Genomic DNA, 454,854 nt, shown 5'->3' with positions numbered 1-454,854 from the left:
GCCAGCACGTAGTCGCGGCCGCGCAGCGAGAGGGTCTGGGCGCGCAGCACCCGGGCGGCGGCGGCCCAGCCGGTGATCACCAGCACCACGGCCAGGGTCCACCAGCCGCGCTGTTCGCGCGGGACGAATCCGGCGATGACGATGACCAGCGGCAGCCCCGGGATGACCAGCATGACGTTGGAGAACAGCGAGAAGCCCTCGTCCACCACGCCCCCGAGGTAGGCGCCGATGACGCCGAACAGCGCGGAGAGCACGGTGGCGCCGATGCCCACCGCCAGGCCGATCTGGAGCGAGCCGCGGGTGGCGTGGGCCAGCTGGGACAGGACGTCCTGGCCGGTCTGGGTGGTGCCCAGCCAGTGGTCGGCGCCGGGTGGGGTGCGGCCCATGTTGTCGATGGCGTCGGGGTCGCCGAGCAGCAGCGGGCCGACGATGCCGAAGATCCCGATGGCCCCGACCAGGCCGAGGCCGATGCCCAGCCGCGCGGACCAGCTGGGCAGCAGGGCACGCCAGCCGCTGCGGGCGGGGGTGGCCGCCGGTACCGGGGTGGTGGTGGTCGCCATGTCCGCTCCTTCCTTCTCAGGTGGTCACGCGGGTGCGCGGGTCGATGAAGCCGTACAGCAGGTCCACGACCAGATTGGCGGCGAGCACCGCGACCGTGATGACCAGGAAGATGCCCTGCATGAGGGCATAGTCGCTGTTCTCGACGGCCTGCAGCAGCTTGGAGCCGATGCCCGGATAGGAGAAGACCTGTTCGGTGATGATCGAGCCGGAGACCACGAAGCCCAGGGAGATGGCGAATCCGGCGAAGGAGGGCAGCACGGCGTTGCGGGCGGCGTACCGGGTCATGATGCGGCGGTCGCGCAGGCCCTTGGCGTGTGCGGTGAGGATGTAGTCCTCGGAGCCGGTGGCCACCATCATGTTGCGCATCCCCAGCAGCCAGCCGCCGACCGAGGAGATCACGATGGTGAGGGCCGGCAGGGTGCCGTGGTAGATGGCCGAGCCGATGAAGTCCGCGTTCCAGCCGGTGGGGAGGTAGGTGTCGTAGCCGCCGAACAGCGGGAACCACTGGAGGGAGGAGGAGAAGATCAGGACGAGGATGAGCGCGAGCCAGAAGTAGGGGACGGCGGCCAGTACGGTGGTGGCCGGGACGAGTGAGTCCAGCCAGCTGCCGCGCCGCCACCCGGCGAGGGTGCCCAGGGTGACGCCCAGCGCGAAGGAGATCAGGGTGGCGATGCCGACCAGCACGATGGTCCAGGGCAGGGACTGGCCGATGACCTCGGTGACCTGGGCCGGGAAGGCGCTGACCGATACCCCCAGGTCGCCGCGCAGGACGTTGCCGAGGTAGGCCGCGTACTGCCGCCACAGGGGTTCGCCGGTGTCGGTGCCCAGCAGCAGTTCGTAGGATCTGCGGGCCGACGGGTCCACCGTGCCGCCGCGCTGGGCGAGTTTGGCCAGCAGGGTGTCGACGGGGTTGCCGGGCATGAGCCGCGGGATGAAGAAGTTCAGGGTCAGCGCCGCCCACAGGGCGACGAGGTAGAAACCGAGTTTGCGGGCGTAGTACCTCACCGTGTGCCGCCAATCCCCTGGAGTGGTGGGCTCACTCGCCGCCGGCCGGCTTGAGGTTGAGGTAGATCTGCGAGTTGTCGGGGCGCTGCCACACGGCGGGGAAGGCGTACAGATCGTCCTCGGAGGGCCAGCCGGTGAACTTGCGGGCGTTGTACTCGCTGGTGGTGCCGCCGATCAGCACCGGGATGTAAGGCATGTCGGCCTCCAGACGGGTCTGGATGGTGTCGAAGTGCGGCTGCCGGGCGGCGGTGTCCTCGGGGTCGATCTGCTGGAGCGCGTCGAGGGCGGCGTTCACCTCGGGGTTGTCGTAGCGGGCGAAGTTGGGGTTGGCGACCTCGCCGGCCGGGGCGGTGTTGTCGCCGTGGAAGAAGTAGTTGTAGGTGTAGTACGGGTCGGGGGCGGGGCCCGGGTAGAGCGAGTCGAAGACCAGCTCGAAGTCGCCGCGGCCGCGGGCGTCCGACCACTCGTTCCAGGAGGACTGCTGGACGGTCAGCTCGATGCCGGCCGCCTTCAGTTGCTGGGTCATGGTGTCGGCGGCGGTGATGACGTCGGTCCAGCCGGAGACGACCCGCACCGACAGGGAGAGCTTCTCGCCGTCCTTGGCGTAGATGCCGTCGCCGCCCTTGGCCCAGCCGGCGCCGGTCAGCACCTGTTCGGCGCGGGCGGTGTCCGGCTCCATGGGGGCGATGCGGTCGGTCAGTCCGTCGCTGATGACGGCGTCGTCGCGGCCGGGCAGGGCGAAGCCGGGCGAGATCTCGGCGGCGGTGTCCTGGTAGGCGAGGGTGTTGATCTGGGTGCGGTCGATCGCGTGGTAGATGGCGTGGCGCACGGCGGGGTCGGTCTGCGGTCCGCTGCAGCCCAGCGCGGTGTCGGAGCAGGTGAACAGCGCGATCTGGAAGATGTGGGCGGTGATGCCCTCGTACCCGGGGTAGTTCTTCTCGATGTTGTGGATGTCGGGGACGGGGCCGGTCTGGAAGTCGATCTGCCCGGCGGCCAGGGCGTCGGCGCCGGCCTGGTTGCCCGACAGGGAGACGAAGCGGATGTTCTTCACCGCCGGCTCGCCGCCCCAGTAGGTGGGATTGGCCGACAGGGTGAAGGCCTGGGGCTTGAAGTCGCCCAGGACGAACGGGCCGGTGCCGACGGGTTCCTGGACGGTGTTCTGCGCCGGGTCCTCGAAGGCCCCCCAGATGTGTTCGGGGACGATCCACAGCTTGCCGAGCACGCTCGGTGCCTCCAGGTAGGCGGGCTGCGGGTAGCGCACCACGAGGTGGGTGTCGTCGATGACCTCGCTCTCGCCCTCGAAGCCGATGGCGTTCATGGTCTGGTTCGCGCGGACCATGTCGAAGGTGAAGGCGACGTCGTGGGCGGTGAAGGGCTCGCCGTCGGACCAGGTGACGTTCTCACGGGTGGTGATGGAGAGTTCGGTGCCGCTGTCGTTCCAGGAGAACTCGGTGGCCAGGCGTGGTGTGGGTTCGCCGTCGCGTGCGACGTTGTAGAAGAACAGCGGCTCGAAGATGTTGCCCGGGCCCTCGATCATGGTGGGGGCGTAGGGGTTGAAGTTGCGCTGGTAGTCGCCCGCCTGGCCGGTGTAGGCGACCAGGGTGTCCGCCGGGCCCGAATTGCCTCCGCCGCCCCCGCCGTTGCCGCCCGATCCGCAGCCGGCGGCGAGCATGGCCACCGCGGCCGCTCCGACAACCGCTGTACGGGAACGGCGCCACCTCGCGTGCTGGGTCATCTTCGATCCTCTCGGCCTTGCCCCGCCGTTGGGGCGCTGGGGGCCTGGACACGTCGCCCGGGTGGGTAGGATTGTTCAGTCGCCGAATTAAGGAAGTCAACCCTCCGGCACGACGAACATCCGCTGCGGAAGGGCACATACACTCGGCACCGCGCAGCGCAGGGAGGACTCCAGTGAGCGGACCGGCCGGGGCCACCCCGCACGCCAGCAGCAGGGCGGCCGTACTCGATGTGATCCGGGCCGCCGGAACGATCAGCCGGGTCGGCCTGGTGAAGGCCACGGGTTTCACCGGGGCCACGATCTCCACCGTGGTGCGCCGGCTCATCGACGACGGTCTGGTGGTGGAGACCGGGCACGCCGAGTCCACCGGTGGCAAGCGGCGGGTGCTGCTCCAGCTGAACCTCTCCTCGCGGTACGCGGTGGGGGTGCACCTGGACCACGACGGGATCACCTATGTGCTCACCGACCTGGGCGGCTCCGTGGTGGCGCGGATGTCCCGGGCGGGCGTCGGCGTGGAGGATCCGCGGGCGGTGGTGGAGCGGATGGCCACCGAGAGCGCGGCGCTGATCGAGGGCGCGGGCGTGGAGCGCTCGCGGGTGCTGGGGCTCGGGCTGGTGGCGCCCGGTCCGCTGAACCAGGCGCACGGACTGCGGCTGCTGCGGCCGGCGATCCGGCACTGGGGCGACTTCGCGATGGGCCCGGAGCTGGAGCGGGCCACCGGGCTGCCGGTGGTGCTGGACAACGACGCCACCGCCGCCGCGCTGGGCGAGCACTGGTCGGGGCAGGCGGGCGGCGGGGCATTCGCCGCGCTCTACATGGGCACCGGGATCGGTGCCGGGCTGATGCTGGGCGGGGTCGCCTACCGGGGGCCGAGCGGCAACGCCGGGGAGATCGGGCACATTCCGCTGGCCGCCGACGGGCCGGAGTGCTGGTGCGGGGCGCGGGGGTGCACGGAGGCGCTGGCCGGCCCGGGGGCGGTGGTCGAGGCGGCGCGCGCGGACGCCGTACTGGCCCGTTCGGCCGGGCTGACCGGCGGCGGGCGTGGGCGGCGCACCGCGGATTTCGCGGCCGTGACCCGGGCGGCGCACCGCGGCGACCCGGGGGCGCGGGCGCTGCTGGAGCGTTCGGCCCGCTATCTGGCGCTGGCGGCGCGGACCCTGGCCAACATCGTGGACCTGGATGAGCTGGTGCTCACGGGCCCCGGCCTCGCGATCGCGGGCTCGATCTATCTTCCCGTGGTGCGGGAGGAGTTGGAGAGGTCGTTCTTCTCCAGGGCGAGCCATCCGGTGACGGTCCGGCTCTCCCGGGTGGCGGCCACCGCGCCCGCCATAGGGGCCGCCGCGATGATGCTCCAGTCCGAACTGGTGCCGCTGCGCGAGGGGATGCGGCTGCCGGAGAACCTGGCCGCGGCGGCCGAGCCGGACCCGCCGGCCCGGGCGAGCACGACGCCGTAGGAACGGGCCACCCGACCGCCTCACCGCACTGATCATCCGTCAAGCGATCAGTGATCGGTTGCAATATCAACATTATTTCCGCACGCAAAGCTTGGGGTATTGCCCCACGGCACGTGCTCACCTGCGTACTTCCCCTCCACGAACGGGTTAATTCCCGGGCGTTTTTACATGGGTCCTACATCTCGCGGGGACACCCTTCCTCGTCCAGACAATCACCGTCGCAAAGACGGTCCCCATGAAGTGGAGGCCGGGGTGGAGAACTCCGACACGGTCACAACGTGTCCGTTCGACTTCGCCGAGGGCCTGGAGTTCGACCCGTTGCTGCGCCAGCTGATGACCGAGGCGCCCATCTCGCGGATCAAGATGGCGTACGGGCAGGGCGAGGCCTGGCTGGTGACCCGGTACGAGGATGTGCGCACCGTTACCACCGACCGCAGGTTCAGCCGGGCCGCCGTCATCGGCCGGGACTTCCCGCGAATGACCCCCAACCCGATCGTGCAGTCGGAATCCATCAATCTGCTCGACCCGCCGCAGAGCAGCCGGCTGCGCCGGCTGGTCGCCCAGGCGTTCACCAACCCCAAGATCGAGGCCATGCGGCCGGCCACCCAGCGCATCGTCGACTCGCTGCTGGACACCATGGCCGAGCACGGCCCGCCCGCCGACCTGGTGAAGCATCTGTCCAACGAACTGCCGATGACCACCATCTGCGAGGTCCTCGACATCCCCCAGGAGGACCGCGCGGAGTTGCGGCGCTGCGCCATCGCCATGATGGCGATCGGGTCCACCACCAAGGAGGCCGCGATCGCGGCCAAGGCGCACCTGCGCTCCTACTTCCAGGAGCTGACGGTCGCCCGGCGCGCCAACCCGGGTGATGACCTCATCAGCAACCTGGCCACGGCGCGGGACGGGGGCGAGGTCCTCGACGAGAAGGAACTCGGCGTCATGGCCATGGTCCTGATGATGACCGGCCACGACACCAGCACCTACCAGCTGTCCAACATCACCTACACCCTGCTCACCCACCACGAGCAGCGCGCCAAACTCCAGGCCAGGCCCGAGCTGTTGTCCACGGCCATGGAGGAACTGCTGCGCTACATCCCGTTCCGCAAGGGCGTCGGGATCCCGCGCATCGCCACCGAGGACGTCGAGGTCGGCGGCGTGCTGATCAAGGCGAACGAGACCGTCCATGTCTCGTACCTGGCGGCCAACCGGGACACCAAGCGGTTCGACCGGCCCGATGTCCTGGACGTGGAGCGCCCGCCGACCCCCCACATGACCTTCGGGTGGGGCGCCCACCACTGCATCGGCTCCCCGCTGGCGATCATGGAACTCCAGGTCGCCATCGGTACCCTGCTGCGCCGGTTCCCTGAGCTGCGGCTGGCCGTGCCCACCGAGGACGTGCGCTGGAACACCGAGTCCATCTGGCGCTATCCGCACGAACTCCCTGTCGCCTGGTGACAGGGCCCACCACCATCACCACGAACCAGCCATCGATGCCGCGGCGATCCGTCGAGAGCGCGCCACGGCATGGGAGGGGATCATGGCAACGCTCTGCAAGCCATCCATCGCGGTACCCGATCACGTCATCACCATGGAGGACACCCTCGAACTGGCGCGCACGCTGCACGCCGGCCACGAACAACTCCCCCTGGTGCTGCGCCTGATCGCCAACACCGGAGTACAGACCCGGCACCTCGTCCAGCCGATCGAGGAGACGCTCAAGCACCCCGGGTTCGAGTCCCGCAACAAGGTCTACGAGGCCGAGGCGAAGGCCCGGGTGCCCGAGGTCGTCCGCGGTGCCCTGGCGAACGCCGAACTCGAGGCACAGGACATCGACATGATCGTCTATGTCTCCTGCACCGGCTTCATGATGCCGTCCATGACGGCCTATCTCATCAACACGATGGGTTTCCGCGACGACACCCGGCAGCTGCCCATCGCCCAGCTGGGCTGCGCGGCCGGCGGCGCGGCCATCAACCGGGCCCACGACTTCTGCCTGGCATACCCCGGCTCCAACGTGCTGATCGTGGCCTGCGAGTTCTGCTCGCTGTGCTACCAGCCGGTGGACATCGGGGTCGGTTCGCTGCTGTCCAACGGCCTGTTCGGGGACGCGGTGGCGGCGGCCGTGGTGCGCGGCGACGGCGGCACCGGGATGGGCCTGGAGCGCAACGGCTCGCACCTGGTGCCGCAGACCGAGGACTGGATCTCGTACGCGGTCCGGGGCACCGGATTCCACTTCCAGCTCGACAAGCGGGTCCCGGGCACGATGAGCATGCTGGCCCCGGCCCTGCGCACGCTCTCCGAGCGGCACGAATGGGACGTCACCGGGCTCGACTTCTACATCGTGCACGCCGGCGGTCCCCGGATCCTGAACGACCTGAGTCAGTACCTGGGGCTGGATCAGGAGACGTTCGCGCACAGCAGGACCACCCTGACCGAGCGCGGCAACATCGCCTCCTGTGTCGTCTTCGACGCCCTCAACCGGCTGTTCGAGGAGGGCAAGGTGGCCGAGGGCGCCCGGGGGCTGATCGCCGGGTTCGGCCCCGGGATCACCGCCGAGATGGCACTGGGCGCCTGGCGTGACCCGGCGCAGGTCCCGGCGCACCGGCTGCACGCGGCGGTGCCGCAGGGCCGGACCGCCCAGGCCCAGGAGCGGGCGGCCGCGGTCTGAGGAAGGACCGCGGCGCACCGGCCGGGCCCCGGAAACGGGGTCCGGCCGGTGACGGCCGCGCGGGCTTCGCTCAGGCCGGGTTCCCGGTGGCCGCGAAGAAGCGCTCCACCACGATGTCCGTGTGGGTCGGGAAGGCCAGCACGGCGGGCTCCCACAGCACCAGCCACTCCGTGGCCTCGGCGGTGGGCGCGGACGGCGGCAGCGTCGCCAGCGGGCGGTCGGGCAGTATCCCGAAGAGGTTGACCGTCCCCCGGGCGCTGAGCGCCCCGTACAAGGTGATGTCCTCGGCCCGCGCCCGCAGTCCGGTCTCCTCGTACAACTCCCGCACGGCCGCCTGCTGCCACGTCTCACCGGTCTCCACATAGCCGCCGGGCAGCGCCAGTTCGCCACGGGCCGGCTCGATGTCGCGGCGCACCACGATCAGTCCGCGCCGTCCGTCCGCGCCGGCGACCGGTTGCAGGGTGATGGCGACCGGGAGCGGGTTCGCCCAGCTGGTCTCACCACAGCCGGGGCAGTCCCTGGGCCAGCCGGCGTCGGGGGCGAAGCGCGTCCCGCAGAAGGGGCAGTGCGTCACCTTCCGGTGCAAGGTGTAGGTCATCGCGCTGCTCCCGCCCCTTCGTCCACGGCCGGTGCGCCCCCTGCCGGACCGGGTCGCACCCCCTGACCCTAGCAACGCCACGGCCTTCCGAGATCATCCGCGCACCCCCCGGTTCCGGGGGCGGGTCAGCGGCGCAGCACCCGGCGCTGCGCGGACTCCAGCGGGCCGTGCCGGAAGTACCGCAGCCACAGCCGGGCGCCGGCGACCAGCAGCGCGCACACCGCCGCCCACAGGCCCATCACCCACCAGGGTCCGTGGTCCGCCAGGCGGGTGGCCAGGCCCAGCCCGACGCCGTAACAGGCAAGCGCGCACAGCACGTTCTGAGCCACGTAGCAGGACAGTGCGGTGCGTCCGACCGCGCTCAGGCTCACCGCGAGCGCTCCGGGCGCGCGGCCGGTACGGCGGTCGAGCAGGACCCCGATCAGCCCCAGGTAGCCCAGGGCCACCACGGGGGCCGCGACATAGCGGCCGAGGAAGAACAGGTCCTCGCAGGCCGGGCCGGTGAGCAGGGTCAGCGGGATGCCGGTGCCCAGGCCCCAGCGCATCAGCCGGCGGCGCAGCAGCCGGCCCGCCGCGTCGGGTGCGAAGGCTCCGGCGCGGTACAGCCGTACCCCCAGCAGGAAGAGGAACAGCAGCAGCCCGAAGGAGAGCACCGGTTCCAGCCGCAGGGCGAGGGCGTTCTCCAGCCGGAAGGCGATCTGCTCGGGGTAACCGCCGTCCGCGTACAGGGCGATCACCCGCTCGGAGGGGCCGCCGCCCGTGGCGCCGGGCGCGGTGAGCAGGGCGAGGGTCAGCAGCGAGATCAGCGTCAGGTGCGCGATGCCCGCCCAGCGCCCCACCCGGTGCCGGGCCGCCGCCGTGCGGGTGAGCAGCCAGGCCACCAGCAGGGAGACCACCGCGTATCCCATGAGCACGTCCCAGGCGAAGACCAGGACGAAGTGCGCCAGGCCCTCGGCGAACAGGAACAGGGCCCGCCTGGGGTAGCGGCCGGGCCAGGGCTCGCCGCGGCGCCGGGCGGCGTCGAACTGGATGGCGAGCCCGACGCCGAACAGGAGGGTGAGCAGCGCCAGGAACTTGCCGTCCGCCGCCAGCCGGAAGGCGGCCTCGGCCAGATGGGCGGCGCTCGGGTCGGTGAACACCGGGGGCAGGGCCGCGCCGCCGGTCAGGACGGACCATTCGGCGCCCGGAGCGGCGAAGATCCACACATTGGTCATCAGGGTGCCGAGGATGGCCACCCCGCGCAGCACGTCCAGCAGCGGCAGCCGCCGCGGTGCCTCACCGGGTGCGGTGCCGCCCCCTGCGGCCGGCGGCACGGCCGGCCGCGTGGTCTCCGTCATGGTCCGAACTCCCCGCTCACAATGGTCCGTCGTGACCATCGTCGGCGGCGTGAACGGGGTGTTCCGTCGTCCGGGAAGCCGAGATCCGGCTACATCCTTCGACGGACCCGGCCCCCGCCGCACGGCGGGGGCCAGGGGGGAAGGAGCGCGGGTCAGGCGGTGTGCAGGGTCAGCCCGTAGGCGGACAGGATCGGCCTGATGGGGTAGAAGACGGACGAGCCGCCGCTGGAGCAGTTGCCCGCGGCGCCGGAGGTCACCCCCTGGGCCTGGTCACCGCTGATGAACGAGCCGCCGGAGTCACCGCCCTCGGCACAGGCGGTGGAGTTGGTCATCCCGTACACCACATTGCCGTTGCCGTAGTTCACGGTCACGTTCTTGGCACCGATGGTGCCGCAGCGCCAGCCGGTGGTGGAGCCGGAGCGGCAGACGGAGGCTCCGGTGGGGGCCTCGTTGGAGCCGCGCACCAGGGCGTCGGAGACGGTGCCCCAGCCGAGGACGACCGGGACGGTCCACCAGCCGTGGCCGGTACGGACCCAGGCGTGGTCGCCGCCGGGCCACGAGCGGCCGGCGAAGTTGCCCATCAGGCTGTTGTCCCAGCCGTAGACGGCGGCCGAGCCCGATCCGCAGTGGCCGGCGGTGATGAAGCCGCCGTGCACCGAGAAGCCGACGGAACAGCGGACGTTGCCGGTGTAGTACGGGTCGCCGCCGACCACGCCGGCGGCGGAGGTGGTGTACGCCTCCTCGACGGTGCGCACGGTCAGCGGTATGGACTGGACGGCTTCGGCCTCGGCGAGGAACTCGGCGACCTGGTCGGTGTTCTCGGAGCCGGCCACCACATCGACACCGATGCCGTTGTCCTGGACGTCGGCGTACCAGCTGGAGACGCCGGCCGGGGCCTCCAGCTCGTCGAGGGCGGCGAGGGCGGCGTCGAGCGCCTCCTGGCTGTGGGTGACGCGTTCGGTGGCGGCGCCGGTGGATTCCACCGCGCTCTCGGCGGCGGCGCTGGTGACGGCGACGACCAGGGTGCCGGTCGCGGCGTCGATCCAGCTGCCGGCGTAGGCGTCGCCGGCCGCTTCCTGGGCCTTCTCGTCGGTGGCCATGGCCTCGGCCTCGGTCGCCAGCCGGTCGACGGCCTGCTCCGGGGTGAGCCCGAGGTCGCGCTGGAGCGCCTCGATGAGGGCGGGTTCGGCGACGGGTTCGCCGCCGGGGGCCGGGGTGGAGGAGTCGGCCGCCACGGCGGCGCCGCCGACACCGGCGGTCAGGACCATCAGGGCCGCCGCGCCCAGGGTGAAGGAACGGGTGCGTCTCATTGCAGGGCTCCTTGGACGTGCTCTACCGAAGTGGGGCGGTACAGGGCAACGAAGCGATGCAGTGTGAGAGCGCTCTCACTCACGCGCAGGACATTAGACCCACACCTTGAGCATGTCCAGACCAATCACGGGGCGGTGCTCACCGGGGAACCCAGCAGTGCCAGAAGGTCGTTGACCGCTGCCCGGCCGGCCCGGTTGGCGCCGATGGTGGAGGCGGAGGGCCCGTACCCGACCAGATGGAGCCGAGGATCGCGCACCACCCTCGTCCCCTCCAGCCGGATGCCGCCGCCGCTCTCGCGCAGCCGCAGCGGGGCGAGATGGTCCAGCGCGGCCCGGAACCCGGTGGCCCACACGATGACATCGGCGGGCCAGTGCGCGCCGTCCGCCCAGCGCACCCCCTCGGGCGTGAGCCGTTCGAACATCGGGTGGCGGCGCAGCACCCCGGAGGCGCGGGCCGCGCGCATGGCCTCGTTCATCGGCAGGCCGGTCACCGAGACCACGCTGCGCGGCGGCAGGCCCTCCCGTACCCGCTCCTCGACCATGGCGACGGCCTCGCGGCCCTGCACCTCGCCGAAGGTGTCCTCGCGGAAGATCGGCGGGCGGCGGGTCACCCACCGGGTGTCGGCGGCGACCGCGGCGATCTCCAGCAGGTGCTGGACGGCGGAGGTGCCACCGCCGACCACCACCACCCGCTGCCCGGCGAAGGGCGCGGGGCCGGGGTACTGGGCGGTGTGCAGCTGGCGGCCGGCGAAGTCGGCCATGCCCGGGATCCGGGGCCAGAACGGGCGGTCCCAGGTGCCGGTGGCGTTGATCAGGGCGCGGGTGCGCCAGGTGCCGGAGGGACTGTCCACCCGCAGCGCCCCCGCGCCGTCGTCGTGGACGGCGGTGACGTCCACCGGGCGCAGGACCGGCAGCTCGAAGGCGCGCTCGTACGCGGTGAAGTACTCCCCGATCACCTCGGCGGACGGCCGGTCCGGGTCGGCTCCGGTCAGTTCCATGCCGGGCAGGGCGTGCATGCCGTGCACCCGGCCGTAGGTGAGGGTGGGCCAGCGGAACTGCCAGGCGCCGCCGGGGCGCGGGGAGTGATCGAGAACCACGTACTCGGAGCCGGGGGCGAATCCCCGGCGCCGCAGATGGTAGGCGGCCGCCAGTCCCGCCTGGCCCGCCCCGACGACCACAACCGCCATCTCGTTCATGCTTCATCCAACACCGGGAGGGTGCCGGGGCTTCCCGCAGGGGTTTCACTGGGGGGATGGAGTGCGTGTTCTGCCACATCGTGCGGGGCGAGGCCGCCGCCCATCTCGTGTACGAGGACCGGGCGGTGGTCGCGTTCCTGGACGCCAGACCGCTGTTCGAGGGCCATGTGCTGGTGGTGCCGCGCGAGCATCTGCCGACGCTGACGGATCTGCCGCCGCAGCTGCTGGGCCCGTACTACGCGGTGGTGCGACGGCTGGCGGGCGCGGTGCAGACGGCGATGGGCGCCGAGGGCTCCTTCGTGGCGGCGAACAACCGGGTGAGCCAGTCGGTGCCGCACTTCCACACCCATGTGGTGCCGCGGCGCCGCAAGGACGGGCTGCGGGGGTTCTTCTGGCCGCGCGGGCGGTACCCGGACGCGGCGCGCGCCGCGGAGGTGGCGCGGCGGGTACGGGAGGTGGTCAGTGCGGATGGTGCGGGGTGAGGATGTCGTCGAGCTCGTAGCCCACCGGCTCCTCCAGCTGGGCGTACCCGCAGTCGGCCGGGTCACGGTCGGGCCGCCAGCGCAGGAAGTGCGCGGTGTGCCGGAACCGGTCCCCCTGCATGTGGTCGTACCGCACCTCGCACACCCGCTCGGGCCGCAGCGGCAGCCAGCTGAGGTCCTTGGTGCCGGTCCAGCGGCTGGGGGCACCGGGCATCCGGGCGTGCTCGTGGGCCGCGCCGTCCGCCCAGTCGGCCCACGGATGGCCCTCGGCGGAGTCCATCAGCAGCGGGGTCAGCTCGGTCATCAGCTCGGCGCGGCGCCGGGCGGTGAACGAGGCGCACACCCCGACGTGCTGGAGGCGGCCGGTGGTGTCGTACAGGCCGAGCAGCAGGGAGCCGACGCCCTCACCGCTCTTGTGGCGGCGCACCCCGGCGACGACGCAGTCCGCGGTGCGCTCGTGCTTGACCTTCACCATGACGCGTTCGCCCGGCCGGTAGGTGAGGTCCAGGGGCTTGGCGACGACGCCGTCCAGGCCGGCGCCCTCGTAGCGTTCGTACCACTGCCGGGCCAGGTCGATGTCGCGGGTGGCGGGAGCGATGAAGACGGGCCGGTGGGTGTGGCGCAGCGCGTCGGTGAGCGCGGTGCGGCGTTCGGCGAGCGGGGTGTCCAGGAGGGAGTCGGAGCCGAGGGCCAGGAGGTCGAAGGCGACGAAGGAGGCGGGGGTGCGTTCGGCCAGCGTCCGGACCCGGGAGTCGGCCGGGTGGATGCGTTCCAGCAGGGCGTCGAAGTCGAGCCGGCCGCCACGGGCGATGACGATCTCGCCGTCGACCACGCAGCGCTCGGGCAGGGCGGCGCGCAGTCCTTGTTCGAGTTCGGGGAAGTAGCGGGTGAGCGGCTTGCCGGTGCGGGAGCCGATCTCCAGCTCGGCGCCGTCGCGGAAGACGATGGCGCGGAAGCCGTCCCACTTGGCCTCGTAGTGCATGCCGGCGGGGATCTTCGCGGCGGGCTTGGCGAGCATGGGGCTGACGGGGGGCATCACCGGAAGGTCCATGGTCGGATTGTGCGTCCGGCGGCGGCGCGGCGCCCGTCGGCGGGCGCACGGCGGCGGGCGGGCTTAGCGTGGCCGCATGGGCAAGGCCATGGAGCTCACGGTCGGTGACCGGACGGTGCGGTTGTCCAACCCGGACAAGGTGTACTTCCCCGAGCGCGGATTCACCAAGCTGGACGTCGCCCGGTACTACCTCGCCGTGGGGGAAGGGGCACTGCGGGCGCTGCGGGACCGGCCGACGACGCTGGAACGGTACCCGGACGGGGTGGAGGGCGAGTCCTTCTACCAGAAACGGGCGCCGAAGAACCTGCCCGAGTGGATCCCGACCGGGCGGATCTCCTTCCCCAGCGGGCGGCACGCGGACGAGATCGCCCCCGGCGAGCAGGCGGCGGTGGTGTGGGCGGCGAATCTGGGGGCGCTGACCTTCCATCCCTGGCCGGTGCGGCGCGGGGACACCGAGCATCCGGACGAACTGCGGATCGACCTCGATCCGCAGCCGGGCACCGACTACGCGGACGCGGTCCGCACCGCGCTCCAGCTGCGGGAGCTGCTGGAGGAATGGGGTCTGGTGGGGTGGCCGAAGACCTCGGGCGGGCGAGGGATGCACGTGTTCGTACCGATCGCGCCCGAGTGGACGTTTCCGCAGGTGCGGCGGGCGGCGATCGCCATCGGCCGGGAGCTGGAGCGGCGCGATCCGCAGCGGGTCACCACGGCCTGGTGGAAGGAGGAGCGGGGGGAACGCATCTTCGTGGACTACAACCAGATGGCGCGGGACCGGACCATCGCCAGCGCCTACTCGGTACGTCCGCGCCCGCATGCCCCGGTCTCGGCGCCGCTGCGCTGGGAGGAGGTGCCGGACGCCCGGCCCCGGGACTTCGACCTGGCGACGATGCCCGTGCGCTTCGCCGAGGTCGGTGATGTGCACGCGGACATGGAGCGGCGGCCGTGCCGGCTGGAGACGGTGCTGGAGATGGCGGCACGTGACGAGCGGGACCACGGTCTGGGCGATCTGCCGTATCCGCCGGAGCATCCCAAGGTGAAGGGCGAGCCCAAGCGGGTGCAGCCCAGCCGGGCCCGCAAGGACGGGTCGCCGTGACCTGAGGCGCGGGGTGGGGGGTGGGGTGACTGCCGCCCTGGGCGTGCGTGCGGCGATCCGGCTGGATCGGTCCGGTCAGGCGCCGGGGCCGGGTGGTCCGGGTGGTCCGGGCGGGCCGTCGTACGGGGCGGGTGCGGTGGCGACGATGGTCCGTACGGCCTCGCCCAGCTGGGCGGCCGACAGGTCCGCGCGGGCGGAGAGCCGCAGCCGCGAGACGCCGTCGGGGACCGAGGGCGGCCGGAAACAGGCCACCGCCACAGCGGCACGGCGGCAGTCCGCCGCCCAGCGCACCGCCGCTTCGGGCGAGGGGGCCCGTACCGACACCACCGCCGCGTCGGGGCGGGCGGCGCTCAGGCCGGCCGCCGTCAGCCGCCGGTGCAGGGCGCGGGCCGCGTCCCGGGCGCCGGCCGGGCGCCACGGCTCGCGGCGCAGCAGCCGCAGCGCGCCCAGTGCGGCACCGGCGGCGGCCGGGGCCAGGCCCGTGTCGAAGATGAAGGTACGGGCCGTGTTGAGCAGGTGGTCGATCACCGCGGCCGGCCCCAGCACGGCACCGCCCTGCGACCCCAGCGCCTTGGAGAGGGTGACCGTCACCACCACGTCCGGCGCTCCCGCCAGGCCCGCCGGTGCAGCCGCTCCCCGGCCGCCCTCCCCCAGCACACCGAAGCCGTGCGCGTCATCCAGCACCAGGGCGGCGCCGTGCGCGCGGGCGGCGTCCGCCAGCCCGGACAGCGGGGCGGCGTTGCCGTCCACCGAGAAGACGGTGTCGCTGACCGCCAGCGCCCGGCGCAGCGCCGGCTCCCGGTCCGCCAGGGCCTTGGCCACTGCCGGGGGGTCGGCGTGCGCGGCCACCGCGATCCGTGACCGGGAGAGCCGGCAACCGTCGATCAGCGAGGCGTGGTTGGCCGCGTCGGAGACGATCAGCGCCTCCCGGCCGCCCAGCGCGGTGAGCGCCGCCAGATTGGCCACGTACCCGCTGGAGAACACCAGGGCGCGTTCGAAGCCGGTGAACGCGGCGAGCTCCTCCTCCAGTTCGGTGTGCAGCGCGGTGCTGCCGCTGACCAGCCGGGAACCGGTGGCGCCCGCGCCCCAGCGGGTCGCCGCGGCGATGGCCGCCGCGACGACCTCGGGATGCCGGGCCAGGCCGAGATAGTCGTTGCCCGCGAGGTCCAACAACCCGTCCGCGCCGCCGGCCTCCGCCGCCGCGCGCGGCCGCAGTTCCCGCACCAGCCCTGCCCGCCGCAGCCGTTCGCGCTCCGCGCCGATCCAGTCGAACGGCCCCCCGGCCCCTCCGGTCACCGCCACCACCCCCGCACTCGTACCCACACGCGTCCGCCAACCCATCGACGCTATCCGGCGATGACGCTCCGCAGGGGTGTGGTGACCGGACACAGTCGGCTCGGCTGCTGTGTACCTTTCCGCCTTTGCCACGCCCCCACCCGTGCCCGAGGATCGGTTCATGGATCTGCTGAGCACCCTGGTGGACAAGGGCCTGCGCCTGGAACCACCCACCCGCGCCGAAGCGTTGGCCGTACTGGCGACCTCCGACGACGAACTGCTCGACGTGGTGGCCGCCGCGGGGAAGGTGCGCCGCGCGTGGTTCGGGCGGCGGGTGAAGCTCAACTACCTGGTGAACCTGAAGTCCGGGCTGTGCCCCGAGGACTGCTCCTACTGCTCCCAGCGGCTGGGCTCGCAGGCCGGGATCCTCAAGTACACCTGGCTCAAACCGGATGAGGCTCTCGCCGCGGCGAACGCCGGGGTCGCGGGCGGCGCGCGCCGGGTGTGCCTGGTCGCCAGCGGGCGCGGCCCCACCGACCGGGACGTGGAGCGGGTCTCCGAGACCATCGCGGCGATCCGGGACGAGCACGGCGCCGGGGTGGAGGTGTGCGCCTGTCTCGGGCTGCTCTCACCGGGGCAGGCGGCGCGGCTGCGCACGGCGGGGGCCGACGCGTACAACCACAATCTCAACACCTCCGAGGCCACCTACGAGGACATCTGCACGACGCACGACTACGCCGACCGGGCCGACACGGTGCGGCAGGCGCGGGAGGGCGGCCTGTCGCCGTGCTCCGGTCTGATCGCGGGCATGGGCGAGAGCGACGAGGACCTGGTGGACGTGGCGTTCGCGCTGCGCGAGCTGGACGTGGACTCGGTGCCGGTGAACTTCCTGATCCCCTTCGAGGGCACGCCGCTCGCGGGGCAGTGGGATCTGACGCCGCAGCGGGCGCTGCGCATCCTGGCGATGGTCCGGTTCGTCTGCCAGAACACGGAGGTTCGGGTCGCGGGCGGGCGGGAGGTGCACCTGCGGACGCTTCAGCCACTGGCGCTGCACGTCGCGAACTCGATCTTCCTAGGCGACTACCTCACCAGCGAGGGGCAGCCGGGCCGGGCCGATCTGGAGATGATCGCCGACGCGGGCTTCGAGGTGGAGGGGGCCGTGGCGGAGCCCCCGGCCGGGGACGGCACGGCTGGGGACGGTACGGCCGGGGACGGCACGGCCAGGGCGAACACCGCTCGCGAGAGTGCGGAGGTGCCGGTCGCGGTGCGCCGCAGGGGCGCGGGTACCGAGCTGCCGCCCAATGCCTGAGACCGGCGGGACAGCGTGGTCCGAGCAGGCGGAGGAGGCGGCACGGCTGCTCGCGCTGGACCGCCGGCATGTCTGGCATCCCTACGGCCCGATGCCCGGCCGCGCCGAGCCGCTGCTGGTGGAATCGGCGCGGGGGGTGCGGCTGCGGCTGGCCGGCCCGGTGCCGGCGGGCGGACACCGGGAGCTGATCGACGGAATGTCCTCGTGGTGGTCGGCCGTGCACGGCTACCGCCACCCGGTCCTGGACGCCGCCGCCCGGGAGCAGTTGGGGCGGATGAGCCATGTGATGTTCGGCGGGCTGACGCACGGGCCCGCCGTCCGGCTCGCGGCGCGGCTGGTGGAGATCTCCCCCGGCCCGCTGGAGCATGTGTTCCTCGCCGACTCGGGCTCCGTGTCGGTCGAGGTCGCGCTGAAGATGTGCCTGCAGTACTGGCGTTCGCTGGGGCGGCCGGAGAAGCGGCGGCTGCTGACCTGGCGGGGCGGCTACCACGGGGACACCTGGCACGCCATGTCCGTGTGCGACCCCGAGGGCGGCATGCACGAGCTGTGGTCGGGGGCGCTGCCGGGACAGGTGTTCGCGCCCCCGCCGCCGGCCGGGTTCGCGGCCGGGCCGAGCGAGGAGTACGTGCGCGAGCTGCGGTCGCTGATCGCCCGGCACGCCGGTGAACTGGCGGCGGTGGTGGTCGAGCCGGTGGTGCAGGGGGCGGGCGGGATGCGGTTCCACTCCCCCGCGTATCTGCGGGTGCTGCGGGAAGCCTGCGACACGTACGGTGTGCTGCTGGTCTTCGACGAGATCGCCACCGGATTCGGCCGCACGGGGCAGCTGTTCGCGGCGGATCATGCCGGAGTGGCACCCGATGTGATGTGTGTGGGCAAGGCGCTGACCGGCGGCTACCTGACGCTGGCGGCGACCTTGTGCACGGGGCGGGTGGCCGGGGGCATCTCGCGCGGGGCGGTGCCGGTGCTCGCGCACGGTCCGACGTTCATGGGGAGCCCGCTGGCCTGCGCGGTCGCCGACGCGTCGATCGGGCTGCTGCTCGACCAGGACTGGCGGGGCGAGGTCCGCCGGATCGAGGCCGGGCTGCGCGCGGGTCTCGCGGCGGCGGCCGGGGTGCCCGGGGTGCGGGAGGTACGGGTGCTGGGGGCGATCGGGGTGATCCAGCTGGATCACGAGGTCGACCTCGCGGCGGCGACGGCCGCCGCGGTGCGGGCCGGGGTGTGGCTGCGGCCGTTCCGGGACCTCGTCTACACCATGCCGCCCTACATCACCGGCGACGCGGACCTGGAACGGATCTGCGCGGCGGCGGTGGCCGCGGCCCGGGCCGGATAGGGGTCCACGACGATGCGGAACGGAGCGTGCGGGATGTCGGGGAAGGTACTGGTCGTCACCGGGACGGGAACCGGTGTGGGCAAGACGGTGGTGACGGCGGCGCTGGCCGCCCGGGCGCTGGCGCGCGGCGAGCGGGTGGCCGTGCTCAAGCCGGCCCAGACCGGCGTGGCGGACGGGGAGCCGGGGGACGCGGCCGAAGTGGCGCGGCTCGCGGGCCCGGTGACGACCTGTGAACTGGCCCGTTACCCGGACCCGCTGGCACCCGCCACGGCGGCCCGGCTGGCGGGGCTGCCGCCGGTACGGCCGGCGGAGGTCGCCAAGGCCGCACTCGACCTGGCGGCCGGCCATGATCTGGTTCTGGTGGAAGGCGCGGGCGGGCTGCTGGTGCGCTTCGACGACATGGGCGCCACCCTGGCCGACGCGGCGGCGCTGCTGGAGGCCCCGGTGGTGGTGGTCACCACGGCCGGCCTGGGCACGCTCAACGACGCCGCGCTGACCACGGAGGCGCTCCGTACCCGGGGCCTGGCCTGCCACGGCCTGATCATCGGCGCCTGGCCCGCCACCCCCGACCTGGCCTCCCGCTGCAACCTCACCGACCTCCCGGCGGTGTGCGGCGGCGCACCGGTGCTGGCCCGCATCCCCTCGGACGCCGCTTCCCTCCCACCCCAGAAGTTCCGCCGGGCGGCACCACGATGGCTCGGCGACGCGTGAGCGTCAGCGCCCATCTTCCTTGCCGTGACGCCGGATCGATCCCGCTCGCCGCCCGGCTCCGGGCAGATACGCACTGTGATAGAACACAGAACATCCGAAGATCTTTCCGGAAACTCTTGTCTGCGCGGGGTCACGCCGCTTAGCATCTCGCCACTGGTCGAATCGATTCGACGAATCGATTCGAACTCAAGGCGAGGGCGGACTCCGTGAGGAGCGGGATGGCAACGATCAAGGATGTCGCCGAGCGGGCGGGGGTGGCCCCCAGCACCGTCTCCTACGTGCTGAGCGGGTCGCGCAAGATCTCCGAGGAGACGCAGAACGCGGTACGCGCCGCCATCCGTGACCTCGGGTACCACCCGCGCGCCAGCGCCCGCGCGCTGCGCAGCGCGCGCAGCGACGTACTCGTGCTGGCGGTCCCCCGCGAAACGGGCAAGTACCGGGCGATGGACGGCCGTTTCGCCATCGAGTTCAGCGACGCCGCCCGTGGCCACGGCTACGACGTCCTGATGATGACCGACCAGGACGGGGTCGGCGGGCTCAGCCGGATCGCCCGCAGTGGGCTGGCCGACGCGGCCGTGCTGATGGCCGTCCAGGTGCAGGACCCGCGCGTCGCCGCGCTGCGCGCGCTGAACTTCCCCACCGCCCTGCTCGGTCACGGCAGTGAGCAGGACGAGACCGACGTCCCGTGGGTGGACCTCGACTGGGAGGCGGCGGTGGCCCTGGCGGTACGGGAGACGGCCGCCGCCGGGCACCGGCGGATCGTGTTCCTGTCCTCCGCCGACCACGAGATCGAGGCCCGCCGCGGTTACGCCATGCACGGCCTGGACGGCGCCCGCGCCGCCGCCGCGCAGACCGGGGCCGACGTACGGATCGTGCCCTCCAGCGGTGACCCCGACGTGCTGGCCAAGCGGCTGCGCGAGGTGCTGCTGACCGATCCGGCGCAGCGGCCCACCGCCCTGGTGGTGCAGCATCTGATCCTGCTGCCCGAACTGCTGCGGGAGCTGGCCGCACTCGGCCTGGACGGGCCGGGCGCGCTGAGCGTCGTGCTGGTCGGCACGCTGCCGGACGAACCGGCGCTGGCCGGCTTTCCCCGGATCGAACTGCCGGTGGGCCGGATGTCGGCCGCCGTCGCCGAACTGGCCGTGGCGGCGATCGCCGCCCGTGGCGCGGGCGCCGTGCCGGCCCCGGACGGCTCGCACCAGCTCATCACCCCGGTGATGGCCGAGGGGGCGACGATCCCGCCTCCCTGAGCGCACTGCCGGCCCACCGGCCGGCCCGCCCTCTTTCCTTCTCAACGCCGCGAATGGAAATGACCACATGACCACATGCCGCAGACGGCGGATACCCGTCTCCGCGCTCGCCCTCACCCTGGCGGGCGCGACCGTGGCCGGCGGGCTCACGGCCTGTGCAGCGCAGCCCGACCCCGGCACGGTCACGGTGCTCAACTCCGCCACCGACGCCAAGGAGCACACGGCCAACCAGGCCTTCTTCGACACCTGCGCCGAGCCGCTGGGGCTGAAGGTCAAGCAGATCAGCGTGCCGGCCGACCAGGTCGCCACCAAGGCGCTGCGCATGGCCTCCTCCGACTCCCTGCCCGACATCCTCGAACTCGACGGCTCGGAGCTGGCCCAGTTCGCCGAGACGGATGGTCTGCGCCCGCTGGCGGAGACCGGTTTCGACGCCGAGGGCTTCTCGGACAGCGCCGTCTCCCTGGGCTCCTACGACGGGACGCAGTACGGGGTGGCCAGGTCGGTGAACTCCCTGGCACTGATCTACAACACCACGATGCTCGCGGACGCCGGGCTCGAACCACCCACCACCTGGGAGGAGCTGCGGGCGACCGCCGCCGCGCTCACCCAGGGCAACACCTACGGCATGGCGTTCAGCGCCAGCCCCAACGCGGACGGTGTCTACCAGTTCCTGCCGTTCTTCTGGTCGGCCGGCGGCGACGAGGCGCACCTGGCCGAGGGCACCGGGGGCCAGGAGGCACTCCAGTTGTGGAAGGACCTGGTGGACGACGGGTCGGCCTCCCGTTCCGTCGTCAACTGGAACCAGCAGGACGTGAACGACCAGTTCGTCTCGGGCCGCACCGCGATGATGGTGAACGGGCCCTGGCAGGTGCCGGTGCTCAGCGCGCAGGACTCGGTGGAGTGGGCGGTGGCCTCCATCCCGGTGCCGCAGGCCGGGCAGGACCCGGTGCCGCCGATCGGCGGCACGGTGATGACGGTGCCCAAGAACAGTGACACCGACCGCGAGCGCAACGCCGGGGCGATCCTCAACTGCCTCAACTCCGAGCAGAACCAGCTGGGCTGGGGCGAGCGCGTGAACAATGTGCCCACCCGGGCGGATGCCGCCCAGGCGTACCGGGAGCAGAATCCGGAGCTGGCGCCGTTCGCCGATCTGGTGGCCACCGCCCGTTCGCGCACCGCCGAGGTCGGCACCCGCTGGCCGATGGTGGGCGACGCGCTCGCCGGCGCGTTCCAGTCGGTGCTGACCGGGCGTTCCTCGCCCGCGCAGGCCCTTGAGCGCGCCGCGCAGCAGGCCGGGGAGTGAGGACGCGATGACGACGACCGTGACCCCCGAACGTACGCCGGAGCCCGCGCCGGCCCCCGCCCCCGCCGGGCACCGCTCCTCCGCCCGGCGCCGCCGGGTGTACCAGTGGCTGTTCGTGGCCCCGGCGGTGCTCTATCTGCTGGCCTTCTTCGGCTTCCCGCTGGTGCGCAACATCCTGATGAGCTTTCAGGAGTACACGCCCACCACCTACTTCACCGGTGAGGCCCCCTTCAACGGCCTCGACAACTGGCGCGCGGTCTTCTCCAACGAGCTGTTCGGCGACGCGCTGTGGCAGACCGTGCTGTTCACCGTCGGTTCGCTGGTCGGGCAGTTCACGATCGGCCTCGCCCTGGCGGTGTTCTTCACCCGGCGCTTCCCGCTGTCGGGGGCGGTGCGCGCGGTGCTGCTGCTGCCGTGGCTGGTGCCGATGGTGGTCTCCGCCGTGGTGTGGCGGCGGATCATGGACGAGGACCACGGGGTCCTCAACAGCTTCCTGGAGACGCTGGGGCTGTCCGGCGGCGGCGTGCCGTGGCTGTCCAGCCCGAGCGTGGCCCTGCTGTCGGCGGTGCTGGTCAACATCTGGATCGGCATCCCGTTCAACATGGTGATCCTGTACGGGGGTCTGCAGGAGATCCCGCGCGAGGTGCACGAGGCGGCGGCGCTGGACGGCGCCGGTCCGTGGCGGACCTTCCGCAGCGTCACCCTGCCGATGCTGCGCCCGGTGGTGACGGTGGTCCTGGTGCTGGGGTTCATGTCGACGGTCAAGGTGCTGGATCTGATCCTGGCCCTGACCGGCGGCGGCCCGGCCGATTCCACCCAGACGCTGGGCACGATGACGTACCAGTTGTCCTTCCTTCAGCTCGACTTCGGTCAGGGCGCCGTGGTGGGCAACGTCCTCATTCTGATCAGCGCCGTGTTCGCGGTCCTGTATCTGCGGGTCAACCGGGCCAACGCCGGCCGGGGGAAGTGATCGACGATGACGACGATGACGAAGTCCACCCGGAGAAGCCGCCTCTCCACGGTCCTGGCGCTACTGATCCTGGCCGTGATGCTCTTCCCGGTGTACTGGATGATCTCCACGGCGCTGCAGCCGCACTCCAGCATCGCCTCCACCGCTCTGGTGCCGACCTCGCCGAGCCTGGAGAACTTCCGGGCGGCCTTCGAGACGCAGGGCGGTTCGCTGCTGACCTCCCTGGTGGTGTCGCTGGGCGCGGTGGTGGTGTGTCTGGCGCTGGCCGCGCCGGCGGCGTACGGCTTGGCGCAGTTCGGGTTGCGCGGCAGCCGCGGCATCGTGTTCGGGACGCTGATCACCCAGATGGTGCCGGGCATCGTGGTGGCGAACGCCCTGTACAGCGCGTACGCCGAGCTGGGCCTGGTCAACTCGTACGCGGGGCTGATCCTGGCGGACGCCTCGCTGGGGCTGCCGTTCGCGATCGTGCTGCTGCGCGCGTTCATGGTGTCGATCCCGTCCGAGGTGATCGAGGCGGCGATGGTGGACGGCGCGAACCGGTTCACGGCGTTCGTGCGCATCGTGCTGCCGATGAGCCGCAACGCGCTGATCACCGCCGGGCTGTTCGCCTTCCTCTTCGCCTGGGCCGATTTCATCTTCGCGCTGACGCTGAACACCACCGACGACGTGAAGCCGGTGACGCTGGGCATCTATCAGTTCATCGGCGCCCATGTCAGTGACTGGGGAGCGGTGATGGCCACCTCCGTGCTCTCGGCGATTCCGGCCGCGATCCTGCTGGTGGTGGCGCAGAAGTACATCGCCGCCGGGATCTCCGGCGGGTCGATCAAGTGAGCCCTCTCCCGCGCCCAGTTCCCTCCCCGTCCGCCCACTTCGTCCAAGGGATGCCTGAATCATGACTGCCACCCCTGAATTCCCCGCGTTCCCGCCCGGGTTCTTCTTCGGTGCGGCCACCGCCAGCTACCAGATCGAGGGCGCCCACGACGTGGGCGGCCGTGGCCCGTCCATCTGGGACACCTACGCCCGCACACCGGGCAGGGTGGCAGGCGGTGACACCGGGGACGTGGCCTGCGACCACTACCACCGCTACAAGGAGGACGTGGCGCTGCTGAAGGAGCTGGGGGTGGACAGCTACCGCTTCTCCGTCGCGTGGCCCCGGATCCAGCCCACCGGCAGCGGCAAGGCCAACAGCGAGGGCCTGGACTTCTACGACCGGCTGGTGGACGAGCTGCTGGCCGCCGGCATCTCCCCCGCCGCCACGCTCTACCACTGGGATCTGCCGCAGGCACTGGAGGACCAGGGCGGCTGGCGGGTGCGCGAGACGGCGGAGCGGTTCGCCGACTACACGGCGCTGGTGGCCGAGCGGCTCGGGGACCGGGTGCCGCGCTGGATCACCCTCAACGAGCCGTTCTGCAGCGCATTCGTGGGGTACGCGATCGGCCGGCACGCGCCCGGCGCCCGTGAGGGGCGCGGCGCGCTGGCGGCGGCCCACCATCTGCTGGTGGGGCACGGCCTGGCCGTCCGGGCGCTGCGCGCGGCGGGCGCCACCGAGGTCGGCATCACCCTCAACCCGGACCGGCTGCTGCCGGCCTCGGAGTCGGAGGCGGACGCCGGGGCGGTGCGCCGTGCCGAGACGCTGCACAACGAGGTGTGGTTCGACCCGCTGTTCGCCGGCCGCTACCCGCTGCACGAGGCGGAGACCTGGGGCGAACTGGCCGACGGCGCCGAGGAGTACCGGCGCGAGGACGACCTGATCACCATCGGCGCTCCGCTGGACTTCACCGGCATCAACTACTACCGGCCGATCACGGTGACCGACGCGCCCCACCAGGACCCGGACCCGGCCACCCGTACCGCCGCCGACATCCGGGTCGCCGAGACCTGGCGCGACGACGTGCGGCACACCACCATGGGCTGGCCGGTGGTCCCGCACACCTTCACCGATCTGCTGGTGGACCTGCAACGGCGCTACCCTGGGCTGCCGCCGCTGATCATCACCGAGAACGGCTCGGCCGAGGCCGATGTGGTCTCCCCCGACGGCCAGGTGCACGACGCCGACCGGGTGTCCTACCTGGCGGGGCATCTGGCGGCCGTGGCCGACGCCGTGTCCGCGGGCGTGGACGTCCGCGGCTACTACGTCTGGTCCCTGCTCGACAACTTCGAGTGGGCCTACGGCTACGACCAGCGATTCGGCATCGTCCGGGTGGACTACGCCACCCTGGAGCGACTGCCCAAGGACAGCTACCGCTGGTACCAGGGGCTGATCGCCGCACACCGTGCCACCAGCACGCGGTAACCGTCGCACGGCAGCACCGTACGAGCAGCATTCGCATCCCGAGGAGCAGGAGAAGCAGTGAAGTTCACCGATGGCTACTGGCTGACGCGAGAGGGCGTGAAGCTGTCCTACGCCACGGAGGTCGGGGATGCCGTGGTCGCGGACGGCAGATTCACCCTCTACGCCCCGGTGCGGCACGTGGAGCGCCGCGGCCACACGCTCAACAGCGCGCTGGTGACGGTGGAGTGCTCCTCGCCCGCCGAGGGGGTGATCTCGGTGCGCTCCACCCATCACGCCGGGGCGGTCGAGCGCGGCCCCGAGTTCGCGCTGCTTCCGGACCCGGCGGACGCGCCGGGGAAGGTCACCCGGGACGGCTCGGTCCTCGAACTGTCCAGCGGTTCTCTCGCGTTGCGGGTGGACACCGAGGGGCCCTGGCGCCTGGACTTCCTGGCGGACGGCACGGTGCTGACCTCCGCCGAGAAGCGCGGGACCGGCTTCGCGGTCACCGACAACGGCCAACACCACGCGCTGGGGCAGCTGTCGCTGGGCATCGGCGAGCTGGTGTACGGGCTGGGCGAGCGGTTCACTCCGTTCACCAAGAACGGCCAGACCGTGGACATCTGGCAGGCCGACGGCGGCACCGCCAGCGAGCAGGCGTACAAGAACATCCCGTTCTATCTCACCAACCGCGGCTACGGCGTCTTCGTGCGGCACCCGGGCAAGGTGTCCTACGAGATCGCCTCGGAGTCGGTGGGCCAGGTCCAGTTCAGCGTGGAGGACCAGTCCATCGAGTACCTGGTGATCCACGGGCCCACGCCCAAGGAGATCCTGGACCGCTTCACGGCGCTGACGGGCCGTCCGGCGCTGCCGCCGGCCTGGTCGTTCGGCCTGTGGCTGTCGACGTCGTTCACCACCGACTACGACGAGGCGACCGTCAACCGCTTCGTGTCCGGTATGGCCGAGCGCGAGATCCCGCTGAGCGTCTTCCACTTCGACTGCTTCTGGATGAAGGAGTACCAGTGGTGCGACTTCACCTGGGACCCGGACGTCTTCCCGGACCCGGAGGGGATGCTGCGAAGGCTCAAGGACGACCGCGGGCTGCGGATCTGCGTGTGGATCAACCCGTACATCGGGCAGAAGTCGCCGCTGTTCGCCGAGGCCAAGGCGCTGGGCCATCTGGTGCGCAAGGCGAACGGCGACGTGTGGCAGTGGGACCTGTGGCAGGCCGGCATGGGCCTGGTGGACTTCACCAGCCCCGCGGCGCGCACCTGGTACCAGGACAAGCTGCGCACGCTCCTGGGGCAGGGCGTGGACTGCTTCAAGACGGACTTCGGGGAGCGCGTCCCCACCGATGTGGTGTGGCACGACGGTTCCGAGCCGCAGCGGATGCACAACTACTACACGCAGCTGTACAACGAGGCGGTCTTCGAGGTGCTGACCGAGGCGCGCGGTGAGGGCGAGGCGGTGCTGTTCGCGCGCTCGGCGACGGCGGGCGGGCAGCAGTTCCCGGTGCACTGGGGCGGCGACTGCGAGTCGACGTTCACGGCGATGGCGGAGTCGCTGCGCGGCGGTCTGTCGCTGGGGCTGTCCGGCTTCGGGTTCTGGAGCCACGACATCGGCGGCTTCGAGGGCACCCCGACGCCCGAGGTCTTCAAGCGCTGGGTGCAGTTCGGACTGCTGTCCTCGCACAGCCGGCTGCACGGCTCCAACTCCTACCGCGTCCCGTGGGACTACGACGAGGAGGCGGTGACGGTCACCCGGGACTTCACCCGGCTCAAGCACCGGCTGATGCCGTACCTGTTCGAGGCGGGGGTGCGGGCCCGGCAGCACGGTACGCCGGTGATGCGGGCGATGGTGCTGGAGTTCCCGCACGATCCGGCCACCCACACCCTTGACCGGCAGTACATGCTCGGCGGGGATCTGCTGGTGGCGCCGGTGCTGTCGGCCGGCGGCGAGGTCGAGTACTACGTACCGGCCGGGACCTGGACACATCTGCTGAGCGGGGAGCAGATCCAGGGTCCGGGCTGGCGGCGGGACCACTTCGGCTTCGACTCCCTGCCGCTGCTGGCCCGGCCCGGCTCGGTGATCCCGCTCGGTGACGCGGAGCGCGCCGCCGAAGGGGTGGAGTACGACTGGGCGGACGGGGTGACGCTGCGGGTGCACGCCCCGGCGGACGGTGTGGAGACGGTGACGGCGCTGCCGGCGCCCGACGGCTCCACGGCGGTCACCTTCCGCACCCGGCGGGACGGCGACGCGGTGACGGTCACCGCCGAGGCGGCCCAGGGCGCGGCGCTCGGCCCCTGGCAGGTGCAGCTGGCGGGCCCCGACGGCTACGCCGCCCCGGTCGCCGCCGGCGCGGGCAGCTCCTCGCTGACGGTGCGCACGGCCGTCTGACGCGGTCCACGGAGCCCCGCGACCTGCCCGCAGGTCGCGGGGCTCCGTGGTGTGTGGGCGGGCCGCGAGCGGGCACCCGGGGGCGGATCGTCCGTCGCGGGGAGGGCTGACCCGAGGAGGGATCCGGTGAGTGCGAAGACCGAGGCGCTGGCGCGGGCCGTGGTGGAGGAGTGCGGCCAGACGTACGCGGAGCAGGCCGGCATCCGGCTGAAGGACACACCGGCGCCGCTGTACCAGGTGCTGGTGCTGTCGCATCTGCTGTCCGCGCGGATCAAGGCCGATGTGGCGGTGGCCGCCGCCCGGGCGCTGTTCGACGCCGGGATGCGCACGCCGCGCGCCATGGCGGACGCCACCTGGCAGCAGCGGGTCGACGCGCTGGGGGTGGGGCACTACCGCCGCTACGACGAGCGGACCGCCACCCAGCTGGGGGACGGAGCCCGGTTGCTGCTGGACCGGTACGGCGGGGATCTGCGGCGGCTGCGCGAGGAGCCCGGGGATGTCGGCGAACGGCTCCAGGAGTTTCCCGGCATCGGCCCGCTGGGGGCGACCATCTTCCTGCGGGAGGTACAGGGCGTGTGGCCCCGGTACGCGCCCTACATCGACGGCAAGGCGCTGGACGGGGCGCAGCGGGTGGGGCTGCCGCGTTCGCCGCGCGCGCTGAACCGGCTGGTGGGGCAGCGGGAGCTGCCGCGGCTGACGGCGGGGCTGGTGCGGGTCGCGCTCAACAAGGGCCTGGCCGAGGATGTACGTTCTCTGGCGCGCAACTGACAGTGCGCGCCGTGCGGTGGGTTTTCACGCTCATCCATCCGGGGACCCACAGCGGGGCATGCATGCCACGGCGCGCGGGAGGACGGATGAGCGGGATCGATGCGGGCGAGCTGGACACGCTGTGGGCGGAGTTCCGTGGCGTGGTGAACATGACCTCGCACGAGCTCTCGGCCTGGCTGCGCACGGCCGGCGGTGATCCGGGGCGGACCCACGGGCGCGGAGTCCTGGCCATTTTGCGCAAGCGCCGGATCGATCTGACGGCGGAGGACGTGCGGCTGATGCGCGAGGTGCTGGCCACCGTGCGGTCGGCCACCGCGACCGGGGGCGCGGGTGCCGGGGTGGGCGAGCGACGCTACCGGCTGATGTCGCTGGGGCACGACCCGCTGCGCTGACCGGCCGCCGCCACGGCCGCCAGACCGCGCGGGACGTCCGGGCGCAGCAGCCAGTGCGGGTCCGGCTCGCCCCGCACCTGGTGGCGGATGCCCGACAGCCGTGCGCCGCCCGGCAGTTCGCGTAACGCCGCGAGGTTCTCGGCGATGGCCGGGTCGCACAGGTCACTCCAGCCGACCACCCCGGCCACCGGGGCGCCGTCCACCTGCCCGGCGGCCAGGGCCAGCAGTTCGGGGGTTTCCTCGGGGACCGTGACGGTCTGCACCAGCACGGTGCCCACCACGTCGGCCGCACGGGCCGGCGGCGCCAGGTCGGCCAGGGAGAAGTCGCGGCGGATCGGGGCGAGTTCCGGTTCGGCGAGCCATTCCTGATCACGGACGGCGAGGTCCCACACATGGTGATGCGCGTCGATGACGTTCACCGCCGCTCCTCTGCCCCGGCCGGGACCGGAGCGTGCGGGGGCAGCAGCCCCTCGGCGCGCAGTTCCTCCCACAGTCCGTCCGGGACCGGATGCCCGGACATCGCCACCGCGTCCCGCACCTCGGCAGCCGACCGCGCGCCGACCAGCACACTCACCACGGCCGGGTGCCCCAGCGGGAAGCGCAGGGCGGCGGCGCGCAGCGGTACGCCGTGCCGGGCGGCGATGTCCTTGATCCGCAGGGCACGGCGCAGCAGCGGCTCGGGGGCCGGGCGGTAATCGTAGGAGGCGCCGGGGCGGGGGTCGGCGAGCAGTCCGCTGTTGAAGACCCCGCCGATGACGACGCCCACGCCACGGGCCGCGGCGGCCGGCAGCAGTTCGCTCAGCCCGTCCTGGTCCAGGAGGGTGTAGCGGCCCGCCAGCAGGACCACGTCGATGTCGGTGTCCCGTACGAAGCGGGCCGGCATCGCCGACTGGTTCATGCCGACACCGATGGCGCCGACCGTGCCCTCGGCGCGCAGCCGTTCCAGCGCGGGGTAGGCCTCGGTGAGCGCCTGGTGCTCGTGGTCGTCCGGGTCGTGCAGCAGGACCAGGTCGGCGCGGTCCAGGCCGAGACGTTCCAGGCTGGCCTCCAGGGAGCGCCGTACGCCGTCGGCCGTGAAGTCCCACTGCCTGCGGTGGGTGGCCGGGACACCGGGGAACCCGTACGCGCCGTCGTCGCCCGCCGCGGCCTTCCCCTCGTGGGGCACCAGCAGCCGGCCGACCTTGGTGGAGAGCGTCAGTTCGGCGCGGGGCCGGTGGGCCAGCGCCGCGCCGAGCCGGCGCTCGGACAGGCCGATCCCGTAGTGCGGTGCCGTGTCGAAGCCGCGGATGCCCAGTTCCCAGGCGGTGTCCACGGTCTGCCGGGCCTGTTCCCCGGACACCGGGGAGCCCAGGCCGGCCAGCGGTGCGCCGCCGAGGGAGAGTTCGCTGAAGGTGAGGCCGCCCCGCAGCCGGCGGCGGCGGAGCGTCATGAGGAACGGTCCGGCGCGTCGCCACCGCGCGGGCGCAGTCGCAGCCCGGCCATGCCCCCGTCGACGGCGAGCGCGGTGCCGGTGACGGATCCGGCGGCGGGCGAGGCCAGGTAGGCGATGGCCGCGGCCACCTCCTCGGCGCTCACCAGCCGCCCCATGGGCTGACGTGCGGTCAGCGCGGCGCGTTCGGCCTCGGGGTCCTCGGCCGCCGCGAGCAGCCGGCCGACCCAGGGAGTGTCGGCCGTACCGGGGTTGACACAGTTGACGCGGATGCCCTCGGCGATGTGGTCGGCCGCCATCGCCTGGGTGAGCGAGAGGACGGCGCCCTTGGTGGCCGAGTACAGAGCACGCTGCGGCAGCCCGGCGGTGGCGGCGATGGAGCAGGTGTTGACGACGGCGGCCCGCTCGGAGGCGCGCAGCAGCGGCAGGGCGGCACGGGTGGTGCGCACGATGCCCAGCACGTTGATGTCCCAGACCCGGTGCCACTCCTCGTCGTTGTTGTCCTCGACGGTGCCGGCCGCGCCGATGCCGGCGTTGTTTACGAGGATGTCGAGGCCGCCGAGCGCGGTGCCGGCGGCGGAGACGGCCGCGCGCACGGAGATGTCGTCGGCCACGTCCGCGCGGTAGCCGCGCAGCGGTGCGGTGGCCGGGGCGGGGTCGAGGTCCAGTACGGCGACGTCGGCGCCCCGGGCGGCGAGCAGCCGGGCGGTGGCCAGGCCGATGCCGGAGCCGCCGCCGGTGACCAGGGCGCGCAGCCCGGCGAGTTCACCGGGGGCGCTCATCGGTCCGCCCGCCGGTCGCTGCCGGTACGGGGCTGGGGGCGCGGGGCCGTGACGAGGGGCATCGGCTGCCTTCCGGATCGGCGGGTTCGGCGGTGCGGACGGCAGGGCCGCTCACCGCGTGGAAACCCTAGAAGCCGCCCGGGGGCGGCACAAGACACCGGCCGCCCCGACCCCGCGTCAGTCGCCCACCGCTCCCGTCGGCTTGGGCGCCGGGACGCCGCCCGGCCGCCGTACGGGGGCGGGTTGCCGGGCGATGGCACGCCACCACAGGTCGGGGGCGGGCGGGGCGGCCGGTTCGAAGGAGGCGCCGGGCCGGGGCACCACCGCGCGCACGCCCTGCCGTTCGCACTCGGCGAGCGTCCGCTCGGCGGGCTCGTCCCACGGATGCAGCGCCAGGTTGAACGTCCCCCAGTGGATGGGCAGCAGCACGCCTGGCTCGCCCGCCGGGCCGCTCAGATCCAGGTGCGCCCTTACCCCTTCCTCCGGGGTCATGTGGATGTCCGGCCAGTACTCCGCGCTGTAGGCGCCGATCTGCATCATCGTGGCGTCGAACGGGCCGAGTTCGGCACCGATCCGGGCGAAACCGGGGAAGTAGCCGGTGTCACCGCTGTGGAAGATCCGGTGCCGCGGCCCGGTGACCGCCCACGAAGCCCACAGGGTCAGCCCGGTGTTGCGCATCCCGCGCCCGCAGAAGTGCTGTCCCGGGGTGGCGGTCAGGGTCAGCTCGCCGGCCGTGGTGGACTCCCACCAGTCCAGTTCGGTGATCCGCTCGGCGGGCACGCCCCAGTGCTCCAGGTGGGCGCCGACCCCCAGCGGTACGGCGAAGGGGGCGCCGGTGTCGATCAGCGCCTTGACGGTGGGCATGTCCAGATGGTCGTAGTGGTCGTGGGAGATGACCACGGCGTCCAGCGGCCCGAGTTCGGCCAGCGGCAGCGGCACCGGGTGCAGCCGCCGGGGCCCGGCGAAGCCGACGGGCGAGCAGCGCTCGCCCCACACCGGGTCGAACAGCACCCGGTGCCCGTCGATCTCGGCGAGCACGGTGGCGTGGCCGAGCCAGGTCAGGCGCAGCCCCGACGCGGCGACGGGACCCGCCTCGCCGGGTGCGGGGGCGAAGGCGGGACGGGCCAGCGGGGGCGCGGCAGTGGGACGACGGCGTACCCGGTCGGCCCGGCGGGTGAAGTCCCTGGCCATCCGCAGCGGGGAGTTCGGGGTGGCGCCGACGGGCTTCTCGTTGCGGAACGCGCCGTCGCGGAACTGGGGTGAGCGCCGGATCCTGGCCAGCCGTTCGCCGGTCGGGTCGGCGCCGAAGGAGTCGGGCCGCACCCTGTTGACGACACCGGCGGACCGCGCCCCGGGGGTGGAGCGCCGGCCTGAGGATGTTGCGGACACGATGACCTCCTCGCCATACCTCCGGTCACTGTAACCGAACGGGGTGTCGAGTCCGTTGCCGTGTGTGGTCGGGCGGGGGCCGAAAAATCGATCGCCCGGCTGACTCCCCCGGTCGGGAGCGACCGTAGGGTGACGTCCATGGATCGCACCCGGGCCAGCAAGCGCCGTCTTCCGATCAACGCCGATGGCGGGTGGGCCCTCCTGCTGCTGCTCCTGTGCGGGTGGCACATCGCGGTGGATCCCGAGCTGCGGGACTCGGCGGCGGTGGTGGCGCTGGTGGTCGGGGCGATCATGTCGGCTGCGGTGGCGGTGCGCCGGCGCAGTCCGGAAAAGGTGCTGCTGCTGGCGCTGGTGGTGTGCGTGGTGCAGATCGTGCTGGGCTTCGGCCCGCTGAGCACGATGTTCGCGGTGTTCGTGGCGATAGCGACGGCCGCCAGCCACGGCGCGCCCTGGGCGGCGCGGCTGGCGCTGCTGGGCGGGCTGACGACCGCGCTGCTGGCGGGGGTGGTGACCGCGGCGAGCCAGCCCGATCCGCTGCGGATGGCGTTCGGGGTGGTGCTGTGGCTGTCGGTGCCGTTCACGCTGAGCTGGGCGCTGGGCCACCGGGCCCGGTTCCGGCGCGGCTACCGCCGGCAGCTCGCCGAACGCGCCGCCTCCCAGGCCAGCCTGGACGCCACCTGCCGGCGGGCGGCGCTGGTCACCACGCGGGTGGAGATCTGCCGCGAGATGTACGACATCACCGGACACCGGCTGGCGGGCATGGTGGTGCAGGCGGACGCCGCCGGGCGGGTGCTGGCGACATCGCCGGACCAGGCCGGGCAGGCGCTGGAGGCGATATCGGAAGCGGGCCACGCCTCGAAGCACGAGCTGCGCCAGGCGCGGGTGCTGCTGCGGCAGGGCGACTGACACCGCCGGAAAAGCCCTCCAGGAAGTACCCAGGGAGCATGGTGTGCGAGGCGGCCGGGGACAATCCGCGTGCTGCGGTCGGGCGGTGTGGGGAACACTGGGCGGATGAGCCCGGCGACCCCCCGCGGCGCGCAGGAACGGGCCCTGGCCCATGTCGCCGGGCGGGCCTTTGGCCCTCCGCTGGATCCGGGGCTGCGGGTGACCCTCACCTTCCACCCGGACCGGCTGTGCGACGGCCGGCCGATCCTGGACACCATGGCCGTGGCACCCCGGGTTCCGGCTGGAGGTGCGTGAACTCCTGCGGCATTCCGGCTATCGCGGTCCCGAGTACGTCGACCTGGGCGCACGGATCGCCGTCGGCGGCGTACTCGATCCGCACGTCGTCGCGGACGCGGCGCGGACCGGTGACCACGACCCGCAGGCGCTCAAGAAGGTGTGGCACCGCCTGGCGCGTTTCGGGGCGCCGGGCACCGCCGCCGGGCAGACGGCGCGCCCGGCACCGGCCCGGGGGGCGGTCCTCGACGGTCCGGGCGGAGCGGCAGGTCCGGCGGGCTGAGGGCCGCGCCGGTCAGGAGGGGCCGACGGCCTTGTCCGCCATGTCCTGGAGATCCGGCAGGATCTCGTGGACGGCGCTGTCGCCCGGCTGGTCGCCGATCCAGTCGATGAGCTGCTGCCGGGTGATGACCACCGTCGAGCGGTTCACGTCCTCCGCCGCCCAGACCTCGATCCTGGGTGCCTCCCCGGAGTCGACGTACAGCACCGGGTCATCGGCCGGGGAGGCGAGCAGGGTCCGGACGTGGAAGGCGGTGATCGCTGGGGCGGGTGCGTGGTCCATGTCAGCCTCCGGGGTCATGGTGCGGACTCGTAGTACTCCTTCTCCAGTACGCGCGCCTCACACCTGCCGCCGCCCCGCGCCCGCCGGTTCCCGGCTCCGCGCCCCCGGCGGTGCCGTGCTCAGCGGCGCGGCGCCCAGGCGGCCGGGCCGGTTCTGGCGGGGTCCGGGCGGTGCACGCCGCGCGGGCGGTAGCCGAGCAGGTCGGCCTGGCCGGTGAGGTCGGCGAGCAGCCAGACGATGGCCAGCCACATCTCGGTGCCCTGGAGCCCCGGGGCGCGGCCGGGTCCGCCGCCCTCCGGGGTGGGGCCGAAGCCGAATCCCTGGCCGGGGTGCCACAGTTCCAGGGTGCGGTCCAGCTGGGCCCCGGCCCAGCGCCGGATCTCCTCGGCGCGGTGCGTGCTCTGCCGCCCCGCCAGCCACAAGGGGTGGGCGACGTCCAGGACATAGCAGGCGTTGTCGCGCCCGGGGCCGAACCAGCGCGGGTCGCGGGCGTGGTCGAGCACCGTGTCGATGACCCGTTCGGGGTGCGGTACGGGGACCCCGAACTGGGCGAAGGAGCCGCGCGTCAGCCGGTAGTAGCCGTTGACGAGCTGGAGCTTCCCCTGGTCGGGGCGGGTGCCGCCCCACATGCCGGTACGGGGGTCGGCGCGGGTGAGCAGCCAGCCGAACAGCGCCTCCAGCGCGCCGGGGCCCGCCGGTTCGGTGCCCAGTGTCAGGTTCCAGTGCGCGGCGGTGGCCACCGCGTCCACCCAGCTCCCCGCGTGCCAGGCGCGTTCGTCCCAGGGCTGGTTCGCCAGGCGTTCCAGCAGCCGCGCGGCGGAGAGCCCGCCGACGGCTCGGACCGGGTGTTCGAAGGAACCGCCGAGCAGGTCGAGGGCGTAGCCCACGGACAGGATGTGGTAGAGCGCGGCACCGTCGTCGACGAAGCCGTCGGGGTCCGGCGCGGGCAGCGGGCCGCCCTTCTCCGGCACCAGTCCGGTGGCCGGGTCCTGGAGCGCGCGCAGCAGGGCGACGTGCCGTTCGGCCGGCAGCTGCGCGGGGGCGGCGTCCAGCAGCAGGTCGGCGATCTCGATCGCGTCGCAGTGCGCGCGGACGGTCGGCTCCGCGCCGGGCCGGTCGCGGTAGGCGGCGCCGTCCCAGGCGCGTTCGAGGATGCCGGGGGCCTGCGCACGGGCGGTGTCGGCGAAGCGGGTGAGCCGTTCCTCGCGGCCTCCGCCACCGGCCGCGCTCCGCCGCTTGCCGTCCCGGTCGCGGCGGTCGCGGATGAAGCGGGCGGGGTTGCCGCCGACCATGGCCCAGTCGGGGACATCCCGGGTGACCACGGCACCGGCTCCGATGACGCAGTGGTCGCCGATGGTGACCCCGTCCAGGATCACCACCTGCGAGCCGATCCACACGTCGTCGCCGATGGTGATCCCCCGGCTGGTGGTGGCCTGTTGGTGGATGCGCCGCTCCGGCGCGGTGGAGTGGTTGAAGCCCAGCAGGGAGGTGTGGGCGCCGATCCGGACCGCCTCGCCGAGGGTGACGGTGCCGCGCACGGTGGTGAAGGGGTTGAAGGTGCAGTCGGCGCCGGTGGTGAGGGTACCGGTGAGATAGGCGTGGGCGGCGACGTAGGACCCCTCCCCCAGGCGCAGCCGGTCGGGGTGGACGGCGGCGCGCGCGGAGACGTAGCAGCGCTCGCCGATCTCGGCGGTGCCCGCGGCGGTCAGCAGCCGCTGGCGCTCGCGCTGGGCGGCGCGCTGCTCCTCGGTGGCCTCGGCCTCGAAGAGCCAGGGAAGGAAGTCGAGCCGGTCGTCGTCGTGGTGGTTCATCCGGAGGGCCTCACCTGGGGCTGGGGTGCGCGGGCGTCGAAGTATGAATCGGTTCAAACGCTAGACGCGCCCCCGGGCCCCGGGCAAGGAGGTGTCCGGGACCCGGGCGCAGCCGGTGAGCGGCCCTCAGTCGCCGCTGCCGAACGCCGCGTCGAAGGAGGCGGCCGGCGGCGGGTAGTCGTACGCGCGCAGCCGGGCCAGCGCCTCGGGGGCGCCCGCGAGCCGGTCCATCCCGGCGTCCTCCCACTCCACGGAGATGGGGCCCTCGTAGCCGATGGCGCCCAGCATCCGGAAGACGTCCTCCCAGGCGACGTCACCGTGGCCCGCGGAGACGAAGTCCCAGCCGCGGCGGGGGTCACCCCACGGCAGGTGGGAGCCGAGCCGCCCGGTGCGGCCGTCGAGGCGCTTGCGGGCCTCCTTGCAGTCCACGTGGTAGATGCGGTCCCGGAAGTCGTACAGGAAGCCCGCCGGGTCCAGGTCCTGCCACACGAAGTGGCTGGGGTCGAAGTTGAGGCCGAACGCCGGGCGGTTGCCGATGGCGTCCAGGGTCTGCCGGGTGGTCCAGTAGTCGTAGGCGATCTCGCCGGGGTGCACCTCGTGGGCGAACCGCACGCCCTCGGCGTCGAAGACGTCCAGGATGGGGTTCCAGCGCTCGGCGAACTCGGCGTAGCCGCGCTCGATCATGGACGGCGGCACCGGCGGGAACATCGCGACCAGGTGCCAGATGGGCGAGCCGGTGAAACCGATGACGGTCTGTACGCCGAAGGCGGCGGCGGCCCGGGCGGTGTCGGCGATCTCGGCGGCGGCGCGCTGCCGTACGCCCTCGGCCTCGCCGTCGCCCCAGATCCGGGCGGGCAGGATGTTCTGGTGGCGTTCGTCGATGATGGCGTCGCTCACCGCCTGGCCGACCAGGTGGTTGGAGATGGCCCAGCACTTGAGGCCGTACTTGGCGAGCAGGGCGTGCCGGCCCTCCAGGTAGCCGGGCTCCTTCAGTGCGCGGTCGACCTCGAAATGGTCGCCCCAGCAGGCGAGTTCCAGTCCGTCGTAGCCGAAGTCGCGGGCCAGCGAGCAGACCTCCTCCAGGGGGAGGTCGGCCCACTGGCCGGTGAACAGGGTGAAGTCACGGGGCATGGTGGTTAACTCCTGTCGACAGGTGCGGGGGCGTACGGCGGCTCCGTCACGCCGGTGTGCGGGCGGCCCTTCCGTTCGGTCGGTCGGGTGGGTGGGTCGGGCCGGTCGGTCGGGGGTCCTTCGGTGGCCGGTCAATGGGGAGCGGGCGGGTAGCTGAAGAGGTGGTCGCTGATGAGCCGGGCGGCTCCGATGACCCCGGCGACGGGGCCGAGTTCGCCCAGCACGATGGGCAGGTTGCCGGTGGCCAGCGGCAGGGACTGCCGGTAGACCTGGGTACGGATGGCGGCCAGCAGCGTGTGGCCGAGGCCGGTCACCCCGCCGCCGATCACCACCAGCGCGGGGTTGAAGAAGCTGACCAGGGCGGCGATCACATCGCCGGTGCGCAGGCCGCCGAGCCGGATGAGTTCGAGGGCGGCGGTGTCCCCCGCGCTCGCCGCCGCGGCCACGTCCGCCGCGTCCAGCGTGCCGCGCTCCTCCAGCATGGCGGCCAGCGCCGGGGAATGCCCCGCCCTGGCGGCGGCTTCAGCATCCCCGGCCAGGGCGGCGCCGCCGAAGTACGCCTCCAGGCAGCCCCGGTTGCCGCACGGGCAGGGCCGGCCGTCCTGTTCGACCTGGATGTGGCCGATGTCCCCGGCGCTGCCGGTGGCACCACGGTGCACCCGGCCGTCCACCACGATGCCGCAGCCGATACCGGTGCCGATCTTGACGCAGATGAAGTCCCGTACGGAGTGGGCGACTCCGGCGTGCCGTTCGCCCAGCGCCATCAGGTTCACGTCGTTGTCGACCATGACCGGGCAGCCCAGTTCCTGCCCCAGGGACTCGCGGACCGGGAACCCGTCCCAGCCGGGCATGATCGGCGGGGCCACCGGCGTCCCCTCGGGATGGCGCACCGGTCCCGGCAGGCCGACCCCGGCGCCGTCGAAGGCCGCGCCGCCGGTGGCGGTGCGCAGTTCGGCGGCCAGCGCCAGCACCTGTTCGAGGACGGCCACCGGCCCGTCACGGACGTCGACGGGGCGGGTGCGGTGGGCCAGAATCTCCAACTCGGGTCCGGTCACCGCGACATCCACCGAGGTGGCGCCGAGGTCCACACCGAGGAACCGCAAGTGTGGGGTCAGCCGCACATTGTGTGAGGGACGGCCACCACGGGAGGCAGCCAGGCCGTCGGCGGCCACCAGACCGGTGGCCAGCAGCCGGTCCAGTTCCACCGCCAGCCGGGAACGGGAGAGTTCGACCCGCTCGCCCAACTGGGCCCGGGAGGCGGGACCGCTGTCGCGCAGCAGCCGCAGCAGCCGCGCCTGGTGGGCGTTGGCGGGCCGGGCCGTCATACGCTTCACGAACCCTCCCGCCGTGGTCGGCAACCGGTGTCCCGGGCGGCGGCCGGCCGCCGGGCTTCGGTGGGGAAGGTAACAGCGCGAAGCCGCGACGGGAAGAAGTTCGGCAAAGTTCGGTCCACCTTTTTCCTGTTTCTGGACAAAGTCTGGCGCGACAAGCCGCACGACCCCGGAGCGGGTCGCGCGGAACGCCTAGACTGCCCGATCCAGGAACACCCGGGCGACACACGGCCCAAGGACCCCGCCGTGCCGTCGCGCACCACCTCCGTTCACTTCTCCCCCCGGGACCGCCCCATGCGAAGCAGTACCCAGGTGCTCAAGCGGGCGGCGACCGCGTGGAAGCGAGAACCAGCCGCGCCCACGCCACGTCCGCCGCTGATCAGGGAGCTGCTGCTCCTGACCGTGCTCTATCTCGGGTACAAGTTCGGCAGACGGGCGGCCAACGGCCAGTTCAGCGAGGCGTACCAGAACGCCGAACGGGTCTGGGACCTCGAACGCGCCCTGCGCATGCCCGACGAGGCGTGGGTGCAGTCGGTGATGATGCACTTCGAGCCGGTGATCCGGTCCATCAACATCTACTACGCCACCGTCCACTTCCCGGCCACCGTCGCGTTCATCATCTGGATGTACTGGCGCCGCCCCGGCTTCTACGTGTGGATCCGCTGGGTTCTGGTGTGGCTCACCGGCGCCGGCCTGGTGCTGCATCTGCTGGTGCCGCTGGCCCCGCCCCGGCTGTACAAGGTCAGCGGACTGGTGGACACCAGCGCGGTGTTCGGGCCCTCGGTGTACGCCAGCAAGCCGGACCCCAACTCGCTGGCCAACCAGTTCGCCGCCATGCCCTCGCTGCACGTCGGCTGGTCGATCCTCATCGCCGTCGGGCTGATCGTCGCCACCCGCAGCCGCTGGCGCTGGCTGTGGCTGCTGCACCCGCTGATCACCAGCACGGCGGTGGTGGCCACCGGCCACCACTACTGGCTGGACGGCATGGTGGCCGCGTTCTTCCTCGGCGTCATCCTGCTCGTCCTGCGCCCGCCACGCGCCTCACTCGCCGCGGCGGTGCGGACGCCGCTGACCCTGTGGCGGCCCGCGGCGGAGCCGCACCGGCCACCGGGGGCCGCCCCGGTGCGGCCCGCGCCCGAACGCGAGGAATCCGCCGGCGCGGAGCCCTCCGCCGCACGGCCGGCGGATCTGGCCCACCGGGACGGCTGAGGCGGTACGCGCCGGTCCGGCGCGGGTGGTGTGCGCGGGGTCAGCCCTTGACGCACACCACCTGCTTCAGCTCGGCCACCACCTCGACCAGGTCCCGCTGGGCGTCGATGACCTGCTCGATCGGCTTGTAGGCGCCGGGGATCTCATCCACGACCCCGCTGTCCTTGCGGCACTCCACGCCCTGGGTCTGCTCGGCCAGATCGCGTGTGGTGAACCGCTTCTTCGCCTGGTTGCGGCTCATCCGCCGCCCCGCGCCGTGCGAGGCGGACTGGAAGGAGGCCGGGTTCCCGAGCCCCTTGACGATGTACGAACCGGTGCCCATCGAACCGGGGATGATCCCGAACTCGCCGCTGCCCGCCCGGATCGCTCCCTTGCGGGTCACCAGCAGGTCCACGCCGTCGTACCGTTCCTCGGCCACATAGTTGTGATGACACGAGATGGTGTCGCCGAACGTGGGCTTCGCCTTCTTGAACTCCTTGATGATCACGGTGCGCAGCAGCCCCATCATGACCTCACGGTTGCGCCGGGCGTACTCCTGCGCCCAGAACAAGTCGTGCCGGTAGGCGGCCATCTGCGGGGTGTCCGCGACGAACACCGCCAGATCGCGGTCCACGAGTCCCTGGTTGTGCGGCAGCTTCTGGGCCTGTCCGATGTGGAAGTCGGCCAGCTCCTTGCCGATATTGCGGGACCCGGAGTGCAGCATCAGCCATACCACGCCGTGGCTGTCCACGCATACTTCGATAAAATGATTTCCGCCCCCCAGCGATCCCATCTGCCGGCCCGCCCGTTCCCGCCGGAAACGGACCTGCTGGGCGATCCCGTCGAAGCGGGCCCAGAAATCGTCCCAGCCCGCCCCAGGCAGTCCGTAGATCTTTGCCGGATCCACCGGTTCCTTGTGCAGACCGAATCCGACCGGGATCGACTGTTCGATGCGCGAACGGAGTCGGGAGAGATCGCCCGGTAGATCGTTCGCGGTCAGAGAGGTCTTCACCGCCGTCATCCCGCAGCCGATGTCGACACCCACCGCGGCCGGACAGACCGCCCCGCGCATCGCGATGACCGAACCGACCGTGGCACCCTTTCCGAAGTGCACATCGGGCATCACGGCCAGACCCTCGATCCACGGAAGCGTCGCCACATTCTGGAGCTGACGCATCGCCTGGTCCTCGACGGTCGCCGGATCGGCCCACATCCGGATCGGAACACGGGCGCCCGGCACTTCGGTGTAGCTCATGATTTCCCCATTCCCCCTGGTGATCATCGGATTTCATTGTCGCGGTCTCACCCGGCACAGGGGCAACCGGTTTTACCGGCGCCGGGGCGGGGCAACCGACTCCCCTTGTGATGTCGGAGAGCGGACCTCTATGGTTGAGCCGCCACAACCGCCTTGATCAGAACGTGATCTGAGGACGCGTCACCCGATCAGCAGGCCAAGGAGGGATCCGCCCATGGCCAGTCATGGACGCCATCGCCGCTACAAGCCGAGCACGGTCTCCCGCGCATCGCTGACCGTCACGGCGGGCGGCGCCGGCCTCGCACTGCCGCTGATCAGTGCCGCGACCGCCGAGGCCGCCTCGGTGGAGACCTGGGACCGGGTCGCCGAGTGCGAGAGCAGCGGCCAGTGGGACATCGACACGGGCAACGGGTACTTCGGCGGCCTCCAGTTCCAGCAGAGCACCTGGGAGGCGTTCGGAGGCACCGCCTACGCCGCCCGCGCCGACCAGGCCACCAAGGACCAGCAGATAGCCGTCGCCGAGAAGGTCCTGGAGGGCCAGGGCCCCGGCGCCTGGCCCACCTGCTCCGAGCGGGCCGGCCTCACCCGGGGCGGGGACGCCCCGCGGATCTCCCCGGACGGCGGCGCCGGCGAGCAGGTCGCGGAGCGCGCCGAGGAGCGCGCCGAGCCCGCACCCCAGGTGCGGACCCAGGCCGCCGGCCAGGTCCGCACCGAGACCGCCGACCCGTACGAGGTGGTCAGCGGCGACACGCTCTCCGCGATCGCCCGCAGCCACGAGGTCACGGGCGGCTGGCAGTCGCTGTACGACCTCAACCGGGAGGTCATCGGCGGCAACCCCGACCTGATCTACCCCGGACAGCGGCTCTCCCTGGCCGGCGGCGGCGCCACCGAGGCCCCCGAGCGGGCCCGCGAGACCCCGCCCGAGCAGGCGGCCGAGCCGGAGCCGGCTCCCGCCCCCACTCCGGAACCGGAGCCCGAGCCGGAACCCGCGCCCGCGCCCGAGACGGCCGCGTACTCCTCCCCGGTGGACGCCTCCACCGGCACGGCGTACCGCACCACCGGCAGCCTGTGGTCCCGCGGCTACCACACCGGGGTCGACTTCCCGGTCTCCACCGGCACCTCGGTCAAGTCCGTCACGCAGGGCACGGTGGTCTCCGCAGGCTGGGGCGGCTCCTTCGGCTACGAGGTCATCGTCAAACACACGGACGGCAAATACAGCCAGTACGCGCATCTGTCACAGATCTCGGTGTCCGCGGGACAGCCGGTCAGCGGCGGACAGCAGCTGGGCCGGGCCGGCTCCACCGGCAATTCCACCGGACCGCATCTGCACTTCGAGATCCGCACCGGACAGGGCTTCGGCACGGATATCGACCCCATCGGCTATCTGCGGGGCAACGGCGTCACCCTCTGAGGCATTCCACAGGGTGCTGGTGTGCGATCGCACACCAGCACCCTGTGGAAAACGGACAGATACCCCGCTAACCACCCAGAATGAGGAAGTCACCGTTCCGTTTTCTTCCCTCCGCCGCCATCGGGTCAGTACCCTCGTCATCCCGAGGCCAATTCCGGCATATGCGGGAGACATTGGAGACGTCGATGGAACGACCCGCCTGGGCGCCGCAGGGCATCGATCTGTCCGTGCCGAGTGTTTCCCGCATGTATGACTTCTATCTCGGTGGTTCGCACAACTTCGAGGTGGACCGGATCGCCGCCCGCGCGGCGATCGAGGCGTTTCCGGGGCTCCCCAAAGTCATGCAGACCAATCGCGCCTTTATGCGGCGCGCCGTGCGGTACGCCCTGTCCGCCGGCGTGACCCAGTTCCTCGACATCGGCTCGGGGATCCCCACCTTCGGCGCCGTCCACGAGGTCGCCCGCGCGGTGGACGACCGGGCCACGGTGGTCTATGTCGACAACGACCCGGTCGCCGTCGCCCACAGCCACGCCGTGCTGGAGGGCCAGGACGGCACGGGCGTGGTCGCCGGCGACTTCCGTGACCCGGCCGCCATCCTGCGCAGCGAGCCGGTGCGCGCACTGATCGACTTCGACCGCCCGGTGGCCGTGCTGCTGGTGGCGCTGCTGCACTTCGTCGACGACGCGGACGAGCCGGCCGCGGCCGTGGCCCGGCTGCGCCGGGCCCTGGCTCCCGGGAGCCTGCTGGTGCTCAGCCACGCCTCCACCGACACCGGGCCCCGTACCGCCGAGCAGGGCGCCCGGATCGCCGAGGTCTACCGGCGCGGCGGCGCCTCCCTGACGCTGCGCTCGCGCGAGGCGATACTGCCGTTCTTCGACGGCTTCGACCTGCTGGCGCCGGGTCTGGTCGCGCTGCCCGACTGGTGCCCCGAAGAGCCGGTCGACGAGGACGATCCGGTGGTCTACACGGGCCTGGCCGGGGTGGGGCGCGCCGCGTGAGAACTCCGCAGGCCGGTCCGCCCGCCACCCCGCACGAGCCGGAACCACCCGCTGACGGCCTGCGCCGCTTCGCGCGCATCTGGTGCCGCGCCGTCTATCCGGCCACGGCCACCTCCCTCACCCGCCCCGAGTTCGAGGAACTGCTGCTCGGACTGGCCGGCACCCTGGCCGACGCGCTGCGCGCCCGGCCCTTCGACCCGGCCCGCGGCCGCGAGGTCGGCGAGGCGCTGGTCGCCGCGCACTGCACGGACCCCGACTCGCTGCCCCGGATCCTGGGGGTGCTGGACGCCTATCTGCTGCTGTACTGCGCGGATGTCGCGGACCTGCCGGCGGATGAGGCCCGTATCCGCTGCACCCGGCTCCAGCACGCCATGGCGGCCGGCTTCTCCCGGGCGCTGCAGGCCCGTACCCGGCGCGAGCAGGAGGCGCTGTCGCAGGCCGCGATCACCGCCCAGCGGGAGATCGGGGCGGCGCTGCACGAGAGCGAGACGCGCTTCCGCACAGTGTTCTCCGAGGCGGGCCTGGGCATCGGCATCGCCGACATGGACGGGAACATCCTCAACGTCAACAGCGCCCTGACCCGGATGTTCGGCGGCTCCGAGTACCACGTGCGCAGCCGTAACGTCCTGGAGCTGGGCCACCCCGACGACGCCCCCGAGGTGTGGCGGATGCAGGGTGAGCTGATGCGCGGCGAGCGTGAGCACTTCCAGGCGGAGAAGCCGTACCACCGCTCGGACGGCACCGTGCTGTGGACCAATCTGACGGTCTCCCTGCTGCGCGACTCCGAGGGCCGGCCGCAGTACATGCTGGCGATGCTGGAGGACGTCACCGAGCGCCGGCTGTTCCAGCTGCGGCTGCGGTACCAGGCCACGCACGACGCGCTGACCGATCTGCCCAACCGGGCACTGTTCTTCGAGCGGCTGGAACAGGCGCTGTCGCCGGGCGCCTCCGCCGCCCGGATCGGCCTGTGCTACCTGGACCTGGACGGTTTCAAGGCGGTCAACGACAGCCTGGGGCACGCGGTGGGCGACCAACTCCTGATCGCGGTGGCCGAACGGCTGCAGAGCCGGATCAGCGGTCCGGGCCGGCTGCTGGCGCGTATCGGTGGCGACGAGTTCGTGGCGCTGGTCATCGATCCGCCGTCGCCGGCCGCCGTCACCGAGGTGGCCGAGCGGGCGCTGGCCGCGCTGTCGGCGCCGGTGGAGGTGGCCGGCCGGGAGCTGCTGGTACGGGCCAGCATCGGCGTGGTGGAGGGCGCCACCGGCGAGCTGAGCTCCTCGGAGATGCTGCGCAGCGCGGACATCACGATGTACCGGGCGAAGGCGCAGGGCGGCAACCGGTACGCGATGGCCGACCCCGACCGGGACGCGCGGGCGATCAGCAGGCACCATCTGACCCACCATCTGCCGGCCGCGCTCAAGGGCAGCGAGTTCTTCATCGAGTACCAGCCGCTGATCACCATGAGTGACGGCTCGTTGGAGGGGGCGGAGGCGCTGGTGCGCTGGAGCCATCCGCGGCACGGGGTGCTCGGTCCTGACCGGTTCATCCCGCTGGCCGAGCACACCGGGCTGATCGTGCCGCTGGGCCGGTGGGTGCTGCGGGAGGCGGTGCGGCAGGCCTGCGAGTGGCAGGTGCGCGGCATCGGCGGGGCGCGCCCGCTGCGGGTGAACGTGAATCTGTCGCCGCGCCAGCTGCACCATCCGGAGCTGGTCGAGGACACGGTGGCGGTGCTGGAGGAGGCGGGGCTGCCGCCCAGCTCGCTGTGTCTGGAGGTGACCGAGTCCGCGATGGTCTCGGCGGACGACCAGGAGCTGAAGCCGCTGCGGCAGCTGGCGGAGCTGGGGGTGGGCATCGCGCTGGACGACTTCGGCACCGGGTACTCCAACCTGGCCAATCTGCGGTACCTGCCGGCCAGCACGCTCAAGCTGGACCGGTCCTTCACGCAGGGGCTCCAGCATCAGCCGGCCGATCCGGTGGATCTGAAGATCGTGGAGTCGATCGTCTCGCTGGCGCACACCCTTCAGCTGTCGGTGACGGTGGAGGGCGTGGAGACCCAGGCGCAGGCGCGGCAGTTGCGGGACCTGGGCTGTGATTCGGCGCAGGGCTGGTACTACGCGCGCCCCGGCCCGCCGGAGCGGCTGCCCGAGGCGGTCTGAGGGGGTCCGCCGGCCCCGCCGGGGTCGTGGCCGGCCTCAGTCCGCGCGTTCGATCACCAGGCGGTGTGGTGTGCCGCGGTGTGGCGCGGGCAGCCGCAGCGGCTGCGCGCCCGGGGTCCAGGAGCCCAGGACGGCCGGGGCGCTCGCTCCGGTGGCGGAGGGCCGGGTGCCGGGCAGGCCGTGGGCGCCGAGGAAGCCGAGCAGGGCGAACAGGTACGCCTCCTTGGCCTGGGCGGGCAGCCCGTGGTCGTCGCTGGTGCTGAGCACCGCCGGGGCGGCCGCGGCGCGGATGCGGTCCATCAGCACCGGGTTGCGGGCGCCGCCGCCGGACACGACCAGTTCGGTGAGGCGATGGGTGCGGCAGGCCGTGCCCACCAGGCGGGCGGTCAGCTCGGTGAGGGTGGCCACCAGATCGTCGCCCGCCGGGTCGCCGGGTCGCAGCACGGAGGCCGGGTAGCCGGGGTGGAAGAGCTCCTTGCCGGTGGATTTGGGGGGCGGCAGCCGGTAGTAGGGCTCGGCCAGCAGCCGTTCCAGCAGCCCGGGGTGGACCCGGCCGCGGGCGGCCCGTGCCCCGCCGGTGTCCATCCGCTCCGCTCCACCGCTGTCGGCGGTGACCACCGCGTCGATCAGGGCGTTGGCCGGCCCCAGGTCGTACGCGATCACCTGCCGCGGCGCGCCGGCCGGGCCCGGCACGGTGATGTTGGCGATTCCGCCGAGGTTGAGCGCGCCGCGCCGGGCGCCGTCACCGAGCAGCCACAGGTCGTCCAGGAGGGACACCAGCGGGGCACCCTGGCCCCCCAGGGTGAGGTCGGCGGTGCGCAGGTCGGAGAGTACGGGCAGGGAGGTGGCGCGGGCGATCCAGGCGGCGGCGCCCAGTTGCAGGGTGCCCCGGGCCCGGCCGTCGTCCACCCAGTGGTAGACGGTCTGGCCGTGCGAGGCCACCAGGTCCGCGGTGCCGCCGGTCAGCTCCGTGTCGGCACGCGCGGCCACCGCCCCGAAGAACTGGCCCAGCGCGGTGTCGAGGCGGCACACCTGGGCGAGGTCGGTGCGGGCGGGCGGCAGCACGGCGGCGATCAGGGCGCGCAGCGTGTCGGGGAACGGCTCGCTGTGCAGTCCCAGCGGGCGCAGGGCGATGGTGTGCGGGTCCAGGAAGCGCAGCCGGGCGGCGGCCACGTCCACGGCGTCGTGCGAGGTGCCGCTGAGCATGCCGAGTACGGTCTGCGGAGGGGCGGGTTCCATGGCGGTCATGGTGCCGGAAATCCGGTGCGGAGGGCACTCCGGCCGTCGGTAGGATTGACGGCAGTCGACCCGCTCAATTTCGTCACGTCCCGTGACCGATCCACCTCTCACCATTGGAGCATCCGAGGATGACCCGACACCTCATCACCAGTGCGCTGCCGTACATCAACGGGATCAAGCACCTGGGGAACATGGTCGGCTCGATGCTCCCGGCGGATGTGTACTCCCGCTATCTGCGGCAGCGGGGCCACGAGGTGCTGTACATCTGCGCCACCGACGAGCACGGCACCCCGGCGGAGCTGGCCGCCAAGACGGCGGGGCTGCCGGTGGCCGAGTTCTGTGCCCGCCAGCACGACGCGCAGAAGGCGGTGTACGACGGTTTCGGTCTGTCCTTCGACTACTTCGGCCGTACCTCCTCGGCGCAGAACATCGAGATCACCCAGCATTTCGCGCGGCAGCTGAAGGCCAACGGCTTCATCGAGGAGCGCTCCACCCGCCAGGTGTACTCGCTGGCGGACGAGCGGTTCCTGCCCGACCGCTACATCGTGGGCACCTGCCCGTTCTGCGGTTACGAGGCGGCCCGCGGCGACCAGTGCGAGAACTGCACCCGGGTGCTGGACCCCACCGATCTGCTCGACCCGCGCTCGGCGGTCTCCGGCAGCACCGAGCTGGAAATCCGTGAGACCACGCATCTGTTCCTGCTCCAGTCGAAGCTGGAGGGCGAGGTCGAGGCGTTCGTCGACGAGGCGGGCAAGGAGTGGCCGGTGCTGGCCTCCTCCATCGCCCGCAAGTGGCTGACCGAGGGGCTGCACGACCGGGCGATCACCCGTGACCTGGAGTGGGGGGTGCCGGTGCCGGCCGATGTGTGGCCGGAGCTGGCCGCCGAGGGCAAGGTCTTCTACGTCTGGTTCGACGCGCCGATCGGCTACATCGGTGCCACCAAGGAGTGGGCGGACGCGGCCGGGGACGGCGAGAGCCGCGACTGGCGCTCGTGGTGGTTCGGCACGGGTACGGGCGCGGACGAGGGCGGCTCGGTGCGGTACACCGAGTTCATGGCGAAGGACAACGTGCCCTTCCACACGGTGATGTTCCCGGCCACCGAGCTGGGCACCCGGGAGCCGTGGAAGAAGGTCGACTACGTCAAGGCGTTCAACTGGCTGACGTACTACGGCGGCAAGTTCTCCACCTCGCAGAACCGCGGCATCTTCGTCGACGACGCGCTGGAGCTGCTGCCCGCCGACTACTGGCGGTACTTCCTGATGGCGAGCGCCCCCGAGTCGGACGACGCCTCGTTCTCCTGGGAGCACTTCTCCGCGATCGTCAACAAGGACCTGGCGGACACCCTGGGCAACTTCGTCAACCGCGTGCTGACGTTCTCGCGCAAGCGGTTCGGTGACGAGGTGCCGGCCGGGCACGCGGCCGGTGAGGCCGAGGCCCGCCTGGGCGCGGAGGTGGCGCGGCTGCTGGCCGAGTACGAGGAGCACCTGGAGGCGCTCCAGTTCCGCAAGGCGACCTTCGCGCTGCGCGCCCTGTGGAGCGCGGGCAACTCCTACCTGGAGGAGAAGGCCCCCTGGCTGGAGATCAAGAGCGACCCGGAGGCGGCGGCGCTGACGCTGCGCACCGCGATGAACCTGATCCAGCTGTACGCGGTGGTCTCCGAGCCGGTCATCCCGGCCTCGGCCGCCGTGCTGCGCTCGGTGTTCGGTGTCGCGGACGCCGGTGGCTGGGTGACGCCCGAGCAGGCCACCGCCCTGGACACGATCACGGCGGGCACCGCGTTCACGGTGCCCCCGGTGCTGTTCGCCAAGATCACCGAGGACGATCTGGCGGGCTACCGGGAGCGCTTCGGCGGCGCCGAGGAGTAAGAGGGAGCGGCAGGCTTCCCGCCCGGACGCCGCCCGCCGGACCTTCCCCGGTCCGGCGGGCGGCGCCGTGCTGTACGGCGGGTCTTCGATCCGACCGGCCCGCGTCGGCGGCCAGCCGGGCGGAGCGCCGGGTCAGGGGCGTACGCCGGAGGGCTGCGGCCGGGCGTCGTCGGCCGGACGGGGGCCGCGCGCGTCGATCAGATGCTGGATGAGGGTGACCAGGACCTGGGTTCCGGAGGCGGACTGCCGGGCGTCGCACAGCACGATGGGCACCTGCGGATTGAGGTCCATGGCGGCGCGGATCTCGGGGACGGCGTACCGGTGCGCGCCGTCGAACTCGTTGACGGCGACGACGAAGCCGACGCCGCGCCGCTCGAAGAAGTCCACCGCGGGGAAGCTCTCCTCCAGGCGCCGGGTGTCGGCCAGCACCACGGCGCCCAGCGCGCCGTGGCACAGCTCGTTCCACATGAACCAGAACCGCTCCTGCCCCGGGGTGCCGAACAGGTACAGCACATGGTGGTTGTCCAGGGTGATCCGGCCGAAGTCCATGGCGACGGTGGTGGAGGTCTTGCGCTCGACGCCCTCCAGATTGTCGGTGGCGGCGCTCACCTCGGTGAGGATCTCCTCGGTGCTGAGCGGCTCGATCTCGCTGACGGCACCCACGAAGGTGGTCTTGCCGACTCCGAATCCGCCCGCGATGAGGATCTTCACCGCCGTGGGGAAGGGGTCACAGCCGTTTGCGGAGTCCATGCAGGACCGCCTCCAACAGGTCTTTGTCGGTGGGTTGATGGGGCGTCAGTTCGGGGGCCCGGGTGGTCACCGCGCCGCGTTCCAGCAGGTCGGACAGCAGCACCTTGGTGAGGGTGACGGGCAGCCGGACGTGTGCGGCGAGTTCGGCGACCGAGACGGGGCGGCGGCACAGCGCCAGCATCTGGTCGTGCTCGGGCACCGCCGGGCCGCGCACGTCGGCGCCGGTGGCCCGTACCAGCGTCATCAGATCGAGCTCCGCGGCGGGCCTGGTGCGGCCACCCGTGGCGGTGAAAGGGCGCACCAGGGCGCCCGCGTCGTCGTCGAGCCAGGGCTCCGGTCGGGGTTCTGGCATCGGGTCACTGTCCCGCCGGCTGCCGGGGCGCGGTGCCCAGGGCCGGACGCACGCTCTTGACCAGCATGGCCATCTCGTAGCCGAGGACGGCCGGATCGGCCTCCCGGGCGGCGATGACGGCCAGGCAGGCGCCGGTGCCCGCACTGGAGACGAACAGCAGCGTGTGTTCGATCTCCACGACGACCTGGCGTACCTCGCCGGGATCGCCGAAGCGGGCGCCGGCGCTGCGGGCGAGCCCGTACAGACCGGCGGCGAGGGCGGCCAGATGGTCGGCGCCGGACGATTCCAGGCCGTGGGCGGCGGTCACCAGCCCGTCGATGGACAGCAGCACGGCGCTGCGCGCGTGCGGCACCCGCTCGACGAGGCCGCTCAGCAGCCAGGGCAGATCGGTCTCCGCCGGGCCCAGGGGCACTTCGCTCACCATGGTCGTGTCGTTCTCCTCGCGGGTCACTCGTGCTCGTCGGGGTTCTCGGCGAGGCTGGTGCCGCGCCGGAAGGCGGCCATCAGGCCGGGGTCCGGGTCGGGGTCCTGCTCGGGGTCGTGCCGGCGGCCGTGGTCGTGGTCGCGTTCGGCGGCGAGCGAGGCGGCGAGCCCCGGCACGGGCGGGGTGATGTCGCGCAGTTGGGGTACCAGGTGCTGCTGGCGTCTGCGGCGCGGCAGCTGAGGCCGGACGGGGGGCGCGGTGCAGACGTTCGGCGCGGCGCGGGTGGTCACGGTGGTGGTGATCACGGGCTCGGTGGGGGTTGCCCGGTGGCGCGGCGGTCCCGGTACGAACTGGCCCTCGGACTCGTCGCCCAGCAGGTCCTCGGGGAGGACCAGGACGGCCTGGACGCCGCCGTAGATGTTGCTCTGGAGTTGGACGACGATGTCGTGGCGGCGGGCGAGGGTGGACACGACGAACAGACCGACCCGGCCGTCCTCCAGGAGTTCGGCGACGTCGAAGGGCTCGGCGCCGGCCAGCACGGCGTTCATCCGGCTCTGTTCGGCGTCGGTCATGCCCAGGCCGCGGTCCTCGACCTCGATGGCCAGGCCGGCGGTGACCCGCTGGACGCGCAGCAGGACACGGGTCTGCGGGGCGGAGTAGAGGGTGGCGTTCTCCACGAGTTCGGCGAGCAGGTGGATGACGTCGGCGACGGCGTGGCCGCGGACGGTGCCCTCGATGGGGGGCACCAGCTTGACCCGGGTGTACTGCTCGACCTCGGCGATGCACGAACGCAGCACCTCGGTGAGGGCCACCGGGCGGGTCCACTGGCGGCGGGAGACGGCGCCGCCCAGAACGGCGAGGTTCTCGGCGTGCCGGCGGATGCGGGTGGCGAGGTGGTCGATGTGGAAGAGGCCCTTGAGCAGGTCCGGGTCCTCGACCTCGTGTTCCAGCTCGTCGAGGTGTTCGAGCTGGCGGTGGACGAAGTTCTGCATCCGGCGGGCGAGATTGACGAAGACCGCGATCTTCTCGTCGGTGCCGGGGGCGGCGCCGGGGGTGAGGGTGAGCGCGTGGGCGATGGCGGCCTCGGCGGCGTGCCGGTGGGCGTCGATCTCGTGGCCGAGGTCGGCCAGGCTGTCGGCGCGCGGCCCGGAGCCCGGCCCGGTGCCGCTGGCGGCGGTGTCCCGGCGCCGGGCGGGACGGGTGGGCAGGGCGGTGAGCTCGGCGCGGTGCCGGGCCAGCCGGCGCCCCAGGGCGGCGTGCCGGGCGGCCTGGATCTTCGCCTCGCCCACCGCGGTCGCGGCGGCACCGGCGATGACGGCGCCGGCGCACAGGACGGCGGCCACCAGTAACGGGGCGGGGTGGGCGAGGCGCTGGACGGCGAGCACGGCGGCGGCGCCGAAGGCGGCCACCAGCGCGGCGGGCAGCACGGCCAGGCGCAGCAGTCGGCCCCGTGCGGGGTGGGGCCGTGGCGGGGCGGCGGGAGCGGCGAGGCCGCTTCCGGTGAGCGCCCGTTGGCTGCTGGGTTCGGGCATCGGGGTCCTTCGGATTCTCGTGGGCGGAGGATGGCCACCGCGAACGAGTGGCTCTGTGTGCCGGTGCCCACGCTAAGCGTCAACTGACCGCTGCCCGCCCCTGGTTTGAGCAATCGCCACCCCTCGCCAGCTCCCAATGAGTGAATACGCGGGGCGTGGGATTGACCCCCTGGGGGTGAAGGGTCGCTTCCCCCGCGCGCATCACGATCGGGTGGCCGGTCCTGAGCGGGGGAAACGGGCCGGGTAGAAGGGGGCGCGCGGACCGGCGTGCGCCTGCCGGAGGCCGCCTGCCGCCGGCCCCGGGCGACGGCGCGGCCCTCCGGCGCGGGGTCCGGCGGCCGGGCGCCGGGGCACCGCTCCGCAGGCCGTCGTGTCCGTCAGTCCGTCAGTCCGTCAGTCCGTCAGTCCGTCAGTCCCGAGACGCGCAGGGTGATGTTGAGACGTCCGGTCAGACCGAGCGCGGGCGGGGCCGTGCCCGGATGGGTGCGCGGGACACCGTGGTACGCCAGGCGGGACGCGGCGCCGAAGACGAACGCGTCGCCGCTGCGCAGCTCCGTGTCGACCCAGGGCCGGCCCCTGCCGTGCGGGGTTCCGAAGCGGAAGACGCAGCTGTCGCCCAGGCTCAGCGAGACCACGGGAGCGGTCGAGCGTTCGTCGCTGTCGCGGTGCATGCCCATCCGGGCCTGCGCGTCGTAGAAGTTGATGAGGGCGATGTCGTACGGGGCCCCGGCCGTCGGCAGTGCGGCCTCGGCCACCGCCCGCTCCGCGAGCCGGCCCAGCACGGCCGGGAACGGCTTCACCGGGGCGCCGTCACCGTCGACCACGGTGCGGGCGTAGCCGTAGGGGTACCAGTGCCACCCCAGGCTCAGCTGGCGTACCGACATCTCCCCGCCGCGCGGCATCCGTACGGTGCGCAGTCCGGCGGGCGGCCTCGCCCAGCGGCGGCAGTCGGCCAGCAGGGCGCGCTGCTCGCCGGGGGTCAGCCAGCCGGGCAGGTGCACGGCTCCGGGCGCGACCTCGGCCGGCGGGCGGCCGAACAGCTCGCCTTCCATCGGCCGCCGGGCCGCTACTTCTCGCGGATGACGATGAAGTCGGCCAGGTCCACGAGCTGTTCGCGTACGGTGTCCGGCATCCCGAGTCCGTCGAGGGCGCGCAGCGCGGTGTCGTGCTGGCGGCGGGCCTCGTCCGCGGTCCACTGCCGGCCGCCGGCCTCCTCGATGAGCGCGGCGCGGGCGGCGAACTCCGCCTCGTCGAAGTCCGCGAACTCCTCCTCGCTCTTCTTGGCGTCGGCGGTCAGCAGCGCGGTCAGCTGCCGGGCCGCGCCACCGTCGGCGGCCACGGCCGCGGCGACCGGCAGCGACTTCTTGCGCTGCCGCAGGTCGCTCCAGGTCTGCTTGCCGGTGGCGGCCGGGTCGCCCCAGATGCCCAGCAGGTCGTCCACGGCCTGGAAGGCGAGGCCCAGATGGTGACCGTAACGCTCCAGCGCGTCGGCGGTGGTGTCGTCCGCGCCGCCGAGCACCGCTCCGATGGAGGCGGCGCAGGCGAGCAGGGCGCCGGTCTTGTTCCCCTCCATCTCCAGGCATTCGGCGACCGAGACGAACTCCCGGTGCTCGAAGGAGATGTCCTGGGCCTGCCCGTCGATGAGCTTGCGGGAGGCGACGGCCAGCCGGCGGGCGGCACGCGCGGCGCCCTCTCCCCCGACCTCCAGCAGCACCTCGTGGGAGATGGCGAACAGCGCGTCGCCGACCAGGATGGCCTGGGCGGGGCCGTGCACCTTCCAGACGGTGTCGCGGTGCCGGCGCTGCTCGTCGCCGTCCATCAGATCGTCGTGCAGCAGGGAGAAGTTGTGCACCAGCTCGACGGCGACGGCGCCCGGCACTCCGGTCTCCGGGGCGGCCCCGGCCGCCTCCGCGGACAGCAGGGCCAGTGCGGGGCGGACCGCCTTGCCGCCGTCGCTCGCGGACTCCTGGCCGTGCGCGTCGATCCAGCCGAAGTGGTACGCGGCCACCGTGTTCATGGGCGGGGCCAGCCGGTCGACGGCGGCGCGCAGCGCGGGGGTGGTGAGGGTGCGCCCGCGTTCCAGCAGGGCGTTGACCGCGGTCTGACTCATGGGGTTCTGTTCTCCAGTACTGCGGATATCGCGGATGTGGCGGTGAGCGGGTGCCAGGCCCTCCTCGTGATGGACCCTCGCGGAGCGTTCCGCAGTGGCTCCGGCCGGCGGCCGGCGGATACCCCCCGGTGCAGCCTCGCTCGCCGGGCATCCGGCTTCGAGCGTACCTGGGGCCGGCCCGGGACCGGTCCCGCTCGCCACGAGCGGGTCACGCCGCCGCGGCGCGGGCCGCGGCCAGTCCGCTGCGCACCGCGCCCTCCATGGTGGCGGGCCAGCCGGTGGCGGTCCAGGCGCCCGCAAGGAACAGCCCGCGGGCGCCGGTGACGGCGGGCGGGCGCAGCCGGGCGGTGCCGGGGGCCGGGGCGAAGGTGGCGGTGCGTTCGCGGGTGACGAAGAAGTCGCGTACCCCGGCGCGGGCGGCGCGCGGCAGCAGCCGCTCCAGTTCGGGGAGGTACCGCTTGCGCAGCACTTTGGCGGGCAGGTCGATCTCCTCGCCGGCCGCGGACTGGGAGAGCGCGAGGTACTGCCCCGAGGTGAGCCCGGCGGGCGCGGTGCGGTCGAAGACCCACTGCACGGGGCTGTCGAGCGCGGCGAGGAAGGGGACGCCCATGACCTGCCGGTCGTACACCACGTGGATGTTGAGGATCGGGGCGTCGGTGAGGGCGAGCAGCCGGTCGGGGTCGTGCAGGGCGCCGGACGGCAGCAGGCCGTGGGCCTCGCGCTGCGGCACGGCGAGGACGACGACATCGGCGGTCAGGGTGTGCGGGGCGTCGTCGCGGCCGGTCAGCCCGGCGCGCCAGCCGCCCTGTTCGTCGCGGTGCAGGGTGCGGGCCTTGGTGGCGAGCAGCGTGCGTACCCCGGCGCGGTCCAGGGCGGCGGCGGCCAGGGTGTCGTGCAGCCGGCCCAGCGGTACCTCGGGGAGGCCGATGTCGGCGGCGCCGGGCGTGGTGAGCAGCCCGGTGCGGAAGACCTTGGCGGCCAGGGCGAGGGAGACGTCGTGGGCGCGGGCGTTGAGGGTGGCGACGCCGACGAGGTCCCACAGCGCCGCGACGGTGGCCGCGTTCTGACCGTGCCGGTGCAGCCAGTCTCCGAAGCTCTCGCCGTCCAGGGCGGGGTCGGCGGGGTCCAGGCGGCGCAGGGCGAGGGCGGCGCGGCCCACCGAGGCGCGTTCGGCGAGGCCGAGGTGCGGGTAGCGGGCGAGGCCGCCGGCCAGGTGCAGGGGCACGGGGGCGGCGGTGCGGCGCAGCCGGCCGAGCCGGCGGGTGCCCGCGTGCAGGACCGGGACCTCCATGCGGCGTTGCACCGGGGCGAGCGCGGCGCCGCCGACACGGCGCAGGAACCCCTGGTAGGCGGTGCAGCAGCGCAGGTAGACGTGCTGTCCGTTGTCGACGGTCAGCGTTCCGGCGGGGCTGTCGCGGGTGAAGGAGAAGGCGAGGCCGCCGAGCCGGGGGCGGGCCTCGGTGAGGGTGACGGTCATGCCGCGGTCGGCGAGCGCGAGCGCGGCGGTGGTGCCGGCCAGGCCGCCGCCGATGACCAGGGCGCTGGTCACGGGTGGGCCTGCCGGGCGATGCGGCGGGCGTCCATGCCGGTCAGTCCGCGGACCGCGACCAGGGCCTTCTCCGGTGCGGGCAGGGCGACCCGGCCGCGCAGGACGGCGGCGGGGTCCTCGGCGATGCGGTCCAGCAGGCGGTGGTAGATGCCGGCCATGGCGGCGACGCAGGCGCCGGAGCGGCGGTCGAGCATGGGCAGCAGCTTGAATCCCTCGGCGAACAGTTCCCTGGCACGCTCGATCTGGAAGCGGACCAGGTTGGTGAAGTCGGCGCCGTGCGGCGGCGGGTACCGGCGCAGGTCCTCGGCCGTCTCTGGGCAGGCGAACTTGCGCAGGTCCTCGGCGGGCAGGTAGACGCGGCCGTTGCCGGCGTCCTCGCGCACGTCGCGCAGGATGTTGGTGAGCTGGAGCGCCAGGCCCAGGGTGTCCGCGTACTCGGGGGCCCGGGCCGCGCCGCGTACCCCGGGGACGGTGCCGAAGACGCCGAGCGAGAGCCGGCCGATGGCGCCGGCCACGCAGCGGCAGTAGAACCGCAGGTCGTCCCAGTTCTCGTAGGTGTGACCGCGGACGTCCATCAGAACGCCGTCGATGAGTTCGTCGAGACCGCCGAGCGGGATGGGAAAGGTCCGGGCGGCGTGCGCGAGGGCGAGCGCGACCGGGTCGGTGGCGTCGTCGGGGACGCTGCCGGAGCGGACCCGCTCCAGCAGGTCGCGGCACTCCAGCAGCCGGGTCCGCTTGGTCTCCGGGTCCAGGGTGCCGTCGCCGATGTCGTCGACGCGGCGGGCGAACGCGTACAGGGCCGACAGGGCGCGGCGCTGCGCGGTGGGCAGCAGCCGGATGCCGTAGGCGAAGTTCCTCGCCTGCTGCCCGGTGATGGTCTCGCAGTAGTGGTAGGAGGCCAGTACGGCGGAGGGCAGGGGCGGGCGGTGTCTCACGCGGTCTTCACGGGTTACTACCCTCACGTCCCTCGTCGCAGTGTCGTTCCCGCCGCGTACAGCAGGCCGCTCTTGGTGGGTTTCGGCGCGGATGCCAGGACGTCGTAGCCGGCGTCGGCGATGGCCTGGGCCGCCGCCCTGCCGCCGCCGACGAATCCGGCGAGCAGCAGCCGCAGCCGCCCGTGGACGCTGCCCACCAGGGGGGCGCCCTCATCGAGCAGCCTACGTGCCCGTTCGGTCTCACAGGCGACCAGGGTGCGTACCGAGGCGCCGGCAGTGGGGGCGGCGAGGTCGGCCTCGGTGACGTGGAAGCGCCGCATGTCCTCCTGCGGGAGGTAGATGCGGTCGCGGGCGAGGTCCTCGGCGACGTCCTGGAGGTGCTCGATGAGCTGGAGTGCGGTGCAGATCGCGTCGGAGCGGCGGATGCGTTCGGGGGTGGCGGTGCCGGTGATGCCCAGGACCAGCCGGCCCACGGGGTTCGCGGAGTAGGTGCAGTAGTCGAGCAGCTGCGCGTGATCGGCGTAGCGGCTGACGCGCTGGTCGATCCGGTTGGCCTCGATGAGGTCGAGGAAGGGCCGCTCGGTGAGACCGGTGCGGCGCACGGTGGGAATGAGGGTGCGCAGCAGGGGGTGGCGGGGCGGAGGCCCGCCGTGGGCGGTGGCGAAGACGCGGTGCAGATCGGCTTCGAGGGCGTCCAGCATGGGCAGCGGCTCGTCGGCCTGCCCGGGGTCCACGCCCAGGGCGCGGGCGTCGGCGCCGCCGGGGGCGAGATCGCGGTCGCCGATGTCGTCGACGAGGCGGGCGTAGCCGTAGACCGCCATCAGGTCCTCGCGCCAGGCCCGGGGGACGAAGGCGGGGGCCACGGGGAAGTTCTCGTGCGCGGCTTTGGAGAGGACCGCGTGGGTGGCCGCGTCGGTGGCCTTGGCCGTCGTCATATCCGTCTTTCTACCGTGGGGCGCGCACGGGCACGGCCCCGGACACGCGGTCCGGGGCCGTGCCGGGACGCTACTTTCCGGTCTCTTCCTCGTAGGCCTTCATGACCTGGTCGGTGGGACCGTCCATGACGAGTTCGCCCTTCTCCAGCCACAGCACCCGGTCGCAGGTGGACCGGATGGACTTGTTGTTGTGGCTGACCAGGAAGACGGTGCCGGCCTGCTGGCGCAGTTCGCGGATGCGGGCCTCGGAGCGGCGCTGGAACTTCTTGTCGCCGGTGGCGAGCGCCTCGTCGATCATCAGGACGTCGTGGTCCTTGGCGGCGGCGATGGAGAACCGCAGCCGGGCGGCCATGCCCGAGGAGTAGGTCCGCATGGGCAGGCTGATGAAGTCGCCCTTGTCGTTGATCCCCGAGAAGTCGACGATGCCCTGGTAGCGCTCCTTGATCTGTTCGCGCGTCATGCCCATGGCGAGCCCGCCGAGCACCACGTTGCGCTCGCCGGTCAGGTCGTTCATCAGGGCGGCGTTGACGCCGAGCAGGGAGGGCTGACCGTCGGTGTAGACGTGGCCGGTCTCGGTGGGCAGCAGCCCGGCGATGGCGCGCAGCAGGGTGGACTTGCCGGAGCCGTTGGAGCCGATCAGGCCGATGGCCTCGCCCCGGTAGGCGGTGAAGGTCACTCCGCGCACGGCGTGCACCTCGCGGACCCGCGAGGAGGGCTCACGGCGGATGATGCGGCGCAGCGCGGCGGTGGCGTTGCCCTTGTTCCCGCCGCCGTAGACGCGGTAGACGATGTGCACGTCGTCGGCGATGACGGTGGGAACGCGCTCCAGCTCGTCCGCCGGGAGGGGGGTTGGGTTCTCAGCCACGGCCGTACCGCTCCTCCGCCTTCCAGAAGTACACGAAGCCGCCGATACCGAACAGCAGCGCCCAGCCGAGGGCGTACGCCCAGGTGAGGCCGGGGATGCCACTGTACTGGGGGCTGTCGATCAGGGCGTAGCGGATGAGGTCCATGTAGACCGCCGCGGGGTTGACCTCCATGACGTCGGCCACCCAGAGCGGGACCTTGTCCCCGTCCTCGATCATGGCCCGCAGCGGGAACATGACGCCCGAGGCGTACATCCAGGTGCGCAGCACGAACGGCATCAGCTGGGCCATGTCCGGGGTGTGGCTGCCGAGCCGGGCGAAGATCATGGCCAGACCGGCGTTGAAGAAGAACTGGAGGAACAGGGCCGGGAAGACCAGCAGCCAGTACCAGTTCGGGCGGTGCCCGAAACTCATCGTGATGGCCGCGAGCACGATCATCGAGTAGAGCAGCTGCTGGAGCTGCTGGAGGGAGAAGGCGATCGGAAGGGAGGCCCGGGGGAAGTGCAGGGCGCGCACCATGCCAAGATTGCCCGAGATGGACTTGACTCCCGACATGACCGAATTCTGGGTGAAGGCAAAGACGAAGACACCCGCCACCAAGAACGGCACGTAGTTGCGGGTACCCATGCCGCGGTCGACCTGCAGGATCAGCCCGAAGATCAGGAAGTACACCGCGGCGTTCAGCAGTGGCGTGGCCACCTGCCACAGCTGCCCGAGTTTCGCCTGGCTGTACTGGGCGGCGAGCTTGGCCCGGGAGAAGGCGGTGATGAAATGCCGCCGGGCCCACAGTTGCCGCACATAGGCGGGCAGGGAGGGCCTGGCGCCGCTGACGGCCAGACCGTGTCTGGCCGCCACTTCTGCCAGCGGAACGGCGCGTGGGGGCGCGCTGGCGCGCGTGGTCTCACTCAACGTTGAAACTTTCGTCCTCGCAGGGCACAGCCGTATGGGATCCGGGGGTGAGCCGGCCCCTGGATGGTCTCAGACCCGAGCTTGTCAGATGACGGGAGGTCGGCCCAGCCGGGTCAGGCGCCATACCGTACGCCACCGCATCGGCCGCCGGGACCCGGCGGGGGTACGCCAGCCCTCGGCGAATCCGCCGAACCACGCCTTGAGCGCGGCCCAGGAGGGCCGGCGCAGCAGGGTGAGCAGCATCCACACGCCCAGGTAGACCGGGATCAGGAGCAGCGGCAGATTCCGCCGGGCCAGCCAGACCCGGTTCCTGGCCACCATGCGGTGGTAGTGGGCGTGCCGGGACGGGGCGGTGGTGGGGTGGTGCAGCACCAGGTCGGCGCGGTAGTCGATCTGCCAGCCCGCGTCCAGGGCGCGCCAGGCCAGGTCGGTCTCCTCGTGCGCGTAGAAGAACTCGTCCGGCAGGCCGCCGACCTGGGCGAACACCTGGGTGCGCACGGCGTTGGCGCCGCCGAGGAAGGTGGTGACCCGCGAGGAGCGCAGCGGGTCGGAGGCGCGCAGCCGCGGTACGTGGCGGCGCTGGGTGACGCCGGTGTCCGGGTCGGCGATGCGGAAACTCACGATGCCCAGCCGCGGGTCGGCGGCGAAGGCCTCCCGTACCGCTTCGGCGGTGCCGGCGTCCGGCAGGTGCCCGTCGTCGTCCAGGAACAGCAGGATGTCCACGTCGCCGCCGCCGGGGCCGAAGGCCTCGATGCCGACGTTGCGCCCGCCGGGGATGCCCAGGTTCTCCGGGAGCTCCACGCTGCGCACGCCCTCGGGCAGCCCGGTGACGGGGGCGCCGTTGCCGACCACCACGGTCTGGACGGGGGCGCCGTCCTGGGCGGCGACCGAGTCCAGCAGCGCCCGCAGTTCCTCGGGCCGGGTTCCCATGGTGATGATCACGGCCCCGACGGTGAGCTGCGCGGTGCCCACGGCGCTCACCGCAGCCTGCTGGAGGCCAGGATGGACACCAGGTGCAGCAGCGTCTGGAGGACCGCGATGGCGGCCAGCACGGCCACGCCGAGGCGGGTGAAGAACAGGTCGCCGCGGATCAGGTCGGCGACGGCGACGGCCAGGATCAGCAGCGACGCCTCGACGCCGCCCACCAGCCGGTGGAACTTCAGCGCGGCGGCGGCCTTGCGGGCCAGTGCCAGGCCGGAGGAGCGGGGGGTGGCGGCCTCGTCCTTGACGGCGGGCAGTCCGCTGCGGGCGCGGGCGACGTCCACCAGGTCCGTCTCGGCCTTGATGAGGATGGCGCCCAGCGCGGCGACGGTGCCGATGAAGGCCCACAGCCAGTTGGCGCTTCCGCCCTCGACGCCGAAGACGTCGGCTGCCCGTACCCCGAAGCCGACCAGCAGCGCGGCCTCGGCCAGGTAGTGGCCGACCCGGTCCAGGTAGACGCCGGTGATGGAGGTCTTGGCGCGCCAGCGGGCGACCTCGCCGTCCACGCAGTCCAGCAGCAGGTACAGCTGGATGAGCAGGGCGGCCAGCAGCGCGCCCGCGATGCCCGGCACCAGCAGGACGGCGCCGGCGGCGACGCCGGCGACGACCATGAGGTACGTCAGCTGGTTGGGGGTTATCCGGGTGTTGACCAGGTGCCGGGTCCAGCGCAGCGAGATCTCCCGCATGTACAGGCGCCCGGCCCAGTGCTCTCCGCTGCGCCGGTCCTTGACCCCTTCGGGGTGCACGACCGGGCGGAGTTCAGCTACTGATGGTTTTGACATAGTCGGCGTAACGGTCCCGGATCTCGTCGGTGGTCAGGTCGAGGTGTTCGAGGATGGTGTAGCGGCCCGGCCGGGTCTGCGGAGCGAACTCCACGGCCCGGACGAATTCTTCGGTGCTGAAGCCGATCTCGTCGGGGAGGACCGGCAGCCCGTGCCGCCGCAGCACCTCGGCGATCAGGGCTCCCTCCTCGACGGCGCCGCGCAGGTGCATGGCGAAGGCGGCCCCGAGGCCCACCTGCTCGCCGTGCGGCGCGGAGCGGTGCGGGTGGAGCAGGTCCAGGGCGTGCGAGATCTCGTGGCAGGCGCCGGAGGAGGGGCGGCTGTGCCCGGCGATCGACATGGCGATGCCGGAGAGCACCAGACCCTCGGAGAGCACGGTGAGGAAGCCGTCGTCGCCGCAGCCGGCCGGGTGGCGCAGGACGGCCTGCCCGGCCTGCCGCGCCATGGCGGCGGCCAGCCCGTCGATCTGCTCGCCGGTCTCGCGGTGGGCCAGTTCCCAGTCGGCGATGGCGGAGATGTTGGACAGGGCGTCGCCGATGCCCGAGCGCACGAAGCGCGCCGGGGCGTCCCGGATGACGTCGAGGTCCACCACGATGGCGATCGGGGTGGGCACCCCGTAGGAGCCGCGCCCGGCGTCGTTGTCGAGGGTGGAGATCGGGGAGCACAGGCCGTCGTGGGCGAGGTTGGTGGCCACGGCGACCATGGGCAGCCCGACGCGCGCGGAGGCGTACTTGGCGGCGTCGATGATCTTGCCGCCGCCGAGGCCGACCACGGCGTCGTAGTGTCCGGCCTTCATGGCGTCGCCCAGCGCCACGGCGGCGTCCAGGGTGCCCCCGGCCACCTCGTACCAGTCGGCGCCCGGCAGATCGGCCTCCAGGCGCGCGCGCAGGGCGGCGCCGGAGCCGGAGCTGATGGCGACGGCGAGCCGGCCGGACGGGGAGATCCGCTGGTCGGCGAGGAGACCGGCGAGGTTGTCCAGGGCGCCGGCCCGGATGTCGACGGAGACGGGTGAGGGGATGAGGCGGGTCAGTAGTGGCATGCGATCTCCCGTCCGCGGGCGAGATCGTCGTGGTTGTCGATCTCGACCCAGCTGACCTCGCCGATCGGCGCGGTGGACAGGGTGATACCGCGGTCGGCCAGCTCCTGGTAGCCGTCCTCGTAGTACAGCTGGGGGTCGCGCTCGTAGGTGACGCGCAGGGCGTCGGCGAGGTCGGCGGCGGCCTCCGGTTCGATGAGGGTGACACCGATGTACTCGCCGGTGGCGTCCTGCGGCGGCATGAGCTTGGTGATGCGCCGCACCGCGCCCGCGGCGTCGGTGATGACCTTCATCTCCTCGTCGGCGAGCTTCTTGACCGTGTCCAGCGCCAGGATGATGTGGCGGCCGGGGGCACGGGAGGCGAGCAGCGTCTTCTCGACGGAGGCCGGGTGCACGGTGTCGCCGTTGGCGAGGATCACGCCCTCGCTGATGATGTCGCGGGCGCACCACAGGGAGTAGGCGTTGTTCCACTCCTCGGCCTTGTCGTTCTCGACCAGGGTGAGCTTGACGCCGTAGCGCCGCTCCAGGTCGGCCCTGCGCTCGTACACGGCTTCCTTGCGGTAGCCGACGACGATGGCGGCGTCGGTGAGGCCGACCTCCGCGAAGTTGGCGAGGGTGAGGTCGAGGACGGTTCTGGAGTCCGCCGTGTCGGGCGCGACCACCGGCACCAGGGCCTTGGGCAGGGTGTCGGTGTAGGGGCGCAGACGCCTTCCGGCGCCGGCGGCCAGCACGAGGCCGATCATGCGGGTTCTCCTGTCTCATCGTGTACGGCGGGTGCGGCGGAGGAGATCCAGAAACGGATGCTCTCCGCCAGCACCAGCAGCGCGAGGGCCCCCGCGAGGACCGTCAGCGCGAGGGTGAAGGTGTCGGTGCCGGTGAACGCGGCGGCTGCCGCGACCACCAGCAGGGTGCGGCCCTCGTGGCCGCCGGCCGCGCGCACCAGGGCGCGCGGGGGTGCCCCGGCGCCGCCGCGCAGCCGGTAGACGGTGTCGTAGTGGTGGTAGGCGACCGCGGCCAGCAGGCCGAAGGCGGCGGGCAGGGCGCCGGGGCTGTCGCTGCGGGCGGCGAGGATCAGCACCGCGCCGTACTCCCCCGCGCGGAACAGCGGGGGCAGCAGCCAGTCCAGCGGGCGGGTCAGTGGGGCGGCGGTGGCGCGGCCCGCGCACAGCGCGTAGAAGGCTGCCGCGCCGAGCGCGGCCCAGCCGCCGGCGACGCCGGGCAGCAGGAGTATGCCGATCAGCGCGACGGTGCCGAGCCCGGCCCACAGCGGGGCGCTCAGCGCGCCGCCGGCCCCGGGCAGGGGCAGGCGGGCGGCGGCCTCGGCGAGCGGGCCGTTGTCGGTGAGCCCGGCCAGGGCGCGGGCGGCGTCCTGGCCGCCGGTGGCCTTGCGGCGGGAGCGCAGCAGGCGGCCGGCGGTGGTGTAGCAGGCGGCGAAGCCACCGGCGGCCATCAGGACGATCAGGGTGATGCGGGGGGTGGTGAGCGCGGTGAGCACGGCGATCAGGGCCCAGCGCTCGCCGATGGGCAGCACGATCATGCGGCGGGCCCACACGGTCCAGCCGATGGAGTCCAGCCGGCCGGAGAGGGCGGCGGCGGGGCTGGAGGCGCTGCCGGAACCGGTGCCGGTGGTGGCGGCGTTGGCCTCGTTGAAGGAGAAGTCGACGATGTGGCGGCAGGTCTGGAGGATCATGGCGCCCAGCGCCAGCGCCCACACGTCCTCGCCGCCGCGGGCCGCGCCGAGGGCGAGGCCGGCGTAGTAGGCGTACTCCTTGGCGCGGTCGAAGGTGGCGTCCAGCCAGGCGCCGAGGGTGGAGTACTTGAGCGCGTAGCGGGCGAGCTGGCCGTCGGTGCAGTCCAGCACGAAGGAGAACAGCAGCAGCGCGCCGGCCGCGACGAAGCCGGCGCGGGTGCCGGTGGCGGCGCAGCCGGCCGCGATGAGCGCGGTGAACAGGGAGGCGGTGGTGACCTGGTTGGGGGTGAGGCCGCGCCGGGCGCACCAGCGGGCCAGGTAGCGGGAGTAGGGGCTGACCAGGTGGGTGGTGAAGAAGCCGTCGCGGGACTTGACGGCGGAGCGCAGCCGGACCGCTTCCTCGTCGGTGGCGGCGACGGCGGCGGCGGCCGTGGCGCGTTCGTCGTCGGTGCGGGGCACGGTGGCCGTGAGCGGGCCCAGTTCGGGGCGGTGCACGGCGCAGCCGGCCTCGGCCAGCCGCTCGGTGAGGGTGTCGACGAGGATGTCCTGGTCCTCGTCGGTGGTGCCGGCGCCGGTACCGGCGGGCACCTGGGCGCTTGTACGCTCGACGGCGGCGGCGAGGGCGCCGCGGGCCGCCGCGGTGACGGTGAGCGCGCCGGGCACGGCGGCGGCGGTGAAGCGCGGGTCGGTGAGTGCCAGGCGCAGGCTGTGCCGGTGTCCGGCGAAGCGCGGGTCGATCAGGGCGACGCGTTCACCGGGTGCGACGTCCGCGAGGACGGCGCCGAGCGCGGTGGTGCCGCCGGCCACCGTGACGGTGAATCCCAGCGCGGTCAGGTCGGCTCCGAGCACAGACCCGGGAACGGGCGGACCGGTGAGAATCGCGGTCGACAGCTGAACTCACTCCTTGAGGGGGCAGAACCCGCTTGCGTACGGGCTGCACGAGGGCAGAGATTATCCGATCGCCATCGTGCGGCAAGCATGGCGTCGTGGTCAGGAAACCCCGAGTTCATCCAAGAGGCAAAACCGGCGCCGGTGATGACACTACGCGACAGTGCGGCTACGGTACGCACGCCGTGTGGCGGGCCGGATAGGCTGGCGATCATGACCTGGCTGATCACCGGCGGAGCCGGTTACATCGGGGCACATGTGGTGCACGCCATGACCGCGGCGGGTGAGCGGGTGGTCGTGCTGGACAACTTCTCCACGGGAATGGACGACCGGCTGCCCAAGGGAGTTCCGGTGGGCCGGGGTTCGGTGCTCGACCGGCCGCTGCTGGACCGGGTGCTGTCCGATTACGAGGTCACCGGGGTGGTGCACCTGGCGGCGCGCAAGCAGCCGGGGGAATCGGTGGAGCAGCCGCTGGGCTACTACCGCGACAACGTGCACGGGCTGACGGTGCTGCTGGAGGCGGTGGTGGCGGCCGGGGTGGGGCGGTTCGTCTTCTCCTCCTCCGCGGCGGTGTACGGCACCCCGGACGTGGAGCTGGTGACGGAGGACACTCCGTGCGTGCCGGTGAACCCGTACGGGGAGACGAAGCTGGCCGGCGAGTGGCTGGTGCGGGCGGCGGGGCGGGCGCACGGCATCGCCACGGCCAATCTGCGGTATTTCAACGTGGCCGGGGCGCGCGAGCCGGCGCTGGCGGACACCGGGGAGTTCAACATCATCCCGATGTTCTTCGGACGGCTGACCCGGGGCGAGGCGCCGCTGATCTTCGGCGACGACTATCCGACGCCGGACGGCACGGGGGTGCGGGACTACGTCCATGTCGCGGATCTGGCGGACGCGCACCTGGCGGCGGCCCGGGCGCTGACCGATCCGGGGCGGGACCTGACGGTGAACATCGGCACCGGCACGGGCGCCTCGGTGCGGGAGATCGCCGATCTCGTCGCGGACGTCACGGGGCTGAGGAAGCCGGCGCCCAAGGTGGTCGACCGGCGCCCCGGGGATCCGGCGAAGGTGGTGGCGTCGGTGGCACGGGCCGAGGAAGTGCTGGGCTTCTCCGCCTCGTACTCGCTGGCCGAGATGGTGTCCTCCGCGTGGCAGGGCTGGCGGTTCCACCACCCCAAGGCGTAGGAGAAATCCGCAGGTCAGAGCACATGACAACGGTGTTCACCGTCGCGTTGCACATACCCCCCTCCCGTAGTTCACTTGGCGCGTGAAACGCCGGCGGAGAGGCGGCCCACCGGGCTGCCCCGGTCACGTTACGGAGGGTCGTTTCCATGGGAGCGGGACACAGTCACGGGGGGGCGTCCGGTCACGGGCACGGCCGGGGCACGGCCGGCACCGCGTACCGGGGACGGCTGCTGATCGCGCTGCTCATCGCGGTGGTGCTGCTGGTCGCCCAGCTGGTCGGCGCCTGGCTGACCGGGTCGCTGGCGCTGCTGGCGGACGCCGGGCACGTGGCGACGGACGGGGTGGGCATCGCGCTGGCGCTGCTGGCGATCCATGTGGCGAACCGGCCCACCAGTGAGCACCGTACGTTCGGCCTGGCCCGGGTGGAGATCCTCGCGGCGCTGGTGAACTGTGTGCTGCTGCTGGGAGTGGGCGGCTACATCCTGTACGAGGCGGTGCACCGGCTGCGGGAGCCGACCGAGGTGCCCGGCGGGCTGACGATCGTCTTCGGTGTGACGGGCCTGCTGCTGAACCTGGTGTCGCTCTCACTGCTGATGCGCGGGCAGCGGGAGTCGCTGAACGTGCGCGGCGCGTTCCTGGAGGTGCTGGCGGACACCCTGGGGTCGGTGGCGGTGGTGATCGCGGCACTGGTGATCTGGACCACCGGCTGGCAGCGGGCGGACACCATCGCCTCGCTGTTCATCGCGCTGCTGATCGTGCCCAGGACGGTGAAGCTGGCCCGGGAGGCGCTGGAGGTGCTGCTGGAGGCGGCACCCAAGGACGTGGACATCGCGGCGGTGCGGCGGCACATCATGGATCTGCCGGGGGTGACGGATCTGCACGATCTCCATGTGTGGACGATCACATCGGGCATGCCGGTGCTGTCGGCGCACGTGGTGGTGAGCCGGGAGACGCTGGACGCGGTGGGGCACGAGCGGTTGCTGCACGAGCTCCAGGGATGCCTGGGTGAGCACTTCGACGTGGAGCACTGCACGTTCCAGCTGGAACCGCACGGGCATGCGGCTCATGAGCCCCGCCTGTGCCACTGAGTCAAGGGGCTCCGGCCGCCCGGGATAACCTCGCGGGAAGCACGCGATACAGCCCGAGAAGGTGACCATGCCCGACAGCAAGGACGTAAGTGTGGATCCGATCATGCTGGAGCTGGTCGACGAGGCGGGCCGGACCATCGGCACGGCGGAGAAGCTCGCCGCCCATCAGGCGCCGGGGCAGTTGCACCGGGCGTTCTCGGTGTTCCTGTTCGATCCGGCGGGGCGGCTGCTGCTCCAGCGCCGGGCACTGGGGAAGTACCACTCCCCCGGAGTGTGGTCCAACACGTGCTGCGGGCATCCGCTGCCCGGGGAGCCGCCGTTCGTCGCGGCGGCGCGGCGCACCGCGGAGGAGCTGGGGGTCTCACCGGTGCTGCTGCGGGAGGCGGGCACGGTGCGCTACAACCACCCCGACCCGCAGTCGGGTCTGGTGGAGCAGGAGTTCAACCATCTGTTCGCCGGGGTCCTGGAGCAGGAGGTGCGGCCCGATCCCTCGGAGGTCGGTGACACCGCTTTCGTCACGCCGCAGGAGCTGGCGCGCCGGCACGAGCGGGCGCCGTTCTCGGCCTGGTTCATGACGGTGCTGGACGCGGCGCGTCCGGGGATCCGGGCGGTGACGGGGCCGGCCGCCGGCTGGTGAAACCCTGGTCAGTAGCGGTCCCAGGGCAGTTCGGCCCAGATGATCTTTCCGCCGGCGGCGGTGGCGTCCACGCCGCAGGTGCCGCCGGCCTCGTGTGTGACGATCTTCACCAGCAGCAGTCCGCGTCCGCTGGTGTGTTCGACCCTGGCCTCCAGGGCCTTGGGCCGGTACGGGTGGCCGTCCTCGACGGCGATCCGGACCCGGCCGGGGGTGAGCGCGACCTCGATGCCGATCTGCGGGGTGAGCAGGGCGGCGTGCCGTACGGCGTTGGTGACCAGCTCGGAGACGATCAGCAGCAGTGAGCCCATCCGGTCGGCGCTCAGCGGGATGTGCCGGCGGTGCAGGAGGTCGCGCACCGCGTGCCGGATCAGCGGTACGGAGGCGTCGACGGGGGCGGCGGTGAGGCGCCAGACGCCCGGATCACCGGACGCGGCGGGGGCGGTGGGGTGCGGCGCGGCACCTGATCGGCTGTCCATCTTTCCGAGTCTTGGCATGTGCCAGCGCGGCATGACCGAATGAGCGCAATTCATAGGATCCTCAGCGGATTCTGACCGCTTCTTTTCATCTCAGCTTGCTTTATGACAAAACCTGGCTGTCACTCGACCGGCCGGGCGCATCGTTGCGCAAAGACCCCAATGAAATACCCCAAAGCATCATCAAAGTGACCAAGAGCGCTTGCCATCACAATTTCGGCGACTGTTCGACGGCCAAGGGGGGCAAGGTCCCCGCGACCCATTCCCCCTGGCTTTTGGAGGGCTGCATTCATGGCTCTGCCGCAAGGCCCCCTGGAGCACCGCTATCGGGGTGAACACCCCGTACGGACCCTCGCCTACCTCTTCCGAGAGGACCGGGCCCGGCTGCTGGTCGCCGTGCTCGCGTTCGGCGTCAAGCACTCCCCGGTCTGGCTGCTGCCGCTGGTCACCGCGAACATCATCGACATCGTGGTGGAGCAGCGCCCGATCTCGGACCTGGCCACCAACATCGCTGTCCTGACGGTGGTCCTGGCCCTCAACTATCCAATGCACCTGCTGTACATCCGCTGTCTGTACGGCAGTGTCCGCCGCACCGGCACCGGGCTGCGCTCCGCCCTGTGCCGGCGGATGCAGGAGCTGTCCATCGGCTACCACTCCCGGGTCAGCGCCAGTGCGCTGCAGACCAAGGTCATCCGCGACGTGGAGAACATCGAGACCTCCGTCCAGCAGAGTTCGGACAACGGCCTGAACGCCGTCATGACGCTGGCCGGCGGGCTCGCGGTGATCGGCCTGCGGGTCCCCGCCGCGCTGCCCGCGTTCCTGATCGTGGTGCCCGCCGCCGCCCTGCTGGTCCAGCGACTGCGGGCCAGACTGCGCTCGCACAACGCGCAGTTCCGCCGCGAGGTCGAGCAACTTTCCTCCCGTGTGGGCGAGATGACCTCGCTCATCCCCGTCACCCGGGCCCACGGCCTGGAACGCACCGCGGTCGCCCGGGTGGACGGCTCACTGCGCAGCGTGCTCACCGCCGGCCTGCGCCTGGACATGCTCAACGGCCACTTCGGCGCGCTGGCCTGGATCCTGCTGCAGGCCCTGGGCATCGGCTGTCTGGCGCTGGCGGCGCTGGTCGCCTACTACGCCTGGCTGCCGATGACCCCCGGGGACGTGGTGATGCTCTCCACCTTCTTCACCACCCTCACCGCCTCCATGACCGTGCTGATGGGCCTGACCCCGATCATCACCAAAGGGCTCGAATCGGTGCGCTCGCTCGGCGAGGTGCTGGAGGACCCCGACCTGGAGGTCAACGACGGCAAGCAGCGCATCGAGAAGGTCGGCGGCCGCATCGACTTCGAGCGGGTGGGCTTCCGTTACGACACCGAGGGACAGGCGGCCGTCACCGGCTTCAGCCTGTCGGTGGCACCGGGCGAAACGATCGCCCTGGTGGGAGCCTCTGGAGCCGGCAAGTCCACCATCCTCAACCTGCTGATCGGCTTCATCCGGCCCGTCTCCGGGCGGATCACGCTGGACGGCCGGGACATGGCCACCCTGGACCTGCGCAGTTACCGGCGGTTCCTGTCGGTGGTGCCGCAGGAGTCGGTGCTCTTCGAGGGCACCATCCGGGAGAACGTCGGCTACGGCCTGGAGACGGTGGACGAGGAACAGGTGCGCCGGGCCCTGCGGGACGCCAACGCCCTGGAGTTCGTCGACCGGCTGCCCAGCGGTCTGGACACCGTGGTCGGCGAGCGCGGCGCCCGGCTCTCCGGCGGCCAGCGACAGCGTCTGGCCATCGCCCGGGCCCTCATCCGCGACCCGCGCATCCTGGTGCTGGACGAGGCCACCTCGGCACTGGACACCCGCTCCGAGGCGCTGGTGCAGGAGGCGATGAGCCGTCTGATGCGCGGCCGCACCGTGTTCGTGGTCGCCCACCGGCTGTCCACCATCCGCGGCGCCGACCGCATCGTGGTGATGGACCAGGGCAAGGTGCTGGAGATCGGCAGCCACGAGGAACTCATGCGCGGCGGCGGTGCGTACGCGCGGCTCCAGAAGAACCAGCTCGGCTAGGTCCTGTCTGACGCTCCCCAGCAGGCTCCAGGCGGCCGTGGCCGGGGCGGTGGATGGCCACCGCCCCGGCCGCCGTACGTCCGGGCGCCCCTACAGCGGTTCGCCCTCCATCAGTTCCTCCCCCTCGGCCCGCAGCCGGCGCGTGATGCCGATCTCCCGCAGGAACGGCAGATCGTGGCTGGCGACCAGCAGCGCGCCCCGGTACGCGTCGAGCGCCGCCGTCAGCCGGCGGACACTGGCCAGGTCCAGGTTGTTGGTCGGCTCGTCCAGCAACAGCAGTTGCGGGGCGGGCTCGGCCAGCAGCAGCGCGGCCAGCGAGGCACGGAACCGCTCGCCCCCGGACAGGGTGCCCGCGACCTGATCGGCCCGCCCGGCCCGGAACAGGAACCGCGCCAGCTGGGCACGGATGCGCTGCCCCGGCACCCGCGGCGCGAGACGCCGCACGTTCTCGTACACGCTGAGCTCGTCGTCCAGCACATCCAGCCGCTGCGGCAGGTAGCGCAGCGGCACATGCACCCGCGCCTCGCCCGAGAGCGGGTCCAGTTCCCCGGTGATGGTGCGCAGCAAGGTGGTCTTGCCCGATCCGTTGCCACCGGTCAGGGCGATCCGTTCGGGGCCGAGCACCTGGAGATCGGCGCGGGCGCCGTGCCGCGGCACCAGGTCGGCCAGGGTCAGCACCCGCCGCCGCGCCGGTACCTCGGTGGCCGGCAGTTCCACGCGGATCTCGGCGTCGTCCCGGACGGCGGACTCGGCCTCCTTCAGGCGTTCCCGGGCGCCCGCGAGCCGGTCCTCGTGCAGGGCCCGGGTGCGGCCCGCGGTCTGCTGGGCCTGGCGTTCGCGGCCACCCACCAGGATCTTCGGCAGGCTCCCGCTCCGCGCCGACCGGCGCCCGGCCGCTGCTCGGCGCGCCAGCTTCTCGTGCGCCTCGACGCGTTCGCGCTGCTGCCGGCGTACATCGGCCTCGGCGGCCCGCACCATCCGCTCGGCGGCCTCCTGTTCGACGGCGACCGCCGCCTCGTACGCCGACAGGGTGCCGCCGAAGCGGACCACCTCGCCGTCCCGCAGATCCGCGATCTCATCGACGCGTTCCAGGAGTTCCCGGTCGTGGCTGACCACGACCAGGACCCCGCGCCAGGCGTCGACGGCCGCGTACAGCCGTTGCCTGGCCCGCAGATCGAGGTTGTTGGTGGGCTCGTCCAGCAGCAGGACGGCGGGGCGGCGCAGCAGCAGGGCGGCCAGCCGCAGCAGCACGCTCTGGCCGCCGGAGATCTCGCCGACCGTACGGTCCAGGCCCACGTCGTGCAGGCCGAGATCGTCCAGGACGGCCCGGGTGCGTTCCTCGATGTCCCAGTCGTCGCCGACCATCGCGAAGTGCTCGGGGTCGGCGTCGCCGGACTCGATGGCGTGCAGGGCGGCACGCGTTCCCTCGATGCCCAGCACCTCGTCGACCGGGCGCGAGGTGTCCAGGGTGAGGTTCTGCGGCAGGTATCCGATGTCGCCCGCGGCGCGTACGGTGCCGGCCGCCGGGGTGAGTTCGCCCGCGATCAGCCGGAGCAGCGTGGACTTGCCGGAGCCGTTCACGCCGATCAGCCCGGTGCGGCCGGGGCCCAGCGCCAGGTCGAGGCCGTCGAAGAGGGGGGTGCCGTCGGGCCGGCCGAAGGTCAGCCCGTGGCAGGTGATGTGTGCGGTGGTGGGGGCCATGCCGGTCTCCCGGTGTTCGTCGATGAGAGGGGTCGCAGCTCATCGGGACACCGGGGCCGGTCAGGGCCGTCGATGGGTGATCGGATGCGTGGGAGGCGTGTGATAGGAGCCGCTCACTTCCGAGGTCGCACACGTGACGCGGCGCGCCGTACCGGCAGTGCTGCCGTACGGGCCGACGGGCTCACGGTGTCCCAGACCTCAGATGCGCAACGGCCTCTCCCCTCGCCGACGACAAGGCCGTCATCGAGCGTACGGGGGCCGGCGGGGGCCGGGCAACCGTATTCCCGCCGTGCTCGCGTCAGCCGTTCTTGCGGGCCGCCTGGCGGGCGAGACGGGCGGCGAGCCGCTCGTCGAACTTGCGGGCCTCGGCGTCCAGGCCGTTCATGTACATGCCCACCTCTTCCTGGGCGCGCTGTCCCTCGGGGCCCAGGCCGTCCACCTCCATGACCTTCAGGAAGCGCAGCACCGGCTGGAGCACGTCGTCGTGGTGGATGCGCATGTTGTAGATGCCACCGAGCGCCATCCGGGCAGCGGCGCGCTCGAAACCGGGGATGCCGTGGCCGGGCATCCGGAAGTTGACGACCACGTCACGCACGGCGCACATGGTGCGGTCGGGCGCCAGTTCGAAGGCGGCCCGCAGCAGGTTCCGGTAGAAGACCATGTGCAGGTTCTCGTCGGTGGCGATCCGCGACAGCATGCGGTCGCAGACCGGGTCGCCCGAGTGATGTCCGGTGTTGCGGTGCGAGATCCGGGTGGCCAGCTCCTGGAAGGCCACGTAGGACACCGAGTGCAGCATCGACTCGGGGTGGTCGAACTCGAAACCCTCGGACATGTGCTGCATCCGGAAGTTCTCCAGCTCCACCGGGTCCACGGCGCGGGTGGTGAGCAGGTAGTCCCGCATCACGATGCCGTGCCGGCCCTCCTCGGCGGTCCAGCGGTGCACCCAGGTGCCCCAGGCGCCGTCCCGGCCGAAGAGTGTGGCTATCTCGTGGTGGTAGCTGGGGAGGTTGTCCTCGGTGAGGAGGTTGACCACCAGCGCGGTGCGCCCCACGTCGGTGACCTTCGACTGCTCGGGCGCCCACGGCTCGCCGCCGAGCGGCCCGTCGAAGTTCCGTCCCTCGCTCCAGGGCACGTACTCGTGCGGCATCCAGTCCTTGGCCACGGCGAGATGGCGGTTGAGCTCCTTCTCGACGACTTCCTCCAGGGCGAAGAGCAGGCGGGCGTCGGTCCACGTGTCCTTGAGGGAGATGTGGTCGGAACTCAGTGTCACAAGGGCTCCAAGAGCGGCGGGATCAGGGGTGTACCTACGAGACCGTAGGTTACGGCACCGTAAGTTATTTCCCTCCCCGTGACAAGCTCGGTTACCATCCGTGCATATCTCATGACTTCTTGGCGCAAAAAGGGGCGAGGGCCCGGGATTCGACCTCCCGGGCCCTCGCCCTGTGCGCTGTGCCGCCGCTCCCGGTACGGGGGCCGTGCGGCGCGGGTCAGCGGCCCCGGCCGCCCCGGCCGCCGTTTCCGCCGCCGCTGCCCTTCCCGCCGCCGAGCAGCCCGGCGCGGCGCAGGGCGTCGGCCATGGCACCGTTGGCGGGCTGTGCCGCCGGCGCGGCGCCGCCGCGGCCCTGACGCGCCCCGGCACCGCCCTGCCGGCCACCCCGGCCGCGCTGCTCCCCCTGACCGCCGCGCCGGTCGCGCTGGCGCGGGGCGCCGGCGCCGTCCCGCTCGGCGCGCCCGCCACCGGCCGGCCGCTCCTCGTCCAGGCGCAGGGTCAGCGAGATCCGCTGCCGCTTCACATCCACGTCCAGGACCTTGACCCGGACGATGTCGCCCGGCTTGACCACCTCGCGGGGGTCGGAGACGAACTTGGCGGACATCGCCGAGACGTGCACCAGACCGTCCTGGTGGACGCCGACATCGACGAAGGCGCCGAAGGCGGCGACGTTGGAGACCACGCCCTCCAGCACCATGCCGGGCTCCAGGTCGCCGATCTTCTCCACGCCCTCCCTGAAACGGGCCGCGCGGAATTCGGGGCGCGGGTCGCGGCCCGGCTTCTCCAGCTCGCCCAGGATGTCGGTGACGGTGGGCAGGCCGAAGGTGTCGTCCACGTAGTCCGCGGGCCGCAGCCCGCGCAGCGCGGCGCTGTCACCGATCAGCGCGCCGACCTCCTTGCCGGTCTCGCGCACGATGCGGCGCACCACCGGATAGGCCTCGGGGTGCACCGCCGAGGCGTCCAGCGGGTCCTCGCCGTCCCGGATGCGCAGGAATCCCGCGCACTGCTCGAACGCCTTGGGGCCGAGCCGGGAGACATCCTTGAGGGCCCGGCGGCTGTGGAAGGGGCCGTTGGTGTCGCGATGGGCCACGATCAGTTTGGCGAGGGTCCCGGAGACGCCCGAGACCCGGGACAGCAGCGGCACGGAGGCGGTGTTGACGTCGACGCCGACGCCGTTCACGCAGTCCTCGACGACCGCGTCCAGGGAGCGGGAGAGCTTCACCTCGGACAGGTCGTGCTGGTACTGGCCGACACCGATGGAGCGCGGGTCGATCTTCACCAGCTCGGCGAGCGGGTCCTGGAGCCGGCGGGCGATGGAGACGGCGCCGCGCAGCGAGACATCGAGGTCGGGCAGCTCCTCCCCCGCGTAGGCGGAGGCGGAGTAGACGGAGGCGCCCGCCTCGGAGACCACCATCTTGGTCACCTTGGCCGGGGCGAGGGCGGAGATCAGTTCGCCGGCCAGCTTGTCGGTCTCGCGCGAGGCGGTGCCGTTGCCGATCGCGATGAGTTCCACGCCGTGCTCGGTGACCAGGGTGCCCAGCCGGGCCAGCGCCTCGGTCCAGTTGCGGCGCGGGGCGTGCGGGTAGACCGTGTCGGTGGCCGCGACCTTGCCGGTGGCGTCGACGACGGCGACCTTCACGCCGGTGCGCAGGCCCGGGTCCAGGCCCATGGTGGGGCGGGTGCCCGCGGGGGCGGCGAGCAGCAGGTCACGCAGGTTGGCGGCGAAGACGTCGACGGCCTCGTCCTCGGCGGCGGTGCGCAGCCGGGTGCGCAGGTCGATGCCGAGGTGCACCAGGATGCGGGTGCGCCAGGACCAGCGGACGGTCTCGGCCAGCCAGGCGTCGCCGGGGCGGCCCCGGTCACTGATGCCGAACCGGTGGGCGATGGCCCGTTCGTAGGCGCTGGGGCCGTCCTGCGCCGGTGCGGCGTCGGCGGGCTCGGGGTCGAGGGTGAGATCGAGGATCTCCTCCTTCTCGCCGCGCAGCATGGCCAGGACCCGGTGCGAGGGCAGCTTGGTGAAGGGCTCGGCGAAGTCGAAGTAGTCGGCGAACTTGGCGCCGGCCTCCTCCTTGCCCTCGCGGACCTTGGCCACCACCCGGCCGGTGGTCCACATCTTCTCGCGCAGCTCACCCAGCAGGTCGGCGTCCTCGCCGAAGCGTTCGGTGAGGATGGCGCGGGCGCCGGTGAGGGCGGCTGCGGCGTCGGGGACGCCCCTGGCCTCGTCGGTGAACGCGGCGGCGGCCACCTGCGGATCGACGGTGGGGTCGGCCAGCAGCCCGTCGGCCAGCGGTTCGAGGCCGGCCTCGCGGGCGATCTGCGCCTTGGTGCGGCGCTTGGGCTTGTAGGGCAGATAGATGTCCTCGAGCCTGGCCTTGGTCTCGGCGGCGTTGATCCGCTGCTCCAGCGCGTCGTCCAGCTTGCCCTGGCCGCGGATGGACTCCAGGATCGCCGCGCGGCGTTCCTCCAGCTCGCGCAGATAACGCAGCCGTTCCTCCAGGGCACGCAGCTGGGCGTCGTCCAGCATGCCGGTGGCCTCTTTGCGGTAGCGGGCGATGAACGGCACCGTGGAGCCGCCGTCCAGCAACCCCACCGCGGACGTCACCTGCCCCTCCCGTACGCCCAGTTCCTCGGCGATCCTGCTCTCGATGGACCTGCCCGCCACGGACTGTGTCACGTCTCACGCTCCGCTTTCCCGGCGCGCTCTGCGCCGCGCTGTGCATTGTGGCAGGCGGCGCCGACACTCGGGCCGCCTGCCACGCGCGGAGCGCTGAACCGTTTTACGGCACGGCCGCCTCGTGGGTCTTCGTCCCGTCCCGGGGTGCGCCGAGGCGCTGTTGCAGCTTCTCGCCCTCCACGTCGACGTCGGGCAGGGCCCGTTCCAGCCAGGACGGCAGCCACCAGGCGGACCGGCCGAGCAGGCCCAGGACGGCGGGCACCAGCGTCATCCGCACCACGAAGGCGTCGAAGAAGACGGCGATGGCCAGGCCGAGGCCGATCATCTTGACCATGGGTTCGGTGGAGCCGACGAACCCGGCGAAGACGCTGATCATGATGATGGCGGCGGCGGTGACGACCCGGGCCCCGTGCCGGAATCCGGTGACGACGGCCTCGCCGGGGCTCTGGCCGTGGACGTACGCCTCGCGCATCCGGGTGACCAGGAACACCTCGTAGTCCATGGCGAGTCCGAAGACCACGCCGACCAGGAAGATCGGCATCAGGCTCATCACCGGGCCGGTCTCCTCGACGCCGAACAGACCGCCCAGCCAGCCCCACTGGAAGACCGCGACGACGGCACCGAGGGCGGCCAGCACGGACAGCAGGAAGCCGAGGGCGGCCTTGAGCGGCACCAGCAGGGAGCGGAAGACGAGGATCAGCAGCAGGAAGGCGAGGCCGACGACGAGGGCCAGGTAGGGCAGCAGGGCGTCGTTGAGCTTGTCGGAGACATCGATGCCCATGGCGGTCTGGCCGGTGACCAGCAAGGTGGCGCCGGTGTCGGCGCGCAGCTGCCCCGCGCCGTCCCGGATGGCCGTCACCAGGTCCTCGGTCTCGGTGCTGAGCGGCTTGGAGGACGGGATCACGGTGAGGATGGCGGTGGAGCCGTCCTCGCTGAGCACCGGCTCGGTGACGACGGCGACATCGTCCAGACCCTCGATGGTGGCCCTGGCGCGCTCGGCGGCGGCGCCGGCGCCCCCGGCGGCGTCCTGGCCGTCGACGGCCACCATCAGGGGGCCGTTGAAGCCGGCGCCGAAGGATTCGGCGAGCAGGTCGTAGGCGCGGCGCTGGGTGGTGTCGGTGGGCTGGGTCCCGTCGTCGGGCAGGCCCAGTTCCATCTTGGTGGCGGGCAGTGCGAGGGTGCCCAGGCCGACGACGGCGACCAGGAGGACGGCGAGCGGGCGGCGCAGCACGAAGCGGGCCCAGCGGGCGCCCATGTTGGGACGCGTGGCCGCCGGGCCGGGGTCCGTTGCGCCCGTGGTGCCGGTGCCGGTGGCGTCCGGTGCCGCCGGCCGGTCGCGGGTGCGCCGGGGCAGGATGCGGTCCCCGGCGAAGCCGAGCAGCGCGGGGATCATGGTGATGGCGATGAGGACGGCGATCAGTACCGAACCGGCGGCGGCCAGACCCATCTTGGTGAGGATGGGGATGTTGACCACGGCGAGCCCGGCCAGCGCGATGATGACGGTGAGCCCGGCGAACACCACGGCGGAGCCCGCGGTGCCCAGCGCCCGTCCGGTGGCCTCCGGGTGGGAGTGGCCCTCGGCGAGTTCGGCCCGGTAGCGGGAGACGATGAACAGCGCGTAGTCGATGCCCACGGCGAGGCCGAGCATCATCGCCAGGATGGGGGTGGTGCCGTCGAGGCCGAGCGGGCCGGTGAGCGCGGTGATGGTGGCCACCGCGACGCCGACGCCGATCAGCGCGGTGAGCAGAGGCAGCCCCGCGCAGATGAGGGAGCCGAGGGTGATGACGAGGACGACGGCGGCCACGGCGACCCCGATGACCTCGGTGATGCCGGTGGCGGGGATCTGGAGGAGGGCGTCGCCGCCGATCTCCACGGTCAGCCCACCGGCCCGTCCCGCCTCGGCGGCGCCCTCCAGCGCGTCGCGGTCCGCGTCCTCCAGTTCCAGGCCCTTGACCAGGTAGGAGACCTGGGCGTACGCGGTGGTCCCGTCCTCGCTGATGGCCTGGGACTCGTACGGGTCGGCGACGTCGGCCACCAGGTCGGATCCCGAGCGCAGGTCGGCGACCAGGTCCTGGACGGCGCTCCGGTGGGTGGGGTCGGTGATCAGTTCGCCTTCGGGGGCGCGGATCACGACGCGGGCGGTGGCTCCGTCGGCGCCGGAGCCGGGGTAGCGCTCGTTCAGCAGGTCGAACGCCTGCTGTGCCTCGGTGCCGGGGATGGTGAACTCGGTCGAGCCGGGTTCGGAGTTGGTGGCGGCGCCGGCGCCCGCGAGGCCGAGCAGCACCACCCACAGCAGCACGATCCAGCGCCGCCGTACGAAGGAGAAGCGGCCCATTCTGTAGAGGAAAGTCGCCATGATGCGGGGGTCTCCTGATCAAGCATGTGGCGTGATAGGGGTTCGGTGGCGAGCGGTGCCGTCCCGGCGGCCGTCGGGACGGCCGGGTCAGGTGGGTGGGGGGAGACGGGACGTCGGGGTCGGGTCAGGGGCGGGGGTTTTCCGGCCGCAGCAGCAGGGCGGGCAGCACGACCGAGTCCAGGAAGTGCTCCAGGTAGGGGCCGTCCGCGTAGTCGTCCTCGATCAGCGGGCGGGCGAGGAGCGCGCCGAGCAGGGCGTGCACGACGTAGCCGAGGGCGGGGTTGCCGGGGTCCACCTCGCCGCGTTCCGCGCCGCGCGCCAGCGCCCGTTCCAGGACCTCGTTCTCCGGGCGGATCAGCATCTCCCGCATGGCGAGTCGCAGATCCTCGTCCTGGCGGGCGGCGTGGGTGATGGCCTGGAGCAGTTCGGTGTCCTCGCCGGCGGCCTTGCCGGTGCGGCGGGTCATCTCCCGCAGGTCGCCGCCCAGGGTGCCGGTGTCGATGTCCTCGATGTCGAACGGCTTGCCGTGTCGCAGTGCCGCGATGACCAGTTGGCCCTTGGTCCCCCACTGGCGGTAGAGGGTGGCCTTGCTGGACCGGGTGCGGGCGGCGATGGCGTCCATGGTCAGCGCTTCGTAGCCGCGCTCCCGCAGCAGTTCGAGCACGGCCTCGTACAGCTCGGCCTCGCGCTCGGGGGTGATCTTGCTGCGCGCGGTCCTGCGGGTGGACGCCTCGCCGGCCTGGCCCGTCATGCGGCCCCCAGTGGATCGAAACGGTGTCGTACACGTCAGAGCGTAGGACGCACCCCATCGAAACGCAAGCGGATCGATACGCGTCCGTTTCCATGTACATTTCAGCGACGTAACATGCCTGCATGGGACCCCACACCACCGCACCGGGAGCGCGCGCGAGCCACAAGCTGCGAACCCGGCAGGAGTTGCTGCGCAGCGGACTCGACCTGTTCCTCGACCGCGGGTACGCCCGTACGACGATCGGGGACGTCGCCCGCGAGGCGGGGGTCTCGGAGCGGACGTTCTTCCGCTACTTCGCCAGCAAGGAGGAACTCGTCCTCCATCCGGTCCAGGAGATCACCGACCACTTCCTCGCCGAGGCGGAACGGCGGCCGGAGCACGAACCACCGCTCATGGTGCTGCGGGAGGCGGGCGCCCGGGTCATGGAGATCACGGCCGGCGAGTCGCTGGAGACCGTCCTGCCGGCGCTGCGGCTGGTGTGCGTCGAGCCGGAACTGCGCGCCGCCCAGATGGTGCACTCCGCCACGGCGCACCAGCGGATGGCCGCCGTGCTCGCCCGCCGCGAGCGCACCGCCCCCGGGGATCTGCGCCCCTCCCTGCTCGTCGGCGCCTACGTGGTGGCCTCCGCGCTGGCGGCCCAGGAGTGGACGCGGCGCGGCGACGGGTCGCTCGTGGCGCTCCAGCGCGCCACCGATGACCATCTGCGGCAGATGCCCGCCGCGCTGGCCGAGCGCTGGAGCGGCTGACCGGGGCCGGCCGGCCCGGGCGGATCAGCGGGTGGCGGCGGCGCGGGCCAGGTCGTACCGCTGCTGACCCTCCTGCACCTGCGGCAGCCGCTCCTCCACCCAGCGGGCCAGACCCCACACGTGGGCGGCCGCCTCCCGGCCCAGCCCGGTGAGCGAGTAGTCCACCCGGGGCGGGATCACCGGCTGCGCCACCCGGTGCACGAACCCGTCGCGTTCCAGGGTCTGGAGGGTCTGGGCGAGCATCTTCTCGCTGATGCCGGAGATGGCCCGCCGCAGTTCACTGAAGCGCAGCGACCCCTCGTCGCGCAGCAACGCCAGTACCAGGACCCCCCAGCGGCTGGTGACGTGCTCCAGCACCGCGCGGGAGGGACAGTCGGCGGCGTTCACGTCGTACTTCCTGCTCACATCCATGCCAGTAGCTTACTTCAAAGTGGGTACTTTCCCTGAGTTAGTTACCCACCTACCGTGGGAGACGCACGCGACGTACGAGAAGAAACCATCCCCGAGGGAGTAGCGAGCATGCTGGTAGTCACGGGAGCCACCGGTCAGCTGGGACGACTGGTCATCGACGCCCTGCTGGCGTCGGTGCCGGCCGATCAGGTGGCGGCGGTGGTGCGGGACGCGGCGAAGGCGGCCGACCTGGCGGAGCGCGGGGTCCGGCTGCGGATCGCCGACTACGACGACCCGGCCACCCTGCGCGGCGCCTTCGCGGCCGGCGACCGGGTGCTGCTGATCTCCGGCAACGAGGTCGGCCGGCGGATCCCGCAGCACACCGCGGTCATCGACGCCGCCAGGGAGGCAGGAGTGGCGCTGCTGGCCTACACCGGTGTGCTCGGCGGCCCGGCGGCCGACTTCACCCTGGCCGATGACCACAAGGGCACCGAGGAGGCGATCCTCGCCTCCGGGCTGCCGTACACCTTCCTGCGCAACGGCTGGTACCACGAGAACTACACGGCCCAGCTGGGCCCGGTGCTGGAGCACGGCCAGGTGGTGTCCGCCGCGGGCGAGGGCAGGGTCGCCTCCGCCTCCCGCGCCGACTACGCCGCCGCGGCGGCCGCGGTCCTGACCGGTGAGGGCCACGCGAACACGGTGTACGAGCTGAGCGGCGACACCGCATGGAGCTTCGCCGAGTACGCCGCCGAGGTCGCCCGGCTCTCCGGCAAGGACATCACCTACAGCGCCGTCACCGCCGAGCGGCAGACCGCGAACCTGGTGGGCGCCGGGCTCCCCGAGCCGTTCGCCGCCATCCTGGTCGGCGTGGACCTGGCCATCAGGCGCGGACTGCTCGCCGCCACCCCCGGTGACCTGGCACGACTGATCGGCCGGCCCACCACGCCGATCGCCGACGCGATCGCCGAAGCGCTCCGCGGCTGAGGTCCGCGCGGCGGGCGATTCCGGTCAACTGACCGGCAGGCAGTGGCGTAAAGCCGTCCGGCGGCATTCGCCACTGCCTTCGCCACTCATCCGAGTGATATGAACTCCACATGTGCGGCTGAATTCCTTGCGGACTGCCGGGAGTCAGGGTCTGTGCGACCGGGGCAGGGTGCGAGACGGTACGCACCGCACGCGCTCACCGACACGCCCCTGAGCACATGGAGGGATCATGACGCTCGCCAGCCACAGCACCGACGCGGCCCAGCCGCTTTCCTACAGCTGGCTGCTGACGGCCAGACGATCGGACCTCGCGCACTTCCGGCGACTCGCGAAGCTGGCGATGCGCAAATGGCAGCAGGACGACGCCGTCACCGAAGTGGTGCTGCACGGAGTCACCGAACTGCTGTCCAATGTGGCCCGCCATGTACCCGATCCCCGGTGCAGGCTGGAGCTGTTCCTGGAGGACGGCGCGGTACGCGTCACCGTCCTGGACAGCTCCCCCACCCTGCCGCGGATCACCCTGCCCGACTGGACCGCCGAAGAGGGCCGCGGACTGTGGCTGCTGCGTGAGATGGCGGACAGCATCGGGTTCGAACCCACCCCCGAGGGCAAACGGGTGTGGGTCAGGATCAGCGGCCGCTGACCGCCGCGGGCCACCCCTCGGGGAGCGCCGGCCGCTCCCCGTACGCCTGAGGCGACTCCCGTGCCCGGTCGGCCAAGCCCCGGCGCCCACCCGGGTACGCCTCGGCGAACAGCAGTACCCCGGCGACGCACTGCGGCAGCCCGGCCGCGATGGCCGCGATGGCCGCGATGGCCGCGATCCGGACGATGCCGGAGCCCTGGTCACCGTGCGGGCTGACCATACGCCTCCGTGGTCACGGCTCCCCGGGCGTCAGTCGCCCCTGCCCGGCTCGGGCCGCTCGTCATCCCCGGCCCTGGTCTTCTTGCGCTCGACGCCGACGCCGCCCCAGAAGGCGAAGCCGGTGATCACCACGCGCGGTGCGCCCGGGGCGCCGGCCCGGCTGGCGTTGTGGTCGAAGCCGCCCATCAGACCGAAGCCGCGCACCTCCACCTCGATCTCGGGCGGGACGGTCACCGAGACGCCGCCCATGACGGCGATGGCCCGGACGGTGACCTCGCGCTGCTCGAAGTTCGCCTCGCGCAGGTCGAGGTTGCCGCCGCCCATGAAGGCCAGCGCGCGGAAGCGGCGCGGCATCGTCCAGGCACCGCGCCGGACGAACCCGCCGAGGACGGCGAAGGCGCCCCGGGTGGTGGCGCGGTGGCCGATCCGGGCGGCCCAGCCGGTGGCCGGTGCGGGGACGGAGGTGCCGGCGGACGCCGGGGGGTCCACGCGCTCGGGCAGATCGCGGATCAGCGGCTCCAGCTCCGCGCGGGTCCTGGCCTCGTACACGGCGGTGAGCCGCTCGTCGAACTCCTCCATGACGAGCCGGCCCTCGGCCAGCCCCCGGCGCAGGATCTCGGCGTACTGCTCCCGCTCGGCGTCGGAGGCGCGGACCTCGGGCAACTCGCTCGTCATGGCGGAAGCTTACTCATCGGAACCGGTGGTTGGGGCGGCCGCGGGACCCAGGAAACGGAATCGTCCGGCCTCCACCTCGTACTGGTACGCGGCCGGTCCGGTGCCCGCGTAATCACCCACCCGGTCGAAGGCCAGCGGGCGGGCGACCCCGTTGTAGGTGAGGATGCGCAGCCGGCGCAGCACATTGGCCCGGTTCAGGCTCTCGCCCTCCTCCAGGGTGCGCTGCATGGCGATGACCACCATGCGGGCGGCGTCGTAGCCCTCGGCGGCGTACGGTTCGGGGTCCTCGCCGAACCGGCGGCGGTGGACGGGGGCGAAGCCGCCGGCTCTGGTGTCGGAGGCGGGGTCGGTGTGGCCGGCCACGAACCGCCAGCCCTCCGCCGCCTCCCCCGCGTCGGAGAGGAAGAGGGGGTCCATGGCGGCCTCGCCGGCGATCGCGGTGCCGCTCCAGCCGGCGGCGCGCAGCGCGAGGGCGAGCCGGGCGGCGCCGTCCGGCAGACCGCCGTAGACGACGGCGTCCACGCCCTCGGCGAGCAGTTCGGCCGTGACGGGGGCGAAGTCCTCGGTGCCGGCGGGCAGGACGCGGGGCACCAGCGCGACGCGGGTGCGGTCCACGGCGCCGCTGACGGCCCGGGTGATGAGCCAGCTGTGGGTGTCGGCGGTGCGGTCGTCGACGAGACCGATCAGGGCGGGCGGGTGCTCCCCGGCGGCCAGACAGCCGGGGATGGCGAGCCCCGTGGTGCCGGTGCCGGGGCGGCCGTGCAGGAGGACGGGGTAGTCGGCACGGTGGGCGAGGTTGCCGACGGAGAGGCTGAGGACCGGCAGGGCGGCGTCCTGGTAGACGCGGGCCGCGCTGTCGGCCACGGCGTCGCCGGTGGGCCCGATGACCATCAGCACGGCGGGGTCGGCGGCCAGTTCGGCGGCGGCGCGGGCGGCGCTCGGCGGGTCGCCGACGTCGTCGTGGACGGCGAGTTCCAGCTGGAAGGGCAGGTTGCCGTGCTCGTTCAGCTCTTCCAGGGCCATGGTGATGCCCCGGTACTGGCCCCGGCCGTAGCGGGCCTGCGGGCCGGAGAGATCGACGTGCAGGCCGATGGTCCACCGCGCTCCGGCGGCTCCCGGGGTGCCGGCCCGGCCCTTGGCCCGGCGCACCAGCCATGCCCCGAAGGCGGTGCCCCGGCGACCACCAGTCCGCCCGCGGCGATCGCGATCAGCCCCCGCCGGGTGGGCGTTCCGGTGGCCGGCTCCGCGGTGGGCTCGCCACCGGCCGCGGCCGTCCCGGGTTCTGCCTGACCGGCGGCGCCGGGGCGGGGTGCGGGCGGTCCCACGAGGCCGGACCCCACGGCGTCGTACCCCCGGGAGTGCCGCCCCCGCCCCTGGCGCGGTGCCTGCCGCTCCCCGGCCGGGCCTCCGTGCGGGCCGGCGGTGTGTTCCTCCCCCACCGGCGGGTGCTGCGCGCGGGCGGCGATCTCCGCGGTCAGGGCGGGCGGCAGCCAGCCCTCGCCCTGGTTCCCGCCCAGTTCCTCGCTCAGTTCCCGTGCCACCGGACGCAGCGCCGGGTCCGGGTCGAGGCAGGCCTGGAGGACCTCCAGCAGGCTGCGGGGGACATCGGCCAGCTCGGCGGGGTCGTCGTACGGGGTCCGGCCGGTCGCCGCGTACACCAGGACCTGGCCCAGGGCGAAGATGTCGGACGCCTCGTCACCCCGCACCACGGGGCCGGCCGTGTCGGTCAGCCGGGGGCCGTCCGCCGCCAGCAGGATCTTGCCCGGGTGCAGCCCGCCGTGCGTCAGTCCAGCCGCGTGCAGGGCGCCGAGCGCGCCCGCCAGCATGCCGCCGAGCGCCCGGACGGACCGGCGGGGCAGCGGCCCGTGGGCCGCCACCGCCAGTGGCAGTGCGGGCCCCGGCTCGTAGGGGTACGCCATCCAGGTGCCGTTCTCGTCCGTGCCGCCGCCCACCACCGGTACCAGGAACGGGTGGTGGACGGCCGGTCCCCGGTAGGGGCGGCGCGGGCGGTGCAGCACCTTGAGGGCCAGCGGGGTACCGCCGACCGAGCGGGCCAGGTAGACCAGGCCCGTGCTGCCCTCCCCCAGCCGTCCCAGCAGACGGCAGCCGCCGATGCGCGGCGGGTCGGACGGTCGAAGCGGCTCCATCGGGCGCGGCCCCTTTCCTGTGTGCGGCTCAGCGCAGCGCGCTTTCCACCCTGGCCAGCATCAGTTCCTGGGCGTCGGTCACGATCCGTTCGACGGCGGCCTCGTCGTAGCCCTCGGTGCCCTTGACCGCGAGGGCCACGGTGACCGGGCCGCGCCGGGTGACGACCCACAGGTAGGGGTACGGGCCGCCGTACAGGTCGCTGGTGAACTCGCCGCCCTCGCGGATGAGATCGTCGGCGCGCAGCGGGCTGTCCGTGCCACCCGGGTCGCCCATGGACAGCAGCCCGGTGACGCGTTCGTCGGCGCGCAGTTGCTGTCCCGGGCAGCGCAGCACCTCTTCGAGGATTTTGGCCATCCGCAGGTCCGCGGCGGCCACCGAGTCGTGGACGGTCACCGAGGACATCACCCGCAGCGGGCCCGATTCCGTGGAGGTGGCGGGCAGTTCGCTGTTGCGGGTGAGGTTGGCGAGCACCTCGCCGGGCAGCGGCTCGCGGGTCCAGACGCAGTCCTGGCCGAGCACCGCCATGGTGGCGGGGTCCGCCTCGTAGGGGTCCTGGGGCAGATAGCCGGGCCCGTAGTCGTGCGGCTGTGCGGAGACCGCGCGGGCCAGGGCGAGGGCGTCGTCGTGGCCGGTGGGCAGGCGGGCGGGGTCGGGTTCCCAGTCGGGGGGCTCCTCGGTGACCGTGGTGGGGTCGGTGTGCGGTGCGGTGGCCGGGGCCGTGCCGTCGCCGGTGTCCGGGGTGCCGTGGCCGGAGCCGCAGCCCCCCAGCAGGGGGACGATGACCGCCGCCAGTGTCACGGCGCACGGTGCCGTCCTGCGGTGCCGCAATCCCTCGCCCTCCCCAGCTCGGCCGATCGGAGCGGCATCACCTTAGCGTTTCCGGGCGGCGACCGGGAGTGGCCGGATCAATGGAGTGGCCCGGGCGGGCCGGCGGCGGGAAACTGTCGCCATGGAGACGACACTGCGTGCCGAGTACGCGTTGCGGAAGGTCTATCTGGATACGGCGAGCCACGGGGTGCTGCCGGCCCGTACGGTACGCGCGCTGGAGGCGGCGGTCGCGGACATGGCGGACGGCGGGGTCGATCAGATGGCCGGGTTCGCGACGGTGGACGGGGCCAGGGAGGCGTACGCCCGGATCGCGGGCGTCGAGCCGGGCCGGGTGGCGGTCGGCGCGAGCGTGGCGGGGCATGTCGGCACGGTGGCCAGGTCGTTGCCGGCCGGTGCCGAGGTGCTGTGCGCCGAGGACGAGTTCTCCTCGGTGGTCAACCCCTTTGCCGCCCGGGGGGATCTGGTGGTGCGTGAGGTGCCGCTGGAGAAGCTCGCGGAGGCGGTGACGGCGGGGACGGCGCTGGTGGCGGTCAGCGCGGCGCAGTCGATCGACGGACGGCTGGCGGATCTGCGCGCGGTGCGGGAGGCGGCGCGCGGGTACGGGGCACGGGTCATGGTGGACGTCACGCAGGCGATGGGCTGGCTGCCGGTGTCGGCGGCGGATTTCGACTACACGGTGTGCGACACGTACAAGTGGCTGCTCGGTCCGCGCGGGGTGTCCTTCCTGACGATGCCGGCGGACGGCGGCGCTCTGGTGCCGGCCGGGGCCGGCTGGGTGTCGGCGCGGGACCCGTGGGCCACGTGCTACGGGGTGGTGCGGGACCCGGCGCCCGGAGCCCGGCGGTTCGACGACAGTTACGCCCTGCTGCCCGGGATCGGGACGGCAGCCTCGCTGTCCCTGGTGGAGGAGGTGGGGACGGCGGCGATCGCGGCGCACGACGTGGCGCTGGCGCGGCGGTTCCGGGCGGGCCTGGCCACGTTGGGGTACGAGCCGGTGCCGGGTGACGCGCCGATCGTGTCGGTGCCCGGGATCGGGGCGGCGGCCGGGGCCCTGGCGGAGCGGGGCATCCGGGTCTCCGCCCGGGGTGGCCGGCTGCGGGCGTCGTTCCATCTGTACAACACGGACGCGGATGTGGACCGGCTGCTGGAGGCGCTGCCGGCCCCGGGGCGGGCCGGGTGAGCTCCCCCGGCTAACGCTGGGAGGCGCCCCCAGGGTGCGCGGTGGCGGCCTTCAGCGCCGCCCGGCACAACTGGTCGGCGGCGCGGGTGGTTTCGGGGAGGCGGTAGCGGCGGGCCAGGTTCAGCACGTGCGCGCACGCGGTGGGGAGGGAGACGCGGTGGCCGGTGGAGACGTAGACCGGTTTGACGCCGGGCTGGGTGCGCAGGGCGCGGCCCACCTCCTCGCCGTGGAACGCCCGTTCCGTGCCGTGGGCGTCGGCCGGCCCGTCCGCTTCCTGCGGGTCCTCCGCGTCCACCAGCGGTGACCAGGCACCGCGTTCGGGGCCCGGCGGCCGGTGGCGGAAGGTGAAGGGGTTCTTGGCGACGCCGATGGCGGGCAGTCCGGTGAGCACCCCGAGGTGCGCGGCGAGGCCGAAGCGGCGGGGGTGGGCGGTGCCGTAGCCGTCGCACACGACCAGGTCGGGCGGGGTGGCCAGGCGGCCCAGGGCGTCCAGCACGGCGGGCAGTTCGCGGTAGGCGAGCAGGCCCGGCCGGTAGGGGAAGGCGACCGGCCCGGTGGCGGTCGCCCGCTCCCGTACCTCCAGCGTCCGCGCGTCCAGGGTGACGGCGGCCGCGGCGACGATGCCGCGCTCGTCGTCGTACGCCACATCCACCCCGGCGACCGTGGCGGGGGCACCGGGCGCGGGGCCGCTGTCCTCGTGGCTGACGCGCTCGCGCAGCGTCAGCTGACGGGCGATCGCCTCGTCCTCGGTGGCCGGGGTGGTGTGGTGGAGGTGCATCGTCGGTGGTGCCGCGGCTCAGCCGAGGTCGACGTTCGGGTAGAGCGGGTGCTTGGCCAGCAGGTCCGCGGAGCGCTCGCGCACCTGCTCGGCGACGCCGTCGGCCAGGGTGTGGGCGGCCTTGGAGGGCTTGCCGTTCTTGGTGGTGCCGGGGGTGGTGGCGGAGAGCACGGTGTGGATCAGCTCGGCGACCTCGTCCATGCCGTCGGTGTCCACGCCGCGGGTGGTGAGGGCGGGGGTGCCGACGCGGATGCCGGAGGTGTACCAGGCGCCGTTGGGGTCGCGCGGGATGGCGTTGCGGTTGGTGACGATGCCGGCGTCCAGCAGCGCTGCCTCGGCCTGACGGCCGGTCAGCCCGTAGCCGGAGACGTCGATGAGCGCCAGGTGATTGTCGGTGCCCCCGGTGACCAGAGCGCCGCCGCGCCGCAGCAGGCCCTGGGCCAGCGCGTCGGCGTTGTCGACGACGCGCTGGGCGTAGTCGCGGAAGGAGGGCTGCCGGGCCTCGGCGAGGGCGACGGCCTTGGCGGCCATGACGTGCGGCAGCGGGCCGCCCAGGACCATGGGGCAGCCGCGGTCGACCTGGTCGGCCAGCGGGTCGTCGCACAGCACCATGCCGCCGCGCGGGCCGCGCAGGGACTTGTGGGTGGTGGTGGTGACGATCTGGGCGTGCGGGACCGGGTCGTAGTCGCCGGTGAGGACCTTGCCGGCGACCAGGCCCGCGAAGTGCGCCATGTCGACCATGAGGGTGGCGCCGACCTCGTCGGCGATCTCGCGCATGGTGGCGAAGTTGACCCGCCGCGGGTAGGCGGAGTAGCCGGCGATGAGAATCAGCGGGCGGAATGCGCGGGCGGCCTCGCGGACGGCGGCGTAGTCCAGCAGGCCGGTGGCCGGGTCGGTGCCGTAGCTGCGCTGCTCGAACATCTTGCCGGAGATATTGGGGCGGAAGCCGTGGGTGAGGTGGCCGCCGGCGTCCAGGGACATGCCGAGCATGCGCTGGTTGCCCAGGTCGCGGCGGAGTTCGGCCCAGTCGGCCTCGGTGAGGTCGTTGACCTGGCGGGCCTGGGCGCGCTCCAGGGCGGGGGCCTCGACGCGGGCGGCGAGGACGGACCAGAAGGCGACGAGGTTGGCGTCGATGCCGGAGTGCGGCTGGACGTAGGCGTGGCGGGCGCCGAAGAGTTCGCGGGCGTGCTCGGCGGCGATCGACTCGACGGTGTCGACGTTCTTGCAGCCGGCGTAGAAGCGGCGGCCGATGGTGCCCTCGGCGTACTTGTCGCTGAACCAGTTGCCCATGGCCAGCAGGGTGGCCGGGGAGGCGTAGTTCTCCGAGGCGATGAGCTTGAGCGAGGAGCGCTGGTCGGCCAGCTCGGCGCCGATGGCGTCCGCGATGCGGGGCTCGACGCCGCGTACCGCGTCGATGGCGGCGCGGAAGGCGGTGGACTCGGTGCTGAGCTCGCCGGTGGGGTCGTTCGGGGTGGGCTGAGCGGTCATACGGGGCCTCCTGGACGGATGTCGCGATGGCCCAGGCGCACGGCTCTCCAGCATCGCGCGACGGCGAAGGCCGCTCCCCGATGGTTGGTCCCATCCCGACGCGCCAGTCACGGCCCGCAGCGAGCCTAGCACTCGCGGATCGGCGTCCGCCGGGGCACGGTGGTAGGGGTGAGAGTGCCCGTCCGTGCTCCAGGGAGGCGGTTATGTCCGGTCACATCTACCGGGTGACGGAGATCGTCGGTTCGTCGCCCGAGGGCCTGGACGCGGCGATCCGCAACGGGATCGGTCGCGCGTCCAGGACCTTGCGCCATCTCGACTGGTTCGAGGTGACCGAGGTACGCGGTCACCTCGTCGAGGGCGAGATCGAGCACTATCAGGTCGGTCTGAAGGTCGGCTTCCGGCTGGACGAGGACGACGAGGAGGAGAGCGGCGCGGGCTGAGGGCCGCGGAGCGGACCGCTCACAGGGTGCTCCGCTCTCCGCCGGCCGCCCGGCCCCGGTTCAGCGCCAGGGTCCCGGCCAGCAGGTCACCCTCCAGCAGGCTCGCGTCGGTGAGCCGGGCCACGGAGGAGTGCGCGTTCAGCACGGCCTTGGTGGTGCGCAGGGCGGTGCCCGGCCTGCGCAGCAGCGGACGGATCCAGCCGTCCACGACGCCGTCCAGCTCCGCTTCGGGCACCACCTTGTGCAGCAGGGACAGCTCGCGCGCGGTGGCGGCGTCGAAGCTCTCACCGGTGAGGATGAGCTCCCGGACGCGGGCGGCGCCGCACTCGTGGAGCAGCCGGGGCAGCGCACCGCCCCAGGCCACCGGCAGCCCGACGGCGAGTTCCGGCAGCCGGTAGCGGGTGTCCTCGGCGGCGGCCCGCAGGTCGCAGAAGACGGCGAGGGCGATGCCGGCGCCGATCACCCGGCCCTGGAGCCGGGCGATGGTGACGGCGCCGGTGGTGGCGAGGGAGTCGCACACCCGCCGGGCCTTGCCGCTGAGGGCGCGCATCGCGGTGCCGCTGGGGTCCTCGGCCATCAGGAGTTCGAACTCGTTGCGGTCGGCGCCCAGGCAGAAGTCGGCGCCGGTGGCGGAGAGCGTGAACACCCGGATCTCCGGGTGGTCGTGGATGAACTCCAGGACCGCGAGCAGTTCGTCGAGAACCGCCTCGGTCACCAGGTTGCCGTTCTCCGGCGTGTTCAGGCATGCGTGCACCACCGGGCCCTCGCGCTTGACGAGCAGGGTGGTGAAGTTGTCGGACATCCGGACTCCAGTTCGCTCAGCCGTCGACGACGTACAGCGCCCGCACCCGGCGGAAGGCGACCCGCGGCTCCCACTCCGGGGGGGCGCTGACGCGCAGGGTGGGGAAGCGCTTGATGACGCGCTCCAGCAGGAGGGTGGCCTCCAGCCGGGCGAGGCCGGCGCCGATGCAGTAGTGGATGCCGCCGCCGAAGGACAGATGGGTCAGATGACCGCCCTTGCGCCGAAGGTCGAAGGTGTCGGGGTTGTCGTTGCGCGCCGGGTCGTGGTTGGCGGAGGCGATGACGATGTGGATCAGCTGGTCGCGGGCGACGGAGACACCGGCCAGGTCCATGTCCTCGCCCGCGGCCCGGGTGGTGACGTGCACCGGGGGGTCGTAGCGCAGGGCCTCCTCGACCGCCTGGGGGACCTCGTCGGGGTTCCGGCGCAGCAGGCTGAGCTGGTCGGGGTGCTGATCGAGGGTCCAGATCATGCTGGACAGGACCGTCGAGGTCGTTTCCAGGGCGGCGATGACGATGAACATCGCGAGGTAGTAGAGGGTTTCGTCGGCCCGGTCGCGGTCGGGTTCCAATTCGTCCCAGACGCGGATCCACCGGGACAGGACGTCGTCGCCCATGGTGGCCCGCCGGTCCCTGATCAATCCCGTGAAGTATTCACGCAGACCGAGGGTGGCGGTATTGGCAATGGCGAGCTGACTGGCCGACGGAAGCAATTCCTGGGCGTACGCCTGACCATGTGTCAAGGAGACCAGCAATTCGTGGTCGGCGCGCGGAATTCCCAGCCATTCGCCGATCGCCGCCACCGGGAGCCGCTCACTCACGAGTTCCGCGAAATCGGCCTCGCCGTCGCGCATCCGTTCGGCGAGACCGTCGAGGAGCTCATCGACGATTCCGCCGAGGGGGGCGTAGAGCCGCCCGACGGTGTGCCGGTCGAAAAGATTTCCCAGTGCCCGGCGCTGCCGGGTGTGGTGGGGCGGGTTAATTCCTTGGAGTGCCTCGCCGAGTTCTCGTGAGGCGGGCGCCGACCAGCGCTTTTGATCGCCCTGGCGCGCCCGCCACTCACCGTCGAGTGCCTTCCACCTCTTGTCCCGCAATACCGCGTCACATATTTCATAGGTGGTGAGAAATTGAGCCCCCCAAGGGGTGGGGACCACGTCTCCCATTTCCCGGAATTTGGCATATATGGGATAAGGGTTGTCCTGGCCTTGCGCTGCGCGAAGTCGCGAAACCAAGGAGACCACGGACCGTGGATCGACTACTGTTCCCGATGTGACCGGCCCCACGATGACTCCCTGCATGTGCACCATCATTGACTCGGAAGAATTTCACCGGCCGCTGGGCTTGCGAACAGCCGGTCGAAATACGAAGGCCGTACTACCCGGATGCTTTGATGGTTTACACATGTCATGGGAATATGCTCATGTAACGTGCGTCACACGCGCCACCAGGCAAGGAACGAACTCCACACACTGCCCTTGCCCGGCTTGCTCATGGGAACGTTTGAGCCACCGTTCGACCCGGCTCCCGCGCCCCCGGAGGAAGCCTGCGGCCGGGTGGGCCGCACCGGGGCGAAGCGCGCCGGCAGCGAGGTGAGACCCCGCTGGAACGGGCCAGGACGCCACACCAGGGACTCCTCAGGCACCGCCAGCTCGATGTCGGGCAGCTGGTTGAGCAGTTTCTCGATCGCGGAGACCGCGATGAGCTGTGCCGGGTCCTTGGCGGGACAGGCGTGCGGTCCGGCACTCCACGCCAGGTGGGCGCGCTTGCTCAGGGTGTGCCGGGCGGAGGGCAGCGCGGGGTCGCTGTTGGCCGCGGCGAAGCTGATCAGCAGCAGCTCCCCGGCCTCCACCGGAACGCCCATCAGGTCGGTGTCCTGCACCGGGTAGTGCGGGGCGTAGTTGGCCATGGGCGGGGCGTCCCACAGCACCGCGTCCAGCGCGTCCTCCACCAGCAGGGCGCCGCCGAACTGTCCGCCCGAGTAACGGTCGTCGGAGAGGATCAGCTGGAGCCCGTTGGCGATCAGGTTGCGCTGCGGCTCCATGCCGGCGCTGATGAGCATGACCAGCTGATGGATCATCTCCTCGTCCGACAGCTGCGAGGAGTGCTCCATCAGCCAGGACACCACGTCCTCGCCGGGGTTGGCGCGCTTGGCGGCGATCAGCTCCTGAAGTGCCGCGGACAGCTCCTTGTTGGCGCTGTCCGCGTCCACCCCGCCGTCGAAGATGCCCGAGGTGCCGTAGATGAGCCGGTCACCGATCTCCGGGGAGCAGCCGAACAGCTCGTTGAAGACCAGCAGGGGCAGCATCCGGGCGTACTCGGTCAGCAGGTCGACCGTGCCGCGGTGGCTGAACTGGCTGACCAGGTAGGTGGAGACGCGCTCCACGTGCCGGCTCAGCCGGTGCGCGTCGATGCGCGCCAGGGAGTCGGTGATCGCCTGGCGCAGCCGCATGTGCTCCGCGCCGTCGGTGAACAGCGCGTTGGGCCGGTAGCCGAGCATCGGCAGCACCGGGCTGTCCTCCGCGATCCGCCCCTCCTTCAGGTCCGCCCACCGGCGGGCGTCCTTGGAGAAACGCTCGGGGTTCTGCAGCACGTGCAGGGCCGCGGCGTAGTCCGTGACCAGCGTGGCCTCGACGCCGGGGCTGAGCTCCACCGGGGCGGCCGGGCCGAACTGGCGCAGGTACGTGTAGAAGGACTGCGGGTCCGCCGCGAACTCCTCCCCGTACAGCGGGACGCTCTCGTACTCGTACTGCTCCTCGGTGGCACCTCCCTGGTGGGCCGGGCAGCCGGGCGGCGGACTGTCGTATCTGGGCTGGGGTTCCATCGATACTCCTAGCTGGAACGATTCTGCAGATAACGCACCAAAGCCACCAGCGCGTTCGCGGATGACTTCTCGTCACGTGCGTCACAGGTCACGATCGGGGTGTCGGGCAACAGGTCGAGCGCTTCCCGCAGTTCCTCGTCCGCCCGGTTCGGCTGACCGTCGAACCGGTTGATCGCGATGGCGAAGGGAATGCCGTACTTCTCGACCAGGTCCATGATCGCGAACGATTCCTGGAGGCGCTCGGGGTCCACGAGCACCAGCGCGCCCAGGGCACCCCGGCTCATGTCCTCCCACACCTGGACGAAGCGCTGCTGACCGGGTGTACCGAACAAGTACAGGACCAGCCGGTCACTGAGGGTGAGTCGGCCGAAGTCCATGGCCACCGTGGTGGTGGTCTTGCCGTGCACCCCCTTCAGATCGTCGATCTCCGCGCCCGCCTGCGTCATCGTCTCCTCGGTGCGCAGCGGGGGGATTTCGGACAGCGTTCCGATGAATGTCGTCTTGCCTACGGCGAAATGGCCGACCACCAGGATTTTTGCGGCGATCTGCACACTTTCCTGGAGGTGGACGCTGTTACCCGAAGCGTGCCTGGAGTCCATTCAGCACCTCCTGCAGAACCTGGACGTCGGTCAGATGGGCGCGCGGGATCGGGGCACGCATCATGATGCGTCCCTCTTCCGCGAGATCGGACAGCAGAACCTTGATAATGCCGACCGGCAGATCCAGATGACCGGCGATCTCGGCGACCGAAAGATAACCGCCTTCGCACAGCTCCATCACGCTGCGCTTCTCCGGGTCCAGAGGACCCTGCTGCTGGCTTCCCTCGGAGGCCGTAACCAAAGTGATCAACTCAAAGCGATCGCTTTGTGGCAGACCGCGACCATTGGTGATCACATACGGACGCACTAAATCAGCAGCCTCGGCGGGCAGCTCGTCTGGGACATCACTCATGTGGGGATACCGGAATTCTCACGGGGAGGAGTCGACAGCGCCTTGCCGAGCTGATTGACCAGCTGCTGCATCCGGAAGGTGATGTCGGCCATGTCCACCTGGGGAGACGCGGAGACCGCGAGGTAGGCGCCCTCACCGGCCGAGATCAGGAACACGAAACCGCTGTCGAACTCCACCAGGGTCTGCCGCCAGCGCATCGCGCCGTCACCGCCGAAGCCCGCCACCGTACGGCTGAGCGACTGCATGCCGCTCATCGCCGCCGCGATGGTGTCCGCGTCGTCCTTCGGGACGTCCTTGGAGCGGGCCATCAGCAGACCGTCGGCCGACACCAGCAGGGCGTGCCGGGCCTCGGGCACCTCAAGGGCGCTCTCCAGCATCCAAGAGAGATCGTGGTTCACTGCTGCTCGGGTCCTTCCGTGCTGGGAGCGGTGTTACGGCCGGCCTGAGTGCCTCGCTGGAAGGCGCCCATGATCGATGCGGTCTCTTCGCTGGAGCGCGCCGGCGTACCGGCGCCACGCGACTCGGGCGGCACGATGGACATCCCGCGGCGCCTGCGCTTGGGCAGCCCACCGGCGGTGGTCCCGGTGACCGGGGCCGGCACCTGACCGGGTGCCGGCGCTTCGGTCGCGGGCGTCGTCTCCGGCTCGGGCTCGGGCATGGTGGTAAGCAGCTCCTGGGGCAGAAGGACTACCGCACGCACACCGCCGTAGGGGGACGAGGAGTCCACGGAGACGTTGAACCCGTACCGCGCGGCGAGCACGCCGATGACCGCGAAGCCGAACTGCGGCGGGTTGCCCAGCTCGGTCACCCCGGGCGGGGTGTCCCCGGACAGCAGCCGCGCCGCCCGGTTCTTCTCCTCCTCGTTCATGCCGACGCCCGCGTCATCGATCATCACGATGACGCCCTTGGGCACCGTACGGATGTTGATCTCGATCGTGGTCTCGGGGGACGAGTAGCTCGTCGCGTTGTCCAGCAGCTCGGCCAGAGCCAGGGCCACCGGCTCCACCGCACGGCTGACCACCGCGAAGTTGCTCTGCGAGCGCACCTCCACCCGGGTGTAGTGCCGGATACGGCCCTTGGCGCTGCGCACCACGTCATAGACGGAGGCCACCGCACGGGACCGGCCCAGCCACCCGTCGCACAGCACGGCGATGGACTGCGCACGCCGGCCGAACTGCGAGTTCATGTGGTCGATCTCCAGGAGGTCCTGGAGAATGTGCAGGTCTCCGTACTTGTCCTGCACCTTGGAGATGGACAGCTGCTGCTCGTTGGCCAGACCCTGAAGGGTCCGCATGGCGGCCTTCAGAGCGGTCTTGGTGCCCTCCTCGGCGCGGCTCTCGGCCTCGGCCACGGCTTCGGCGAAGGAGCCCTCCAGCTCCGCGTGCCGGGTGGCCAGCTCATCCTTCTCTTCACGTAGCTTTGCTCTCGCTTTTCGGCCGCGATAAATCACGGTGGCGGCGAGAGGGGTTCCGGCAACCAAACCCCAGACCGCTGGATCCTGTAGTGACGTCATGAGATTCTCTTTAAGCTAGACCGCATCTATTCGCTTCCTGGCACAGTTCTTTCACAAAGAAAGAACTGGCTTCACATGTAATCCCCAATTGACCGCAACGCGGGCAGCATCGTCGATGCGGTGCGAGTCGGCCTGCCTGCGGCAGTCTTGGGGATTACCGGCGCTCGGCCGGGCGCACACCGCATAACGGCTGGTCAGGAGGCCGGTTGGACTCCACCCCTGACGGCAGGAGATGCCCTGCTGACGGCATAACGCTCCTCAGGGATGGCCCGCTCGGCTGATGTGCCTGATTGCCGTTCGCCATACGTGCCCACAGCTCGTTTGGCAAGCGCGGTGATCGTATCATCAGCAACACGGCCGTTGCTTCTCACCAGGCCATCGCACAAGTTTCCCTGACGGTCTTTCAGAAGCCCAATGGTCTCTGCCAATTGGACAACCTTGCCACGCCCCGACTAACGGCCGTTGTCCCCGACGGCGGCGGCGAGTTCCGCGGTGGTCGGCGGATTCGCCCCGGTCCTGGTGCAGTTGATCGCAGCCGCCAGCGCACACCGCGTCAGCACCTCGGCGAGCAGGGCGGGTTGACGCGGCACCGCGCCATGGCCGGCGATGGCGTCGAGCAGCGCAGCCTGGAACGTGTCCCCCGCCCCGATGGTGTCCACCACGGAGATCGACGGGGCCTGCGCGTGCACCTCGTCATCGGCGGTCAGCGCCAGCGCACCCTCGGGGCCCAGCGTCACCACCACCAGCTCCGGGCCGAGCGCCAGCAGTTCACGGGCGGCGTCGCGCGCGGAGAGCCCCGGGTACAGCCAGCCGAGATCCTCGTCACTGGCCTTCAGCACGTCCGCCGCCGCGGCCAGTCGCCCGCAGGCCGCCCGATAGGCGTCCCGGTCGGGCTGCACGGCGGGCCGCACATTGAGGTCGGCCACCACCGTGGTGCCGGCGGCGCGCTGCTCCCGGCACAGCTCCAGCACCCGGGAGGCACCCGGCTCGATGACCACCGCCAGCGAACCGGTGTGCAGCACGGCGGTGTCCGCCGGCACCTCGATGCGCCGCGGATCCCAGTCGGCGAGGAAGTCGTACCGGGCACCACCGTGCGCGTCCAGGTAGGCCAGCGCCACCATCGTCCGCTCGGAGCCGGCCGGCGCGCGGCGCACCTCCACCCCTATGCCGTCCAGATGCTCGCGCACCAGCGCCCCGGGAACGTCGTCGCCCCAGGCGGTGATCAGGGTGACCGGGCGGTCCAGCCGGTGCAGGCCGACCGCCACGTTCGCCGGGCTGCCGCCGGGAACCGCCTTCAGCTCCCGTTCGCCGGCCCGCCACAGCAGATCGACCAGTACCTCACCGACAACGGTCACCCGGCCCGCGTTCATGCGCTCGCTCCCTCCGCACCGGACAGCCGGTACATCACACCCACAACCGCACCATCATCTGTCGCGCGGCCCCGGAACAGCAAGATCAGGACCGTGTGAGGTTGGTGCCGCCGGGCGCCCGCCGCACGCCCGGGTCGTGGCGGTGGCTGTGATCCCCGACACGGCCGCGTTTCGGCCCCCCGTCCGGCTGGGAGGATCGCGACCATGACGGCCGGCTTCACCGTGGACATCACGGGCACCCAGGGCATGCGGACCGGAGAATGGGCGCAGGGCGAGGAGTTCGCCATCCTCCCCGATCGCCGGCTTCAGCAGCGGCGGGAGGAGAACGGGGGGCATCGGGTACGCCTGTACGCGCCCGACGACCCGGCGGTGGCCGGGAGCGGGGGCGGCACCGCCACGCTGGTCAAGGTGGCGGCCGGCCGCCCGCAGGTGTCGGAACCGGTCACCGTGGCCGAGGTGGAGGAGCGGACCCGCGGCGGGTACGGCACACCGCACCCCGTTCTCGTTCTGCACGATCCCGCCGGCCGGCCGACGGCCACCGTGCGGCCCGAAGAGCCCGGGGTCACCGCGCCCCGGCACTTCACGGTGACCGACGCCGAGGGCCTCCCCCTGTGCCGGATCACCCACGGCCCCTCCCGCATCGGCCGGCGCGGCTACTGGCGGATCGACTTCCCCGACGGGCGTCCGCCGCTGACCGGCCGCCGGGGCACCTGGGCGGGCTGGCTCGGCTTCGTCCTGCTGCTGCCGCTGTGGGTGATCTTCTTCATCGGCTCGGTGCTGGTCACCCTGCTGACCCTGGGCCATGTCGGCGAGATGCTGGTGTGGGGCTGCCCCAAGAACGTGGTGTGGCGCCGGGACCGCACCCTGCCCGGGCGCGGACGGGCCATGACGTTCAGTTATATGCGCACCGGCTATCGCTTCGACGCCGCGCTGCTGGAGGAGCGGATCGCCCACAGTCAGGCGGCCCTGCACTACTTCACCAAGATGCACACCGACTGAGCCGCCGCGCTCGCGCCACCGGAGGGCTTGCGGTTAGGTGGTCAGCGGGAGCCGGCCGGACGACGCACGCCGGGAGCGCGCGCCCCGTACGGCGGCAGCGGCCGTACGGGAGAACAGGGGAACCAGTGGTGGAGACCGAGACCCGCACCGAGGAGATCACCGCGCCCGACGGCGTCACCGTGGTGGCCCACAGCTGGCTCCCGCCCGGCGGCACCGGCGCCGTACGCGGCTGGGTGCAGCTGGTGCACGGAGCCGCCGAGCACGGGCTGCGCTACGACCGCTTCGCCCGCCGGCTGACCGCGCGCGGCCTGGGGGTGATCGCCTCCGACCACCGCGGGCACGGCGCGACCGCCGCGCACACCGGCGGCCTGGGGGTGGTCGGCGCCTCCGGGTGGCGGGCGGTCGTCGATGACCTGCGGCTGGTCGGCGAGCGGGCGCGCTCGCGGGTGCCCGGAGTGCCACTGGTGCTGCTCGGGCACTCCATGGGATCCCAGCTCGCCAGGGACTACGCGCAGGAGTACGGGGACGGACTCGCCGGGCTGCTGCTGACCGGGACCTTCCGCTCGCTGCCCGGATGCGATCCGCAGACGGCGCTGGATGAGCTGCACCGGCAGATCGAGCGGGAGGGGCGGGCGGCGGCGTCAACCTTCGTACCGCGGCTGTTCGGGTCGTTCAACGATCCGTATCCGTTCCGCACCGGATTCGAATGGTTGTCCCGGGACACCGCGGAGGTGGACGCCTACGTCGCCGACGAACGCTGCGGATTCCCCTTCAGCGCCGGGCTGGCGCTGGACTGGGTGGCGGGAAACCGCAAGATCAACGATCCCGCACAGCAGGCCCGGATCCCGCGCGACCTGCCCGTCCATCTCGCCGTCGGGGACCAGGACCCCTGCCACGCCCGGATGTCGCTGGTGTACGGACTGCTGGAGGACTTCCGCTACGCCGGCACCCGCGAGCTGAGCTGGCGGGCCTACCCACGGGCACGGCACGAGATCCTCAACGAGACCAACCGGGAAGAGGTCATCCGCGACCTGGTGACCGTGGTCGACCGCTGGATCTGAGACCTTCCCGGAGAGGTGGCGCGCCGGACCTGCCACCCCCTCCGTGGGGGGCGAGGAGGTGGCAAGCCCGTGCGTCACTCCCGTGTCAGCCGAAGATCACATCGCTGCACAGGTAGTACGTCTGATCCATGTGCGCGGCCCGCCAGATCGTGTAGACCATGTGCCGGCCGGTACGCCCCGGAGCGCCGGCGTCGATCGAGACCGTGACACCGCCGAGCTGCGGTTCGGTGGACGGGGTGCCCTCGCCCGGCGCGTACGAGCCGGTGGTGCGCACCAGTTCCAGATCGCTCCACTTCAGGGCCTGGGTCGCCGGGTTGAAACCCTGTTTGGTGACGTAGACCTGGAAGTACGTGGCGCCGTGCAGGGCGGCGTCGTGCACCCGCACCGTGAAGTTCGAGCTGTTGGCGATGTTGGTCGCCTGCCAGGCGCCCACGGTGTCCATGGAGCGGTAGCGGCCACCCTCGGCCTGTCCGCCGCTGCACAGCTGGCCGTCCGGGATGGCGGCCTGGTGGTTGTTGTTGACGCCGTCGCGGTACAGGCCGTTCCAGTTCCACATGGCGCTGGGGTTGTCCTGCCACGCCTGCCAGCACATGGGGTCCTGGTTGGCCATGTCCGGGTTCTGGAAGTCGTTGCCCCAGCGCTTCCAGCAGCTGTAGTTGCGGGACATCGGATCGATGGTGGAGCCGTGCGCGGCGGCGGTGTCCGCCCACGGGATGAGACACAGCAGCGCGGCGGTCGCCACCGCCAGGGCCCGTAACAGCCCGGAACGCCGTGAGTGTGCAAGGGAATGCATGCCGACCCTCCATTGATGCGGCTCATGAATGGGAGCGCTCCCAGCGTAGGGCCGGAGCCAGTGCCCGAACAGATGCCCGACCTGATCGACTCAGGCCGGTCCCGCGCCGGGCACGGGCGGGTCGGGAAAGGAGAGACGGGAGAGGAACTCCGGGGTGCGGCTGTCCGGTTCGGCGCTCGCGCACAGGCTGTCCATCACGGCCATGTAGTCCTCGACGTCGTCCCGCTTGTCGAGGTACAGCGCGCTGTTGAGCTGCTCCAGGTAGACGATGTCCGGCAGATCGGGCTCCATGAAGCGCAGGATGGTGACCGGAGCCCCGGCGGTGGCCAGACCGCCGAGGTGGAACGGCGCGATCTGGATGGTCACATTGGGCAGTTCGGCCAGCTCGCGCAGATGCTCGATCTGGGCGCGCATGGCCGCCGCACCGCCCAGCGGACGGTGCAGGGCCGCCTCGTCGACCACCGCCCACAGCTTGGGGCCGCACCTGCGGCGCAGCAGCTGCTGGCGTTCCAGGCGCAGTTCGACCCGCCGGTTGATCTGCCGCGGCGTCTCACGGGGGTGACCGAGCGCGATGCAGGCGCGTGCGTAGTCGGGGGTCTGCAGCAGCCCGGGGATGAACTGCACCTCGTAGGTGCGGATCACCGAGGCGGCCTCCTCCAGGCCGATGAGGGTCTCGAACCAGTTGGGCAGCACATCGCTGTACTTCTGCCACCAGCCCGGACTGCCGGCCTGCCGGGTGAGTTCCAGCAGTTCGGCGCGGCGCGGGGCGTCGACCACGCCGTACAGGGTGAGCAGATCGGCGACGTCCCGCTCCTTGGCGGCAACGCGGCCCAGTTCCAGCCGGCTGATCTTGGCGTGCGAGGCGCGGATCGCCCGGCCGGCCTCCTCGGGACGGATGCCGCGGTCCTCCCGCAGCCGGCGCAGCTGGGTGCCGAGCACGATGCGCAGTGCGGTGGGGCCGCCCCGCGCGTGGGAGAGCAGGTCCGTCACGGAGGAGGCGCGGCCGGGTTCTGCTGAGGCCATCTGAGTTCCCCTGAGTGGTTGAAATGTGCACCCAGTGTCGCACTGCGGGGACGCCTCGTACAGCAACGCCCGCTCCACTCAGGGGAATTTCAGCTCCGTCCGGGCCGGGCGGCTAGGCCCTTTCTGACAAATCCCGCCTGGCCCACGTCGCCTGGCACGGCACCTCGCTGCGTTGTCGAGACGCCCAAGTAGCCCACTACGAGGCCGCCCCTCCGCCTTGCGATGCTCCCCCAGCCTTCGGCCGGGAGGTGCCCCCAGCACCAGACAACGCGGGCCCGACCGGCGCCATGTGTCAGACAGGACCTAGCCCGTGACGTCGGCCAGATCGTCGAAATCGCCGTCCTTGGCGCCGTTGATGAAGGCGCTCATCTCGGCCCTGGTGTAGATGAGCGCCGGGCCCAACGGGTCACGGGAGTTGCGTACGGCCACCGCGCCGTCGGCCAACGCGGCCACCTCGACACAGTTTCCGCTCGGGTTGCTGCGGGCGCTCTTGCGCCAGACCGCTCCCTCGAGACGCTCGGCTGACATCCCGTTGGCGAACTGCGGCATAACTCCTCCTCGGTCACCGTGCCGGCCTCTGCGGGCCGGTGGTGGGCGGTCGTTCGGATCCAGACCGATTACTTCCCCCGTCGGCGCGTGTTCTTGCATCTGTTCTTGCATTCGTTCTTTCAGATGTACTTGCAGCGATACGCTCGGTTCAGTGAGGATAGACCCAGCGGAGTCGTCGCTCAGAGTCAGCTTTTGGAAACACAGTGCAGCGGAGGACCTATGCCAGCTCACTCGCCGTGGTGGACGCCCGGGGAAACACCGGGGCAGCGAGTGAGGGGGGCCCGGGGTGCGGCGGCGCTCAGCCCCGCGGCCGGGCCGGGGCTGCCCGCGCTGCCGGCGCTCGGCGGACTGCCCGCGCTGCCGCCCCCGGACGGCCGTGGCCCGATGCGTGGTTCGGACGGCGCCGAGCCGGACTCCGCCGGTTTCGCGACCTTTCCGCTGGCCGACTCGCCCACCTCCCCAGCCGCCGCGCGGGAGCTCACGCGCACGACCCTGGCCGGATGGGGGCTGACGGAGCTGGCGGACGACGCCACGGTGATCGTCTCGGAGCTGGTCACCAACGCCCTGCGGTACGGTGCGCCGCCGACCGGTTCCGCCGGTCGTCCGCTGCCGCCGGCCACCCGTGACCAACCGTTTCTGCTGAGCCTGGTGCACTGCGGCGGTTCGGTGCTGTGCGCGGTCTTCGACCCGGGCAGCGAGGTTCCGGTGGTACGGGAGCCGGACTTCTTCCAGGAGTCGGGCCGGGGACTGCACGTCCTGGAGTCACTGGCGCAGACCTGGGGCTGGACCGCGCCCAACACCCATGGCAAGGCGGTCTGGGCGCTGCTGCCCCCGCCCGTACGGCCGCCGCGGGCGCGACGGGGGCCGCCCGCCCGGCGACGGGTCGCGAGGAGACCGAGTGGAACCCGCTGACCAGGCTGTTGCTGCTGCTGGAGCTGCTGAGCGGGCCCTCCTGGCTGAAGGAGCTCAGCGCGCGGGGAGTCGAGAACTAGGACGTGTCCCGGGCCGCGCGGTGGCGTCGCCGCAGGACCGGACCGCCGGGGCGCCGAAGGCTCACGCGGTGGCCGGCTCGGCGAACGGCCACCGGCGGAATGGTCAGGGCCTGGGCACCTCGTACAGGAAGCAGCCGTACTCCACCGCCCGTATGTGCACGCGTGCGACCTGTGGGTCGGCGAAGGCCGTGTGCAGCGCCCGGTCCACGGTGGCTCGCGCGCGTCCCGGATCCTGGGGCAGCCGCACGAGTTCGCCTCCCGTGATCCACCCTGCGCCGCTGTACCGGCGCAGCACGCGCAGCGCCCCGGTCTCGGCGAACGGATGAGCGATCGCCGGGTCCGGGCCCTCGCACCGGTCGGTGTGGACGAAGACCGGCCCCACCTCGTCATACGCTCCCGGGTCGACGCCCTTCTCCGCCGCCCACCGGCGCAGCGGGGCGTAGGAGAGGAGCAAGAGGCGTTCCCCGGCGCGGGCACGGCGCAGACAGCAGCGCAGCGGCGATCCGTTCGCGTCGTGCGGGTGCGGACGGGGAACCGCTCCGGCGTCGTCGCGTGCCCGCAGGGCGTCCAGAACGTGCGCGGGGATGGCGGACGCCTGATACCTCACTGTCGTCATGCGCCCAGGCTGCCCGACCGCGGCCGCCGGCACCGGCGGGATCACGACACCGCGCTCGGCGGCCTGAGGTCGGGGCGCGACGGGCAGAATGACGGGGGCATGTCATCCATGCGACTGCCCCTCTTCCTCATTCCCCCAGGAGGCCGCCATGCGTCTGCTCCGGTACGGATCCGCCCTGTTGGCCCTGCTGACCGCGATGTCGCTGCTCATCGCGACCCCCGCCGTCGCGGCCGGCCCGACGGTACGCGGCGGCGATCGCGTGTACAGCTCGTCCGGCGGTTCCTGCGCCATCGGCTTCAACGCCCACGGCGGCGGGACCCAGCGCTACGGCCTGCTCCCGGGCGGCTGCGGCGGCGCCGTCACCACCTGGTACGCGGATTCCGCCCTCACCGTGCCGATCGGCACCACGGCGGCGAGCTCCTTCCCCGGCGGTGGCTGGGCGCTGATCCAGTACAACGCGACGGTGAACGCGCCGGGTGAGATCAGCGTCGGCGGTGCCGGGTACCCGATCACCGGGGCCGCCTCGCCCGTCGTGGGCGGGCGGGTGTGCCTGGCGACGCCCGCCTCGGGGACGAGATGCGGCACGGTCACGGCCGTCAATCTGACGGTCAATGTGGGGAGTGGGGCCTACAGCGGGGTCTTCGCCGCGAACCTCTGCGTGGAGTCCGGCACCGCGCCCGGCACGCCGTCCTTCTCCGGCAGCGCCGGGGTGGGCGTGCTGATCGGGAGCAGTGGCAACTGCGTGACGGGCGGCACCTCGTACCACCTGCCCGTCGTCCGGGCCCTGAACTCCTTCGGCCTGTCCCTGGTCTGAGGCGCGCGCCGCCACGTCGTTCAACTCTTCATGGCGCGTGCCCGTGCGGCAGGGCCGGCCAACCCCCTCCCGGCGGGCCGTGGTGGCTCGCCGGGAGGGGGCGTGGGTCGCGCGGGGACCGCCGTACGTGCCCCGGATCAGCAGTAGAGGTTGCCGCCGGTGGTGGTGCCCAGCAGCTGGCTGAAGTGGGTGAAGGTGTTGACCCGGCTCTGGACCTGGCCGGGGTTGCCGCCGTTGCACTCGATGCTGCCGTTGATGCTGCGGATCGACTCACCGAAGCCGGCGCCGCTGACGATGGCCTGGTGGCCGCTCATGTTCCCGGCACCCGACTGGGTGTTCCAGAACCACAGGGCGGTGCGCCAGGCGACGGCCGCGTCGTTCTGCACCAGCCAGGGGTTGCCGAGCAGGTCGATGCCGAGGGCGTCACCCGCGGCCTTGTAGTTGAAGTTCCAGCTCAGCTGGATGGGACCGCGACCGTAGTAGGCGGCCTGGCCGGCCGGGCAGCCGTAGGGCTGGCTCCAGTCGCAGTAGTGGGGGTAGTTGGCGGTGTTCTGCTCCACGATGTGGACCAGGCCGCCGGTCTCGTGGCTGACGTTGGCAAGGAAAGCCGCGGCCTCGCGGCGCTTGACCTCGTCGCTGCCGGTGTTGGCGAAGCCGGGGTAGGAGCTGAGCGCCGCGACCAGGCCGCTGTAGGTGTAGAAGGAGTTCCGGTTCGGGAACATCTGGTTGAACTGGGCCTCGCTCACGACGAACCCGCTCGGGTTGCCCGGGTTCCCGCCGCCGTCGCAGCTGTGCGGATGCCAGTACCAGTAGCTGATGACCGGGTCGTAGCCCGGGTTCTCGTGTTCCGCCCGGTAGTAGCTGCCGTTGTACCGGACGATGCTGCCGGCCGGGTACCAGGTGCCGGCGACCCAGTTCGTCGCCGTCTCGCAGGTGGTGCCGGCGGCCCGGACGGGAGCCGCGTTCACCGCGGGCACCAGGGTGGCCCCGAGTCCGACGGCGAGGAGGACGGTCATCAGTAACGTGACGAAGCGTTGTCTCAGCACGCGGTTTCTCCTTGGAGGAGCGACGGCGTGGCCGCGGCCACGCCGTGCCGTGGGGGTAACGGCCACACTGAAGCGCGACCGGCCCACCTCCGTCAAGGTCTAGACCAGACCGATACGCGGAGCCGTACCTTTCCGCAGCGGAGCGCCCTCCCCCCATCGTTCGCCGGGACTTCATCCGCGATTTTGGCATGAACACTTCCTTCAACGCGCGTAGCTTGCTACAAGTGCGGCAGCAGACCCGCTCGTTGGAGGCTCAGTGAGATTGACCCGATCCCTGTCGGCCGCATCCGTCATCGTCTTCGCCCTGCTGCTCGCACTGCTGGGCATCAGCCCGGCCCAGGCAGCCGGCCCGGCCTATGTGGCCCTGGGGGATTCCTATTCCTCGGGCAACGGCGCCGGAAATTACATCGATTCGAGCGGTGACTGTCACCGCAGCAACAACGCGTACCCCGCCCGCTGGGCGGCGGCCAACGCACCGTCCTCCTTCACCTTCGCGGCCTGCTCGGGGGCGGTGACCACGGATGTGATCAACAATCAGCTGGGCGGCCTCAACGCGTCCACCGGCCTGGTCAGCATCACCATCGGCGGCAATGACGCGGGCTTCGCGGACGCCATGACCACCTGTGTCACCAGCTCGGACAGCACCTGCCTCAACCGGCTGGCCACCGCCACCAACTACATCAACACCACCCTGCCCGCCCGGCTCGACGCGGTCTACAGCCAGATCAAGGCCCGCGCCCCCAACGCCCGCGTGGTCGTCCTCGGCTACCCGCGCATGTACCTGGCCTCGAACCCCTGGTACTGCCTGGGCCTGAGCAACACCAAGCGCGCGGCCATCAACACCACCGCCGACACCCTCAACTCGGTGATCTCCTCCCGGGCGACCGCCCACGGATTCCGCTTCGGCGATGTCCGCCCGACCTTCAACAACCACGAACTGTGCTCCGGGAACGACTGGCTGCACTCGCTCACCCTGCCGATATGGGAGTCGTACCACCCCACCAGCACGGGCCATCAGAGCGGCTATCTGCCGGTCCTCAACGCCAACGCCTGACCGGCCCCGCGAACGGCGGCGCCCGCCCCGCGCGTGACGCGCGGGGCGGGCGCCGCCGCGCGTTGATCAGCCCACAGTGCCGGTGACGGTCCCACCGTCACGGTCGAGGGTGTACGTCACGGTCGCGCCGCTCCAGAAGTGGAACGTCAGCAGGACCGTGGAGCCGTCCCTGACCTCGCCGAAGAACTCCGGGGTCAGCGTGATCACCCCTCCGCCGTAGCCGGGGGCGAAGGCGGCGCCGAACTCCTTGTAGGACGTCCAGTCGTGCGGCCCGGCGTTGCCGCCGTCCGCGTAGACCGCTTCCATGGTCGCCAGCCGGTCCCCGCGGAAGTCGGTGGGGATGTCCGTGCCGGAGGTGGTCCCGGTGGTGTCCGAGAGCACCGGGGGCTCGTACCGGATGATGTGCAGGTCCCAGGGAACGCCACGGGCGAACGCGACCGTAAGCACCGCGCTGACCCCGTGCGGGCGGTCCGCCGTGAGGCGGGCCAGCGTGTCCGCGGTGAGGGTGAGCCGGTCGCCCTCCACCGTGTAGTCGGTGCCCGCGACCAGCTCGTCCGTGCCGTGGCGCACCGCCGTCACCGTCGTGCCGGCCAGGGAGAGCGCGACGGTCGCGGCCTGCGGGGTCCCGGTCGCCGGGACGAAGATCTGGTCGGTGGACCCGGTGGCCGAGTCGACCGTCCAGCTGGAGCTGATCTGCCGGTACAGCGCCGGGTCGCGCCAGGTGAGCGCGGCGCGGTCGAAGTGCTGGCCGTTGTCCCACCACATGGTGGTCAGCTGCTTCTGCCGGGCGTAACCGCCCAGGAACTCGAAGAACTTGAGCTTCTCGCCCTGCTGGATGGTGTCGGTGCTCCGGTCGAAGCCGAGCAGTCCGTACTCCCCCACGATCACGGGGACGCCGCGTGCGGTGAAGGCGTCGTGCACCCGGTCGAAGGCGTCGGTCAGATCCTGCCGCGCGACCGCGTCGAAGCGGGTGCCGCCGGCGACGTTCACGCTGAACGGCCAGTAGCCGTAGAAGTGCACCGTGGCCACCAGCTGCGGATCGTCGATGGCCTCGATGGTTTCGGCCAGTTCGTCCACCCGCTCCTGCTCGGGTGAGGCGTGCAGGGTCGTCAGGACGAGGGGGCGGGTGGCGTTGGTGCCGCCCGTGTCGCGCACCCGGTCGACGAAGACGCTGTTGAGCTCGTGCAGCAGCTCCGCGTTCTGGGCGTCACCCGAACTTCCCTCGAAGAACGGCTCGTTGATGCTCTCCAGCAGCAACCGCGCCGGGGCGTCCCGCACCGCGGCGGCGATCTGGTCCCAGGTCGCGGTGAACCGCGCCAGCACGGCCTCGCGCTGTGCGGGCATCTGCATCACCCACTGCCAGGAGTCGTGATGCACGTTGAGCAGGACGTACAGATCCTCCTCCAGTGCCCAGTCGACGACCTCGGTGACCCGGGCGAGGTGGTCGGGGTCGATGGCGTACGCGGGGGCCGGGCCCTGGTGCTGGCTCCAGGTCACCGGGATCCGCACGCTGTTGAAGCCCTGCGCGCGGATGGCCCGCAACTGCTCACGGGTCACCCGGGGGTTGCCCCAGGAGGTCTCGTCGGGTCCGGTGGCATCCAGGGTGTTGCCCAGATTCCAGCCCGGCTGCATCGCGGCGACCGCGTCCGCCGCCGATTCCCGGGTCCCGGTGCCGGCCCCGGGCGCGGCCGGCGACGCTCGCTCCGTCGCAGCCGAGACCGGGCCCGCCAGTCCAAGGATCAGCATCGCCAGCGCCGTCAGTACGGCGTACCACCATGATGAACGGCTCTTCACCCTCGCACCTTCCGTTCGTTCGCTGCCTGTCCAGGACAGCGGCGGCTCGTACGGGAGAGTTATGGGAGCGCTCCCAATCGGGACTGTAACGGCTGAGTCCTCAGACGTCACCGGTGTGCGCGGCGGTAACGAGGCGGCGGACCGGGCGGGCGCGGAACGACTGGCGCCGTTCACGGCGGGCCGGGGCCGGGGCGGCAGTCCGGCGAAGGGAGCGGTGCGGCCCCGCTGTCCGCCAGGAAGAGGACATCTCTTGGCCGCTAGCCCTGCGAGGCTGGACGCCATGCCGGAACGGCCCGCCACCACGCCGCCGCCCGGCTCGCCTCCCTCCCCGTGTCCCGCGCCCCGCCCGGCCCGGCTCCCACGCAATCGAAAGGAACAGCTCCCGCCCATGACCGTTCTGGACACCCGCTCCCTCAACCGAGCCACCCTGGCGCGGCAGTTGCTGCTCGACCGCGCCGGCCTGCCGGTCCTCGACGCCGTCGCGCGACTGGGCGGACTGCAGGCGCAGGAGCCCCAGGAACCGTTCACCGGACTGTGGTCCCGGCTGCGGGGTTTCCAGCCGAAGACGCTCTCGGACCTGTTGCTGGGACGGCGCGTGGTGCGCACCCATCTGATGCGCCGCACCGTCCATCTCGTCACCGCGGACGATGTGCTGGCCTGGCGCTCCCGGCACGACGCCATGCTGCGTCAGCGGGGAATCGGCGCCTACCGTGCCGAGCTGGCGGATGTCGACCTCGATGAACTGGCCGCGGCCGGACGGGCGGTGCTCGCGGACGGCCAGCCCCGTTCGATGGCCGAGATGGCACGGGCGGTGGCGGACCGCTGGCCGCGGCCGGCCCCGCGCGCGCTGGGCGAGGTGCTGGTGGCGGCGCTCATCCCGATGGTTCAGCTGCCGCCGCGCGGGCTGTGGCGGACCCGGGCGGGGGTGCGCAATCTGCCGCTGTCGGCCTGGCTGGGCCGGGCGATCGACCCGCTGCCCGAGGACCCGTCCGATCCGGTCGGCCAGGCACTGGTGCGGCGCTACCTGGCCGCGTTCGGTCCGGCCGCCACCGCCGACCTGCGCGCCTGGAGCGGGCTGGCCGGATTGCCGGCGGCGGTCTCGGCGATCCGTGCGGAACTGGTCTCCTTCCGCGACGAGCGGGGCCGCGAGTTGCTGGACCTGCCCGACGCGCCGCGCCCCGACCCGGACACCGTGGCCCCGGTGCGGTTTCTGCCGGCGTTCGACAACGCACTGCTGGGCTACGCCGACCGGGGCCGGATCGTGGACGACGCCCATCGCGGCCTGTCGGTCAGCGGTGCCCGCGTGGTGCTGGTCGACGGCCGGGTCTCCGCGACCTGGACGGTCCGGGACGGCACGGTGCGGGTCGGACCGCTGCGCCGGTTCTCGGCGGCCGAGCGGGACGAGGTGGCGAGGGAAGGGGCGGCACTGGCGTCGTTCCTGTCCGACGGAGACAGCGACCGGGTACGGATCGGGGTGGAGCCGGCCGCCGGCGCGGCGGGGTGAGGCACCGGGAGCGCCATCGCGTCCGCGCCACGGCCGCCCGACGACCGGACGCGAGGACGTGGCCGGTTTTCCGCACCGGGCCGCGCACGACGCCGCGTGGGCCCGTCGCACCGTCGGGCTCAGCGACTGGGCGTCGGCCCGGGCCGGCGCGCCGCCGTGTCGATCTCGGCTCGGGCCGGCATGGAGGAGGTGGCACCGGTGTGCTGGACGGAGAGCGCCGCGGCGGCCGTCGCCCAGGCCAGCGCCGCAGCCATCGGCCGGCCCTCGCCGCGGGCCACGGCGAGGGCGCCGGCGAAGGTGTCCCCGGCCGCCGTGGTGTCCACCGCCCGCACCGGGGCCGCCGGTACGGTGACCGGCTCGGCGCCCCGGGCGAAGTAGAGGCTGCCGGCGGCGCCGAGGGTGATCACGACCTCCGGCACGGCGTCCAGCAGGGCACGGCCCGCCCGGTGCGGATCGCGGTGGCCGGTCAGCGCCGCCGCCTCGTGCTCGTTGGGCAGCAGCACGTCCGTGCGGGCCAGCAGTCCGTCCGGCAGTGGGACCGCCGGGGCCGGGGTGAGCAGGGTGGGCACCCCGTGTGCCCCGGCCGCCTCCGCACCGGCCAGCACGCCGGCCATGGGCAGTTCGAGCTGGAGCAGCAGGGCTCCGGCGGCGGCGATGCGGCGCTCGTCACCCGGTGTCAGCGCGGTCACCGTCGCGTTGGCGCCCGGTACGACGACGATGGAGTTGCCGCCCTCGTCGTCGACCACGATGTGCGCGGTGCCGCTGGGCCCCGGCACGGTCCGCAGGCCGGCGGTGTCCACCGAGCACCCGGCGAGCGCGTCGCGCAGCCGTGGCCCGAACGCGTCGTCCCCGACCGCGCCGATCATGGTGACCCGGCCCCCGGCCAGTGCGGCGGCGATCGCCTGGTTGGTGCCCTTGCCGCCCGGCACGGTGCGGAAGTCACGCCCCGTCATGGTCTCCCCCCTGCGCGGGGCCACGGGTACGTACGCGACGAGGTCCATGTTGGCCGAGCCGAGCACCGCGATCGCCGGCCCGCCCGGTGCCGGTCCGCCGTTCGCCATCGCGTCTGTCCCCTCGTGTGTCTGTCTCCTGGGGAGAGGCCGTGTCCGTGGCTGTCCACGATGCCAGAAGCGCCGTGGTGGTGGCGATGGTGTGCGCCGGACGGTGGGTCAGGGACCGCCTCTCCCCCTCACCTGGGCCGCTGCCCCGTCCGCTGCCGCCCGCCCGACATTCGCCTCAGAACTTTCGGTGCGTCATCCTCGCGCCACGCGCCGGAGCGCACTTCCAAATTCATCGTGCTCATGTCACGATCGAGCCCGCGGATCCGCTTCGAGGATGCCGAGGCCGCCGAGGAGGGCGCCGTGTCCATGCCGCAGCAGGGAAGCAACCCCGGGAACGGACGGTTCGGCGCACTGATCACCGCGGCGCTGCTGGCTCTCGCCGTTCTGCTGGCCTCCGCCGCGGTCGCCACCGCCGGCCGGGCCGGGCCGGCCGGCGCGGACGGCCTCCCGGGGCCCGACGGCCGCTGGGTGCACAGCTGGACGGCGATGCCGCAGCTCACCGAACCGGGCAACATGCCGCCCCCGCCGTTCACCGGCCCGGGCTCCGTCCTGGTGGACACCACCGTGCGGCAGACCGCCCGCGTCACCACCGGCGGCACGGACCTGCGGCTGCGGTTCTCCAACGCCTTCGGCGACACCCCGCTGCCGCTCACCGCCGTGACCGTCGCCCTGCCCCGGGACGGCCGGGCCGGGGTCGCCGAGATCCAGCCGGAGACCCTGCGCCGGGTGACCTTCGGCGGGCAGGCGTCCGTGACCGTACCGACCGGTGCCCAGATCGTCTCCGACCCGCTGGAGATGCCGCTGCCGGCCGGCACCAACGTCACGGTCACCACCTATCTCGCCCTCGGTCAGCCCTCCCTCGCCCTCACCTCGCACCCCGGCTCGCGCACCACCTCCCATCTGCTGAACGGTGATCACACGCGGGCAGCCGAGCTGCCCGGGGCGGTCCCCGTCAACCGCTGGTACCTGCTGAGCGGCATCGAGGTGTACGCGCCGGACGGTACGGCCGCGGTGGCCGTGCTCGGCGACTCGCTGAGCGACGGCCGCGGCTCCACCACCAACGGCAACAACCGGTGGCCCGACCAGTTGTTCGACCGTCTTCAGGAGAACGCGGACACCGGGCAGGTCGCCGTCCTCAACCAGGCGGCCGGTGGCAACCGCATCCTCCAGGACGGTCTGGGCCCCAACGCGATGGCCCGTTTCGACCGGGACATCCTGGCGCACACCGGCGTCTCCTGGCTGATCGTCTTCGAAGGCATCAACGACATCGGCAACGCGCCCGCCACTGCCGCCGACCAGCAGGCACTGGCCGACGAACTCATCGCCGCCTACCAGCAGTTCATCGTCCGGGCGCACGCCAAGGACATCCGTGTGTACGGCGCGACGCTGCTGCCGTTCGCCGGGAACACCACGTACGACGACCCGGCCGGGCACCGCGAGGCCGCCCGGCAGACCGTCAACCAGTGGATCCGCACCGGCAGCGGATTCGACGCCGTTCTCGACTTCGACCGGGTGGTGCGCGACCCCGAGCGGCCCGACCGGCTGCACCCCGCACTGCACGACGGGGACTGGCTGCACCTCAACCCGGAGGGCTACCGGCTGCTCGCCGAGGCGGTTCCCGACGACCTGTTCACCGGACCGTGACGTCCCGGCCCACGGCACCGCCCCGTACCGCCTTCCCCCACAGCAGCACCTCTTCGAGGAGGACCCCTCCGATGGCAGTGATGCGCAGGACCGTTCTTGCCGCCGCCGCAGTTCTCGCCCTGTCCACCGCCGCGGCGCTGCCCGCGCAGGCCACTGCGGGCGACCGACCCGTGGGGGTCATCGCCAACGCCGACGCCCCCGGCACCATCGAGGACAGCTACCTCGTCCTGTTCGAGGACGCGACGTTCTCGGCGGCCTCGGCCTCCGCCGAGCGGCTGGCGGACGCGTACGACGCGGACATCGTCACGACCTACGAACACGCCCTCAACGGGTACGAGATCGCGGCGAGCGAGGCCGACGCCCTGGCCCTGGCCGCCGACCCGGCGGTGCGGGAGGTCGTGCAGAACCGGGTCCTCACCAGCGACGCGACCCAGATTGGTCCGCCCTCGTGGGGCCTGGACCGGATCGATCAGCCCTCGCTGCCGCTGGACCGGACCTACCGGTACCCCGACTCGGCGGGGGCGGGCACCACCGTCTACATCATCGACACCGGTGTCCGTACCACCCACGCCGACTTCGGCGGGCGTGCCTCGTTCGGCTACGACTACTGGGGCGGCACCGCCGCCGACGGCAACGGCCACGGCACCCATGTCGCCTCCATCGCCGCCGGCTCCGTCCACGGTGTGGCCAAGGCCGCCGACGTCGTCGCCGTCAAGGTCCTCAACGACTCCGGCAGCGGCACCACCGCCTCCGTCGTCGGCGGGATTGACTGGGTCACCGGCAACCGCTCCGGACCCTCCGTCGCCAACATCTCCCTGGGCGGCGGCGCCGACGCCACCCTCGATCAGGCCGTCCGCGCCTCCGTCGCCTCCGGCATCACCTACACCGTCTCGGCCGGAGGCAGCAACAGTTCGGCGGGGAACTTCTCCCCCGCCCGCGTCGCCGAGGCCATCACCGTCGCCGCCACCCAGAGCAACGACGCCCGCGCGAGCTCCTCCAACTGGGGCCCGGCCGTGGACATCTTCGCCCCCGGCACCAGCATCACCGCCGCCTGGAACACCAGCGACACCGCGACCAACACCATCTCCGGCACTTCCATGGCGGCCCCCCACGTCGCCGGTGCCGCCGCCCTCCACCTCGCGGACCACCCCGGCGCCACCCCCGCCCAGGTCTGGGCCGCTCTCGACGCGGCGTCCGCGACCGGCGAGGTCACCCTCCCCGGCACCGGCTCCCCCAACAAGCTCCTCCAGGTCCCGTAACGCCGCGAACGCCGACGGCGGCCCCGGCCTCGGGCCGGGACCGCCGTAGGGAGCACAGGCGCTCAGAAGGGGCGCAGCTCGGCCTCCAGGTCGGCCAGTTCGCGCTCGAACCGGGCCCGGGCCGCCGCCTTCTCGGCGGCCGGCAGCCAGGACGCGTCGATGCCGGCCAGCGACATCTCCCGCAGCCGCTCCGCCGGCAGACCGATGTCCTCGGACGCGATCCGGTACTCCTCGGCCAGCGTGGTCGGGAACATCCCCGGGTCGTCGGAGGCCAGGATGATGTTGAGTCCGGCCTCCGCCATCGCGCCGATGGAGGCACGGCGCCACGGCCGCCACGAGCGCCGTGAGGTCGTGGAGATCACCGTGAACGGCACCCGCTCCTCGCGGCACCGCTCGATGACGGCCTCGTCCTCCAGCACGTAGTAGCCGTGGTCGATGCGGTCGCAGCCGAGCAGGTCCAGGCAGGTGATGGTGTTGACCGCCACCGGCGCGTGCTCCGAGGAGTGCGCCGTGCGGTGCAGCCCCGCCGCGCCCGCCAGCCGGTAGGCGTCGGCGAACCGCTCGGGCGGGCCCGCCAGTTCCAGGTTGACCAGGCCGATCCCGGCCAGGTACTCGTTCGGCCGGTCCACCACGCGGCGCACGAACTCCAGCGCCTGCTCGCCGCTGTGGCTGCGGTCGATCGAGGCGATGAGCCGCCCGGTCATGCCGAGGTCGCGCTCCGCCAGCTTGATCCCGTCCACGCAGGCGTCCACGAGTCCGTGGAAGCCGAGTGCGGCGAGGTGCGGCGGCACGTCGTCGATCTGGAGCTCCAGATGACGGGTGCCGCCGGTGTGGGCGGCGGCGAACGCCTCGTAGGTGATGCGGGTGATGTCGTCGGGCCCGCGCAGCGCGGCGCCGACCCACTCGCTCGCCTGGAAGAGGGAGTACGGGTGCTCCGGCTCGTCCGGGCCCTGCCCCTGCGGCACCGGGATCCGGGTGTCGCGGTAGAGGGCGGGGTCCGGTGGCAGCGAGTTGATGTCGCGCCAGATGGTCTCCGGCTCGTCCGGCAGCTCGATCCCGGACTGCCGGGCGAGGTCGGCGAAGGTCGCCGCGGAGACGGTGCCGATCAGGTGGCAGTGCAGATCGGCCTTGGGCATCCGGGCGACGTACTGGGCGACGCGGTCGCGGTGACCGTCATCGCCGTCCGCCGGGCGGCCGTTGTCGGGGGAGATGTCGATCATGGCTTACTTCCCCGAGACTTCCCGCGCGAAGCGGTCGACCCAGTCGGTGCGGTTCTTGGTGATCTCCTCCGGGGACAGCGTCTCGTAGCCCATGGCCACCGGGTCACCGGCGTTCTCGCCCATCAGGCCGGTGAAGGACGGGGCCGGGGTGACGTCGGGACGCACCGGGAGATCGGTGGCCAGGGACGCTTCCTGGGCCTCCTGGGAGAGCATGTAGTCGATGAAGGCGTACGCGCCCTCGGTGTTCTCGGCGCCCTCGGGGATCATCAGCCGGTTGGTCGCCATGTAGCGGCCCTCGGTCGGCGGGATCCAGCCGATCGGCTGGCCCGAGGCCACCAGCGGCGGCACGAAGCCGATGATCGTGGGGACGGCGAGGATCTCGCCCTGGGAGATCAGGTTCGAGACCTCGGTGGTCGAGGTGTAGAACTGCAGCACGTCCGGGGCCCACTCACCCATGGTGGTGAAGGCGGTCTCCACGTCGTAGGGGCCGCTGCCGTACGCCGCGCCGATGCCGGAGACGGTCAGCTGGCCGGCGGTCGCGGAGATGTCGGGGAGCGCCACCTTGCCGGCGAGGGCGGGGTCCTCGAAGATCGACCACTCGGCGGCCTCTTCGGCGCTCAGTTCGTCCGAGCGGTAGAGGATGCCGTTGAGCTGGTACGTGTAGGCGGGGCCGGCGTAGGCCTCGTCCACGGCGAACTCGTGGAGTTCGTTGAGGTTGGGCACGTCCTCGGCGTCGAAGCTCTGGAACAGGTCCTGGTCCTGGCCGAGCGCGGCGAAGGTGTCCGAGATCAGCATCACGTCGATGCCGGGGTTGCCGCCGGCCAGCTGGAGCTGGGTGAGGCGGTCGGCGTTGCTGCCACTGTCGATCTCGATCTTGGCGCCGGTGGCCCGTTCGAAGGGCTCGACGACGTTGGTCTGGAAGTCCTCCACACCGAAGGGGAAGGTGCTGACCACGATGGTGGTGCCGGCCAGCTCGCCCGAGCCGTCGCCGCCCGATCCGGAGTCGGATGAGCCGCACGCGCTGAGCGTGAGGACGGCCGATATCGTCCCGGCGGCGAGCGCGCTGCCGCGCAGCTTGGGTGTTGCCATGTCCGTGAGCCTCGCTTGTCTGCTGTACGGGGTGGGTACGGGGTGAAGGACTGTCAGGATTCGAGCGCTACGAGATGCCCCGGGGCGGCGGAGACGGTGACCCGCCCGCCGGGCAGCAGCGCCGGCAGATCCTCGGACGCGACCGTGTCGCGGCGGACCGAGGCGATGAGGGGCACCGTGGCGCCGGTGGCGTCCACCGCGTCCAGGGAAACCCGCAGTTCCACGCCACGGTAGGCGATGGAGGTGACGGTGGCGGACACCGCGGTGCCCTCACCGCTTTCGGTGTTCCCGTTCCGGGAGGGGCCGTGCACCCGCAGGAGTTCGGGGCGGACGGTGACCAGGCCGCGGCCGGGTAGTTCGAAGAAGTTCTCGTAGCCCAGGAACTCGGCCACGAACCGGTTGGCGGGGGCCGGGAAGAGGTCGTCCGGCGGGCCTTCCTGCATCACCCGGCCGCCGTTCATCACCACCATCCGGTCCGACATCTCCAGCGCCTCTTCCTGGTCGTGGGTGACCAGGACGACGGTCAGTCCCGCCTCGCCCTGGATGCGGCGGATCTCCTCGCGCATCTGCACCCGCAGCCGGGCGTCGAGGTTGGACAGCGGCTCGTCGAGCAGCAGCAGCCGGGGGCGGATGACGATGGCCCGGGCGAGCGCGACGCGCTGCTGCTGGCCTCCGGAGAGCGCCTTGGGGCGGCGGTCGGCGAGATGGCCGAGGCCCACCAGTTCCAGTGCCTCGGCGACCCGCTTGGCCCGCTCGGCGCGCGGCACCTTGCGCAGTTTGAGCCCGTAGCCGACGTTGTCGGCGACGCTCATGTGCGGGAAGAGGGCGTAGGACTGGAAGACCATGCCCAGGTCACGCTTCTCGGGCGGGGTGTTGGTGACGTCCTTGCCGCCGATGAATATCGAGCCCTCGGTCGGGGACAGGTAGCCGGCCAGCATCCGCAGCGAGGTGGTCTTGCCGCAGCCGCTGGGTCCGAGCAGGGTGGTCAGTTCCCCCTCCCGGATGGCCAGGTCCAGTGCGTCGACGGCGGTGAAATCCCCGAAGCGGCGGCTGACCGCGAGGAACTCGGCAGCGGTGGTCATCGGTTGATCCCTCCGAAGATGCGGGCGAAGCCGAGGGTGCGCTCGGCGGCGAAGGCGAGCGCCACGGTGCCCGCCAGCAGGAGCGTGGACATGGCGGCGACGATCGGCGTGTAGTTCTGCTGGACGTAGTCGAGCATCGTGACCGGCAGGGTGCGGAAGTCGCGGGACTGGAGCAGCAGCGAGATCGGCACGTTGTTGAAGGAGGTGACGAAGCTCAGCAGCGCCGCGGAGATGATGCCCGGCCGCAGCACGGGCAGCGTCACGCTCCAGAAGGTGCGCAGCGGTGAGGCGCCCAGGCCCCGGGAGGCGTCCTCCAGCGCGGGGTCGGCGAGCGCGAGCGAGGCGCCGGTGACGCGGACCGTGTAGGGCAGCAGGATCGCGGTGTGGCCGATGAGCAGCGCGTTGAAGTTGTCCATGTCCAGGTGGAGCATGAACTGCTGGTACAGCGCGAGGCCGACGACGAGTTCGGGCAGGATCAGCGGGGAGAGGAACAGGCCCTCCACCAAGGACTTGCCGGGCACCTTGCCGCGCATGACGGCCAGGGTCGCCGGGATGCCGACGGCCAGCGCGAGCACCGTGGAGATCAGCGCGAGCTGGAGGCTGGACAGGAGCGCCTGGGTGAACGGCTCGTAGGCCAGGGCCGCCTCGAACCAGCGCAGGGACAGTCCCTCGGGCGGGAAGGTCAGCGACGATCCCCCGGTGAAGGCGGTGGCGACGACGAACAGGATGGGCACGATCATCACCACGTAGCCCAGGAAGGCCAGGACCGCGGCGATGGGGCTGGAACGCTTCATCGGGTGACCGCCTTCGCCCGGGTGAGAACGGTGGACACGCCGTAGACCACGAGGACCAGCACCGTCATGATGATCGCGGTCGCGGAGGCCGCGGCCCAGTCGAGGCTGACCCCGGAGTACCGGAAGAGCTGGGTGGCCAGCATCGTCTGGCGCGAACCGCCCAGCAGGTACGGGGTGGTGTACGCGGTGACGGCGCCGGCGAAGACGAGGGTGGCGGCCATGGCGATGCCGGGCATCGACAGCGGGATGGTCACGCTCCACAGGGTCCGGATGCGCCCGGCCCCCAGGCCGCGGGCCGCCTCGTCCAGGTTCGCGTCGACCTGGGCGACGGCCGAGTAGCAGGTGATGATCGCCAGCGGCAGGAAGAGCTGGGTGAGGCCGAGCACCACGGCGATTTCGGTGTAGAGGAGTTGGGGCGCCGGGTCGGCGAGTCCCAGCCCTTCGATGGTCTGTCCGACGACTCCGTTGCGGCCGAGGACGACCAGCCAGCCGTAGGTGCGCACGACGTTGCTCAGCAGCAGCGGGAAGATCGCCAGCGCGAGCAGGACCCCGGCCCAGCGGGAGCGGGAGCGGGCGAGCAGGTAGGCGGTGGGGAAGCCCAGGGTCAGACACAAGCCGGTGACGGTGAGGCCGATCCGCAGGGTGCGCCAGATGATGGCCAGGTCGTACGGGTCGCTGAGCATCCGGCCGAGCCGGTCGAAGACTTCGCCGGTGGGAACCCTCGGTGGTGAGAGCAGCATGGTCAGGGCGGGTATCACCACGCCCCCGAGAAGCAGGACGAGCCCGGGGAGCAGCAGCACCAGCGCTATGCGGCGCGAACGGATCATGTGGTTTCTCGGTGGATTTCTCTCGGTGGTACGGGTTGGTTCTCGGCTGGCTCGGGAACAGGGGCGGGGTTCGGTCGCCTCAGTGAAGACCCAACGCAACCGGTTGTGCAACCGGTTGTGGTGACAGTAATGTCCAGCAACGGGACATCACCAGGGGCAGCCGTTAACGATACGTAAATGTTGCAGACGCCGGTGTGACTCTGTGTAATATTCATTCAGGCCACCGTGACGGTGGCGGACGCCGTAGGGGGTCGTGTGCCAACGCTGGACGATGTCGCCCGTCTGGCGGGGGTTTCGAAGTCCACCGCCTCCCGGGCCCTGGGGCGCCCCGCCCTGGTCGCCCCCGAAACGGCGGTACGGGTGCGCCAGGTCGCCGAGCGACTCGGCTTCGTACCCAATCGCGCGGCCTCCGCGCTGGCGCGCGGCCGTACCGGAGTTGTCGCCGTCGTCGTCCCGACGCTGGAGAACGCCTTCTTCCCGCCGATCGTCGGCGGCGCCCAGCAGCGTGCCGCCGAGTGCGGACTCCAGCTGACCGTGGTGGTCAACGGCCTGGAGTCCGACGCGGACGTGGCGGCACTGGCCCGGCTGTCGGCCCAGGTGGACGGCTTCCTGCTGACCGCCCCGCGCGGCTCGGACACGCAGGTGGCGGCCTCCTGCGGGTACAAACCCGCCGTCCTGATCGACCGCGAACTCGACGGCGTCCCCTCGGTGGTGGCCGACACCGCCACCGCCTTCGCCACCGTGGCCCGGCACTTCATCGACCACGGACACCGGCACATCGCCCTGGTCGGCGGCACCGACCGGTCCTGGCAGAACGGGCAGCGCATCGCGGCGGTGCGGGCCGTCACCGAGCCGACGTCCGCCGTACTGACCACGTTCGGGCCACTGCCGCCGACCTTCGCCGCCGGCACCCGCGTCGCCCCCTCGGTCGCGGCCAGCGGCGCGACCGCCGTCATCCCCTACGCCACCGCGCTGGGTCTGGGCATCGTCTTCACCCTCGGCGCCCGTGGCATCCGGATCCCCGACGAGGTCGCGGTGACGATCGAGCGCCCGGTGGCCGAGGCCCTGGGTTTCTCCGCCATCCCCTCCATCGACGTCGACGGCGCCGAACTGGGCGGCACCGCCATGGAGGTGCTGCGCGCCCACATGACGACCGACCGCGCCGTCCCTCCCCCGCCGCCCGCCCAGCTGCGGCTGCCGGTGCCGGTGGTCCTCCCGTGACGGCGGGCGGGATTTTTTTCTTCTTCCACCCGTGCAACCTCCCGGCGCCGCCTCCCGTATGACCGGGGAGGAGTGTCGGAGCGGCGGAAGGTCGGCGGGTGAGGGAAGCAGCCCGGGAACGCGAGTTCCTGGAGTTCGCCGAGGCGCGGCAGCGCCAGCTGCGGCGCAGCGCCTATCTGTTGTGCGGGGACTGGCACGAGGCGCAGGATCTGACCCAGACCACGCTGATGAAGCTGTACGCGGCCTGGGGGCGGGTGCGGCGCGATGAGAACGTGGACGCGTACGCGCGGACGATCCTGACCCGTACCTTCATCGACCAGTACCGGCGGCGGGGCCGCCGGGAGGATCCGGTGGCGGAGCTGCCGGAGTACGGCGCGGGGCAGACCCCGGGGCCCGCCCCCGAGTTGCGCCTGCTGATGCAGGAGGCCCTGATGAGTCTGCCGCCGCGCTACCGGGCGGTCCTGGTGCTGCGGTACTGGGAGGACTGGAGCGTGGAGCAGACGGCGAAGGCGCTGCGGGTGTCCCCGGGTACCGTCAAGAGCCAGAGCGCGCGAGGTCTGGGCCGGTTGCGCCGGATCATCGAGCAAGAACCGGCGAGGTGAGCGCGGAATGACAGGGAACGTGAACCGGCCGGACGGCGGCGGTGGCGCGGACGCCGGTGCCGAACTGAGCGGCGTCTTCGACATGATCATCGCGCGGGACACCGAACCGCCGCTCGGTGACCTGGCGTCGGCGGCACTGGCCGGCGGCCGACGGCTGCGCAGACGCCGCAGGGCCGCGCAGGCGGTGGGCGTGTCCGCTGCGCTGGTCCTGGCGGTGCTCGGGGTGTCCACGCTGAGCGGCTCCGCGTCAGGTCCCGCCCAGCCGGTGCTCCCCGCGCAGAGCCCCAGCCCCGAATCCACCCCCGACTCCGGTGTCGGGCCACGGCCCGAGCCCTCGGATGAGCTGGCTCCGTATCCGGAAGTGCCGGTGGACAAGGGGCCCCTGGAGCAGCCGGGGCCGTCGTGATCGCGCCAACTCCGTCTCCCGCGCCGCTCCGCCGTCCGGCGGGGCGGCGCACGTCATGATCGGGGCACCGCGGGGCACCCGGGCCGCCGCCGCACCTCCCGCCCCGTCCGCAACCGTCCGCCGATTGTGGCCGGGGAGCAGCCAACCGAAACATACCCGGTATGTCAGCCGCTACCTTCCTGGGCGACGGCGTGCCTCCCGGCGCGCCGGGCACGCCAACGGCACTGCTGTGGAGGTTCGTTGAAAGCGCGGAAGAAGAGAACGGGCGTGGTGGTCACCGCCGCGGGGACGGTCCTGGCGCTGACCGCAGGGCTCGGTGGCGCCGCCGCCACGCCCCTCGCACCGCTCGGCGGTGCCACCGGCGGCACCTCGGTGACCCTGATCACCGGTGACCGGGTGCTGCTCGACGCGGCGGGGGACATCCTGACGGTGCTGCGCGGCGAGGGACGCGAGCACATACCGGTACGCGTGACCGAGCGGGACGGCGCGACGCTGGTGATCCCCTGGGACGCACAGGCACTCATCGCCGAGGGAACGGTGGATGAGGCCCTGTTCAACCTCACCGAACTGACCCGGCAGGCGTACCGCTCCTTCGAGGGCACCCCGGTCATCGTCAGCTACACCGACGGATCACGACAGGTGGCGCGCGACGTGCGCGCGGAGGACGACGTCGAGGTGCGGGCCCGCTTCAGCACCCTGGACGCGGACGCGCTCACGGTGGCGGACGAGAGCGGTCCGTCGCTGTGGGAGACCCTGACCGATGACGGCGAGGGCATGTCCCTGGCCGCCGCCGAGGGCATCGAGACGGTCTCGCTGGACCGGGTCCGGCAGGCGAGCCTGGACCACAGCGCCGGGCAGATCGGCGCGGACCGGGCCTGGGAGGCCGGGTACGACGGCAGCGGGGTGACGATCGCCGTCCTGGACACCGGGATCGACGCGGACCACGGCGACTTCGAGGACAAGATCCTGGGCGCCGCGAACTTCACCGACGGGGACGCCGAGGACACCGTGGGACACGGCACCCATGTCGCCTCGACGGCCGCCGGGAGCGGCGAGCGCTCCGGTGGCACCTACCGCGGCATCGCGCCCGGCGCCGACCTGCTGGTCGGCAAGGTGCTCGGCGAGTACGGCGGTCTGGACTCCTGGATCCTGCAGGGCATGGAGTGGGCCGTCGAAGAGGGCGCCGACATCGTCAACATGAGCCTGGGCGGCCCGGTCTATCCGGACGACGACCCGCTGGTGGAGGCGATCGAGCGGCTGTCGGACGAGCACGGCACGCTGTTCGTCGTCGCGGCCGGCAACAGCGGCCCGAACGAGGGGACGGTGGACTCCCCCGGGGTGGCACCCGCCGCGCTGACGGTGGGCGCCGTCGACCGCCAGGACGCGATCGCCGATTTCTCCTCGGTGGGACCGGCCCCCTTTGACGCGGCCCTCAAGCCCGATCTCTCGGCGCCCGGTGTGGAGATCGCCGCCGCCTCTGCCGCCGGCAGTGAGATCGAGCTGGTCGGCACCCCGGTCACGGACGGCTACACCGCCATCTCCGGCACCTCGATGGCGACCCCGCACGTGGCGGGCGCCGCTGCGCTGCTGCTGCAGAAGAACCCGGAGTGGACCGGCGAGCAGCTCAAGGCCGCGCTGATCGCCTCGGCCGTCGACATCGACGCCGCGCCGGTCCTGACCGGAACGGGGCGGCTGGATGTGAGCCGTGCGCTGGAGCAGACGCTGACCGCCGACACCAACACCCTCAACTTCGGCTCGGTGGCCTTCCCGTACGGCGGCGCGGACCGCGTCGTCCGGGAGATCACCTACCGCAACAGCGGCACGCAGGACGTCACCCTGGAGCTGGGTGTGTCCGGCGCCGCCCCCGAGAAGCTGTTCGCGCTGGCCGAGGACTCGGTGACCGTTCCGGCCGGTGGCACCGCCACCGTCGGGGTGACCGCCGACCCCGCCGCCGTCCCGGACTCCGCGACCGGCAACCACGGCCTGGTCGTCACCGCGAGCGCCGGCGGGGAGCAGGTCCTGCGGACGGCGGGCAGTATCACGCTGGAGCCCGAGATGCTGGACGTCACGGTCGAGATCACCGGCCGGGACGGAGAACCGGCCGAGGGCGCACGGCTGTTCGTCGAGGGTGCGATGGACGGCTTCAACGTGCTGAGCGAGAACGGTGTCGCCCACGGCCGGGTGCCCGCCGGTGAGTACCTGATCGAGGTCCTTTCCCCGAGCCCCTGGGACGCGGGACCGGACGAGCTCAGCGTCGACTGGGCCCTGGCCCCCTCGGTGAGCGTGGCCGAATCCACCACACTGCAGGTGGACCTGCGGGACGCCGAGCGGCTGGACTTCACCGCGCCCGACCCCGAGGCCGAGCTGAACGAACTGGCCGGCACCTACGAACTCCCCGGGATCTCCTGGTGGATGTGGTACCTCGGCGCCCCGGCGGAGGGGGTGAGCAGCCTGTCGATCGGCGACGGGGGCAGCGACGCCTTCAGCATGGCCCTGGTGTCCCAGCACACGGGTCCCGGCGGCGAGCAGTACCACGGTTACCGATCCCTGACCGGGCAGTTCCCGACGGGGCTGGCCAACCACCCCGAGCCGTCCGACATGGCGCACGTCGCCGCGACGGCCGGCACCCGCACCGAGGGCTACGAGGGCTGGGTCGGCGCGGCGTCGCCGGAGTTCGGTCTGGGCCTCGGCGCCGACACGACGCTGCCGGCCACGGTCGATCTCCATCTCCAGTCCGGCACCCCGTGGAGCCTGTCCAGCACCGTGTTCGACGCGGAGGGCACGCCCGTCCAGAACACCTCGTACCCGGATCGGATCTTTCCGGCCGGCGAGACGTCCGAAGCGTCCCTCAACACGGGTGTGTTCGGGCCGGCCTACCCCATGGGGCACGCCTTCCTGCGGGAGGGCAACCTGCTCATGGCCGACCTCTCCCTGTTCGCGGTGGGCACCGCGTGGAGCGGCTGGGCCGACGCCGACGAGGGCCGTACCCGGGTCTACCGCGACGGCGAACTCCTGCGCGACATACCCGCCCCGCTCGCCAACCTCCTCTTCGGGGTACCGGCCGGTGAGGCGGAGTACCGGATCGTGTCCACGGCCTCGCGCGGGTACACGGACCTGTCCACCGAGGTGACGGTCGACCACACCTTCACCTCGGCGACCACCACCGCCATGGAGCCGGTCGCGGGGCCGCTGGCCGTGCGCTACACCCCCGCCCTCGCCGCGGACAACACCGCGCCGGCCGGCGAACACGGCTTCTCCGTACCGCTGTCGGTGGAGGGCGGCACGGCCGTCACCCTCACCGTGGAGACCTCGGTGGACGGCGGGCAGAACTGGACCACCGTCCATGACGGGGCCGGCGACATCGCCGCGGTCGAGGTGGACAACCCGGCGGCCGGCGGAAGCGTCTCCCTGCGCGCCACCGCGGTGGACGCGGCCGGCAACCGCACCGTCCAGACCATCACGGACGCCTATCCCACCCGCTGAACCGCACGCACGGCACAGGGCCTTCTCCCGTGGGGAGAAGGCCCGTCGTGCTCAGGGCGGCGGCCACCGGTCGGATTGCCGCCGGCGCGGTCGGCTTCCCGCGATCACGCGCGCAGCCTGGAGCGGTACCGCTCCAGGGCGCGCATGGGTGGGGTTCCTCTCTCGTGGATGCGCCGGAACACGCGGCGCGGCAACGGACGGAGTGCGTGCGGGCCGCACTGCCGCCTCCCTGAAACCCTCCGCAGCACCGGCAGGGCCACCAGCCCCGTGAGAGCCGATCGGTTGACGATCTGCAGCAGGGCGGGCCGCCGCCCCGTCCCGGTGGGGGCGACCGGGTGCTGGTCCGTCATGCGGGCTTCGCTAGGCTGGAGTTCCACCGCTGAGGGGGAATCCGATGCGCTGTGTGATAGCCGGGGGAACGGGGCAGGTCGGCCGGATTCTGGACCGGGCGCTGACCTCCGCGGGACACGAGGTCACCGTCCTCACCAGGAGCCCGGCCCGCGACCGCGAGGTGTACTGGGACGCGGTCACGACGGGCCCGTGGACCCGCGTCCTGCACGGCAGCGATGTCGTGATCAACCTGGCCGGGCGCAGCGTCAGCTGCCGCTACACCGACACCAATCTGCGCGCGATGATGGACTCCCGGGTGCGCTCGGCCGAGGTCATCGGGGAGGCGGTCGCGGCGTGCGCGCGGCCCCCCGCCGTCTGGCTCCAGATGAGCACCGCCACGGTCTATGCCCACCGGTACGACGCCCCGCACGACGAGGCCACCGGGGTGATCGGCGGCCGCGAGGACGGAGTCCCGGGGTACTGGGCGTACAGCGTGCTGATCGCCAGGAACTGGGAACGCGCCCAGGAGGCGGCCGACACCCCGCACACCCGCAAGGTCGCGCTGCGTTCGGCGATGGTGATGAGCCCGGACCGGGGCGGGGTGTTCGACTGGCTGCTGTGGATGGCGCGGCTGGGCGTGGGCGGTCCGGTGGCGGGCGGCGCCCAGTACGTCTCCTGGATCCACGACCGGGACTTCGTGCGCGCGGTGGAGTTCCTGGCCGCCCGGGAGGATCTGTCGGGGCCGGTCAATCTGGCGGCGCCCGAGCCGCTTCCGCAGCGGGAGTTCATGCGGGAGCTGCGCGGGGCCTGGGGCCGGCGGCCGGGGCTGCCGGCCACCGCGTGGATGGCGGAGCTGGGCGCGTTCGCGCTGCGCACGGACACGGAACTGCTGCTCAAGAGCCGCCGCGTGGTGCCGGGCCGGCTGCGCGAGGCCGGCTTCGACTTCCGCCATCCGCGGTGGCCCCAGGCGGCCGGCGACCTGGTGCGGCGGGTCCGGGCCGCGCGTAGGGCCTGAACCCGGGCGCCCGGCGCGCCACTCGCCCGCCGCCCGTGTCAGGGGCCGGCGCTCTCCACCTGGTACGGCGCGTACGGATGGCGGTCGGGGTCGATGGCGAGCCGTCCGGCGGCCGGCGGGCGGGCGCGCTGGGCGCAGTCGCGGCGTTCGCAGATCCGGCAGCCCAGGCCGATGGGGGTGGCCGCCGCCGGGTCGTTCACGGCGATGCCGTCGGCGTACACGAGCCGGTGGGCGTGGCGCAGTTCGCAGCCGAGCGCAACGGCGAACTCCGCGCGTGGTGCGTGGTGGCCGTATCCGCCCCGGGTGATGGTTCTGGCGACCCAGAAGTACCGTTTGCCGTCGGGCATCTCGGCGACCTGGGTGAGGGTGCGTCCGGGCGCGGAGAACGCCTCGTACACCGTCCACAGCGGGCAGGTGCCGCCGAGTCGGGAGAAGTGGAAGTCGGTGGCGGACTGCCGTTTGGAGATGTTGCCGGCGCGGTCCACGCGCAGGAACGAGAAGGGCACGCCGCGCCGTCCGGGGCGCTGGAGGGTGCTCAGCCGGTGGCAGACGGTCTCGAAGCCGACGCCGAAGCGGGCGCAGAGCAGTTCGATGTCGTAGCGCACTTCCTCGGCGGCGGCGTGGAAGGCGGTGTAGGGCATCAGGAGGGCGCCGGCGAAGTAGTTGGCCAGGCCGATGCGCGCCAGCGCCGTGGACTCCGGTGAGGTGAGGTCGGCGGCGCTGTCGGCCAGCAGGCTCAGCAGCGGGCCGTGTTCGAGCAGGGCCAGCTGGGTGGCGAGCTGGAAGGCGCGCCGCCCCTCGCTCAGCCAGGGCGACAGGAACAGCAGACCAGAGTCCGGGTCGAAGCGGCGGGCGTCGGCGGCCCGCCCGGTCGCGGCCCGCAGCACCCGGACGCCGTGCCGCCGCGCCAGCCGTTCGGTGAGCGGGTCGGCGGCGCCGCCGGGGCGCAGTCCCAGGGCCTCGGCGGTCCGTTCGGCCTCGGCGTCCAGCGGCTCGAAGTGGTTGTGGTGGGCGTAGAAGAAGTCGCGGACCTCGTCGTGCGGCTCGGCCCCCGGGCGCAGCGCGCCGCCGCCGGTGCCCGGGGCGGCGACGGCGGCCAGCGCGGCGGCCTGTTCCGCCGTGTCGCGGTAGCGGCGGTGCAGGGCGACCAGGGCGCGGGCCACCTCGGGGTGGTCGCGGGCGGCCTCGGCGATGTCCTCGGGGGCGGGCGGCGGGCCTCCGCACGCCTCGTCCGCGAGCGCGGCCCGCAGTTCGGTGGCCAACCGGTCCTCCCCGGCCGCCGAGAAGAACGCGGCGTCCACGCCGAAGACCTCGGCGATCCGCAGGAGGACGGGGGCGGTGAGCGGTCGCTGGCTCTGTTCGAGCTGGTTGGCGTAGCTGGTGGAGATGCCCAGCGCGCGGGCCATGTCGACCTGGTTCATGCCGTGCTCGCGCCGCAGCCGGCGCAGCTTGGCGTGGGCGTAGATCTTGTGGGGGTCGGGTCGGCGGGGCATGGCGGTGCCTCCTCGGCGCGCGGCAGCGGTGGCGAACATAGCATCCGCACCCTTCGCAGAATTCGCGGATTCACCCCTTCGCGCGGGACGGATTCCGCACCCGGGAGCGGTGGCACGGCGCACCCGCGGCGGGCAGGGTGCTGCGTACCGGCCCTTTGTCACAGCCGGCCCGCCCGCCCCCGCCCGAGGAGTGCCGTGATCGAGCACCGCGTCCGTGTCCACCCCAGCGCCGACCTGCTGCCGCGCGAGGACCAGCTCGCCTGGAAGCTCGCCGCCGTGGCCACCGCCACCGAGGAACCGGACGCCGACAGCGCCGCCATGGCCGTCAACCGGGTGATCGACAACGCCTCGGTCGCCGTCGCCTCGCTGCTGCGCCGCCCGGTCGCCGTCGCCCGCGCCCAGGCCACCGCACACGGCGCGGCAGCCACCGGCGCCTCGGTGTTCGGCACCGGCGCCCGGGTCTCCCCCGAGTGGGCCGCCTGGGCGAACGGCACCGCCGTGCGCGAACTCGACTTCCACGACACCTACCTCGCCGCCGACTACTCCCATCCCGGCGACAACATCCCGCCGCTGCTCGCCGTCGCCCAGCACACCGGGCGCACCGGCGCCGATCTGCTGCGCGGCGTCATCGCCGCGTACGAGATCCATGTCGCCCTGGTCAAGGGCATCTGCCTGCACGAGCACCGCATCGACCACGTGGCGCACCTGAGCGCCGCCACCGCCTGCGGTCTGGGCGCGCTGCTGCGGCTGCCGACCGCGACGGTGTACCAGGCGGTGCAGCAGGCGGTGCACACCACCACCGCCACCCGGCAGTCCCGCAAGGGCGAGATCTCCAGCTGGAAGGCGTACGCGCCGGCCTTCGCCGGCAAGGCGGCGATCGAGGCGGTGGACCGGGCGATGCGCGGCGAGCGTTCCCCCTCCCCCGTGTACGAGGGCGAGGACGGTTTCCTCGCCTGGATGCTGGACGGACCCGGCGCCGACTACACCGTCCCGCTCCCCGCGCCCGGCGAGCCGCGCCGCGCGATCCTGGAGACGTACACCAAGGAGCACTCCGCCGAGTACCAGGCGCAGGCCGTCATCGACCTGGCGCGGCGGCTGCGCGAGCGGACCGGGCCCCTGGAGCGGGTGCGCTCGGTGGTGCTGCACACCAGCCACCACACCCACCACGTGATCGGCTCCGGTGCGAACGATCCGCAGAAATACGACCCGGAGGCCAGCCGCGAGACCCTGGACCACTCGGTGCCCTACATCCTCGCCGTCGCGCTGGAGGACGGCGGCTGGCACCACGAGCGCTCCTACGCCCCCGAACGCGCCCGCCGCCCCGGGACCGTCGCACTGTGGCGCAGGATCTCCACCGTGGAGGACCCGGAGTGGACCCGCCGGTACCACGACCCGGACCCGCAGCGCCGCGCCTTCGGCGGGCGCGCGGTGATCACCCTGGAGGACGGCTCGGTGATCGAGGACGAACTCGCCGTCGCCGACGCCCATCCGGCCGGGGCCCGCCCCTTCGACCGCGCCGCGTACGCCGGCAAGTTCCGCACCCTGGCCGAAGGGATCGTGCCCCCGGCGGCCCAGGACGGTTTCCTGTCCACGGCGGAGCGGCTGGCCGAGCTGTCCCCCGGGGAGCTGGCCCAGCTGTTCCCCGCCGTCGACGAAGAATCCGTCGCCGCCTACGACGCGACGCTCCCGAAGGGCCTGTTCTGATGCTGCACACCCGCACCACCCCCGCCGGACGCCGCCGCGCGCTGCGCGACCGGCTGGCCGCACCCGACCTGCTGGTGATGCCCGGCGCCCTCAACCCGCTCTCCGCCCGCCTCATCCAGGACACCGGCTTCGAGGCCGCCTACCTCTCCGGCGCCGTCCTCGCCGCCGACCTGGGGCTGCCCGACATCGGCCTGACCACCTCCGCCGAGGTCGCGGCCCGCGCCCAGCAGACCACCCGCGTCACCGATCTGCCGGTCCTCATCGACGCCGACACCGGGTTCGGCGAACCGATGAACGCCGCCCGCACCGTCCAGCTGATGGAGGACGCGGGTCTGGCCGGGCTCCATCTGGAGGACCAGGTCAACCCCAAGCGCTGCGGCCACCTCGACGGCAAGTCGGTGGTGCCGCGCGAGGAGATGACCCGCCGCGTGCGGGCCGCGGTCGACGCCCGCCGCGATCCGGACTTCCTGCTGATGGCACGCACCGACGCCCGTGCCGTGGAGGGCCTGGCCGCCGCGATCGACCGGGCGAAGGCGTACGTGGACGCCGGGGCGGACGCGGTCTTCCCCGAGGCGCTCGCCGACGAGGGCGAGTTCGAGGCGTTCCGCAGGGCCGTCCCGGTGCCGCTGCTCGCCAACATGACCGAGTTCGGCAAGGGCCGCCCGCTGAACGCCGCCACCCTCCAGGATCTCGGCTACGACATCGCCCTGTACCCCGTCACCCTGCTGCGGCTGGCCATGGGCGCGGCGGAGGAGGGGCTGCGCACCCTGGCCGCCGAGGGAACCGTTCAGTCCCTGCTGCCGCGCATGCAGACCCGCTCGCGCCTGTACGAGCTCCTGGGCTACCGGGAGTACACGGCCTTCGACTCCGCCGTCCACGACTTCACTCTCCCGCCCGGCACCTGACGCTCCGGAGGCACCCGCCCATGACCACCCTCGCGCCCGGCATCCACCGCGGCCTCGCCGGCGTCGTCGTCGACGCCACCGGCATCTCCACGGTCATCCAGGAGTCCAACTCCCTCACCTACCGCGGCTACCCGGTCCAGGACCTGGCCGCGCGCCGTTCCTTCGAGGAGGTCGCGTACCTGCTGTGGCACGGGGAGCTGCCCGATCCGGCCCAGTTGGCCGACTTCCGCTCCCGCGAACGCGCTCTGCGCCCGCTGGACCGCACCACCGCCGAGGTGCTGGCCCGGCTGCCGGAAACCTGCCATCCCATGGACGTGCTGCGCACCGCCGTGAGCTTCTTCGGCGCCGAGGACCCGACGGAGGAGGACGGCAGCCCGGCCGCCCACCGCACCAAGTCGCTGAACCTGCTGGCGAAGCTGCCCACGGTGGTCGCGGCCGACCAGCGCCGTCGCCGGGGGCTGCCCCCGGTGCCGCCGGACCCCGCTCTCGGGTACGCGGAGAACTTCTTCCACATGTGCTTCGGCGCCGTACCGGACCCCGAGGTGGTGCGCTGCTTCGAGATCTCCCTGGTGCTGTACGCCGAACACGGCTTCAACGCCTCCACGTTCACCGCCCGGGTGGTGACCTCCACGCTCTCGGACCTGTACAGCGCGGTCACGGCCGCCATCGGCGCGCTCAAGGGCCCGCTGCACGGCGGCGCCAACGAGGCGGTGATGCACATGCTGACGGAGATCGGCGACCCCGCGCGCGCCCCGGAGTGGCTGGCCGCCGCGCTCGCGGAGAAGCGCAAGATCATGGGGTTCGGACACCGGGTCTACAAGGACGGCGACTCCCGCGTGCCGATCATGCAGCACGCGCTGGACTCTCTCGTCGCCCGTGGGGCGCACCCGGAGACCGCCCGGCTGGCCGCGCTGCACGCCGCGCTGCGGGAGGCGATGCTCGACCACAAGGGCATCCACCCGAACCTGGACTACCCGGCCGGGCTCGCCTACCACCTGATGGGGTTCGACACCCCGGTGTTCACGCCGCTGTTCGTGATGAGCCGCATCACCGGCTGGACGGCGCACATCACCGAACAGCTGGCGCACAACGCGCTGATCCGGCCGCTGGCCTCGTACACGGGGCCGGGACAGCGGGCGGTGCCGGCGGTCACCGGGTAGGCGACGGCGCCCGTCACCCGCCGGACGGCGGGGCGGGCTGCCGGGCGGCGTGCGGACCGGGGTCGGGGCCCGGGTCGGGAGTCGTGTCGGGGTCCGTGTCGGGCTGCGGTCCGCGCGGGAGCACCAGCACCGCCAGCGCGGTGACGGCGGCCAGGACCAGCCAGGGCACGGCGGGCGGCAGCCCCAGCTGGAGCAGCCCGCCGGTCGCCGAACTGCCCACCAGGACCAGCAGTCCGGAGACCGAGGACAGCGCGCCCATGTACAGGCCGAGCCGTCCCCGGGCCGCGAAGTCGGGCACCCACGCCCGGGCGGCCGGCACGATCAGCATCTGGCCCACCGTCAGCAGGACCACGAATCCGGCGGCGGGCAGCAGCCCGGCCGGACCCGTCCAGCCCGCCGGGCGGGCCACCGCCACCACCGCGAACCCGGCCGCCACCAGCAGCAGTCCGGCCGCCATCGAGCGGCGCGGATCCAGCCGGTCACCCACCAGGCGGCTGACCGGCAGCTGGGCGCAGACCACCAGCAGCGAGGAGAGCGCGAACAGCCAGGACAGCGGCGCCTGCGAGCCGGCCGCCCGCTCCACCTCCTGCGGCAGGGCGAGATACAGCTGGTTGTAGGCGAGCAGATAGCCGCCGTACGCGCAGCACAGAGCGAGGAAACGGCGGTCGCGCAGCAGGGGCGCGAACGCGCCGCCGGCCGGGGGCCGCTCCCTGCCCGGGATGTGCTGCGGCATCAGCCGCGCGTGGCCGGCCAGGACGAGGACGAAGACGGCCGCCCCGCACAGGCACGCGGTGCGGAAGTCGACGGCGAGCAGCAGCCCGCCCAGCAGCGGTCCGACGAACGCCCCCGCCTGGCCGGCCGCCGAGAACAGGGCCAGGACCCGGGTGCGCGGGCCGTGCCCCGCCGCCTCCCACTCCACGGCCTGCCGGGCCACCTCGGATTCGACGGCCGGGGAGAACAGCGCGGCGGCGAAGCCGATCAGCAGCACCGCGCCGATCACCGCCCAGGTGGCCGTCGCGTAACCGAGCCACACGAAGCCGGCGATCCGCAGCGCGCAGCCGGTCAGGACGGCGGGCCGCACGCCGTAGCGGTCCACCAGCCAGCCGCCGGCCAGGAACAGGCCCTGCTGGCTGAAGGTGCGCAGGCCCAGGACGAGGCCGACCAGCCAGCCGGCCATGCCGATCGCCGTCCCCAGGTGCGCGGCGAGGAAGGGCAGCACGGCGAAGAAACCGAGATTGAAGGCGAGTTGGGTGGCGATCAGCAGCCGCGGCAGGGGCGGCAGCCGCCGCCACACCCGCTCGCGCGGTGGGCGGGACCGCGGTCCGGGGCGGGGAGCCAGGATCCGGGCGACGAGCCGGCTCATCGCGCCACCCCTTCGGCCGGGCCCCGGGCGGCGGCCACCGCGGCGGGAGCGGCGACGGGGAAACGCGGCACGGCCGGTGTCGCCCGCCGGCGGCGCACGCCGGGCAGCCGTACCCCGCCGGCCGCCGTCACCGCGAGGGCGCCGAGCAGGGCGAGCGCGGCGGCGGGCGCCAGAACCGTCCACGGCGCGCGTTCGACGTAGGGGTGGTTCTCGGAGAGCAGCAGGCCCCACTCGGGCGAGGGCGGCTGCGCGCCGAGTCCGAGGAAGCCGAGGGCGGCGAGGCTGAGCGCGATGCCGGGCAGCCGGATCAGGGCGTGCCGGACCACCGGCGGCAGCACGGCGGGGAGCAGCACCCGGCGCAGCAGATGACCGGGGCCCGCGCCCAGCGCGCGCGAGGCGGTCACGTGCGGGGCGGCGCGTTCCTGCCGCAGCAGGGCGGAGGTGTGCGCGGCCAGCGCCGTCCAGGCGACCGCGGCCACCGCCAGCGCCGGGACCCACGGCCCGCCGCCCAGCAGCCCGGTGATCAGCAGGGCGGCCGGTACCGGCGGGACGGCGTTGACCGTGTCCACCAGCGGCCCGGACAGCCGGGGCAGCAGCCCGAGCAGCACACCGGCCAGCAGGGCGGCGGCGCTCACCGCCAGTGCGGTGCCCAGGGTGCTCAGCGCGCCGTGCGCGACCCGCGCCAGCAGGTCGCGGCCGAGCGCGTCGGTGCCGAAGGGGTGGGCCCAGGAGGGTGGCTGGAGGCGGGCGGTGGTGTCGAGCGCCAGCGGGTCGCGGGGCAGGCCGAGGCCGATCACGGCGGCGAGGGCGAGCCCGTATCCGAGGGGCGCGAAGCGTGGTTCCCGGCGGGTGGGCCGGTACGCGGAGTGCAGGGCGCCGTCGCGCAGCGCGGGTCCGATCAGCCGCTGTGCGCCGAGCCGGGCGAGCGCGGCGGCCACCGCCGCGAGGGCGACGAGGGCGAGCATGCCGGTCTGGAGCACGGGGAGGTCCTGGGCGAGGGCGGCGCGCAGGGTGAGCCGTCCGAGCCCCGGGATGTCGAAGATCTGCTCGACGGCGACGGCCCCGCCGGTCAGGCCGACGACGAACAGGCCCAGGTTGGGCAGCAGTCCGGGCACGCAGCGGCGCAGCGCGTGCCGGGCCACGGCGGCCGGCGGGATGCCGCGCGCCACGGCGGCCGGCAGCCAGGGTTCGGCGTACGCGGTGGGCAGCAGGTCGGCGAGCAGCCGCCCGAGCACCGCGCCGGCGGGCAGCCCCAGGGCGAGCGAGGGCAGGATCATCCACTGCGGGCCGTACCAGCCGAGCGCCGGCAGCCAGCCCAGTTGCACGCCGATGACGGAGGCCAGGACGGAGGCGAGCAGGAACTCGGGGAGCGCGGCGAGCACGGCCGAGCCCGTACCGCCGGGGCGCCGGGCGGCACGCCGCCGGGCGCCGTGCCACAGCGGGCGGGCGCAGATCGCCGCGACGGTGGCCAGGGCGACGGCGAGGGCGCCGGCCATCAGCAGCAGGGAGATGCCCAGGGCCTGTCCGACGGCTGGCAGGACCTCGGTGCCCGAGACCCAGGACCGGCCGGCGTCGCCGTGCGCCAGCCCGCCGAGCCAGCTGCCGAGCAGGGAGAGGGGCCCCTCGTCCAGGCCGAGGTCGTTCCGGATGGCGTCCAGCGTCTCCGGGGTGGGCTCGCGCTCGGTGGAGCGGGCCTTGAGGACGGTGAGCGCGGGGTCGGTTCGGGACAGCCACGGGAGCAGGCCGATCACGCCGATCAGGGCGGCGAGCAGCGCGAGCCGCCACAGTGCGGTGGCGGCGCGCCGCTCGGGCCGGTGGCGCGCGGTGGTCTTCACGGGTGTCAGCGCCGGGTTCCGAGGCCGACGATCTCCCGTTCGTAGGGGTCCAGGGCGACGCCGGTGACCCCGGCGGCGATGCCGGTCACGACCTTCAGATGGACGAGGGGGATCTCGGCGTCGGTGGCGAGGACGGCGGCCTCGGCGCGCAGCGCGGCGTCCTGCCGGGCGCCGGGTTCCGGCTGGGCGCGGGCCTCGTCGATGAGGGCGTCGACGTGGGCGTCGCACAGCGCGGACAGGTTGAAGCTGCCCTCGCAGGCGTAGCCGCTGGCGAGGACGGTGACCGGGTCGCCGGTGTCGAGCATGACGTTGCGGGCGAGGACGGCGGCGTCGAACGCCCCGGCCAGCAGGTCGCTCTCCAGCCGGGCGTAGGTGCGTACCTCCAGCCGTACGGTGAATCCGGCACGCTCCAGCTGCTGCTGGACCACCTGGGCGGCCTCGGGGAGTTCGGGGCGGTCGCTGTAGGTGGCGATGGTGATGCTCCGCCCGGTGGGGTCGGTGGCCCCGGCGCGGTCCGGCGGCGCGATCCGCTTGCCCTCGGCCCAGCTCAGCGCGGGCCCGAAGATGCCCTGGGCGGGCTGGGCGTAGCCCTCGTAGACGCCCTCGGCGACGGCGGTGGGGTCGATCGCCTCGCGGGCGGCGGCGCGCAGTCCGGCGTCCTCGAAGGCGCCCGCCGCGGTGTTGAGGAACAGGCTGGTGTTGCGGGCGGTGTCGACCTCGTGCGCGGTGCCCTCCTCCAGGGCGGCGATCTGGGCGACCGGTACGGCCTCGGCGATGTCGGCCTCGCCGGTGCGCAGGGCGTTGGCGCGGGCGGTGCCGTCCGAGATGTAGGTGGCGTCGATGCCGGACGCCTGCGCGCGGCCGCCCCAGTGGTCCTCGAAGCGGTCCAGGGTGGCGGCGGTGTCGCCGGTGATGGTGGTGAGTTCGAAGGGTCCGGTGGCGGTGCCGACCGGGTTGACCGTGCCGTCCTCGCCGTAGGCGGCCGGGGCGAACACGGCCAGGCTCGGGTTGGTCAGCCGCAGCGGCAGCACCGGGTCGGGCTCGGCGGTGCCGACCCTGACCTGCCGGTCGCCGACGGCTTCGGCGCTCAGTTCAACTCCGGAGATCGCCGAGGGGGCGGGGTCGGCGGCGGCGGCGCGGGTGAGGGCGGTGGCGACGGCCTGCGCGGTGACCTCGGTGCCGTCCTGGAAGGTGGCCTCGCGCAGGGTGAACAGCCAGCCGGTGCCGTCCGGTTCGGCGCTCCAGGAGGTGGCGAGCGCGGGCACGGCGGTGCCGTTGGCGTCCAGCCGGGTCAGTCCCTCGACGACGCCGAGCCGGGACAGGTCGTAGGCGTCCATGCCGTACGGGGAGTAGTTCTCGGCGGGCGGGAAGGCGAGCGCGACGCGCAGCCGGCCGCCGTCGCCCGGGCCGTCGGGGCCCGCGGCCCGGCCGCCGTCGGAGGAGGCGAAGCAGCCGGTGAGCAGGGGGACGAGCAGCAGCCCGGCTATCAGCCGCGGGCGGGGAGATCTCATGATCCTCGTTCTGTCTTCCTGAGGCGGGTCAGAGAAGGGGGAGTTCGAAGTGCACGACGTCGCTGCCGGCGCCGGGCCGTTCCACCCGCTCGTCACACACGATCTTGCCCAGGGTCTGCCACAGGGCCATCGCGCCGCACAGGTGGGCGTTCGTGTGCAGGTACACGGAACGGTAGCCGCCGTCCCGGACGGCGAAGTCGAGCAGTTCGGTCACCAGCCGCCCGGCGAGGCCGCGCCGCCGGTGCTCGGGGCGTACGTACACGCGCCGCAGCTGCGCCGTCTCGCCCGAGGGGTAGCGGTCGGCCAGCCAGCGCGGGTTGGGGGGATGCGCCGGTCCGCGGGCGTCGAGCGCGCCGGTGGCGGCGACCGTCCCGTCGTGCGTGTCCACGGCGACGAGCAGGGTGTGCCGGGGCGGGCGCAGGTAGAACGATCCCGGGTCGATGATGTCGGCGTGCCAGTGCGGCACGTATCCGGTACCGAAGTCGCGGTACACGGTGTCGAGCATCACGGCCCTGACCTCGTCGAGGTCCGCGTCCGTGGCCGTTCTGATGCGGTAATCATGCACTTGCGAATCATACGCAGAAGGGTTCCGGCGGGAACGGCCCGGCCCCGGGTCACGAGAGCCGGCCCCCGGCCGGCCCGGCGTGGCGCGGCGGCGGGCGCGCCGGGCGGTGCGAGGGTGCTGGCGACAACGGCGAGAAGTGGTGGTGGTATGCCCAAGGCGGTGCTGTTCGACGCGTACGGCGGTCCCGAGGTGCTGCGGGTGGCGGACGTAGCCGTCCCCGAGCCGGAAGGGGACCGGGTGCTGGTGCGGGTGCTGGCCGCGGCCATCAACCCGGGCGAGGCGATGATCCGGGAAGGGCTCCTGCACGACCGGTGGCCGGCGACCTTCCCCTCGGGCCAGGGCAGCGACCTGGCCGGCGTGGTGGAACGGACGGGCCCCGGGGCGCAGGGGGTGGCGACCGGCGACGAGGTCCTGGGCTATACCGACGAGCGGGCCGGCCACGCCGAGTACGTCAGCGTGCCGGCCGGGCAGCTGACCGCCAAGCCGCCGAACGTGCCCTGGGAGGTGGCGGGTTCACTGGCCATCGCCGGCAGCACGGGGTACGCGTGCGTGCGCGCCGTCGCCGCCGGTCCCGGCGACCGGGTCGCGGTGGCCGGTGCCGCCGGGGGCGTGGGCTCGATCGCCGCGCAACTGGCGCGGCACGCCGGGGCGGAGGTGATCGGCATCGCCGGCCCCGCGCACCACTCCTGGCTGAGCGGGCGTGGGATCCAGCCGATGGGCTACGGCGAAGGACTGGAGGAGCGGCTGCGCGCCGCCGGGATCGACGCGCTGATCGACACGCACGGCACCGGCTATGTGCGGCTCGCCATCGATCTGGGCGTGGCACCCGAACGCGTCAACACCGTCGCCGACTTCACCGAGGGGCCGCGGTACGGGGTGCGGATGGACGGCGCGTCCGCCGCCACGGGCGCCGGGGTCCTCGCCGAACTGGCCGCGCTGGTGGCCGACGGCGCCCTGGAGGTGCCCATCGCCGCGACCTACCCCCTGACGGAGGTGAGGGCGGCCTACGAACACCTGGCCACCGGCCACATCCAGGGCAAGATCGTCCTGCTGCCCTGACGGCCGGACCGTCCGCCGGGCGGCCGTCACCCTGTCCCTGGAGCCGCCGGGCCCCGGCGGCTCCCGGCGTGCTCAGCGGGCGAGGAACTCGATCAGGTCGGCGTTGAACCGCTCCTTGTCCCCGCGGACCATGGCGATGCCGTGCGAGCCGCCCTCGTACACCGTGAGGGTGGCGTCGTCGATCAGTTCGGCGGATTTCACGCCGGTGGCGGCGAAGGGCACCACCTGGTCGTCGTCGCCGTGCACCACGAGGGTGGGGATGTCGAACTTCTTCAGGTCCTCCGTGAAGTCCGTGTAGGCGAAGGCGTCCACACAGGCCACCCCGCCCTGGATCGTCTCGTCCATCGCCATGAGCCAGAACGCGTCCTTGTTGCCCTGCGTGACCTTGTTGCCGGGCCGGTTCGCGCCGAAGAATCCCTCGGCCGTGTCCTTCCAGAACTGCGAGCGCTCGTCCAGGATGCCCTGCTTGATCTGGTCGAAGACCTCGTCCGGTACGCCCTCGGCGTTGCCGCGCGACCGGCTCATCAGCGGGGTGATCGCGGACAGCAGGACGGCCGAGCGGATCCGGCCGGTGCCGTGCCGGCCGATGTAGCGGGCGAGTTCACCGCCGCCCATCGAGTGCGCCACCAGCGTGACGTCCCGCAGGTCAAGGCCGGTGAGCAGATCGTTCAGGTCGTCCGCGAAGGTGTCGAAGTCATAGCCGTCGAAGACGGGGGTGGAACGTCCGTGCCCGCGCCGGTCGTGCGCGAGGCCCCGGAAGCCGGCATCGGCCACCGCCTTCAGCTGGTCCTGCCAGGCGTCGCCGCTGAGCGGCCAGCCGTGGATGAAGACGACCGGCCGGCCGCTTCCCCAGTCCTTGTAGAAGATGTCGACGCCGTCGCGAGTGGTGCAGATGGGCATGGCAGTCCCTTCCAGGTGCGCGCTGCGCGCTCGGTCTCGTGGGCCACCTCCCACCGTCGGCCGCTCACCCGACCGGCGCATCCGTACCGCCCGCGCACTGCTCCATGCGGGTGACGGCGGCGACCGCGCGTGACGGAGGACCACGGCACGAGCCCGGAACACACCCGCCGGAGCGTCCTCGACCCGGCGCCGCCCGGCTGCTCCAGTGGAGACGCTTTGTTCATTTTGTCCGAACATCGGACCACGTCCGTCCCCGGCGACCCCAGGAGCCTCCCTGCCCGAGCCCTCCCGCGCCGCCGCCGACCCGGGCGACCCCCCGTCCGAGACCCTGGGACGGCCCGCCGCCCAGCCGCCCTCGCCCGCCGAGCCCACGCAGGTACGGGAGCCCCTGCCCCCAAGCCGGGCCGCGCGGCCCCATCCTGCTCCGGGACCACCACCTGCGGGAGAAGATCACCCACTTCGACCACGAGCGGATCCCCGAGCGGGTGGTGCCCGCGCGCGGCGCCGCGGCGCACGGGGTCTTCAAGGGCTACGGCACGGCCGGCCACATCACCAAGGCCGCGTTCCTCGGCAAGGACGTCAGCACCCCGGTCTTCGTCCGCTTCTCCACCGTGCTCGGCTCGCGCGGCTCCACCGACACCGTGCGCGACACCCGCGGCTTCGCGACGAAGTTCTGCACCACCGAGGGCACCTTCGACCTGGTCGGCAACAACATCCCGGTCTTCTTCATCCAGGACGCCATCAAGTTCCCCGACGTCATCCACGCCGGCAAGCCGCACCCCGACCGGGAGATCCCGCAGGCCCAGAGCGTCCACGACACCTTCTGGGACTTCGTCGCCCTGCACACCGAGGCCACCCACCACACCCTGTGGAACATGTCCGACCGCGGCATCCCCCGCTCGTACCGGATGATGGAGGGCTTCGGCATCCACACCTTCCAGCTGGTCAACGACCGGGGACGAGACGACCCTGGTGAAGTTCCACTGGAAACCGCGCCTGGGCGTGCACTCCATGGTCTGGGAGGAAGCCCCGCTGACGGGCGGGATCGACCCCGACTTCCACCGGCGCGATCTGGCCGACGCGATCGAGGCGGGCGCGTACCCCCAGTGGGAGCTGGGTGTGCAGATCTTCGCCGACACCGAGGAACAGCTCTTCGAAGGCATCGGCCTGCTGGACCCCACCCACATCGTTCCCGAGGAACTCGCCCCGGTACACCCCATCGGGCTGCTCACCCTCAACGCCAACCCGGTCAACTACTTCGCCGAGACCGAACAGGTGGCCTTCCACCCCGGGCACCTGGTGCCGGGCATCGACATCACCGACGACCCGCTGCTGGCCGGGCGGCTGTTCTCGTACCTGGCCGGGGCGGGCGAAGGGGTGTACATCGAGGTGCCCCGCGAGGTGCCGGCCTGCCGCACCGTGCGGCAGGCGGCGGCGAGCTTCGAGGACCACTTCAGCCAGCCGCGCCGGTTCTGGCTGAGCATGACCCCGGTGGAACGCGAACACATCATCGCCGCCTACACCTTCGAGCTGGGCAAGTGCTACGAGCAGGCCGTCAAGGAACGGATGCTGGGGGTGCTGGCCCGCATCGACCCGGTGCTGTGCGAACGCGTCGCCGCCGGACTCGGACTGCCCGGCCCCACGTCCCCGGCCGGACTGCCGGCGGTCCAGGCCTCCCCCGCCCTCTCCCAGCTGGGGAAGGAATGGCCGCTGGACGGCCGGGTGATCGGGATCGTCACGCACGGAAGGGACGGCCGGGCCCTCGAAGGGGTGCGGACGGTACGCCAGTCCGCGCTCGCGGCGGGACTGGTGCCGCTGGTCATCGCCGCGACGGGTGGGGTACTGGACGCGGAGAACGACCCGGTGACGGTGCGGCGGACGTTCGCCACCGCGCGCTCCGTGGAGTTCGACGCCGTCCTGCTGGCCGGCGCTGCCGCTGCCGCCGCCGTTCAGGGCCGGAGCACGACCTTGCCGGTCTCCTTGAGCTGGAACCGGTCGTACGCCTCCGGGGCCCGCTCCAGGGGGAGGTGGTGGGTGGCGAAGTCGTCCACGCCCAGCGGATCGTCCTCGCCGAGCAGCGGCAGGATCTCCGGCACCCAGTGCTTCACATTGGCCTGCCCCATCCGCAGCGTGATCTGCTTGTCGAACAGGGTGAGCATCGGCAGCGGGTCGGCCATGCCGCCGTAGAGCCCGCTCAGCGCGATGGTGCCGCCGCGCCGCACCATGTCGATGGCCAGGTAGAGCGCGGCCATCCGGTCCACGCCCGCCTTTCCCGCCATCCGCTCGGCCAGCGCGGACGGCAGCAGCCCGGCCAGTCCCTGGAGCGCGGCGCCCCCGGTCCCGCCGTGGGCCTCCATCCCGACCGCGTCGATCACCGCGTCCGGCCCGCGCCCCGCGGTGAGGTCGCGGACGGCCGCCGCGATGTCCTCGTGCACCTCCAGATCGAGGGTCTGCACCCCGCGGGCCGCGGCCCGCTCCAGGCGGTCCGGCACCAGATCGATGCCGATGACCTGACCGGCGCCCCGGAAGCGGGCGACGCGGCAGACCATGTCGCCGACGGGCCCCAGTCCCAGCACGGCGACGCTGCCGCCGGCCGGGACCGCCGCCTGCTCCACCGCCTGCCAGGCGGTCGGCAGCACATCGGAGAGATACAGGTAGCGGTCGTCCGGCACCCCGTCGGGGACCTTGACCGGGCCGTACTGCGCCTGCGGGACGCGCAGATACTCGGCCTGGGCGCCGGGCACCGACCCGTACAGCTTGGTGTAGCCGAACAGCGCGGCACCGCTGTCCTGCCCGCGTACCTGGGTGGTCTCGCACTGGGTCTGCAGTCCGCGCCGGCACATGAAGCAGGTGCCGCAGGCGATCTGGAACGGCACCACCACCCGGTCCCCGGGCGCGATGCCGGTCACTTCGGAGCCGACTTCCTCCACCACCCCCAGCGGCTCGTGGCCCAGGATGTCGCCCGGGGTCATGAACGGGCCCAGGACCTCGTAGAGGTGGAGGTCCGAGCCGCACAGCCCGGTGGAGGTGACGCGTATCAGGGCGTCGGTGGGCTGCTGCAGCACCGGGTCGGGGACCTCGTCGACCCGGACGTCGCGCTTGCCGTGCCATACGGCGGCCTTCATGGGCCAGCTCCTGTCGTCGTCGGTGCGGGGGGGCGCGGCCGACAGCCGACGGCGGGGCCCTCGCCGGGCGGGGCCACGGCCGACCGGCCGCCTGTTCGCCGGGGCCGCCCTCCTCTGTTGTGCTCCTTCCCCGTGCCCCCGGGTACCTCGCACGGCGGAGATCACACCTGCCCGTCCCACTCACCGCCGGTGACCGGAACCAGGGCGGCGAAACCGGCGGCGGGCGGGACGCACCACGGGCCGGGCCGGGACCGCTCAGTCGCGGGGCAGCAGGGAGCCCAGCGGCCCCAGGTCGAGGTTCAGGTCCTCGGGCCGCAGGCCGAAGGTGGTACGGAGCTCGCCCATCCGCTGCTCCAGCAGCATCAAGGTGGTGCCGATGCGGTCGATCTGCTCCTCGGAGAGTTCGCCCGAGTCCACCCGGCGCAGCGCCTGCCGTTCCATCAGCTGCCGCAACAGCTCCACCACGGTCAGCACCAGCGCCACCAGGTCGCGGCCCACCGAGCCCTCGTCCAGATCCATGCGGCGCTCCGGGGTCACCACGGCCCACCGTCCGCCCAGGGCGCCGGCATCCGGTCGCTGACCGAGGACAGCAGCGCGTGCAGGGACAGCCGCACCAGCGGCACCTCGGCGATCGCGATCACCACATCGCCGCTGATCACCACGCCGGTGGCCATCACCCGGTCCAGCAGGTCCACCAGCGGCACCCCGATCGGCCCGTACGGGCCCTGCTCGCCCTGCCAGGGGATCGTCTCAGAGGACGGCATCGGCGCGCTCCTCCTCGTCGCACTGGTCGAGCCGGGCGAAGGAGTACGGGACCCACGGGCCGGTCACCTCGATCCGGGCGTGCCGGGCGATCGCGGGGTCGGCCGCCAGGGTGCCGGCCAGTTCGCGCAGTTCCGCCGCCCGGTGGTGGTCGAGCAGCAGGGCGGCGTTGAGGAGTTGGCGCGGTCCGCCGCCGCCGAGAACCGGATCCTGTGGCCGCAGCCGGCGGGCGGCCACAGCGGTGCGGCGTACCGCGGCGTACACCCGCTCGGCGGTGCGCCAGGCCACCTCCTGCCGTTCCTCGCGCTCCTGCTGCCGGCCGCGTACCCGGGCGAGGTAGGCGCGGCCGTCGGCGGGGGCAGCGGCGAGCTCCGGCGCGGCCGGGGCCGGTGCGCCGGGGGCCGCGGTGACCTTGACCCCCCACTCCGTGCGGTGCCGCAGCCGGTCCAGGACCCGGACGAAGCCCCGCGCCCGCTCGGCGACGGCCGCCACGGCCCGCTCATCGCTGAGGTAGAGCGTGGCGAGGGGAAAGGGCACGACGGGCGCGGTACGGGCCACGGCGGTGATGACGGCGTGATGGTCCCGGGCGCAGCGCTCCAGCTCGGCCGGGTCGCCCAGCCGCTCGGGCAGCGTCTCGGGGGCGAAGTCGGCGGCCGGTACGTTCTGGGCGACCACCGCCAGCGGCCCGGCCGTCAGCAGGCGCACCGGCCCACCGCCCGTGTGCCCCGCGACCCCGCTCAGCACAGGGGCGGCGGAGGCGGGGCAGACCGCGAAGACGCAGACGGTGGAACCGGATTGATCGTCGGGGCGGTGCGCCGTGGGCTCGGTCATGCGGTCTCGGACTCCTTGTGCCGGTCGCGCCGGTGATCGCTGGTGGTCTCCAGTTCGCACAGCCGTTCCCGGAGCCGCTTGTTCTCGTCGTACAGGGCGTCGCGGGCGGCCCGGGAGGAGAGCGCGGGCTCGGTCTCCCACCAGTCGATGCCGGCCTTGCGCGCGGTGTCGACGGAGGAGATGAACAACCGGACGCGGATGGTCAGCAGTTCGATGTCGAGCAGGTCGATTTTGATGTCGCCCGCGATGACCACGCCCTTGTCGAGGATCCGCTCCAGGATGTCGGCGAGGTTGGCGGTGCGGGGCGGGTACGGCTCCAGCGGCTCGTACGCCTCCAGGGGCTGAAGCGTCCGGCGGGTCGAGGTCATCGGCGGCCTCGCTTCCGGCCCTTGCGCTTGCCCTTGCCCTCGTCCTCTTCTTCCTCGTCGTCCTCGCCCTCTTCGCCTTCCTCTTCTTCTTCTTCCTCGTCCTCGTCCTCCCACTCCCCTTCCGCGTCCTCGTCCTCGTTCTCCTCCTGGTCCTCCGGCTCCTCGTCCTCGGGCCCGCGGACCACCTCGCCCTCCCTGATCTCCCCGCGCCAGCCCTCGGGTTCGTCCTCGGCGGCGGCGAGCGTCACATGGCTCTGGAACCGTTTCAGATCGAGCCGCAGCCGACGGCCCTGTGCGCGCCAGATGTTGGCGGTCTTCTCGAAGAAGCCGGCCGGGGTGTACTCGACGACCACCACGATTCTGGTGAGCCGGGGCGTCAGTTCGTGGAAGGACACCACACCCCGGGTGGTGCCCTTGGAGCCCTCCGAGGTCCATTCCACGCGCTCGTCGGGCACCTGCTCCTGAGTGGTCGCCTTCCAGGTACGGGTGGACGGGCCGATCTTGGCCCGCCAGTCGCTCTCGGTGTCGTCCGAGCGCTCGACGTTCTGCACACCCTTCATGAACTTGCCGAACCCCTCGAACGAGGTCCAGTGGTTGTAGCACACGCTCAGCGGCACGCCGACGTCGACGGTTTCGATGATGAAGGTGGACTTCATCCCGTCGGCCTCGCCCTTGCCGTCCCCGCCCTCCCCCTTCTCCCCTTCGTCGCCGCCGCCCATTCCCGGGATGACCTTCTTCACCGGATCGATCGCCGCCTTCTTCACCGGTTCGACCGCCGCTTCCTTCACCAGGTTGCGGGCTCCCGAGGCGGGTGCGCCGGCGAGCCGCCCCGCCATGTGCTGCACCCGGTGGCCCGCCGCCCGGGTCAGGTGGTGGGCGCGGGCGCCGAGGTAGCCGGTGAGTTCTTCCCGCAGCCGTTCCAGGCTGCCGCTCACGCCGCCGTCGGACGTCTGCGTCGCTTCTTGGGACTTCGCCATCAGGATGCCTCCGATGCCCTGGACCGACTGCTCTTGCTCGGCGACCGCTTCTTGTCCGGCGCCTTCTTTCCGGTCCCCGCCTTGGCCTTGGGCTTCGGCTTGGACGACGGTTTCGCCTTCGGCCCGGACCCGGCGCCGGATTTCGCCTTCGGCTTCGGCTTGCGCTCCGGCTCCGGCTCCTCCTGCTCCGGCTCCTGCTCCTGCTCCTGCTCGGCCGAGACGCCCTCCAGGGCCTGGGCGCCGCGGCGCAGGGCTTCGGAGAGCGCGTCGATCCGGGCGGTGGCCGCGGCCATGACCGCGCTGCGGCCGGACTCCAGCAGATCACCCCGTACCTGATCGCTCAGCGCTCCGAACCGGGGATGCTCCCGCAGCCTGCGCCCGCCCTCCTCGGCCAGGTGCCGCGGGGTGAGCGGGAAGCGGCGGCCGATGACGTAGGTGGCGATGGCGAAGGCCACTTTGGCCTTGCGGGTACGGCCCAGCACATAGCCCCCGGCGATTCCGGCCGCCAGCGCGGCCTTGCTGTTGTCCATCGGTACTGCCGCCTTTCCTCGTACGTGGCTCAGTCGGTGACAGGGGGCGGGGAGGGGTGGTCGGGGTCCTGTCGCTGCTGGATGGCGAGCAGCAACCGCTCCTCCCCGGCCTCGAACTCCTCCTCGTCGATCTCGCCGTCCTCCAGCGCGCGGTGGAGTTCCCGCAGCCGCGCCATCAGCGGGGCCGGGTCGTACAGCTCCTCCTCGGCGGCGTCGGCGATGCGGCCGGCGAACCAGGCGGTCGCCCGGACGGGGGCCAGAGGCAGCAGCAGGATCTCGGTGAGCAGACCCATGGCGGTCAGGCCCCCGGGGTGGTGGGAGCGGAACGGGCGGACGTGGTGGCCGGATCCGGGGCCCGGCCGGCGCGGGGGCCGGCTCTGGCGCGAGGGCGTGCCCGCTCCGGCGCGGCCGGGACCCCGGTAAAGCTGAAGCAGGGCAACGGCCCGGACAACCGCAGCTCGACCTGCCCGCGATACGCGGCGGAGCAGGACTCGACGGCCGCCCGGAACTCCTCCTGCGCGTCCCGGCCGAGAAGGAAGGACATGTTGAGGACGCAACCCTCGATCTCCGGCCCGGCGGCAGTCGCCTCGGCCAGCGCCCCCACCCGTTCCAGGGTGCGGGCCGCCGCCCTGGCCGCGCGCCGGCCCAGGCCCTCCGCGATGGCCTGGCCGAGCCTGATGCTGCTCTCGTATCCCGGCCGTGCTCTGGACTCCCGGTGCAGCCGACGCACCTGGTTGTCCTCCCGCAGGAGTTCGGACAGGCCGTCCTCCAGCACGAGAGCCTTCAGGTTCATCTCGACCCGGCCGTCCAGCCGTTCCAGGAGCGCCAGTTGTTCCTGCGGCGCGTCGGCCAGCCGGGTGCGGAGGGTCTCCTCGTCCGGGGCGACGGAGCCGAACCGCATCGGGATGACGGGGCCTTCGGCCGCCAGCCCCAGCAACGTCTCCTGGTGGGCGAGCAGATCGCGGCGCCGGGCCAGCAGTCCGGCCGGGGCGGCGCTGACCACGGCGGTCAGCTGGCCCACCGGCAGGGCGCGCAGGGGTTCGGGAGGGCTGCCCACCCCCGTCGCCCCGGGCGGCAGCCGGTGTCCGGTGCGGACGATGCCGTACGCGTAGACCTGGTCCATCTCAGTCAGCCTCGCTCCGTCGTTCAGTCGCTCGGTCGTTCCATGGCTCAGTCGGCGCCCGGAATGGCGCTCTTGACCTTGTCCTTCGCCCCGCCCATCGCCTTCTTGGTCCGGCCGGCGACCCCCTTGACCTTCTTCTCGCCGGCCTCGGCGGCCTTCTTGGCACCCTTCTCGCCCGCCTTGCGGACCATGCCGCCACCGCCGCCCATGCCGCCGAACAGCTCGGGGACGGTACGGCTGCGGCTGTCCGCCTCCAGGTCCAGGCGGTTGCATGCCTCGGCGAACCGCAGATAGGTGTCGACGCTGGCGATGACGATCCTTATGTCGATCTTGACGATCTCGATTCCGACCAGTGAGACCCGCAGAAAGACATCGATGACCATGCCCCGGTCGAGAATGATGTCGATGACGTCGTAGAGCGTGCCGGTGCGGGGCACGCACGCGACATCCTCGCGATAGGTGGTCGTGGTCGTGCTCATGGGCTCTCCCTCGGTCGTCCGTTCCCGGAGCCGCTCGGCCCCGGGCTTCGCTGGGGCTAGTCGTCGGTGGCGCAGCGCCGGTAGCGGCGCACCCGCTCGTACTGCACGAGCCGGCCGTTGTGGTCGAGATCGACCTCGTAGGTGGCCATGAGACTGGTGGTGTCCGGGATGCGGGGCACCTCGATCACGTCGACGCGTACCCGCCACCCGTCCTCGAGCGGGCTGACGGCGGAGACACCGTCCACCGCGTGGCCGGTCAGGGCCGACAACCGCCGCCCGGCCCGGCGGGCCGCGCCGATGGGCCCCTTGACCGGGGCGGAGCGCTGCTTCTCAGAGTGGTGAGGCATGACCTCATCTCGCCACGGTCCGGCCTTCCGCGCACCCGCAGTTGGGCTGTTGGGAGCGCGGAGAGCGGGCCGGTCGGGTGGTGCCGGGGCGCCGTCCGGCGCGGGCGGTGCGGCGAGAGCCTTCGGGCGCGGCTGCCGGCGGTCGGGGTGCCCCGCTCGTTGCCGATCCGCGCGGTGGGCTCCGCACTGCGCCGGGACGGTGACGGTGGTGCCGGCAGCGGTCGCGGGTCCGGCGGGCGCCGGCCCGTGCGGGTGGTGCGGGCGGCGACGGTGGTACGGAGGGGGCGCCCGCCTCCGTCCTACGATGGCCGGGTACGACGGAGGTGGATCGCCGGTGGGGAGCTACACCGCACGACGCGGGGCGCGGACGGGCGCGCTCGTGTGGTGTGTGGTCCCGGACGGCCCGGAGCATCGCGTCGATCCCGATGGCGTGCTGGATCTGATGTGGTTCCGGGAGCGCTTGATCGTGGCGGGCCCCGATACCCGGAGCATGCTCGCGCGGACCCGTGCCGGTGAGGTCACCTGGGGCCTGCGGCTGGCTCCCGGTGTGGGGCACGCGCTGTTCGGGGTGCCGGCGCACGAGCTGACGGACCGGCGCGTCGTGTTGTCCGACCTGGTGAGGCTTCCGGCCTACGGGGGCCCGTCGTTCGGTGAGGACCCGGCCGGTGCGCTGGAACGGGTCTTCGTCGCCCTGTGGGAGCGGGCGGAGCCGGAGCGCCGTGGCCTGCGGAGGGCGGCCGCGCTGGACAGCGCCGCTCGCGAGGGGCTGAGCGTGCGCGAGACGGCGGAGCTGCACGGTCTGTCGGTGCGCTCGCTGCACCGGCTGAGCAACCGGCTGTTCGGTTACGGGCCGAAGACGCTCCAGGGGATTCACCGCTTTCAGCGCGGTCTCCACCTGGCGCGGGCCGGTGTTCCGCTGCGTGACGCTGCGGCGACGGCCGGCTATGCCGACCAGGCGCACTTCACCCGGGAGGCCAAACGGCTCACCGGCCGGACACCGGGCGCGCTCACCCGGGCGACGTAGCGCGTCGGCCGCGCCGCCGTCCCGCACCGCGGGGCCGCCGCACCGGAGGGCGCCGGCCCGCGTGGAGCGGCGCGAGGATGTACGGAACGGCTGACCGTGCCGCTCAACTGCCGGGCGCCGACGGGGACCGGGCGAAGGCGCCGGCCGCAGCGGCGAGGGTGGCGGTGCGGGCCGCGTGGCGGGGCAGTTGCGGGTCCAGCGGCGTACGCAGCAGCACCAGGTGGTGGTACAGCGGTGCGGTGGCGGCGATGAGCAGGCGCCGGGCGTCGGTGTCCGGCGGGAGTTCGCCGCGCCGGATGGCCCGGCCGACGACGATGTCGCAGCGCGTGTACCGGTCCTCCCAGAGCCGCCGCTGGGCCTGGGCCGCCTTCTCGGAGCGGAACGAGGCGGCGATCAGGGCCTCCATGACCGGCGGCTGTGCCGTCATGGCCGTCTGGATCTCCTGGTTCAGCGCCGTCAGGTCCTCCTCCAGCGAGCCGGTGTCCGGTGGCTGCCAGTCGTCGTCGCCCGCGGCGTCGAGCACGTCGGCGAGCAGCGCGCCCACGTCGCCCCAGCGTCGGTAGACCGTGGTGCGGTGCACGCCGGCGCGGGCGGCGACGCCGTCGGTGGTGAGCCCGTCGTAGCCGTGTTCGCCGAGCTCCGCGCGGACCGCGTCGAGCACCTGGGCACGGACCCGGGCGGTGCGGCCGCCGGGCCTGCGGCGTGGCGGTGGTGGCCGGGTCTCCGCCGGGCCCGGCGGCGTTTCCGGCGCCGCCTCCGCCGCTGGTTCCGGGTCTGGGGGTGTCGTCACGGGGCAATCCGTTTGCTCGGGGACAGCGACGTGGCACGATCTTAACGCATCAGTTGTCGCACTAACGGAGCGGTCCATGTTCTTCCGAAGCGTTCACCCGGCCGCGCGGCCCCTCACCGCCGCCTCACCCACCCACGCTCCGGAGTCCTCGTATGCCCACCCAGATCACCGCACGCTCCGTCAGCAAGTCCTTCGACGGCAGGACCGTCCTCGACTCGGTGACCTGCTCGCTCGCCCCGGGCGAGCGCACCGGGATCATCGGTGAGAACGGATCCGGCAAGAGCACGCTGCTGCGTCTGCTCGCCGGACGGGAACAGCCCGATGAGGGCGAGATCGTCGTCCGGGCCGCCGGTGGCGTCGGGTACCTCGCCCAGGACGAGCGGCCGGCCCCCCGGTCCACCGTCCAGCAGGTCATCGACCGCGCCCTGGGTGAACTGCGCGCCGTGCAGCGGCGCATGCGGCGGCTGGAAGCCTCGATGGCCGAGGGCGACACAGCGGGCCTGGCCGAGTACGGCGGCCTGCTGACGGTCTTCGAACTGCGCGGCGGCTACGAGGCCGACGCCCGCGTGGAACGTGCCCTGCACGGTCTCGGCCTGGGACTGGTCGGGCGCGACCGTACCGTGGGCACGCTGTCCGGTGGCGAACAGGTCAGGCTGCGGCTGGCGGCCGTGCTGGCCGCCGCGCCGGAGATCCTGTTGCTGGACGAGCCGACCAACCATCTCGACGAGGCGGCCCTGCGCTGGCTGGAGGACCACCTGCGTACCCGGCGCGGCAGCACCGTCGCCGTCTCCCACGACCGGGTCTTCCTCGAACGGGTGGCCACCAGCCTGCTGGAGGTGGACGCCGACCGGCATCGCGTCGTCCGGTACGGCAACGGCTACCCCGGGTACCTCGCCGAGCGGACGGCCGCCCGCCACCGCTGGGTCCAGGCGTACGACCGGTGGCGGACCGACATCGACCGGCTCCGCGAGACCGCCGCGACCACCGCACGGCAGGTGGCCCACGGCCGTCCGATGAAGGACGGCAACAAGATGGCGTACGACCGGGCGGGCGGCCGGGTGCAGCAATCGCTGGCCGGCCGGGTGCGCAACGCCGAGGAGCGGCTGCGCCGGCTGCTCGCCGACCCCGTCCCGCCGCCGCCCGAACCGCTGCTTTTCGCCCCCGCCCTGCGGACGGGGCACCGGGAGGGCGTCGTCCTCGACGCCACCGACATCGCCGTCACCGGCCGGCTCGACCGCACCCGCCTCACCCTCACGGCGGGCGAACACCTGCTGGTCACGGGGCCGAACGGGGCGGGAAAAAGCACCCTGCTGCGGGTCCTGGCCGGGGACATCGCGCCCGACGGCGGGAGCGTCACCCGCCGCGGCAGGGTCGGGTACCTGTCCCAGGACCCACGGCCCGGCGCACCGCAGGAGACCGTCCTGGCCGCCTTCGCCCGCGGCCGGGCGGGAGATGCCGACACGCACACCGAACGGCTGCTGTCACTGGGCCTGTTCGAGCGCGACCGGTTGACGGTGCCGGTCGGCCGGCTGTCCACCGGGCAGCGGCAGCGCCTCGCCCTGGCCCGGCTGCTCAGCGAGCCGTGGGATGTTCTGCTGCTCGACGAACCCACCAACCACCTCTCCCCCGGACTGGTCGAGGAGTTGGAGACCGCGCTGCGCGGTTTCGCGGGGGCCGTCGTCATCGTCAGCCACGACCGGCGGCTGCGCGGCCGCCACCGGGGCCGCCACCTGGCCCTGCGGGCGACCGCGCGGGCGGCGGTGTGAGTCACCGCCCCGCCTCTCCTCCCCCGCCGGAAGACACGTCTTCCTGCCCGGACTTCGCAAAGGAAACAGCCATGCCACCCGTCCCGCCCGTCCTGCCCGACCCGACCGTCACGCACCCGATGCCGGAACAGCCCCGGGTGGTTCTGCTGAAGCCGCTGATCACCTCGCCGCTGATCGAGGCGGGCGAATTCTCCTACTACGACGATCCCGATGACCCCACCGCCTTCGAGACCCGCAACGTGCTCTACCACTACGGCCCCGAGAAGCTGGTCATCGGCAGGTTCTGCGCGCTGGGAGCGGAGGTGCGGTTCCTCATGAACGGCGCCAACCACCGCATGGACGGGCCCTCCACGTTCCCGTTCCCCATCATGGGCGGCTCCTGGGCCGAGCACGTCGACCTCATCTCCGGACTGCCGGGACGCGGTGACACCGTGGTGGGCAACGACGTCTGGCTCGGCTACCGCACGCTGGTGATGCCCGGTGTCCGGATCGGCCACGGGGCGATCATCGCCTCCGGCTCCGTCGTCGTCGACGACGTTCCCGACTACGGCATCGTCGGCGGCAACCCCGCGCGGCTCATCCGCCGCCGGTACGCGGACGCCGACATCGACCGCCTGCTGGCCCTCGCCTGGTGGGACTGGCCGCTGCCGCATCTCACCGCACAGCTGCGCACCATCATGTCCGGGACGATCGACGACCTGGAGGCCGCGGCTCCCGCCCCCGGTCGTCCCTGAACCGCCGGAAGCCCACACCCGCACCGCACCGGCCCTCCCTCCCCTCACCCGCGAAATGAGTGCCCGCATGCCCGATCCGTCCCACCACCGGCACGGCGACCCGTTCACCCGCTGGCTCCGCGCCGACGCCGCCCCGCTGACCCACCTCGACCCGGACGCGCCGCTGGAGGACCTGGAGCCGCTGCGCGCCCTGATCGGTGACGCCCGCGTGGTCGCCATCGGCGAGAACTCCCACTTCATCCACGAGTTCACGCTCCTGCGTGAGCGCGTCCTGCGCTTCCTCACCGAACGCTGCGGATTCACCGTCCTGGCCTTCGAGTACGGCTTCAGCGAAGGGTTCCCGCTCGACGCGTGGGCGCGGGGCGAGGGAACGGAGGACGCGCTGCCCGGCCTCCTCGGCCCGTCGATCCCCGTGGGGGTCGACGCGCCGCTGCGCCGACTGCGCCGGCACAACCGCACCGCCGCACCACCGGTGCGGTTCGCCGGCATCGACATCCCCGCGGCCGGCGGCTCCCTGCTCCCCGCCCTGGCCCCGGTCGCCGACTATCTGCGCGCCGTCGATCCCGAAGCGGTGCCGCTGATCGAGGAGGCGATGCGGATCGCCGCGTCGTTCGCGGGGGGCTCCGCGGCCGACGCCGCTCCCGCGTGGGCCCGCCTGGAGGCCGCCGAACAGGACGCGCTCAGCGCGGTCCTGAACCGGCTGCTCATCCGGTTCCGTTCCGTCGAGCCGCTGTATCTCTCGCGCGGCGACCGGCGCGGCTACGACATCGCCCGGCGACGTCTCGAAGGTGCCTGCCACGGCGACCACACCTTCCGCGCCATGGCCGGGCTCTTCTCCGGTACGGGGCTGACCGCCGACACCTCGGCCCGTGACCTCTACATGGCCGAATCGCTCCTGTGGCACCTGGAGCGCGGCGCGCCGGGCACCCGGATCGTACTGGCGGCCCACAACGCCCACATCCAGAAGACACCGGTCTCCTTCGACGGCCGCCTCACGGGATTCCCGATGGGACAGCACCTGCACTCGGTCCTCGGCGAGGACTACATCGCCGTGGGCCTGACCAGCAGCACCGGACAGACCGGAGAGATGCGCCGCGACGAGCGCAGCCGGTTCGGATTCACCGTCGAGCCCACCCCGCTGGGCGCGCCCGAACCGGGAAGCGTCGAGGCGGCGTTCACGGACGCCGGGCTCGGGCTCAGCCTGGCCGATCTCCGGCGGGCGCGCCGCCCGGACATCGGCGGCGACGGCTCCGCTCCCGGCCCCGACCGCATCCGGATCCAGGGCGCCCAGCTGCACACCCCGGTTCTCGACGCGTTCGACGCCGTCCTCCACTCCCCGGTCTCCACCGTCATCGGCGGACTCGGCCTCGACGCCGTACCCGGTCCCGCGCCGGCCGACCGCACGGCCGGGGGCGGCTCCACGTAACGGGCGGCGGTGGGCCGTCGCGGGGTGCCGGGGCAGACTGGCCCCTTGGGGATATGGGTGGATCGGCCCATTCCCCAGCCCTCGACCGGGCCGCGCCCCGGGGGCCGGGGGGCGCGGGCGCCGCCCGTTCACGGCCGTTCGGAGAGATCCGCGGGCGCCCCGCGCCCGCGCCGGGAGGGGGACGGGGTCTCCGGCGTTCCGGCGCCGGTGCCGGGGCGCAGCCGCAGCACGACCGCCACCAGGACCAGGGTGAGGGCGAGCAGGCCCGCCCAGATGATCCAGCGTTCGGGCCAGACCGCGGGTGAGGAGCCGCCGAGGTCCTCGGGGTCGCGCCCGCCGTCGGTTCCCGTGACGATGACGGCCAGCAGTCCGAGCAGGGTGGCGACGACCGCGAGGCGGCCGGCCAGCCGTACGGTCACCGGCAGGGGGTGGCCGCGCAGCCGGAGGCGTTCACGGGGGCGGGCCGGGGCCAGCAGCCTCACCAGGAGGAGCCCGGCGATCGGCATCTGGAGGGCCCACACCAGGGTGCGGAACGTGCCGTCGAACCAGACGTTGGTGCCGTACAGCAGGGTGTGCCACACGCTGAGCACGTACACCACGATGACGAACCGGTGGAGCGCCACCCACATCCTGCTGCCGGTCCGGTGGCGGAGGTAGAAGGCCAGGCTCAGCGGTATGGCGAGGTAGAGGGCGAGCAGTCCCAGCAGGATGGCGACGCGGCCGGTGCCGGTGGCGTACCCGCCGGGGACGAACACGTCCACGAACGCCGTCCACAGGCTCCGGCCCGTGCCCCACCGGGTGAGGTTGTCGCGCATCTGGTCGCCGAAGAAGAACGCCGCGTGCAGGAACATCAGCCCGATCGTCGTCAGGCTGGTGGTGCGGTGCCATTTCTCGATCCGGGCCGGCGGCAGCCACCTCCAGCGCGGTCGCGGCCCGGAGCGAAGCAGTCCGAAGATCACCGTGATGTACGCCCACAGCAGTGCCGACCAGCCGAAGGCCTGGCACATCCAGTACATCCACAGCTCGTTCGGATCGTTGAGGTGCGGCATGATCACGATGGAGGGCGACGTGCCGTTGGCCACCCGCGCGTACAGCAGCCAGTAGATGAGGCCGGTGGCGATCAGCGCCAGCGAGGCGTCCGGGATCGCACCCCGCAGATCGGCTCGCAGACCGTGCCAGTCGAAGCTCCCGCGGACCCGCGGCTCGCGGGCGGGGGGCGACACCGTTTCGGAGACTTCGGTCATTCCAGGACACCGCTTTCCTGCGCCGTGACAATGTGCCGGTCCCGCTCCACCAGCGAGGGACAGTAACCGCGTTCGCCCGCGTGGGGAAGACATCCGTCCCGAGTTGGCCGATGCCCCCGGGTGGGGAACTTTCGCCGCTCCGGACCCGACGTCATGGGGGTCGGCCGGGGTGCGGTGAAAGTTCCGCAGGGATGCCGACCCGTGCCGGGCACCACCCGGACGACGCGGCACGCGGGGCGATCAGGGTGCCGGTGCGTCAGCACACCGCAGAGACCGCGAACGGCTGCCGGAGGGAACCGACGTGGTGCGGATCGCCGTCCATGAGGGTCACCCGGGGGCGTCTCACGGACACGGGCGGGCGGACGATCGACCCGGGGTCGTTGCCCGCCCCTGCCCGCCCGTCAGCCCCGGCGCAGTGCGGCGTGGCCGGCGTAGCGCGCCTCGCCGCCGAGTTCCTCCTCGATGCGGATGAGCTGGTTGTACTTCGCCGTGCGGTCGGAGCGGGAGAGCGAACCCGTCTTGATCTGACCGCAGCCGGTCGCCACCGCCAGATCCGCGATGGTGGTGTCCTCGGTCTCTCCCGAGCGGTGCGACATGACGGCCGTCCAGCCCGCCCGCTGGGCCGTGGTCACCGCGGCCAGGGCCTCCGTCAGGGAGCCGATCTGATTGACCTTGACCAGCACCGAGTTGCCGACCCCGGTGCGGATGCCCTCGCGCAGCAGCGTCTCGTTGGTGCAGAACACATCGTCGCCGGTGAGCTGACAGCGGTCACCGACACGGGCGGTCAGCTCGCGCCAGCCGTCCAGGTCGTTCTCCGCCATCGGGTCCTCGATGGACAGGATGGGATAGGCGTCGATGAGCGAGACCAGGTGGTCGGTGTGCTCGGACGGGGTGCGGCGTACGCCCTCGCCCGCGTAGTCGTACACCCCGTCACGGAAGAACTCGGAGGACGCCGGGTCCATGACCAGGCCGATGTCCGCTCCGGGGCGGTAGCCGGTGCGCTCGATGGCGGCCATCACGAAGTCGAGCGCCTCTTCTGCGGTGCGCAGCGCGGGAGCGAAGCCGCCCTCGTCGCCGACCCCCGTGGAGTGCCCGGCGGCCAGCAGATCGCGGCGCAGGGTGTGGAAGACCTCGCTTCCCATGCGGACGGCTTCGGCGAAGCTGTCCGCGCCCACCGGCACGATCATGAACTCCTGGAAATCCAGCGGATTGTCGGCGTGGGCGCCGCCGTTGACGATGTTCATCATCGGCAGCGGCAGCAGGTGCGCGTCGGGGCCGCCGAAGTAGCGGTAGAGGGGCTGATGGTGTGCCGCCGCGGCGGCCTTGGCGGTGGCGAGCGAGACGCCGAGGAGCGCGTTGGCGCCGAGCCGGGACTTCGTGGCGGTGCCGTCGAGGGCGACCAGCGCGGCGTCCAGACCCGCCTGATCCACCGCGTCCCGGCCACGTACGGCCGCCGCGATCTCGCCGTTGACGTGGGCCACCGCGCGGTCGACGCCCTTGCCGTGCCAGCGGGTGGCGTCTGCGTCGCGCAGTTCCACGGCTTCCCGGGCGCCCGTGGAGGCGCCGGAGGGGACGGCCGCGCGGCCCAGGGACCCGTCCGTCAGGACCACGTCGACCTCGACCGTGGGGTTTCCCCTGCTGTCGATGATCCGGCGGGCGGTGACGGTCTCGATGGTGGCGTCGACGGTCGCGGCTGTCTTCGCGGACATGGGAGGTCCTTCCCGTTGTCGGGTGCCGTGGCCCCGGCTGCGACGACCCTGGCGCCGGCCCGGCGAGAACAAACCCTACAGCAATGCTGTACAGCTTGGCTGTACAGGCAAACTGTGCAGTTCACGTGCACAGGCAAGGTGCTCAGCAATGCTGACCAACGGGGTAAAGTGCCCTATGCCCACCTCGGAAGCCGCCGCCCTCGCCGCCGAACTGCGTACCGCGATGGGCAAGCTCACCCGACGCGTCAAACACGAGGACCGCATCCCGCTGGGCCAGGTGGCCGTCCTCGGCGCACTCGACCGGGACGGCGCCATGACCACCAGCGACCTCGCCGCCGATCAGCGCGTACGCCCCCAGTCGATGGCCCGGGTGGTGGGACTGCTCATGGAGCAGAACCTGATCACGCGCCGGGCCCACCCCACGGACGGACGGAAGTCGCTGGTCGAGCTCTCGGACGCGGGCCGGGCGGCGCTCGAAGCGGAGCGCGGCCGGCGGGCCGGCTGGCTCGCCCAGGCCATCGAGGCCGAACTCACCGACGAGGAGCAGGCGCTGCTGGCACGGAGCGCCACCTTGCTGGAGCGGCTCGCCACCCGGCACTGACACGCGCCCTGACGGTGTGCCCGATCCGTACGGCCGCCCGAAGCGGCCCCGTACGGCTTGGCTACGCTGACCGGCACCGCACCACCACCGGGAATGAGGTGACGCACGTGCCGTCCGGCCGGGGCAGGACACGAGCCGGCGCGCTCGGCGCGCTGGGCGTGCTGCTTCCCCTGATGAGCCAGGCGGGTGCGGCCGGATTCGTGCCTTCCGGGTGCGCGCTGTGGCTCTCCGTCGTGGTGGCGTGCGGCGGGATCATGTGCGCCGCACACCGGCCACTCCCCCACGGGCAGGCACTGGCGGCGGTCGCCGGCGCTCAGGCCGCGCTCCAGGTCTGTTACGTCCTGCCGGGAGCGTGCGCTGCGGCCGGCGGGCGTGGTCCCGCCGGACTGCTCGCCCAGCTCGCGCCGCAGGGCCACGGCACCGGTGAACTGCTGGCCGGGTACCTGGTGGCGCTGGTCCTCTCCGCCCGGCTGCTGGGGGTCGCGGACGGGTTGTCGGGGCCGCTGCGCGCCGTGCTGGTCGCGGCGATCGCCGCGCTGGCCGCACGTCCGGCCGCCGTGCCCGGGCCGCTGTCCCGGCCGCGCCGTGCCGGGACCCCCACGGAGCCCCGCGTGTGGGGTACGTGCCCCGTCGTCTCGGGCCGTTCGGTTCGCGCCCCGCCGTGGGCGCCGGTGATCTCTCCCGCGCCCCGGCCGCTGCCGGGTGCCGGAACCCGCTGGGCCTGACCCGGCGGGCGACGGCGCGCGCCCGCGCGCCGTCCTTCCCGACCGAACGACCCATTCACCTCCGGAGTTCTCCGTGAAACGACAGCTGTATGCCGTGCTCGCGACCGTGGCGGCCCTCGCCGCCGCCTTCGCCGTTCTGCTGGCGCTCTCCCCCGACGACCGGCCGAAGACCGCCGATTGGTCCGGCTCCTCCTCCGCCGTGGTGCGCGAGGACAGCCACCGCCTGTCCGACCCCGCGGACAGCGAGTTGACGCTGGTGGAGTTCCTCGACTTCGAATGCGAGGCGTGCGGCGCCTACTACCCGGTCGTGGAGCGGCTGCGCGAGGAGTACGGCGACCGTGTCACCTTCGTCGCCCGGTACTTCCCGATGCCGGGACACCACAACGGGGAGACCGCCGCGCTCGCCGCCGAAGCCGCCGCCCAGCAGGGCCGGTTCGAGGACATGTACAACCGGCTGTTCACCACGCAGGCCGCCTGGGGCGAGTCCCGTGACTCGCACGCGGCGACGTTCCGCGGCTTCGCGGAGGATCTCGGTCTGGACATGGCCGCCTATGACGCCGCCGTCGCGGACCCCGCCACCGCCGAGCGGATCCAGGCCGACATCCGCGACGGCCTGGCTCTGGGTGTCCAGGGCACCCCGACGTTCTTCTTCGACGACCGCCCCATCTCACCCCCCGCCTCCTACGAGCAGTTCGTCGCCCTGATCGAGGACGAACTGAGCTGACGACCCGCCGTCCCCTCCCCCGGCGCGGCACCCCGCCGCGCCGGGGCCGGTGGCCCGGCAGCGCCAACGGGTCACTCCGTTTCCGGTGCCGGGCCCCAGGGTGCTGACGGCCGGCTTCCCGCCGTCAGCGGGGAGAACCGCTGGGCGCCCACGTACCAGGTCCTCGGAGACCGCCGCGGGCCGGCCATCGGGAGCAGGCAGGAGCGGATGGGATCCGCGAGCGGGTCGCGGCAGGTCACAGGGACAGTGTGCCCGCGAACAGGGTGAGATGCGCCAGGGCGAACACCCAGGGAACCACGCGTTCGGGGGTGCCCAACTCGGCATAGCGCCTGAACCGGCCGGGTAGCGGAGGGTTTTTGAGCACGTCCCACTCATCGGTGAAAATCCGCACCGGCAGGTGCTGCTCCAGATCGCTGATGACCTTGAGCTTCGCCGCTTTGAGGGTCCGGTAGCTGCGCAGTTGTGTCCACCAGGCCAACGAGAGGGTCACGCCGCCCGACGCCACGACCAGGGACACCCACCACGGCGACTCGGACAGCCGCGGCATTCCGAAGCCGATCAGAGTGACCAGCGCGGTCTGCAGGGAGAGATAGTACGTGTTGGCCGCGCCGCGGCGTGAGGACACCCGGTCGGCCATCTCGACCGCGAGCTTGTACAGCTCCAGAACCTCCTGCCGGTCGGCGTGCGCGGTCATCGGATCCGGCCCGCCGCTCGGGCGCGGAGACACCAGGCCCGTCCGCCCCACCGCCCCGTTCTCTCCCGCACCGTCCGCGCCGCCCGCACCCATCCGGCCCCCCATCGGTGGTGAACGTCCCGGGTGCGAAGAGTAGCCGCGCACCGGATGGGGCGCGGCCCCGCCCCCGTACACCGGGTGTTCCGCAGATCCCACACCGCACTCGCCCCCTCACCAGCCCAGCCGTCAGGGGACGTTGACCGTCACCGCGTACGGCCTCGCCGTCCACGCCCGTGACGCGACGGCCCGGCAGGTGGAGGCATACGGGTGTCCCGCCGTCTGCGGGGCCGGTACCACCACCGCTGAGGTCCTACCGCCCGACACTCGGCCGGAGGGACTTCCGCGTGCAACCCCACACCGTCATCGACGTCATGGTGATCCTCGAACGAGGCGACCGGATCCTCCTGGCCGAGCGCTCGGGCACCGGCTACGCGGACGGCATGCTCAATCTGCCCTCCGGAAAGGTCGACCCCGGCGAGAGTGTCATCGAGGCGGCGGTGCGCGAGGCGCGGGAGGAAGTCGGCATCGCCATCGATCCGGCGGCGCTGCGCACCGTGCACGTCATGCACCACCGCGGCCCCGAAGGACGGCCACGGATCGGCTGGTTCTTCGCCACGGCCCGCTGGGAGGGCGAACCGGTCAACGCGGAACCGGGGAAATGCGCCGGCATCGGCTGGCACAGGCCGGGCGAACTCCCGGCGCACACCGTCCCGTACAACGCCCACGGAATCGCTCACTACCTGACCGGGGAGAGCTTCTCGACCCACGGCTGGTGATGCGCCGCGCCGGGTGTCTCCGGCGGCCGGCTGTACCCGCTCACACCGCCCCGCAGGTCTCCGGACGGAGTTGTGGGCTTCTCCACCAGGCTCTTACGGCCCGGTCGGCGTGCCGGGCGGGGCGTCCCGCTGAAGGATCCGGCGGATCGCCTCACCCGGGTAGGGCGTCTCGCGGCTGTCCTGCTGGAAGGTGCGGATGAAGTCCCACATCACCGGGGCGAGCGGAGCGTGGCGGGTGATGATCGAGGCGGCTGCCTCCGGGATACCCGTCAGCCGCTCGCCCTCGGCGCACGCACGCACCAGCGCGTAGCGTTCGTCCCACCCGTAACCGGCTCCGTACAGGGCGGTGATCAGCCAGTACACCAGGTAGGTGGCGGTGTAGGCCCGGTCGTACGTCTGGTGCCGCGCGGGGAGGGTGGCCTCGTCGCGGGACAGCTCGAAGCGGGAGGAGAGCGCGAGGCCGTAGTCGGCGAAGTACAGGCGCCGGCCATCGGTCAGGATGTTCTGGAAGTGGGCGTCGAAGTGCACCAGTCCGCGGGCGTTCATGAACGAGACGCCGGCCCGCAGCTCGTCGTCCACCGCGACGCAGGCCCGCTCGGCGGCCTCGCCGCCCTCCCGGACGCGGTCACCGAGCCACTCGTGCAGGTTCTGCGGGATGTACTCCAGGAACAGCGTGAGGCTGGCCGTGGACTCCTGGATCCCTTCGATCCGCCGGCGGACCTCCGGTCCGCCTCCCCAGTAGGCGACGGCCCGTTCCACGTCGGCGAGTTCTTCGGGCAGTGGCCGGCCGGCCGCCGGGAGCACCCGCCAGTGGTGCATCAGGGGGAAGCCCTCGTAGTCCCCGGCGATCACCCAGTTCGTCGTCATGGTGTGGACGGCCAGTTCCCGCCAGGCCCCCATCCCCGGGCCGCCGATGCTGCCGACTCCGTACTGGAAGAAGGACGGCAGGCCGAACAGATTGGCCGTGGAGCGCACGTTCTCCGGCTGTCGCTCCAGATCGGTCAGGGGCACCTGCTTGACGAATACGGGGGTTCCGCCGATCTCCAGCAGTGCGGTCCTGCCGCCGATACCGGAACCGATCGACGGGGCGGTCTCGACCTGCTCGTGCAGGCTGCGGTCGCTGTGCAGTGCCAGTGACGTGGCGACGGCACCGTGGGCGGCGAGCCGAGCACCGCGTGACCTGTCAGCGTTTCCCACCATGCCTCCAGCCGGACCCCCATCCCGCGCGGCCACTCCGACCAACGCCCGGACCGGCCCTGTTCGCCACCCTCTCACGCCCGTATGCCGTGCGGAACCGAGCGTCACCCCTGTCCCGGGGTCTCCCGAAGCAGGGTTCCGCCCGCCCGAGCCTGTCAGAGGACTTGGCCCCTATGTCCACGGATCCACCCCGTCGGCGGGCGCGACCACGCCGGCGCCGATCGCGGCGGACCGGGGGCGGAAATTCGTACGACGTATGTTGACTCACGTCCGGCCCTCGCTATCATCCGAGACGTTTGAAGGGTCAGTCGACGTTCGACGGGTCGAACGTTCGGACGGGCCGCCGGTCTGTGTCCCCACACACGGGCCATGACAGGACGTACGCGCACCATCCGTTTTGTTCCGGTGAGGTCCCCCCACACCCCGCTGTGCCGGACACCGTGGCCAGGCGATGTTCGTGTGGGTGAGCCCACCGGCCGAGCCGACACGGAGTCTTCGATGCTTGCCTCAGTACGCCGTTCCCGCTCCCGGCCGCTCCACGCGGCCGTCGTCCTCCTGCTCGGTGTGGCTTTGGCGTTGGTCGCCGCGCCCGCCTCCGGTGAGCAGACGGACGACATCGCGCCCCAGGCCGACCCCGCGCAGCAGCAGTTACCCGACACCTTCCAGTGGTCCTCCGGCGGGCCCCTGATCTCCCCCGCGCCGAACCTCAACTCGGTCGCGGCCAAGGATCCGTCGGTGGTCCAGGACGAAGACGGAACCTGGCACGTCTTCTTCACCAGGGTCGACACCAGCGGCGACTGGGGCCTGGCCCACACGAGCTTCACCGACTGGTCACAGGCCGCGAGTGCTCCGCAGACCGACCTGGAAGCCGCTTCCGCCATCGGGCCCGGCTATCGCGCCGCGCCTCACGCGTTCTACTTCGCGCCCCACGACGAGTGGTACCTCGTCTACCAGACCGGCCTGCCGTCGTTCTCCACCACCACCGACCCCAACGACCCCACCAGTTGGTCCGCGCCGCGGAACTTCATGGACAGCGTGCCCGAGGTGGTCCGGCAGAACATCGGCAACGGCAACTGGCTCGACTTCTTCGTCATCTGCGACGACACCATGTGCTACCTGTTCTCCGCGGACGACAACGGCCACGTCTACCGGTCCGAAACCACCATGGCGGACTTCCCGAACGGCTTCGACAACACGCAGATCGTCCTGGAGGACGGCGCGTACGACCTCTTCGAGGGCGGCGCCGTCTACCGCGTCGGCGACACCGACACCTATCTGCTGATCTGGGAGGCCATCGGCCCGGACGGGCGGCGCTGGTACCGCGCCTTCACCGCCCAGGGCCTGACCGGTCAGTGGACACCGCTGGCCGACACCCAGCAGAACCCCTTCGCCAGCCGCACCAACGTCACCTTCGAATCCGGTGCCTGGACGCAGGACATCAGCCACGGCGAGCTGATCCGCGCCACCAACGACCAGACCATGACCATCGACCCCTGCGACCTCCGGCTCCTCTACCAGGGCATCGACCCCTCCGCGACCGGCGAATACTCTCAGCTCCCCTGGCGTCTGGGCCTGGCCACCAGCACCACGAACAGCTGCTGATCCGCGCACGGGGCCGGCCCGCCCGGCCCTCAGCCGCACCTCCCCCACTCTCCCCCCACCATCCCCCACACAAGGAGTCACCCATGACGATGCGACGACGCACGCTCCTGGGTCTCGGCGCCGCCGGAGCGATCGGGACGAGCGCCGCCCTGCTCGGCGCCGCACCGGTCCAGGCGCTCCCCGCCCACCGAACCCGGCAGGCACCCACGCAGGCCTTCGCCGTCGGAGTCCGGGAATACCGCTGGGCGCGCGGCGGTCGTTCGCTGTTCACCAAGGTCTTCTACCCGGCCACCGGCACCCCCGGCGGCCAGCCCGTCCCCAACGCGCCGGTCGCCGACGGGGTGTTCCCCGTCGCCGAGTTCAGCCACGGCATGGGGTGCAACTCCGACTGCTACTCCTCGCAGACCAACGGTCTGGCCGCGGCGGGCTTCATCTGCCCCGCTCCTTCCTTCTCCGACAACACCAACCTCGGGAGCGTCTACGGCGGCGAGTGGTCGAGAGACGTGTCCGAGGTGATCACCCGGACACTGGCGCTCGGCGACTCCTGGGACGACCCGATGGCCGGGCACATCGACACCGGGGCCGGAGTCGGCGTCTGCGGCCACTCCATGGGCGGCATGACCACCCAGGGACTGGTCACCGCGTGGCCGGACGATCGCATCGCCGCGGCGGTGCCGATCGCCTGTGTGGACATGGGCGACCCGACCGGCGCGGTCAGGGCCAACGTGCTGTTCATCCACGGCGACCGGGACCCGACCTGTGACTACCAATCGGCCCGCGCCGCGTACGACAAGCTGGCCGCTCCCAAGGCCTTCCTCACCCATGTGGGGGCGGACCACGGCTCCTACCTGATCCCGGACTTCCCGACCTACCCGCAGACCGAGAACACCTTCCTCGACTGGTTCCGCTGGAGCCTGTACGGCGACACCGGCGCCCGTGACCGCCTTCCGGGCGGTGCCACGGCCGATGGCACCAGGTGGGAGGCGGTACTGGGGTAGTCCGACCGTGTGTTGGCGCCTTCCCGGGGCCGGCCGCCGTCTCTTCCTCCAGCGGCGGCGGCCGGCCCCCGGGCCCCGACCCGTGTCAACAACGCCCGGGCACAGCACACTCGGTGCTTGTCCGGCGGATCCCGGCCGGCCCGCGGCGACCGGCAGACCTCAGCGCCGCAGCCGCACGGGCTCACCGGGTCCGCTGCGCCGGACCAGCCACGCCTCGGTGATGTGGGCGAACATCGCCTGGGCGGCGCCGGGCGGGTCATGGGCGGCGATGCGTTCGTAGATGCGGCGGTGGCCCTGGTTGGACGCGACACACAGGGCACGCTCGGTCTTCCCCACGTACCGGGCGGTGTTGATGGCCTGGCTCTCCAGTGAGCGCACCACGGCACGGGCGATGCGGTTCCGCGAGACCCGCATGATCGTGTCGTGGAAGGCGCGGTCGTGTTCCTCGTACGTGACGTGGTCGTCCACGAGCTCGTCCATCCCGTCGACGAGCGTGCGCAGTCGGTCGACGACCTCGTCCGTGGCGAGCTGGGCGGCGAGGTTGGCCATGTCGGACTCCAACAGGCGCCGTGTGACGACGAGGTCATCGAGGATCGTCAGGCTCTCGTCCCCTTCGACGCTGGCCCCCAGGACCAGCTCGTCGAGCATGTTCCACCGGGTCGAGGGGGTCACCACGGTGCCGGCCCCCTGACGGACGTGGACCAGACCCTTCTCCTGAAGGAGCTTCACCGCCTCGCGCACCACGGTCCGGCTGACCCCGAACGCCTCGCACAGCCCCGGCTCGGCCGGCAGGGAGGTGCCTGGCGGGTAGTCCCCCCGGACGATGCGCACCACCAACTCCGCGGTGAGCGCCCTCGCGAGGCTGGCCGGTCGGCGCACCCAGGGCGGTGGCGGCGCAGCGCCCGAAGTGGCTTGCTGTGATGCCGTCATAGTCCCTCCGGTGGCCCGCGACCAGGCGGCGCCACGAATCCCGCCGCCAGTATACGCACCACCCCTTGACGCCAAACATCATACGACTTACGTTTCCTGACCATCTGGACCGACGGGCGGGCTGCCCCGGCACCCTCCGGAGAGTGAGCGGCGATGAAGCGGCGAGCACTGTGGTCGACGGCACTGGCAGCGGCTCTGGCCCTGACCGGCTGCGGCAGCGCGGGATCGGGTTCCGCCTCCGGCTCCCGGGAGGACACGCTGGTCGTCTGGGACTGGAAGTCCGGTGACGAGGCCGCGGCCGCCTACATCGGGGAGGCGAAGGCCGACTTCGCCGAGCGACACCCGGAGGTGACCGTGGAATTCGTGGCACAGCCCTTCGACCAGTACTACACCCTGCTCGGCACGGCCATGCGGACCGGTCAAGGCCCCGATGTGATGCTCTTCAACGGTGGCGGCCAACTCCGGGAGCGGGCGGATGACCTGCTGCCCCTTGACGACTATGTGGCCCAGGACCTGCAAAGGCTGGCGGGCTGGGAGGCGTTCTCCAGGGACGGCACCGTCTACGCGGCGCCGGTGACGCTCCAGGGACACCCCATCTACTACAACAAGGCTCTCTACGAGGAGGCCGGGCTCGACCCCGACAACCCGGCCACCACGTGGGAGGAGTTCCTCGGGGACTGCCGGACCATCGCGGAGGAGACCCCGGCCAGCTGCTTCGCCCTGGGGAACAAGGAGGGCTACGGCATCCAGTTCTTCCTCTCGGCCCTGGGATCGGCCGTCCTCCCGCCACAGGAGTACGCCGACTGGATCGCCGGGAACCGGGACTGGACCTCGCCCCGGGTACACCGGATCTTCGAACTCTGGCAGGAGGTCGACGGCGCGGGCCTGAACAACGACGGAGTCAACTCCACCGCGCTGTTCAACGACTCCCTGGCCCTCTTCTCCTCCGGCAGCGCCGCCCACATCGCCGGACTCATGTCGGACGTGGGTCACTGGGAGGAGTTCGGCGAGTTCCTCGGCGAGGACAACGTCGGCGTGCTGCGCGCACCGGTCCTCACGGAGGGGGCGGTTCCCAGCCTGCCCTACGACGGCGGCATCGGGTACGCGGTCGCGGAGGGGACCCAGAACCCGGACCTCGCCGCCGACCTGGTCCGTTCCCTGACGTCCACCAACGCTCTGGCCGCCTTCCACGCCGACGCCGGGGCGATCGTCGCGGACACCACGGTGGACGTCTCCGGTGGCGGACCCGCCCTGGCCACCATCGTGCGGGAGATCGAGACCGGCAGGCCCGCCCTGCATGTCGCGCTGTCGGCCCGGACGCTGGACCTGATGGGGCGGTTGTCCCAACAGCTCCTGAGCGGGTCGGTCGGCGTCGATGACGCGCTGCGGCAGCTGGCCGACTCCGACCGGGCGGGCTGACCCCGTGCCTGTCCACGGGTCGCCGCCCCCGGCTCACCCGGCCACGGCCGGTCCGACCGGACGTCCGGGCGCCGCCGGTGCCCGCCGCGCGGCCGCGGGCAAGGGTGGGCCGCGGTACGGGACCGGTCGCCGCGCGGAACGGCTGGCGCCCTACGTCCTGCTCGCGCCGGCCATCCTGATCATCCTCGCGCTCCGGCTGTTCCCGCTGCTCCTGGGCGTCAACTTCTCCTTCACCGGCGACGGCGAGCACGACGGGCAGCCGGTCGGCCTGGACAACTACGCGGAGTTGTTGCGGGATCCGCTCTTCCGCACCGCGCTGGAGAACGTCGGGCTGCTGGTACTGCTGCTGCCGGTGGCGGTCGCGATCCCCGGCCTGCTGGCCACCTTCATCCACCTGCGCGTGCCGGGACACCGGTTCTACCGCGGCGTCTACTTCTTCCCGGCCGTGCTCTCACCGGTGATCGTCGGCGCGATCTTCAACCTCCTGCTCGCCTTCGACGGCCCCCTGAACTCCGGGCTCGGACACCTGGGCATCGGCCCGGTCGACTGGCTCGGTGATCCGGATATCGCCATGTTCACCGTCGTCGGCGTGCACATCTGGGCGACCTTCGGGATGGCGCTGGTGGTCTTCCTGGCCGGCTTCTCCACCCTGGACCCCTCACTCCAGGACGCCGCCCGCGTCGACGGGGCGTCGCTGCCGCAGCTCATCCGGCACGTGATCGTCCCGGGCCTGTCCCGCACCCTCCAGTTCGTCGTCGTCACCACGATGATCGGCATGCTGACCTCGATGTTCGGCCTGCTGTACGTGATGACGAGCGGCGGCCCCGAGGGCTCCACCTACCTGCCGGAGTACTACGTCTGGATCCAGCAGGGCCAGCTGAACCGGCCCGCGCTCGCCTCGGCCGCCTCGACCGTTCTGTTCGTCATCATGCTCGTCGTCGGCCTGGCACAGATCGCGCTGCTGCGCCGTTCGGGGAGGGAGAGCTGATGCGCGGCCCCCGTCTGGGCAGATGGCTGGTGGCCCTTCCCATGGCAGCCCTGGCCCTGGCGACGATCTACCCCCTGCTGTTCACGGGCAACGTCGCCATGAAGACCCGGCACGACTACGTCCTCGACCGGTTCTCCCCCGCACCGTCCCCCAACCTGGACAACGTCGCCGCGGCGTGGACCAACGCCGGCATGGGGCGGTACGTCGTCAACTCCCTCGCCGTCGTGACCTGCGCCGTGGTGGTGCTCCTGCTCATCGGCTCGATGGCCGGCTTCGCCCTGAGCCACCTGCGGTTCCGGGCCTCACGGGTGCTCTTCCTGGGCTGCCTCGCGGCCCTGTTCGTGCCCTTCCAGGTCATCATGGTCCCCCTGGCGCGGATCATGGCGGACGCCCGGCTCCTGGACACCTACACCGGGCTGATCCTCGCCTACGTCGCCCAGTTCCTCCCGTTCACGATCTTCTTGATGACGAGCTACTACACCACCATTCCCCGCGAGATCGTGGACGCCGCCAGGATCGACGGGAACACGCCCTACGGCGTCTACCGGCGCGTCATGCTGCCGATGGGGCGCCCGGCCCTGTTGTCGGTCGGCATCCTCAACGCCCTGTTCTGCTGGAACGACGTGCTCATCGCCCTGCTGATGATGCCCTCCGCCGAACACCGCACCCTGATGGTCGGCGTCACCTCACTGCGCGGCCAGTACGCCGACAACATTCCCGTCTTCGCCTCCGGGGTGCTGATCGCCGCGCTTCCGCTGCTCGTGCTCTACGTCTTCTTCCAGCGCCAGATCGCCGACGGCGTCACCGCCGGTTCCACGAAGGGATGACATGCGGATCACCGGGTATCGCACCCTGACGACGGTGCACAGGTGGGGCCGTCCCGTCGGGGACGCCAACGGCGTCTTCGCCGACGGCGTCGTCCCCGTCCCGATCATCCTCGTGGACACGGACGAGGGCATCACCGGCGTCGGCCTGGGATCACACGCGGAAGCGGACGTCCTCTTCGCGGCCATCGAAGGTGAGGACCCGCGCGGCGTGACCGTGCTCTACGACCGCATGCTGCGGCAGACCTTCAAAGCCGGGCACGCCGGGGCCCGGTTCGGAACCATCGGCGCCCTCGACACCGCCTTGTGGGACATCAAGGCGCAAGCGGCCGGAGAACCCCTGTGGCGGCTGCTCGGCGGCCTCGACCGGACCGTACCCGCCTACGCCTCCGGCCTCGACATCGGGCTGAGCGAGGACGAACTGGTCGCGGTCTACCAGGAGTACGCCGAGCACGGCATCCGGGCGGCCAAGATCAAGGGCGGCCTCGACCCCGACCGGGACCGGCGGCGTCTGACCCTGGTCCAGGAGGTGCTGCGCGATGCCGCACACGGCGTACGGCCCGGCCTGATGCTCGACGCGAACGAGACCTGGACCCGAAAACAGGCCGTCCGGCACGTCGCCGAGATCGAACGCACCCTGGACCTCATCTGGATCGAGGAGCCCGTCCGGCGCTGGGACGCCGAGGGCCTGGCCGCCGTCCAGCGCGGAGTCCGCGCCTCGGTGGCGAGCGGGGAGAACCTGACGGGTCTGGAACAGTACCGGCCACTTCTCGCCGCGGGCGCGCTCGACATCGTCCAGACCGCCGCGGTCCACGGGGTGACCCACTTTCTGCGGGTCGCAGCCCTGGCCCACGCCCACGACCTCCCCGTCAGCCCGATCGGCAACACCCCCATCGGGCTGCTGCACGCCGCGACGGCCATGCCCCATCACCTGGTCAGCGAGCTCCAGGACCTTCAGCCCCCGGCCGGACTCTCCCTCGACCTGCACGTGGCGGACGGCGCGTTCGTCCTCGGCGACACTCCGGGACTCGGTCTGCGCGTCGACGCGGAAACGATCGCCGCCCGCCACACACCGCACACCGCCGCGCCGGGCACCCCGCACATCAGACCGGAGCAGGCCGGACGGCGACTGCTCCCGGTGACCGGCAACCCGCCACCGCACCCCGCGCGGTCCACGCCCCCTGCTCCGGTCGTCCAGGAACCGCGCCCCGCACTCCACCCGGATCTCGACCTCCTGGTGACGCCCCGCCACGACGAAAGGACGTAAGCCGTGCCCCCACCACAGCTCTCGACCCGCCTGCGGATACCCCTCGCGGCGTGTGCCGCGGCCCTGTCCACCGCGGTGTTCACCGCCCTGCCCGTTCCCACGGCACACGCCGCGCCCACCGGCCACACCATCGTCGTCGCACCCACCGGCGCCCAGCACGCCGCCGATGGCGGCCCCGGCACCGCCGAACAGCCGCTGGCGACCCTGGCGGAGGCGCAGCACCGGGCGCGGGAGCTCGCCGCCCGGGCCGACGGCGACGTCACCGTCACGCTCCTGGACGGGACGTACCGGCTCAGTGAGCCGCTGCGGTTCGACGCCGCCGACTCCGGACGGGACGGCCACACCGTGGCGTATCGGGCCGCCGAGGGAGCGCGGCCCGTGCTGAGCGGGTCCGAGCCGGTCACCGGCTGGGAACTGGACGATCCCGCCACCGGTGTCTACCGGGCGGAGGTCGGCACGGGCTTCGACACCCGTCAGCTGTACGTCGACGGTGCCCTCGCCCAGCGTGCGCGCACCGCTCTGGCCCCGTCGGACATCAGCCTCAACGCCACCGGCTTCACCCTGGACAACCCGGACCTCGGCTATCTCGCGGACCTGCCCGACCAGCGGCGCGTCGAACTCCAGGCGATGCTGTCGTTCACCAATCGCTTCGCGCCGGTGGACAGCATCTCCGGCTCCACGGTCGTCATGCGACAGCCGGCGTGGGACAACAACACCTACGGCTACGACACGATCCAGTCGCCGTTCCGCGCGCCGACGTTCTGGCTGCTGAACTCCAAGGCGTTCCTCGACGAGCCCGGCGAGTGGTACCTGGACACCACGGGCGGGACGCTCTACTACAAGCCGCTCGCCGGGCAGGACCTGGCGAACACGCGGGTCGAACTGCCCCGCCTGGAAACCCTGGTGGAGGTCGGCGGCAGCTACGACGAACCCGCCCGCGACCTCTCCTTCGAAGGGCTCACCTTCACCGGTACCACCTGGCTGCACCCCGGTTCGCCCGACGGATACGCCAACCAGCAGACCGGCACGTTCCTCACCGGTGTCCAGGAGCACCGGCCCGCCGACGCGTTCACCTCCTGCGCGGCCGGGTGCAGGGGTTTCGAGGGAGCCCGCAACACCTGGGGGCAGGCGCCCGCCGCCGTGCAGGTGTCGGCGGCGCACGACATCCTCTTCGAGAGCAACACCTTCGTGAATCTCGGCTCGGTCGGGCTGGGCATCGGCAACGACGCCAACGCGCACGCCACCGGCGTCGGCCTCGGGGCACGGGATGTCTCCGTCATCGGCAACACGTTCACCGCCGGCGCGGGCGGCGGCATCGTGGTCGGCGGAGTGCGCCCCGACGCCCACCACCCCTCCGACGCACGCATGACCAACAGCGACATCCTCATCCGTCACAACCGTGTCTTCTCCACCGCGCTGGAGTACCTCGACCACGACGGGATCTTCGCCAGCTACGTGACCCGGCTGACCATTGAGCACAATGAGGTGTCCGACATGCCCTACACGGGCATCGGTGTCGGATTCGGCTGGGGCGCCAATGACCCCGGCGGCAACCCCGAATACCTCAACCGCGGGCTCTACGACTTCCAGCCGGTCTACGACACACCCACCACCCTGTCCGAGGTCCGCGTGGCGGGCAATCACATCAGCGACGTGATCCACACCCTGTTCGACGCCGGCTGCGTCTACACGCTGTCCGCGATGCCCGGCAGCAGCATCGAGGGGAACTTCTGCGAGAACAGCGGCCAACTCGGGCTGTACTTCGACGAAGGCTCCCGGTACATCGCCGCCACCCGCAACGTCTTCCTCAACACGGCGGGACAGTGGGCGCACGCCAACAACCAGAACGGCAACACCACCGGCGACCAGACCCTGACCGGGAACTACACGACCAACCCGGCCATCACCGGCCTGGTCACCGGCGAACGCGGCAACACCGTCGAGGGAACCGTCGTCTTCACCCCCGGCGACATCCCCGCCGAGGCCCGCGAGATCATCGCCGACGCCGGGCCCCCCGCGTCACACCGCGACGCGTCCTGAGTACCGCGTCCACCGGCTCGACCGGCCGGCCTCATGGCGGCATGGCCGGCCGAGCCGGATGACTCGCGGTCGCCCGGTCCGGCAAGATCACTTCCGTTGTCCACGTGGTTGCTCACGCGGGATCTCCCCGAGCCCTTGACGACGGCCCCGGCGAGCGATGCACTCCTGGCGACGTGGGCCGCGACCGTGTTCCCACCGCGGCCCGACGGCGCCGGATGGGTGGAGCCTACGAGCCGCAGCAACCGCCCGACGGTGTCCGGTCGTCCGAGGCGGTCGGGACGGCTGTCCCCAGGCGCACGAGCTGCGGCTGGGTGGTGGTGCAGCAGCCGCTCGCACCGGCCCTCCGGTCCGGGTCGGGGACGTCATAGAGGCCGGAGCCGCCACAGACTCCGCTCTCGGGGAGGGTGAGTTCGACGCGGTGTGCGGCTTCGGTGTCGCCGGCGAGGTGGGCGGCGATGGAGCGGACCTGTTCGTAGCCGGTCATGGCAAGGAAGGTGGGGGCGCGGCCGTAGGACTTCATGCCGGTGAGGAACAGATCATGCTCGGGGTGGGTCAGTTCCTTGACGCCGTGGGGGTAGACGGTGCCGCACGAGTGGGCGTTGGGGTCGATCAGCGGAGCGAGTGCGGTGGGGGCGGAGAGGCGTTCGTCCAGGCCGAGTCGGACTTCCGACAGGAAGGTGAGGTCGGGGCGCAGGCCGGTGAGAACGATGATGTGGTCGACGGGTTCGGTGCGGCGGCCGTCTTCGGCGATCAGGACGAGGCGGTCGTCGCTTTCGCGTTCGACGCCGATGGTGCGGAAGCCGGTGACGGCGTCGGCGTGGCCCTGTTCGACGGCGGCTTTGGCGGCCAGGCCCAGGGCGCCCCGGGCGGGGAGTTGGTCGGCGGTGCCGCCACCGAAGGTGGAGCCGGAGATGCCGCGGCGCAGGATCCATACCGCGTGGGTGCCGGTGCCCTCCTCGTCCTTGGCGAGGTCGGCCAGGCCGGCGAGGGCGGTGAAGGCGGAGGCGCCGGTACCGACGACGGCGGTGTGCTTGCGGGCGAAGCGGTGTCGCTCGGCCGGGTCGTTGAGGTCGGGGACGCGGTAGGTGATGCGGCCGGCGGCGGCCAGGGCCCGCTCCCCGATGGCTGGGTAGCCGTCGGCGCCGAGCGGGTTGGGGGTGGTGCAGGTGCCGGAGGCGTCGATCACGGCGCGGGCGGTGACGCGCTGCTCGGTGCCGTCGGCGAGGGTGAGGTGGAGGGTGAAGGGCTGGATGTCGCGGCCGGAGTCCACCACACGGTCGCGGCCGGCCCTGGCCACACCGGTCACGGTGGCGCCGTAGCGGACGCGCTCGCCGAGGGCGTCGGCCAGCGGCTGGAGATACGCCTGGGCCCATTGCGCGCCGGTGGGGTAGTCGCCCGCCTCGGGCCGGGACCAGCCGGTGGGCGCCAGCAGCTTCTCCGCGGCCGGGTCGATCAGCTCGCTCCAGGTGGAGAACAGGCGAACGTGGCCCCATGCGTGCACCGCCGCGCCGGCCCGGGGTCCGCGTTCGAGGACCAGGGGTTCGATGCCCCGCTCAAGAAGGTGGGCGGCGGCGGCAAGCCCGATGGGGCCGGCGCCGATGACGGCGACGGGCAGACCGGTGTCCGGCATGATCAGCACTCCTCACGCTTTCTGAATCGACGTTCATCGATATTTCGAGCTTGCCCCTTCACATCGACGAATGTCAACATAGACGTATGTCGAAGTCCAAGAGGGTGGAGCTCCCGGTACTGGAGCCGGAGGAGAACGCGGTGCCTTGCTGTCCGCCCATCACGGCGGGGGAGCTGTCGGTGCGGGATGCCGAGCGCATGGCGGTGATGTTCAAGGCGCTGTCCGATCCGGTGCGGCTGCGCCTGTTCTCGCGCGTGGCCTCTCATCCGGGCGGGGAGGCGTGCGTGTGTGACATCCAGGACGTGGGCGTCTCGCAGCCCACGGTCAGTCACCACCTGAAGAAGCTGCGCGAGGCGGGCCTGCTGACCTCCGATCGGCGTGGCACCTGGGTGTATTACCGGGTCGCCCCCTCGGTCGTGGCCGCGATGTCCGCGATGCTCGACCTCCGCACCACCACCTGACCCCAGCGTCCCGGGCCGGCGGGCAGCAGGCGGCGAGGCAGCGGCGCCGAAGGGCCCGCCGCTCCCCCATTCGGATGCGACGGGCTCTCGTCACGCGAGGTGATCCGCTGCTCAGGCCGTCGTTTCCCGGTCGGCACGGCGGCGCAGGGCGAGGGAGACGTAGACCAGGGCCACCAGGACGGGGACCTCGATGAGAGGGCCGACGACGCCGGCGAGGGCTTGTCCCGAGGTGACGCCGAAGGTGCCGATGGCCACCGCGATGGCGAGTTCGAAGTTGTTGCCGGCGGCGGTGAAGGCGAGGGTGGCGGTGCGGTCGTAAGGAAGACCCGCCGCCCGTCCCATGGCGTAGGACCCGAACCACATCACGGCGAAGTACGCCAGCAGCGGCAGCGCGATCCGGGCCACGTCCCACGGCTCGGAGGTGATGGCGTCGCCCTGGAGGGCGAACAGCAGCACGATGGTGAACAGCAGACCGTACAGCGCCCACGGTCCGATCCGTGGCAGCACCTTCGTCTCGTAGCGTTCCCGGCCCAGGCGTAGCTCCCCGATCCGGCGGGTGAGGAACCCGGCCAGCAACGGGATGCCGAGGAAGACCAGGACGTTCAGGGCGATCTCGCCTGCGGAGATGTCGAGGTGCTCGCCTTCGCCCAGGCCGAGCCAGCCGGGCAGGAGGTCGAGGTAGAACCAGCCCAGCAGACCGAAGGCGACCACCTGGAAGACCGAGTTCAGCGCCACCAGCACGGCGGCGGCTTCCCGGTCACCACAGGCCAGGTCGTTCCAGATGATCACCATGGCGATGCAGCGCGCGAGGCCGACGATGATCAGCCCGGTGCGGTACTCGGGCAGGTCCGGCAGGAAGATCCACGCCAGGGCGAACATCACCGCAGGGCCGATCAGCCAGTTGACGGCCAGGCTCAGGGCCATGAGTCGCCGGTCGCCGGTCACGGTGGCCAGGCTGGTGCGGTCGTAGCGGACCTTCGCCAGCACCGGGTACATCATGATCAGCAGGCCCAGGGCGATCGGCAGGGAGATCCCGCCGACCTCCAGGCCGGCCAGCGCTTCGTCCAGACCATCCACCACCCGCCCCAGCAGGAGCCCCGCCGCCATGGCCGCGAGGATCCACACCGCCAGGAAGCGGTCCAGGGTCGAGAGCTTCGCGACAATCCCGGTGGCTTCGTCCGCATCCGGGCCCGTTGTGGACGGTGTTCGGGTGGTGGTCACGGGCAGGCTCGCTTCCGCTGGTGCTCTGCGGTGTCGCGCGCGGTCGCGGCCAGGCCGGTGAACCGCCCGGCCAGGCTCTCCAGCACCTCGGGGCGCAGCTTGTAGTAAGTGAAACGGCCGCACGGCTCCGTCTCCACCACGCCGGCCTCACGCAGGACGCGCAGATGGTTGGAGAGATTCGTCTGCTTCGCCCCGGTCTCCTCCACCAGGTGTGTGGTGCACAGCGTCTCGTGCGCCAGCAAGCCCACGATCTGGAGCCGCAGCGGGTCGGCCAGCACCCGGATGAGATCAGCATCGACTGAAGTCAGCATGCACTGATACTTTCATATCAGCTCGCGCTGACACCAGTCTCGGCTGATCTCATCCATGGAGTGAAGGAACCAAGCGATGGCCCCCCAACCGACCGCACCGCTCGCCTCCGTGCTGTTCGTCTGTGTCCACAACGCCGGCCGCTCACAGATGGCCGCCGGCTTTCTCACCCACCTGGCCGGTGACCGCGTCGAGGTCAGCTCGGCGGGTTCCCTCCCCGCCGACCAGGTCAATCCCGCCGCTGTCGAGGCCATGGCCGAGGCCGGCATCGACATCTCGACCGAGTTGCCGAAGCTCCTGACGACAGAGGCCGTCAAGGCGTCCGACTACGTCATCACCATGGGATGCGGCGACGCGTGCCCCGTCTTCCCCGGCAGGACATACCTGGACTGGGCCCTGGAGGACCCGGCCGGCCAGGGAGTGGAGGCCGTCCGACCCATCCGCGACGAGATCCGCACCCGGGTCGAAGCTCTGATCGCCGCCATCGACGCCGAGCGGGAGGCATGATTGCCGGGATGCCCGAGCCGGGCGCAGTCAAGATGTCGCGCCGGCTCCGACCTGCGATAACGATGCCTCAACGGACAATCAGCGCCCCGGGCTACAGCAGCCCGTTCCTCGATGGGTACGACATCGACCCACACCGGGTCGACAAACTGACCCGCGGTGAGTCGTACATCGAAGACATCATGACCGACCGGCTGCGCCTGGTCCTCGGGAGCGGGAACTATCAGCCGTCCGCCGATCGGGCCGACCTGGCAGGCTACGACGTCGGAGTGATCACCGTCCCGACACCATTGCACGAAGGGGTGCCCGACCTCTCCTACATCGAGGCGGCCGGCGACGCGCTAGCCGCACATCTGAGGCCGGGGACCATGGTGGTACTGGAGTCCACGACCTACCCAGGCACCACCGAGGAACTGCTTGCGCCACTGTTGGAGAAGGGCTCCGGGCTGATCGCCGGTCGCGATTTCCACCTGGGATACAGCCCCGAGCGGATCGACCCGGGCAACCCGGTCTGGTGTTTGGAGAACACCCCGAAAATCGTCTCCGGGATCGACCGGGACTCGCTGCATGCGGTGAACAACTTCTACCGGCAACTGGTGGAGCGAACCGTGCCCACCTTCTCCTGCAAGGAGGCCGAGCTGGCCAAGCTGCTGGAGAACACCTTCCGGCACGTCAATATCGCACTGGTCAACGAGCTGGCAGTGTTCGCTCACGACCTGGGGATCGACATCTGGGGGGCGATTGACGCGGCGGCCACGAAGCCGTTCGGGTTCATGCGGTTCGACCCGGGTCCGGGGGTCGGTGGACACTGCTTGCCGATTGACCCGTCCTTCCTCCCCTGGCGCGTGGAACGGGCGCTCGGTCGGCCGTTCCGTTTTGTCGAGCTGGCTAACGACGTGAACAGCCACATGCCGGACTACGTGGTGCGGCGTCTCACGGAAGGGCTGAACCACCGGCGCCGACCGGTCAACGGCTCCCGGGTACTCCTGCTTGGCCTGGCATATAAGGCGAACACCGGAGATGCACGAGAAGCCCCCGCCGCTCGGATCGCCGAGCTGCTTCTCGGCCTCGGCGCGGAGGTACGCGGTGCCGACCCACTCGTGGTGGCGGACATTCCCACCGATGCACGCTTGGTTCGAGTGGACGCGACTGCGGAAGAGATGGCAACGTCCGACGTCGTGGTACTGCTCACGGACCATGCTGAATTCGACTACGAGTCGCTTCTTGAACACGCGCCGTATGTGCTCGACTGCCGAAATCGCCTGTCCGGTGCAGGTGAGAAAGTCTCGCCCCTGTAAGCGTCGGGGCACGGAGCCGTCAGGAAATCGGCGGTGCGGGGGCTCGGTAGAGGAAGCCGCGGGACGAGGGTGCCCGGAAGCTGGCCGCATCCAGCGCCGGCCGGATCGGACTGGGCAAGGTCGTCTGACGACCGAGCTCGTTCACGGGCTGGTCACTGCGCTGGTCACGACTAAGTCCTTACAACACAAAAACCCCAGGTGAACTGGGGTTCCTGCTGGTGTCCGAGGGGGGACTTGAACCCCCACGCCCATAAGAGGGCACTAGCACCTCAAGCTAGCGCGTCTGCCATTCCGCCACCCGGACGGGGTGTGTCGCTGTGACGACGACAACGATACCAAGCTCCGCCGGGTGCTCCGCACACTCTCACTGCCCGTGGCCAGGTGGTGACTTTGGTGGGATTCGGTGGGGGTCTGCGCGATGTCTTGACGGCTTACGGGTGCGATGGGTTTATGGGAGCGCTCCCAATGTTCCCGTCGTGCTCACTCTCTGGAGTCGCAGTGAGAACAGCAAGAAGCACCAGACGCAAACGCCCACTGACCGCGCTGCTGGGCGCCCTGGCCGGAATGATCGGAGTCCTCGTGCTCGGCGGCCCCGGGTCGGCCACCGCACAGGCGCAGGAGGAGCCGGCCCTCGCCACCGGGCTGCACATCAGCGACGGCCGGCTGGTCGAAGGCAACGGCAACGACTTCATCATGCGTGGCGTGAACCACGCCCACACCTGGTACCCCGGCGAGACCCAGTCGCTGGCCGATGTGAAGGCGCTGGGATCCAACACCGTACGGGTCGTGCTGTCCAACGGCTACCGGTGGTCCGAGAACAGCGCCGCCGATGTGGCCTCCGTCGTCGCCCAGTGCAAGGCCAACCGGCTCATCTGCGTGCTGGAGGTCCACGACACCACCGGATACGGGGAGGAGGCCGCGGCCGACACCCTGGACGGCGCCGCCGACTACTGGATCGGGCTCCAGAGCGTCCTCACCGGTGAAGAGGACTACGTCATCATCAACATCGGCAACGAGCCGTGGGGCAACACCGACCCCGAGGGCTGGACCGCGCCCACCATCGCCGCCGTCGAGAAGCTGCGGAACGCCGGCTTCGAGCACACGATCATGGTGGACGCGCCCAACTGGGGCCAGGACTGGCAGGGCGTGATGCGCGCCACCGCCCAGTCCGTCTACGAGGCCGACACCACCGGCAATCTGATCTTCTCGATCCACATGTACAGCGTCTACGACACGGCGCAGAAGATCACCGACTACCTGGGGTCGTTCGTCCAGGCCGGGCTGCCCCTGGTGATCGGTGAGTTCGGCGGGCCGCCGGACGAGTGGGGCGATCCGGACGAGGACGCCATGCTCGCCGCCGCCGAGCAGTACCGGCTCGGGTATCTGGCCTGGTCCTGGTCCGGCAACACCGACCCCATCCTCGACCTCGCGATCGATTTCGACCCCAGCCGGCTCAGCTCCTGGGGCGAGCGCATCTTCCACGGCCCCAACGGCATCGGCGAGACCGCCCAGGAAGCCACTGTCTTCGACGGCGAGGGCGGCGGTGAGGAGCCCCAGCCGAACGCCGGATGCGCGGTCGCCTACCGCGTCGTCGGCGAGTGGAACGGCGGGTTCCAGGGCGAGATCGTCATCCGCAACACCGGCACGGCACCCCTCGACGGGTGGACCCTGGCGTTCGTCTTTCCCAGCGGTCAGACCGTCTCCAGCATGTGGGGCGGTACCGCCACCCAGAGCGGTGGCGGGGTGAGTGTGGCACCGGCCGCCTACAACGCCGGCATCCCGGCGGGCGGGACCGTCACGGTCGGTTTCCTCGCCGACAAGGGAAGCGCCAACGCCGCCCCCACCGGTTTCACGCTCAGTGGCGCCGCCTGCACCACCGGGTGACCGTCGCGGCCGGCGGGGGCTTCGCTTCTCCCCCGCCGGCCGCCGGGCGGACGTCCGCACCGTCGAGCCGCGAATGACGGGTCGGGTACCCGTCCTTGCGCGTGTCGGGGCATGAGCCGTGGCCCGGCCGAGTACGCCGGGGGGATCCGCGCCCGGGCGGGCACCGGACGGTGGGCCCGCCCGGGCGTCGGCGCCGACCACCACGCGTACGGAGGCCGGCAAGGGGGTGTGGCGGGCCGGTTCTGGCCGATCCCTTCGCGAAGATCATCCGGCCCCGAGCCCGGTGTCAGAGTCTCCCGATGGCGTGCCGGCGGTCAGCCTCGCTTCCGCTCCGGGAGAACCACCGTGGGCATCCTGCTCATCGCCGGCCTGTGGCTCGACGGGGCCGCCACCGACCTCGCGTACGTGCACCTCGACTCGGGTCACTGGCCGATGGCCACCCGCCCCCGCGAACTCGCCCGCGTCCTGGCGGAGGCCGCCGGCTCCTCACAGTGCCGGGGCCGGGCGATCGGGCCGCTGTCGCCGGTGGTCGGCCGCCCCGGCGGAAGCTCCCCGGACCGGGCCGACCGCGTCGAACCGATGGATCCCGTCCCGGACGGCGTCCTACGGGCGGGAGCGGGCCGGGGTGGAGCCGGTCAGTCCGCCGTTTCCCGCTCGTGCGGTGCGGCGGAGGCGTCGGGCGCCCCGCCCACCACGTGCCAGGCGGTCGTGCCCCACAGGATCGCGGCCGATCCCAGGCCGGACAGGGTCAGGACCGTCGTCACCTCGGCCCCGGCGAGGGCGGTGACGCAGCCGGCGAGGCCCAGGGCGATGAGCAGGGCCCCGGTCCAGCGGTACTCGGGACGGCCGAAGGGACGGACCAGCGGGAAGAAGTGAGCCCCGACCACGACCGTGACGAGGGCCGGAATCCACTGCTGCCCGCCGGTGGCCACACAGACGGCCACGACGGCCGCGATCCCGGCCGCCTGGGCGGCGTTGGCCGTCCGGTAGGCCGGGGCGGCCCGCTCGTACGCCTCCCGGCCGCCGATGTTGTCCAGGCGGCGCACGGCGAGCACGGACAGGGCCACGACCGCGGCCAGTCCCGCGACGAGGACGGCGACCTCCCCCAGGGCGATGGCCCCCACGAGCCACCACACGGTTCCGAAGAAGAGGAGGATGACACCCGAACCGAGGGTGCCGTGCTGGGCTCGTGGCGGAAAAGAAGCGTTCATGCTGATCATTCAAGCGGACCGGCTGTCGCCCCGAACACGGCGGTCGGCCCGGGACCGCCACGCCACTCCCGCCGGCACGCCCCCGGCGGCCCGGGCCGCGCTGTGGCCGGTCAGGACATCGTGCACCCGGCGCCGTTGAGGGCGAAAGCGGCCGGGCCCGCCGCGTTGCCCGTGTGGGTGGCCTGGTAGCCGAAGCTGACGCTCGCGCCCGGGGCGATGCTGGTGTTGTGGGCCACCGGGGTGGCCGTCACGGTGCCGCCGGAGGTGGTGTAGGTGGCGTTCCAGCCCGCGGTGATGGCCTGGCCGGGGGGCAGCGAGAAGGCCAGCGACCAGCCGCTCACCGTCGTGGTGCCGGTGTTGGTGACGGTCAGCTCGGCGGTCAGCCCGGTGTTCCAGGCGTTGGTCGCGATCCCCACCCGGCAGGCGCCCGGCTGGGGGTCGGGCCCGGGGCCCGGGCCGGGGTCGCCGCCGCCCTGGTCGAGGCCGAAGAACGCGATCACCCGGGCCGCCATGCCGCCGCCGGGCACGTTGTGTCCGGTGCCCTGGAGGCTGATGGCCTCCACCGGGGCCTGGTCGCCGGTGCCGCCGTAGCGGGTGCGGTTCCAGCCGGCCTGCGGCTGATCGCTGTACGCGGGTGTCTGGCTCACTCCCAGCACCTGTGTCCACTGCTTGATCTGCTCCCCGAAGTTCGGGTAGCGCAGCACGTCGTCCGTGGTGCCGTGCCATATCTGCATGCGCGGTCGCGGCCCGGTGTAGCCGGGGTGGGCGGCCCGTACGAGGTCGCCCCACTCCTGCGGGGTACGGCTGATCTGCCCCTGTGCGCAGGCGCTGTTCCAGCCGGAGCCGTCGGTGGTGGCGAAGCAGCCGAACGGGACCCCGGCGAACGCGGCGCCCGCTTTGAAGACATCGGGGTAGACGCCCAGCAGCACGTTGGTCATCATGGCGCCGGAGGAGGCGCCGGTGACGTAGACGCGTTCCGGGTCGCCGCCGTGGGTGCGCTGCACGTGGTCGACCATCGAGCGGATGCCGACCGGGTCACTGCCGCCGTCGCGGCGCAGCGCCTGGGGTGAGGAGACGTCGAAGCACTGGCCGCTGCGGGTGGCGGACGGGTAGATGACGATGAAGCCGTGGCGGTCGGCGAGCGAGGCGAACTCGGTGCCGGAGTGGAAGGCGGGGCCGCTGCCGGTGCAGTAGTGCACGGCCACCAGGATGGCGGGGCGCTGCTGGACGGTGTCGGGCACGTACAGATGCATCCGCAGGCCGCTGGGGTTGGCGCCGAAGCCGGTCACCTCGGTGAGGGTGGCGGCGGAGGCGGGCGGTGCGGTGAGGAACATCGCCGCGAGCAGCGGCGCGAGGGCGCCGAGCAGGGTGGCGAGTACGGTGCGGGGCGGCCGTCGCCGCCGTCCCGCCGTGCGGGGCGAGGTGGTGGTCATCGGGGTCCCTTCGGCGCGAGGAGTGGGGGTACGGGGCCGGCTCGCGCGGCGGTGGAGGCTGTTGGGCCGGTTTCGGTTCGCGGAGCGGCACGTCGTGCGGATCGTGACATGCACACGCCCTTCGTGGAAGCGCTCCCACGCACATCGGTCCGATTCCGTCCACCGAACACCCGTCAACCCCCGTGCGATGCTGGGCGGATGGCGGGTGATCCCATGACGGCGGACGGGGCACGGCGGAATCCGGAACTGCGGCGGGTGGCCATGCGCCGGCAGGTGGCCGAGGCGGGATTCGTGCGGGTGGACGCGCTGGCCCGGGAGTACGGGGTCAGCATCATGACGGTGCACCGCGACCTCGACGAGCTGGCCCGGCGCGGATTCCTGCACAAGGTGCGCGGCGGCGCGACCAGCGCCCCGACCACCACCTTCCACGGCGACCTCGAACACCGGATGCAGGCCCAGGTGGACGCGAAGCTGGCGATCGCCCGCGAGGCGCTGGCCACCGAGGTCGAGTCCGGGCAGGTGGTGGCGCTGGACGACAGCACGACGTCCCTGGTGCTCGCCCGGCTGCTGCCGGAGCGCGCGCCGCTCACCGTGGTGACGCACTTCCTGCCGGTGATCCGGGCGCTGGCCGCCCAGCCGGGCATCGAACTGGTGGGTCTTGGCGGCCGGTACGACGCGGCGTACGACTCCTTCCTGGGCCAGGACACGGCGGACGCGGCGGCCGGCATCCGGCCCGATCTGCTCTTCGTGTCCACCACGGCGGTGGCGGACGGGGTGTGTTACCTCCAGTCGCTGCGCACCGCCATCACCAGGCGGGCGCTGGTGGCCTCGGCCTCCCGGACCGTCGCGCTGATCGACCACTCCAAGTTCGACCGCCGCGCGCCGCACCGGCTGGCGGCGCTGGCGGAGCTGGACCGGGTGGTGGTGGACGGCGGCACCGCGCCGCGTACGGTGCGCGAGCTGTGGGCGAGGGGCGCCCGCGTCGATGTGGTGGAGGACTGCTGAACCGGCGAACTGACAGCCCCTCAGTTCTGCTACGTCATGTGAAGTTCACCCGGTTGGTCGGCCACCAGCGACAGCGGCACGGCGGCCCCGAACTGCCCCTTTTCCGGTTCCGCACGACACGCGCCCCCAAGATCAATGTGAAAAGTTGCGAAATTCCGGGAGCGTGCGTGTAATACGCGTCACATCGGGGTCGGCCGGAATGAGGTGCGGCGGGATGGCGGTGCGGAACGAGGAAGTCGCGGTGTGCGTCGACGCCGGCACCACCGTGATCAAGGCGGTGGTCTTCGACGCCGCCGGACGGGAACTGACGGTCAGCCGGCGCGAGACCCGCGTCCACCACCCCCACCCGGGCGCGGCCGAGCAGGACATGGACGAGGTCTGGAGCGCGGTGGCCGGCGCGGTCCGAGAGGCCGTCACCGAGGTGGCGCGCCCCGTCGGGCTGCTGGCCCTCACCGCCCAGGGCGACGGCGCCTGGCTGGTGGACCACGAGCACCGCCCGGTACGGCCCGCGGTGCTGTGGAACGACGCCCGCGCCGCCGCCGTCGTCCGCCGCTGGCGCACCGAGGGCGTGCTGGAGCGGGCGTACCGCGACAACGCCTCGCTCAGCAACGCGGGCCTGCCGAACGCCATCCTGCGGGTGCTCGCCGAGCGGGAGCCGGAGTCCCTGCGCGCCGCGCACGCCGTACTGACCTGCGGCAGCTGGCTGTTCCTGCGGCTGACGGGCGTGCTGGGGCTGCACCCGTCCGAGGCGTCCGCGCCCTGGCTCGACATCCGCACCCGCGACTACTCCGACAAGCTGATCGAGTGGTACGGACTCTCCGCGCACCGTGCGCTGCTGCCGCCGCTGCTGAGCGGCGAGGAGCTGGTCGCGGAGCTGGTCACCGGGGCGGCCTGCGAGCTGGGGCTGCCCTCCGGTACGCCGGTGGTGCTCGCCCCGTACGACGTGGTCGCCACCGCCCTGGGCACCGGCACCACCGCCGCCGGGCAGGCCACGTGTGTGCTGGGCACCACCCTGTGCACCGAGGTGCTCATCCGCCGGGCGGCGCCGGAGGAGGGCGAACCCGCCGGTCTGACCCTGGACTTCGGCGTTCCGGAGCTGCTCATGCGGGCCTTCCCGACCCTGGCCGGCACCGGGGTCCTGGACTGGACGGTGGAGTTGCTCGGGCTGCGCGACCACCGTGAGCTGTCCGAACTGGCCGCCCGCGTGCCGCCGGGGGCCGAGGGGCTGCGCGTCCTGCCGTACCTCTCGCCCGCCGGTGAGCGCGCACCCTTCCTCGATCCGGCGGCCAGCGGGCTGCTGACCGGGGCACTGTTCAGCCACGGTCGCGCGCACCTGGCGCGGGCTGTCCTGGAGGGCCTGGCGCATGTCATCCGGGACTGTCTGGACGCCGCTCCGGCCCGGCCCACCGAGCTGGCGCTGTGCGGCGGCGGCGCGGCCAGCGAGCTGTGGTGCCGGCTGATCGCCGACATCACCGGGCTGCCGGCCGTCTCCTCCCGGGACAGCCAGGTCGGCGCCAAGGGCGCGCTGCTGTCCGCGCTCACCGCGCTCGGCCGCTACCCGGATCTGACCGCGGCCGCCGGTGCCCTCGTGCACACCGGCCACCGCTACGAACCCTCGCCGCGACTGCGGGAGTTCCACGACGACGAGCACCAGGAGTTCCTGGCCACCCGGGAGTTGGCCACGACGCGCTGGGGCGGATGGCGGGCCGATGGCTGAGCCGGTGTGGATCGGGGTCGACCTGGGCACCCAGAGCGTGCGGGCACTGGCCGTCGACGACGAGGGCCGTACGGTGGCCGCCGCCGCCCGACCGCTGCGCGGCCGGCGGGACGGAGCGCGGCACGAACAGGACCCGGCCTCCTGGTGGGAGCGGACGGCCGAGGCCCTCGCCGAGCTGTCGGGGTCGCTCGGCGGGCGCCCGGTGGGCGCGCTCGCCGTGTGCGCCACCTCCGGGACGGTACTGCTGACCGGGCCGGCCGGGGTGCCCCGTACCCCGGGGCTGATGTACGACGACAGCCGGGCGGGCGCACTGGCCGCCGAGGCGCAGGAGGCCGGAGCGGGCCTGTGGCAGCACCTGGGGTACCGGATGCAGCCCGCGTGGGCGCTGCCGAAGCTGCTGTGGTGGCGGGACGCCGGACTGCTGGCGGACGGCGGGGTGCGGCTGGCGCACCAGCCGGACGTGGTGGCGGCGGCGCTGGTGGGGCATCCGGTGGCCGCCGACTCCAGTCACGCGTTGAAGAGCGGCTACGACCTGCTCGGTGAGCGCTGGCCGGCGGAGGTGCTGGCGCGGCTGCGGATCGATCCGGGGCTGCTGCCGGAGGTGGTGCGGCCGGGGGCCGTGCTGGGTGAGGTGTGCCGGGCGGCGGCGGCGCGCACCGGGCTGCCGTACGGCACGCCCGTGATCGCCGGGATGACCGACGGGTGCGCGGCGCAGCTGGGTGCCGGGGCGCTGGAGGCCGGTGAGTGGAACGCGGTGCTGGGCACGACGCTGACGCTCAAGGGGGTCAGCACGGTGCTGCCGCGCGATCCGACCGGGGCGGTGTACTCGCACCGCGCGCCGTACGGGGAGCTGTGGCTGCCGGGCGGGGCCTCCAGTACGGGGGCGGGCGCGGTGCGGGAGCTGTTCCAGGGGGCCGACCTGGCGGCGCTGACCCGGGCGGCGGCGAAGGTGAACGTGGCCGGGGTGCCGGTGTGTTACCCGCTGGTGGGGCACGGTGAGCGGTTCCCGTTCGTGGCCTCCGGGGCGCGCGGATTCCTCGGGGACGGGCCGCTGGACGTCTCGACCGGGGACCGGGCGCGGGACTTCGCCGCGGTGTGCCTGGGGGTGGCGCACATCGAGCGGCTGGCGTTCGGGGTGCTGGCGGCGTCGGGGGCCGATGTGGGCGGTCCGGTGACGTTCACCGGCGGGGCGGCGCGCAACCCGTGGTGGAACCAGTTGCGCTGCGACATGCTCGGGATGCGGGTGCGGCTGCCGGCGAACCCCGAACCGGCGCTGGGCATGGCGGTGCTGGCCGCGGGCGCGGTGACCGGCGACATCCCGGCGGCGGCGCGGCGGCTGGTACGGGTGCTGCGCACGCTGGAGCCGGACCCTGACCGCAACGCCCGGCTGACCCCCGGCTACGAGCTGCTGGTCGCCGCGCTCACCGAACGCGGCTGGCTGGCGGGCTGGACCGACCGCTGATGAGGGAAGGGACGAGGAGCGTGGAGGAACCGATCCCGGTGCTGGCCGCCGGTGACGGATTCGTGCTGAACCGGCTGCTGACCGAGGCGCTGCACGCGACGGGCGGCGGCCCGTCCGCGTGGCAGGTGCGGGAGCTGGAACTGCCGTGGCCACACGTGCCGTTCGGGCCGGTCGGGGAGGTGGTGGAGGCGTCGGGCAGCGAGGACGTGCTGATCGAGGCGCTGGCGGGGGTACGGGTGTGCCTGACGCAGATGGCGCCGCTGACCCGGCGGGTGCTCCGGGCGTGCCCGGATCTGGAGCTGTTCGCGGTGTCGCGGGGCGGCCCGGTCAACGCGAACCTGGCGGCGGCGGCCGAGCACGGGGTGGCGGTGACGTTCGCGCCGGGGCGTAACGCGGCCTCGACGGCCGAGCACACCGTCGGGCTGATGCTGGCGGCGATGCGGCGGATTCCGCAGGCGCACGCCGGGGTGCTGGCGGGGCGCTGGGACAGCGCGCAGTTCGCGTACGAGGCCACGGGGCTGGAGATCGAGGGCACCACGGTGGGCCTGGTGGGGGCCGGGGCGGTCGGCGGCCGGGTGGCGGCGGCGCTCACCGCGCTGGGGGCGCGGGTGCTGGTGGCCGACCCGTACGCGGATCCGGCGGCACTGCCGGCGGGGGTGCGGCTGGTGGAGCTGCCGGAGTTGCTGGCCTCCAGCGGGGTGCTGTCGCTGCACGCGCGGCTGACGCCGGAGACGGCGGGCATGATCGGCGCAGCGGAGCTGGCGGCGCTGCCGCCCGGCGCGGTGCTGGTGAACTGTGCCAGGGGCGGGCTGCTGGACTACGCGGCGCTGGCCGGCGCGCTGCGGGAGGGGCGGCTGTTCGCGGCGGCGCTGGATGTCTACGACGAGGAGCCGCTGCCGGCCGACCATCCGCTGCGCGGGGCGCCGAATCTGGTCCTGACCCCGCATCTGGCGGGGGCGAGCCGGGCGGTCGCGCGGCGGGCGGCCCGGATGGTGGCGGCGGAGGCCGACCGCTGGCGCCGTGGCAAGCCCCTGCTGCACCGGGCGAACGGTGGTGGCTCATGAGGGGCCGGGCCGCACCGCTTCCCGGAAGGCGGCGTCCGGCCGGAGGTGAAGGCGGCGGCTCCGGTCACCGGCTGCGCGGTGCCGCGGCGCGCGGGGGTGGCGGTGACGGCCGGCGCACCGCCCCGGGGGCGGCTGCTGCTGGTGCGGCACGCGCAGACCGTGTGGCACCGGGAGAACCGGTACGCGGGGGCGCGTACCGATCCCGCGCTGACCGAGGCCGGGGAGCGGCAGACCGCGGCGCTGGCCGTGGCCGGCGTCGGTGAGGGGGTCGAGGTGGTCGTCAGTTCGCCGCTGGGGCGGGCGGTGCGGACCGCGACGCCGGCCGCCGAGGCGGTGGGTACCTCCGTCGAGCGCGAACCCGGCCTGCGGGAGGCGGATTTCGGCACGCTGGAGGGGCGGACGCGGCAGGAGGCGGACCCGGAGCTGGTGGCGCGGTTCGTGGCCGACCCGGTGGCGCATCCGTTCCCGGGAGCCGAACCGCCCGCCGAAGCCGCCGCGCGGGCCGCCGGCGCCCTGCGGTCCGTGCACGCGCGGCACCCCGGCCGCACCGTGCTCGTCGTCGCGCACAGCACCATCCTGCGGCTCGCCCTGTGCGAGCTGATCGGACTGCCGCTCTCCCACTACCGGCGGATCTTCCCCCGGGTGGAGAACGTGGCGTTCACCGAGATCGCCCTGCCCGCCGACCCCACCGGGCCCGCGGCCCTGCTCTGCCTCAACCGCACCGTCCCGTCGTGAAAGGACACACCGCCGTGCCCAGACGCCGACCGCTGACGCTCCTCACCGCCGCTCTCATAGCCCTGACCACCGCCGCCACCGGCTGCGCCGCCAACGAGGCGGCCGACGGGAAGGGCGGCGGAGGCGGGGGCGACAAGATCGCCTTCCTGATGCCGGACATCGCCTCGCCGCGCTACGAGCTGTACGACAGCCCGCTGTTCGAGGCCAGGATCAAGGAGCTGTGCGGCGACTGCGAGGTCATCTACCAGAACGCCAACGCCGACGCCTCCCGCCAGCAGCAGCAGGCCAACTCCGCGCTCGCCCAGGGGGTGAGCGCCATCGTCATCGACCCGGTCGACTCCAACGCGGCGGCCGGCATCGTCGGTACCGCCCGCGCGCAGGGCGTTCCGGTGATCGCCTACGACCGGCCGGTCCTGGGCACCGCGCCCGACTACTACATCTCCTTCGACAACGAGAGGATCGGCGAGTCCATCGGGCTCTCCCTCGTCGAGGAGCTGCGGGCCTCCGGCGCTCGGGGCGGGCTGCTCCAGGTCAACGGCTCCCCCACCGACGCCGCCGCCGGGCTCATCAAGCAGGGCATCCACAACGCGATCGACGACAGCGGCTTCGAGCTGCTGGCCGAGTACGACACCCCGGACTGGCAGCCGGCCAAGGCGCAGGAGTGGGTGGGCGGCCAGATCACCCGGTTCGGCGACGGGATCGCCGGGGTGGTGGCCGCCAACGACGGTACGGGCGGCGGGGCGATCGCCGCGTTCAAGGCGGCCGGGGTGCCGGTCCCGCCCGTCACCGGCAATGACTTCGAGGTCGCGGCGGCGCAGCGGATCGTGGCGGGCGACCAGTACAACACCATCTCCAAGCCCATCAAGATCGTGGCGGAGGCGGCGGCGGAGGTGACGTACCAGTTCATCCAGGGCGAGGTGCCGGCCGGGGAGACCACGCTCTTCGACACCCCGGCCCAGTTGTTCGAGCCCACCGTGGTGACGGTGGACAACCTCGCCGAGGTGCTGGCCGGTTCGGATCAGCTCACCGCCGCCGAGGTGTGCACCGGGCAGTACGCGGCGGCGTGCGAGGCGGCCGGCGTCACGGACGCGGGCTGAGGGGGGCGTGCCATGTCGGTGGTGCTGTCGCTGCGCGGCATCAGCAAGAACTTCGGCGCGGTGGCGGCGCTCAGCGGGGTCGACCTGGAGGTGACGGCCGGTGAGGTGGTCGCCGTCGTCGGGGACAACGGGGCGGGCAAGTCCACGCTGGTGAAGGTGCTGGCGGGGGTGCACCGCGCGGACAGCGGGACCGTCACCTTCGAGGGCGCCGAGGTGACGATCGGTTCGCCGGCCGGGGCGCACGCGCTGGGCATCGCCACCGTGTTCCAGGACCTGGCGCTGTGCGAGAACCTCGATGTGGTCGGGAATCTGTTCCTGGGCCAGGAGGTGCGGCGTTCGCGGCTGGACGAGGTGGCGATGGAGCTGCGCTCGTGGGAGCTGCTGCGGCAGTTGTCGGCGAAGATCCCGACCGTACGGGTGCCCGTGGCCTCGCTGTCGGGTGGTCAGCGGCAGACGGTGGCGATCGCGCGCTCGCTGCTCGGCGACCCCAAGGTGATCATCCTGGACGAGCCGACCGCGGCGCTCGGGGTGGCCCAGACCGCGGAGGTGCTGGCGCTGATCCGGCGGCTGCGGGACCGGGGCCTGGGCGTGATCATGATCAGTCACAACATGGCGGACGTCCGGGCGGTGGCGGACCGGGTGGCCGTGCTGCGGCTGGGCCGCAACAACGGAGTCTTCGACACCGCCGCCGTCTCCGAGCAGGACATCATCGCGGCGATCGTCGGCGCGGTGCCGGTACCGGAGGACCACCGGGGAACGCGTCAGGGGGGCCGGGACGATGAGTGAGATCAAGACCACCGCGCCGCTGGATCTGCTGGACGAGCGGCTGCGGCACGGCGGCGGCCGGCGCGAGGTGGTGCGCGCGCTGTGGGAGCGGCTGCGGGCCGGGGACGTGGGCCCGCTGCCGATCATCGCCGGGCTGGCCGTCATCTGGACGGTGTTCCAGATCCTCAACCCGGTGTTCCTCTCCAGCGCCAACCTGGTGAATCTGCTGATGGAGTCCGTCGCGGTCGGGGTGATCGCGCTCGGCGTGGTGTGTGTGCTGCTGGTGGGTCAGATCGACCTGTCGGTCGGCTCGGTCAGCGGCCTGTCCGCCGCGCTGACCGCCGTCACCTTCGTCAACTCCGGCTGGCCGCTGCCGCTCTCCCTGGCGGCGGCGATCGGGGCCGGTGCGGCGATCGGCTGGCTGTACGCGCAGCTGGTCACCCGGCTGGGAGTGCCCAGCTTCGTGGCCACGCTGGCCGGGCTGCTCAGTTTCCTGGGCGTCCAGCTGTATCTGCTGGGCAGCACCGGGGCGATCAACCTCCCCTACGAGTCGGGGCTTGTGCACTTCGCGCAGCTGGCGTTCGTCCCGGTGTGGCTGTCGTACGTGCTGGTGGTGGCGGCGGCGGTCACGCTGTTCTGCACCGGGTCGGCGCTGGCCCGCACCCGGCGGGCGGCGGGTCTGTCGGCCCGTTCCGGCGCTGTGCTGGCGCTGCGCAGCGCGCTGGTGCTGGCGGGCGGCGGCTTCGCGGTCTGGTATCTGAACCAGGGCCGGGGCGTGGGGTGGATGTTCGTCGCCTTCGTGGCGCTGGTGCTGGTGCTCAACTACGCGCTGACCCGCACCGGGTGGGGGCGTTCGGTGTTCGCGGTCGGCGGGAACGCGGAGGCGGCGCGGCGGGCCGGGATCAACGTACGGCGTACGTACACCTCGGTGTTCATGCTGTGCTCGTCGCTGGCCGCGCTGGGCGGGGTGCTGGCGGCGTCGCGCCTTGCGGCGGCGAACCAGGCCAGCGGGGCGGGCGACGTCAACCTGAACGCGATCGCGGCGGCGGTGATCGGCGGCACGTCGCTGTTCGGCGGCCGGGGCAGCGCGTTCTCGGCGCTGCTGGGGATCCTGGTCATCCAGTCGATCTCCAGCGGGCTGACGCTGCTGGACCTGGACTCCTCCTTCCGGTTCATCGTCACCGGGCTGGTGCTGGCGCTGGCGGTGGCGCTGGATTCGGCGGCGCGCCGCTCCCGGGCGGCGCACGGACGGGCCTGACGGCGGTGGGTGCGGGCGCTGGGCCGGCCCGTCGCCCGCACGCGCCGGCACCCGGCCCCCCGTGCCCCTCGCCGTTGAGGGGTCCGGGGGGCCGGGTGCCGGTGGTGCGGTGCGCAGGCGGCTCAGTCGGTCGCCGGGCGGCGCCGGCCGCGCACCTCCAGGGTGGCGGCGACCGCGAGCAGCACCACCGCGATGCCGGCCAGACCCAGCGGGGCCAGGACGCCTATCAGCCACAGCAGCCGCGCCGCCTCGGCGGCGTCGTCGGCGCGCTCGGTCACGCCCTCCGGGGTGCCCTCGATGGCCATGGTGTTGACCGGGGCGAGGGTGACCGGCTGCCCGTCGGGGCCCGCGGTCTGGGCCACGATGGTCTGCTGGAGCGAGCCGTCGAGGACCATGCCGGTCTCGGAGTCGATCCAGGCGGTGCGCTGCACGGTGGCCGCGTACGTCAGGGGTACGGGGTCGGGCAGTGCCTCCAGGGCCTCCGGCGGCGGCAGCTGGTCGGCGGGCAGTGTCTGGGCTATGCCGGCGAGCAGGTCCTTCGGGAGGGCCTGGGGCAGCCGTTCGGCGATGGCCGGGTCACCGAGCGGCCCGGCCGCGTCGATCACGTACACGTAGGCGGTGCGGCCCTCCAGGTCCTCGGTGCGGTCGTAGACCGCGGGGGCCTCGGTGGCGGTGGTCGGGTCCCAGAAGGTGTAGTCCTTCTCCTCCGGCTCCAGCGGCCAGGAGATCACCAGGCCCTGGTGCTCCTCCGCCTCGCTGCCCTCGGGCGCCGGGCTGTTCACCAGGTCGGTGCGGTCCACGGCCCAGCGGTGGGCGGTGGCCGACAGCGGGGAGCCGTCGGGGCCGTTGACGGTCACGTCGTCGGTGACCACGGCCGTGCCGCCGTCGGTGTCCACGACCTTGACGTGGCGCTCGACGGACACCGGGAGGTCGGTGAGGAAGGCGTTGGCCACGTCGCCCGCCTCCAGGGCCTCGGCGTTGAGCAGCGAGGCGGTCCCGGTGTACGCGAAGACGCTGTCGGTGTCGGAGGGCAGCTGGTGCGCCTCCGGGTACACGGCGAACCGGGTCACGGCCGATGCGGCGAGCACGACGACGGCCGTACCGGACAGAATCCAAGTGCTTCTTCGCATGGTGTGTCTCCCGAGGACAGGCGCGTACGACGATGTACGACAGCCGGAGGCGGCGGCCGGGAAACCCCCTGCGCCCACGCCCTCCGGTCAACCGCCCGGTCAACCTAGGGTTGTGGCAGTGAACCGTCAATAACTTCGGCAGTACCGGCGGGTAACAGTTGGGCACCCTGCCGGAAGCCGCACGTCGGACGGTGTCCCGGCAGCGCCGCGCAGCTGTCACAACCGCTGCCCCGCGCGGGTCATCGGGGCAGGAGCGCGGTGCGCGAGGAGTACGAGGAGAGCGGGCGATGGATCACCACGAGGCCCTGGCGGCACGGTTCGAGGAACACCGGCCCCGGCTGCGGGCCATGGCGGGCCGGATGCTGGGCTCGGCGGCCGAGGCCGAGGACGCCGTGCAGGAGGTGTGGCTGCGCGCGGCGCGGGCCGGGGACGCCGATGTCGCCAATCTGGGCGGCTGGCTGACCACCATCACCGGCCGGGTGTGCCTGAACCTGCTGCGTTCGCGCGGGACCCGGCGCGAGGAGCCGCTGCCCGAGGGGCGCGAACCGGCTCTCCCCGCGCCCCGGGAGGCGGGCGCCGATCCGGAGCGGGCGGCGCTGCTGGCCGACTCGGTGGGAGCCGCGCTGGTGGTGGTGCTGGAGACGCTGAGCCCGGCGGAGCGCCTGGCGTTCGTGCTGCACGACATGTTCGCCGTGCCCTACGAGGAGATCGCCCCGATCGTGGGGCGGGGCAAGGCGGCCACACGGCAGCTGGCGTCCCGGGCGAGGCGCCGGGTGCGCGGCGCGGGGCCGGGCACGCGGGCGCCCGGTGCGGGCACGGCGGACGCCCGGCACCGGGAGGTGGTGACGGCGTTCCTGGCCGCCGCCCGGGAGGGGGACCTGCGGGCGCTGGTGACGGTGCTGCACCCCGATGTGGTGCTGCGCTCGGACGACGGCACGGTGCTGCGCGGCGCGGAGCGGCTGGCGCGGGGGGCCTCGCGCTTCGCCCAGGAGTACGGAGGCGCGCGGCTCGCGCTGGTGGACGGCCGGCTCGGGGCACTCACCCGGGCCGAAGGCCGCTCGGTGGCGGTGGCACTCTTCACGGTCGAGGCCGGCCTGATCACGGCGATGGACACGGTCGGCGATCCGGTGCGGCTGGCCGCGATGGAACTGTCGCTGCTCGACGGCTGAGGGCCGCTCCGTACACTGCCGGGCATGGTCACACTGGAACGGCTGCACGCGGACCACGCCTCCGCGCTGCTGGCCTTCGAACGGGAGAACCGCGCCTGGTTCGCCAGGTCGGTCCCGGACCGGGGCGACGCGTACTTCGCGCAGTTCGCCGACCGGCACCGGGCGCTGCTCGCCGAGCAGGAGACCGGGGCCATCCACTTCCACGTGGTGAGGGACGGAAACGGGGAGCTGATCGGCCGCGCCAATCTGGTGGACGCGGCGGCCGGCACGGCGGAGGTCGGCTACCGGATCGGGCAGCGCGCGGCGGGCCGGGGCGTCGCCACGGCGGCGGTCGGTGAGCTGTGCCGGCTGGCGGTGAGCGCGTACGGGCTGCACACGCTCACCGCCGTCACGACGCTGGACAACGGGGCGTCGCGGGCGGTGCTGCGGCACAACGGGTTCGCGGAGGCGGGCGGGACCGAGGTCGGTGGCCGGCCCGGTGTCCGCTACCGGCGCGAGCTGTCGGCGTGACCCCGGCCGGGGGGCGGCGGGCGGCCGTACCGCGCCGACCGCCGCCCTCGCCCACGGGTCCGGATCAGGTGAGCTGACCGCGCTGGAGACCGGCGTACGCCCCGCCCCGCTCCAGCAGTTCCTCATGGGTGCCGATCTCGGCGATGCCGCCGTCGCGCATCACCACGATGCGGTCGGCGTTGCGCACCGTGGACAGCCGGTGCGCGACCACGAAGGTGGTGCGGCCCGCGACCAGCCGGCCCAGTGCCTGCTGGACGAGCGCCTCGGAGCGGGTGTCCAGCGCCGAGGTGGCCTCGTCCAGGATCAGCACCCGGGGGTTGCGGATCAGCGCGCGGGCGATGGCGAGCCGCTGCCGCTGGCCGCCCGAGAGCCGTCCGCCGCTCTCGCCGACCACGGCGTCCAGGCCGCCGGGCATCCGCTCGACGAACTCCAGGGCGTTGGCGTCGCGCAGGGCGGCCCGGACGGCGTCGTCGTCGACGTCGTCCATGCCGTAGGCGACGTTCTCGCGGATGGTGCCCTCGAACAGGATGGACTCCTGGGGCACCACGGAGACGAAGCGCCGGTAGGTGCGCAGGTCCAGGGTGTTCATGTCGGTGCCGTCCAGCAGCAGCCGGCCGCTGGTGGGCCGGATGAAGCCGATGACGAGGTTGAGCACCGTGGACTTGCCGGCCCCGGACGCGCCGACCAGGGCGATGGTCTCCCCCGGCTGGACGGACAGCGTGAAGTCGCGCACCGAGGGCCGTTCGGCCTCCTCGTAGCGGAACCCGGTGTTCTCGAATTCGATGGCGCCGCGCAGCGAGGTCATCGCGGTCTTGCCCTCGTTCTCCTCCAGCGCCGGTGCCTGGAGGACCTCACCGACCGACCGCACCGACTCCAGGCCCTTGGTGATCACGGGCGCCAGGCCCATCAAGGTGGTGGTGGAGTTGGTGAGGGTGGTGAGGAACGCGCTGAGCATCACGACGTCCCCCGCCGTCAGGTCCCACACCTCGTAGTAGGCGATGAGCGCGGAACCGGTGAGGAAGAGCACGCCCAGGGCGTTGAGGAACACCCAGGCCAGCGAGGCGAAGCGGCCGTTGAGCAGGTCGAGCCGCAATCCGGAGCGCAGCACGTTGCCCAGGGTGTGGTCCATGCGGCGCAACGCGCTGGGCTCCAGGCCGTGGGCGCGGGTGACGGAGATGAGCCGGGTCATCTCGGTGACCCGGGAGGAGAGGTTCTCGACCTCGTGCCGGAACTCCTCGTTGTGGGTGCGCAGCCGGGTCCGCAGCCGCATCACGAGGAGGGCGGCGACGGGCACCACGATGAGGAAGACGGGCAGGAACTCGGGGGTGCGGAAGCCGATGATGACCAGGCCGCCGATGAGGACGGTGATGGCGCCGAGGCCGGTGTCCGAGGACTGCTGCACCATCTGTTCGATGGTTTCGACGTCGCGGACCACCTTGGCCTGCAGCACGCCGGCGCTGACCCGGGAGTGGTAGCCGATGGACAGCTGCTGCATGCGGGTGCACAGGGCCGAGCGCAGGGCGGTGCCCACCCGGCGGATGCTGCCGTACAGCAGCCGGACGTAGAGCAGGTGCAGCGGCGGGTTGATGATCAGGATGATCATCACGACGCCGGCGCTGCTCCACAGCTGGCTGATGGGCAGGTGCTGCACGACGGTGTCGACGATGGCGGCGGTGACCAGGGGCAGCAGCCATACGGGGCTGTGCTTGATCACGAAGACGATGAGGGCTCCGGCGACCTGGGGGCGGCTGCCGCGGAAGAGATAGGCGAGGGTGCGTACGGGGTGTTCGCCACGGTAGTGGTGGTCGAGCGGCCCTTCGGGCGTTGCCATGCGGGAGGTTCCTCCGAACCAGGGCGGATCTCAGCATTCCACAGCAAGCGCAGTAAGCGCTTTCCGAGGGGACTCTACTCCTCACCGAACCGGGCCCGACAGGGCGTTCGGAGGGTGAATCGGGCGCACAGGCTCTTTGCCCCAGAGGCAAAACATTTGCCTCTGGGGCGAGATTTTGCTTGCATCGGAGCCATGAACTCCGAGCTGCCGGCGATGGCACCCCGGCTGCGCGAGCTGCGCGGCAGGGCCGGGCTGACCCTGGAGTCGGCCGCCGGCCGGGCCGGGCTCTCCCCCGCCCATCTGTCCCGGCTGGAGACCGGACAGCGCCAGCCCTCGCTGCCGGTGCTGCTGTCCCTGGCCCGGATCTACGGTACGACGGTGGCCGAGCTGCTCGGCGAGCTGCCCGCAGCCGCCGACCCCGTCGTGCGCGGCGGCCCGCAGGCCGGGCCCGGTGCCCGCGAGGCGGACGGCTGGAGGTACTGGCCGGCGGGCGGGCCCGCCCGCGCCATGCAGGCGCTGCGGGTCCGGGTGCCGTACGGCGGCGGCCAGGACGACCTCGTACGCGTGCACGCCGGCGAGGAGTGGCTGTACGTGCTCGGCGGCCGGCTGCGGCTCACCCTCGGCGAGGCGCGGCATCTGCTGGAGCCGGGCGACAGCGCGCACTTCGACTCGCTCACCCCGCACCGGATCGGCGCCGCCGATCCCGAGGGCGTGGAACTGCTGTTCGTGCACACCCTGCTGCGCAGCGGGGCCGCCCAGCTCTGCCTGGGCGGCGACGGAAGGGAGACGGTCCTGCCATGACGCCACGCGAGGAGCACGGGGAACCCGCCGAAGGCACGCCGGCGGCGGCACCCGCACCAGCCGCACCGCCCGCGCCGGCCGGAAAGCGCGCGAAGGGCGGCGAGCTGCCGCCCGGTTTCCTGCCCCGGCTGTTCCTGTACGGGGTGCTGGGCCACGTGGTGGTCGCGCTGATCTTCCTCATGGTGTGGGCGGGTTCGCGCGCCCAGTGACCCGTCCGGCATACGAACGGGGTGTCCGGTGACGGGGTGGACCGCTTAGGGTGGCGGACGCAGCTGGTTCGCCCTGCCCGCCAGGCAGACGCGTCGTAAGAGGGAACCCGGTGGGAATCCGGGACTGCCCCGCAGCGGTGAGCGGGAACGACCGCCGTCAAACGCACTGGAGCCGAAGCCCGGTTCTGGGAAGCGACGGCCACTAGGAAGCCTCGTCATCCGGCGAGCAACGCCCGCGAGTCCGAAGACCTGCCGCTGTCCGCGCGCATCCGTGCGCGGTTCCCGGTGACCCTCGAGGGTGGGTCGGCGTCACGCGTCGGGCGGCCGGCGGGCTCCGTCCCGCGCACGCCCGGGCGATCGCCCCTTCGCGCCCCCGCAGTGGTCCACCGGACACCGGAGTGACACTCGCGAAGGAGAGTTCCGTGACCGCACAGTCCGCAGCCGCGGCAGCACGGGCCACCGTGTACGGCGTACCCCGGCAGGGGCCCGACCGGGAGCTGAAGAGGGCCATCGAGGGGTACTGGAAGGGCCGCACCGACGCCGCCGCACTGCACGGTACGGCCGCCGCACTGCGCCGCGACAACTGGCGCCGGCTGGCCGAGGCCGGCGTCCACGAGGTACCCACCGGCGACTTCTCGTACTACGACCACGTCCTGGACACCGCCGTCATGGTCGGCGCCGTCCCCGCGCGGCACCGGGCCGCCGTCGCCGCCGACCCGCTGGACGGCTACTTCGCCATGGCGCGCGGCACCCAGGACGTGGCGCCGCTGGAGATGACGAAGTGGTTCGACACCAACTACCACTACCTCGTCCCCGAGCTGGGTCCTGACACCGTCTTCAGCGCCGACTCCACCACCCAGGTCGCGCAGCTGAAGGAGGCGCTGGCGCTGGGTCACACCGCGCGCCCGGTGCTGGTGGGCCCCGTCACCTTCCTGCTGCTGGCCAAGCCGGCGCCGGGGGTGGCGGACGACTTCCAGCCGCTGACGCTGCTGGACCGGCTGCTGCCGGTGTACGCGGAGGTGCTGGCCGATCTGCGGGCGGCGGGCGCCCGCTGGGTGCAGCTGGACGAGCCGGCGCTGGTCGCGGACCGGACGCCGGCCGAGCTGAACGCCACCGCCCGCGCGTACCGTCAGCTGGGTGCGCTGACCGACCGGCCGCAGCTGCTGGTCGCCTCGTACTTCGACCGGCTCGGCGAGGCGCTGCCGGTGCTGGCGAAGTCCCCGGTCGAGGGCCTCGCGCTGGACTTCACCGGCCCCGCCGCGGCGAACCTGCCGGAGCTGGCCGCCGCAGGCGGGCTGCCGGGCAAGCGCCTGGTGGCGGGCGTGGTGGACGGCCGCAATGTGTGGATCAACGATCTGGGTGCGTCGCTGAGCACCCTGGGCACGCTGCTCGGTCTCGCGGACCGGGTGGACGTGGCGGCCTCCTGCTCGCTGCTGCACGTGCCGCTGGACGCCGCGGCGGAGCGGGACATCGATCCGCAGCTGGCCCGCTGGCTGGCGTTCGCCGTGCAGAAGACCGAGGAGATCGTCACCCTGGCGCGCGGTCTGTCCGAGGGCACCGGGGCGATCACCGCCCGGCTGGCCGCCAACCGCGCCGATCTGGCCTCCCGGGCCAACTCGCCGCTGGCCCACGACCCGGCGGTGCGGGCCCGTACCGCCGCCGTGACGGAGGCCGACGCGCGCCGCTCCGCCGCCTACCCGGAGCGGGCGGCGGCGCAGCACGACCGGCTGGGGCTGCCGCTGCTGCCGGTGACGACCATCGGGTCCTTCCCGCAGACCGGGGAACTGCGCACGGCGCGCGCCGATCTGCGGGCCGGGCGCATCGACGAGACCGCCTACGAGGGCCGGATCGCGACCGAGATCCATGAGGTGATCGGTTTCCAGGAACGCGCAGGGCTGGATGTGCTGGTGCACGGCGAGCCCGAACGCAACGACATGGTGCAGTACTTCGCCGAGCAGCTGACCGGCGCGCTGACCACCCGGCACGGCTGGGTGCAGTCCTACGGCACCCGGTACGTAAGGCCGCCGATCCTGGCCGGGGACCTCTCGCGCCCGGAGCCGATGACGGTGCGCTGGACGCGGTACGCGCAGTCGCTGACCGAGCGGCCGGTGAAGGGCATGCTGACCGGTCCGGTGACGATGCTGGCCTGGTCCTTCGTGCGGGACGACCAGCCGCAGGCGGAGACCGCCCGGCAGATGGCGCTGGCGCTGCGGGACGAGGTGCAGGACCTGGAGGCGGCCGGCAGTTCGGTGATCCAGGTGGACGAGCCGGCGCTGCGCGAGACGCTGCCGCTGCGGGCCGCCGAGCGCGAGGAGTACCTGGCGTGGGCGACCGAGGCGTTCCGGCTGACGACGTCCGGGGTGCGTCCCGACACGCAGATCCACACCCACATGTGCTACGCCGAGTTCGGCGACATCCTGCGGGCGATCGACGAGCTGGACGCCGATGTGATCAGCCTGGAGGCGGCCCGTTCCCACATGCGGGTGGCCGATGAGCTGGGCGCGGCCGGCTATCCGCGGGAGGTCGGCCCGGGCGTGTACGACATCCACTCGCCGCGGGTGCCCGACGTGGCGGAGGCGGCGGCGCTGCTGCGCAAGGGGCTGTCGGCGATTCCGGCCGAGCGGCTGTGGGTCAATCCGGACTGCGGGCTGAAGACGCGGGGCTGGACGGAGGTGCGGGCGGCGCTGGAGAACCTGGTGGCGGCGGCCCGTGAGGTGCGTGAAGGGCTGCCGGTGACCGGGGCCTGACGGTGTGGCGGGCGGGGAGGGAGCGTGGGCTCCTTCCCCGCCCGCCGCGCGTTCGCGCCGCGGTAGCCCGTGGGACATGAGGTCTTGACCCAACTGTCGTGCTGGACGCGCGTAGTGCGGGCCGTGTGGTGGCAGGATCACGACAACGTCCGTCAGGCCGGCGGACGGCCCGTCCTTTGAGAGGTCTCCCCCACATGCCTCAGAGCGCACCCCCCGCACCCGTCCCCGATACCGCCTCCGGCCCCGCGCGCGGGCGTGGGCGCGGCAGGCGGATCCTGCTGCCGGCCGCGATCGCGGCGCTGACGGCGGTGTTCGTCGCGCCGCTGCCGCAGGCCACCGCGGCCGACGACGTCTACTACCGTGACGCGCTGGGCAAGAGCGGCGAGCCGCTCAAGCAGGCGCTGCACGGGATCATCAGCGCGGACACCACCAAGCTGACGTACTCCCAGGTGTGGGAGGCGCTCAAGGTCACCGACGCCGATCCGAACCGGCCCGGCAACGTGGTGCTGATATACAGCGGCATCTCCCGCAGCGCCGCCAACAACGGCGGCAACACCGGGCAGTGGAACCGCGAACACGTGTGGCCGCAGTCGCACGGCAACTTCGGCACCGCGGCCGGCCCCGGCACGGACCTGCACCATCTGCGGCCCGAGGACGTCCAGGTCAACGGCGTGCGCGGCAACAAGGACTTCGACAACGGGGGCAGCGCCGTCTCGGGCGCGCCCGGCAACTACACGGACGCCGACTCCTGGGAGCCCCGGGACGCCGTCAAGGGCGACGTGGCCCGGATGGTGTTCTACATGGCGGTGCGCTACGAGGGCGGTGACGGGTTCGCTGATCTGGAGGTCAACAACACGGCGGGGAACGGCAGCGTGCCCTACCTCGGCCGGCTGTCGGTGCTCAAGGAGTGGCACGAGCAGGACCCGCCGGACGCGAACGAGCGGCGCCGCAACGAGGTGATCTTCGAGGACTACCAGAACAACCGCAACCCGTTCATCGACCACCCGGAGTGGGTGGAGGCCATCTGGTAGCCGGGCCGGGAGCGGTGGACCGCCGGCCGCCCGGTCAGGAACCGTGGGCGTGCTCCAGGCGCTTGCCCTCGATGTCGGGGTCGGGCAGCCGGCGGAACCAGCGCGGGTGGGACCAGATGCGGCCCCCGGCGATGGCCATCACCGCGGGCACGAGCGTGAGGCGGACCACAAAGGCGTCCAGCAGCACGCCGATGGCGAAGCTGAAGCCGATGGCCTTGATGGTCGCGTCACTGGTGAACATGAAGGCGACGAAGATCGAGAACATGATGAGCGCGGCGGCGGTCACCACCCGCGCGGAGTGGGACATGCCGCGCACCACCGCGGCGCGCGCCTCGCCGGTGCGGGTGTAGTCCTCCTTGATGCGGGAGACGACGAAGACCTCGTAGTCGCTGGAGAGCCCGAAGATGATCGCCAGCATGATGATCGGGAGGAAGCTGACGGTCTCGGCGGGTTCGATGTTGAACAGGTGCTGCCCCCAGCCCCATTGGAAGACCGCGACCTGGGCGCCGAAGGCGGCCAGGATCGACAGCAGGAAGCCGAGCACCGACTTGAGCGGGACGAGGAAGGTGCGGAAGGCGAAGGTCAGCAGGAGGAACGCCAGGCCGACGACGACGATCAGGAAGACGGGCAGGGCGGAGGACAACTTGGCGGAGACATCGATGTTGGAGGCGGTGTTGCCGCCCACCAGGATGGCGGCTCCGGTGTCGCCCTCGATCGCGGCGCGGTCGCCGCGGATGCGGTGCACGAGGGAGGTGGTGGCCTCGTCGTTCGGTCCGCTGCCCGGGGTCACCTGGATGACGGAGACGTCGTTGGCCATGGTCAGCGGCTGCACGGCGGCCACGTCCGGCAGTGTGCCCAGCGCCGCCACCAGTTGATCGGTCTGGCTCTTGTCCGTGACGTGGTCGGCGACGATCAGCAGCGGGCCGTTCGCTCCCACCCCGAAGCCCTCGGTGATCAGATCGTAGGCCTGGCGCTGGGTGTTGGAGGTCGGCTGGGAGGACCCGCTCGGCAGTCCGAGCCGCATGTGGGTGGCGGGCAGCGCCAGCAGACCCAGCAGCAGCACTCCGAGGAACAGCACCGGCACCCGGTGCCGCACGATGAACGCGCCCCAGCGCGCGCCGCGATGCTCCTCGGGGGCGGTGGCGGCGGTGTGCGCGGTGCGCTCCAGACGCGCGTGCAGCCGGCGCGGGCGGCCCGGGAACCGCACGATGTGCGGCCCGGCGAAGCCGAGCATCGCCGGCAGCAGCGTCAGCGCGATCAGCATGGCGACCAGTACCGCGCCGGCCGCGCTCAGGCCCATGACGGCCAGGAACGGGATGCCGACCACCGACAGTCCGCACAGCGCGATGATCACGGTGAGCGCGGCGAAGACCACTGCGCCGCCGGCGGTGCCCACCGACAGCGCGGCCGAGTCCTGCGGGTCCATGCCGCGCAGGACGTGGTTGCGGTGCCGGTAGAGGACGAACAGCCCGTAGTCGATGCCGCAGGACAGGCCGAGCATGATGGCGACGGTGGTGGAGGCGGTGGCGACATCCACCACGGCGGCCAGGGCGGTCACCGACATGATGGTGATGAGGATGCCGAGGATCGCGGTGATGATCGGCATCCCGGCCGCGATGAGGGACCCGAAGGTGATCAGCAGGATGATCAGCGCGACGATGACCCCGACGATCTCCGGTGTCTCGGAGGGCGCGGCGTTCCAGCCGGGGAAGACGCTGCCGGAGTAGGCGACATGCACCCCGGCCGCCTGCGCCGGTTCCACCGCCTTCTTCACGTCCTCCAGCGTGGAGGCGTCCACGCTGCCGGGCTGCACGCTGTACTGCACCGACCCCAGGCCGATGGTGCCGTCCGGGGAGACGGCCCCGCCGTGGAAGGGGTCGGTGGCGACGGCGACCTGCGGCACCGCCTTGAGGTTCTGGATGGACGTCTCGATGGCGTCGCGCTGCCGGGTGTCGACGATCCGGCCGTCGCCCTCGGCGGCGAAGACCAGCTGGGTCTGTCCGCCGCTCAGCTCCGGTACGCGCTCGCTGAGCAGGTTGGTGGCGCGCTGCGACTCGGTGCCCGGGATGGTGAAGTTGTCGTTGGTCTTGCCACCGCTCGCGGTGGCGGCGCCGATCGCGACGACGGCGACGAGCAACCAGATCGCCAGGACGATCCGGCGGTGCGCGAAGGACCACCTTCCGATGCGGAACAAGAACGTGGACATGGTGTTCCTTCCGGGCCGGAGAGATCACACGCGATCATCCACGCCCGGGGACGCAGGGAACATTTGCGACACGCGGGCCGGGATGCCGGCGCGCTGTGCGGTCGCGGCCGTCGTGCGCTCGCCGCGCACACCGGTCCAGGACCCCGGTGTGCGGGCTCGATGACGGCGCCGTGGCCGGCGGTGGGGGCGTGTGCGCCCGCCGGTCAGCGGCCGGGTTCGGGGTCCGGCTGGGCCGGGGTGGCGGGCGCGGTGGGGGCCCGCTCGGTTGCGGGGCGCTCGGTCAGCGGGGTGGTGCGGGTCAGGGCCAGGACGGCGAGCAGGGCCGCGGCGTACAGACCGGCCAGCAGCTGGAATCCCAGCGTGAAGGACCCCGTGCTGTCCTTGATCGTGCCCAGCGCGGAAATGGCGGCGAAGCCCCCGGCGTTGGCGCAGAAGTTCCCGAACCCGGAGCTGAAGCCCGCCGTGCGCTGCCCCAGATAGTGGAGTCCCACACCGAACAGCGGGCCGAAGTACAGCTGGACGAACAGGGCGTTCACCCCGATCACCAGCAGCAGCGGCACCACCCCGTCCACCAGCGGCAGTACGGCCAGCGAGGCGCACAGCGCGGTCAGCGCGATGGTGATGACCAGCAGCGGGCGGCCCAGCCGGTCCGAGAGCCAGCCGCCCAGCAGATTGGACGGCGCGGTGATCAGCGCGCTGACGGCCGCGATCGCCCCCGCCCCCGACAGGGACATGTCGTGCTCGGCCACCAGATAGCTCGGCAGCCAGAAGGCCAGTCCCTGCGCGGTGGCCAGGCGGGCGAACTGGATGACGCCGATCAGCCACAGCGCCGGATGTCCGAACAGCCGCCGGATCTCCGTGAGCCGGGGGAAGGACCCGGGTTCGCGGTGCGGATCGGTGCCCACCCGGTGGTAGAGCACCGCCCACAGCACCCCGGTCGCGCCGAAGATCACGAACAGCCAGCGCCAGCCGAGCGGGCCGACCACCAGCGGGCCCAGGGTGTTCAGCAGGACGCTGGAGGCGAAGCCGCCCGCCACGTACAGGCCCATCGCCGTGGCCTTGCGGTCGGCCGGGAACTGCTCCCTGATGAGCATCATGCCCGGGGCGAAGATCAGGGAGCGGAACAGTCCCGACACCGCCTGCACCGCCAGCAGCCAGCCGTAGGGGTGGAGGACCGCGAAGGCCAGCGCCGTCGCGTTGGTGCCCACCACCCCCACGCAGAACAGCAGCTTCGGCGAGTAGCGGTCCGTCAGCCAGCCCGCGGGCACCTGCATCAGGGCGTACACGAGCGTCGCGATGGCCGCGAGCTGCCCGGCCTGCGCGAAGGACAGCCCCAGGTCCTCGCGGATGAGCGGCAGGAACAGGGCGATGCCGCCCATGCCGAGCGCCTGGCTGCTCTGCCCGAGCACGATCAGCCAGGTGTCCGCTCTGCCGCTCCCCCGTGCCATGCCGGCCCCTTGTCCGCTCGATCGCCGCCGGCGGCACGGATGCCGTGCCGCCGGCGCCCGACCCTACCGCGCGTCGTCCGCGCCGGTGCCGGGCAGCGGGGCGTGCGGATCGGCCAGCAGCCGCGCCAGCAGGTCGGCGAGATCACCTCCCCACGCCTCGATCGTGGCGGCGTCGAACAGATCCGTGGAGTACTCCAGGGTCACGGTGAGCCGGTCCGGACGAGGGGTCAGCACCACGTACAGCTCGGTCCGCGCGGTGCCGGAGACCGGCAGCGACCGTACGGTCGTGCGGACCCCGGGCAGTTCCACCGCCGGCGGTTCGGTGGTCACGACCGTGAACAGCACCGCGGGGAACGGTCCGGCCCCGTACTCCGGTGCCACCAGCCGCACCACCTCCGCCAGCGGCAGCGCCTGATGGTCCATCGCCGTGAACAGCGCGGGGCCCAGTCGCGCCACCAGATGGGCGAACGTGTCCGCCTCGGGGAGCCGGGCGCGCAGCGCCACCGCCTCGCCCAGCATGCCGAACACCTCCTCGTGCTCCCGGCGGGCCACCCGGTTGGCGCTGGACGCCGCCAGCACCACATCGGACCGGCCGCCGAGCCGGGCCAGCCACACGGCGAACGCCCCGGCCAGCACCGTGTACGGGGTGCCGCCCAGCTCCGTGGCCGTCTCCCGGATCTGGGCCGGCAGCTCGCCGTCCAGGGTGAAGGTGTGCAGCGCGCCCCGTCCCGACAGCACCGGCGGGCGCGGGCGGTCGTAGGGGAGTACGGGCCGCAGCGGCACCCCGTCCAGTTCGCCGCGCCAGAACCGCTCCAGTTCGGCGCGGCGTTCCCCGGTCACCTGCTCGGCCGCCCAGCGGGCGTACTCCGGGAAGTCGGCCGCCGGCCGCGGCAGGGTCCGGCCCGCGTACAGGGCGGACAGGTCGCGCCACAGCAGGCCCATCGACCAGCCGTCGCAGACCGCGTGGTGCAGCACCACCACCAGCAGCCAGCGGTCCGGGGCGAGGCGGCCGAGCCGGAAGCGGAACAGCGGGGCCCGCTCCAGATCGAAGGGCTGCCCGGCGGCCTCCTGGCAAAAGGCGTCGGTCTCCGCCTCGGTCAGGTCCGCCACGGGGACGTCGAAGGGAACGTCCGCCGGGAACTCGGCCCGGTCGCCGGTCAGCCGCAGCCGCAGCGCGGCGTGCCGCGCCACCAGGGCGCGCAGCGCGCCGGTCAGGGCGGCCGGGTCGAGGTCCCCGGTCAGCTCCAGGCGGTGGGCGACGTTGTAGACGGCCGGGTTGGGGTTCGCGCGGTGCCGCTGTGCCAGCCGCCGCAGCAGGGACGTCGCGGGGACCGTCTCCACCCCGCTCCGTCCTTCCTGCCCGGTCGCGGCGCCGGAGCGCGGACCGGCCTCTGTCGCGATCGGGCTCCCGGCCCCGTCCCCGGCCTCGAAGTGCGCGGCGGCGGCCCGGACCGTGGGGGCCCCGAAGAAACCGGCCATCGTGAGTGTCCGGCCGGTGCGGCCGTGCTCCTCGTTCATCCGGTGCACCAGCCGGATGGCGCTCAGCGAGTGGCCGCCGAGCTGGAAGAAGGACCGGGTGACACAGATCCCGCCCGGCAGGTCCAGCTCGTCGCACCACAGGTCGTGCAGCGACTTCTCCAGCGGAGTGCCGGGCTCCTCGACCGGCTCACCGGGATCCTCGCCCGTGCCGGTGGCCGGGGCCGGGTCGGGAAGCCGGTCCCGGTCCAGCTTGCCCGAGGCGTTGACCGGCAGCCGCTCCAGCGGCACCCAGTGGCGGGGCACCAGGTGCCCCGGCAGGGTGTCGCGGAGCGCGGCCCGCAGTGCGCCGGTGTCCGTCCCCGGCTCCGTCACCACGTACGCGACCAGTTCGGCCTCACCGCGCCGGTCGCGGCGGGCGAGCACCGCCGCCTCCCGGACTCCGGGCAGCCGGGTCAGCGCCGCCCGCGCCTCGGCCGGTTCCACCCGGAACCCGCGGATCTTCACCTGGTCATCGGTGCGCCCCAGGAAGGCGAGGGTGCCGTCCGCCTGCCAGCGGCCGAGATCCCCCGTGCGGTAGGTCCGCACGCCGTCCGGGCCGGTGGAGAAGACGGCGGCGCTCTCGTCGGGCCTGCCGTGGTAGCCGTGCGCCACCGCGGGGCCGCCGATCTCGATCTCGCCGACCGCGCCCACCGGGACCTCGGCCCCGGCGGCGTCCAGCAGCCGGATCCGCACCCCGGGGAGCGGGCGGCCGATCGGCGGCCGGTCCTCGCTCACCCGGTGCGAGGTGACGACGATCGACCCCTCGGTGGGCCCGTACTGGTTGAACAGCTCGCACTGCGGATGCGCGGCGCGGAAGCGCCGGAAGGCGGGGGTGAGTTCCAGGGGTTCCCCGGCCGAGAACAGCTCGCGCAGGGACGGCAGGCGGGGCTCCGTCTCCATCAGATAGCGCAGCGGGGTGCAGGGCATGAACATCCGCTCGACGGCGTGCTCGCGCACCGCCGCCGCGACGGCGGCCGGGTCGTGCCGTACCGCCTCGTCGATCAGGACGAGTTCGGCGCCGGCCGCCAGGGTGGTGAAGATCTCCTGCACGCTGACGTCGAAGGCGGGCGAGGTCCACTGGAGGGTGCGCAGCGCGGGGTGTGCCGCGAGATGGCCGCGTACCAGCATGGCCGGGCCGCGGTGCGGCACGATCACGCCCTTGGGGCGGCCGGTGGAGCCGGAGGTGTAGAGGCAGTAGGCCGGGTCGTCGGGGCCGGCGGGATCTGCCGGCGGCCCCGCCTGGGCACCGGCCGTGTCCAGCGTCCGCGGCATCAGCAGCACGGGCACGCCGGTCTCCGCGGCGAGGGCACCGTACTGCTCGGTGGGCAGCCCCGCGCCGCTGAGCAGCAGCGTGGGCCCGCCGTCGCGCGCGAGCTCCGCCAGGCGGGCCGCCGGCAGCGCGGGGTCGAGCGGCAGATAGGCGGCGCCGCTGCCCAGGACCGCCAGCAGCGCGGTGATCAGCTCGGGGCCGCGCGGCAGCAGCACGGCGACCCGCTCGCCGCGCCGTGCGCCCTGGGCGCGCAGCAGATGGGCGAGGGCGTGGGCACGGTCGCGCAGTTCGCGGTAGGTGAGGGTGCTCCCGTCGGCCGCCGTGCGCAGGGCGGGGGCGTCCGGGGTCCGCCCCGCCTGCCGCTCGAACAGCGCGTGCAGGGTGTCGTCCGCGCCGGGGTGGGCGGGCGGTTCCGGGGTGTGGTGGGCGAGCAGTTCGGCCCGGTCGGCGTCGGTCGGCGCGGTCAGTTCGGACAGCGGGGCGTCCGGGGTCCGCAGGACGTGCCGCAGCGTCTGCTCGACGGAGCCGATCAGCCGGCGCACGGTGCGTTCGGTGAAGAGCGCGGTGTCGTACTCGGCCATGAACCGCAACCCGTCACCGTGGTGGGTGAGGTAGAAGCTGAGGTCGAACGGCGCGCGGTCGCTGGGTACGTCCAGCAGGTCGGACGCGGTCTGCCGCTCGTACTCCACCATCACCTGGAACAGCGGGTTGCGGCCCGGGTCGCGGCGCGGGTTCAGGGCACGCACCAGGTCGTCGAAGGGCACCTCGCGGTGTTCGTAGGCGGCCGTGCTGCGGTCCCGCACCCGGTGCAGCACCGTCCCGAAGTCGGGGTCGCCGCTGAGATCGACGCGCAGCGCGACGGTGTCGAGGAAGAGTCCGACCTCGTGCGCGGCGTCCGGGGGCCGGGCGTCGACCGCCGTCCCGAGGACGAGGTCGGTGGTGCCGCTGAAGCGGCCGAGCACCGCACCGATGGCGGCGGTCATGGCCATGAACACGGTGGCGCGCCGCTCGGCGCAGTACCGGCCCAGGTCCGCCATCAGCGCGCCGTCCAGCTCGTGGCTGAGAGCGGCCCCGGCGCCGGTGCGCACCGCCGGGCGCGGGTGGTCGGTGGGCAGCGTCAGGTCGGGCACACCGGCGAGTTCACCGCGCCAGAACTCCAGGTCGGCGGCGATGTGTTCGGGCCCCGGTGGCGGCGGGACGGCGGACGGGGTGAGCGGTGGCAGGCCGGCGGGCAGCGGCCAGGAGCGCAGTTCGGCGGTGAGGTCGCGGGCGAGGACGGCCGTGGAGGCGGAGTCCACGACCAGGTGGTGGACGACGAGGAACAACAGGTGCCGGTCCGGGGCCAGGCGCAGCAGCCGGGCGGCCAGCAGCGGGCCCCGCGCGAGGTCGAGGACCTCGCCCGCGGTGCGGTCGAGCACGGCGCGCAGGGCTTCTTCCTCGGTGGCGCCGCTGTGGTCGTCCACCGGCAGCTCGATCGTGACGTGCTCGCGCACCTCCCGGTGGGGGACGCCGTCGGACTGGGGGAAGACCGTACGCAGCGCCGGCTGGCGGGCGATGACCCGCTCCAGGGCGCCCCGTACGGCGGCCGGGTCCAGGGGGCCGTCCAGGCGAATGGCCTTGGGCTCGTGGTACATGCGGGTGCCGGGCTGGAGTTGTTCCTGCACCCAGATCCGCCGCTGGGCCGGGGTCAACGCCTGGCGTCCGGTGGGGAGGGAGGTGCGCAGCCGGTCGAGCAGCGGCAGTGCGTCGAGCACCCGCTGGGGGGCCACGCCGAAGTCGACGAAGCAGGCGATCTCGTCGGCACCGGCGTCGGTCAGGGACCGGACGGTCGCGGCGGCGTCCTTCTCGTCGCCGATCAGGGCGCGGTCGGCGCAGTACCGCTCGTAGGCGCGGCCCAGCAGGAAGTCGACGTCCTCGGGGTCGGTGTTCTCCAGGTCGACCTCGACGCCGAGGCTGTTGGTGACCTGGTTGAACAGGGCGAGCGAGGAGCGCAGATAGGAGAGGAAGGGCTGGTACGCCTCGGCCCTGGCCGCCGCGGCGTCCTCGCCGAGGAAGGTGTGCACGAGTACCACGACGCGTCCGGCCGCCGGGTCCAGGCCGTGTTCGGCGCGGGTGCTCCGGTAGAGGGCGATGTTCTCGGCGAGTTGCTCGACGGTCTGCGCCATCAGGTTGGTGACGATGCCCAGGTCCTCGCGGGCGGCCCGGCGGTAGCTGTCCGGGTTGCCGACGACGGCCACGTACAGCGGCGGTTGTTCCTGGAGGGGGCGCGGGTGCAGCCGTATCTCGGTGGCCGTGCCGTCCCCGGCGGTGACCTCCACGGGGTCGCCGGACCACAGCTGCCGCACCGTCTCCAGCTGTTCGTACATCAGCTCGCGGTGCCGGCCGTAGTTCTGGGGTGCGAGCGAGAAGTCGCGGGCGTGCCAGCCGCTGGCGACGCAGATGCCGGCCCGGCCGCCGGAGATGTTGTCCACGACGGACCACTCCTCGGCGACCCGGGCCGGGTGGTGCAGCGGCAGCACGACGGAGCCGGCGTGCAGCCGTACCCGCCGGGTCCTGGCCGCGAGTGCGGCGGCGAGCACGGAGGGGTTGGGGAACAGCGCGCCGAAGGAGTCGAAGTGCCGTTCGGGGAACCACAGGGCGTGGAAGCCGTGCTGGTCGGCGAACTCACCGGCCGCCATGATGAGTTCGTACTTGTCGCGCTGCTGCTCCTCGGGATAGTCGCCGAAGAAGTACAGACTGAAATCGGGCACGCCGGCCGGTGCGGCGGTGGGTACGGGGGCGGGGGCCGGGGCCCGGGTGGTCACGGGTGCGGGGTGGCCGGGTACCGGCACCACGGGGGCCGGGGCGGTGGGTGGCGCCACGGGCTCGGGTGCGGCGGCCGGCACGGGCGGGAGCGCGGCAACGGGCTCCCGGTCGCGGGCCGCCGAGGGGGCCGGCTCGGCAGCCGGCTCGCCCGGCGCGCTGCCGGCGGAGAGCAGGTCGAGCTGGCGGGACATCAGCTCGGTCACCTGGTCCACGAGGTGACGGGTGGTGCGCAGTTGCTCGACGACCACCTCGGTGGCCGCCGTCGCGCCGGTCACCTGCGGTGCGGGGGCCGTCGGCGCCTCATCGGCGGGAGCGGCGTCCGGCGGGAGGTGTGCCCCGCCCGGCCGGTCCGGTGCGCCGGCCCCGTCGGCGGATATCGCCGCGGTCGGCGTATCCACCGCGGGTGCGGCGTCCGTGCCACTCGAAGGCGCGGACGGCGCGGGGGCCGTGGGCCACGGTGCGGTGCCACCCCGGGCCGTGATCAGGGCGGCGAGGCGTTGCGGGGTGTCCGCGTCGGAGAACAGGTCGCGTACGGGGACGCGTACGCCGTACCGCTGCGACAGTTCGGCCGTCATTCCCATGAGCGCGAGCGAGTCGGCGCCCAGGGCGAAGAAGGAGGAGTCCGGACGGACCTCCGCGGCTTCCACGCCGAGTTTGCGCGCCGTCAGCTCCGCGACCACCGCCAGCACATCGGCCTCGGCGGACGGTTCGGCCCTTACGGGCGCGAGGGCGCCGTCCGCCCGGGCGGAGTCGCTCTGCGCGGCTCCCGCCGGTCCGGGCGATCCCGGACCGTCGACCGACACCTCGGGCTCCGGTGCACGCTCCTCACTCAGGCTGTCCGATGACGGTGGCCGCCCGGCCCCCGCGCGACAGGCGGCAGCGCCGGATGCCGGGGCCGAAGATGCCGGGCCACCATGGGTCGTGGCCGCGTCGGCCGGTGCCGGGGTCCGCACCGGCGGGGTGTCGCCCGGTCCTTCGGCCCGCCACGCCGGGAAGGTCCGGGGGCGGCGCGGGGGTCCGGGGAGGGGGACGCGGGTGCCTTCGGCGGTCAGGGCCCGCCAGTTCAGTGGGTGACCCCTGCGGTACAGCTCGGCCAGCGCGGGCAGCAGTCCGGACAGCCAGCGGCTGTCCGGGACGCAGTGGCGGCCCAGGCCCGCCAGGGTGGCTCCGGGGCCGATCTCCAGGAAGTCCTGGTATCCCTCGCGGGCTGCCGTGGCCATGGCCAGGTCGAAGCGGACCGGGCGGCGGGCGTGCCGGATGAGGTGGTCCGCGTCGGGCACCCAGCCCACCGGCCGCATCTCGCCGTCCAGGCCGCTGATCAGCGGTATTCGCAGCGGAGTGAACGTGATCGTCTCGGCCCGCTCGCGGAACGCGTCCAGTGCCGCGTCCAGCGTCGCCGAGTGGAACGCCCGGTCCACCGGGAGGGCCTGCCAGCGGATGCCCTCGGCGTCCAGCAGTTCGCGTGTCCTCGCGATCGCCGGCTCCGCCCCGGACAGCACGAGGGAGCGCGGGCCGTTGACGGCCGCCACCTCCACGCCGCCCGCTTGGGCGATCCGTTCGGCGGTGGCCAGGTCGGCGCGCAGTGCCACCGCCCCTCCGGGCGGGGCCAGCCGGCGCATCAGGCTGCCGCGTTCCGTCGTCAGGTACAGCGCGTCGGCCGCGCTCAGCCCGCCGGCCGCGCACAGGGCCGCGTACTCGCCGAGGCTGTGGGCGAGCACCACGTCCGGTCGCACGCCGAGCGACGCCCACCGTTCCACCAGGGCCGTCTGCGCGGCGAACAGGAGGGGTTGCGGTGCGTCCTCGGTCACGGACAAGTAGGCCGCCAGGGCCTCCAGGGTGCCCTCCGGTGCGCCCTGGCCGGAGAAGGCGAAGGCCAGCCGGCCGGGCGCGGGTGCGGGCGAGTGGCCCGGCTCCAGGCTCTCCAGGGCGGCGATGAGTTCCTCGACGCTCTCGCCGATGACGGCCGCGCGGGCGCCGGTGTGGTGCGTCCGGCCCAGGGTCAGGGTCGTGGACACGTCCGCCGGGTCGAGACCGGGGTGCTGCCGCAGGTGGGCGGCGAGTTCCGTGGCGAGTTCGGACAGGGCGGCGGTGTCCCGTGCGGACAGGGGCAGCAGAACGGGGCGTGCCGCCGCTTCCTCGCGCGCCGGCACCGGCGGCGCCTCCTCCAGGATCACGTGGGCGTTGGTGCCGCCCACGCCCAGCGCGCTCACGCCGGCACGGCGCGGGATGCCGGGCCGGGGCTGCCAGGCCCCGCGTGCGGTGGGCAGGGTGAGCGGGCCGTCCGTCAGCGGCAGCGCGGGGTGCGGGGTGCGCAGGTGCAGTGTCGGCAGCAGGGTGCGGTGGCGCAGCATCAGGACGGTCTTGATCAGCCCCGCCAGGCCGGCGCAGGTGTCGAGATGGCCGATGCTCGACTTCACCGAGCCGACGGCGCAGAAGCCGGTGCGGTCCGTCCCCTCGCCCAGGGCGCGGGAGAGGGCCTCGAACTCGACCGGGTCGCCCAGCGCCGTACCGGTGCCGTGGGCCTCGACGTAGGAGACGGTGTCGCCGGTGATGCCGGCCGCCCGCAGGGCGTCGCGGACCACCGCCACCTGGCCCGCCACTCCGGGGGCGCTGAATCCGACCTTGCCCGAGCCGTCGTTGTTGACGGCCGAGCCGAGGATCACGGCGTGCACGGTGTCGCCGTCGGCCAGCGCCCGGTCCAGGCGCTTGAGCACCACGGCGGCGACGCCGTTGCCGCCCACCGTGCCGTCCGCCGCGGCGTCGAAGGGGCGGCAGCGGCCACTGGGCGACAGGATCGATCCGGGGTGCGAGCGGTAGCCGGTGTCCTGTGCGGTGTGGACGGCGGCGGCTCCCGCCAGTGCCATGTCCGCATCGCCGCTGAGCAGCGACTGCGCGGCGAGGTGCACGGCGACCAGGGAGGAGGAGCAGGCGGTCTGGACGCCGATGGCCGGTCCGGTGAGCCCGAGCCGGTAGGCGACGCGGGTGGCGAGGAAGTCGGGCTGGGTGCCCATCGCCCACTGCATCGCCTCCACCGGGTCACCGGCGGCGGCACCGCTCCCGGGGCCGCCCTCCTGGTGGCCGTACAGCTGCATCCCGCTGCCGGCGAACACCCCGATCCGCTGGTCGCCCTCGTCCCCGGCGTGGCCGCTGTGTTCCAGCGCCCGGCGGCAGACCTCCAGAAACAGCCGGTGGGCTGGGTGGGTGGCGCCGGCCTCGCGCGGGGCGATGCCGAAGGATTCGGCGTCGAAGTCGTCGATGCCGTCGAGCGCGCCGATGACGGGGATGCGGTCACCGTCCCGCCCGGCGAAGGTGTGGACGCTGTCGACACCCTCGTAGAGGTTGCGCCAGTAGGCGTCGGTGTCGGCGGCCCCGGGGAAGCGGGCGGCCATGCCGATGACGGCGATCCGCCGGTCGGGGGCCTCGGTGCGCTCAGCTTCGGGGGCGCTGGGGGCCGGCACCGGGCCGGAGTCCTCGGCCAGCCGGGCGCCCAGCGCCGTCACCGTGGGGTGTTCGAACAGGGCGGTCTGCGGCACGGGCCGTCCCAGTACCTCCTCCAGCCGGGCGCGCAGGCGCACCATGCGGATGGAGTCCAGGCCGAGTTCGTAGAACGGGGTGTCCTGCGCGCCCGTGACCGGCCGCCCCAGGACGGCCGCGACCTCGTCGGCGACCACGGTGCGCACGTCGGGGCCCTGGTGGGCGGGGCGCGTGGATGTCCCGGGGCCGCCGTCGGGGGCCCCGGTGGGTATCTCCGGGCCGTCGAAGGCCCCGGCCAGCAGGCGTTCCAGCAGTTCCGCCCGCCGGATCTTGCCGGCCGGGGTGCGCGGGAAGCCGGCGGCCGGCACCGGGATCACCCGGTCCGCCGTCAGCCGCAGCCGCCCGAACAGGGCGGCCCTGATCTTCTGGGCGGTCGTGGCGTCCGCGGCCGGGCCGGAACCGCCGACGAAGAACACCGCCAGGCTCTCCCCCTTGTCGCCCTCCCCCGGCACTCCGCAGGCCGCGACATCGCCGGTGCGTACCCCGTCGGCGGAGGCGGCGGCCTCCTCTACCTCCTGGGAGAGCACGTTCAGCCCGTTGAGGATGATCACGTCCTTGCGGCGACCGGTCATCACCAGCTGTCCGTCCGCCAGATAGGCCAGGTCTCCGGTCTCCAGCCAGCGTGAGCCGTCCGGGAAGGCGATGGCGTCCGCCTCCGGGGCGTTGGCGTAGCCGGGGATGACCCGTGGCGAGGAGACCTGGAGCCGGCCGATCCACCGCTCCGGCAGGACCCGGCCCGCGTCGTCCACCACCCGGATCGCCGACCTGTGCGCCGGGGCGCCGCAGGCCACGAAGGTCAGGACCTCGCTCTCGGGGGCGTCCTGCGGCGCGGGGCTGACCTCGCCCGTCAGGCTGCCGCGCAGGACGCGCTGTACGGTGCCGGGCCGGTCCAGCCGCCCGAAGGTGATGGCGGTGGTCGTCTCGGCCATGCCCCAGGCGGTCATGAGGTGTTCGGCGCGCAGCCCGAAGGGGCCGGTCGCGGTGAGGAAGCGGCGCATGACGGGCTCGGCGATCCGTTCGCCGCCGCTGAGCAGGGACCGCACCCGGCTCAGGTCCCGCGCGCGTGCCCCGCCGGGCGCCGCCAGCGCCTCGGTGACGAGGGAGAAGCCGAAGGCGGGGGCCCAACTGTGGGTGGCCCGGTGGGTTTCGAGGAGATCGAGCCAGCGCAGCGGATCTGCCAGCACCAGATCCGTTGGCGCGTGCACGTTGGTCGTCCCGGTGAAGACGGCGAGCACGTGGTAGAGGAGGAAGGCGCCGCTGTGGTCCACGGGCAGCCAGTTGACGGTGGTGTCGTCCGGGCCGAGGTCCAGGATCCGGCGGCTGCTCGCGGCGAACACGGCGAGGCCGTGGTGGGTGAGCTGTGCCGCCTTGGGGGCTCCGGTGCTGCCCGAGGAGAGCATCAGCACGGCGATGTCCGCGCCGTCCGGCACGACGATGTCGGCATCGGCATCGAGGTCGAGGGCTTCGGGTCCCGTGGCGCAGTCCTCGGCGGCCACGGCCCGCAGGGCGGGGTCCGTACGGCTCAGACCGGCCGCTCCGCTCCGGTCGGTGAGCACCAGCGGAGCGTCCAGCAGGTCACAGACCTGGCGCAGCCGGTTCAGGGCCGGGGCGCCGGCCTCGGCGCGGTCGGCGATCGCCACCGGCCGGGCGCCGCCGAGCACACAGGCCCAGAACGCCGGGAAGAACGCGTCGAGCGGCAGTCCGCACAGCACGACCGGATCGCCGGGGCGCACTCCGTGTTCGCGCAGTCCGTTCAGCAGGCGCCGGGCTCGCAGTAACAATTCGGGATAGGTCTGGAAGGTGCTGCTCGTCCCGTCCGGGGTCACGGTGATGACACCGGCGTCGGGGGCTCGCCGGGCCGCGCGCTGTAGCGCCCGCACCAGGTCCGGTGCGTCGTCCTCGGTGAACTCCAGTTCGGGACCCAGGTATTGGGCGTCCCGTCGTGCGACGTTCATGTGCGTCCTTACGTTCCTGGATCACCACACACCCCGGCCGCGTCGGCCGCTCCGTGATCGGCGCGTGGTTGTTCCTGCATGATCCAGCACATCGGAGCGCAGATAAAGGTCTGGTCAAATCCGTGGTGGGCGGCCTATTCTGGCGGAGATTCCGTCTTTCGGGGGATCCATAACTTCATGCGTTGACGACCGAGGGAAGCCGGTGCGAATCCGGCACTGACCTGCAACCGTGTGCGACGTTCCGCGTCGCGAGTCGGATCACTCGGCTCGCCGGCGTGAACACCCGCTTCTCACTGTCACGGTCCGCAGCGTGGAGCCCTCAGCCCGTCCCGGCTGGTAGGCCCCTGCCGCTTTCGTCACCGAATGCGCGCCAGGGGTCTTCTCGTGCGGGCGGATGCCGGGCCCCGCCACGCACCGCGCCGGTCCGATGGAAAGGCATCCGATGCCCGTCGCCCGCGTCCGGGGCCACGCCCGCGCCCGAGCACGTGTCATGGCCGCCTGCCTGCTGTTCGGCCTGCTGGCCGCGCTGGGCGGGCCGGCCGGTACGGCGGCGGCAGCGGCCCCGGCCGGCCGGGTCGCGCTGGCCGGCACCCCCGGGTTCTGCCCGGACAGCAGTGGCGTCTCCGTGGTGGTCGACTACCAGGGGCTGGGCGGCGGCCGGATCGTGCGCTGTGCCCCCGGGCCGCAGGCGGACGGTCTCGCGGCGCTGCGCAACGCCGGCTTCGAGGTCGGCGGCACCACCCGCTGGGGCGACGCGTTCATCTGCCGTATCAACGGCCGGCCGGGCGCCGACAGCGAGAGCTGCGTGGACACCCCGCCCGCCACCGCGTACTGGTCGTACTGGCACGCGCCCAATGGCGGCGCGTGGACGTACAGCCAGCGCGGCGCCACCTACCGCACGCCGCCCGAGGGCAGCATCGAGGGCTGGTCGTTCGCGCTGACCGATGACGAGGACGAGATGGCGTCGCCGCCCGGCGTCGCCCCGCAGCGCCCGGCCGACAACGGCAGCGGGGGTGACGGCGGGGGCAGTGGCTCCCCCGGCGGGGGCGCGGGCGGCGGAGGCGCCGCCTCGGGCGGCAGCCCGTCCGGCGGCTCCGGGACGCCCGGCGGCTCGGGCGGCTCGGGCGGCTCGACCGACGGCGGGTCCGGGGGCGACGCCTCCGGCGGCTCGGCCACCGGCGGCCAGGACGGCACCGCCGCGGGCGCCCCCGGCGGTGAGCCCCCGCAGGACGCTCCCGATGGCGACGCGCCGGACGCCGAGGACCCCGACGCCCCGGACGCCGAGCAGGAGGACAAGGACACGGACGCGGACCGGGACGGGGACGAGGCGGCTGGCGAGGACCCCGCCGCCGAGGAGACCGACCCCGCTCCCGCCCCCACCGAGGCGGCCGGGTGGAGCGGTCAGGACGACGCCCACGACCCCTCCGCCACCGCCGGCTCCGGCGGCCCGTCCGCCGGCACCCTCGCCGCCATCGGCCTGGCCACCGCCCTGGCCGCCGGCGCGGGACTCACCGCCTGGCGCCGCCGCCTGGCCGCGAACGCCCCCACCGGCTCCACCACCCCCACCAGCACCACGGATACGGCCACCGACCAGTGATCACCCCTCTCCCCCGCGCCCTGCACCCCGGCGCCTGGTGGCTGTGGGCGCTCGGCCTCGCCGTCGCCGCCAGCCGCACCACCAACCCGGTGCTGCTCCTGCTGGTCATCGCCGTCGCCGGCTACGTCGTCGTCAGCCGCCGCACCGACGCGCCCTGGGCGCTGTCCTTCCGGATGTACCTGCTGTTCGGTGCCTTCATCGTCGTGATGCGGGTGCTGTTCCGCATCGTCTTCGGCGGCGGCCAGGGCTCCACCATCCTTTTCACGCTCCCCGAGATCCCGCTCCCCGAGGCCGCGGCCGGCATCAGGCTGCTGGGACCGGTCGCCGCCGAGCAACTCCTGGGCGGGGTGTACGACGGCCTCCAGCTCGCCGCCATGGTGATCTGCGTCGGCGCCGCCAACGCCCTCGCCAACCCCAAACGGCTGCTCAAGTCCCTGCCCGGCGCGCTGTACGAGATCGGCACCTCCGTCGTGGTCGCCCTCACCGTCGCCCCGCAGCTGATCGAGAGCGTGCAGCGGGTGCGCCGCGCCCGCCGGCTGCGCGGCGCCTCCGGCAAGGGGCGCGGCGCCCTGCGCGGCATCCTCATCCCCGTTCTCGAAGACGCGCTGAGCCGCTCCCTCGCCCTCGCCGCCGCCATGGCTTCCCGGGGATACGGGCGGCTGGGCGCCACCGCGCCCCGGGCCAGGCTGCTCACCGGACTGCTGGTCATCGGCGGTCTGCTGGGCGTGTGCGCCGGCCTGTACGGGACGCTCGACCCCTCCGCCTCCCGGCTGCTGGGGCTGCCACTGCTGCTGGGCGGCCTCGCGCTCGCCGTGACCGGTTTCCTCCTCGGCGGACGCCGGGTGCGGCGCAGCAGCTACCGGCCCGACCGGTGGCGCACCGGCGAACTCCTGGCCGCCGGCTCCGGACTCACCGCCGGTGCGCTCATGTACGTGAGCACCCGGGTGGACCCGGCCAATCTCTATCCCTCGCTCTCCCCGCTGAGCTGGCCCGAGGTGGCCGCGCTGCCGGCCGTCGCCGTCCTGGTGGGGCTGCTGCCCGCCTTCCTCACGCCCCCGCCCCCGTTCCCGACTCCGTCCACACCCCCGCAGCAGGCCGCCGCACCGCAGGACGCGGCGGTCCGTGAGGAGAAGACCCGCGCATGATCACGTTCGACTCGGTGAGTTTCCGCTACGACGGCGCCGCCCGTCCCACCCTGGCCGGGGTCGATCTGCGCGTCGAGGAGGGCGAGCTGTGCCTGATCGCCGGGCGTACCGGCTCGGGGAAGTCCACCCTGCTGGGGGCCGTCAACGGCCTGGTCCCCCGGTTCACCGGCGGTGAACTGCGCGGCCGGGTGACGGTCGCCGGGCAGAGCACGCAGTCCCGGCCGCCGCAGGAGTTCGCGCATCTGGTGGGCGTGGTGGGCCAGGACCCGCTGGCCGGGTTCGTCACCGACACCGTCGAGGAGGAACTCGCCTACGGCATGGAGCAGCTGGCGATCGGCCCGGACACGATGCGCAAGCGGGTCGAGGAGACCCTGGACCTGCTGGGCATCGCGGAGCTGCGGCACCGCCCGCTGCGTACCCTCTCCGGCGGCCAGCAGCAGCGGGTGGCGATCGGCGCGGTACTCACCGCGCACCCCTCCGTCCTGGTGCTGGACGAGCCGACCTCCGCGCTGGACCCGACCGCGGCCGAGGACGTGCTGTCGGCGATCCTGCGGCTGGTGCACGATCTGGGCACCACGGTGGTGATCGCCGAGCACCGCATGGAGCGCGTGCTCCAGTACGCGGACCGGCTGCTGTACCTGCCGGGGGACGGCAGCGTACGGTCCGGGACGCCCGCCGAGCTGATCGCGGAGTCCGACATCGCCCCGCCGATCGTTCATCTGGGCCGTATCGCCGGCTGGGACCCACTGCCGCTGTCGGTGCGCGACGCCCGCCGGCACGCCGCCGGGCTGCGCGAGCGCCTCGCGGGGCTGCGGCCTGCGCGGCCGCGCGCGGTGGGCGGCGGCGCGGTCGCGCTGACGGCGCGGAAGGTCACCGTGACCTACGGGGAGCACATCGCGGTGCGCGAGGTGGACCTGGAGGCACGGGGCGGGGAGATCATCGCGCTGATGGGCCGCAACGGCTCCGGCAAGTCCTCGCTGCTGTGGGCGTTGCAGGGTTCGGGCCCGCGCCGTTCCGGCGAGGTCGCGGTGGCGGCGCGGGGCACGGACCCGGGTGAGGTCTCGGCGCGGGAGGCACGGGCACTGGTGGGCCTGGTGCCGCAGACGGCGGCCGATCTGCTGTACCTGCAGACGGTGGACGGCGAGTGCGCGCAGGCCGACGCCGAGTCGCAGGCGGAGCCGGGCACCTGCCGCGCGCTGCTCGACCTGCTGACTCCCGGCATCCCCGGGGAGCGGCATCCACGGGACCTGTCCGAGGGGCAGCGGCTCGCGCTGGTGCTGGCGGTGCAGTTGACGGCGGCGCCGGACGTGGTGCTGCTGGACGAGCCGACCCGGGGCCTGGACTACCACGCCAAGCGGCACTTCGGGCGGGTGGTGCGGGAGCTGGCCGAACAGGGCCGGGCGGTGATGATCGCCACCCATGACGTGGAGTTCGTGGCCGCCACGGCGGACCGGGTGACGGTGATGGCGGAGGGCGAGATCGTCGCGGACGGCCCGACGGCCGACGTGATCTGTTCCTCCCCGTCGTTCGCGCCCCAGGTGGCGAAGATCCTCAAGCCGCAGCCGTGGCTGACGCCCGACCAGGTGGCGCGGGCGCTCGCGCCGGTCACGAGCGGGGAGGCCACCCGATGAGCGGGGCACGGCCGGTCCCGGGGCGCGGCGGCGACGGCACGCGGCCGGGCAAGGACGTGGCCGGCGGCGCGGGCAGCGCCGGAGACGCCGGGGCCCCCCGTACGGTCACGCGTGCCACCGCACTGCGGGTCGGCCCCCGGGCCGCCGTCGTCCTCGCGCTGGCCTCGGTGATCGGGCTCGGCATGTTCTGCTGGCCGCTGCTGATGCCGCCGCAGCCCCAGGCGGTGGCACACGCCGGGCAGGCCCCGCTCATGTTCGTGCTGCTGCTGCCGGTGATCCTGGCCGTCGTCCTCGCGGAGATCTCCGAGGGCGGCATCGACCCCAAGACGCTCGCGCTGCTGGGGGTACTGGCCGCCGTCAACGCCGCGCTGCGCCCGCTGGGCGCCGGCACCGCCGGGATCGAGACGGTGTTCTTCCTGCTGATCCTCGCCGGGCGGGTCTTCGGCCCCGGTTTCGGCTACGCGCTGGGCGCCATCTCGCTGTTCGCCTCCGCGCTGCTGACCGCCGGGGTCGGCCCGTGGCTGCCGTTCCAGATGATGGCCGCCGGCTGGGTGGGCCTGGGCGCCGGGCTGCTGCCGCGCCGGCTGACCGGGCGGGCGGAGATCGCACTGCTGGCCGGGTACGGGGTGGTGGCGGCGTACGTCTTCGGCTTCCTGATGAATCTGTGGTTCTGGCCGTTCGCGCTGGGCGACGGCACCCAGCTCTCCTTCGACCCGGAGGCCGGCCCGCTGGAGAACCTGCACACCTTCTTCCTCTACACCCTGGCCACCTCCACCTTCGGCTGGGACACCGGCCGGGCGGTGACCAACGCGATCGCGCTGTGCGTGCTGGGTCCCGCCGTCCTGGCCACCCTGCGCCGCGCAGCGCGCCGCGCCGCCTTCGACGTTCCCGTCACCTTCGCCTCTTCGACCGATCAAGGAGCCATGACCCGATGACGACCCTGCGCAGACGCGCGGCAGCCGTGCTGCCCGCCGCGCTGATAGCGACCGCGCTGGCGCTGCCCGGCGCCACGGCCCGCGCCGACGAGACGCCGCAGCAGCTGCTGTCCCCGGCCGAGGCCGCCGCCACCTGGGCGGTCGGCAAGCTCACCGATGACACCCACGCGTCCGCCGACCACGGGCTGACCGCCGACATCGTGATGGGCCTGGCCGCGACCGGCACCGCCGGCAGCACCGCCGAGCGGGCCACCGACTGGCTGGCGGCGAACGCCGGCGACTACATCCACCGGGGCAACCCGGACGCCGTCAACGCGGGCGGCACCGCCAAGCTGGCGCTGGTCGCGGCGATCGAGCACCGCGACCTGTCCGACTTCGGCGGCCACGACCTGGCGGGGCTGCTGCTGGACCGCGTGCAGGACACCGGCCGGTTCTCGGACGCCGGGCCCGCCGGAGACATGTCCAACCAGTTCACCCAGTCCCTGGGGGTGCTGGCGCTGGCCCGCACGGCCGAGGGCGCCCCGGAGAGCACCGTGGAGTTCCTGGCCTCCACGCGCTGCGCGGACGGCGGCTATCCGCTGTCGCTGCGCCGCAATCCGGACCGTTGCACCTCGGACACCGACAGCACCGGCATGGCGGTGCAGGCGCTGCTCGCGGTGGATCGTACGGCGGACGCCGCGCCCGGCCTGGACTGGCTGGAGGCCCAGCAGCAGGAGAACGGCGGCTGGGGCTACAACGCGGCCAGCGCCGCCAACTCCAACTCCACCGCACTCGCCGTCCAGGCGCTGGCGGGCGGCGGCCGGGACGCCGCCGCCGAGCGCGGCACGGCCTGGCTGCGCGGTGTGCAGGTGGGCTGCTCGGCCGTCGCGGCCGACCGGGGCGCGGTCGGCTACATGGAGCCGGTGGCCGACGGCATGGCGCTGCGCGCGACCGCCCAGGTGATCCCGGCGCTGGCGGGGGTGGCGCTGGGCGACATCGACGGCGCGGGCGGCGCGGCGGAGACGGCGCCCATCGCCTGCGGCCCCGGTGAGGGCGGTGACGGTGGCGGCGACAGCACGGTCGGCGGCGCGGGCGGCGCGGCGGACGGTGGTGCGGACGCCGGCGGCGCGGATGTGACCGCGGGCGGCGCCGACGGGGGTGCGGACGGCGGCCTGGACGGTGGCTCGGAGGGCGGTGCCGACTCCGGTACGGACACCGGGGGTTCGGGCGACGACGCGACGGGCGGCACCTCGGACGGCGATACCGGTGACCAGGGCGCCAACGGCGGCCCTGGCGACATCGACGGTTCCGACACCTCGGGCACCGCCACCTCCGGCACCGCCGGCGGCGGGGCGTCCGGCGGGCTGACCCCGGACGGCGGGCTGGCGAACACCGGCGCGAACCCGGTGCCGCTGGTGGCCGCCGCCGCCATGCTGCTGGCCGCCGGCTCGGGCGTGTACCTCCTCGCCCGGCAGCGGCGGCGCGGCGGGCTCCGCCCCTGATGCCTTCTTCCGCACGTCCCGTACGTTCCGTTCGAGTTCGAGGGAGAACCATGTTCCGTACCGCCACCGCCACCGTCACCGCCACCGCCGCCGCCGTGCTGGCCCTGGTGGGCGCGGCTCCGGCCCCGGCCACCGGCACCGTCGCCGCCGCCGCCGATCCGGTGACCGTGCAGCTGACCGTCACCGGCCCGGCCGGCACGGTCTTCTCCGACGAGGTGACCACCACCGGACACACCGTCACCCCGCTGACCGGCGGGGCGCACCTGTGCGACGGCACCAACCTGGGCGCCAACCCGGAGCCGGGTGCCACCCCGACCGCCGCGCTGGACGACGCCGCCCAGCAGAACGGCTTCAGCTGGGACGGTGTGTGGTACGCCTCGTTCGACGACTACCTGGTCACCCAGATCGACGGGATCACGCAGACCGCCGACGAGTTCTGGCTGATCTCGGTGAACGGCACGGCGACCCCGGTCGGCGGCTGCCAGTTCCTGGTGTCGGACGGCGACGAGGTGGCGTTCACCTGGACCGAGATCGACTGATCCGGAGCCACCGCCGGGGCCCGGTACCTCCACCGGGCCCCGGCACCCTCCCGCCGGCCCGCGCTCAGCGCGCCGTGTGCGGGCGTGAGGCGAACAGCTGCCCGCCGGTGGCCAGTTCCAGCCGGACGGTGACAGCGGGGCGGCGGAAGGGACCGCCGCCGGCCGGGACCCGCACGGTGAACGCCGGCCACTGGTCCGCGTTCCGCTCCGGCCCGACCGCCCGGGGCGCGGGGTCCCCGGGGCGCGGCGGGGCCAGTTCGACGGCCATCGTGCGCGGCGGGTCGTCCCCGACCGTGACCCGCAGCCGCAGTTCGTCGGGGTGTACCCCGAAGACTCCGACCCGCCCGCGCACCACGAACTCCCGGCGCGAATCGGGGTCCCGGGCGCCCTCGGCGAGCAGCAGCTGGCTCTCCGGGGTGAAGTAGATCCCGCCGGAGTCGATGGCGAGATGGCCGCTCTTGGTCATGTACGGGGTGACCAGCCGCAGGTGCCCCTCTCCGTCGCTCAGGGGTCGTACCCGCCACAGCTGTTCGGTGGTCAGCCCGGTGACGGCCCGCAGCCGGGTCTCCCGGGTGACGCCGGGGGCGGTCAGCCGCAGGTGCAGGTCCCACACGCCGGGTGGCAGCGGGCTGCCGCCGTCGGCGGTCAGCGGGTCCACCTCCGCCGTGAAGCCGACCTCGGCGGGTGCGCCGTGCGCGGGCGCGGCGTCCAGATCGGTCCGCGGCACGTGGGCCCGCCGGGTGGGCACCAGCACCTGGAGCCCGGACTGGCGCGAGCGCAGGATGAGCTGCGGCTCGGCGTCCTCGCCCGGCACGCTGTCGATCCAGCCGGCTCCGGTCCAGCGCAGGGCCTCCCCGTCCCAGCGCTGGTCCGTGATCATGCCCTGCGCGGCGAGGCCGCGTACGCCGCCGCCGACGTCGAGGGCGAACTTGCCGCCCTTGGTGCGGTACGGGACGACGGAGTCGCCCCCGGCGGCCCGGACGCGGCCGGCGGGCATCACCCACTGGCCGGGGCGGCCGGCCGGTGCGCCGAGCCGTACCTCGCGGCGGACGCCCTGGATGTCGACGACGGCCCACAGGTCCCACACCCCGTGCTCGGGCGGTACGCCGTCGGCCGCCGTCCCCGGGTCGAGTTCGGCCTCCCAGCCGGCGAGAGCGAAGTCGTAGCGGCCCTGCTTGCCGTGCTCCTCGGTGAGATGCGGGGTGGCGGTGTGCCGGGTGGGGAGGTCGTACACGCGCCGGCCGTCGCGGCTGCGCAGTTGCAGGCGGGTGCGGACGTCGCGGGTGGAGACGGCGTCGATGCGGGCGTGACCGCTGACGGTCAGGATGTCGCCGTCCCAGCGCGCGCCGGTGACTGCGTGCCGGGCCTTGAGCCGGTCGGTCATCTCGAACAGTTCGTCGGGGATTTTGGCGGCCGGGTCGCGGAAGAACGGGTAGGGGCGGAAGACCCGGCCGTCCTCGACGATCTCGGGGTCCTGGCTGTGCTCCTCGAACCGGGCGAGGACTTCGAGCTGTGCGTAGCGGCCTTCGAGGAAGCAGTACAGCCGCAGCCAGGTGAGGGCGGGGAGATGCGGGATCATCTCCGGTTCCCAGTAGGTGTCGCACACCTGGCGCACGTAGCGGTAGGTGTCGTCGCGGAAGGCACCGGCGAACTTCTCGGAGGCCGCGACGGGCAGCAGGACCTTGCCCATGATCTGCCGGAAGTGCCGGGCGAGCAGCCGGCGGCGGTTGTCCGTGTCGGCGACGCGCTCGGCGATCAGGTCCATCACCCGCTTGACGGGCTCCACCGATTGCCAGGCGCTTCTGTCGCGCAGGGTCAGATGCTGGCCGTCCTCGCGGCGCCGCGCGTAGTAGCAGTCGTAGTCGCCGACCACGGATATGACGTGGGCGGCGAGCATGGCCTCGGTGCAGAACATCTGGTCCTCGCCCAGCCACAGGTCGACCGGGAAGCGGATTCCGTGGTCGTTGAGCAGGCTGCGCCGGAAGAGCTTCTGCGGGTTGAGGGAGCGGTAGACGTCGGACGTGTAGAGGTCGGCGCGGGCGGCGTGTTTGAAGGCGAGGACGGACACCTCGCGCCCGCCCAGGCCGGCCATCCGGCCGAGCACCACATCGCTGCTGTTCTCCTCGGCCATGCCCACCATGCGTTCCAGTGCCTCGTCGCCGAGCACATCGTCGGCGTCGGCGATGAAGACGTAGCGGCCCCGGGCCTCGTCGATGGCGAGGTTGCGCGGACCGCTGGGACCGCCGGAGTTCTCCTGGTGAATGACGCGCAGGTGGGGAAGACGGGTGGTCCAGCGGTCGAGTTCGGCGCCGCTGTCGTCGGTGGAGCCGTCGTCGACGGTGATGATCTCCATCCGCTGGGCGCCGATGGTCTGCCGTTCCAGGGATTCCAGCGCCTCGGTGAGATACGGCATGCCGTTGTAGACGGCCATCACCACCGTCACCACGGGTGAGGGCGACGGTTTTTCCGCATCGGTCTTCTTCTGTGTCGCGTGGAGCATCGCGGCTTCCTCCCGACCGGGAAGTCGTGGGTGAACAACTGACCCGGGCTGGAGGAGAGATGGGGTGTTCGCGGGTGCACGGCCGAAGCCGGACCACGGCCCCGGTCCCCGGCTCCGGCCTGGGGCGGGCGGCGGGCTTCGCCGCGGTTCGGTGGGGGCCGGCGGGCCATGCGTTCCAGAACCAAACATTAACAGATAGTCAGCATACTGCGTATTTTTCGCGCCCTCCTCATGGCCTTCTCGTGCGCATCACGTGTACACCGGGGCACGATGCGGGTACCGACGGTCCCTCGTGTGTCTGCCCTTGACAGTCGGGCCGGGCGGCGGGATAGACACCGCATGAAGCGGGAGCGAGGGACCACGGACACCGACGTGGCCGTCATCGGGGCCGGCCTCGCCGGTCTGGTGGCCGCCACCGAACTGACGGCGGCCGGCCACGACGTACGGGTCGTCGAGGCCAGGTCCCGGGTCGGCGGCCGGCTCGCCGGACTGCGGCTGGGCGGGGTGAACGTCGAACTGGGCGGCACCTTCATCGGCCCGGCACAACAGCGGGTGACCGCCCTCGCCCGCCGACTGGGCGTCAGCACCACGCCCACGTACGACAGCGGCCGTCATGTGCTGCTGCGACGCGGGCAGTTGCGCTCCTACACCGGCACCATCCCCCGGCTGCCGCCCCTCGCGCTGCTCGATCTCGACCGGGTGATGCGGCACTTCGAGCGGCTGGCGCGTAGCGTGCCACTCGGCGAGCCGTGGCGCGCGCCGCGCGCGGACCGGCTGGACGCGCATACCCTCGGCTCCTGGCTGCGGGCCGTGCGCGCCAGCGCGACCACCCGCGCGATGCTCGCCCTGGTGGCCCGCACCACCTGGGGCTGCGAGCCGGGCGAGGTCTCCCTGCTGCACGCCCTGCACTACGTGCGCGGCTGCGGCGGCCTGCGGCCGATGCTGGACGTGTCCGGCGGCGCACAACAGGAACACTTCACCACCGGCGCGCACACCCTCGCCGAGCGGCTGGCGGACACCCTGGGCGACCGGCTGCTGCTGGACGCGCCGGTCACCGAAGTGGCCTGGGAGAGGAGCGGGGACGGCGCGGTGCTGCGCCTCGCGGACGGCCGTGGCGCGCTCCGCGCCCGCCGGGTGATCGTCGCCGTCCCGCCGGCCCTGCGGCACGCCATCACGTTCAGCCCGCCGTTGCCGCCGCCGTACGCGCAACTCGCCCAGCGCTGGCCGCAGGGCGTGCTCGGCAAGGCGTACGGGGTGTACGAGAGGCCGTTCTGGCGGGACGCCGGCCGCTCCGGGCAGGCGCTGTCGGACAGCGGCCCGGTGTTCATCACCTTCGACGTGAGCCCGGCGCCGCAGGGGCCCGGGGTGCTGCTCGGCTTCATCGGCGGCGACTACGCGCGGGCCTTCGACGCGCTGCCCACCGAGGGCCGGCGGCGGGCCGCCCTGGCCTCCTTCGGCGCGCTGTTCGGTCCGCGCGCCACCCGGCCGCTCGCGTACGCCGATCACTCCTGGGGCGGTGAGCGGTTCAGCGGCGGCGGACCCACCGCCGCCGTACCGCCCGGCGCCTGGAGCGCGTACGGGCCGTGGCTGGCCCGCCCGGTGGGCCCACTGCACTGGGCCGGCACGGAGACGGCGGATCGCTGGTCGGGTTTCATGGAGGGCGCGGTCCGCTCGGGCGAACGCGCGGCGGCCGAGGTACGGCGGGAACGGGCAGAGCCGGCGCGGACACTGTGATCCGGAGCCGGTCGGCTCCGCCCTCCCCTCACCCTTCCCGGCCGGTCCTCAGCTCACTTCTTCCGGTGCTTCCCGGTCGGCGGCGGAGGAGGTATCTGCTCCCCCTGGTTGCCGTTCGTCGGCCTCCCCGTGCCGAGCTCTGGCTCTGGCTCTGGCTCTGGCTTCGCATGCTTTCCCATGTATGACCCCCAGTTTGTACGCGTTGCCACCACCATGGTGACGCGCCGCCACACGCTCCGGAAGGCGGCGCTCCCCAGCGCATTACCGGGCGTACGCGCCCCATAGGGTGATGCCATGACGAGCGTATCCCCCACCTCACCCGTCACGGCCGACGACCTGGAACTGATCGTCCGGCTCGCGATCCGCACCCTCGGCGAGGCGCCGGACGACGCGTGGGGGCGCACGGCGGGAGAGCTGGACTGGGACTGCTGGGAGACCGCCGAGCATCTCGCCGACGACTTCTTCGCCTACGCCGTCCAACTCGGCCCGGCCGCCCCGCCGCAGAACCACTATGTGCCCTTCGCCGCCCGGCAGACCCGCCCCGGCGCCCCCCACCAGAGCATCTACGCGGACCGCGCGGCCGGGCCCGCCGGGCTGCTCCAGGTCCTGGAGGCGTCCGGCGCGCTGCTGGTCGCCATGGTGCGCACCGCCGACCCGGGGCTGCGCGCGTACCACCCGATGGGCCTCGCCGACCCCGAGGGCTGGGCCGCGATGGGCCTCGTGGAGGCGCTGGCGCACACCCACGATCTCGCCGCGGGGCTCGGCCTGGACTGGCGGCCGCCGGCCGGGGTCTGCGCGCGCGCACTGCACCGGCTGTTCCCCGACGCACCGCGCGACACCGACCCGTGGCCGACCCTGCTGTGGGCCACCGGCCGCGGCACCCTGCCCGGACGACCCCGGCGCACCGAGTGGCGCTGGCACGCGGCGCCTGCCGACTGAGCACACATCGGCCGGCCGAACGGAGCACCTGATCGGTCATGACCCCGGCGCTGCCCTGTGGCAGGCCGTGGCCGGGGATATCGGTCCGTGCTCAGCCGGTCGGGCCTCGCAGCGCGCCGGGATGGCGCAGGGCCGCTCCGGGTACGGCGGTCATGCCGAAGCGCGCGTAGTACGGCAACAGGGGTGCGTCACACAGGAGATCCACCGAGTAGAACTCTTGCGTTCCCGCCAGGACGCGGCGCGTCAGTTCGGTTCCGATCCCCTGGCCCTGGTAGGCGGGCAGGACCTCCAGCCACGGGATGGAGGCTGTCAGGACACCATCACTGATCATGTTGACGAAGCCGGCGGCCCGGCCCGCCGCGTCGTCGATCGCCACCACCGCGCGGAAGCTCCCGCGCAGGACGGCGAGGTGCTGCGCGGGCGAGGGGGAGCGCGGCCAGCCGACGAAGAAGCCCGACAGCATGTGCTCGTCGACCTCGGCGATGTCATCGGTGTAGCGGATCACGCCCAACCCCCGGGGAACGGCCCAAACGATCACGGCAGACCCTACGTGTCCCAGCCGGGCGGATCCGCTTGTACAGCGCGTCCTTCGCCTCGTCGCTGTCGTTCGGGCCCTTGGTTTCCTGCCGCCAGTCCTGGAGATCGCACCACCTCAGCCCGTTGTCGCCGATCGGCCGGTCGTAGAGGATGACCTCGTCCCTGTTCATCGTCTGCGGAGCGTCATCGTCGATCAGCTCGATCAGACGCAGATCCGGCTTCGCCGACCCGAGGATGAGATTCCGGAGCTCGCGGCCCCGCACACCGGCTGACGGCACCACCTTGAACACCGGGCAGCCGCCCTCGGTCCCCACCTCGCGCGTCTCCGCCGAGGTAGCCCGCAGATGCCGCTGGAAGACCCCCACCAGCTTCCGCTGCGCGGGCTCCTCCGGCAGCACCTTGGGGGTCGACCATCCCCTCCAGGAACGCGGCGAACCGGGCATGGCCCGCATCGAAGACCCCGGGGAGCTCGAAGAGCTCCGCCGTGGACCAGTCGTCGTTGCGGAACACGTGCTGCTTGATCCGCTCGACCACCTCATACGTCACGGGGCCGCGCAGCAGGCCCCACATTGGTTCGCCAATGTCCAGGGGCCACAACTCCTGCAGAAGCCCCATGAACCGATCGCTTTGGCGGACGAGGTCGGTGAGGTCGATCTCCTTGGCCATCTCGCGCCGCACCCAGGTCTCCACACGGACCGGCCGCTGTGACCAGAACAGGTCCTGACCTCCTTCCGCCGGGTGGCAGGGACTGGGTGGTGGGCGAGGATGCGTGCGGCGACGTCGCGAAGCTGGTGGTCCGGCAGCACGGCGAAGGCGGGACCGCTGACGAGATGTCCGCTCCGCTCGCCCGCTACCTGCGCCCCTGAGGGCAGGGGGCCCTACGGGCGACTGGCCGTGGTGACCTGGTTGCCCGGCGGTCCGGACATCGTGGTGGAGATCGACTTCGCCCCTGTCCCGGCCTCTGTCCCGGCCTCCGCGCAGAAGCTGGCCTTCTCCCGCGACGCCGGGGAGTACCCGCTGTGGGTCCGCTGCGGAAAGGGCGGCATCAAGAAGATCGGCGGCGTTATGGCCCTCGACATCCGCGATGCCGGACGAGGCGTGCGTGAGGCCGGCTCCTGAGCCGACGGCCCGCACTTACGGGCGGAGGTCACGCCTTGGTGAGGACGAAGAACAGGAAGCACAGGAACCTGCCCGACTCCTTCTGTTCGAAGACTTCGGGGAACCGTTCGCGGGTGCCGGGTCCCGGGGCCGGTTCGCTGAGGACCTCGATCCGGAAGCCGGCCGCGGTGAACGCGTCGGTGATCGCGTGCAACGGCCGGTCCCAGAAGGTCATCAGGTGCTTGGTGCCGTCGAGTTCCCACCACTGGGAGGTGGAGCGGATCGCGAAGTAGTCGGTTCCGGGCGGTGCCGTCACATGCTGGACGAAGGGGTGGTGGACGGACCCGATGAGGCGCCCGCCCGGCTTCAGCACGCGCCGCAGTTCGGCCAGGGCCGTCGTCCAGTCCTCCAGGTAGTGCAGGACGAGGGAAGCGACGACGTCGTCGAACTCGGCGTCGGCGAAGGGCAGCGGGCCGCCCAGTTCGGCGCGTTCCAGGACCACGCCCTCGCCCAGCCGCCGCCTGGCCAGCTCCAGCATCCCGGCGCTGGAGTCGAAGCCGGCGACGACGGCGCCCCGCTCGCGCAGATCCGCGGCCACGGGGCCGGCGCCGCAGCCGGCGTCGAGGATCCGGCGGCCCGCCACGTCGCCGGCCAGGTCCACGATCGCGGGGCGCGCATAGTAGGCGTTGAGGAGGCTGGTCTCGTTCCCGGCCGCGTACGCCTCGGCGAAACTGTCGTAGTCGTTCACCTTCTCCCCGGGCCCCGGAGGGGCCTCGACAGGACTGACCCAGGACGCCATCTGCCGGTTCGGTGGGACATCCGCCTGCTCTGCGGGGCTCTCGGGAGGGGCGGTTCCGCCGGTCGTTCCGGGATGGTTCGGCATGGTTGACCTCATTCGTTCGGGCCACGGTGGGCGTGGCGGGAGATCCGCGGATCCCCCGGCTGCGAAGGGCACAGCGAAACCCTGAACGAGTGATTGGGTTTTGTCAATCACTTGTGGTCCGACCTTCACCGGGCTGCCCGCTCTTCAGTACGCTGCTGGTCATGACCGAACGCCGGCCGGCGACCGACGCGGAGGCGAAGGCACTCGCCTCCGCCCTCCGCCTGCGCATCCTGCGCATCTGCGTGCGGAAGCCGCACACGAACAAGGAGATCTCGGCGATCCTCGGCCGCGACCCGGCCAGCGTGCTGCACCACACCAGAACGCTGGTCCGCACCGGATTCCTGGAGGCGCAGGAAGAACGGCGCGGCGCGCGCGGCGCACGAGAGATCCCGTATCTGACGACGTACAAGAGCTGGCACCTCGAAGCGCCCGCGCTGGACCGGTCGATGCTCGACGCGTTCCTGGAGGAACTCGCCCTCGTCCCCGAGGCCCAGGCCGAGGGCACCAGGATGGCGCTGCGCCTGCCACCGCCGCAGATGGAGGAGTTCCGCACCCGGCTCAAGGATCTGCTGGACGAGTTCGCCGCCCGCCCGGACGACCCGGCCGCGCCGGCCTGGTCGCTCTTCATGGTGCTGCACTCCGACCCGAACCGGCCCTGACGACGGCGTTCGGCAGCTACCCCCCAGCGCAACGAGCCGACCATCAGATGGCTACACGATCCGCCGGGCAAGCACCCAAGGCCCGTCGCCCCCACACCAGTCGGCGGTCTCGCCGGTCCCGGAGTGCTCGGCACTCCGGGACCGGCGACATCCATGGCAATTCCGGGACCTTGTGGTGGCGGTCGGTGACCAGCAGCCGGTGCATCGGCAGGACGTCCAGGTACTCCGCGCGCACGTGGAAGCTGTGGGCGAGCAGGACAGCGGAGACGGCTCCGGTCAGCACGGTCGCCGAGGTCAGCAGCCGCAAACCGGCCCTCGATCCGTCGTAGACGCGGCGGTTCAGTTCGCCGTGGAATGACCAGCTGACAGCGACCCCGTCCTTCTCCGGTGCCAGGCTGCCACCGCCTCCTCGTCCGGCCTCCTCCTTCGCGGAGTCGCTGTCGAACGGGCGTAGCCCGCAGCTTTCCAGGACGTCCCAGACCGCCCGGGTGCCGCCCCGAACCGACGCCGCCGTGGCGCCACGGGTTCGTGGCGCCACGGCGGGGTCTTCGGACCTCGTGCGGTCAGCGCTTGAGGTCGGTGATCGTCCAGCGCTGGTTGGCACCGGAGTTGGGTGTCCACACCGTGACCGGCGCGCCCTCGTGGGTGGCCTGGCCGCCCACCTCCAGCAGCCGGCCGGTGGCCGCGTTCACCAGGGTGTACGTGCCGTCGCCGGTCGTCGACAGGATCCAGCGGGCCCCCTCGTCGGGACGGCCCCGGTCCTTCTCCAGCACCGCGGCCCCGTCCCGTACCGCCAGCCGCTGGTTGCCCGAGCGGGTACCGAGCGTGTACTGCTGCCGGTTGTCGTGGCCCTTGGTGTACGGGCTCAGGGTCCAGATCTGGTCCCGGTCGCCGGCCACGGCCGTGCTGATCACGGCCCCGGTGCCGTCGTCCGCCACGGTCAGCGCCCGGCCACTCTGCACCCCGGTGAGCTGGTACGTGTGGCCCGGCTGGACCAGCGCGGCGTCCTTGGCGACGCCCGAGACCCCGTCGATCAGGAAAGTGGTCACCGACTCGGCCGGCACGGTCAGCACGGCGCGGCCGTCCCGTACCCGCACCGCGTCGCCGGTGACCAGTGCGCCGTCCGCGCTGGTCACCACCGGGGTGACGGTGGCGTCGCGGGCGGTCTTCTTGAACTTCGACAGGTCCAGGGTGACGGTGCGCTCCTGCGCACTCTGGTTGGTGTGCACCACGGTGGCGGCGTCGCCTTCGGCGGAGAGCGCCGCGACGCTCCCCGTGTCGGAGGTCCCGATCAGGTGGTCGCCGGGCTTGATGTAGTGCGTGAAGTTCCGGGCGGTGTTGAACTTCTGGTTGGTGTAGATCGGGCAGCTCTCCAGCGTGTCGCCCGCCGTGCAGTCGAACGGCAGCTGGATGCTGCCCCAGTTGCCGCCGAGCTCGGACTCACCGCCCGGCTTCATGTTGTCGTAGTCCTCCACCGGCTGCCAGAACACCCAGGCGGTGGGCTCCAGTTCCCGCAGGTCGCTGGTGATCCGCTCGGCCAGGCCGAGGCCCGGGGCCATCGCCTCGAAGTCCTGGCCGTTGCCCCAGTCGCCCTCGACCTCGCTCATCCACAGCGGCTTGTCCTCGCCCTTGGCGATGTCGCGCACCGTGGTGCGGCCGCCCGTGCCGTAGGTGTGCACGTTCAGCTGCTCGACCAGCGCGCGCACCTCGGCCGGGTAGCTCTCCCAGTTGCGGGCGAACGTGGTGGGGTTGGTCTCGTCCATGGCCGAGATCACCGCGTCGGTGCCGGTGCCCTGCTGAGCGAGCCGGGCGGCCAGCGCCCGGATGACGTCCTGCTGCGCCTGCGGCCCTATGTGGGCGCCCTCCTGGCGTCCGCCGACGGGCTCGCCGTCGGCGCCGAGCCGGGTGCTCCAGTAGTTGGTGTTGGGCTCGTTGAACGGGTCGATGGTGGCGAACTCGATGCCGTGCGCGGCCTCCAGCCGGTCCACCGCCCCCACCAGGTAGGCGGCGAAGTCGTCCACCCGGTCCGGGCGCAGCTGTTCGTCGGTGGCGTTGAAGCCGCCCGAGACGTAGCCGCTGACGGTCTGGAACCAGGGCGGGGAGTTGCTGAACGCCTCCCAGTGGTCGATGTCGTCCTTGATGCGCTCCACCCACCAGCGCTGGGTGGCGTCCGCGTCCTCGTTCCAGTGGTCGGGGTTGTCGGCCTGCCACCAGTCGGTGTCCTCGCGGGTGGTGCCCTCCGGCGCCTGCCACCAGCCCTCGACGGCGCCGCCGGCCCGCAGGTAGTCGGTGACGTCGGGGGCGTTGCCGCCGCCGACGTTGTAGCGGGCGATGTTGAGCGCCAGCCCTTCGTCGCCGAACAGCAGCTCGGCGAGGCGCTCGCGGATCTCGTCGGGGTAGTCGCCCGTGGCGTTGGCGAACCACACCAGGCTCGTGCCCCAGCCCTCGAACTCCTGGCCCTGGTAGGAGGGATCGGGGGTGATGGTGTAGTCGGCGGCGGTCGCGGTGGCCGGTCCTGCGGCGACCAGCGTGCCGGTGGCCAGACTCACCACACCCAGTGCGGCGGCCAGCTTCCTCGTGCGGAGTGGGCTGTTCATTCCGGTGTGAACCTCTTCTCTGCTCGCTTCGTTGCGATGGGGAAAAGCGGAACTGCGGTGATGGTTCAGGGGAGGTCGCGGCGCAGGACGGCGACGCCGCGGGCGGGCAGCGGGGCGGTCTCCCCCGTGAGGAGTTCGCCGTCGATGCCGGTGAGGTCGACCGGCTCCTCGGTGCGGTTGATCAGGAACCAGTACGCGTGCCCCTGGTGGGCCCGTACGGTGAGTTCGACCTTGCCGCGGGCCGGCGCGGGCAGTTCGCCCTCGATGCCGGCGGCCTCCAGCAGCCGGGCCAGCACGCCGGGCAGCTGCTCGTGGCCGAGCCGGGTGGAGACGTAGGCGGCCGAGCCGTTGCCGGTGGCCGGGGTGCGGCGGGTGAGGGCGGGGCGGCCGGCCAGCTCACCGGAGCGGTAGGAGGCCAGGACCTCCACGGACGCCTCGTCGGTGATCTCGATGCGGTCGCTCCACAGGGTGCCGGTGGTGCCGTCGTCGAGCGCGACGCTCTCGCCGGGCAGCAGCGGCGCGAACTCCTCGATGCGGATGCCGAGCAGGTCGCGCAGCGGTCCCGGGTAGCCGCCCAGGTGGGCGTGGTCGTTCTCGTCGACGATGCCGGAGAAGTAGGTGGTGACCAGGTGGCCGCCGCCCGCCACGTAGTCGGTCAGCTCCTTGGCGAGCGGGGCCGGTACGACGTGCAGCACGGGCGCCACGACCAGGTCGTACCCGGCCAGTGCGGTGCCGGTGGGCACCACGTCGGCGCGTACCCCCAGCGCCAGGAACGCCGAGTACCAGTCGAGGGCTTCGGCCCGGTAGCGCAGCAGTTCGGTGGGGTGCGAGTCCTGCTCGCTGGCCCACCACGACTCCCAGTCGAAGAGGATCGCGGCGCGGGCGGGGGCGCGGTCGGCGCCGGCGAGCGGGGCGAGGTCCTTCAGGCGCTGTCCGAGGGTGGTGACGGAGCGGAAGACCTCGCTGTCGCGGCCGGCGTGCGGGACCATGCCGGAGTGGTACTTCTCGGCGCCGGCGGCGGACTGCCGCCACTGGAAGTAGCACACGGCGTCGGCGCCGTGGGCGACGTGCAGCAGCGCGTCGCGGGCCAGTTCACCGGCGCCCTTGGCTCGGTTGACGGGCTGCCAGTTGACGGCGCTGGTGGAGTGTTCCATCAGGAACCAGGGCCGGCCGCCGGCGATGTTGCCGGTGAGGTTGGCGGAGAAGGACAGTTCGTCCTGGGCCTGCGGGGAGGGCAGGATGTAGTGGTCGTTGGAGACGAAGTCGACCTCGGCGGCCCAGTCCGCGTAGTTCATGCCCTTGGTCTCGCCCATGACCATGAAGTTGGTGGTGATGGGGATGTCGGGGGTGATGCCGCGCAGCAGTTCGCGTTCGGCGCGCAGGTAGTCCTTGAGCGCGTCGGAGGAGAAGCGCTTGAAGTCCAGCTGCTGGGTGGGGTTGGGGTGCGAGGCGGCGAGCCGGGGCGGCAGGATCTGCTCCCAGTCGCTGTAGCGCTGGGACCAGAAGGCGGTGCCCCAGGCGTGGTTGAGGGCGTCCAGGCTCTGGTAGCGGCCGCGCAGCCAGGCGCGGAAGGCGCGGGCGGCGTCGTCGGAGTAGTCGTAGAGGTTGTGGCAGCCCAGTTCGTTGGAGATGTGCCAGGCGACGAGGGCGGGGTGGTCGGCGTACCGCTTGGCCATGGCGTCCACCAGGCGCAGGGCGTGCTCGCGGAAGACGGGCGAGGTGGGGCGCCAGTGCTGGCGGGCGCCGGGTGACAGCGTCTCGCCGGTGCGGGTGACGGGGAGGATCTCGGGGTGCTTGGCGGTGAGCCACGGCGGCGGGGAGGCGGTGGCGGTGGCCAGGTCGACGGTGATGCCGCCGGCGTGCAGCAGGTCCATGATCTCGTCGAGCCAGCCGAAGTCCCAGCTGTCCTCGGTGGGCTGGATGCGGGCCCAGGAGAAGATCGCCAGGGAGACGACGTTGACGCCGGCCTCGCGCATGAGCGCGATGTCCTCGTCCCAGACCTCACGGGGCCACTGGTCGGGGTTGTAGTCGGCGCCGTAGCCGATGCCGGGCAGGCGCGGCCAGCGGTGGGCGGCGGGTGCGGGGGCGCGGGTCATCGTGCTCCTTGGTACGCGGTGGTGCGGTGGGACGAGGCAGGGGCCGGTACGGGCGCGGGCAGGCGGTGCGGCCCGCGCCCGTAGGCGGCTGCGGTGGTGTCGGCGGGCGGTGGTCAGTCGTTGACCGTGAAGCCCTGCTCCTTGCCGTAGGCGATGGAGGCGTCCTGCCATGCCTTGAGGCCGTCGGCGAGGGTGGTGCCGGAGATGTAGGCCTGGCCGGCGGTGTCGTTGAAGATGGAGTTGGCGTAGACCTGGTACGGCAGGTACGACCAGCCGGTGCCGACGTTGGCGGCGGACTCGGCGAAGATCTCGTTCGCCTTCTGGCCGCCGAAGTAGGGGAATTCGGTGTTGAGGAATTCCTCGGAGTTGAGGTCGGCGGTGGTGGCGGGGAAGGCGCCGGCGTCGGTGCGGACCTTCACGCCGTCACCGACGTTGAGGTACTCGACGAAGGCGTAGGCGAGCGCCTGGTTCTTGCCGGCGCTGGGGATGGCCATGGAGCTGCCGCCGTTCTCGGCGCTCACGTTGGCGCCCTCCTCCCACTGCGGGAGCGGGGCGGCGCGCCAGTCGCCGGCGGCGTTGGGCACACCGGACTCGAAGTTGGGCGGCATCCAGGCGCCGGTGGCGAGGGTGGCGAGGCTGCCGTCGCCCAGGCCCTGGTACCACTCGTCGGTCCAGCTGGTGATGGGGGCCAGCAGGTCCTCGTCCAGCAGCTGCTGCCACAGGTCGGTGTAGGCGGTGGTGCCCTCGTCGGAGAAGTCGATGGTGACGTCGGTGCCGTCGACGGTGTAGGGGCGCCCGCCGGCCTGCCAGATCATGCTGGTGGCGGCGCCGCCCTCACCGGTGTCGTTGGTGATGTAGATGTCCGGGTCGGCCTCGTGCAGGGCGCGGGCGGCCTCCAGGTACCCCTCCCACGTGGTGGGGACCTCGATGCCGTGCTCGTCGAAGACGGTCTTGTTGTAGAACAGCGCCATCGGGCCGGAGTCGGTGGGCAGCGCGTAGATGCCGTCGCCGGACTGCACGGCGCTCCAGGGGCCGGGCGAGAAGGTGCCCTCCAGCTGGTCGGCGCCGAGCGAGCCGAGTTCGGTGAGCGCACCGGAGAGGGTGAACTGGCCGAGCGCGTAGTACTCGATCTGGGCCACGTCGGGGACTCCGGAGCCGGCCGATATGGCGTTCTGGAGGGCCGTGTACTGGTCCTTGTTGGTGCCGGCGTTGACGACGTTCACCTTGACGTTGGGGTGCTCGTCCATGAAGGCCTGGGCGGCGGCGGGGAGGGTGGCCTCCCAGGACCACACGGTGAGGGAGCCGCCCTCTTCCAGGGCCGCCTCGACGTCGGCCGGGGTGAGGCCGGAGGACGCGCCGCCCCCGCCGCCCGCTCCGTCGCCGTCGTCGGAGGAGCCGCAGGCGGTGACGCCCAGGGCCAGGGCGCCGACCACGGCGGTGGTCCGCACCAGACGGCGCACAGTGGTGTTGCTCATGGTGTCCATCTCACTTCTTTGTCAGATTTCACAGGGACGGGGGGACGAGGGGGTCGTGCGGGAAGGCAGCGGGTGCCGGGCGCCGTTACTCCTTGACGCTTCCGGCGGACAGGCCCGACTGCCAGTAGCGCTGGAGCAGCAGGAAGGCGATGACCAGCGGGATGATCGTCAGCAGGGAGCCGGTGATCACCAGGTTGAAGATGGCCTCGCCGCCGGCGGTGGCGGCCTGGTCCTTCCAGGAGTTGAGGCCGACGGTCAGCGGGTACCAGTCCGGGTCCTTGATCATGATCAGCGGCAGGAAGTAGTTGTTCCAGGTCGCGACCATGGTGAACAGCAGGACGGTGACGATGCCGGGCGCCAGCAGCGGCAGGCTGACCCGGAAGAAGGTGCCGATCTCGCTGGACCCGTCGATGCGGGCGGCCTCCAGCAGTTCGGTGGGGATCGCCTCGGAGGCGAAGACCCACATCAGGTAGAGGCCGAACGGCGAGATGAGCGAGGGGATGATGACGGCCCAGGGGGTGTTGGTGAGCCCCATCTGGCTGAACATCAGGAAGGTGGGGATCGCCAGCGCCGTGCCGGGGACGGCGACCGCCCCGATGATGACGGCGAACACCCCGCGCTTGCCGGGGAAGGTGAACTTGGCGAGCGCGTAACCGCCGAGCACCGCCAGCAGGGTGGCGCCGCCGGCCCCCGCCACCACGTACAGCAGGGTGTTGAGCAGCCAGCGCACGAAGGCGCCGTCGTTGTAGCTGAGGGTCTTGCCGATGTTGTCCCACAGCGCGAAGTCGCCGCTGAACCACAGGCCGAAGGAGTCGAACAGGGACCCCTGGGTCTTGGTGGCGTTGATGAACAGCCACACCAGGGGGACCAGGGTGTACACCAGGACCAGGCCGGTGAGCAGGGTCAGGGTGAGGCTGCGGCGCGGCCGGTTGACGCTGTGGGGCGGGCGCGGGCGGCGCGGGGTGCGCAGCCGTACGGCGGAAGCCGGGGTTCCCATCGCGTGGCTCACGCTTCCTTTCGCATGCCGCGCAGCTGCACGGCGTAGGCGATGATCATGGTGAAGACGCCCATGATGATCGCGACCGTGGCGGCGTAGTTGTGCTGCTGGCCGGAGAAGGACAGCGAGTAGGTGTAGAGGTTGGGCGTGAAGTACGTGGTGATCGCGTTGGGGGCCAGCTTCTGCAGGATGGACGGCTCGTTGAACAGCTGGAAGGAGCCGATGATCGAGAAGATGGTGGCGATGACCAGCGCGCCCCGGATGGCGGGGAGTTTGATGGCGGTGATGACCCGCAGCTGGCCGGCGCCGTCGATCTCGGCGGCCTCGTAGAGGGAGTGCGGGATGACCCGCAGCGCCGAGTAGAAGATCAGCATGTTGTAGCCGATGAACTCCCAGGTGACGATGTTGCCGATGGCGGCGAGGATCAGCTCCGGGGAGAGCGGGTCGGGTATCGAGACCCCGAACGCGTCGTTGATGTTGCCGATCAGTCCGAAGCGGGAGCCGTACATGAAGCTCCACATGATGGTGGCGACGACGGCGGGCACCGCGTACGGCAGGAAGATCGATATCCGGAAGAAGTTGGTGCCGTAGAGCCGGCCGCTGTCCAGGGCGAGGGCCACCAGCAGCGCCAGGAAGAGCATGATCGGCACCTGGACGGCCAGGAAGAGGCTGACCCGGCCGAGCGCGGACCAGAACTGCGGGTCCTCGAAGGCCCGCTGGTAGTTCTCGAAGCCCACGAAGGTGGTGCCGCCGACCAGTTGGTCGCGGAAGAGGCTGAGGTAGATCGAGTAACCGATGGGTGCCAGGAACACCAGGGCGAAGACGGCCATGAACGGCCCGATGAAGCCCCAGCCGGTCCAGGAGCGCCGGTCGCGCTGCCGCCGGGGCGAACGGGCCGGGCTGGAGCTTCCCGCTCGTCCCGCTCCCCGGGGCGGTGACAACGTTGTCATGGCCGAATCCTTGTTCCGTCGTGCGGAATGTTTACGTAAACATGTTGGATTATGTTTACGTAAACATCAATGGCTGGATGCTTACACTGCTCCCTGATCGCCGTCAAGAGTTGATGTATGACGTCACAGCCGCGTAGGCAGTGCAGCAGCGCGGACGAGGCACGAGGGGAACGTGATCACTCAGGTGGCCAAGGACCAGCCAGAGCCGGCGACGGAGCCGGCCACCGCACCGGTGCCCGGGGCAGCCGCCGTACCGGCACCGCGGCGTACCCAGCGGGTGTCGATGGCCCATGTCGCCCGGCTCGCCGGGGTCTCCTCGCAGACCGTCTCCCGGGTCTCCAACGGTCACCCGGGCGTCGGCGAGGAGACCAGGTCGCAGGTGCTCACGGCCATGAAACAGCTCGGCTACCGCCCCAACAGCGCGGCCCGCGCCCTCAAACGCGGGGAGTTCCGGACCATCGGCGTCATCCTGTTCACCCTCGCCACCACCGGCAACGTCCGCACCCTGGAGGCGATCGCCGCCTCGGCCGCGAGCGAGGGGTACGCGATCACGCTGATCCCGGTCAGCGCCCCCACCCAGGACGGGGTGCGCGGCGCCTTCACCCGGCTCGGCGAACTCGCCGTCGACGCCGCTATCGTGATCATGGAAGTCAGCCTGACCGACGTCGAGGTCCTGCCGCTGCCCCCGCACGTCCAGGTCGTGGTCGCCGACTCCAACGCCGGCGACCGCTACAGCGTCGTGGACACCGACCAGGCCGGCGGCACCCGCGAAGCCGTCCAGCACCTGCTGGACCTCGGCCACCGCACCGTGTGGCACATCTCCGGGCCCCCCGAGTCCTTCGCCGCCCAGCGGCGGGTGCGCGCCTGGCGCACCACCCTGGAGGAAGCCGGCCGCGAGGTGCCGCCGATGGCGGCCGGCGACTGGAGCGCCGAGTCCGGATACCGGGCCGGACTGCTGCTGGCCCGCAACCCCGAGTGCACCGCCGTCTTCGCCGCCAACGACCAGATGGCGCTCGGCCTGCTGCGCGCCCTGCACGAGGCGGGCAAGTCCGTGCCGGGCGATGTGAGCGTCGTCGGCTTCGACGACATACCCGAGGCCGGGTCCTTCCCGCCCCCGCTGACCACCGTCCACCAGGACTTCGCCGAGGTGGGGCGGCGGTGCGTGGCCGGGGTGCTGCGCAAGATGCGCGAGCAGCACGCGCCCGAGCGCGGCACGACGCTGGTGCCCACGCACATGGTGATCCGGGAGAGCACCGCCCCGCCGCCGCGCGGCTGAACCGCGACGGGCGCGGACAGCGGACCGGGGAAAACGGGCGGCCCGAACTCACTGGCAGCGCCGGCCCGCCCGGTGCTACGGTGTGCGGGCCGCGACACGTGGGTCGCGCACCGGATGAGCTGAGGGAGGTGAGGTTGATGGCTGCGAACGAGACCGTTGCCGTGCGCAACGCCCGGACCATGACCACCCTCACATCCCGGGCCCCGGTCTGATTCCACGATTCTCCGCGTTTTCACACCGCAGGGGCCCCTTGTCCGCAAGGGTTACCACCGTTGTCTGACGTTTTTCCCGACGTGCTCTCCGGCTATGGCTGGAACACGTCCCTCGAAGAGGACTTCACCCCCTACCGCACCGAAGGCCTGACCCCGGCCCGTATCGTCCGCGTGGACCGCGGCCGCTGCGAGGTCGTCACCGGCGAGGGCGCGCTGCACGCCGACTCCCGTGCCGTCACCGCCCCCTGCACGGGCGACTGGGCGGCCGTGCGCGGCGACCGGATCGAGGCGCTGCTGCCCCGCCGTACCGCCATCGTCCGCGCCGAGGCCGCGCGGACCTCACGCGGCCAGGTGCTGGCCGCCAATGTCGACACCATCGTCGTCACCGTGCCGCTGGCCGACGCCATCTCCTCCGACCGGCTGGAACGGCTGCTCGCCCTGGCCTGGGAGAGCGGCGCCCGGCCGGTGATCGCCCTCACCAAGGCCGACCTCAGCCCCGACCCGCAGGCCGACCGGGCGGAGGCGGAATCACTGGCGCCGGGCGTGGAGGTGTTCCCCGTCGCCGCGCCCAGCGGCGAGGGCATGGACGCGCTGCGTGCCGCGCTCAGCGGCACCGTCGCACTGCTGGGCACCTCGGGCGCCGGCAAGTCCACCCTGGGCAACGCGCTGCTGGGCTCGGCGGTGCTGCGCACCGGCACGGTGAGCACCGCGCAGCACGGCAAGGGCCGGCACACCACCGTCAGCCGCGAACTGGTGCCGTTGCCCGGGCCGGGCGGCGGCACGCTCATCGACACCCCGGGGCTGCGCGGGGTGGGCCTGCACGAGGCGGGCGCCGGTCTCCAGCAGGCGTTCGCGGAGATCGAGGAACTGGCACGCGCGTGCCGGTTCGCCGACTGCGCGCACGACAGCGAGCCCGGGTGCGCCATCCAGCGGGCCATCGAGGACGGCGAACTGCCCGAGCGGCGGCTGGCCAGCTACCGCAAACTGGAACGCGAGGGCCGCCGGGCGGCGGCCCGGCACGATGACCGGCTGCGCGCGGTGCTGCACAAGGAGACCATCAACCGGCAGAAGGCCATCAGCCGCCATCTGCGCTCGGTCTACGGCAAGGACGGAGGCCGGCAGAAGTGAGCGAGGACCCGAACACCGCGCCGCGCCGCGAGCACGGCGCCGACCACCGTTGCCGGCGCTACGTCCTGTCCCCGGCCGTCCCCGAGGAGCAGAGCATGTGGACCACCCGAGCCGAACACCCCGGGAGTGCCGGTACGGCGGACCGGGCGGCGATCCGCGACGTGCTGCTGGGGGCGTTCCCGACGCCGCTGGAGGCGGACCTGGTGGAGGCGCTGCGGGCGGACGGGAGCGTGTGGCTGCCGGAACTCTCGGTGGTGGCGCAGGCGCCGGACGGCACGATCGCCGGCTATGCGCTGCTCACCCGTGGCCGGGTGGACGGTGAGCCGGTGCTCACGCTCGCCCCGTGTGCCGTACGGCCGGAGTTCCAGCGGCGGGGCGCGGGAGCGGCGGCGATCCGGGCGGTGCTGGCGGCGGCCGGCGCCCGGGGCGGTGAGAACCTGGTGACGGTGCTCGGACACCCCGGGTACTACCCGAGGTTCGGCTTCACCCCGGCCTCGGAGTTCGGTGTCCGGGTCGGTTTCGAGGTGCCGGACGAGGCCGTCATGGCGCTCGCTCTGGACCCGGGGCGGCCGGTGCCGGCCGGAACGATCCGCTATCCGGAGGCATTCGGCGTGTGAGGTGCGCGGCCCGTTCCTTCCCGTGCGTACGCGCGGGAAGGAACGGGCCGCCGTGCCCGCGCCGCTACTTCTTGGCCGCCGTCCGGGCTGCCTTGGCGGCCTGCTTCATCTCCTGCTTGTGGGAACGGACCTTGTCCAGGGACTCGGGCCCGGTGATGTCGGCGACCGAACGGTAGACGCCGTCCTCCCCGTAGTCCCCGGCCGCCTCCCGCCAGCCCCGCGGCCGTACCCCGAACTGCTTGCCGAGCAGCGCCAGGAAGATCTGGGACTTCTGCTTGCCGAAACCGGGCAGTTCGGTGAGACGCTTGAGGAGTTCGGCGCCGGTGGCCGCGTCCCGCCACACGCCTTCGGCGTCCCCGTCGTACCGCTGCACCAGGAAGCGGCACAACTGCTGGACGCGCCCGGCCATCGAACCCGGGTAGCGGTGCACCGCGGGCTTGGTGGAGAGCAGCGCGGCGAACTCCTCCGGGTCGTACGCGGCGATCTCCCGCGCGTCCAGATCGTCCCCGCCCATGCGGGTGGCGATCGTGTAGGGGCCGGCGAAGGCCCACTCCATCGGGACCTGCTGGTCCAGGAGCATCCCCACCAGGGCGGCGAGCGGGCTGCGGCCCAGCAGCGCGTCGGCCGCCGGCTCCTGTGCGAGACGGATCGTGACGTCGCTCATGGGGGGCACTCTACGGCGCGGCCCGCTCCCCGCCCGGTACATCCGCCGCGTCACCACCCGTCGCGTACGGGTGAATCGCGGGCCGGGGGCCGGTATGCCGCCCGGCCCGTACGCCCGTTCTCCCGTCCCATGGAGGGCGTGAGCGATGAGACCCCTCTGCGATATGACAACCTGCGCGCGCTGTATCTGAACTGCACGCTCAAACGGTCGCCCGAGACGAGCAACACCGGCGGGCTGATCGACATCAGCCGGGCCGTCCTGGAGTCCCAGGGAGTGCGGACCGAGGTGGTGCGGGCGATCGACCACGAGATCGCCACCGGCGTGTGGCCGGACATGACCGAGCAGGGCTGGGAGCGGGACGCCTGGCCCGCGCTGTACGAGAAGGTGCTGGCCGCCGACATCCTGGTGCTGGCCGGGCCGATCTGGCTCGGCGACAACAGTTCGGTGATGAAGCAGGTGATCGAGCGGCTGTACTCGTGCTCGGCGCTGCTGAACGACCGGGGCCAGTACGCCTATTACGGGCGGGTCGGCGGCGCGCTGATCACCGGCAACGAGGACGGCGTGAAGCACTGCGCCATGAACATCCTCTACAGCCTTCAGCACCTGGGGTACACGATCCCGCCGCAGGCGGACGCCGGGTGGGTCGGGGAGGCGGGGCCCGGACCCTCGTACCTGGACCCGGGCTCCGGCGGGCCGGAGAACGACTTCACCAACCGCAACACCTCGTTCATGGCGTGGAATCTGATGCATCTGGCCGCGCTGCTCAAGCGCGCGGGCGGGGTTCCGGCGCACGGCAACCAGCGCACGGAGTGGGAAGCGGGCTGCCGCCCGGGCGCGAAGAACCCCGAGCATCGCTGACGGGCACGAGGGAGGGAGGGGTGCGCCCGCTTCCCGCCTGCCGCCCCCGCGCTGGCGCAGCGCACCCGGGAGGTACGGCGTGCGGTGTGCCGACGGCGCGGGGGCTGGTGCCGGCGCCTTCGGGCGGACCGGGGGCGCCGGGCGGGTCCATGGAGGGCGACGAGGGCAGGATTCGAACCTGCGTCCACCCGGAAGAGCCAGGTGCTCCACCGCAGAGCTTCCCCGTCGCCACCGCGATCATGGCCGAGACTGCCGCACGGGTCAACCGGTGGTTGCGGGCGGCTCGGCACGTTCCCTGCGTGCGGTCACTGCTCCTCCTGCGCGGCCCGGTTCCGCTTGCCGGAGAAGACCCCCGCCGACCGGAGCACGCCGGCCATCAGCGGGTCCGCCACGGCGACTCCGTGCACCAGCTCTGGCGTGCGACGGAAGGAGACGGCTTCGGCCGCCGGCCTCGGGGCGGTCCAGGCGCCGGCCACCGGGTCCACCCCGTGGCGGGCGCAGGCGGCCTCGACGCGTGAGCGTGGGCACGCCCGCTCACCCCGGAGGACTTCCCACGGCAGCGGCAGCTCCGCCCACACGGCGGTGTCCGGGTGGAGTCCGCCGCCGCCGGCGCGGTGCCAGTACGCGACGTCGCCGGCCATGAGGCGGGGTACCTTGCCCGGGCAGACACGGTCCAGGATCTCCTCCTGCCCCAGCTCGGTGAGCAGGGCCAGCCAGTGGGCCCGCGCGGTGTTCCACGCTTGCGCGGCCAGGTTCCACGTCGATGAGTCGTCACCGCGGCGCACGATCATCGTGTGGCGTGCCGGTGGCTGCCGCTCCCAGACCTCCTCCAGGAGGCCGGCGGTCTGGTGCAGACAGCGGTTCCACCGGGCCAGCAGCCGGGTCAGGTCCCGGTCGGACACCCGGGCCAGCACCTCAGCCGTCGGGTAGGTGTGCGCGACCGCGTACCAGCAGGTCCGCTCGGGAGCGTCCCGCAGGCGCTGGAACAAGGCTTCCGCGACCTCGTCGTAGACCTGACGCTGCCGGCCGTTGGTGAAGACGCTGCGCATGTAGCCGCGTGCCGTGAGGTAGGCGATGAAGGCCGCCGAGTCGATGTCGGTGGCGAACAGTTCGAAAGGCAGCGCGTGGGCGAACGCGCCCTTGCCCGTCATCGCCGCTTCACGGAGGTGCTGCTCGTGAACGAGCCGGGCCAGTTTGGCTTCCATCCGGCGCAGCAGCCGGAAGCGCTTGTTGTACTGGCGTTTTGAGATCTCTCCGAGGCCCGCCGCCGCGCGACCGGTGCGATCGAGGCGGTCTTGACCGGTGTTGTGCTGCCCGTACGACCGGCCGATCTCCTCGCCCGCACGACGGATCACCGCCTCGATCAGCGCGGGATCCTCGCCCGCGCTCTGCGGCAGTTCCGGCACGCTCGTGAACAGGGCCGCCGCTCGGGCGAGCTGGCGTTGCGCACCGATGGGGCGGGTGAACTCCTCCGCCATGGAGGTGTAACCGTGCCAGACATGGCGCAGCGAGTGCTCGGCGCCCTTGGCGAGTGCCGCCTCGGTCGCCGGGTCGAGAACCGTCCCCTGTGCGGCGTGGAGGTCCTGGATGAGCTGGGCAACATCCTCGGGCCGCTTGCGCAATGTCAGTGACGCATGCAGGTCACGGAGCAGGTCTCCGACCGTGGGCGAGAGCATGCGGATCATCTTGTCATCATCTCGGCCGGGCTCCCCGGGCTGCCCGGCGGTGGCGCCGCGCCGGGCCGAAGCGGCACGGGGTCGGGCGCCACCGCTGGGGACGGAACGGCGAGGTCCGGTCACAGACGGGCGCCGATGGCCTCTCCGCCGCGTGGGATCAGGAAGCTGGTGGACGGCGGCGAACCGTCCGGTGCCCGGTCTCCGGTCACCAGGGCGGTGTCGGTGGACAGGACCGAGCCGGTGCCCCAGTCGCCGCCGATGTTCCAGGAGTTGCCGATGGCGGTGGAGTTGCCGAGGTTGACGGCGCGGGCGTCCGCGATGGACAGGTTCGCGGTCAGGGTGGAGTCGGAGCGGTTGACCTGGTAGCCGGTGTCACCGTTGCGGAACGTGGTGGTGCGGGAGATCGTCAGCGCGCCCGGGTTGCCGTTGTCGGTGATGCCGTCCTCCGCGTTGTCGAAGGCGATGGAGTGGGTGAGGGTGTGCGCGGCGGCCGGACCCGGGTTGCCGCCGCCCATCTTGAAGCCGTTGCCGTCGCCCTCGAAGTCGGGGAAGTCCCAGTGGTTGAAGCCGTTGCCCCAGGCGAGGGAGTTCTCGATGGTGATGGCCGACTCGAACAGCCAGGCGTCGAACCCGTCGTCCGCGTTGCGCCACAGCCGGGCCCCGACCACCCGGTTGCCCTCGCCGCGGCCCTCCTTGATGCCCAGGCCGTCCGCGCTCTCCCCGTTCTTGCGCGGATCGTGGTTGTCGTAACTGTCGAGGTTCTCGATCAGGTTGCGGCTGGAGTTGCCCTGGAGCTGGAAGCCGGTCTCGTAGTTGTCACGGGTGGTCAGGTTCGTGAACGCGTTGTCGTTGCAGCCGTCGCAGTAGACGCCGTACGGGCCCTTGGTGAGTTCGAGGCCGTGGATGCGCCACCACGACGCCTCCTGGTGGATGGCGCCGCGCTGCGGGCGCGGGATGCTGCCGCCGACCGGGGTGTGGCTGGCGGGCAGCAGATCGCCGTCGATGATCACCCGCTCGTCCTGGTAGGGGCCCAGGGTGATGGGGGCGGCGGAGGTGCCGGAGGTGAGGATCTGGATGTTGGTGGTCAGGGCGTACGTTCCGCCGCGCACCGCGATGACGTCGCCGGGCTGGGCGCGGCCCACGGCGGCCTGGAGGGTACGGAGCGGGGCGGCGACCGTACCGGCCGCGCCGTCGTCACCGTCGGTGGCGACGACGATGGTCGGGTCGGCGAGCGCGGCCCGGGCGGCGGCCGGCGCGGGGGCGGAGGTGGCGCCGGGTGCGGTGGCCGAGGCGGGATCGGTGGCCTGCGCGGGATCGGGGGCGGCGTGCACGGTCTGTGCCGTGACCACCAGGGCCGCCGCACCGAGCAGCGCGCCCACCGTCGTACCGAGCTTCATCTGGTGTCCTTCCGGAGCGGGAGGTTCGCGTGATCACCTCTGCGTCGCCGCCCGCCGGAAGAAGGTTGCCCGACCACCTGCCCTTTCGTGGTCATTTCGTATTACGGTCAGCGCATGGTGACGATCAACGCGCCCGCGCGCAACTGGGCAGGCAATGTGACCTTCGGCGCCCGGCGGACCCACCGCCCGGCCACCGTCGGGGAACTGCGGCGCATCGTCGCCGGCTCGCCGCAACTGCGCGTCCTGGGCAGCGGCCACTCCTTCAACCTCATCGCCGACACCCCCGGCGATCTGGTCCGGGTGGACGGACTGCCGCCACGCACCGAGATCGACGCGGAACGCCGCCGGGTCACCATCAGCGCCGGGATGCGGTACGCGGAGGTCACCGCCGCCCTGCACGCGGCGGGCTTCGCGCTCGCGAACCTCGCCTCCCTGCCACACATCTCGATCGCCGGCTCCTGCACCACCGGCACCCACGGCTCGGGCAACTCCCAACCGGGCCTGGCCAACGCCGTCACCGCCGTCGAACTGATCGGCCCCGACGGGGAGATCGCCCGCCTGGAGCGCGACGCCGACCCAGACGTCTTCCCCGGCGCGGTCGTCTCGCTCGGCGCGCTGGGCGTGATCACCGCCATGGAGCTGGAGATCGAACCCGCCTTCCAGGCCGCCCAGTGGGTCTACGAGAACGTCCCGCTGGACGGCATCGACACGGCACGGTTCGACGAGATCACCGGCGCCGCGTACAGCGTGTCCACCTTCACCCGCTGGGACGACGGACGCGGCACGGTCGTCCTCAAGCGGCGCCTGGACCGCGAGAGCGGCGCCCACCCCGGCGAGGACTGGCAGGGCGGCACCCTGGCCACCGCCCCCTGGCACCCGATCCCCGGCGCCCCGACCGAACACTCCACCCAGCAGCTGGGCGTACCCGGCCCCTGGCACGAGCGGCTGCCGCACTTCCGGCCCGACTACTCCCCCAGCCACGGCGAGGAGCTCCAGTCCGAACTCTTCCTGCCGCGCTCCGCCGCGCCCGCCGCGTTCGCCGTCCTGCGGGAGCTGGGTGAGCGGATGGCACCGGTGCTCCAGGTCTCCGAGGTCCGCACCATCGCCGCCGACGCGCTGTGGCTCTCGCCGTCCTCCGGGCGCGAGACGGTGGCGTTCCACTTCACCTGGACGCTGGAGACCGAGCGCGTACTCCCGGTGCTGGGCGAGATGGAGGCCCGGCTGCTCCCGCTGGGCGCCCGCCCGCACTGGGGCAAGCTCACCATGATGCCGCCGGCGACGGTCACCGCGAGCTACCCGCGGTTCGCGGACTTCCGGCGGCTGGTGCTCTCCCGGGACCCGGCCGGAGTCTTCCGCAACCCGTTCGTGGCCGCCCTGCTCGGTACGGACTGAGCCGCGCCCGCCGGACCGACCGCCGCCGCCCCGAACCGCCGCCGCGCCCGGTCGGCCGCCGCCTCGGCCGCCCGGCGGCGTTCGTCGCGCGGATCGAGCGTCAGCTGCTGGTGCGCGCGGTCCGCGTCGGCGAGATCGTCGGCGCGCAGGGAGACCGTACGCACCCGGGCCCGCTGAAGACCCAGCACGTCGTGGAGGGCGTGGGCGGCGGCCGCCAGCACGGGGGTGTGGGCGGTCGGTTCGGGGAGGGTACGGCTGCGGGTGGTCGTGGAGCGGTCGGCGTAGCGGACGGTGAGGGTGAGCGTGCGGGCGGTCTGCCCGCTGCCGCGCAGCCGGTAGCCGAGGTCGTCGGCGAGGGCGAGCAGGGCGCCGTGGCGGCGGGCCGGGTCGAGTTCGTCGTGCGGGAAGCGGTGATCGGCGCGCAGTGAACGGGGCGGGGCGGCCGGGGTGACGGGCGTCGGGTCGACGCCGCGGGCCAGTTCGCGCAGCCGGCGGGCGGGCGCCGCGCCCAGGATGCGCTGGAGGGTGGCGGCGGGGGCGGCGTTGACCCGGCCGATGGTGTCCAGGCCGTACCCGTCGAGGGCCCGGGCGGTGGCGGCGCCGATGCCGTGCAGGGCGGTGGGCGGCAGCGGATCGAGGAACGCGCCGGCGTCGGTCACCTCGTGCACCCCGCGGCCCCCGCCCTGCTGTCCGGCCATCCGGGCGAGCAGCGGGTTGCGGGCGACCCCGATGGTGACGTCGACCCCGTGCAGCGCGAGCGCGCGCACCCGGATCAGCTCGGCCAGCGAGACGGCTTCCCGCCCGAAGTACCGGCGGGCCCCGGAGACATCGACGAGCGCGGCGTCGGGCGGCAGCGCCTGGACGATGGGGCTGATGCCGTGCAGCAGATCGAGCAGTCCCGGGTACGCGTCCTCGGCGGCGCCGTGGAAACGGACATACAGTACGGCTCGCTCCCGGGTCCCCGGACGGCTGCCGGTGCCGGGGGCGCTTCCCCCGGGCGCGGCACCGGCCGCACCGGCACTCGGGTCAGCCGGGGGGTCGTCCCCGGGCCGTACCTCCCGCTCCGCCGGGTCCGGTCCGCTGCGCGGACCCGCGTCCATGCCGATGGCCGGAGCATCGGGGCCGTGGCGGTGGGGAACGGGAACGCCGTCGCCCGCCGACGGCGCGTCCCGGCCGACGGTGCCCGCGAGGGCCGGGCCGGGTGCCACGGCGGGGGTCGCCGACGGGCCGGTGCCCGTCCCGCCCGGGGCGGGACCGGACGTACGGTCCGCGGCGGACTGTTCGTGCTCGTGTCCGTGGGCATGGGCGTGGGTGTGGCCACGGCCCGCGCGGTGGCCCGGGCGGCGGTGGCGGCGTTCCGTCGTGGTCATCCGGCGCTCCCCGGGCTGGCGTGCCACAGCTTGCGCGGGCCTGCGGCGTCGCCGGCCGGGCGCAGGTCGGCCCACGGGTGCAGTGCGTACCCTCCCAGCTCGATCGTCCGTCCCCCGCCACGGGGAGACCGCTCGCCCTCCCCGTCCCGTTCCGGCCGCGGCGCGAGGCGTTCGGCCACCGCCTCAAGCCCTCCGGTGCGGCGCAGTCCGGCCAGTTCGGCGAGGTCCCAGGCGGCTTCGCCGACCACGCTCAGGCTGCGCGGCCCGCGCCGCTGGACCGTTCCGCGCACCAGCAGCAGCCACGAGTGGAAGACCGTGTGCGCGCACGCCTCGTGGCTGTCGTCGAAGAAGGCCAGGTCCACCAGGCCCGTCAGATCGTCCAGCGTGGCGAAGATGACCCGCTTGCCGGACCGGATCGGCGGCGTCTGGGTGGCGGCTTTGGCGCCGGCGACCAGCACCGTGGTGCCGTGTTCGGCGTCGCGCAGCGCGCGGGCCGGTACCACTCCCAGCTCCCGCAGGAAGTCCTGGTGCGCGGTCATCAGGTGTCCCGAGGCGTCCATGCCCAGCACACCGAGTTCGGCCTCCGTGCGTTCCTCCGCGTCCAGGTCGGGCAGGCCGGCCGGGGCGGTGCGCGCCGTGTCCGCCAGTGGCAGTTGCCGCGCGCCGCGCGTCTGGCGGTTCTGCTGCCGGTGGAGTTCGGCGATGTGCAGCAGCAGGTCACGGCGGCCCGCGCCGAAGGCGTCGAGTGCTCCGGTGCGGGCGAGCCGTTCGGCGGTGGGCCGGGCGGGGCGGGCCCGCGCGTACAGGTCGCTGAGTGAGGCGTACGGCCGCCCGGCCGCGATCCGTTCGGCTTCCGCCTCGGTGATGCCCTGCACCTCGCTCAGCGCGAGACGTACGCCCAACACCCCTGATTCGCACTCCAGTTCGATTCGATAGCTCACGTCCGAGTGGTTCACGTCCAGCGGCAGGATCGGCACCCCGCGCCGCCGCGCGTCCGCCAGCAGCAGCCGCTTCGGGTACATCCCGGGATCGTGTTCCAGCAGCCCCGCGTAGAAAGCCGCCGGATGGTGCGTCTTCAGCCACGCCGACTGGTACGTGGGCACCGCGAAGGCCACCGCGTGCGCCTTGCAGAAGCCGTAGCTGCCGAACGCCTCCACGATCTCCCAGGTGCGGGCGATCACCTCGGGCGCGTACCCCCGTTTGCCGGCCTCCTCCGCGAACCACGCCCGCACCCGCCCCTGCCGCCGCGGATCGGACAGCGCGCGCCGCCCCTCGTCCGCCATGCCGCGGTCGCAGCCGGTCATCACGCTCAGCACGCCGATGATCTGCTCGTGGAAGACCACCACTCCGTACGTCTCGCGCAGCACCGGCTCCAGGTCGCGGTGCGGGTAGCGGGCCGGCTGCTTCCCGTGCCGCGCGGCGATGAAGGGCCGCACCATGTCGGCGGCGACCGGGCCCGGCCGGAAGAGGGAGATGTCCACCACCAGATCGTGGAAGGTACGCGGCTGGAGCCGGCCGACGAGATCGCGCTGGCCGGGTGATTCGATCTGGAAGCAGCCGAGCGTCTCGGAGGAGCGGATCAGCTCGTAGGTGGCCGGGTCCGGCGGGCCCTGGGTCACGGCGCCGTCGAGGTCGACGCGTTCGCCGGTGGCGCGGTCGATCTCGGTCAGCGCGTACGCCATGGCGGACTGCATCCGCACCCCCAGCACATCGAGCTTGAGCAGCCCCATGTCCTCGACGTCCTCCTTGTCGAACTGCGACATGGCGAAGCCCTCGCCGCTGGTGGGGACGACGGGGGTCCGGGCGCGCAGCGAGCGGTCGGAGAGCAGCACGCCGCAGGGGTGCATGGCGACGCCGCGCGGCAGGGCGTCCAGGGACTCCACCAGCTCCCACAGCCGCGGGTCGTGCTCCTCGGCGGCGATGCCGCGCAGCTCCGGCAGTTCGGCGAGGGCGGAACGGGCGTCGCGGGCGCGGATGTGCGGGAACGCCTTGGCGAGGCGGTCGGTCTCGGCCGGGTCGATGCCCAGGGCCAGGCCGACATCGCGGATGGCGTGCCGTACGCGATAGGTCTCGGGCATGGCGACGGTCGCCACCCGCTCCTCGCCGAAGCGGTCGAAGATGGCGCGGTAGGCGTCGAGGCGGCGGGCGGATTCGACGTCGATGTCGATGTCGGGCAGGACGGCGCGGCGGGTGGAGAGGAAGCGCTCCATGAGCAGGCCGTGTTCGACGGGGTCGGCGAGGGAGATGCCCAGGAGGTGGTTGACGAGGGAGCCCGCGCCCGAGCCCCGGGCGGTGACGCGGATGCCGAGGTCGCGGACATCGTCGACGACCTGGGCGACGGTGAGGAAGTAGGAGGCGAAACCGAGCCGGCCGATGGTGTCCAGCTCCTGGTCGAGGCGTTCCCAGCGGGTACGGTCCCGGTCGTAGCGGCGGGTGACCATGCCGGCTGCGCAGCGGGAGCGCAGCACGCGGTCGGCGGTGCGGGCGTGGGCGCCGACGAGATGGGGCTCGGGGAAGTGGACGCTGCCGATGCCGAGGTCGTCCTCGGGGTCGACGCGGCACTCGGCGGCGGTGTCGCCGGTCTGCTGGAGAAGGCGGTGGGCGGCGTCGCGGCGCAGGCCGGCGGCCTCGGCGACGCGGAGGGCGGCGTCCGCCATGGCGGCGGGGTCCTTGAGCCAGTGTTCGCCGTTGTCGCGGCCGGCGCCGCGCGGGTCGATGGGGACCAGGCGGCGGGCGGAGTCCAGGACGTCGGCGACCGTGCCCTGGCCGGGGTCGGCGTAGCGGACGGCGTTGGTGAGGACGGGGACGACGCCCTGTTCGAGGGCGAACCCGAGCGTCCTGGCGGCGTCGCGCGTGGTGGCCGAGGCGTCGACTTCGAGCCGGAGTCCGGGGCCGAACCGGTCCCGCCAGGGGGCCAGGAGGCGGGCGGCGCGGTCGGGGCGGCCGGCGGCGAGGGCGCGGGCGACCTCGGAGTCGCCGCCGAGGAGGGCCAGGATCGCGCCGTCGGCCGACGCGTCCGCCGCCGTGGCGCTCAGGTCCTCCCGCAGCAGGAAGGGGTGCTTGCCGTCCCGGGCGTGGGCGGCGGTGACCAGCCGGCACAGCTGCGCCCAGCCGGCGGCGCCGTCGCGGGCGAGGAAGAGGGCGCGGGGCGCGGATTCGTCGGTGAAGGCGCCGCCCCGGACGGGGGTACGGCGGCGGGCGGCGGCCGGCGCGCGGTCCTGCGCGCCGGCCGGGTGCAGGTGAACGGCCAGGTCGACCCCGTACAGCGCCCGTACCCCGGCCCGGCCGCAGGCCTTGGAGAACCGCACGGCGCCGGCCAGGGTGTCCCGGTCGGTGAGGGCGAGGGCGTCCATGCCGCGTTCGGCGGCGCGTTCGGCGAGCCGCTCGGGGTGGGAGGCCCCGTACCGGGCGGAGAACCCGGACACGACGCGCAGCTGTGTGAAGCCGCTGCCGTTCGCCGTCATTCCGCACCTCCTGCCTGCCGTCCGGTCCACCATAAACCAGACATCGAACAAACGTCCGATTATCGTGAAGCGGCAGCTCACGGGGGCTGCGCGGGAGCGGGCCGGTGTCCGAAAACACCTCTTGCGGCGGGGTGAGCCATCCGGCGACGGTGGAGGCGACACCAGAAGAGGGAGGCCATCGCATGGCGCGGGGGCGCGGAAACTACCGCCGTAACGACGATGACCGCGGGGGGCGGGCGGCCCGGGAGCGGCGCGAACGCGAGCGGGAGCAGCGGCGGGACCGCGAACAGCGCCGCGACATGGACCGCGGGCGCGAGTGGGACCGTGACCAGGAACGCCGCGCGGACCGCTCCCTGGACCGCGAGCTGGACCGCGACCGCCGCAGGGAGAACGAGCGCGAACGCCGCCTGGACCGCGCCACCCGCCGTGACATCGACCGCGACCGCGACTACGCCCGCGCCGCGCGCCGCACGAGCCGACGCGGCGGAAGCGGCAGCGGCGCCCCGGTGGCGATCGGCCTGGTCCTCTTCCTGGCGGCGCTGCTGGCACTGCTGGGCTGGCTGGTGGTGCGGTAGCCCCCGTTCTCGCTTCCCGCGCGCACCGCACCCACCGCACAGCACCCGATCCTTCCGGGCACAGGATGTCGGGTCCGGCACAGTGGTCCTTTCCTAGCGTGGTCGACACGAAGGAAGGAATCCGGGGTGCTGGAGCGGTTGAATCAGGCGATGGAGTACGTCGAGGGGCATCTCGATCAGCGGATCGAGATGCCCGAGCTGGTGCGGATCGCGCTGACGTCGGAGTACCACTTCCGGCGGATGTTCTCCGCGCTCGCCGGGATGCCGTTGTCCGAGTACGTACGGCGCCGGCGGCTCACGCTCGCCGGTGCCGAGGTGCTGGCCGGGGAGCGGACCCTGCTCGACATCGCCGTCCGCTACGGCTACGGCTCGGGTGAGGCGTTCGCCCGCGCGTTCCGTGCCCTGCACGGGGTCGGGCCGGGCGAGGCCCGCCGTACGGGGGCCGTGCTGCGCTCACAGCCCCGGATGTCCTTTCGCCTCATTGTCGAAGGGAGCAGCAGCATGCGCTATCGCCTGGCCGAGAAGGACGCGTTCACGGTGGTCGGCCGCAAGGCCCGGGTTCCGCTGGTGTACGAGGGCGTCAATCCGGCGATCGCGACGTTCATCAAGAGCATCGGTGCGGACACCATCGAGCGGCTGGAAGAACTGTCCGATCAGGATCCGGCCGGAATTGTCGCCGTGACGGCCAATTTCGAGGACCGTACCGGGCCGGAGGGCACGGAACTGGACTACTACCACGCGGTGGTGACCAGCGCGGCGGCCCCGCCGGATCTCGATGCCCTCGCCGTACCGGCCGGCACCTGGGCGGTGTTCGAGAGTTCGGGGGCGTTCCCGGCCGCTCTCCAGGTCATGTGGCGGGACATCTACACCCAGTGGTTCCCGTCCAACCCGTACCGGAGTGCGCCGGGTCCCGAGATCCTGCGGACCCGGCTCTCCCCGGACGGCACCACGGCCGACGCCGAGCTGTGGATCCCCGTGGAACACGCCGGCGGCGCCGACGCGGGCACCGGTCAGACGCCGGGCAACGTGTCCTGATCGACCTCGGTCACCCGGGGTCGGGGTGCTCCGCGAAGCCTCAGCTTCTCGCGGCACTCCGGCCCCAGCCCCCATGTACGGGCCTCGCGGCCGGTCAGCGGCCGGCCGCAGAGCCGGCAGAAGACGGGGGACCGTTCCGCACGGGGGTCCACGCCCGGCAGCAGCGGTTCATCACTGGGAGACATGCGACAGGTCTATCACTCCGGTCCCGTGCCCGCCTTGCCCCCCGCGTCCCGCGTCTCTCCCCCGGCACAGCGGCTCGCCGAACCACCCGATCATCCCGGGTACGGCGGCAGCCCGGCTTCGGCTCGCTCCATCAACGCCCGCACCGCGCCCGGATCCGGCCGCCGACCGCTCTCGCGGTCGATCTGCCGCAGCAAGGCGAGGAGGCTGTCCGCCGGCACGATCGTGGCGCCCGGGAGGGTGATCCGCCCGCCGGTCACGCGCGCCCCGTGGACGACGACGACCGTGGCCACCGGACGGCCGAGCACCCCCGCGACGGTGCGCGACTCGTACAGCGCGGATTCGACGCGATCGGTACGGTCCTCGGCGCCGTGGAAGACCCGGCCGCTCCGGACGTGGACGGCGTCCTTCGCTCCCCACATCTTCGAGTCGACGTTGACCAGAGCCCCGGTCGGCGTGATGACGAGGTGATCGACGTTGGCCCGTCCCCTGGGCAGTGCACGATCGTGCAGCGAGATCCAGCTGGGGCCGAGCCGTTCGAGCAACCGGCCGGTGCGGCGCTCGCCCTCGGCACCGGCGGCCCACCGTGCGGCGTCCGCGCGATCTCCCTCAGCGGCCCGGCTCCTGATGCCGAATCCGGCCGCCGCGCGACGGCCCACGCCACCGCGGGCACGACGGCGCAACCGGTCGGCCTGGGCGGAAGCAGAGGCACCCGGGCGCGGAGGGCCACCGCCGCGACGTGGCCGGGGCGGGCGGGATGACCGGGGCGAGTGCCGGTACGGCGGCCGGTGGCCTCTGCGGTCCTGCCGTGCCGCCAGTTTGAGGCCGATAGGGACGAGTACGGCGAAGACCGCGACACCGATGAGCAGATCCATGGAACCCCCGCGAGCAATGATCGTAATACCGTACTGCGAAAGGACGTTGGCGAAAGGCGGTTCCGTGGTGCTTGGGCAGGGGCAGGCGCTCAGGCGGGCGCGAGCACGGGCGCAGGGTGGGCCGGGGCCCGTGGTCGAGGTGGTGCGCGAGGAGGGCACGGGGCGGGTGCAGGAGGTGCGCGGCGCACCGTTCACCGCGCCCACCGAATGGGGCAGTGCCGCCGACATCCCGTTCGCCAACGCCGAACAGGCACCCGCCGCCACGGTGATCCGGCGCAAGACGGACGGACACTGGACGGATGTGACCGCCGCCGCCTTCGCCGCCGAGGTACTGGCCGTCGCCAAAGGGCTGATCGCCACCGGCGTCGGGCCCGGGGACCGGGTCGCGCTCAAGGCGCGCACCCGGTACGAGTGGGCCGTCCTCGACTTCGCCATCTGGGCGGCCGGCGCGCAGAGCGTTCCCCTCTACCCCACCGCCTCCGCCGAGCAGACCGCCTGGATGCTCCGGGACAGCGGCGCCGAACTCCTGCTCACCGACGACGATCTCGACGCCGGACGGCTCGACGAGTTGGTGCGCCTGGGTGCCGACATCGGCGACAAGGAGGTGCACCGGCGCCGTACCGCTCTCACCCCGGGCTCCACCGCCACCATCGTCTACACCTCGGGCACCACCGGCCGCCCCCAGCCCTGTGCCCTCAGCCACGGCAATCTGCTCGCCGAGGCCGACAGCCTCACCGGACTCCTCAGGCCCGCCTTCGACATGGTCAGCCGCCGACGCCCCACCGCCCTCGTCCTCCTCCCCCTCGCCCACGTCCTGGGCCGCACGGTCCAACTCGCCTGCCTGTCGGCGCGGATCGTCATCGGCCACGCCTCCAGTGTGCGTCCGGCCGAACTTCGCGCCGACCTCGCCGCCTTCCGCCCCACCTTCCTCGCCGGTGTGCCCCGTCTCTTCGAGAAGATCCACTCCACCGCCCGCACCAGCGCCGAACGCGTGCGCCGCGCCGCCTCCTTCGCCCGCGCCGACCGCGTGGCCGTCGCATACGGGCGGCAGACCCTGCGGTACGGCCTCGGCGGTCCCGCCCCGCGCCTTGGCCTGCGGCTGGCCCACGCCGTCTACGATCTGCTCATCTACCGCCGCGTCCGCGCCGCGCTGGGCGGCCGGGTTCGGTACGCGCTCTGCGGTGGCGCACCACTCGACGCCCGCCTCACCCACTTCTTCCTCGGCGCCGGCATCGCCGTCTACGAGGGGTACGCGCCGACCGAGACCGGCACGGCGGTCACCCTCGTGCCCCCGCTCGGGCCGCGCCCGGGCACGGTCGGGCAGCCGCTGCCCGGCACCGCCGTACGGATCGCCGCCGACGGCGAGATCGAGGTCAAAGGCCCCACCGTCGCCACGGACGGCTGGCTGGCGACCGGTGACCTCGGCGCACTCGACGCCGACGGCTATCTCACGATCATCGGACGCAAGAAGGACCTGATCGTCACCAGCGGCGGCAGAACCGTTTCCCCCGCCCTCCTGGAGAACCGGCTGCGCGCCCATCCGCCGCTCGGCCCCTGCCTGGTCATCGGCGACCGGCGCCCCTTCGTCGCGGCGCTGATCACCCTGGACCCCGACGCGCTCGCGCACTGGCTGCGCACGCGGCGGCCCCCGTACCCGCCCGACACGCCCTTCGCCACCCTGCGCGAGGACCCCGCCGTGCGGGCCCACGTGCAGCGCGCCGTCGACGCCGCCAACTCCGCCGTCTCCCCCGCCGGGTCGATCCGCGCCTTCGTCATCGTCGAGGGCGCCTTCACCGAGGAGAACGGCCTGCTGACCCCGTCGCTGAGGATCCGCCGCCCGGCCGTCGCGAAGGCGTACGCGCGCGACATCGCCCGCCTGTACACGGACCTTCCGGCCGTGCCCGCTACACGTAACTCCCGGCCGGTTCGACCGCCGTCCAGTCGATGATCTGGACGGCCGCCCCCGCCGCCTCAAGACCGCGGCACCGGGAGTGGTGCCGCTGGTGGATCTCCTCCAGCCGCAGCTGATCACGGAAGGCGGGCAGCGCCAGCAGCCGGCGTGCGTACGCCCACAGCCATGGGTGACCGGCGATCCGCCGCACGGTGTCCGCGCCCAGGTGCCAGCGGTGCACCGTGTCCAACTGCACCAGCGTCACCCACAGATGGACGTCGGCGGCGGTGATCGACTCCCCCAGCAGATACGGGCCGCCCGGCTCGGCCAGCCGCTCCTCCACCCGGTCCAGCGCGGCCAGCAGCGCTTCGACGGCGCCCGTGCCGGCCTCCCGCTCCCCGGCCCGCTGGGCGGCCCCGTTGATGCCCTCCTCGAACAGCTCGCCCAGCTCCGTGATCTCCGCCTCGGCGGCGGACGGGTACAGCTCGGGAGCGTCGCCGTCCCGGAAGCGGGTGGCGAGATCGCGCAGGATGTGCTGCGCGTGGTTGCTGACGACCCGCCCGGTCCAGCGGTCGCGCAGCACGGGCGCGACAGCCGGGCCGGTGTGGCCGTGCCGGGTGGCGGTGTACGCGCTGTGCAGCGCCGCGTACCCGCCGCCGGTCCCGTCGGGGACGGCGGGGAGGGTGGTGAGCGCGACGGTGTCCGTCAGCCCCAGCAGTGCGTGGGTGATGGCGATGCGCAGACAGCTGGGACAGGAGAGCGAAAGGTAGAGGTGGTAGCGGTGGGGCGCGGCGTGGAAACCGCTGCGGGCGTCGGAAAAGATCCGGCCCCGGAACTCCGGCGGCGTGTGCGACATGGCTCTCCTCGGGGGCGCGCGGGCATGCGAAGAAGCGGCCCACTCGTAGGAGGGGCCGCTCGCGGGGAGGGGTTACGCGGCGCTGGAGGTGCGCAGCAGATCGATGTGCCGGCGGGAGGTGAGCGCCGGACGCCGGATGGCGCCGGTGGCGCTGTCCGCGCAGGGAGTGGTCGCGCGGGTGGTGACGCCGGTCGTGGCCGGGCGCGTGGCACAGCCGGCCTCCGGATCACCACCATTCATGAACAACCCCGCCCGTCCCGCTCGTTCCGCCGGTGCGCGTCCTGCGCCGGGACCAGCCCGGCACAGGACCATGACCTCAGTTCACGGCGAGCTGCGCATCGCGCTTGGCCATTCCCTCCCGGACGATCGGGATGACGTGGCGGTCGAAGTCGATGGCGTCGCCGAGCAGGTCGTAACCCCGCGCCGAGATGATGTCCACTCCGAGGTCGTCATAATCCAGCAGGGCCTGGGCAACTGTCTCCGGAGTGCCGACGAGGGCATGGGAGTTGCCGGCCCCGCCGGTGGCGGCGGCGGTCGGCGTCCACAGCGCGCGATCGAAGTGCTCACCGCGCTCGGCGAGGGCGATCAGCCGCTGTGAGCCGGTGTTCCCGGGCGCCTGGCGCGGCACGCGGTGGGCGCGGATAGCGCCGACCGTACGGTGTGCCTTCTCCCAGGCCAGTTCCTCGGTCGGGGCGATGATCGGCCGGAACGCGACCTGGATGCGGGGCACTTCCTCGCGCCCGGCGGCGGTCGCGGTGCCCGCGCCGAGCGGGGCGATCAGCAGGGCGTGAGCGGCGGTGAGGACGTCGGCGAGAGTCAGCCGGCTCCGCGGGACGCGGCGGAGCGGGAGCGTCGGATGGACGTGAACCACCTCCTGGCACAGGAAAGGTGGGGGTGTCAGGGTGACGGGACGAGTACGGGGCCCGGCCGGAACCGGGACAGGGCAGGCCGGGCCACCGTCTCGTCATGGTCGTGGCGCGTGAAACGTGGGGGTGTTGGGCGCTCACCGCGTCTTGGTGTGAGCGCGCCAGCAGTCACGCACACCAACCCGCCATGCCTAAGGGGAGTTCGGGATCTCTTCGTGGTACAGCCCGCTGGCAACGCCGCTGACGTGGTGGGCTTAGACTCAGCGAATTTCGGTGGCCGGAAACGACGCCGGCCGGCTCAGCAGCTTTCGCAGGTGAAGTACAGCCCCTCCCAGTGGTCGCTCATCTGCGTGAAGTAGTTGCCCATGCCCGTCCAGTACCGGGGCACGTCGTCATCGGGGCGATTCTCTATGAACCTGTAGTTGTCCACCACGAAGTCTTCGAGGCAGCTGTTGAACGAGTAGTCCAGCCGGAAGCCCTCCCCGTGGCTGTAGGGCTCGGACGGGTGGCCGCTTTCCGTACCGCCGACGATATTGATGTCGCAGCCGCTGCGGAGCTTGAGGACTTGCGCCGCCCGGGCCGTATCCCAGTTGAGCTCCTCGAAGGACGTACACGCCCGGTCTTCACGGTCGGAACAGTTGCCGACGGACGACCAGGTGATGCCGACCTCCTCGAACATCTCGACGGCGCGCTCGTGCGAAATCTTGTCCGGAATCCACGTCACCTCGGGGCCGGTGGCCGCCCCGGCCGTGGCCGGGGCGGCCACGAGAGCGGTACCGCTGAGCGCCAGGGCCGCGATCACCGATCGCATACGCATGAGTGGGAACCTCCTGCTGTGGGGAGCGCCCGAAATGGGCGCGTGTGCGTCAGATGGCCATGTGGCCGATTGGCGTGCAGGTGGTGCCCGGTCATGCTGCCCGAGAGTTCCGGGCATTTGCTATGCCGGTCCGGGCAGTCTGGCGGTGCCACCCCGGGCAGCCTTGCGGGCAATGTCCCCGGGGGGCGTTTGTCCGCCATCGGCCGGTGGTATTGGCCCGCACCCCGATGGGTCGGCGGCGCCCGGCCCGGGCGAGTCGGCCGGCCGTGCCGCGACCGGACTCGCCCGGCCCGCCTTCGTCACCCGAAAGCGCGGACGGCCTCCTCAGCCGCCGCAGTTGTAGTAGGTCACGTCCCCGTGGTCGCCCTCACGGGCGTAGATGTTCCCACTTCGACGTCCTGGCGGCCCGCGTCGGCCTGCCGTTACTTCTTCCTGGTGTCCCAGGGGTTGGCGCCGAAGGTGCGCAGCAGGACGATGAGCGCGGCGCCCAGCCGCCAGTCCACCTCCGGGGCGTGCAGATGCAGCTTGTCGCCACGGGTACGGAACTCCAGCGGCATCCGCCCGCCCGCACGCCACCTGATCCTGCGGGGGCCGCGGGCGACGCCGCCCTCATTGCCGGCCACGCTGTCGAAGATGGTGAACAGCAGGATCATCACTTGCAGCGGCAGCAGCAGCCACCACAGGCACCACCACAGGATCCGGCCCTTGAAGCCGACCACCTCGGGGCCGCCGGCGGGCGTCACCGTCCAGCGGGTACGAAGTCCCCTGCCGCGCAGCGCCTTCTCCCGCTTGAACATACCGAGGTGCTCGCCGCCCGCGCCGAGCACCTGGAACGTCGCGACGCCACCGGTGGCGGACCGGGTCACCAGCGTGGCCACACGTTCCCGACGGTGCTCGTCCGCCCACAGGACGAACGAGCGGGTGCCGCTGCGACGCGCCGAGAGGTACGCGGGTACACCGCCCGGCGGCAGTTCGCGCTCCACGTAGGCGATGACCTGCGCCGGGCCGGATGCGCCGGTGAGCTCGACCACGTTCTTGACAGGCGCGGACGGGTCGCCGCTGTCCAGGTACGGGGAGATCTTCACGGTCAGTACGTTGCTCATGCGGGCGTCCTCCGTGGTCGGCCGGCTGCTGGATCCGGCCCCACCCACTCGACGCCGTTCGCGAGGGCCGTAGTTGCGGTGTGGTGCGGAAAGCCGAAGGATCCGCCGAGCCGGAGCCCGCCCCTGAAGCGGCCGCAACGGGTGAGGACTCGTCAGAAGGTGGCATGACGCGCGGAGGAGATCCGTCGGTCTCCGTACGGAGACCGTGGGACGGGGGCGGAAACCGTGGTTGACCTTCACCTTGGGGCAGCCCGCAGCATCGGTGAGGCCGGGCGACGCGCTCGGTATGAGGAGGAACGAGCATGGGGTTGCTGACCATCGGGGCGTTCGCGAAGGCGTCCCGGCTGTCACCGAAGGCACTGCGTCTTTACGACGAGCTCGGTCTGCTGACCCCCGCCCGTGTCGACCCGGTGACCGGCTACCGCCGCTACGCACCGGAACAGTTGGAACAGGCCCGACTGGTCGCCTGGCTCCGGCGCCTGGACATGCCCCTGGCCCGCATCCAACGCGTCTGGCGCTGGACGCGGGCCCGGCGGGCCAGGAGGTCCGCGCGTTCTGGGCCCAGGTCGAGGCCGACACCGCCGCACGGCGGGACCTGGCCACCTTCCTCATCGACCACTTGTCCCGAAAGGACCCCGCCATGTCCGCGAACGCCGCGCCCCTGGCCATCCGTTACGCCGCTCTTTCCGACACCGGCCTGGTCCGCGAGAGCAACCAGGACACCGCCTACGCCGGGCCCCGGCTGCTCGCCGTCGCCGACGGCTGCGGCAGCCGGGGAGGCCCGGCCGGCGCAGCCGCCATCGGCGCGCTCAAGCGCCTTGAGACCGGCGGCCTCCCGGCCGGAAATCTCCTGAACGTTCTCGAAGACGTCGTCGACCAGGCCCAGCAGGCCGTCCACTCCGTAGCCGGAAGCGGGACTTCGGCCGAGGACACCGGCACGACGCTCACCGCGATGCTCTGGACGGGGTCGCAGCTGGCCCTCGTCCACATCGGCGACTCCCGCGTCTACCTCCTGCGTGAGGGAGAACTGTTCCAGATCACCCACGACCACACCCTGGTCCAGTCGATGGTCGACGAAGGACGCCTCAGCCCGGAGGAAGCCGCCTCCCATCCTCAGCGGTCGCTGCTGGCCCGGGCCCTGGGCCAGGGCGCCGCTGCCACCCCCGACATGCGCCTGCACGACGCGCGGCGGGACGACCGGTACCTGCTCTGCTCCGACGGCCTGTCGACCGTCGTACCGGACCAAGACATCCGCCACGTGCTCGCCGGAATGGGCGCACCCGAACAGGCCGTCCGCGAACTCATCGCCCTCGCCAACGCCTCTGGCGGCCCCGACAACGTCAGCTGCGTGGTCGCCGATGTCGTGGAGGAGCAGCGATAGGAGCAAAACGGCAGCGACCACATATCCGGCAAGGGGCCGAGACGCACACCCGCACTCGGCGGTCCTGGCCTTGAGGGCTCAGGGCGTGTGTCCCGTCGTGAGGGTTCCGTCCGGGTGAGCACCCTCGGTACGGGCGTCCGGCGCGCCGGTGTGCGGTGCGCGCCGCTGCTGCCGCACCCGCTGCGTCATGACGGCCCCCGGGACGGCAAGCGCGATCAGGAGCGGCATCGCGGCGGCAATCGCGACCCAGAGAATCAGGGCGAGGTACCCGTAGGCCGCGGTCCCCGTGTCCCGGTCCGCCACCAGGAGCAGGACGACGCTCACCAGGAACGCGACCACCATCAGGGCGCCGAGGGCGATGGCGAGGCCGAGGAGGATGCCCGCCCACCGCCGGTAGGCGTCGCTGACTCCCCCGGCCCGCGATGCCACGTACGCCACGGGCGCGGCGGTCATCGGGTCGGGGTGCGGGGCTGGCTGCTGGTCGGACATGAAGCCCCATTCTCCTGTGCACTGACCCTGAACACCAGCCTCGCCCCCTCCGGCCCGCACCGGTACGCGGGCGACAGCGGAGCCCGCTGCCGCCCGCTGCGTTCACAACAGGTGGTCGGCCTTGCCGGCCTTGATCTCCCGGATCATCGTGGCGAGGGCCTCGCGGGAATCCGAGATGGACAGGTGCTCCTGCCCGGCGACCGCTATGTAGGCGTTGCCCGCGCCGTCCGTGCCCAGGCGGAAGCAGTTCGAGCTCTCGGCGCAGAAGGGCTCTTCCCAAGCAATGTCAGACATCTCTTCTCCTGTCAGCCGGTCAAAGCGGAGATGAAGTCCCGCGATGCGCTGGGACCGAGGGAAACGCTGTGCATCCAGTCGAGTTGCGAGCGGTACTTGTCGAGTTGGGACGGCGCGTGGGTGAACGCAGGACCATGGGCCGTGTCCAACTGGACGGTATCGAGCTGAGGAACAACACCTCGAATATCGCAGATGGCCTGTCCAGCCCCTGGGAAGGCTCCGGAGGAGAACGGCAGGACCCGGATCTCCACGTTGTCCAGCTGCCCCACTTCACACAGGTGCTCCAGTTGGGTGCGCATGCTCTTCACTCCCCCGAACTCGATACGCAGAGCCGCCTCGTGGATGTAGGCGGTGTAAGCGATGGGAGGTTCGCGGTGAAGTACCTGCTGTCGCTGCATCCGCATTGCCACACGGAGCTCCACCTCGTGGGGCGACAGCGGAGGCAGCGCCGCGTTGCCGACGGCGCGCACATAGCCGTCGGTCTGGAGCAGCCCGGGTACATGAAGGAAGGATCCGGTGCGGATGACGGTGGAGTGCCATTCGCACTCGGCGATGTCCAGGAGTCCCGCCGGCAGTTGTCCCCGGAAGGTCTCCCACCAGTCCTTCGGACGCGGCTCGGCCATCGCCGCCAGCGCGTTGATGTACGCCTCGTCCCGGCAGTCGTAGTTACACGCCAGGGTGCGGACCCGTTCCGGTGTGATGACGCGGACTCCGGACTCGATGTTGGCGATCCTGGTCCGCTCCAGTCCGAGCAGCCGGGCCGCGAACTCCGTGGTCTCGCCCGCGTCGGTACGCATCTTCCGTAGCTCCGCACCGAGTCGCTTCTGACGTTCGGTGGGAGTGCTCCGTGGTGGCATCTCTCGTTCCCTCAGCCGATGTCGGCGCCAGTCTGCTCTTCGGTGGCCGGGACGCCCACCCGTTCGTGTTAATTACCACCTTTCAGTGGCGGATGACCCGACCATACCCTACGTTGGGTAACGCGCTGCTCTCGCTCGGCAAGATCCGGATCCCGTGCGAGCACGCCCCTGTGGCTATTCGTGCCACCTCCTTCAACGAGCCATGTGCAAGAGCGGAGTTGCCATGTCCGAAACCGACCGGCTTGCTCGCCTCGTCCCCGTACCGCCGACCGGCTTCTGCCCGCCGGTGGGAGCGGGCGGAGCCGAACCTCATCCAGGGAATCTCGCCTACGGATTCAGCCTTCCGGCCTGCCCCTCGACCCCCGTCATCGCGCATGAGACAGCCGAACTTGTCTTTGACGTACACCAGATCTACTCGTTGGCGGAGCCCGGCCTGGAGCTGGTGCGGGCTCTCACCACCTACGCCTGCCGCTTCGCCCGGGAGGGACAGGAGGTGCATCTGACGCTGTACCAGAAAGAGAACACGTTGCGGGTTGATGTGTACGACCCGCATGCCTGTCACGGCTGCGACGATCTGCGCCGGGACGGTCTGCTGGAGACCGGGCGACTCGTGCGGCGTCATCACGGGGAGTGGGGATTCGATGCCAGCGAGCGCCCCGGGGCCGGGACCCGGACCTGGGCAACTCTGCTGGACATCCCGCGCCGCTGGGCCGCCTGAGTCAGCGCAGGCGCAGGCTCTCGGGAGGGCCGAGGTAGCTGGGGCGGAGGCCGCCGGTGTCCGCCACCAGTTTCTGGACGACCATCGTGGGGTCCACCATCCACAGCTTCAGGGTGTGGCGGCCGGCGGTCATGAGGGTGTGGTCGGTCGCCGTCAGGTTGATGTTGTCCGAGGTGTTGCGCTCCCACTGCTTGTTCATCGCCGTGTCGTCGGCGCCCGTGGCGGTCGTGATGTTCACCTCCTGCGGCGGCTGGTCGTCGAAGGAGACCGCGTACGTCAGGCCGTCCGTCGGCAGGACGTTGTTCCTCGGGGAGGCGTACACCCACAGTCGCAGCCGCCCCGCACTGAACAGCGTCAGGTCGTACTCCAGGCACGGCCCGGCGCCCGGGGCGAAGCGGGCGGCGGTCACCGGGAAGGGGGTCATCGCGGCACCGGTGCGGCCCGCGTCCGGCAGGCGGTGCCAGCGGACGCCGCCCGCGCCCACCGCGCGGGTGTGGTGGTCGGCCTCCATGGCCACGTAGCCGCCCGCCTCGATGAAGCCCTTCAGCTCGTGCCGGTTGACCTCCGGCCGGTGGACGGGGGCCAGGACGCGGGCCTTCGCGCCGTTCGGGCCACGCACCGTGATCGAGGCCCGCGTCCGGCCGCGGGGCGCCTTCGCCCAGTCGACCGTCACCGTGACCCGCAGCTGGTCGCCCACCGGCACGCCGGAGTGGGAGACCTTCAGCCACTTCTCGGACGGCGTCACCGTGCAGGAGAAGGGCCGCTGTCCCCGGTTGAAGATCTCGATGTACTGCTCGGGGGCGGTCTGGTACGGGGAGAACTCCGGGAGGACCAGTGGTTCCTTCGTATCCGGCCACCACGCGGTCGAGCCGTCCACGGCCACCCCCAGCTCAGCTCGTTCCGGCACGTCGATGCGGCGCGGAGCGGGGTGGATGGCGTCCGGCAGCGCCTGGTGGTCGGGGGTCTGGGGCTGCTGCCAGCCGGCGTCGGGGCCGTACCGCTCCACGTCCCCGTAGCCGATCTTCGGCTGGGTCTGGAACCCGCTCCACTTCCCGTCGGCCAGCGTGGTGTTGTAGTAATCCGACATCGCGCGGTCGTCCGCGAACCGGGCCTCGGCCGCGTCCGCCAGCGCGTTGGTGGCGGCCCGCCCCTGTCGGGCGTAGAGCAAGCCGGTGAACTGGGCGGCGCGCAGGGCGTACAGGTTCGCCGTGGCCTCCACCTGGTACTGGACCAGCTGGTAGTAGGCGTCGCGCTGTTCGGCCGGGAGGGTGTGCGCGATGCGTTCCGCCCGGTCGTCCAGGTGTTCCCACTCGGCCGTGACGCGTTCCAGTTCGCGGTAGTTCTCCAGTGAGTAGGGGGTGGCCGCGTCGTCGTGGAACACCTCCCCCGTGTCCGGGTCCACGGTGATGCGCCGGTTCAGCAGTTCCGGCTTGCGGCGGGACTGGAGGACCCCGTACGTGTGCAGGACCTCGGCGATCTCCGCCGCGTGGCGCGGGCCGAAGTTCGTCTCCGCGTAGGCACGTTCCCACTCCCCCAGCCGGTCCAGGGTCCAGCGACCGGGGTCCCAGGCGTAGTCCAGGAAGAATTGCAGCGGGAGTTCCTCCGCCTTCATGTCGCCGCAGTTGACCACCCACAGGCGGTCGACGCCGTACTGGTGGGCCAGGTGCAGCTGTTCCCAGGTGGAGGCGAGGTTGACGGTGTCGACCCACTTGTAGTTGCGGCCGACGCCGACGTAGTCGAAGTGGTAGTACAGGCCGTAGCCGCCGGAGCGTTCGGGGAGGCTCTGGTCGGGGAGCTTGCGCAGGTTGCCCCAGTTGTCGTCGCAGAAGATGACCGTGACGTCGTCCGGTGGGCGCAGGCCCTGGTCCCAGTAGCGCTGCACTTCCTTGTACAGGGTCTGGACCTGCGGGACGTCCAGGTGGCCGGCGTCCTTCAGGATGTCGCGCTGCGCGGCCAGGATGGATTCCATCAGCTCGATGCCGTCGCCGTCCGGCAGGCTGACGTCGCCGTTGCCCCGCATGCCGAGGGTGACCACGCCCTCGAAGTCCTCCTCCTTCATGCGGCGGATGCCGTCCGCCCAGTAGCGTTCGACCGCTTCGCGGTTGCGGCGGTAGCTCCACTCCCCGTTGCCGCCGTACGGGTCGGTGCCGCCGCCGGCGTGCCGGTTCCACTCCTCGATGCCGCGCATCATCGGCCCCTCGTGGGAGGTGCCCATGACGATGCCGTACTCCTTGGCGGTGGCGTGGTTCGCCGGGTCGTCCTCGGCGAAGGCCCGGCCCCACACGGCCGGCCACAGGTAGTTGGCCTTCAGGCGGAGCATGACCTCGAAGACGCGGGCGTAGAGGGCGCTGGTGAAGCCGCCCGGGTGGCCGGGCGCGTGTCCAGGGCCGAAGTGCCGCGGGGCCCAGGTGCCCAGGGCAGGGTTCTCGTCGTTGATGAAGAAGCCCCGGTACTTCACGGCCGGGGTGCCCTGGGTGTGCCGGCCGGGCAGGACGTACGCGCGCTCGCGGCGCCGGGCGGGGACGTCGTTCCACCAGTACCAGGGGGAGACGCCGAGCTGGCGGGAGGTCTCGTACACGCCGTAGATGGTGCCGCGCTGGTCGCTGCCCGCGATGACCAGGGCGCGGTCCACGCCGGGGGCCGGGTCGTCGACGATCTGCTGGAGGCTGGTCTCCCAGCGGCCCTCGATACCGCTGACGTCGAGCCGGCCACCGGCGATCAGCCGGTCGACGAAGGGGCTGCGGCCGATGGTGCCGATGATGACGATCTCACGGGCGGCCGTGGCGGGGAGGCCGTCGTGGTGGTGGTGATGGTGGACGGCGGGTGCGACGCCGGTGACCCGTTCGATGTCGTCCCGCAGGTCGCCGGTGACGCGCAGCACGCCGGGATGGTCGGCGGAACTCACCACCAGCGGCGCCGCTGTGCCGCTCGCGGCCAGGGTGAGGGAGCCCGGCTGCCAAGTCGAGGCGATGAAGGTGGAGCTCCTGCGCCCGGTGGCCTGGGCGGGGGTGGCGGCGGGCACGGCGGCGGCTGTCGCCGCGGTCAGCGGAAGCAGGCTCAGAAACGCACGGCGGCTCGTCATGTCCGCGATAATTTCCGGGATTCTTCCGGAAGGTAAGGGGGTGGGAGCCCTGAAAGTTTTCCGACGCCGCCCCTCCGGATCCGCGAATCCTGCGTCCTCCCGGGACCCCTGCCGTCCCCCGCCGCCCCCACCGGGCTGGACGGCGGGGCGGCCGGACGGTGGGGGCAGCGGGCCGCTCCTCAGGGTTCCGACAGCATCGGGAGCGAGGCCAGATACTCCTCCGGCAGCCCGAACGCGTCTCCCAGACACGCCAGATGTGGGGCGAGCCGGGCGATCGTCCGCTCCACGGCGGCCGGGACATCCCGTACCTGATCCGCCCTCAGGTGGCCGTCCGCCAGCAACTCCCCCGTGCGGCCCGCGAGGGTCCGCAGCAGGAACAGGCGGCGCAGATCGCTCAGTACGGCCCGGGTCGGGCCGTGCCCGACGGTGGCCTCCGCCGCGGCGAAGGCGTCCGCCGCGCGGCCGGCGGCGTGCAGCGCGACGAGTTCGAGGACGGCCCCCGAGGCGCCGTTCCAGCGGGCCAGTGAATCGCCGCGCGGCCCCGACCGCAGATCGGCGCGGGCCCGCTCGTGCCAGCACGTCTCCACCGCCGCCAGCAGCGCCCGCAGCGCGTCCGGATCCGCCACGTCGCTCGTGCCGGGCGGGGCGGCCGGGAGGACGGAGGGGGTGGGCGCGAACAGCAACTCGGCCCCGGCCTTGCACCAGATCGCCAGATTGTCGCCCTCGGCGGTGATCGCCCCCTCCGTGTTGGCCGCGTGCTCGGCCAGCCCGTTCACGGGGAACAGCCCCCGGGCGCCGCAGCGTTCGCGGGCCTCGGTGATGACCTGCCGCGCCTGCCAGGTGATCCAGCCCTTGGCGATGGCCGCCTCCCGCTCCGCCTCGGCCCGTTCCGCCTCGGGCGCGTCGATCGCGACTGCGGTCGTCCGGCGGTGCAGGAACGTCATGGCGAAGGCGTGCGCCACCGCCTCCAGCAGCCGCCCGGTGTGGCTGCGGTGCGCCGCCAGGGGCACCCGGCGGCCGGCCGCCGGCGCGGAGATGTGGCGCTGGTGGGCGTGGCGGATCGCGATGGCCAGCGCGGCCCGCGCGCCGCCGAGGGTGGCGGCGCTCATGCACAGCTTGCCGGTGGTCACCCGGCCGATGGCCGACAGGAAGCGCCGGCGCGGGCTGCGTACGGCGCTGTCGAACCGGCCGTCGGGGGTGAGCGTGCCGTGGGCGCCCTGGAGGAGCGCGGTGTACGGCAGCCGCACGCCGTCGAAGGTGGTGGCGCAGTGGTCGACCGGGCTGCCGACGCGGTCGGGGAGTTCCTCGATCCGGATGCCGGGCAGCGGGCCGTCGGCGTCCGAGAGCGGGGTGAGGAAGAGGAAGACACCGTGATCCTCACCGGCGACCAGCAGCCGTGCGGCGACCACGGCGCTCTTGGGGCCGCCCGCGGGGCCGGTGTTGGGCATGTACTTGCGCGCGCCCCGGTCCGGGGTGTGCAGCACGAAGCCGCGTGACCTGGGGTCGTGGCGGGCGGTGGTGCGCAGCGCGGCGGCGTCGTTCCCGTGGTCGTACTCGGTGCACAGAAACGTTCCGACACGGTCCATGGCCGTGATGTCCCGCAGGTCCCGGGAGGCGGAGCGGTCATCGTCCAGCAGGCTGCCGAGGAACAGGTTGTAGTGGATGCCGGCCACCGTCGCCAGTGCGCCGTCCGCCACGGCCAGCCACTCGTGGGCGGCGGCCAGCCCGCGCGGGTCCAGGGCGAGCGCGATGGCGTCCCCGTGGCGCTCGTTGACCAGGCGCAGCCGGTCGTAGGTCTCCCGGTGGCGTTCCTCCCGCCGCAGTCGCGGATGGTGGTGCAGACGCTCGTCGCGCAGCAGGCCGCGCCAGAACGCGTGGGGGTTCCCCGGGCCGTCCCGCAGCAGCAGGGCGGTCAGCGCCCGGGAGTCGGGGAGCCCGGGTGCGGTGGGTGCGCGATACGGAGCGGGGACGACGGTGCGGAGCGGACCCGTGGTGGCGCCGGTCATGGGCAGATCCATTTCACGCAGAGCAGTGGGTTGCTCGCGCTAGGTTAAGGCCATGGGCTGTGTGATCCCAACACGCCCTGGTGGAAGGGGAATCGGGCGCTTCCGCGGCGGGCGGTGGCGCGCGTCGGCGGAACGGGCCCGTCGCCCGCCGGGCGCGGCTTCGCCGGGAACCGCGGCACGCGGCGGGGTCCGGTCCGCGCATCGTCGAGGTGGTGCCCGATGCGGCATGATGGCCGTATGGGACGGGTCACGGAGCGGCGGCGGGTGGTGCGGATCCGGGACGGGGCGGTCAGTGAGCGCCCCGACACCCTGGTCGGCGAGGAGCCAGTGGAGATCCGGGTCAACGGGCGTCCGCTGGCCATCACCATGCGCACGCCGGGCGACGACTTCGCCCTGGCCACCGGTTTTCTCGTGAGCGAGGGCGTGGTGGCGGCGGCCGACGAGGTCACGCGCGTCGCCTACTGCGCCGGGGCCACCGCGGACGGCTCGAACACGTACAACGTGGTGGACGTCCGGCTGGCCGACGGTGTCGCGCCGCCGGACGCGTCCCTGGAGCGGAAGGTGTACACCACCTCCTCCTGCGGGCTGTGCGGCAAGGCGTCGCTGGACGCGGTGCGCACCACGGCCCGCTGGCCGCTGCCGCTGGCCGGCGGCCCGGTGCTCACCCCGGCGCTGCTGTCGGCGCTGCCCGAGCGGCTGCGCGAGCACCAGCGGGTCTTCGACCGGACCGGCGGGCTGCACGCCGCCGCGCTGTTCGACGGCACGGGTGAGCTGCTGGACGTACGGGAGGACGTGGGGCGGCACAACGCCGTCGACAAGGTGGTGGGGCGGGCGCTGACCGCCGGGCGGCTGCCGCTGGCGGACACCGTGCTGCTGGTGTCGGGGCGGGCCTCCTTCGAGCTGGTGCAGAAGGCCGTGATGGCCGGGATCCCGGCGCTGGCCGCGGTGTCCGCACCGTCCGCCCTCGCCGTGGAGCTGGCGGAGGAGGCCGGGCTGACGCTGGTCGGCTTTCTGCGCGGCACCTCGATGAACGTCTACTCGGGGAGTGAACGGCTGGTGCTTCCCGGCGACTCGTCCTCCTCCGACCAGCGGCGGGCCAAGAACGCGCACACCAGCAGCTGAAGCTGGTGGAAGAGCATCAGCGGGAGCACGGCCAGCGCCGTCTGCTCGGGGAAGATCACCCCGGCCATCGGCAGGCCGGCCGCCAGTGACTTCTTGGATCCGGCGAAGGTGATGGCGATCCGGTCGGCCCGTCCGAAGCCCAGGCGGCCGGCGCCGTGGGTGGTCAGCAGCAGCATGATCGTCAGCAGCACCCCCTCGACCGCGAGCAGCGCCAGCAGCCGCCCCCAGCTGGCCTGGGACCAGATGCCCTCGTTCATGCCCTCACTGAACGCGGCGTAGACGACCACCAGGATCGAGCCGCGGTCGACGATCTTCACCAGCACCCGGTGGCGGGCGATGAAGCCGCCGATCCAGCGGCGCAGCAGTTGCCCGGCGAGGAACGGCAGGAGCAGCTGGGCACCGATCGACAGCAGCGCGTCGGCGCTGAAGCCCGAGCTCGCGCCGATGAACGCGGCGGCCAGCAGCGGGGTGATGACGATCCCGGCCATCGAGGAGAAGGACCCGGCGGCGATGGCCCCGGCCACGTTGCCGCGCGCGATGGAGGTGAAGGCGATCGAGGACTGCACGGTGGAGGGGACCAGGCACAGGAACAGCAGCCCGGTGTACAGGTCGTCGGTGATCAGCCAGGGGGTGAGGCCGCGGGCGGCGAGACCGAGCAGCGGGAAGATCAGGAACGTGCAGGCCAGGATGGTCACATGGAGTCGCCAGTGGCGTACCCCGTCCATCGCCTCCTGGGTGGACAGCCGTGCTCCGTAGAGGAAGAACAGCAGTCCGATGAAGATCTTGGTCGCCCCGTCCACGGCTTCCGCGGCGGAGCCGCCGACCGGGAACAGCGCGGCCAGGCCGACGGTTGCCATCAGCAGCAGGATGAAGGGGTCGATGAACCGGGTCAATGCACGCACTCGCGCCATTGTGCCCTCCGCCACTGAGGGCTGCGCCGCCGGGCCGGATCATGGACGATAGGCAAACGACTACCAAGTGATCGGTTCCCGATCAGAAGAAGGAATGATTCGTACGTGAGCAGCGTCCCCCATGTCACTCTGAACAACGGCGAAGAGATCCCGCAGCTGGGCTTCGGCGTGTGGCAGGTCCCCGACGACCAGGCGACCGACGCCGTGAGCCGCGCCCTGGAGGCGGGCTACCGCCACATCGACACCGCGGCGATCTACCGCAACGAGGCCGGCACCGGCAAGGCGCTGGCCGCCTCGGGGCTGCCGCGTGAGGAGCTGTTCGTCACCACCAAGCTGTGGAACTCCGACCACGGTTACGACGACGCCCTGCGCGCCATCGACGTCTCGCTGGAGAAGCTGGGCCTGGAGTACGTCGACCTCTACCTGATCCACTGGCCGACCCCGATGTACGACCAGTACGTCGAGGCGTGGAAGGCCATGGAGCAGATCTACGGCGACGGCAAGGCCAAGGCCATCGGTGTCTCCAACTTCCGTCCCGCGCACCTGCGCCGGGTCATCGACGAGGGCACCATCGTGCCGGCGATCAACCAGATCGAACTGCACCCGAACTTCTCGCAGGCCGAGTCGCGCGGCGTGCACGCCGAGCTGGGCATCGCCACCGAGGCGTACTCCCCGCTGGGCTCGGGCAAGGGGCTGCTGGATGACCCCAAGCTCGCCGAGATCGGCGCCAAGCACGGCAGGACCCCCGCCCAGGTCGTGCTGCGCTGGCACCTCCAGCTCGGCAACGTCGTCATCCCCAAGTCCGTGACCCCGGCACGGATCAAGGAGAACATCGACGTCTTCGGCTTCGAGCTGGACGCCGACGACATCGCGGCCATCGCGGCGCTGGACACCAACACCCGCGTCGGCGCCGACCCGGAGACCGCCGCGTTCCGGTAAACCCTGACCCATCCGGGCCGCTTCCGGCTCCGAATGACGGGTGGCACCCGCGTGCGGCGCGGGTGCCACCCGTCCTGTCCGTCTGTCACCGGAGACCACGTATGGAGCCAGTGCCCACCCCCCTGTCCGCTCCGGGCGGGCCCGCCGCCGACCTGGGAGAGCTGCTCACCCAGGTGGCGGCGGGCGACCAGGACGCCTTCGGCGCCGTCTACGACCGGGTCGCCGGCCCGGTCCACGGGCTGGTGCGCAGCGTGCTGCGCGACCCGGCGCAATCCGAGGAGGTGACCCAGGAGGTCTTGGTCGAGGTCTGGCGCCGGGCCGCGTCCTACGCCCCCGAGCGCGGTACCGCGATGGCCTGGATCATGACCCTCGCGCACCGCAGGGCCGTGGACCGGGTGCGCTCCGCGCAGGCCGCCAGCGACCGCGAGCACCGCGCGGCGCTGCTGGACCACACCCCCGCCTACGACGAGGTGACCGAACAGGTCGAGGCCAGCCTGGAGCGCGAACAGGTGCGCCGCTGCATGGGCGGGCTCACCGAACGGCAACGGCAGTCGGTGACCCTCGCCTACTACCGGGGCCTGACCTACCGCGAGGTGGCCGAAGTGCTGTCGCTGCCGCTGGGCACGGTGAAGACCCGGCTGCGCGACGGACTGATCCGGCTGCGCGACTGCCTGGGAGTGACGGCATGAATGTCGAGGATGTGCACACCCTCAGCGGGGCCTACGCGCTGGACGCGCTGCCCCCCGTGGAGCGCGAGGAGTTCACCCGCCATCTGGACCGCTGCGAAGCCTGCGCCCGGGAGGTGAGGGAACTGTCGGAGACCGCGGCCCGGCTGGCCCGCGCGGTGGCCGTCCCCCCGCCGCCCCAGCTGCGCGAGAACGTCATGCGGCGGATCGCCACCGTACGGCAGGACCCGCCGCCCGGCGCCCTGCGCGCGCTGCGCCGCCGGACCCGGCGCGTGCTGCCCGGCTTCGCGCTCGCCGCCGCGCTGGCCGCCGCCGTCCTGGGCGGCACCACCGTGTGGCAGTGGCAGCAGGCCCAGGACGCCCGCGAACACAGCCGCCACGCCCAGCAGCAGTCGGCCCTGCTCGCCCAGGTGCTCTCGGCACCGGATGCCCGGATCGCCGCCGGAGAGCTGCCGGGCGGAGGCACCGGCACCGTCGTGGTGTCCGCGGAGGCCGACCGCGCCGCGTTCGTGGCGTCGGGAATGCCGAGCCCGCCGGACGGCATGGTGTACCAGTTGTGGTTCGACGATCACGGTGCGATGCGGCCCGCCGGGCTGATGGACCCCGGGTCACCGGATGAGGCCGTGCTGATGGAGGGGGCGCTGGAGGGCGCCACCGGCATGGGCATCACGGTCGAACCCGCCGGAGGCTCTCCGCAGCCGACATCCGATCCGCTGGCCGTCATGGAATTCCCGACCACCTAGCGAGGAGCGACCGGACGATGGATGTCGCCGTGGTTGTGTTCACCAGTGATCTGCGGCTGCGCGACCATCCCGCGCTGCATGCGGCCCAGCGCGCCGCCGACGCGGTGGTGCCGCTGTTCGTCCGTGACCGGGGCGTGGACGGAGCCGGCTTCGCCACGCCCAACCGGCTCGCGTTCCTGGCCGACGCGCTCACCGACCTGGACGCCGGGCTGCGCGAGCGCGGCGGCCGGCTCGTGGTGCGCGAGGGGGACGTGGTCGAGGAGGTGTGCACGGTGGTGCGGGACACCGGCGCGGGCGAGGTGCACCTGTCCGCCGGGGTGAGCGCGTACGCGCGGCGCCGCGAGGAGCGGCTGCGGGCCGCGCTGGAGGAACTGCGCTGCCCGCTGCGGGTGCACGACGGCGCCGTGACGGCGGTGCCGCCGGGCGCGGTCACCCCGGCCGGGCGGGACCACTTCGCGGTGTTCACGCCGTACCACCGCCGCTGGCGGGAGAGCGTACGGGACGCCCCGCTGCCCGCGCCGCGCCGGATCCGGGTGCCGGACACGGCCAAGGGCCAGGGGCCGCCGGAGCGCGGCGCGGTCACCGGGGTCTCCCCCGGCGTGCCGCGCGGCGGTGAAACGGAGGGCCGCCGGCGGATGACGGCCTGGCTGCGCTCGGACGTCGACGCGTACGAGGAGCGGCACGACGACCTGGCGGGCGACGCCACCTCGCGGCTCTCGCCGTACCTGCACTTCGGCTGCCTGTCGGCGTCCGAACTGACGCACCGGGCGCTGCGGCACGGTGGGACGGGCGCGGAGGCGTTCGTACGGCAGCTGGCCTGGCGGGACTTCCACCACCAGGTGCTGGCGGCCCGGCCGGACGCGTCGTGGGCCGACTACCGGCCCCGGGGCGACCGGTGGCGGCACGACGAGCGGGAGCTGACCGCCTGGCGCGAGGGCCGCACCGGCTACCCGATCGTGGACGCCGCGATGCGGCAGCTCGCGCACGAGGGATGGATGCACAACCGGGGGCGGCTGCTGGTGGGCAGCTTCCTCACCAAGACGCTGTACGCCGACTGGCGCGAGGGCGCCCGGCACTTCCTGCGGCTGCTGGTGGACGGCGACATGGCGAACAACCAGCTGAACTGGCAGTGGGTGGCGGGCACCGGGACGGACACCCGCCCCAACCGGGTGCTCAACCCGGTGACGCAGGGCCGGCGTTACGACCCGGACGGCGCGTATGTGCGGCGCTGGGTGCCGGAACTGGCCGGGGTGGGCGGCTCCGCGGTGCACGAGCCGTGGAAGCTGGACGCCTCGAAGCTGCGCGCCGGCGGCTACCCCGCGCCGCTGGTGGACCTGGCCGTCTCCCGGGACCGTTTCCTGACGGCGCGGCACAGGGAATGAGCACGGTCGCGGCCCGGTACGGCGGAGGAGGTGGATCTCCTTCCGCCGTACCGGGCCGCGGGGTTCAGCCGGTCATTCGGTCAGCCGGTCACCCGTCCGCCGGGGCACGCGGGCGGCGCGGCGGGCGGGGGAAGAAGCCGCTGGTGCGGGCGGCGTACGCGGCCCAGCCGGGCCGGTCCGCCATCCGCCGCTCCAGCAGGGCCTTGCCGCTGCCGAAGATCAGCAGCGCGCTCATCACCAGCGGAGCGGGCAGCGCCACCAGCGCCGCCGTCCATCCCGAGCAGGCCAGCAGGTACAGCCCCCACCACACGGCGAAGTCGCCGAAGTAGTTGGGGTGCCGGGTCCAGCTCCACAGCCCACGGTCCATCAGCCGGCCCCGGTTCGCCGGATCGGCCCGGAACCGCGCCAGCTGACGGTCCCCGACCGCCTCGAAGAACATCCCCAGCGCCCACAGGGCGATGGCCGCCACGGTGAGCGGCAGCGGCGGTGCCCCCGCGTACAGCGCGATCTGCACCGGCGCCGACACCAGCAGGATCAGCACCCCCTGGAGCAGGTACACCTTGCGCAGCGCGTACACGTGCCGGTTGCCGGGGGCCTTGTCCAGCATCCGGGCGTAGCGCGGGTCCTCCCCGTGCCCCCGGCCGCGCCAGGCGATGTGCGCCGCCAGCCGCAGGCCCCACACCGCCGTGAGCACGGCCACCAGCAGCCGGTGGGCGTCGTCGCCCCGGCCGGTGGAGGCGATCCAGCCCGCCACGGCCAGCGCGGCGAAGCCCAGGCCCCAGGCGCTGTCCACCACCCGGTGCAGCCCGCCCTTCGCCATGGCCACCGCGAAGGTCGCCGCCATGAGGACGAGCAGGACGACGGCCGACAGCGCCGCGTTGCGGGCGAGATCCGCCCAGGGAAGGCCGCTCACCGCTCGCCCGCCCGGTACCAGTCGGCGGGCGTCGGCTCCATGCCGCTGCCGCCGGCGTCCCCGGGACGCACCGCGAGAATCTGGTCCACGCCCATCCTCCGCTGTTCGAACGCCAATGCTGCGCCGGTGAGATACAGCCGCCAGACCCGGCAGGTGCGCTCACCCACCAGGGCGGCGAAGTCGGCCCACTCACGCTCCAGGGTGGCGAGCCAGGCGGCCACCGTGCGCACGTAGTGCTCGCGCAGTGCCTCCACCGAGCGCACCTCGAGACCGGCGGACTCCAGCATCCCCACGGTCTGCCCCACCGGCCGCATGTGCATGTCGGGCGCGATGTAGGTCTCGATGAACGGTCCGCCGGCCGGCACGTGCGACCCCCGCGACATCTGCTGGAGCAGCAGCCGCCCGTGGGGCCGCAGCATGCCGTGCAGCAGGGAGGCGAACCGCGGGTACTCCTCGTCGCCGACGTGTTCGCCCATCTCGATCGAGGTGACCGCCTCGTACCAGCCGCCGCGGATGTCGCGGTAGTGGCACAGCTGGACGTCCACCCACTCGGTGAGCCCGCGGTGCTCGACCTCCGCCCGTACGTGCCGCGCCTGTTCGGCGGAGAGCGTGACGGCGGTGACCTGGGCCTTGTACTCCTGCGCGGCGTAAAGGCTCAGCGAGCCCCAGCCGCAGCCGACATCGAGCAGCCGCATCCCGGGGCGCAACGCCAGCTTGCGGCAGATCAGTTCGAGCTTGTCGCGCTGGGCGTCGGCGACGCCGTACGCCCGGTCCTCGGGGTGGCCGCGCCAGTAGCCGCACGAGTAGGCCATGGAAGGGTCGAGCAGCCGGGCGTAGAAGTCGTTGGACAGGTCGTAGTGGTGGGCGATCGCCTGGCGGTCGCGCGAGCGGCTGTGCGGGACGCCGCGCAGCCGCGCCCCTCCGGCGGGGGCGGGCGGCCGGGGGCCCAGCGCGCCCAGGGCGGCGAGGGTGCTCACCATCCTCGCCCGGTCGGCCACCGTCAGCCGCGGTGGGGTCAGCCGATCCTCGCGGGCGGCCGTCCACACGGTGCGCAGGGATGTGCCGAGGTCGCCCTCCACGTCCAGATCACCGCAGATGTAGGCGTCGGCGAGCCCGAGTTCACCGGGCTGCCACAGCAGTCTGCGCAGCGCCCGGCGATTGCGCAGCACCACTGTCGGGGCGTGCGCGGGCCCGGTCTCCGAACCGTCCCAGGCGCGCAGCCGGACGGGCGGCCGGCCGGCGAAGAGCTGGTGCAACAGCGGGGCGAGGCGGGCTGCGGCGGTCATCGGGGGCCTCCCTTGAGGAGCTGGAACTGCTGGACGTCGAGGTAGCCGGAGCGGAATCCGGCCTCGCAGTAGGCGAGATAGAAGGTCCACATGCGGCGGAAGGTGTCGTCGAACCCCAGCCCCTCGACGGCCGGGGCCTGTTCGGTGAAGCGTTCGCGCCACAGCCGCAGGGTCTCGGCGTAGTGCGGGCCGTAGCGCTCGCGGCGGGCGACGGTCAGCCCCGCGTGCCGGGCGGCGCCGTCGGTGATGGCCTCGGTGGAGGGCAGTTGCCCGCCGGGAAAGATGTACTTCTGGATCCAGGTGTGGGTGGTGTGGGAGGCCACCATCCGGTCGTGGGGCATGGTGATGGCCTGCAGGGCGATCCGGCCGCCGGGGGCCAGCACCCGGTCCAGGGCCCGGAAGTAGCCGGGCCAGCCGCGTACGCCGACGGCCTCGATCATCTCGACGCTGACGACGGCGTCGTAGCCCGCGCCGGGACCGGCGGACAGGTCGCGGTAGTCCTGGAGCCGGATCTCCACCCGGTCGGCGACTCCGGCCTCGGCCACCTTGCGCAGCGCGAGATCGCGCTGGGCGGCGGACAGCGTGATGGTGTCGACGTGCGCGCCGCGCCGGGCGGCGCGCACGGCCAGTTCACCCCAGCCGGTGCCGATCTCCAGCAGCCGGGTTCCCGGTCCGGCCCCGGCCAGGTCCAGCAGTCGGTCGATCTTGCGGTGCTGGGCCTGCTCCAGCTGGTCCCAGCGGGCGGGCAGAGTGCGGAAGACGGCCGAGGAGTAGGTGAGGGTGGGGTCGAGGAAGAGGGCGAAGAGGTCGTTGGACAGGTCGTAGTGACGGCGGATGTTCTCGCGCGCGTCGTCGGGTGCGTTGTGCTGCGAGGCCGGCTGGGGCGGGGCCCACCAGCCGCGCAGCCGCTGGAGCGGCGCCGGGATCAGGGCGCCGGCGTGGCCGGCCACCACGGTGAGCGCGGCGACCAGGTCGGGGGCGTCCCACTCGCCGGCGAGGTAGGACTCGCCGAAGCCGATGGTGCCGCTGGTGCCCAGGCGCCGGTGGAACGCCACGGGGTCGTGGATCTCGATGCGCGGGCCGCCAGGCCCCGGCAGCGGGCCGTCCGGGGTGACGACGCGCAGCGGCAGTCGGGAGACGGCGCGCCGTACCAGTCGTTCGGTGACCGCGACGCGCGGCCGGGAGGCGGCGGGCACGGCGGCGACGTCCGGCCAGGTGACGGGATCGACGGGCAGGGGGTGGGAGGGGGTGAGCCGGTTCATGTGCTGCCTCGCTGGGGACGGCGGGGGTCGGGGTCGTGGGTGTGGGCGTGGGGCGGGCCGGTGCGGTGCCCGGCCGTGCTGCCGCCGGAGGCGGGGCCGTCCGGCGGGCCGGACGCGTGGGATCGCTCCGGTACGGGGTCGTGCCGCTCGGGGACGGGGTCGTGCCGGCGTACCCGCAGCCCGCGCAGGTACAGGGTGATGCCGTGGGCACGGATGGCGGCGGAGACGGCGAGGGTGGACCACGGGTGCCGGGTGGCGGCGCGCAGCAGCCCCGGGCGCCGGCGGGCCGCCGGATACCGGTGACGGCGGCGGTGAACGGCTTCTCGCCGGGCTGATCGAGGGTGACGGTCAGCCGCAGCCGGTCGCCGGGCACCGGCAGCCGCATCCGGTACCGTCCGGCGACCGTGAAGAACGGCGAGACGGCGAGGCTCTTGTCCGTCACCGCCCGCCCGGCGCCGTCGGGGTGCAGCAGGTAGGCGTGCCGCTTCCCGTAGGTGTTGTGGACCTCGGCGACGACGCAGGCCAGGGAGCCGTCGCGGTGATGGCACCAGTAGAGCGTCAGCGGGTTGAACACGTAGCCGAACACCCTGGCGTGGGCGAGCATCAGCGTGGGGCCGCCGGGCAGCGGCTCCCCCTGGTCCGTCAGAAAGCGCTCCAGGCCGGCAGCGATGCTGGGGGCCGTCCCGTCGAAGTGGTCCCGCGGGTCGAAGCGTGCCAGAGCCCGCAGCCCGCGGGGCGGGACCGGCACGGCCGCCGGGTCGATCAGCCACAGATAGGTGCGGTGCCGCAGCGTGTGCCGCAGCGGGGAACGCCGGGCATGACGGATCTCGCACCGGTACAGGGCGGGTACCGGCGGTGCCTCGCCCGCCGGGCCGTCGCTCACCAGGACACCCCCTGCGCGGCGGCGGCCAGCACGCCCGACCGGCAGCCGTCCTCGTGGAAGCCCCAGCCGTGGTACGCGCCGGCGTAGGCGGTGACCGGCCCGCTCAGCGCGGGCAGCCGCAGCTGCGCGGAGACCGACTCGGGGGTGTAGACGGGGTGTTCGTACACCATGCCGGCGAGAATCCGGCCGGGGTCGATCCGGTCCTCGGCGTTCAGCGACACGACGTAGCGTTCCTCTCCCGGCTGCTGCGGCAGGCGCTGCAACCGGGTCATGTCGTAGCTGACCGTCACCCGCTCCGGTCGGGCCCGGCAGCCGGGCAGCAGATAGTTCCAGGAGGCCGACGCCGCCCGGCTGCGCGGCAGGACCGAGGTGTCGGTGTGCAGCACCGTGGCGTTGCGGGAGTAGGTGAAGGCGCCCAGCGCCTCGCGTTCGGCGTCGGTCGGGTCGGCGAGGAGGCGCAGCGCCTGGTCGGCGTGGGTGGCGATGACGACGGAGTCGAAGGAGTGCGCCGCGCCGTCGGCGGTGGTGATCTCCACGCCCCCGCCGGTGCGGCGCACGGTGCGCACCGGGGTGGCGGTACGGACGGCGTTGATCCGTTTGGCGGCGCGCTCCACGTAGCTGCGCGAGCCGCCGGTGACGGTCCGCCACACCGGTGAGCCGGTGACGGACAGCAGCCCGTGGTGGTCCAGGAACTGGAAGAGGTAGCGCGCCGGGTAGCGCAGCGCGGTCTCCGGGGAGCAGGACCACACGGCGGACACCAGCGGGGTCATGAAGTGTCCGGTGAAGTAGCCGGAGAAGCCGCCCGCGCTCAGGAATTCCCCCAGGGTGACGGCGTCACCGGCGGTGGAGCGCAGCACGGCGCGGGCCCGGCGGTGGAAGCGCGGCACCTCCGCGAACATCCGCAGCGCGGCGGGGCGCAGCGCCGTACCGGGCCGGGCGAACAGGCCGCGCGGCCCGCGGGCCCCCGCGTACTCCAGGCCGCAGCCCTCGCACCGCACCGACATGCTCATCTCCGACTCCTGCGTGCTCACGCCCAGTTCGCGGAAGAGCCGCAGCAGATGCGGATAGGTGCGGTCGTTGTGGACGATGAATCCGGAGTCCACCGCGTGCATGCGTCCGGGGCCCGCCACGTCGTGGGTGTGCGCGTGGCCGCCGAGCCTGCCGTCCGCCTCGAACAGCGTCACCTCGTCCCGTTTGCTGAGCACATGGGCGGCGGTGAGTCCGGAGACCCCCGCCCCCACCACCGCGGTACGGCGTGCCGTGCCCGTCATCTCGCTCCTCCTGAACCGCGTTCGGCGCACTTGTCGCCTGACATTCGGAGCCGGTCGGCCCGCGGATGGGTCGCGGTCTCCGGTCTTCACTCTGCGGGGTGAGACTTTTCTTTTTCGCGCTCGCGACCCATCCGTCCGCCCGGTCGCACCGAATGGGGGATGTGAGCAACGAGCGGACAACAAGCGCGATGACGGGCCGGGCCCGGCTGCGGGAGATCCTTCCGCCGGCCGGGGCCGGAGCCCTGTGCGGGCTGCTGGCCGCCGGCACGTCGCTGGCGGTGGCGGAACTGGCCGCCGCCGCGGTCCGTGAGGAGGCCCGGCCGGTCAACGCGGTCGGCGGGGCGGTCATCGACCGCACCCCGGCCCCGGTCAAGGACTGGGCGATCGAGAACTTCGGCACCAATGACAAGCTGGTGCTGCAGCTCGGCATCCTTCTCCTGCTCGGACTGTTCGCGGTGACGGTGGGCGTCCTGGCGCTGCGGTTCCGCCGCGCCGCTGCGCTCGCCGTACTGGGCTTCGGGCTGTTCGGCGCCGTCGTGGCGGCCGGCCGGCCCGAGGGCGCCGGGCCCGACGCGCTCCCCTCGCTGGCGGGGGCGGTCGCGGGGGCCACGGTGCTGTACCTCCTGGTGGGCCCGAGCCTGCGGATGGTGCCGGGCCCACCAGGGCTGTCGGAGCGGGAGGGCGAGGCGCCGGCACGGGTGCTGACCGGCTTCGAACGGCGGCGGTTCGTCGTGGCGGCGACCACGGTGGCCGCGGCGTCCGCCGGAGCCGGCCTGCTGGGACGGCGGCTGAACGCGGCAGGGCGCGCTCGTGCCGCGGCCTCCCGTACGGCGCTGAGCCTGCCCGCCCCCGCCTCCCGGGCGGGCACCGTCCCAACCGGCGCCGAACTGCGGGTGCCGGGACTGGGCCCGCTGATCACCCCCAACCGCGACTTCTACCGGATCGACACGGCTCTGACCGTGCCCCGGGTGGACGCGGAGAGCTGGCGGCTGACCGTGCGCGGCAAGGGCGTCACCCGGCCGCTGGAGCTGGGGTTCGCCGATCTGCTGGAACGGGAACTGGTCGAGCGCCGCATCACGCTCACCTGCGTCTCCAATCCGGTGGGCGGCCGGTACACCGGCAACGCCTCCTGGATCGGGGTGCGGCTGGCCGAACTGCTCGCCGAGGCGGGGGTACGCCCGCCGTCCCGGGGCGGCCCGGCCGATCAGCTGATCGCCCGGTCGGTGGAGGGCATGACGCTGGGCTCCCCGGTGGAGGCGGTGATGGACGGCCGCGACGCGCTGCTGGCGGTCGGCATGAACGGCGAACCGCTGCCGTTCGTCAACGGCTTCCCGGTGCGCATGGTGGTACCGGGCCTGTACGGCTACGTCTCCGCCTGCAAATGGCTGACGGAGCTGGAGCTGACCACCTTCGAGGAGTACGACCCCTACTGGGTGCAGCGGGGCTGGGCCCGTGAGGCGCCCATCAAGACCATGTCCCGCATCGACACCCCGCGCGGCCTGGACACCCTGCCCGCCGGGCGGGTCGCGGTGGCGGGTGTGGCCTGGGCCCAGCGCACCGGCATCGACCGGGTGGAGGTGCGGGTGGACGGCGGAGCCTGGTCGGACGCCGAACTCGCCGAGGAGGACAGCGTGGACACCTGGCGGCAGTGGGTGTGGATGTGGGACGCCACCCCGGGCCGGCACTCCCTGGAGGTACGGGCCACCGACCGGTCCGGCTCCACCCAGACCGCCGACCGGGTCGGCACGGTTCCCGACGGCGCGACCGGACGGCATGCGGTGGTGGTCAACGTGAACTGACCCGCGGCACCCGGCCGGACGGCCCCGTCCCGCCCCTCCCCCCGACTTTTGTCATCCCGACATCTCTCAACTCTCAAGGAGCGTTTCCCATGCGTATCAACCGAATCCGCCGCGCCACCATCGCCGTCACCGCCGCCGCCGTGCTGCCGCTGAGCCTGGCGGCCTGCTCCTCCGACGACAACGGCTCCAGCGGCGACCAGGGCTCCTCGGAGAGCACCGAGGGCACCACGGGTGGCGGCATGGACGAGGGTGAGGACACCGGCGCCGACGACTCGGCGCAGGAGGAGACCGGTGCCGCCGCACAGACGTTCGGCGCGGCGTGTGCCGCCACCCCGGCCGAGGGCCCCGGCAGCTTCGACGGCATGGCGCTGGACCCGGTGGCCACGGCGGCGGGCAACAACGAGGCGCTGACCACCCTGGTGAGCGCGGTGGATGCGGCCGGGCTGGTGGACACCCTGAACGACGCGGACGGCATCACCGTCTTCGCCCCCGTCAACGACGCCTTCGCCGCGATCCCCGAGGAGGACCTGAACGCGGTGCTGGCCGACCAGGACATGCTGACCGGGATCCTCACCTACCACGTGGTGGGCGAGCGGCTGTCGCCCGAGCAGCTGGAAGACGGCTCCTTCGAGACGCTCCAGGGCGGCACGGTCACCACCACCGGCTCGGGCGAGTCCTTCACCGTCAATGACGAGGCGGCCGTGGTCTGCGGCAATGTGCAGACGGCCAACGCCACGGTCTACCTGATCGACACCGTGCTGATGCCGTAACGGAGGCTGCCCCCAGGGGCCTCAGTCCGCAGCGTGGCCCGCCGCGATCTCCTCGATCCGGCGGGCCAGTTGCGCGTCCAGCTCGGTGACCTTGCCGCCCACGCTGTGGGTGTTGAGCGCCACGCCGAGGCGGTTGTAGACCAGCGTCAGTTCGGCATGGTGGTTCAGCTCCTCCTGGGCCACCGAGATGTGGACCAGCAGGGCGACCGCTGCCGGGTGGCCCGGCAGCGTGTACGAGCGCACCAAGTGGTCGTTCTCCGCCCGCCAGCCGGGCAGTCCGCTCAGCGTCTCGGCGATCTCCAGCTCGGTCAGCGGCTGCGGCGCCATCGGCGCGCTCCCTTCACCCGGTGCGGTTCCTTCACGGCGATGGCCACCCTAGTGCCCGGCCCGGTCCGATCGGGGGAGGAACGGCCCGGCGTGCGCCGCGTTGACCGGGCCCCGTCACGCGGGTGACGGCGCGTCGGTCCGACCGGACAGCTGCGCCGACTCCGCCAGCCAGCGGCGCAGCACCCGGTGCACCGACTCGGCACCGACGAGCTCGCCGCCGCCCGCCACCTCCCCCTCTCCGGACAACGGGTCGGACAGGGCGTGCGGAGAGAGCAGGAACGCGTGGCTCTGCTCGCCGCCGAGGCCGCCGTGCGACCCGACCTGGTCCTCGAAGGCGTGGATGGAGCCGGAGACCGGGTCGACCGACGAATTGATCATCAGATCGGCGGTGTGCGGGAACCGGTCGGTCCGCAGCACCGCTTCCGCCGCGCCCGCCCCGAACGGTGCCAGCGGGTCGGGCCCGATGATCTCCCCGCTGACCAGCCGGTGTTCGCCGCCGCCCCCGCCCAGTACCACCGCCCCGTACCGCTGGTCGCGCACGAGTACGAAGCCGATCCCCGGATGCTCGGCCAGCGTCGACAGCAGCGCCGGATAGCGGGACGCGATCTCGGAGCGCGTCGCCCGCCCGGGGATCTCCGGGAAGGACACCAGGCCCAGGTTGCCGGAACCCAGCACCACCGGCGCCCGCCGCCGCTCCTCCTCGGGACCGGCCGCCGCACCGGGAACGGGCTCGGGGGGCTCCGGCGGCTCCTCGGGACGGTGCAGCGCGGACCGCGCCACCGCCCGCGCCTCGGCACCGCTCTCCGCCCGCCGCTCGCGCCGCTTGTGCCGCGCCCGCCGCGGCTCCCCCGCCAGCGGCCGGCCGCAGCCGATCCGTACCAGCTCCTCCAGCGAGTGCCCGTACGCCGCCTCGAACGGCTCGCCCTGACTCTGCCCGTGGTCGGAGAGCAGCACCAGATGGTACGGACGCGGCGCGTACGCGATGGCCTGCCCGATCGTGGCCACGCAGTCGTCCAGGCGGCGCAGCACCTGCCGTACGTCGGGCGAGCGCGGCCCGGAGTGGTGCGCCACCTCGTCGTACGCCACGAGATCCGCGTAGACCGCCGTGCGGCCGGTCAGGATGTCCCCGACGACGGACGCGGTGACCACATCCCGCTCGACGACGGTGGCGAACGCCCGGATCATCGGGTAGAGGCCGCCGCGCCCCACCCGGGGGGTGACCCCGCGCAGCCGGGCGCGTACCGACTGGAAGATCTCCCGGACCAGCTCGGCGGCGAAGGACAGCACGGTGCGGGCGGCGTGCGCCGGGTCGGAGAAGTACGCGAAGTACCCGGCCCGCGAACGCTCGCCCTTGCCGCGGCGGACGGCGATGGACACCACCAGCGCGGCCTGCCCGGCGCCGCCGGTGAACAGATTGCCGCGGCTGGCCCCGTCCGCCGCGAGCAGCCCGGGATGCCCCGCGCGGGCGGCGGCGCGGCGCTGGAGCTCGGCCGCGCTGGAGGGCCGGTTGCTGACGATGACCTCGCCGCGCTCCTTCTCGTACCAGCGGAAGGCCGGCACGTCCTCGTTGCTGCCGTGCAGGATGCCCAGCTGGGAGGCGCCGGTCTGGCTCGACCAGTCGGTGCGCCAGCGGGTGAGCCGGTGGCTGGTGCCGCACAGCGCGGCGACGGACGGCATCAGCGGGCGGTCACCGGCGATCGCCTCGCGCAGCAGCGCGTGCCCGATGCCGTCGAGCTGAAGGAAAACGGTGCCGGCGGGCCGCGGCACCCCCGCCGCGTCGGGGCCGGCGGCGCGCGCCCTTCCCCAGCCGCCGGCCGGGTGCCCCCACGGCGCCATCCGGTGCAGCCGGCGGCGCTGCGCGCCCTGGTCGCGGACCGCGAGCCAGGTGCTCGTGGCGGAGGAGGTCAGCGACATGACGGCGGCCACGATCACGGCCGTCTGCGGGCTGGCCTCGCCGCGCCCGTACGGGATCAGGCTGAGCGCGAACAGCAGCAGGGAGCCGTTGAGCAGGAAGACCAGGCAGGCCAGGGCGAGCGCGGGCACCAGCAGCAGGGTGCGCACCAGCCAGGGCCACACCAGGGCGGACAGGATCCCGAAGGCACCGGCACCGAGCAGGGCGGTGGCGGCGACCCGGGTGAGGCTGTCGCCGTCCGGGGACTGGAGCCGGAAGTCGGGCAGGATCACGGCGAGCACCACCATGGTGGCGGCGCTGACGCCCCACACCACGAGCACGCGCAGCAGCGCCGCACCGCCGCTTCTCACCCCTGCCACCGTCCGGCCCTCCCTGTCACTGGTGTCGCCGCCTTCTCCGATGTCACTCACGCCGCTTTCGTCCCGTCCATCCTGCCCGGCCGGTGCGTGTGCACCGGACGGACGTCACCGGGCAAACACACGTAGGCTTCCGGTAACGGAACTACGTCCGGACGGGTGAGAGGAGTTCCTGGTGCCGGTGGAGATCATCTGGTGGGGCCACGCCACCGCCACCATCCGGGACTCCGGCGTCGCGGTGCTGACCGATCCGCTGGTGACCCGGCGCTGCGCCCATCTGTGGCGGCGGCGCGGGGCACTGCCGACGGCCGGGGTGCTGGCGGCCGATGTGGTGCTGATCTCTCACCTGCACGCGGATCATCTGCATCTGCGGTCACTGGCGCGGCTGCCGTACGGCACCCCGCTGGTGCTGCCGCGCGGCGCGGTGCGGGCGGTGCCGGGGCTGCGGCGGCTGGCGGCGCGGCTGCCGGTGTACGAGATGACGCCCGGCGAGTCGCTGCCGTTCGGCCCGGTCACGATCCGGGCGGTGCCGGCGGCGCACGACGGGCGGCGGCTGCCGGTGGGGCCGCGCCGGGTCTCGGCGCTCGGCTACGTGGTGGAGGGCGCGTCGCGTACGTACTACGCCGGTGACACCGGGCTGTTCGACCAGATGGCGCGGGAGACGGGTCCGGTGGACACCGCGCTGCTGCCGGTGGGGGGCTGGGGCCCCGGTCTTGGCCACGGACATCTGAACGCGGAGCGGGCGGCGCTGGCGCTGGCCCGGCTGCGGCCCCGGGACGCGGTGCCGGTGCACTACGGGACGTTCTGGCCGCTGGGGCTGTCGGCTGTGCGGCCGCACGAGTTCCACGCGCCGGGGGACGAGTTCGTCCGGCACGCGGCGCGCCTTGCGCCGGAGGTGCGGGTGCACCGGCTGGGGCACGGGGAGCGGGTACGGCTGTCGGCCGGGCCGGCGGTCGCCGGGTGAGCCACGCCGCCGCACTGCCCTCGCTGACGCCGCTGTCCTCCCTGACGTCGTGGTCCCCGCTGGTTCCGCTGGCGGCGACGCCGGGGGTGGTGGCGCAGGAGGGCACGGAGCAGGCGATCGGGCTGCCGTCGCTGTTCCTGCTGGTGCTGGTGGGGTCGCTCATACCGGTCGTGCCGACGGGCGCGCTGGTCAGTTCGGCCGCCGCGGTGGCGTTCCACCACAGCGATCCGGTGGTCTTCTCCGCCCTGGTGTTCGCGGCGGCGTCCCTGGCGGCGTTCAGCGGGGACGTGCTGCTGTACGCGCTGGGCCGGGGCGGCTCACGCTGGCTGGGGCGCCTGCGGGAACAGGCGGCGCCGGGCGCGGTGCGCCGCGCCCAGCGGCAGCTGGCGGAGCGCGGCACGGTGGTGCTGGTGGTGTCCCGGCTGGTGCCGGCGGGCCGCATCCCGGTGATGCTGGCGGCGCTGCTGGCACGGATGCCGCTGGCCGCGTACATGCGTGGCTGCCTCCCGGCGGCGCTGGCGTGGACGGCGACGTACCAGCTGATCGGGACAGTGGGCGGGGCCCTGTTTCCGCACGCCTGGCAGGGGGTGCTGGCGGCGGTGGTGCTGGCCCTGCTCTTCGCGGTCACCCCACCCCTGTGGCGCCGCGCGACGGGGACGCGGCCCTGAGCCGTCTCTTCCGGATCCTCGTGGCGCGGACCGCGTCTTCCCCGGCTGACGCCGGGAGGTACCCCCCGGGACTTGTCCGGCCGATCGTGCGACCACTCCGTGCTCGGGTCGATCGTGCAGGGAGCATGGAGGTTCGCCGGGTTCGGCGGTCGTGACGGGGCCGTTGGGGATCAGCCCCACCGCCGGCTGCTGCTGGGCGAAGCAGGGCAGGCCCGACCGGCTGCCGGCGACCTACCGCCGCACCCACCACGGAACGGAAAGGCAAGGGTCCTGCTGGACCTGGAAGCCTCGGGTCGCCCCTTGCTGCTTCGGCGTGGAGATCCCGGGAGGCGGGGCCCGGTCGGCCATCCGCTCACAGCTTGCACGCCGACAGAAATGTCGGCGCTATGCCACCTTAGCGGTGAATTCAGCCACCCTAACGGGGTAATGCCTGACAGATCACCGGACAGTACAGTAGGGACGGCACCGAAGAAGACACGTGACTGAGCTTCAGGCATTCCTTCGTCCGAGCGCCCAACGCGGTTTGCCCCAATACCAGTACCAGTACCAGTACCAGTACCAGTAGCGGAAACGCGAACCAGGGGCTGACATCGCCGCTTCTGTTTCCCCTCCCCAGGACATGACCGGCCGCAGGAACACGTAGCCGGATGACAATCGACGTCATGGCGAGCGGTCCGCCAGGCGGTCTTCTTCCGCTCCCCGGTGGCGCGGCCGGTCTCAGGTCCACCGGTATCCCTCAACACGCCCGCTCAGCTCGGCTTTCATCCGTTTCGGCCGACGAGCCGGCACACCACTCCCTCGTGCCCCACCGCGCCAAGGCGGCATGGCGCACGCGGCCACGGCCACGGCCACCACCCCACTTCACCACAGGAGTTGACCCATGAGTGGATGCGGCTGCGGGCAGTCCCCCATCGCCATCGGCGGCTGTCAGCCCTCCAAACCGGCCTGTCCCCCCGTCTCTTGCCCCGACTCCAAGCCGCGCGAGCACTGCGAGACGACTCCACTGCGCGACTCCGCGCCGTACCGGGTCCCAGCGACCGCGATCAGCACCGACCCGACGCCGTACTACACCATCGCCAACACCCATGCCGCACTGGACCCTGTCGTCGCTCAGACCATCCTGAACAGCGGCACGGGCACGTTCCCGGCCGACGACGGGACACACAACGGCCAGCACACCTGGCTCGCCGGCGTCGTGCACATCGACCCCGCGTCACTGCGCGGCAACCCCACCAGCGTCACGATCAGCGCCTCCGTCCATGTCCGCAACGACGGCGGGAGCACGGCCTGCCGGCTCTACGGCCGCTTCGCCCTGTGGAACGGCACAACCCCGATCCGCACCGATCTCCTGGGCCCACCCGATCTGCCGGCGGGTGGTGACGACAACGGCGTCATCCCGCCGACCACCGTGTCCCTCGCGGACGTCCTCGCGGGAAAGATCGTCGTCGAGCTCAACCTGGAAACAGGCAACGACGACACCTGCCGAGTCGGACCAAAGCAGTGGACCGTCGACAGCTTGGTCCTCACCGTCGAGGCGTCCGCCCCGGGCTGCGGCAGGACGTTCCTCCGTACGACATGCCGCAACTGCGACGGCGCGGTCACCTGCACGACCGACACCCTCGACGGTTCGACTCCCTACGCCGCGGTCCCGCCGGTCCTCCCGGTCACCTCCTGCGGTGACGGATGCGCACCCGTCCGCCCTCCGTGCCTCTCCACCGACCGGGGCAACGCCATCACCCGGGGCAGCGACGGATGTCTGTACGTGCCCGACACGCCTGCTCTGGACCCGTCCCCGTGCAACGCCGCGCGGAACACGACCGGTGGGCTGCTCGTGCCGCGGATCGACGTGACGGGTATCGCTCCCGGCGGCAACAGCGGCAGCGAACGGTCGGTGGACATCGACGTCACCGGGACGCCCGGCTGCCCCGAGAGGTGGGAGGTCGGCGCCCGCCTCACGCCGGTGAGCGCGTTCCTCAACGCCGAGAGGCAGCACGCCGACCTGCTGGCCCGGGCAGGCACCGACGTGCCGATCCCCGAGTCCGACATCGTGCTCCCGGAAGCCGGGGTGTACCACATCGACAGCGATGTACGGTACGCGCTCGGTTCCGCCACCGGCGGCAGCGGCTACATCATCGGCTGGCTCAGGGACGAGACCACGGACACCCTCCTGACGAGCTTCACCCAGATCGCGGCGATCAACGCGGCGAGGCAGGAGCAGCAGGGCGGAACCACGCACATCATGACCGAGTACACGGTCGCCTCCGGCCCCCGGACGGTTCGCCTGCACCTGATGTTCGTCCTCACCGGCGGCAACATTTCCAGCGCCGAGGCCGGCGGCACCGACAGCAATGGCGCAACCCGGATGCGCTTCCTCAAGGTCAGGGATTAGGTCCTCGCTTCGCGCGGTGCGTGGGCGGTGGCCAGGTGACGGTGTCGGGCTCGTGGGCGCGGTCGAGCACGAGCCCCCAGCGGGCGTTGCGGCCTTCCAGGCAGTGCGGAAGCGCTCTGTCACCGGGGCCCGCGCCGTCCCGGCCGTGGTGGGGCCGGGACCGGGGAAGCTTCCCCGGCCCCGCGGCGGGTCCGACGGCGACGCCGGGGCCTCAGTGCCTCAGGGCGTCAGCTCCCAGGCTCGCCGTTCCGCCCCGCGTACGTCCTCCTGTTCGATCCAGCGCGCTCCGATGCGCATCGTGTTCGGGTGATCCCGGGTGTACGGGCGCCAGCCGGGATCGCCGGTACGGACGAAACGCACCCAGGACCCGTGCGTCCGGCCGGCCAGATCGGCGGGCGGCGGCCGGGTCCCGAGCAGTGCGCGCGGTCCGCGCAGCAGCGCGCGGCCGAGGCCGAAGACGAAGGGCAGCTCCGTGGCGTGGGCGGCACCGAGGGCCCCGTCCAGGGCGTGCGAGCGCCACTCGAAGAGGTAGCTGTACGTCGCCCCGGCGCGGTGCGCGGCGTGCGCCCGGGTCAGGGCACGGGTTCCGGCGCCGAACAGGGCGTCTCCCAGAAGGGCGGAGCGCAGTTCGGCGGGCCCTGCCTGCGGGCGCGCCGCGCGGTACGCCGCCACCAGCGCGTCCGGATCGGGGTGGGCACGGGCGGCCACCGCCCGGACGTCGGCGTCGGTCGAGGCGGCGTACGCGCCGGAGGGGACCAGGTAGAGGTTGCCCTCCTCCGCGTTGGTGCCCAGGAGCAGGTCGAGGTCCGCGCCCCGCCCGGCGGCGACCGTGTGCGCGGGCTGCTCCGCCAGGACCACGCCGAAGGGGCTGAGCCCTTGCAGCGGGTCGTAGGCGGTCGCCGTACGCAGGTCGAGACCGCCGAGCCCGGCCGCGACGGCCACCAGCCGGTCGTCGGGGACCGCGTCGAAGGCGTCGGCGCGCGGGGCCACGCCCAGCGCGCCGACCGCCGCACGGGTGACCCGCCCGGCCTGTTCCGGAGTGAACGCCCCCAGTCCGCTGCCGCTTTGGATGATCGCACGGCGCAGCAGCCCTACCGACTCGGGCGCGGCGATGACGGCCCCGACCAGCGTGCCGCCGGCCGACTGGCCGCCCAGCGTGACGCGGTCCGGGTCGCCGCCGAATCCGGCGATGTTCTGCTGTACCCAGCGCAGCGCGGCGATGACGTCCAGGAGTCCCCGGTTGGGCGGCGCGCCGGGCAGGTGGAGGAAACCGGGAATGCCCAGCCGGTAGTTCACCGTGACCAGCACGACGCCGTCGCGGGCGAACGCGGCCCCGTCGTACAGCCCGCCCCGCGTCGAGCCGGCCACCAGACCGCCGCCGTGCACGAAGACCAGCACCGGCAGGCGCCGGCCGGCCGATGGGGCGGGGGACCGGATGGTCAGGGTGAGGTAGTCCTCGCCGCGGACCCAGCCGGGGCCGAAGAACGGTGCCATGTCGATGGCGCCCAGGTTCCGTTCGGACTGGGGAGCGGTCGGCCCGGGGACGGTGGCGTCCCGGTCACCCGTCCACGGGGCGTGCGGACGTGGTGGGGCGAAGCGCCCGCTGTCGGCCGGGGGCGCCGCGTACGGGATGCCGTGGAAGACGGCCGTGCCGTCCTCGTACCGGATGCCGGTGACCGCTCCCCGGTCGGTCCGCACGGTGCGGGTGGAGGTGGGGACGGAGGCAGCGGGGGGAGTGAAGGGTGCGGTGATGGTCATGCGAACGGCGCCCATTCCCTGATGGCGAACCCGGGGCCGTTCCGCTCGACCTGCGCCGCGCCGTGGCCGCCCAGATGCGCCGGTACGACCAGTGCCCGCTGGTCGGCCGCCCAGCCCAGGACGCGGCGCCGGGTGGCCCGGGCGCGAACGGGGTCCTCGCAGAAGCAGCTGTTGTGGTCCGGTTCCAGTATCTGTACGGGGCTGTGCAGCAGGTCACCGACGAACACCGCCCGGTCCGTGCCGCTCTCCAGGGTGAGCACACAGGAGCCGGGTGTGTGCCCCGGCGCGAGGTCCAGACGCAGCCGGCTGTCGATACGGTGGCTGCCCTCCCACAACCGCACCTGTCCGGCGCGGTGGACGGGGGCGACGCTGTCCTCGAAGACGTTCTGGTTGCCGCGTCCCAGTGCCGTGCGGTGGTTGTTCTCCGGGTTCCAGAAGTCGAAGTCGTCCTTGGCGATCAGATAGGTGGCGTTGGGGAAGGTGGGGACCCATTCCCGGTCCTCCAGGCGGGTGTTCCAGCCGACGTGGTCCACGTGCAGATGGGTGTTGACGACGAGGTCGACATCCTCGGGTGTGACGCCGGCCCGCGCCAGGCGCTCCAGGAAGTCGGTCCGCAGGTGGCTCCAGACCGGTGAGTACGGGCGCTCCTTGCCGTTGCCCGCGCCCGTGTCGACGAGGATGGTCCTGCCTTCGCTGCGCACCACCCACGTCTGGACGACCGCGTTCACGGTGCCGGTGTCCGGGTCGAAGAAGTCGGGCGCGAGCCAGGAGGAGTTGGCGTGCCAGGTCTCCTCCGAGTCGGTGGCGAGGAAGGTGGCGGGCGTCATCCCGAGCGGGCCGGCGTACTCCGTCACCCGGGTGATGCCGACGCCGCCCAGCTCCAGGTGATCCGTGCGGTGGGTGCGACCTGTGTGGTCCGTACGGTCCATCGGGTCCGTGTCGTCAGGGGAGTTCATACCGACCACCCTCACCGGGCGCGCCGGGGCGGGCCACACCCTGTGCTGCGTACCCCTGCCAGGGTCAGGCTGACGCCGGTCCGACCGGGCACACTGGGAGGCATGAGTGCGAGCGAACGCGGTCGGCTCGGCGACTTTCTCCACACCCGGCGTTCCCGGCTGCGCCCGGCGGATGTCGGCCTGCGGGACTACGGGGGCCGGCGACGGGTGACCGGACTGCGCCGCGAGGAACTCGCCCTGCTCGCCGGGGTGAGCGCCTCGTACTACACGCGTCTTGAGCAGGGGCAGTCGGTGGGTGCCTCCCCCGAAGTGCTGGACGCCCTGGCCCGTGCGCTGCGGCTGAGCGCGGCGGAACGGCGCCATCTGCACGATCTCGCCGAGGCCGCCAAGCGGCCTGCCCGGGGCCGTACCGCACACCGTCCGCCCCCCGAGCACGCCGGTCCCGCCACGCTCGCCCTGCTCGCCACCCTGGAGGCGGTCCCGGCGCTGGTCAGCGGGCGGCGGGCCGACGTCCTGGCCTGGAACGGGCTGGGCCACGCCCTGTTCGCCGGCCATCTGGACCGCGACGCCCCGGGGAACCCGGCCGGGCGGCCCAATCTCGCGCGGCTGATCTTCACCGACCCGCACACCCGCGCGCTGTACGCGGACTGGCCCGCCAAGGCCAGGGCGGTGGTCCGCAATCTGCGCATGGTGGCCGGACGGTACCCCGATGACCCGCTGCTCGCCTCCCTCGTCGGCGAACTCACCGTCAAGAGCCACGCATTCTCGGCGATGTGGAACGACCACGGCGTCGGTCCGTGCGAGCTGGCCAGCTATGAGATGCGGCACCCGCTGGTCGGCTCGCTCACCGTGACCCAGCAGAGCCTGGCGATCCCGCAGGAGGAGGACCAGCTCCTGGTCCTGGCGGTCACCGAACCCGGCTCGCCCTCGCACGAGGCGCTGCGGCTCCTCCCCCACTGCGCCCCGCCGGGCACCCGTGCCCGTACCTAGAAGCCGCGGGCCTCGCGGGCGCCGTCCTCCAGGACCCGGGAGGCGCCGATCGGCAGGTCCCACAGATCCTGGCGGGGCCGCCCGGCTGCCTCCCAGGCCGTGCGTACCCGGTCCAGGGGTTCCAGCGGAGGCTCGGTGGACAGCAGGAACGTGCTCCAGTGCATCGGGGCCATCCGGGTCGCGCCGACGTCCTGGCAGGCGGCGACGGCCTCCTCGGGGTCGGTGTGCACCTGCTGCTGGAGCCGGCGGGGCGCGTACGCCCCGATCGGGAGCAGCGCCAGATCGATGCCCGGGTAGCGGGCGCCGATCTCGGTGAACCAGTGGCCGTAGCCGGTGTCCCCGGCGAAGTACACCCGCCGCCCCGAGCGGGCGGTGAGCACCCAGCCGCCCCACAGCGTGCGGCAGGTGTCGGCCACACCGCGCCGCGACCAGTGGTGGGCGGGCACGAAGTCGAACCGTACGGCGGCGGTCCGGCCGTCCGGCGCGGGCAGTTCGGCGGCCTCCCACCAGTCCAGCTCGGTGACCCGGATGAAGCCGCGGCGCCGGCACCAGGGGGCGAGACCGGCCGGGACGAACAGCGGGGTGGCGCGCGGCAGCCGTTTGAGGGTCGGGGCGTCGAGGTGGTCGTAGTGGTTGTGGGAGATGACGACGGCGTCGACGGGCGGCAGGTCGTCCCAGGCCACCCCGGGCGGGGTGACCCGGGCCGGGGTGCCGAGGATCTTGCGGGACCACACGGGGTCGGTGAGCACGGTGAGGCCGCCGACACGGATCACCCAGCTGGCGTGGCCGACCCAGGTGACGGCGAGCGCCCCGGCCTCCGCCTCCGGCAGCGGCGCCGGGGCGAACGGCAGCTCGGCGGTCTGCCGCAGGGTGTCCTGGCCCGGCCGCAGCCCGCCGTTCTGCCGGGCGGCGCGCAGCAGGGCTGTGAGCCCGGGGCGGGGGCTGGTGAGCCGGTCCATGAAGCTGCGCGGCCAGGTGCGGCGTTCGCCCAGCGGGCGCGGGGCCTGCTGGGCGGGGGCATGCGGTTCGGTCATACGGGGCCTCCCGGGTGCTGTCTCCATACAGGGCGAGGTCGCCCCATACGGCAATCCCGGTGAGCCGTCACGGTGACCCCACCCCCAGTGCGTCCATATTCCGGACGGATATGGACCACTATCCGAGACAACGAGCAGACTGGCCGGCATGGCGAACGACGCGACGTACACCCATGGCCACCACGACTCCGTCCTGCGCTCGCACCGCTGGCGCACCGCCGAGAACTCCGCCGGCTATCTGCTGCCCGAGCTGCGGCCCGGCCGGCGGCTGCTCGATGTGGGCTGCGGGCCGGGAACCATCAGCGCCGACCTGGCGGACCGGGTCGCCGGGGACGGCGGCGAGGTGGTGGCGCTGGACGCGGAACCCGGCGTACTGGACCAGGCGAGGGCCGCCGCCCAGCGGCGCGGCACCGCCAACATCCGCTTCGCCACCGGCGACGCGCTGGCCCTGGAGTTCCCCGACGACGGGTTCGACGTCGTGCACGCGCACCAGGTGCTGCAACACCTCGCCGACCCGGTCACGGCCCTGCGCGAGATGCGCCGCGTGACCCGCCCGGGCGGGGTGGTGGCGGTGCGGGACGCCGACTACGCGGCCATGACCTGGTATCCGCGGGTGCCGGGCCTGGAGGAGTGGCTGACGCTGTACCGGAAGGTGGCCCGGGCCAACGGCGGCGAACCGGACGCCGGACGCCGCCTGCTGTCCTGGGCGCGCCGGGCCGGCTTCACGGACGTACGGTCCTCCGCCACGGTGTGGACCTTCGCCACCGAGGCCGAACGCTCCTGGTGGAGCGGCCTGTGGGCGGAACGTACCGTCGCCTCCGCCTACGCCGACCGCGCGGTGGAGGGCGGGTACGCCACCCGCGCCGGGCTGGAGCGGATCGCGCAGTCCTGGCGGGAGTGGGGCCGCGCGGCGGACGGCTGGTTCGCGGTCCTCAACGGTGAGGCGCTGTGCCGGGGCTGAAGGGGAGCCGCGGCCGCGGAGACGGGCCGTACGCGCGGCGGGCGGCACGGGCGGCGGCCCGGCGGGCGCGGGACGGGGCCGGGGGCGGGGACGTCCGGGCCGCTCAGAGGTAGTCGGCGACCGGGCCCAGGGTCAGCAGACCGCTGCCCGCGCCGGCCAGTTCGCCGGCGGCGGGGGCGAGTTCGGCCCGGGCCCGGGCCAGCGTCTCCCGGTCCCCCAGCAGTGCGGCGGCCCTCGCCGTCAGGCACCACATCGCCTCGTACAGCAGGTCGTAGGGGGGTGGTGGGAGGGTACGCAGCGCGGCGGCGGCCTCGGCGCGGCGGTTGCGGGCCAGCAGGAGCAGCGGGCGGGTCCACGGTGCGTACGGGCCCCAGTCCGCCGCCCGGTACGCCGCGCCGGGCGCCGCCGCCTCCGGCCCCTCCTCCGGATCCGGCTCCGGCTCCAGGGGAAGGCCGTGCCGCATCCGCAGGCCCAGGAGGGCCAGCGGCAGCAAGCCCGCCGCCAGGCCCGGCATTCCGGCGTCGGGCAGCCCGTCGGCCGCCGCCCGGTACGCCGCCTCCGCCTGGGGTACGGTGCCGGTCTCGGCGAGCCTCAGCGCCCCGTACCACTGCGTGAACACCCCGACCAGCGGCCGGTCGTAGCGTTCGGCGAGCCGTTCGGCCGCCGCCGCCTGGGCGTCCGCCCCGGCGAAGTCGGCCCGGGCGCACCGCGCCTGCAGGCGGATCAGCCGGCCGAGGATCCCGTAGCTGGGCAACGCGTGGCGTTCGCCCAGCGTCACCAGCTCGGCGCCGATCTCCTCCCGCCGGCCGGCGAGCCCCGACCCCCGGCAGCTCTGCATGAACAGGCCGTTCAGCGTGAACGCCAGCAGCGGCGCGTCGCCCAGCTCGCGCGCCAGCCGCACCGCCTCCCCCGCGGCCCGCGGGCCCCGTGCCGACCGTGTTCCGCGCGACTCGACGGCGACGGTGGCCAGCAGCCGGGCCCGCGCCGCCGGGTGCGCGTCCGGCGGCAGGGCGGCCAGGGTGCGCTCGGCGGAGGCCACCACCCGTGCGGCGTGCTCCGGGTCATCGACGCGGGTCCAGATCGCGGGGACGTCGTACGCGCCGATCACCCGCGCCGTCAGTTCGGGGTCGCCCAGCTCCTCCGCCGCCGCGACGGCGGCCGTCCGCTGATCACGGGCGGCCTCCAGGCCGCCGCCCCCGGTGACCGCCAGCTCGCGCAGCAGCCCCACCGTCGACTCCAGCCGGACCCGGGAGCCGCCGCCCACCGCGCGGTCGTAGGCGGCGGCCGTGCGTTCCCACACCTGCTCCACCCCGCCCGCCGTGCCCTCCAGGTGCCCGGCCTGGGCCAGGATGTCCGCCTCCAGGCGGCGCAGCGCGGGCCCGGGGTCCACCCCCAGTTGCTCGACCAGCAGCGCGCGGGCCCGGCGCAGCACGGCCAGCGCTTCGCCCTGGCGGCCGGCGCGGTAGAGGGCCAGGGCCAGCAGCCGCCAGCCGTCCTCGCGCCAGGGGTGTTCAGTGACGTGCGCGTCCAGGTCGGGGACGGCCTCGGCCGCGCGGCCCCGGTCCAGCAGCAGCCGGGCTCGGCGTTCCACGGCCTGCAACCGCAGTTCGCCCAGGCGGGAGCGTTCGGTACGGGCCCAGGACGCCTCGGGGAAGTCCGCGTACGCCGGGCCGTGCCACAGCGCGAGGGCGGTGTCCAGGGCCGCCGGGGTGGTGGCGTCGGTGAGCGCCGTCTCGAAGCGCCAGGCGTCGACGGTGTCGGGGCCGGTGCGCAGCGCGTACCCAGGGCCCTCGGTGATCAGCAGCCGGGCGGGGGCACGGGGCGGCCGGTCCGGTTCCAGGGCACGGCGCAGGGCGGCCACGAAGGTCCGCAGGGCCGGTACGGCGCCGGGCGGCGGCGCGTCGTCCTCCCACAGGTCGGCCGCCAGGCGGGGGACGGGGACGACGCGGCGGCGGGCGGCGATCAGCCGGGCGAGGACGGCGCGGTGCCGTGGCCCCTTGAGGGCGATCGGACGCCCGCTGTCCGCGTCCCGTGCCATGACCGGCCCCAGTACTTCGAACTCCACCCGCACCCCCTCACGGTACTCATCGGCCGGGCGTCCGCGCCCCGAAGGGTGACGGCACGGGTCCTTCCGAGCCGCGCCCTCGGCTCCACCCGCCGCGCGCCGTGGGCTCAGCCGGCGTCGGGGGTCATCTGGGCGAACGAGGTCACGAATGTGGTGAGGAGCCGGGCGAACTCGGTCCGGTCGGCGTCGGGCCAGTCCGCCATCACCCGCGCGAAGACCTCCTGCCGGAACCGGTGTGTGCGGTCGAGTTGTTCCTGCCCGGAGCCGGTCAGGGTGATCAGCGTGCGCCGGGCATCGGACGGGTCGGTCCTGCGCTCCAGCAATCCTTCCCCGACGGCGCGGAGCACCAGTCGGCTCGCCCTCGGCTGGTCGACGCCCAGCGCGGTGGCGACGTCCGTGACGGAGCACGGTGTGTCACGGCCCTCGATGACATCCAGCACGCTGAACAGCGTGGGGTCGATCGGCCTGCCGCCATCGGGTGGTGCCAGCCGCCCCAGTGACCGGCGGGTCTGGCTGCGGCGGATCGCCACCATGGCCCGTTCGACGGCGGCGACCGCCTTGTCCTGTTCCCTCTTCGACATACATGCTAGATTACAACAGTTGTCAAAGGACATGCATTGGAGGGACTGTATGACCAGCCTGCCCCAGCAGCCCAACGTCCGCGAGCAGCGGCCGTTCGGCTACTGGCTGAAGCACATCGACGGGGCGATCGAGGAGAACATGAGCCGGCTGCTCGCCAGGGACGGCCTGAACCGGCGGGGGTGGCAGGTGCTGAACACCCTCTCGTACGGCCCGATCACCGTCGCCGAACTCGACGACACCATGGCCGCGTTCCTCTCTCCCGACAAGCCGACCACGCGCCCCGTCGTCGACCGGCTTGCCGAGCGTGGCTGGACATCCACGGCCGACGACGGGGCTGTGACACTGACCGGCGAGGGCCGACGGGCGCACCAGCGGATTTCCGAGCAGACCGGAGCGCTGAGAGTTCGGATGATGGAGTGTCTCTCGCCCGAGCAGTACACGGTGTTGATGGAACTGCTCCAGAGAGTCGCCACCCAACTTGACGCCCTGGCGGTCGAAACGCCCGGACGGTAGCCGCCAGCGCGCTTCTCTCCTCGACGCATGGGCCTGCCAACAGCCCTCTGCCTCGGACAACGGGCGCCCCCAAACCCTGGCACACCTCCCACCACCACCGCGGCCACCGCACCCGGAAGGCAAGCCCTCGATCAACCGAGCGGACAACGCTCCAGGTCAATATCTCTACCCCGCCGCCCGGCCGCGGGCCCACAGGTACAGGGCGAGCGCCGTCAGCAGGACGGTGAGCGCGCCGAAGGAGGCGCGCACCGTGTTCCAGGAGGTCCAGCGCGGTGCGTAACCGGCCCACAGCCGCGCGGCGTGCTCGGCCGATTCGGGCATACCGGCCGCCGCCAGAACGTCGTTCAGCGGGACGTTGACCACCGCGGTGGGGGCGAACACGCCCAGCACGTACGTCCCCGCCGCCGCGAACAGCGCGAGCGCGGCACCCCGTTCCCCCAGGAGCAGCAGCACGACGCCGCCGCCCGCCGCCAGCAGCGGCACGCCGACGAAGGCCCCGAGGAAGAGCGGGTTGAGGATGCGTTCGTTGACGCTCTGCATCGCCGTGACCGAGTGCGCGGGGTCCACGGCGTTCAGGCCGGGCATCACCGCCACCGAGAAGGCGAAGAACACGCCCGCCGCGCAGGCGGCCGTCAACAGGGTCGCGGCCAGCAGGGCCGCCGCCAGGATTGCCATGCCGGCCAGTCAAACGCGCGGAGCCGCGCCTCTCCATCGTCGAGAGGCGCGGCTCCATGCGTGAGCGTCCAGCGCGTTACGGGGTGACCACGATCTTGCGGCCGACGCCCTTCGCGAACTGGTCCAGCGCCTGCGGGTACTGGTCCAGCGGGAGGCGGTCGCTGATGAAGATCTGCGGGTCCAGGATGCCGCTGGCGAACAGGTCGGCGGCCCGCTCGTAGCTGTGCAGCACCGCCATGGAGCCGGTGATGGTGATCTCCTGGTTGTAGATCTTGTACGGCTCGATGGTGGCCGTGGTCGCGTAGTCGGCGACGCCGAACTGGAGGAACGTGCCAGCCTTCGCGACCCGGCCCAGGCCGTCCTGGATGGCGGCGGCGTTGCCGGTGGCGTCGATGACGATCTCCCAGCCCTGCGGCCGGTCCAGCTCGTCCGCCGAGCCGGCCGCCGCGCTGACGCCCAGGGTGCGGGCGGTGGCCAGGCGCTCGGGGTTGATGTCGACGATGTCCACGCCGCTGGCGCCGGTGCGCTTGGCGAGCTCCAGCATCATCAGGCCCATGGTGCCCGAGCCGTAGATGAGCACGCGCGCGCCGAGCACGGAGTTCATCACGTCGTAGCCGCGCACCGCGCAGGACAGCGGCTCGATGAGCGCCGCGTCCTGGGTGCTGACGTGCTCGGGCAGCTTGACGCAGTTGGCGACCGGCGCGACCGCGTACTCGGCGGCCCCGCCCGGCACCGACACGCCGATGGCGCCCCAGCGCTCGCACATGTTGGCGTGGCCGTTGCGGCAGAAGCGGCACTCGTAGCAGTACAGCGACGGATCGACCGCCACCCGGTCGCCGATGGCGACCTCGGTGACGTCCTTGCCGATGCCGACGACCTCGCCCGCGAACTCGTGGCCCGGGACGATCGGCAGCGTCGGGGCGAACTCGCCCTGGAGAATGTGCAGATCGGTGCCGCACAACCCGCAGGCAGCGACCTCCACCACCACATCGCGCGGCCCCGGGGTGGGGTCGGGAACGGTGGTCAGGGAGACCTTGCCCACGGACTCGATGAGTGCGGCTTTCACTTGACTGCTCCTAGCGACAGGCCCTGGACCAGCTTGTCCTGGGCGGCGAAGCCGGCGGCGAGCACCGGCAGGGAGATGGCGAGGGACGCGGCGGACACCTGGGCCAGGAACAGGCCCTGGCTGGTGATGAAGCTGGTCAGGAACACCGGCGCGGTCTCGGCCATGACACCGGTGAGCACCTTGGCGAACAGCATCTCGTTCCAGCTGAAGATGAAGCAGATCAGCGAGGTGGCGGCGATGCCGGGCGCCACGACGGGCCCCACCACCCGGAAGAGGATGACCGGCAGCTTCGCGCCGTCGATCTGCGCCGCCTCGATGAGCGAGGGCGGCACCTCGGCCAGGAAGGACTGGAGCATCCACACCGCGATCGGCAGGTTCATCGAGGTGTACAGCAGGACGAGCAGCCAGATGTTGTCCAGCAGACCGGTGTTCTTGGCGAACAGGTACAGCGGCAGCAGACCCGCGATGGCCGGCAGCATCTTCGTGGACAGGAAGAAGAACATCGCGTCCCGCCACCCCTTCACGGGGCGGATGGACAGCGCGTACGCGGCGGGCAGCGCCAGCAGCAGCACCAGCAGCGTGGAGGAGAGCGACGCGGTGAGCGAGTTGATCAGCGGCGGCCAGGGGCTGGCGCCGTCCGAGCTGAAGAACTCCCGGTAGCTGTCCAGGGTCAGCGGCGCGGTCAGGGCCGGCGGGTTGCTGGCGGCGTCCGACTCCGCGTGGAAGGAGGTGAGCACCATCCAGGCCACGGGGAGGAAGAAGACCAGGCCGGCGAACCAGGCGAGGAACGCCGGGATCGCCGACAACACCCGCCGGGGGCGGCGCGGGGTGCCGGTGGCCGGCTTGCGGGCCGGCGGGGGCGTCTTGGCCGGCGGAGTGGCTGTGGTCGGGGTTGTGGTCGTGCTCATGCTCGGCTTCCCTCCTCGCGGAAGAGCGAGGACACCACGCGCAGGGCGAACATGGCGATGATCAGGGAGCCGATGACCACCAGCACACCGGCCGCCGAGGCCACCCCGTACTCCTGCGCCTGGTAGAACTCCTGGTAGATCGCGAACGGCAGGTTGGCCGTGTCCAGGCCGCCCCGGGTGATGGTGTACACCGCGTCGAAGTTCTGCACGATGTAGATGGAGCCGAGCAGCGCTCCCAGTTCCAGGTAGCGCCGCAGGTGCGGCAGCGTCAGGTGGCGGAAGATCTGCCAGTTGTCCGCGCCGTCGAGCCGGGCCGCCTCGTACTGCTCCAGCGGGCGGCTCTGCAGGCCCGCCAGCAGGATCAGCGTCATGAACGGGGTCCACTGCCAGATCAGCGACACCGCGACCGCCGGCAGCGGCATCTCGGAGATCCAGTCGGGCTGCGGCGGGGTGAAGCCCAGCAGGTCGCCGAGCCACACCAGCATGCCGTTGAGCAGGCCGTACTCCGGGTTGTACAGGACGTGCTTCCACATCAGGGCGGCGGCCACCGGCACCAGCAGGAAGGGGGTGATCATCATGGTGCGCACCAGGCCCCGGCCGCGGAACTTGCGGTCCAGCAGCAGGGCGATGGCGAGGCCGAGCACGAGACTGATGAGCACGACGGACGCGGTGAGCACGGCCGTGGTGACGACCGAGGACCGCAGCGCGTCGTCGGACAGCACGGTCGAGAAGTTGCCGAAGCCGTTGAAGGAACGGTCGTCGGGGTAGAGGGCGTTCCAGTCGAAGAGCGAGATCACCAGGGTCGCCACGAAGGGCAGCTGGGTGACCACGATCATGAAGATGAGGGCGGGCAGCAGCGGGGCGCGGAGGGCCCACGCCTTCGCCCGGGAGGAAGCCCCGGGCGAAGGCGTCGCCGCCGTAGCGGTCGGCGTGGTCATCGGTTGCGGTACTCCTCGGCCACTGCGTCGGCCAGGGTCTGGGACTTGGCGAGGGCCTGCTCAACGGTCTGCCGGCCGGCGATCGCGGAGCTGATCTCCTGGGAGACCTTGGTGCCCAGGTCGGCGAACTCGGGGATGGTCACGAACTGGATGCCGGGGACCGGGCGGGGCTGGACACCGGGGTTGATCGGGTCGGCCGCGGCGATGGCGTCGTGGGTCACCTGGTAGAAGGCGGCGGCGTGCTCCTGGTAGTCCGCGTTCTCGTAGGTGGAGGCGCGCTTGCCGGCCGGGACGTTGGACCAGCCGAGGGTCTCACCGACGAGCTCCTCGTACTCCTTGCTGGAGGCCCAGGAGATGAACTCCCAGGCGGTGTCGGCCTTCTGGGAGGCCGCCTGAACGCCCCAGGCCCAGGTGTACAGCCAGCCGGAGGAGTCGGTCTGCTCGACGGGGGCGGGCACGTAGCCGATGTTGCCGGCCACCGGGGAGTCGTCCGCCTCCAGGGAGCCGGCGCCGGCGGTGGCGTCGTACCACATGGCGGTGTTGCCCTGGACCATGTTGTTCAGGCACTCGGCGTAGCCGGCCTGGGCGGCGCCGGACTGGCCGTGCTCGCGCACCAGGTCGACGTAGAACTGGGTGGCCTCGGTGAACTCGGGCGAATCCAGCTGGGCTTCCCAGTCCTCGGTGAACCAGGTGCCGCCGAAGGTGTTGACGACGGAGGTGAGCGGGGCGATGACCTCGCCCCAACCGGGCAGGCCGCGCAGGCAGATGCCCTTCATGCCGGACTCGGCCGCGTCCACCTCGGCGGCGAGTTCGGCGACCTCGGTCCAGGTGGGCTGCTCGGGCATGGTCAGCCCGTGCTCCTCGAAGACATCGGTGCGGTACATCAGGAAGGAGGACTCACCGTAGAACGGCTGGGCGTAGAGCTTGCCGTCCTCACCGGTCAGCGACAGCTGGATGGGGGTGAGGATGTCCTGGACGTCGTAGGCCTCGTCGTCGCGCAGGTACGGGTCCAGCTCGTGGAGCCAGCCGTTGCGGGCGTAGATCGAGGTCTCGTAGTTGCTGATGGTGGCGACGTCGTACTGGCCGGCCTGGTTGGCGAAGTCCTGGCTGATCTTGTCGCGGACCTCGTTCTCCGGGAGGACGGTGAAGTTCACCTTGATCCCGGTGTCCTTGGTGAAGTGGTCCGCGGTGAGGCGTTGCAGCTGCGTCATCTGCGGGTTGTTGACCATCAGGACGTTGATGCTGTCACCGTCGCCCGAGCCGGAGCCTCCTCCGGCTCCGGCGCAGGAGGCGAGGAGGGCCCCGGCCACCGTGACGGCGGCGGCGGTACGGATGGCGCGTCGGCTCTGACTGCGGCGCATGGTCGGTACTCCTGGTGATTCCGGGCGTGCGGCATTGCACCGCCCGCGGGGGTGTGCGAAGAAGAGAGCGGGGTTCTCGTGGTTCAGACGCGGATGACCTGCGGGCCCTGGAGGGTGTAGCGGTGGGCCTCGGCGGTGGAGAGGCTGTTGCTGGTGACGATCACATCCAGATCGGTGACGGAGGCGAAGCGGCAGAAGCTGGCGGCACCGAACTTGGTGTGCACGCCGGCGAACACCCGGCGCCGGGAGGCGCGTACGGCCTGCTGCTTGACTTCGCTGACGGCCGGATCGGGGGTGGTGAGGCCGTGCTCGCGGGAGATGCCGTTGGCGCCGATGAACGCCAGGTCGATGACGAAGCCGGACAGCATCCGGGTGGTCCAGTGGTCGACGGTGGCCAGGGTCCCGCCGCGCACCCGGCCGCCCAGCAGCAGGACGTTGAAGCCGGGCACGGTGGCGAGGGTGCCGGCGATCGCCAGGGAGGCGGTGACGATGGTCAGGGTGCGGTCCCTGGGCAGGGATTCGGCGATGAGCTGGGGGGTGTAGCCCTCGTCGATGAAGATCGTCTCCGCCTCGCCGGTGAGTTCGGCGGCGGCGGCCGCGATGCGCCGCTTCTCGGGGACGTGCATGGTGGAGCGGAAGGCGAGCGTGGTCTCGAAGCCCGCGCTCTCGACCGGGTAGGCGCCGCCGTGGGTGCGGCGCAGCAGTCCGTGGGCCTCCAGGGCGCGCAGATCGCGGCGTACGGTCTCCTTGGCGACGCCGAGTTCCTCGGCGAGGGCGCCCACTTCGACGGAGCCGGCCCGCCGTGCCGCGCCGACGATGGCGCGCTGGCGTTCCTCAGCGGTCATTGACGTCCACGCTCCTTACCCGCACAGCTGCGTTGCTGTCGCTGCCCGTTCGGGCCGCACGGAGAGTTCTACCGTCGGGAACGGGGCGCGGAACAGAGCAACTGTTCGGGTTTTCCTGCCCGATTGTGCCCGTTCGGTCGCAGGGGTGGCCGCTTCGGGCCGTTCACGGACAGCGCTTTCCATGTGCCGTACGGGCGCCCGTACGGGCACGGATGGATGCCCGTTTCGGGCCCGTACGGCTCGGCGGGACGTGCCCGTACGGTCGTTCAGGCGGGTTCCGGGCTCCCTTCGGAGCGCATCCGGAAGTCGTGGTGAACGGGCAGCGGGTCCTCGGTGAGAGCGGCCCAGGTGGTGTGCAGGGACTCCTCGCCCTCACGCAGATCCGGGATCTCGAAGTCCTCGGAGAGGAGGGCGCGGGCGGTGTCGCGTTCGCCGAGGGCGAGCGCGGTGCGGGCGGCCAGCAGCCGCAGCCGGCCGCGGGCGCGTACGGGTTCGGGCAGCCGTTCCAGCAGGGTGCGGGCGGCGTCCGGGCGTCCGGCGGTCAGCAGGGCGGTGACCGCTTCGGTGACCAGGGCGGTCACCGCGGGCCCGGCGGCGCTGTCGGCGGCGGGGCCGGCGGGCGCGGCCAGGGCGAGTTCGGCGGCGGTCAGGGCCCGTTCGGCGGCGCGGTCGTGCTGCCCGGAGCGGGCATCGGCGACGGCCAGGGCGCGCAGCGGCCAGGGGCTGGGGCCTTCGGCCAGGGCCCGTTCCCAGCTGCGGGCGGCCTGGGCCAGGTCGCCGGCGTGCCATTGGGCGATGCCCAGGTGGTAGTCGGTCAGCGGGCCGCCGGGGGTGGCGCATTCGAGCTTCTCGCGCCAGGCGCGGGAGACCAGGGTGGGTCCCGGCGGGGTGGCGGGCAGGGCGTGACCGGGGAGCCGGCCGCTCTCCAGGAGTTCCAGCCAGGGGCACTGCTCGGGGCCGAGGGCGTCGGGGCCGAAGGGGGTGCCGGGCAGTTCGTAGCCGCCGCGGGCGACTTCCAGGGCGCCCCAGCCACTGCCGGTGTGCAGGAGGTCCGCGGGGTCCAGGTCGGCGTGCGGGAGCCAGGCGGCGTGGGCGGCGTCGAGGGTGGCGGCGGGCAGCGCGGCGTCCAGGGCCCGTTCGGTGTGAGCGCGGGCGTCCGCCCAGTCGGGCCCGTGCGTGTGGGCGGGGTCGGCGTGCAGCGGGCCGTACGCCTCCAGCCAGCTGAGTTCCTCGCCCGCGGGGAGCGGGAGGTGTTCGAGCTGGGTACGGGCGAGGCCGGCCTGGATCTCGGCGTAGCCGGTGGTGCCGGGTTCGGTGAGCCAGCGCTGCCAGCGGCGTCCGCCGGGTCCCGTGCCCCACACGAACAGCTTGCGGCCCGGGAGGGCGGCGGTGGAGGTCTGGACGAGGCCGTGGCCGTCCTCCCGCAGGGCGGCGATCCACTTCCGCGCGGTGGCGGGCACGTCGTAGAAGTAGTCGGCCGGGTGGTGATCGCCGTGGGCGGGGCGAGTGCGGTCGGGCCCGCCCGGGTCACCTGGGACGGACACCGTGCGCAGCGCGCGCCGGTAGCCGAAGTGCCAGGCCCGCTCGGCGGGGACCAGGACCCGGGTGCCGGGGTGTTCGGGGACGGCGGTGTTGGACCACCAGTAGACCGGTGTCGTGCTGTCCTGGGGGTTGCGGATGCGAACGCCGACGTAGAGGAAGTCGGATCCCCGCGGGAGCCACAGGTCGACCTGGAAGGGGGTGTCGCGCAGCCGTTCCCACTCCCACAGCCGCAGCATCTGTCCGCCGTCGGGGGCGGGCACGGCGGCGGCGTGCAGCGGGGCGCAGGACAGGGCGGTGTGCCCGGTGGCGCCGATGTTCCATTCGATGCCGCCGGAGAACCAGGCGCCGTTGAGGGCGAAGTTGGCCGGTTGCAGCACCGGGTTGCGGTACAGGAGTTCGCGCCCGGTGGCCTTGTGGAACAGGGAGTGGACGCGCCCGCCCCAGCCGGGCAGCACGGTGGCGCGCAGCCGGTCGTTCTCGATGACGAGGGTGGGGATCTCGGTGGCGGCGCGGGCGCGGCCGTAGCCGTCGTACAGCGGGGCGGGCAGGACGGAGGTCAGCGGCGCGTACGCGGCCTGCCGGGCGGCGTCGGGCGGCAGCACCGCGAACTCCGCCGGGTCGAGGCGGTGGGCCTCGTCCAGCGGGAGCAGCGCGGGCAGCGGATTGGGTGGGCCCAGCGGCGCGGCGGGGAGCGTGAGCGTGCCGCGCCGGACGGTCGTCCCGGGTCCTGCGGCGGCGCCGGCCGTGCTTCCGGTTCCTGTCATGAAACCCCTCGCTCCCCTCACCCCCGGCCGGGTGACCGGCGCTGTGATGACCATGGAACACGGTCACCCACTCGGGTGAAAGAGGGCCCTGGGGGTTTATCTTCTGCGGTGTGTCAGATACATGCCGAGGAATAGGCCGATCAGGGCTGTGGCCAGCAGTGCCAGCCACAGCGGCATGATGACCTCGGGGATGAGGACGCGGATTTTGGTGCGCCCGGTGTTCTGGAAGACGAAGATCAGGACGAGGACGGCGACCACCAGGGCGACGATCCGGCCGGGGGTGAAGAAGTCCCCCAGCGGGGTGCTGCCGCTGGCCTTCCGGGGTCTGGGGTTGGATGCCATGCTCCCAGCATGGCCGCCCCCGCCGCCGCCCGCCCGGCGAGCGGCGCGGCGAGGTGCGTCCCGGGGGTCTGCCGGGCGGGTGGCTCAGGAGGTGGCGTAGACACGCTCGACGAACGTGGCCACCTGGTCGTCGGTGAGCGTCCTGGCCACGTCGGCCTCACTGATCATGCCGACCAGCCGCTTGTCGCCGCCGACGACCGGCAGCCGCCGGATCTGGTGCGTCTCCATCTCGGCGAGCGCGTCCTCCGCGCTGGCATCGGCGGATATCCAGCGCGGAGTGCCCTCGCACAGATCGCCGGCCCGGACCTTGGAGGGGTCGTGGCCGGCGGCGACACACTTCACGACGATGTCGCGGTCGGTGATGATGCCCTGCATGCGCTCGTTCTCGTCGCAGACGGGCAGCGCGCCCACGTTCTGTTCACGCATCAACTGGGCGGCGCGGTCCAGGGTCTCGTTCATCGGGACGCACTGGGCGCCTTGGCTCATGATGTCCGCGGCGGTGGTCATGGCGGGACTCCTTTGCGTTCGCGTTCGCGATGTCGCCACGCGGGCCGCGCGAAATGGGAGCCCATCGCGGCGTTCCCTCCACCGTAGTCCGGCTTGTCCCGGTTCGCTACTCCCCCGTGACACCGTCCGCCAGCTCGCGTACGACATCCAGGTGACCGGCGTGCCGGGCGTACTCCTGGAGCAGGTGGAAGAGGATCCAGCTCAGCGCCGGAGCCTGCTCGGCCGGGCCGAACCGGCCGCCCCCCTCGGCCCGCGCCTCCAGCGCGACGTCCGCGGTGATCGCCCGGGAGTCCGCGACGTACCGGTGGAAGGTCTCCAGCACCTCGGCCGTGCTCACCCCGTCGGGCACCGCCCAGCGCTCCGGGCCCGAGGGCCCGTGGAACCAGTCGGCCCACGGCTCGTCGACCTCCTCGCCCAGAAAGCCCCAGCGCAGCCAGCGGCGCTCCACATGGGCCAGATGCCAGATCAGCTCCACCGGGGTCCACCCGGACGGCAGCCGGGAGCTGCGCAACTCCTCCTCTGAGAGCCCGGCCAGCTTCGACAGCACCACCTCGCGGTAGTAGTCGAGGTAGTCGAGCAGCAGCTGACGCGGGTCGGCGATGTGCTTCCCGGGCTCGCTCGGTACCGTCGGATTCTCGCTCATCGTTTCTCTCCTTCGCCGGAAGCCCCGGAGCGGGCCTCGCGAGGGTGCGGCACACCCGGCGGGAGCCGCACGGATCGTCCACACCCCACCGCCGCCGAGCATACGGACCGCTCGCCCCCGGCCGCCCGGCCAGGGCCTGGGGCCTGTCTGAGACATAGAGCGCCGGTCAGGCCCGCGGCGTCTGGTGCTGGGGGCACCTCCCGGCCGAAGGCTGGGGGAGACGCGGGCCAGGCGGGATGTGTCAGACAGGCCCTAGGGTCGGGTCATGGATCACGAGCCGATGCGACGCGTTGCCGAGTTCCGCGAGACGTTCGACGGTCAGGGCGTGAGCGAGCGCCCCGAAACGGCCGAACACCGGCGGACGTTGCTGGACGAGGAAGCCCACGAGGCCGCCGAGGCCCTGACCGCCCTCGCGAAGGCCCTGCGCACGGGCGAGGACCCGCTCGGCGCGTACCGTGCCGTGGCCAAGGAACTGGCCGACGTCCTCTATGTCACCTACGGCACCGCGGATGCGCTGGGGATCGACCTGCCCGCCGTGTTCGCCGAGGTCCACCGGTCGAACATGAGCAAGCTCGACGCCGAAGGCCGTGTCCTGCGCCGGCCGGACGGCAAGGTACTCAAGGGGCCCGGCTACCAACCGCCGGTCCTCGACGGCCTCGTCGCCTGGCCGCCGGCCGGCTCCTGACCGTCCCACGCCGTATCACGCCAGGGAGGCACCCTGTGCACCACCACGAACCCGCCGACTACCACTGCCCGTTCTGCCACCTGACCCCGGACCGGGAGCCCGACGTGGTCTACCGCGACGAACGGGTCTTCGCGCTGATCTGCCCGCAGTGGTGGCCGAGGAACGCGGGCCATCTGCTGATCGTCCCTCTCGCCCACCACGAGAACCTCTACGACCTCCCCACCGCCGACGGCCACGCGGTCTTCGACGCCACCCGTACCCTGGCTCGCGCCATGCGCACCGCCTACGACTGCGCCGGGGTCTCCACCCGCCAACACAACGAACCCGCCGGCGACCAGCACGTCTGGCACTTCCACCAGCACCTCTTCCCCCGCTACCCCGGCGACGACCTGTACGCCACCCCGCCACAGCCCGACCGGCTCCCCGCCGACCGCCGCCACGCCTACGCCGAACGACTGCGCGCCGCACTCACCGCCTAGCTCGGGGGCGGACACCCCGCCAGGGCGCCGGACCGGGCATGGGAACGCTGCTGATAGAACTTCCAACAGGCCGCCCCGTGGCGGCATTTGATGTCATCGAAGAGGCTCGCGAGCCTGCGGGAAGGACAGCAGATCCATGACGGACGGCGCCGAGAGCAACGTGCCACCCGCCCCGTGCCCGGGCACCCCCCAGGAGTGGCGGGCCTATCTGAACGAGTACAGCGAGTGGTATCTGAGCAGCCTCGACGAGGACGAGCTGGGCGAGGTGACGCAGGAGCAGTTCGACGCGCGCTGGCTCGGGCACGACCCGGCGGACGAGCGGGCGATCGCCGCGACGGAGGAACGCCTCGGGGTGGCCCTGCCGCCGAGTCTGCGCGCCTTCCTGCTCGCCAGCGACGGCTGGGGACGCGTGGCGGAATGGATCGACTCGCTGCGTCCGTGCGCCGAGTTCGCGTGGTTCCGCGACGAACACACGGGCTGGGCGAGCGAGGACGGTGGCGAGGAGGACGACGTCTTCCGGTACGGTCTCAGCATCGCCCGGGGTGAGGACGTCTTCCTGCTGGACACCAGCGATGTCCTGGAGAACGGCGAGTACCGGGCCTACCTTCTCGCGGTGAAGTACGGCGAGCTGTCGGACCCCTGCGACAGCTTCAGCGAGCTGCTCACTGTGGGCCGGGAGGAGATCCAGGAACTCATGGACTAGGTCCTGTCTGACACATGGCGCCGGTCGGGCCCGCGTTGTCTGGTGCTGGGGGCACCTCCCGGCCGAAGGCTGGGGGAGCATCGCAAGGCGGAGGGGCGTCCTCGTAGTGGGCTACTTGGGCGTCTCGACAACGCAGCGAGGTGCCGTGCCAGGCGACGCGGGCCAGGCGGGATGTGTCAGACAGGGCCTAGCCGCCCGCGTCACCGGTCGGCAGGCGGGTCCGGGGTCAGGGTCCCCCTTTCGGCGTCCAGGGTGGCCGGGACGCCGAGGGGGATCGTCCAGGGCTGAGGGCCGTGGCCGAAGCCCAGTTCCTCCACCACCGGCACCCCGAGCGGCACCAGCCGGTCCGCCAGGACGGCACGGACCTCCTCGTACGGGCCGCACTCCCGCCAGGAGCCGAGGGCGATGCCGGCCACCCCGTCCAGCCAGCCGGCGTTCAGGAGTTGGGTCAGGGCCCGGTCCAGCCGGTAGGGCTCCTCACCGGTGTCCTCCAGCAGCAGGATGCCGCCGGCCGCCGAGGGTCTGACGTACGGGGTGCCGACCCCGGACGCCAGCAGGCTCGCGCAGCCGCCCAGCGTGATCCCGCGCGCGGTCCCGGGGACCAGGGCCCGGGCCGCCGGGGAGCCGATCGGACGGGGGTCGTGCGGGGTGAACAGGGCGCGGCGCAGGCGTTCCTGGGCCACCGCGTCGTCGGTGAACGCCGCGGTGCCCGGCATCGGGCCGTGCCAGGCGGGTACGCCCAGGCAGAGCGCGAACGCCTCGTGCAGTGCGGTGATGTCGCTGTAGCCGAGCAGGATCTTCGGCCCTGCGGCGGCCAGCGCGTCCCAGTCGAGCAGGGGCAGTAGCCGCTGGGTGCCGTAGCCGCCCCTGGCGCAGATCACCGCCGCGTTGTCCGGGTCGCACCAGGCCCGTTGAAGGTCACGGGCCCGGTGGCCGTCGGCGGCGGACAGGTGGGGCAGCGGGGCCGGGCCGCCGTCCAGGGCGGAGGGGGCGATACGGACCGTCAGTCCCCAGCCGCGCAGGATCTCGGTGCCCGCCATGAGCACGTCCCGTTCCACCGGGCCCGCCGGGGCCACCACCGTGACCACGTCACCGGGGCGCAGCGCGGGGATCACCGGCGCAGCTCCAGCAGCGGCGCGTCCGGTCGGGCGATGCCGAAGGCGTCCAGGTACAGGGCCAGTTCGGACTCGATGGCGGTCACGATCGTGTCGGCGCGGCGGAAGCCGTGGCCCTCGCCCTCGAAGGTGAGGTAGGCGTGCGGCACGGCGGGGCCCGGGCGCTCGGCGAGCGCGGCCAGCAGCCGGTCGGCCTGCTCGGGCGGGCAGATCGCGTCGTCCAGTCCCTGCAGCAGCAGGAACGGTACGGTGATCCGCTCGGCGTGGTGCACCGGCGAGCGGTCGTGGTAGCGCTCGGGAACCTCGTCGTACGGGCCGATCAGTGAGTCGAGGTAGCGGGATTCGAAGTCGTGGGTGCCCGTCCCCGTCCAACTCGCCAGATCGAGGATCGGGTAGCTGATGGTGCCGCAGCGGTAAAGACCGGCGGTGCCGGTATCGGTGAGGGAAGCGGCGGCGGTCCAGCCGCCGGCGCTGCCGCCCCGGATGGCGAGCCGGTGCGGGTCGGCGGTCCCCTCGGCGGCGAGTCCGCGGGCGACGGCGGCGCAGTCCTCGACATCGACCACGCCCCACTGTTCGCGCAGCCGCTCGCGGTAGGCGCGGCCGAAGCCGGTGGAGCCGCCGTAGTTGACCTCGGCGACGCCGATGCCGCGCGAGGTGAAGTAGGCGATCTCCAGGTCGAGGACGACGGGGGCGCGGGAGGTGGGGCCGCCGTGTGCCCAGATGACGTACGGCGGCAACTCGTCCTGCGGCTGCGGGACGGCGGCCAGCGGATGGGCCGGCGGGTAGACGGTGGCGTGGATCTCCCGCCCGTCCGGGCCGGTGAAGGTACGGGCGGCCGGGTGCGGGTAGTAGGCAGGATCGACCGGGTCGTGGTGGCGTTCGGCGAGCACCCTGGTGCGTCCGGTGGCGGTGTCCAGTTGCACGATCTCCCAGCCGGTGTGCGCTCCGGCGGCGATGCCGGTGACCCGGCTGCCCTGAACGGCCAGTCCGGGCGCCCATTCGCCGTGACTGCCGGGGGCGTCGGCGAGTTCACCAGTGGCGGGGTCCAGGATGCCCAGACGCAGCCCGCCGCGCCCGTGCAGGACGGCGAACAGCCCGCCGTCCAGCGGCGCGAACCAGCGCCAGCCGATACGCCACAGCCCTTCGGCGAACTCCTCCTCGCGCGCGCACAGCGGCACAGCGGTGCCGGTGTCGGGGTCGACGCGGTGCGGGTTCCACCAGCCGGTGCGGTCGGTGGTGGCCAGCAGGGTGCCGTCCGGGGCCCATTCGGCCTGGGCGATGGCCTCGTCGGGGCCGCCGGCCAGGGTGCGCGCCCCGGTCAGGCGGCCGTCCTCGCCCAGGTCGGCGATCAGCAGTTCGGTGCCCTCCCAGGGCATCCGGGGGTGGTCCCAGGCCAGCCACACGGCGCGGCGTCCGTCCGGGGAGGGCCGGGGGGTGGTGACGAACCGGTGGGCGGCAGGGGTGAGTTCGCGCAGCGCGTTCGGGTCCTGGGCGGCGGATCCGTCCAGCGGTACGGCGACGGCGACGCGCCGTACGGTGCCCGCCCGGTGCTCTTCCAGGACGGCCCACACCTCGCCGTGCCCGGGGCGCGGGAGCAGGTCGCACCAGCGCAGCTCGCGGTCGGCGGTGGAGGGCGGGGTGAGCGCGCGCGGCGCCGGGCCGCTGGGGGCGTCGGGTTCGACGGCGTGGATCCGCTGGTCGCCGTGGTCGGTGAAGACCACCAGCGGGCCGCCGGCCGGGCGGGCGATGCCCGCCCAGGGGTGGCCGCCGTACTCGATGACGCGGTTGCGGACGTTCCACGGCGTGGGCAGGACCGTTTCGGCGGCGCCGTCCCCGTCCGGGCGCAGCCGCACCAGCGCGCGGCGGCCGCCCTCGGCGGGGCGCGGCGCCGTCCACCACAGTTCCTCGCCGACCGCGCCCAGGAACTCGGGCTTGCCGTCGTGGGCGGCGACCAGGGCGGCGTCGATCGGCGAGGGCCAGGTTCCGTAGCGGTCGTGCGCCATCAGCTGCCTCCAGGGCGGTGTCGGTGGGGTCTTCACCAGCTCACCCGGGGATCGTTCCACGACCTCGGCCGGTGCTCCAGGCACCGGCCGGGTGTGTTTCGCCCGGGGTGGGCGCGGGACGACGGGCTTGCGGTGGAGGCGAGTTGGGGCCGGGGCCCGGCAGGTCAGGCTCCGGGGCCCGCGGCGAGGCCGGCCCGCAGCAGCTGGAGGTAGGCGTCGGTGGCCGCCGGGCGGCGCTCCTCGGGGTGCTCGCTGATGGCATGGATCAGCCCGCAGAACAGTTTCAGCAGGTTCTCGCCGGTCAGTGCCGGGGCCGGGTCGATCCGCCCGAGCAACTGTGTCGCCTTGGCGGCCAGTTCTCCCTTGGCCTCGCGCAGCGAGTCCGTTTCGTCGGTGAGGGTGATCAGGACGGTGAACAGGCCCGGCCGGGCGAGCGCGGCGGCCAGCGCGGAGCGCAGGAACTCCTCCAGCGCCCGGTGCGGGTCGGATTCCGTCCCGGCCTCCTCGGCGAGCCGGATGAGGTCGCGGGCGGAGACCTCCAGGACGGCTTCGAGCATCGCCCGCTGGGTGGGGAAGAGCCGGTAGACCGTCCCGACGCCGACTCCGGAGCGGCGGGCCAGCTCGTTCAGGGTCAGCTCGGTCTCCCCGGCGGCGATCGCGCGGTGCGCCTCGTCGAAGATCCGCTGTCTGTTCCGCACCGCGTCGGCCCGCATGTGTCTCCCCTCGCCGCAGCAGGTGGATAGGTTATCAACTTTACTGCTACGGTGAAATGGATAGCTTATCCACTTAACCTCATGGAGCTGCCATGACCGTTGTGTTCGTGCACGGAGTGCCCGAGACGCCCGCCCTGTGGAATGCCCTGCGCGACCACCTCGGCCGGCCCAGCACGGCCCTGCGCCTGCCCGGTTTCGGCAGCCCGCGCCCGGCCGGGCCACGGGGCAAGGAGGCGTACGCGTCCTGGCTGGCCGAGGAGCTGCGGGCCATCGGCGGCCCCATCGACCTGGTGGGCCACGACTGGGGGGCGCACCTGACCATGCGGGTCGTCTCGGCCCACGACGTGCCGGTGCGCAGCTGGGTCTCCGATGTCGCGCACGGCTGGCACCCCGGCTACCGCTGGCACGAGGCGGGCACGCTGTGGCAGCGCAGCCCGGAGGGCGAGGAGTCACTGGCCGGACTGCGGGAGTCGGCCCCCGGCAGCGGGCGAACCTTCGGCGACCTGCTCCAGCCCCGGGGCATGACGCCGGAGCTGGGCAAGGACGTCGACGCGATCCACGACGAGGAGATGAGCGCCGCCGTCCTGGACCTCTACCGCTCGGCCTGGCCCAACTTCGCCGCCGACTGGGGCAAGGACTTCGAACGCCCCGCCGCCGCACCCGGCATGGTCCTGGTACCGACCGGGGACCCCATGGCACGGCCGGCCATGGACGCCGAGGTGGCGCGGCCCCTGGGCGCCCGGGTGGTCGAACTGGAGGGCCTGACCCACTACTGGATGCTCCAGGACCCCGGGCGCGGCGCCCGGGTGCTGCGCGAGTTCTGGGACGGCCTCGGCGGCTGACCCGCCGCCCCTCCCCCGCCGTGGGCCGGGCACGGCGGGGGGAGGAGGACCGGGAACGGGCACCGGCCCGCCCGCGCCTACAGGGCCAGCAGCGTACGGTCCAGAACGCGGGTGCCGAAGTGCAGCGCGTCGACGGGGACCCGCTCGTCCACGCCGTGGAACATCGCCTGGTAGTCGAAGCCCTCGGGCAGCCGCAGCGGCATGAAGCCGTATCCCTGGATGCCCAGCCGGGCGAACTGCTTGGCGTCGGTGCCGCCGTACATGCAGTACGGGATGACGTGCGCGCCGGGGTCGAAGTGCTGGAGCGCCTCGCGCATGACGGCGAACGCGGGCGTGTCCACCGGGGCTTCCAGGGGCGGCTCGTGGTGGTAGAAGTCCCAGTCCACGTCGGGTCCCGTGAGCTTGTCGAGGGTGGCCGCGAACTCCTCCTCGGTGCCCGGCAGCAGCCGTCCGTCGATGTGGGCGGTGGCCGACCCGGGGATCACGTTCACCTTGTAACCGGCGTCCAGCATGGTGGGGTTGGTGCTGTTGCGCAGCGCGCCGGCCACCAGCGTGCCGGCCCGGCCCAGCTCGGCGACCAGGCGTTCGACGGCGGCATCGTCGTCGAGATCGGGCAGCGGCAGCCCGTACAGCGCCGCGAGTTCGGCGAGCGCGGCGCGCACGGTCGCGCTCAGGCGCAGCGGCCAGCGGTGTTCGCCGATACGGGTGACGGCGGCAGTGAGCCGGGAGACGGCGTTCTCGTGGTTGATGCGCGAGCCGTGCCCGGCGCGGCCGGCGGCGGTGAGCCGCAGCCAGCCGGTGCCGCGCTCGCCGGCCGCGACCGGATAGATGCGGCGGCCGTCGCCCGGGTGGAAGGTGTACGCGCCGGACTCGCTCAGGCCGATGGTGCAGCCGTCGAAGAGCTCGGGGCGGTGGTCGGCGAGGAAGCCGGAACCGACATCGGCCGAGTCCTCCTCGTCGGCGGTGAAGGCGAGCACGACGTCGCGGCGCGGACGGACGCCCGCACGGGCCCAGGCCCGTACGGTGGCCAGCACCATGGCGTCGGCGTCCTTCATGTCGACGGCACCGCGGCCCCACACGACACCGTCCCGGATCTCCCCGGAGAAGGGGTGGACGGACCACTCGGTGGGGTCGGCGGGCACCACGTCCAGGTGACCGTGGACCAGGACCGCGTCGGCGGACGGGTCGGTGCCCTCGATGCGGGCCACCACATTGGTGCGCCCCGGGGCCTTCTCCAGCAGTATCGGGTCGATCCCGGCCTCGGTCAGCCGCTCGGCGACGTACTCGGCCGCCGGGCGCTCATGGCCGTCGCCCTGCCCCCGGTTGGTGGTGTCGATCCTGATCAGGTCGCTGGTGAAGGTGACGGCCTCCTCCAACGCGATCTGGTCGATGTGGTGCGAGGCGCCGGGGGTGTGCGGGGCACGGGGGGCGCGTGGTGCCTGTGGGTGGTGCTCAGCCATACCATTCCTCAACTGCGTTGGATACCAGCGTGGTCAGCGCCTTGAAGCAGCGGATGCCCTCGTACATGGTGGGGGCGGTGTATCCGACCCGGCGCGGCCCGATCCGCTCCACGCCGGGGATGAAGGTGGCGGCCCCGGCCAGCTGTTCGGCGTCGAACTCCACCTCGATCGTCCGGTCCCTGGGCGGGGCCGGGTCGTGCCGGTGCGCCAGTACGGCGCCGCGCGCGGCGGCCGTCCGGATGTCGGCGGCGGTGCGGGCGGGGGTACGGCAGATCGCGGCGTACCGCGAGACGTGGTCCTTGACGGCGACGGCGGGCGCCCGCGGGGCGTACCCCTGGGCGTCGACACAGGTGAGGTCGTCGCCGGTGACCAGCACCACGGGGGTGCCGTACTCGGCGACGATCAGGGAGTTGAGCAGGCCCTCGCTGGCGCGCACCCCGTCGACGAAGACGCCGGTGATACAGCTGCCGAGGTAGGTGTGGGCGAGGACGCCCTCGGCGCCGGCGGCGCAGTGGTAGCCGACGAACGCGATGCCGTCGATGTCGCCGCGCTGGACGCCCTCGACCATGCCCAGTTCCTTGTGGCGGCCGGTGAGCAGGACGGCACGGTCATCGAGCTGTTCGACCAGGAGGTTGCGCATGGTCATGTGCGCCTCGTTGACGATGACCTCGTCGGCGCCGCCGTCGAAGAACCCGGCGACGGCCGCGTTCACATCGGAGGTGAAGACCGGCCGGAACCGCTGCCACTCGGGCCGCCCGGGCAGACAGTCGGCGGGCCAGGTGACGCCGGTGGCCCCCTCCATGTCGGCGGAGATCAAGATCTTCATGCCGCGTCAGGCTACGCGGTCGCCCTGTCCGGGGGAAGGCACTTTCGCGCGACCGGCCCGCGATGGCGCCCGACCGGCGCAGGAGGGGTTCGGGGGGGGAGCCGGAGCGCGGGCGGTGGGCGCCCGCCCCGGGGCAACGGTCCGACCGGGTACGGTCCGGCCGCCTCCTGCGGCGCGGCAGCCGGGCGCGGCGCGTGGTGCGGTGCGGGACGCCCTCAGTCGGGGGTGACCGGGACCCGGGCGTGCCGGCTGAGCTCCAGGACGGGGTACCCCAGCTCCAGCACGCGTTCGACGATGACGCCGCTCTCCCGCGGGCTCATGCCGGGCATGATCTCCGGCAGGCCGCGGGCGAGGTCCTCGGCACGGTCGAAGTCGGTGTGCCGGGCGAATCCGGCGCCGACCCTCTCGCCGGGCTCGTCGGCGGTACCCTCGACGGCGCGCAGTGGGGTGGCGTCGGTGGCGAGGACGAGGACGGCTCCGGGTCCGGGTAAGGGGTAGGCCCACCACAGGATGTCGCCGCTGCCGCGCCGCTCGCCGCCGTCCTGGCCGTGGGTGCGGAAGCGGCCCGCGGTGGGATAGCCCGGGGCGTCCAGGACGCCGGTGACGGGGACGATCTCGGCGGCGACCCGGCCCTGGGCCTCGTCGCTGCGGACCCCGAACAGTTGGCCGGCGCCGCTGCTCCAGTGGGATATCCGGCCCGAGGGGTCGACGACGGCCACGGCGAGCGGGATCCGGCCGGACACCGTACGGGTGTCGGGGGGCGCGGGATCACGCTGCTGAGGAATTTCCGGCTCTGCGGCCACCATCTCTCCTTCCCGGGGAGGGGAGCGCTTCCACGGTATCCCCGGGCGGGGCTGTGGCGGGAGGCAATGGCCAAGGCGGTGGTGCGCCGGAGCGTACGCACGCGGGGCGTGTGCGCCCCCTGCGCTCGGCGCCCGACAGGTGGACGCGCACGGATGTTCGATGACGCGGCCATTCGCCGCGCACGATGCCCTGCCTGTGGTTAGCGTGGAAGAGGAGGATTATCTCGATTCAGCACGCCCATACTTCCTTGTGGAGGCGGTACCGATGGCGGAATTCCCCGAAGGAGCACCGATCTGGGCCGATTGTGTGGTGGCAGATCTCGGCGCGGGAAAGACCTTTTACCGGGAGATGTTCGGCTGGGACTTCATGAGCGCGGGTCCGGATTACGGCGGATACACGATGGCCACCCTGGACGGGAAGCCGGTGGCCGCACTCATGCCCCCGATGCCGGGACAGGAGCTGACCCCGACCTGGACGCTGTACTTCGCCACCTCCGATGTGCAGGCGACCGCCGGGCGCATCCGGGAGAACGGCGGCACGCTGCTGATGGAGCCGATGAGCGTCGGTGAATTCGGCCGGATGCTGATCGCCCAGAGCCCGGACGGGCTCACCTTCGGCTGCTGGCAGCCCGGCACCCACGAGGGCTTCGGCCTGATGGGCCAGGAGGGCTCGGTGTGCTGGAGCGAGGTGGTGACCCGGGACGCGGCGGCTTTCGACACGTTCTTCAGCGCGGTCTTCCCGGTGGAGATGCACGCGGTGGGCGACCCCGCGTCCTTCGACTACAAGACCGTGCGGGCGGCGGGTGAGGCGGTGGCGGGGCGGATGCCCATGCCCAGCGGCACGCCGGCCGGGAGCGAGACGTACGCGCGGCTGTACTTCGGCGTCGACCACTGCGACGACGCGGCGGCCACGGCGGAGAAGCTCGGCGGCCAGATCGTCAGCGAGCCGCAGGACGGCCCGTTCGGCCGGTGGGCCGAGTGCGCGGACGACAACGGCGCGCGGTTCACGGTGATCGACATGTCGACCACGAAGGGCGAGAAGCCCGCGATGTGAGCCGGGCCGGTACGGCACGCGCACGCCCCGCCGCACGGACGGCGGAACGGACCAGCGGAAAGGCGGTGGTGGGATGACCAGAGCGAAACGTCCACGCCCGCCGGAGCCGGACTACCCGGTGTATGTGGGCTCCTTCGGCGACGACCACCGCTACCGGCTGGTCTGGCTGCGCGGGATCGGCTGGGAGCCGTTGTCCGAGGAGGAGTTCGAGCCCCGCATCCGGCAGGTCTTCCCCGACATCGACCTGGAGGACCCGGAGCAGGTGCACTGGGCCGACCACCCCCAGGAGTGGCCGGCCTGGCACCCGGGCGCCGCGTAGGGCGCCCGCGCGGGGCGCCGACGGGCGCTACCGGCCGGGGCAGGCGCGGACCGTCGGACGGAACGGGGGGCAGCGGGGCAGGTCACAGCGCGCGGCACGCACCGCGCCTCCCGCACACGGTCGCCGCCCGCCTGGCCGGCGGGCGGCGCGGTAGCCCGGAGGCGACCACTGGCTACTTGCCGCCGGTCTCCACTTCCTTGGCCAGATTGGCCAGGATCTGCTCGTAGAAGCCGTTCAGGCCACGCGGCGCGAAGATCCGCTCGAAGATCCCGCCGATGCCGGGCGCCCCGTCCCAGGTGCTGCGGATCGTCACGCTGGAGGTGTTCTTCACCGAACCGGGAACGGCGGTGAAGGTGGTGACCAGGGTGGAGTTGCGGTCCGTCTCCACCACGGTGTTGTCGTCCGGCTCGGTGACCTCCATCAGGCACTCCCGGACCCGTTTGGCCGTGGCGTGCAGCCGGAAGAAGACCACCGTCCCCTCGCCGTCGCCCCCCTCCCGGACCTCGTAGTCGGTGAACTGCTCGGGAAGCAGCCGGGGGTGCACCTCCCGGTAGTCCGCGATCGCGTCCAGCACATCGTCCGGCTCCGCATTGATCTCACGCTGAGTAACCACTTCAACCTGCGCCACTGCAATCCTCCTGGCGATCTACGGACTTGGCGGCAAGCCAACCATCTGGGCGGCCCTCCCCCAAAATCCGCGCTTGACAGACCAGAATCGAACCGGTGTTCTATTTGCATGCGCTGGAACAACCTGAGCGAGGACGACCGGGCCGCCAGCCCTGCCCTCTTCGGCTCCGAAGTCGTCACCAGGACGTTCGACACCCCGGAGTTCCGGGGGATCACCTTCCACGAGGTGCGGGCGCGTTCGATCCTCAACCGGGTGCCGGGCGCGTCCCGGATGCCGTTCGAATGGACGGTGAACCCCTACCGGGGTTGCTCCCATGCCTGTGTCTACTGCTTCGCCCGCAAGACCCACAGCTACCTCGACCTGGACACCGGCATCGGTTTCGACTCACAGATCGTGGTCAAGGTGAACGCCCCGCAACTGCTGCGCAAGGAACTGGGCGGGCGGCGCTGGCAGGGCGAGCACGTCGCGATGGGCACCAACGTCGATTGTTATCAGCGTGCGGAAGGCAAGTACCGGTTGATGCCCGGGATCATCTCGGCACTGCGCGACTACGCCAACCCCTTCTCGATCCTCACCAAGGGCACACTGATTCTGCGCGATCTCCCCCTGCTGCGGGAGGCCGCCGCCGTCACCGAGGTCGGCGTCTCGGTCTCGGTCGGCTTCACCGACCCCGAGCTGTGGCGCACCGTGGAGCCGGGCACCCCGGCGCCACAGCGCCGCCTGGACGTGGTGCGCGCGCTCGCCGACCACGGCATCGGCTGCTCGGTGCTGATGGCCCCGGTCATCCCCTACCTGGCCGACTCCCCCGAGCAGCTGCGCGCCACCGTACGCGCGATCGCCGCCGCCGGAGCCACCTCGGTGACCCCGTTGGCGCTGCATCTGCGCCCCGGCGCGCGCGAGTGGTTCATGAGCTGGCTGGCGCGGCACCACCCGGGTCTCGTACGGCGCTACGAGGTGCTCTACGAGGGCGGCGCGTACGCCCCCACGTGGTACCAGCGGCGGATCACCCGGCAGGTGCACGAACTGGCCGCCGAGTACGGCATCGGTCCCGCCCGGCGCGGCGCGGCACGCGCCATCACGCCCGAGCCCGAAACCGGGGAGGCGACGGCGGACGGCGCCGCGCCGGTGGCCACCCAGCTGACGCTGCTGTGAGCGCTCAGCCGCGCACCGGCGCCAGTTCGAGGCGGTCGATGTCGGGGGCGTGGGCGGTGGGGTTGGACAGGGTGAGGGTGTGGGTGCCCGCGCTCAGCTCGATGGGGACGGCCTTGCCCCAGAAGTTCTGCCAGCCGTAGGAGTTGCGGAACGTCGCCGAGGTGGTGGCGCCGTCCACCTGGATGTCCAGGATGCGGGAGATGACGTCGGAGTTGTAGGCGTGCCCGTTGTCGGCGCGCTCGTCGTTGGCGTAGTGCACGATCAGCAGGTGCGGCCCGGCCTGCTCGGCCCGCACGGTGAAGGCCGCGGTGTTGTCCGCCCCGTCGCCGAGCCAGCGCAGATACGTTCCCTCGCTCGCGTGCGGGCTGGCCGCCAGCTCGGTGGTGCCCGCGAGCCGGGCGTCGGCCGCCTGGTGCGTGGCCAGGCCCGTCCGCTCCCCCGCGCCGGCCACCTCCAGGGCCGCCAGCGCGACGTGCCCGGCGGCGGTGGCGGTGATCCGGTTGTTGCCGGCCGCCAGCAGCACCCGCTGCTCCTGGCCGGCCGGGGCGGTGAATCGCTCTCCGTGCGCCTCCAGGGTCACCATGCCCTCGCCGGTGTGGCGCGGGGTCAGCCGGTAGTAGCCATCACGTGGCGCGTACACGTCGAAGACCGCGCCGTCCGCCGCGCCGTCCAGCACCAGGGCGCCGGTGCCGGTGCCCGCCGCCGAGGCGTAGTCGTACCCGGGGGCGCCGGTGGTGTCCGCGAGCGTCGCCTCGTACGCGGTGAACGGCTCGGCGGCCTCGGTCAGCTCGATCTTGTCCAGGGTGACCTCGCCGTCGCCCTTGGCGAGGGTGAGGGTGTGCCGGCCGGCGCTCAGCGTCAGCGGCACGGTCACGGTGCCGCGATAGGTCCGGTTGAGGGTGGCCGGGTAGGTGACGGGGGCGGGCTCGCCGCCGTCCACCGTCAGCAGTTGGGTGGCCGGCGCGTCGCTCTGATTGCCGTGGAAGACGGTGAGGTCGTACGTGCCGTCCGCGGGCACCTCGACGGTGAACTCCACCTGGCTGTCCTCGCGGTTGAGCGAGCCGACATCCCGGGTGCCCGAGGTGGCGTAGCCATTGGCGTTGGCGACGGTGCCGTGGGTGTAGATCTCCCCGCCGGCGATACGGGCGTCCTCCGCCTCGTACGTGCCGCGCCACTGCTCGGCCGGCTGGTCCGGGGTGTCGGCGCCGGCCGGGGTGAGCACCACGCGGTAGGCGGACATCCGCTCCAGGCCGGTGAGCGAGACGGTGACGGTGCCGTCCGCGCCGACCGGCGCCGTGGCGCGGCCGATCACCCGAGGGGCGGGGTGCGCGCCCTCGTAGCCCGACCAGCGGGTCTCGGCGACGGTGACGCTGACGCGGTCTCCGAAGAGGGCCGGGTCGACCTGCTCGAAGACGACATCGGCGGGGCCGTCCGCGCCGCCGAGGAGGGCCTGGGCCTGGCGCTTGGCGGTGTCGAGGGAGGCGAGGCCCTGGAGGGTGTCGATGGTGTCGGGGCTCGGCGGGGTGACGCGTACGGTGTCGCCGGTCAGCGCCGCGTACCAGCGGAAGAACCACCAGCCGCCGTTGGGGATGTTGTCGTGGACCACATTGCCGTCGAGGTTGCCGGCCATGTCCCAGTACGCCTGGTCGGCGAAGACCTTGTTGCGTTCGAACATACCGACCCACTGGACGAGTTGTCCCGGCACCGACAGATCGCGGCGGTTGGCGTACTCGTCGATGTTGACGGGCAGCGGGCCGAAGCCGATCTCCCGTTCCAGTGCGCGGTAGTGGTCGTGGTTGCTCTGGAAGTCGCGCAGCGAGTCGGGGGACAGCTCGTGCCAGGTGGTGATGTCGGGCAGCACGTCGTGGTCGTACGCGTAGCGGTAGAAGTCGGGCAGGAAGCGGCGGTCGTAGCGTGCCTCGTTGGGCCCGGCGATGCGCAGGGTGGGGCTGATGGCGCGGATCCGGTCGTGGACGGTGGACCAGTCGGCGAGGAAGCGGTCCCGGTTGCGCTCGTACTGGGCGGTGTCGGCGACATCCAGCCGGTACCAGATCTGGTCGGGCTCGTTGAAGGGGACCACGACGAAGCGGTCGGCGCGCGGGTGGGCGGCGATCTGCTCGACGATGCTGTCGACCTTGGGGAGGTAGTCGTCCAGGCCGAGGTCCTCGTACGGCCACTCGGCGTAGATGTCCTGCATCATCACGTAGATGTCGCCGCCGCCGTTGCGGAAGAAGGAGTCGGAGACGGTGAGGGCGTCGCCGTTGGGGTGCTGGGCGCCGCCCTCGGGCTTCTGGGTGATGGTGGAGAGCTTGAGCGGGGCGAGGATGGCGTCGCTGGGGACGCCATCGTCGCTCAGGCCGTACAGCGCGCCGTTGGCCCCGTACAGCAGCGGGCCCTCGGAGGCGCCGAGGTCGACGGTGAGGGCGGGGACGGCCGCCGGTTCGTCGGCGTCGCCCCGGTCCGGGGCGGCGGCGCCGAGGGTGGCCGCGGTGACGGCGGCGGCGATGGTCATGCGGAGGAGTTTCCTTTTCGCTCGGGGTGCGCCCGCGGTTCCGTGCCGTGCCGTGGACATGCTCATGTGGGGTGAGGTCCTTTCCTTCGTGGCGGCTTACTTGACGGCTCCACTGGTGATTCCGGACACGATCTTTCGCTGGGCGACCAGGAAGACCACGATCATCGGCAGGCTCATCAGCACCACATAGGCGAAGATGAGGTGCCAGTTGTTGAGGTACAGCTGGGCGCTGGCGACCTGGAAGAGCTTGATCGGCAGCGTGGCGGCGTCGCCTCCGCCGAGCACGAAGAAGGAGTAGAAGACGTCACTCCAGGCGTAGAGCATCACCATGATGGTGGCGGTGGCGATGACCGGGCGGAGCAGCGGCAGCACGATGCGGGTGAAGATCCGCAGCGGCCCGGCGCCGTCCATCCGGGCGGCCTCCTCCAGTTCGTGGGGGATGGCCCGGATGAAGCCCGTCATGAAGAAGATGGCCGTGGACAGGTACATGGCGGTGTAGACGGCGATCATGCCGGGGCGGGTGCCGGCCAGGCCGAGCTGCCGCAGTTGCAGCACGATGGTGATGATGGCCGGGGCAGCAGCAGTCCGCTGATGCACACGGTGTACGCGGCGGTGACCAGCCGGCCCCGGCGGCGCGCGAACACCCAGGCGGCGGCCGCCCCCAGCACGAGGACCAGGACCACCGCCGGGACGATGACCAGCAGGCTGTTGAGCAGGCCGCGCGGCATCTCGCCCTGGCTGAGGGCGTCCGTGTAGTTCTGGCCCGGCTGCCACTGTTGCGGCGGCGCCAGGTCGGGGCGTACGGCCTCGCCCTGCGGCTTGGCGGCGGTGGCGATCACCAGCCACAGCGGTACGCCCACGGCGAGCGCGGCGAGCACGATCACCAGGACCGGCCGGCCCCAGCGCCAGACGCTGGCAGAGGCGTTCACAGCAGCTGCTCCCTCTTGCGCAATCCGGTCACCAGGGGGATGGCCAGGACGACGACCACCAGGAACAGCACCAGGCTCATGGCGGAGGCCTGCGCGTACAGGCCTTGGCCGAAGACGCGGAACATGTAGATGTTCATCACCTCGGTGGCGGCGGCCGGGCCGCCGCCGGTGGTGGCCTGGACGATGTCGAAGGTGTTCATCGAGCCGAGCAGCGAGGTGGTGACGTTGAAGGTGACCGCGGGCGCCAGCAGCGGGAAGCGGATGGCCCAGAACAGCCGCCACGGTCCGGCCCCGTCCGCCCGGGCCGCCTCCAGGGTGTCGCCGGGGATGCCCTTGAGCCCGGCGAGGTAGATCAGCATGGCCAGGCCCATCCACTTCCAGCCGTGGATGGCGGCGACCAGGACGACGGTCCAGGTGGTGCTGCCCAGCCAGGGGATGGTGGTGCCCAGTGCGCTGTTGAGGGCCCCGTCGGTGTTGAGCAGGGCTTGGAAGATGTAGCCGACGGCGAGCGCGGAGATGAGGACGGGGAGGAAGAAGACGGTGCGGAAGAAACGGTTGAAGCGGGTGTCCCGCTCCAGCAGCAGGGCGAGCAGCAGCCCGAAGAGGTTCTGGAAGAACGCGGCGAGCAGGGCGTAGACCAAGGTGGTGCGGATCGCCCGGAAGAGGGTGCCGTTGTCGATGATGCGGCGGAAGTTGTCGAGCCCCGCGTAGGAGATGTCGCTGTGGTATGCGGACCAGTCGGTGAAGGGGTAGACGAAGTTCAGCAGATTGGGCAGCAGGAAGAAGCCGCCGAAGACGAGGACGGCGGGCAGCGCGAACCACCAGGGGTGGTGGACGGCCGCCCCGGATATCCGGCCGGGGGCACGGGCCACGGTGTCGGCCTCCTTTCTCAGAAGCCTGCTGCGCCTTGGGCCTGGGCGATCTCGGAGAATTGGTCGTCGACGAACTGCGCCACCGCCTCGGGGGACTTCTCTCCGTAGATCAGCTCGGCGAGCCCGGTGTGCAGTTCGGGGGCGACGATGGCCTTGGCCTGGAAGACCCCGTGGGCCTGGGGCAGCGCGGCGAGTTGGTCGAGGGCGATGCGCGGCAGTCCGTCGGGGGTGGGGACGGCGGGCTGTACGGAGGTGATCTTGCGGGCGTCGAGATAGTCCGGGTAGCCGGGGCCGAGCCAGTACGCGAGGAACTGGCGGGCGGCGTTCTGCCGCGTCTCGTCGCCGGTGCGGAAGGCGACGACGCCGTTGGCCTGGTCGGGCGAGTACAGGCCGCGGGCGTCGGAGTTGGCCACCGGGAACCAGCCGATGGTCGCGTCGATCTCCGCCGTGGTGTGCTGGGCCTGGAAAAGGGTCTGGAGGGCGGTGACGTTGAGCGCCATGGCGGCGTCGCCCTCCCACAGCGCCTCGGCCTGGCCGGTGAAGGTGCCGGTGCGGTAGTCGTCCTGGGCGAGGCCCGCGCCGAGGAGTTCGTCGCGGTAGGTGGTGATGGCTTCGACGACGACGGGGTCGGTCCAGTGTTCCTCGTTGCGGTTCAGGCCCTCCCACCAGTTGCCGGGGAGGTCGGTGAGCTGGGCCTGCACCTGCCATTGCAGCGGCCACTGGTCCCCGCCCGCCTCGTAGAAGGGCGCCGCGTCCGTACGGTCGCGGACCGTGTGGCCCAGCCGGAGGAGTTCGTCGTAGCTGTGCGGGAAGTCGGCCTCGCTCAGGCCGGCTTCGGCGAAGACCGCCTTGTTGTAGTAGACGCCGAGCATGGCGGGGCTGGAGACGACGGCGGCGAAGCGGGTGCCGTCCAGGACGCCCAGGGATGCCTCGGTGGGGCCGAGTTCGGCCACCCAGGGCTCGTTGTCCAGTGGCAGCAGATGGCGCTGCGGGTGGATGAAGGGCAGCGTGGAGATGCTGGGCTGCCAGAACAGCAGGTCGGGCATGTCGCCGGCGGCGAGCCGGGTGGGCACGTTCTGTTCGTACAGGTCGGGAATGGCCTCGGTGCGTACGCTCGCCCCGGTCGCCGCCTCGAACGCCTCGATGACGGGCGCGGCGGCCGTGGCGGTGGACTGGGCCGTCCAGAGGGTGAGGGTGACGCCGGACAGATCGCCGAGCGGGTCGACCGGCGTCATGCGGGCCGCCTCGTCGGTGTGGTCGATGACGGAGCTGTCGGAGCAGCCGGCGGTCAGGGTCAGGGCTCCGGCGCAGATGAGCGCCAGGGCGGCGGATGTCCTCTTCATCGTGGACTCCTGGGGGCGGGCGGTGGTGCCGGGCGGGCGGCGCCGTACCTCAGCGGGGCGGTCGGGGTGCGGGTCCGGTGCTCTCGCGGATGATCAGCTCGGGCTGGGCGACGGGGTGCGGGGTGACGGGCTCGCCCGCCTCCAGCAGGCCGTGCAGCAGCGCGAAGGTGGCGCGGCCCAGGCCGGTGAAGTCGAGCCGGACGGTGGTGAGGGCGGGAGTCAGATACGCGGAGTGCGGGGCGTCATCGAAGCCGGCGACGCTGATGTCGCGCGGCACGTCGCGGCCGGCCTCGCGCAGGGCGCGCAGCACGCCGAGCGCCAGGGCGTCGTTGCCGCACAGCACGGCGGTCACCTCCGGGTCGCGGGCCAGGCGTTGGCCGGCGGCGTAGCCGTCGGCGGGTTCCCAGCCGGCCGGGCGCGGTTCGGGGATCGGCCGCCCGGCCTCGCGCAGCGCGTCGCGCCAGCCGGCGGCACGCTGGGCCCCGTCGCCGGTGCCGGTGCCGGTGCTGTCGGTGGTGGAGGGGATGGCGAGGTAGTGGACGGTGTGGTGGCCCAGGTCGAGCAGATGGCGCGTCATGCGGTGGGCGGCGGCGCGGTCATCGGTCCACACCCACGGGCTGCCGGGCGGCGGGGTGGTGGCCGGGGTCTCCACAGCGGCCACCACCGGGGCGTCGTCGGGCAGGAGTTGCAGGGCGCGGACGCCGGGGCGGTCGTAGGCGATGACGATGAGCCCGCCGCCGGTGTCGGTGGCGCGTCGCACGGCGTCGCGCACGACCTCGTCCTCCTCCGATTCCAGAACCGCGATGCCCACGGCGAAGGACGCGGCGCGGGCCGCCTCCTCGATGCCGCGGAGGGCAGCGGCGTAGCCGTAGTGGGTGGTGTTGGAGGTGAGGACGGTCAGCGCCCTGGTCCGGCCGCTGGCCAGGGCGTGGGCGGTGGCGCTGCGCCGGAAGCCGAGCGCGGCGACGGCCGCTTCGACCCGGGCGCGGGTGGCCGGGCGCACGCTGGGGTGTCCGTTGATGACCCGGGAGACGGTCTGGTACGACACCCCGGCGGCGTCGGCGACGTCGCGGATGCTGGCGGGGCGGCGGCCGCTCCTTGTGTGACCGGTCACAGGCATGCCAGGATTGTGACCGGTCACACGGGGGCCGTCAAGGAGCGGGAAGCCGCGAACTCACCAGGGGGGATCGCTGTGTCGAGCCAGGAACGGGACGCCGCCGGCCCCGACGACATCACCATCGCGTGGGGCCACACGGCGCTGACGGCGGAGTTCGCGGCCGGGCCGGACGGGGTACTACGGACGGTACGGCTGGGGCCGCCGGGCAACGCGCCGGCCGTCCCGCCCGGCACCGCGCTGCCGGTGGTGGAGCTGCTGGCGGCGGGCACGGGCACCGAGTGGGCGGGACAGCGCGGCATCGACACGGCGGTGGGCCGGCGGCTGCGGCTGCGCTCGCACCGGACGGAGACCGTGGGACCATGGCACCGGCTGCGTCTGAACCTGGCGGACGAAGTGAGCGGGCTGGCCGTCACCTTGCTGCTGGAGTCCCCCGAGGGGACGGCGGTGGTGCGCGGCTCGGTCACCGTGACCAACGAGGCGTCCGAGGTCCGCACGCTGTACGCGGTCTCCTCCCTCACCCTGGGCGGGCTGCCGGACCCCGCCGACCTGGACCTGCACTGGGCGGAGAACGACTGGCTGGCCGAATGCCGCTGGCGGAGCGAACCGCTGCGCCGCCGGGTCCCGGACCTCAACCACGCCCTGCACCGGCAGGACGCGCGCGGCCGGGTCGCGTACAGCAGCCGGGGCAGCTGGCCGACCGACGGTCATCTGCCGATGGGCGCGCTCACCGGGAGGCCGGACGCGGGGCCGGACGCCGCCGGGGCGGCGTGGCTGTGGCAGATCGAGTCGCCCACCGGCTGGATCTGGGAGAGCGGCGAACGCGGGGCCGCCGGCTATCTGGCCCTGTGGGGGCCCAGCGACACCGAGCACCAGTGGAGTGAACGGCTCGCCCCCGGAGCCTCTTTCACGACCGTGCCGGCCGCGCTCGCCCTCTCGCGCGCCGGGTTCGAGGGCGCGCTGGCCGAACTGACCGCGTACCGGCGCGTGCTGCGCCGGCCGCACCCGGACCACGCGGCGCTGCCCGTCGTCTTCAACGACTACATGAACACGCTGAACGGCGATCCGACGACCGCGAAGCTGCTGCCGCTGATCGACGCGGCGGCCACGGCGGGCGCCGAGTACTTCGTCATCGACGCCGGCTGGTACGACGGCGACGCCGGGGGCTGGTGGGACACGGTCGGCGCCTGGCAGCCGGCCGCCGCCCGGTTCCCCGGGGAACGCGGCATCCACGAGGTGCTGGACCGTATCCGCGCCCACAACATGGTGCCCGGGCTGTGGCTGGAACCCGAGGTGATCGGCGTGCGCAGCCCCATTGCCCCTACCCTGCCGGACGCCGCGTACTTCGCGCGGGACGGCGTACGGGTACGGGAGAACGGCCGCTTCCAGCTCGACCTGCGCCACCCGGCGGCGCGCCGCCACCTGGACGCGACGGTGGACCGGATCGTCGGCGCGTGGGGAGTGGGGTACCTCAAGCTGGACTACAACATCTCCGTGCCGCCCGGCACCGACACCGGCGGCACCACCAGCCCGGGGGCCGGTCTGCTGGCGCACGCCCGGGCGTATCAGGACTGGCTGCACGCCGTACTGGAGCGCCATCCGCGTCTGGTGATCGAGAACTGCGCCTCGGGCGGCATGCGGATGGACGGCTCGTCGCTCGCGCTGACACAGCTGCAATCCACCAGCGACCAGCAGGACTTCCTGCGCTACCCGCCGATCGCGGCGAGCGCCCCCACGGCCGTGCCGCCGGAACAGGGCGCGGTGTGGGCCTATCCACAGCCGGAGTTCACGGACGACGAGATCGCCTTCACGCTGGCCGGGGCGCTGCTGGGCCGGATCCATCTGTCCGGCCACCTGAACCGGATGACGTCCGGTCAACTCACCCTGGTGCGGGAGGCGGTACGGGTCTACCAGGGGCTGCGGGCCGACCTGCCCGGTGCGGTGCCGTTCTGGCCGCTGGGCCTGCCGGACTGGGAGGAGCCCTGGCCCGCGCTCGGTCTGCGCGCGGCCGACGGCACCACGTACCTGACGGTGTGGCGCCGCGGCGGCGGCCCGGTGCGGACCCTGCCGCTCCCCGCGTGGCGGGGCCGCGCGGTTGAGCCCGAGATCCTGTACCCGGCCGCCACCGCGGGAACGGTCGCCTGGTCGGCACCGGAGGGCGAACTGACCGTCACCCTCCCCCGCGCCCCGGCCGCCCTGCTGCTGCGCCTGCGGGCACGATGACCACGGTCCTGGTCAACGGCCTCCCGGGCGCGGGCAAGACCACCCTCGCCCGGGAGCTGGCCGGGCGCCTCGGGCTGCCCCTGTTCAGCAAGGACACCGTGAAGGAGACCCTGGCCGACAGCCTCGCCCCGCTGCGCCCGACCGTTACCGGGTCTCTTGCAGAAAGCCCCGGCGTTCGACAGCCCCCGCTTCCTGCGGAGGGCTGAGAAGAAGCTCAAGAGAATGCGGAAGACCTTGAGCCGCAAGGCCAAGGGCAGCAACAACCGCGCCAGGGCACGGGCCGGGGTCGCACGCCAGCACGCCCGTGTGGCGGACCGGCGACGCGATTGGCTGCACAAGCTCTCCACGGACCTGATGCGCGACAACCAAGCGATCTATGTGGAAGACCTCGCAGTCAAGGGCCTGGCCCGTACACGCCTGGCCAAGTCCGTGCACGACGCGGGCTGGTCGATGTTCGTTGCGATGCTGGACTACAAGGCCGTCAAGCGCGGCCGGTACTTCGGCAAGATCGCCGTTTCGAGCCGACCTCTCAGGTCTGCTCGGCCTGCGGCGTCAAGGACGGCCCCAAGCCCCTGTCGGTCCGTGAGTGGACCTGCCAGGAGTGCGGGACCGTCCACGACCGCGACGTCAACGCCGCACGCAATACCCTGGCCGCCGGACGGGCGGACAGGCCAAATGCCTCGCAGAGCGCCGGTAAGACCAGGACGAAAGTCCCGGCACAGCGCGTTGAAGCAGGAAGCCGCCGGAAGGGTCAGACGACCCAGGCCGGAATCCCCGACCTTTAGGCCGGGGAGCACGTCAAAGGCGAGCGGTGAGTTTCAGCTCGACCAGCAGTTCGGGGAAGGCCAGGCGGGGGGTGCCGATCATGGTGCTGGCCACCTGGGGGTCGGGGCGGCCGTACGCCTCCTTGCGCACCGGTCCCGCCGCGGCGTCGGCGGCGGGCACGTCGACGGCGTAGATGACCTCGTCCACCACATCGTCCAGCGATGCGCCGAAACGCTCCAGCAATTGGGCCGCGTTGGCGTAGCACTGGCGCAATTGGGCGCCGGTGTTGGTGACATCGGTGACCTTTCCGGTGGCATCGACCGGGGCCGGGGCGACGAGTTGCGGTCCGTCGTGCGCGACCTGTCCGGAGAGGTAAATCGTGTCACCGTGCTGGACCGCCTGGACGTATCCATAACTCTCCTCCCAGGGGACGTGGTGGATTTCGGTGCGGCGTGCGGGAGTCATGGGGCTCCGATCGTGCGGACGGAATCGCTTCGGGATGTACGGAAACCGTAGGAGCGCCGGGTCGGGGCACACCAGCGGCGGCCGTGCCACGGGGCGCAAGGATCGTGCCGCGCTCCGGGGCTGTCACTCCGCCCCCCGTACGCTGGGCCGGGGGCGGGCCGACCGGGGAGGATCGTTGGGGACCACGGAAGAGACGCGGAGCGTGGCGATCCTCGCGGTGCCGCGCGCGTACACGCTGGACATCGGCATCGCCACGCATGTCTTCGGCCGGCACCCGGGTTACCGGGTCCTGGTGTGCGCCGAGGGCACCGAGGACGCCGACCCAGACCCCGGCACGCCGTTCGCCGGCACCGCCACCGGCCTCGGCCCCGCGCACCCGCTCTCGGCGGCGGAGAGCGCCGATGTCGTCGTCGTGCCGGGTTATGACGATCCGCTGCTTCCCCTTCCCTCCTCCTATGCGAGAACGCTGCGCATCGCGACGGAAAGGGGAGCGCGCATGCTCGCGATCTGCACCGGAGTGTTCGCCCTCGCGGACATCGGAGCACTGAACGGAAGGACCGCGACGACGCATTGGCGGCACACCGCCGAACTGCGGGAGAATTACCCGGAGGTCGGCGTGGCCGAGAACCGGCTGTTCGTGGAGGACGGCCCGTTTCTCACATCGGCCGGCGCGGGCGCGGGAATCGACGCCTGCCTCCACGTCGTACGCGGTGACTTCGGCGCGGCGGTCGCGGACGGTGTGACGAAGGACGTGGTGCTCCCCGCGGCCCGTGGGGCGCAGGAACCGCAGTACGTGGACGGGCCCGTCGCCTCCCGCGAGGATCTGCGGGCGACCCGGGAGTGGGCGCTGGCGCATCTCGGATCACCGCTCACCGTGCAGGGGCTGGCGGAGCTCAGCCTGCTGTCCCGCAGGACGTTCATCCGGCGGTTCGCGCGCGAGACCGGGATGCCGCCGATGCACTGGGTCGCCGTGCAGCGGATACTGCGGGCGCGCCGGCTGCTGGAGACCTCCGGCTGGACCGTGGAGAGGATCGCCCGGGAGACGGGGTTCGGATCGGCGGCGAACTTCCGCACGGCCTTCCGCCGGGAGCTGGGCATGACCCCGAGCGCGTACCGCGCGGCACACGGTGGCGGGCAGGAGTCCGGCGTCCCCAGCAGGTCAACCCGTTGACGCGAGGGATCCCGTGCAGGTGAACCACGCCGGGAATGGCACGTTCGGTGTCCGCGCGATCACTAGGCTCGGGGGTATGGCCAAGCGCTGGGACTTCGAACTCGAACCGGAAGTGCTGGAGTGGGTGCACGCCCTCCCTCCCTCGCAGCATCGCGTGGTCGAGCGGCAGGCCGATCGTCTCGCCGACGCCCCGACCGCGCTGGGGGACCCGTACACCCGGCATCTGGGCGGCTCCCTGCGCGAGTTGCGGTTCGTCCTGGGCAACGAGCCGGTGCGGCTGACCTACTGGCTCGCCCCGGGCCGCCGCATCGTCTTCCTGACGGTGTTCCGCAGGGCCAGGCTGCGCGAGGAGGACCAGATCCGGCGCGCCCGGCAGAAGCAGAAGGAGTGCGGCACCGAGCATCCGCGCTCGCGGCGTTCGGTCATCGCGTGGACGCGGACCGACGCCGGCGGGGGCCGCGGGTACCACGGGAGCTGGCGTATCCCCGACGAGCACCGCGCCGATCCCGCCTATGTGGAGGCCGGGGCGGCGGTCGCGCTGGGGCAGGCCGTGTACGACCGCCGTACGCAGCTGGGCCTGAGCCCGGCCGAGCTGGCGGTCCGGGCGGGTCTGTCGGAGGCGGACATCGAGTGCATCGAGGGCGGCGCGATCGCTCCGGCCGTGTCCTCCCTGCGCACCCTGACGACGGCCCTGGACGCCCGGCTGGATCTGCGCATCGTCTCCGACATGACCACGGTGGAGTTCATCACCCGGGCGGTGTGATCCCCACCCGTTCCGGGACGGCGGCGGCGGCCTCCGCCAGCGCCTTCAGGCCGTGCTGGATCAGCGGGTGGTCCCGGCTGCCCTCGCGGACGCAGGTGAGGATGCGCCGGGTGAGGGCCGGTTCGCCGGTCAGGGGCAGCCGGACCACGGCGTGCTCGGGCGGGGTCGGGGCCATCCTGGGGACCAGGGAGACGCCGAGTCCGGCGCCGACCATCGCCGAGATCGCCATCCAGTCCCGGACGTAGTGCGCGACCTTGGGGGTGAACCCGGCCACCGCGCAGAAGACCACCACCCGCTGATGGTGGTCGCAGCTGCCCGGCGCCGCCAGGATCCACTCCTCGCGCGCGGTGTCCTCCAGCCGTACGCCCTGGATCCCGCCCCGGGTGCGCCGCACCAGCGGGTGGCCGGCGGGGACGAGCAGGTCGAGCGGTTCGTCCAGCAGGGTGCGCTGGTCGAAGCGGGCGTCGCCGGGGTGCGGGAAGTCCTCGGAGGGGGCGAGTACGGCGATGTCGGCGTCGGTGGCCAGCAGCAGATCGAAACCGGTGGGGGTCTCGCACTCACTCACCTCGATCGTCAGCTCGGGGTTCGAGGCGCGCAGCAGAGCGGCGGCCGGGGCGATCAGCGCGGCGACGGCGCTGGGGAAGCCGCACATCCGCAGCAGCCCCGAGGTTCCGGAGCGGTAGGACTCCAGTGCGGCTTCGGCCCGCTCCCAGCGGGCGACCATGGCGTCTCCGTGCTCGATGACCACGTGCGCCGCCCCGGTGAGCCGGATGCGGCGGCCCTGCGGCTCGATGAGCCGGACCTTCAGTTCGCGGGAGAGTTCGCGCAGATGGTGCGAGACGGCCGAGGGGGTCAGATGGAGGGCCGCCGCGGCGGCGGTGACCGTGCCGTGCTGGTGGACCGCCCTGAGCACCTGGACCCGTCGCAGATCAATCATGCAGTGATTGTGCACATACACCCGGAGAAACATTCAATGGACGCGAACGGTCGAACCGTCCAACACTGGTGCCATGACCACCTCAGTGAACCGTGCGACACAGGCCGAAGAGACCGTGATCTCCCGCCACCTGACCAGCGAGGGCACCGTCGTGTGGACCCGCGACACCGAGGGCCGCCCCCGCATGACGCTCTACCCGCACTCCCCCGGCGCCCGCCCCCGCACGACCGCCGGCGGCACCGCGCACGACGGCGGCCGGCGCAACTGAGCCGTCAGCCGCCCAGCCGCGCCAGCAGTCCGGGCAGGGCGCTCAGGGTGGTGATCCGGTGCGGGGGCACCTCGGCGGCCGTGCCGGACTCCCCACGATCCAGCCAGATCCCGCACAGCCCGGCTGCCGTCGCGGCCTGCGCGTCCGTGATCCGCTGGTCCCCGACGTACGCCACCTCATCCGGAGACAGGCCCAGCGCCTCGCAGGCCGCCGCGAACGCCTCGGGCGCCGGCTTGGCGTGGCCCAGCTCCTCCGAACACAGCAGCATCTCGAACCGGTCCCTGACGCCCAGCCTGCGCAGCTTGTCGTCCTGGTGGGCGAGGTTGGAGTTGGACAGCAGCCCGTGCCGGTAGCCCGGGGTGAGCGCGTCCAGCGCCGGCAGCACGTCCGGGTACAGCCGCCAGGCGGCCCGCATCCGTACGCTGAACCGGTCGAACCACTCCTGCGCCGCCCCGTCCGGAAGGCCGGGGTCGCGCAGGAAGGCGCGCACCCGCTCCCGGCGCTGCTCGGCGAAGGCCAGTTCGCCCGCCAGATAGCGGTCGTAGTGCTCGCGCATCAGCGCCGTCCACCGCGCCACCTCGGCCGCGGTGGCGGGCAGCCCCTCGGCCGCGAAATGGGCGAGCGCGCCCGCCTCGTTGGCGCCGGTGTAGTCGAAGATCGTGTCGTCGATGTCCCACACGACGGCCCGGATGCCCGCACCTGTCAGCATGTCCGGGACCGTACCATCGGCCTGTGCGCTTCCTGACGTGGAATCTGTGGTGGAGGTTCGGTCCCTGGGAGCGGCGGCAGGCGGCGATCACGGCCGTGCTGCGCGCCGAACAACCCGATGTGTGCGGGCTCCAGGAGGTGTGGAGCACCGCGGAGGGGCATCTGGCGGAACACCTCGCGGCGGAGCTTGGCCTGCATCTGGCCTGGGCCCCGGCGGCGCTGCCCCCGCACTGGAGCGAGCGGATCCCGGCGTCCGCGCCGCCCGGCCTCGGGGTGGGGCTCGCCGTGCTCAGCCGGTGGCCGATCGAGGAGTCGGCGGTGCTGCCGCTGCCGCGCGGGGACGGCCCCGACGAGGGGCGGGTGGCGCTGTACGCGCGGATCGCCGCGCCCGGCGGCCCGGTGCCGTTCTTCACCACCCATCTGCACTCGGGCCCAGCCGGTTCCGGGGTGCGGTGCGCGCAGGTACGGGCGCTGGCCCGGATGGTGGCGGACCGGCGCGGCGGCGGGGCGTTCCCGCCGGTCATCACGGGCGACTTCAACGCGGAGCCGGACTCCGACGAGATCCGGCTGTTCGGCGGGCGGCTGACGGCGCCCGCGGTGCCGGGGCAGATGCTGCTGGACGCCTGGCGGTACGCCGAGCCGGGGCAGCCGTCGGCCACCTGGGACACGGCCAACCCCTATCTGGCGGGCGGTCTGGGGCTGAACATCCGGGTCGACTACATCCACACCGGGCTGCCGGCCGCGGACGGCACCGGCCGGGTGCGCTCGGTGCGCCGGGCGGGGGACGGGCCGGTGGACGGGGTGTGGCCCTCGGACCATCTCGCGGTGGTGGCCGAGCTGGAGGCGTAGGCGGCCGGGGGCGTGCCCACGGTGGCGGTGAAGTCCCGTACGGTCCCGATCCGGGACCCGGCCCGGCACCGGCCCCGCCCGCACCCCAAGAATGGTCAGATGACTCTATCGATACGGGAGATGACCGAGGCCGACACCGACGACGTGGCCCGGCTCCGGGTCCTGGGCTGGCGGCACGCCTACCGGGGCATCATGCCGCGGCCCTACCTCGATGACCTGGACCCGCTGCCGTTCGCGGCGGGGCTGCGGCGGGGACTCGCCGGGGCCACGGCGCGCACCGGCCATCTGGTGGCGTCGGGGCCCGGGGAGCCCGGTCGGATCATCGGCTGGGCCTGCCAAGGCCCCTACCGCCCGCACGAGGCCGGCTGGGGCGAGGTGCGCGCCCTGTACGTCCACCCCGGGTTCATCGGCACGGGCGTCGGCCGGGCCCTGCTGGAGGCCGCCACGGCCCGGCTGTCCGCCGACGGGCTCCCCCGCGTCCGGCTGTGGGTGGTGCGCGGCAACATGCGGGCGCTCCGCTTCTACGAACGCGCCGGTTTCGCCCCCGACGGCGCCGAACAGTCCGAGGAGATCCAGGGCGTCAGCGTCGCCGAACTGCGGTACGCACGGGGCTGACGGCACCGCATCGGCAATGGTCAGCGGGGGGCGGGGGGATGGAGTACGTTCGCTTGCATGGTTCAGCCCGTGAAGTCCGACCGTCCGCAGATCTCCCAGCGCCTGAAGGTGCGCCGGGCGCTGGCCGCCGCCGCCATGGAGCTGTTCGCGACGAAAGGGTACGCGGCCACCACCGTCGACGAGATCGCCGCGACCGCCGGAGTGGCCCGCAGAACCTTCTTCCGGCACTTCCGTTCCAAGGAAGAGGCCATCTTCCCGGACCACGACGACACCCTGGTGCGTGCCGAGGAGGTCCTGGAGGCGGCCCCCGAGCGGGAGAACCCGATCGACACGATCTGCCGGGGCATCAAAGAGGTCATGAAGATGTACGCGGCCTCCCCCGCCCTGTCGGTCGAGCGCTACAAGCTGACCCGGGAGGTCCCGGCGCTGCGCGAACGCGAGATCGCCTCGGTCGCCCGGTACGAGCGGCTGTTCACCCGCTATCTGCTGGCCCGGTTCGACGAGAACTCGCACAACGGCGACGAACCGCTGCTCGCCGAGGTGGCCGCCTCCTCCGTGGTGACGGCGCACAACCATGTACTGCGGCGCTGGCTGCGCCGGGGCGGGCAGGGGGATGTGGAGGCGGAGCTGGAGCACGCCTTCACGATCGTGCGCAGCACCTTCGGCGCGCTGCCGGTGTTCGCCGGCGGTGCCACGGCAGCGCCCGCGCCCCCGGTGGCGGCGGCCGAGGTGGCCCCGGCGGGCGGGGGCGGCGAGGTGCTGGTCACGGTGGCCCGTACCGACGCTCCGCTGAACGAGGTCATGCGCACCATCGAGCAGGCCCTGCGCGACTGCCGCCGCTGACTCCTCCACTCCTTTCCCTGCCGCACGTCCCCGTCCCGTCCCCCGCTCTGGAGGCCCGTATGACCGTCCCCGGTTCCCCGGGGCAGCGCCCCTCGCGCTCCCGCCGCTCCGTGCTGGCCGTTCCGGGCAGCAACCCGCGCTTCCTGGAGAAGGCCCAGGGCCTGCCGGCCGACGCCGTCTTCCTCGACCTGGAGGACGCCGTGGCGCCGCTGGCCAAGGAGCGGGCCCGGGACGCCGTCGTCGAGGCGCTCAACGAGGGCGACTGGAGCGGCAGAACGCGCGTGGTGCGGGTGAACGACTGGACCACGCCGTGGACATACCGGGACGTGATCACGGTGGTCGAGGGAGCGGGCGCCCGGCTGGACGCGCTGCTGCTGCCGAAGACACAGAACGCCGAGCAGGTGAAGGCGCTGGACCTGCTGCTGACCCAGGTCGAGCGGACGGCCGGCCTGGAGGTGGGGCGGATCGGCATCGAGGCGCAGATCGAGGACGCCGGCGGACTGGTGAACGCGGACACGATCGCGGCGGCCTCACCCCGGCTGGAGAGCCTGGTGTTCGGCCCCGCCGACTTCATGGCATCCATCAATATGAAGTCACTGGTGGTCGGCGAACAGCCGCCGGGTTATCCGGCGGACGCCTATCACTACATCCTCATGCGGATTCTGATGGCGGCCCGCGCGCACGGACTCCAGGCGATCGACGGCCCCTATCTCCAGATCCGCAATCCCGACGGGTTCCGTGAGGTGGCCGGGCGGTCGGCGGCGCTGGGCTTCGACGGGAAGTGGGTGCTGCATCCGGACCAGATCGCGGCGGCGAACGCGATCTACTCGCCCTCCCAGGAGGATTACGACCACGCCGAGCTGATTCTGGACGCGTACGACTACTGGACCTCGGCGGCCGGCGGGGCACGGGGCGCGGCGATGCTCGGCGAGGAGATGATCGACGAGGCGAGCCGGAAGATGGCGCTGGTCCTCGCGGGCAAGGGCCGGGCCGCCGGCCTGGCCCGTACCTCGGCCTTCACGCCGCCCTCCCCCTGAGCACGCGGCCGGCGACGGCGGGTGACGAGGGCCCGCCCGGCGTTGGCCGAGGTTTTACCAAATGATGGCAAGCCGGATCCGCGCCGGCCGCGCATCACGTTGCGCGTGTGGAAACTCACGCTGTGCCGTGGTACATCTCGGAATTCGCCGGGCGATCCAGATTCCCCTCTCCCGTTCGGGCGAGTTCTCCCGTATGGTGGCCAGGGCTGAATGTCCTCTATCTGGGCATTATTGAGACACGCAGATCGACGCCAGAACAGGACTTATGGCCGTACTCGGCCTGCTGGCTTGCCGAGTTACCGTCCGAAGCCGCTAGCATCGGCTTAGTCGCGCCGCTTCGGGATGCGCGGCTTTCCCCGCTACGAAGGTCTCCCATGCCGCTCCGCTCCTCGTCCGTACGCCTCGCCCGCGGCGCCTCGCCGTGGCTGCTGCCGACGGTCGCCACGGCCGCCGTTTCGCTCGCCAAGGCCCGCCACTCCGGACGCTGGGCGGCGGCCGCCGTCCCGGCCACCGCGCTGGCCGCGGGCATGCTGTGGTTCTTCCGCGACCCGGAGCGGGAGATCGGACAGGGCCGGGTGATCTGTCCGGCGGACGGCGTGGTGCAGAGCATCGTGCCGTGGGAGGACGGGCGCACCCGGGTCGCGATCTTCATGAGCCCGCTGAACGTCCACGTGAACCGCGCGCCGGTCGCCGGCACCGTGGCCTCCGTGGAGCACGTCCCGGGCGGTTACGTTCCGGCGTTCGACAAGGAGAGCGAGTTCAACGAGCGCGTCGTGTGGCGCTTCGACAGCGAGCTGGGCGACATCGAGATGGTGCAGATCGCCGGCGCCGTCGCGCGGCGGATCGTGCCGTACGTGCCGCAGGGCTGCAAGGTCGAGCAGGGTGAGCGCATCGGGCTGATCCGATTCGGCTCGCGGGTGGATGTCTATCTTCCCGAGGGCATCGAGCCGGCGGTCGAGGTCGGCGAGAAGACCACAGCGGGGGTGACACGTCTTGACCGTGATTGACCGCGGCGCGCAGAGCGCCTGGGTACCGGAGGCGGACGAGGACGAAGCGGATGAGCTTCCGCTGTCGATGCGACTGTCAATAGCGGACACCCTGACCCTGTCGAACGCCATCTGTGGCTTCCTCGCGGTCTACTTCACCACCACCGGCGTCCTGATCCCGCACCTGACGGGCAGCGGCGACGTCGGAGTGGTACGCAACAACGCGGCCACCGCCGTCCTGCTGATGCTGCTGGCCTCGGTCTTCGACCTGTTCGACGGCCTGGTGGCGCGCAAGCTGCGCAGCTCGCCGATGGGTGCGGAACTGGACAATCTGTCGGACCTGATCAGCTTCGGTCTCGCCCCCGCCTACTTCGTTCTCGTCTGGGGCATGGTGGTGGGCGACGCCCACGAGCCGGTCGCGGCGCTGGCGGCGATCACCGTACTGCTGGCGGTGGTGCTGCGGCTCGCGCGGTTCTCCTGCGTGACCATGCCCGACGGGGTCTTCCAGGGCATGCCCAGCCCCTTCGGGGCGCTGACGGTGGTCTCCATCGTGCTGCTCGAGCTGCCGTTCTGGCCGACGCTGCTGGCGATCGTCGGGGTGGCCTGGCTGATGGTGAGCCGGGTCGAGTACCCCAAGCCGCGCGGGCCACTGGCGGGGGCGATGCTCGCCTGGATCGTGCTGAGCATGGCGCTGCTGACCGCGTGGGCCTTCGACGCGCCGGGCGGTGAGCTGATGCTCCAGACCGGCTGCTCGCTCCAGCTGGTGCTGGGGGCGGTGATCCCGCTGTTCGCCATGGTGCGGCGGGTGTACAACTTCCGCGATCTGCGGCGCGAGGCGCGGGCCGAGGCCCAGTCCTAGCGGACGGTCGGCGGAGAGCGGGTCCAGGGGCCCGGGTGACGTCACCGTCACCCGGGCCCCTGGCGTTCGCCGGGTACGGGGCGGCGCGGGGGCACGGTGGTCCGGGGAGCGTCGCGGCGGCCCCTGTCAGTGGGCCGTAGCACAATGGCGGGCATGCAGCTCACCAAGAAGGGCCACTCCTGCGTACGGCTCACCCGGGACGACGGGCGGGTTCTCGTCATCGATCCCGGGCGGTTCAGCGAGGAGGACGCGGCGCTGGGCGCCGACGCCGTCCTGGTCACCCACGAGCACCCGGACCATTTCGACGAGGAGCGGCTGCGCACGGCCCTGGAGGCGAACCCCGCCGCCGAGGTGTGGACGCTGCGCAGCGTCGCCGAGCAGCTTGGCGCGGCCTTCCCCGGCCGGGTGCGCACCGTGGGGCACGGCGACAGCTTCACCGCCGCCGGCTTCGGGGTCGAGGTGCACGGGGAGCTGCACGCGGTGATCCACCCCGACATGCCGCGGGTCACCAACATCGGCTTCCTGGTGGACGGCGAGGTCTTCCACCCCGGCGACGCGCTCACCGTGCCGGACCGTCCCGTGCACACGCTGCTGCTGCCCGTCCACGCTCCGTGGAACAAGTTCTCGGAGATCGTGGACTACGCCCGCGAGGTCGGCGCCCAGCGGGCGCTGGCGGTCCACGACGGGCTGCTGAGCGACACCGGCCTGGGCGTCTACGGCCGCAATCTGGGGCCGCAGGGTCCGGGCATCGGCGGCACCGCCTACACCCGGATGACCCCCGGCGATTCCACCACCGTCTAAGAGTCTGAGAGAGATCCCGAGCCGATGCGCATCGCCACCTGGAACATCAACTCGATCACGGCACGCCTGCCGAGGCTGCTCGCCTGGCTGGAGAGCAGCGGCACCGACGTGCTGTGCCTCCAGGAGCTGAAGTGCGCCGCCGAGGCGTTCCCCACCGAGCAGCTGCGGGCACTGGGGTACGAGGCGGCCGTGCACGCGGACGGCCGCTGGAACGGGGTCGCGGTGGTCTCCCGGATCGGGATCTCCGAGCCGGTGACCGGGCTGCCGGGCGGCCCCGACTACGACGGGCTCAACGAGCCGCGCGCGGTCTCCGCCACCTGTGCCGGGGTGCGGGTGTGGTCGGTGTACGTGCCCAACGGGCGCGAGGTCGGGCACCCGCACTACGACTACAAGCTGCGCTGGCTGGCGGCGCTGCGCGAGGCGGTGCGCGCGGACGCGGCGGCGGGGCGGCCGTTCGCGGTGCTCGGCGACTTCAACATCGCGCCGGCGGACGAGGACGTGTGGGACATCTCGGCGTTCGAGGGGGCCACGCATGTGACGGCGGCGGAGCGGGAGGCACTGGCCTCGCTGCGCGGCACGGGGCTGAGCGATGTGCGGCCGCGCCCGCTGAAGTACGACCACCCGTTCACGTACTGGGACTACCGGCAGCTGGGCTTCCCGAAGAACCGGGGCATGCGCATCGATCTGGTGCTGGGCAACGCGGCGTTCGCGGGCGGGGTCAAGGACGCCTACGTGGACCGCGAGGAGCGCAAGGGCAAGGGCGCCTCCGACCACGCGCCGGTCGTGGTCGACCTGGAGGTGTAGGGCCCCGGGGGCGAAATTCCGCCACGAACAAGAAGACGGGTGTGGCCTTGTGGTGCCCTGCGGGCCCGGGGTGGGACGCTGAAGCGCATGAACATCCCTTTCCTGGACAACTGGCGCAAGCGGGCCGAACCGCGGCTTGGGGCCCCTCCGGGTCAGCGGGCGGGAGACGGCGCGCAGGGCGCCTGGGCCGATCCCGAGGGCGTGGCACAACTGCTGTCCGAGTGCGAGCTGCTGCGGGCCAGGGCACTGGCCGCCGGGGTGGCGCTCGGAGACACGCCCGAATCGCTGGAAGCGCTGGACCAGTTGCTGCCACGGTGGCGGGACGATCCGGAGGAGATGGCCGGTCTGGGCACGGACGCGGGCCTGTATCTGGGCACGGTGCTGGTCCGTACGGTGCTGGGGGCCCGGTGGGTGCCGGGGGCGCACGGCGGGCCGGTGGTGGCGATGGTCTCGGGGCGGCGGGTGGATGTGCTGACGGCCGGTCACGACTGGGCGGACACCGGAGTGCCCGAGCTGTCCCAGGTGTACGCGGAGAGCGCCGGGTTCTGAGCCGGTGCCCGCGCCGGGGCCTTCTCGGCCGCCGAAGCTCGGCCGCCGGGACTCAGCCGCCGGGACTCAGCCGCCGAAGCCGATGGCGTACTCCAGACGCCAGCGATCGCCCCGCAGCACGGTGTCGGAGGTCTCCACGGCCCGGTCGTGCTCGTCGTAGTGGGTGCGCTGCACGGCGGTGAGGCACTGGCCGGGCGAACAGCCCAGCGCGTCGGCCTCGGCCCCGGTGGCGGGCCGGGAGGCGACGGTCTCGGTGGCGCGGACGATCCGGATGCCGATCGCCGCGAACCGGCCGCGGACACCGCGCCGGGCATAGGGGCCGCGTTCCGGGTGCAGGACGTCGGTGCCCTTGGTGAGGGCCAGCGGCTCCCAGCTGGTGGCGAGTTGCAGGGGGCGGCGGTCCGCCAGGTACTCGTACTGGGTGCACATCAGCGGTTCGCCGACGCCGACGCCGAGGCGGGCGGCGATCTCGGGCGGTGCGGCGACGGCCGTGGAGGTGGCCTCCCAGATCAGGTCGGGCTGTTCGCCGGCCGGGCCCTCCTGGTGCCCCTCCCCCGGGCCGTGACCGTGGCCATGGGCGTGCTCGCGACCGCCGGACAGGATCTGGATGCGGGCGGCGAGCGGGCTGTCGACGGCCCCGGTGGAGCGGAGGAGGACGCCGAGCGGTTCGCGGTCGCTGACGAAGACGCCGCGCCCGAACTGGCCGGTGGCGTATCCGGCGGCCTTCAGCACCCGTACGGCGCGGTCCACCGTCTGGTCGCTGGCGGTGTAGGTGCGTTTGAGCTCGGCGCGGGAGGGGATTCGCGCGCCCACCGCAAGCGTGCCCTCGTCGATCTGCTGCCGCAGATCGTCCGCGATGCGCTGGTATACCGGCCGGGCGTCGCCCATCCTCATCATCCTTTCCGCCGACGTCCAGGCTACGTCACTATGTCACGCGCGGTCAGAGGTCCTTACTCCTGGTGAGCTTGGGCTGGGGCACGGTCGCCACGCGGGTGACGTCCTTGACCAGTTCGACGACATCGGGACCGTACGCCTGGGAGTTGACCACCTTCAGCAGCAGGACGAAGGTGCCGCCCGAGCCGTATTTGCGGCTGAGGCGGGCGTTGTGGCGGGCGAGGTAGCGGGCGGCGGCCTGGTGGGTGATGGAGCGCTGGCCGCAGGCGAGGAAGACGGGGCGGCCCTCCTGCCCGGCGGTGAGGCGGGCGAGCAGGACGTGTTCGACGGAGCCGTTCTCCAGCCGGAAGCGCTCGCTGCCGATGACGAACGCCCCCCGGTCGGGTCCAGGGTCGGCGTCCGTGTTGACGGAGACTCCCGGCAGCAGGCTGTGGAGGTGCGCGGCGGAGCGGCGATTGGCCACCGGCGAGCCGAGGCAGAACTCGGTGCGCTCGCCGAAGCCCTGCCGGGCGGTCTCCCCGGATATCAGCTGGGCGCGGGCCCCGCAGTTGCGTATGACGGCGGAGAGTTCCAGCAGGGCCATCACGTCGTTGCGGGCCACGGCGCCGTCCGTGCCGGTGTCGCGGCTGACCACCAGCATGCACTCGGAGTTGTCCGGCAGGCCGAAGAACTCCTGGCGGCGGCAGTGGGCGAGCGTGCTGAGGCGGCTGCGGGCGAACCAGCCCAGGGCGAGAGCGGCGAGGGCGGTCACGGCGATCGCGATCGCGAGGGTACGGGCGTCTTCGGTCATGGGCGGGGACTCTACCGGCGGGGTGTGACGTCCTCGACCCCCCTGAAGGCCACGGTCCGCTCCCGGTGGGGCGGGAATCGCGGTGGGGTGGCAATCGCGGTGGATTCGGCGACGTAACGCTGATGCCCTTGCCACGGTGCGTGACGGATCCTACCGTCGCAACGGATCCGCTCCGCGTGTCCATCGCCCCATCCACAGGAGCAGCTGATGGCTGATGCTGATGTCGTACGCGCCGCGTTGGTGCAGGCCACCTGGACCGGCGACACCGAATCGATGATCACCAAGCATGAGGAGTACGCGAGGCAGGCGGCCCGGTCCGGGGCTCGGGTGATCGGGTTCCAGGAGGTGTTCAACGCCCCGTACTTCTGTCAGGTGCAGGAGGCCGAGCACTACCGGTGGGCCGAACCGGTGCCGCAGGGGCCGACCGTCGAACGGCTGCGGTCGCTGGCCCGCGAGACGGGCCTGGTGATCGTGGCGCCGCTCTTCGAGATGGAGGACGCCGGGCACTACTACAACACGGCGGCGGTGATCGACGCCGACGGCACGGTGCTCGGCAGGTACCGCAAGCACCACATCCCGCAGCTGCCGGGCTTCTGGGAGAAGTTCTACTTCCGCCCCGGGAATCTGGGATGGCCGGTGTTCGACACGGCGGCGGGCCGGATCGGTGTCTCCATCTGCTACGACCGGCACTTCCCCGAGGGCTGGCGGGCGCTGGGGCTGGCCGGGGCCCAGCTGGTGTTCAACCCCTCGGCCACCTCGCGCGGTCTCTCGGCGCATCTGTGGCAGCTGGAGCAGCCGGCGGCGGCCGTGGCCAACGGCTACTTCGTGGCGGCGATCAACCGGGTGGGTACGGAGGAGTACGGCGACAACGACTTCTACGGCACCAGCTACTTCGTGGATCCGCGCGGGCGGTTCGTGGGCGAGGTGGCGAGCGACCAGGAGGAGGAACTGCTGGTGCGGGATCTGGACTTCTCGGCGATCGGGGAGGTGCGGCGGCAGTGGGCGTTCTACCGGGACCGGCGGCCGGACGCGTACGAGGGGCTGGTGCGGCCATGAGCGCGCGGACCGGCTCCCTGCACGAGCGGCACCGGGCCGTCCTGCCGCGGTGGCTCACGCTCTACTACGAGCGGCCGCTGGAGCTCACGCACGGCGCGGGCCGGCATGTGTGGGACGCGGACGGCAACCGCTATCTGGACTTCTTCGGCGGCATCCTGACGACGATGACGGCGCACGCGCTGCCGGAGGTGGCGAAGGCGGTCGGCGAGCAGGCGCAGCGCCTGGTGCACTCCTCGACGCTGTATCTGAGCCGTCCGATGGTGGAACTGGCGGAGCGGATCGCGGATCTGTCGGGGATCGAGGACGCCCGGGTGTTCTTCACGACGTCGGGCACCGAGGCGAACGACGCGGCGCTGCTGCTGGCCTCGGCGTACCGCGGGGGCGCCAACCAGGTGCTGGCGATGCGCAACAGCTACCACGGGCGGTCCTTCTCCACGGTGGGGATCACCGGCAACGCGGCCTGGTCGCCGACCACCCTCTCGCCGCTGCAGACCCTGTACGTGCACGGCGGTGTACGGACGCGTGGCCCGTACGCCGCGTTGCCGGACGAGGAGTTCATCGCGGCGGCGGTGGCCGACCTGGAGGACATGCTGGCGCACACCCGCCCGGCCGGGGTGGCGGCGCTGATCGCCGAACCCGTGCAGGGGGTGGGCGGTTTCACCTCCGGGCCCGACGGGCTGTTCGCGGCCTTCCGTGAGGTGCTGGCGCGGGAGGGGATCGTGTGGATCAGCGACGAGGTGCAGACGGGGTGGGGCCGTACCGGTGACCACTTCTGGGGCTGGCAGGCGCACGCGGCGGCCGGGCCGCCCGACCTGCTGACGTTCGCGAAGGGCATCGGCAACGGGATGTCGATCGGGGGCGTGGTGGGGCGCGCGGACATCATGGACGCGCTGGACGCGAACTCCATCTCGACGTTCGGCGGCAGTCCGGTGACGATGGCGGCCGGGCTGGCGAACCTGGGGTATCTGCTGGAGCACGACCTGCAGTCGAACGCCCGCCGGGTGGGGGCGGAACTCCGCGAGCGCCTGGTGGCGGGCGCGGAAGACCTCGCGCTGGTACGGGAGGTACGCGGGCGCGGTCTGATGATCGCCGTCGAGGTGGTGCGGCCGGGGACCGGTGAGCCGGATCCGGCGGTGGCGGCCCTGGTCCTGGAGCGGGCCCGGGAGGCGGGGCTGCTGATCGGCAAGGGCGGCGGGCCCGGTGGGAGTGTCCTGCGGATCGCGCCGCCGCTGAGCCTGACCGGGGAGGAGGCGCGCGAGGGCGCGGAACTGCTGGTGGCCGCCCTGGCCGGGGTGGACGCGGAACTGGCGGGGCGGAACGGGTAGGAGGCAGGGGGGCGCCGCCGTAGGGTGTGCGCCCATGGATCAGTTGGTGGAACAGGAAGTCTCCGGCGGTCTGGGGCGGCTGACGCTGAACCGGCCGGCCGCGCTGAACGCGCTGACGGCGGAGATGGTGGCGGCGATGGCGGGGGCGCTGGCGCGCTGGGAGGACGATCCGGAGGTCGGCGGGGTGCTGCTGCGCAGCGCCTCGCCCCGGGCGTTCTGCGCGGGTGGTGATGTGCGGGCGGCACGCGAAGCGGTGCTGGCGGGGACGCCGGAGGCGGCGGACGCCTTCTACGCCGCCGAGTACGCGCTCAACGGCCGCATCGCGCGGTTCCCCAAGCCGTATGTGTCGCTGATCGACGGCCTGGTGATGGGCGGCGGGCTGGGGATCTCGGTGCACGGTTCGGTGCGGGTGGTGACCGAGCGGGCGGTGTTCGCGATGCCGGAGACCAGGATCGGGTTCTTCCCCGATGTCGGGGCAAGCTGGTTCCTGCCCCGGCTGGGGCTGCCGCTGGGCCGGTATCTGGGGCTGACCGGGGCCCGGCTGGACGCGGCGCGGGCGCTGGAGTGCGGTCTGGCCACCCACTTCGTCCCGCGGGAGGAACTCCCGGGTCTTGAGGAGGCGTTGCGCACGCCGGCCGACGGGGTGGTGGCGACGGTGGAGCGGTTCGCCCGGCCGGCGCCGCCGGCCGGAATGGAGTGGGCGGAGCAGCGCGAGCTGATCGGGCGGTGCTTCGCGGACGCGGACCCGCGACGGATTCTGGAGCGGCTGGCCGCCGAGCCCGGTGCGTGGGCGCGGGAGACCCGGCGGGAGCTGGCCGGGTTCTCCCCCACCAGTCTGTGGCTGACCTGCGAGTTGCTGGAGCGGGGCGCGGCGAGCGAGGACCTGGCGGTGTGTCTGGAACGGGAGTTGCTGCTCGCGTCCCGGGTGGCGCGCGGGGCGGACTTCGCGGAGGGGGTGCGGGCGCTGCTGGTCGACAAGGATCAGCGTCCGCGCTGGCGGCCGGAACGGCTGGATCAGGTTGATGTGGCGGGGTGGACGGCGGGCGTTCCCGGGTAGCCAGGCCGGGGCCGCCGGGCTCCCCGGCGGCGGGTGCACCGCCGCCCCCGCCCGCTCCGTCGGCGCCGCCGTCCGCGCCGCCGGCGCCCTGACCGGCAGGGTCACCGCCACCGCCCGCACCGCCCGCCCCCGCGGCGGGCCCGCTGTCCTGGCCCTCGGTCAGTCCGCCGTCGCGGGCCGCGTCGATCTCCTCCACGGCTTCCTGGACGGCGTCGGGCACCGCGTCCCGCACGGCGGACTGCACGGTGGGCCGCAGCACGGTGAACCACAGCCCGGTGAGCAGCGCGCCGATGGGTACCGCGGCGATCAGGGCGCGGGGCAGCCACTGCGGGATGATCGTTGCCCTCACCGACACGGACGGTACGACGCACGAGCAGACGATCAGCCTGCGCGACGAGCCCGGCGGGCAGAGCTTCGAGGTGACCGGCTCGGATGTCGTCGTCCTCCGCCTGACCACGGAATCCGCGCACGGGGCGCGGGATGACACCCGGCTGGCCATCGCGGGGGGGAACTCTTCGGCCGCCGCTGACCCCTGCCCGCCACTCCCGCCCCACGGCTGCGGGCGGCCGGACGGCGGTGTGCCACGGCGATGGTGGTGTCGTACTGGGGGTGGGGCGGGCGCGCGCCGGACATTCCCGGCGCACGTTTCCCCGTGCCACTCCGGCGGAATGAAACGTTTAACACACTGCGCCGTACACGCATGCCCCGCCCCGCCGTGCACGACCCCCGGCGCGGCCGACCGCCCGGAACCGTGCCGCCCTCCGCATCCCGACCCCCTTCTTCACCCGGGGCACACCTCCCACCCCCTCCCGAAAGGTGATGACTTGACCTCCGACACCCGAACAGCACTGGTGGTGCGCGGTGGCTGGGACGGCCACCGGCCCGTGGAGACCACGGACCTCTTCCTCCCGTTTCTGCGGCAGCACGGCTTCCGGGTGCGGACCGCGCAGTCCCTCGACGTCTACGAGGACGCCGAACACCTGGCCGCCACCGACCTGATCGTCCAGTGCTGGACCATGGGCGAGATCAGCCGGGAGCAGTGCGCGGGCCTGGCCGCCGCCGTGCGCGCCGGCACGGGCCTGGCCGGCTGGCACGGCGGCATCGTCGACTCCTTCCGGGGGACCCCGGAGTACGCGCTACTGACCGGCGGCCAGTTCCTCATGCACCCGCCCGGCTTCAGCGACCACCGCGTCAGCCCGGTCGCCGGCCGTGCCGACCACCCGGTGATCGCCGGTCTGGACGCCTTCGATGTGCACACCGAGAAGTACTGGGTGGCCACCGACCCGCTGAACGACGTGCTGGCCACCGTCACCTTCGACGCGGACGCCACCCGGCCGCGCGCCGCCGTCGTCCCCGCCGTGTGGACCAGGGAGTGGGGCGAGGGCCGGGTGTTCGTCTCCACCATCGGCCACAAGCCGGACGACTTCGACGTCCCGCAGGTCCGCGCCCTCACCGAGAGGGGCCTGCTGTGGGCAAGCCGCTGAACGTCGGCGTCATCGGGGCCGGAGCGATCAGTGGCGCCTACGCCGCGACCCTGAAGGACCTGGACGGCCTGCGCGTGGCGGCCGTCACCGACCTCGACCGGGCGCGCGCCGAGCGGCTGGCCGGCACGCTCCCCGGAGAGGTCGCCGTCGCCGGCACGGCCGACGCCCTGCTGGCCCGTGACGATGTGGACGCCGTCCTCAATCTCACCCTCCCCGCGGTCCACGCGACGGTGAGCCTGGCCGCGCTGCGGGCCGGTAAGCACGTCTACAGCGAGAAGCCCCTGGCCGCCCGCCGGGAAGAGGCCGACGTCCTGCTGGCGGAGTCCCGTGCGCGCGGGCTGCGGGTGGGGTGCGCCCCGGACACGGTGCTCGGTACCGGCATCCAGACCGCCCGCCGGGCGGTGGACGACGGGGAGATCGGTACGCCCGTGGCGGCCACGGCGTTCATGACCACGGCCGGGCACGAGAGATGGCATCCGGACCCGGAGTTCTACTACCGGCCCGGGGGCGGTCCGCTGCTGGACATGGGCCCGTACTATCTCTCCGCCCTCGTCCACCTGCTGGGCCCGGTCGCCCGGGTCGCCGGAGCGGCGTCACGGTCCCGGGCGGAGCGCCTCATCGGCAGCGGCCCGCGCGCCGGAACCCGCTTCCCGGTCGAGGTGGACACCCATGTGACGGGCCTGCTGCACCACGTGGGCGGCGCCGTGACCACGCTCGTCATGAGCTTCGACATCCAGGCCGCGCGGCTGCCCAGTATCGAGGTCTACGGGACGACGGGCACACTGTCCGTCCCGGACCCGAACACCTTCGACGGGATCACCTCCCTCAGCCGGGACACCGGGGAGTGGGAGCCGCTGCCCGCCTCCGCCGGGTACCGGCCCGGCGCGCGCGGAGCCGGTCTCGCGGACCTGGCGGACGCGCTGGCGACGGGCCGCCCCCACCTCGCCTCGGCCGAACTCGCCGCCCATGTCCTGGATGTGATGCTCACGCTGCTGGGCGCCGCGGAGCACGGCGGCACCCTGCCCGTCACCCGCGCCACCGGCCGCCCGGACGCCGTCCCGGGGCCGGTCACCACCTTCCGGTCGGCGGACTGAGCGGGGGCACTGTTTCCCGGCGTCCGTGGGGGTGCGTCCCCGGGGGACGCACCCACCGGCGGCCGGGGTCGCTCAGGGGGTGCAGACGTTGGTCAGCTCGCCCGCCGCGTCCCGCAGGGGCGTCATGTCGGGCGAGGTGTCCCCCTCGGCGACCGCCGTCTGCATGTTGTTCACGGCCTCCTTCAGGTTCTCGACCGCCTGGGAGACATCGGCGTCACTCGTCTTGTCGCCGAGGTCGGCGAGGGTCCCGTCGATCTCGGTGAGCGAGGTGTCGAGCTGGGTGGGGTCGTCCGACACCTGCTCGACGCTGCGCTGGAGGTCGTCCACCTGCCCCGCGATGGTGTCGGCGGCCCGGACACAGTCCATGGCCTTGTCGACAGCGGCGCAGCCGGTGGTGGTGAGGGCTGCGACGAGCGCGGCGCCGGCCGCGAACGTCAGAGCAACGGGACGGGTCATTCGCTTCACCATGGATACCTCGATCCGGTCAGGTGTGATCACGATGGCGGCAGCGTGACGGACGGACCGCCGCTGCCGTTGTGGGGAGTGGAGTGGTGTGGACTGCTGCGGGTGGCCCCGCGAAGCTCCGAACATGGCACGGGATTTCGTGAAGTGATACCCGGGGCGGCCCCGGTTCCCGTCACGGTCCACGACGCGGCGGGCGGGGCGGGAGAGCGGGACGGAGCCACCCGGAATCCCGGGGGCCCCTCCTGCGGCCGGGCGGGTTCAGCAGCGCATGACCCGGGTTCCGGCGAGGGACGGCCGCTCGGTCGCGGAAGAAGGCGCCGGCCGGGCTTGCGCCGGGAAAGTGGCGTGGAAGGACGCGCCCGTGGGCTCGGCGGCGCCCTGGTCCTCGATCGAAGCGGCGTTGTCGTCGCTCGTCTCGCGGTGCCTGCGGTGTGCCGCGCCGTCCTTGTCGGTGCTCTGCGACTGGAGCAGGTCCAGGTCGCCGTGCCGGGGAGAGGAGCCGGCCGGGAAGGATGTCGCGGACTCGCCCGGCTGAAGCGTCGAGCTCATCCCGCCGAACAGGAAGACGGCGAACATGAAGAGCGCGGCCACGCCCCCGCACAGCGTGCGTGCTCCGCGCGCGTTCGCCTTCATGGCCGCCCGTCTTTTCGATCCGGTTCCGCTGCCGCCGGCAGCAGGACTTCCCGAGTCCTCCGGAATGTGCCTGGACAGGATATGCACCGGTTCTGAAGCCCACCTGAACACGAGGTGTACAAACCGTGTGGGAGTTCCCCCGCGGCGTCACCGCCGTGATCTGCGGCCCTCTCGGCACGGTGAGACGGCCGGCGAGCGGTACGGCGGTGCCCCACCACCGCACGCCGGCCCGGCTCCGCGCGGACACGGCGGGCTTGCCCCTGACGCCGACGTCAGGTTCTAGGGTGACCGGCGTCGGCGCCCACCGACCGTCTCACCCCCCTTGACCTTGCGAAACGGCCGGTCCCGGCCGCGCGGAGAGGCAGGATGTCATGCGCGCAGTCCGCTATCACGAGTACGGCGGCGTGGAGAACCTCGTGGTCGAGCACGTGCCGGACCCCCAGCCAGGGCCCGGCGAAATCCGCGTCCGCGTCACGGCGGCCAGTGTCAATCCGATCGACTGGAAGGTGCGCTCCGGCGCGGCGCGCGAGCTGCTTCCCCTGGACCTGCCCGCGATTCCCGGGCGGGACGCCGTCGGTGTGGTCGACGAGATCGGTGCGGGGGTGCGAGGAGTGAGCGTCGGCGACCGCGTCTTCGGGCTGGGCGGCGTCACCGGTGCGACGGCGCAGCTTGCCGTGCTCTCGGCCTGGGCCCACGCCCCCACCACGTGGACCGACGAGGAGGCCGCCGGTGCCGGGCTGGCGTCCGTGACCGCGCTCGGCGGACTGAACGCGCTCGGCGGACTGCGAGGGCGCACCCTGCTCATCGAGGGCGCTGCCGGAGGTGTGGGCAGCGCCGCCGTCGAGATCGCCGTGGCCCGGGGCGCCACCGTGATCGGGACGGCCGGCGAGCGCAACCACGCGTTCCTGACCTCTTTGGGAGCCGTCGCGACCACCTACGGCACCGGCCTCGACGAACGCCTCGCCGCCTTGGCTCCCGGCGGTGTCGATGCCGCCCTCGATACCGCGGCCTCCGGGTCCCTTGCCGATCTCGTCGCGATCGTGGGCGACCCGGCTCGCGTGTCGACGGTCGCCGACCACGCGAACGCGGAGCGCCTGGGTGTGCGTGTGGTCAACGCGGAGAACGACTCCTCGCTCCTCGCCGAAGCGGGCGAACTCGGCCGGGAAGGCCACTACACACCGCGCGTCGAACGGAGCTATTCCCTCGACCGGATCGCGGAAGCGCACGCGTACGCCGAGCTCGGACACACCCGGGGGAAGATCGTGATCCGCCTCTGAGCCAGCCGCTCCCCTCCGCGAGGGCCTCGGCGCTCCCGGCGGCCCACCGCCTGCCGGGCGTCACCGGTGACGGCCCCGGCTCGGGTGAGCCGGGGCCGCCGGTGGCTCAGAGGAACAGGTCCTTGCGCCGGAACAGCTGGACCGAGACGGCCGAGACCGCCACGGAGGCGGCGGTCAGACCCAGCACCACGGCCGCGAAGACCCCGGTGTTGCCGACGTGACGGTCCACGTCGAACAGGGAGAAGACCGTGAAGTACCGCAGGAAGGACAGGTTCGGGCTCAGCGGCTCCACCATGCTCAGGAAGTACTGGAATATGACCAGCCCGGTGGAGCCCGCGAGCGCCTCGACACCGGTGTTCGTCAGCATCCGGATCAGGAAGACGACCGAGCCCAGGAAGAGGAACAGCACCAGCAGATTGACGTTGAGCACGACCATGCCCTGCCATTCGATGGGCGAGCCCCAGTCGAACACCAACTGGCCCAGCACCATGGAGACCAGCGAGACCACGGCGATCCCCACCGAGGCGAGCAGGAAGAACACCAGACGCGCGATCAGGTAGGAGGCCCTGGGCAGGGCGCCGTTGAGGAAATAGTTCAAGGAGGTGTCGTCGATCGGCTTGGACGCCAGCCGGTGCCCCAGCAGCAGGACGAGCGCCATCATGAAGTAAAGGTGCAGCGAGTTGTAGTAGTTGGCCGTCAGGAACCCGAAATACTGCGTCTGGTCCCCCGATACCCCCAGCGCCTGCCGCAGCTGCTCGGGGATCGTGTCCAGCATCTCCGTGTAGGTGGCGTCGGCGGACAGCAGCGGGAAGAGCCACGCCAGTGACAGCACCATCGAGCCGATCACCACCGCGGCGGCGGCCAGCAGCGGCGCGTTGGTGAGGAACGAATACCTCAGAACGGTCCGGTTCATCACGCCACCTCTCCTCGGTACGCCTCACGGAAGTAGTCGCGGAAGGACTGGCGTTCGGTCTCCACGTCGGCAACGGGGTGCGGCGCCAGGGCTCTGACGATCTCCCCGGTGTCGCCGCGGGGCTGGAAGACCAGGGTGCGCGGGCCCGCCTGTTCCACCGCGAAGCCCGCGAAGGACGCGGCGCTCACCTTCTCCGTGAACGTCACCTTCAGAGCGGTCCGCAGGGCGGTGCGGACCGATTCCATCGTCTGGGTCGAGACGATGCGCCCGTCCCGGATGATGCTGATGCGGTCCGCGACCGCCTCCACCTCCTCGAAGATGTGGGAGGAGAGCAGGATCGTGGTGCCCGCCCGCTTCGCCTCGACGAGCAGCGCGATCAGCTCGTCCTGCATGAGCGGGTCGAGACCGCTGGCGGGTTCGTCGAGGATGACCACCTCGGGGTCGGTCATGAAGGTCGCGATGATGGCGAGCTTCTGCTTCATGCCCTTGGACATCTTGCCGATCGGCGTGTCCAGACGCAGCCGGAGCCGGTCGACGAGTTCGTCCCGCCGCCGGGTGTCCGTGTGCCCGCGCAACTCCCCCTGCATGCGCAGAAAGGTCCGGGCTGAGACGCCCTGGGGGAAGCCGATCTCACCCGGGAGGTAGCCCAGGCGTGCCTTGGCGGCCACCGGCTCGTGCCAGCAGTCGTGGCCGTCGATCTCGGCGTGCCCGGCGTCCTGTTGGAGGTACCCCATCAGATGGCGGATGGTGGTGGACTTGCCGGCTCCGTTCGGGCCGATGAATCCCAGCACCTCCCCCCGTCCCACCTCAAGGTTGACCTCGAACACGCCCTGGAAGGGTGTGAAGCGCTTGGTCAGCCCTTCGACCTTGATCATCGTGTCTCCTTTCCCTGCTGTCGTGTCCGGCTGCCGGCGAGGGCACCCGGACGGTGTACGGCTGCCCTCGCCGGGCCGGTCCGGGCCGGCGAGCGCGGTGTGCGGCTCGCCGGCCCGGCGCGTCACCGTGGGGCGCCGCAGTGTTCGTCGAGGAGCCTGGCGACCTCGGTGACGTGCGGCGAGCGCAGCATCGAGGCGTGGTCGCCGGGGATGTCGACGAAGGTGACCTCCCGGGTGGTGTACCGGGACCAGTCGGAGAACAGGCCCGCGACGTCGCTCGCGTGCTGTCCGGTGCGGAAGACGAAGACCGGGATGTCCAGCTTCCGGTCCGGCAGGGCCACGTCGCGCGAGTACATCAACTGGTGCATCTGCAGCCGCAGGAACCGGTCCAGGTACTCCGCGCTCAGGAACGCCGCGACCCGGGGGTCCTTGCGTGCCCGGTCGAGCAGGACCCGCTTGGCCTCCTCGTAGGGAAGCTTCCGCAGGAGGTCGCGGTCCTGGTCGAGCATGCCGCCGATGCCCATCGCGAGGATGAAGACGCGGGTCTCCTCCTCCGTCAGGTCGGCGTCCGCGACCGGGATGTCCCCCAGGTTCGGCGGGGTGTCGAGGATGATCAGCCCCTTGGGCTTCACGCCCTTGTCGATGAGCGTCGCGGCCAGGTGGAAGGCGATGTGGCCGCCCAGCGAGTGGCCCCCGACGTATCCGCCGTCGCCGAGCACGTCCTCCGCCGCCTCGAAGCAGAAGTCGACCGCTTCCTCGAAGCTCGGCAGGACCAGGGACTCGCCGGCCGCGAGACCGGGTGCCTCCACCCCGTGGATCGCCCCGAACCCCCGCAGGTGGCGGGCGAGTTCGATGTAGCCGAGCACCGTTCCGCCGGCCGGCGGGGCGAAGACGATGTCCGGCCCGTCCCCCGGGGTGGGCCGCAGCCGCACCAGCTTGGCGGCCGGCCGGCCGCCACGGGCGGTGACCTGCTGCTCGTGGTCCTCCAGGGCCGCGGCGAGGGTGCGCACGTCCGGGTAGAGGAACACCTGCTTGGGGTCGACCAGGACGTCTTCCTCCCGGAGCAGCGCCACCAGCTTGATGGTGAGCAGCGAGTCGCCGCCCAGTTCGAAGAAGGAGTCGTCCGGGCCGACCCGCGGGAGGTTCAGCACCGACGCGTACGCGGCCAGCAGGCGCTCCGCGCGCGGCGGGAGGGGCTCGGTGGAGGCAGCCGCCGGATCGGCCACCGGGGCGTCGGCGGCGGTGCGCAGCAGTGACACGTCCACCTTGCCGCTGCTCTTGAGCGGCAGCGCCTCGTAGACCTGGATCACGGAGGGCACCGCGTACGGGGGGAGCAGTCCGCGCACCCTGGTGCGCAGTTCGGCGGGGTCGGTCCCGTCGGCGGCGACGTGCGCGGTGAGCGCGCCGCCGGCTTCGGCGACGCTGAGGACGAACGCGTCGCGGACCCCCGGCAGGGAGCACAGCGCGGCCCGTACCGCGTCCAGTTCCACCCGGTGGCCGCGGACCTTGACCTGCCCGTCGCGGCGGCCCCGGTAGTGGACCACGCCGTCGGCGTCGAGCGTCGCGAAGTCGCCGGTGCGGTACAGGCGTTCCCCCGGAAGGGCCGGGATCTCGGTGAACCGCCGCGCGGTCTCCCCGGCGTTGCCGACATAGCCCAGGGCCAGTCCTTCGCCGCCGACGTACAGCTCGCCCTGGACGCCGAACGGCACCACCTCGCCGTGGTCGTCGACGACGAGGGCGGTACGGCCCCGGATGGGCCGGCCGATCGGCACGGCACCGTGCACGGGAGCGGTCATGGTGTGCGTGGTGGTGAACGTGGTGTTCTCCGTGGGCCCGTAGCCGTTGGTGATCCGTGTTCCGGGGCACCGCTCCAGCACCCGGTTGACGTGCTCGGGTGAGACCACGTCCCCGCCCACCAGCAGATCCGCCACCCCGGCGAACAGCGCGGCGTCGGCATCGGTCAGCTGGTGGAACAGCGGGGCGCTCACCCACATGAGGGTGGGACGCGAGCGCTCGATCTCCGCGCGGAGCCGGGTGACATCGAGGATGTTCTCCTTGTCCGTCAGGACCAGGGTGCCGCCGTTGAGCAGCGGCGCCCACACCTCCAGGGTGGCCGCGTCGAAGGACAGCGACCCGGTCTGCAGGACCCGTGTTCCCTCGTCGAAGGTGATCCAGTCCGGATCGCGGACCAGGCCCACGATGCTGGAGTTGGCGATGGCGACGCCCTTGGGCACCCCGGTGGTGCCGGAGGTGAACATCACGTAGGCCTCGCAGGACCCGGGGATGTCGCGGTCCGGGGCGGTGTCCGTGGTGGAGCGGAACGGGATCTCCCGTACCTCCCCTGCGGGCTCGCCCGCCGCGTCGACGGCGACCCAGCCGGTGGTGGTGAGGTGGCCGCGGATCCCGCCGGCCCGCAGGACGGCCGAGGTCACCGACGCCGGCTGGTCAGGGTCGACCGGTACGTAGGAGGCGCCCAGGCGCAGGATGCCGAGCATCCCCACGACCGTCTCGACCCGCTTGGCCGCGTCGAGCGCCACCCGGTCGCCGGCCGCCACGCCGTGCGCGGCGAGGTGCGCCGCGACGCCGGCGCTGTGGGCGTCCAGCTCGCGGTAGGTGAGGCGCTGTTCGCCGTGGACCAGTGCGGTGCGGCCGGCGAAGGCGCGCGCCGTGGAGGCGAACGCGGCGGCCACCGAGCCCTGTTCGGGTGTCTCGCGGGTGTTGCGGCCCAGCCGCAGGGCGGCTTCCCGTTCCCCGGCGGGGACGGCGGTCAGCCGGGAGACCGTCCGCCGCGGGTCCTCGGCCATGGCCTCCAGCAGGGTGCGGAACGCCCGCTGCCAGCCGAGTACGGTCTCCTCGCGGAAGAGCGCGGTGGCGTACTCGAAGGCGAGGACCAGCCCGTCCTCCCGCTCGTAGGCGTGCAGCGACAGCTCGAAGCGGGCGATGCGGTGCCGCAGTTCCAGCGGGGACCTGGTGGTGCCGGCGAACTGCGGGAAGTCCTCCGTGGGGACGTAGTTGAACATGGTCTGGGCCAGCGGCGGGCGGGAGGTGTCCCGTTCGGGGGCGAAGTCCGCCACCATGTGGTCGAACGGGTAGTCCTGGTGCCGCAGCAGTTCCGTCATCCCCTGCCGGACCGCCGCGCACTGCTCGTGCACCGTCCGGTCGGCGGGCACCGACATCGGGTACGGGAGGGTGTTGACGAACATGCCGACGGCCTCGGCCAGTCCCGGGTCGTCGCGGCGCATCGCGGGCATGCCGAGGAGGAAGTCCTGCCGCCCGGTGAGCCGGGACAGCAGCACACCGAAGGCGGTGGCCAGCCAGACCGCCGTGGAGACGCCGACGCCGGCCGCCGCGGCGGTGATCCGCCGCACCTCCTGCGGATCGAGACGGAGGAAGAGGGTGTCCCCCGCGTAGGACTGCATCTGCGGCCGGGGGTGGTCCAGGGGCAGTTCCAGCGGGGCGATGTCCCGTTCCAGCAGCCGGCGCCAGTGGTGCGCGGAGCTGTCGGAGGCGGCGCCGGCCGCGTCCTGGCGGCGCACCGCCGCCGGGACGTCCGCCGGGACGGCCGGCAGGTCCGGCATGTCCTGCGTCGCCAGCGCGTTGTACACCAGGACGAGGTCGCGCATGAAGACGCCGAGCGACCAGCCGTCGGAGGCCAGATGGTGGTGCGAGACGATCAGCACCGACCGTTCGCGCGGCAGTTGGGCGAGGGTGCAGCGGGCCAGTGGGGCGGCGGCGAGGTCGTACTTGTGCCGCAGTTCCCCGTCGAGGACCTGCGACAGCCGGGCCCGCGCCTCCTCCTCGTCCAGTTCCGCGAGCGGGGACAGGTGCAGCGTGACCTCGGGCCGCTCCACGACGCGGGTGACGGGAGTGCCGCCGACCGTGTCGAAGACCGTCCGCAGCGCCTCGTGCCGGCGGGTGACGAAGGCCAGGGCCTTCTCCAGCAGGCCGGCGTCGATGCCGCCGGTCAGCTCCCAGGCCGCCACGATGTTGTACAGGGCCAGGCCGGGTTCGACGTTCTCCGCGAAGAAGATCCGGCGCTGGGCGGCCGACGGTCCGTCCCCGGGCTCCGTGCCGGGCGCGGTGGCGGAGCCGGGGTCCGGTGCGGGGCGTGCCGACTTCTCGTCGATCACCCGGGCGATGGCCGACAGGGTCGGGTCCTCGAACACCTCGTGCAGGGCGAGGGTGACGCCGAACTCGGCGCGGATGTCGTTCCCGAGCCGGGCCGCCATCAGCGAGTGCCCGCCGAGGGAGAAGAAGTCGTCGTCCCGTGCCAGGTCCTCGGTGCCCAGGATGCGTTCCCACACGGCCGCGAGCCGGCGTTCCGTCTCCGTCGCGGGGCGGTCGCCGGTGGCGCGGGTGCCGGCCGACTGGAGCAGCCGGACGGTGTCCACCTGCCCGTCGCGCCGCCTGGGGATCTGCGGCACCAGCGCGCTCTCGGCCCCGGCCGCGAGGGCGGCGATCTCGGCGGCGGGTATCTCGCCGTCCGCCGCGTAGTAGTAGGTGGGGACCAGCCGCCAGCCGGGCTTGTGCCGTACCTGCGCGGCGACATCGGTATGCGCGCCGTCCAGGCCGACATAGGTGACCGCGCGGTCGTGGCCGAGCGCGAGCAGCAGGGACTCCAGGGCCAGGTCGGGGTCCAGGGACAGGAAGCCGCGCCGTTCGATCGGCACGGTGTTGCCCTTCGACATGCCAAGGCCCGTCCACGCGCTCCAGCCGAGCGAGACCGCCGCACGGTGGCCCTGGGCGCGCAGGACGCGCACCGCCTCGTTGAGCGCGCTGTTGGAGGCGGAGTACTCGGTGTGCCCGACGCCGCCGAAGTAGGCGTTGACGGAGCTGAAGGCGATCAGCGGGGCGGCCGGTCCCGCCACCTCCGCCAGCGCGAACAGGCCGCCCACCTTCACCGCCGTGTACCGGGCCAGGCGTTCGGCGTCGACCGTCCGCTGCCCGTCGAGGCCCTCCAGCGTCTGGGCGCCGAAGGTGCCGAGACCGGCGAGGTGGAACGCCCCGTCGACGGCCCCGGGTCCGGCGGCCTCCCGCAGCCGCGCGGCGGCGTCGGGCGCGGCCAGGTCCACGGCGAGGTAACGCACCTCGGTCCGGGCCGCCAACGCGTTCAGCTCCCGGCGGCGTTCGGCGTCGAGACGGTCCAGGGGGGTGCTGCCCACCAGAATGAGCCGGGCCTGGTGGCGGTCGGCGAGGAAGCGGCTCACCTCGCGGCCCACCCCGCCCAGTCCGCCGCTGACCAGGTACGTGCCGCCGGCCGTGAGGACCGGTGCGGCGGCCCCGGGCGTGCCGGGGGCGACGGCGGGCGCGGGGGCCAGGACGCGCTCGGAGCGGACGCCGGCGCGGTGGGCGACCACCGCCGCGCCCGAGGGGGCGGTCAGTTCGGCGGCCAGCGCCGCCGCGTTCGCCTCATCGAGGGTGTCGAGATCGCACCAGATGACCGCCGGGTCGTGGGCGTCGCCGTGCACGCTGCGCACATAGCCCTGGAGGGCGCCGAGGTGGGCGCGGGCGGCGGCGTCGCGGCCCCGGTCACCGACGCTCACCAGCAGGATCTTCCGTGCCCGGCCCGCCGGTTCGGCGGCCTGCCGCTCGGCGGTGGCGGTGATCAGCCGCAGCACGTCCGAGGCGTCCCAGCCGTCCCGGGTCAGCGTCAGGTCGACCACGGCGTCGAGGGTCTCGGTGGGGTGTTCCGCGGCCGGGCCCGAGACCACGGTCAGTGCCGCTGCCAGGGTGCGGCCGACCGCTTCCCGGTCGGCCGGGGAGCCGCCGGCCAGGCTCAGGTCCACCGGCCGCCCCGCGGGGGCCGGCAGGACGCGCGGGTGCGTGGTCTCGGTGAAGAACCACGGCGGGATCACGCGCTGCCGGGCGCCGCGCAGCTGGGCGGTCGCCCGCAGCTCCTCGTCGTACTCCCCGGCCGCGAGCCGGGAGACGAGCTTGCCGCGCTGGATCTTGCCGATGCTCGTCTTGGGGATCCGCTCGGTGCGCAGCGGCACGACGTAGCGCGCCGACAGGCCGAACTCGCGCCGCAGGACGGACTGGATCTCCTTGATCTGCGTGGTGACGCCGGCGGGGCCGGTGTCCTGGGGAACGTAGAAGACGGCCAGGTGGTCGGTCACGTCATCCGCGTCGCGCACCGAGCAGGCCGCGGCGAAGGTGGGGACCACCCCGGGAACCGTTTCGACCAGCGCCTCCAGGTCGACGTTCTGGTAGTTGAGGCCGTTGACGATGATCCGGTCGGCGCCGCGTCCGGTGAAGGTGATCTTCCGGTCGCGGACGAACGCCAGGTCGCCGGTGTCGAACCAGCCGTCCTCGCGGAAGAACCGCGCGTTGGCCTCCGGGTTGTTGAAGTACTCCAGCAGCCGGGTGGCGCCTCGGACCTGGAAGGTGCCGATGCGGCCCTCCGGCACGAGGGCGCCGTCCTCGTCGACCACCCGGGCCTCCACGCCGGGGTACACCCGTCCGCACTCGACGAACCGGCCGGCGGTTCCGCCGGGGCGGTCGGCGAAGTCCAGGGCGCCGTCCGGGTGGATGCGGCGCACGTCCTGCACGCCGGTGGTCCGGCCCCGCTCCAGGGTGTCGGAGACGATCACCATGTTGCAGGTCTCCGACATGCCCCACTCGGGCTTGATGGCGCCCGCCGGCAGACCGTGGGGTTCCAGCAGCGTCAGCAGGCGCTGGCAGGTGCCGTAGTGCACCTGCTCGCCGGCGTTGATCCAGCGGCGCACGGCCGACAGGTCCCACCGCCGCTCGCCGGCGTCCGCCACCGCGTCGGCGAGCAGCGCGAGCATGGAGTTGGGGCCCCAGGTGTTCGTGGCCCGGTAGGCGCTCGCCAGTTCGGCCCACCGGGTGGGCTCGCCCAGCACGTACGCGGTCGCGGCGTGCACCTGGGCGGCGCCCAGGTAGACGGGCAGCAGATGCGCGTGGACCAGCCCCACCACGTGCTCGATCGCGAGCCAGTTGAGGAAGACGTCATCGGCCGCGTAGCCGCTGTGCTGCACCGCGGCCCGCTGCTTGTTCAGGAGGTTCGCGTGCGACTGCACCACCCCCTTGGGGGTGCCGGTGCTTCCCGAGGTGAACAGGATCAGCGCGGGCGACGCGGGCTCGATGTCGACCGGCCGGGGCGACCCGTCGTACGCCTCGGCCTCGGCCAGGGACAGCAGCGTGGCGCCCTCCAGCAGCCGCTCCGCCTCCGGGAGCAGGCCCGCGGTGGCCAGCACCCGGGGCCGGTGCGCGGTGGTCCAGATCCGGCGCAGGGCCTCGGCCTCGGTGCGCCGCTCCCGGTAGTCGGCGGAGGGGGTCACCGGTACGGCGGTCGCGCCGCACAGCAGCGTCCCCCACAGGGCGACGGTGAACTCCTCCTGGCTGCCGGCCAGCAGCAGCACGAGGTCACCGGCGGCCACCCCGCCCGACTGGAGCCGGGCGGCGACCCGCTCGGCCCGCGCCAGCAGGCGGGCGTAGGAGACGAAGACGGTGTCCCCCGCGGCGTCCACGAAGTGGCAGCCGGTGTCCTCGCCGGCGCGCGCCGCGCGGTGCAGCGTGGCGGGCAGGGTCCTGGCGTCGCCGGGTACCTCCAGCAGGGGCGGGCCCTGGACGTAGGCGGGGACGGCCGGGCGCGGGCTCGTCCGCGGGGCCCTGCCGCCCGGGGCGCCGTCGCCGGCCACCGGGGCGGCCGGGGTCACCGGGGAGCCGTGGTCGTAGACCTCGCGGTGGAGCAGGACGCTCTCGCGCAGCCCGTACGCCTCCCGCCAGCCGGCCTCGCGTTCGCGCAGCGGCTCGCGGTCCAGGACGGCGGCCTCGCGCAGCAGCGGGTAGTCGACCCGCCCGTGCCGGTCCAGTGGCAGGCTCGTGACGGTGATGACCTCGTCCACCGGCACGCCGGGCAGGTCATCGGCCGTGACGGCACGGCCGGAGGTGGTGCGCACGAAGGCGACGGCCCGCGGGGAGCCGTCCGCCGTGCGGCACTGGACGGCGGCGCACTCGGCGACGTCCGCGGCGCGCAGGGCGGCGGCCTCCACGGTGGCGGCCGGGTAGCGGCGCCCCCGGTGGCGGATCAGTTCGGACGCTCTCTTGGCATGACGTGTGGTCATGGTGAATCCCCCGATTCCTGGTGATCAGTCGTCCAGCTTGATGGTGGTGCCGTCCACCCACATGCCACCGTCTCCGGTGGGGTAGAGGAACGGGCTGGGTGAGGGGAAGCCGGGTGCGATGACGCCCTCGGCCATCCACTGCGCCCACTCCCCGTCGGCCGGCAGCGCGGCCGGGGAGTCGGCTCCGGCGTAGATCTCGCCCCGGACGCCGGCCGGGCACGGGCGCCCCTGCGGGTCCAGCACGTAGACCGGGCCGGTGAAGCGGTCGAAGAACTCCCGCTGGTCCTCGTGTGCGGCGATCACCGTCGGCGTGTTCTCCGAGCGGCGCAGCAGTTCGGCCACCTCGCCGGGGTCGCTGCCGTCGATGTCGGCCACGGTGGCCCGTCCCTCCGCGATCTGCGACAGGCAGGAGCGGAAGACGCGGGCGAACACGGCGACCCACTCGGGGTCGACGGCTCCGGTCGTCGAGGAGAACCGGACGGTGAGTTCGTCGCCGGGTACCGCGACGACGGTGAGCCGGTAGTTGGTGCGCTCGTGGCTGGCGAACTCCCCGATGCCCAGGCGCCGCGAGCTGAGGTGCTCGGGGCCCAGCGGGTAGTTCTCCAGGATGAAGAGCACGTCGAACAGGGAGCGTCCGGCGCCGACGCCGGCGCTCTCCAGGATGTGGGTGGTGGCCAGGTCACCGTGTTCCATCGCGGCGAAGCCGTCGCGCTGGAGCCGGTGGAGCAGTTCGCCGACCTTCTCGTCGCCGATGGTCTCCACCCGGACCGGCAGGGTGTTGATGAGCAGGCCCACGATGCGTTCCACGTCCGGCACCTCGGGGGTGCGTCCGGAGACGGTGGTCCCGAAGATCACCTCGTCGGCCCCGGAGACGATGCGCAGGGACAGTGCCAGCGCGGCCTGGAGCACCGTGCCCAGGGTGCAGCTGGAGGCGGCGGCGAACGCCCGGACGGCGGCGGTCTCCTCGGAGCCGAGGACCAGGTTCAGCTGGCTGAAGCGGTCCTCTCCCCCGCCCTGCGGGGCGGCTTCCGGCGGCAGGGCCGAGGCCTTGGCGCCGTTGAGGTGCTCCGCCCAGTAGGCGCGTGCCGCGCTCAGGTCCACGCGGTGCTGCCATTGGACGAAGTGCCGGAAGCCGGGTGCCGGGGCGGGGAGGGCCTCGGTGGTGTCGGCGTCGTAGAGCTCCATCGCCCGGCTGAGCATCCGGAAGACGCTCCAGCCGTCCAGGGACAGATGGGGGAAGCTCAGCACGAACGTGTGCTCCTGGGGGCCGGTCCGCAGCAGGGCGATGCGCAGCAGCGGTCCGTTCGCGAGGTCGAAGCCGCGGGCGATGTCCTCGGCCAGGGCCCGGTCGACCGCCGCACCCACCCCGTCGGGGCCTTCGTGGGCCGTCAGGTCGCGGTGGGTGACCTCGATGTCCGGGTCGCGCAGGACGACCTGGACGGGGTGGGGCAGGTTCTCCCAGCTGTAGACGGTCCGCAGCATCTCGTTCTCGGCGACGACCGTGCGCCACGCGGCCTCGAACTGATCCCGCCGCAGGTCGCCGCTGAGGGTGGTGACGATCTGTCCGAAGTAGTCGCTGCCGCCGGGGTTCATCAGCTCGTGGTAGAGCAGCCCTTCCTGGGTGGTGGTCAGCGGCAGCACGTGCTCGACGCGGTCGCCGTACCGTTCGCGCAGCAGTTCCCGCTCGGCGTCGCCGAGGGCCTGCTCCCCGGCGGGCTGCCCGGAGTGCGCCCCGGTGGGGGTCTCCTCCAGCAGCCGGGCGAGGTCGAGCAGGCCCTGCTCGTAGCCGGCCAGCAGCCGGGCCACCTCTGGCCGGTCCGCGAAGCGCCGGTCCACCCGTGCGGAGACCTTCAGTTCGTCGCCGTAGCGGAAGATGTTGACCTCGATGGCGCACTCGCGCCGCGAGTCGGGGGCGCGGAAGAGGCCGTAGGCGGCGTCCGCCAGGACCATTCCGGCCGGCATGACGCCCAGGTAGTTGAACGCGACGGGGATCGCGGCGGCGGGGTGGCGGACCGCGCCGGTGAGGAAGGCGAGGGCCCCGTAGTCGCGACCACCGGCCGGGATGCCGTCCAGGTGGGCGCGGCAGGCCAGGACCGCGGCGATCGGGTCCTGCCGGGGGCCGGTGGGCAGCACCGTGGGATAGATGCTGGTGAACCAGCCGACGGTGCCGGACAGGTCGAGGTCGTCCACGACGTCGGCCCGGCCGTGGCCCTCCAGCAGCACCGGCAGTTCCCGCGTGCCGAACGCCTCGCCGTACGCGGTGGCCAGCGTCGCCAGCAGCGCGTGCTGGAGTTCGGCGCCGGGGAAGCCGCGCCCGATGCGCGAGAGCGTCTCGGTGGCCCGCTCCGGGAGACGGAACTCCCGGTCCACGGTGGCCTCTTCGGTGAGCACCACGTGGGGGAACGGGCTGCGGACCCGGTCGGTGACATCCGACCAGTAGGCCACCTGGTCCTGTCGCGTGGGCGAGTCCGCCCGCAGGTGGGTGGCGGCGATCCACGAGGAGTAGGTGGCCGTGCCGGTGGTGGCGGGCAGCGTGCCGCTCTCCTCCCGCAGGGCCGTGCGCAGGTCGCGGGCCAGGATGCGCAGCGAGACGCCGTCGCTGACCAGGTGGTGCACCGCCAGGACGAGCTTGTGCCCCTCCCCCGTGGTCACCTTGGCCGCCTGGAGCATCCGCCCGCGCGCCGGGTCCAGTGTCCGCTGGAGTTCGGTCAGTTCGCCGGTGATCTCCGCGAGGTCGGTCACCGCCCAGGCCCGGACGGGGATCTCGGCGGCGGGCAGGTCCTCCTCGTAGTGCCAGACGCCGTCCACCCGGTGCAGCCGGGAGCGCAGCGCGCGATGCTGGGCGGCCACCGCGCGCAGGGCCGCGGCGATGCGCTGCGGGGGGTGGTCCTCGTCGAGGTCCAGCACCAGCGGGAGGTTCCAGTGGCCCAGCCACTCCTCCTCGCCCAGGGCGTCGAGGATCCAGGCGTGCATCGGCGCCAGTTGCGCGGTGTCCTGCCGTTCGACGACGGCCGCCGCCGTCCGGCCCGGGCGCAGGACGCGGGCCAGCTTGCGGATCGTCTGGTTCTCGAAGACGTCCTTGGCGGAGAGGTGGTAGCCGGAGCCGCGCAGCCGGTTGGTCATCTGGATGACCTGGATGGAGTCGCCGCCGAGGCTGAAGAAGGTGTCGTCGGCGCCGAACGCCTCGCTTCCGAGGAGTTCGGCCCACACCCGGCGCAGTTCGGCGGCCTCGGGGCCCAGTTCGTCCACGGTCGGCCGGTCGCCCGTGGCGCCCTCGGGCCGGGCGGCAGCGATCTCGACGCCGGCCAGCGCACGGCGGTCGACCTTGCCGTTGCGGTCCAGCGGCAGCCGCTCCAGCGGCACCAGGACCGAGGGGACCATGTAGTCGGGCAGCAGCCGTTCCAGGTCGGCGCGGAGGTCCCGGTCGCTCTCGCCGGACCAGAACCCGACCAGCCGCAGTCCGCCGCTCGCGCCCTTGCGCGCCTCGACGACGATCTCCCGCACGTACGCCAGGGAGCGCGCGACGCGTTCGATCTCCGGCAGTTCGACCCGGAAGCCGCGGATCTTGACCTGGTGGTCGACCCGTCCGATGAACTCGATGTCGAGGTCCTCGTTGAGCCGCACCAGGTCGCCGGTGCGGTACATGCGCCCGTTCGCGGTGAAGGGGTCCCGGGAGAACGCGGCGGCGGTGAGGTCGGGGCGGTTCAGATAGCCCAGCGCCACTCCCCGGCCGCCCACGTACAGTTCGCCGGGGACGCCGACGGGCTGGAGCCGGCCGGCGCCACTGAGCACGTACGCCGAGGATCCGCCGATGGGGCGCCCGATGGGGACGGGCCGGTCATCGGGGTGGTCGGCCGGGATCGGGTGCGTGGTGGAGAAGGTGGTGTTCTCGGTCGGGCCGTAGCCGTTGATGACGCGCACGCCGGGGTCGGCGTCGAGGACGGCGCGGATGTGCCGGGGTGACAGCACGTCGCCGCCGACCAGCAGTTGCCGCAGCCCGGTGAAGGCGGCCGGGTCGGCGTCCACGATCTGGTTGAACAGCGGGGCGCTCGCCCACATCACGGTGGCGCCCGTGTCCCGGACGGCGGCCCGCAGGGTGGTCGCGTCCAGCAGCACGTGCTCGTCCACCAGGTGCAGTCGCGCCCCGTTGAGCAGCGCTCCCCACACCTCCAGGGTGGAGGCGTCGAAGGTGAGCGATCCCGTCTGGAGCACCACGTCCCGCTCCCCGAGGGTGACGAAGGTGGGTGCGTGCACCAGGCGCAGGATGTTCTCGGCGGAGACCACCACGCCCTTGGGACGGCCGGTGCTGCCGGAGGTGTACATGACGTAGGCGGCCGTGGTGGCCGCGTCGCCGGTGTGGTCGGGCCGCGCGGCGGCGCCGTCGCCCGGCGGCACGTCGTAGCCGCCCAGCGTCAGCTGCGGCACGGCGGAGTCCGGGTGCTCCGCCTCGTCGAGCAGGAGCACCGCCTCGGAGTCCGCCAGCACCAGGTCACGGCGCTCCGCCGGGTCCGAGGGCCGCAGCGGTACGTAGGCGGCGCCCAGGCGCAGCGCGGCGACCATGGCGATGATCACGTGCGGCGAGCGGCGGGCCATGACCGCCACCCGGCTGCCGGCCCGCACGCCCCGGGCGCGCAGCCGCTCGGCGCAGGCGCCCGAGCGGTCCCACAGCTCCGCGAAGGTGAACCGCTCCGCGCCCATCACCAGCGCCGTCGCGTCCGGCCGCTCCCGTACCACCTCGGCCAGCCGGGACGGGATGGACGCGGGCAGCGGGCCGTCGAGCGGGCCGTTGATCGACAGGACGCGCCGCCGCTCGGCGGGGCCGGCGATCTCGATGCCGCCGACCCGCGGGTCCCGCAGGCCGGGAAGGTCGCCGAGCACCGTCAGATAGGCCTCGCTCCAGCGCTCGACGTCGCGGCGGGCGAACAGGTCGCGGCGGTACTCGAAGACCAGGTCGAGACGCCCTTCCCGCTCGAACGCCTGGACCGACAGGTCGAATTTGGCGGTCTCGCTCTCCCAGATCCGCAGCCGCCACGACGCCTCGGGGGTGGTCACCTGCTCGATCTGGGCGTTCTGCAGCGCGAACAGCACCTGGAAGAGCGGGTTCCTGTTGTGTGCCCGCTCCGGTTGCAGCACCTGCACCAGGGAGTCGAACTGCACGTCCTGGTTGTCGTGGAGGCCGATCACCTTGCGCTTGACCTGGTCCAGCAGCGCCGAGAAGGGCTCCGTGTCATCGACCCGGAGGTCCAGCGGCAGTGTGTTGGCCAGGAACCCGACCATTCCGGCGGTGTCGCCGAGGCCCCGGTTGGCGACGAGTGTGCCGAGCCGGACGTGGTCGCTCAGGGTCAGCCGCTGGTGCAGCACCGCGTAGGCGGCGAGCAGCAGCACATAGAGCGAGACGCCGTGCTCGCGCGCCAGCCGGCGCAGGCCGGCCAGGACCTCGGGGTCCACGACCGCGGTGATGTGGTCGCCCGCCGAGCCGGCCGGCTCGCCGCCGGTCACCCGGCCGGGCAGCTCCGCCGGGACGGTGACGTCCCCGAGCTGCTCCGTCCAGTAGTCGAGCTGCTCGCGGTGGGCCGGGGACCCCTCGTACGCGGTCACCTCCGTCACGTACCGGGGGTAGAGCCCGCGGATCGGGTCCAGCCGCACCACGCCGTGGGCCAGCAGGTCGCCGTGGATCGCGGCCAGGTCGGACAGGATGACGCCCATCGACCAGCCGTCGGAGACGATGTGATGGATCGTCAGCACGATGGTCGCCCGGTCCTCGCTCTCCCGGACGACGGCGGCCCGCACCGGCGGCTGCGCCGGCAGGTCGAAGGGGATCGCGGCGGAATCCGCGATGATCCGCTCCACCCGTGCCGCGCGCTCCTCCCGCGGCACCGCGCGCAGGTCGTGCTCGGTGAGCTCCAGGCCCAGCTCCTCCACCGGGACGAGGCGCTGGACGATCTCGCCGTCCTCGCCGGCGCCGAACCGTACCCGCAGCGCCTCGTGCCGGTCGATCAGCTGCATCACCGCGACCTTGAGCAGCGGCGCCGCGACCTCGCCGGTCACCGTGATGGACACGGTGTTGTTGTAGTACGGGCTCTGCGGGTCGGCCTCGAAGAGGAACCACAGGCGGCGCTGCTGCGGGGTCAGCGGGCTGTCGCCGGCCGCCCCGCTGCGCGGCGGTGCGGGCTCGCCGGCGCGCTCGGGCGCGGTGTGCTCCGCCCCGGCCGCCGCCGCCTGCTCCGCCAGGTGCCGGATCGTCGGCTCCGCGTAGAACGCCTGGTGGGAGACCTGGACGACGTTCTCGTCGCGCAGCCGCGCCAGCAGCTGGATGGTGGCGATGGAGTCGGCGCCGACATCGAAGAGGTTCTCGGTGACGCCGATGGTGTCCACCCGGAAGACCGCGCGGCAGATGTCGCGGATGCGCTCCTCCAGGGGGCCGCGCGGGCCCTCGACGGTCACCTCGCCGCGCAGCACGTCCAGCCGGCTGAGCACGGCGGAGCGGTCGACGGCGCCGTTGCGGTCCAGCGGTACCTCGTCGAGGAGCGCGTAGCGCGGGGGCCGGTCACCGTGGTCCGGCCGCAGTGCGGCGGCGATCTCCGCCGCGCGGGGGGCGAACGCCTCCTCGAAGGTGGCGAAGTCGGTGATCACGCACACGTCGTCCAGGTCGGGTCGGTCCTCCCGCACGGGCAGCGAGGACGGCAACCGGGCCCCGTCCACCCCCAGATGGACGCCGGAGGCGTCGGTGCCGACGGCGCGGGACAGCGCGAGCAGGGCCCGCAACGGGTCCATCGTCCCGATGCCGCGGCGGCTCAGCGACCGGTTGACGCGCAGGTTGCGGCTCATGCCGGTCTCCTCCCACACGCCCCAGGCCACGGAGGTGGCCGCCAGCCCGCGCGAACGCAGGTGGGCGGCGTGGTGGGCCGCGAAGTCCGAGGCGGAGACGTAGCCGGAGACGGTGGTGCCCGGGGCCAGGCTCCGGGCGCTGGCGAAGGCGACCAGGAAGGCGTCCGGGTGGCGCTCCAGCAGCAGCTCGCCCAGCAGGTGCAGGGCGCGCACCTTCGGTGCGTACACCGCCCGCAGATCGGCGACCGACTGCTCGGCGATCAGGGCCTCGTGAATCACGCCGGCGAGGTGGAACACGCCCTGAAGGGGCAGCCCCGAGGAGGCGGCGTGTCCTTCGACCGCCGCCCGCAGCGCGCTCGCGTCGCCCAGGTCGCACCGGCGGTAGGTGAACGCGCCCCCGTGCTCGCGTGCGAGCGCCCGCAGTTCGGCGATCTCCCGCTCCGCCCGCTCCGGGTCGCGCCGCCCCAGCACCAGGACGTCCCGGCCGAAGTGCCGCAGCAGGAACGCGGTCAGCAGCCGGCCGATGCCGCCCAGACCACCGGTCACCACGACGAAGCCGTCCCGCAGCGCCAGCGGTGAGGGCCCCTCGGGCAGCGGCAGCGCCTCAAGTCCCTGGAGGTGGCGGACACCGTCCACGTACGCCACCGACGTGCCGTCGGCGGCCGTGGTCTCCTCGCGGCGGACGACCTCCACCACATCGCCGCCCGTTCCGGACAGGTCGATGTGCACGGCGGTGTGCCCCTCGGCCACCGCGCCGCGCACGAAGGCGGAGACCGCGGCGGCCCGGTACCCCGGGTTGGCGTCCAGCGGGCCCAGCGCGGCGCGGGTGACCACGGTGGTACGGGTGAGGGTGACCCCGGCCTCGGGCAGCAGCCGCCACAGGTGCTGCAGGCTGAAGACGCCCCGGTCCTGCGCGTCGAGCACATCACGGTGCCCGTCGTCCCCGCCGGTGTCCATGGCCCACAGGTGCGCCACGGCGACGGTGTCGGCGCCGGCCGCGCGCAGCGTCGAGGCGAGCGAGCGGTACGCCTCCTCGTCGCGGGGGTCGACCTCGGTCACCAGGACGCTGGGCGGCACCACGGCCGAGTCCGCCCCGGGTGCCTGCGGGGTGTGGGCCCAGACCACGTCGCGCGCCGGGTCGGCGGCGAACCGCCCCACCACGGTGGGGTCATCGGTGAGGACGAGCAGCGTGCTCGCCTCGTCGGGGGCCGCCTGCTCGGGCGGGCCGGACGGCAGCAGGATGTCGCGGTAGGCGCCGATCGGCGCGGGGACCGCGGGGACGAGCGGGCCCGGAGCGCCGGGTGTGGTGAGCGCGGTGAGCAGATCGCCGTCCGGGTGGTCCGCCAGACCGCTCCCGAAGGCCATCTCGTGGACGGTCACACCGGAGCGCCTGAGCCGGCGGGCGAGGCGTTCGCGGACCGCCTCGCGGTAGTCGGGATGGTCGAGCCGGGTCTCCACGGCGGCCAGCGCGCCGCGCGTCCCGGGCAGCAGCACCTCGGAGGTCCACACCCGTACGTCCACCACGCCGGGCAGAGCGCGGACGGCGGCCTCGAGAGCCTCGTCGCGGTCCCATGCGCCGCCCAGCCCGCCCAGCACGGGCGCGGGCGCGGGTCCTGGAGGTACGGCGCGGGCCGCCTCCGCCTCCTGCGGGGAGGCCGTCAGATAGCGTCCGGGGCCGACCAGGGAGGCCAGCGTCTCACCGGCGCGCGCCCGGCCGCCGCCGGACTCGCCCACGGCGCGGTCGGCGAACTCGCCGTCCCGGAACCGGGCTCCGAGCTTGGCGCGCTGGATCTTGCCGAGGTTGGTCTTGGGGATGTCGCGGCGCCGTACGGGGACGACCGCGTGCAGCCGTACGCCGATCCTGCGCAGCACCTGGGCGCGGATCTCCTCGACGGGCAGGTCCTCCATGCGCTCGTCGCGCGGCACGAAGAAGACGATCGCCCGGTCCTCACCGGAGGCGGGGTCGGTGTGCGCCCAGGCGGCGGTGAAGCTGGTCTCCACGCCGGGCAGTTCCTCGATCGCCGCCTCGACCTCGGAGAGGTCCACGTTGAGGCCGTTGACGACGAGGATCTGCTTGGCCCGGCCGGTCATGGTGACCTCGCCGTCCAGGATGCGGGCGAGGTCGCCGGTGCGGAACCACCCCTCGGCGGTGAACGCCTCCTGGTTGACCTCGGGGTTGCGGAAGTACGCGGGGGTCACGCACGCGCCCCTGACCACCAGGTGGCCCACCTCGCCCTCGGGGAGGATGTCACCGGCCGCGTCGAGAACGGCGACCTCCAGTCCGGGAATGGGGCGCCCCAGGGAGACGAACTGCGCGGTGCGCGCGCCGTCCTCGCCGTCCGCACCGGGCGCGGCGCCGGCGAGCGGGCGGAAGTTCCGGTTGTAGAGCACCCCGGAGCAGGTCTCGGCCATGCCCCAGACCGGCACGAAGACCTCGGGCCGCAGACCGTGGCCGGCCAGCGCCTCGCACAGCAGGCCGGTCAGCCGGGCGTTCACCATCTCACCGGCGTTGATGACCTGGCGCAGGCAGGACAGGTCCCAGTCGGCGTGTTCGCGGGCCCGTACCAGGTTGTTGAGGAGCGAGTAGGCGAACTGCGGCGCCCAGGTGTAGGTGACGCGGTGCCGGTCGACGAGGTCGAGCAGCGTGAGCGGGTCGGCCAGGATGTGCCCGGGAGCGACCTGTACCTGTTCGGCCAGCCGGAAGACGCCCCGCAGATGGGACATGAGGATGCCCGCGGCGTGCTCCAGCGGCATCCAGTTGAGCTGGACGTCGGTCACCGGGCCGTCGTCCTGCAGGACGGCGGCCTCCCGCGCGAGCATCGAGCGGTGTGTCTGCACGGCGCCCTTCGGTGTCCCGGTGCTGCCGGAGGTGAAGAAGATGACCGCGGCGTCCCCGGGCGCGGTGGCCGGCTCGGTCTCCGGGTCGGGGGCGGCGGGCAGTTCGGCGGCCGGGGGGAAGGTCAGGACCGACCCGGGGTCGTGTCCCAGGAGCTCCAGGACCGGGGGGTACTCCTCGGCGATGGCCGTGCCCACCAGGATCCGGCCGGTGCCGAGCGTCTCCAGGACCCGGGAGACCCCTTCGAGGGTCTCGCGCCGCAGGACCGGGGGGACGCTCATCGGCACGGCGACGACGCCGGCGTGCATCGCCGCCCAGAACAGGGGCAGATATTCGTGGCCGTCGGGTATCTGGAGGACCAGATGGTCACCGGGCCGCAGACCGGCCTCGCCGGTCAGCCACCGGGACAGCCGCAGTGCCTCGTCGCGCAGACCCGCGTAGGTCGTACTGCGGTACGCGCCCCCGGCGTCGTAGAAATGCATCGTGGTGTCCGGCGCCCGGTGGGCCGCGTCCCGCAGTGCCGCGAAGACATGGGTCCAATTCGGCGCATGGAGAATCTCGCCGCCCGAGACATGTGACATCCCGGCGACGCTGAGGTGATCAGCCATCTTTCTTTTGTTCCCCCGAACTTGTTTTACGTTCTCGCCGCTATCAGTTGAGTGATGCTGTGGAGATTCTCGTCGATGAAGAAATGACCGCCGGAATACATGCGGAAGTCAACGACGGATGAGGAGATCCGGAGCCAGTCGGCATGACACACCGCGTTGGCGGTGTCGTCGTCCTCGCCGTTGAGAACGGTGAGGGGGCTGCGGACCGGAACGGTTTCGTCGGCCGTCGCCGCGCCGTCCTCGAGAAGCCGGAAATCGGCCCGGATGACGGGCAGGAACAGCGTGGACATGAGGTCGTGCTCCGCGAGGGAGGCCGGCAGGCCGCCGAAGGCCGCCAGCTCCGACAGCAGACGCGCGTCGTCCAGCGCGCTCACGGGCGCGCCGAGCACGTCGCGGTACCGCGGTGAACCGCGCCCGGAGAGGTAGAGGTGCCGGGCCCGCAGTCCCAGGGACTCCAGGCGCCGTTCCAGTTCCAGCGCGAGGTAGGCGCCCATGCTGTGCCCGAACAGGACGAAGGGCTGTCCGGTGGCGAGCAACGGCAGGGTGCGGTGGGTGAGATCGTCCAGCGCCTCGGCGAACGAGGCGTACAGGGGCTCGCCGACGCGGTCGCCGCGTCCGTTCAGCTCCAGCGGTATGACATCGAGGTGTGCCGGAAGCAGGGCACGCCAGCGGTGGTACCGACTCGCACTGCCCCCGGCGTGGGGCAGGCATATCAATTTCACGTTCATGAACGAAAGACCCCCGTTGCCGCACGCCGCCGGCGTACCGCAGTCTTTGCACCCCCGAAGGGCGCGACCGCCCCATTCATCAAACAGCGCGGCAGAGCCCTGCTAGGCCCGCATCCCGCTGGATACGGCTCACAGGAAACCCCGCGGTGAGGTCCGCGGTAATTCCCCACCGCGTTCCGCTTGCGCCGTGACGGATACTAACAGAGCCCCGCTTCGGAGCGCCAGCGTCAGTTTTCCGTGCCCCTGACACCGCCGCTCACCTGCCCGGAAGAACTCCGGACGCATTCTTTACCAGCGAGTAACCAATAGCCGCGCGAAATAAAAGCAATGCACACCGCAATACGCGAACGGATGTCTTATTCGGCCGAGGGGTCGCTTGCCATGCCCGGCACCATGACCGGGTGGATGAGCACGGTCACGGCGCCCGGCGGGCAGCGCGGGACCCGCGGCAACGCGCCGCGCGGGACCGCCGGCTGACCGCCCGGCATCTCTGCCCTCACACACGCTTGATCACCCGCCCCCGGTTCCCGCCGTTCCGCACTCCTTCTGCACTCCTTCTGCACCGGCCCGGTCCCCGGCGGAACGGTGCACGCCACCAGCCGATACGGCGAGTTCACCCGGGGTGGCGCCTCCCCCGGCGTCGCGGCATGTCGCCCTCCGCCCGCCCGGAGAGATCCCCGGCACCGCCCCACGGGTGGGCTTTCAGCGTTCTCCCAGTACCGCAAGTGCCGCGTCGAGCGCGGCCGGCGTGGTGGTGGCGTGCACGCTGAAGCGGATGCGGTCCGCCCCGTGCGCGGTCGCGCTCACCCCCGCCGCCCGGAGCCGCTCGTTGACCGCCGGGGCGTCGCCGCCCGTCATCCCCGCCACCACCAGGCCCGCGCGGTCCCGGGGAGCGACGGGCGACAGGACCGGCACGCCCGCGGCGCGGAGCCGGTCGATGAACACGGTCACCGTGTCCTCGATACGGCGCCGCACGGTGGCGACCCCGACCGACTCGAGCTGGGCGAGCGCCGTCGCGAGCGCCCCGGAGGCGAACGGCGATCCGTTGGTGACCGACAGACCCGGTGCGCCGGGAAGCGGCTCGTGGAGCACACCGTCGTACCGGGAGGGGTTCTGGACACCGGTCCAGCCACCGAGTACGGGCCGCAGGCGCTCCGTGCCCCGGGGGGACAGCGCCACGAAGCCTGTACCCCACCCGGCCCGCAGCCACTTCTGGCCGCCGACCACCAGGGCGTCGGTCACGGTCCAGTCGGTGTCCAGGACACCGAACCCCTGGATGCCGTCCACCACGAGGAGCCGGTCGCCGATCACCGCACGGATGCCGGCCAGATCCGCGCGGAACCCGGTACGGAAGTCGACCGCGCTGACCGCCACCGCGACCGTGTCCGGGGTGAGGGAGGCCGCGACACGGTCCGGTGTCACCGGGGCCAACGCGTCGCCGGGCACCGCGGGCAGGGTGCGCACGGTGGTGAGCCCCGCGTCCTGGGCGCGCCACCACGCGTAGAGATTCGAGGGGAACTCCGCGCTGCTGACGAGCACCGCGCCGCGCGGCAGGCCGAAGGCGATCTGCAGCAGGCCGAACGAGGTGCTGGACGTCAGCACCAGTGCGTCACGGTCGAAGCCGGTCAGCCGCGCGAGCGCCGCGAGGGCGTTCTCGTCCTCCGCGTGCAGTCCCGCCGAGGGGACACCGGCGGCTGCGTCCGCCGCGAGGCGGCCCATGGTGTCCACGACGGCGCGCGAGGGCGGCCCGTAGCTGCCGAAGTTCAGGTAGCCGGCCGGCTCGGAGAAGGAGGCGAGATAAGCGTCGAACTCAGCCGTCATGAAGGTACCTTCCGCGTCATCGGTGCCGCGGTGGCGGCCGGGGCACCCGCACCCGCGGATCCGGCCGGCCGCCGCCGGCGATCGTCAGCAGGGTGATGTCCGGGCACGCGCCGATGCTACGTGCCGCCCCCTCACCCGCCCGGGCCGGCCAACACCCGGCGGGTGACCGGCGGGTTCTCGGTGCGGCCGGAGCCCCGCGGGGGCGTACGGAACACCGGCCGGACGCTCACCGCAGCGGCGGCAGCACCACCCGCTGGACCTCCGTGGTGTTCCCGGCCCGGTCGGTGGCGCTGAACTCCAGGGTCTGCGGTTCCTCGCGCAACGCCCTGGTGAACGGCTCCTGATAGACGCCCCAGAACGTCTCCGGAGTGCGCCACCGCACGCGGTCCACGCCGGAGACGTCGTCCTCGGCGTAGAGGGTCACCTCGACGTTGCTCGGCCCCAGCGGACGGACCTCGGCCCGTACCGACGGGGGCCGGGTGTCCACGGCGACCTCGCGGGTGGCATGGACGGTGCGGCCGGCGGAGTCGGTGGCCCGGCCCCGGATCACCTGCCGCCCCTCCCGGACCGGGGTGTTCGCGCCCGTCGCGGGCTGCCACGGGCCCTCGCCCACCGCGACCTCCACGGTGGCGGACGCGACCGAGGTCACCGTGCATCCCGGCTCCCGGGTGTACCACCCGGACGGGGCCCGGTCGCCGCTCACCTCCACCCGGACCACCGGCAGCGGATCCCCGCGCCCGATGTCCGGCGGCAGCGACCAGTGGACGATGTCCTCCACCGCCTGCCCGGTCGCGGAGGTCAGCCGGGTCACGCGCGGCGCGTCCGCCGCGTCCGGGCCGAGCACGCCGCGGCGGGGCACGGTGGGGTTGTCGAGGGTGCTGGAGGCCGCCGCCATGAGCACGGCCACCGCCTCCTCCCGGCTCAGCAGCCCGGAGCGGGCCGCCCGCACCACTCCCCGGTGCACCGCGGTGAAGAACGCGTCGGCGTCGGCGTAACCGCCCTCCGCCCACAGGCCGGTGAGGAAGGACCAGCCCTCGGCGTCCTTGCGGTCGGGGACCCCGGGCGCGCTGCCGGCGAAGGCGATCTCCGGCTCGGCAAGCCGCAGATACATGTGGTGCCGGTGGTCGCCGCCGGACCAGGCGGGTTCGAAGGTCCGGCCGAACACCGAGACCAGGTCGCCCTCGGCGGTGTGGCCGGCGATGGTGCCGTCCAGGCGCCGGTGGGCGGCCGCCGCGACCGGCAGCGTGGTGGTGGCGTCGTCGCGGGCCAGCAGCACCGTGGGGCCGAGTTCCACGCTCACCAGGGTGGGGTCGTCGGGGGTGGGCACCAGCCGCAGTGGCAGCGGCAGTTCGAGTGCGACGGTGTCGCCCGGGCGGAAGTCGCGCCGCAGGGTCACGAATCCGGACTCCGGCACCGGCACGGCCACGCCGTCGATACGGGCACCGGCGGCCCACGGCGGTATGCGCAGGCACAGTTCGCCCGAGAAGGCGGCGCCGAACTCGACGGCCACCCTCCCGTCGCGCGGATAGCGGGTCCGCAGCGTCACCTCCCCGCCGGCCAGGCGCAGCCGGGAGGGCACGTACTGCGTCACGTACAGCTGCCCGGGCGCGTGGAACCACACCGATTCCTGGTGTTTGACGTGGCTCTCCAGGCCCGTGCCGCCGCAGCAGGTGCCGACGTTGTCGTACTCGCGGACCGCGCCCGGGTCCACCGGGTACATGTACAGGACCTCGGGGCTGGTGTCCGAGGAGATGTCCGCGCGGGAGCCGACGATGTGGTTGAGCGAGGCGCGCTCGGCGTAGTCGGCGTACCGGGCGTCCCGGGTGTGCCCGAACAGCGAACGGGCGATCTTCAGGAGGTTGTAGGTGGCGCAGGTCTCGGCGTTGCGCCGTTCGACGAAGCCCGCCACGGTGTCGGCGGGGCCCCACAGTTCGCCCTCGCCGGTGCCGCCGTGCGCGAAGGTCCGGCCGGGCACGATCTGGTCCCACAGGGCGAGGACCGCGTCGAGGTAGCGGCGCTCGCCGGTGGCCTCGTACTGGCGCAGATGGCCGACGAGCATGGGCAGGTGCTGGTTGGCGTGCATCCCGTCGAGCACGTCGCGGCCCGCGACGGCGGCGTCCAGCAGGCTGTCGAGCTCGAAGGCCCCGGCGGCGCGCAGGAACGAGGGGTCGCCGGTGATCCGGTGCAGGGCCGCCATGGTCTCGTTCATGCCGCCGAACTCGCCGGCGATGTACAGCGACCACATGCGCTGCAGGTGTGCCCGCTCCAGCCGCAGCACCCGTCCCGCCACCCAGTGGCCCATGCCGGCGACGAGGTCCAGCGCCTGCGCGGAGCCGGTCAGCTCGTACGCGTCCAGCAGCCCGGCCATGATCTTGTGGCAGGTGTAGTACGGCGCCCAGATCTCGCCGTAGGGGGCCAGGTCCTCCAGGCGGGCGAACTGCCACTCGCCGTACGCCGCAAGGAATCCGGGGTGGCTGTACCGCCCGGTCGCCGCCAGCGCGTCGCGGACCTCGGCCAGGCCGGCGACCATCTCGTCCGCCTTCTTCCGCAGGGCCTGCTCGCCGGTCGAGGCGTACGCCAGCGACAGCATCGACAGGAAGTGCCCCGCGTAGTGTCCGCGCAGCAGGCTCGCGGTGGGGGCCACGCCCGGGCCCGGGTAGTCCTCCCCCGACCACGCGCGCTCGTCGGGATGGCCGAAGTCCTCCCAGGTGCCCGGCGGCAGGGCCCCGCGGGTGTCGAGTCCGGCGTTGGCCCGGAAGACGGCGAGGAGCCGGTCCACCGGGAACTCCCGTGCCAGGTGCAGCATCTGGTCCCGGGTCCGTGAGTGCACCCCCGCCAGGAGGTCGACGTCGCGCAGGGGGAAGGGATGTGCGCGGGTCATCGGGCGGCCCATTTCTCGAGTCCGGTGGCGTCGATCGGCAGCGCGCCCGACAGCACCTCGTGTCCGGTGCCGGTGACCAGCAGGTCGTCCTCCAGGCGTACGCCGATGCCGCGCAGTTCGGGGGGCAGGGTCTCGTCGTGGGCGTGGAAGTAGAGGCCGGGCTCGACGGTGAGCACCATGCCGGGCCGCAACGGGGCACCCTGGTACCGCTCGTACGAGGACGAGCCGCAGTCGTGGACGTCCAGGCCGAGGTGGTGGCCGATCCCGCAGACGAGGTACCGGCGGTGCTGCTGGCCCTCGGGGGCGAGCGCCTCGTCGACGGAGACCGGCAGCAGCCCCCAGTCGTGCAGGCCGCGGGCGAGCACCTCCATGGCGGCGAAGTGGAAGTCGGTGTAGGTGACTCCGGGGCGTACCTGCTCCATGCCGGCGCGGTGCGCGGCCTCGACCAGGTCGTGCACGCGGCGCTGGGCGGGGGTGAAGGTGCCGCCGACCGGGATCGTGCGGGTCACGTCGGCGGTGTACAGCGAGTTCGCCTCGACGCCCATGTCCAGCAGCAGCGTCTCGCCGGGCAGCACCGGGCCGTCGCAGCGGACCCAGTGCAGGATCGGCGCGTGCTCGCCGGAGCCGACGATGGTGCTGTAGCCGGGCCCGTTGCCGAAGGTGCGGGCATGCCGGTCGAAGGTGCCCTGGAGCCAGCGTTCCCCCAGGCCCTCGGCGACGGCGCGCGGGATCTCGTCGGCGACGGCGGTGAATCCGGTGACCGTGTGGTCCACGGCCTCGCGCAGCTGCCCGATCTCCCAGTCGTCCTTGATCATGCGCAGGTCGGAGAGGACCGCGCGGATGTCATCGGCTGGGCCGGCGTGCGGGTCGCGGAGGTCGCCGATCGGCCGCACCGGCAGGTCCAGCGCCGCCGACCACGCCGCGAGGCCGGCCGAGGGGCCGACCCACAGTTCGCCATGTGTCGCGTCGGCGTGGAAGTCGCGTTCGCCGGGCCGGGCCGGGGCGGGCAGGTACAGCACCGCGTCGTGGCCGCCCGGACGTGGCGTCATCACCAGAACGGCGCCCTCGGTCTGGCACCCGGTGGCCCACAGGAAGTCGCTGTCCACCCGGAACGCGTAATCCGCGTCGCCGTTGCGGCGCGGGGCCCGGCCGGCGGCCAGGACCACGGTACGGCCCGGCAGCCGGCCGCTCAGCCGGGCCCGGTGTTCGGCCGCCGCCCGCGCGGCGGCCCGCGTCACCGGTGCCGGGATGTCGCGCTCGGCCCAGCCCTGCCCGATGCGGGCCAGGAAGCCGGGGCTCTGGTCGGCCAGCCGCGGCGGCCTGGTCCCGGCGTACGGCGCTCTGGTCGGCTCGGTCAACGCCTTTCGCCTCCTTGGTCGCGGACCATCTCCCGCAGCCGGCGGAAGACCCGGCCGTCGGTGATGCCGTCGTGTTCGTACTCGTTGGTCACCCAGGTGTGCGTGTTGCCGACCCGGGTCAGGGTGTCGCGCTGCAGCCCGGCGTCGACGAACACGTCGTCGGCGTACACGGCGGCGGCCAGCGGGACGTCGTTGGCCGCGAGCCGGGCCGGATCGTAGAGCGGGCTCCACACCCGCTGTTCGGCGAGTTCGGCCATGGCCGGCGCGAACGGCCGCAGGGCGCGGATCTCCTCGAACATCCACGGGAACGTCATCTCGGAGGTGAACAGCAGCGGCCGGCGGTCCTCGGCGAACTGCGGGCGCCTGTCCCGTTCGCGCTGGGCTGCCCAGCGGAAGGGGCCGTTGGCGCCGTCGCCGTAGATCGACTCCTGGAGCGTCCAGAACAGCGGGTTCCCCGCGGTGGACGTCCGCACCAGCGCGGTCTCCAGGAACGCGTCGGAGAGCCTGCCGTCCGGGCGGACGGCCTCGCCGACCAGCCAGTGCAGGCGCTGGTGGCCGGCTCCGAAGCCGAGGTCCCCGCCCAGGGTCTGGAACCGGCGCACCGACAGCGGCGAGCCGTCGGGCAGCGTCACGCCACCGGCGGCGAGCCGGTCGGCGATCGCGGCCACCGCGGCGACGTCCTGGGGGTAGCGCCGGTAGAAGTCGGCGGTCTTGCCGGCCACCCGGTCGAACGTGCGCCGGTAGACCTCCTCGGGGTCGGGCGGGGTGCCGGGGATCCCGCCGCACACGTAACAGGCCGTCAGCGCCTCGGGAGCGTGCGACAGGTAGGTGAGGGTGATCCAGCCGCCGAAGCTCTGCCCCAGGGTGGCCCATCGTCTGCCGTCGTAGTGGCGGGTCCGCACGTGTTCGAGGTCGCGCACGATGGAGTCGGCGCGGAAGCGCAGCAGGTGGTCCGCCGCCGCCCGGGCGTCGGGGAAGGCCGCGATGGCGGTTCCGTCGAGCGGGGTGCTGCGGCCGGTGCCGCGCTGGTCGACCATGACGACCCGGTAGCGCGGCAGGGCCTCGGCCAGCCAGCCGCCCACCGGGGCGGGCCGCGGGTTGGCGCCGCCCGGGCCGCCCTGGAGGTAGGTCAGCAGCGGCAGGTCCTCGTCGCGGCGTTCGGGGTCGCTGAACTCCCGGACGAACAGCTCGATGCTCTCGCCGCCGGGGGCGGACCAGTCCAGTGGCACGGTGACGGTGAACTCCCGGACCCAGGCTCCGGGCAGCGGGTAGGCGACCACGTTCATGCGCGTGCTCCTTTCGCCCTGCGCCGGCGCGCCTCCCACTCGGGACGGATCCGCGGCACGGCGGCCAGCAGGGTGCGGGTGTACTCGTGCTGCGGATTCTCGAACACGGCGTCCCGCTCGCCCGCCTCCACCACGCGGCCGGCCGTCATCACCGCGACGCTGGTGGCGATCTGCCGCACCACGGCGAGGTCATGGGCGATGAACAGGCACCCGAAGCCCTCCTCGCGCTGGAGTTCGCGCAGCAGATTGATGATCTGCGCCTGGACCGATACGTCGAGCGCCGAGACCGCCTCGTCGCAGACCAGGACGCGCGGGCCCACGGCGAGGGCGCGGGCGATGCCGATGCGCTGCGCCTGCCCGCCGGAGAACTGCGCGGGGTAGCGGTCGATGTGATCGGGGTCGAGCCCGACCCGTTCCATGAGCGTGCGGGCGACCGTCCGGGGGCCGCCGGGGATCGGGCGTTTCTGGTAGCGCAGGGGCGCGGTGACGATCCGTTCGACGGTGTGCCGGGGGTTGAGCGAGGAGAACGGGTCCTGGAAGACGACCTGGACCTGGCGGCGTACCTCGCGCAGCCCGGGCCCGCGCAGGGCGGTGATGTCGCGGCCGTCGAGGTGGACGGTGCCCGAGGTGACGTCGATGAGGCGGGCGGCGAGCCGCGCGGTGGTCGACTTGCCGGAACCGGATTCCCCCACCAGGGCGAGGGTGCGGCCCGCGTGCAGGTCGAAGGAGACGGAGTCCACGGCGGTGAACCTGCGCGCGGGGCGCAGCAGGCCGGCCGTGCCGGCGACGGGGAATTCCTTGACCAGGTCCCGGGCCCGCAGCAGTGGTTCGGGGCTCATGTGTCCTCTCCCAGGGTCTGGAGCGCGCCGATCTCGTCGTCGATCCGCGGGACCGCGTCGAGCAGCGCCCGGGTGTACGGGTGGCGCGGGTCGGAGAAGATCTGCTCGGCGGTGCCGGACTCGGCCACCTTGCCGTGCCGCATGACGATGAGGCTGTCGGCGACCTCGCTGACCACGGCGAGGTCGTGGGTGATGAGGATGAGCGCGGCCCCGGTGTCGCGGCGTACCTCGGCGAGCAGATCGAGGATCTGGGCCTGGACGGTGACATCCAGTGCGGTGGTCGGCTCGTCGGCGATGATCAGGTCGGGCTCGGTGCTGAGCGCCATCGCGATCATGACGCGCTGGCGCATGCCGCCGGAGAACTGGTGCGGGTATTCGTCGACGCGGCGGGCCGCGTCGCGGATGTGGACGCGTTCCATGGCCTCGATCGCCGCTCTGCGGGCCGCCTTGCGGCTGACGCCGGAGCGGTGCGCGCGGTAGGCCTCGGTGATCTGGGCGCCCACCGTGTAATAGGGGTTGAGTGAGGAGAGCGGGTCCTGGAAGACCATCGCGATCTTGTCGCCGCGCACGGCGCGCATCCCGCGTTCGTTCAGGGCGGTGAGTTCGCCGCCGTCGAAGGTGACGCTGCCGGCGCGGGTGGCGCCCTTGGGCAGCAGCCCCATGATGGCGAGGCTGGTCATCGACTTGCCCGAGCCGGATTCGCCGACGATGCCGAGGGCACCGCCGCGCGGCACGGTGAAGTCGATGGCGTCGACCACGGGCACGCCGTCGAAGGCGACGGTCAGTCCGCGCACGCGCAGCAGGTCGCTCATGCGGCCACTCCCACCCTGACCCGCGGGTCGATCGCCGAATAGACCAGGTCCACGAGCATGTTGCCGACCACGACGAAGAACGCCGCGAGCAGCGTCACCGCCAGGATCACCGGCTGGTCGTTCTTGGTGATGGAGTCCGCCGCGAGTTTGCCGACGCCGTTGATCCCGAAGACCGATTCGGTGATCAGCGCGCCGCCGAGCAGGCCGGCGAAGTCCATGCCCGCGATCGTGACGACCGGGGTGAGCGCCGGGCGCAGCGCGTGCCGGCGCCATACCAGGCTCGGGCGCAGGCCCTTGGCCCGCGCGGTGCGGACGAAGTTCTCGTCCAGGGTCTCGATCACGTTGGCGCGGGTGAGCCGGGTGTACGCGGAGGCGTAGCCGATCGCCAGCACCGTCCAGGGCATGATGAAGTTGAGGAACCACTGGCCCGGGTCGTCGGCGAACCGTACGGTCTGCGGGAACGGCAGCCACTGGAGCCAGACCACGAGCACGTACTGCATCGCCAGGGCGAGCACGTAGTTGGGGACGGCCATGCCGCCCAGGGTGAGCCCGGTGATGAACCGGTCGGTGAACCGGCCCTCGCGCACCGCGCTGAGCAGCCCGCCGATCACCCCCATGAGCAGCCAGAGCACGGCCGCGCCGAGGGCGACCACGGCGGTCACCGGCAGCCGCTGCGCGATCATGTCGGTGACGAACTGCGAGGTCTGGAACGAGTAGCCCAGGCAGGGCGCCTCGCAGAAGACGGTGGCCGGCCCGCTGCCGTACTCCCGTCCCACGAACAGCCCTTGGAGGAAGTGCAGGAACTGGGTGAGGAACGGGTCGGTCAGGCCGAGGTTCTCGCGGATCCGGTCGATGCGCTCGGGGGTGCAGTTCTTGCCGCAGATCTGTACGGCCGGGTCCGGCGAGAGGGCGAAGAAGATGATGTAGGTGAACAGGCAGACCAGGAAGAGCACCAGCACCATGCCCAGGAGGCGGTGCACGACGTAGCGGGTCATGAGCGGCCCCCCGGCTCGACGGCGGTCCGCAGGCGGTCGCCGAGGACCATGAAGGAGAGCACCAGCAGCGCCAGGAAGGCGCCCGGCACCAGGAAGTACGTGGGGACCACCGCGTACCAGTTCACCGAACTCGCGATCATCTGGCCCCAGGACGGGGTGGGCGGTGCCAGTCCGACGCCGAGGAAGGACAGCCCGGCCTCGGTGCCGATGTACCCGGGTATCGCCAGGGTCACCATGACCAGGATCGTCGAACGCAGGTTGGGCAGGATCTCGGTGAACACGATGGTGGTGCGGGAGGCGCCGGAGGCGCGGGCCGCCTCGACGAACTCGCGTTCCTTGAGCGACATGGTCTGTCCGCGCACGATCCGGGCCAGATAGGGCCAGCCGAAGACGGAGATGACCACGATCAGCAGGTACCGCCGGTCCTCGGCGGGCAGTGCGGACAGCACCGCGATCATGAAGATGAGCGCGGGGAACGCCATCAGGAACTCCATGACCCGCGAGATCAGCATGTCGGTCCGGCCGCCGAAGTAGCCGGCCAGCAGGCCGAACACGACACCGAGCGCCGTGGTGAGCACGGTCGCGCCCAGGGCGATGACCAGGGAGGAGCGGGCGCCGTACACGATCCGGGCGAACACGTCCCGGCCGCTGCCGGGTTCGACGCCGAGCCAGTGCGATCCGGAGATGCCGCCCCAGGACCCGGCGGGGATGCCGCCGAGGTCGGAGTCGATGGCGCTCTGGTCGAACTCGTAGGGGTTCCATCCGCTGATCCGGACGATGAGCGGTGCGCACACCGCCATCAGGACGATCAGGGCGATGTAGCCGAGGCAGGCCGCGGCGACCGGGTCGCGCAGCAGGGTACGGGTCACGCCGCGGCGGGGGCCGGGGGCCGCCTCGGCGGTGCCCGGTGGGGACACCGCCGACGGCCGCGGGCCGGTTGACGGGAGCGTCATGTCAGCCCTTCGCCGGGTCCTTGAGACCGATGATCCCGTAGTCGAGGTCGCCGCTGGGCGCGACCGCGCCGGCCACGTTGGTGCCCGGCAGGTAGATGCGGTTGTCGACGTTCAGCGGGACGATGGGGGCCAGGGTCATGATCGTCTTGTCGAGTTCGCCCCAGGCCGCGTTGGCCTCGGTCAGGTCGGTCATCGCGCCGATCCGGTCGATCTCGGCGTTGACGGCGTCGTCGTCGAGCTGGGCGAGGTTCTGGTTGCCCTTGTCGGTGATGTCCCGGCCGTCGAACAGGGGCGGCAGGAAGGTGGAGGCGCTGGACGCCCAGTCCGGGCACCAGCCGGTGATCGCCGCGTCGTGCTGCTGCGAGGGGGTGCCGATCGTCTCGTAGTAGGTCGCGGCGTCGATCACGTTCAGCTCGACCGTGATGCCGGCCCGCCCGAGCGCCTGCTGGATGGCCTCGCCCTTGCGCTGCTCGACGTCGCGCGCGCGGACGTCCACGGTCATCGTGAATCCGTCGGGGAGACCCGCTTCGGCGAGCAGCCGCTTGGCCTCGGCGACGTCACCGGCGTCGTCCTCGCTGGGGTAGGGGTTGTAGTCGGTGTGTCCGGAGACGGTGTGCGGCAGGATGCTGTGCGAGATCGTCGTGAACTGGCTGCCGCCGGTGGCGTTGAGCACCGAGCCCTTGTCCACCGCGTAGTTGACGGCCTGGCGCACCCGGACGTCGTCCAGCGGAGCCTTCGTCGTGTTGAGCCCCATGTAGGTGAGGCAGGTCGAGGGCGCCTTGAGGATCCGCTCCCGGAGCTGCGGTGTCTGCAGGCGGGCGATGGTGGCCGGCTGCACGCTGCCGGCGATCGCGTTGATGTCGGTGCCCTGGCCGGCGATGAGCCGTTCGTCGATGGTGGCGCCCTCGACGCCGATGGTGAAGCGCCACGCGTCGGGGTAGGCCTTGCGGACCGGGTCGGTCCCCGCGTCCCAGTGCGGGTTGCGGGTGAGCTGGATGAGGCTGCCCGGGGTGAACTCCGCCAGGTCGTAGGGGCCGGAGGAGACGACGTCGTTGATGAACTCGTCGCCCGCGCCGGTGCCGACCGGGAAGGGGGTGCCGCTCGGCTGGGAGAGCGCGGCGTCGAACTCGGGGAAGGGGGCCTTGAGATGGAAGACGATGGTGCGGTCGTCCGGAGTCTCGATGGTCGGCAGGTCGCCCGACCGGTAGGGCCCCTCGTAGTCGTCCGGGGCGTCGATGAGCTGCTTCATGTACGGCGAGCCGATGCCTATCTCCGGGTCCCAGCTGCGGCTGATGCCGAACTTGACGTCTTGGGCGGTGATCGGGGCGCCGGTGTCGAACGTGATGCCGTCCTTGAGCCGGTAGGTCCAGGTGAGGCCGTCGTCGGAGACCTCGCCGAGGCTCTCGGCGAGGTCGGGGACCATGGCGTTGGGGTCCTCGGCGTCGTTGGGGGCCTTGGTGACCAGCTGGCGGTACAGCAGGCGGTACAGCGCGTTGACGCCGCCGTCCCAGCCGCGGGCGGGGTCGAGATAGGAGAAGTCGGTCGACTGCAGGACCTGGACGGTCCCGCCCCTGACCGCGTTCCCGTCGCCGGTGCCGGAGCCGGAGCCGGTGGGCGAGGTGCCGCCCCCTGAACAGGCCGTGAGGGTGAGTACGCCGGCCACCAGCCCAGCGAGTGCCGCTGAAGACGGGGTTCTCTTCATGGGGTCCTACCTTCCGGTCGGGTGCGGGCAGCCGCGCCGTCCGGGAAGGGGACGGGGAACGGGCCGGCGGGCCAGCGACGATGAGGCGAAGCGGGGAGCAGATGCACTGCGGGTCCGGTGGGCCGGCGGGCGGAGCGGCCACAACCGGGACCACGGAGCGGTCACGATCGCTGCGATCCCGACCACGAGAGGGACAGTAGTATGTGACACCTCTCTGGAGAAGAGTTCGCGCGAGAATTTACCGCGCCGACATTCCGGCCCGGAGCAGCACGAAGCCCGCCCGGCTGAGCCGGGCGGGCTCCTTCACAGCAGTGGCTCAGTCCTCCGAGCGGCCGTTCCACCACCCGAGCACGTGACCGATGTGAGCGGTGAGCAGCGTTTCCGCGCCCCGCCCGTCACGCGCCTCCAACAGGTCGACCAGGCTGTGGTGTTCGGCGGCCGAACGGGCCAGCTCGGCGGTACCGATCATGTCGGCCAGGCCCACCATGCGCGTCTGCTGCCGCAGATCCTTCACCATCGCGACCAGCCGGTGGTTGCCGTGCAGTTCGAGGAGCCGCAGGTGGAAGGCCATGTCGGCGGCGAGGTAGGCCGGCAGATCGGCCGCCGCCGCCGCGTCGACGATGGTCTGGGCCCTGTCCCGCAGGTCGGCGACGGCCTCCGGTTGCAGCACCCGCGCGATCTCGCGCATCGGCGGCGCCTCCAGCATCTGGCGCAGCCGCACGATCTCCCACAGGTCCTGCTCGCTGACCTCGGTGACCCGGAAGCCCTTGTTGCGCACCACGTCGACGAAGCCGCGCTCCTGCAAATTGAGCAGGGCCTCGCGGACCGGTGTGGCGGAGATGCCGAACCGGGTGGCCAGCGTCGGCGCGGTGACCAGGGTCCCCGGGGGGAGTTCGCCCGAGACGATGGCCGCGGCCACCGCGTCCTCCACCGTGCCGCGCAGGCTGGCCCCCACCGACACCGGGCCGATGATGAATGAACTCATCCTGCGCCGCCCTCCCACGACTGGAATGTCACACCCCACCGGTCCTCGTCGGCCGATGCGGTGCTGAAGTATCGCATTCGACGGTCGTCGCGCGTGCGGGGGACATCGACAGTGGTGTCCACTGCGGTGTCACCGGCTGCTGGAGGCACGCGTGGCGGTGCGTGGCGGTGCCGATCGGAACGACCTGCGCCCAGCGTAACCCGGCGGCCGAGAGCCGCGCGACGTTCGTCATCGCTCTCAGAACTCGAAACCGGCCGGGTAGGGATCGGTCGGATCCAGCATGTACTGGCCGATCCCGGTCACCCAGGCCCGGCCGGTGATGGTCGGCAGCACCGCGGGCCGGCCGGCCACCGTGGTCTCCCCCACCAGACGGCCGGTGAACCGGCTGCCGATGAACGACTCGTTGACGAAATCCTGGTGCAGCCCCAACTCGCCCCGGGCGTGCAGTTCGGCCATCCGGGCGGATGTGCCGGTGCCGCACGGCGACCGGTCGAACCACCCGGGGTGGATGGCCATGGCGTGCCGTGAGTGCGCGGCGTCCGAACCGGGCGCGATGAACTCCACGTGGTGGCAGTGCCCGACACCCTCGATCTGCGGGTGTTCGGGCGGCGCCGACGCGTTGATCGCCCGCATGATGGCCAGTCCGGCGCTCAGGATCTCGTCCTTGCGCGCCCGGTCGAACGGCAGCCGCACCGCGTCGAGATCCACCATCGCGTAGAAGTTCCCGCCGAACGCCAGGCTGTACCCGATCTCGCCGAGGCCGGGCACCTCGACGGTCGCGTCGAGCCGCTCGCAGTAGGCGGGCACGTTCTCCAGCGTGACGCTCTCGGCGTGCCCGTCCCTGACCGCCACCCGGGCCACCACAAGACCGGCCGGGGTGTCCAGCCGGATCGTGGTCACCGGCTCGAGGACCTCCACCATCCCGGTCTCCACCAGCACCGTGGCCACCCCGATGGTGCCGTGCCCGCACATCGGCAGGCATCCGGAGACCTCGATGTACAGCACACCGAAGTCCGCGTCGGGGCGGGTCGGCGGCTGCAGGATCGCGCCGCTCATCGCGGAGTGGCCGCGCGGCTCGTTCACCAGCAGCCTGCGGACGTGGTCCAGGTGCTCGACGAAGTACAGCCGCCGCTCGTTCATGGTGGCGCCGGGGATCACCCCGATGCCGCCGGTCACCACCCGCGTCGGCATGCCCTCGGTGTGCGAGTCGACGGCGGAGAACAACCGTGACGTGCGCATCTCAGGCCGCCACCGCGCGGCGCGCCTCCAGGGCGGAGATGGCCCGCCGCATGTCGGCGCGCACCTGGGCGTCGTGCTCGGCGGACAGCGGACCGCGCGGGGGGCGGCACGGGCCGCCGTACCGGCCGACCATGTCCATGCCGAGCTTGATGGCCTGCACGAATTCGGTGCGCGAGTCCCAGCGGAACACCGCGACGAGCTGCTTGTACAGCTCGCGGGCCTCCTCGAAGCGGCCGGCCACCATGTGGTCGTAGATCTCCACCGACTCGGCGGGGAAGGTGTTGGGGAAGCCGGCGAACCAGCCGACCGCCCCGTCGGCCATCAGCTCGAAGAGCACATCGTCGGCCCCGGCCACCACGTCGATGTCGCACCGCTCGGTGATCTCGAACAGCCGCCGCACGTCCCCGCTGAACTCCTTGATCGCGCTCACGTGGGGCAGCCGGGCGATCTCGGCCACCAGATCGGGGACGAGATCGACCTTGGTGTCGATCGGGTTGTTGTAGATCATGATGGGCAGACCCACCTCGTCGATCTTCGTGAAGTGCTCGACGACCTGTGCGCGGTTGGCCCGGTACATCGTGGGCGGCAGCGCCAGCACGGCGTCCGCGCCGTCCTCGGCGGCCAGTTCGGCCCAGTGCCTGGCCTGGTGCCACCCGGGCCCGTGCACCCCTGCCACTACGACGCCGCGCCCGCCGACCGTCTCGACGGCCACCTGGACGACCTTGCGGCGCTCCTCGTCGGTCAGCGCGGAGTACTCGCCGAGCGAACCATTGGGGCCCACACCGCGGCAGCCCGACGCGATGAGCCAGTCGCAGTGCTCCGCGTACCGGTCGTAGTCGACCTGGAGGCCGGCCGGGGCCGAGGGGTTCTCCTTGAAGGGCAGCGCGGTGGCGACGATCACGCCGCGCAGATCGGTCGGTGCGGTACTCATGGGAGGTCCTCTCGGTTGCGGGTCCTGGTCGAATCGGAGAGTTCACCCAGGCGTACGGGGATGGCGATCGGCCGGTGGGCGGTGCGGCCCGGGTCGAGCAGCCCCACCCCGTCCGCGCCGGTGAGCAGGTCCTCGACCGTGCGGCCACAGGTACGGCCCTGGCACAGGCCCAGGCCGGCCCGGGTGGTCAGTTTGAGCGAGCGCAGCCCGCGGGATCCGGTCAGCTCGGCGGTCCGGCGCAGCGCCCCGGCGGTGACGTCCTCGCAGCGGCACACCACGGTCCCGTCGTCCAGCCAGGCCTGCCAGCCGGGGCGGATGCCGTGCGCGGCGGCGAGCCGTGCGGCGAACCTCCGGAAGACCGCCCGCTCGCGGACCGCGCCCGGTGCGGGCGTGCCGCCGGCGGCGACGCTTCCGGCGATCTCGCCCTCGGCCAGAGCCAGGTCGACCCCGCCGATGCCGGTCAGCTCACCGGCCGTCAGGACCCCGGGCACGGAGGTCAGCTGCCGCGCGTCGACGGTGACGGCGCCGTCCGCGCCCACCGCGCAGCCGGCCGCGGTGGCCAGCTCGGTGCGCGGGAGGAAACCGTGGCTCACGCAGACGGCGTCGACCTCGATCCGCCGTTCGGTGCCGGGGACCGGCGCCCACTGGCGGGTCAGGCGTGCCACGGTCACCGCCTCCACCCGATCGGTGCCGTGCGCCGCGACGACGGCCGCCCCCGTCCGGTAGGGAATCCGGCGGGCGGCCAACTCGCGTGCGTAGCCGGCCAGCTCACCGGCCTTGCGCCGGGCGGCGAGCAACTCCCAGGGCCGGGTCGCCCAGCCCGCGGCGAGCTGCGCGGGGCGGGCCGCCTCGACCACCTCCGCGACCTCGGTGCCGATGCGCAGCAGACCGGAGACGACGGGCAGCAGGAACGGTCCGGCGCCGGCCACCAGGACCCGGCGGCCCACGGCCACCCGCTCGCCCTTGGCCAGCGCCTGCGCCGCCCCGGCGGTGAAGACGCCCGGCAGGTCCCAGCCGGGGAACGGCAGGGTGCGCTCGTACGCCCCGGTCGCCAGCACCAGGGCCGCCGGGTCGTAGGTACGCGGCTCGCGCCCCTGCCCGTCCGGCTCACCGACGACCACGTGCACCAGCGGCGGGGCGCCGTCGCGCCGGTCGACCGACCAGACGTGCGCCCCGGTGACGATCTCGCAGTCCGCGTCGTCCCGCAGCGCCGCGCGCAGGGCGAGGAAGCGGTCCCAGCCGTGGTGCCAGTGCCGCTCGCCGGGGTCGGCACGCCCGTGCGGCAGATGCCGCCAGTACTGGCCGCCGACGTCGTCGCCCGCTTCGAGGAGGACGACGCGGGCGCCGTGCCGGCGGGCGGCCAGCGTCGCGGCCATCCCGGCGGGCCCGCCGCCCACCACGAGTACCTCAGTCACGATCGTCCTCCTGCAGGTCGACCTTGTCGCCGTCCGCGGCGCGCCGCTGACAGGCCCGCACATCGCGCAGCCCATTGACCGTCACCAGGCAGTCGAAGCAGGCGCCGATCCCGCAGAAGACCCCGCGGGGGCGGCCGGTGCGGGTACGCCGCCAGGCCGCCCGCCCGTCCGCGAGCAGTACCGCGGCGATGGTCTGCCCGGCCAGGCCGGGGACCTGGTCGCCGTCGACCTCGATCCGTATCCGCGTCATGGGGTGCTCCCTTCGAGGTGCGGCAGCAGGGTGGGGCGGTCCGGGCGGAACTCGGCGGCCAGCGGGTCCAGGTCACCGCCCGCGGTGCCGAGCAGCTGGTCGCGCAGCAGGTCGGCGGTGGCCAGGCTCAGTCCGATCCCGGCCCCCTCGTGCCCGGTCGCGTGCCACAGCCCCGGCAGCCTCGGGTCGGCGCCGATCACCGGCAGATGGTCGGGGACGAACGGGCGGAACCCCCCGTACGCCCGCATCGCCTGCACGTCGGCCAGGAAGGGGAACAGCAGCAGCGCCTTGGCGGCCAGGGCGGCGAGCACCCGGGCCTCGATCCGCTCGTCGAAGCCGCGGCGCTCGCGGGAGGAGCCGATCAGCACGGTCCCGGCGGCGGTGGACTCGACCACGCTGGAGACCTGGAGGTCGGCGGAGCCGGAGCCGACCGCGCCCACGTAGTCCGCGTCGTACACCTTGTGCCGGATGCGCGCCGGCATCCGCGAGGTGACCAGCACCGTGCCGCGCCGGGGGCGCACCGGGAGAACGACGCCGAGCCGCTCGGCGACCAGGCCGGACCAGGGCCCCGCGGCCAGGACGACGGCGTCGGCGGGCAGGGTGGTGGAGCCGGCCCGTACGCCCGCCAGCCGGCCCGAGGACAGCACAGGGCCGGTGACCTCGACGCCCTGCCGCACGCGTGCCCCGTGCCGGCGGGCCGCCGCCAGCAGCGCCTCGGTCGCGGCCACCGGCTGCACCTGGAGGTCTTCCGGGTAGTACACGGCAGTGGTGTGATGGGGCGTCAGGTCGGGTTCGAGTTCCTGGGCGCGGCCGCCGTCCACGGTCTCGGCCCGCACTCCGGCGGCCCGCTGGGTGTCGGCGAAGGCCAGCAGGTTCCGCGCGCCCGCCCCGGTCGTGGCGACCACCAGGCCGCCCTTGCGCTCCAGTTCGAGGCCGGGGAACCCGGCGGGGAGCTCGTCGCGCAGTTCGTCCCCGATGCGCGCCCAGGCGGCGAGCGAACGCTGCGCCAGCCGCAGTTCGGGGCCCGGCTCCTTGTCGGAGACGAGCAGATTGCCCTCACCTCCGGCGGACGTGCCCCCGGCCGTGGCGCCGCGGTCGACGACGGTCACCTCGCAGCCGGCCCGGGCGAGGACGCGGGCGACCGCCGCGCCGACGATGCCGGCGCCCACGACGACGACTCTCAGAGCGGTGGACACGCGCAGTACTATGTCACATGTTTCTCGTGAGCGGGAGACCCCTGATGCACGGATCCCCGCCGGTTGTCCCCGGGGACGAGAGGGGTTCGGCACCGGTCACCACGGTCGGAAGCGGACCACGTCCGAACCGCCCCGCACGGCTGTCCCGCACGCCGCCCCCGTCGCAGCGACCCGGACACAAGTTCCCGGCACCTCATCGGAACTTCGCCGCCGGTGCTCCCGACGATTCCCCCATGAGCTTCCGCACGATCCCGTCGACCGCTGCCCTGTGCCTGCTGGGGCTGACCGCAGCGTGCTCGAACGGCACCACCGATCCGGACACCACCGCGACGCCCACGGCCCAGGGCCCCGCGTCCCGCACGACCTACCCCCTGACGATCGACAACTGCGGCCACCGGATCACCTTCGAGGAACCGCCGAGCCGCGTGCTGCTGCTCAACGGCACTTCCGTCGCAGAGGTCGAGTCCTTCATCGCTCTCGGTCTTGAGGACCGGATTCTCGCCAACAGCCAGTCGTACGGGGTCTCCGACGACCCCGAGATGGTGGAGAAGGTCGCGGCCCTGCCCACCGGCGGTCTGAGCCTGAACGAGAACGCCGAGGTGCCCCGCGAGCAGGTACTGGACCTGGCGCCCGATCTCGTCATCTCCACCTGGGCCGGCGGCTTCGACGCCGCGACGGGATCGGCCACCCGCGACCAGCTCGACGCGGCCGGCATCAACAGCTTCGTCACCCCGGTCAACTGCGCCTACGGGGACCCCGCGGCGCGGCCCGAGGACCAGCAGCGCTACGACGCGCAGTCGGTGGAGTCCTCCTTCGAGCTGTTGTACGCCCTCGCGGAGATCTTCGACGTGCCCGACCGCGCGGCGGCCCATGTGGAGCGGGTCCGTGCCGAACTGGCGGACATCGCCGAGGCAGTGGAGGAGGTGGAGCCCGTCAGCGTCCTGGTCGTCTATCCGGGCATGGCGATGATGAACAACAACGGGCTGCCGGCCGTCTTCGCCGGCGGCCTCTTCGACGACATCGTCGAACGCGCCGGAGGCGTCAACGTCTTCGCGGGCCGCACCGGCCCGGAGCTGGCCGACATCAACGTCGAGGCGCTGGCCACCGCCGATGTCGATGTCCTGGTCATCGGCCTCTTCGAGGAGGACGAGGACGGAGACGCGTACGCCCAGGACCTCTTCGAGCGGTTCCCCGCGTGGGACGCCTCCCGGACCGGGACGTACACGACCGTCTCCGACAGCTTCTACCTCGGCCCGCTGAACGCCCTCGCCGTCGCCAGGATCGCCGATGCCGCGCACGACCTCCCGTAGCCCCCACCTGATCCGGGGCCGCCGCTATCCGCCGGCCCTCGCCGTACTGTCGGGTGCGCTGCTGCTCTGCGTCGCGGTGGCGATCTCGGTGGGCACCGTGCACGTCCCTCTCCCTCATGTCCTCGACGTCCTGGTCGCCAACCTGACCGGCGGCGGCCGGGAGCAGGATCCGCTCACCCAGCAGATCGTCTGGGACTTCCGTACGCCGCGCGTGCTGCTGGCGGCCCTTGCCGGGGCCGGACTCAGCCTGGCCGGGGTGTGCCTGCAAGCACTGGTGCGCAACCCGCTCGCCGATCCGTACGTTTTCGGGGTCTCCGCCGGTGCCTCGCTCGGCGCGGTCCTCGCCATGACCACAGGGGTTACCGCCGTGGCCGGGCTCGGCGTGAGCGGCGCCGCCTTCGCGGGTTCGCTGCTGAGCCTGCTCGTGGTGTTCGCGCTGGCCCAGCACAGCGGGCGGCTGCTGGGCTCCAGCCTGATCCTGGCCGGCGTGGCCATCGCCTACCTCGGCAACGCCGTCACCGGCTACCTCCAACTCCAGGCCAACCCATCGGAGCTGCGCGCCGTGATGTTCTGGCTGCTGGGGTCCGTGGCGGGCGCCTCCTGGCCGGACCTGACCCTTCCGGCGGTGGCCGTCGCCGTGTGCACCGTGGTGCTGCTGACCCAGGCGCGCCCCATGAACGCCCTGGCCACCGGGGACGACACCGCCGCCGGGCTCGGCGTCGGCGTACACCGGTTGCGCTTCGGGCTGCTGATCGTCTCCTCGCTGCTGACCGCCGTCATCGTCAGCGTCGCCGGCGGCATCGGCTTCGTCGGCCTGATCGTCCCGCACGCCGTGCGGCTCCTCGTCGGCCCCGACCACCGCAAGGTCATCCCCGTCTCGCTGCTGCTGGGAGCCGTCTTCCTCGTCCTCGTGGATCTGCTCACCCGCACCCTGGACCGGCCGAACGAGATCCCCATCGGCATCGTGACCGCCCTCCTCGGGGCGCCCTTTTTCCTTGCCCTGCTCCGCGGTCGAAAGCGGGTACTGCGATGAGAGTCGACATCCACGGTCTGACCGTGCGGATCGAGGACCGCGCCCTCCTCGGCGACGTGTCCCTGGCCGCCGAACCCGGCACCGTGACCGGCCTGGTCGGGCCCAACGGCTCCGGCAAGAGCACGCTGCTGCGCTGCGTCTACCGCGCGCTGCGTCCCACCGGCGGGCGGGTCCTGATCGATGACGACGAGGTGTGGAAGCTGTCCTCCCGGGCCGCGGGGCAGCGGACGGCGGTGGTCACCCAGGACCACGACCTGGACAACAGCTTCTCGGTGGAGGAGATCGTCGCCATGGGGCGCCTGCCCCACAAGCGGTTCCTGGAGCGCGACAGCGTCGCGGACCACGACACCGTCCGCGCCGCACTGGCCAGGGTCGGGATGGAGTGGGCCGCCGGCCGGGTGTTCGCCGGGCTGTCCGGCGGCGAGCGGCAACGCGTCCTGCTCGCCCGTGCGCTGACGCAGCGGACACCGGTGCTGCTGCTGGACGAGCCGACCAACCATCTGGACATCGGTTCCCAACTGGAACTGCTGGAGCTGGTCCGCGCGCTGGACCTCACGGTCGTCCTGGCCATCCACGACCTGGGGCACGCGGTGGCGTACTGCGACCAGTTGGTGCTGCTGCACGAGGGTCGGCTGCGCGGCGCGGGCCCGCCGCGCGAGGTGCTGGATCCCGCCACGGTGGCCGAGGTGTTCGGCGTGCGCAGCGCCATCGTCCCGCACCCGCTGACCGGCCGGCCGCACCTGGTGACCACGCCTTTGGCCCCCTGAGGACGGCGGCGGGCCAACGCCCGCCGCCGTCCCGCTCCTCGCCCAGCGGTCAGCGGTCGGCGGTCAGCGGCCTCGCCCCGGCCAGTACCAGGAGCGCAAGCGAACCGGGACGCCTTCCCCTGGCTCCGCATGTCACAGAGGATGGCGCGATGCAGCATGGTGACTACTCGCCGGAGGGCCACGCCGCCCTCGCTGCCCTCGAACGCGCCGCCCTGGCCCGGCTGGACGCGGTGGGCGACCCCGGCGACGTGGACGAGCGGCGCGCGGCCCGGCTGCTGCGGGAACGGCTGGGCGCCTCGCTCGCCCTGGAGGAGGCGGGCGAGAACCTGCGGCAGGTCAGCAACCTGTTCTCCCCGCTGCAACAGCAGCGCTCCGTCTTCCTGATGATGCCCACCACGACCGACGACGACTGGGCCGTCATCGGCCGCCGCCTGCACAACGTACCGGCGGCGCTGCGCGATTACGCCGAATCGCTGCGCGCGGGCACCGGACGTGGCCTGAACGCCGCGCCCCGCCAGGTCGAGACCGTCATCGAACAGCTAGACGCCTGGCTGGAGTCCGACTGGTACCGCACCTTCGCGGCGAGCGGCCCCGAGGCCCGGCGCGCCGAACTGGCGGCGGCGGCCGACGCCGCGACCGGCGGCCTGGCCGAACTGCGGGCCTACCTGCGCGACGACTACCTGCCCGCCGTGGCCGGCACGCCCGACGCGGTCGGCCGCGAACGCTATCTCCTCTCCGCCCGCCGCTGGACCGGCTCGGACCTGGACCTGGCGGACGCCTACGCCTACGGCTGGGAGGAGTTCCACCGCCTGGAGCGCGAGATGCGCGCGGTGGCCGCCGAGGTCCTGCCCGGGGAGTCGACCTTCGCCGCGATGCACCACCTGGAGAAGAAGGGCCAGGCGATCGACGGCCAGGAGGAGATGCGCCGGTGGCTCCAGGACCTGATGGAGCGCGCCATCGTCGATCTGGACGGTACGCACTTCGACCTCGCCGACCCGATCAAGCGCGTCGAGGCCCGCATCGCCCCGCCCGGCAGCGCCGCCGCCCCGTACTACACCCGGCCCTCCCTGGACTTCGCCCGCCCGGGCCAGACCTGGCTGCCGACGCTGGGCGCGACCCGCTTCCCGGTGTGGAACGTCGTCTCCACCTGGTACCACGAGGGCGTCCCCGGACACCACCTCCAGCTGGCGCAGTGGGTGCTGGTGCAGGAACGGCTCTCGCGCTACCAGGTGAGCGTCGGCTCGGTCAGCGCGGCCACCGAGGGCTGGGCGCTGTACGCGGAGCGGCTGATGGACGAACTCGGCTACCTCACCGACCCGGCGCACCGTCTTGGCTACCTCTCCGGCCAGATGCTGCGCGCGGTGCGGGTCATCATCGACATCGGCATGCACCTGGGGCTGAAGGTCCCGGCCGGTGAGAGCTACCACCCCGGCGAGGTGTGGACCCCACAGCTGGCCACCGAGTTCTTCATGACCCACACCGGCCAGGAGCCCGAGTACACGCGCTCGGAGCTGACCCGCTACCTGGGCATGCCGGGGCAGGCCATCAGCTACAAGCTGGGCGAGCGTGCCTGGCTGGCGGGCCGGGACGCGGCCCGCGCCGCGCGGGGCGAGGCGTTCGACCTGAAGGCGTGGCACATGGCGGCCCTGTCACTCGGCTCGCTCGGCCTGGACGATCTGACGGACGAGCTCGCCGCGCTGTGCCGGTGCCGGTGCCGGTGCCGGTGCCGGTGACCACGCTCTGACCCCTGCCCAAGGTGACCCGGTGCGGGTCCGCTTGGGCAGGGTGACCGGCTGGGTGAGCGGTGCCGGCGGACCGGGGTTGCTCTTCGTTACCCCCTGCGGATGTCCCTGTTCCCGTCGTGGGATTGCCCGGCCGGGTTCCCGGCCCGGGCCATGACACGGCTTACGTACGAAGCACGCCGTGGCCGGTGGGGCCGCCCGCCGGGGCCGGTGAGAGCATGAACGCACCATGCGATGGGACGGCGCGGTGCGCGGCATCAGGGCGGCGGTGTTCGCCGGTGTCTGTGTCGTGCTCGCTCTGGTCGGCCACGTCCAGGCGTCCGGCGCGCCGGTCCCGACGCTCGTCGCCCTGGCGGCCTTCGCGGCCGTCGCCGGCGCCGCCTGGTGCTGTGCCGGCACGGACCGCGGGCCGCTCACGGTCACCTTGGCGGCCCTCGGCGTCCAGAGCGGCCTCCACCTGGCCTTCTCCGCGGGCCAACAGGCCGCATCACCGATGACAGGATCGCCGGCCCCCTCCGCGGTTCAGGAGCTCGCGCGGACGCTGCTCTGCGGTGACGCCCTGTGGGCCCGGTTGTCGCACGACGAAGCCGCGGATGTGATCGCGGCCGCGGGCCTCACCGTGCCGGGGGCCGGTCACGGCGCCCTGGGCCACCACGCGGTCGAGGCGGGCGCGCATGTCGCGCACAGTGCTCAGAACCACCACTCCGGCTGGATGCTCCTGGCGCACCTGGCGGCGGCCCTGGTCTCGGGCCTGTGGCTGGCGTGGGGCGAGCGGGCGGCCTGCGCCGTGCTGGGCCTTCTCGGCCTGTGGCTGGTCGCGCCCCTGTGGCTCGCCCGGCTGTGGTCGGTGCCCGTCCCGCACCTTCCCGGGCCGGCCTGTGTGCCCTCGGTGGAGGTGCCGGTACTCCGGGCACGCCTGTTGCTGCACACCTTGATCTCACGGGGTCCACCTCGTCACGGGGCTGTCGTCTGACGACAGCGGGCATCCACGACGCCCCGACCGCGTCGTGAGGCCGGGCCGCACCACGGCCCGGCGGACACCCGACGAGCCGCACACCGGTTCGTCCTCCTCTTGCACGAGTGACGAGGTCATCCAATGCTCACCCCTGCCCTGACCGGAAAACCGTCAGGCCCTCCCCCATCGGTCGCCCCGTCGCCGGGTCACCGCACCACCGGGAACGGCGCCGCACCGGCCGCTGCTCCCGCTCCCGATGACGCCAGGACGCGCCTGGCGCTGGCGGCGGCCCGTTCGGGATCTCCCGAGGACACGGCCCGGTTCGTCGCCGCCTTCGAGTCCGATGTCACGCGCTACATCACGTTCCTGCGCCCCGACACCGACAGTGTGGAGGACCTGGTCCAGGAGACGATGCTGCGCGCGATCGTGGCGCTGCGGCGGTTCGAGGGGCGCTCATCGGCGCGCACCTGGCTGCTCTCCATCGCCCGCCGCACTGTGGTGGACAGCGTCCGCCGGGCCGCCGCCCGGCCCAGGACCACCGACGGTGAGGACTGGGAACGGGAAGCGGAACACCGTCAGACGCGTGACGTCCCGGGCCTCGACGAGGGCATAGCGCTACGGAATCTGCTCGGCGCGCTCGCCGAGGAACGGCGCGACGCCTTCATCGCGACGCAGTTGTGGGGTATGTCCTACGAGCACTGCGCTTCGCTCAGCGGCTGCGCGGTGGGAACCGTTCGTTCCCGGGTCTCCAGGGCCAGGGCCGATCTGGCGAAGATGCTGCGCGCCGCCGAGCGCGCCTGAAAGAGGGGTGGGAGTCGCACGCGGTGGTGACGCTCCGTGCGACTCCCACGCCCTTGCTCAGCTGCCGGGTGGCACCACCACGGCGGACACCGGGATCTGGCCGGACTGGCGGAAGCGCAGGACGAAGTCGATCCGTTCCCCCTCGATCAGGGGGCGGTCCAGGGACAGCATCACGTTGGGTGTGAAAGGGCTCATGTCCAGCGTGCTGTCAGCGGGTACGGTGATCCGCGGAATCATGATCATCCGGCCGGCTCCGGTGGTCAGCTCGCGGTCGGAGAACATCGCCCGCCCACGCTCCGTGCTGACCTCCAGGAGTTGTTCGTCCGAACCACCGGTGTTCGTGACCTCGAAGAAGACCCCGGTCATGTCCTGGGTGTCGAGGATGGGCAGGAACACCCGGCCCTCGGCGACCTCGATCTCGGCGGGGCTTCCCGCCCGGCCGGTCCCGGTCCACAGGATCAGGCACAGCAGCGTCAGCGATCCCGCCGACAGCGGCACGAGGGCCGCCCGCAGCGCGCCGGTCCAGCGGGAACGGAGGGAGGAACGCGCACCCCGCGGTGCGGCGATCGCCTCATCGGTGGGGCGCGGGTTCATCCGATGCTCCTCGGGCCGGGGCGGCGGTCGCGTGCGGGGGCCGGGCTCCAGGCGCGCAGCCGCAGACTGTTGAGGACGACGAGCAGCGAGCTGAGCGACATCGCGGCCGCCGCGACCATGGGGTTGAGCCAGCCGGTGGCGGCCAGGGGAAGCATCAGGGCGTTGTAGGCGAAGGCCCACACCAGGTTGACCCGGATGGTGGACAGGGTACGGCGGGCCAGCGCGGCGGCGTCAGCGAGCGCCGCCAGGTCGCGCCGTACCAGGGTGACATCGGCGGCGCCGATCGCGGCGTCCGTGCCGCTGCCCATGGCGATCCCCAGGTCGGCGGAGGCGAGCGCGACGGTGTCGTTCACCCCGTCGCCGACGACCGCCACTCGCCGGCCGCGTTGCCGCAAGCCGGCCACCAGGCGGGCCTTGTCCTGCGGGGTGCACCGCGCGTGCATCTCCTCGATGCGGAGCTCGGCGGCCACGGCACGCGCCGTTCCCGCCACATCCCCCGTCGCCAGGACCGGGCGCAGACCCAGGCGCCGCAACCGGTCCACGGCCCGGTAGGCCCCGCTGCGGACGACATCGCCGATGCCCACCACCGCCTGCGGAACACCGTCCACGACGATCACGACCGGGGTCAGCGCCTCGGCCTCCGCCCGCGACACCGCCGTCTCCAGTTCCGCCGGGAGGCCGCCCGCGACGGCCGCCGCACACACCTGGACCCGGTGCCCTTCCACCTGTGCGGTGACGCCATGACCGGGGACGGCGGTGAACTCCTCCGCCTCGGGCAGGCTCCCCCGAAGACCCGCGACATGCGACACCAGGGCCCGGCCCAAGGGATGTTCCGAGGGCCGTTCCGCGGCGGCGGCCCACCGCAGCACCTCCGTCTCCCCGGAACCGCCCTCGCGCACCACACAGCGCACCACCGTCATCCGGCCGGTGGTCAGCGTCCCCGTCTTGTCGAGGACGACGGTGTCCACCTGCCGCAGTGCCTCCAGGGCCCGGGGGCCCGAGATGAGCACGCCCAGTTGGGCCCCGCGCCCGGTGGCCGCCAGCAACGCGGTGGGCGTGGCCAGGCCCAGGGCGCACGGACACGCCACGACCAGGACCGCGACCGCGGCGGTGAGCGCGGCCTGCGGGTCGGCGCCGGCACCGGCCCAGAAGCCGAGCACCGTGACCGCGATGGCCAGGACCGCGGGCACGAAACCGCCCGCCACCTGATCGGCCACCCGCTGGGCCCGCGCCTTGCCGGCCTGCGCGTCGGCGACAAGGCGGGCGATGCGGGCCAGTTGCGTCTCGTTCCCGACGGCGGTCGCCCGCACCCGTACCAGGCCGCCGCTGTTCACGGCACCGCCGAGCACCGGCGACCCGGGGGCCACCTCGGTCGGCTTGCTCTCGCCGGTCATCAGCGAAGCGTCCACGGCGGACCGGCCATGGACGACGACCCCGTCACCGGCGATGCGCTCGCCCGGGCGGACCACGAACACGTCCCCCACCGCGAGCCGGTCCGAAGTGACGGTCCGTTCGCTCCCGTCGGCGGCCCGGATCGTCACCCGGGCGGGAGCCAGGTCGGCCAGCGCCCGGAGCGCGGCACCGGTCCCGGCTTTCGCACGGCTTTCCAACGCCCGCCCCAGCAGGACGAACAGCGGCACCGCGACGGCCGCCTCCAGGTAGATGTGGGCGACGCCGTCGGAGGCCGAGGGCAGGAAGCTGAACGGCATCCGCATGCCGGGCTCCCCGGCCCCTCCGAGGAAGAGCGCGTACGCCGACCACAGGAAGGACGCCGTCACCCCGAGGGAGACCAGGGTGTCCATCGAGGCGGAGGAATACCGCAGCCCTCGCAGCGTCGCCGCGTGGAAGGGGTGGGCGCTCCACACCACGACCGGTGCGCTCAGCGCGAAGCACAGCCACTGCCAGTTGGTGAACTGCCAGGCCGGAACCATCGACAGGACGATCACCGGCAGCGAGAGCGCCGCGGTGACGGCGAGCCGGCGCAGCTCACCGTCCTGGCCGGACGCGGTGGCGGGCGGCGCCGGTTCCTCGGTGACCGGTGTCGCCGTGTAGCCGGCGCCCTCGACCTGACGGACGAGATCCCCGGGGCCGATGTCCTCGGGGTGGGTCACCCGGGCGACACCGGTGGCCAGGTTCACCGTCGCGCGCACGCCGTCCAGTTTGGCCAGCCGCTTCTCGACCCGGTTCACGCAGGCCGCGCAGGTCATGCCTGTCACGGTCAGGTCGGTCGTCACCGTGGTCCGCGTGTTCACCGGGCCTCCCCGTGACCGTGACCGCCGCCCTCGCCGACGGTCGCGGGGGTTCCCGCGCCGGGGTGCATCCCCGGCGCCACAGGGCCCAGTTGGGAGCCGGTGGCGTACGCCACGGCGAACAGAGCGAGGAGCAGCGCGGCGAAGCCCGCGGCCGGGGCGCGGCGCGCCGCGGCCCGGGAGGCCGGGCGGCGGGTGGTGAGCAGGTTCATGGACGGTCTCTCGGAACGAGGTCAGGTTGCACCGGCACGGACGCCGGACGGCCCTGAGGCACGTCCGGCATCTGAGTGACCCGGCCCTGAGTGGGTCGGGGCGCGGCCTCACCCGGTTCCCGGCGATCCGCCGTCGCAGGGCGAGTCGGTGGACGAACCCTGTTCCCGTGATGCCTCGGACCGGGCGGGGTGGGCTCAATCGCGGACGAAGACCGACCAGACCATGCGGATCGGCCGCAGCCGGGAGACGAAGCGCAGTTTGTGCCGCGCCGCGGCCGGTTCGGTGGTGAGCGCCAGATCGTGGCGGTGCTCGGCCACGGCCTGGGCCGCCTGGCTGGTGGAGTCCGCGGTGGCGACCTCGGACACCCGGTAGGCGTCGGGCAGCAGTTGGTCCAGCAAGGGGCGCGGCGACGGGTGGGTCACCACGCTCGGGCGGTCGGGCAGCGGACCGCCGCCGGCGCGCCGGGCGAGGCCGTACAGCGGGGTGTCCATGACGAAGATGCTGGCCAGCGCGATGTCGTCGGCCATGTAGAAGTGGTGGATGTCCCGATAGGCGTTGGCGACGACCACATGGCTGACCGTGCCGGCCGTCACGTCCTCCAGGGCCTGTTCGTAGGTCTTCCTGAGCACGATCGGCGCTCTGCCGGTCAAGCGGGTCCGCAGCAGCCGCGCGGCCTGCTCGCTGCTCGTGCCCTCGGGGCCGAGGGTTCCGATGGCGGGCGACCCCGCCGGTGCGGGCCGGACGTCGATCCAGCCCAACTCGACGGTCATGTCTCACTCCTCGATGTCTGCGACGACCCAGGTGCTGATGGCGCTCCACAGGGCCGCGGATCGCTGGTGGAAGGGATGGTCCAGATAACGACGCAGGGTGTCCTGGTCGGGCAGCAGGCCGATCGCGGCGAAGTCGTAGGCGATCGGACGGTCGGCGGTGTTGCGGCCCACCTGCCAGTGCAGAAGGCCGGGCACGCGTTCGCCGACCAGTTGCGAGGACCGCTCGGCGGCGAGGGCCGCGGGGTCCCGCCAGTTGACGCCGGGCTTGAATTTGAACAGCACGATGTGTCTGATCATCGGCATCCTTTTCGGGGTGCGGGGGCAGCGCGTCACCGTGTGACGCGCGCGGGCGGTCCGGGGAGGCGCAGGGCGATTCCGTACCCGCCCACATCTCCGTCGGGTCGGGTGTCGGGAGTGCTCGTGTGTCCACCCGGACGACGGGGCCCCGGATCGGCGTTCCGGCCGGAGCGGAGGCCGGCTGTCAGGCGGCGGAACCGGCGGCCCGGGACTCGGCCGTCACGAAGGCGGCCAACCGGTCGAGTCCTTCGTCGACGGACGCGTCATCGAGCAGGCTGAAGGACAGCCGGATCTGGTGTGAGGAGGTCATGCCGTGGTGGAAGTGGTGCATGGGGGTCCAGAGGACGCCGTGCTCGCGCGCCGATCTGCGCAGCGCGTCGTCGTCCACGGTGAACGGCACGGTGAGGACGACGAAGAACCCGCCGGAGGGGGTGTTCCACGTCACCGGACCACTGTCCCCGAACCGCGCGGTGAGGCCGGCCAGCATGCGCCGCAGGTTGGCGCGGTACACCTCGATCTCACGCTTGTTCGCGGCGATCATGCTGCATCCGTGGCGCAGGAGTTTGCCGCCGATGACGGCCTGGGCGACGGGCGAGGTGTTCAGCGTGACGTTGCTCTTGATCAGCGACAACCGGTCCGCGAGCGTACCCGCGGGACGTCCGCCCCTGACGACGGGCTGGTCGGCCACGACGAATCCGACGCGGGCGCCGGGCAGTCCGGTCTTGGCGAAGGAGCCGACGTGGACGACCTGGTGGCGGGTGTCGAGCGCCTTGAGGTTCGGTGGCCTGGTGCCGGGGTCGGCCTGGAAGACGCCGTACGGGTTGTCCTCGATGATCAGCAGATCGAGGTAGGCCGCGAGGTCGAGCAGGGCGATCCGGGTGGCCAGGTCCAGACTCACTCCGGTGGGGTTGGAGAAGTCGGGAACGAGGTACAGGGCGCGCGGTCGCCGCCCTTGGGCGCGCGCCGCTGTCACCCGACGCTCCAGGTCGCCGAGGTCGAGGCCGCCCTCCGCGTCCCCGACGTCGAGCACGGGCATGTCCAGCAGGCGCGCGGCGCCGGTCAGCCCGAAATACGTGGGCGCGACGGCGAGGACGACGTCCTGCGGGGAGGCGCGCAGGGACCGCAGCGTCAGGAACACCGCCTCCTGGCTGCCGACGGTCACCACGATCGCGTCGGGGTCGACGGCGATGCCCTCGTCGATCTCCAGGTAGCGGGCGACCAGGTCGTGGATGATGCCCTTCGTCCGCCCGTACTGGAACACGGTCCTGCGGGCCTGCTCGTCCGTCAGGCCCACCACGTCGGTGAGGTGGGCGACGAAGGTGCCCAGATAGTCGTGGAGCTGCTCGACCCGGAAGAAGTTCTCGTACGGCCGGCCGGCGGCGAAGGACACCGCCCGCGGGTGGTCCGAGGCGATGTCGTTCAGCAGATTCATCGAGAGCAGGACGGGATCGTCCAGTGAGGGGTGCAGCTGCGTCAGAGCTAATTCGGCCACGTCGGTGAGTTCCCTTTCCTCTCGCGTGCGCGCTGCGTGCTCGGGCGGGTCGCCGCCGACAGGTCCGTACGCGTCGGCGCAACGGCTCCTGAGTCCGGGTCATGTCACTGAGCATCGGCTGCGTCGCTTCGCGCATCGGCGCGGCCCCGCGTCGCGGTGGCGACCCCGCTCCGATCAAGTAGTTGACTTATCATCTATATTACCGCAAGCCGTTGATGCGTCAACTTATGCCCCGGCGGGTGGCAGCACGACGTTCTCAGACCGATGCTCACGGGCCGTCAGCCGGTGGAGCGGGCCCGCGCAGCCGTCGTCAGCGGCCGGCGGACCGGCGGAGGGCGCCCGAGGTGGTCGCCGCGCTCCTGCACGGACGCCCCCCGGCCGGACCGTGCCGGTCAGGAGCTGGAGCGCGTGACCAGTTCGGTGGGCAGGATCAGGGAGCTGGGCTCCTCGCCCGCGACGAGCCGCACGAGCAGGGCCGCCATCTCGCGCCCCAGCGCCTGGATGGGCTGGTGGACCGTGGTCAGCGAGGGTTCGGTGATCTTCGCGATGTCCAGGTCGTCGAAGCCCACGACGGCGACGTCACCGGGGACGGAGCGGCCGGTCTCGCGCAACGCGCGCAGGGCGTCGGACGCCATGTTGTCGTTCGCGGCGAAGACCCCGTCCAGGTCCGGCTGCCGGTTCAGCAGTTCGGCCATGGCGACGGCGCCGCTGGATCGGGTGAAGTCGCCGCACTCCGGCGGGAGAGGGTCGAGCCCGGCGAGGACCATGGCCTCCCGGTAGCCGCGGTACCGCGCTCGGCCGACCTGGGTGTCCAGGGGACCGCAGATCATGACCACCCGCCTCCGACCGCGGGCGATCAGGTGTTCCACGGCCTGGCGCGCACCACCGACGTTGTCGACATCCACGTACCACGGCGCCTCGAACCCCACCGGGCGCCCGCCGAAGACCACGGGCAGCTCCGTCTCAGCGACGATGCGCAGCACCGGGTCGTTCTCCCGCACCGCCATCAGCATGACGCCGTCAACGCCCCGGGCGCGCAGAAGTTCCTCCAGGCGCCGTCGGCTGCGATCCCCGGCCGCGAGACACAGCATCAGATGCAGACCGGCTTCCTCCAGGGCGGCGGACGCGCCGACGATCACCCTGGCGAAGAACGGGTCCGCGAAGATCGACGGAGTCTCCCCCGAGATCACGAGGGCCGCCACGTTCCGCCTGCTGGTCGCCAGCGCCCGGGCGGTGGTGTCCGGAACGTAGTCGAGCTCCCTGATGGCACGCTGGACGGCCTCGCGCTTGTCGCGCCTGACGTGGGGCGCGTTGTTGAGCGCCCGGGAGGCCGCCGAACGGGAGACGCCGGCGCGCTCGGCCACCTCGTCGAGGGTGGGCCTGCGGCGCGGCGCGGCTGTCATGGGTCGCGGGACCTTCCCTCTCCGTCGCGAAGCACCCCGGAAAAACTGGGAGCGCTTCCAGTTATCGACCTCAAGCCTCCCACCGGAGCCCCGCCGAGGGTAGCCCCGTGACAGCCCTTGACAGTCTTCAACAGCGCACACACCATACCGAGGAAGCTACCTCGGAGCGCTCTTCGAGCTGGGAGCGCTCCCAGAACCAGCGGCACGTCCCGGCGCGCCACTTGGGTCCGGATGCCGCAGCCCCGGCGCCACCACACGCTCAGGACGAGAGCGGCGTGGCGCTTCCCGCCCACACGAAGTGAGGTACATCCGTGCGCAAGCTTCTCCGCGGGGCCGTGGCGGCCCTCTTCGCCCTGCCACTCTTCCTGACCTCGTCGCCCGCGCAGGCGGCACCGGCGGCCGATCCGCTCGCGATGACCAGCGGCTTCTACGTCGACCCCAACTCCAGCCCCGCCGCCTGGGCAGCCGCCAACCCCGGTGACGGACGGGCCTCCGCGATCCGGGACTCCATCGCGCGTACCCCGATGGCCCGCTGGTTCGGCTCCTGGAGCGGCGACATCCGCTCCGCGGTCAACTCCTACACCGCCGCGGCCCAGTCGGCCGACAAACTGCCGATCCTCGTCGCCTACAACATGTACGGCCGCGATGCCTGCGGCGGGCACTCGGGGGGCGGCGCCGCGTCCCCGTCCGCGTACGCGAGCTGGATCTCCGCCTTCGCCGGTGGGATAGGCAACCGTCCGGCCGTCGTCGTGCTGGAGCCCGATGCCCTCGGCGACTACAGCTGTATGTCCCAGGGCCAGATCGTCGAGCGGCAGAACATGCTCATCAACGCCCTCTCGCAGTTCCGTTCCGCCGCGCCGAACGCCTGGGTCTACCTCGACGGGGGCAACCCGGGCTGGATCGACGCCTCGACGATGGCCGATCGGCTCAACTCCTCAGGGCTGAGCCTGGCGAGGGGCTTCTCCCTCAACGTCTCGAACTTCTACCGCACCGACGAGGCCGCGTCCTACGCCGGCCGCGTCAACCAGACCCTGAGCCAGCGCTACGGCTACTCCAGGGCGTTCGTCGTGGACACCAGCCGCAACGGCAACGGCTCCAACGGCGAGTGGTGCAACCCGGCCGGCCGCAGGATCGGGACGCCCACTCAGCAGGGCGGCAGCGGCGCCGAGATGCTCCTGTGGATCAAGACGCCGGGTGAGTCCGACGGCAACTGCGGCGTCGGGTCGGGCTCCACCGCCGGGCAGTTCCTGCCGGAGGTCGCCTACCGGATGGTCTACGGCTACTGATCCCGCACGCCGGCGACCCGGCTCCGGCACGCCCCGCCGGAGCCGGGTCCGGTCGGCGGAGGCCCGGAGCCGGTGGCCACCGCCATCGGCGACCTGCCACCACCTCACCCGCCGGCCCGCCGCAGCGCGGCGGATTGACCGGCCGTCGACCTGCTCCTCTCCGACAACGCCGCGAGGTGTGCACGCCCCGCGGCCTGCCGACTCGCTTTCCGGCACCCGAGCCGACGGCGCCTGCGGGCCGGCGGCAACACGCCCACCCCCTCATGGAACGTGACATCGTTGCCACATTCAGTGACATCGGTCTACGGTCGTCCCCTTCCATGCCGACAGCGGTGAGGGAAAGGTGAGGCACGTGGGACGGACGATCGTCCGCGGCGGGCTGGTGGTCACCGCCGCCGATGAGATCGAGGCCGATGTCCTCATCGAGGACGAGAAGATCGCCGCCCTCGCCACCCGGGACAGCGCCGCGGGCGAGAGCTGGAGCGCCGAGCGCGTCATCGACGCCACCGGCAAGTACGTCATCCCCGGCGGCGTCGACGTCCACACCCACATGGAGCTGCCCTTCGGCGGCACGGCGGCCTCCGACACCTTCGCCACCGGCACCGTCGCCGCCGCCTGGGGCGGGACCACCACCATCGTCGACTTCGCCGTCCAGGGGCGCGGGCAGGCGCTGCGCGAGGGGCTGGACACCTGGTTCGCCAAGGCCGAGGGGCAGTGCGCCGTCGACTACGCCTTCCACATGATCCTCTCCGACGTGAGCGACGCCTCCCTCCGGGAGATGGACCGTCTGGTCGCCGAGGGCATCACCTCGTTCAAGCTCTTCATGGCCTACCCGGGGGTCTTCTACAGCGACGACGGCCAGATCCTGCGCGCCATGCAGCAGGCCGCCGGCAACGGCGCGCTGATCATGACGCACGCCGAGAACGGCATCGCCATCGATGTCCTCGTCGCCCAGGCACTGGCCGCCGGCCGCACCGACCCCCGGCACCACGGTGAGGTGCGCGCGGCCCTGCTGGAGGCCGAGGCCACCCACCGCGCCATCGCGCTGGCCCGGGTCGCCGGCGCCCCGCTGTACGTGGTGCACGTCTCCGCCCGGGAGGCCGTCGCCGAACTGGCCCGCGCCCGCGACCTGGGGCTGCCCGTCTTCGGCGAGACCTGCCCGCAGTACCTGTTCCTGAGCACCGATCAGCTCGCCGGACCCGGCTTCGAGGGCGCCAAGTACGTGTGCAGCACCCCGCTGCGGCCCCGCGAGCACCAGGCGGCGCTGTGGCGCGCGCTGCGCACCGACGATCTCCAGGTGGTGTCCACGGACCACTGCCCGTTCTGCTTCAGCGGCCAGAAGGACCTCGGCCGCGGCGACTTCTCCCGGATCCCCAACGGCCTGCCCGGCGTGGAGAACCGCATGGACCTGCTCCACCAGGCCGTGCTCGACGGACACCTGACCCGGCGCCGCTGGATCGATCTCGCCTGCGCCGCGCCGGCCCGGATGTTCGGACTGTACGGACGCAAGGGCACCCTCGCCCCCGGCGCCGACGCCGACCTCGTCGTCTATGACCCCGCCGCCGTCCAGACGCTCTCGGCCGCCACCCACCACATGAACGTCGACTACTCCGCGTACGAGGGCCGCCGGGTCACCGGCCGGGCCGAGACCGTGCTCTGCCGGGGATCGGTCGTCGTGGACCAACGCCGCTTCACGGGCCGGGCCGGGCACGGCCGGTTCCAGCCGCGCGGCCTGAGCCAGTACACGGAGCACTGAATGGACTTCGGACTCGTCCTGCAGACCGACCCGCCCGCCACCGAGACGGTCTCCCTCATGCGGCGCGCCGAGCGGCGCGGCTTCCGCCACGGCTGGACCTTCGACTCGGCCGTCCTGTGGCAGGAGCCGTTCGTCATCCACAGCCGGATCCTGGCCGAGACCGAGCGGCTGATCGTCGGCCCGATGGTCACCAACCCGGGCACCCGCACCTGGGAGGTCACCGCCTCCACCTTCGCCACGCTGAACGAGATGTACGGGCCGCGCACCGTGTGCGGCATCGGGCGCGGCGACTCGGCGATGCGGGTGGCGGGGCGCAGCCCGAACACCCTGGCCCGGCTGGGCGAGGCGATGACGGTGATCCGCGATCTCGCCGAGGGCCGGGAGGCGGTGGTGGACGGTGTGCCGCTGCGGCTGCCGTGGGTACGGGGCGGCCCGGCCGCGCGGCTGCCGGTGTGGATGGCCGCGTACGGGCCCAAGGCCCTGAAGCTGGCCGGTGAACGGGCCGACGGGTTCATTCTCCAGCTCGCCGACCCGTTTCTGGCCGAGTGGATGATCAAGGCCGTGAAGTCGGCGGCGGTGGAGGCCGGGCGTGACCCGGACGCGGTGACGATCTGTGTGGCGGCCCCGGCGTACGTCACCCCTGACACGTCCGGTGCCGCGCTGGAGTACGCCCGCGAGCAGTGCCGGTGGTTCGGCGGCATGGTCGGCAACCACGTCGCGGACCTGGTGGCGCGCTACGGGGAGCACTCCGGGATGGTGCCCGAGGAGCTGACCGCGTACGTCAGGGAGCGGCAGGGCTACGACTACGCGCACCACGGCCGTTCGGGGAACCCGGACACCGCGTTCGTCCCCGACGAGATCGTGGACCGCTTCTGTCTGATCGGGCCGGTGGAGGCGCACGTGGCGAAGCTGCGGCGGCTGCGCGATCTGGGCGTGGACCAGTTCGCGGTGTACGCCATGCACGACGCCCGCGAGGAGGTCATCGACGCCTACGGCCGGGCCGTGATCCCCGCCCTGGGCTGAACCGCGCCCCCCGGGGCCGCCCGGTGCCGCGCGGCCCTGCGCGTACGCTTCGCCGCATGGTCACCACACGCCCCACCCTGCAAGGCACCTTCGGCATGGTCTCCAGCACCCACTGGCTGGCCTCCTCGTGCGCCATGGCGGTCCTGGAAGACGGCGGCAACGCCTTCGACGCCGCCGTGGCGGCCGGCTTCGTGCTGCACGTCGTCGAGCCTCATCTCAACGGCCCCGCCGGGGACGTCCCCATCATCCTGGCGCCGGCCGGTGGCCGGATACAGGTGCTGTGCGGGCAGGGTCCGGCGCCCGCCGGTGCCACCATCGGCCACTACCGGGACGCGCTCGGCCTGGACCTGGTGCCCGGCACGGGGCCGCTGGCCGCCGTCGTGCCCGGCGCGGTGGACGCCTGGCTGACGCTGCTGCGCGACCACGGCACCAAGAGCCTGGCGCAGGTGCTGACGTACGCCATCGGCTACGCGGAGGACGGCCACCCGGCGGTGGACCGGATCGGCCTGACCGTGGAGTCGGTGCGGGAGCTGTTCGAGAAGGAGTGGACGTCCTCGGCGCAGCTGTACCTGCCCGGCGGCGCCGCGCCGAAGGCGGGCGGCATGCTGCGCAACCCGGCGCTGGCCGCCACCTGGCGCCGGCTGCTGAAGGAGGCGGCGGGACCGGGCCGCGGCCGGGAGGCGGAGATCGAGGCGGCGCGGCGGATCTGGCGCGAGGGCTTCATCGGCGAGGCGATCGCCGCGCACGCCGCCCGGCCCGCGATGGACTCCTCCGGGGAACGCCACGCCGGCGTCCTGACGGGCGACGATCTGACCGGCTGGTCGGCCGGGTACGAGGAGCCGGTCAGCTACGACTGGCAGGGCTGGACGGTGTGCAAGGCCGGGCCGTGGACCCAGGGCCCGGTGCTGCTCCAGCAGTTGGCGCTGCTGGACCCCGGGCTCGACGCGGCGGCGTACGGCACCCCGGAGTATGTCCACACGCTGATCGAGGGCGGCAAGCTCGCGATGGCCGACCGGGAGGCGTGGTACGGGGACAGCGGTGCGGTACCGCTGGAGTCGCTGCTGTCGGCGGAGTACAACGCGCGGCGGCGCGAGCTGATCGGCGAGCGCGCCTCGTTCGAGCTGCGGCCGGGGGCTCCCGGTGGCCGCAGGCCGCGGATCGCGGCGGCGGCGCTGGCCGGCGCGGAGCGCTCCGGTGGCGCGCCGGTGGCCGGCTCCGGCGAGCCGACCGTGGACCGCAGCGGGGAGACCCGGGGCGACACCTGCCACGTCGATGTCGTGGACCGGTGGGGCAACATGATCAGCGCCACGCCCAGCGGCGGCTGGCTCCAGTCGAGCCCGGTGATCGGGGAACTCGGCTTCCCGCTGGGCACCCGGCTCCAGATGACGTGGCTGGAGGAGGGGCTGCCCGCCTCGCTGACGCCGGGACGCCGGCCCCGCACCACGCTCAGCCCTTCGCTGGCGCTGCGCGACGGCGAGCCGGTGCTGGCGTTCGGCACCCCGGGCGGGGACCAGCAGGACCAGTGGCAACTGCACTTCTTCCTGGCGGCGGCGCTGCGCCCCGCGGTGCGCGGCGGGCTCGACCTGCAGGGCGCGATGGACGCGCCCAACTGGCACCAGGACAGCTTCCCCAGCTCCTTCTATCCGCGCGGCACCCGGCCGGGCAGCGTCACCGTCGAATCGCGGATCGGCGAGGAGACGATCGCCGAACTGCGGCGGCGCGGGCACGAGGTGACGGTGGGCGGGCCCTGGACGGAGGGCAGGCTGTGCGCGGTGGGCCGCGATCCGGAGCGCGGGGTGCTGCTGGCGGCGGCGAATCCGCGCGGCGCGCAGGGGTACGCCGTGGGCCGCTGAGGCCGGCGGGCACCGGCCGGGGGCCGGACGGGGGCCCGGCGGACCGGGACGTTCCGGGCACGGGGTGCACCGGAGAGAGCGATCGGAAAAACTCCCGTAGCGCGCCGGTAACACGATCCGTAACACGGTTGGATTCAGTAGCGGCTATGGCAGATGCGCCCATGGCCCAGCGGGAAGCGGCGGCCGGACTGGCCGCGTTCACCGGCGAGCTGCGGAGGATCACCGCCGCGCTCGACCCGGCAGCCGGATGGTACGCGGCCTTCTCCAGACGTTGTCCTGAGGAGTTGGCCGGCTGGCTGGCGGGCCGGGAGCTGCCGCCGTGGGACGTGGTCGCCGATCTGCTGCAGGATCTGGCGGTGCGCAGCGGTACGGACACCGCCGAGCGCACCGGCGGCCGGCTGCGGGCGCGGTACGAGAGCGCGGTGCGCGCGCTGGACGCGCTGCCCGGCGGCCGGGCCGCGCTGGAACGGGCGCTGGCGGCGGCGGACACGGCGCGACGGGCCGCCGCCGGCCGCTCCGCGCAGCTGTCCGACGCGCTGCATCTGGCCCGCCGGGTGGGGCAGAGCGGCGAGGAGGAGCGGCTGGCCGCGCAGCGGCTGTGGGCCAGGGACGACGAGCACCGGGCGCGGGCCCGGGAGGCCGAACTGCTCTCCCGGCTGGCGGCGCTGCCCGCCCCGCGCCCGGCGACCGCCGCGCCCGGGACGTCCGGCACACCCGTGGTGAGGGCGAGGAAACGCCCGCCGCGCGGGGCGCGGTTCGCCGGGATCGAGGCGGAGGACGAGGTGGTGGTGCCCTCGCCGCCGGCCGCAGGGGACACCGTGGAGCCACCGGCGGCGCCACCGGGCGGCTCGCGGTTCGCGGGGGCGCTGCACGAGTCCCGGCAGGAGCGGCGGCAGCGGCTGACGGAGGAGGACCGGCAGGCGGCCCTGGCGATGGCCGCACGGCTGGCGGAACTGCGTGCGGCGGGGGCCAGCGGCCCGGCACACATCGTGCTGAGCGAGGCCGTGGGGGGACCGGCGGCTCGGCTGCCGGTCATGCTGGAGGCGCTCGCCCACATGGGCCTGGCCTCGGACGTGGCCACGTTGCTGTGGGAGGCGGCGTCGCTGCCGCCGGGGCCGCTGGCGGCGGTGGCGGAGGCGCTGGCCGGCGCGGGCCGCGAACGCGACTGCGCCGCCCTGCTGCGCCAGGCCGCGGCCCGCCCCGCGGCCGAGGCCGGAGTGATCGCGGCGGAGTTGTGGCGGGCGGGCCGCTCCGAGGAGGCGGTCACCCTGCTGACGGCGCTGGTGGGGGCCCGCTCGGCGGAGGAGGCGGCGGGGGCGGCACTGTCCTCGCCCGAGGTGGTGGTGCCGTTGCTGGTGACGGCGGCTCAGGCGCTGTCCCCCCGCCACCACTACGCGATCACCAGCGAACTGCGCCGCGCGAACCTGGCCTGACCCGGGCCCTCCCGGCACCCCCCAGTAGGCTGCTCGGCATGGCTGCTTGGGGGGTGGCGGGGTTCCGTCGCGTGGTGGGGCGCGGGCTCGGGCCCGTGGTGTCGCTGGCGTTGCTGGTGCCGATGGGGGTGGTGCTGTGGCGGGCGGAGCCGACGCGCGCCTGCTGGGACGTTCCGGAGGAGATCGCCGCGCTCGCCGATGACCCGCCGGCCGCCACCGCCCATCTCGACCCCGGCCCCGATACGGGCACCGGTACCGGAGCGGTGGCCGAACTGCTGGCGCCCCGGCACTGGGTCACCTGCGCCGGCCCGTCGGGCCCCGAACTGCTCGGCTCCATCCTGGTGGCCGCCACCACGGGCCAGACCGTGGACGATCAGGACGGTCCGGCCCTCGTGCACACCGAGGCCATGGCGTCCGTGCTGTACGACATCGTGGAGGTGCTCGGCGCGCCCGGGGTCGGCGCGGTCGCGCCCCCGCGCCTGCGGTCCTGGGGCGGCCCCGGCCCCGCCGTCCCCGACGGCCTGGAGCCCTATGTGGCCACGGCGCTGGCCGCCTATGTGACGGACCTGGCCGATCCGCTGGAGAGCGGGCTGCCGCTGCGGGCCGTGGCCGACGGCCGGACGGGCGAGGCCCGGTCCCTGTTCCCCCTCATCGGTACCGACCTGGTCGAGGTCGACGCGGACGACGGGACGCCCCTCCAGTCCTGGCATGCCGCGCTGCCCACCCTCGTGGAGCGGATCGCGTCCCACCCGCGGGCCTTCGCCATCCTGCACGACGCACACCGGGCCTACGCCGCGCATTATCTGGACCATCTGACGGTGGCCGGCAGCGGTGAGCTGGTGGCCGGTGTCGGCCTTCCGCCGGGCGCGGCCGCCTTCGACGTCCTCCCGGAGATGACCACCGGCCTCGCGGAACTCGCCTATCTGCGCGGCCGGTTCTTCGAGGACGGCACCATCGGGGACCCCGCCGCGTTCGACGCCGCCGTGCGTGAACACAGCCGGGGAACCTATCTCGCCGTCGCCGATCCGCCCGCCCTGCCGGTGGCCACCGGTGATCTGGCACGCCGTGCCCCCGCCGCCGAGGCCGGCGACGTGCCGGTCCTGGAGGGGCGGGAGCACCTGCTGAGCGTGCTGGAGCGGTGGGCGGAGCTGCGCGGGCTCCCCGAAGCCGAGCGGGTCCCGCTGCGTGCCCTGCTGAGATACGGCTTCACGCGCGGCCTGAACTGGACGCAGTGGAGCTGGACCTACTCCTGAGCGGCCGGCAGCACGGGCGGCTCGCAGCCGCGCCGTCCGGCCTGGTCGATGGCGAAGGCGGTCACGATCGCCCGTAGCTGCTCCCGGGTGAGTATCAGGGGCCCCTCCGCCCCGGCACGTGCCTGGAAGTACGCGAACTCACCGTCACAGGTGGTGAAGGCGTTCGCCTGCACGTCATCCGCCCGGGGCTGCCACCGCTCGGACAGCAGGGCGTGCGGCCTGTCGGGCTGCTCCTCGTCGATCCACCCCGACCAGTTCCGTATCAGGTTCTCGGACTCCGCCCGGGAGCTGTAGGAGGCGTGGACCACCAGTGTGTCGTCGCCCGCTCCGAAGGGCACCGCACAGACCCCGAACGGGCCATGGTCAGGGGCGGCCTCCTGGACGCGCCAACCGCCGTCCGGGGCATCCGGCGGCAGCTCCGGCAGGAGCACGGTGCACGCGGAGTCCGGTGCCAGCAGGGCCGCCGGGACGCCGTCGTCATGGCGGCGGATCGGGTCCTCGGGAAACGGCAGGGACGGCTCACCGCAGCCGAGCAGCCCCGAGGCGGTGTTGGCGGCGCTCACGGCCGCGCGCAGCATCTCCTCGTCGTGGCCGCGGGCCCGCTGGGTCTCCAGGCTCACCAGCAGGCCGCGCTCCGGCGCTGCGCAGGGCGGCAGCAGCACGATCCGTGACGTCGTCCGTGATTCCTCGAAGAGCAGCCCGGGCAGTGCCTGCGGCAACATCGCCCAGCGGGTCGAGGGCTCCCAACTCACGGCCCCGAGCAGCGCGACGTCCATGTCCTCGGGTCGGCTGGTCACCGACAGACTCAGCCACTCCTCCTCCCCACCCACGCTCTCGCGCAGCAGGGTGCAGGTGAGCCGGTGCAGTTGCGGGGTGTGGGCGAGGCGCTGGGAGCGGACCTCGTCCCAGCCGGACATGGCGCTCAGCCCTGCGCGGGGCAGGAGCCCCGCGCAGGGCTGGAGACGGACGGCGTCGGCGGCGGAGTACCGTCCGCCGGTGCCGGTCTGCAGGCCGGCGAGCAGGATCACCACCAGGCCGAGCGTGATCCAGCGTTCCCGTGCCCAGCGGCTTATTTCCCGTACGCGTCCCATGGCCCCGCCCCCGATGCGGCCTCGTGTCCCGTCCCCGACCTGCCTCAGTGTGCCCTCCGCCACGGGACGCTGACGCTCCGGGGTGGCCGGTGGCGTGCTTCGATGGGGGACATGATCGATGAACAGCTCGCCCTGAAGGTGGAAGAGGCCATCCGCACCGTCGCCGCCGAGGAGATCATGCCGCGCTGGCGACGGCTCGCCGCCCATGAGGTGGAGACCAAGTCGGCGCCGCACGATCTGGTCACCGTCGCGGACCGCCGGGCCGAGGAGCGGCTGACGGAGATACTGGCGCAGTTGCTGCCGGGGTCCGTGGTGGTGGGCGAGGAGGCGGTGGCGGCCGACCCGGCCGTGTACGGGGCGCTGGCCGGTGACGCGCCGGTGTGGATCGTCGACCCGGTGGACGGGACGCGGCAGTTCGTGGAGGGGGACGAGGGCTTCTGCACGCTGGTGGGGCTGGCTCACCGGGGGGTGCTGGAGGCGTCGTGGACGCACGCTCCGGCGCTCGCGCTCACCGCGCACGCCCGGCGCGGGGTGGGGGCGTTCGTGGACGGGGAGCGGGTGTTCGCGGGTTCGCCCGAACCGGGCAGGCCGCTGACGGTGGCGCACGCGCACCCGAACTACACGTCGGAGGAGGAGAAGCGGGTGCTGGCCCGGCTGGAGGTGGCGGGGGTCGCGCCGCGCGAGTGCGGTTCCGCCGGCCTGGAGTACGTCCGTGTCGCCCGTGGCGAGCTGGACGCGGTGGCGTTCAACTGGGAGTCGGCCTGGGACCACGCGGCGGGGCTGCTGATGGTGCTGGAGGCGGGAGGGACGCACGAGACGGTGGCGGGGGTTCCGTTCGCGATCGCGGGCGGCAACGCGCTGCCGTTCACCGCGGCGCGGGACGAGCTGACGGCGCGGCGTATTCTCTCCTTGCTCAACGGAGCGTGAACTCACCGGCGAGGGGAGCCGTAACGTGCCGACCATGCGGGACGCGGTGGTGGTGGGAGCCGGCCCGAACGGGCTGACCGCCGCCGTGGAACTGGCCCGACGGGGGATCTCCGTCGAGGTCTTCGAGGCCAAGGAGACGGTGGGCGGCGGGTCGCGCACCGAGGAGCTGACGCTGCCGGGCTTCCGGCACGACCCCTGCTCGGCGGTGCATCCGATGGGCGCGGGGTCACCGGCGTTCAAGGCGATGCCGCTGGAGCGGTACGGCCTGGAGTGGCTGCACGCGGAGCTGGCGCTGGCGCACCCGTTCCCGGACGGCAGTGCGGCGGTCCTCGCCCGGGAGGTGGGGGTGACGGCGGCCTCGTTCGGGCCGCGCGACGCGGAGGCGTACCGGCGGCTGATGGCCCCGTATCTGGGCCGGTGGGACGCGCTGGCCGGGGACTTCCTGAAGGTGCCGTGGGACGGGCTGCCCCAGGGGCCGCTCACGCTGGCGCGGTTCGGGCTGACGGGTATCCAGCCGGCGGCGTGGGTGGCACGGACCCGGTTCAGGGACGAGAAGGCGCGGGCGCTGTTCCACGGTCTGGCGGCGCACGTGATCTCGCCGGCCGCCACGACGCCGGCGACCTCGGCGATCGCGATGGTGTTCGCGCTGGCGGCGCACGAGGGCGGCTGGCCGATCGCCCGGGGCGGCTCGCAGTCGATCGCGGACGCGCTGGCGGGTTATCTGGCGGCGCTGGGCGGCACCGTGCACACGGGGGTCGAGGTGCGGCGGCTGGACGAGCTGCCGCCGGCCAGGGCGTACATCTTCGACACCTCCCCCACGGCGATGGCGCGGATCGCGGGCCTGGGGCAGGCGTATCCGCGGTTCCGTTACGGGGCGGCCTCGTTCAAGATCGACTTCGCGATGGACGGTCCGGTGCCGTGGACGGCGCCGGAGGCGCACCGCGCCGGGACGGTGCATCTGGGGGCGACCAGCGCGGAGATCGAGACGGCGCTGCGGGCGGCCACGGTGCGGGGGGAGGGACCGGAGGTGCCGTTCATGATCACCTCGCAGCCCACGCTCCTGGACCCGTCCAGGGCGCCGGCCGGCAAGCACGTCTTCTGGGCGTACGGCCATGTGCCCAACGGCTGGGACGGGGACCTGACGGAGGCGCTGGAGGCGCAGATCGAGCGGTTCGCGCCGGGGTTCCGGGACCGGGTGCTGGCGCGTGCGGTGGCGGGCCCGGCCGAGCTGATGCGGCGCAACGCCAACTATGTGGGCGGGGACACCGCGTGCGGGGCGTTCAGCGGCCTGCAGACGATGTTCCGCCCGCGTCCGGCGTGGTCCCCGTACACCACCGCGCATCCGGCGGTCTTCCTGTGCTCGCAGGCAGCCTGGCCGGGGCCCGGGGTGCACGGAATGTCGGGGCACAACGCGGCGAAGGCCGTGTGGCGGCGGCTGCGGCAGCGCTGAGGGGACGGACGGGGCGGCCCGGTGGCCGCCCCGTCGCCTCACTGGTCCTGCGGCGGGTTCTCGGGAGGCCGGCCCGTGCCGTCCTGCCGGTCGAGCACATTGCCGGCGGTCCGGCGCAGCCGCCAGTGCCGTGGCCCGCGGGCGCGCTCCTCGACGGCCTCCCCGACCATCGTGCGTACGGCCTCGCGCAGCCCGTGCAGCGGCATGTGCCGGGGGGCTCCGGCTCCGGGGTCGGTGCGCAGTTCGGTCACCAGCGCCCAGCACATCGCGAGCATGACCACCACGAACGGCAGCGCCACCAGGATGGTGCCCGAGCGCAGGGCGTCCAGGCCGCCGGCCACCAGCAGGACGGCGGCCACCGCGCCCATCAGCACACCCCAGGCGACGACCAGCCATTTGCGCGGGTGGAGGGCGCCGCGGCTGGTGAGGGAACCCATCACCAGGGAGGCGGAGTCGGCGCTGGTGATGAAGTAGAGCATCACCAGGATCATCGCGACGAAGGCGGTGAGGGTGCCCAGCGGCAGCGCGTCCAGCAGGGCGAACAGGGCCGATTCCTCACCATTGTTGTTCACCTCACCGGTCAGGTCGGCGCCGCCGGTGGAGTCGATCCGCAGGGCGCTGCCGCCCAGGATCGAGAACCAGAGGACGGAGGCGCCGGAGGGGATGAGCAGCACCCCGATGAGGAACTCCCGGATGGTGCGGCCCCGGGAGATCCGGGCGATGAAGGTGCCGACGAAGGGCGCCCAGGACATCCACCAGGCCCAGTAGAAGATGGTCCAGGTGCCCAGCCACTCCTCGTTGCCGAACGCCCCGGTGCGCGAGGAGAGCACCAGCAGTTCTTCGAGGTAGACGCCGACACCGGCCGGTACGACGCCCAGGATGTACACGGTGGGTCCGACGACGAAGATGAACAGCGCCAGCGAGATGGCCAGCACGATGTTGATGTTGCTGAGCCATTTGACGCCCTTGTGCAGTCCGCTGGAGGCGGAGATGACGAAGGCGGCGCCGAGCGCGCCGATGATGATCATCCGCAGGGTGAGGGTGTCGTCGATCTCGGTGGTGATGTTGAGGCCTTTGGAGACCTGGAGGGCGCCGAGTCCCAGGCTGGTGGCGGTGCCGAAGACGGTGGCGAAGACGGCGAGCAGATCGATGAGCCGGCCGGGCCAGCCGGCGCTGAGCCGGGAGCCGATGAGCGGGACGAAGACGGCGCTGATCTGGTTGCCGCGCCCCTTGCGGAAGGTGGCGTACGCGAGGCCGAGTGCGGCGACACCGTAGATGGCCCAGGGGTGCAGTGTCCAGTGGAAGAAGGAGTACTCGAGGGCCGCGCGGGCCGCTTCGGGGCTGCCGGGCTCGATGTCGCCGAAGGGGGGTGGGTCCGCGAAGTGGAGCAGGGGTTCGCCCACGCCGAAGAACATCAGGCCGATGCCCATGCCGGCGGCGAACATCATGGCGATCCAGGACAGGGAGGAGAACTCCGGCTCGTCGTCGTCGCGGCCGAGCCGGATCCGGCCGAAGCGGCTGAAGGCGATGACGAGACAGGTCACCAGGAAGACGTTGCCGGCGATGATGAACAGCCAGGAGAAGTTCCCGAGGACCCAGTTCAGGGAGTGGTCGGTGACGGAGGAGAAGTTGTCCTTGCCGAACGCCGCCCAGGCCACCACCCCGAGGACGGCGGCCATCCCCATGACGATGACCGTGGCGTCGGGTGGCGGGTCGGGCCGTCTCCGCTCCCCTGTCCCGGCGTCCGGGGGCTGGGGTGGGGAGTGCGCATCCGTGGTCATAGTGCACCACTATGTGGTGAATCGCCGCGTTCACCCGGTCGGCACGCCGCGATGTGACCGTCCCGGCAGCGGACAGGCATGGTCCCCGGCGGCGCACGGCGGGTAGGGTCGCCCGGGCATGACCGCCCGGACAACATGCACCGAAGCGACCACAACAGGGGCAGAACATGGCTCAGACGCCGCGCGTACTCATCGCCGCGGACAAGTTCAAGGGCTCACTCACCGCGGCGGAGGTCGCCGCCCATGTGGCGGTAGGGCTGCGCCGGGCCAGGCCCGGCGTGACGGTGGAGGCCCTGCCGGTGGCCGACGGGGGCGACGGTACGGTCGCGGCAGCCGTGGAGGCCGGGTTCACGCTCCACGAGGTGGAGGTGACGGGCCCGCTGGGCACTCCGGTGACCGCCGCGTTCGCGATGCGCGGCACGACCGCGATCGTGGAGATGGCCGAGGCGTCGGGGCTGCGGCATCTGCCGCCCGGGGTCTTCGCGCCGCTGATCGCCACCACCTTCGGCACCGGCGAACTGCTGAGCGCGGCGCTGGACACGGGTGCGCGCACCATCGTGCTGGGGGTGGGCGGTTCGGCCACCACGGACGGCGGGGCCGGAATGCTGGTGGCGCTGGGGGCGAAGCTGCTGGACGCGGACGGCGACCCGCTGGCGTACGGAGGCGGGCCGCTGCGTGAGCTGGTGAGCGCCGATCTGACCGGGCTCGACCCGCGGTTGAAGGACACCGACATCATTCTGGCCAGCGATGTCGACAATCCGCTGACCGGTCCGCAGGGCGCGGCGGCGGTGTACGGGCCGCAGAAGGGCGCGGACGCGCAGGCCGTCGAGGCGCTGGACGCGGCGCTCGGTCACTTCGCCGAGGTGCTGGGCCGTACCGATCTGGCCGGCGCGCCGGGCGCGGGCGCGGCGGGCGGCGTGGGCTACGGCGCGCTGCTCGGCCTGAACGCCGTCTTCCGGCCCGGTATCGAGGTGCTGCTGGAGGTGCTGGGCTTCGCAGCGGCGCTGGAGCGGGCCACGCTGGTGATCACGGGCGAGGGTTCGCTGGACGAGCAGACCCTGCGCGGCAAGGCACCGGCGGGTGTGGCGGCGGCGTGCCGCGCGGCGGGCCGCCCGGTGGTCGCGGTGTGCGGCCGGCTGGCCATCGACGCCGCGAGCCTGCGGGCGGCGGGCATCGAGCGGGCGTACCCGCTCTCGGCGCTGGAGCCCGATCCCGCCACCTCGATGCGCAACGCGGGCCCGCTGCTGGAGCGCGCGGCGGAACAGCTGGCCCGGGACCAGCTGTAACCGCCGCGCGCGATCGCCGGATTCAGCCGGACCGTACCCGCCCCGCCCGGGGCAGCAGGGCGAGACCGGCCGCGAACACCGCGGCCGACACCGCCCAGGCGACCTCGTCCCCGGGCGGCATCAGGAGCACCGTCCAGGGGTAGGGGTGGCCGATGCTGCTGTACCCGACGAGGGTGATCAGCACGAGCCACAGCACGGGTACGGCGCCGGCCGCGCGGTCGTCGGCGAGGCCCCGGGCCAGCAGCATCAGTCCGCACAGGAACAGCAGGGTGCGGCCGGTGGCCGCCAGGGGCGGGAAGTCCAGCCACTCGGCGAGGCGATACCCCAGCGGCGCGGCCGGTGCGACGGCGGCGGCGCACAGCGCCATGTCGTACCGCCACGTGCGCCGTACGCCCGTGCGCTCCTGGCCGTGCAGCCCTTTGCCGAGGCAGTGCAGCAGGGTGAGAACGATCAGCAGCGGTACGAACAGCGCCAGCGCGGTGGCGGGCGGCGAACCGGAAAGCCCCGGCAGCGGCACCCGGCGGCCGTTCAGGAGCACGAGGCCGAGCGCGTACAGCGGGAGCGCGAGGGCGAGCAGCCACAGCTGCCGGGCCCGGGCCCAAAGCATCACATGACCTCCGGAACGCAAGTGGTCAGCGGCTTCTTGAGCCCCTGGAACCAGGCCTGTTGTTCCGCGGCGGGAAGCTTGCGGATCTCCTCGGCCACGGCGAGGGTCTCCTCCTCGTACCGGTCGTAGGTGCGCGGCGCGCCGGCGGTGAGCCACAGCCAGGCTCGCGCCACCTGCTCCGCCTCCCAGTCGGTGGCCATGTCGAAGGGGCAGCGGGCATGCGGCGGCAGCGGGCTGTGGGCGATCGATATCCGGTGCTGCTCGTCGGTCAGGTGGGGGTAGGAGTGGAAGAGCCAGGTGTTTGCGGGCAGCGGCGCCCGCTCGGACTGCATGACGATCCGCTCCGGGACGGTGAACCCGGCCGCGGCCAGCAGCGGCACGACCTCGTCGGCGGCCTGCCGGGCGCCGGGCAGCGTCGCGCGGAACTCGGGCGGCACACAGACGGCGGGTGCCTCCCCCGCGCACACGGGGGTGACGGCGCGCGGCACCGTCGGGGGTGGTACTCCCAGTCCGCGACGATGGCGTACGCGCCCAGGGCGGCGGCGGCGACGCAGCCGGCCGCGGCCGGCGCGCGGAGCGCCACGCCCCGCAGGGCCGGGGCGACCGCCGCCATGGTGCCGGCGATCAGGCCGAGAGCGAGCAGACCGGGGGCCGCCCAGCTGCCCACGGCGAAGGACTCCGTCACCTGGATCGAGCCGGACGGCAGGCCGTTGAGATAGCGCAGCGGCGGCTCCATCGCGCCGGGGAGGCCCATCCACAGATAGCTCGCCAGCAGCATCAGCGGGGTGGAGAGGAGGCCGGGCAGCAGGCTGCCGAGCAGAAACCCGACCGCGCTGTGGGAGGCGAGAACGAGGACACCGGTGAGCAGCATGGGCACGCTGGCGAGGTCGGGCACCGCACGCAGCTCCACCCACGCGGAGGCCAGCGACACGAGCAGGCCGGCGGCGCCCAGGAAGGCCACCGGGGCGAGGGCGTTGGCCGCGATCAGATAGCGGCCGCGCCCGTGCGGCAGCCGCCAGATCCCGGCCCGCCGCAGCCGCCACGCCTCCCAGGCCGCGCAGCCGGCGCAGGCGGCGGCGGGCACGAAGATCGCCTCCAGTGCGGAGTTGGCCGCGGCGGCCCCGTACCCCTGGACGGCGAACCGGGTCCGGTCCTCGGTCATGATCCAGGAGGCCAGCAGGGTCGGCAGCAGCGCCCAGGCGACGCTGGAGATCCGCAGCGAGGTCAGGAAGCGCATGCCGGCTCCGGTGCGGTGAGGGCGTGGAAGGCTTCCTCCGCGCGGCGGGCGGCGGGGGTGCCGGCCGGCGCGTGGTCGAGGAAGCCGGCGACGGGTCCGGTGAACAGCACCTCACCGGCGTCGAGTACGACGACCTGCTCGAAGTCGGTCTCGACGTCGGCCACGTCGTGGGTGGAGACGATGGCGTGCACGTGCGGGGGCAGCTGGTGCAGGACATCCTGGAAGACCCGGCGCTGGCGCAGGTCCAGCCCGGCGGTGGGTTCGTCCAGGAGCAGCACCTCGGCGTCGTGGACGAGGGCCTGGGCGATGGCGACGCGGCGCAGCTGTCCGCCGGACAGCTGGGTGGTCCGGTGGTCCGCGAACTCCTCCATCTCGACCTGGGCCAGCGCCCGCGGCGCCTGCCGCCGGGCGTCCCCCTGGCGCATGCCCTTGAGCCAGCCGGCGTAGGCGACCTGTTCACGGACGGTCAGTCCGGGCACCGGGCTCACCTGCTGCGGCAGCCAGGCGACCTGGCGCCGGTACGTGCGCAGATCGGCGCGGCGGTCGGTGCGCAGCGCGCCGTGCCGGACGTGGCCTGCCGCGGGCCGCAGGACGGTGGCGGCGAGGGAGAGAACCGTGCTCTTGCCAGCGCCGTTGACACCGAGGAAAACGGTGCGCCCGGTGGGGAAGGTGAAAGTGAGGTCGTGAAGGACGGGGCGGTTCCGGCGGTAGCCGAAGGCGCAGCCCTGAAAGGTGATCGGCATGATCACCAGACCTTATGATCAACCCGTCAATGCTTCAACACAAGCTGTACACAGGCGAGTTGATGACATGGAGGGCTCGGGTACACATCGTGGGAGCAGCGGCGAACCCGGCGGAGTCCCATCCTGGGTGCGGGTCCACGGCGATCGCCCGGTGGGCACCCCCGCCTCATCCGCCCCACCGCACGGCCGCGCAGATCGATCACGGAGGCGCTGGACGCCCCCGCCGGTACGGGCCCGCGCCGGTGAGGGCCCGGCCGGTCGTTCCCCGCCAGCCGGGGCCGCCGTCCCGCTCCGCGAAGCCCGGCGTGCCACGCTCGGCGGGGCCGGTCACCGTCCGCGGGGTGCGCGCCGTGCCTCGGCGGCCGCCCGTGTACGGGCGCGCCGGCGGTGGGCCGGGTCAGGGCTCGGTCGTGGAGACCACGTAGACGCGGGGGTTCTCGTCCTTGGTGATGTCCACCGTGATCGTCACCTCGGGCTCGGAGGCGGAGCCCGGGATCACCGTGCTCGCGAAGGTACGGCCCGGGTCGTCGAAGGACCAGCCGATCACGTCCGCCTGGCTGGGGGCGATGGCGATGGTGCCCTCCCGCAACGCCGCCCGCTCGGTACCGGCCTCCTCCAGGAAGACCGCCAGCTGGCCGGGCGTGGTGCGGAACTGCACGTACATCGTGCTGCGCTGCCAGGCGTTGGTCTCGTAGTAGCCGACATAGGTGGAGCCGTCCGGGATCGGGACGTCGTAGATCCGGCGCTGCACCTTGCTCGGCCACTCGTAGATCAGCGCCCGCGCGGACGCCGATCTGGCCTTGTCCTCGCCGCTCTCCCGGCTCTGCCACGCCGACATCGCGAGATAGCCCGCCGGGATAGCGATCAGCAGCACCACCACGATCGCCGTCAGCCAGCGGTGCCGGGGGCGGTGCGGCGGGCGCTCGGTGTCGGTCGCCGTGCTCATGAGCTGATCGACCACGATCGTGGCAGGCTCAGGTCGAAGCCGCCGCCCCGGTGGATGCGCTCCGCCCGGCGGCGGTTGGCGCGGCGGAAGCGGCGGGCCACCAGGCGGGCCAGGTCGGCGGCGCCGACCATGCCGGCGTCGGTGCCCAGCTGGGCCCGGACGATCCGGGCCTCCGGGCGGTAGCCGCGCCCGGTGAGCTGGCGGCGGAACGCGTCCCGCGCCGGTCCGATCAGCAGATCGTCCGCCTCGCTCACGCCTCCCCCGATGACGAAGCAGGACGGGTCGAGGGCTGCGGCGAGATTGGCGATGCCCACCCCCAGCCAGTGCCCGATGTCCTGGAGCAGCTCCACACACATCGCGTCGCCGTCCCGGGCCAGCTCGGTGATCATCGGCCCGGTGATCTCGCTGATCTGGCCGCTGACCCGCTCCAGCGTGTGGTGCGCCACCGGGGAGTCGGCGGCGGCCAGCTCGCGGGCCTCGCGCACCAGCGCGTTGCCCGAGCTGTACTGCTCCCAGCAGCCGCGGTTGCCGCACGGGCAGCGGTGCCCGCCCGGCACCACCTGCATGTGGCCGAACTCCCCCGCCACCCCGTACTGGCCCCGCTTGACCCGGCCGCCCTCCAGTATGGCGCCGCCGATACCGGTACCCAGCGTGATCATGACCAGCTGGTCCTGGCCGCGCCCGGCGCCGAAACGCCACTCCGCCCAGGCGGCGGTGTTGGCGTCGTTGTCCACCATGACCGGGACCGCCAGGCGCGCGGTCAGCGCATCACGCAGCGGCTCGTTGCGCCACGCCAGGTGCGGGGCGAACAGCACCTTGGAGCGGTCGGCGTCCACCCACCCGGCCGCGCCGATGCCCACCGCGTGCACATCGTGCCGGTCGGACAGGTCCAGCACCAGCTCGGCGATGGTGTCCTCGACGACCTTGGGGCTCTTGGACTTGTCCGGGGTCTCGGTGCGCACCCGCTCCAGCACGGTCCCGTCCGCGTCCACGACCCCGGCCATCACCTTCGTGCCGCCGATGTCGATACCGACGGTGGGCACCCTGGGCGCCGACAGATGCGAGCGGCGCTCACGGGTGGCGATGGTGCGCAGCACCGTAGCCCTCGCCGATGACCGGTGCACTCGCTCACGGTAGGTACTCATCGGCTTGATTCTGCCTTACCGCGCCCTAGGCGGCGTCCGTGGGATCTCCCCGCCGCAGTTCGTGCCCCAGCTCCGCCAGCTCCGCGCCGCCCGCCATCTGCCGGGTCAGCTCGTCCAGGGTGATCTCGTCCGCCCGGTGGCTGCCGGCCATCGTGCCGCGCTTGAGCAGCACGAACCGGTCCGCCACCAGATGGGCGTGGTGCGGGTTGTGGGTGATCAGGACGACGCCCAGGCCCGCGTCGCGGGCGGCGGCCACGTACCGCAGGACGACTCCGGCCTGCTTGACACCGAGCGCGGCGGTCGGCTCGTCCAGCACCAGCACGCGGGCGCCGAAGTGCACGGCGCGGGCGATGGCCACGCACTGCCGCTCACCGCCGGACAGAGTCCCGATCGGCTGGTCCACGTCCCGCAGGTCGATGCCCATCCGCGCCAGGGCCGTACGGGTGGTGGCGCGCATGGTCGCCACGTCCAGGCGGCGCAGCGGGCCGCGGCCCTTCACCGGCTCCGAGCCGAGGAAGAAGTTACGCCAGATGGGCATCAGCGGAACGACGGCGAGGTCCTGGTAGACGGTGGCGATACCGCGGTCCAGGGCATCGCGCGGTGAGCCCAGGTGCAGCTCGGTGCCCTCCAGGCGGTACGCGCCGGAGTCGTGCCGGTGCAGCCCGGAGATGATCTTGATGAGGGTGGACTTGCCGGCGCCGTTGTCCCCCAGGACACAGCTCACCCGGCCCGCCTCGACCGTCAGCGAGACCTCGGTGAGCGCCCGGATGTTGCCGTACAGCTTGCTGACCCGCTCCAGCTCCAGCAGAGGTGCGTGGTCCGTCATGGGGTGGCCTCCGCCCGCTTGCGGATCCAGGCGTTCAGCAGCGTGGCCAGCAGCAGCATCGCGCCCAGGAAGAACTTGAACCAGTTGGGGTCCCACTGGGCGAAGACGATGCCCTTGTTGGTCATCCCGAAGATGAACGCGCCCACCGCGGCGCCGATCGCCGAGCCGTAGCCGCCGGTGAGCAGACAGCCGCCGATGACGGCCGCCGCGATGTAGATCAGCTCGTTGCCGATGCCCTCGCTGGACTGGATGACGTCGTAGCTGAAGAGCAGGTGCTGCCCGGAGATCCAGGCGGCGAACGCCACGCCCAGGTAGAGGCCGATCTTGGTACGGGTCACCGGGACGCCGACCGCGCGGGCCGCCTCGGGCGCTCCGCCGACCGCGAAGATCCAGTTGCCGGCACGGGTGCGCAGCAGGATCCAGGTGGCGAGGGCGATCAGGCCCAGCCACCACAGGACGGTGACGTTGATGCTGGCGCCGCCCACCTCGTAGCGGGCGGCGAAGACGGAGCGGGCGGAGTCGAAGCCGTCCATGTCGCCGATGCTGCGGGTGGTGACGGTGCCGCTGATGACCTTGGTCAGGCCCAGGTTGATGCCGGTGAGCATCAGGAAGGTGCCCAGCGTGATGATGAACGAGGGCAGCTTGGTGCGCACCAGCATGAGGCCGTTGAACAGGCCCACGGCGAGGGTGACCAGGAGCGAGACCCCCACGCCGACCCACACGTTCGCGGTGAGCTGGTAGCTGACCATCGAGGAGACCAGCGCCGAGGAGGTGACCAGCACCCCGGTGGACAGGTCGAACTCGCCGCCGATCATCAGCAGCGCCACCGGGACGGCCATGATGCCGATGGTGGAGGACGCGTAGACGATCGTGGACAGCGAGCCGAGCTTCAGGAAGCTGTCGGCGACGATCGCGAAGAAGACGAACAGGGCGGCGGCGCCGATCACCGCGCCCAGTTCGGGGCGGCCCAGCAGCCTGCGCGGCATCGAGCGGCGTATGAGGCGGTCGTCCCCGTCCGGGCGGCCTGCTGCGGGCGGCGGGGTGGCGGCGGTCGTGGTCTCGGTCACCGGGTGCCTCGCTGGGCGTACTCGATCAGGGCCTCGGCCTCGTCCTGGGTCACGATCTGCGGTCCGGTGAGGACCGGCTCGCCGCCGCCGAGCATGTTGCCGTTGGTCAGGTGCAGCCACAGCAGGTCGACCGACTCGTACCCCTGGAGGTAGGGCTGCTGGTCCACGGCGAAGGCGATGGAACCGTCCTGGAGGCCGACCGCGACCTGGGCGTTCAGGTCGAAGGTGACGATCTCGGCGTCGCTGCCGGCCTGCTTGGCCGCCTTGGCGGCCACCGGCGCGAACGGGGCGCCGAGGGTGATGACGGTGTCGAGCGAGGGGTCCGTGATCAGCTGGGCCTCCAGGGTGGACTCCACCGCGGGCATGTTGGTGCCGTCCGCGTAGAGGTTCTCCACGCTCCCCTCGAACGTGTTCCGGACACCGTCGCAGCGCTGTTCGTGGCCGACATTGCCCTGCTCGTGGAAGAGGCAGACGGCCTTGGTGGCGCCGCGTTCGTTCAGCTGCTCGCCGACCGCCTCGCCGGCCAGCACCTCGTCCTGGCCGATGTGGGCCAGCGCACCGTAGCCGGCCGAGACCTCCTGGCCGGAGTTGACCGTGATCACCGGGATGCCGGCGGCGACGGCACGCCGTACGACGTCCTCCATGGCCTCCGGCTTGGCGAGGGTGACGATCAGCCCGTCGACGCCCTGGTCGATGGCGGTCTGCACCAGCTGGGCCTGCTGCCCGGCGTCGCTGTCGTGGGAGTAGAGGAAGTTGACGTTGTCCTTCTCGGCCGCCACCTCGGCACCGCTGCGCACGATGTCCCAGTAGGTGTCGCCGTCGCCGGAGTGGGTGACCATGGCCAGGGTGTAGCCGCCCGCGCCGGTACCGGCGGCGCTCCCGCCGCCACCACCGCCGCCACCACCGGAAGCGGTGCCGGCGTCCGCGGTGGGATCGGCGTTCTCCGCCCGCCGGCCGCCCGTGGAACTGCATCCGGCCGTCGCCAGCAGAATCGAGGTGAGCAGCAGCACGGCGGTGACGGCCCGGCCCGTGTGCCTGCCTCTTCGTCGGCTCATCCGCACCTCACCACGCGGCCCCGTCTCCTTCATCGTCTGTTTCATCCGGCATGTATCCGGCTGGGAGTCCCGAGCAAGTATCCGCCACGCCGTCCGGAACGGTACCGGCGGGATCCCGCCATGCGCATGCCCGCCTCCGCAGCCGCCCTCACGCGGGCGGGGAGTCCCCGGGGAGCAGGCGGTTCACCAGGGCCTCGATCAGCTCCCGCTCGCGGAGGCCGGCGAGCCGCTTGAGCTCGTGGACGGTGAAGATGACCGGCGCCCGGGGTGCGGCGGGCATGAACCGGTGAGCCGGCGCGGGCGCCTTCTCCGGCTCGGGCCGCACCATGACGCGGGTGCTGCGTGCCACCCAGGCGCCGGGGCGGTGCCAGGCACGTCCGGGGGGTGGAGAGGGGCCGGTCGGTGCGACGTCGTCGAGCGTTCCGGCGGCGACGGTGACGGCGGGAATCCGTGCTCTTTGGCCGCGGAAGGCCCGCCGTCACCCACCTGGCGGGCATCCGCGTCGCCCGCATTCCGCTGACCCGTCCGACGACCCGGCCGGGCCGGTGATCACCCCGCCCGGTGCACCGGCGGCTTCCAGCGGACCGGGAGCCGTACCGGGCCGCGGACCAGGGACCCGTCCCGCCAGGCGACCGCCGCCGGATGGATGTCCAGGGTGAGGTCGGGGACCCGGTCGAGCAACAGGGCACGCAGCGCGATCCGGCCCTCCATGCGGGCCAGCGGGGCGCCCAGGCAGTGGTGGATGCCGTGCCCGAAGGCGAGGTGGCCCCCGCTGTCGCGCCGCCTGATGTCGAACCGGTCCGGGTCGGCGAAGCGTTCGGGGTCCCGCCCCGCGTCGGCGATGGCCGGCAGCACCACTTCGCCGCCGCCCGGAATGACGGTTCCCGCGATCTCGTACGGCTCGCGGGTGAAGCGGTACGTGGGGGTGCTGATCGGGCCCTCGTACCGCAGGATCTCCTCCACCGCACCGTCCAGCAGGGTGGGATCCTCGCGCAGCAGGGCCAGCTGATCGGGGTGCTGGAGCAGCGTCAGCACGCCGTTGCCGATCAGATTGACGGTGGTCTCGTGTCCGGCGATCAGCAGCAGCCAGGCCATGCCGATGAGTTCGGCGTGCGTGAGCCGGTCGCCGTCCTCGTCGGCGGTGTGGATCAGCCCGCTCATCAGATCGTCGCCGGGATCCGCGCGTTTGGCGTCGATGAGCCCCTGGAGATAGCGGCTCATCAGCGATACGGTCTCCTGCTTGGCCTCCTGGTCGAGCGTGGCGCCGAGCAACTGGTTCGACCAGCCGCGGAACCGCTCGCGGTCCAGGGAGGGCACGCCCAGCAGTTCGCAGATCACGGTGATGGGCAGCGGGAAGCAGAACGCGTCCACCAGATCCGTGGCGCCGTCCGGAGCGGCCAGCATCGTGTCGAGGAGTTCGTCGGTGATGGCCTGGACGCGCGGTGCCAGGGCCGCCACCCGGCGCGGGGTGAACTCCCGCGCCACCAGGGCGCGCATCCGGGTGTGGTCCGGCGGGTCGGCGCCGAGCATGTGGGTGGCCGGGGAGACCCTGGCGCCGCGCAGCCGCGGGTGGGCGTACTGCCACTGCTTGGTGAGCCGGCTGTCGGACAGCACGGCGCGGGCGTGCCGGTGGCCGACCACCAGCCAGCCGTCCGTGCCCTCGGGGAAACGCACGTGGTGGACGGGGCCGCGTTCGCGCAACGCGGCGAAGACGGCGTACGGATCGCGGGTGAAGTCGGCGCCCACGGCCTGCTGATCGACGAGATCGATGACGTCATCGTCTGGGGTCATGCCTGAGACTTCACTGTCGCACACGGCCGTAAACGTTTTTTCCGGCCGGAGTGACAGCGCCGGGGCGCCGCGCAGATGTGGGGTACGCGGGCCCCGGCGCCGTCTGTGGGGGGACGGCGGTTCCAGGGGTACGGCCCGGTTCAGCAGCCGTAGTTGATCAGGCGGAAGGAGGCGTAGTGGTCGGCGGTGTAGTAGTCCTCGCGCGTGGAGTTCCCGGTGACGATGCGCCGGGCACCGCGCGTGCTGCTGCCGGGCGTGATGACCGTGTACTCCTTGTAATACCCACTCGACTGGGGCGGCAGCAGTCCTTCACGGTTGTAGAAGGTCGTGCCGTCCTGTGGGAAGGGGTACGGGCCGCCGCGGGCGATGAGGTTGAGGGTGTCGTACGCCTGGGCCGGCAGCGCGCTGTAGCAGACGTTGCCCACGGCGGTGGGGGCGATGTCCGACGCGGTGGGGGTGGTGGGGGGTGTGGGGGAAGCGGTGGCGCCGGCCGTGGCAGCGCCGCCGATGAGCAGCCCGGTGGCCAGGGCACCCATGGCACCGGTCCGGACGATCCTGGAGATGAGGTTCATGCCCATGCCAATAGTGTGACGCGCGTAGCGTGACGGCCGTCAACCTCGCCTGCCGTAATTTTCCCAGGAGTTCACAAGCGGGCCGGGCAACTTCACAGCATCTCCCGGTCAGGTGAGCGAACCGTACAGACGGAGCCTGGCGACACCGCCGTCCGGGAAGACATCGAGCCGGGCGTGAGTGGCGGCCGGCGCGCCGGACAGGACGAACCGGTGCACGGAGTCCGGCAGCAGCGCCGTACGCGGCAGCGCCTCACGCCACTCCCCCGTCTCCCCCTCCCGGACCGAAAGCGCCGCGTGGCCGGGCGCGTTGCCCTTGTAACAGCCCGTGTCGATCTCCACAGCACGCACCACGGACCGCCCGGCGAGCCGGTAGCGCACCCAGTCGTGCCCGTCGTCGCGGCGCCGCCGGGTCTCCCAGCCCTCGGCCATGGTGCGTGAGCGGCCGGGGGTGATGGTGTTCAGCGGCGAGGAGTAGAAGCGGTCGGAGGCGTCCTCGGCGAACCCGCCGTTCTCCAGCGCCACCAGGTCGAACGTGCCCAGGGCGGCCAGCCACGCCGGGTCGGGCCGGACCTCGCCGAACACCCGCAGCCGCGCGATGCCGCCGTCGGGATACTGCCGCAGCCGCAGATGCGTGAACCGCCTCCCCCGGGCGGCGGCGTCGACCGCGAAGACGTTGGCGGCGTGCCCGCCCACCTCGGTGCGCGGTACCAGATCGGTCCACCGGGTGGAGCCGGCGAGCAGCGTCGCCGCGTCCGGATGCCCGTCGACCTCGGCGGCCTCCACCCGGACGGCCTGCGGATGGTTGCCCCGGAAGTGGGCGGTGTCCACCAGCACTCCGTGCACCACACCGGGCGCGCCGAGCCGGATCAGCGCCCAGTCGTGCTCGCCGGGGACGGCGGTGCGGCGGCGCCGGGACTCCCAGCCGTCCATGATCTTGCCGCGGACGCCGAAGGCCGCCGGGTCGAAGTGGGCCGGCTCCGGGGCGAGCAGATGATCGCGTTCGGCGAAGAACTCGTCGGAGGCCGCCAGGACGGTGCCACCGATCCGCCGGTCGGCGAGGTCGGCCAGATCGGTGAACGGCAGCGCGGCCGGGTCGGGGGCGCGGTAGTCGGCGTACGGGTCGCCGCCGGCGTACGGGGCGGCGGGGCCGGTGAAGTGGACGGGGTTCATGGGGTGACGGTGCTCCTCACGGGGATGTCGGCCGGTTCCCGGGGACGTTCGATGAGCTCTCCGGTTCGGGCCAGGACACGGCCGCGCACGGCGATGAGTTCGCCGCGCAGCCAGGTCTCCCGTACCACCCCGTGCAGGGTGCGGCCGGCGTAGGCGGTGACGGGGTTGCGGTGGTGCAGGGCAGTGGGGTCGACGGTGAAGGCGGCCTCGGGGTCGAGCACGGTGAGGTCGGCGTCCATGCCGGGGGCGAGCGCGCCCTTGCGGTCGCTCAGACCGGCCAGTCGGGCCGGTCCGGCCGCCATCCAGCGGGCGACGTCGGCCAGGCCGTGCCCGCGGGCCCTGGCGGCGGTCCACACGGCGGGGAGGGTGAGCTGGAGCGAGGAGATCCCGCCCCAGGCGGCGCCGAAGTCGGGCACCTTGAGGTCGGCGGTGGACGGTGAGTGGTCGGAGACGACGGCGTCGATGGTGCCGGCGGCGAGCGCGGCCCACAGCGCGTCCTGGTTGGCGGTGTCCCTGATGGGCGGGCAGCACTTGAACTCGGTGGCTCCGTCGGGGATCTCCTCCGCGCTGAGGGTGAGGAAGTGCGGACAGGTCTCGACGGTGACCCGCGCTCCCCCGGCGCGGGCGGCGGCGATGGCGGGCAGGGCGGTCGCGGCGGAGAGATGGAGGATGTGGATGCGGGCGTCGTAGCGGCGGGCGAGGGTCAGCAGCAGCTCGACGGCGGCGTGTTCGGCGGCGGGCGGGCGGGAGGCCAGGAAGTCGGCGTACCGGCGGCTGCCGTCCGGCGCGGGCGCGGCGGCGAGGTGGTGCGGGTCCTCGGCGTGCACGATGAGCAGCGCGCCGAGGGCGGCGGTCTCGCGTACGGCGGCCTCCAGCGCCACCGGGTCCAGGTGCGGGAACTCCTCGACGCCGGACGGCGACAGGAAGCACTTGAACCCGAACACCCCGGCGGCGTGCAGCGGCGCCAGCGAGCCGAGGTTGCCGGGCACCGCCCCGCCCCAGAAGCCGACGTCGACGTGGGCCTGTTCGCGCGCGGTGGCGCGTTTGACCGCGAGGGCGGCCGGATCGGTGGTGGGCGGCAGGCTGTTGAGCGGCATGTCCACGAGCGTGGTGATGCCGCCTGCGGCCGCCGCCGAGGTGGCTGTGGTGAAGCCCTCCCAGGCGGTGCGGCCGGGGTCGTTGACATGGACGTGGGTGTCCACGAGCCCCGGCAGCAGGGCGGCGTCGCCGTAGTCGCGCAGCACGGCGCCGGGGGCGAGGGCGGCGGCGTGGTCCCGTACGGCACGGATCCGCCCGCCGGCCACCTCCACGGCGGCGGGCCGTACTCCGTCGGGCAGGACGACGCGGGTGGAGCGCAGCACGAGACCGGGACCGGTGCGCACACCGGTGACGCCGGGCATCCGGGGGACAGCGGACAAGGGGCATCCCTTCGCCGTGGCCTGCTTCAACGCTTTGTTGAAGAGATCTTCGGCGGGCCCGGGCGGCGCGTCAAGGACGGGTAGGCTGCGGTCATCGGCTGGGAAAGGAACGCGACGTGCCGCCGTCCGACGTGCGCAAGCCCTCCGCCAACAGTGGCGGGGTCCAATCCCTCGAACGGGCTTTCGGCCTCCTTGAGCACATGGCCGACGCGGGCGGAGAGATCGGACTGAGCGAGCTGGCCACCACCAGCGGGCTGCCGCTGCCCACCATCCACCGCCTGATGCGGACGCTGGTGAGCTGCGGATACGTACGGCAGCAGGCCAATCGCCGTTACGCGCTGGGCCCGCGGCTGATCCGGCTGGGCGAGAGCGCCGCGCGCCCGCTGGCCACCTGGGCGCGCCCGCAGCTGGCCCGGCTGGTCGAGGAGACCGGCGAGACCGCGAACATGGCGCTGCTGGACGGCGACGAGGTGGTGTACGTGGCGCAGGTGCCCTCGCGGCACTCGATGCGGATGTTCACGGAGGTGGGCCGCCGGGTGCTGCCGCACACCACCGGGGTGGGCAAGGCGCTGCTGGCGGATCTGCCGGAGGATCAGGTGCGGGCCCTGCTGGCGCGCACCGGGATGCCGGCCTCGACGGAGCGGACGATCACCACGCCGGAGGCGTTCGTGGCGGCGCTGCGCACGGTGCGGGAGCGGGGCTACGCGGTGGACGACAACGAGCAGGAGATAGGAGTGCGGTGCATCGCGGTGCGCGTCCCGGACTCCCCGACCGCGACCGCCATCTCCATCTCGGGCCCGGCGGGGCGGGTGACGGAGCACTCGACGGAGCGCTTCGCCCCGATCCTGAGAACGGTGGCCGCCGAGCTGTCGTCGGCGCTGGCCGGTCCGTAAACCGGTAGATCGGGATGACCCGATCGGCTGACAACATCACGCAGGATCGATTCGCCTTCGCACCCGGTCCGTAGCGTTCGGATGGGTCGCTTGCCCGCGACCGACCGACCGCCCAGACTACGGAGGAGGTGTCCCGTGACGACCGCTCTCGCTAGTGAGGTCCCAGTGAACACTCCCGATGAGGACTTCGACGAGGCTCTGTGGCAGGCGTGGAGTTCCCTGGATCTCCCCGAGGGCTATCGCGCAGAGATCATTGAGGGGACCATCGAGGTGTCACCCGCCGGAAGCGTCGACCACGGCGAAGTCATCAACAATGTGCGGGACGCTCTCGCTCCCCATCTGGCGGACACCGGCTTCCGGGTCCGGAACGACATGAACATCCGCCACGACGGGGGACTGTGGATTCCCGACCTCTTCGTCGCTCCCCGCAATGTCTCCGCGTACAGGACGAAGGGAGGCGCCGCCCTCCTCGCCGAGTGCGTGGAACTCGTCGTCGAAGTGGTCTCGCCAGGTCACGACGGCATCAGTCGCGACCGTACCCGAAAGCGTCGCGGCTACGCCCGGGCCGGGATCCCCGTCTATGTCATCATCGACGGCCACGATGAGGGGGGCGTGGTCAGCATTCTGACGGATCCCAAACCCACCGAGGGCCTGTACACCGACGAGATGCGGATCCCCTTCGGCACGGATGCCGTGATCCCGCAAGGGCCGGCCAAGGGATTCGCCATCACCGAATCCCTCACCAGCCCCACCGAGTGACCCTGACCCGCCCCACCGTGAGCCGGCGTCCAGACATGAACGGTGTCGTCGGTGTCCTGCTCGCCGCGGGCGGTGGTCGGCGGCTTGGCGGGGGCGGCAAGGCGCTGCTGCGCGTCGGAGGGCTGCCGCTGGTGGAGCGGGGGGTGCGGGCGCTGCGGGACGGGGGGTGCCGGCCGGTGGTGGTTGTCCTGGGGGCGCGCGGAGATGAGGTGCGGCGGCTTCCGGCGCTGCGCGACGCCGTGCTGGCCGACAACCCCGACTGGGAGACGGGGATGGGTTCCTCCCTGCGCGCCGGGCTCGACGCCGTCACCGCCGCCGGCGGGGCGGCTGCCCTCGTCACGCTCGTGGATCAGCCCGGCATCGGGGCCGCGGCCGTCGCACGGGTGCGCGCCGCCCACCGGTCCGCCGCCACGCTGGCCTGTGCCGCGTACGGGGGGCGGCGCGGGCATCCGGTGCTCCTCGGCGCCGATCACTTCGCCGGGGTACGGGCCGCCGCGGTCGGCGACCGGGGCGCCCGGGACCATCTGCGGTCCCACGCGGCCACACTCACGCTCGTCGAGTGCGGCGACATCGCCGACCCCGCCGACATCGACACCCCCGGCGATCTGGCGGCGTTCGAGAGACGTCATTGAGGTTCCGCGATGAGGAAACTAGTATCCGTTTTCCACGCTGGGAGCTCGTCGAAGGAGTGAATGCCATGGCCGTCACGGCTGTTGTCGACCGGCAGGAGGAGGTGCTGACCGGCGAAGCCCTGGCCTTCCTCACCGAGCTGCACCGCAGGTTCACCCCCCGGCGGGACGAACTGCTCGCCGCGCGGGCCGAACGGCGGGCCGAGATCGCCCGCACCGGCACGCTCGACTTCCTGCCCGAGACCGCCCACATCCGGCAGGGCGAGTGGCAGGTCGCACCCGCCCCCGAGGCGCTGCTGGACCGGCGGGTGGAGATCACCGGCCCCACCGACCGCAAGATGACCGTCAACGCCCTCAACTCGGGGGCGCGGATCTGGCTCGCCGACTTCGAGGACGCCTCCTCCCCCACCTGGGCGAATGTGATCGGCGGTCAGCTCAGCCTCGCCGACGCCTACCGCCGCCGCATCGACTTCACCGACGAGCGCGGCAAGCACTACGCGCTCAAGCCGGAGGCCGAGCTGGCCACGGTCGTGGCGCGCCCGCGCGGCTGGCATCTGGACGAGCGTCATCTCGTCCTGGACGACCGCCCCGTGCCCGGCGCGCTGGTCGACTTCGGCCTGTACTTCTTCCACAACGCGGAACTGCTGCTCGAACTCGGCAAGGGCCCGTACTTCTACCTCGCCAAACTGGAGTCGCACCGCGAGGCACGGCTGTGGGACGACGTGTTCACCTTCGCCGAGGAGTACATCGGCATCGACCGCGGCTCGATCCGGGCCACCGTCCTCATCGAGACGATCACCGCCGCGTTCGAGATGGAGGAGATCCTCTACGAACTGCGCGCGCACGCCTCGGGCCTGAACGCCGGACGCTGGGACTACCTCTTCTCCCTCATCAAGAACTTCCGGGACGCCGGCCCCGCGTTCGTGCTGCCCGACCGCAACGCCGTGACGATGACGGCCCCCTTCATGCGCGCCTACACCGAACTGCTGGTGCGCACCTGCCACAAGCGCGGCGCCCACGCGATCGGCGGCATGGCGGCGTTCATCCCGGCCAAGGACGCCGAGGCGAACGCCGTCGCCTTCGACAAGGTCAAGGGCGACAAGGACCGCGAGGCCGCCGACGGCTTCGACGGCTCCTGGGTGGCGCACCCGGGCCTGGTGCCGGTGGCCCGGGCGTCCTTCGACGCCGTTCTCGGGGACCGTCCGCACCAGAAGGACCGGCTGCGCGAGGACGTGAAGGTGAGCGCGGCCGATCTGCTGGACATCGGCTCGCTCGATGCACGCCCCACCGAGGCCGGAGTGCGCAACGCCGTGCAGGTGGGCACCCGTTACCTGCAGTCCTGGCTGGCGGGCCGGGGCGCGGTCGCCGTCTTCAACCTCATGGAGGACGTCGCCACCGCCGAGATCTCCCGCTCGCAGCTGTGGCAGTGGATCGACGCGGGCGTGGAGCTGGCGGACGGGCAGCGGGTCACCCGCGACTACGTGCGGACGGTCGCCGGTCAGGAACTGGCCGCCATCCGCGAGGAGGTGGGCGAGGAGGGCTTCGCCTCGGGCGGCTGGCAGCGGGCCTTCGATCTGCTGCTGCGCATCGCCCTGGACGAGACCTACGTGGACTTCCTGACGCTGCCCGCCTACGAACTGCTCGACTGACGCCCGCTGTTGCGGATATCGCTTGGCGGGCACACATCACGCCACGCGTATCACCGTTCCCCTCGCCGCACTCCTGGCGCTCGCGATGACCGCGCTGCTGACCGTCACGGCCGCTCCCCGGCGGCCGGGGCGGCAGCGGCCGTCGGCTCGTACACCGTCTTCAACATGCCGGCATCGCCGACAGCTACCGGGCCACCTTCACCCGGCCGTGGTCCCGGTCCGGCGAGGGCCCAACCGGCCACCGCGGACCCCGGACGGTCAGGCGACCGTCACGGGATGGCGCACCACCGCGTCGAAGAGATAGCCCTGGGTGTTGTGCGCGGTGCGCTCCGGCTGGGTGGTGCCGTCCACGTCGGTGGCCCTGGCCAGCAGTTCGGTGCGGCCCGGGGTGCGCGGGGTCCAGCGCAGGGACCAGCGCACCCAGCCGCCGGGGCGTGGCGCGTCGTGGAGGGTGGCGGGGCGCCACGCGGTGCCGCCGTCGACGCTGATCTCCACGGAGCGCACCCCACGCCCGCCCGACCACGAGCGGCCGGTGAGCACCCGGGCGCGGCCGGCGCTCAGCGGCGCTTCCCACGGGAGTTCGAAGGCGCTCTTGAGGGTCTGCCGGCTCAGCGGCGCGCTGCCCTCCTCGGGGTGGCCGGGGCCGAAGAGGCGGTAGAGGTCGGTGTTCCAGGGCGAGTAGAGCGGGGTGGCCGACACCTCGATGTCGCCCAGCCATTTGATCGAGGAGATGCCGATCCAGGACGGCACCAGCAGCCGTACGGGGTGGCCGTGGTCGGGCGGCAGCGGCGCGCCGTTCATCTCGTACGCCAGCAGGACGTCGTCCAGCGCCTTCGTGACGGGCAGCGGGCGGCGTACCCGGCCCAGGTTCACGCCGCCGGAGAAGAACGCGTCGTCCAGGCCGCGCGGCTGGATGTCCACGGCGTGCGGGGACAGGCCGGCCCGGCGCAGCACCTCCGCCAGCCGGACGCCGCGCCAGCGGGCCATGCCGATGGCGCCCAGCGACCAGGCGGTGCCGGAGACCGGCTCGCCCTGCTGGCGGTCGAAGAAGCTGCGGCCGTTGCCCGCGCACTCGAGGAAGACGGAGCGCTCGACGGCGGGCAGGGCGCGCAGGTCCTCCAGGGAGAACTCGGCGGGCCGGGCGCCGCGCAGCCCGTCGCCCCAGATCCGCAGCCGCCAGGTGGCGGCGTCGAGGGCGGGGGTGACGGTGTGGTTGCGGACGAAGAACAGGTCGTTGGGGGTGTGGTAGCCGGTGCCGCGCAGCGCGGACCAGCGGGTCTCGGCGTTGGTGCCGTGGATGACGAACCGGTCCGGGGGCAACGGCTTGACGATCCCCGCCGCCCTCGCACCGGGTGCCGCCGCGGCCGGTGGTGCCGCCGCGCCGACCGTGGCCGCCGTCGTCGCCCCCACCCCTACCCCGGCCGCCGCCAGCAGCCGCAGCAGATCGCGCCGTTCGATGCCCTCGGCCCGCGCCGTACCGGCCAGCCACAGGCCGAGCCGCCCGCGGTCGTATGCCCGCTCGTCGTTCGTCATGGGACCGATCCTGGTGGTGATCGGCCCCACTCACCATTGACGCACTATGAACAATCCGCCAGCCGCCGGGATTCGGTGCGCGCGGCGCGGGCGATCTCGTGCTCGTCGGCGGTGAGCAGCCGCCCGTGCTCGACGACCGGCCGGCCGCCGATGAGGGAGAGGGTGACGGGGGCGGGCGGGCCGAGTACCAGGGCGGCGACCGGGTCGGCGATGGTGGAGTGGCCGAGCCCGTCCAGTTGCCACAGCACCACGTCGGCGAGCTTGCCGGGCTCCAGCGAGCCGGTCCCGTCGGTGCGGCCGAGCACCTGGGCGCCGCCGTAGGTGGCCAGCCGCAGTGCCTGGCGGGCGCTCAGGGCGGCCTCGCGGTGCGGTCCGAGGCGGTTGATCAGCAGGGCGTTGCGCAGTTCGGTGTGGAGTTCGCCGGATTCGTTGGAGGCGGTGCCGTCCACGCCGAGGCCGACCGGGACGCCGGCCGCCAGCAGATCGGGGACGCGGGCGATGCCGGCGGCGAGCCGGGCGTTGGAGGAGGGGCAGTGGGCCACGCCGGTGCCGGTGCGGGCGAAGGCCGCCACGTCGGCGTCGGTCATGTGGACGCAGTGCGCCATCCACACGTCCTCGCCGAGCCAGCCGGTGGACTCGAAGTAGTCGGTGGGGCCCATGCCGAACCGTTCGTGGCAGAACGCCTCCTCCTCCACGGTCTCCGAGCCGTGGGTGTGCAGCCGCACCCCCTTGCGGCGGGCGAGTTCTGCGGCCTGCCGCAGCAGCTCGGTGGACACCGAGAACGGTGAGCACGGCGCGACCGCGATCCGCAGCATGGCGGAGAACCCGGGGTCGTGGTGGGTGTCGATGGCCGCCTCGGTCGCGGCGAGGGCGTCGTCCGTGCTCTCCACGGCGAAGTCCGGGGGCAGTCCGCCGTCGGAGGCGCCCAGGTCCATCGAGCCGCGGGCGGCGGTGAAGCGTACGCCGATCTCCCGGGCGGCGGCGATCTCGGCGCCGAGCAGGTCCCCGGTGCCGCGCGGGAAGATGTAGTGGTGGTCCACGGCGCTGGTGACCCCGCCCCTGACCATCATGGCGAGGGAGGCGCGGGCGGCGGTGTGCACCATCCGCTCGTCGATGCGGGACCACCGGGGGTAGAGGCCGACCAGCCAGTCGAAGAGGTGGGCGTCCTGGGCCAGGCCGCGGGTCAGCCACTGGTAGAAGTGGTGATGGGTGTTGACCAGTCCGGGTGTGGCGAGCGCCCCCGAGGCGTCGACGCGGCGCAGCGGGCTCCCGTCGTCGGGGAGTTCGCGGGGTGCGGGGCCCGGGCCGACCGCCTTGATCCGGTCGCCGGCGATCACCAGGTGACCGTCGGCGTACTCGGTGCCGGCCGCGTCCACGGTGGCGATGGCGCAGTGCTCGATGACCGTCGTCATGGCGGTGGCGTCCTCAGAGGTTGGTGGCGTCGACGGGGATGCGGGCGGTGGCGCCCTCGCGCAGCACGGTCGCCTCGATCAGGCCGTAGGGGCGGTCGGCGGCGAAGTAGACGGCCCCGTCCGCGGTCTCGTTCTCCATCCCGAAAGGGGTGAGGTCCGCGAGGAAGTGGTGCTTGTTGGGCAGGGAGAGGCGGATCTCGTCGATCTCGGGACGGTGGTCTATCACCCGGGACCCCATCGCGAACAGCGTCTGCTGGAGCGAGTAGGAGTATGTGCGGGCGAAGGCGTCCAGCAGATGGCCGCGGGCGGCGGCGTGGCTGGCGTTCCAGTCGGGGGTCGCGTCCTGCGGGCCGCTCCAGCGGTGCCGCCACAGCGCGGTGACGTCGGTGGCCAGGACGCGGTCCCGGGTCTCGGGGAGTGTGGTGTAGCGGTCCTTGAGGAAGCCGTGGAACTCGGAGTCGGTGGAGTTCAGCACGGTGAGCGCGGTCAGTCCCGAAAGGGCCTCCCAGCCCTCTTCCCGGTCGTGGGTGATCTGCGCGGTGCGCACCCCGCGTCCGTCGCGCAGGAAGGAGTGTTCGCCCTCGCCCGGGGTGGCGATCCGTTCCCAGGCGTAGCTCTCCATGCGGATCCGGGCCCGGGTGAGGGTGGGCTGGGACTCGGTGAAGTGCCGGGCGAGCAGGGTGCCGAAACGTTCCGGGGAGCCGATGCCGTACTCCTTGGCGAAGGCGAACACCGTGTTCTTGGTGGCGTCGGTCGTCAGCACGGTGGCGTTGGAGCCCGAGTAGTGCACCTCGTCCATGTCGCCCGACAGGGCCACGGAGACCTTGAGGTCCTCCAGGTGGTGGGTGGTGCCCTCCCGGGTCACCTTGACGATCCGGGTCTCCGCCTTGCCGTACTGGTTCTGGCCGAGTGTGGGCATGGCGGGTCAGCTCCCTCGGTAGACGGAGTAGCCGAACGGGCTCAGCAGCAGGGGTACGTGGTGGTGCTCGCCGGGGCGCACCGCGAACGTGGTGGTGACCTCGGGGAAGAAGGGGCCGCTGACCGCGAAGCGCAGCCGGGCGGCGGTGACGGTCCCGGGCAGCGGGGGGAGTTCCTTGCAGCGGCCGTCCGGGTCGGTGACGGCCGTGGCGTGCACCGTCCAGCGGGTGCCGGTGCCGGTGGCCGCGTGCTCCCCGTCGTCGTCCGGTACCGACAGTTCCACCGTGACGCCGGCGGCCGGGCGGCCGGCGGCGGTGTCGAGGATGTGCGTGGAGACGGTGGTGGCGGCGGGGGCCGGGGTGGCCAGCAGCCGGGTGAGCCGGAGCCGGTTGATTTTCGCCAGCTCGGTCCGTACCGTCTCGCCCTCCTCCCCCGAGGTGTGGTCGAGCCGGGCGCGGAGCGCGTCCCGCAGCTGTTCACCGCTCAGTCCGGTGGCGCAGATGAGGAAGACCTGGCCGAACCGGTCCTGGTAGGCGAGGTTCAGCTCGTGCATCTCGGCGACGAGTTCGGGCGTGGCACCGGCCATGCCGCGCTGTTCGCGCGCCGAGGTGGGATCGCCCGGGGCGGGTGCGCCGATCGGGGGGTGCGCGGCGAGCGCCTGGCCGATGCCGGTGGCGTCCAGCTCCGCGGTGGCGGCGTCGGAGGCCGCCAGCAGCCGGTCCACCCCGGGGTACGGGCGCCCCGACACCAGTGCCCCCGCCCACGACGGCGCGGCACAGATGTCGTGCAGCGCGTCGAGCGCGGTGCGCTCCGGCGCGTTGTTGAACCAGTCGAGGCGCGTGGGAGGCGCGGACGGCGAGGTGAGGGGCATGGCCCCAGCTAACCGGCCACTCCGAGTGACGTCAACAGTTTGTTGAGCTTCCCCCTTGTGGGGGAAGTCTGCCGACGTCAGCCGCCCTGTTCGCGGTTGAGGTAGTTGTATACGGTGAAGCGGCTCACGCCGAGGGCGCCCGCCACCGTCTCCACCCCGTGCCGCATCGCGAACGCGCCCCGCGCCTCCAGGGTCCGCACCACCTGCTGCTTGGTCGTGCGGTCCAGGTCCGCCAGTGGCATACCGTGCCGCCGGCGCAGCTCGGACAGCAGGTGGTCCAGGGAGCCGGACAGCGCGGGCAGCCGTACCGCCACCACCTCCCGCCCGGCCCAGGACAGCACCACGTCCTCGGGCCCCGCCCCGGCGGGGGCGATCAGCTCCCCGCCGATGGCGTCCACCAGGGGCGCGACCCCGGCTATGAAGGCTTCGGCGCCGGTGCCGGCGTCGGCACCGGCGGCACCGCGGTCACTCATGAGGTGGAGCCCTCCGGGGCGCGGGGACCACTGCCCTCGACCACGTTCAGCTGGAGCGAGATCCGGGTGGCGCCGACGGCCAGGGACTTGCTGAGCAGATCGCTGACCAGGGTGAGCACCTCGTCGGCTGTGCCCTCGACCGTGTTGCCGAACGGGCCGACGTCCACGGTGTCCAGCGCGGCGCCCAGGGCCACCTCGCGCGCCATCACGGCGTGCGCCGGGGGCTCGTCCAGATCGAAGGGCTCGGTGGTGAACTCAAGTTTCAGTCGCACCCCGCCAACCTAACCCGGCCGAGCCCTCCCGACCGTGGGTCAGGAGGCGCCGTGCCGCACATGCGGCAGCACCCGGTGACGCGGCACGCCGAACAGCTCGACCGCCTCCCGCAGCTGGCTCACGGCCGGTGCCAGCGCGCTGACCGATCCCGCGGCCGCCGCGATCCGCAGCAGCGCGGTGCTCAGCGGGGCGTCCTCGGGAACCCCCGCGTCCAGCAGTCCCAGCAGGCCCGTCAGCTCACGCTCGGCCACCTCCCGGTCCGCCAGCGGGGCCTGATAACCGCTCAGGTCCACCCACAGCCGCTCCACCGCGGCACGCAGGGACATGAGGCGGGGATCTTCCCCGTCGGCCACCGCGCCCGCGGTGACCCGCGCGACCTCAGCTTCGCCTGTCGCCACTCGGCCCTCCCCTGCCGTCCACACCACCCAATGCGCCCGCGCCCGCCGGGGCGCATGCTTGGCGCCCGACCGCAACGAACGACGACAGTAAATATCACTGTCCGCACATTGCGCCATACGGAGGGCGAAAGTCCCGGTCACATTCACATGAACGCTCGCGACACCTTCGGCGCACCCGGATGACGTACAGCCACCAACGGTGAGCATACTCCTGCGTGATCAAGGGGCCGTAAGGAACACTGAGATGGCCCAGTGCCGGCCCGGGAGCGATCCATGACGAACAGCAGGCCCGTACGGTGCCCGGCGTGTCGCCGTGAACACGTCTATGTGCCCCCGGAGTACCCATGCTCCTGCGGGGCACCTGTGTCCGTGCCGGTCCGGTGGGACGGTGCCCCCGCCCAGATACGCCACCGGTCGTGGGAGGCGTCCTGGGCCCAGCTGGACTGCCCTGCCTGCGGGCGGTCGGGGCAGTGGCCTCAGCCGGAGTTCGACTGCCCGTGCGGGGTCACGGTGCGGCTGTCCGCCGACCGCCCGGAGCCGGGCGCCGGGCGCGAGGAGTCCGGCGCCCGGCCGCCGTTCCAGCCGCTGACCATCAGGACCGGGTACGACGCCGTGGCCTGCGCGGCGCAGTTCCTGCGCTGGCTGGGATTCCGGAACGTGCGCACCGCCATGCCGCGCCCGGAGTCGGGGGTGGATCTGCATGGCGCCGGTGTGGTGGGCCTGGTGGACACCACCACCGAGCCGACCGGGCCCCGGGAGATCGAGACGCTGTGGATGCACGGGCTGCTGGAACCGGCCCGCGCGGTGGCGTTCTCGCTGGCCGGGTACGACCGGGGGGCACGGGTCCGCGCCGATGAGCTGCGACTGCCGCTGTTCGTCCTGGATCTGACGGGTACGCCGCAGCCGGTGAACGATCCGGCGGCCGGGCTGCTGCGGGACGGCGCGGGGACCGACTGACCGGCCGGCCCGCCGACGGAACCCACTCCCCGCACCGCACCGGGAACCGTCGATGACAATGGCCGGAACCGGACGGTCCCCCACTACGTCGCGTCGCCCCCGGCGTCCCCGCGCGCACCCTTGGAGCCGGCGCGGCGCGGACCTCAGCCCGTGCGCAGCGTCCGGTGGATGCGGGGCGCGTGACCACCGGTCAGCGGATGGCCCGAGGCGCGTTCGCGGGTGGCCACGATCTCGGCCGTGATGGACAGCGCCGTCTCCTGCGGGGTGCGGGCCCCGATGTCCAGGCCGATCGGGGAGCGCAGCCGGTCGAGTTCGCGCTCGGTGAGCCCGGCCTCCCGCAGCCGGTCCATCCGGTCGGCGTGGGTACGGCGCGACCCCATCGCCCCGATGTACGCGACGGGCAGCCGCAGCGCGATCTCCAGCAGCGGCACGTCGAACTTGGCGTCATGCGTCAGCACGCACACCGCCGTCCGCTCATCGAGCCGCCCGGCGGCCGCCTCGGCGGCCAGGTAGGTGTGCGGCCAGCGGACCACCACCTCGTCCGCGCCGGGGAACCGGGCCGGCGTGGCGAAGACCGGGCGGGCGTCGCACACGGTCACCCGGTGGCCGAGGAAGGACCCGGCGGTGGCCAGCGCCGCCGCGAAGTCCACCGCGCCGAACACCAACAGCCGTGGCGGCGGCACCCGGCTCTCCACCAGCAGCCTCAGCTCCGCGCCCAGCCGCAGCACCCCGGTGCGCCCGGCCCGCAGCATCGCACCGGCGCGAGCCGCCGCCACGCGGTCGGTCTCCGCGCCGTGCCCCAGCGACCCGCACGCGTCGCCCAGGGCCGGGACGTACAGCGCGCCACGGCCCGTCAGCGGGCGGACCAGCGCGCCGTGCTCCGCCGTCACCGCGCGCGTCAGCGGCGTGCGCAGCGCGGAGCGCTGGGGGACCGGCGTGATCAGCACCTCGATGCTGCCGCCGCAGGTCAGCCCGGCCGCGAAGCCCTCCGCGTCGCTGTAGCCGAAGCGCTCCACCCGCACCGCGCCGTCCGCCAGGGCGGCGCGGCACAGCTCGTACACCGCGCCCTCCACGCAGCCCCCGGAGACGCTGCCGATCACGGTGCCCGCGCCGTCCACGGCCAGCGCCGCGCCGGGCGGGCGCGGGGCGCTGCCGTGCACCGCGCTCACCGTGGCCACCGCGAACGCGCGCCCGTCCGCCAGCCACTCCCCCAGTTCCCGGGCGATCTCCAGCATGCCGCTACGCCGTACCGGTGAGGTGTTCCGGGCGCACCGGCACCCGGACCAGGTCGAGCCCGGTGGCCTGCCGGACGGCGGCCACGATCGCCGGGGTGGCGGAGAGGGTGGGTGCCTCGCCCACGCCGCGCAGGCCGTACGGGGCGTGTTCGTCGGCGAGTTCGAGGATGTCCAGCGGCATGCTGGGCACGTCCAGGATGGTGGGGATCAGATAGTCGGTGAAGGAGGGGTTGCGGACCCGGCCGTCCGGGCCGACCACGATCTCCTCCAGGACGGCGAGGCCGAGCCCCTGGGCGCTGCCGCCGTGGATCTGCCCGGCGACCGACAAGGGGTTGAGCGCCTTGCCGACGTCCTGGGCGGCGGCCAGCTCGATGACCTTCACCAGGCCGAGTTCGGTGTCCACCTCCACCACGGCACGGTGCGCGCAGAAGGAGTACTGCACATGGCCGTGGCCCTGCCCGGTGCGCGGGTGGAAGGGCCGGGTGGGCCGGTGCCGGAACTCCCGTTCCAGCTCGATCGCCCCGTCGCCCAGCACGTCCGCCAGGGTGGCGATCACCTCCCCGTCGGCCGCCACCACCTTGCCCGCCTCCAGGCGGGCCGCCGCCGCGCCGAAGCGTTCCCGCGCCCGGTCCAGGACCTGCTCCCGCACCGCCTCGCAGGTGTGTTTCACCGCGCCGCCGGTCATGTACGTCTGGCGGGAGGCGGAGGTGGAGCCGGCCGAGCCGACCGTGGTGTCGGCGGGGAGCAGGGTGACGCGGGTGACGCCGAGTTCGGTGCGGGCGATCTGGGCCTGGACGGTGACGCCGCCCTGGCCGACCTCGGCCGCCGCCGTGTGCACCACGGCCACCGGTTCGCCGGCCACCACTTCCAGGCGGACGCGGGCGGTGGAGTAGTCGTCGAAGCCCTCGGAGAAGCCCACGTTCTTGATGCCCACGGCGTAGCCGACGCCCCGCACGACGCCCTCCCCGTGGGTGGTGTTGGACAGTCCGCCGGGCAGTTCCCGTACGTCGGCGGTGCCGGTCGCGTTCTCCCACCGCCGGGGCGGCGGGAGCGGCCGGGCGGCGACCGCGGCGAGCAGTGCGGCGACCGGGGCCGGAGAGTCCACCGGCTGTCCGGTGGGCATCACGGTGCCCTGCCGCATGGCGTTGTGCTGCCGCAGCGTCACCGGGTCCATGTCCAGTGCGGCGGCGAGCTTGTCCATCTGGGCCTCGTAGGCGAAGCACGCCTGCACCGCGCCGAAGCCGCGCATGGCGCCGCAGGGCGGGTTGTTGGTGTAGAGCGCCAGGGCCTCGATGTCGGCGTTCGGGATGTCGTAGGGGCCCAGGCCCAGTGAGGCGGCGTTGCCCACGACGGCCGGTGAGGAGGAGGCGTAGGCGCCGCCGTCCAGGACGATGCGGCAGGTGACGTACAGCAGGGTGCCGTCGCGCAGCGCGCCGTGCTCGTAGCTGAGCCTCGCCGGGTGGCGGTGGACATGCCCGAAGAAGGATTCCTCCCGGTTGTAGACCATCTTGACGGGGCGCCCGGTGCGCAGGGCCAGCAGGCAGGCGTGGGCCTGCATGGACAGGTCCTCGCGGGCGCCGAAGGCGCCGCCGACGCCGGAGAGGGTCAGCCGTACCTTCTCGGCCGGCAGGCCCAGGACGGGGGCGATCTGCTTCTGGTCCACGTGCAGCCACTGGGTGGCGATGTAGAGGTCGATGCCGCCGTCCTCGGCGGGGACGGCGAGCCCGGACTCGGGGCCCAGGAACGCCTGGTCCTGCATGCCGACCTGGTAGGTGCCGCGCACCACGACCTCGGCGCGGGCGCGGGCGGCGGCCACGTCGCCGTGCCGGACGGGCTGGCGGTGCACGACGTTGGGGTGCGGGCTGTCGGCGGCGTGGTGGTCGGTGCGGTCCGGGTGGAGCAGCGGGGCGCCGGGGGCGGTGGCGGAGGTCTCGTCGTGGACGACGGGCAGTTCGCGGTACGCGACGGCGATGGCGGCGGCGGCGCGGCGGGCGGTCTCCGGGTGGTCGGCGGCGACGACGGCCACCGCCTCGCCCTGGTAGCGCACCACGTCCCGGGCGAGGACGGGCTGGTCGGAGAACTCCAGGCCGTAGTGGGTGGCGGCGGGCAGGTCGTGGTGGGTGAGGACGGCGTGCACGCCGGGGAGCGCGAGAGCGGCGGCGACATCGATGCCGAGGATCTCGGCGTGCGGGTGCGGGCTGCGCAGGGTGTGGCCCCACAGCATGTCCTCGTGCCACAGGTCGGAGGAGTAGGCGAACTCGCCGGTGACCTTGAGGGTGCCGTCCGGGCGGCCGGTGGATTCGCCGACGCCGCCGGTGGTGCCGCGCGCGCTGCGCTGGCTGAGGGTTCCGGGACGGAGCGTCATGCCGGTCGGCCCTCCACAGCGGTGCGGCGGGCGGCTGCCAGCCGGACCGCGTCCATGATGTGCTCGTAGCCGGTGCAGCGGCACAGATTGCCGGAGAGCGCCTCGCGGATGTCGGCGTCGGAGGGTTCGGGGACCCGTTCGAGGAGTTCCTCGGTGGCCATCAGCAGGCCGGGGGTGCAGAAGCCGCACTGCACGGCACCCGCGTCCAGGAAGGCGCGCTGGACGGGGGCGAGCGCGCCGTCCTCGCCGGCCAGTCCCTCTACGGTCCGCAGGTCGGCGCCCTCGGCCTGGCCGGCGGCGACCAGGCAGGCACAGACCAGGTCGCCGTCCATCCGGATGGTGCAGGAGCCGCATTCGCCCTGTTCGCAGGCGTTCTTGGAGCCGGGCAGGCCGAGCCGCTCGCGCAGCACGTACAGCAGGCTCTCGCCCTCCCAGACGTTGTCGGCCACGCACGGCCGGCCGTTGACGGTGCAGGTCACGCGCACGGTGTCAGCCCCTTCCGGTAGGCGTCCCAGGTCCAGTCCAGGGTGCGGCGGGCGAGTACGCCGATGGCGTGCACCCGGTAGCGGGCGGTGCCGCGTACGTCGTCGATGGGGCGGCAGGCGGCGCCGGCCAGTTCGGCGAAGCGGCGCACCACCTCGGGCGCCAGCGGCCCGGGGCGCTCCCACGCCCCGGCGCCGGCCAGCGCGCCGGCGAGGAAGTCCTCCGCGTCGTGGGCGCGGACGGGGGTGGGGGCGGCGGAGCCGATGCCGGTACGGACCGTGCCGGCGCCCGGGTGCAGCGCGAGCGCGAAGGCGCACACGGCGATGACCATGGCGTTGCGGGTGCCGACCTTGGCGAACTGCTGCGGCCCGGTGGCCCGTTCGATGTGGATGGCGCGGATGAGTTCGTCGGGGGCGAGGGCGTTGCGTTTGACGCCGGTGTAGAAGGCGTCGATGGGGATGCGGCGGGTGCCGCGCACGGAGGCGGCCTCCACCTCGGCACCGGCGGCCAGCAGCGCGGGGTGGCTGTCGCCGGCCGGGGAGGCGGCCCCGAGGTTCCCGCCGACGCTGCCGCGGTTGCGGATCTGCGGGGAGCCGACGGTGCGGGCGGCGAGCGCGAGCGCGGGCAGTTCGGTGGCCAGGTGCTCGATGACGGCGGCGTACGGGACGGCGGCGCCGAGCCGTACGGTGCGCTCGCCGGTCTCCCAGGTGCGCAGTTCGGGGATGCGGGACAGGTCGAGGAGCCGTTCGGGGCGGCGCCGGTCGAAGGTCAGCTCGACCATCACGTCGGTGCCGCCGGTGAGGGGCACGGCGTCGGGGTGGGCGGCCTTGGCGGCCAGCGCCTCGGACCAGCCGGCCGGGCGGAGGAAGTCCATGCGGCGGTTCTCCCTGTCTGGTGGTGCAGCCAGTACAACGGTCGTCGCGCGCCGGGGGCAGTCACGGAAGGGCCGAAGCACCCATTCGCCGGACCCCCACATCTTGTAGGTTCGTACGAGGAAGCGGCGCGGGCAATGGGGCGGCAGCCCCCGGGCAACACGGACGACATCGGCGGACGGACATGCGACTGCGCACACTGCTGGCGGACGACGCACTGGGGTTGCGGCTGCTGCACGGCGCGGGCCGCCTGGAGGCCCGGGTGCGCGGGGTGATGACGACCGATCTGCGCGACCCCAGCCGCTATCTGCACGGCGGCGAACTGGTGCTGACCGGGCTCGCCTGGTGGCGCGGCCCCCAGGACTCCGAGCCCTTCGTACGGGTCCTGTCCCGGGCGGGCGTGACCGCGCTGGCGGCGGGCGAGGCCGAACTCGGCTCGGTCCCCGACGATCTGGCCGCCGCCTGTGCCCGGCACGGGCTGCCGCTGTTCGCGGTGGCGCAGGAGGTCGCGTTCGCCGAGATCACCGAGCGGGTGGTGCGGCGGATCTCCGGGCACCGGGCCGGGGACCTGGCGGCCGTCGTGGACCGGCACCGGCGGCTGATGGCCGCCGGGCCCGGCGGGGGCGGGCCGCAGGGCGTGCTCGATCTGCTGGGCGCCGAGCTGGATCTGCCGGCCTGGCTGCTGTCGGCCACCGGCCGGGTGATCGCCGGTTCCGGGCGGGTGCCGCTGCCCGGCGCGGTGGCGGCGGAGTTGGCCGCCCACCGGATGACGGCGGCGCTCGCCGGCCGTCCGGGCCCGTACCGGGTGCCGTCCGCCGCCGGTGACGGAAGCGGGTACGCGCTCTTCCCGGTGCCCGGCGACGCCCGGGGGCGGGCCGCCGCGCTCACCGGCCGGCAGCTGGTGGTACGCGCCGATGGGGGCGAGTGGCCGGACGAACGGCGCGATCTGCTGGCGGGCGTGGCGGAGCTGATCGCCGCCGAGCACGACCGGCACGAGGCGTCCCGTACGGTACGGCGCCGCCTGGCCCGGGAGATCGTGCGGCTGCTGCGGGACGGGGCGGTGCCCGCCGAGGTGGCGGCGCGGCTGCGGGTGGCCGGTCCGGTCCTGGGTCACTCGCTCGCCGACCCGCGCTGGCAGGTGGTGGTGGCCCGGGTGGAGGGCGTCGACGGGGGCGGAGCCGGGGACGAGGAGGCAGACGCGGGTGGCGGGGTGGCGGCGGCGCTGCTGGAGGAACTCCTGACCGCTCCCGGCGGCACCGAGCCGGCCCTGGTGGCGGGCGCGCCGCCCGACGGCGGGGCGGTGGCCCTCGTCCCCCTGCCCGCGCTGCCCGGCGAGGGCGCCGCGCTGCGGGCCGAGAGCGTCCTGGCACCGGTGCGTGGAGTCCTGTCCGCCGGGCTCCGCGACGGCGGCCGGCTGACGCTGGGGGTGAGCGCCCCGGTCGGGACGGCCGGCGGGCTGCGCGGCGCGCTGGAGGAGGCGCGGCACGCTCAGCGGGTGGCCGCCGCCGGGAACGGGGCGGTGCGCGGGGCCGGTCACGACGAACTGGCCTCGCACGTCCTGCTGCTGCCGTTCGTCCCGGAGGAGGTGCGGCTCGCCTTCACCGCACGGCTGCTGGATCCGTTGCGCGCCTACGACCGGCGGCACCGTGCGCGGCTGATCCCCACCCTGGAGGCGTTCTTGGCGGCCGACGGCTCCTGGACGCGGTGCGCGGCCCACCTGCACCTGCACGTCAATACGCTGCGCTACCGGATCGGCCGGATCGAGGCGCTCACCGGCCGGGACCTGAACCGGCTGGAGGACAAACTGGACTTCCTCCTCGCGCTGCGGCTGAGCCGGTGAGGGGGCGGACCGGGCGCCGTGGCGGGTGGCCTGCGGCGCGCGGTCAGCGCGTCCAGGGCCTGATGCCGAGGAAACCGCCGTCCGAGACGGTGCGGTAGGGCATCTCCTCGTTCCATCTGCGGCGCCCGCCCAGCAGCGAGGCGAGGAGCGTCACCGCCACCCCGGCCACCGCCCAGATGCCCAGCACCACCAGCGGGTTGGTGAGGGCATGGCCCTGGAAGTACGCGATGGACCGGGTCGCCCACGTTCCGGCGCCCGGGATCATCGCCGAGCCGATGCCACGCCAGAAGGTGGGCAGCAGGGAGGTCCCGATCGCGCCGCCCGCGCTCGGATTGCCGAGGACCACCACGATCAGCAGCGTCAGCCCGATGCCGACGGCCCCCAACAGCGCCTGCAGCGCCAGGGTCACCGCCCCGGTCGCGAACACCACCAGTGCGCCCACCAGCGCCAGCGCCACCAGCCGCCCGGGCAGCGCGTCCAGGACCGGGCCCACGATCACCGCGCCGCCGAGCCCGGACAGCAGCGAGAAGATCAGCAGCGCGCCCAGCCGGAACAGCGCGCGCGACACGGTGGAGGCCCGGCTCCCGGCACTGATGGCGAGCACGGCCGCGCACAGATAGCCGCCCACCACCCAGCCGATGACCAGGAAGAAGGAGGTCAGGCCGCGCGCGTCACCGGCCGCCGTGGGGGCGACGTCCCGCACCTCCAGGGTGCGGTTCTGCGCGGCCTCCACGGACAGCATCAGCTGCGCCAGCGTCTCCGCGGTCGAGGTGCCGCCACCGGTCGCCACCAGCAGGGTGTCCTGGGTGCCGGAGCCGTCCACGATCAGCGCGCCGTCCACGTCCCGGTGCCGCACCATGCGCAGCCCGTCCGCCTCCTCGGTCGAGGTGTGCTTGACATGGAGTGGGTCCCCCGGCAGCCCGTCCAGCTGGGAGACCAGCTGACCGGCCATCTCCTGCGGGGCCACCAGCGCGATCGGGATGCGGTGCGGCTCGGGACGGTGCAGCGCCCCCACGTACGAGGTGATGAACGCCCACTGCAAGAGCAGGGCGCCCAGCACCAGCAGCGCGGCGCGCGGTGTCACGGCGCCGCGCAGCGAGGTCCACAAGCCGCCGCGCGCGTATCCGGATATCGGCTCCATACCTCGCATCGTGCGGGCGCGGCGGGGCGGACGCCCAGCGGGGATGGGCCATTGGGTGGCCGCCGGAGGCCCGGCCCGGATTTGTGAACTGATTCACGCACGCCTCTTGGCCGGGCCCGGTGGCCCGTGCTGAGATTCCTCCACAGTCACGTACGCACATGCACGAGTGCACCATCGGCTCAATGACGCGCCTGGAGGGCAATGTGGCGGACACCGCCATACCACCGACCGTTCCCCTGGACAGCGCGGTATGGCGGCTTCGGTCGCGTGGCTGCTGGCAGGACGCGGCGGCGCTGCTGGAGACGACCGCGGCCGCCTCACCCGCGGCGGCGTTGCACCGCACCGCGCTGCTGGTGGAGTGCTGCATGTTCACCGGCGAGGGGTGGGAGCGGGCGGAGGACGCGCTGCGCGCGGTCGAGTCGATGCCGCTGACGGACGAAGAGCGGGGCGCGGCGGCCGGTGAGCGCGGGTACCTGGCGTACGCCTCGACGTTATTGCGGGTGCGCGACCGTACGGATGAGGCGCGGGCCGCGCTGGGCCGCGCCGCCGCGCTGCTGGCCCCCGACTCGCCGGGGCGGGCCCTGCTGGATTTCCGGCGCGGGCTGATGGCCCAGCATGTGAGCGGCAACGCGGAGGCGGCGGAGGCCGGTTTCCGGCGGGCGCACGTCGAGGCGGTGGCGCGCGGGGACGCGCTGCTCAGCTCGTACACCTGGCGGCATCTGGCGGCGCTGGCGCAGGAGAAGGGCGATCTCGACCGGGCCAGGGAGGGTTTCACCCACAGTCTGCGGCTGCGCGAGGAGACCGGGTTCCTGGTGGGGATCGCCCCGGCCCTGGTGGCGCTGGCGGAGGTTCAGCCGGAACCGGAGGCGGCCCGGCTGCGTACCGAGGCGAGCCGCCTGTTCCACCTGCTGGACCGGGTTCCCCGCTGGCTGGCCCCCCACTTCGCACCCCGTGCGGCGGCGGACTGAGCCGCCGCGCCCGCGTGACCCGGCTCCGTCACCGGTCCTGGGCGCCGGTGAAGTGCTCGGTCGCCAGTTGCTGCGCCGCCGGCACGTCGTGGCGGCGCAGCGCGTCCAGCAGGGCGGCGTGTTCCAGGGCGTCGGCCAGGAGTTCGGCGGTGCCCGGCAGTGTGCCCTGCGAGGCGGGGCTCTGGGAGCGCCGGTGCAGATCCTCCGCTATCAGCACCAGTTGGCGGTTGCCGGTCAGGTGCAGCAGGGCGCGGTGGAAGCAGCGGTCGGCCTCCGCGTAGGCGGCGCGGTCCCCGCGTGTGGCGGCGGTGACGGTCGCCTCGGCCAGCGGACGCAGCTCGTCCCAGCGTTCGGGGGGCAGGGTGTGGGCCAGCCGCATGATGGCGGGCACTTCGAGGGCGGCGCGCACCTCGGCGAGTTCGGCGGCGTCGCGCGGGGTGTGGCCCGCGATCCGGAAGCCCCGGTTGGGGACCGTCTCCACGGCGCCCTCGCTGGCGAGTTGCTGCATCGCCTCGCGCACCGGGGTCGCCGAGACGCCGTACCGCTCGGCGAGCACCGGCGCCGAGTACACCTCGCCCGGGGCGAGTTGGCCGCTGGCCAGCGCGTCGCGCAGCGCGGCGAGCACCTGGGCGCGCACGGAGTGGCGTTCGGGCAGCGACCGGGGCCGTACGGGAAGGGGCGGCCGGTCGGGGCGCACCACCGGCGCGGCAGGGGCCGTCGCTATGTACGCATCCACGCGGGCGCCCCCTCCACCGGAAAAAGTGATGCCGAGCACCCTAGGCCGATATGGGCCGAGATCAAACCCCCTCCGTGATCGGGTAAGGTAAGCCTTACCTCTCCGTTTCGCCCTTGCACTTGATTCGGTGGCACCATGCACGTCTCCGCTCTCGCCCCGGCCCATCCGCTGGCACCCGCACTCGATCGTGCGAATGATGTCCTGAGCACCCTCCGGTTCACCCAGGAGGAGCCGCGCGGCGGCCCGGGCTGGGTGCGCGGCAGCGATCTCGCCGAGGCGGGGCCGGTGCTGGAGGACTTCCTGACCTGGGACGACGAACGCATTCTCGCCGACTACGGACAGCGGGGCCGGCCACAGGTCGTGGCCAGTTTCGCACTGCACCGGTACGCGTGGCCCGCCGCCGTCCTGTTCACGCTCCCCTACTTCCTGTTGCGCCGGGTGCCGTGGCTGGAGCCGGCGGATGTCGCATTCCATCGCGCCGATGGCCTGATCACGGCAGCCGCCCGCACCTTCAGCTGTCTGCCCGACGATCCGCTGGCCGGTCATCCGGATGCCCGGGTGGTCGCGGACGAGGAGGCGCTGCGGGCGGCGGTGCGCGAGGCGGCGGCCGCCCATCTGGGGCCGGTGCTCGAGGGGTTCCGGCCGCGGATGCGCCGGGGCAGCCGGGCGCTGTGGGGCATGGCGACCGATGAGCTCACCGAGAGCCTGTGGTACCTGGGTTCGCTGCTCGGTGAGGAGGAGCGCGCGCTCGCCGAGGCGCAGTTGCTGCTGCCCGGTGGCACCACCCCCTATCCGGGTGGTGCCGCGTTCCGGGACCTCACCGGTCCGGATGGCGCGGTGCTGCGCACCCGCGACCGGGTGAGCTGCTGTCTCTTCTACACACTGCGTCCCGAGTCCACGTGTGTGACCTGCCCGCGCATGTGTGACAGCGAGCGGATCGAACGGTTGACAGCCGTTCGCTAAAGGTTTCGCAACAAATAGCACAACCCCTTTCCGCGCCTCACCCATTGGTGGGGCCGGGTTGTCAACCCCACCAGCGAACCCCCTCGTTGACGCAGGATGCTGGCGGAAACACAGCCGCGAAAGACGGCCTCCCGAGCCGGGTAAGGTGCTCCGCTATGACCGACATAGAGTTCAGCTGGGTGATCGCAGGAGCCGTGCTCCTGGCGGGTGCCCTTGTCGCGGTGACCCTGATGAGCAAGGGACGCAAACCTGCGGCAGCGGCTGCCGACGGGGTGCAGAGCGACTCGTGGGAAGTGATGGAGGAGCGCCGCCGGCGCAAGGAGCGCGCGTACGCGACCGCCTCCTACCTTCTGCTCTTCTGCTGCGCCGGAGTGGCGGCGGCGCTGTCCTTCCAGGGGCTGGTCGGCTTCGGCCGGGAGAACCTGAACCTCTCGGGCGGCTGGGAGTACCTGGTCCCGTTCGGCCTGGACGGCGCGGCCATGTTCTGTGCGGTGATCGCGGTGCGCGAGGCGAGCCAGGGCGACGCGTCGCTGGGCTCGCGGATGCTGGTGTGGCTGTTCGCCGGTGCCGCCGCCTGGTTCAACTGGGTGCACGCGCCGCGCGGTGAGATGCACGCCGGCGCCCCGCAGTTCTTCGCCGGGATGTCGCTCTCCGCGGCCATCCTCTTCGACCGCGCGCTCAAGCAGACCCGCAAGGCGGCGCTGCGCGAGCAGGGCCTGGTGCCGCGTCCGCTGCCGCAGATCCGGTTCGTCCGGTGGATGCGGGCGCCGCGCGAGACCTACGGTGCCTGGTCGCTGATGCTGCTGGAGAATGTCCGCACCCTGGACGAGGCCGTCGAGGAGGTCCGCGAGGAGCGCCGTACCAAGGAGCTGGAGAAGGCCCGCCGCAAGGAGCAGCGCAAGCTGGAGAAGGCGCGGATCAAGGCGCTGGGCCGGCAGCAGCGGGTCGAGGTCGCGGTGGAGCAGGCCGGCGGGGACCGTACGGAGCCGGCGGCGCTGGAGTCCGGTCAGGCTCCCGGCGGACGGCGGGCGCTGGACGCCCCGGGCAGCGGTGGCACCGCCACCGCGACGGCCGCGTCCTCCCGTACCGATCTGTCCGGCGCGGACGGCCGGCTCAACTCTCTTGAGGAGAAACTGGCCCAGATCGAGCGTCAGTTCGGCTGAACCTTGACCCGGATGCGGCGCCGCTGATCGATATGCGGCAGCCTGGGGCCCATGGGGATATGGCAGCTGTTGCTGGTGGGCCTGGTGATGCTGTTGGGTCTGCTGGGCATCATGGTGCCCGGGGTGCCGGGATCACTGGCGGTGTGGGCGGCGGTGTTCTGGTGGAGTTCCGCCGAAGGCACCTCGCAGGCGTGGTGGGTGCTGGTCACCGCCACCGCGTTATTACTGGTTCATCAAGTGGTGCAGTGGCTGCTTCCGGCCGCCGGCCGGCGGGAGGCCGGGGTACGGAAGCGTCAGCTGCTGTTCGCCGGGGGGACGGGGATCGTCGGTTTCTTCGTCCTGCCGGTGGTCGGGGTGGTGCCGGGGTTCATCGGGGCCCTGTACGGGTGGGAGCGGGCCCGGCTCGGTGACCACGGCGCGGCGGTGTCCTCCACCCGCGTCATCATGCGCTCGGTCGGGCGCCGGATGCTGGTCGAACTGGCGGCATGTCTGCTGGTGACGGGGTTGTGGCTCGGCGTGCTGCGGTGGGGCTGAGGCCGGGCCGTGGCAGGCTGCGGCCATGACGGAGCAGGTTGAGTTCAGCCCCGCCGAGCGCGCCTACCTGGCCACCCAGCGGCTGGCCCGGCTGGCCACGGTGGATCCCGCCGGACGCCCGCAGGCAAAGCCGGTGGGCTTCTTCGCACAGGTCGACGGCACGCTGCTGATCGGCGGCCAGGCGATGGGCGCCTCGGTCAAGTGGCGCAACCTGACGGTCAATCCCCATCTGTCGCTGGTCGTGGACGACCTGGCGAGCGTCACCCCCTGGCGGGTACGCGGGGTGGAGATCCGCGGGATCGCCCAACTGCTGGTGGGCGAGGTGGATCTGGGCCCCGGCTTCAGCCCGGAGGTCATCCGGGTGCGTCCGCGCCGCATCCTCAGCTGGGGACTGCCCGGCTGAACCCGGCTGATACGGTCGCGCCCGATCCGCGCGCCCAGCGGCCCCGGGCCGACGTCAGTCGCGATGGCCGGTCCGCGCCGCCGGGGTGACCTGCCACAGATGGTGGACCGCGTACGAACGCCACGGCCGCCAGCCCTCCGCGTCGGCCGCGGTGGCGCCGATACCCGCCAGACCGTGCCGCACC

General features: G+C 72.7%; 390 protein-coding genes, 2 tRNA genes, 9 pseudogenes and 2 riboswitches (2 of these 403 running past the window's edge). Of the genes and pseudogenes, 171 read left to right on the top strand and 230 right to left on the bottom strand.

All coding sequences use genetic code 11. The features are described from left to right. The 3 genes in view from SXIM_RS25230 to SXIM_RS25220 are tightly spaced (at most 31 nt apart) and all read right to left on the bottom strand, a layout consistent with a single transcriptional unit that may run on beyond the window. Positions 1 to 560 carry the beginning of a dipeptide/oligopeptide/nickel ABC transporter permease/ATP-binding protein gene (locus SXIM_RS25230; RefSeq protein ID WP_046725192.1) on the bottom strand. It extends 1,249 nt beyond the left edge of the window, so only the first 560 of its 1,809 coding nucleotides appear in the window; it begins with the start codon at positions 558 to 560; its stop codon lies beyond the left edge, outside the window. A gap of 16 nt (positions 561 to 576) precedes the next feature. Next, positions 577 to 1,566 (bottom strand): ABC transporter permease, encoded by a 990-nt coding sequence (locus SXIM_RS25225; protein WP_030731695.1) that lies wholly within the window; start codon positions 1,564 to 1,566, stop codon positions 577 to 579. 31 nt (positions 1,567 to 1,597) lie between these two features. Further along, the gene (locus SXIM_RS25220; RefSeq protein ID WP_030731692.1) at positions 1,598 to 3,301 is read right to left on the bottom strand and encodes an ABC transporter substrate-binding protein; all 1,704 of its coding nucleotides are present in this window, start codon (positions 3,299 to 3,301) and stop codon (positions 1,598 to 1,600) included. A 173-nt stretch (positions 3,302 to 3,474) separates the two neighbouring features. Here SXIM_RS25220 and SXIM_RS25215 point away from each other — a divergent pair, with 173 nt between their 5' ends. From SXIM_RS25215 to SXIM_RS25205, 3 genes are all read left to right on the top strand, one after another. Beyond that, entirely contained in the window at positions 3,475 to 4,755 is a 1,281-nt protein-coding gene (locus SXIM_RS25215) for an ROK family transcriptional regulator (RefSeq protein WP_030731689.1), read from the top strand. A gap of 252 nt (positions 4,756 to 5,007) precedes the next feature. Next, the gene (locus SXIM_RS25210; RefSeq protein ID WP_030731678.1) at positions 5,008 to 6,213 is read left to right on the top strand and encodes a cytochrome P450; all 1,206 of its coding nucleotides are present in this window, start codon (positions 5,008 to 5,010) and stop codon (positions 6,211 to 6,213) included. A gap of 82 nt (positions 6,214 to 6,295) precedes the next feature. Continuing rightward, positions 6,296 to 7,426 carry a type III polyketide synthase gene (locus SXIM_RS25205; RefSeq protein WP_030731675.1) on the top strand — a complete coding sequence of 377 codons (1,131 nt, stop codon included), beginning with the start codon at positions 6,296 to 6,298 and terminating at the stop codon, positions 7,424 to 7,426. A 70-nt stretch (positions 7,427 to 7,496) separates the two neighbouring features. Here the strand turns inward: SXIM_RS25205 and SXIM_RS25200 are convergent, their stop codons facing one another. The 4 genes from SXIM_RS25200 to SXIM_RS25185 form a co-directional block, all read right to left on the bottom strand. After that, positions 7,497 to 8,024, bottom strand: a complete 528-nt coding sequence (locus SXIM_RS25200) for an NUDIX domain-containing protein (RefSeq protein WP_030731672.1) — start codon at positions 8,022 to 8,024, stop codon at positions 7,497 to 7,499. Positions 8,025 to 8,149: 125 nt separating this feature from the next. Beyond that, a complete protein-coding gene (locus tag SXIM_RS25195) occupies positions 8,150 to 9,361 on the bottom strand; it encodes a DUF418 domain-containing protein (protein WP_046725191.1) in 1,212 nt (403 codons plus the stop codon). Between the two features lie 152 nt (positions 9,362 to 9,513). After that, positions 9,514 to 10,671, bottom strand: a complete 1,158-nt coding sequence (locus tag SXIM_RS25190) for a S1 family peptidase (protein WP_030731666.1) — start codon at positions 10,669 to 10,671, stop codon at positions 9,514 to 9,516. A 125-nt stretch (positions 10,672 to 10,796) separates the two neighbouring features. After that, positions 10,797 to 11,867 carry an NAD(P)-binding domain-containing protein gene (locus tag SXIM_RS25185; RefSeq protein WP_046725190.1) on the bottom strand — a complete coding sequence of 357 codons (1,071 nt, stop codon included), beginning with the start codon at positions 11,865 to 11,867 and terminating at the stop codon, positions 10,797 to 10,799. 56 nt (positions 11,868 to 11,923) lie between these two features. Here SXIM_RS25185 and SXIM_RS25180 point away from each other — a divergent pair, with 56 nt between their 5' ends. Further along, complete coding sequence (locus SXIM_RS25180) at positions 11,924 to 12,349, top strand: HIT family protein (RefSeq protein ID WP_030731660.1); 426 nt, start codon at positions 11,924 to 11,926, stop codon at positions 12,347 to 12,349. On the opposite strand, the gene SXIM_RS25175 is transcribed toward SXIM_RS25180, so the two are convergent. Then, complete coding sequence (locus SXIM_RS25175) at positions 12,327 to 13,400, bottom strand: ATP-dependent DNA ligase (protein ID WP_046725189.1); 1,074 nt, start codon at positions 13,398 to 13,400, stop codon at positions 12,327 to 12,329. The genes SXIM_RS25180 and SXIM_RS25175 overlap by 23 nt on opposite strands. A 76-nt stretch (positions 13,401 to 13,476) precedes the next feature. Between SXIM_RS25175 and ligD the strand changes: the two genes are divergently transcribed. Next, complete coding sequence (ligD, locus tag SXIM_RS25170; protein WP_030731654.1) at positions 13,477 to 14,493, top strand: non-homologous end-joining DNA ligase; 1,017 nt, start codon at positions 13,477 to 13,479, stop codon at positions 14,491 to 14,493. A gap of 75 nt (positions 14,494 to 14,568) precedes the next feature. On the opposite strand, the gene SXIM_RS25165 is transcribed toward ligD, so the two are convergent. Then, positions 14,569 to 15,795: an 8-amino-7-oxononanoate synthase gene (locus tag SXIM_RS25165; RefSeq protein ID WP_046725918.1), complete on the bottom strand. Its 1,227-nt coding sequence runs from the start codon at positions 15,793 to 15,795 to the stop codon at positions 14,569 to 14,571. Positions 15,796 to 15,949: 154 nt separating this feature from the next. Here SXIM_RS25165 and bioB point away from each other — a divergent pair, with 154 nt between their 5' ends. The 11 genes from bioB to SXIM_RS25110 all read left to right on the top strand — a co-directional run bounded on the left by bioB (position 15,950) and on the right by SXIM_RS25110 (position 28,467). Next, the gene (gene bioB / locus SXIM_RS25160; protein WP_030731647.1) at positions 15,950 to 17,077 is read left to right on the top strand and encodes a biotin synthase BioB; all 1,128 of its coding nucleotides are present in this window, start codon (positions 15,950 to 15,952) and stop codon (positions 17,075 to 17,077) included. Further along, a complete protein-coding gene (locus tag SXIM_RS25155) occupies positions 17,070 to 18,407 on the top strand; it encodes an adenosylmethionine--8-amino-7-oxononanoate transaminase (RefSeq protein ID WP_046725188.1) in 1,338 nt (445 codons plus the stop codon). Before bioB ends, SXIM_RS25155 begins: the two co-directional genes overlap by 8 nt. A gap of 33 nt (positions 18,408 to 18,440) precedes the next feature. Continuing rightward, entirely contained in the window at positions 18,441 to 19,118 is a 678-nt protein-coding gene (bioD, locus tag SXIM_RS25150; RefSeq protein ID WP_046725187.1) for a dethiobiotin synthase, read from the top strand. A gap of 218 nt (positions 19,119 to 19,336) precedes the next feature. Next, entirely contained in the window at positions 19,337 to 20,368 is a 1,032-nt protein-coding gene (locus SXIM_RS25145) for a LacI family DNA-binding transcriptional regulator (protein ID WP_046725186.1), read from the top strand. 67 nt (positions 20,369 to 20,435) lie between these two features. Further along, positions 20,436 to 21,671, top strand: a complete 1,236-nt coding sequence (locus tag SXIM_RS25140; protein WP_030731639.1) for a sugar ABC transporter substrate-binding protein — start codon at positions 20,436 to 20,438, stop codon at positions 21,669 to 21,671. Positions 21,672 to 21,678: 7 nt separating this feature from the next. Next, the gene (locus SXIM_RS25135) at positions 21,679 to 22,641 is read left to right on the top strand and encodes a carbohydrate ABC transporter permease (protein WP_046725185.1); all 963 of its coding nucleotides are present in this window, start codon (positions 21,679 to 21,681) and stop codon (positions 22,639 to 22,641) included. Positions 22,642 to 22,656: 15 nt separating this feature from the next. Further along, the gene (locus SXIM_RS25130; RefSeq protein ID WP_234306847.1) at positions 22,657 to 23,472 is read left to right on the top strand and encodes a carbohydrate ABC transporter permease; all 816 of its coding nucleotides are present in this window, start codon (positions 22,657 to 22,659) and stop codon (positions 23,470 to 23,472) included. A gap of 61 nt (positions 23,473 to 23,533) precedes the next feature. Next, positions 23,534 to 24,934 (top strand): GH1 family beta-glucosidase, encoded by a 1,401-nt coding sequence (locus SXIM_RS25125; RefSeq protein WP_030731633.1) that lies wholly within the window; start codon positions 23,534 to 23,536, stop codon positions 24,932 to 24,934. A 57-nt stretch (positions 24,935 to 24,991) separates the two neighbouring features. Then, a complete protein-coding gene (yicI, locus tag SXIM_RS25120; RefSeq protein ID WP_046725184.1) occupies positions 24,992 to 27,307 on the top strand; it encodes an alpha-xylosidase in 2,316 nt (771 codons plus the stop codon). 126 nt (positions 27,308 to 27,433) lie between these two features. Next, positions 27,434 to 28,075, top strand: a complete 642-nt coding sequence (locus tag SXIM_RS25115; RefSeq protein ID WP_043177275.1) for an HhH-GDP family DNA glycosylase — start codon at positions 27,434 to 27,436, stop codon at positions 28,073 to 28,075. A gap of 86 nt (positions 28,076 to 28,161) precedes the next feature. Beyond that, positions 28,162 to 28,467 (top strand): DUF3140 domain-containing protein, encoded by a 306-nt coding sequence (locus SXIM_RS25110; RefSeq protein ID WP_030731623.1) that lies wholly within the window; start codon positions 28,162 to 28,164, stop codon positions 28,465 to 28,467. Here the strand turns inward: SXIM_RS25110 and SXIM_RS25105 are convergent. From SXIM_RS25105 to SXIM_RS25090, 4 genes and pseudogenes are all read right to left on the bottom strand, one after another. Next, positions 28,467 to 28,886, bottom strand: a pseudogene (locus tag SXIM_RS25105) (amidohydrolase family protein); the annotation flags it as partial. The gene SXIM_RS25110 and the pseudogene SXIM_RS25105 sit on opposite strands and share 1 nt — an antisense overlap. After that, on the bottom strand, positions 28,883 to 29,896 hold the full coding sequence (locus tag SXIM_RS25100) for an aldo/keto reductase (RefSeq protein ID WP_030731616.1): 1,014 nt from the start codon (positions 29,894 to 29,896) through the stop codon (positions 28,883 to 28,885). The gene SXIM_RS25100 and the pseudogene SXIM_RS25105, both read right to left, overlap by 4 nt. Then, positions 29,893 to 30,678, bottom strand: coding sequence for an SDR family NAD(P)-dependent oxidoreductase (locus SXIM_RS25095; protein WP_030731613.1), 786 nt, complete (start codon positions 30,676 to 30,678; stop codon positions 29,893 to 29,895). The genes SXIM_RS25100 and SXIM_RS25095 overlap by 4 nt, the downstream gene beginning before the upstream one ends. A gap of 177 nt (positions 30,679 to 30,855) precedes the next feature. After that, the gene (locus SXIM_RS25090; protein WP_078847030.1) at positions 30,856 to 32,067 is read right to left on the bottom strand and encodes an MBL fold metallo-hydrolase; all 1,212 of its coding nucleotides are present in this window, start codon (positions 32,065 to 32,067) and stop codon (positions 30,856 to 30,858) included. A gap of 138 nt (positions 32,068 to 32,205) precedes the next feature. Here SXIM_RS25090 and SXIM_RS28635 point away from each other — a divergent pair, with 138 nt between their 5' ends. The 3 genes and pseudogenes from SXIM_RS28635 to SXIM_RS25075 form a co-directional block, all read left to right on the top strand. Continuing rightward, entirely contained in the window at positions 32,206 to 32,973 is a 768-nt protein-coding gene (locus SXIM_RS28635; protein WP_046725916.1) for a histidine kinase dimerization/phosphoacceptor domain-containing protein, read from the top strand. Between the two features lie 105 nt (positions 32,974 to 33,078). Next, complete coding sequence (locus SXIM_RS25080; protein WP_030731605.1) at positions 33,079 to 33,267, top strand: hypothetical protein; 189 nt, start codon at positions 33,079 to 33,081, stop codon at positions 33,265 to 33,267. Continuing rightward, a pseudogene (locus tag SXIM_RS25075) lies at positions 33,227 to 33,529 on the top strand (DUF3626 domain-containing protein); the annotation flags it as partial. The gene SXIM_RS25080 and the pseudogene SXIM_RS25075, both read left to right, overlap by 41 nt. Before the next feature lie 12 nt (positions 33,530 to 33,541). On the opposite strand, the gene SXIM_RS25070 reads toward SXIM_RS25075, so the two are convergent. From SXIM_RS25070 to SXIM_RS25055, 4 genes are all read right to left on the bottom strand, one after another. Continuing rightward, a complete protein-coding gene (locus SXIM_RS25070) occupies positions 33,542 to 33,808 on the bottom strand; it encodes a hypothetical protein (RefSeq protein WP_148236164.1) in 267 nt (88 codons plus the stop codon). A 119-nt stretch (positions 33,809 to 33,927) separates the two neighbouring features. Then, positions 33,928 to 35,619, bottom strand: a complete 1,692-nt coding sequence (locus SXIM_RS25065; RefSeq protein ID WP_046725182.1) for an acyltransferase — start codon at positions 35,617 to 35,619, stop codon at positions 33,928 to 33,930. Positions 35,620 to 35,745: 126 nt separating this feature from the next. Then, positions 35,746 to 36,750 (bottom strand): sugar phosphate isomerase/epimerase family protein, encoded by a 1,005-nt coding sequence (locus SXIM_RS25060; RefSeq protein ID WP_030731597.1) that lies wholly within the window; start codon positions 36,748 to 36,750, stop codon positions 35,746 to 35,748. Between the two features lie 131 nt (positions 36,751 to 36,881). Then, positions 36,882 to 38,075 (bottom strand): ROK family transcriptional regulator, encoded by a 1,194-nt coding sequence (locus tag SXIM_RS25055; RefSeq protein ID WP_030731594.1) that lies wholly within the window; start codon positions 38,073 to 38,075, stop codon positions 36,882 to 36,884. A gap of 300 nt (positions 38,076 to 38,375) precedes the next feature. Between SXIM_RS25055 and SXIM_RS25050 the strand changes: the two genes are divergently transcribed. Next, positions 38,376 to 39,290 carry a phosphatase PAP2 family protein gene (locus tag SXIM_RS25050; RefSeq protein ID WP_046725914.1) on the top strand — a complete coding sequence of 305 codons (915 nt, stop codon included), beginning with the start codon at positions 38,376 to 38,378 and terminating at the stop codon, positions 39,288 to 39,290. 40 nt (positions 39,291 to 39,330) lie between these two features. Here the strand turns inward: SXIM_RS25050 and SXIM_RS25045 are convergent, their stop codons facing one another. Beyond that, positions 39,331 to 40,524 carry an RtcB family protein gene (locus tag SXIM_RS25045; RefSeq protein WP_046725181.1) on the bottom strand — a complete coding sequence of 398 codons (1,194 nt, stop codon included), beginning with the start codon at positions 40,522 to 40,524 and terminating at the stop codon, positions 39,331 to 39,333. 214 nt (positions 40,525 to 40,738) lie between these two features. On the opposite strand from SXIM_RS25045, the gene SXIM_RS25040 reads away from it, so the two are divergent. From SXIM_RS25040 to SXIM_RS25030, 3 genes are all read left to right on the top strand, one after another. Beyond that, complete coding sequence (locus SXIM_RS25040; RefSeq protein WP_030731585.1) at positions 40,739 to 41,935, top strand: transglycosylase family protein; 1,197 nt, start codon at positions 40,739 to 40,741, stop codon at positions 41,933 to 41,935. Positions 41,936 to 42,120: 185 nt separating this feature from the next. After that, on the top strand, positions 42,121 to 42,933 hold the full coding sequence (locus tag SXIM_RS25035; protein WP_046725180.1) for an SAM-dependent methyltransferase: 813 nt from the start codon (positions 42,121 to 42,123) through the stop codon (positions 42,931 to 42,933). Continuing rightward, entirely contained in the window at positions 42,930 to 45,089 is a 2,160-nt protein-coding gene (locus SXIM_RS25030; protein ID WP_046725179.1) for a putative bifunctional diguanylate cyclase/phosphodiesterase, read from the top strand. The genes SXIM_RS25035 and SXIM_RS25030 overlap by 4 nt, the downstream gene beginning before the upstream one ends. Positions 45,090 to 45,125: 36 nt before the next feature. Here SXIM_RS25030 and SXIM_RS25025 read toward each other — a convergent pair whose 3' ends face one another. Further along, entirely contained in the window at positions 45,126 to 46,337 is a 1,212-nt protein-coding gene (locus SXIM_RS25025; protein ID WP_030731575.1) for an anhydro-N-acetylmuramic acid kinase, read from the bottom strand. Positions 46,338 to 46,456: 119 nt separating this feature from the next. Between SXIM_RS25025 and metG the strand changes: the two genes are divergently transcribed. After that, entirely contained in the window at positions 46,457 to 48,193 is a 1,737-nt protein-coding gene (metG, locus tag SXIM_RS25020) for a methionine--tRNA ligase (protein ID WP_046725178.1), read from the top strand. A 132-nt stretch (positions 48,194 to 48,325) separates the two neighbouring features. On the opposite strand, the gene SXIM_RS25015 is transcribed toward metG, so the two are convergent. From SXIM_RS25015 to SXIM_RS24940, 16 genes are all read right to left on the bottom strand, one after another. Further along, positions 48,326 to 48,943, bottom strand: coding sequence for a GTP-binding protein (locus SXIM_RS25015; RefSeq protein ID WP_030731569.1), 618 nt, complete (start codon positions 48,941 to 48,943; stop codon positions 48,326 to 48,328). Beyond that, positions 48,921 to 49,295: a DUF742 domain-containing protein gene (locus SXIM_RS25010; RefSeq protein WP_030731566.1), complete on the bottom strand. Its 375-nt coding sequence runs from the start codon at positions 49,293 to 49,295 to the stop codon at positions 48,921 to 48,923. The genes SXIM_RS25015 and SXIM_RS25010 overlap by 23 nt, the downstream gene beginning before the upstream one ends. A gap of 4 nt (positions 49,296 to 49,299) precedes the next feature. After that, positions 49,300 to 49,719: a roadblock/LC7 domain-containing protein gene (locus SXIM_RS25005; RefSeq protein WP_030731563.1), complete on the bottom strand. Its 420-nt coding sequence runs from the start codon at positions 49,717 to 49,719 to the stop codon at positions 49,300 to 49,302. Positions 49,720 to 49,742: 23 nt separating this feature from the next. Next, positions 49,743 to 51,251 (bottom strand): sensor histidine kinase, encoded by a 1,509-nt coding sequence (locus SXIM_RS27605; RefSeq protein ID WP_078847029.1) that lies wholly within the window; start codon positions 51,249 to 51,251, stop codon positions 49,743 to 49,745. Positions 51,252 to 51,652: 401 nt separating this feature from the next. Beyond that, positions 51,653 to 52,303, bottom strand: coding sequence for an alpha-ketoglutarate-dependent dioxygenase AlkB family protein (locus tag SXIM_RS24995; protein ID WP_030731557.1), 651 nt, complete (start codon positions 52,301 to 52,303; stop codon positions 51,653 to 51,655). 14 nt (positions 52,304 to 52,317) lie between these two features. Further along, complete coding sequence (locus tag SXIM_RS24990; protein ID WP_030731555.1) at positions 52,318 to 53,361, bottom strand: polyprenyl synthetase family protein; 1,044 nt, start codon at positions 53,359 to 53,361, stop codon at positions 52,318 to 52,320. A gap of 208 nt (positions 53,362 to 53,569) precedes the next feature. After that, positions 53,570 to 54,910, bottom strand: coding sequence for a hydroxysqualene dehydroxylase HpnE (hpnE, locus tag SXIM_RS24985; RefSeq protein ID WP_030731552.1), 1,341 nt, complete (start codon positions 54,908 to 54,910; stop codon positions 53,570 to 53,572). After that, positions 54,907 to 55,845 carry a presqualene diphosphate synthase HpnD gene (gene hpnD / locus SXIM_RS24980; RefSeq protein ID WP_046725177.1) on the bottom strand — a complete coding sequence of 313 codons (939 nt, stop codon included), beginning with the start codon at positions 55,843 to 55,845 and terminating at the stop codon, positions 54,907 to 54,909. The genes hpnE and hpnD overlap by 4 nt, the downstream gene beginning before the upstream one ends. Before the next feature lie 23 nt (positions 55,846 to 55,868). Continuing rightward, entirely contained in the window at positions 55,869 to 56,780 is a 912-nt protein-coding gene (gene hpnC / locus SXIM_RS24975) for a squalene synthase HpnC (protein ID WP_030731545.1), read from the bottom strand. A 70-nt stretch (positions 56,781 to 56,850) separates the two neighbouring features. Next, a complete protein-coding gene (locus SXIM_RS24970) occupies positions 56,851 to 57,645 on the bottom strand; it encodes an ABC transporter ATP-binding protein (protein ID WP_046725176.1) in 795 nt (264 codons plus the stop codon). After that, positions 57,638 to 58,552 (bottom strand): ABC transporter permease, encoded by a 915-nt coding sequence (locus tag SXIM_RS24965; RefSeq protein ID WP_046725175.1) that lies wholly within the window; start codon positions 58,550 to 58,552, stop codon positions 57,638 to 57,640. Before SXIM_RS24965 ends, SXIM_RS24970 begins: the two co-directional genes overlap by 8 nt. 84 nt (positions 58,553 to 58,636) lie before the next feature. After that, a complete protein-coding gene (locus tag SXIM_RS24960; protein ID WP_030731537.1) occupies positions 58,637 to 59,482 on the bottom strand; it encodes a glycosyltransferase family 2 protein in 846 nt (281 codons plus the stop codon). A 47-nt stretch (positions 59,483 to 59,529) separates the two neighbouring features. Then, positions 59,530 to 60,315, bottom strand: a complete 786-nt coding sequence (locus tag SXIM_RS24955) for a CDP-alcohol phosphatidyltransferase family protein (RefSeq protein WP_030732113.1) — start codon at positions 60,313 to 60,315, stop codon at positions 59,530 to 59,532. Next, positions 60,293 to 61,354 carry an iron-containing alcohol dehydrogenase family protein gene (locus SXIM_RS24950; protein ID WP_030731534.1) on the bottom strand — a complete coding sequence of 354 codons (1,062 nt, stop codon included), beginning with the start codon at positions 61,352 to 61,354 and terminating at the stop codon, positions 60,293 to 60,295. Before SXIM_RS24950 ends, SXIM_RS24955 begins: the two co-directional genes overlap by 23 nt. Continuing rightward, positions 61,342 to 62,094, bottom strand: a complete 753-nt coding sequence (locus SXIM_RS24945; protein ID WP_030731531.1) for a phosphocholine cytidylyltransferase family protein — start codon at positions 62,092 to 62,094, stop codon at positions 61,342 to 61,344. The genes SXIM_RS24950 and SXIM_RS24945 overlap by 13 nt, the downstream gene beginning before the upstream one ends. After that, positions 62,091 to 63,890 carry a DUF5941 domain-containing protein gene (locus SXIM_RS24940; RefSeq protein WP_246156937.1) on the bottom strand — a complete coding sequence of 600 codons (1,800 nt, stop codon included), beginning with the start codon at positions 63,888 to 63,890 and terminating at the stop codon, positions 62,091 to 62,093. The genes SXIM_RS24945 and SXIM_RS24940 overlap by 4 nt, the downstream gene beginning before the upstream one ends. A 252-nt stretch (positions 63,891 to 64,142) precedes the next feature. On the opposite strand from SXIM_RS24940, the gene galE reads away from it, so the two are divergent. The 3 genes from galE to idi all read left to right on the top strand — a co-directional run bounded on the left by galE (position 64,143) and on the right by idi (position 66,839). Further along, positions 64,143 to 65,114 (top strand): UDP-glucose 4-epimerase GalE, encoded by a 972-nt coding sequence (gene galE / locus SXIM_RS24935; protein ID WP_030731525.1) that lies wholly within the window; start codon positions 64,143 to 64,145, stop codon positions 65,112 to 65,114. A 146-nt stretch (positions 65,115 to 65,260) separates the two neighbouring features. Then, positions 65,261 to 66,202: a cation diffusion facilitator family transporter gene (locus tag SXIM_RS24930; RefSeq protein ID WP_030731522.1), complete on the top strand. Its 942-nt coding sequence runs from the start codon at positions 65,261 to 65,263 to the stop codon at positions 66,200 to 66,202. Between the two features lie 67 nt (positions 66,203 to 66,269). Continuing rightward, entirely contained in the window at positions 66,270 to 66,839 is a 570-nt protein-coding gene (idi, locus tag SXIM_RS24925) for an isopentenyl-diphosphate Delta-isomerase (RefSeq protein ID WP_030731519.1), read from the top strand. Between the two features lie 8 nt (positions 66,840 to 66,847). Here the strand turns inward: idi and SXIM_RS24920 are convergent, their stop codons facing one another. Then, positions 66,848 to 67,315: an ATP-binding protein gene (locus SXIM_RS24920; RefSeq protein WP_046725174.1), complete on the bottom strand. Its 468-nt coding sequence runs from the start codon at positions 67,313 to 67,315 to the stop codon at positions 66,848 to 66,850. A 288-nt stretch (positions 67,316 to 67,603) separates the two neighbouring features. Between SXIM_RS24920 and SXIM_RS24915 the strand changes: the two genes are divergently transcribed. Then, complete coding sequence (locus SXIM_RS24915; protein ID WP_030731513.1) at positions 67,604 to 69,370, top strand: ABC transporter ATP-binding protein; 1,767 nt, start codon at positions 67,604 to 67,606, stop codon at positions 69,368 to 69,370. Between the two features lie 90 nt (positions 69,371 to 69,460). Here the strand turns inward: SXIM_RS24915 and SXIM_RS24910 are convergent, their stop codons facing one another. The 5 genes from SXIM_RS24910 to SXIM_RS24890 form a co-directional block, all read right to left on the bottom strand. After that, a complete protein-coding gene (locus tag SXIM_RS24910) occupies positions 69,461 to 71,071 on the bottom strand; it encodes an ABC-F family ATP-binding cassette domain-containing protein (protein ID WP_046725173.1) in 1,611 nt (536 codons plus the stop codon). Between the two features lie 298 nt (positions 71,072 to 71,369). Then, positions 71,370 to 72,341 (bottom strand): acyl-ACP desaturase, encoded by a 972-nt coding sequence (locus SXIM_RS24905; protein ID WP_030731507.1) that lies wholly within the window; start codon positions 72,339 to 72,341, stop codon positions 71,370 to 71,372. A 217-nt stretch (positions 72,342 to 72,558) separates the two neighbouring features. Then, a complete protein-coding gene (locus tag SXIM_RS24900) occupies positions 72,559 to 75,015 on the bottom strand; it encodes a Tex family protein (RefSeq protein WP_030731504.1) in 2,457 nt (818 codons plus the stop codon). 103 nt (positions 75,016 to 75,118) lie between these two features. After that, positions 75,119 to 77,371 carry an MMPL family transporter gene (locus tag SXIM_RS24895; protein WP_046725172.1) on the bottom strand — a complete coding sequence of 751 codons (2,253 nt, stop codon included), beginning with the start codon at positions 77,369 to 77,371 and terminating at the stop codon, positions 75,119 to 75,121. Positions 77,372 to 77,495: 124 nt separating this feature from the next. Beyond that, the gene (locus tag SXIM_RS24890; protein ID WP_046725171.1) at positions 77,496 to 78,122 is read right to left on the bottom strand and encodes a TetR/AcrR family transcriptional regulator; all 627 of its coding nucleotides are present in this window, start codon (positions 78,120 to 78,122) and stop codon (positions 77,496 to 77,498) included. Between the two features lie 122 nt (positions 78,123 to 78,244). On the opposite strand from SXIM_RS24890, the gene SXIM_RS24885 reads away from it, so the two are divergent. Beyond that, positions 78,245 to 78,868, top strand: coding sequence for a TetR family transcriptional regulator (locus tag SXIM_RS24885; RefSeq protein WP_046725170.1), 624 nt, complete (start codon positions 78,245 to 78,247; stop codon positions 78,866 to 78,868). Positions 78,869 to 78,892: 24 nt separating this feature from the next. Here SXIM_RS24885 and SXIM_RS24880 read toward each other — a convergent pair whose 3' ends face one another. Next, on the bottom strand, positions 78,893 to 79,279 hold the full coding sequence (locus tag SXIM_RS24880) for a winged helix-turn-helix transcriptional regulator (protein WP_046725169.1): 387 nt from the start codon (positions 79,277 to 79,279) through the stop codon (positions 78,893 to 78,895). A 108-nt stretch (positions 79,280 to 79,387) separates the two neighbouring features. Here SXIM_RS24880 and SXIM_RS24875 point away from each other — a divergent pair, with 108 nt between their 5' ends. Both SXIM_RS24875 and SXIM_RS24870 read left to right on the top strand, forming a co-directional pair. Then, on the top strand, positions 79,388 to 80,242 hold the full coding sequence (locus tag SXIM_RS24875; protein ID WP_046725168.1) for an SDR family oxidoreductase: 855 nt from the start codon (positions 79,388 to 79,390) through the stop codon (positions 80,240 to 80,242). A 229-nt stretch (positions 80,243 to 80,471) separates the two neighbouring features. Then, positions 80,472 to 80,885, top strand: a complete 414-nt coding sequence (locus SXIM_RS24870) for an ATP-binding protein (protein WP_046725167.1) — start codon at positions 80,472 to 80,474, stop codon at positions 80,883 to 80,885. Here the strand turns inward: SXIM_RS24870 and SXIM_RS24865 are convergent. From SXIM_RS24865 to SXIM_RS24850, 5 genes are read right to left on the bottom strand one after another with little or no spacing between them, the layout of a single operon-like run. Beyond that, positions 80,872 to 81,105 (bottom strand): hypothetical protein, encoded by a 234-nt coding sequence (locus tag SXIM_RS24865; RefSeq protein WP_046725166.1) that lies wholly within the window; start codon positions 81,103 to 81,105, stop codon positions 80,872 to 80,874. The genes SXIM_RS24870 and SXIM_RS24865 overlap by 14 nt on opposite strands. 29 nt (positions 81,106 to 81,134) lie before the next feature. Then, positions 81,135 to 81,779 (bottom strand): DUF1707 SHOCT-like domain-containing protein, encoded by a 645-nt coding sequence (locus tag SXIM_RS24860; protein WP_030731492.1) that lies wholly within the window; start codon positions 81,777 to 81,779, stop codon positions 81,135 to 81,137. Between the two features lie 9 nt (positions 81,780 to 81,788). After that, complete coding sequence (locus SXIM_RS24855) at positions 81,789 to 82,865, bottom strand: ABC transporter substrate-binding protein (RefSeq protein ID WP_246156988.1); 1,077 nt, start codon at positions 82,863 to 82,865, stop codon at positions 81,789 to 81,791. After that, positions 82,784 to 83,926: a serine/threonine-protein kinase gene (locus tag SXIM_RS28360; protein WP_046725165.1), complete on the bottom strand. Its 1,143-nt coding sequence runs from the start codon at positions 83,924 to 83,926 to the stop codon at positions 82,784 to 82,786. The genes SXIM_RS24855 and SXIM_RS28360 overlap by 82 nt, the downstream gene beginning before the upstream one ends. Before the next feature lie 28 nt (positions 83,927 to 83,954). Then, on the bottom strand, positions 83,955 to 84,725 hold the full coding sequence (locus tag SXIM_RS24850; protein WP_046725164.1) for a hypothetical protein: 771 nt from the start codon (positions 84,723 to 84,725) through the stop codon (positions 83,955 to 83,957). Between the two features lie 151 nt (positions 84,726 to 84,876). Here SXIM_RS24850 and SXIM_RS24845 point away from each other — a divergent pair, with 151 nt between their 5' ends. Continuing rightward, positions 84,877 to 85,935 carry an aminotransferase class V-fold PLP-dependent enzyme gene (locus SXIM_RS24845; protein WP_046725163.1) on the top strand — a complete coding sequence of 353 codons (1,059 nt, stop codon included), beginning with the start codon at positions 84,877 to 84,879 and terminating at the stop codon, positions 85,933 to 85,935. A 10-nt stretch (positions 85,936 to 85,945) separates the two neighbouring features. On the opposite strand, the gene SXIM_RS24840 is transcribed toward SXIM_RS24845, so the two are convergent. Both SXIM_RS24840 and SXIM_RS24835 read right to left on the bottom strand, forming a co-directional pair. Beyond that, complete coding sequence (locus SXIM_RS24840) at positions 85,946 to 86,713, bottom strand: endonuclease V (protein ID WP_046725162.1); 768 nt, start codon at positions 86,711 to 86,713, stop codon at positions 85,946 to 85,948. 18 nt (positions 86,714 to 86,731) lie between these two features. Next, complete coding sequence (locus tag SXIM_RS24835) at positions 86,732 to 88,201, bottom strand: glycine hydroxymethyltransferase (RefSeq protein ID WP_046725161.1); 1,470 nt, start codon at positions 88,199 to 88,201, stop codon at positions 86,732 to 86,734. 22 nt (positions 88,202 to 88,223) lie between these two features. Beyond that, positions 88,224 to 88,322: riboswitch (ZMP/ZTP riboswitch) on the bottom strand. Between the two features lie 82 nt (positions 88,323 to 88,404). Between SXIM_RS24835 and SXIM_RS24830 the strand changes: the two genes are divergently transcribed. Next, entirely contained in the window at positions 88,405 to 88,641 is a 237-nt protein-coding gene (locus SXIM_RS24830; protein ID WP_030731476.1) for a dodecin, read from the top strand. 19 nt (positions 88,642 to 88,660) lie between these two features. Here the strand turns inward: SXIM_RS24830 and SXIM_RS24825 are convergent, their stop codons facing one another. The 8 genes from SXIM_RS24825 to SXIM_RS24790 form a co-directional block, all read right to left on the bottom strand. Next, positions 88,661 to 89,443 carry an enoyl-CoA hydratase/isomerase family protein gene (locus SXIM_RS24825; protein ID WP_030731473.1) on the bottom strand — a complete coding sequence of 261 codons (783 nt, stop codon included), beginning with the start codon at positions 89,441 to 89,443 and terminating at the stop codon, positions 88,661 to 88,663. Positions 89,444 to 89,459: 16 nt separating this feature from the next. After that, positions 89,460 to 90,533 carry a cytochrome P450 gene (locus tag SXIM_RS24820; protein ID WP_234306846.1) on the bottom strand — a complete coding sequence of 358 codons (1,074 nt, stop codon included), beginning with the start codon at positions 90,531 to 90,533 and terminating at the stop codon, positions 89,460 to 89,462. A 338-nt stretch (positions 90,534 to 90,871) separates the two neighbouring features. Beyond that, positions 90,872 to 92,260 carry a cytochrome P450 gene (locus SXIM_RS24815; RefSeq protein ID WP_046725159.1) on the bottom strand — a complete coding sequence of 463 codons (1,389 nt, stop codon included), beginning with the start codon at positions 92,258 to 92,260 and terminating at the stop codon, positions 90,872 to 90,874. A gap of 8 nt (positions 92,261 to 92,268) precedes the next feature. Next, positions 92,269 to 92,859 carry a GTP-binding protein gene (locus SXIM_RS24810; protein WP_030731464.1) on the bottom strand — a complete coding sequence of 197 codons (591 nt, stop codon included), beginning with the start codon at positions 92,857 to 92,859 and terminating at the stop codon, positions 92,269 to 92,271. Then, entirely contained in the window at positions 92,834 to 93,211 is a 378-nt protein-coding gene (locus tag SXIM_RS24805; RefSeq protein WP_030731461.1) for a DUF742 domain-containing protein, read from the bottom strand. Before SXIM_RS24805 ends, SXIM_RS24810 begins: the two co-directional genes overlap by 26 nt. After that, positions 93,208 to 93,609, bottom strand: coding sequence for a roadblock/LC7 domain-containing protein (locus SXIM_RS24800; RefSeq protein ID WP_030731459.1), 402 nt, complete (start codon positions 93,607 to 93,609; stop codon positions 93,208 to 93,210). The genes SXIM_RS24805 and SXIM_RS24800 overlap by 4 nt, the downstream gene beginning before the upstream one ends. Continuing rightward, the gene (locus SXIM_RS24795; protein WP_030731457.1) at positions 93,606 to 94,724 is read right to left on the bottom strand and encodes an ATP-binding protein; all 1,119 of its coding nucleotides are present in this window, start codon (positions 94,722 to 94,724) and stop codon (positions 93,606 to 93,608) included. The genes SXIM_RS24800 and SXIM_RS24795 overlap by 4 nt, the downstream gene beginning before the upstream one ends. A gap of 452 nt (positions 94,725 to 95,176) precedes the next feature. Then, on the bottom strand, positions 95,177 to 96,094 hold the full coding sequence (locus tag SXIM_RS24790) for a carbohydrate kinase family protein (protein ID WP_030731455.1): 918 nt from the start codon (positions 96,092 to 96,094) through the stop codon (positions 95,177 to 95,179). Between the two features lie 204 nt (positions 96,095 to 96,298). Here SXIM_RS24790 and SXIM_RS24785 point away from each other — a divergent pair, with 204 nt between their 5' ends. Both SXIM_RS24785 and SXIM_RS24780 read left to right on the top strand, forming a co-directional pair. Next, on the top strand, positions 96,299 to 97,093 hold the full coding sequence (locus SXIM_RS24785) for a hypothetical protein (RefSeq protein ID WP_053116296.1): 795 nt from the start codon (positions 96,299 to 96,301) through the stop codon (positions 97,091 to 97,093). A gap of 128 nt (positions 97,094 to 97,221) precedes the next feature. After that, positions 97,222 to 98,154, top strand: a complete 933-nt coding sequence (locus tag SXIM_RS24780) for an alpha/beta fold hydrolase (RefSeq protein ID WP_046725910.1) — start codon at positions 97,222 to 97,224, stop codon at positions 98,152 to 98,154. A gap of 85 nt (positions 98,155 to 98,239) precedes the next feature. Here SXIM_RS24780 and SXIM_RS24775 read toward each other — a convergent pair whose 3' ends face one another. The 3 genes from SXIM_RS24775 to SXIM_RS24765 form a co-directional block, all read right to left on the bottom strand. Further along, positions 98,240 to 98,947 carry a lytic polysaccharide monooxygenase auxiliary activity family 9 protein gene (locus tag SXIM_RS24775; RefSeq protein ID WP_030731446.1) on the bottom strand — a complete coding sequence of 236 codons (708 nt, stop codon included), beginning with the start codon at positions 98,945 to 98,947 and terminating at the stop codon, positions 98,240 to 98,242. Between the two features lie 90 nt (positions 98,948 to 99,037). Next, on the bottom strand, positions 99,038 to 99,970 hold the full coding sequence (locus SXIM_RS24770; RefSeq protein ID WP_030731443.1) for a helix-turn-helix domain-containing protein: 933 nt from the start codon (positions 99,968 to 99,970) through the stop codon (positions 99,038 to 99,040). A 303-nt stretch (positions 99,971 to 100,273) separates the two neighbouring features. Continuing rightward, positions 100,274 to 100,519 (bottom strand): DUF397 domain-containing protein, encoded by a 246-nt coding sequence (locus tag SXIM_RS24765; protein ID WP_030731440.1) that lies wholly within the window; start codon positions 100,517 to 100,519, stop codon positions 100,274 to 100,276. Between the two features lie 270 nt (positions 100,520 to 100,789). Here SXIM_RS24765 and SXIM_RS27600 point away from each other — a divergent pair, with 270 nt between their 5' ends. Next, on the top strand, positions 100,790 to 101,431 hold the full coding sequence (locus SXIM_RS27600) for an ATP-binding protein (RefSeq protein WP_053116295.1): 642 nt from the start codon (positions 100,790 to 100,792) through the stop codon (positions 101,429 to 101,431). Positions 101,432 to 101,614: 183 nt separating this feature from the next. Here SXIM_RS27600 and SXIM_RS24760 read toward each other — a convergent pair whose 3' ends face one another. After that, complete coding sequence (locus tag SXIM_RS24760) at positions 101,615 to 102,127, bottom strand: DUF1203 domain-containing protein (RefSeq protein WP_046725158.1); 513 nt, start codon at positions 102,125 to 102,127, stop codon at positions 101,615 to 101,617. Positions 102,128 to 102,275: 148 nt separating this feature from the next. Here SXIM_RS24760 and SXIM_RS24755 point away from each other — a divergent pair, with 148 nt between their 5' ends. Beyond that, a complete protein-coding gene (locus SXIM_RS24755; RefSeq protein WP_030731434.1) occupies positions 102,276 to 102,941 on the top strand; it encodes a S1 family peptidase in 666 nt (221 codons plus the stop codon). Between the two features lie 137 nt (positions 102,942 to 103,078). On the opposite strand, the gene SXIM_RS24750 is transcribed toward SXIM_RS24755, so the two are convergent. Beyond that, on the bottom strand, positions 103,079 to 103,957 hold the full coding sequence (locus tag SXIM_RS24750) for a glycoside hydrolase family 19 protein (RefSeq protein ID WP_030731431.1): 879 nt from the start codon (positions 103,955 to 103,957) through the stop codon (positions 103,079 to 103,081). Positions 103,958 to 104,243: 286 nt separating this feature from the next. Here SXIM_RS24750 and SXIM_RS24745 point away from each other — a divergent pair, with 286 nt between their 5' ends. Next, positions 104,244 to 105,041, top strand: a complete 798-nt coding sequence (locus tag SXIM_RS24745) for an SGNH/GDSL hydrolase family protein (protein WP_046725157.1) — start codon at positions 104,244 to 104,246, stop codon at positions 105,039 to 105,041. Positions 105,042 to 105,107: 66 nt separating this feature from the next. On the opposite strand, the gene SXIM_RS24740 is transcribed toward SXIM_RS24745, so the two are convergent. Further along, complete coding sequence (locus SXIM_RS24740) at positions 105,108 to 106,835, bottom strand: cellulase family glycosylhydrolase (RefSeq protein ID WP_246156936.1); 1,728 nt, start codon at positions 106,833 to 106,835, stop codon at positions 105,108 to 105,110. A gap of 388 nt (positions 106,836 to 107,223) precedes the next feature. On the opposite strand from SXIM_RS24740, the gene SXIM_RS24735 reads away from it, so the two are divergent. Further along, the gene (locus SXIM_RS24735; protein ID WP_030731422.1) at positions 107,224 to 108,339 is read left to right on the top strand and encodes a winged helix DNA-binding domain-containing protein; all 1,116 of its coding nucleotides are present in this window, start codon (positions 107,224 to 107,226) and stop codon (positions 108,337 to 108,339) included. Positions 108,340 to 108,458: 119 nt separating this feature from the next. Here the strand turns inward: SXIM_RS24735 and SXIM_RS24730 are convergent, their stop codons facing one another. After that, complete coding sequence (locus tag SXIM_RS24730) at positions 108,459 to 109,400, bottom strand: ribokinase (protein WP_046725155.1); 942 nt, start codon at positions 109,398 to 109,400, stop codon at positions 108,459 to 108,461. Between the two features lie 306 nt (positions 109,401 to 109,706). Between SXIM_RS24730 and SXIM_RS24725 the strand changes: the two genes are divergently transcribed. Further along, complete coding sequence (locus tag SXIM_RS24725; RefSeq protein ID WP_046725909.1) at positions 109,707 to 111,044, top strand: SGNH/GDSL hydrolase family protein; 1,338 nt, start codon at positions 109,707 to 109,709, stop codon at positions 111,042 to 111,044. Between the two features lie 80 nt (positions 111,045 to 111,124). Further along, complete coding sequence (locus SXIM_RS24720) at positions 111,125 to 112,303, top strand: S8 family serine peptidase (protein ID WP_053116344.1); 1,179 nt, start codon at positions 111,125 to 111,127, stop codon at positions 112,301 to 112,303. A 62-nt stretch (positions 112,304 to 112,365) separates the two neighbouring features. Here the strand turns inward: SXIM_RS24720 and SXIM_RS24715 are convergent, their stop codons facing one another. Genes SXIM_RS24715 through SXIM_RS24695 form a run of 5 tightly spaced genes read right to left on the bottom strand, consistent with a single transcriptional unit; the run spans position 112,366 to position 117,315 of the window. After that, positions 112,366 to 113,523 (bottom strand): adenosine deaminase family protein, encoded by a 1,158-nt coding sequence (locus SXIM_RS24715; protein WP_030731413.1) that lies wholly within the window; start codon positions 113,521 to 113,523, stop codon positions 112,366 to 112,368. Between the two features lie 3 nt (positions 113,524 to 113,526). After that, positions 113,527 to 114,612, bottom strand: coding sequence for an ABC transporter substrate-binding protein (locus SXIM_RS24710; protein ID WP_030731412.1), 1,086 nt, complete (start codon positions 114,610 to 114,612; stop codon positions 113,527 to 113,529). 53 nt (positions 114,613 to 114,665) lie between these two features. Next, complete coding sequence (locus SXIM_RS24705) at positions 114,666 to 115,694, bottom strand: ABC transporter ATP-binding protein (RefSeq protein WP_030731409.1); 1,029 nt, start codon at positions 115,692 to 115,694, stop codon at positions 114,666 to 114,668. Next, a complete protein-coding gene (locus SXIM_RS24700; protein WP_030731406.1) occupies positions 115,691 to 116,488 on the bottom strand; it encodes an ABC transporter permease in 798 nt (265 codons plus the stop codon). The genes SXIM_RS24705 and SXIM_RS24700 overlap by 4 nt, the downstream gene beginning before the upstream one ends. Continuing rightward, complete coding sequence (locus SXIM_RS24695; RefSeq protein ID WP_030731403.1) at positions 116,485 to 117,315, bottom strand: ABC transporter permease; 831 nt, start codon at positions 117,313 to 117,315, stop codon at positions 116,485 to 116,487. Before SXIM_RS24695 ends, SXIM_RS24700 begins: the two co-directional genes overlap by 4 nt. A gap of 255 nt (positions 117,316 to 117,570) precedes the next feature. On the opposite strand from SXIM_RS24695, the gene SXIM_RS24690 reads away from it, so the two are divergent. From SXIM_RS24690 to SXIM_RS24670, 5 genes are all read left to right on the top strand, one after another. Next, a complete protein-coding gene (locus SXIM_RS24690; protein WP_030731400.1) occupies positions 117,571 to 118,536 on the top strand; it encodes a LacI family DNA-binding transcriptional regulator in 966 nt (321 codons plus the stop codon). 98 nt (positions 118,537 to 118,634) lie between these two features. Beyond that, a complete protein-coding gene (locus SXIM_RS24685) occupies positions 118,635 to 119,138 on the top strand; it encodes a SigE family RNA polymerase sigma factor (protein ID WP_030731397.1) in 504 nt (167 codons plus the stop codon). Positions 119,139 to 119,145: 7 nt separating this feature from the next. After that, positions 119,146 to 119,544 (top strand): hypothetical protein, encoded by a 399-nt coding sequence (locus SXIM_RS24680; RefSeq protein WP_148236163.1) that lies wholly within the window; start codon positions 119,146 to 119,148, stop codon positions 119,542 to 119,544. Positions 119,545 to 119,811: 267 nt separating this feature from the next. Next, positions 119,812 to 123,027 (top strand): S8 family peptidase, encoded by a 3,216-nt coding sequence (locus SXIM_RS24675; RefSeq protein ID WP_053116294.1) that lies wholly within the window; start codon positions 119,812 to 119,814, stop codon positions 123,025 to 123,027. A gap of 394 nt (positions 123,028 to 123,421) precedes the next feature. Then, positions 123,422 to 124,372, top strand: a complete 951-nt coding sequence (locus SXIM_RS24670; protein WP_030731386.1) for a TIGR01777 family oxidoreductase — start codon at positions 123,422 to 123,424, stop codon at positions 124,370 to 124,372. A gap of 38 nt (positions 124,373 to 124,410) precedes the next feature. On the opposite strand, the gene SXIM_RS24665 is transcribed toward SXIM_RS24670, so the two are convergent. Then, positions 124,411 to 125,865, bottom strand: coding sequence for a short-chain fatty acyl-CoA regulator family protein (locus SXIM_RS24665; RefSeq protein WP_030731383.1), 1,455 nt, complete (start codon positions 125,863 to 125,865; stop codon positions 124,411 to 124,413). Positions 125,866 to 126,060: 195 nt separating this feature from the next. Between SXIM_RS24665 and SXIM_RS24660 the strand changes: the two genes are divergently transcribed. From SXIM_RS24660 to SXIM_RS24650, 3 genes are read left to right on the top strand one after another with little or no spacing between them, the layout of a single operon-like run. Further along, complete coding sequence (locus SXIM_RS24660) at positions 126,061 to 127,569, top strand: MmgE/PrpD family protein (RefSeq protein WP_046725152.1); 1,509 nt, start codon at positions 126,061 to 126,063, stop codon at positions 127,567 to 127,569. Next, positions 127,569 to 128,474 carry a methylisocitrate lyase gene (gene prpB, locus SXIM_RS24655; protein ID WP_046725151.1) on the top strand — a complete coding sequence of 302 codons (906 nt, stop codon included), beginning with the start codon at positions 127,569 to 127,571 and terminating at the stop codon, positions 128,472 to 128,474. Before SXIM_RS24660 ends, prpB begins: the two co-directional genes overlap by 1 nt. Before the next feature lie 20 nt (positions 128,475 to 128,494). Next, positions 128,495 to 129,634 carry a bifunctional 2-methylcitrate synthase/citrate synthase gene (locus SXIM_RS24650; RefSeq protein ID WP_030731374.1) on the top strand — a complete coding sequence of 380 codons (1,140 nt, stop codon included), beginning with the start codon at positions 128,495 to 128,497 and terminating at the stop codon, positions 129,632 to 129,634. A gap of 13 nt (positions 129,635 to 129,647) precedes the next feature. Here the strand turns inward: SXIM_RS24650 and SXIM_RS24645 are convergent, their stop codons facing one another. The 4 genes from SXIM_RS24645 to SXIM_RS24630 are packed head-to-tail and all read right to left on the bottom strand — an operon-like array spanning position 129,648 to position 134,908. Then, a complete protein-coding gene (locus tag SXIM_RS24645; protein ID WP_078847025.1) occupies positions 129,648 to 130,997 on the bottom strand; it encodes an MDR family MFS transporter in 1,350 nt (449 codons plus the stop codon). Next, positions 130,994 to 132,832 (bottom strand): ABC transporter permease subunit, encoded by a 1,839-nt coding sequence (locus SXIM_RS24640; protein WP_107073958.1) that lies wholly within the window; start codon positions 132,830 to 132,832, stop codon positions 130,994 to 130,996. Before SXIM_RS24640 ends, SXIM_RS24645 begins: the two co-directional genes overlap by 4 nt. A gap of 5 nt (positions 132,833 to 132,837) precedes the next feature. Next, on the bottom strand, positions 132,838 to 134,343 hold the full coding sequence (locus tag SXIM_RS24635; RefSeq protein ID WP_030731367.1) for an ABC transporter substrate-binding protein: 1,506 nt from the start codon (positions 134,341 to 134,343) through the stop codon (positions 132,838 to 132,840). Between the two features lie 28 nt (positions 134,344 to 134,371). After that, entirely contained in the window at positions 134,372 to 134,908 is a 537-nt protein-coding gene (locus SXIM_RS24630; RefSeq protein ID WP_046725150.1) for a GNAT family N-acetyltransferase, read from the bottom strand. A gap of 147 nt (positions 134,909 to 135,055) precedes the next feature. On the opposite strand from SXIM_RS24630, the gene SXIM_RS24625 reads away from it, so the two are divergent. Continuing rightward, on the top strand, positions 135,056 to 135,967 hold the full coding sequence (locus tag SXIM_RS24625) for an NADP-dependent oxidoreductase (protein WP_046725149.1): 912 nt from the start codon (positions 135,056 to 135,058) through the stop codon (positions 135,965 to 135,967). A gap of 72 nt (positions 135,968 to 136,039) precedes the next feature. Here SXIM_RS24625 and SXIM_RS24620 read toward each other — a convergent pair whose 3' ends face one another. Further along, positions 136,040 to 136,867: an alpha/beta fold hydrolase gene (locus SXIM_RS24620; RefSeq protein ID WP_030731363.1), complete on the bottom strand. Its 828-nt coding sequence runs from the start codon at positions 136,865 to 136,867 to the stop codon at positions 136,040 to 136,042. 104 nt (positions 136,868 to 136,971) lie between these two features. On the opposite strand from SXIM_RS24620, the pseudogene SXIM_RS28355 reads away from it, so the two are divergent. Next, positions 136,972 to 138,814, top strand: a pseudogene (locus SXIM_RS28355) (catalase); the annotation flags it as partial. Positions 138,815 to 138,816: 2 nt separating this feature from the next. Here the strand turns inward: SXIM_RS28355 and SXIM_RS24610 are convergent. From SXIM_RS24610 to SXIM_RS24560, 11 genes are all read right to left on the bottom strand, one after another. After that, positions 138,817 to 139,992, bottom strand: coding sequence for a zinc-dependent alcohol dehydrogenase (locus SXIM_RS24610; RefSeq protein WP_030731359.1), 1,176 nt, complete (start codon positions 139,990 to 139,992; stop codon positions 138,817 to 138,819). A 255-nt stretch (positions 139,993 to 140,247) separates the two neighbouring features. Then, positions 140,248 to 140,511, bottom strand: a complete 264-nt coding sequence (locus SXIM_RS24605; RefSeq protein ID WP_046725905.1) for a gas vesicle protein K — start codon at positions 140,509 to 140,511, stop codon at positions 140,248 to 140,250. Positions 140,512 to 140,525: 14 nt separating this feature from the next. Then, positions 140,526 to 140,756 (bottom strand): gas vesicle protein, encoded by a 231-nt coding sequence (locus SXIM_RS24600; protein ID WP_030731353.1) that lies wholly within the window; start codon positions 140,754 to 140,756, stop codon positions 140,526 to 140,528. Beyond that, the gene (locus SXIM_RS24595) at positions 140,743 to 141,585 is read right to left on the bottom strand and encodes a GvpL/GvpF family gas vesicle protein (protein WP_046725145.1); all 843 of its coding nucleotides are present in this window, start codon (positions 141,583 to 141,585) and stop codon (positions 140,743 to 140,745) included. Before SXIM_RS24595 ends, SXIM_RS24600 begins: the two co-directional genes overlap by 14 nt. After that, positions 141,582 to 141,953, bottom strand: coding sequence for a gas vesicle protein (locus SXIM_RS24590; protein WP_078635408.1), 372 nt, complete (start codon positions 141,951 to 141,953; stop codon positions 141,582 to 141,584). Before SXIM_RS24590 ends, SXIM_RS24595 begins: the two co-directional genes overlap by 4 nt. Further along, positions 141,950 to 142,930 (bottom strand): SRPBCC family protein, encoded by a 981-nt coding sequence (locus tag SXIM_RS24585; protein WP_030731339.1) that lies wholly within the window; start codon positions 142,928 to 142,930, stop codon positions 141,950 to 141,952. The genes SXIM_RS24590 and SXIM_RS24585 overlap by 4 nt, the downstream gene beginning before the upstream one ends. Then, a complete protein-coding gene (locus SXIM_RS24580; RefSeq protein ID WP_053116293.1) occupies positions 142,930 to 143,460 on the bottom strand; it encodes a hypothetical protein in 531 nt (176 codons plus the stop codon). The genes SXIM_RS24585 and SXIM_RS24580 overlap by 1 nt, the downstream gene beginning before the upstream one ends. 29 nt (positions 143,461 to 143,489) lie before the next feature. Beyond that, positions 143,490 to 143,753, bottom strand: a complete 264-nt coding sequence (locus SXIM_RS24575) for a gas vesicle protein GvpG (RefSeq protein ID WP_046725144.1) — start codon at positions 143,751 to 143,753, stop codon at positions 143,490 to 143,492. A gap of 5 nt (positions 143,754 to 143,758) precedes the next feature. Then, on the bottom strand, positions 143,759 to 144,583 hold the full coding sequence (locus tag SXIM_RS24570; RefSeq protein ID WP_046725143.1) for a GvpL/GvpF family gas vesicle protein: 825 nt from the start codon (positions 144,581 to 144,583) through the stop codon (positions 143,759 to 143,761). 47 nt (positions 144,584 to 144,630) lie between these two features. After that, on the bottom strand, positions 144,631 to 145,062 hold the full coding sequence (gvpJ, locus tag SXIM_RS24565; protein WP_043177427.1) for a gas vesicle protein GvpJ: 432 nt from the start codon (positions 145,060 to 145,062) through the stop codon (positions 144,631 to 144,633). A gap of 56 nt (positions 145,063 to 145,118) precedes the next feature. Continuing rightward, positions 145,119 to 145,409 (bottom strand): gas vesicle protein GvpO, encoded by a 291-nt coding sequence (locus SXIM_RS24560; protein WP_030731328.1) that lies wholly within the window; start codon positions 145,407 to 145,409, stop codon positions 145,119 to 145,121. Between SXIM_RS24560 and SXIM_RS28740 the strand changes: the two genes are divergently transcribed. Continuing rightward, on the top strand, positions 145,408 to 146,433 hold the full coding sequence (locus SXIM_RS28740) for a helix-turn-helix domain-containing protein (protein ID WP_342783634.1): 1,026 nt from the start codon (positions 145,408 to 145,410) through the stop codon (positions 146,431 to 146,433). The two genes, SXIM_RS24560 and SXIM_RS28740, sit on opposite strands and share 2 nt — an antisense overlap. A gap of 103 nt (positions 146,434 to 146,536) precedes the next feature. Here SXIM_RS28740 and SXIM_RS24550 read toward each other — a convergent pair whose 3' ends face one another. Next, a complete protein-coding gene (locus tag SXIM_RS24550; protein WP_375878900.1) occupies positions 146,537 to 147,223 on the bottom strand; it encodes a TetR/AcrR family transcriptional regulator in 687 nt (228 codons plus the stop codon). 152 nt (positions 147,224 to 147,375) lie between these two features. Here SXIM_RS24550 and abc-f point away from each other — a divergent pair, with 152 nt between their 5' ends. From abc-f to SXIM_RS24535, 3 genes are all read left to right on the top strand, one after another. Next, entirely contained in the window at positions 147,376 to 148,989 is a 1,614-nt protein-coding gene (abc-f, locus tag SXIM_RS24545) for a ribosomal protection-like ABC-F family protein (RefSeq protein WP_030731319.1), read from the top strand. Between the two features lie 71 nt (positions 148,990 to 149,060). After that, the gene (locus tag SXIM_RS24540; RefSeq protein WP_046725141.1) at positions 149,061 to 149,723 is read left to right on the top strand and encodes a CatB-related O-acetyltransferase; all 663 of its coding nucleotides are present in this window, start codon (positions 149,061 to 149,063) and stop codon (positions 149,721 to 149,723) included. A 67-nt stretch (positions 149,724 to 149,790) separates the two neighbouring features. Continuing rightward, entirely contained in the window at positions 149,791 to 151,149 is a 1,359-nt protein-coding gene (locus SXIM_RS24535; RefSeq protein ID WP_046725140.1) for an erythromycin esterase family protein, read from the top strand. A gap of 128 nt (positions 151,150 to 151,277) precedes the next feature. On the opposite strand, the gene SXIM_RS24530 is transcribed toward SXIM_RS24535, so the two are convergent. Further along, positions 151,278 to 152,393 carry a ferric reductase-like transmembrane domain-containing protein gene (locus tag SXIM_RS24530; protein ID WP_078847023.1) on the bottom strand — a complete coding sequence of 372 codons (1,116 nt, stop codon included), beginning with the start codon at positions 152,391 to 152,393 and terminating at the stop codon, positions 151,278 to 151,280. A 401-nt stretch (positions 152,394 to 152,794) separates the two neighbouring features. Beyond that, positions 152,795 to 154,102, bottom strand: a complete 1,308-nt coding sequence (eno, locus tag SXIM_RS24525; protein ID WP_046725139.1) for a phosphopyruvate hydratase — start codon at positions 154,100 to 154,102, stop codon at positions 152,795 to 152,797. A gap of 175 nt (positions 154,103 to 154,277) precedes the next feature. Between eno and SXIM_RS24520 the strand changes: the two genes are divergently transcribed. The 3 genes from SXIM_RS24520 (at position 154,278) to SXIM_RS24510 (ending at position 156,152) form a co-directional block, all read left to right on the top strand. Further along, the gene (locus SXIM_RS24520; protein WP_030731305.1) at positions 154,278 to 154,703 is read left to right on the top strand and encodes a MarR family winged helix-turn-helix transcriptional regulator; all 426 of its coding nucleotides are present in this window, start codon (positions 154,278 to 154,280) and stop codon (positions 154,701 to 154,703) included. A 107-nt stretch (positions 154,704 to 154,810) separates the two neighbouring features. Next, on the top strand, positions 154,811 to 155,428 hold the full coding sequence (locus SXIM_RS24515) for a hypothetical protein (RefSeq protein ID WP_053116291.1): 618 nt from the start codon (positions 154,811 to 154,813) through the stop codon (positions 155,426 to 155,428). Between the two features lie 73 nt (positions 155,429 to 155,501). After that, complete coding sequence (locus SXIM_RS24510; protein WP_030731298.1) at positions 155,502 to 156,152, top strand: DsbA family protein; 651 nt, start codon at positions 155,502 to 155,504, stop codon at positions 156,150 to 156,152. Between the two features lie 235 nt (positions 156,153 to 156,387). On the opposite strand, the gene SXIM_RS24505 is transcribed toward SXIM_RS24510, so the two are convergent. Continuing rightward, positions 156,388 to 156,846 (bottom strand): RipA family octameric membrane protein, encoded by a 459-nt coding sequence (locus tag SXIM_RS24505; RefSeq protein ID WP_030731296.1) that lies wholly within the window; start codon positions 156,844 to 156,846, stop codon positions 156,388 to 156,390. Between the two features lie 383 nt (positions 156,847 to 157,229). On the opposite strand from SXIM_RS24505, the gene SXIM_RS24500 reads away from it, so the two are divergent. After that, positions 157,230 to 157,661 carry an NUDIX hydrolase gene (locus SXIM_RS24500; protein ID WP_218941168.1) on the top strand — a complete coding sequence of 144 codons (432 nt, stop codon included), beginning with the start codon at positions 157,230 to 157,232 and terminating at the stop codon, positions 157,659 to 157,661. A 93-nt stretch (positions 157,662 to 157,754) separates the two neighbouring features. On the opposite strand, the gene SXIM_RS24495 is transcribed toward SXIM_RS24500, so the two are convergent. After that, the gene (locus SXIM_RS24495) at positions 157,755 to 158,861 is read right to left on the bottom strand and encodes a hypothetical protein (RefSeq protein WP_043177261.1); all 1,107 of its coding nucleotides are present in this window, start codon (positions 158,859 to 158,861) and stop codon (positions 157,755 to 157,757) included. 495 nt (positions 158,862 to 159,356) lie between these two features. On the opposite strand from SXIM_RS24495, the gene SXIM_RS24490 reads away from it, so the two are divergent. Beyond that, the gene (locus SXIM_RS24490; RefSeq protein WP_046725138.1) at positions 159,357 to 160,460 is read left to right on the top strand and encodes a glycoside hydrolase family 62 protein; all 1,104 of its coding nucleotides are present in this window, start codon (positions 159,357 to 159,359) and stop codon (positions 160,458 to 160,460) included. Positions 160,461 to 160,543: 83 nt separating this feature from the next. After that, on the top strand, positions 160,544 to 161,458 hold the full coding sequence (locus SXIM_RS24485; protein WP_046725137.1) for an alpha/beta hydrolase family protein: 915 nt from the start codon (positions 160,544 to 160,546) through the stop codon (positions 161,456 to 161,458). Between the two features lie 159 nt (positions 161,459 to 161,617). Here SXIM_RS24485 and SXIM_RS24480 read toward each other — a convergent pair whose 3' ends face one another. Further along, a complete protein-coding gene (locus tag SXIM_RS24480) occupies positions 161,618 to 162,388 on the bottom strand; it encodes a FadR/GntR family transcriptional regulator (protein WP_030731280.1) in 771 nt (256 codons plus the stop codon). 153 nt (positions 162,389 to 162,541) lie between these two features. Here SXIM_RS24480 and SXIM_RS24475 point away from each other — a divergent pair, with 153 nt between their 5' ends. The 5 genes from SXIM_RS24475 (at position 162,542) to SXIM_RS24455 (ending at position 168,926) form a co-directional block, all read left to right on the top strand. Then, positions 162,542 to 163,807, top strand: coding sequence for an ABC transporter substrate-binding protein (locus SXIM_RS24475; RefSeq protein WP_046725136.1), 1,266 nt, complete (start codon positions 162,542 to 162,544; stop codon positions 163,805 to 163,807). Between the two features lie 142 nt (positions 163,808 to 163,949). Next, positions 163,950 to 164,795, top strand: coding sequence for a carbohydrate ABC transporter permease (locus SXIM_RS24470; protein ID WP_043177419.1), 846 nt, complete (start codon positions 163,950 to 163,952; stop codon positions 164,793 to 164,795). Then, entirely contained in the window at positions 164,795 to 165,622 is an 828-nt protein-coding gene (locus SXIM_RS24465) for a carbohydrate ABC transporter permease (protein WP_046725135.1), read from the top strand. Before SXIM_RS24470 ends, SXIM_RS24465 begins: the two co-directional genes overlap by 1 nt. 1 nt (position 165,623) lies before the next feature. Then, complete coding sequence (locus SXIM_RS24460) at positions 165,624 to 166,886, top strand: mandelate racemase/muconate lactonizing enzyme family protein (protein WP_078847022.1); 1,263 nt, start codon at positions 165,624 to 165,626, stop codon at positions 166,884 to 166,886. A 3-nt stretch (positions 166,887 to 166,889) separates the two neighbouring features. Beyond that, the gene (locus SXIM_RS24455) at positions 166,890 to 168,926 is read left to right on the top strand and encodes a right-handed parallel beta-helix repeat-containing protein (RefSeq protein WP_246156934.1); all 2,037 of its coding nucleotides are present in this window, start codon (positions 166,890 to 166,892) and stop codon (positions 168,924 to 168,926) included. A gap of 226 nt (positions 168,927 to 169,152) precedes the next feature. Here SXIM_RS24455 and SXIM_RS24450 read toward each other — a convergent pair whose 3' ends face one another. Continuing rightward, positions 169,153 to 170,556 carry an FAD-dependent oxidoreductase gene (locus tag SXIM_RS24450; RefSeq protein WP_046725898.1) on the bottom strand — a complete coding sequence of 468 codons (1,404 nt, stop codon included), beginning with the start codon at positions 170,554 to 170,556 and terminating at the stop codon, positions 169,153 to 169,155. 86 nt (positions 170,557 to 170,642) lie between these two features. Here SXIM_RS24450 and SXIM_RS24445 point away from each other — a divergent pair, with 86 nt between their 5' ends. After that, positions 170,643 to 171,017, top strand: a complete 375-nt coding sequence (locus tag SXIM_RS24445; RefSeq protein ID WP_030731262.1) for an ArsR/SmtB family transcription factor — start codon at positions 170,643 to 170,645, stop codon at positions 171,015 to 171,017. A 111-nt stretch (positions 171,018 to 171,128) separates the two neighbouring features. On the opposite strand, the gene arsB is transcribed toward SXIM_RS24445, so the two are convergent. After that, complete coding sequence (gene arsB / locus SXIM_RS24440; protein WP_030731258.1) at positions 171,129 to 172,238, bottom strand: ACR3 family arsenite efflux transporter; 1,110 nt, start codon at positions 172,236 to 172,238, stop codon at positions 171,129 to 171,131. Next, positions 172,235 to 172,549, bottom strand: a complete 315-nt coding sequence (locus SXIM_RS24435; RefSeq protein ID WP_046725134.1) for an ArsR/SmtB family transcription factor — start codon at positions 172,547 to 172,549, stop codon at positions 172,235 to 172,237. Before SXIM_RS24435 ends, arsB begins: the two co-directional genes overlap by 4 nt. A 76-nt stretch (positions 172,550 to 172,625) precedes the next feature. On the opposite strand from SXIM_RS24435, the gene SXIM_RS24430 reads away from it, so the two are divergent. Both SXIM_RS24430 and SXIM_RS24425 read left to right on the top strand, forming a co-directional pair. After that, on the top strand, positions 172,626 to 173,054 hold the full coding sequence (locus SXIM_RS24430; RefSeq protein ID WP_046725133.1) for an arsenate reductase ArsC: 429 nt from the start codon (positions 172,626 to 172,628) through the stop codon (positions 173,052 to 173,054). A gap of 62 nt (positions 173,055 to 173,116) precedes the next feature. Beyond that, positions 173,117 to 174,349, top strand: a complete 1,233-nt coding sequence (locus tag SXIM_RS24425; protein ID WP_046725897.1) for a nucleotide sugar dehydrogenase — start codon at positions 173,117 to 173,119, stop codon at positions 174,347 to 174,349. Between the two features lie 216 nt (positions 174,350 to 174,565). Here SXIM_RS24425 and SXIM_RS24420 read toward each other — a convergent pair. Then, a tRNA-Leu gene (locus SXIM_RS24420) sits at positions 174,566 to 174,653 on the bottom strand. A gap of 194 nt (positions 174,654 to 174,847) precedes the next feature. Here SXIM_RS24420 and SXIM_RS24415 point away from each other — a divergent pair. After that, entirely contained in the window at positions 174,848 to 176,233 is a 1,386-nt protein-coding gene (locus tag SXIM_RS24415; protein WP_046725132.1) for a cellulase family glycosylhydrolase, read from the top strand. Positions 176,234 to 176,868: 635 nt separating this feature from the next. On the opposite strand, the gene SXIM_RS27590 is transcribed toward SXIM_RS24415, so the two are convergent. Both SXIM_RS27590 and SXIM_RS24400 read right to left on the bottom strand, forming a co-directional pair. Further along, on the bottom strand, positions 176,869 to 177,444 hold the full coding sequence (locus SXIM_RS27590) for a hypothetical protein (protein ID WP_046725131.1): 576 nt from the start codon (positions 177,442 to 177,444) through the stop codon (positions 176,869 to 176,871). 110 nt (positions 177,445 to 177,554) lie between these two features. Beyond that, positions 177,555 to 178,877, bottom strand: a complete 1,323-nt coding sequence (locus SXIM_RS24400; RefSeq protein ID WP_030731238.1) for an extracellular catalytic domain type 1 short-chain-length polyhydroxyalkanoate depolymerase — start codon at positions 178,875 to 178,877, stop codon at positions 177,555 to 177,557. 198 nt (positions 178,878 to 179,075) lie between these two features. On the opposite strand from SXIM_RS24400, the gene SXIM_RS24395 reads away from it, so the two are divergent. The 8 genes from SXIM_RS24395 to SXIM_RS24360 all read left to right on the top strand — a co-directional run bounded on the left by SXIM_RS24395 (position 179,076) and on the right by SXIM_RS24360 (position 187,980). Beyond that, the gene (locus tag SXIM_RS24395; protein WP_234306842.1) at positions 179,076 to 179,882 is read left to right on the top strand and encodes a DeoR/GlpR family DNA-binding transcription regulator; all 807 of its coding nucleotides are present in this window, start codon (positions 179,076 to 179,078) and stop codon (positions 179,880 to 179,882) included. Between the two features lie 214 nt (positions 179,883 to 180,096). Beyond that, the gene (locus SXIM_RS24390) at positions 180,097 to 181,599 is read left to right on the top strand and encodes an FGGY-family carbohydrate kinase (protein WP_046725130.1); all 1,503 of its coding nucleotides are present in this window, start codon (positions 180,097 to 180,099) and stop codon (positions 181,597 to 181,599) included. Continuing rightward, positions 181,592 to 183,061: an FGGY-family carbohydrate kinase gene (locus tag SXIM_RS24385; protein WP_046725129.1), complete on the top strand. Its 1,470-nt coding sequence runs from the start codon at positions 181,592 to 181,594 to the stop codon at positions 183,059 to 183,061. The genes SXIM_RS24390 and SXIM_RS24385 overlap by 8 nt, the downstream gene beginning before the upstream one ends. Continuing rightward, positions 183,061 to 184,125, top strand: coding sequence for an NAD(P)-dependent oxidoreductase (locus SXIM_RS24380; RefSeq protein WP_174864340.1), 1,065 nt, complete (start codon positions 183,061 to 183,063; stop codon positions 184,123 to 184,125). The genes SXIM_RS24385 and SXIM_RS24380 overlap by 1 nt, the downstream gene beginning before the upstream one ends. 45 nt (positions 184,126 to 184,170) lie before the next feature. Then, positions 184,171 to 184,860: a histidine phosphatase family protein gene (locus tag SXIM_RS24375; RefSeq protein WP_342783633.1), complete on the top strand. Its 690-nt coding sequence runs from the start codon at positions 184,171 to 184,173 to the stop codon at positions 184,858 to 184,860. A 14-nt stretch (positions 184,861 to 184,874) separates the two neighbouring features. After that, positions 184,875 to 185,957, top strand: coding sequence for an ABC transporter substrate-binding protein (locus tag SXIM_RS24370; RefSeq protein ID WP_053116289.1), 1,083 nt, complete (start codon positions 184,875 to 184,877; stop codon positions 185,955 to 185,957). Between the two features lie 12 nt (positions 185,958 to 185,969). After that, the gene (locus tag SXIM_RS24365; RefSeq protein WP_046725128.1) at positions 185,970 to 186,743 is read left to right on the top strand and encodes an ATP-binding cassette domain-containing protein; all 774 of its coding nucleotides are present in this window, start codon (positions 185,970 to 185,972) and stop codon (positions 186,741 to 186,743) included. Continuing rightward, positions 186,736 to 187,980, top strand: coding sequence for a sugar ABC transporter permease (locus SXIM_RS24360; RefSeq protein WP_046725127.1), 1,245 nt, complete (start codon positions 186,736 to 186,738; stop codon positions 187,978 to 187,980). The genes SXIM_RS24365 and SXIM_RS24360 overlap by 8 nt, the downstream gene beginning before the upstream one ends. A 122-nt stretch (positions 187,981 to 188,102) precedes the next feature. On the opposite strand, the gene SXIM_RS24355 is transcribed toward SXIM_RS24360, so the two are convergent. Then, complete coding sequence (locus tag SXIM_RS24355) at positions 188,103 to 189,110, bottom strand: porin PorA family protein (RefSeq protein ID WP_046725126.1); 1,008 nt, start codon at positions 189,108 to 189,110, stop codon at positions 188,103 to 188,105. A gap of 287 nt (positions 189,111 to 189,397) precedes the next feature. Here SXIM_RS24355 and SXIM_RS24350 point away from each other — a divergent pair, with 287 nt between their 5' ends. After that, complete coding sequence (locus SXIM_RS24350; RefSeq protein WP_046725125.1) at positions 189,398 to 190,279, top strand: sigma-70 family RNA polymerase sigma factor; 882 nt, start codon at positions 189,398 to 189,400, stop codon at positions 190,277 to 190,279. 24 nt (positions 190,280 to 190,303) lie between these two features. Continuing rightward, positions 190,304 to 190,789: a GNAT family N-acetyltransferase gene (locus SXIM_RS24345; protein ID WP_030731209.1), complete on the top strand. Its 486-nt coding sequence runs from the start codon at positions 190,304 to 190,306 to the stop codon at positions 190,787 to 190,789. Between the two features lie 64 nt (positions 190,790 to 190,853). Here the strand turns inward: SXIM_RS24345 and SXIM_RS24340 are convergent, their stop codons facing one another. Further along, on the bottom strand, positions 190,854 to 192,620 hold the full coding sequence (locus tag SXIM_RS24340; protein WP_046725124.1) for an ABC transporter ATP-binding protein: 1,767 nt from the start codon (positions 192,618 to 192,620) through the stop codon (positions 190,854 to 190,856). Positions 192,621 to 192,812: 192 nt separating this feature from the next. Here SXIM_RS24340 and SXIM_RS24335 point away from each other — a divergent pair, with 192 nt between their 5' ends. The 4 genes from SXIM_RS24335 (at position 192,813) to SXIM_RS24320 (ending at position 197,408) form a co-directional block, all read left to right on the top strand. Next, positions 192,813 to 193,421: a helix-turn-helix domain-containing protein gene (locus SXIM_RS24335; protein WP_030731202.1), complete on the top strand. Its 609-nt coding sequence runs from the start codon at positions 192,813 to 192,815 to the stop codon at positions 193,419 to 193,421. Continuing rightward, positions 193,418 to 193,630: a hypothetical protein gene (locus tag SXIM_RS24330; protein WP_046725123.1), complete on the top strand. Its 213-nt coding sequence runs from the start codon at positions 193,418 to 193,420 to the stop codon at positions 193,628 to 193,630. The genes SXIM_RS24335 and SXIM_RS24330 overlap by 4 nt, the downstream gene beginning before the upstream one ends. Positions 193,631 to 193,676: 46 nt before the next feature. Then, a riboswitch (cobalamin riboswitch) is annotated at positions 193,677 to 193,901 on the top strand. A 151-nt stretch (positions 193,902 to 194,052) separates the two neighbouring features. Continuing rightward, the gene (gene metE, locus SXIM_RS24325) at positions 194,053 to 196,377 is read left to right on the top strand and encodes a 5-methyltetrahydropteroyltriglutamate--homocysteine S-methyltransferase (protein WP_046725122.1); all 2,325 of its coding nucleotides are present in this window, start codon (positions 194,053 to 194,055) and stop codon (positions 196,375 to 196,377) included. Between the two features lie 194 nt (positions 196,378 to 196,571). Further along, entirely contained in the window at positions 196,572 to 197,408 is an 837-nt protein-coding gene (locus SXIM_RS24320; protein ID WP_078847020.1) for an endonuclease I family protein, read from the top strand. Positions 197,409 to 197,442: 34 nt separating this feature from the next. Here the strand turns inward: SXIM_RS24320 and SXIM_RS24315 are convergent, their stop codons facing one another. The 3 genes from SXIM_RS24315 to SXIM_RS28350 form a co-directional block, all read right to left on the bottom strand. After that, positions 197,443 to 199,614, bottom strand: coding sequence for an MMPL family transporter (locus SXIM_RS24315; protein ID WP_046725121.1), 2,172 nt, complete (start codon positions 199,612 to 199,614; stop codon positions 197,443 to 197,445). Between the two features lie 203 nt (positions 199,615 to 199,817). Further along, on the bottom strand, positions 199,818 to 201,062 hold the full coding sequence (locus tag SXIM_RS24310) for an MFS transporter (protein ID WP_030731188.1): 1,245 nt from the start codon (positions 201,060 to 201,062) through the stop codon (positions 199,818 to 199,820). A gap of 63 nt (positions 201,063 to 201,125) precedes the next feature. After that, positions 201,126 to 212,144 (bottom strand): hybrid non-ribosomal peptide synthetase/type I polyketide synthase, encoded by an 11,019-nt coding sequence (locus tag SXIM_RS28350; protein ID WP_046725120.1) that lies wholly within the window; start codon positions 212,142 to 212,144, stop codon positions 201,126 to 201,128. A gap of 442 nt (positions 212,145 to 212,586) precedes the next feature. Here SXIM_RS28350 and SXIM_RS28345 point away from each other — a divergent pair, with 442 nt between their 5' ends. From SXIM_RS28345 to SXIM_RS24270, 6 genes are read left to right on the top strand one after another with little or no spacing between them, the layout of a single operon-like run. Next, positions 212,587 to 213,741, top strand: a complete 1,155-nt coding sequence (locus SXIM_RS28345; RefSeq protein WP_053116288.1) for a hypothetical protein — start codon at positions 212,587 to 212,589, stop codon at positions 213,739 to 213,741. After that, on the top strand, positions 213,738 to 214,886 hold the full coding sequence (locus SXIM_RS24290) for a CbiQ family ECF transporter T component (RefSeq protein WP_030731174.1): 1,149 nt from the start codon (positions 213,738 to 213,740) through the stop codon (positions 214,884 to 214,886). The genes SXIM_RS28345 and SXIM_RS24290 overlap by 4 nt, the downstream gene beginning before the upstream one ends. Beyond that, the gene (locus SXIM_RS24285) at positions 214,883 to 216,517 is read left to right on the top strand and encodes an ABC transporter ATP-binding protein (protein ID WP_046725119.1); all 1,635 of its coding nucleotides are present in this window, start codon (positions 214,883 to 214,885) and stop codon (positions 216,515 to 216,517) included. The genes SXIM_RS24290 and SXIM_RS24285 overlap by 4 nt, the downstream gene beginning before the upstream one ends. Further along, on the top strand, positions 216,514 to 217,452 hold the full coding sequence (locus SXIM_RS24280) for an ECF transporter S component (protein WP_246156932.1): 939 nt from the start codon (positions 216,514 to 216,516) through the stop codon (positions 217,450 to 217,452). The genes SXIM_RS24285 and SXIM_RS24280 overlap by 4 nt, the downstream gene beginning before the upstream one ends. Continuing rightward, positions 217,449 to 218,933, top strand: coding sequence for a prenyltransferase/squalene oxidase repeat-containing protein (locus SXIM_RS28630; protein WP_052385198.1), 1,485 nt, complete (start codon positions 217,449 to 217,451; stop codon positions 218,931 to 218,933). The genes SXIM_RS24280 and SXIM_RS28630 overlap by 4 nt, the downstream gene beginning before the upstream one ends. A 50-nt stretch (positions 218,934 to 218,983) precedes the next feature. Next, positions 218,984 to 219,472: a DUF4430 domain-containing protein gene (locus SXIM_RS24270; RefSeq protein WP_046725118.1), complete on the top strand. Its 489-nt coding sequence runs from the start codon at positions 218,984 to 218,986 to the stop codon at positions 219,470 to 219,472. 64 nt (positions 219,473 to 219,536) lie between these two features. Here the strand turns inward: SXIM_RS24270 and SXIM_RS24265 are convergent, their stop codons facing one another. After that, complete coding sequence (locus SXIM_RS24265) at positions 219,537 to 221,972, bottom strand: glycosyltransferase (protein ID WP_052385197.1); 2,436 nt, start codon at positions 221,970 to 221,972, stop codon at positions 219,537 to 219,539. Positions 221,973 to 222,311: 339 nt separating this feature from the next. Between SXIM_RS24265 and SXIM_RS24260 the strand changes: the two genes are divergently transcribed. Together SXIM_RS24260 and SXIM_RS24255 are read left to right on the top strand one after the other, a co-directional pair. Next, positions 222,312 to 223,706 (top strand): flavin monoamine oxidase family protein, encoded by a 1,395-nt coding sequence (locus tag SXIM_RS24260; protein WP_030731153.1) that lies wholly within the window; start codon positions 222,312 to 222,314, stop codon positions 223,704 to 223,706. 294 nt (positions 223,707 to 224,000) lie between these two features. Continuing rightward, a complete protein-coding gene (locus SXIM_RS24255) occupies positions 224,001 to 224,645 on the top strand; it encodes a hypothetical protein (protein ID WP_046725117.1) in 645 nt (214 codons plus the stop codon). Between the two features lie 91 nt (positions 224,646 to 224,736). Here the strand turns inward: SXIM_RS24255 and SXIM_RS24250 are convergent, their stop codons facing one another. The 3 genes and pseudogenes from SXIM_RS24250 to SXIM_RS28850 form a co-directional block, all read right to left on the bottom strand. Beyond that, positions 224,737 to 225,150 (bottom strand): GNAT family N-acetyltransferase, encoded by a 414-nt coding sequence (locus SXIM_RS24250; protein WP_030731148.1) that lies wholly within the window; start codon positions 225,148 to 225,150, stop codon positions 224,737 to 224,739. After that, positions 225,131 to 225,580: a hypothetical protein gene (locus tag SXIM_RS28335; protein ID WP_053116287.1), complete on the bottom strand. Its 450-nt coding sequence runs from the start codon at positions 225,578 to 225,580 to the stop codon at positions 225,131 to 225,133. Before SXIM_RS28335 ends, SXIM_RS24250 begins: the two co-directional genes overlap by 20 nt. Positions 225,581 to 225,638: 58 nt before the next feature. Continuing rightward, positions 225,639 to 225,848: pseudogene (locus SXIM_RS28850) on the bottom strand (hypothetical protein); the annotation flags it as partial. Between the two features lie 231 nt (positions 225,849 to 226,079). Between SXIM_RS28850 and SXIM_RS24235 the strand changes: the two are divergent. Then, positions 226,080 to 226,301: a hypothetical protein gene (locus SXIM_RS24235; RefSeq protein ID WP_148236161.1), complete on the top strand. Its 222-nt coding sequence runs from the start codon at positions 226,080 to 226,082 to the stop codon at positions 226,299 to 226,301. Positions 226,302 to 226,329: 28 nt separating this feature from the next. Here SXIM_RS24235 and SXIM_RS24230 read toward each other — a convergent pair whose 3' ends face one another. Further along, positions 226,330 to 227,079 (bottom strand): class I SAM-dependent methyltransferase, encoded by a 750-nt coding sequence (locus SXIM_RS24230; RefSeq protein ID WP_030731143.1) that lies wholly within the window; start codon positions 227,077 to 227,079, stop codon positions 226,330 to 226,332. Between the two features lie 245 nt (positions 227,080 to 227,324). Between SXIM_RS24230 and SXIM_RS24225 the strand changes: the two genes are divergently transcribed. After that, positions 227,325 to 227,822 carry an ArsR/SmtB family transcription factor gene (locus tag SXIM_RS24225; protein ID WP_046725886.1) on the top strand — a complete coding sequence of 166 codons (498 nt, stop codon included), beginning with the start codon at positions 227,325 to 227,327 and terminating at the stop codon, positions 227,820 to 227,822. 43 nt (positions 227,823 to 227,865) lie between these two features. On the opposite strand, the gene SXIM_RS24220 is transcribed toward SXIM_RS24225, so the two are convergent. The 6 genes from SXIM_RS24220 to SXIM_RS24195 all read right to left on the bottom strand — a co-directional run bounded on the left by SXIM_RS24220 (position 227,866) and on the right by SXIM_RS24195 (position 235,937). Then, positions 227,866 to 228,360: a hypothetical protein gene (locus tag SXIM_RS24220; RefSeq protein ID WP_046725115.1), complete on the bottom strand. Its 495-nt coding sequence runs from the start codon at positions 228,358 to 228,360 to the stop codon at positions 227,866 to 227,868. 25 nt (positions 228,361 to 228,385) lie between these two features. Then, positions 228,386 to 230,419, bottom strand: a complete 2,034-nt coding sequence (locus SXIM_RS24215) for a glycoside hydrolase (RefSeq protein ID WP_046725114.1) — start codon at positions 230,417 to 230,419, stop codon at positions 228,386 to 228,388. Positions 230,420 to 230,484: 65 nt separating this feature from the next. Continuing rightward, a complete protein-coding gene (locus SXIM_RS24210; RefSeq protein ID WP_030731131.1) occupies positions 230,485 to 232,515 on the bottom strand; it encodes a beta-galactosidase in 2,031 nt (676 codons plus the stop codon). A 113-nt stretch (positions 232,516 to 232,628) separates the two neighbouring features. Continuing rightward, the gene (locus tag SXIM_RS24205; RefSeq protein WP_030731128.1) at positions 232,629 to 233,990 is read right to left on the bottom strand and encodes an ABC transporter substrate-binding protein; all 1,362 of its coding nucleotides are present in this window, start codon (positions 233,988 to 233,990) and stop codon (positions 232,629 to 232,631) included. Positions 233,991 to 234,075: 85 nt separating this feature from the next. Continuing rightward, positions 234,076 to 234,987 (bottom strand): carbohydrate ABC transporter permease, encoded by a 912-nt coding sequence (locus SXIM_RS24200; protein WP_030731125.1) that lies wholly within the window; start codon positions 234,985 to 234,987, stop codon positions 234,076 to 234,078. Between the two features lie 8 nt (positions 234,988 to 234,995). Continuing rightward, positions 234,996 to 235,937 carry a carbohydrate ABC transporter permease gene (locus SXIM_RS24195; RefSeq protein ID WP_030731123.1) on the bottom strand — a complete coding sequence of 314 codons (942 nt, stop codon included), beginning with the start codon at positions 235,935 to 235,937 and terminating at the stop codon, positions 234,996 to 234,998. 283 nt (positions 235,938 to 236,220) lie between these two features. Here SXIM_RS24195 and SXIM_RS24190 point away from each other — a divergent pair, with 283 nt between their 5' ends. The 3 genes from SXIM_RS24190 (at position 236,221) to SXIM_RS24180 (ending at position 239,170) form a co-directional block, all read left to right on the top strand. Further along, positions 236,221 to 237,213, top strand: a complete 993-nt coding sequence (locus SXIM_RS24190; protein ID WP_234306860.1) for a LacI family DNA-binding transcriptional regulator — start codon at positions 236,221 to 236,223, stop codon at positions 237,211 to 237,213. A gap of 272 nt (positions 237,214 to 237,485) precedes the next feature. Next, positions 237,486 to 238,553: a ribosome small subunit-dependent GTPase A gene (rsgA, locus tag SXIM_RS24185; protein ID WP_030731118.1), complete on the top strand. Its 1,068-nt coding sequence runs from the start codon at positions 237,486 to 237,488 to the stop codon at positions 238,551 to 238,553. Continuing rightward, a complete protein-coding gene (locus tag SXIM_RS24180; RefSeq protein ID WP_342783632.1) occupies positions 238,550 to 239,170 on the top strand; it encodes a GNAT family N-acetyltransferase in 621 nt (206 codons plus the stop codon). Before rsgA ends, SXIM_RS24180 begins: the two co-directional genes overlap by 4 nt. A 64-nt stretch (positions 239,171 to 239,234) precedes the next feature. Here the strand turns inward: SXIM_RS24180 and SXIM_RS24175 are convergent, their stop codons facing one another. Further along, positions 239,235 to 239,834, bottom strand: a complete 600-nt coding sequence (locus tag SXIM_RS24175) for an HhH-GPD-type base excision DNA repair protein (protein ID WP_030731112.1) — start codon at positions 239,832 to 239,834, stop codon at positions 239,235 to 239,237. Between the two features lie 138 nt (positions 239,835 to 239,972). Here SXIM_RS24175 and SXIM_RS24170 point away from each other — a divergent pair, with 138 nt between their 5' ends. Then, positions 239,973 to 240,692 (top strand): flavodoxin family protein, encoded by a 720-nt coding sequence (locus SXIM_RS24170; RefSeq protein ID WP_375878784.1) that lies wholly within the window; start codon positions 239,973 to 239,975, stop codon positions 240,690 to 240,692. A gap of 157 nt (positions 240,693 to 240,849) precedes the next feature. Here the strand turns inward: SXIM_RS24170 and SXIM_RS24165 are convergent. The 3 genes from SXIM_RS24165 to SXIM_RS24155 form a co-directional block, all read right to left on the bottom strand. Then, positions 240,850 to 240,919 (bottom strand) — tRNA-Arg (locus tag SXIM_RS24165). A gap of 78 nt (positions 240,920 to 240,997) precedes the next feature. Further along, a complete protein-coding gene (locus SXIM_RS24160) occupies positions 240,998 to 242,368 on the bottom strand; it encodes a hypothetical protein (RefSeq protein ID WP_046725884.1) in 1,371 nt (456 codons plus the stop codon). 119 nt (positions 242,369 to 242,487) lie between these two features. Beyond that, positions 242,488 to 243,765, bottom strand: coding sequence for a right-handed parallel beta-helix repeat-containing protein (locus SXIM_RS24155; RefSeq protein ID WP_030731102.1), 1,278 nt, complete (start codon positions 243,763 to 243,765; stop codon positions 242,488 to 242,490). A gap of 114 nt (positions 243,766 to 243,879) precedes the next feature. On the opposite strand from SXIM_RS24155, the gene SXIM_RS24150 reads away from it, so the two are divergent. After that, entirely contained in the window at positions 243,880 to 245,157 is a 1,278-nt protein-coding gene (locus tag SXIM_RS24150; RefSeq protein WP_046725113.1) for an FAD-binding protein, read from the top strand. On the opposite strand, the gene SXIM_RS24145 is transcribed toward SXIM_RS24150, so the two are convergent. After that, positions 245,058 to 246,527: a DNA polymerase Y family protein gene (locus SXIM_RS24145; protein ID WP_376047083.1), complete on the bottom strand. Its 1,470-nt coding sequence runs from the start codon at positions 246,525 to 246,527 to the stop codon at positions 245,058 to 245,060. The genes SXIM_RS24150 and SXIM_RS24145 overlap by 100 nt on opposite strands. Further along, on the bottom strand, positions 246,524 to 249,991 hold the full coding sequence (locus SXIM_RS24140) for a DNA polymerase III subunit alpha (protein ID WP_046725112.1): 3,468 nt from the start codon (positions 249,989 to 249,991) through the stop codon (positions 246,524 to 246,526). The genes SXIM_RS24145 and SXIM_RS24140 overlap by 4 nt, the downstream gene beginning before the upstream one ends. 182 nt (positions 249,992 to 250,173) lie before the next feature. Between SXIM_RS24140 and SXIM_RS24135 the strand changes: the two genes are divergently transcribed. Together SXIM_RS24135 and SXIM_RS24130 are read left to right on the top strand one after the other, a co-directional pair. Next, positions 250,174 to 250,566 carry a hypothetical protein gene (locus tag SXIM_RS24135; protein ID WP_052385195.1) on the top strand — a complete coding sequence of 131 codons (393 nt, stop codon included), beginning with the start codon at positions 250,174 to 250,176 and terminating at the stop codon, positions 250,564 to 250,566. A 126-nt stretch (positions 250,567 to 250,692) separates the two neighbouring features. Further along, the gene (locus SXIM_RS24130) at positions 250,693 to 251,601 is read left to right on the top strand and encodes an AraC family transcriptional regulator (protein WP_046725111.1); all 909 of its coding nucleotides are present in this window, start codon (positions 250,693 to 250,695) and stop codon (positions 251,599 to 251,601) included. Here SXIM_RS24130 and SXIM_RS28325 read toward each other — a convergent pair. Both SXIM_RS28325 and SXIM_RS24120 read right to left on the bottom strand, forming a co-directional pair. Then, positions 251,577 to 251,786, bottom strand: coding sequence for a DUF6011 domain-containing protein (locus tag SXIM_RS28325; RefSeq protein ID WP_078635395.1), 210 nt, complete (start codon positions 251,784 to 251,786; stop codon positions 251,577 to 251,579). The two genes, SXIM_RS24130 and SXIM_RS28325, sit on opposite strands and share 25 nt — an antisense overlap. 90 nt (positions 251,787 to 251,876) lie before the next feature. Further along, complete coding sequence (locus tag SXIM_RS24120; protein ID WP_053116285.1) at positions 251,877 to 252,443, bottom strand: nuclease-related domain-containing protein; 567 nt, start codon at positions 252,441 to 252,443, stop codon at positions 251,877 to 251,879. Positions 252,444 to 252,675: 232 nt separating this feature from the next. Here SXIM_RS24120 and SXIM_RS24115 point away from each other — a divergent pair, with 232 nt between their 5' ends. Next, positions 252,676 to 254,607, top strand: coding sequence for an AMP-dependent synthetase/ligase (locus SXIM_RS24115; protein ID WP_046725110.1), 1,932 nt, complete (start codon positions 252,676 to 252,678; stop codon positions 254,605 to 254,607). On the opposite strand, the gene SXIM_RS24110 is transcribed toward SXIM_RS24115, so the two are convergent. The 5 genes and pseudogenes from SXIM_RS24110 to SXIM_RS24095 form a co-directional block, all read right to left on the bottom strand. Continuing rightward, positions 254,564 to 255,406 (bottom strand): glutathione S-transferase C-terminal domain-containing protein, encoded by an 843-nt coding sequence (locus SXIM_RS24110; RefSeq protein ID WP_030731077.1) that lies wholly within the window; start codon positions 255,404 to 255,406, stop codon positions 254,564 to 254,566. The genes SXIM_RS24115 and SXIM_RS24110 overlap by 44 nt on opposite strands. A gap of 72 nt (positions 255,407 to 255,478) precedes the next feature. Further along, a complete protein-coding gene (locus SXIM_RS27580) occupies positions 255,479 to 255,646 on the bottom strand; it encodes a putative leader peptide (RefSeq protein ID WP_168222791.1) in 168 nt (55 codons plus the stop codon). A 76-nt stretch (positions 255,647 to 255,722) separates the two neighbouring features. Beyond that, positions 255,723 to 256,160 (bottom strand): annotated as a pseudogene (locus tag SXIM_RS24105) (LLM class flavin-dependent oxidoreductase); the annotation flags it as partial. 410 nt (positions 256,161 to 256,570) lie between these two features. Beyond that, complete coding sequence (locus tag SXIM_RS24100; protein ID WP_030731074.1) at positions 256,571 to 257,089, bottom strand: hypothetical protein; 519 nt, start codon at positions 257,087 to 257,089, stop codon at positions 256,571 to 256,573. 422 nt (positions 257,090 to 257,511) lie between these two features. Next, positions 257,512 to 258,192 carry a hypothetical protein gene (locus SXIM_RS24095; protein ID WP_046725109.1) on the bottom strand — a complete coding sequence of 227 codons (681 nt, stop codon included), beginning with the start codon at positions 258,190 to 258,192 and terminating at the stop codon, positions 257,512 to 257,514. A 302-nt stretch (positions 258,193 to 258,494) separates the two neighbouring features. Between SXIM_RS24095 and SXIM_RS24090 the strand changes: the two are divergent. Continuing rightward, positions 258,495 to 259,573, top strand: a pseudogene (locus tag SXIM_RS24090) (MerR family transcriptional regulator). Positions 259,574 to 259,651: 78 nt separating this feature from the next. On the opposite strand, the gene SXIM_RS24085 reads toward SXIM_RS24090, so the two are convergent. From SXIM_RS24085 to SXIM_RS24075, 3 genes are all read right to left on the bottom strand, one after another. Further along, on the bottom strand, positions 259,652 to 260,062 hold the full coding sequence (locus SXIM_RS24085; RefSeq protein WP_052385192.1) for a hypothetical protein: 411 nt from the start codon (positions 260,060 to 260,062) through the stop codon (positions 259,652 to 259,654). 102 nt (positions 260,063 to 260,164) lie between these two features. Further along, positions 260,165 to 260,356: a hypothetical protein gene (locus SXIM_RS24080; protein WP_030731063.1), complete on the bottom strand. Its 192-nt coding sequence runs from the start codon at positions 260,354 to 260,356 to the stop codon at positions 260,165 to 260,167. Between the two features lie 11 nt (positions 260,357 to 260,367). Then, positions 260,368 to 261,213, bottom strand: coding sequence for a Scr1 family TA system antitoxin-like transcriptional regulator (locus SXIM_RS24075; protein ID WP_046725108.1), 846 nt, complete (start codon positions 261,211 to 261,213; stop codon positions 260,368 to 260,370). Positions 261,214 to 261,436: 223 nt separating this feature from the next. Between SXIM_RS24075 and SXIM_RS24070 the strand changes: the two genes are divergently transcribed. Beyond that, positions 261,437 to 261,931 (top strand): ATP-binding protein, encoded by a 495-nt coding sequence (locus SXIM_RS24070; RefSeq protein WP_148236160.1) that lies wholly within the window; start codon positions 261,437 to 261,439, stop codon positions 261,929 to 261,931. Position 261,932: 1 nt separating this feature from the next. Here SXIM_RS24070 and SXIM_RS24065 read toward each other — a convergent pair whose 3' ends face one another. Beyond that, entirely contained in the window at positions 261,933 to 265,013 is a 3,081-nt protein-coding gene (locus SXIM_RS24065; RefSeq protein WP_046725107.1) for a glycosyl hydrolase 115 family protein, read from the bottom strand. Positions 265,014 to 265,192: 179 nt separating this feature from the next. After that, complete coding sequence (locus tag SXIM_RS24060) at positions 265,193 to 267,019, bottom strand: acyl-CoA dehydrogenase family protein (RefSeq protein WP_174864339.1); 1,827 nt, start codon at positions 267,017 to 267,019, stop codon at positions 265,193 to 265,195. Positions 267,020 to 267,256: 237 nt separating this feature from the next. Between SXIM_RS24060 and fdhD the strand changes: the two genes are divergently transcribed. Beyond that, entirely contained in the window at positions 267,257 to 268,141 is an 885-nt protein-coding gene (gene fdhD, locus SXIM_RS24055; RefSeq protein WP_046725106.1) for a formate dehydrogenase accessory sulfurtransferase FdhD, read from the top strand. Here fdhD and SXIM_RS24050 read toward each other — a convergent pair. Continuing rightward, positions 268,054 to 269,052 (bottom strand): bile acid:sodium symporter family protein, encoded by a 999-nt coding sequence (locus SXIM_RS24050; RefSeq protein ID WP_030731045.1) that lies wholly within the window; start codon positions 269,050 to 269,052, stop codon positions 268,054 to 268,056. The two genes, fdhD and SXIM_RS24050, sit on opposite strands and share 88 nt — an antisense overlap. A 105-nt stretch (positions 269,053 to 269,157) precedes the next feature. Between SXIM_RS24050 and SXIM_RS24045 the strand changes: the two genes are divergently transcribed. The 4 genes from SXIM_RS24045 (at position 269,158) to SXIM_RS24030 (ending at position 272,802) form a co-directional block, all read left to right on the top strand. Beyond that, a complete protein-coding gene (locus SXIM_RS24045) occupies positions 269,158 to 269,991 on the top strand; it encodes an aldo/keto reductase (protein WP_030731042.1) in 834 nt (277 codons plus the stop codon). Positions 269,992 to 270,092: 101 nt separating this feature from the next. Beyond that, on the top strand, positions 270,093 to 270,680 hold the full coding sequence (locus tag SXIM_RS24040; protein ID WP_043177249.1) for a sigma-70 family RNA polymerase sigma factor: 588 nt from the start codon (positions 270,093 to 270,095) through the stop codon (positions 270,678 to 270,680). Further along, positions 270,677 to 271,420, top strand: coding sequence for an anti-sigma factor (locus SXIM_RS24035; RefSeq protein ID WP_030731037.1), 744 nt, complete (start codon positions 270,677 to 270,679; stop codon positions 271,418 to 271,420). The genes SXIM_RS24040 and SXIM_RS24035 overlap by 4 nt, the downstream gene beginning before the upstream one ends. A gap of 17 nt (positions 271,421 to 271,437) precedes the next feature. Then, positions 271,438 to 272,802 carry a cryptochrome/photolyase family protein gene (locus SXIM_RS24030; RefSeq protein WP_046725105.1) on the top strand — a complete coding sequence of 455 codons (1,365 nt, stop codon included), beginning with the start codon at positions 271,438 to 271,440 and terminating at the stop codon, positions 272,800 to 272,802. Between the two features lie 88 nt (positions 272,803 to 272,890). Here SXIM_RS24030 and SXIM_RS24025 read toward each other — a convergent pair whose 3' ends face one another. From SXIM_RS24025 to SXIM_RS24005, 5 genes and pseudogenes are all read right to left on the bottom strand, one after another. Further along, on the bottom strand, positions 272,891 to 273,715 hold the full coding sequence (locus SXIM_RS24025) for a DUF1295 domain-containing protein (protein ID WP_030731031.1): 825 nt from the start codon (positions 273,713 to 273,715) through the stop codon (positions 272,891 to 272,893). Further along, the gene (locus SXIM_RS24020; RefSeq protein WP_046725104.1) at positions 273,712 to 275,001 is read right to left on the bottom strand and encodes an SAM-dependent methyltransferase; all 1,290 of its coding nucleotides are present in this window, start codon (positions 274,999 to 275,001) and stop codon (positions 273,712 to 273,714) included. Before SXIM_RS24020 ends, SXIM_RS24025 begins: the two co-directional genes overlap by 4 nt. Next, positions 274,998 to 276,263, bottom strand: a complete 1,266-nt coding sequence (locus SXIM_RS24015; RefSeq protein WP_030731025.1) for a class I SAM-dependent methyltransferase — start codon at positions 276,261 to 276,263, stop codon at positions 274,998 to 275,000. The genes SXIM_RS24020 and SXIM_RS24015 overlap by 4 nt, the downstream gene beginning before the upstream one ends. Before the next feature lie 155 nt (positions 276,264 to 276,418). Beyond that, positions 276,419 to 277,146: pseudogene (locus SXIM_RS24010) on the bottom strand (DUF1365 domain-containing protein); the annotation flags it as partial. Continuing rightward, positions 277,143 to 278,417, bottom strand: a complete 1,275-nt coding sequence (locus SXIM_RS24005) for an NAD(P)/FAD-dependent oxidoreductase (RefSeq protein WP_030731019.1) — start codon at positions 278,415 to 278,417, stop codon at positions 277,143 to 277,145. The gene SXIM_RS24005 and the pseudogene SXIM_RS24010, both read right to left, overlap by 4 nt. A gap of 188 nt (positions 278,418 to 278,605) precedes the next feature. On the opposite strand from SXIM_RS24005, the gene SXIM_RS24000 reads away from it, so the two are divergent. Both SXIM_RS24000 and SXIM_RS23995 read left to right on the top strand, forming a co-directional pair. Next, complete coding sequence (locus SXIM_RS24000) at positions 278,606 to 280,216, top strand: molybdopterin-dependent oxidoreductase (protein ID WP_046725102.1); 1,611 nt, start codon at positions 278,606 to 278,608, stop codon at positions 280,214 to 280,216. 89 nt (positions 280,217 to 280,305) lie between these two features. After that, positions 280,306 to 280,986: a fasciclin domain-containing protein gene (locus tag SXIM_RS23995; protein WP_107073956.1), complete on the top strand. Its 681-nt coding sequence runs from the start codon at positions 280,306 to 280,308 to the stop codon at positions 280,984 to 280,986. 21 nt (positions 280,987 to 281,007) lie between these two features. On the opposite strand, the gene SXIM_RS23990 is transcribed toward SXIM_RS23995, so the two are convergent. Then, the gene (locus SXIM_RS23990) at positions 281,008 to 281,313 is read right to left on the bottom strand and encodes a 4a-hydroxytetrahydrobiopterin dehydratase (RefSeq protein WP_030731011.1); all 306 of its coding nucleotides are present in this window, start codon (positions 281,311 to 281,313) and stop codon (positions 281,008 to 281,010) included. Between the two features lie 114 nt (positions 281,314 to 281,427). Next, positions 281,428 to 283,512, bottom strand: a complete 2,085-nt coding sequence (locus SXIM_RS23985; RefSeq protein ID WP_234306859.1) for an alkaline phosphatase family protein — start codon at positions 283,510 to 283,512, stop codon at positions 281,428 to 281,430. A 244-nt stretch (positions 283,513 to 283,756) separates the two neighbouring features. On the opposite strand from SXIM_RS23985, the gene SXIM_RS23980 reads away from it, so the two are divergent. The 3 genes from SXIM_RS23980 to SXIM_RS23965 all read left to right on the top strand — a co-directional run bounded on the left by SXIM_RS23980 (position 283,757) and on the right by SXIM_RS23965 (position 287,602). After that, positions 283,757 to 284,545 (top strand): MBL fold metallo-hydrolase, encoded by a 789-nt coding sequence (locus tag SXIM_RS23980; protein ID WP_174864338.1) that lies wholly within the window; start codon positions 283,757 to 283,759, stop codon positions 284,543 to 284,545. A 68-nt stretch (positions 284,546 to 284,613) separates the two neighbouring features. After that, on the top strand, positions 284,614 to 285,213 hold the full coding sequence (locus SXIM_RS23975; protein WP_030731003.1) for a DedA family protein: 600 nt from the start codon (positions 284,614 to 284,616) through the stop codon (positions 285,211 to 285,213). 880 nt (positions 285,214 to 286,093) lie between these two features. Then, positions 286,094 to 287,602, top strand: coding sequence for a hypothetical protein (locus SXIM_RS23965; RefSeq protein ID WP_046725101.1), 1,509 nt, complete (start codon positions 286,094 to 286,096; stop codon positions 287,600 to 287,602). 219 nt (positions 287,603 to 287,821) lie between these two features. Here SXIM_RS23965 and SXIM_RS23960 read toward each other — a convergent pair whose 3' ends face one another. Together SXIM_RS23960 and SXIM_RS23955 are read right to left on the bottom strand one after the other, a co-directional pair. Further along, positions 287,822 to 289,360 (bottom strand): carboxylesterase/lipase family protein, encoded by a 1,539-nt coding sequence (locus SXIM_RS23960; protein WP_046725100.1) that lies wholly within the window; start codon positions 289,358 to 289,360, stop codon positions 287,822 to 287,824. Further along, positions 289,357 to 290,289 (bottom strand): MBL fold metallo-hydrolase, encoded by a 933-nt coding sequence (locus SXIM_RS23955; protein ID WP_046725876.1) that lies wholly within the window; start codon positions 290,287 to 290,289, stop codon positions 289,357 to 289,359. The genes SXIM_RS23960 and SXIM_RS23955 overlap by 4 nt, the downstream gene beginning before the upstream one ends. Before the next feature lie 129 nt (positions 290,290 to 290,418). On the opposite strand from SXIM_RS23955, the gene SXIM_RS23950 reads away from it, so the two are divergent. After that, positions 290,419 to 291,306 carry a helix-turn-helix domain-containing protein gene (locus tag SXIM_RS23950; RefSeq protein WP_030730979.1) on the top strand — a complete coding sequence of 296 codons (888 nt, stop codon included), beginning with the start codon at positions 290,419 to 290,421 and terminating at the stop codon, positions 291,304 to 291,306. Here SXIM_RS23950 and SXIM_RS23945 read toward each other — a convergent pair. Continuing rightward, positions 291,303 to 292,340: an MBL fold metallo-hydrolase gene (locus SXIM_RS23945; RefSeq protein ID WP_030730977.1), complete on the bottom strand. Its 1,038-nt coding sequence runs from the start codon at positions 292,338 to 292,340 to the stop codon at positions 291,303 to 291,305. The genes SXIM_RS23950 and SXIM_RS23945 overlap by 4 nt on opposite strands. A 148-nt stretch (positions 292,341 to 292,488) precedes the next feature. On the opposite strand from SXIM_RS23945, the gene SXIM_RS23940 reads away from it, so the two are divergent. Further along, positions 292,489 to 293,301: a methyltransferase domain-containing protein gene (locus SXIM_RS23940; RefSeq protein WP_046725098.1), complete on the top strand. Its 813-nt coding sequence runs from the start codon at positions 292,489 to 292,491 to the stop codon at positions 293,299 to 293,301. A gap of 103 nt (positions 293,302 to 293,404) precedes the next feature. Here SXIM_RS23940 and SXIM_RS23935 read toward each other — a convergent pair whose 3' ends face one another. Both SXIM_RS23935 and SXIM_RS23930 read right to left on the bottom strand, forming a co-directional pair. After that, the gene (locus tag SXIM_RS23935) at positions 293,405 to 295,372 is read right to left on the bottom strand and encodes an AfsR/SARP family transcriptional regulator (protein ID WP_046725097.1); all 1,968 of its coding nucleotides are present in this window, start codon (positions 295,370 to 295,372) and stop codon (positions 293,405 to 293,407) included. Between the two features lie 101 nt (positions 295,373 to 295,473). Beyond that, positions 295,474 to 295,947, bottom strand: a complete 474-nt coding sequence (locus SXIM_RS23930) for a MarR family winged helix-turn-helix transcriptional regulator (RefSeq protein ID WP_030730969.1) — start codon at positions 295,945 to 295,947, stop codon at positions 295,474 to 295,476. A gap of 49 nt (positions 295,948 to 295,996) precedes the next feature. On the opposite strand from SXIM_RS23930, the gene SXIM_RS23925 reads away from it, so the two are divergent. Continuing rightward, positions 295,997 to 296,461: a MarR family winged helix-turn-helix transcriptional regulator gene (locus tag SXIM_RS23925; RefSeq protein WP_046725096.1), complete on the top strand. Its 465-nt coding sequence runs from the start codon at positions 295,997 to 295,999 to the stop codon at positions 296,459 to 296,461. Positions 296,462 to 296,626: 165 nt separating this feature from the next. On the opposite strand, the gene SXIM_RS23920 is transcribed toward SXIM_RS23925, so the two are convergent. The 10 genes from SXIM_RS23920 to SXIM_RS23875 all read right to left on the bottom strand — a co-directional run bounded on the left by SXIM_RS23920 (position 296,627) and on the right by SXIM_RS23875 (position 306,052). Then, a complete protein-coding gene (locus tag SXIM_RS23920; protein ID WP_046725095.1) occupies positions 296,627 to 297,136 on the bottom strand; it encodes an anthrone oxygenase family protein in 510 nt (169 codons plus the stop codon). A 76-nt stretch (positions 297,137 to 297,212) separates the two neighbouring features. Continuing rightward, positions 297,213 to 298,202, bottom strand: coding sequence for a zinc-dependent alcohol dehydrogenase family protein (locus SXIM_RS23915; RefSeq protein WP_030730960.1), 990 nt, complete (start codon positions 298,200 to 298,202; stop codon positions 297,213 to 297,215). Continuing rightward, on the bottom strand, positions 298,199 to 299,110 hold the full coding sequence (locus SXIM_RS23910) for a carbohydrate ABC transporter permease (RefSeq protein WP_030730957.1): 912 nt from the start codon (positions 299,108 to 299,110) through the stop codon (positions 298,199 to 298,201). Before SXIM_RS23910 ends, SXIM_RS23915 begins: the two co-directional genes overlap by 4 nt. Next, positions 299,107 to 300,048 carry a carbohydrate ABC transporter permease gene (locus SXIM_RS23905; protein ID WP_030730954.1) on the bottom strand — a complete coding sequence of 314 codons (942 nt, stop codon included), beginning with the start codon at positions 300,046 to 300,048 and terminating at the stop codon, positions 299,107 to 299,109. Before SXIM_RS23905 ends, SXIM_RS23910 begins: the two co-directional genes overlap by 4 nt. Beyond that, complete coding sequence (locus SXIM_RS23900; RefSeq protein ID WP_030730952.1) at positions 300,045 to 301,409, bottom strand: ABC transporter substrate-binding protein; 1,365 nt, start codon at positions 301,407 to 301,409, stop codon at positions 300,045 to 300,047. The genes SXIM_RS23905 and SXIM_RS23900 overlap by 4 nt, the downstream gene beginning before the upstream one ends. Positions 301,410 to 301,492: 83 nt before the next feature. Then, entirely contained in the window at positions 301,493 to 302,254 is a 762-nt protein-coding gene (locus tag SXIM_RS23895) for a DeoR/GlpR family DNA-binding transcription regulator (RefSeq protein WP_030730950.1), read from the bottom strand. Between the two features lie 266 nt (positions 302,255 to 302,520). Continuing rightward, positions 302,521 to 304,560, bottom strand: coding sequence for a DUF5107 domain-containing protein (locus SXIM_RS23890; RefSeq protein ID WP_046725094.1), 2,040 nt, complete (start codon positions 304,558 to 304,560; stop codon positions 302,521 to 302,523). A gap of 96 nt (positions 304,561 to 304,656) precedes the next feature. Then, positions 304,657 to 304,902 (bottom strand): hypothetical protein, encoded by a 246-nt coding sequence (locus SXIM_RS23885; RefSeq protein WP_030730947.1) that lies wholly within the window; start codon positions 304,900 to 304,902, stop codon positions 304,657 to 304,659. Positions 304,903 to 304,986: 84 nt separating this feature from the next. Further along, positions 304,987 to 305,409: a CBS domain-containing protein gene (locus tag SXIM_RS23880; protein ID WP_030730945.1), complete on the bottom strand. Its 423-nt coding sequence runs from the start codon at positions 305,407 to 305,409 to the stop codon at positions 304,987 to 304,989. A gap of 106 nt (positions 305,410 to 305,515) precedes the next feature. Continuing rightward, positions 305,516 to 306,052 (bottom strand): DinB family protein, encoded by a 537-nt coding sequence (locus SXIM_RS23875; RefSeq protein ID WP_030730943.1) that lies wholly within the window; start codon positions 306,050 to 306,052, stop codon positions 305,516 to 305,518. 265 nt (positions 306,053 to 306,317) lie between these two features. Here SXIM_RS23875 and SXIM_RS23870 point away from each other — a divergent pair, with 265 nt between their 5' ends. The 3 genes from SXIM_RS23870 to SXIM_RS23860 all read left to right on the top strand — a co-directional run bounded on the left by SXIM_RS23870 (position 306,318) and on the right by SXIM_RS23860 (position 307,919). Further along, the gene (locus tag SXIM_RS23870; RefSeq protein ID WP_052385189.1) at positions 306,318 to 306,737 is read left to right on the top strand and encodes a pyrophosphohydrolase domain-containing protein; all 420 of its coding nucleotides are present in this window, start codon (positions 306,318 to 306,320) and stop codon (positions 306,735 to 306,737) included. Positions 306,738 to 306,772: 35 nt separating this feature from the next. Further along, entirely contained in the window at positions 306,773 to 307,216 is a 444-nt protein-coding gene (locus SXIM_RS23865) for an HIT family protein (RefSeq protein WP_046725093.1), read from the top strand. A gap of 136 nt (positions 307,217 to 307,352) precedes the next feature. Next, a complete protein-coding gene (locus SXIM_RS23860; protein ID WP_046725092.1) occupies positions 307,353 to 307,919 on the top strand; it encodes an SMI1/KNR4 family protein in 567 nt (188 codons plus the stop codon). Between the two features lie 200 nt (positions 307,920 to 308,119). Here the strand turns inward: SXIM_RS23860 and SXIM_RS23855 are convergent, their stop codons facing one another. The 3 genes from SXIM_RS23855 to SXIM_RS23845 all read right to left on the bottom strand — a co-directional run bounded on the left by SXIM_RS23855 (position 308,120) and on the right by SXIM_RS23845 (position 311,750). Then, a complete protein-coding gene (locus SXIM_RS23855; RefSeq protein WP_046725091.1) occupies positions 308,120 to 309,034 on the bottom strand; it encodes a S66 peptidase family protein in 915 nt (304 codons plus the stop codon). Next, on the bottom strand, positions 309,031 to 311,037 hold the full coding sequence (locus SXIM_RS23850) for a dipeptidyl-peptidase 5 (RefSeq protein ID WP_030730933.1): 2,007 nt from the start codon (positions 311,035 to 311,037) through the stop codon (positions 309,031 to 309,033). The genes SXIM_RS23855 and SXIM_RS23850 overlap by 4 nt, the downstream gene beginning before the upstream one ends. 164 nt (positions 311,038 to 311,201) lie before the next feature. Continuing rightward, entirely contained in the window at positions 311,202 to 311,750 is a 549-nt protein-coding gene (locus SXIM_RS23845) for a TetR/AcrR family transcriptional regulator (protein ID WP_030730930.1), read from the bottom strand. Between the two features lie 92 nt (positions 311,751 to 311,842). Between SXIM_RS23845 and SXIM_RS23840 the strand changes: the two genes are divergently transcribed. After that, on the top strand, positions 311,843 to 312,592 hold the full coding sequence (locus SXIM_RS23840; RefSeq protein ID WP_030730927.1) for an alpha/beta fold hydrolase: 750 nt from the start codon (positions 311,843 to 311,845) through the stop codon (positions 312,590 to 312,592). A gap of 77 nt (positions 312,593 to 312,669) precedes the next feature. Here SXIM_RS23840 and SXIM_RS23835 read toward each other — a convergent pair whose 3' ends face one another. The 3 genes from SXIM_RS23835 to SXIM_RS23825 all read right to left on the bottom strand — a co-directional run bounded on the left by SXIM_RS23835 (position 312,670) and on the right by SXIM_RS23825 (position 315,684). Next, positions 312,670 to 314,052, bottom strand: coding sequence for a M20/M25/M40 family metallo-hydrolase (locus SXIM_RS23835; protein WP_234306837.1), 1,383 nt, complete (start codon positions 314,050 to 314,052; stop codon positions 312,670 to 312,672). Beyond that, a complete protein-coding gene (locus SXIM_RS23830) occupies positions 314,045 to 314,878 on the bottom strand; it encodes a M55 family metallopeptidase (RefSeq protein WP_030730921.1) in 834 nt (277 codons plus the stop codon). The genes SXIM_RS23835 and SXIM_RS23830 overlap by 8 nt, the downstream gene beginning before the upstream one ends. 215 nt (positions 314,879 to 315,093) lie before the next feature. Further along, positions 315,094 to 315,684, bottom strand: coding sequence for a nitrogen regulation protein NR(II) (locus SXIM_RS23825; RefSeq protein ID WP_030730918.1), 591 nt, complete (start codon positions 315,682 to 315,684; stop codon positions 315,094 to 315,096). A 307-nt stretch (positions 315,685 to 315,991) separates the two neighbouring features. On the opposite strand from SXIM_RS23825, the gene SXIM_RS23820 reads away from it, so the two are divergent. Continuing rightward, complete coding sequence (locus SXIM_RS23820) at positions 315,992 to 316,735, top strand: VOC family protein (RefSeq protein ID WP_246156931.1); 744 nt, start codon at positions 315,992 to 315,994, stop codon at positions 316,733 to 316,735. A gap of 73 nt (positions 316,736 to 316,808) precedes the next feature. Beyond that, the gene (locus SXIM_RS23815) at positions 316,809 to 317,054 is read left to right on the top strand and encodes a hypothetical protein (protein WP_046725089.1); all 246 of its coding nucleotides are present in this window, start codon (positions 316,809 to 316,811) and stop codon (positions 317,052 to 317,054) included. A gap of 172 nt (positions 317,055 to 317,226) precedes the next feature. Here the strand turns inward: SXIM_RS23815 and SXIM_RS23810 are convergent, their stop codons facing one another. Next, entirely contained in the window at positions 317,227 to 317,682 is a 456-nt protein-coding gene (locus SXIM_RS23810; protein ID WP_030730909.1) for an SRPBCC family protein, read from the bottom strand. A 108-nt stretch (positions 317,683 to 317,790) separates the two neighbouring features. Between SXIM_RS23810 and SXIM_RS23805 the strand changes: the two genes are divergently transcribed. Further along, the gene (locus SXIM_RS23805) at positions 317,791 to 318,834 is read left to right on the top strand and encodes an Rv2578c family radical SAM protein (RefSeq protein WP_030730906.1); all 1,044 of its coding nucleotides are present in this window, start codon (positions 317,791 to 317,793) and stop codon (positions 318,832 to 318,834) included. A 4-nt stretch (positions 318,835 to 318,838) separates the two neighbouring features. Here SXIM_RS23805 and SXIM_RS23800 read toward each other — a convergent pair whose 3' ends face one another. The 5 genes and pseudogenes from SXIM_RS23800 to SXIM_RS23780 form a co-directional block, all read right to left on the bottom strand. Continuing rightward, complete coding sequence (locus SXIM_RS23800; RefSeq protein ID WP_078847014.1) at positions 318,839 to 321,346, bottom strand: CBM35 domain-containing protein; 2,508 nt, start codon at positions 321,344 to 321,346, stop codon at positions 318,839 to 318,841. A 96-nt stretch (positions 321,347 to 321,442) separates the two neighbouring features. Then, a pseudogene (locus SXIM_RS28845) lies at positions 321,443 to 322,275 on the bottom strand (carbohydrate ABC transporter permease). Beyond that, positions 322,272 to 323,147 carry a carbohydrate ABC transporter permease gene (locus SXIM_RS23790; protein WP_234306836.1) on the bottom strand — a complete coding sequence of 292 codons (876 nt, stop codon included), beginning with the start codon at positions 323,145 to 323,147 and terminating at the stop codon, positions 322,272 to 322,274. Before SXIM_RS23790 ends, SXIM_RS28845 begins: the two are co-directional and overlap by 4 nt. Before the next feature lie 17 nt (positions 323,148 to 323,164). Further along, entirely contained in the window at positions 323,165 to 324,490 is a 1,326-nt protein-coding gene (locus SXIM_RS23785) for an ABC transporter substrate-binding protein (RefSeq protein ID WP_046725088.1), read from the bottom strand. A 49-nt stretch (positions 324,491 to 324,539) separates the two neighbouring features. Continuing rightward, a complete protein-coding gene (locus tag SXIM_RS23780) occupies positions 324,540 to 325,610 on the bottom strand; it encodes a LacI family DNA-binding transcriptional regulator (protein WP_046725087.1) in 1,071 nt (356 codons plus the stop codon). Between the two features lie 72 nt (positions 325,611 to 325,682). Between SXIM_RS23780 and SXIM_RS23775 the strand changes: the two genes are divergently transcribed. The 3 genes and pseudogenes from SXIM_RS23775 to SXIM_RS23765 form a co-directional block, all read left to right on the top strand. After that, entirely contained in the window at positions 325,683 to 327,827 is a 2,145-nt protein-coding gene (locus SXIM_RS23775; RefSeq protein WP_052385188.1) for an alpha-galactosidase, read from the top strand. Continuing rightward, positions 327,824 to 328,033, top strand: coding sequence for a P-loop nucleotide/nucleoside kinase family protein (locus SXIM_RS23770; RefSeq protein WP_030730890.1), 210 nt, complete (start codon positions 327,824 to 327,826; stop codon positions 328,031 to 328,033). Before SXIM_RS23775 ends, SXIM_RS23770 begins: the two co-directional genes overlap by 4 nt. Continuing rightward, positions 327,981 to 328,612 (top strand): annotated as a pseudogene (locus SXIM_RS23765) (RNA-guided endonuclease InsQ/TnpB family protein); the annotation flags it as partial. The gene SXIM_RS23770 and the pseudogene SXIM_RS23765, both read left to right, overlap by 53 nt. 13 nt (positions 328,613 to 328,625) lie before the next feature. Here SXIM_RS23765 and SXIM_RS23760 read toward each other — a convergent pair. Beyond that, on the bottom strand, positions 328,626 to 329,057 hold the full coding sequence (locus tag SXIM_RS23760; RefSeq protein ID WP_046725086.1) for a Rid family hydrolase: 432 nt from the start codon (positions 329,055 to 329,057) through the stop codon (positions 328,626 to 328,628). A gap of 202 nt (positions 329,058 to 329,259) precedes the next feature. On the opposite strand from SXIM_RS23760, the gene SXIM_RS23755 reads away from it, so the two are divergent. Both SXIM_RS23755 and SXIM_RS28735 read left to right on the top strand, forming a co-directional pair. Beyond that, positions 329,260 to 330,228, top strand: coding sequence for a GlxA family transcriptional regulator (locus tag SXIM_RS23755; protein WP_043177240.1), 969 nt, complete (start codon positions 329,260 to 329,262; stop codon positions 330,226 to 330,228). Between the two features lie 76 nt (positions 330,229 to 330,304). After that, positions 330,305 to 330,991, top strand: a complete 687-nt coding sequence (locus tag SXIM_RS28735) for a type II toxin-antitoxin system RelE/ParE family toxin (protein WP_324604816.1) — start codon at positions 330,305 to 330,307, stop codon at positions 330,989 to 330,991. Here the strand turns inward: SXIM_RS28735 and SXIM_RS23740 are convergent. After that, positions 330,975 to 331,928, bottom strand: coding sequence for a LysR family transcriptional regulator (locus SXIM_RS23740; RefSeq protein WP_046725871.1), 954 nt, complete (start codon positions 331,926 to 331,928; stop codon positions 330,975 to 330,977). The two genes, SXIM_RS28735 and SXIM_RS23740, sit on opposite strands and share 17 nt — an antisense overlap. Positions 331,929 to 332,001: 73 nt before the next feature. On the opposite strand from SXIM_RS23740, the gene SXIM_RS23735 reads away from it, so the two are divergent. Further along, complete coding sequence (locus tag SXIM_RS23735) at positions 332,002 to 332,196, top strand: hypothetical protein (RefSeq protein WP_148236159.1); 195 nt, start codon at positions 332,002 to 332,004, stop codon at positions 332,194 to 332,196. A gap of 4 nt (positions 332,197 to 332,200) precedes the next feature. Here SXIM_RS23735 and SXIM_RS23730 read toward each other — a convergent pair whose 3' ends face one another. Then, complete coding sequence (locus tag SXIM_RS23730; protein ID WP_030730876.1) at positions 332,201 to 332,905, bottom strand: HAD family hydrolase; 705 nt, start codon at positions 332,903 to 332,905, stop codon at positions 332,201 to 332,203. 23 nt (positions 332,906 to 332,928) lie between these two features. On the opposite strand from SXIM_RS23730, the gene SXIM_RS23725 reads away from it, so the two are divergent. From SXIM_RS23725 to SXIM_RS23685, 9 genes are all read left to right on the top strand, one after another. After that, positions 332,929 to 333,753, top strand: coding sequence for an endonuclease/exonuclease/phosphatase family protein (locus SXIM_RS23725; protein ID WP_030730874.1), 825 nt, complete (start codon positions 332,929 to 332,931; stop codon positions 333,751 to 333,753). A gap of 99 nt (positions 333,754 to 333,852) precedes the next feature. Next, complete coding sequence (locus SXIM_RS23720; RefSeq protein ID WP_030730872.1) at positions 333,853 to 334,368, top strand: GNAT family N-acetyltransferase; 516 nt, start codon at positions 333,853 to 333,855, stop codon at positions 334,366 to 334,368. Between the two features lie 57 nt (positions 334,369 to 334,425). Beyond that, complete coding sequence (locus SXIM_RS23715) at positions 334,426 to 335,211, top strand: TetR family transcriptional regulator (RefSeq protein ID WP_046725085.1); 786 nt, start codon at positions 334,426 to 334,428, stop codon at positions 335,209 to 335,211. A 59-nt stretch (positions 335,212 to 335,270) separates the two neighbouring features. Beyond that, entirely contained in the window at positions 335,271 to 336,248 is a 978-nt protein-coding gene (locus tag SXIM_RS23710; protein WP_030730866.1) for an HpcH/HpaI aldolase/citrate lyase family protein, read from the top strand. A 374-nt stretch (positions 336,249 to 336,622) separates the two neighbouring features. Further along, the gene (locus SXIM_RS23705) at positions 336,623 to 337,255 is read left to right on the top strand and encodes a phosphatidylserine decarboxylase (protein WP_030730863.1); all 633 of its coding nucleotides are present in this window, start codon (positions 336,623 to 336,625) and stop codon (positions 337,253 to 337,255) included. Continuing rightward, positions 337,242 to 338,093: a CDP-diacylglycerol--serine O-phosphatidyltransferase gene (gene pssA, locus SXIM_RS23700; RefSeq protein ID WP_030730860.1), complete on the top strand. Its 852-nt coding sequence runs from the start codon at positions 337,242 to 337,244 to the stop codon at positions 338,091 to 338,093. Before SXIM_RS23705 ends, pssA begins: the two co-directional genes overlap by 14 nt. A gap of 153 nt (positions 338,094 to 338,246) precedes the next feature. Continuing rightward, positions 338,247 to 338,894: an MBL fold metallo-hydrolase gene (locus SXIM_RS23695; protein ID WP_030730857.1), complete on the top strand. Its 648-nt coding sequence runs from the start codon at positions 338,247 to 338,249 to the stop codon at positions 338,892 to 338,894. Between the two features lie 24 nt (positions 338,895 to 338,918). Further along, the gene (locus SXIM_RS23690; RefSeq protein ID WP_030730854.1) at positions 338,919 to 339,698 is read left to right on the top strand and encodes an exodeoxyribonuclease III; all 780 of its coding nucleotides are present in this window, start codon (positions 338,919 to 338,921) and stop codon (positions 339,696 to 339,698) included. A gap of 87 nt (positions 339,699 to 339,785) precedes the next feature. Further along, complete coding sequence (locus SXIM_RS23685) at positions 339,786 to 340,247, top strand: DUF6278 family protein (RefSeq protein WP_046725084.1); 462 nt, start codon at positions 339,786 to 339,788, stop codon at positions 340,245 to 340,247. A gap of 66 nt (positions 340,248 to 340,313) precedes the next feature. Here the strand turns inward: SXIM_RS23685 and SXIM_RS23680 are convergent, their stop codons facing one another. Together SXIM_RS23680 and SXIM_RS23675 are read right to left on the bottom strand one after the other, a co-directional pair. After that, entirely contained in the window at positions 340,314 to 341,135 is an 822-nt protein-coding gene (locus SXIM_RS23680; protein WP_030730848.1) for a GntR family transcriptional regulator, read from the bottom strand. Positions 341,136 to 341,187: 52 nt separating this feature from the next. Beyond that, positions 341,188 to 341,931: a hypothetical protein gene (locus SXIM_RS23675; protein ID WP_046725083.1), complete on the bottom strand. Its 744-nt coding sequence runs from the start codon at positions 341,929 to 341,931 to the stop codon at positions 341,188 to 341,190. Between the two features lie 207 nt (positions 341,932 to 342,138). On the opposite strand from SXIM_RS23675, the gene SXIM_RS23670 reads away from it, so the two are divergent. The 5 genes from SXIM_RS23670 to SXIM_RS23650 all read left to right on the top strand — a co-directional run bounded on the left by SXIM_RS23670 (position 342,139) and on the right by SXIM_RS23650 (position 347,947). Beyond that, positions 342,139 to 342,987 (top strand): nitrilase-related carbon-nitrogen hydrolase, encoded by an 849-nt coding sequence (locus SXIM_RS23670; protein ID WP_030730842.1) that lies wholly within the window; start codon positions 342,139 to 342,141, stop codon positions 342,985 to 342,987. Further along, on the top strand, positions 342,984 to 344,312 hold the full coding sequence (locus tag SXIM_RS23665; protein ID WP_046725082.1) for an aspartate aminotransferase family protein: 1,329 nt from the start codon (positions 342,984 to 342,986) through the stop codon (positions 344,310 to 344,312). Before SXIM_RS23670 ends, SXIM_RS23665 begins: the two co-directional genes overlap by 4 nt. Positions 344,313 to 344,346: 34 nt before the next feature. Next, positions 344,347 to 345,369, top strand: coding sequence for an enoyl-CoA hydratase/isomerase family protein (locus tag SXIM_RS23660; protein WP_046725081.1), 1,023 nt, complete (start codon positions 344,347 to 344,349; stop codon positions 345,367 to 345,369). 824 nt (positions 345,370 to 346,193) lie between these two features. Beyond that, entirely contained in the window at positions 346,194 to 346,853 is a 660-nt protein-coding gene (locus SXIM_RS23655; protein ID WP_030730830.1) for a ThuA domain-containing protein, read from the top strand. Then, positions 346,838 to 347,947, top strand: a complete 1,110-nt coding sequence (locus SXIM_RS23650) for a Gfo/Idh/MocA family protein (RefSeq protein WP_046725080.1) — start codon at positions 346,838 to 346,840, stop codon at positions 347,945 to 347,947. The genes SXIM_RS23655 and SXIM_RS23650 overlap by 16 nt, the downstream gene beginning before the upstream one ends. A 72-nt stretch (positions 347,948 to 348,019) precedes the next feature. Here SXIM_RS23650 and SXIM_RS23645 read toward each other — a convergent pair whose 3' ends face one another. Further along, positions 348,020 to 348,403 carry a hypothetical protein gene (locus tag SXIM_RS23645; RefSeq protein WP_234306834.1) on the bottom strand — a complete coding sequence of 128 codons (384 nt, stop codon included), beginning with the start codon at positions 348,401 to 348,403 and terminating at the stop codon, positions 348,020 to 348,022. A gap of 267 nt (positions 348,404 to 348,670) precedes the next feature. Then, positions 348,671 to 349,045, bottom strand: coding sequence for a hypothetical protein (locus tag SXIM_RS23640; protein WP_148236158.1), 375 nt, complete (start codon positions 349,043 to 349,045; stop codon positions 348,671 to 348,673). A 371-nt stretch (positions 349,046 to 349,416) separates the two neighbouring features. On the opposite strand from SXIM_RS23640, the gene SXIM_RS23635 reads away from it, so the two are divergent. Then, the gene (locus tag SXIM_RS23635; protein WP_046725078.1) at positions 349,417 to 350,322 is read left to right on the top strand and encodes an NADP-dependent oxidoreductase; all 906 of its coding nucleotides are present in this window, start codon (positions 349,417 to 349,419) and stop codon (positions 350,320 to 350,322) included. 106 nt (positions 350,323 to 350,428) lie between these two features. Here the strand turns inward: SXIM_RS23635 and SXIM_RS23630 are convergent, their stop codons facing one another. The 20 genes from SXIM_RS23630 to SXIM_RS23535 all read right to left on the bottom strand — a co-directional run bounded on the left by SXIM_RS23630 (position 350,429) and on the right by SXIM_RS23535 (position 389,914). Then, on the bottom strand, positions 350,429 to 351,235 hold the full coding sequence (locus tag SXIM_RS23630; protein ID WP_046725077.1) for a hypothetical protein: 807 nt from the start codon (positions 351,233 to 351,235) through the stop codon (positions 350,429 to 350,431). After that, positions 351,235 to 352,110 (bottom strand): ABC transporter ATP-binding protein, encoded by an 876-nt coding sequence (locus tag SXIM_RS23625; RefSeq protein WP_046725076.1) that lies wholly within the window; start codon positions 352,108 to 352,110, stop codon positions 351,235 to 351,237. The genes SXIM_RS23630 and SXIM_RS23625 overlap by 1 nt, the downstream gene beginning before the upstream one ends. 122 nt (positions 352,111 to 352,232) lie before the next feature. Beyond that, positions 352,233 to 360,197, bottom strand: coding sequence for a non-ribosomal peptide synthetase (locus tag SXIM_RS23620; RefSeq protein ID WP_046725075.1), 7,965 nt, complete (start codon positions 360,195 to 360,197; stop codon positions 352,233 to 352,235). Between the two features lie 24 nt (positions 360,198 to 360,221). Continuing rightward, the gene (locus SXIM_RS23615) at positions 360,222 to 370,469 is read right to left on the bottom strand and encodes a non-ribosomal peptide synthetase (RefSeq protein ID WP_246156928.1); all 10,248 of its coding nucleotides are present in this window, start codon (positions 370,467 to 370,469) and stop codon (positions 360,222 to 360,224) included. 26 nt (positions 370,470 to 370,495) lie between these two features. Then, positions 370,496 to 371,197, bottom strand: coding sequence for a thioesterase II family protein (locus tag SXIM_RS23610; RefSeq protein ID WP_078847012.1), 702 nt, complete (start codon positions 371,195 to 371,197; stop codon positions 370,496 to 370,498). Positions 371,198 to 371,899: 702 nt separating this feature from the next. Next, positions 371,900 to 373,018, bottom strand: a complete 1,119-nt coding sequence (locus SXIM_RS23605; protein ID WP_052385185.1) for an aminotransferase class V-fold PLP-dependent enzyme — start codon at positions 373,016 to 373,018, stop codon at positions 371,900 to 371,902. 226 nt (positions 373,019 to 373,244) lie between these two features. Beyond that, positions 373,245 to 375,899: a beta-L-arabinofuranosidase domain-containing protein gene (locus SXIM_RS23600; RefSeq protein WP_218941167.1), complete on the bottom strand. Its 2,655-nt coding sequence runs from the start codon at positions 375,897 to 375,899 to the stop codon at positions 373,245 to 373,247. Further along, positions 375,896 to 377,257 carry an aminopeptidase P family protein gene (locus SXIM_RS23595; protein WP_046725073.1) on the bottom strand — a complete coding sequence of 454 codons (1,362 nt, stop codon included), beginning with the start codon at positions 377,255 to 377,257 and terminating at the stop codon, positions 375,896 to 375,898. Before SXIM_RS23595 ends, SXIM_RS23600 begins: the two co-directional genes overlap by 4 nt. After that, the gene (locus SXIM_RS23590) at positions 377,254 to 378,543 is read right to left on the bottom strand and encodes an alpha/beta fold hydrolase (protein ID WP_046725072.1); all 1,290 of its coding nucleotides are present in this window, start codon (positions 378,541 to 378,543) and stop codon (positions 377,254 to 377,256) included. The genes SXIM_RS23595 and SXIM_RS23590 overlap by 4 nt, the downstream gene beginning before the upstream one ends. Then, positions 378,540 to 379,382: an ATP-binding cassette domain-containing protein gene (locus tag SXIM_RS23585; RefSeq protein ID WP_030730787.1), complete on the bottom strand. Its 843-nt coding sequence runs from the start codon at positions 379,380 to 379,382 to the stop codon at positions 378,540 to 378,542. The genes SXIM_RS23590 and SXIM_RS23585 overlap by 4 nt, the downstream gene beginning before the upstream one ends. Further along, positions 379,379 to 380,194 (bottom strand): ABC transporter ATP-binding protein, encoded by an 816-nt coding sequence (locus SXIM_RS23580; protein WP_052385184.1) that lies wholly within the window; start codon positions 380,192 to 380,194, stop codon positions 379,379 to 379,381. Before SXIM_RS23580 ends, SXIM_RS23585 begins: the two co-directional genes overlap by 4 nt. Next, positions 380,191 to 381,189, bottom strand: coding sequence for an ABC transporter permease (locus tag SXIM_RS23575; protein ID WP_030730782.1), 999 nt, complete (start codon positions 381,187 to 381,189; stop codon positions 380,191 to 380,193). The genes SXIM_RS23580 and SXIM_RS23575 overlap by 4 nt, the downstream gene beginning before the upstream one ends. Then, complete coding sequence (locus tag SXIM_RS23570; protein ID WP_046725071.1) at positions 381,186 to 382,142, bottom strand: ABC transporter permease; 957 nt, start codon at positions 382,140 to 382,142, stop codon at positions 381,186 to 381,188. The genes SXIM_RS23575 and SXIM_RS23570 overlap by 4 nt, the downstream gene beginning before the upstream one ends. A 1-nt stretch (position 382,143) precedes the next feature. After that, positions 382,144 to 383,805, bottom strand: a complete 1,662-nt coding sequence (locus tag SXIM_RS23565) for an ABC transporter substrate-binding protein (RefSeq protein ID WP_246156927.1) — start codon at positions 383,803 to 383,805, stop codon at positions 382,144 to 382,146. A gap of 355 nt (positions 383,806 to 384,160) precedes the next feature. Next, entirely contained in the window at positions 384,161 to 384,829 is a 669-nt protein-coding gene (locus SXIM_RS23560) for a GntR family transcriptional regulator (protein ID WP_030730774.1), read from the bottom strand. Between the two features lie 237 nt (positions 384,830 to 385,066). Beyond that, on the bottom strand, positions 385,067 to 386,068 hold the full coding sequence (locus tag SXIM_RS23555; protein WP_030730771.1) for a proline racemase family protein: 1,002 nt from the start codon (positions 386,066 to 386,068) through the stop codon (positions 385,067 to 385,069). Position 386,069: 1 nt separating this feature from the next. Continuing rightward, positions 386,070 to 386,999 (bottom strand): dihydrodipicolinate synthase family protein, encoded by a 930-nt coding sequence (locus tag SXIM_RS23550; protein WP_046725069.1) that lies wholly within the window; start codon positions 386,997 to 386,999, stop codon positions 386,070 to 386,072. Continuing rightward, complete coding sequence (locus tag SXIM_RS23545; protein WP_046725068.1) at positions 386,996 to 388,414, bottom strand: FAD-dependent oxidoreductase; 1,419 nt, start codon at positions 388,412 to 388,414, stop codon at positions 386,996 to 386,998. The genes SXIM_RS23550 and SXIM_RS23545 overlap by 4 nt, the downstream gene beginning before the upstream one ends. Then, positions 388,407 to 388,664: a (2Fe-2S)-binding protein gene (locus tag SXIM_RS23540; protein ID WP_046725067.1), complete on the bottom strand. Its 258-nt coding sequence runs from the start codon at positions 388,662 to 388,664 to the stop codon at positions 388,407 to 388,409. Before SXIM_RS23540 ends, SXIM_RS23545 begins: the two co-directional genes overlap by 8 nt. Further along, entirely contained in the window at positions 388,661 to 389,914 is a 1,254-nt protein-coding gene (locus tag SXIM_RS23535; protein WP_425473490.1) for an NAD(P)/FAD-dependent oxidoreductase, read from the bottom strand. The genes SXIM_RS23540 and SXIM_RS23535 overlap by 4 nt, the downstream gene beginning before the upstream one ends. A 179-nt stretch (positions 389,915 to 390,093) precedes the next feature. Between SXIM_RS23535 and SXIM_RS23530 the strand changes: the two genes are divergently transcribed. The 6 genes from SXIM_RS23530 (at position 390,094) to SXIM_RS23505 (ending at position 396,468) form a co-directional block, all read left to right on the top strand. Continuing rightward, the gene (locus SXIM_RS23530) at positions 390,094 to 391,170 is read left to right on the top strand and encodes an ABC transporter substrate-binding protein (protein WP_046725066.1); all 1,077 of its coding nucleotides are present in this window, start codon (positions 390,094 to 390,096) and stop codon (positions 391,168 to 391,170) included. Continuing rightward, a complete protein-coding gene (locus SXIM_RS23525) occupies positions 391,148 to 392,203 on the top strand; it encodes a FecCD family ABC transporter permease (protein WP_046725065.1) in 1,056 nt (351 codons plus the stop codon). The genes SXIM_RS23530 and SXIM_RS23525 overlap by 23 nt, the downstream gene beginning before the upstream one ends. Beyond that, positions 392,200 to 392,970, top strand: a complete 771-nt coding sequence (locus SXIM_RS23520; RefSeq protein WP_046725064.1) for an ABC transporter ATP-binding protein — start codon at positions 392,200 to 392,202, stop codon at positions 392,968 to 392,970. Before SXIM_RS23525 ends, SXIM_RS23520 begins: the two co-directional genes overlap by 4 nt. Before the next feature lie 149 nt (positions 392,971 to 393,119). Further along, positions 393,120 to 394,703, top strand: a complete 1,584-nt coding sequence (locus tag SXIM_RS23515; protein WP_246156925.1) for a DUF885 domain-containing protein — start codon at positions 393,120 to 393,122, stop codon at positions 394,701 to 394,703. A gap of 238 nt (positions 394,704 to 394,941) precedes the next feature. Further along, on the top strand, positions 394,942 to 395,685 hold the full coding sequence (locus SXIM_RS23510) for a hypothetical protein (RefSeq protein ID WP_046725063.1): 744 nt from the start codon (positions 394,942 to 394,944) through the stop codon (positions 395,683 to 395,685). A 123-nt stretch (positions 395,686 to 395,808) separates the two neighbouring features. Then, positions 395,809 to 396,468 carry a sigma-70 family RNA polymerase sigma factor gene (locus SXIM_RS23505; protein WP_046725062.1) on the top strand — a complete coding sequence of 220 codons (660 nt, stop codon included), beginning with the start codon at positions 395,809 to 395,811 and terminating at the stop codon, positions 396,466 to 396,468. A gap of 57 nt (positions 396,469 to 396,525) precedes the next feature. On the opposite strand, the gene SXIM_RS23500 is transcribed toward SXIM_RS23505, so the two are convergent. The 7 genes from SXIM_RS23500 to SXIM_RS23470 all read right to left on the bottom strand — a co-directional run bounded on the left by SXIM_RS23500 (position 396,526) and on the right by SXIM_RS23470 (position 403,486). Next, positions 396,526 to 397,062, bottom strand: coding sequence for a copper chaperone PCu(A)C (locus SXIM_RS23500; RefSeq protein ID WP_052385179.1), 537 nt, complete (start codon positions 397,060 to 397,062; stop codon positions 396,526 to 396,528). Next, positions 397,059 to 399,314: a heavy metal translocating P-type ATPase gene (locus tag SXIM_RS23495; RefSeq protein WP_342783630.1), complete on the bottom strand. Its 2,256-nt coding sequence runs from the start codon at positions 399,312 to 399,314 to the stop codon at positions 397,059 to 397,061. The genes SXIM_RS23500 and SXIM_RS23495 overlap by 4 nt, the downstream gene beginning before the upstream one ends. Then, positions 399,311 to 399,523: a hypothetical protein gene (locus SXIM_RS23490; protein WP_030730710.1), complete on the bottom strand. Its 213-nt coding sequence runs from the start codon at positions 399,521 to 399,523 to the stop codon at positions 399,311 to 399,313. Before SXIM_RS23490 ends, SXIM_RS23495 begins: the two co-directional genes overlap by 4 nt. A gap of 195 nt (positions 399,524 to 399,718) precedes the next feature. Further along, on the bottom strand, positions 399,719 to 400,294 hold the full coding sequence (locus SXIM_RS23485; RefSeq protein WP_030730707.1) for a type 2 periplasmic-binding domain-containing protein: 576 nt from the start codon (positions 400,292 to 400,294) through the stop codon (positions 399,719 to 399,721). A gap of 3 nt (positions 400,295 to 400,297) precedes the next feature. Then, on the bottom strand, positions 400,298 to 400,591 hold the full coding sequence (locus SXIM_RS23480; RefSeq protein WP_046725061.1) for a Dabb family protein: 294 nt from the start codon (positions 400,589 to 400,591) through the stop codon (positions 400,298 to 400,300). A 184-nt stretch (positions 400,592 to 400,775) separates the two neighbouring features. Further along, entirely contained in the window at positions 400,776 to 402,083 is a 1,308-nt protein-coding gene (locus SXIM_RS23475; protein WP_043177222.1) for an aminotransferase-like domain-containing protein, read from the bottom strand. Between the two features lie 392 nt (positions 402,084 to 402,475). Continuing rightward, positions 402,476 to 403,486, bottom strand: coding sequence for a LacI family DNA-binding transcriptional regulator (locus SXIM_RS23470; protein WP_046725060.1), 1,011 nt, complete (start codon positions 403,484 to 403,486; stop codon positions 402,476 to 402,478). Positions 403,487 to 403,797: 311 nt separating this feature from the next. On the opposite strand from SXIM_RS23470, the gene SXIM_RS23465 reads away from it, so the two are divergent. The 6 genes from SXIM_RS23465 (at position 403,798) to SXIM_RS23440 (ending at position 412,090) form a co-directional block, all read left to right on the top strand. Then, positions 403,798 to 404,772 (top strand): glycoside hydrolase family 6 protein, encoded by a 975-nt coding sequence (locus SXIM_RS23465; RefSeq protein ID WP_030730696.1) that lies wholly within the window; start codon positions 403,798 to 403,800, stop codon positions 404,770 to 404,772. Positions 404,773 to 405,124: 352 nt separating this feature from the next. Continuing rightward, on the top strand, positions 405,125 to 406,528 hold the full coding sequence (gene hydA / locus SXIM_RS23460) for a dihydropyrimidinase (protein ID WP_030730692.1): 1,404 nt from the start codon (positions 405,125 to 405,127) through the stop codon (positions 406,526 to 406,528). Further along, positions 406,529 to 407,551, top strand: a complete 1,023-nt coding sequence (locus tag SXIM_RS23455) for a TIGR03842 family LLM class F420-dependent oxidoreductase (protein ID WP_046725059.1) — start codon at positions 406,529 to 406,531, stop codon at positions 407,549 to 407,551. It abuts the gene before it with no gap. Positions 407,552 to 407,607: 56 nt separating this feature from the next. Next, positions 407,608 to 409,404 (top strand): gamma-glutamyltransferase family protein, encoded by a 1,797-nt coding sequence (locus tag SXIM_RS23450; protein WP_046725058.1) that lies wholly within the window; start codon positions 407,608 to 407,610, stop codon positions 409,402 to 409,404. Positions 409,405 to 409,550: 146 nt separating this feature from the next. Continuing rightward, the gene (locus tag SXIM_RS28625) at positions 409,551 to 410,837 is read left to right on the top strand and encodes a hypothetical protein (RefSeq protein ID WP_148236157.1); all 1,287 of its coding nucleotides are present in this window, start codon (positions 409,551 to 409,553) and stop codon (positions 410,835 to 410,837) included. 38 nt (positions 410,838 to 410,875) lie between these two features. After that, positions 410,876 to 412,090: a hypothetical protein gene (locus SXIM_RS23440; RefSeq protein ID WP_148236156.1), complete on the top strand. Its 1,215-nt coding sequence runs from the start codon at positions 410,876 to 410,878 to the stop codon at positions 412,088 to 412,090. On the opposite strand, the gene SXIM_RS23435 is transcribed toward SXIM_RS23440, so the two are convergent. Further along, the gene (locus SXIM_RS23435) at positions 412,081 to 413,181 is read right to left on the bottom strand and encodes a hypothetical protein (RefSeq protein WP_148236155.1); all 1,101 of its coding nucleotides are present in this window, start codon (positions 413,179 to 413,181) and stop codon (positions 412,081 to 412,083) included. The genes SXIM_RS23440 and SXIM_RS23435 overlap by 10 nt on opposite strands. A 111-nt stretch (positions 413,182 to 413,292) precedes the next feature. On the opposite strand from SXIM_RS23435, the gene SXIM_RS23430 reads away from it, so the two are divergent. Both SXIM_RS23430 and SXIM_RS23425 read left to right on the top strand, forming a co-directional pair. After that, a complete protein-coding gene (locus SXIM_RS23430) occupies positions 413,293 to 414,108 on the top strand; it encodes an inositol monophosphatase family protein (protein WP_107047003.1) in 816 nt (271 codons plus the stop codon). A gap of 25 nt (positions 414,109 to 414,133) precedes the next feature. Next, positions 414,134 to 415,558: a phytoene desaturase family protein gene (locus tag SXIM_RS23425; RefSeq protein WP_046725054.1), complete on the top strand. Its 1,425-nt coding sequence runs from the start codon at positions 414,134 to 414,136 to the stop codon at positions 415,556 to 415,558. Positions 415,559 to 415,596: 38 nt separating this feature from the next. Here SXIM_RS23425 and SXIM_RS23420 read toward each other — a convergent pair whose 3' ends face one another. Further along, a complete protein-coding gene (locus SXIM_RS23420) occupies positions 415,597 to 417,339 on the bottom strand; it encodes a BCCT family transporter (RefSeq protein ID WP_030730670.1) in 1,743 nt (580 codons plus the stop codon). Between the two features lie 167 nt (positions 417,340 to 417,506). Between SXIM_RS23420 and SXIM_RS23415 the strand changes: the two genes are divergently transcribed. Then, positions 417,507 to 418,625: a glycerate kinase gene (locus SXIM_RS23415; protein ID WP_046725053.1), complete on the top strand. Its 1,119-nt coding sequence runs from the start codon at positions 417,507 to 417,509 to the stop codon at positions 418,623 to 418,625. Positions 418,626 to 418,647: 22 nt separating this feature from the next. Here SXIM_RS23415 and SXIM_RS23410 read toward each other — a convergent pair whose 3' ends face one another. The 13 genes from SXIM_RS23410 to allB form a co-directional block, all read right to left on the bottom strand. After that, positions 418,648 to 419,232 (bottom strand): hypothetical protein, encoded by a 585-nt coding sequence (locus tag SXIM_RS23410; protein WP_052385178.1) that lies wholly within the window; start codon positions 419,230 to 419,232, stop codon positions 418,648 to 418,650. Beyond that, positions 419,232 to 419,669, bottom strand: a complete 438-nt coding sequence (locus SXIM_RS23405; RefSeq protein WP_425473475.1) for a DUF7224 domain-containing protein — start codon at positions 419,667 to 419,669, stop codon at positions 419,232 to 419,234. Before SXIM_RS23405 ends, SXIM_RS23410 begins: the two co-directional genes overlap by 1 nt. Positions 419,670 to 420,456: 787 nt before the next feature. Continuing rightward, positions 420,457 to 421,212 (bottom strand): ATP-binding cassette domain-containing protein, encoded by a 756-nt coding sequence (locus SXIM_RS23395; protein WP_030730659.1) that lies wholly within the window; start codon positions 421,210 to 421,212, stop codon positions 420,457 to 420,459. Positions 421,213 to 421,609: 397 nt separating this feature from the next. Further along, a complete protein-coding gene (locus SXIM_RS23390; protein WP_052385237.1) occupies positions 421,610 to 422,158 on the bottom strand; it encodes a hypothetical protein in 549 nt (182 codons plus the stop codon). Next, a complete protein-coding gene (locus SXIM_RS23385; RefSeq protein ID WP_030730656.1) occupies positions 422,155 to 423,303 on the bottom strand; it encodes an ROK family glucokinase in 1,149 nt (382 codons plus the stop codon). The genes SXIM_RS23390 and SXIM_RS23385 overlap by 4 nt, the downstream gene beginning before the upstream one ends. A 25-nt stretch (positions 423,304 to 423,328) precedes the next feature. Further along, positions 423,329 to 424,129, bottom strand: a complete 801-nt coding sequence (locus SXIM_RS23380; RefSeq protein ID WP_030730653.1) for an ATP-binding cassette domain-containing protein — start codon at positions 424,127 to 424,129, stop codon at positions 423,329 to 423,331. Next, on the bottom strand, positions 424,126 to 425,115 hold the full coding sequence (locus tag SXIM_RS23375) for an ABC transporter permease (RefSeq protein WP_246156987.1): 990 nt from the start codon (positions 425,113 to 425,115) through the stop codon (positions 424,126 to 424,128). The genes SXIM_RS23380 and SXIM_RS23375 overlap by 4 nt, the downstream gene beginning before the upstream one ends. Before the next feature lie 77 nt (positions 425,116 to 425,192). Continuing rightward, entirely contained in the window at positions 425,193 to 426,251 is a 1,059-nt protein-coding gene (locus tag SXIM_RS23370) for a sugar ABC transporter substrate-binding protein (RefSeq protein ID WP_046725049.1), read from the bottom strand. 148 nt (positions 426,252 to 426,399) lie between these two features. After that, complete coding sequence (locus tag SXIM_RS27685) at positions 426,400 to 426,600, bottom strand: hypothetical protein (RefSeq protein WP_046725048.1); 201 nt, start codon at positions 426,598 to 426,600, stop codon at positions 426,400 to 426,402. A gap of 200 nt (positions 426,601 to 426,800) precedes the next feature. Then, complete coding sequence (locus SXIM_RS23360) at positions 426,801 to 428,042, bottom strand: cytochrome P450 family protein (protein WP_046725047.1); 1,242 nt, start codon at positions 428,040 to 428,042, stop codon at positions 426,801 to 426,803. A gap of 140 nt (positions 428,043 to 428,182) precedes the next feature. After that, positions 428,183 to 428,614: a guanyl-specific ribonuclease gene (locus SXIM_RS23355; protein WP_046725863.1), complete on the bottom strand. Its 432-nt coding sequence runs from the start codon at positions 428,612 to 428,614 to the stop codon at positions 428,183 to 428,185. 108 nt (positions 428,615 to 428,722) lie between these two features. Next, positions 428,723 to 429,784, bottom strand: coding sequence for an allantoicase (gene alc / locus SXIM_RS23350; protein ID WP_046725046.1), 1,062 nt, complete (start codon positions 429,782 to 429,784; stop codon positions 428,723 to 428,725). Continuing rightward, positions 429,781 to 431,184, bottom strand: coding sequence for an allantoinase AllB (allB, locus tag SXIM_RS23345; RefSeq protein WP_046725045.1), 1,404 nt, complete (start codon positions 431,182 to 431,184; stop codon positions 429,781 to 429,783). The genes alc and allB overlap by 4 nt, the downstream gene beginning before the upstream one ends. Before the next feature lie 134 nt (positions 431,185 to 431,318). On the opposite strand from allB, the gene SXIM_RS23340 reads away from it, so the two are divergent. The 4 genes from SXIM_RS23340 to aceB all read left to right on the top strand — a co-directional run bounded on the left by SXIM_RS23340 (position 431,319) and on the right by aceB (position 435,132). Then, a complete protein-coding gene (locus tag SXIM_RS23340; protein WP_030730633.1) occupies positions 431,319 to 432,095 on the top strand; it encodes an IclR family transcriptional regulator in 777 nt (258 codons plus the stop codon). Between the two features lie 165 nt (positions 432,096 to 432,260). Then, the gene (locus tag SXIM_RS23335; protein ID WP_246156924.1) at positions 432,261 to 432,854 is read left to right on the top strand and encodes a Uma2 family endonuclease; all 594 of its coding nucleotides are present in this window, start codon (positions 432,261 to 432,263) and stop codon (positions 432,852 to 432,854) included. A gap of 35 nt (positions 432,855 to 432,889) precedes the next feature. Beyond that, entirely contained in the window at positions 432,890 to 433,486 is a 597-nt protein-coding gene (locus SXIM_RS23330) for a nucleotidyltransferase family protein (RefSeq protein ID WP_046725043.1), read from the top strand. A 65-nt stretch (positions 433,487 to 433,551) separates the two neighbouring features. Then, positions 433,552 to 435,132: a malate synthase A gene (aceB, locus tag SXIM_RS23325; RefSeq protein WP_046725042.1), complete on the top strand. Its 1,581-nt coding sequence runs from the start codon at positions 433,552 to 433,554 to the stop codon at positions 435,130 to 435,132. Positions 435,133 to 435,390: 258 nt separating this feature from the next. On the opposite strand, the gene SXIM_RS23320 is transcribed toward aceB, so the two are convergent. The 7 genes from SXIM_RS23320 to SXIM_RS23290 all read right to left on the bottom strand — a co-directional run bounded on the left by SXIM_RS23320 (position 435,391) and on the right by SXIM_RS23290 (position 441,010). Beyond that, entirely contained in the window at positions 435,391 to 436,665 is a 1,275-nt protein-coding gene (locus SXIM_RS23320; RefSeq protein WP_030730621.1) for a sulfite oxidase, read from the bottom strand. Positions 436,666 to 436,709: 44 nt separating this feature from the next. Beyond that, the gene (locus SXIM_RS23315) at positions 436,710 to 438,077 is read right to left on the bottom strand and encodes an 8-oxoguanine deaminase (RefSeq protein ID WP_030730618.1); all 1,368 of its coding nucleotides are present in this window, start codon (positions 438,075 to 438,077) and stop codon (positions 436,710 to 436,712) included. 13 nt (positions 438,078 to 438,090) lie between these two features. Further along, on the bottom strand, positions 438,091 to 438,996 hold the full coding sequence (pucL, locus tag SXIM_RS23310; RefSeq protein ID WP_046725041.1) for a factor-independent urate hydroxylase: 906 nt from the start codon (positions 438,994 to 438,996) through the stop codon (positions 438,091 to 438,093). Between the two features lie 6 nt (positions 438,997 to 439,002). Next, positions 439,003 to 439,866, bottom strand: coding sequence for a 2-oxo-4-hydroxy-4-carboxy-5-ureidoimidazoline decarboxylase (gene uraD / locus SXIM_RS23305; protein WP_078635373.1), 864 nt, complete (start codon positions 439,864 to 439,866; stop codon positions 439,003 to 439,005). A 77-nt stretch (positions 439,867 to 439,943) separates the two neighbouring features. Further along, positions 439,944 to 440,339: a helix-turn-helix domain-containing protein gene (locus SXIM_RS23300; RefSeq protein WP_046725040.1), complete on the bottom strand. Its 396-nt coding sequence runs from the start codon at positions 440,337 to 440,339 to the stop codon at positions 439,944 to 439,946. Then, the gene (locus tag SXIM_RS23295; protein ID WP_046725039.1) at positions 440,336 to 440,611 is read right to left on the bottom strand and encodes a hypothetical protein; all 276 of its coding nucleotides are present in this window, start codon (positions 440,609 to 440,611) and stop codon (positions 440,336 to 440,338) included. Before SXIM_RS23295 ends, SXIM_RS23300 begins: the two co-directional genes overlap by 4 nt. A 39-nt stretch (positions 440,612 to 440,650) precedes the next feature. Continuing rightward, the gene (locus tag SXIM_RS23290) at positions 440,651 to 441,010 is read right to left on the bottom strand and encodes a DUF5955 family protein (RefSeq protein WP_030730603.1); all 360 of its coding nucleotides are present in this window, start codon (positions 441,008 to 441,010) and stop codon (positions 440,651 to 440,653) included. Positions 441,011 to 441,283: 273 nt separating this feature from the next. On the opposite strand from SXIM_RS23290, the gene SXIM_RS23285 reads away from it, so the two are divergent. After that, complete coding sequence (locus tag SXIM_RS23285) at positions 441,284 to 441,967, top strand: hypothetical protein (protein WP_030730601.1); 684 nt, start codon at positions 441,284 to 441,286, stop codon at positions 441,965 to 441,967. A 143-nt stretch (positions 441,968 to 442,110) separates the two neighbouring features. Here SXIM_RS23285 and SXIM_RS23280 read toward each other — a convergent pair whose 3' ends face one another. From SXIM_RS23280 to SXIM_RS23265, 4 genes are read right to left on the bottom strand one after another with little or no spacing between them, the layout of a single operon-like run. Then, a complete protein-coding gene (locus SXIM_RS23280; protein WP_046725038.1) occupies positions 442,111 to 443,202 on the bottom strand; it encodes an XdhC family protein in 1,092 nt (363 codons plus the stop codon). 4 nt (positions 443,203 to 443,206) lie between these two features. After that, positions 443,207 to 445,567 (bottom strand): xanthine dehydrogenase subunit D, encoded by a 2,361-nt coding sequence (gene pucD, locus SXIM_RS23275; protein ID WP_046725037.1) that lies wholly within the window; start codon positions 445,565 to 445,567, stop codon positions 443,207 to 443,209. Continuing rightward, entirely contained in the window at positions 445,564 to 446,052 is a 489-nt protein-coding gene (locus SXIM_RS23270) for a (2Fe-2S)-binding protein (protein WP_030730594.1), read from the bottom strand. Before SXIM_RS23270 ends, pucD begins: the two co-directional genes overlap by 4 nt. Next, complete coding sequence (locus SXIM_RS23265) at positions 446,043 to 446,924, bottom strand: FAD binding domain-containing protein (protein WP_030730590.1); 882 nt, start codon at positions 446,922 to 446,924, stop codon at positions 446,043 to 446,045. The genes SXIM_RS23270 and SXIM_RS23265 overlap by 10 nt, the downstream gene beginning before the upstream one ends. Before the next feature lie 182 nt (positions 446,925 to 447,106). Here SXIM_RS23265 and SXIM_RS23260 point away from each other — a divergent pair, with 182 nt between their 5' ends. After that, positions 447,107 to 448,762, top strand: coding sequence for a PucR family transcriptional regulator (locus SXIM_RS23260; protein ID WP_046725036.1), 1,656 nt, complete (start codon positions 447,107 to 447,109; stop codon positions 448,760 to 448,762). 43 nt (positions 448,763 to 448,805) lie between these two features. On the opposite strand, the gene SXIM_RS23255 is transcribed toward SXIM_RS23260, so the two are convergent. Beyond that, positions 448,806 to 449,903 carry a membrane protein gene (locus SXIM_RS23255; RefSeq protein ID WP_030730584.1) on the bottom strand — a complete coding sequence of 366 codons (1,098 nt, stop codon included), beginning with the start codon at positions 449,901 to 449,903 and terminating at the stop codon, positions 448,806 to 448,808. Between the two features lie 182 nt (positions 449,904 to 450,085). Here SXIM_RS23255 and SXIM_RS23250 point away from each other — a divergent pair, with 182 nt between their 5' ends. Continuing rightward, entirely contained in the window at positions 450,086 to 450,871 is a 786-nt protein-coding gene (locus SXIM_RS23250) for a hypothetical protein (RefSeq protein ID WP_046725862.1), read from the top strand. 28 nt (positions 450,872 to 450,899) lie between these two features. On the opposite strand, the gene SXIM_RS23245 is transcribed toward SXIM_RS23250, so the two are convergent. Further along, positions 450,900 to 451,607: a GntR family transcriptional regulator gene (locus SXIM_RS23245; RefSeq protein ID WP_375878755.1), complete on the bottom strand. Its 708-nt coding sequence runs from the start codon at positions 451,605 to 451,607 to the stop codon at positions 450,900 to 450,902. Between the two features lie 135 nt (positions 451,608 to 451,742). On the opposite strand from SXIM_RS23245, the gene SXIM_RS23240 reads away from it, so the two are divergent. From SXIM_RS23240 to SXIM_RS23225, 4 genes are all read left to right on the top strand, one after another. Continuing rightward, positions 451,743 to 452,570, top strand: a complete 828-nt coding sequence (locus tag SXIM_RS23240) for a (2Fe-2S)-binding protein (RefSeq protein ID WP_030730577.1) — start codon at positions 451,743 to 451,745, stop codon at positions 452,568 to 452,570. Positions 452,571 to 452,725: 155 nt separating this feature from the next. Then, the gene (locus SXIM_RS23235; protein ID WP_030730574.1) at positions 452,726 to 453,733 is read left to right on the top strand and encodes a DUF2637 domain-containing protein; all 1,008 of its coding nucleotides are present in this window, start codon (positions 452,726 to 452,728) and stop codon (positions 453,731 to 453,733) included. 51 nt (positions 453,734 to 453,784) lie between these two features. Beyond that, a complete protein-coding gene (locus tag SXIM_RS23230) occupies positions 453,785 to 454,267 on the top strand; it encodes a DUF456 domain-containing protein (protein ID WP_030730572.1) in 483 nt (160 codons plus the stop codon). 25 nt (positions 454,268 to 454,292) lie between these two features. Beyond that, complete coding sequence (locus SXIM_RS23225; RefSeq protein ID WP_030730569.1) at positions 454,293 to 454,670, top strand: PPOX class F420-dependent oxidoreductase; 378 nt, start codon at positions 454,293 to 454,295, stop codon at positions 454,668 to 454,670. Positions 454,671 to 454,724: 54 nt separating this feature from the next. Here SXIM_RS23225 and SXIM_RS23220 read toward each other — a convergent pair whose 3' ends face one another. Then, positions 454,725 to 454,854, bottom strand: the end of a protein-coding gene (locus tag SXIM_RS23220; protein WP_030730567.1) for an AlkA N-terminal domain-containing protein. It continues 1,328 nt past the right edge of the window; 130 of the gene's 1,458 nt are visible here — the last part of the coding sequence; the start codon falls outside the window, past its right edge; the stop codon is at positions 454,725 to 454,727.

Origin of the sequence: Streptomyces xiamenensis (assembly GCF_000993785.3) — a bacterium.
GTDB lineage: Bacteria > Actinomycetota > Actinomycetes > Streptomycetales > Streptomycetaceae > Streptomyces > Streptomyces xiamenensis.
Note: the sequence above shows the minus strand (reverse complement) of the source record. Positions and strands in the feature narration are given on the sequence as shown.

Coding starts and splice junctions, on each gene's coding strand:
- SXIM_RS25220 (WP_030731692.1), bottom strand. CDS start 3,301: ATGACCCAGCACGCGAGGTGGCGCCGTTCCCGTACAGCGGTTGTCGGA.
- SXIM_RS25205 (WP_030731675.1), top strand. CDS start 6,296: ATGGCAACGCTCTGCAAGCCATCCATCGCGGTACCCGATCACGTCATC.
- SXIM_RS25200 (WP_030731672.1), bottom strand. CDS start 8,024: ATGACCTACACCTTGCACCGGAAGGTGACGCACTGCCCCTTCTGCGGG.
- SXIM_RS25195 (WP_046725191.1), bottom strand. CDS start 9,361: ATGACGGAGACCACGCGGCCGGCCGTGCCGCCGGCCGCAGGGGGCGGC.
- SXIM_RS25190 (WP_030731666.1), bottom strand. CDS start 10,671: ATGAGACGCACCCGTTCCTTCACCCTGGGCGCGGCGGCCCTGATGGTC.
- SXIM_RS25185 (WP_046725190.1), bottom strand. CDS start 11,867: ATGAACGAGATGGCGGTTGTGGTCGTCGGGGCGGGCCAGGCGGGACTG.
- SXIM_RS25180 (WP_030731660.1), top strand. CDS start 11,924: ATGGAGTGCGTGTTCTGCCACATCGTGCGGGGCGAGGCCGCCGCCCAT.
- SXIM_RS25175 (WP_046725189.1), bottom strand. CDS start 13,400: ATGGACCTTCCGGTGATGCCCCCCGTCAGCCCCATGCTCGCCAAGCCC.
- ligD (WP_030731654.1), top strand. CDS start 13,477: ATGGGCAAGGCCATGGAGCTCACGGTCGGTGACCGGACGGTGCGGTTG.
- bioB (WP_030731647.1), top strand. CDS start 15,950: ATGGATCTGCTGAGCACCCTGGTGGACAAGGGCCTGCGCCTGGAACCA.
- SXIM_RS25155 (WP_046725188.1), top strand. CDS start 17,070: ATGCCTGAGACCGGCGGGACAGCGTGGTCCGAGCAGGCGGAGGAGGCG.
- bioD (WP_046725187.1), top strand. CDS start 18,441: ATGTCGGGGAAGGTACTGGTCGTCACCGGGACGGGAACCGGTGTGGGC.
- SXIM_RS25145 (WP_046725186.1), top strand. CDS start 19,337: ATGGCAACGATCAAGGATGTCGCCGAGCGGGCGGGGGTGGCCCCCAGC.
- SXIM_RS25140 (WP_030731639.1), top strand. CDS start 20,436: ATGACCACATGCCGCAGACGGCGGATACCCGTCTCCGCGCTCGCCCTC.
- SXIM_RS25135 (WP_046725185.1), top strand. CDS start 21,679: ATGACGACGACCGTGACCCCCGAACGTACGCCGGAGCCCGCGCCGGCC.
- SXIM_RS25130 (WP_234306847.1), top strand. CDS start 22,657: ATGACGAAGTCCACCCGGAGAAGCCGCCTCTCCACGGTCCTGGCGCTA.
- SXIM_RS25125 (WP_030731633.1), top strand. CDS start 23,534: ATGACTGCCACCCCTGAATTCCCCGCGTTCCCGCCCGGGTTCTTCTTC.
- SXIM_RS25110 (WP_030731623.1), top strand. CDS start 28,162: ATGAGCGGGATCGATGCGGGCGAGCTGGACACGCTGTGGGCGGAGTTC.
- SXIM_RS25100 (WP_030731616.1), bottom strand. CDS start 29,896: ATGACGCTCCGCCGCCGCCGGCTGCGGGGCGGCCTCACCTTCAGCGAA.
- SXIM_RS25095 (WP_030731613.1), bottom strand. CDS start 30,678: ATGAGCGCCCCCGGTGAACTCGCCGGGCTGCGCGCCCTGGTCACCGGC.
- SXIM_RS28635 (WP_046725916.1), top strand. CDS start 32,206: ATGGATCGCACCCGGGCCAGCAAGCGCCGTCTTCCGATCAACGCCGAT.
- SXIM_RS25080 (WP_030731605.1), top strand. CDS start 33,079: ATGAGCCCGGCGACCCCCCGCGGCGCGCAGGAACGGGCCCTGGCCCAT.
- SXIM_RS25070 (WP_148236164.1), bottom strand. CDS start 33,808: ATGGACCACGCACCCGCCCCAGCGATCACCGCCTTCCACGTCCGGACC.
- SXIM_RS25065 (WP_046725182.1), bottom strand. CDS start 35,619: ATGAACCACCACGACGACGACCGGCTCGACTTCCTTCCCTGGCTCTTC.
- SXIM_RS25060 (WP_030731597.1), bottom strand. CDS start 36,750: ATGCCCCGTGACTTCACCCTGTTCACCGGCCAGTGGGCCGACCTCCCC.
- SXIM_RS25055 (WP_030731594.1), bottom strand. CDS start 38,075: ATGACGGCCCGGCCCGCCAACGCCCACCAGGCGCGGCTGCTGCGGCTG.
- SXIM_RS25050 (WP_046725914.1), top strand. CDS start 38,376: ATGCGAAGCAGTACCCAGGTGCTCAAGCGGGCGGCGACCGCGTGGAAG.
- SXIM_RS25045 (WP_046725181.1), bottom strand. CDS start 40,524: ATGAGCTACACCGAAGTGCCGGGCGCCCGTGTTCCGATCCGGATGTGG.
- SXIM_RS25040 (WP_030731585.1), top strand. CDS start 40,739: ATGGCCAGTCATGGACGCCATCGCCGCTACAAGCCGAGCACGGTCTCC.
- SXIM_RS25035 (WP_046725180.1), top strand. CDS start 42,121: ATGGAACGACCCGCCTGGGCGCCGCAGGGCATCGATCTGTCCGTGCCG.
- SXIM_RS25025 (WP_030731575.1), bottom strand. CDS start 46,337: ATGACCGCCATGGAACCCGCCCCTCCGCAGACCGTACTCGGCATGCTC.
- metG (WP_046725178.1), top strand. CDS start 46,457: ATGACCCGACACCTCATCACCAGTGCGCTGCCGTACATCAACGGGATC.
- SXIM_RS25015 (WP_030731569.1), bottom strand. CDS start 48,943: ATGGACTCCGCAAACGGCTGTGACCCCTTCCCCACGGCGGTGAAGATC.
- SXIM_RS25010 (WP_030731566.1), bottom strand. CDS start 49,295: ATGCCAGAACCCCGACCGGAGCCCTGGCTCGACGACGACGCGGGCGCC.
- SXIM_RS25005 (WP_030731563.1), bottom strand. CDS start 49,719: ATGGTGAGCGAAGTGCCCCTGGGCCCGGCGGAGACCGATCTGCCCTGG.
- SXIM_RS27605 (WP_078847029.1), bottom strand. CDS start 51,251: ATGCCCGAACCCAGCAGCCAACGGGCGCTCACCGGAAGCGGCCTCGCC.
- SXIM_RS24995 (WP_030731557.1), bottom strand. CDS start 52,303: ATGGAAGGCGAGCTGTTCGGCCGCCCGCCGGCCGAGGTCGCGCCCGGA.
- SXIM_RS24990 (WP_030731555.1), bottom strand. CDS start 53,361: ATGAGTCAGACCGCGGTCAACGCCCTGCTGGAACGCGGGCGCACCCTC.
- hpnC (WP_030731545.1), bottom strand. CDS start 56,780: ATGACGACGGCCAAGGCCACCGACGCGGCCACCCACGCGGTCCTCTCC.
- SXIM_RS24960 (WP_030731537.1), bottom strand. CDS start 59,482: ATGGGAACCCGGCCCGAGGAACTGCGGGCGCTGCTGGACTCGGTCGCC.
- SXIM_RS24955 (WP_030732113.1), bottom strand. CDS start 60,315: ATGTCAAAACCATCAGTAGCTGAACTCCGCCCGGTCGTGCACCCCGAA.
- SXIM_RS24950 (WP_030731534.1), bottom strand. CDS start 61,354: ATGCCACTACTGACCCGCCTCATCCCCTCACCCGTCTCCGTCGACATC.
- SXIM_RS24945 (WP_030731531.1), bottom strand. CDS start 62,094: ATGATCGGCCTCGTGCTGGCCGCCGGCGCCGGAAGGCGTCTGCGCCCC.
- galE (WP_030731525.1), top strand. CDS start 64,143: ATGACCTGGCTGATCACCGGCGGAGCCGGTTACATCGGGGCACATGTG.
- SXIM_RS24930 (WP_030731522.1), top strand. CDS start 65,261: ATGGGAGCGGGACACAGTCACGGGGGGGCGTCCGGTCACGGGCACGGC.
- idi (WP_030731519.1), top strand. CDS start 66,270: ATGCCCGACAGCAAGGACGTAAGTGTGGATCCGATCATGCTGGAGCTG.
- SXIM_RS24920 (WP_046725174.1), bottom strand. CDS start 67,315: ATGGACAGCCGATCAGGTGCCGCGCCGCACCCCACCGCCCCCGCCGCG.
- SXIM_RS24915 (WP_030731513.1), top strand. CDS start 67,604: ATGGCTCTGCCGCAAGGCCCCCTGGAGCACCGCTATCGGGGTGAACAC.
- SXIM_RS24910 (WP_046725173.1), bottom strand. CDS start 71,071: ATGGCCCCCACCACCGCACACATCACCTGCCACGGGCTGACCTTCGGC.
- SXIM_RS24895 (WP_046725172.1), bottom strand. CDS start 77,371: ATGGCGACTTTCCTCTACAGAATGGGCCGCTTCTCCTTCGTACGGCGG.
- SXIM_RS24890 (WP_046725171.1), bottom strand. CDS start 78,122: ATGACGGGCCAGGCCGGCGAGGCGTCCACCCGCAGGACCGCGCGCAGC.
- SXIM_RS24885 (WP_046725170.1), top strand. CDS start 78,245: ATGGGACCCCACACCACCGCACCGGGAGCGCGCGCGAGCCACAAGCTG.
- SXIM_RS24880 (WP_046725169.1), bottom strand. CDS start 79,279: ATGGATGTGAGCAGGAAGTACGACGTGAACGCCGCCGACTGTCCCTCC.
- SXIM_RS24875 (WP_046725168.1), top strand. CDS start 79,388: ATGCTGGTAGTCACGGGAGCCACCGGTCAGCTGGGACGACTGGTCATC.
- SXIM_RS24870 (WP_046725167.1), top strand. CDS start 80,472: ATGACGCTCGCCAGCCACAGCACCGACGCGGCCCAGCCGCTTTCCTAC.
- SXIM_RS24865 (WP_046725166.1), bottom strand. CDS start 81,105: ATGGTCAGCCCGCACGGTGACCAGGGCTCCGGCATCGTCCGGATCGCG.
- SXIM_RS24860 (WP_030731492.1), bottom strand. CDS start 81,779: ATGACGAGCGAGTTGCCCGAGGTCCGCGCCTCCGACGCCGAGCGGGAG.
- SXIM_RS28360 (WP_046725165.1), bottom strand. CDS start 83,926: ATGGAGCCGCTTCGACCGTCCGACCCGCCGCGCATCGGCGGCTGCCGT.
- SXIM_RS24845 (WP_046725163.1), top strand. CDS start 84,877: ATGGAGACGACACTGCGTGCCGAGTACGCGTTGCGGAAGGTCTATCTG.
- SXIM_RS24840 (WP_046725162.1), bottom strand. CDS start 86,713: ATGCACCTCCACCACACCACCCCGGCCACCGAGGACGAGGCGATCGCC.
- SXIM_RS24835 (WP_046725161.1), bottom strand. CDS start 88,201: ATGACCGCTCAGCCCACCCCGAACGACCCCACCGGCGAGCTCAGCACC.
- SXIM_RS24830 (WP_030731476.1), top strand. CDS start 88,405: ATGTCCGGTCACATCTACCGGGTGACGGAGATCGTCGGTTCGTCGCCC.
- SXIM_RS24825 (WP_030731473.1), bottom strand. CDS start 89,443: ATGTCCGACAACTTCACCACCCTGCTCGTCAAGCGCGAGGGCCCGGTG.
- SXIM_RS24815 (WP_046725159.1), bottom strand. CDS start 92,260: ATGGAACCCCAGCCCAGATACGACAGTCCGCCGCCCGGCTGCCCGGCC.
- SXIM_RS24810 (WP_030731464.1), bottom strand. CDS start 92,859: ATGGACTCCAGGCACGCTTCGGGTAACAGCGTCCACCTCCAGGAAAGT.
- SXIM_RS24805 (WP_030731461.1), bottom strand. CDS start 93,211: ATGAGTGATGTCCCAGACGAGCTGCCCGCCGAGGCTGCTGATTTAGTG.
- SXIM_RS24795 (WP_030731457.1), bottom strand. CDS start 94,724: ATGACGTCACTACAGGATCCAGCGGTCTGGGGTTTGGTTGCCGGAACC.
- SXIM_RS24790 (WP_030731455.1), bottom strand. CDS start 96,094: ATGAACGCGGGCCGGGTGACCGTTGTCGGTGAGGTACTGGTCGATCTG.
- SXIM_RS24785 (WP_053116296.1), top strand. CDS start 96,299: ATGACGGCCGGCTTCACCGTGGACATCACGGGCACCCAGGGCATGCGG.
- SXIM_RS24775 (WP_030731446.1), bottom strand. CDS start 98,947: ATGCATTCCCTTGCACACTCACGGCGTTCCGGGCTGTTACGGGCCCTG.
- SXIM_RS24770 (WP_030731443.1), bottom strand. CDS start 99,970: ATGGCCTCAGCAGAACCCGGCCGCGCCTCCTCCGTGACGGACCTGCTC.
- SXIM_RS24765 (WP_030731440.1), bottom strand. CDS start 100,519: ATGCCGCAGTTCGCCAACGGGATGTCAGCCGAGCGTCTCGAGGGAGCG.
- SXIM_RS24760 (WP_046725158.1), bottom strand. CDS start 102,127: ATGACGACAGTGAGGTATCAGGCGTCCGCCATCCCCGCGCACGTTCTG.
- SXIM_RS24755 (WP_030731434.1), top strand. CDS start 102,276: ATGCGTCTGCTCCGGTACGGATCCGCCCTGTTGGCCCTGCTGACCGCG.
- SXIM_RS24750 (WP_030731431.1), bottom strand. CDS start 103,957: ATGACCGTCCTCCTCGCCGTCGGACTCGGGGCCACCCTGGTGCCCGCG.
- SXIM_RS24735 (WP_030731422.1), top strand. CDS start 107,224: ATGACCGTTCTGGACACCCGCTCCCTCAACCGAGCCACCCTGGCGCGG.
- SXIM_RS24730 (WP_046725155.1), bottom strand. CDS start 109,400: ATGGCGAACGGCGGACCGGCACCGGGCGGGCCGGCGATCGCGGTGCTC.
- SXIM_RS24725 (WP_046725909.1), top strand. CDS start 109,707: ATGCCGCAGCAGGGAAGCAACCCCGGGAACGGACGGTTCGGCGCACTG.
- SXIM_RS24720 (WP_053116344.1), top strand. CDS start 111,125: ATGCGCAGGACCGTTCTTGCCGCCGCCGCAGTTCTCGCCCTGTCCACC.
- SXIM_RS24715 (WP_030731413.1), bottom strand. CDS start 113,523: ATGATCGACATCTCCCCCGACAACGGCCGCCCGGCGGACGGCGATGAC.
- SXIM_RS24710 (WP_030731412.1), bottom strand. CDS start 114,612: ATGGCAACACCCAAGCTGCGCGGCAGCGCGCTCGCCGCCGGGACGATA.
- SXIM_RS24705 (WP_030731409.1), bottom strand. CDS start 115,694: ATGACCACCGCTGCCGAGTTCCTCGCGGTCAGCCGCCGCTTCGGGGAT.
- SXIM_RS24700 (WP_030731406.1), bottom strand. CDS start 116,488: ATGAAGCGTTCCAGCCCCATCGCCGCGGTCCTGGCCTTCCTGGGCTAC.
- SXIM_RS24695 (WP_030731403.1), bottom strand. CDS start 117,315: ATGATCCGTTCGCGCCGCATAGCGCTGGTGCTGCTGCTCCCCGGGCTC.
- SXIM_RS24680 (WP_148236163.1), top strand. CDS start 119,146: ATGACAGGGAACGTGAACCGGCCGGACGGCGGCGGTGGCGCGGACGCC.
- SXIM_RS24670 (WP_030731386.1), top strand. CDS start 123,422: ATGCGCTGTGTGATAGCCGGGGGAACGGGGCAGGTCGGCCGGATTCTG.
- SXIM_RS24665 (WP_030731383.1), bottom strand. CDS start 125,865: ATGCCCCGCCGACCCGACCCCCACAAGATCTACGCCCACGCCAAGCTG.
- prpB (WP_046725151.1), top strand. CDS start 127,569: ATGCTGCACACCCGCACCACCCCCGCCGGACGCCGCCGCGCGCTGCGC.
- SXIM_RS24650 (WP_030731374.1), top strand. CDS start 128,495: ATGACCACCCTCGCGCCCGGCATCCACCGCGGCCTCGCCGGCGTCGTC.
- SXIM_RS24645 (WP_078847025.1), bottom strand. CDS start 130,997: ATGAGCCGGCTCGTCGCCCGGATCCTGGCTCCCCGCCCCGGACCGCGG.
- SXIM_RS24635 (WP_030731367.1), bottom strand. CDS start 134,343: ATGAGATCTCCCCGCCCGCGGCTGATAGCCGGGCTGCTGCTCGTCCCC.
- SXIM_RS24625 (WP_046725149.1), top strand. CDS start 135,056: ATGCCCAAGGCGGTGCTGTTCGACGCGTACGGCGGTCCCGAGGTGCTG.
- SXIM_RS24620 (WP_030731363.1), bottom strand. CDS start 136,867: ATGCCCATCTGCACCACTCGCGACGGCGTCGACATCTTCTACAAGGAC.
- SXIM_RS24610 (WP_030731359.1), bottom strand. CDS start 139,992: ATGAAGGCCGCCGTATGGCACGGCAAGCGCGACGTCCGGGTCGACGAG.
- SXIM_RS24605 (WP_046725905.1), bottom strand. CDS start 140,511: ATGGATCTGGACGAGGGCTCGGTGGGCCGCGACCTGGTGGCGCTGGTG.
- SXIM_RS24600 (WP_030731353.1), bottom strand. CDS start 140,756: ATGCCGTCCTCTGAGACGATCCCCTGGCAGGGCGAGCAGGGCCCGTAC.
- SXIM_RS24595 (WP_046725145.1), bottom strand. CDS start 141,585: ATGACCGAGCCCACGGCGCACCGCCCCGACGATCAATCCGGTTCCACC.
- SXIM_RS24590 (WP_078635408.1), bottom strand. CDS start 141,953: ATGACCTCGACCCGCCGGACGCTTCAGCCCCTGGAGGCGTACGAGCCG.
- SXIM_RS24585 (WP_030731339.1), bottom strand. CDS start 142,930: ATGGCGAAGTCCCAAGAAGCGACGCAGACGTCCGACGGCGGCGTGAGC.
- SXIM_RS24580 (WP_053116293.1), bottom strand. CDS start 143,460: ATGGACAACAGCAAGGCCGCGCTGGCGGCCGGAATCGCCGGGGGCTAT.
- SXIM_RS24575 (WP_046725144.1), bottom strand. CDS start 143,753: ATGGGTCTGCTCACCGAGATCCTGCTGCTGCCTCTGGCCCCCGTCCGG.
- SXIM_RS24570 (WP_046725143.1), bottom strand. CDS start 144,583: ATGGACCAGGTCTACGCGTACGGCATCGTCCGCACCGGACACCGGCTG.
- gvpJ (WP_043177427.1), bottom strand. CDS start 145,062: ATGAGCACGACCACGACCACCTATCGCGAGGATGTCGCGTGCGTGCCC.
- SXIM_RS28740 (WP_342783634.1), top strand. CDS start 145,408: ATGACCTCATCTCGCCACGGTCCGGCCTTCCGCGCACCCGCAGTTGGG.
- SXIM_RS24560 (WP_030731328.1), bottom strand. CDS start 145,409: ATGCCTCACCACTCTGAGAAGCAGCGCTCCGCCCCGGTCAAGGGGCCC.
- abc-f (WP_030731319.1), top strand. CDS start 147,376: ATGCCCACCCAGATCACCGCACGCTCCGTCAGCAAGTCCTTCGACGGC.
- SXIM_RS24540 (WP_046725141.1), top strand. CDS start 149,061: ATGCCACCCGTCCCGCCCGTCCTGCCCGACCCGACCGTCACGCACCCG.
- SXIM_RS24535 (WP_046725140.1), top strand. CDS start 149,791: ATGCCCGATCCGTCCCACCACCGGCACGGCGACCCGTTCACCCGCTGG.
- SXIM_RS24530 (WP_078847023.1), bottom strand. CDS start 152,393: ATGACCGAAGTCTCCGAAACGGTGTCGCCCCCCGCCCGCGAGCCGCGG.
- eno (WP_046725139.1), bottom strand. CDS start 154,102: ATGTCCGCGAAGACAGCCGCGACCGTCGACGCCACCATCGAGACCGTC.
- SXIM_RS24520 (WP_030731305.1), top strand. CDS start 154,278: ATGCCCACCTCGGAAGCCGCCGCCCTCGCCGCCGAACTGCGTACCGCG.
- SXIM_RS24505 (WP_030731296.1), bottom strand. CDS start 156,846: ATGACCGCGCACGCCGACCGGCAGGAGGTTCTGGAGCTGTACAAGCTC.
- SXIM_RS24495 (WP_043177261.1), bottom strand. CDS start 158,861: ATGGTGGGAAACGCTGACAGGTCACGCGGTGCTCGGCTCGCCGCCCAC.
- SXIM_RS24490 (WP_046725138.1), top strand. CDS start 159,357: ATGCTTGCCTCAGTACGCCGTTCCCGCTCCCGGCCGCTCCACGCGGCC.
- SXIM_RS24485 (WP_046725137.1), top strand. CDS start 160,544: ATGACGATGCGACGACGCACGCTCCTGGGTCTCGGCGCCGCCGGAGCG.
- SXIM_RS24480 (WP_030731280.1), bottom strand. CDS start 162,388: ATGACGGCATCACAGCAAGCCACTTCGGGCGCTGCGCCGCCACCGCCC.
- SXIM_RS24475 (WP_046725136.1), top strand. CDS start 162,542: ATGAAGCGGCGAGCACTGTGGTCGACGGCACTGGCAGCGGCTCTGGCC.
- SXIM_RS24465 (WP_046725135.1), top strand. CDS start 164,795: ATGCGCGGCCCCCGTCTGGGCAGATGGCTGGTGGCCCTTCCCATGGCA.
- SXIM_RS24460 (WP_078847022.1), top strand. CDS start 165,624: ATGCGGATCACCGGGTATCGCACCCTGACGACGGTGCACAGGTGGGGC.
- SXIM_RS24450 (WP_046725898.1), bottom strand. CDS start 170,556: ATGCCGGACACCGGTCTGCCCGTCGCCGTCATCGGCGCCGGCCCCATC.
- SXIM_RS24445 (WP_030731262.1), top strand. CDS start 170,643: ATGTCGAAGTCCAAGAGGGTGGAGCTCCCGGTACTGGAGCCGGAGGAG.
- SXIM_RS24435 (WP_046725134.1), bottom strand. CDS start 172,549: ATGCTGACTTCAGTCGATGCTGATCTCATCCGGGTGCTGGCCGACCCG.
- SXIM_RS24430 (WP_046725133.1), top strand. CDS start 172,626: ATGGCCCCCCAACCGACCGCACCGCTCGCCTCCGTGCTGTTCGTCTGT.
- SXIM_RS24425 (WP_046725897.1), top strand. CDS start 173,117: ATGCCTCAACGGACAATCAGCGCCCCGGGCTACAGCAGCCCGTTCCTC.
- SXIM_RS27590 (WP_046725131.1), bottom strand. CDS start 177,444: ATGAACGCTTCTTTTCCGCCACGAGCCCAGCACGGCACCCTCGGTTCG.
- SXIM_RS24400 (WP_030731238.1), bottom strand. CDS start 178,877: ATGACCACCACCTCGCCCCGCACGGCGGGACGGCGGCGACGGCCGCCC.
- SXIM_RS24395 (WP_234306842.1), top strand. CDS start 179,076: ATGGCGGGTGATCCCATGACGGCGGACGGGGCACGGCGGAATCCGGAA.
- SXIM_RS24390 (WP_046725130.1), top strand. CDS start 180,097: ATGGCGGTGCGGAACGAGGAAGTCGCGGTGTGCGTCGACGCCGGCACC.
- SXIM_RS24385 (WP_046725129.1), top strand. CDS start 181,592: ATGGCTGAGCCGGTGTGGATCGGGGTCGACCTGGGCACCCAGAGCGTG.
- SXIM_RS24380 (WP_174864340.1), top strand. CDS start 183,061: ATGAGGGAAGGGACGAGGAGCGTGGAGGAACCGATCCCGGTGCTGGCC.
- SXIM_RS24365 (WP_046725128.1), top strand. CDS start 185,970: ATGTCGGTGGTGCTGTCGCTGCGCGGCATCAGCAAGAACTTCGGCGCG.
- SXIM_RS24360 (WP_046725127.1), top strand. CDS start 186,736: ATGAGTGAGATCAAGACCACCGCGCCGCTGGATCTGCTGGACGAGCGG.
- SXIM_RS24355 (WP_046725126.1), bottom strand. CDS start 189,110: ATGCGAAGAAGCACTTGGATTCTGTCCGGTACGGCCGTCGTCGTGCTC.
- SXIM_RS24350 (WP_046725125.1), top strand. CDS start 189,398: ATGGATCACCACGAGGCCCTGGCGGCACGGTTCGAGGAACACCGGCCC.
- SXIM_RS24345 (WP_030731209.1), top strand. CDS start 190,304: ATGGTCACACTGGAACGGCTGCACGCGGACCACGCCTCCGCGCTGCTG.
- SXIM_RS24340 (WP_046725124.1), bottom strand. CDS start 192,620: ATGGCAACGCCCGAAGGGCCGCTCGACCACCACTACCGTGGCGAACAC.
- SXIM_RS24335 (WP_030731202.1), top strand. CDS start 192,813: ATGAACTCCGAGCTGCCGGCGATGGCACCCCGGCTGCGCGAGCTGCGC.
- SXIM_RS24330 (WP_046725123.1), top strand. CDS start 193,418: ATGACGCCACGCGAGGAGCACGGGGAACCCGCCGAAGGCACGCCGGCG.
- SXIM_RS24320 (WP_078847020.1), top strand. CDS start 196,572: ATGCCTCAGAGCGCACCCCCCGCACCCGTCCCCGATACCGCCTCCGGC.
- SXIM_RS24315 (WP_046725121.1), bottom strand. CDS start 199,614: ATGTCCACGTTCTTGTTCCGCATCGGAAGGTGGTCCTTCGCGCACCGC.
- SXIM_RS24310 (WP_030731188.1), bottom strand. CDS start 201,062: ATGGCACGGGGGAGCGGCAGAGCGGACACCTGGCTGATCGTGCTCGGG.
- SXIM_RS28350 (WP_046725120.1), bottom strand. CDS start 212,144: ATGAACGTCGCACGACGGGACGCCCAATACCTGGGTCCCGAACTGGAG.
- SXIM_RS28345 (WP_053116288.1), top strand. CDS start 212,587: ATGCCCGTCGCCCGCGTCCGGGGCCACGCCCGCGCCCGAGCACGTGTC.
- SXIM_RS24285 (WP_046725119.1), top strand. CDS start 214,883: ATGATCACGTTCGACTCGGTGAGTTTCCGCTACGACGGCGCCGCCCGT.
- SXIM_RS24280 (WP_246156932.1), top strand. CDS start 216,514: ATGAGCGGGGCACGGCCGGTCCCGGGGCGCGGCGGCGACGGCACGCGG.
- SXIM_RS28630 (WP_052385198.1), top strand. CDS start 217,449: ATGACGACCCTGCGCAGACGCGCGGCAGCCGTGCTGCCCGCCGCGCTG.
- SXIM_RS24270 (WP_046725118.1), top strand. CDS start 218,984: ATGTTCCGTACCGCCACCGCCACCGTCACCGCCACCGCCGCCGCCGTG.
- SXIM_RS24265 (WP_052385197.1), bottom strand. CDS start 221,972: ATGCTCCACGCGACACAGAAGAAGACCGATGCGGAAAAACCGTCGCCC.
- SXIM_RS24260 (WP_030731153.1), top strand. CDS start 222,312: ATGAAGCGGGAGCGAGGGACCACGGACACCGACGTGGCCGTCATCGGG.
- SXIM_RS24255 (WP_046725117.1), top strand. CDS start 224,001: ATGACGAGCGTATCCCCCACCTCACCCGTCACGGCCGACGACCTGGAA.
- SXIM_RS24230 (WP_030731143.1), bottom strand. CDS start 227,079: ATGGCGTCCTGGGTCAGTCCTGTCGAGGCCCCTCCGGGGCCCGGGGAG.
- SXIM_RS24225 (WP_046725886.1), top strand. CDS start 227,325: ATGACCGAACGCCGGCCGGCGACCGACGCGGAGGCGAAGGCACTCGCC.
- SXIM_RS24215 (WP_046725114.1), bottom strand. CDS start 230,419: ATGAACAGCCCACTCCGCACGAGGAAGCTGGCCGCCGCACTGGGTGTG.
- SXIM_RS24210 (WP_030731131.1), bottom strand. CDS start 232,515: ATGACCCGCGCCCCCGCACCCGCCGCCCACCGCTGGCCGCGCCTGCCC.
- SXIM_RS24205 (WP_030731128.1), bottom strand. CDS start 233,990: ATGAGCAACACCACTGTGCGCCGTCTGGTGCGGACCACCGCCGTGGTC.
- SXIM_RS24200 (WP_030731125.1), bottom strand. CDS start 234,987: ATGGGAACCCCGGCTTCCGCCGTACGGCTGCGCACCCCGCGCCGCCCG.
- SXIM_RS24195 (WP_030731123.1), bottom strand. CDS start 235,937: ATGACAACGTTGTCACCGCCCCGGGGAGCGGGACGAGCGGGAAGCTCC.
- SXIM_RS24190 (WP_234306860.1), top strand. CDS start 236,221: ATGGCCCATGTCGCCCGGCTCGCCGGGGTCTCCTCGCAGACCGTCTCC.
- SXIM_RS24175 (WP_030731112.1), bottom strand. CDS start 239,834: ATGAGCGACGTCACGATCCGTCTCGCACAGGAGCCGGCGGCCGACGCG.
- SXIM_RS24160 (WP_046725884.1), bottom strand. CDS start 242,368: ATGCTCTCGCCCACGGTCGGAGACCTGCTCCGTGACCTGCATGCGTCA.
- SXIM_RS24155 (WP_030731102.1), bottom strand. CDS start 243,765: ATGAAGCTCGGTACGACGGTGGGCGCGCTGCTCGGTGCGGCGGCCCTG.
- SXIM_RS24150 (WP_046725113.1), top strand. CDS start 243,880: ATGGTGACGATCAACGCGCCCGCGCGCAACTGGGCAGGCAATGTGACC.
- SXIM_RS24145 (WP_376047083.1), bottom strand. CDS start 246,527: ATGACCACGACGGAACGCCGCCACCGCCGCCCGGGCCACCGCGCGGGC.
- SXIM_RS24140 (WP_046725112.1), bottom strand. CDS start 249,991: ATGACGGCGAACGGCAGCGGCTTCACACAGCTGCGCGTCGTGTCCGGG.
- SXIM_RS24135 (WP_052385195.1), top strand. CDS start 250,174: ATGGCGCGGGGGCGCGGAAACTACCGCCGTAACGACGATGACCGCGGG.
- SXIM_RS28325 (WP_078635395.1), bottom strand. CDS start 251,786: ATGTCTCCCAGTGATGAACCGCTGCTGCCGGGCGTGGACCCCCGTGCG.
- SXIM_RS24115 (WP_046725110.1), top strand. CDS start 252,676: ATGATCGTAATACCGTACTGCGAAAGGACGTTGGCGAAAGGCGGTTCC.
- SXIM_RS24110 (WP_030731077.1), bottom strand. CDS start 255,406: ATGTCGCACACGCCGCCGGAGTTCCGGGGCCGGATCTTTTCCGACGCC.
- SXIM_RS27580 (WP_168222791.1), bottom strand. CDS start 255,646: ATGAATGGTGGTGATCCGGAGGCCGGCTGTGCCACGCGCCCGGCCACG.
- SXIM_RS24100 (WP_030731074.1), bottom strand. CDS start 257,089: ATGCGTATGCGATCGGTGATCGCGGCCCTGGCGCTCAGCGGTACCGCT.
- SXIM_RS24095 (WP_046725109.1), bottom strand. CDS start 258,192: ATGAGCAACGTACTGACCGTGAAGATCTCCCCGTACCTGGACAGCGGC.
- SXIM_RS24085 (WP_052385192.1), bottom strand. CDS start 260,062: ATGTCCGACCAGCAGCCAGCCCCGCACCCCGACCCGATGACCGCCGCG.
- SXIM_RS24080 (WP_030731063.1), bottom strand. CDS start 260,356: ATGTCTGACATTGCTTGGGAAGAGCCCTTCTGCGCCGAGAGCTCGAAC.
- SXIM_RS24075 (WP_046725108.1), bottom strand. CDS start 261,213: ATGCCACCACGGAGCACTCCCACCGAACGTCAGAAGCGACTCGGTGCG.
- SXIM_RS24070 (WP_148236160.1), top strand. CDS start 261,437: ATGTCCGAAACCGACCGGCTTGCTCGCCTCGTCCCCGTACCGCCGACC.
- SXIM_RS24065 (WP_046725107.1), bottom strand. CDS start 265,013: ATGACGAGCCGCCGTGCGTTTCTGAGCCTGCTTCCGCTGACCGCGGCG.
- SXIM_RS24060 (WP_174864339.1), bottom strand. CDS start 267,019: ATGACCGGCGCCACCACGGGTCCGCTCCGCACCGTCGTCCCCGCTCCG.
- fdhD (WP_046725106.1), top strand. CDS start 267,257: ATGGGACGGGTCACGGAGCGGCGGCGGGTGGTGCGGATCCGGGACGGG.
- SXIM_RS24050 (WP_030731045.1), bottom strand. CDS start 269,052: ATGGCGCGAGTGCGTGCATTGACCCGGTTCATCGACCCCTTCATCCTG.
- SXIM_RS24040 (WP_043177249.1), top strand. CDS start 270,093: ATGGAGCCAGTGCCCACCCCCCTGTCCGCTCCGGGCGGGCCCGCCGCC.
- SXIM_RS24035 (WP_030731037.1), top strand. CDS start 270,677: ATGAATGTCGAGGATGTGCACACCCTCAGCGGGGCCTACGCGCTGGAC.
- SXIM_RS24030 (WP_046725105.1), top strand. CDS start 271,438: ATGGATGTCGCCGTGGTTGTGTTCACCAGTGATCTGCGGCTGCGCGAC.
- SXIM_RS24020 (WP_046725104.1), bottom strand. CDS start 275,001: ATGACCGCCGCAGCCCGCCTCGCCCCGCTGTTGCACCAGCTCTTCGCC.
- SXIM_RS24015 (WP_030731025.1), bottom strand. CDS start 276,263: ATGAACCGGCTCACCCCCTCCCACCCCCTGCCCGTCGATCCCGTCACC.
- SXIM_RS24005 (WP_030731019.1), bottom strand. CDS start 278,417: ATGACGGGCACGGCACGCCGTACCGCGGTGGTGGGGGCGGGGGTCTCC.
- SXIM_RS24000 (WP_046725102.1), top strand. CDS start 278,606: ATGACGGGCCGGGCCCGGCTGCGGGAGATCCTTCCGCCGGCCGGGGCC.
- SXIM_RS23995 (WP_107073956.1), top strand. CDS start 280,306: ATGCGTATCAACCGAATCCGCCGCGCCACCATCGCCGTCACCGCCGCC.
- SXIM_RS23990 (WP_030731011.1), bottom strand. CDS start 281,313: ATGGCGCCGCAGCCGCTGACCGAGCTGGAGATCGCCGAGACGCTGAGC.
- SXIM_RS23985 (WP_234306859.1), bottom strand. CDS start 283,512: ATGGTGGTGCTCGCCGTGATCCTGCCCGACTTCCGGCTCCAGTCCCCG.
- SXIM_RS23965 (WP_046725101.1), top strand. CDS start 286,094: ATGAGTGGATGCGGCTGCGGGCAGTCCCCCATCGCCATCGGCGGCTGT.
- SXIM_RS23960 (WP_046725100.1), bottom strand. CDS start 289,360: ATGACCATCACCGCACCCTTCACTCCCCCCGCTGCCTCCGTCCCCACC.
- SXIM_RS23955 (WP_046725876.1), bottom strand. CDS start 290,289: ATGGACCGTACGGACCACACAGGTCGCACCCACCGCACGGATCACCTG.
- SXIM_RS23950 (WP_030730979.1), top strand. CDS start 290,419: ATGAGTGCGAGCGAACGCGGTCGGCTCGGCGACTTTCTCCACACCCGG.
- SXIM_RS23945 (WP_030730977.1), bottom strand. CDS start 292,340: ATGACCGAACCGCATGCCCCCGCCCAGCAGGCCCCGCGCCCGCTGGGC.
- SXIM_RS23940 (WP_046725098.1), top strand. CDS start 292,489: ATGGCGAACGACGCGACGTACACCCATGGCCACCACGACTCCGTCCTG.
- SXIM_RS23930 (WP_030730969.1), bottom strand. CDS start 295,947: ATGTCGAAGAGGGAACAGGACAAGGCGGTCGCCGCCGTCGAACGGGCC.
- SXIM_RS23925 (WP_046725096.1), top strand. CDS start 295,997: ATGACCAGCCTGCCCCAGCAGCCCAACGTCCGCGAGCAGCGGCCGTTC.
- SXIM_RS23920 (WP_046725095.1), bottom strand. CDS start 297,136: ATGGCAATCCTGGCGGCGGCCCTGCTGGCCGCGACCCTGTTGACGGCC.
- SXIM_RS23910 (WP_030730957.1), bottom strand. CDS start 299,110: ATGAGCACGACCACAACCCCGACCACAGCCACTCCGCCGGCCAAGACG.
- SXIM_RS23905 (WP_030730954.1), bottom strand. CDS start 300,048: ATGACCACGCCGACCGCTACGGCGGCGACGCCTTCGCCCGGGGCTTCC.
- SXIM_RS23900 (WP_030730952.1), bottom strand. CDS start 301,409: ATGCGCCGCAGTCAGAGCCGACGCGCCATCCGTACCGCCGCCGCCGTC.
- SXIM_RS23895 (WP_030730950.1), bottom strand. CDS start 302,254: ATGACCGCTGAGGAACGCCAGCGCGCCATCGTCGGCGCGGCACGGCGG.
- SXIM_RS23890 (WP_046725094.1), bottom strand. CDS start 304,560: ATGACAGGAACCGGAAGCACGGCCGGCGCCGCCGCAGGACCCGGGACG.
- SXIM_RS23885 (WP_030730947.1), bottom strand. CDS start 304,902: ATGGCATCCAACCCCAGACCCCGGAAGGCCAGCGGCAGCACCCCGCTG.
- SXIM_RS23880 (WP_030730945.1), bottom strand. CDS start 305,409: ATGACCACCGCCGCGGACATCATGAGCCAAGGCGCCCAGTGCGTCCCG.
- SXIM_RS23875 (WP_030730943.1), bottom strand. CDS start 306,052: ATGAGCGAGAATCCGACGGTACCGAGCGAGCCCGGGAAGCACATCGCC.
- SXIM_RS23870 (WP_052385189.1), top strand. CDS start 306,318: ATGGATCACGAGCCGATGCGACGCGTTGCCGAGTTCCGCGAGACGTTC.
- SXIM_RS23860 (WP_046725092.1), top strand. CDS start 307,353: ATGACGGACGGCGCCGAGAGCAACGTGCCACCCGCCCCGTGCCCGGGC.
- SXIM_RS23850 (WP_030730933.1), bottom strand. CDS start 311,037: ATGGCGCACGACCGCTACGGAACCTGGCCCTCGCCGATCGACGCCGCC.
- SXIM_RS23845 (WP_030730930.1), bottom strand. CDS start 311,750: ATGCGGGCCGACGCGGTGCGGAACAGACAGCGGATCTTCGACGAGGCG.
- SXIM_RS23840 (WP_030730927.1), top strand. CDS start 311,843: ATGACCGTTGTGTTCGTGCACGGAGTGCCCGAGACGCCCGCCCTGTGG.
- SXIM_RS23835 (WP_234306837.1), bottom strand. CDS start 314,052: ATGGCTGAGCACCACCCACAGGCACCACGCGCCCCCCGTGCCCCGCAC.
- SXIM_RS23830 (WP_030730921.1), bottom strand. CDS start 314,878: ATGAAGATCTTGATCTCCGCCGACATGGAGGGGGCCACCGGCGTCACC.
- SXIM_RS23825 (WP_030730918.1), bottom strand. CDS start 315,684: ATGGTGGCCGCAGAGCCGGAAATTCCTCAGCAGCGTGATCCCGCGCCC.
- SXIM_RS23815 (WP_046725089.1), top strand. CDS start 316,809: ATGACCAGAGCGAAACGTCCACGCCCGCCGGAGCCGGACTACCCGGTG.
- SXIM_RS23805 (WP_030730906.1), top strand. CDS start 317,791: ATGCGCTGGAACAACCTGAGCGAGGACGACCGGGCCGCCAGCCCTGCC.
- SXIM_RS23800 (WP_078847014.1), bottom strand. CDS start 321,346: ATGACCATCGCCGCCGCCGTCACCGCGGCCACCCTCGGCGCCGCCGCC.
- SXIM_RS23785 (WP_046725088.1), bottom strand. CDS start 324,490: ATGAAGAGGACATCCGCCGCCCTGGCGCTCATCTGCGCCGGAGCCCTG.
- SXIM_RS23780 (WP_046725087.1), bottom strand. CDS start 325,610: ATGCCTGTGACCGGTCACACAAGGAGCGGCCGCCGCCCCGCCAGCATC.
- SXIM_RS23770 (WP_030730890.1), top strand. CDS start 327,824: ATGACCACGGTCCTGGTCAACGGCCTCCCGGGCGCGGGCAAGACCACC.
- SXIM_RS23760 (WP_046725086.1), bottom strand. CDS start 329,057: ATGACTCCCGCACGCCGCACCGAAATCCACCACGTCCCCTGGGAGGAG.
- SXIM_RS28735 (WP_324604816.1), top strand. CDS start 330,305: ATGGCCAAGCGCTGGGACTTCGAACTCGAACCGGAAGTGCTGGAGTGG.
- SXIM_RS23740 (WP_046725871.1), bottom strand. CDS start 331,928: ATGATTGATCTGCGACGGGTCCAGGTGCTCAGGGCGGTCCACCAGCAC.
- SXIM_RS23735 (WP_148236159.1), top strand. CDS start 332,002: ATGACCACCTCAGTGAACCGTGCGACACAGGCCGAAGAGACCGTGATC.
- SXIM_RS23730 (WP_030730876.1), bottom strand. CDS start 332,905: ATGCTGACAGGTGCGGGCATCCGGGCCGTCGTGTGGGACATCGACGAC.
- SXIM_RS23720 (WP_030730872.1), top strand. CDS start 333,853: ATGACTCTATCGATACGGGAGATGACCGAGGCCGACACCGACGACGTG.
- SXIM_RS23715 (WP_046725085.1), top strand. CDS start 334,426: ATGGTTCAGCCCGTGAAGTCCGACCGTCCGCAGATCTCCCAGCGCCTG.
- SXIM_RS23710 (WP_030730866.1), top strand. CDS start 335,271: ATGACCGTCCCCGGTTCCCCGGGGCAGCGCCCCTCGCGCTCCCGCCGC.
- SXIM_RS23705 (WP_030730863.1), top strand. CDS start 336,623: ATGCCGCTCCGCTCCTCGTCCGTACGCCTCGCCCGCGGCGCCTCGCCG.
- SXIM_RS23695 (WP_030730857.1), top strand. CDS start 338,247: ATGCAGCTCACCAAGAAGGGCCACTCCTGCGTACGGCTCACCCGGGAC.
- SXIM_RS23690 (WP_030730854.1), top strand. CDS start 338,919: ATGCGCATCGCCACCTGGAACATCAACTCGATCACGGCACGCCTGCCG.
- SXIM_RS23685 (WP_046725084.1), top strand. CDS start 339,786: ATGAACATCCCTTTCCTGGACAACTGGCGCAAGCGGGCCGAACCGCGG.
- SXIM_RS23680 (WP_030730848.1), bottom strand. CDS start 341,135: ATGGGCGACGCCCGGCCGGTATACCAGCGCATCGCGGACGATCTGCGG.
- SXIM_RS23675 (WP_046725083.1), bottom strand. CDS start 341,931: ATGACCGAAGACGCCCGTACCCTCGCGATCGCGATCGCCGTGACCGCC.
- SXIM_RS23670 (WP_030730842.1), top strand. CDS start 342,139: ATGGCTGATGCTGATGTCGTACGCGCCGCGTTGGTGCAGGCCACCTGG.
- SXIM_RS23665 (WP_046725082.1), top strand. CDS start 342,984: ATGAGCGCGCGGACCGGCTCCCTGCACGAGCGGCACCGGGCCGTCCTG.
- SXIM_RS23660 (WP_046725081.1), top strand. CDS start 344,347: ATGGATCAGTTGGTGGAACAGGAAGTCTCCGGCGGTCTGGGGCGGCTG.
- SXIM_RS23645 (WP_234306834.1), bottom strand. CDS start 348,403: ATGACCCGTCCCGTTGCTCTGACGTTCGCGGCCGGCGCCGCGCTCGTC.
- SXIM_RS23640 (WP_148236158.1), bottom strand. CDS start 349,045: ATGAAGGCGAACGCGCGCGGAGCACGCACGCTGTGCGGGGGCGTGGCC.
- SXIM_RS23635 (WP_046725078.1), top strand. CDS start 349,417: ATGCGCGCAGTCCGCTATCACGAGTACGGCGGCGTGGAGAACCTCGTG.
- SXIM_RS23630 (WP_046725077.1), bottom strand. CDS start 351,235: ATGAACCGGACCGTTCTGAGGTATTCGTTCCTCACCAACGCGCCGCTG.
- SXIM_RS23625 (WP_046725076.1), bottom strand. CDS start 352,110: ATGATCAAGGTCGAAGGGCTGACCAAGCGCTTCACACCCTTCCAGGGC.
- SXIM_RS23620 (WP_046725075.1), bottom strand. CDS start 360,197: ATGACCACACGTCATGCCAAGAGAGCGTCCGAACTGATCCGCCACCGG.
- SXIM_RS23615 (WP_246156928.1), bottom strand. CDS start 370,469: ATGGCTGATCACCTCAGCGTCGCCGGGATGTCACATGTCTCGGGCGGC.
- SXIM_RS23610 (WP_078847012.1), bottom strand. CDS start 371,197: ATGAACGTGAAATTGATATGCCTGCCCCACGCCGGGGGCAGTGCGAGT.
- SXIM_RS23605 (WP_052385185.1), bottom strand. CDS start 373,018: ATGACGGCTGAGTTCGACGCTTATCTCGCCTCCTTCTCCGAGCCGGCC.
- SXIM_RS23600 (WP_218941167.1), bottom strand. CDS start 375,899: ATGACCCGCGCACATCCCTTCCCCCTGCGCGACGTCGACCTCCTGGCG.
- SXIM_RS23590 (WP_046725072.1), bottom strand. CDS start 378,543: ATGAACGTGGTCGCCTACCCGCTGCCCGGAGCCTGGGTCCGGGAGTTC.
- SXIM_RS23585 (WP_030730787.1), bottom strand. CDS start 379,382: ATGAGCCCCGAACCACTGCTGCGGGCCCGGGACCTGGTCAAGGAATTC.
- SXIM_RS23580 (WP_052385184.1), bottom strand. CDS start 380,194: ATGAGCGACCTGCTGCGCGTGCGCGGACTGACCGTCGCCTTCGACGGC.
- SXIM_RS23575 (WP_030730782.1), bottom strand. CDS start 381,189: ATGACCCGCTACGTCGTGCACCGCCTCCTGGGCATGGTGCTGGTGCTC.
- SXIM_RS23570 (WP_046725071.1), bottom strand. CDS start 382,142: ATGACGCTCCCGTCAACCGGCCCGCGGCCGTCGGCGGTGTCCCCACCG.
- SXIM_RS23560 (WP_030730774.1), bottom strand. CDS start 384,829: ATGAGTTCATTCATCATCGGCCCGGTGTCGGTGGGGGCCAGCCTGCGC.
- SXIM_RS23555 (WP_030730771.1), bottom strand. CDS start 386,068: ATGCGCACGTCACGGTTGTTCTCCGCCGTCGACTCGCACACCGAGGGC.
- SXIM_RS23550 (WP_046725069.1), bottom strand. CDS start 386,999: ATGAGTACCGCACCGACCGATCTGCGCGGCGTGATCGTCGCCACCGCG.
- SXIM_RS23540 (WP_046725067.1), bottom strand. CDS start 388,664: ATGACGCGGATACGGATCGAGGTCGACGGCGACCAGGTCCCCGGCCTG.
- SXIM_RS23530 (WP_046725066.1), top strand. CDS start 390,094: ATGAGCTTCCGCACGATCCCGTCGACCGCTGCCCTGTGCCTGCTGGGG.
- SXIM_RS23525 (WP_046725065.1), top strand. CDS start 391,148: ATGCCGCGCACGACCTCCCGTAGCCCCCACCTGATCCGGGGCCGCCGC.
- SXIM_RS23520 (WP_046725064.1), top strand. CDS start 392,200: ATGAGAGTCGACATCCACGGTCTGACCGTGCGGATCGAGGACCGCGCC.
- SXIM_RS23515 (WP_246156925.1), top strand. CDS start 393,120: ATGCAGCATGGTGACTACTCGCCGGAGGGCCACGCCGCCCTCGCTGCC.
- SXIM_RS23510 (WP_046725063.1), top strand. CDS start 394,942: ATGCGATGGGACGGCGCGGTGCGCGGCATCAGGGCGGCGGTGTTCGCC.
- SXIM_RS23505 (WP_046725062.1), top strand. CDS start 395,809: ATGCTCACCCCTGCCCTGACCGGAAAACCGTCAGGCCCTCCCCCATCG.
- SXIM_RS23500 (WP_052385179.1), bottom strand. CDS start 397,062: ATGAACCCGCGCCCCACCGATGAGGCGATCGCCGCACCGCGGGGTGCG.
- SXIM_RS23490 (WP_030730710.1), bottom strand. CDS start 399,523: ATGAACCTGCTCACCACCCGCCGCCCGGCCTCCCGGGCCGCGGCGCGC.
- SXIM_RS23485 (WP_030730707.1), bottom strand. CDS start 400,294: ATGACCGTCGAGTTGGGCTGGATCGACGTCCGGCCCGCACCGGCGGGG.
- SXIM_RS23480 (WP_046725061.1), bottom strand. CDS start 400,591: ATGATCAGACACATCGTGCTGTTCAAATTCAAGCCCGGCGTCAACTGG.
- SXIM_RS23470 (WP_046725060.1), bottom strand. CDS start 403,486: ATGACAGCCGCGCCGCGCCGCAGGCCCACCCTCGACGAGGTGGCCGAG.
- SXIM_RS23455 (WP_046725059.1), top strand. CDS start 406,529: ATGGACTTCGGACTCGTCCTGCAGACCGACCCGCCCGCCACCGAGACG.
- SXIM_RS23450 (WP_046725058.1), top strand. CDS start 407,608: ATGGTCACCACACGCCCCACCCTGCAAGGCACCTTCGGCATGGTCTCC.
- SXIM_RS28625 (WP_148236157.1), top strand. CDS start 409,551: ATGGCAGATGCGCCCATGGCCCAGCGGGAAGCGGCGGCCGGACTGGCC.
- SXIM_RS23440 (WP_148236156.1), top strand. CDS start 410,876: ATGGCTGCTTGGGGGGTGGCGGGGTTCCGTCGCGTGGTGGGGCGCGGG.
- SXIM_RS23435 (WP_148236155.1), bottom strand. CDS start 413,181: ATGGGACGCGTACGGGAAATAAGCCGCTGGGCACGGGAACGCTGGATC.
- SXIM_RS23430 (WP_107047003.1), top strand. CDS start 413,293: ATGATCGATGAACAGCTCGCCCTGAAGGTGGAAGAGGCCATCCGCACC.
- SXIM_RS23420 (WP_030730670.1), bottom strand. CDS start 417,339: ATGACCACGGATGCGCACTCCCCACCCCAGCCCCCGGACGCCGGGACA.
- SXIM_RS23415 (WP_046725053.1), top strand. CDS start 417,507: ATGGCTCAGACGCCGCGCGTACTCATCGCCGCGGACAAGTTCAAGGGC.
- SXIM_RS23410 (WP_052385178.1), bottom strand. CDS start 419,232: ATGCTTTGGGCCCGGGCCCGGCAGCTGTGGCTGCTCGCCCTCGCGCTC.
- SXIM_RS23395 (WP_030730659.1), bottom strand. CDS start 421,212: ATGCCGATCACCTTTCAGGGCTGCGCCTTCGGCTACCGCCGGAACCGC.
- SXIM_RS23390 (WP_052385237.1), bottom strand. CDS start 422,158: ATGAGCACGGCGACCGACACCGAGCGCCCGCCGCACCGCCCCCGGCAC.
- SXIM_RS23385 (WP_030730656.1), bottom strand. CDS start 423,303: ATGAGTACCTACCGTGAGCGAGTGCACCGGTCATCGGCGAGGGCTACG.
- SXIM_RS23380 (WP_030730653.1), bottom strand. CDS start 424,129: ATGACGGACCACGCACCTCTGCTGGAGCTGGAGCGGGTCAGCAAGCTG.
- SXIM_RS23375 (WP_246156987.1), bottom strand. CDS start 425,115: ATGCCGCGCAGGCTGCTGGGCCGCCCCGAACTGGGCGCGGTGATCGGC.
- SXIM_RS23370 (WP_046725049.1), bottom strand. CDS start 426,251: ATGAGCCGACGAAGAGGCAGGCACACGGGCCGGGCCGTCACCGCCGTG.
- SXIM_RS23360 (WP_046725047.1), bottom strand. CDS start 428,042: ATGACCCCAGACGATGACGTCATCGATCTCGTCGATCAGCAGGCCGTG.
- SXIM_RS23355 (WP_046725863.1), bottom strand. CDS start 428,614: ATGAACCTCATCTCCAGGATCGTCCGGACCGGTGCCATGGGTGCCCTG.
- alc (WP_046725046.1), bottom strand. CDS start 429,784: ATGAACCCCGTCCACTTCACCGGCCCCGCCGCCCCGTACGCCGGCGGC.
- allB (WP_046725045.1), bottom strand. CDS start 431,184: ATGCCCGGCGTCACCGGTGTGCGCACCGGTCCCGGTCTCGTGCTGCGC.
- SXIM_RS23330 (WP_046725043.1), top strand. CDS start 432,890: ATGAACGGTGTCGTCGGTGTCCTGCTCGCCGCGGGCGGTGGTCGGCGG.
- aceB (WP_046725042.1), top strand. CDS start 433,552: ATGGCCGTCACGGCTGTTGTCGACCGGCAGGAGGAGGTGCTGACCGGC.
- SXIM_RS23320 (WP_030730621.1), bottom strand. CDS start 436,665: ATGACGAACGACGAGCGGGCATACGACCGCGGGCGGCTCGGCCTGTGG.
- SXIM_RS23315 (WP_030730618.1), bottom strand. CDS start 438,077: ATGACGACGGTCATCGAGCACTGCGCCATCGCCACCGTGGACGCGGCC.
- pucL (WP_046725041.1), bottom strand. CDS start 438,996: ATGCCCACACTCGGCCAGAACCAGTACGGCAAGGCGGAGACCCGGATC.
- uraD (WP_078635373.1), bottom strand. CDS start 439,866: ATGCCCCTCACCTCGCCGTCCGCGCCTCCCACGCGCCTCGACTGGTTC.
- SXIM_RS23300 (WP_046725040.1), bottom strand. CDS start 440,339: ATGAGTGACCGCGGTGCCGCCGGTGCCGACGCCGGCACCGGCGCCGAA.
- SXIM_RS23285 (WP_030730601.1), top strand. CDS start 441,284: ATGACGAACAGCAGGCCCGTACGGTGCCCGGCGTGTCGCCGTGAACAC.
- SXIM_RS23280 (WP_046725038.1), bottom strand. CDS start 443,202: ATGCTGGAGATCGCCCGGGAACTGGGGGAGTGGCTGGCGGACGGGCGC.
- pucD (WP_046725037.1), bottom strand. CDS start 445,567: ATGACGCTCCGTCCCGGAACCCTCAGCCAGCGCAGCGCGCGCGGCACC.
- SXIM_RS23265 (WP_030730590.1), bottom strand. CDS start 446,924: ATGGACTTCCTCCGCCCGGCCGGCTGGTCCGAGGCGCTGGCCGCCAAG.
- SXIM_RS23260 (WP_046725036.1), top strand. CDS start 447,107: ATGCGACTGCGCACACTGCTGGCGGACGACGCACTGGGGTTGCGGCTG.
- SXIM_RS23255 (WP_030730584.1), bottom strand. CDS start 449,903: ATGGAGCCGATATCCGGATACGCGCGCGGCGGCTTGTGGACCTCGCTG.
- SXIM_RS23250 (WP_046725862.1), top strand. CDS start 450,086: ATGACGCGCCTGGAGGGCAATGTGGCGGACACCGCCATACCACCGACC.
- SXIM_RS23240 (WP_030730577.1), top strand. CDS start 451,743: ATGCACGTCTCCGCTCTCGCCCCGGCCCATCCGCTGGCACCCGCACTC.
- SXIM_RS23235 (WP_030730574.1), top strand. CDS start 452,726: ATGACCGACATAGAGTTCAGCTGGGTGATCGCAGGAGCCGTGCTCCTG.
- SXIM_RS23230 (WP_030730572.1), top strand. CDS start 453,785: ATGGGGATATGGCAGCTGTTGCTGGTGGGCCTGGTGATGCTGTTGGGT.
- SXIM_RS23225 (WP_030730569.1), top strand. CDS start 454,293: ATGACGGAGCAGGTTGAGTTCAGCCCCGCCGAGCGCGCCTACCTGGCC.